This is a genomic window from Type-E symbiont of Plautia stali (assembly GCF_059731115.1).
The window spans coordinates 2,933,225-3,394,597 of the sequence record NZ_AP035906.1 but is presented as its reverse complement, the minus strand read 5'-3'; the positions used below and the strand labels follow the sequence as shown (position 1 = coordinate 3,394,597).

General features: G+C 54.2%; 403 protein-coding genes, 18 tRNA genes, 3 rRNA genes, 1 other RNA gene, 4 pseudogenes and 1 other annotated feature (2 of these 430 only partly in view). Of the genes and pseudogenes, 271 read left to right on the top strand and 158 right to left on the bottom strand.

Going from position 1 to position 461,373, the window contains the following annotated elements; all coding sequences use genetic code 11:
• The 8 genes from lysS to AC6I8L_RS15550 form a co-directional block, all read left to right on the top strand.
• Positions 1-1,229: the 3' portion of a lysine--tRNA ligase gene (lysS, locus tag AC6I8L_RS15585; RefSeq protein ID WP_058961830.1), read on the top strand. The gene continues 292 nt to the left of window position 1, outside the view; the window shows 1,229 of its 1,521 coding nt (coding positions 293-1,521); the start codon falls outside the window, past its left edge; its stop codon occupies positions 1,227-1,229.
• Between the two features lie 154 nt (positions 1,230-1,383).
• Positions 1,384-2,235, top strand: coding sequence for a MurR/RpiR family transcriptional regulator (locus tag AC6I8L_RS15580; protein WP_058961829.1), 852 nt, complete (start codon positions 1,384-1,386; stop codon positions 2,233-2,235).
• Between the two features lie 252 nt (positions 2,236-2,487).
• A complete protein-coding gene (locus tag AC6I8L_RS15575; protein ID WP_097118016.1) occupies positions 2,488-3,324 on the top strand; it encodes a transporter substrate-binding domain-containing protein in 837 nt (278 codons plus the stop codon).
• A 2-nt stretch (positions 3,325-3,326) separates the two neighbouring features.
• Positions 3,327-3,959 carry a DUF1989 domain-containing protein gene (locus tag AC6I8L_RS15570; RefSeq protein WP_058961827.1) on the top strand — a complete coding sequence of 211 codons (633 nt, stop codon included), beginning with the start codon at positions 3,327-3,329 and terminating at the stop codon, positions 3,957-3,959.
• Positions 3,943-4,590: an urea carboxylase-associated family protein gene (locus AC6I8L_RS15565; RefSeq protein WP_058961826.1), complete on the top strand. Its 648-nt coding sequence runs from the start codon at positions 3,943-3,945 to the stop codon at positions 4,588-4,590. Before AC6I8L_RS15570 ends, AC6I8L_RS15565 begins: the two co-directional genes overlap by 17 nt.
• A 3-nt stretch (positions 4,591-4,593) precedes the next feature.
• A complete protein-coding gene (locus tag AC6I8L_RS15560; protein ID WP_058961825.1) occupies positions 4,594-5,244 on the top strand; it encodes an amino acid ABC transporter permease in 651 nt (216 codons plus the stop codon).
• Positions 5,244-5,909, top strand: a complete 666-nt coding sequence (locus AC6I8L_RS15555) for an amino acid ABC transporter permease (protein ID WP_034823167.1) — start codon at positions 5,244-5,246, stop codon at positions 5,907-5,909. Before AC6I8L_RS15560 ends, AC6I8L_RS15555 begins: the two co-directional genes overlap by 1 nt.
• Before the next feature lie 13 nt (positions 5,910-5,922).
• Positions 5,923-6,594 carry a DUF1989 domain-containing protein gene (locus AC6I8L_RS15550; protein ID WP_058961824.1) on the top strand — a complete coding sequence of 224 codons (672 nt, stop codon included), beginning with the start codon at positions 5,923-5,925 and terminating at the stop codon, positions 6,592-6,594.
• On the opposite strand, the gene AC6I8L_RS15545 is transcribed toward AC6I8L_RS15550, so the two are convergent.
• Entirely contained in the window at positions 6,595-7,221 is a 627-nt protein-coding gene (locus AC6I8L_RS15545; RefSeq protein WP_058961823.1) for a hypothetical protein, read from the bottom strand.
• A 365-nt stretch (positions 7,222-7,586) separates the two neighbouring features.
• Between AC6I8L_RS15545 and AC6I8L_RS15540 the strand changes: the two genes are divergently transcribed.
• Positions 7,587-8,750 (top strand): MFS transporter, encoded by a 1,164-nt coding sequence (locus AC6I8L_RS15540; RefSeq protein ID WP_058961822.1) that lies wholly within the window; start codon positions 7,587-7,589, stop codon positions 8,748-8,750.
• Here AC6I8L_RS15540 and AC6I8L_RS15535 read toward each other — a convergent pair.
• Positions 8,747-9,667: a LysR family transcriptional regulator gene (locus tag AC6I8L_RS15535; protein ID WP_058961821.1), complete on the bottom strand. Its 921-nt coding sequence runs from the start codon at positions 9,665-9,667 to the stop codon at positions 8,747-8,749. The two genes, AC6I8L_RS15540 and AC6I8L_RS15535, sit on opposite strands and share 4 nt — an antisense overlap.
• Positions 9,668-9,775: 108 nt before the next feature.
• Here AC6I8L_RS15535 and lysA point away from each other — a divergent pair, with 108 nt between their 5' ends.
• Together lysA and AC6I8L_RS15525 are read left to right on the top strand one after the other, a co-directional pair.
• Positions 9,776-11,029 carry a diaminopimelate decarboxylase gene (gene lysA, locus AC6I8L_RS15530; protein WP_034823160.1) on the top strand — a complete coding sequence of 418 codons (1,254 nt, stop codon included), beginning with the start codon at positions 9,776-9,778 and terminating at the stop codon, positions 11,027-11,029.
• Entirely contained in the window at positions 11,029-11,478 is a 450-nt protein-coding gene (locus AC6I8L_RS15525; RefSeq protein WP_072226604.1) for a GNAT family N-acetyltransferase, read from the top strand. The genes lysA and AC6I8L_RS15525 overlap by 1 nt, the downstream gene beginning before the upstream one ends.
• 29 nt (positions 11,479-11,507) lie before the next feature.
• On the opposite strand, the gene galR is transcribed toward AC6I8L_RS15525, so the two are convergent.
• Positions 11,508-12,509, bottom strand: a complete 1,002-nt coding sequence (gene galR / locus AC6I8L_RS15520; protein WP_034823157.1) for an HTH-type transcriptional regulator GalR — start codon at positions 12,507-12,509, stop codon at positions 11,508-11,510.
• Between the two features lie 197 nt (positions 12,510-12,706).
• Here galR and AC6I8L_RS15515 point away from each other — a divergent pair, with 197 nt between their 5' ends.
• Together AC6I8L_RS15515 and AC6I8L_RS15510 are read left to right on the top strand one after the other, a co-directional pair.
• On the top strand, positions 12,707-14,968 hold the full coding sequence (locus AC6I8L_RS15515; RefSeq protein ID WP_058961819.1) for a molybdopterin-dependent oxidoreductase: 2,262 nt from the start codon (positions 12,707-12,709) through the stop codon (positions 14,966-14,968).
• A 286-nt stretch (positions 14,969-15,254) separates the two neighbouring features.
• A pseudogene (locus AC6I8L_RS15510) lies at positions 15,255-15,884 on the top strand (peptidoglycan synthase); the annotation flags it as partial.
• A 517-nt stretch (positions 15,885-16,401) separates the two neighbouring features.
• On the opposite strand, the gene AC6I8L_RS15505 reads toward AC6I8L_RS15510, so the two are convergent.
• Positions 16,402-16,514: transfer RNA gene (locus tag AC6I8L_RS15505), tRNA-OTHER, on the bottom strand.
• Positions 16,515-16,595: 81 nt separating this feature from the next.
• Between AC6I8L_RS15505 and AC6I8L_RS15500 the strand changes: the two genes are divergently transcribed.
• The 11 genes from AC6I8L_RS15500 (at position 16,596) to lplT (ending at position 36,545) form a co-directional block, all read left to right on the top strand.
• On the top strand, positions 16,596-16,985 hold the full coding sequence (locus AC6I8L_RS15500) for a penicillin-binding transpeptidase domain-containing protein (RefSeq protein ID WP_153012330.1): 390 nt from the start codon (positions 16,596-16,598) through the stop codon (positions 16,983-16,985).
• Positions 16,986-17,410: 425 nt separating this feature from the next.
• A complete protein-coding gene (locus AC6I8L_RS15495) occupies positions 17,411-17,599 on the top strand; it encodes a hypothetical protein (protein ID WP_058961818.1) in 189 nt (62 codons plus the stop codon).
• A 199-nt stretch (positions 17,600-17,798) separates the two neighbouring features.
• A complete protein-coding gene (locus AC6I8L_RS15490; protein ID WP_058961817.1) occupies positions 17,799-18,935 on the top strand; it encodes an efflux RND transporter periplasmic adaptor subunit in 1,137 nt (378 codons plus the stop codon).
• Positions 18,936-18,944: 9 nt separating this feature from the next.
• Positions 18,945-22,079, top strand: a complete 3,135-nt coding sequence (locus tag AC6I8L_RS15485) for an efflux RND transporter permease subunit (protein WP_058961816.1) — start codon at positions 18,945-18,947, stop codon at positions 22,077-22,079.
• Positions 22,069-23,469 carry an efflux transporter outer membrane subunit gene (locus AC6I8L_RS15480; RefSeq protein ID WP_058961815.1) on the top strand — a complete coding sequence of 467 codons (1,401 nt, stop codon included), beginning with the start codon at positions 22,069-22,071 and terminating at the stop codon, positions 23,467-23,469. Before AC6I8L_RS15485 ends, AC6I8L_RS15480 begins: the two co-directional genes overlap by 11 nt.
• A 142-nt stretch (positions 23,470-23,611) precedes the next feature.
• The gene (locus tag AC6I8L_RS15475) at positions 23,612-24,856 is read left to right on the top strand and encodes an MdtA/MuxA family multidrug efflux RND transporter periplasmic adaptor subunit (protein WP_058961814.1); all 1,245 of its coding nucleotides are present in this window, start codon (positions 23,612-23,614) and stop codon (positions 24,854-24,856) included.
• Complete coding sequence (locus tag AC6I8L_RS15470) at positions 24,853-28,047, top strand: efflux RND transporter permease subunit (RefSeq protein ID WP_479399419.1); 3,195 nt, start codon at positions 24,853-24,855, stop codon at positions 28,045-28,047. The genes AC6I8L_RS15475 and AC6I8L_RS15470 overlap by 4 nt, the downstream gene beginning before the upstream one ends.
• Positions 28,047-31,148 carry an efflux RND transporter permease subunit gene (locus AC6I8L_RS15465; protein WP_058961813.1) on the top strand — a complete coding sequence of 1,034 codons (3,102 nt, stop codon included), beginning with the start codon at positions 28,047-28,049 and terminating at the stop codon, positions 31,146-31,148. Before AC6I8L_RS15470 ends, AC6I8L_RS15465 begins: the two co-directional genes overlap by 1 nt.
• Positions 31,149-31,151: 3 nt before the next feature.
• Complete coding sequence (locus tag AC6I8L_RS15460; RefSeq protein ID WP_058961812.1) at positions 31,152-32,546, top strand: efflux transporter outer membrane subunit; 1,395 nt, start codon at positions 31,152-31,154, stop codon at positions 32,544-32,546.
• 661 nt (positions 32,547-33,207) lie between these two features.
• Positions 33,208-35,358: a bifunctional acyl-ACP--phospholipid O-acyltransferase/long-chain-fatty-acid--ACP ligase gene (gene aas, locus AC6I8L_RS15455; RefSeq protein WP_058961811.1), complete on the top strand. Its 2,151-nt coding sequence runs from the start codon at positions 33,208-33,210 to the stop codon at positions 35,356-35,358.
• Positions 35,355-36,545, top strand: a complete 1,191-nt coding sequence (gene lplT, locus AC6I8L_RS15450) for a lysophospholipid transporter LplT (RefSeq protein WP_058961810.1) — start codon at positions 35,355-35,357, stop codon at positions 36,543-36,545. The genes aas and lplT overlap by 4 nt, the downstream gene beginning before the upstream one ends.
• Before the next feature lie 202 nt (positions 36,546-36,747).
• Here lplT and AC6I8L_RS15445 read toward each other — a convergent pair whose 3' ends face one another.
• From AC6I8L_RS15445 to mutH, 4 genes are all read right to left on the bottom strand, one after another.
• A complete protein-coding gene (locus AC6I8L_RS15445) occupies positions 36,748-37,788 on the bottom strand; it encodes an NADP(H)-dependent aldo-keto reductase (protein ID WP_045816396.1) in 1,041 nt (346 codons plus the stop codon).
• Positions 37,789-37,931: 143 nt separating this feature from the next.
• Positions 37,932-38,150, bottom strand: a complete 219-nt coding sequence (locus AC6I8L_RS15440; protein WP_034823127.1) for a YgdI/YgdR family lipoprotein — start codon at positions 38,148-38,150, stop codon at positions 37,932-37,934.
• Positions 38,151-38,267: 117 nt separating this feature from the next.
• Positions 38,268-38,978 carry a TerC family protein gene (locus tag AC6I8L_RS15435; protein ID WP_034823125.1) on the bottom strand — a complete coding sequence of 237 codons (711 nt, stop codon included), beginning with the start codon at positions 38,976-38,978 and terminating at the stop codon, positions 38,268-38,270.
• Between the two features lie 220 nt (positions 38,979-39,198).
• Positions 39,199-39,885 (bottom strand): DNA mismatch repair endonuclease MutH, encoded by a 687-nt coding sequence (mutH, locus tag AC6I8L_RS15430; protein WP_034823117.1) that lies wholly within the window; start codon positions 39,883-39,885, stop codon positions 39,199-39,201.
• Here mutH and AC6I8L_RS15425 point away from each other — a divergent pair.
• The 13 genes from AC6I8L_RS15425 (at position 39,884) to recD (ending at position 58,879) form a co-directional block, all read left to right on the top strand.
• Complete coding sequence (locus AC6I8L_RS15425; protein WP_160868318.1) at positions 39,884-40,057, top strand: hypothetical protein; 174 nt, start codon at positions 39,884-39,886, stop codon at positions 40,055-40,057. The two genes, mutH and AC6I8L_RS15425, sit on opposite strands and share 2 nt — an antisense overlap.
• Before the next feature lie 512 nt (positions 40,058-40,569).
• Positions 40,570-41,100: an RNA pyrophosphohydrolase gene (gene rppH, locus AC6I8L_RS15420; protein ID WP_034823115.1), complete on the top strand. Its 531-nt coding sequence runs from the start codon at positions 40,570-40,572 to the stop codon at positions 41,098-41,100.
• Positions 41,101-41,112: 12 nt separating this feature from the next.
• Positions 41,113-43,359, top strand: a complete 2,247-nt coding sequence (gene ptsP / locus AC6I8L_RS15415; protein WP_038645088.1) for a phosphoenolpyruvate--protein phosphotransferase — start codon at positions 41,113-41,115, stop codon at positions 43,357-43,359.
• Positions 43,360-43,474: 115 nt separating this feature from the next.
• Complete coding sequence (lgt, locus tag AC6I8L_RS15410; RefSeq protein ID WP_034823111.1) at positions 43,475-44,356, top strand: prolipoprotein diacylglyceryl transferase; 882 nt, start codon at positions 43,475-43,477, stop codon at positions 44,354-44,356.
• The gene (gene thyA, locus AC6I8L_RS15405; protein ID WP_045816400.1) at positions 44,353-45,147 is read left to right on the top strand and encodes a thymidylate synthase; all 795 of its coding nucleotides are present in this window, start codon (positions 44,353-44,355) and stop codon (positions 45,145-45,147) included. Before lgt ends, thyA begins: the two co-directional genes overlap by 4 nt.
• A gap of 180 nt (positions 45,148-45,327) precedes the next feature.
• On the top strand, positions 45,328-45,798 hold the full coding sequence (locus AC6I8L_RS15400; protein WP_058961832.1) for a prepilin-type N-terminal cleavage/methylation domain-containing protein: 471 nt from the start codon (positions 45,328-45,330) through the stop codon (positions 45,796-45,798).
• The gene (locus tag AC6I8L_RS15395) at positions 45,789-46,328 is read left to right on the top strand and encodes a prepilin peptidase-dependent protein (protein WP_058961809.1); all 540 of its coding nucleotides are present in this window, start codon (positions 45,789-45,791) and stop codon (positions 46,326-46,328) included. Before AC6I8L_RS15400 ends, AC6I8L_RS15395 begins: the two co-directional genes overlap by 10 nt.
• The gene (locus AC6I8L_RS15390) at positions 46,325-46,753 is read left to right on the top strand and encodes a DUF2509 family protein (protein WP_058961808.1); all 429 of its coding nucleotides are present in this window, start codon (positions 46,325-46,327) and stop codon (positions 46,751-46,753) included. The genes AC6I8L_RS15395 and AC6I8L_RS15390 overlap by 4 nt, the downstream gene beginning before the upstream one ends.
• Positions 46,689-47,027, top strand: a complete 339-nt coding sequence (locus tag AC6I8L_RS15385; protein ID WP_236699783.1) for a prepilin-type N-terminal cleavage/methylation domain-containing protein — start codon at positions 46,689-46,691, stop codon at positions 47,025-47,027. Before AC6I8L_RS15390 ends, AC6I8L_RS15385 begins: the two co-directional genes overlap by 65 nt.
• Positions 47,028-47,106: 79 nt before the next feature.
• On the top strand, positions 47,107-50,487 hold the full coding sequence (gene recC / locus AC6I8L_RS15380) for an exodeoxyribonuclease V subunit gamma (protein ID WP_058961807.1): 3,381 nt from the start codon (positions 47,107-47,109) through the stop codon (positions 50,485-50,487).
• A 105-nt stretch (positions 50,488-50,592) separates the two neighbouring features.
• The gene (ptrA, locus tag AC6I8L_RS15375; protein ID WP_498013938.1) at positions 50,593-53,490 is read left to right on the top strand and encodes a pitrilysin; all 2,898 of its coding nucleotides are present in this window, start codon (positions 50,593-50,595) and stop codon (positions 53,488-53,490) included.
• Complete coding sequence (gene recB / locus AC6I8L_RS15370) at positions 53,487-57,032, top strand: exodeoxyribonuclease V subunit beta (RefSeq protein ID WP_058961806.1); 3,546 nt, start codon at positions 53,487-53,489, stop codon at positions 57,030-57,032. Before ptrA ends, recB begins: the two co-directional genes overlap by 4 nt.
• Entirely contained in the window at positions 57,029-58,879 is a 1,851-nt protein-coding gene (recD, locus tag AC6I8L_RS15365) for an exodeoxyribonuclease V subunit alpha (protein WP_058961805.1), read from the top strand. Before recB ends, recD begins: the two co-directional genes overlap by 4 nt.
• 254 nt (positions 58,880-59,133) lie before the next feature.
• Here recD and argA read toward each other — a convergent pair whose 3' ends face one another.
• Complete coding sequence (gene argA / locus AC6I8L_RS15360; protein ID WP_058961804.1) at positions 59,134-60,462, bottom strand: amino-acid N-acetyltransferase; 1,329 nt, start codon at positions 60,460-60,462, stop codon at positions 59,134-59,136.
• 232 nt (positions 60,463-60,694) lie between these two features.
• Between argA and amiC the strand changes: the two genes are divergently transcribed.
• Positions 60,695-61,930, top strand: coding sequence for an N-acetylmuramoyl-L-alanine amidase AmiC (amiC, locus tag AC6I8L_RS15355; RefSeq protein WP_034823092.1), 1,236 nt, complete (start codon positions 60,695-60,697; stop codon positions 61,928-61,930).
• A gap of 79 nt (positions 61,931-62,009) precedes the next feature.
• Here amiC and AC6I8L_RS15350 read toward each other — a convergent pair.
• From AC6I8L_RS15350 to AC6I8L_RS15340, 3 genes are all read right to left on the bottom strand, one after another.
• Positions 62,010-62,086, bottom strand: a tRNA-Met gene (locus AC6I8L_RS15350).
• A gap of 51 nt (positions 62,087-62,137) precedes the next feature.
• Positions 62,138-62,214 (bottom strand) — tRNA-Met (locus tag AC6I8L_RS15345).
• A 52-nt stretch (positions 62,215-62,266) separates the two neighbouring features.
• Positions 62,267-62,343, bottom strand: a tRNA-Met gene (locus tag AC6I8L_RS15340).
• A gap of 204 nt (positions 62,344-62,547) precedes the next feature.
• Between AC6I8L_RS15340 and mltA the strand changes: the two genes are divergently transcribed.
• Complete coding sequence (gene mltA / locus AC6I8L_RS15335) at positions 62,548-63,696, top strand: murein transglycosylase A (RefSeq protein ID WP_058961525.1); 1,149 nt, start codon at positions 62,548-62,550, stop codon at positions 63,694-63,696.
• A gap of 132 nt (positions 63,697-63,828) precedes the next feature.
• Positions 63,829-64,635, top strand: coding sequence for a tRNA cyclic N6-threonylcarbamoyladenosine(37) synthase TcdA (gene tcdA / locus AC6I8L_RS15330; RefSeq protein ID WP_034823088.1), 807 nt, complete (start codon positions 63,829-63,831; stop codon positions 64,633-64,635).
• On the opposite strand, the gene csdE is transcribed toward tcdA, so the two are convergent.
• Positions 64,623-65,072: a cysteine desulfurase sulfur acceptor subunit CsdE gene (gene csdE, locus AC6I8L_RS15325; RefSeq protein ID WP_058961524.1), complete on the bottom strand. Its 450-nt coding sequence runs from the start codon at positions 65,070-65,072 to the stop codon at positions 64,623-64,625. The genes tcdA and csdE overlap by 13 nt on opposite strands.
• 4 nt (positions 65,073-65,076) lie before the next feature.
• Positions 65,077-66,282, bottom strand: coding sequence for a cysteine desulfurase CsdA (gene csdA, locus AC6I8L_RS15320; RefSeq protein WP_058961523.1), 1,206 nt, complete (start codon positions 66,280-66,282; stop codon positions 65,077-65,079).
• 208 nt (positions 66,283-66,490) lie between these two features.
• Between csdA and AC6I8L_RS15315 the strand changes: the two genes are divergently transcribed.
• The 4 genes from AC6I8L_RS15315 (at position 66,491) to rlmM (ending at position 69,580) form a co-directional block, all read left to right on the top strand.
• A complete protein-coding gene (locus AC6I8L_RS15315) occupies positions 66,491-66,715 on the top strand; it encodes a YgdI/YgdR family lipoprotein (protein ID WP_034823084.1) in 225 nt (74 codons plus the stop codon).
• 408 nt (positions 66,716-67,123) lie between these two features.
• Positions 67,124-68,041, top strand: coding sequence for a transcriptional regulator GcvA (locus AC6I8L_RS15310; RefSeq protein ID WP_045816412.1), 918 nt, complete (start codon positions 67,124-67,126; stop codon positions 68,039-68,041).
• 50 nt (positions 68,042-68,091) lie between these two features.
• Positions 68,092-68,487 (top strand): DUF423 domain-containing protein, encoded by a 396-nt coding sequence (locus tag AC6I8L_RS15305; RefSeq protein WP_034823080.1) that lies wholly within the window; start codon positions 68,092-68,094, stop codon positions 68,485-68,487.
• The gene (gene rlmM / locus AC6I8L_RS15300) at positions 68,480-69,580 is read left to right on the top strand and encodes a 23S rRNA (cytidine(2498)-2'-O)-methyltransferase RlmM (RefSeq protein WP_058961521.1); all 1,101 of its coding nucleotides are present in this window, start codon (positions 68,480-68,482) and stop codon (positions 69,578-69,580) included. The genes AC6I8L_RS15305 and rlmM overlap by 8 nt, the downstream gene beginning before the upstream one ends.
• 333 nt (positions 69,581-69,913) lie before the next feature.
• On the opposite strand, the gene xni is transcribed toward rlmM, so the two are convergent.
• From xni to queF, 3 genes are all read right to left on the bottom strand, one after another.
• The gene (xni, locus tag AC6I8L_RS15295) at positions 69,914-70,669 is read right to left on the bottom strand and encodes a flap endonuclease Xni (protein WP_058961520.1); all 756 of its coding nucleotides are present in this window, start codon (positions 70,667-70,669) and stop codon (positions 69,914-69,916) included.
• Between the two features lie 38 nt (positions 70,670-70,707).
• A complete protein-coding gene (gene ppnN / locus AC6I8L_RS15290) occupies positions 70,708-72,063 on the bottom strand; it encodes a nucleotide 5'-monophosphate nucleosidase PpnN (protein ID WP_058961519.1) in 1,356 nt (451 codons plus the stop codon).
• Positions 72,064-72,249: 186 nt separating this feature from the next.
• On the bottom strand, positions 72,250-73,095 hold the full coding sequence (gene queF, locus AC6I8L_RS15285) for an NADPH-dependent 7-cyano-7-deazaguanine reductase QueF (protein ID WP_058961518.1): 846 nt from the start codon (positions 73,093-73,095) through the stop codon (positions 72,250-72,252).
• A 62-nt stretch (positions 73,096-73,157) separates the two neighbouring features.
• Here queF and syd point away from each other — a divergent pair, with 62 nt between their 5' ends.
• From syd to AC6I8L_RS15265, 4 genes are all read left to right on the top strand, one after another.
• Complete coding sequence (gene syd, locus AC6I8L_RS15280) at positions 73,158-73,706, top strand: SecY-interacting protein (RefSeq protein WP_058961517.1); 549 nt, start codon at positions 73,158-73,160, stop codon at positions 73,704-73,706.
• A 589-nt stretch (positions 73,707-74,295) separates the two neighbouring features.
• The gene (locus AC6I8L_RS15275; protein ID WP_058961516.1) at positions 74,296-74,622 is read left to right on the top strand and encodes a YqcC family protein; all 327 of its coding nucleotides are present in this window, start codon (positions 74,296-74,298) and stop codon (positions 74,620-74,622) included.
• Positions 74,622-75,401, top strand: a complete 780-nt coding sequence (truC, locus tag AC6I8L_RS15270) for a tRNA pseudouridine(65) synthase TruC (protein WP_058961515.1) — start codon at positions 74,622-74,624, stop codon at positions 75,399-75,401. Before AC6I8L_RS15275 ends, truC begins: the two co-directional genes overlap by 1 nt.
• Positions 75,402-75,413: 12 nt before the next feature.
• Positions 75,414-75,860 carry a flavodoxin gene (locus AC6I8L_RS15265; RefSeq protein ID WP_058961514.1) on the top strand — a complete coding sequence of 149 codons (447 nt, stop codon included), beginning with the start codon at positions 75,414-75,416 and terminating at the stop codon, positions 75,858-75,860.
• Between the two features lie 118 nt (positions 75,861-75,978).
• Here the strand turns inward: AC6I8L_RS15265 and garD are convergent, their stop codons facing one another.
• Complete coding sequence (gene garD, locus AC6I8L_RS15260) at positions 75,979-77,538, bottom strand: galactarate dehydratase (RefSeq protein ID WP_058961513.1); 1,560 nt, start codon at positions 77,536-77,538, stop codon at positions 75,979-75,981.
• Between the two features lie 506 nt (positions 77,539-78,044).
• On the opposite strand from garD, the gene AC6I8L_RS15255 reads away from it, so the two are divergent.
• The 6 genes from AC6I8L_RS15255 to AC6I8L_RS15230 all read left to right on the top strand — a co-directional run bounded on the left by AC6I8L_RS15255 (position 78,045) and on the right by AC6I8L_RS15230 (position 85,038).
• A complete protein-coding gene (locus tag AC6I8L_RS15255; RefSeq protein ID WP_058961512.1) occupies positions 78,045-79,391 on the top strand; it encodes an MFS transporter in 1,347 nt (448 codons plus the stop codon).
• Between the two features lie 9 nt (positions 79,392-79,400).
• The gene (locus AC6I8L_RS15250; RefSeq protein ID WP_058961511.1) at positions 79,401-80,747 is read left to right on the top strand and encodes an enolase C-terminal domain-like protein; all 1,347 of its coding nucleotides are present in this window, start codon (positions 79,401-79,403) and stop codon (positions 80,745-80,747) included.
• A gap of 10 nt (positions 80,748-80,757) precedes the next feature.
• Positions 80,758-82,089 (top strand): glucarate dehydratase, encoded by a 1,332-nt coding sequence (gudD, locus tag AC6I8L_RS15245; RefSeq protein WP_058961510.1) that lies wholly within the window; start codon positions 80,758-80,760, stop codon positions 82,087-82,089.
• Between the two features lie 52 nt (positions 82,090-82,141).
• Entirely contained in the window at positions 82,142-82,909 is a 768-nt protein-coding gene (gene garL, locus AC6I8L_RS15240; RefSeq protein WP_058961509.1) for a 2-dehydro-3-deoxyglucarate aldolase, read from the top strand.
• A 19-nt stretch (positions 82,910-82,928) separates the two neighbouring features.
• On the top strand, positions 82,929-83,813 hold the full coding sequence (garR, locus tag AC6I8L_RS15235) for a 2-hydroxy-3-oxopropionate reductase (protein ID WP_034823058.1): 885 nt from the start codon (positions 82,929-82,931) through the stop codon (positions 83,811-83,813).
• Between the two features lie 85 nt (positions 83,814-83,898).
• On the top strand, positions 83,899-85,038 hold the full coding sequence (locus AC6I8L_RS15230; RefSeq protein ID WP_034823056.1) for a glycerate kinase: 1,140 nt from the start codon (positions 83,899-83,901) through the stop codon (positions 85,036-85,038).
• A gap of 195 nt (positions 85,039-85,233) precedes the next feature.
• On the opposite strand, the gene barA is transcribed toward AC6I8L_RS15230, so the two are convergent.
• Entirely contained in the window at positions 85,234-87,963 is a 2,730-nt protein-coding gene (gene barA, locus AC6I8L_RS15225) for a two-component sensor histidine kinase BarA (RefSeq protein WP_058961508.1), read from the bottom strand.
• A gap of 91 nt (positions 87,964-88,054) precedes the next feature.
• Here barA and rlmD point away from each other — a divergent pair, with 91 nt between their 5' ends.
• From rlmD to queE, 6 genes and pseudogenes are all read left to right on the top strand, one after another.
• A complete protein-coding gene (gene rlmD / locus AC6I8L_RS15220) occupies positions 88,055-89,371 on the top strand; it encodes a 23S rRNA (uracil(1939)-C(5))-methyltransferase RlmD (protein WP_058961507.1) in 1,317 nt (438 codons plus the stop codon).
• A gap of 32 nt (positions 89,372-89,403) precedes the next feature.
• A pseudogene (gene relA, locus AC6I8L_RS15215) lies at positions 89,404-91,638 on the top strand (GTP diphosphokinase).
• A 151-nt stretch (positions 91,639-91,789) separates the two neighbouring features.
• Positions 91,790-92,581 (top strand): nucleoside triphosphate pyrophosphohydrolase, encoded by a 792-nt coding sequence (gene mazG / locus AC6I8L_RS15210; protein WP_058961506.1) that lies wholly within the window; start codon positions 91,790-91,792, stop codon positions 92,579-92,581.
• 249 nt (positions 92,582-92,830) lie between these two features.
• Positions 92,831-94,468, top strand: coding sequence for a glutamine hydrolyzing CTP synthase (gene pyrG / locus AC6I8L_RS15205; protein ID WP_034823046.1), 1,638 nt, complete (start codon positions 92,831-92,833; stop codon positions 94,466-94,468).
• 77 nt (positions 94,469-94,545) lie between these two features.
• Positions 94,546-95,841, top strand: coding sequence for a phosphopyruvate hydratase (gene eno, locus AC6I8L_RS15200; RefSeq protein ID WP_034823037.1), 1,296 nt, complete (start codon positions 94,546-94,548; stop codon positions 95,839-95,841).
• A gap of 149 nt (positions 95,842-95,990) precedes the next feature.
• Positions 95,991-96,662, top strand: coding sequence for a 7-carboxy-7-deazaguanine synthase QueE (gene queE, locus AC6I8L_RS15195; protein WP_058961505.1), 672 nt, complete (start codon positions 95,991-95,993; stop codon positions 96,660-96,662).
• A gap of 142 nt (positions 96,663-96,804) precedes the next feature.
• Here the strand turns inward: queE and AC6I8L_RS15190 are convergent, their stop codons facing one another.
• On the bottom strand, positions 96,805-97,404 hold the full coding sequence (locus tag AC6I8L_RS15190; protein WP_058961504.1) for an inorganic diphosphatase: 600 nt from the start codon (positions 97,402-97,404) through the stop codon (positions 96,805-96,807).
• A gap of 129 nt (positions 97,405-97,533) precedes the next feature.
• Positions 97,534-97,896: a 6-carboxytetrahydropterin synthase QueD gene (queD, locus tag AC6I8L_RS15185; RefSeq protein WP_176505758.1), complete on the bottom strand. Its 363-nt coding sequence runs from the start codon at positions 97,894-97,896 to the stop codon at positions 97,534-97,536.
• Positions 97,897-98,190: 294 nt separating this feature from the next.
• Between queD and cysJ the strand changes: the two genes are divergently transcribed.
• Genes cysJ through AC6I8L_RS15170 form a run of 3 tightly spaced genes read left to right on the top strand, consistent with a single transcriptional unit; the run spans position 98,191 to position 102,451 of the window.
• Positions 98,191-99,996, top strand: coding sequence for an NADPH-dependent assimilatory sulfite reductase flavoprotein subunit (gene cysJ / locus AC6I8L_RS15180; RefSeq protein ID WP_058961503.1), 1,806 nt, complete (start codon positions 98,191-98,193; stop codon positions 99,994-99,996).
• Positions 99,996-101,720 carry an assimilatory sulfite reductase (NADPH) hemoprotein subunit gene (gene cysI, locus AC6I8L_RS15175; RefSeq protein WP_058961502.1) on the top strand — a complete coding sequence of 575 codons (1,725 nt, stop codon included), beginning with the start codon at positions 99,996-99,998 and terminating at the stop codon, positions 101,718-101,720. Before cysJ ends, cysI begins: the two co-directional genes overlap by 1 nt.
• Positions 101,717-102,451 carry a phosphoadenylyl-sulfate reductase gene (locus tag AC6I8L_RS15170; RefSeq protein ID WP_058961501.1) on the top strand — a complete coding sequence of 245 codons (735 nt, stop codon included), beginning with the start codon at positions 101,717-101,719 and terminating at the stop codon, positions 102,449-102,451. The genes cysI and AC6I8L_RS15170 overlap by 4 nt, the downstream gene beginning before the upstream one ends.
• 100 nt (positions 102,452-102,551) lie before the next feature.
• Here the strand turns inward: AC6I8L_RS15170 and AC6I8L_RS15165 are convergent, their stop codons facing one another.
• On the bottom strand, positions 102,552-102,836 hold the full coding sequence (locus AC6I8L_RS15165; RefSeq protein WP_058961500.1) for a YciI family protein: 285 nt from the start codon (positions 102,834-102,836) through the stop codon (positions 102,552-102,554).
• 9 nt (positions 102,837-102,845) lie between these two features.
• On the bottom strand, positions 102,846-103,865 hold the full coding sequence (locus AC6I8L_RS15160; protein WP_058961499.1) for an aminopeptidase: 1,020 nt from the start codon (positions 103,863-103,865) through the stop codon (positions 102,846-102,848).
• 248 nt (positions 103,866-104,113) lie between these two features.
• On the opposite strand from AC6I8L_RS15160, the gene cysG reads away from it, so the two are divergent.
• The 13 genes from cysG (at position 104,114) to rpoS (ending at position 115,547) form a co-directional block, all read left to right on the top strand.
• Positions 104,114-105,529, top strand: coding sequence for a siroheme synthase CysG (cysG, locus tag AC6I8L_RS15155; protein WP_058961498.1), 1,416 nt, complete (start codon positions 104,114-104,116; stop codon positions 105,527-105,529).
• Positions 105,530-105,538: 9 nt separating this feature from the next.
• Positions 105,539-106,447, top strand: a complete 909-nt coding sequence (cysD, locus tag AC6I8L_RS15150) for a sulfate adenylyltransferase subunit CysD (protein WP_034823008.1) — start codon at positions 105,539-105,541, stop codon at positions 106,445-106,447.
• Between the two features lie 10 nt (positions 106,448-106,457).
• The gene (gene cysN, locus AC6I8L_RS15145; protein WP_058961497.1) at positions 106,458-107,885 is read left to right on the top strand and encodes a sulfate adenylyltransferase subunit CysN; all 1,428 of its coding nucleotides are present in this window, start codon (positions 106,458-106,460) and stop codon (positions 107,883-107,885) included.
• Positions 107,885-108,490: an adenylyl-sulfate kinase gene (gene cysC / locus AC6I8L_RS15140; RefSeq protein ID WP_058961496.1), complete on the top strand. Its 606-nt coding sequence runs from the start codon at positions 107,885-107,887 to the stop codon at positions 108,488-108,490. The genes cysN and cysC overlap by 1 nt, the downstream gene beginning before the upstream one ends.
• Before the next feature lie 56 nt (positions 108,491-108,546).
• Entirely contained in the window at positions 108,547-108,867 is a 321-nt protein-coding gene (locus tag AC6I8L_RS15135; RefSeq protein WP_058961495.1) for a DUF3561 family protein, read from the top strand.
• A 171-nt stretch (positions 108,868-109,038) separates the two neighbouring features.
• Positions 109,039-109,356 (top strand): cell division protein FtsB, encoded by a 318-nt coding sequence (gene ftsB / locus AC6I8L_RS15130; protein ID WP_007893240.1) that lies wholly within the window; start codon positions 109,039-109,041, stop codon positions 109,354-109,356.
• Between the two features lie 3 nt (positions 109,357-109,359).
• Complete coding sequence (gene ispD, locus AC6I8L_RS15125) at positions 109,360-110,076, top strand: 2-C-methyl-D-erythritol 4-phosphate cytidylyltransferase (protein WP_058961494.1); 717 nt, start codon at positions 109,360-109,362, stop codon at positions 110,074-110,076.
• Positions 110,076-110,552: a 2-C-methyl-D-erythritol 2,4-cyclodiphosphate synthase gene (gene ispF / locus AC6I8L_RS15120; RefSeq protein WP_045816453.1), complete on the top strand. Its 477-nt coding sequence runs from the start codon at positions 110,076-110,078 to the stop codon at positions 110,550-110,552. Before ispD ends, ispF begins: the two co-directional genes overlap by 1 nt.
• A gap of 2 nt (positions 110,553-110,554) precedes the next feature.
• Positions 110,555-111,598, top strand: a complete 1,044-nt coding sequence (truD, locus tag AC6I8L_RS15115) for a tRNA pseudouridine(13) synthase TruD (protein WP_058961493.1) — start codon at positions 110,555-110,557, stop codon at positions 111,596-111,598.
• Between the two features lie 217 nt (positions 111,599-111,815).
• Entirely contained in the window at positions 111,816-112,577 is a 762-nt protein-coding gene (surE, locus tag AC6I8L_RS15110) for a 5'/3'-nucleotidase SurE (protein WP_058961527.1), read from the top strand.
• A complete protein-coding gene (locus tag AC6I8L_RS15105; protein ID WP_058961492.1) occupies positions 112,571-113,197 on the top strand; it encodes a protein-L-isoaspartate(D-aspartate) O-methyltransferase in 627 nt (208 codons plus the stop codon). Before surE ends, AC6I8L_RS15105 begins: the two co-directional genes overlap by 7 nt.
• Positions 113,198-113,363: 166 nt before the next feature.
• Positions 113,364-114,503 carry a murein hydrolase activator NlpD gene (nlpD, locus tag AC6I8L_RS15100; RefSeq protein ID WP_058961491.1) on the top strand — a complete coding sequence of 380 codons (1,140 nt, stop codon included), beginning with the start codon at positions 113,364-113,366 and terminating at the stop codon, positions 114,501-114,503.
• A 51-nt stretch (positions 114,504-114,554) separates the two neighbouring features.
• Positions 114,555-115,547 (top strand): RNA polymerase sigma factor RpoS, encoded by a 993-nt coding sequence (gene rpoS / locus AC6I8L_RS15095; protein WP_034822992.1) that lies wholly within the window; start codon positions 114,555-114,557, stop codon positions 115,545-115,547.
• 112 nt (positions 115,548-115,659) lie between these two features.
• Here the strand turns inward: rpoS and mutS are convergent, their stop codons facing one another.
• Positions 115,660-118,197 carry a DNA mismatch repair protein MutS gene (gene mutS, locus AC6I8L_RS15090; protein WP_058961526.1) on the bottom strand — a complete coding sequence of 846 codons (2,538 nt, stop codon included), beginning with the start codon at positions 118,195-118,197 and terminating at the stop codon, positions 115,660-115,662.
• Positions 118,198-118,370: 173 nt separating this feature from the next.
• Between mutS and AC6I8L_RS15085 the strand changes: the two genes are divergently transcribed.
• Complete coding sequence (locus AC6I8L_RS15085) at positions 118,371-119,831, top strand: tyrosine-type recombinase/integrase (RefSeq protein ID WP_058961490.1); 1,461 nt, start codon at positions 118,371-118,373, stop codon at positions 119,829-119,831.
• Entirely contained in the window at positions 119,828-120,613 is a 786-nt protein-coding gene (locus AC6I8L_RS15080) for a BRO-N domain-containing protein (protein WP_498013937.1), read from the top strand. The genes AC6I8L_RS15085 and AC6I8L_RS15080 overlap by 4 nt, the downstream gene beginning before the upstream one ends.
• Before the next feature lie 796 nt (positions 120,614-121,409).
• On the opposite strand, the gene AC6I8L_RS15075 is transcribed toward AC6I8L_RS15080, so the two are convergent.
• From AC6I8L_RS15075 to AC6I8L_RS15060, 4 genes are all read right to left on the bottom strand, one after another.
• A complete protein-coding gene (locus tag AC6I8L_RS15075; RefSeq protein WP_226020281.1) occupies positions 121,410-121,694 on the bottom strand; it encodes a hypothetical protein in 285 nt (94 codons plus the stop codon).
• A 152-nt stretch (positions 121,695-121,846) separates the two neighbouring features.
• Positions 121,847-123,400, bottom strand: coding sequence for a relaxase/mobilization nuclease domain-containing protein (locus AC6I8L_RS15070; RefSeq protein WP_058961488.1), 1,554 nt, complete (start codon positions 123,398-123,400; stop codon positions 121,847-121,849).
• Positions 123,375-123,755: a plasmid mobilization protein gene (locus AC6I8L_RS15065; RefSeq protein WP_058961487.1), complete on the bottom strand. Its 381-nt coding sequence runs from the start codon at positions 123,753-123,755 to the stop codon at positions 123,375-123,377. The genes AC6I8L_RS15070 and AC6I8L_RS15065 overlap by 26 nt, the downstream gene beginning before the upstream one ends.
• A gap of 32 nt (positions 123,756-123,787) precedes the next feature.
• A complete protein-coding gene (locus AC6I8L_RS15060; protein ID WP_167347132.1) occupies positions 123,788-123,940 on the bottom strand; it encodes a hypothetical protein in 153 nt (50 codons plus the stop codon).
• A gap of 422 nt (positions 123,941-124,362) precedes the next feature.
• On the opposite strand from AC6I8L_RS15060, the gene AC6I8L_RS15055 reads away from it, so the two are divergent.
• The 3 genes from AC6I8L_RS15055 to AC6I8L_RS15045 all read left to right on the top strand — a co-directional run bounded on the left by AC6I8L_RS15055 (position 124,363) and on the right by AC6I8L_RS15045 (position 126,841).
• Positions 124,363-124,599: a hypothetical protein gene (locus AC6I8L_RS15055; RefSeq protein WP_058961486.1), complete on the top strand. Its 237-nt coding sequence runs from the start codon at positions 124,363-124,365 to the stop codon at positions 124,597-124,599.
• Positions 124,600-125,336: 737 nt separating this feature from the next.
• Positions 125,337-126,419: a lytic murein transglycosylase B gene (mltB, locus tag AC6I8L_RS15050; protein ID WP_058961485.1), complete on the top strand. Its 1,083-nt coding sequence runs from the start codon at positions 125,337-125,339 to the stop codon at positions 126,417-126,419.
• Between the two features lie 86 nt (positions 126,420-126,505).
• On the top strand, positions 126,506-126,841 hold the full coding sequence (locus AC6I8L_RS15045; protein ID WP_034822198.1) for a zinc ribbon domain-containing protein YjdM: 336 nt from the start codon (positions 126,506-126,508) through the stop codon (positions 126,839-126,841).
• A gap of 35 nt (positions 126,842-126,876) precedes the next feature.
• On the opposite strand, the gene AC6I8L_RS15040 is transcribed toward AC6I8L_RS15045, so the two are convergent.
• Positions 126,877-127,764 carry a dihydrodipicolinate synthase family protein gene (locus tag AC6I8L_RS15040; RefSeq protein ID WP_058961484.1) on the bottom strand — a complete coding sequence of 296 codons (888 nt, stop codon included), beginning with the start codon at positions 127,762-127,764 and terminating at the stop codon, positions 126,877-126,879.
• A gap of 167 nt (positions 127,765-127,931) precedes the next feature.
• Here AC6I8L_RS15040 and tam point away from each other — a divergent pair, with 167 nt between their 5' ends.
• The 15 genes from tam to luxS all read left to right on the top strand — a co-directional run bounded on the left by tam (position 127,932) and on the right by luxS (position 138,734).
• Entirely contained in the window at positions 127,932-128,708 is a 777-nt protein-coding gene (tam, locus tag AC6I8L_RS15035) for a trans-aconitate 2-methyltransferase (RefSeq protein WP_058961483.1), read from the top strand.
• A 102-nt stretch (positions 128,709-128,810) separates the two neighbouring features.
• Positions 128,811-129,305, top strand: coding sequence for a nicotinamide-nucleotide amidase (pncC, locus tag AC6I8L_RS15030; RefSeq protein ID WP_058961482.1), 495 nt, complete (start codon positions 128,811-128,813; stop codon positions 129,303-129,305).
• Positions 129,306-129,399: 94 nt separating this feature from the next.
• Entirely contained in the window at positions 129,400-130,470 is a 1,071-nt protein-coding gene (recA, locus tag AC6I8L_RS15025; RefSeq protein WP_034822205.1) for a recombinase RecA, read from the top strand.
• A 109-nt stretch (positions 130,471-130,579) separates the two neighbouring features.
• Entirely contained in the window at positions 130,580-131,095 is a 516-nt protein-coding gene (locus tag AC6I8L_RS15020) for a regulatory protein RecX (RefSeq protein WP_176505750.1), read from the top strand.
• Between the two features lie 134 nt (positions 131,096-131,229).
• The gene (gene alaS, locus AC6I8L_RS15015; RefSeq protein WP_058961480.1) at positions 131,230-133,857 is read left to right on the top strand and encodes an alanine--tRNA ligase; all 2,628 of its coding nucleotides are present in this window, start codon (positions 131,230-131,232) and stop codon (positions 133,855-133,857) included.
• A gap of 250 nt (positions 133,858-134,107) precedes the next feature.
• On the top strand, positions 134,108-134,293 hold the full coding sequence (csrA, locus tag AC6I8L_RS15010) for a carbon storage regulator CsrA (protein WP_004155916.1): 186 nt from the start codon (positions 134,108-134,110) through the stop codon (positions 134,291-134,293).
• A gap of 303 nt (positions 134,294-134,596) precedes the next feature.
• Positions 134,597-134,689 (top strand) — tRNA-Ser (locus AC6I8L_RS15005).
• A gap of 8 nt (positions 134,690-134,697) precedes the next feature.
• Positions 134,698-134,774: transfer RNA gene (locus AC6I8L_RS15000), tRNA-Arg, on the top strand.
• 85 nt (positions 134,775-134,859) lie between these two features.
• Positions 134,860-134,936 (top strand) — tRNA-Arg (locus AC6I8L_RS14995).
• Positions 134,937-134,994: 58 nt separating this feature from the next.
• Positions 134,995-135,071, top strand: a tRNA-Arg gene (locus AC6I8L_RS14990).
• 60 nt (positions 135,072-135,131) lie between these two features.
• Positions 135,132-135,208 (top strand) — tRNA-Arg (locus tag AC6I8L_RS14985).
• A 232-nt stretch (positions 135,209-135,440) separates the two neighbouring features.
• Positions 135,441-136,007 (top strand): fructose-1-phosphate/6-phosphogluconate phosphatase, encoded by a 567-nt coding sequence (yqaB, locus tag AC6I8L_RS14980; protein WP_058962329.1) that lies wholly within the window; start codon positions 135,441-135,443, stop codon positions 136,005-136,007.
• On the top strand, positions 136,004-136,432 hold the full coding sequence (locus tag AC6I8L_RS14975; RefSeq protein ID WP_058962330.1) for a YqaA family protein: 429 nt from the start codon (positions 136,004-136,006) through the stop codon (positions 136,430-136,432). Before yqaB ends, AC6I8L_RS14975 begins: the two co-directional genes overlap by 4 nt.
• A 31-nt stretch (positions 136,433-136,463) precedes the next feature.
• Positions 136,464-138,068 (top strand): glutamate--cysteine ligase, encoded by a 1,605-nt coding sequence (gene gshA / locus AC6I8L_RS14970; RefSeq protein WP_058962331.1) that lies wholly within the window; start codon positions 136,464-136,466, stop codon positions 138,066-138,068.
• Between the two features lie 150 nt (positions 138,069-138,218).
• Positions 138,219-138,734, top strand: coding sequence for an S-ribosylhomocysteine lyase (gene luxS / locus AC6I8L_RS14965; protein ID WP_034822217.1), 516 nt, complete (start codon positions 138,219-138,221; stop codon positions 138,732-138,734).
• 55 nt (positions 138,735-138,789) lie between these two features.
• Here luxS and AC6I8L_RS14960 read toward each other — a convergent pair whose 3' ends face one another.
• The gene (locus AC6I8L_RS14960) at positions 138,790-140,076 is read right to left on the bottom strand and encodes an HlyC/CorC family transporter (protein WP_045816444.1); all 1,287 of its coding nucleotides are present in this window, start codon (positions 140,074-140,076) and stop codon (positions 138,790-138,792) included.
• Between the two features lie 13 nt (positions 140,077-140,089).
• Entirely contained in the window at positions 140,090-140,884 is a 795-nt protein-coding gene (locus tag AC6I8L_RS14955) for a cytochrome C assembly family protein (protein ID WP_038645240.1), read from the bottom strand.
• A 166-nt stretch (positions 140,885-141,050) separates the two neighbouring features.
• Between AC6I8L_RS14955 and ffh the strand changes: the two genes are divergently transcribed.
• The 5 genes from ffh to rplS all read left to right on the top strand — a co-directional run bounded on the left by ffh (position 141,051) and on the right by rplS (position 144,564).
• Positions 141,051-142,412, top strand: coding sequence for a signal recognition particle protein (gene ffh / locus AC6I8L_RS14950; RefSeq protein ID WP_034822223.1), 1,362 nt, complete (start codon positions 141,051-141,053; stop codon positions 142,410-142,412).
• A 142-nt stretch (positions 142,413-142,554) separates the two neighbouring features.
• A complete protein-coding gene (rpsP, locus tag AC6I8L_RS14945; protein ID WP_007893313.1) occupies positions 142,555-142,803 on the top strand; it encodes a 30S ribosomal protein S16 in 249 nt (82 codons plus the stop codon).
• A gap of 18 nt (positions 142,804-142,821) precedes the next feature.
• Positions 142,822-143,370 (top strand): ribosome maturation factor RimM, encoded by a 549-nt coding sequence (gene rimM / locus AC6I8L_RS14940; protein ID WP_034822227.1) that lies wholly within the window; start codon positions 142,822-142,824, stop codon positions 143,368-143,370.
• A gap of 35 nt (positions 143,371-143,405) precedes the next feature.
• The gene (gene trmD, locus AC6I8L_RS14935; protein WP_045816445.1) at positions 143,406-144,170 is read left to right on the top strand and encodes a tRNA (guanosine(37)-N1)-methyltransferase TrmD; all 765 of its coding nucleotides are present in this window, start codon (positions 143,406-143,408) and stop codon (positions 144,168-144,170) included.
• A gap of 43 nt (positions 144,171-144,213) precedes the next feature.
• Positions 144,214-144,564 (top strand): 50S ribosomal protein L19, encoded by a 351-nt coding sequence (rplS, locus tag AC6I8L_RS14930; protein WP_034822234.1) that lies wholly within the window; start codon positions 144,214-144,216, stop codon positions 144,562-144,564.
• Between the two features lie 57 nt (positions 144,565-144,621).
• Here the strand turns inward: rplS and AC6I8L_RS14925 are convergent, their stop codons facing one another.
• A complete protein-coding gene (locus AC6I8L_RS14925) occupies positions 144,622-145,143 on the bottom strand; it encodes a GNAT family N-acetyltransferase (RefSeq protein WP_058962333.1) in 522 nt (173 codons plus the stop codon).
• A 298-nt stretch (positions 145,144-145,441) separates the two neighbouring features.
• On the opposite strand from AC6I8L_RS14925, the gene AC6I8L_RS14920 reads away from it, so the two are divergent.
• Positions 145,442-146,521, top strand: a complete 1,080-nt coding sequence (locus tag AC6I8L_RS14920; RefSeq protein WP_058962334.1) for a 3-deoxy-7-phosphoheptulonate synthase — start codon at positions 145,442-145,444, stop codon at positions 146,519-146,521.
• A 6-nt stretch (positions 146,522-146,527) separates the two neighbouring features.
• Positions 146,528-147,649 carry a bifunctional chorismate mutase/prephenate dehydrogenase gene (gene tyrA, locus AC6I8L_RS14915; protein WP_058962335.1) on the top strand — a complete coding sequence of 374 codons (1,122 nt, stop codon included), beginning with the start codon at positions 146,528-146,530 and terminating at the stop codon, positions 147,647-147,649.
• A gap of 33 nt (positions 147,650-147,682) precedes the next feature.
• Here the strand turns inward: tyrA and pheA are convergent, their stop codons facing one another.
• From pheA to bamD, 4 genes are all read right to left on the bottom strand, one after another.
• On the bottom strand, positions 147,683-148,846 hold the full coding sequence (pheA, locus tag AC6I8L_RS14910) for a bifunctional chorismate mutase/prephenate dehydratase (RefSeq protein ID WP_058962336.1): 1,164 nt from the start codon (positions 148,844-148,846) through the stop codon (positions 147,683-147,685).
• A gap of 22 nt (positions 148,847-148,868) precedes the next feature.
• Positions 148,869-148,993, bottom strand: a sequence feature (Phe leader region).
• Positions 148,945-148,992: a pheA operon leader peptide PheL gene (gene pheL, locus AC6I8L_RS14905; protein ID WP_100703679.1), complete on the bottom strand. Its 48-nt coding sequence runs from the start codon at positions 148,990-148,992 to the stop codon at positions 148,945-148,947. It overlaps the preceding feature by 48 nt.
• A gap of 97 nt (positions 148,994-149,090) precedes the next feature.
• Entirely contained in the window at positions 149,091-149,417 is a 327-nt protein-coding gene (raiA, locus tag AC6I8L_RS14900; protein ID WP_034822244.1) for a ribosome-associated translation inhibitor RaiA, read from the bottom strand.
• A gap of 266 nt (positions 149,418-149,683) precedes the next feature.
• A complete protein-coding gene (bamD, locus tag AC6I8L_RS14895; protein ID WP_034822246.1) occupies positions 149,684-150,424 on the bottom strand; it encodes an outer membrane protein assembly factor BamD in 741 nt (246 codons plus the stop codon).
• A gap of 130 nt (positions 150,425-150,554) precedes the next feature.
• Here bamD and rluD point away from each other — a divergent pair, with 130 nt between their 5' ends.
• The 9 genes from rluD to AC6I8L_RS14850 all read left to right on the top strand — a co-directional run bounded on the left by rluD (position 150,555) and on the right by AC6I8L_RS14850 (position 162,315).
• Positions 150,555-151,535: a 23S rRNA pseudouridine(1911/1915/1917) synthase RluD gene (rluD, locus tag AC6I8L_RS14890; RefSeq protein ID WP_034822248.1), complete on the top strand. Its 981-nt coding sequence runs from the start codon at positions 150,555-150,557 to the stop codon at positions 151,533-151,535.
• On the top strand, positions 151,532-152,257 hold the full coding sequence (gene yfiH, locus AC6I8L_RS14885) for a purine nucleoside phosphorylase YfiH (RefSeq protein WP_058962337.1): 726 nt from the start codon (positions 151,532-151,534) through the stop codon (positions 152,255-152,257). Before rluD ends, yfiH begins: the two co-directional genes overlap by 4 nt.
• Positions 152,258-152,381: 124 nt before the next feature.
• Positions 152,382-154,955, top strand: a complete 2,574-nt coding sequence (gene clpB / locus AC6I8L_RS14880) for an ATP-dependent chaperone ClpB (RefSeq protein ID WP_058962338.1) — start codon at positions 152,382-152,384, stop codon at positions 154,953-154,955.
• A gap of 474 nt (positions 154,956-155,429) precedes the next feature.
• Positions 155,430-156,969, top strand: a 16S ribosomal RNA gene (locus AC6I8L_RS14875).
• Positions 156,970-157,043: 74 nt separating this feature from the next.
• A tRNA-Ile gene (locus AC6I8L_RS14870) sits at positions 157,044-157,120 on the top strand.
• A 151-nt stretch (positions 157,121-157,271) separates the two neighbouring features.
• Positions 157,272-157,347 (top strand) — tRNA-Ala (locus tag AC6I8L_RS14865).
• Positions 157,348-157,550: 203 nt separating this feature from the next.
• Positions 157,551-160,455, top strand: a 23S ribosomal RNA gene (locus tag AC6I8L_RS14860).
• A 227-nt stretch (positions 160,456-160,682) separates the two neighbouring features.
• Positions 160,683-160,798 (top strand): 5S ribosomal RNA (gene rrf / locus AC6I8L_RS14855).
• The 16S, 23S and 5S rRNA genes sit together here with 2 tRNA genes alongside, the layout of an rRNA operon.
• 212 nt (positions 160,799-161,010) lie before the next feature.
• Positions 161,011-162,315 carry an MFS family transporter gene (locus AC6I8L_RS14850; protein WP_058959194.1) on the top strand — a complete coding sequence of 435 codons (1,305 nt, stop codon included), beginning with the start codon at positions 161,011-161,013 and terminating at the stop codon, positions 162,313-162,315.
• On the opposite strand, the gene AC6I8L_RS14845 is transcribed toward AC6I8L_RS14850, so the two are convergent.
• The 6 genes from AC6I8L_RS14845 to trxC all read right to left on the bottom strand — a co-directional run bounded on the left by AC6I8L_RS14845 (position 162,316) and on the right by trxC (position 168,859).
• Positions 162,316-162,636: a YfiM family lipoprotein gene (locus tag AC6I8L_RS14845; RefSeq protein ID WP_058959193.1), complete on the bottom strand. Its 321-nt coding sequence runs from the start codon at positions 162,634-162,636 to the stop codon at positions 162,316-162,318.
• Positions 162,637-162,639: 3 nt separating this feature from the next.
• On the bottom strand, positions 162,640-163,995 hold the full coding sequence (gene pssA / locus AC6I8L_RS14840; RefSeq protein WP_034825458.1) for a CDP-diacylglycerol--serine O-phosphatidyltransferase: 1,356 nt from the start codon (positions 163,993-163,995) through the stop codon (positions 162,640-162,642).
• 122 nt (positions 163,996-164,117) lie between these two features.
• Positions 164,118-166,769, bottom strand: coding sequence for a bifunctional acetate--CoA ligase family protein/GNAT family N-acetyltransferase (locus AC6I8L_RS14835; protein ID WP_058959192.1), 2,652 nt, complete (start codon positions 166,767-166,769; stop codon positions 164,118-164,120).
• A 43-nt stretch (positions 166,770-166,812) separates the two neighbouring features.
• Positions 166,813-167,583 (bottom strand): YaeF family permuted papain-like enzyme, encoded by a 771-nt coding sequence (locus AC6I8L_RS14830; protein ID WP_058959191.1) that lies wholly within the window; start codon positions 167,581-167,583, stop codon positions 166,813-166,815.
• 85 nt (positions 167,584-167,668) lie between these two features.
• Entirely contained in the window at positions 167,669-168,361 is a 693-nt protein-coding gene (locus tag AC6I8L_RS14825) for a tRNA-uridine aminocarboxypropyltransferase (protein ID WP_058959190.1), read from the bottom strand.
• 78 nt (positions 168,362-168,439) lie between these two features.
• Complete coding sequence (gene trxC / locus AC6I8L_RS14820) at positions 168,440-168,859, bottom strand: thioredoxin TrxC (RefSeq protein ID WP_038645267.1); 420 nt, start codon at positions 168,857-168,859, stop codon at positions 168,440-168,442.
• 156 nt (positions 168,860-169,015) lie between these two features.
• On the opposite strand from trxC, the gene AC6I8L_RS14815 reads away from it, so the two are divergent.
• Positions 169,016-170,131, top strand: a complete 1,116-nt coding sequence (locus AC6I8L_RS14815) for a tRNA/rRNA methyltransferase (protein WP_058959189.1) — start codon at positions 169,016-169,018, stop codon at positions 170,129-170,131.
• 39 nt (positions 170,132-170,170) lie between these two features.
• Here AC6I8L_RS14815 and emrB read toward each other — a convergent pair whose 3' ends face one another.
• The 11 genes from emrB to AC6I8L_RS14760 form a co-directional block, all read right to left on the bottom strand.
• The gene (gene emrB, locus AC6I8L_RS14810; RefSeq protein WP_141399025.1) at positions 170,171-171,709 is read right to left on the bottom strand and encodes a multidrug efflux MFS transporter permease subunit EmrB; all 1,539 of its coding nucleotides are present in this window, start codon (positions 171,707-171,709) and stop codon (positions 170,171-170,173) included.
• Positions 171,710-171,723: 14 nt separating this feature from the next.
• Positions 171,724-172,896 (bottom strand): multidrug efflux MFS transporter periplasmic adaptor subunit EmrA, encoded by a 1,173-nt coding sequence (emrA, locus tag AC6I8L_RS14805; protein ID WP_034825939.1) that lies wholly within the window; start codon positions 172,894-172,896, stop codon positions 171,724-171,726.
• Between the two features lie 149 nt (positions 172,897-173,045).
• Positions 173,046-173,576 carry a transcriptional repressor MprA gene (mprA, locus tag AC6I8L_RS14800; RefSeq protein WP_034825472.1) on the bottom strand — a complete coding sequence of 177 codons (531 nt, stop codon included), beginning with the start codon at positions 173,574-173,576 and terminating at the stop codon, positions 173,046-173,048.
• Between the two features lie 653 nt (positions 173,577-174,229).
• Positions 174,230-175,225 carry a glycine betaine/L-proline ABC transporter substrate-binding protein ProX gene (proX, locus tag AC6I8L_RS14795; protein WP_058959187.1) on the bottom strand — a complete coding sequence of 332 codons (996 nt, stop codon included), beginning with the start codon at positions 175,223-175,225 and terminating at the stop codon, positions 174,230-174,232.
• A 63-nt stretch (positions 175,226-175,288) separates the two neighbouring features.
• Positions 175,289-176,473, bottom strand: coding sequence for a glycine betaine/L-proline ABC transporter permease ProW (proW, locus tag AC6I8L_RS14790; protein ID WP_058959186.1), 1,185 nt, complete (start codon positions 176,471-176,473; stop codon positions 175,289-175,291).
• The gene (gene proV / locus AC6I8L_RS14785; protein ID WP_034825478.1) at positions 176,470-177,666 is read right to left on the bottom strand and encodes a glycine betaine/L-proline ABC transporter ATP-binding protein ProV; all 1,197 of its coding nucleotides are present in this window, start codon (positions 177,664-177,666) and stop codon (positions 176,470-176,472) included. The genes proW and proV overlap by 4 nt, the downstream gene beginning before the upstream one ends.
• 412 nt (positions 177,667-178,078) lie before the next feature.
• Positions 178,079-179,038 carry a class 1b ribonucleoside-diphosphate reductase subunit beta gene (gene nrdF / locus AC6I8L_RS14780; protein WP_034825940.1) on the bottom strand — a complete coding sequence of 320 codons (960 nt, stop codon included), beginning with the start codon at positions 179,036-179,038 and terminating at the stop codon, positions 178,079-178,081.
• Positions 179,039-179,046: 8 nt separating this feature from the next.
• Positions 179,047-181,185 carry a class 1b ribonucleoside-diphosphate reductase subunit alpha gene (nrdE, locus tag AC6I8L_RS14775; protein ID WP_072226465.1) on the bottom strand — a complete coding sequence of 713 codons (2,139 nt, stop codon included), beginning with the start codon at positions 181,183-181,185 and terminating at the stop codon, positions 179,047-179,049.
• Positions 181,164-181,568: a class Ib ribonucleoside-diphosphate reductase assembly flavoprotein NrdI gene (gene nrdI, locus AC6I8L_RS14770; protein WP_034825480.1), complete on the bottom strand. Its 405-nt coding sequence runs from the start codon at positions 181,566-181,568 to the stop codon at positions 181,164-181,166. The genes nrdE and nrdI overlap by 22 nt, the downstream gene beginning before the upstream one ends.
• A 4-nt stretch (positions 181,569-181,572) precedes the next feature.
• A complete protein-coding gene (locus AC6I8L_RS14765) occupies positions 181,573-181,815 on the bottom strand; it encodes a redoxin NrdH (protein ID WP_038645282.1) in 243 nt (80 codons plus the stop codon).
• A gap of 332 nt (positions 181,816-182,147) precedes the next feature.
• Entirely contained in the window at positions 182,148-182,465 is a 318-nt protein-coding gene (locus tag AC6I8L_RS14760) for a DUF883 family protein (RefSeq protein ID WP_058959185.1), read from the bottom strand.
• A gap of 149 nt (positions 182,466-182,614) precedes the next feature.
• Between AC6I8L_RS14760 and AC6I8L_RS14755 the strand changes: the two genes are divergently transcribed.
• The 4 genes from AC6I8L_RS14755 to AC6I8L_RS14740 all read left to right on the top strand — a co-directional run bounded on the left by AC6I8L_RS14755 (position 182,615) and on the right by AC6I8L_RS14740 (position 185,941).
• Positions 182,615-182,953: a DUF2002 family protein gene (locus AC6I8L_RS14755; RefSeq protein WP_058959184.1), complete on the top strand. Its 339-nt coding sequence runs from the start codon at positions 182,615-182,617 to the stop codon at positions 182,951-182,953.
• A gap of 134 nt (positions 182,954-183,087) precedes the next feature.
• Complete coding sequence (gene mmuP, locus AC6I8L_RS14750) at positions 183,088-184,497, top strand: S-methylmethionine permease (RefSeq protein ID WP_058959183.1); 1,410 nt, start codon at positions 183,088-183,090, stop codon at positions 184,495-184,497.
• Positions 184,487-185,422 carry a homocysteine S-methyltransferase gene (gene mmuM, locus AC6I8L_RS14745; protein ID WP_058959182.1) on the top strand — a complete coding sequence of 312 codons (936 nt, stop codon included), beginning with the start codon at positions 184,487-184,489 and terminating at the stop codon, positions 185,420-185,422. The genes mmuP and mmuM overlap by 11 nt, the downstream gene beginning before the upstream one ends.
• 96 nt (positions 185,423-185,518) lie before the next feature.
• Positions 185,519-185,941 (top strand): hypothetical protein, encoded by a 423-nt coding sequence (locus AC6I8L_RS14740; protein WP_038645291.1) that lies wholly within the window; start codon positions 185,519-185,521, stop codon positions 185,939-185,941.
• 179 nt (positions 185,942-186,120) lie between these two features.
• On the opposite strand, the gene speG is transcribed toward AC6I8L_RS14740, so the two are convergent.
• Positions 186,121-186,666, bottom strand: coding sequence for a spermidine N1-acetyltransferase (gene speG / locus AC6I8L_RS14735; protein ID WP_034825496.1), 546 nt, complete (start codon positions 186,664-186,666; stop codon positions 186,121-186,123).
• Positions 186,667-186,895: 229 nt separating this feature from the next.
• Here speG and AC6I8L_RS14730 point away from each other — a divergent pair, with 229 nt between their 5' ends.
• Genes AC6I8L_RS14730 through AC6I8L_RS14720 form a run of 3 tightly spaced genes read left to right on the top strand, consistent with a single transcriptional unit; the run spans position 186,896 to position 189,506 of the window.
• Positions 186,896-187,855 carry an ABC transporter substrate-binding protein gene (locus tag AC6I8L_RS14730; protein WP_058959181.1) on the top strand — a complete coding sequence of 320 codons (960 nt, stop codon included), beginning with the start codon at positions 186,896-186,898 and terminating at the stop codon, positions 187,853-187,855.
• Between the two features lie 20 nt (positions 187,856-187,875).
• A complete protein-coding gene (locus AC6I8L_RS14725) occupies positions 187,876-188,721 on the top strand; it encodes an ABC transporter permease (protein ID WP_058959202.1) in 846 nt (281 codons plus the stop codon).
• A complete protein-coding gene (locus AC6I8L_RS14720; RefSeq protein ID WP_058959180.1) occupies positions 188,721-189,506 on the top strand; it encodes an ABC transporter ATP-binding protein in 786 nt (261 codons plus the stop codon). Before AC6I8L_RS14725 ends, AC6I8L_RS14720 begins: the two co-directional genes overlap by 1 nt.
• A gap of 143 nt (positions 189,507-189,649) precedes the next feature.
• On the opposite strand, the gene AC6I8L_RS14715 is transcribed toward AC6I8L_RS14720, so the two are convergent.
• Genes AC6I8L_RS14715 through AC6I8L_RS14695 form a run of 5 tightly spaced genes read right to left on the bottom strand, consistent with a single transcriptional unit; the run spans position 189,650 to position 194,605 of the window.
• A complete protein-coding gene (locus AC6I8L_RS14715; RefSeq protein ID WP_034825502.1) occupies positions 189,650-190,315 on the bottom strand; it encodes an ABC transporter ATP-binding protein in 666 nt (221 codons plus the stop codon).
• Positions 190,308-191,141: an ABC transporter ATP-binding protein gene (locus AC6I8L_RS14710; RefSeq protein ID WP_058959179.1), complete on the bottom strand. Its 834-nt coding sequence runs from the start codon at positions 191,139-191,141 to the stop codon at positions 190,308-190,310. The genes AC6I8L_RS14715 and AC6I8L_RS14710 overlap by 8 nt, the downstream gene beginning before the upstream one ends.
• Positions 191,131-191,988: an ABC transporter permease gene (locus tag AC6I8L_RS14705; protein WP_058959178.1), complete on the bottom strand. Its 858-nt coding sequence runs from the start codon at positions 191,986-191,988 to the stop codon at positions 191,131-191,133. The genes AC6I8L_RS14710 and AC6I8L_RS14705 overlap by 11 nt, the downstream gene beginning before the upstream one ends.
• Positions 191,985-193,037, bottom strand: a complete 1,053-nt coding sequence (locus tag AC6I8L_RS14700; protein WP_058959177.1) for an ABC transporter permease — start codon at positions 193,035-193,037, stop codon at positions 191,985-191,987. Before AC6I8L_RS14700 ends, AC6I8L_RS14705 begins: the two co-directional genes overlap by 4 nt.
• A complete protein-coding gene (locus tag AC6I8L_RS14695) occupies positions 193,037-194,605 on the bottom strand; it encodes an ABC transporter substrate-binding protein (RefSeq protein ID WP_058959176.1) in 1,569 nt (522 codons plus the stop codon). The genes AC6I8L_RS14700 and AC6I8L_RS14695 overlap by 1 nt, the downstream gene beginning before the upstream one ends.
• 802 nt (positions 194,606-195,407) lie before the next feature.
• Between AC6I8L_RS14695 and mgtA the strand changes: the two genes are divergently transcribed.
• Positions 195,408-198,131, top strand: a complete 2,724-nt coding sequence (mgtA, locus tag AC6I8L_RS14690) for a magnesium-translocating P-type ATPase (protein WP_313377429.1) — start codon at positions 195,408-195,410, stop codon at positions 198,129-198,131.
• A gap of 159 nt (positions 198,132-198,290) precedes the next feature.
• Entirely contained in the window at positions 198,291-198,968 is a 678-nt protein-coding gene (locus tag AC6I8L_RS14685) for an SDR family oxidoreductase (RefSeq protein ID WP_058959175.1), read from the top strand.
• Between the two features lie 39 nt (positions 198,969-199,007).
• Here AC6I8L_RS14685 and AC6I8L_RS14680 read toward each other — a convergent pair whose 3' ends face one another.
• The 6 genes from AC6I8L_RS14680 to AC6I8L_RS14655 all read right to left on the bottom strand — a co-directional run bounded on the left by AC6I8L_RS14680 (position 199,008) and on the right by AC6I8L_RS14655 (position 202,482).
• On the bottom strand, positions 199,008-199,664 hold the full coding sequence (locus tag AC6I8L_RS14680; RefSeq protein ID WP_034825520.1) for an epoxyqueuosine reductase QueH: 657 nt from the start codon (positions 199,662-199,664) through the stop codon (positions 199,008-199,010).
• 116 nt (positions 199,665-199,780) lie between these two features.
• Positions 199,781-200,137: a KPN_00521 family repetitive protein gene (locus AC6I8L_RS14675; RefSeq protein ID WP_038645311.1), complete on the bottom strand. Its 357-nt coding sequence runs from the start codon at positions 200,135-200,137 to the stop codon at positions 199,781-199,783.
• A gap of 244 nt (positions 200,138-200,381) precedes the next feature.
• Complete coding sequence (locus AC6I8L_RS14670; protein WP_058959174.1) at positions 200,382-201,236, bottom strand: PA4780 family RIO1-like protein kinase; 855 nt, start codon at positions 201,234-201,236, stop codon at positions 200,382-200,384.
• 115 nt (positions 201,237-201,351) lie between these two features.
• Positions 201,352-201,648 (bottom strand): contact-dependent growth inhibition system immunity protein, encoded by a 297-nt coding sequence (locus AC6I8L_RS14665; protein WP_058959173.1) that lies wholly within the window; start codon positions 201,646-201,648, stop codon positions 201,352-201,354.
• Positions 201,649-201,656: 8 nt separating this feature from the next.
• A complete protein-coding gene (locus tag AC6I8L_RS14660) occupies positions 201,657-201,962 on the bottom strand; it encodes an RNase A-like domain-containing protein (protein WP_306301154.1) in 306 nt (101 codons plus the stop codon).
• Positions 201,946-202,482 (bottom strand): hypothetical protein, encoded by a 537-nt coding sequence (locus tag AC6I8L_RS14655; protein WP_306301153.1) that lies wholly within the window; start codon positions 202,480-202,482, stop codon positions 201,946-201,948. Before AC6I8L_RS14655 ends, AC6I8L_RS14660 begins: the two co-directional genes overlap by 17 nt.
• A 681-nt stretch (positions 202,483-203,163) precedes the next feature.
• Between AC6I8L_RS14655 and AC6I8L_RS14650 the strand changes: the two genes are divergently transcribed.
• Both AC6I8L_RS14650 and AC6I8L_RS14645 read left to right on the top strand, forming a co-directional pair.
• Complete coding sequence (locus tag AC6I8L_RS14650; protein ID WP_058959172.1) at positions 203,164-203,499, top strand: hypothetical protein; 336 nt, start codon at positions 203,164-203,166, stop codon at positions 203,497-203,499.
• A 12-nt stretch (positions 203,500-203,511) separates the two neighbouring features.
• On the top strand, positions 203,512-204,573 hold the full coding sequence (locus AC6I8L_RS14645; protein ID WP_058959171.1) for a beta family protein: 1,062 nt from the start codon (positions 203,512-203,514) through the stop codon (positions 204,571-204,573).
• 18 nt (positions 204,574-204,591) lie between these two features.
• On the opposite strand, the gene AC6I8L_RS14640 is transcribed toward AC6I8L_RS14645, so the two are convergent.
• The 4 genes and pseudogenes from AC6I8L_RS14640 to smpB form a co-directional block, all read right to left on the bottom strand.
• Positions 204,592-205,389, bottom strand: a complete 798-nt coding sequence (locus AC6I8L_RS14640; RefSeq protein WP_498013936.1) for a sce7726 family protein — start codon at positions 205,387-205,389, stop codon at positions 204,592-204,594.
• A gap of 117 nt (positions 205,390-205,506) precedes the next feature.
• Positions 205,507-206,702 (bottom strand): annotated as a pseudogene (locus tag AC6I8L_RS14635) (integrase domain-containing protein).
• Between the two features lie 171 nt (positions 206,703-206,873).
• Positions 206,874-207,235: a transfer-messenger RNA gene (gene ssrA, locus AC6I8L_RS14630) on the bottom strand.
• 44 nt (positions 207,236-207,279) lie between these two features.
• The gene (gene smpB / locus AC6I8L_RS14625) at positions 207,280-207,762 is read right to left on the bottom strand and encodes an SsrA-binding protein SmpB (RefSeq protein ID WP_034825578.1); all 483 of its coding nucleotides are present in this window, start codon (positions 207,760-207,762) and stop codon (positions 207,280-207,282) included.
• Positions 207,763-207,920: 158 nt separating this feature from the next.
• Between smpB and AC6I8L_RS14620 the strand changes: the two genes are divergently transcribed.
• Positions 207,921-208,355, top strand: a complete 435-nt coding sequence (locus AC6I8L_RS14620; protein ID WP_034825580.1) for a type II toxin-antitoxin system RatA family toxin — start codon at positions 207,921-207,923, stop codon at positions 208,353-208,355.
• Positions 208,348-208,638 (top strand): RnfH family protein, encoded by a 291-nt coding sequence (locus AC6I8L_RS14615; protein ID WP_058959169.1) that lies wholly within the window; start codon positions 208,348-208,350, stop codon positions 208,636-208,638. Before AC6I8L_RS14620 ends, AC6I8L_RS14615 begins: the two co-directional genes overlap by 8 nt.
• Positions 208,639-208,690: 52 nt before the next feature.
• Here the strand turns inward: AC6I8L_RS14615 and bamE are convergent, their stop codons facing one another.
• From bamE to nadK, 3 genes are all read right to left on the bottom strand, one after another.
• On the bottom strand, positions 208,691-209,038 hold the full coding sequence (bamE, locus tag AC6I8L_RS14610) for an outer membrane protein assembly factor BamE (RefSeq protein WP_034825584.1): 348 nt from the start codon (positions 209,036-209,038) through the stop codon (positions 208,691-208,693).
• A 184-nt stretch (positions 209,039-209,222) separates the two neighbouring features.
• Positions 209,223-210,884: a DNA repair protein RecN gene (gene recN, locus AC6I8L_RS14605; RefSeq protein WP_058959168.1), complete on the bottom strand. Its 1,662-nt coding sequence runs from the start codon at positions 210,882-210,884 to the stop codon at positions 209,223-209,225.
• Positions 210,885-210,969: 85 nt separating this feature from the next.
• The gene (gene nadK, locus AC6I8L_RS14600; protein ID WP_058959167.1) at positions 210,970-211,848 is read right to left on the bottom strand and encodes an NAD(+) kinase; all 879 of its coding nucleotides are present in this window, start codon (positions 211,846-211,848) and stop codon (positions 210,970-210,972) included.
• 122 nt (positions 211,849-211,970) lie between these two features.
• Here nadK and grpE point away from each other — a divergent pair, with 122 nt between their 5' ends.
• A complete protein-coding gene (gene grpE / locus AC6I8L_RS14595) occupies positions 211,971-212,549 on the top strand; it encodes a nucleotide exchange factor GrpE (RefSeq protein ID WP_034825591.1) in 579 nt (192 codons plus the stop codon).
• 49 nt (positions 212,550-212,598) lie between these two features.
• On the opposite strand, the gene ung is transcribed toward grpE, so the two are convergent.
• The gene (gene ung, locus AC6I8L_RS14590; protein ID WP_058959166.1) at positions 212,599-213,276 is read right to left on the bottom strand and encodes a uracil-DNA glycosylase; all 678 of its coding nucleotides are present in this window, start codon (positions 213,274-213,276) and stop codon (positions 212,599-212,601) included.
• 264 nt (positions 213,277-213,540) lie between these two features.
• Here ung and grcA point away from each other — a divergent pair, with 264 nt between their 5' ends.
• A complete protein-coding gene (gene grcA, locus AC6I8L_RS14585) occupies positions 213,541-213,924 on the top strand; it encodes an autonomous glycyl radical cofactor GrcA (RefSeq protein WP_058959165.1) in 384 nt (127 codons plus the stop codon).
• Between the two features lie 197 nt (positions 213,925-214,121).
• Here the strand turns inward: grcA and srmB are convergent, their stop codons facing one another.
• Positions 214,122-215,450, bottom strand: coding sequence for an ATP-dependent RNA helicase SrmB (gene srmB / locus AC6I8L_RS14580; protein WP_034825597.1), 1,329 nt, complete (start codon positions 215,448-215,450; stop codon positions 214,122-214,124).
• Between the two features lie 137 nt (positions 215,451-215,587).
• Here srmB and trmN point away from each other — a divergent pair, with 137 nt between their 5' ends.
• Positions 215,588-216,337, top strand: a complete 750-nt coding sequence (gene trmN / locus AC6I8L_RS14575) for a tRNA(1)(Val) (adenine(37)-N(6))-methyltransferase TrmN (RefSeq protein WP_058959164.1) — start codon at positions 215,588-215,590, stop codon at positions 216,335-216,337.
• Here the strand turns inward: trmN and nadB are convergent.
• A complete protein-coding gene (nadB, locus tag AC6I8L_RS14570; protein WP_058959201.1) occupies positions 216,322-217,941 on the bottom strand; it encodes an L-aspartate oxidase in 1,620 nt (539 codons plus the stop codon). The two genes, trmN and nadB, sit on opposite strands and share 16 nt — an antisense overlap.
• Positions 217,942-218,383: 442 nt before the next feature.
• Between nadB and rpoE the strand changes: the two genes are divergently transcribed.
• From rpoE to acpS, 11 genes are all read left to right on the top strand, one after another.
• Positions 218,384-218,962 carry an RNA polymerase sigma factor RpoE gene (gene rpoE / locus AC6I8L_RS14565; RefSeq protein ID WP_038645348.1) on the top strand — a complete coding sequence of 193 codons (579 nt, stop codon included), beginning with the start codon at positions 218,384-218,386 and terminating at the stop codon, positions 218,960-218,962.
• Between the two features lie 27 nt (positions 218,963-218,989).
• A complete protein-coding gene (gene rseA / locus AC6I8L_RS14560) occupies positions 218,990-219,649 on the top strand; it encodes an anti-sigma-E factor RseA (RefSeq protein ID WP_034825605.1) in 660 nt (219 codons plus the stop codon).
• Positions 219,649-220,605 (top strand): sigma-E factor regulatory protein RseB, encoded by a 957-nt coding sequence (gene rseB, locus AC6I8L_RS14555; protein WP_058959163.1) that lies wholly within the window; start codon positions 219,649-219,651, stop codon positions 220,603-220,605. The genes rseA and rseB overlap by 1 nt, the downstream gene beginning before the upstream one ends.
• Positions 220,602-221,066, top strand: coding sequence for a SoxR-reducing system protein RseC (gene rseC / locus AC6I8L_RS14550; RefSeq protein WP_058959162.1), 465 nt, complete (start codon positions 220,602-220,604; stop codon positions 221,064-221,066). The genes rseB and rseC overlap by 4 nt, the downstream gene beginning before the upstream one ends.
• 218 nt (positions 221,067-221,284) lie before the next feature.
• Positions 221,285-223,084, top strand: a complete 1,800-nt coding sequence (lepA, locus tag AC6I8L_RS14545; protein ID WP_034825613.1) for a translation elongation factor 4 — start codon at positions 221,285-221,287, stop codon at positions 223,082-223,084.
• A gap of 9 nt (positions 223,085-223,093) precedes the next feature.
• Positions 223,094-224,065, top strand: a complete 972-nt coding sequence (lepB, locus tag AC6I8L_RS14540; protein WP_034825616.1) for a signal peptidase I — start codon at positions 223,094-223,096, stop codon at positions 224,063-224,065.
• A gap of 132 nt (positions 224,066-224,197) precedes the next feature.
• Positions 224,198-224,878, top strand: a complete 681-nt coding sequence (rnc, locus tag AC6I8L_RS14535; RefSeq protein ID WP_034825618.1) for a ribonuclease III — start codon at positions 224,198-224,200, stop codon at positions 224,876-224,878.
• 54 nt (positions 224,879-224,932) lie between these two features.
• Positions 224,933-225,835 (top strand): GTPase Era, encoded by a 903-nt coding sequence (gene era, locus AC6I8L_RS14530; protein WP_034825620.1) that lies wholly within the window; start codon positions 224,933-224,935, stop codon positions 225,833-225,835.
• A gap of 3 nt (positions 225,836-225,838) precedes the next feature.
• Positions 225,839-226,567 carry a DNA repair protein RecO gene (gene recO / locus AC6I8L_RS14525; protein ID WP_034825622.1) on the top strand — a complete coding sequence of 243 codons (729 nt, stop codon included), beginning with the start codon at positions 225,839-225,841 and terminating at the stop codon, positions 226,565-226,567.
• 70 nt (positions 226,568-226,637) lie between these two features.
• The gene (pdxJ, locus tag AC6I8L_RS14520) at positions 226,638-227,369 is read left to right on the top strand and encodes a pyridoxine 5'-phosphate synthase (protein ID WP_058959161.1); all 732 of its coding nucleotides are present in this window, start codon (positions 226,638-226,640) and stop codon (positions 227,367-227,369) included.
• On the top strand, positions 227,369-227,749 hold the full coding sequence (acpS, locus tag AC6I8L_RS14515) for a holo-ACP synthase (protein WP_034825626.1): 381 nt from the start codon (positions 227,369-227,371) through the stop codon (positions 227,747-227,749). The genes pdxJ and acpS overlap by 1 nt, the downstream gene beginning before the upstream one ends.
• On the opposite strand, the gene AC6I8L_RS14510 is transcribed toward acpS, so the two are convergent.
• The gene (locus AC6I8L_RS14510; protein ID WP_058959160.1) at positions 227,746-227,994 is read right to left on the bottom strand and encodes a YfhL family 4Fe-4S dicluster ferredoxin; all 249 of its coding nucleotides are present in this window, start codon (positions 227,992-227,994) and stop codon (positions 227,746-227,748) included. The genes acpS and AC6I8L_RS14510 overlap by 4 nt on opposite strands.
• Before the next feature lie 411 nt (positions 227,995-228,405).
• Positions 228,406-229,245 carry a MurR/RpiR family transcriptional regulator gene (locus tag AC6I8L_RS14505; RefSeq protein WP_034825629.1) on the bottom strand — a complete coding sequence of 280 codons (840 nt, stop codon included), beginning with the start codon at positions 229,243-229,245 and terminating at the stop codon, positions 228,406-228,408.
• Positions 229,246-229,449: 204 nt separating this feature from the next.
• Between AC6I8L_RS14505 and yfhb the strand changes: the two genes are divergently transcribed.
• Both yfhb and tadA read left to right on the top strand, forming a co-directional pair.
• Positions 229,450-230,088, top strand: coding sequence for a phosphatidylglycerophosphatase C (yfhb, locus tag AC6I8L_RS14500; protein WP_058959159.1), 639 nt, complete (start codon positions 229,450-229,452; stop codon positions 230,086-230,088).
• Between the two features lie 83 nt (positions 230,089-230,171).
• Positions 230,172-230,639 carry a tRNA adenosine(34) deaminase TadA gene (gene tadA / locus AC6I8L_RS14495; RefSeq protein ID WP_034825953.1) on the top strand — a complete coding sequence of 156 codons (468 nt, stop codon included), beginning with the start codon at positions 230,172-230,174 and terminating at the stop codon, positions 230,637-230,639.
• Here the strand turns inward: tadA and mltF are convergent.
• Positions 230,636-232,093, bottom strand: coding sequence for a membrane-bound lytic murein transglycosylase MltF (gene mltF / locus AC6I8L_RS14490; protein WP_058959158.1), 1,458 nt, complete (start codon positions 232,091-232,093; stop codon positions 230,636-230,638). The two genes, tadA and mltF, sit on opposite strands and share 4 nt — an antisense overlap.
• 270 nt (positions 232,094-232,363) lie before the next feature.
• Here mltF and purL point away from each other — a divergent pair, with 270 nt between their 5' ends.
• The 5 genes from purL (at position 232,364) to glnB (ending at position 240,864) form a co-directional block, all read left to right on the top strand.
• A complete protein-coding gene (purL, locus tag AC6I8L_RS14485) occupies positions 232,364-236,254 on the top strand; it encodes a phosphoribosylformylglycinamidine synthase (protein WP_058959157.1) in 3,891 nt (1,296 codons plus the stop codon).
• Between the two features lie 629 nt (positions 236,255-236,883).
• Entirely contained in the window at positions 236,884-238,311 is a 1,428-nt protein-coding gene (locus AC6I8L_RS14480) for a sensor histidine kinase (protein WP_058959155.1), read from the top strand.
• A gap of 3 nt (positions 238,312-238,314) precedes the next feature.
• Positions 238,315-238,986 (top strand): two-component system QseEF-associated lipoprotein QseG, encoded by a 672-nt coding sequence (gene qseG, locus AC6I8L_RS14475; RefSeq protein ID WP_058959154.1) that lies wholly within the window; start codon positions 238,315-238,317, stop codon positions 238,984-238,986.
• Between the two features lie 2 nt (positions 238,987-238,988).
• Positions 238,989-240,320: a two-component system response regulator GlrR gene (gene glrR, locus AC6I8L_RS14470; RefSeq protein ID WP_058959153.1), complete on the top strand. Its 1,332-nt coding sequence runs from the start codon at positions 238,989-238,991 to the stop codon at positions 240,318-240,320.
• A gap of 205 nt (positions 240,321-240,525) precedes the next feature.
• Positions 240,526-240,864, top strand: a complete 339-nt coding sequence (gene glnB / locus AC6I8L_RS14465) for a nitrogen regulatory protein P-II (RefSeq protein WP_034825643.1) — start codon at positions 240,526-240,528, stop codon at positions 240,862-240,864.
• A gap of 49 nt (positions 240,865-240,913) precedes the next feature.
• Here the strand turns inward: glnB and hmpA are convergent, their stop codons facing one another.
• On the bottom strand, positions 240,914-242,098 hold the full coding sequence (gene hmpA / locus AC6I8L_RS14460) for an NO-inducible flavohemoprotein (protein WP_058959152.1): 1,185 nt from the start codon (positions 242,096-242,098) through the stop codon (positions 240,914-240,916).
• 338 nt (positions 242,099-242,436) lie between these two features.
• Here hmpA and glyA point away from each other — a divergent pair, with 338 nt between their 5' ends.
• Together glyA and AC6I8L_RS14450 are read left to right on the top strand one after the other, a co-directional pair.
• Positions 242,437-243,690 carry a serine hydroxymethyltransferase gene (glyA, locus tag AC6I8L_RS14455; RefSeq protein WP_045814929.1) on the top strand — a complete coding sequence of 418 codons (1,254 nt, stop codon included), beginning with the start codon at positions 242,437-242,439 and terminating at the stop codon, positions 243,688-243,690.
• 286 nt (positions 243,691-243,976) lie between these two features.
• Entirely contained in the window at positions 243,977-245,113 is a 1,137-nt protein-coding gene (locus AC6I8L_RS14450) for a 3-phenylpropionate MFS transporter (protein ID WP_058959200.1), read from the top strand.
• On the opposite strand, the gene csiE is transcribed toward AC6I8L_RS14450, so the two are convergent.
• The gene (gene csiE, locus AC6I8L_RS14445; RefSeq protein WP_045814928.1) at positions 245,110-246,378 is read right to left on the bottom strand and encodes a stationary phase inducible protein CsiE; all 1,269 of its coding nucleotides are present in this window, start codon (positions 246,376-246,378) and stop codon (positions 245,110-245,112) included. The two genes, AC6I8L_RS14450 and csiE, sit on opposite strands and share 4 nt — an antisense overlap.
• Before the next feature lie 156 nt (positions 246,379-246,534).
• On the opposite strand from csiE, the gene AC6I8L_RS14440 reads away from it, so the two are divergent.
• Together AC6I8L_RS14440 and AC6I8L_RS14435 are read left to right on the top strand one after the other, a co-directional pair.
• The gene (locus AC6I8L_RS14440) at positions 246,535-247,161 is read left to right on the top strand and encodes a DUF1007 family protein (protein ID WP_058959151.1); all 627 of its coding nucleotides are present in this window, start codon (positions 246,535-246,537) and stop codon (positions 247,159-247,161) included.
• Entirely contained in the window at positions 247,152-248,135 is a 984-nt protein-coding gene (locus AC6I8L_RS14435; RefSeq protein WP_058959150.1) for a nickel/cobalt transporter, read from the top strand. The genes AC6I8L_RS14440 and AC6I8L_RS14435 overlap by 10 nt, the downstream gene beginning before the upstream one ends.
• A 42-nt stretch (positions 248,136-248,177) precedes the next feature.
• On the opposite strand, the gene suhB is transcribed toward AC6I8L_RS14435, so the two are convergent.
• Positions 248,178-248,981 (bottom strand): inositol-1-monophosphatase, encoded by an 804-nt coding sequence (suhB, locus tag AC6I8L_RS14430; RefSeq protein ID WP_058959149.1) that lies wholly within the window; start codon positions 248,979-248,981, stop codon positions 248,178-248,180.
• Positions 248,982-249,102: 121 nt separating this feature from the next.
• Between suhB and trmJ the strand changes: the two genes are divergently transcribed.
• The 5 genes from trmJ (at position 249,103) to sseB (ending at position 254,095) form a co-directional block, all read left to right on the top strand.
• Positions 249,103-249,846 (top strand): tRNA (cytosine(32)/uridine(32)-2'-O)-methyltransferase TrmJ, encoded by a 744-nt coding sequence (trmJ, locus tag AC6I8L_RS14425; protein WP_058959199.1) that lies wholly within the window; start codon positions 249,103-249,105, stop codon positions 249,844-249,846.
• 135 nt (positions 249,847-249,981) lie between these two features.
• A complete protein-coding gene (iscR, locus tag AC6I8L_RS14420) occupies positions 249,982-250,479 on the top strand; it encodes a Fe-S cluster assembly transcriptional regulator IscR (protein WP_058959148.1) in 498 nt (165 codons plus the stop codon).
• Between the two features lie 89 nt (positions 250,480-250,568).
• On the top strand, positions 250,569-251,738 hold the full coding sequence (locus tag AC6I8L_RS14415; RefSeq protein ID WP_058959147.1) for an IscS subfamily cysteine desulfurase: 1,170 nt from the start codon (positions 250,569-250,571) through the stop codon (positions 251,736-251,738).
• A 62-nt stretch (positions 251,739-251,800) separates the two neighbouring features.
• Complete coding sequence (pepB, locus tag AC6I8L_RS14410) at positions 251,801-253,087, top strand: aminopeptidase PepB (RefSeq protein WP_058959146.1); 1,287 nt, start codon at positions 251,801-251,803, stop codon at positions 253,085-253,087.
• A 240-nt stretch (positions 253,088-253,327) separates the two neighbouring features.
• A complete protein-coding gene (gene sseB / locus AC6I8L_RS14405; RefSeq protein ID WP_058959145.1) occupies positions 253,328-254,095 on the top strand; it encodes an enhanced serine sensitivity protein SseB in 768 nt (255 codons plus the stop codon).
• A gap of 239 nt (positions 254,096-254,334) precedes the next feature.
• Here the strand turns inward: sseB and sseA are convergent, their stop codons facing one another.
• A complete protein-coding gene (gene sseA, locus AC6I8L_RS14400; protein ID WP_058959144.1) occupies positions 254,335-255,177 on the bottom strand; it encodes a 3-mercaptopyruvate sulfurtransferase in 843 nt (280 codons plus the stop codon).
• 153 nt (positions 255,178-255,330) lie between these two features.
• On the opposite strand from sseA, the gene AC6I8L_RS14395 reads away from it, so the two are divergent.
• The 12 genes from AC6I8L_RS14395 to AC6I8L_RS14340 all read left to right on the top strand — a co-directional run bounded on the left by AC6I8L_RS14395 (position 255,331) and on the right by AC6I8L_RS14340 (position 275,244).
• A complete protein-coding gene (locus tag AC6I8L_RS14395; RefSeq protein WP_058959143.1) occupies positions 255,331-260,217 on the top strand; it encodes an alpha-2-macroglobulin family protein in 4,887 nt (1,628 codons plus the stop codon).
• 6 nt (positions 260,218-260,223) lie between these two features.
• Entirely contained in the window at positions 260,224-262,542 is a 2,319-nt protein-coding gene (gene pbpC / locus AC6I8L_RS14390; RefSeq protein WP_058959142.1) for a peptidoglycan glycosyltransferase PbpC, read from the top strand.
• A gap of 169 nt (positions 262,543-262,711) precedes the next feature.
• Positions 262,712-263,143, top strand: a complete 432-nt coding sequence (gene ndk, locus AC6I8L_RS14385) for a nucleoside-diphosphate kinase (protein WP_058959141.1) — start codon at positions 262,712-262,714, stop codon at positions 263,141-263,143.
• A gap of 187 nt (positions 263,144-263,330) precedes the next feature.
• Positions 263,331-264,500: a dual-specificity RNA methyltransferase RlmN gene (gene rlmN / locus AC6I8L_RS14380; protein WP_034825665.1), complete on the top strand. Its 1,170-nt coding sequence runs from the start codon at positions 263,331-263,333 to the stop codon at positions 264,498-264,500.
• 76 nt (positions 264,501-264,576) lie between these two features.
• Entirely contained in the window at positions 264,577-265,311 is a 735-nt protein-coding gene (gene pilW, locus AC6I8L_RS14375) for a type IV pilus biogenesis/stability protein PilW (RefSeq protein ID WP_058959139.1), read from the top strand.
• On the top strand, positions 265,301-266,317 hold the full coding sequence (rodZ, locus tag AC6I8L_RS14370) for a cytoskeleton protein RodZ (RefSeq protein ID WP_058959138.1): 1,017 nt from the start codon (positions 265,301-265,303) through the stop codon (positions 266,315-266,317). The genes pilW and rodZ overlap by 11 nt, the downstream gene beginning before the upstream one ends.
• 38 nt (positions 266,318-266,355) lie before the next feature.
• Positions 266,356-267,477 carry a flavodoxin-dependent (E)-4-hydroxy-3-methylbut-2-enyl-diphosphate synthase gene (gene ispG / locus AC6I8L_RS14365; protein WP_034825671.1) on the top strand — a complete coding sequence of 374 codons (1,122 nt, stop codon included), beginning with the start codon at positions 266,356-266,358 and terminating at the stop codon, positions 267,475-267,477.
• Between the two features lie 106 nt (positions 267,478-267,583).
• Entirely contained in the window at positions 267,584-268,858 is a 1,275-nt protein-coding gene (hisS, locus tag AC6I8L_RS14360) for a histidine--tRNA ligase (protein WP_058959137.1), read from the top strand.
• A 39-nt stretch (positions 268,859-268,897) separates the two neighbouring features.
• Positions 268,898-269,515 carry a YfgM family protein gene (locus AC6I8L_RS14355; RefSeq protein WP_058959136.1) on the top strand — a complete coding sequence of 206 codons (618 nt, stop codon included), beginning with the start codon at positions 268,898-268,900 and terminating at the stop codon, positions 269,513-269,515.
• Positions 269,516-269,534: 19 nt separating this feature from the next.
• Complete coding sequence (gene bamB / locus AC6I8L_RS14350; protein ID WP_034825677.1) at positions 269,535-270,716, top strand: outer membrane protein assembly factor BamB; 1,182 nt, start codon at positions 269,535-269,537, stop codon at positions 270,714-270,716.
• A gap of 177 nt (positions 270,717-270,893) precedes the next feature.
• Entirely contained in the window at positions 270,894-272,387 is a 1,494-nt protein-coding gene (gene der, locus AC6I8L_RS14345; RefSeq protein ID WP_034825679.1) for a ribosome biogenesis GTPase Der, read from the top strand.
• Between the two features lie 418 nt (positions 272,388-272,805).
• Positions 272,806-275,244 carry a glucose/quinate/shikimate family membrane-bound PQQ-dependent dehydrogenase gene (locus AC6I8L_RS14340; protein ID WP_058959135.1) on the top strand — a complete coding sequence of 813 codons (2,439 nt, stop codon included), beginning with the start codon at positions 272,806-272,808 and terminating at the stop codon, positions 275,242-275,244.
• An 88-nt stretch (positions 275,245-275,332) separates the two neighbouring features.
• On the opposite strand, the gene AC6I8L_RS14335 is transcribed toward AC6I8L_RS14340, so the two are convergent.
• The 4 genes from AC6I8L_RS14335 to xseA all read right to left on the bottom strand — a co-directional run bounded on the left by AC6I8L_RS14335 (position 275,333) and on the right by xseA (position 278,378).
• Complete coding sequence (locus tag AC6I8L_RS14335) at positions 275,333-275,515, bottom strand: con-10 family general stress protein (RefSeq protein WP_045814915.1); 183 nt, start codon at positions 275,513-275,515, stop codon at positions 275,333-275,335.
• A 105-nt stretch (positions 275,516-275,620) separates the two neighbouring features.
• Positions 275,621-275,947 carry a protealysin inhibitor emfourin gene (locus tag AC6I8L_RS14330; protein ID WP_034825682.1) on the bottom strand — a complete coding sequence of 109 codons (327 nt, stop codon included), beginning with the start codon at positions 275,945-275,947 and terminating at the stop codon, positions 275,621-275,623.
• Positions 275,944-276,957, bottom strand: a complete 1,014-nt coding sequence (locus AC6I8L_RS14325; RefSeq protein WP_058959134.1) for a M4 family metallopeptidase — start codon at positions 276,955-276,957, stop codon at positions 275,944-275,946. The genes AC6I8L_RS14330 and AC6I8L_RS14325 overlap by 4 nt, the downstream gene beginning before the upstream one ends.
• A 47-nt stretch (positions 276,958-277,004) precedes the next feature.
• Positions 277,005-278,378 (bottom strand): exodeoxyribonuclease VII large subunit, encoded by a 1,374-nt coding sequence (gene xseA, locus AC6I8L_RS14320; protein ID WP_058959133.1) that lies wholly within the window; start codon positions 278,376-278,378, stop codon positions 277,005-277,007.
• A 169-nt stretch (positions 278,379-278,547) separates the two neighbouring features.
• On the opposite strand from xseA, the gene guaB reads away from it, so the two are divergent.
• The 5 genes and pseudogenes from guaB (at position 278,548) to AC6I8L_RS14295 (ending at position 285,797) form a co-directional block, all read left to right on the top strand.
• On the top strand, positions 278,548-280,014 hold the full coding sequence (guaB, locus tag AC6I8L_RS14315) for an IMP dehydrogenase (protein ID WP_058959132.1): 1,467 nt from the start codon (positions 278,548-278,550) through the stop codon (positions 280,012-280,014).
• Between the two features lie 72 nt (positions 280,015-280,086).
• Entirely contained in the window at positions 280,087-281,667 is a 1,581-nt protein-coding gene (gene guaA / locus AC6I8L_RS14310; protein WP_058959131.1) for a glutamine-hydrolyzing GMP synthase, read from the top strand.
• 306 nt (positions 281,668-281,973) lie between these two features.
• Positions 281,974-282,450: pseudogene (locus AC6I8L_RS14305) on the top strand (tyrosine-type recombinase/integrase); the annotation flags it as partial.
• Positions 282,451-282,797: 347 nt separating this feature from the next.
• Positions 282,798-284,048 (top strand): DUF4297 family anti-phage-associated protein, encoded by a 1,251-nt coding sequence (locus tag AC6I8L_RS14300; RefSeq protein WP_058959130.1) that lies wholly within the window; start codon positions 282,798-282,800, stop codon positions 284,046-284,048.
• A 9-nt stretch (positions 284,049-284,057) separates the two neighbouring features.
• Complete coding sequence (locus AC6I8L_RS14295; protein WP_498013935.1) at positions 284,058-285,797, top strand: ATP-binding protein; 1,740 nt, start codon at positions 284,058-284,060, stop codon at positions 285,795-285,797.
• 664 nt (positions 285,798-286,461) lie between these two features.
• On the opposite strand, the gene AC6I8L_RS14290 is transcribed toward AC6I8L_RS14295, so the two are convergent.
• Positions 286,462-290,307 (bottom strand): SIR2 family protein, encoded by a 3,846-nt coding sequence (locus AC6I8L_RS14290; RefSeq protein ID WP_082678087.1) that lies wholly within the window; start codon positions 290,305-290,307, stop codon positions 286,462-286,464.
• A gap of 420 nt (positions 290,308-290,727) precedes the next feature.
• On the opposite strand from AC6I8L_RS14290, the gene AC6I8L_RS14285 reads away from it, so the two are divergent.
• The gene (locus tag AC6I8L_RS14285; RefSeq protein WP_058959126.1) at positions 290,728-291,504 is read left to right on the top strand and encodes a DUF3750 domain-containing protein; all 777 of its coding nucleotides are present in this window, start codon (positions 290,728-290,730) and stop codon (positions 291,502-291,504) included.
• 253 nt (positions 291,505-291,757) lie between these two features.
• On the opposite strand, the gene AC6I8L_RS14280 is transcribed toward AC6I8L_RS14285, so the two are convergent.
• Positions 291,758-291,937, bottom strand: a complete 180-nt coding sequence (locus tag AC6I8L_RS14280) for a GDFGVC terminal motif YodC-like protein (RefSeq protein ID WP_058959125.1) — start codon at positions 291,935-291,937, stop codon at positions 291,758-291,760.
• Between the two features lie 475 nt (positions 291,938-292,412).
• Between AC6I8L_RS14280 and AC6I8L_RS14275 the strand changes: the two genes are divergently transcribed.
• Positions 292,413-292,907 (top strand): helix-turn-helix transcriptional regulator, encoded by a 495-nt coding sequence (locus tag AC6I8L_RS14275; protein ID WP_058959124.1) that lies wholly within the window; start codon positions 292,413-292,415, stop codon positions 292,905-292,907.
• A gap of 1 nt (position 292,908) precedes the next feature.
• Here AC6I8L_RS14275 and mgtE read toward each other — a convergent pair whose 3' ends face one another.
• The 5 genes from mgtE to ppk1 all read right to left on the bottom strand — a co-directional run bounded on the left by mgtE (position 292,909) and on the right by ppk1 (position 299,024).
• Positions 292,909-294,342, bottom strand: coding sequence for a magnesium transporter (mgtE, locus tag AC6I8L_RS14270; protein WP_058959123.1), 1,434 nt, complete (start codon positions 294,340-294,342; stop codon positions 292,909-292,911).
• A 126-nt stretch (positions 294,343-294,468) separates the two neighbouring features.
• The gene (locus AC6I8L_RS14265) at positions 294,469-294,657 is read right to left on the bottom strand and encodes a YfgG family protein (protein ID WP_034825717.1); all 189 of its coding nucleotides are present in this window, start codon (positions 294,655-294,657) and stop codon (positions 294,469-294,471) included.
• A 150-nt stretch (positions 294,658-294,807) separates the two neighbouring features.
• Positions 294,808-295,407, bottom strand: a complete 600-nt coding sequence (gene tehB, locus AC6I8L_RS14260; protein WP_058959122.1) for a tellurite resistance methyltransferase TehB — start codon at positions 295,405-295,407, stop codon at positions 294,808-294,810.
• A 27-nt stretch (positions 295,408-295,434) separates the two neighbouring features.
• Positions 295,435-296,958, bottom strand: a complete 1,524-nt coding sequence (gene ppx / locus AC6I8L_RS14255) for an exopolyphosphatase (protein WP_058959121.1) — start codon at positions 296,956-296,958, stop codon at positions 295,435-295,437.
• A 5-nt stretch (positions 296,959-296,963) separates the two neighbouring features.
• The gene (gene ppk1 / locus AC6I8L_RS14250) at positions 296,964-299,024 is read right to left on the bottom strand and encodes a polyphosphate kinase 1 (RefSeq protein ID WP_034825724.1); all 2,061 of its coding nucleotides are present in this window, start codon (positions 299,022-299,024) and stop codon (positions 296,964-296,966) included.
• A 182-nt stretch (positions 299,025-299,206) separates the two neighbouring features.
• Between ppk1 and AC6I8L_RS14245 the strand changes: the two genes are divergently transcribed.
• From AC6I8L_RS14245 to pstB, 3 genes are read left to right on the top strand one after another with little or no spacing between them, the layout of a single operon-like run.
• Entirely contained in the window at positions 299,207-301,300 is a 2,094-nt protein-coding gene (locus tag AC6I8L_RS14245; protein WP_058959120.1) for an ABC transporter permease subunit, read from the top strand.
• Positions 301,297-302,895 carry a phosphate ABC transporter permease PstA gene (gene pstA, locus AC6I8L_RS14240; protein WP_058959119.1) on the top strand — a complete coding sequence of 533 codons (1,599 nt, stop codon included), beginning with the start codon at positions 301,297-301,299 and terminating at the stop codon, positions 302,893-302,895. The genes AC6I8L_RS14245 and pstA overlap by 4 nt, the downstream gene beginning before the upstream one ends.
• Positions 302,896-302,907: 12 nt before the next feature.
• Positions 302,908-303,675, top strand: coding sequence for a phosphate ABC transporter ATP-binding protein PstB (pstB, locus tag AC6I8L_RS14235; protein ID WP_058959118.1), 768 nt, complete (start codon positions 302,908-302,910; stop codon positions 303,673-303,675).
• A 137-nt stretch (positions 303,676-303,812) separates the two neighbouring features.
• Here pstB and purN read toward each other — a convergent pair whose 3' ends face one another.
• Positions 303,813-304,451: a phosphoribosylglycinamide formyltransferase gene (gene purN, locus AC6I8L_RS14230; protein ID WP_058959117.1), complete on the bottom strand. Its 639-nt coding sequence runs from the start codon at positions 304,449-304,451 to the stop codon at positions 303,813-303,815.
• Entirely contained in the window at positions 304,448-305,488 is a 1,041-nt protein-coding gene (gene purM, locus AC6I8L_RS14225) for a phosphoribosylformylglycinamidine cyclo-ligase (protein WP_034825969.1), read from the bottom strand. The genes purN and purM overlap by 4 nt, the downstream gene beginning before the upstream one ends.
• 240 nt (positions 305,489-305,728) lie before the next feature.
• Between purM and upp the strand changes: the two genes are divergently transcribed.
• The 3 genes from upp (at position 305,729) to hda (ending at position 308,676) form a co-directional block, all read left to right on the top strand.
• Positions 305,729-306,355: a uracil phosphoribosyltransferase gene (upp, locus tag AC6I8L_RS14220; RefSeq protein WP_034825735.1), complete on the top strand. Its 627-nt coding sequence runs from the start codon at positions 305,729-305,731 to the stop codon at positions 306,353-306,355.
• A 242-nt stretch (positions 306,356-306,597) separates the two neighbouring features.
• Complete coding sequence (uraA, locus tag AC6I8L_RS14215; protein ID WP_058959116.1) at positions 306,598-307,881, top strand: uracil permease; 1,284 nt, start codon at positions 306,598-306,600, stop codon at positions 307,879-307,881.
• A gap of 93 nt (positions 307,882-307,974) precedes the next feature.
• Positions 307,975-308,676, top strand: coding sequence for a DnaA inactivator Hda (gene hda, locus AC6I8L_RS14210; protein ID WP_202403671.1), 702 nt, complete (start codon positions 307,975-307,977; stop codon positions 308,674-308,676).
• Here the strand turns inward: hda and arsC are convergent.
• Together arsC and bepA are read right to left on the bottom strand one after the other, a co-directional pair.
• Positions 308,673-309,020, bottom strand: coding sequence for an arsenate reductase (glutaredoxin) (arsC, locus tag AC6I8L_RS14205; RefSeq protein WP_058959115.1), 348 nt, complete (start codon positions 309,018-309,020; stop codon positions 308,673-308,675). The genes hda and arsC overlap by 4 nt on opposite strands.
• Positions 309,021-309,025: 5 nt before the next feature.
• On the bottom strand, positions 309,026-310,489 hold the full coding sequence (gene bepA, locus AC6I8L_RS14200) for a beta-barrel assembly-enhancing protease (protein ID WP_058959114.1): 1,464 nt from the start codon (positions 310,487-310,489) through the stop codon (positions 309,026-309,028).
• A gap of 639 nt (positions 310,490-311,128) precedes the next feature.
• On the opposite strand from bepA, the gene AC6I8L_RS14195 reads away from it, so the two are divergent.
• The 10 genes from AC6I8L_RS14195 to AC6I8L_RS14150 all read left to right on the top strand — a co-directional run bounded on the left by AC6I8L_RS14195 (position 311,129) and on the right by AC6I8L_RS14150 (position 321,002).
• Entirely contained in the window at positions 311,129-311,734 is a 606-nt protein-coding gene (locus AC6I8L_RS14195) for a DsrE family protein (protein WP_058959113.1), read from the top strand.
• 34 nt (positions 311,735-311,768) lie between these two features.
• Complete coding sequence (locus AC6I8L_RS14190) at positions 311,769-312,377, top strand: DsrE family protein (RefSeq protein WP_058959112.1); 609 nt, start codon at positions 311,769-311,771, stop codon at positions 312,375-312,377.
• Between the two features lie 126 nt (positions 312,378-312,503).
• Positions 312,504-313,499 carry a substrate-binding domain-containing protein gene (locus AC6I8L_RS14185; protein WP_058959111.1) on the top strand — a complete coding sequence of 332 codons (996 nt, stop codon included), beginning with the start codon at positions 312,504-312,506 and terminating at the stop codon, positions 313,497-313,499.
• Positions 313,500-313,520: 21 nt separating this feature from the next.
• Positions 313,521-314,543, top strand: a complete 1,023-nt coding sequence (locus AC6I8L_RS14180; RefSeq protein WP_058959110.1) for an ABC transporter substrate-binding protein — start codon at positions 313,521-313,523, stop codon at positions 314,541-314,543.
• Positions 314,544-314,545: 2 nt separating this feature from the next.
• Positions 314,546-315,403, top strand: coding sequence for an ABC transporter permease (locus tag AC6I8L_RS14175; protein ID WP_058959109.1), 858 nt, complete (start codon positions 314,546-314,548; stop codon positions 315,401-315,403).
• Positions 315,400-316,212 carry an ABC transporter permease gene (locus tag AC6I8L_RS14170; RefSeq protein ID WP_058959108.1) on the top strand — a complete coding sequence of 271 codons (813 nt, stop codon included), beginning with the start codon at positions 315,400-315,402 and terminating at the stop codon, positions 316,210-316,212. The genes AC6I8L_RS14175 and AC6I8L_RS14170 overlap by 4 nt, the downstream gene beginning before the upstream one ends.
• The gene (locus AC6I8L_RS14165; RefSeq protein ID WP_058959107.1) at positions 316,209-317,198 is read left to right on the top strand and encodes an ABC transporter ATP-binding protein; all 990 of its coding nucleotides are present in this window, start codon (positions 316,209-316,211) and stop codon (positions 317,196-317,198) included. The genes AC6I8L_RS14170 and AC6I8L_RS14165 overlap by 4 nt, the downstream gene beginning before the upstream one ends.
• A gap of 11 nt (positions 317,199-317,209) precedes the next feature.
• Positions 317,210-318,040, top strand: coding sequence for a phosphodiesterase (locus tag AC6I8L_RS14160; RefSeq protein ID WP_058959106.1), 831 nt, complete (start codon positions 317,210-317,212; stop codon positions 318,038-318,040).
• A gap of 165 nt (positions 318,041-318,205) precedes the next feature.
• Positions 318,206-319,798 carry a sensor domain-containing diguanylate cyclase gene (locus AC6I8L_RS14155; RefSeq protein WP_058959105.1) on the top strand — a complete coding sequence of 531 codons (1,593 nt, stop codon included), beginning with the start codon at positions 318,206-318,208 and terminating at the stop codon, positions 319,796-319,798.
• Between the two features lie 136 nt (positions 319,799-319,934).
• Positions 319,935-321,002, top strand: a complete 1,068-nt coding sequence (locus AC6I8L_RS14150) for an AI-2E family transporter (RefSeq protein ID WP_034825758.1) — start codon at positions 319,935-319,937, stop codon at positions 321,000-321,002.
• Between the two features lie 35 nt (positions 321,003-321,037).
• On the opposite strand, the gene bcp is transcribed toward AC6I8L_RS14150, so the two are convergent.
• Positions 321,038-321,505, bottom strand: a complete 468-nt coding sequence (bcp, locus tag AC6I8L_RS14145; protein WP_058959104.1) for a thioredoxin-dependent thiol peroxidase — start codon at positions 321,503-321,505, stop codon at positions 321,038-321,040.
• A gap of 139 nt (positions 321,506-321,644) precedes the next feature.
• Positions 321,645-322,244, bottom strand: coding sequence for a glycine cleavage system transcriptional repressor (locus AC6I8L_RS14140; protein ID WP_374754027.1), 600 nt, complete (start codon positions 322,242-322,244; stop codon positions 321,645-321,647).
• Between the two features lie 110 nt (positions 322,245-322,354).
• Between AC6I8L_RS14140 and dapA the strand changes: the two genes are divergently transcribed.
• The 6 genes from dapA (at position 322,355) to ypfH (ending at position 329,062) form a co-directional block, all read left to right on the top strand.
• A complete protein-coding gene (dapA, locus tag AC6I8L_RS14135) occupies positions 322,355-323,233 on the top strand; it encodes a 4-hydroxy-tetrahydrodipicolinate synthase (protein WP_034825765.1) in 879 nt (292 codons plus the stop codon).
• 14 nt (positions 323,234-323,247) lie between these two features.
• Positions 323,248-324,279 carry an outer membrane protein assembly factor BamC gene (gene bamC, locus AC6I8L_RS14130; RefSeq protein WP_034825767.1) on the top strand — a complete coding sequence of 344 codons (1,032 nt, stop codon included), beginning with the start codon at positions 323,248-323,250 and terminating at the stop codon, positions 324,277-324,279.
• A 144-nt stretch (positions 324,280-324,423) separates the two neighbouring features.
• A complete protein-coding gene (purC, locus tag AC6I8L_RS14125; RefSeq protein WP_034825771.1) occupies positions 324,424-325,137 on the top strand; it encodes a phosphoribosylaminoimidazolesuccinocarboxamide synthase in 714 nt (237 codons plus the stop codon).
• Between the two features lie 223 nt (positions 325,138-325,360).
• A complete protein-coding gene (gene ypfJ, locus AC6I8L_RS14120; protein WP_058959102.1) occupies positions 325,361-326,224 on the top strand; it encodes a KPN_02809 family neutral zinc metallopeptidase in 864 nt (287 codons plus the stop codon).
• A complete protein-coding gene (locus AC6I8L_RS14115; protein ID WP_058959101.1) occupies positions 326,224-328,293 on the top strand; it encodes a tRNA(Met) cytidine acetyltransferase TmcA in 2,070 nt (689 codons plus the stop codon). The genes ypfJ and AC6I8L_RS14115 overlap by 1 nt, the downstream gene beginning before the upstream one ends.
• A 73-nt stretch (positions 328,294-328,366) precedes the next feature.
• A complete protein-coding gene (ypfH, locus tag AC6I8L_RS14110) occupies positions 328,367-329,062 on the top strand; it encodes an esterase (protein WP_034825777.1) in 696 nt (231 codons plus the stop codon).
• Positions 329,063-329,187: 125 nt separating this feature from the next.
• Here ypfH and AC6I8L_RS14105 read toward each other — a convergent pair whose 3' ends face one another.
• Genes AC6I8L_RS14105 through AC6I8L_RS14095 form a run of 3 tightly spaced genes read right to left on the bottom strand, consistent with a single transcriptional unit; the run spans position 329,188 to position 330,890 of the window.
• Positions 329,188-329,376 carry a YpfN family protein gene (locus AC6I8L_RS14105; RefSeq protein WP_058959100.1) on the bottom strand — a complete coding sequence of 63 codons (189 nt, stop codon included), beginning with the start codon at positions 329,374-329,376 and terminating at the stop codon, positions 329,188-329,190.
• Between the two features lie 25 nt (positions 329,377-329,401).
• Positions 329,402-330,529 carry a succinyl-diaminopimelate desuccinylase gene (dapE, locus tag AC6I8L_RS14100; protein WP_034825781.1) on the bottom strand — a complete coding sequence of 376 codons (1,128 nt, stop codon included), beginning with the start codon at positions 330,527-330,529 and terminating at the stop codon, positions 329,402-329,404.
• A gap of 1 nt (position 330,530) precedes the next feature.
• On the bottom strand, positions 330,531-330,890 hold the full coding sequence (locus AC6I8L_RS14095; protein ID WP_058959099.1) for an ArsC family reductase: 360 nt from the start codon (positions 330,888-330,890) through the stop codon (positions 330,531-330,533).
• Between the two features lie 549 nt (positions 330,891-331,439).
• Between AC6I8L_RS14095 and AC6I8L_RS14090 the strand changes: the two genes are divergently transcribed.
• Both AC6I8L_RS14090 and ypfM read left to right on the top strand, forming a co-directional pair.
• Entirely contained in the window at positions 331,440-332,588 is a 1,149-nt protein-coding gene (locus AC6I8L_RS14090) for a Fic family protein (RefSeq protein ID WP_058959098.1), read from the top strand.
• A gap of 259 nt (positions 332,589-332,847) precedes the next feature.
• A complete protein-coding gene (gene ypfM, locus AC6I8L_RS14085) occupies positions 332,848-332,988 on the top strand; it encodes a protein YpfM (protein WP_201785657.1) in 141 nt (46 codons plus the stop codon).
• 103 nt (positions 332,989-333,091) lie between these two features.
• Here ypfM and acrD read toward each other — a convergent pair whose 3' ends face one another.
• The 3 genes from acrD to narQ form a co-directional block, all read right to left on the bottom strand.
• Positions 333,092-336,208, bottom strand: a complete 3,117-nt coding sequence (acrD, locus tag AC6I8L_RS14080; protein ID WP_058959097.1) for a multidrug efflux RND transporter permease AcrD — start codon at positions 336,206-336,208, stop codon at positions 333,092-333,094.
• A 195-nt stretch (positions 336,209-336,403) separates the two neighbouring features.
• Complete coding sequence (locus tag AC6I8L_RS14075; protein WP_058959096.1) at positions 336,404-337,036, bottom strand: response regulator; 633 nt, start codon at positions 337,034-337,036, stop codon at positions 336,404-336,406.
• A gap of 41 nt (positions 337,037-337,077) precedes the next feature.
• A complete protein-coding gene (narQ, locus tag AC6I8L_RS14070) occupies positions 337,078-338,766 on the bottom strand; it encodes a nitrate/nitrite two-component system sensor histidine kinase NarQ (protein WP_058959095.1) in 1,689 nt (562 codons plus the stop codon).
• A 241-nt stretch (positions 338,767-339,007) separates the two neighbouring features.
• On the opposite strand from narQ, the gene AC6I8L_RS14065 reads away from it, so the two are divergent.
• The 7 genes from AC6I8L_RS14065 to nudK all read left to right on the top strand — a co-directional run bounded on the left by AC6I8L_RS14065 (position 339,008) and on the right by nudK (position 345,800).
• On the top strand, positions 339,008-339,280 hold the full coding sequence (locus AC6I8L_RS14065) for a YdgH/BhsA/McbA-like domain containing protein (protein ID WP_058959094.1): 273 nt from the start codon (positions 339,008-339,010) through the stop codon (positions 339,278-339,280).
• 278 nt (positions 339,281-339,558) lie between these two features.
• Positions 339,559-341,061 carry an L-asparagine permease gene (ansP, locus tag AC6I8L_RS14060; protein ID WP_097118576.1) on the top strand — a complete coding sequence of 501 codons (1,503 nt, stop codon included), beginning with the start codon at positions 339,559-339,561 and terminating at the stop codon, positions 341,059-341,061.
• Positions 341,062-341,223: 162 nt separating this feature from the next.
• Complete coding sequence (locus AC6I8L_RS14055; protein WP_058959092.1) at positions 341,224-341,514, top strand: chaperone NapD; 291 nt, start codon at positions 341,224-341,226, stop codon at positions 341,512-341,514.
• On the top strand, positions 341,511-343,997 hold the full coding sequence (gene napA / locus AC6I8L_RS14050) for a nitrate reductase catalytic subunit NapA (RefSeq protein ID WP_058959091.1): 2,487 nt from the start codon (positions 341,511-341,513) through the stop codon (positions 343,995-343,997). The genes AC6I8L_RS14055 and napA overlap by 4 nt, the downstream gene beginning before the upstream one ends.
• Positions 343,998-344,008: 11 nt before the next feature.
• A complete protein-coding gene (gene napB, locus AC6I8L_RS14045) occupies positions 344,009-344,440 on the top strand; it encodes a nitrate reductase cytochrome c-type subunit (RefSeq protein WP_045814877.1) in 432 nt (143 codons plus the stop codon).
• 8 nt (positions 344,441-344,448) lie between these two features.
• A complete protein-coding gene (gene napC / locus AC6I8L_RS14040) occupies positions 344,449-345,033 on the top strand; it encodes a cytochrome c-type protein NapC (protein ID WP_034825804.1) in 585 nt (194 codons plus the stop codon).
• A 188-nt stretch (positions 345,034-345,221) separates the two neighbouring features.
• Entirely contained in the window at positions 345,222-345,800 is a 579-nt protein-coding gene (nudK, locus tag AC6I8L_RS14035) for a GDP-mannose pyrophosphatase NudK (RefSeq protein ID WP_058959090.1), read from the top strand.
• A 44-nt stretch (positions 345,801-345,844) separates the two neighbouring features.
• Here the strand turns inward: nudK and AC6I8L_RS14030 are convergent, their stop codons facing one another.
• From AC6I8L_RS14030 to AC6I8L_RS13995, 8 genes are read right to left on the bottom strand one after another with little or no spacing between them, the layout of a single operon-like run.
• Positions 345,845-346,807 (bottom strand): ribokinase, encoded by a 963-nt coding sequence (locus tag AC6I8L_RS14030; protein WP_058959089.1) that lies wholly within the window; start codon positions 346,805-346,807, stop codon positions 345,845-345,847.
• Positions 346,807-347,700 carry an allose kinase gene (gene alsK / locus AC6I8L_RS14025; RefSeq protein WP_058959088.1) on the bottom strand — a complete coding sequence of 298 codons (894 nt, stop codon included), beginning with the start codon at positions 347,698-347,700 and terminating at the stop codon, positions 346,807-346,809. Before alsK ends, AC6I8L_RS14030 begins: the two co-directional genes overlap by 1 nt.
• Positions 347,697-348,389 carry a D-allulose 6-phosphate 3-epimerase gene (alsE, locus tag AC6I8L_RS14020; protein WP_038645526.1) on the bottom strand — a complete coding sequence of 231 codons (693 nt, stop codon included), beginning with the start codon at positions 348,387-348,389 and terminating at the stop codon, positions 347,697-347,699. The genes alsK and alsE overlap by 4 nt, the downstream gene beginning before the upstream one ends.
• Positions 348,389-349,438 (bottom strand): ABC transporter permease, encoded by a 1,050-nt coding sequence (locus tag AC6I8L_RS14015; RefSeq protein ID WP_058959087.1) that lies wholly within the window; start codon positions 349,436-349,438, stop codon positions 348,389-348,391. The genes alsE and AC6I8L_RS14015 overlap by 1 nt, the downstream gene beginning before the upstream one ends.
• 13 nt (positions 349,439-349,451) lie before the next feature.
• Positions 349,452-350,441 carry an ABC transporter permease gene (locus tag AC6I8L_RS14010; protein ID WP_034825832.1) on the bottom strand — a complete coding sequence of 330 codons (990 nt, stop codon included), beginning with the start codon at positions 350,439-350,441 and terminating at the stop codon, positions 349,452-349,454.
• Entirely contained in the window at positions 350,434-351,939 is a 1,506-nt protein-coding gene (locus tag AC6I8L_RS14005) for a sugar ABC transporter ATP-binding protein (RefSeq protein ID WP_058959197.1), read from the bottom strand. The genes AC6I8L_RS14010 and AC6I8L_RS14005 overlap by 8 nt, the downstream gene beginning before the upstream one ends.
• 2 nt (positions 351,940-351,941) lie before the next feature.
• Positions 351,942-352,925: a substrate-binding domain-containing protein gene (locus AC6I8L_RS14000; protein WP_058959086.1), complete on the bottom strand. Its 984-nt coding sequence runs from the start codon at positions 352,923-352,925 to the stop codon at positions 351,942-351,944.
• A 12-nt stretch (positions 352,926-352,937) separates the two neighbouring features.
• The gene (locus AC6I8L_RS13995) at positions 352,938-353,768 is read right to left on the bottom strand and encodes a DeoR/GlpR family DNA-binding transcription regulator (RefSeq protein ID WP_034825836.1); all 831 of its coding nucleotides are present in this window, start codon (positions 353,766-353,768) and stop codon (positions 352,938-352,940) included.
• A 578-nt stretch (positions 353,769-354,346) separates the two neighbouring features.
• On the opposite strand from AC6I8L_RS13995, the gene AC6I8L_RS13990 reads away from it, so the two are divergent.
• Entirely contained in the window at positions 354,347-355,405 is a 1,059-nt protein-coding gene (locus tag AC6I8L_RS13990; RefSeq protein ID WP_058959085.1) for a DUF1176 domain-containing protein, read from the top strand.
• Positions 355,406-355,508: 103 nt separating this feature from the next.
• Here the strand turns inward: AC6I8L_RS13990 and ampH are convergent, their stop codons facing one another.
• The 3 genes from ampH to tal form a co-directional block, all read right to left on the bottom strand.
• The gene (gene ampH / locus AC6I8L_RS13985; RefSeq protein WP_058959084.1) at positions 355,509-356,684 is read right to left on the bottom strand and encodes a D-alanyl-D-alanine-carboxypeptidase/endopeptidase AmpH; all 1,176 of its coding nucleotides are present in this window, start codon (positions 356,682-356,684) and stop codon (positions 355,509-355,511) included.
• Between the two features lie 145 nt (positions 356,685-356,829).
• Positions 356,830-358,839, bottom strand: a complete 2,010-nt coding sequence (gene tkt, locus AC6I8L_RS13980) for a transketolase (RefSeq protein ID WP_058959083.1) — start codon at positions 358,837-358,839, stop codon at positions 356,830-356,832.
• A 69-nt stretch (positions 358,840-358,908) separates the two neighbouring features.
• Positions 358,909-359,859, bottom strand: coding sequence for a transaldolase (gene tal, locus AC6I8L_RS13975; protein WP_058959082.1), 951 nt, complete (start codon positions 359,857-359,859; stop codon positions 358,909-358,911).
• A 319-nt stretch (positions 359,860-360,178) separates the two neighbouring features.
• Here tal and maeB point away from each other — a divergent pair, with 319 nt between their 5' ends.
• Positions 360,179-362,458 carry an NADP-dependent oxaloacetate-decarboxylating malate dehydrogenase gene (gene maeB, locus AC6I8L_RS13970; RefSeq protein WP_058959081.1) on the top strand — a complete coding sequence of 760 codons (2,280 nt, stop codon included), beginning with the start codon at positions 360,179-360,181 and terminating at the stop codon, positions 362,456-362,458.
• Positions 362,459-363,177: 719 nt separating this feature from the next.
• On the opposite strand, the gene hemF is transcribed toward maeB, so the two are convergent.
• Together hemF and amiA are read right to left on the bottom strand one after the other, a co-directional pair.
• Positions 363,178-364,098 carry an oxygen-dependent coproporphyrinogen oxidase gene (gene hemF, locus AC6I8L_RS13965; protein WP_058959079.1) on the bottom strand — a complete coding sequence of 307 codons (921 nt, stop codon included), beginning with the start codon at positions 364,096-364,098 and terminating at the stop codon, positions 363,178-363,180.
• 47 nt (positions 364,099-364,145) lie between these two features.
• Positions 364,146-365,003 carry an N-acetylmuramoyl-L-alanine amidase AmiA gene (gene amiA / locus AC6I8L_RS13960; RefSeq protein WP_034825849.1) on the bottom strand — a complete coding sequence of 286 codons (858 nt, stop codon included), beginning with the start codon at positions 365,001-365,003 and terminating at the stop codon, positions 364,146-364,148.
• A 210-nt stretch (positions 365,004-365,213) separates the two neighbouring features.
• Here amiA and AC6I8L_RS13955 point away from each other — a divergent pair, with 210 nt between their 5' ends.
• The 11 genes from AC6I8L_RS13955 (at position 365,214) to AC6I8L_RS13905 (ending at position 374,948) form a co-directional block, all read left to right on the top strand.
• Complete coding sequence (locus tag AC6I8L_RS13955; protein ID WP_034825851.1) at positions 365,214-365,639, top strand: GNAT family acetyltransferase; 426 nt, start codon at positions 365,214-365,216, stop codon at positions 365,637-365,639.
• A gap of 7 nt (positions 365,640-365,646) precedes the next feature.
• The gene (locus AC6I8L_RS13950) at positions 365,647-366,105 is read left to right on the top strand and encodes a DUF2919 domain-containing protein (RefSeq protein ID WP_153012247.1); all 459 of its coding nucleotides are present in this window, start codon (positions 365,647-365,649) and stop codon (positions 366,103-366,105) included.
• A 63-nt stretch (positions 366,106-366,168) separates the two neighbouring features.
• The gene (locus AC6I8L_RS13945; protein ID WP_058959077.1) at positions 366,169-366,789 is read left to right on the top strand and encodes an RpoE-regulated lipoprotein; all 621 of its coding nucleotides are present in this window, start codon (positions 366,169-366,171) and stop codon (positions 366,787-366,789) included.
• A 96-nt stretch (positions 366,790-366,885) separates the two neighbouring features.
• On the top strand, positions 366,886-367,782 hold the full coding sequence (locus AC6I8L_RS13940) for a Dyp-type peroxidase (RefSeq protein WP_058959076.1): 897 nt from the start codon (positions 366,886-366,888) through the stop codon (positions 367,780-367,782).
• A gap of 194 nt (positions 367,783-367,976) precedes the next feature.
• Positions 367,977-368,993 carry a sulfate ABC transporter substrate-binding protein gene (locus tag AC6I8L_RS13935; RefSeq protein WP_058959075.1) on the top strand — a complete coding sequence of 339 codons (1,017 nt, stop codon included), beginning with the start codon at positions 367,977-367,979 and terminating at the stop codon, positions 368,991-368,993.
• Positions 368,993-369,826: a sulfate/thiosulfate ABC transporter permease CysT gene (gene cysT / locus AC6I8L_RS13930; protein WP_058959074.1), complete on the top strand. Its 834-nt coding sequence runs from the start codon at positions 368,993-368,995 to the stop codon at positions 369,824-369,826. Before AC6I8L_RS13935 ends, cysT begins: the two co-directional genes overlap by 1 nt.
• Positions 369,826-370,698, top strand: a complete 873-nt coding sequence (gene cysW, locus AC6I8L_RS13925; RefSeq protein WP_058959073.1) for a sulfate/thiosulfate ABC transporter permease CysW — start codon at positions 369,826-369,828, stop codon at positions 370,696-370,698. The genes cysT and cysW overlap by 1 nt, the downstream gene beginning before the upstream one ends.
• Positions 370,688-371,776, top strand: a complete 1,089-nt coding sequence (cysA, locus tag AC6I8L_RS13920) for a sulfate/thiosulfate ABC transporter ATP-binding protein CysA (protein ID WP_058959072.1) — start codon at positions 370,688-370,690, stop codon at positions 371,774-371,776. Before cysW ends, cysA begins: the two co-directional genes overlap by 11 nt.
• Before the next feature lie 72 nt (positions 371,777-371,848).
• Entirely contained in the window at positions 371,849-372,730 is an 882-nt protein-coding gene (cysM, locus tag AC6I8L_RS13915; RefSeq protein ID WP_058959071.1) for a cysteine synthase CysM, read from the top strand.
• Positions 372,731-372,909: 179 nt separating this feature from the next.
• Positions 372,910-373,590, top strand: coding sequence for a response regulator transcription factor (locus AC6I8L_RS13910; RefSeq protein WP_034825869.1), 681 nt, complete (start codon positions 372,910-372,912; stop codon positions 373,588-373,590).
• The gene (locus AC6I8L_RS13905) at positions 373,587-374,948 is read left to right on the top strand and encodes an ATP-binding protein (protein WP_058959070.1); all 1,362 of its coding nucleotides are present in this window, start codon (positions 373,587-373,589) and stop codon (positions 374,946-374,948) included. Before AC6I8L_RS13910 ends, AC6I8L_RS13905 begins: the two co-directional genes overlap by 4 nt.
• A gap of 413 nt (positions 374,949-375,361) precedes the next feature.
• Here AC6I8L_RS13905 and crr read toward each other — a convergent pair whose 3' ends face one another.
• The 5 genes from crr to cysZ all read right to left on the bottom strand — a co-directional run bounded on the left by crr (position 375,362) and on the right by cysZ (position 380,309).
• Entirely contained in the window at positions 375,362-375,865 is a 504-nt protein-coding gene (gene crr / locus AC6I8L_RS13900) for a PTS glucose transporter subunit IIA (RefSeq protein WP_034825872.1), read from the bottom strand.
• A gap of 42 nt (positions 375,866-375,907) precedes the next feature.
• Positions 375,908-377,635: a phosphoenolpyruvate-protein phosphotransferase PtsI gene (ptsI, locus tag AC6I8L_RS13895; protein ID WP_058959069.1), complete on the bottom strand. Its 1,728-nt coding sequence runs from the start codon at positions 377,633-377,635 to the stop codon at positions 375,908-375,910.
• Positions 377,636-377,794: 159 nt separating this feature from the next.
• Positions 377,795-378,052, bottom strand: coding sequence for a phosphocarrier protein Hpr (gene ptsH, locus AC6I8L_RS13890; RefSeq protein WP_034825876.1), 258 nt, complete (start codon positions 378,050-378,052; stop codon positions 377,795-377,797).
• A 386-nt stretch (positions 378,053-378,438) separates the two neighbouring features.
• A complete protein-coding gene (cysK, locus tag AC6I8L_RS13885; RefSeq protein WP_034825880.1) occupies positions 378,439-379,410 on the bottom strand; it encodes a cysteine synthase A in 972 nt (323 codons plus the stop codon).
• A gap of 140 nt (positions 379,411-379,550) precedes the next feature.
• On the bottom strand, positions 379,551-380,309 hold the full coding sequence (gene cysZ / locus AC6I8L_RS13880; RefSeq protein WP_058959067.1) for a sulfate transporter CysZ: 759 nt from the start codon (positions 380,307-380,309) through the stop codon (positions 379,551-379,553).
• A gap of 217 nt (positions 380,310-380,526) precedes the next feature.
• Between cysZ and zipA the strand changes: the two genes are divergently transcribed.
• The 3 genes from zipA to AC6I8L_RS13865 all read left to right on the top strand — a co-directional run bounded on the left by zipA (position 380,527) and on the right by AC6I8L_RS13865 (position 383,830).
• Positions 380,527-381,519 carry a cell division protein ZipA gene (zipA, locus tag AC6I8L_RS13875; RefSeq protein ID WP_058959066.1) on the top strand — a complete coding sequence of 331 codons (993 nt, stop codon included), beginning with the start codon at positions 380,527-380,529 and terminating at the stop codon, positions 381,517-381,519.
• A gap of 72 nt (positions 381,520-381,591) precedes the next feature.
• Positions 381,592-383,610: an NAD-dependent DNA ligase LigA gene (gene ligA, locus AC6I8L_RS13870; protein ID WP_058959065.1), complete on the top strand. Its 2,019-nt coding sequence runs from the start codon at positions 381,592-381,594 to the stop codon at positions 383,608-383,610.
• 1 nt (position 383,611) lies between these two features.
• Positions 383,612-383,830, top strand: coding sequence for a DUF3820 family protein (locus AC6I8L_RS13865; protein ID WP_038645584.1), 219 nt, complete (start codon positions 383,612-383,614; stop codon positions 383,828-383,830).
• A gap of 31 nt (positions 383,831-383,861) precedes the next feature.
• Here AC6I8L_RS13865 and AC6I8L_RS13860 read toward each other — a convergent pair whose 3' ends face one another.
• A complete protein-coding gene (locus AC6I8L_RS13860) occupies positions 383,862-384,863 on the bottom strand; it encodes a bile acid:sodium symporter family protein (protein ID WP_034825889.1) in 1,002 nt (333 codons plus the stop codon).
• A 99-nt stretch (positions 384,864-384,962) separates the two neighbouring features.
• Between AC6I8L_RS13860 and AC6I8L_RS13855 the strand changes: the two genes are divergently transcribed.
• Positions 384,963-385,883 (top strand): LysR family transcriptional regulator, encoded by a 921-nt coding sequence (locus tag AC6I8L_RS13855; RefSeq protein ID WP_058959064.1) that lies wholly within the window; start codon positions 384,963-384,965, stop codon positions 385,881-385,883.
• On the opposite strand, the gene AC6I8L_RS13850 is transcribed toward AC6I8L_RS13855, so the two are convergent.
• The 5 genes from AC6I8L_RS13850 to AC6I8L_RS13830 all read right to left on the bottom strand — a co-directional run bounded on the left by AC6I8L_RS13850 (position 385,880) and on the right by AC6I8L_RS13830 (position 386,772).
• On the bottom strand, positions 385,880-386,230 hold the full coding sequence (locus tag AC6I8L_RS13850; RefSeq protein ID WP_058959063.1) for a FlxA-like family protein: 351 nt from the start codon (positions 386,228-386,230) through the stop codon (positions 385,880-385,882). The genes AC6I8L_RS13855 and AC6I8L_RS13850 overlap by 4 nt on opposite strands.
• Before the next feature lie 147 nt (positions 386,231-386,377).
• Positions 386,378-386,453 (bottom strand) — tRNA-Lys (locus AC6I8L_RS13845).
• Positions 386,454-386,457: 4 nt separating this feature from the next.
• Positions 386,458-386,533 (bottom strand) — tRNA-Val (locus AC6I8L_RS13840).
• A gap of 41 nt (positions 386,534-386,574) precedes the next feature.
• Positions 386,575-386,650 (bottom strand) — tRNA-Val (locus AC6I8L_RS13835).
• Positions 386,651-386,696: 46 nt separating this feature from the next.
• A tRNA-Val gene (locus tag AC6I8L_RS13830) sits at positions 386,697-386,772 on the bottom strand.
• Positions 386,773-387,045: 273 nt separating this feature from the next.
• Between AC6I8L_RS13830 and gltX the strand changes: the two genes are divergently transcribed.
• Positions 387,046-388,467 (top strand): glutamate--tRNA ligase, encoded by a 1,422-nt coding sequence (gene gltX / locus AC6I8L_RS13825; protein ID WP_058959062.1) that lies wholly within the window; start codon positions 387,046-387,048, stop codon positions 388,465-388,467.
• An 83-nt stretch (positions 388,468-388,550) separates the two neighbouring features.
• On the opposite strand, the gene AC6I8L_RS13820 is transcribed toward gltX, so the two are convergent.
• A complete protein-coding gene (locus tag AC6I8L_RS13820; protein ID WP_034825897.1) occupies positions 388,551-388,904 on the bottom strand; it encodes a YfeC-like transcriptional regulator in 354 nt (117 codons plus the stop codon).
• A gap of 114 nt (positions 388,905-389,018) precedes the next feature.
• Complete coding sequence (locus tag AC6I8L_RS13815) at positions 389,019-389,804, bottom strand: formate/nitrite transporter family protein (protein ID WP_058959061.1); 786 nt, start codon at positions 389,802-389,804, stop codon at positions 389,019-389,021.
• 344 nt (positions 389,805-390,148) lie between these two features.
• Here AC6I8L_RS13815 and AC6I8L_RS13810 point away from each other — a divergent pair.
• Together AC6I8L_RS13810 and AC6I8L_RS13805 are read left to right on the top strand one after the other, a co-directional pair.
• Positions 390,149-390,224, top strand: a tRNA-Ala gene (locus tag AC6I8L_RS13810).
• 40 nt (positions 390,225-390,264) lie between these two features.
• Positions 390,265-390,340 (top strand) — tRNA-Ala (locus AC6I8L_RS13805).
• A 414-nt stretch (positions 390,341-390,754) separates the two neighbouring features.
• On the opposite strand, the gene AC6I8L_RS13800 is transcribed toward AC6I8L_RS13805, so the two are convergent.
• The 5 genes from AC6I8L_RS13800 to AC6I8L_RS13780 all read right to left on the bottom strand — a co-directional run bounded on the left by AC6I8L_RS13800 (position 390,755) and on the right by AC6I8L_RS13780 (position 396,405).
• Positions 390,755-392,371, bottom strand: coding sequence for a rhodanese homology domain-containing protein (locus AC6I8L_RS13800; protein WP_058959060.1), 1,617 nt, complete (start codon positions 392,369-392,371; stop codon positions 390,755-390,757).
• Entirely contained in the window at positions 392,364-392,954 is a 591-nt protein-coding gene (locus AC6I8L_RS13795; RefSeq protein ID WP_058959059.1) for a cysteine dioxygenase family protein, read from the bottom strand. The genes AC6I8L_RS13800 and AC6I8L_RS13795 overlap by 8 nt, the downstream gene beginning before the upstream one ends.
• A complete protein-coding gene (locus AC6I8L_RS13790; RefSeq protein ID WP_058959058.1) occupies positions 392,951-393,934 on the bottom strand; it encodes an ABC transporter substrate-binding protein in 984 nt (327 codons plus the stop codon). The genes AC6I8L_RS13795 and AC6I8L_RS13790 overlap by 4 nt, the downstream gene beginning before the upstream one ends.
• Entirely contained in the window at positions 393,934-395,022 is a 1,089-nt protein-coding gene (locus AC6I8L_RS13785) for an LLM class flavin-dependent oxidoreductase (protein WP_058959057.1), read from the bottom strand. Before AC6I8L_RS13785 ends, AC6I8L_RS13790 begins: the two co-directional genes overlap by 1 nt.
• A gap of 192 nt (positions 395,023-395,214) precedes the next feature.
• Positions 395,215-396,405: a NupC/NupG family nucleoside CNT transporter gene (locus AC6I8L_RS13780; protein ID WP_058959056.1), complete on the bottom strand. Its 1,191-nt coding sequence runs from the start codon at positions 396,403-396,405 to the stop codon at positions 395,215-395,217.
• A gap of 369 nt (positions 396,406-396,774) precedes the next feature.
• Here AC6I8L_RS13780 and AC6I8L_RS13775 point away from each other — a divergent pair, with 369 nt between their 5' ends.
• Positions 396,775-398,016 (top strand): Nramp family divalent metal transporter, encoded by a 1,242-nt coding sequence (locus AC6I8L_RS13775; protein ID WP_058959055.1) that lies wholly within the window; start codon positions 396,775-396,777, stop codon positions 398,014-398,016.
• 60 nt (positions 398,017-398,076) lie between these two features.
• Here the strand turns inward: AC6I8L_RS13775 and AC6I8L_RS13770 are convergent, their stop codons facing one another.
• Positions 398,077-398,424 carry a DUF2502 domain-containing protein gene (locus AC6I8L_RS13770; RefSeq protein ID WP_058959054.1) on the bottom strand — a complete coding sequence of 116 codons (348 nt, stop codon included), beginning with the start codon at positions 398,422-398,424 and terminating at the stop codon, positions 398,077-398,079.
• Between the two features lie 159 nt (positions 398,425-398,583).
• Positions 398,584-399,576: an L-glyceraldehyde 3-phosphate reductase gene (mgrA, locus tag AC6I8L_RS13765; protein ID WP_058959053.1), complete on the bottom strand. Its 993-nt coding sequence runs from the start codon at positions 399,574-399,576 to the stop codon at positions 398,584-398,586.
• Positions 399,577-399,789: 213 nt separating this feature from the next.
• Between mgrA and AC6I8L_RS13760 the strand changes: the two genes are divergently transcribed.
• Together AC6I8L_RS13760 and glk are read left to right on the top strand one after the other, a co-directional pair.
• Complete coding sequence (locus AC6I8L_RS13760) at positions 399,790-401,445, top strand: alpha-keto acid decarboxylase family protein (RefSeq protein WP_058959052.1); 1,656 nt, start codon at positions 399,790-399,792, stop codon at positions 401,443-401,445.
• A gap of 301 nt (positions 401,446-401,746) precedes the next feature.
• The gene (gene glk, locus AC6I8L_RS13755; RefSeq protein WP_058959051.1) at positions 401,747-402,712 is read left to right on the top strand and encodes a glucokinase; all 966 of its coding nucleotides are present in this window, start codon (positions 401,747-401,749) and stop codon (positions 402,710-402,712) included.
• Between the two features lie 33 nt (positions 402,713-402,745).
• Here glk and AC6I8L_RS13750 read toward each other — a convergent pair whose 3' ends face one another.
• Together AC6I8L_RS13750 and AC6I8L_RS13745 are read right to left on the bottom strand one after the other, a co-directional pair.
• Positions 402,746-403,471: a LytR/AlgR family response regulator transcription factor gene (locus tag AC6I8L_RS13750; RefSeq protein WP_045816617.1), complete on the bottom strand. Its 726-nt coding sequence runs from the start codon at positions 403,469-403,471 to the stop codon at positions 402,746-402,748.
• Positions 403,468-405,159, bottom strand: a complete 1,692-nt coding sequence (locus AC6I8L_RS13745; protein WP_058959196.1) for a sensor histidine kinase — start codon at positions 405,157-405,159, stop codon at positions 403,468-403,470. Before AC6I8L_RS13745 ends, AC6I8L_RS13750 begins: the two co-directional genes overlap by 4 nt.
• Before the next feature lie 707 nt (positions 405,160-405,866).
• On the opposite strand from AC6I8L_RS13745, the gene AC6I8L_RS13740 reads away from it, so the two are divergent.
• Positions 405,867-406,391, top strand: coding sequence for a GNAT family N-acetyltransferase (locus tag AC6I8L_RS13740; RefSeq protein WP_058959050.1), 525 nt, complete (start codon positions 405,867-405,869; stop codon positions 406,389-406,391).
• 118 nt (positions 406,392-406,509) lie between these two features.
• Positions 406,510-407,745 (top strand): alanine transaminase, encoded by a 1,236-nt coding sequence (alaC, locus tag AC6I8L_RS13735; RefSeq protein ID WP_038645618.1) that lies wholly within the window; start codon positions 406,510-406,512, stop codon positions 407,743-407,745.
• 40 nt (positions 407,746-407,785) lie between these two features.
• On the opposite strand, the gene ypdK is transcribed toward alaC, so the two are convergent.
• The 3 genes from ypdK to AC6I8L_RS13720 all read right to left on the bottom strand — a co-directional run bounded on the left by ypdK (position 407,786) and on the right by AC6I8L_RS13720 (position 410,698).
• Complete coding sequence (gene ypdK, locus AC6I8L_RS13730) at positions 407,786-407,860, bottom strand: membrane protein YpdK (protein ID WP_100701370.1); 75 nt, start codon at positions 407,858-407,860, stop codon at positions 407,786-407,788.
• Between the two features lie 202 nt (positions 407,861-408,062).
• Entirely contained in the window at positions 408,063-409,091 is a 1,029-nt protein-coding gene (locus tag AC6I8L_RS13725) for an HlyD family secretion protein (RefSeq protein WP_058959049.1), read from the bottom strand.
• A 5-nt stretch (positions 409,092-409,096) separates the two neighbouring features.
• Positions 409,097-410,698, bottom strand: coding sequence for an MFS transporter (locus AC6I8L_RS13720; protein ID WP_058959048.1), 1,602 nt, complete (start codon positions 410,696-410,698; stop codon positions 409,097-409,099).
• Positions 410,699-410,848: 150 nt separating this feature from the next.
• Here AC6I8L_RS13720 and AC6I8L_RS13715 point away from each other — a divergent pair, with 150 nt between their 5' ends.
• The 4 genes from AC6I8L_RS13715 (at position 410,849) to AC6I8L_RS13700 (ending at position 413,445) form a co-directional block, all read left to right on the top strand.
• Positions 410,849-411,634, top strand: a complete 786-nt coding sequence (locus AC6I8L_RS13715; protein ID WP_058959047.1) for an IclR family transcriptional regulator — start codon at positions 410,849-410,851, stop codon at positions 411,632-411,634.
• 7 nt (positions 411,635-411,641) lie between these two features.
• Positions 411,642-412,094: a universal stress protein gene (locus AC6I8L_RS13710; protein WP_058959046.1), complete on the top strand. Its 453-nt coding sequence runs from the start codon at positions 411,642-411,644 to the stop codon at positions 412,092-412,094.
• Positions 412,095-412,103: 9 nt separating this feature from the next.
• Complete coding sequence (locus AC6I8L_RS13705; RefSeq protein ID WP_058959045.1) at positions 412,104-412,907, top strand: hypothetical protein; 804 nt, start codon at positions 412,104-412,106, stop codon at positions 412,905-412,907.
• 256 nt (positions 412,908-413,163) lie between these two features.
• Positions 413,164-413,445 (top strand): putative periplasmic lipoprotein, encoded by a 282-nt coding sequence (locus AC6I8L_RS13700; protein ID WP_058959043.1) that lies wholly within the window; start codon positions 413,164-413,166, stop codon positions 413,443-413,445.
• Positions 413,446-413,512: 67 nt separating this feature from the next.
• Here AC6I8L_RS13700 and AC6I8L_RS13695 read toward each other — a convergent pair whose 3' ends face one another.
• Positions 413,513-413,662: a hypothetical protein gene (locus AC6I8L_RS13695; RefSeq protein ID WP_167347087.1), complete on the bottom strand. Its 150-nt coding sequence runs from the start codon at positions 413,660-413,662 to the stop codon at positions 413,513-413,515.
• A gap of 284 nt (positions 413,663-413,946) precedes the next feature.
• On the bottom strand, positions 413,947-415,164 hold the full coding sequence (locus AC6I8L_RS13690) for an L-lactate MFS transporter (RefSeq protein ID WP_034825201.1): 1,218 nt from the start codon (positions 415,162-415,164) through the stop codon (positions 413,947-413,949).
• A 266-nt stretch (positions 415,165-415,430) separates the two neighbouring features.
• Between AC6I8L_RS13690 and AC6I8L_RS13685 the strand changes: the two genes are divergently transcribed.
• Positions 415,431-415,670 carry a hypothetical protein gene (locus AC6I8L_RS13685; protein WP_034825199.1) on the top strand — a complete coding sequence of 80 codons (240 nt, stop codon included), beginning with the start codon at positions 415,431-415,433 and terminating at the stop codon, positions 415,668-415,670.
• A 37-nt stretch (positions 415,671-415,707) separates the two neighbouring features.
• Here the strand turns inward: AC6I8L_RS13685 and AC6I8L_RS13680 are convergent, their stop codons facing one another.
• On the bottom strand, positions 415,708-416,607 hold the full coding sequence (locus AC6I8L_RS13680; protein WP_058959042.1) for a DMT family transporter: 900 nt from the start codon (positions 416,605-416,607) through the stop codon (positions 415,708-415,710).
• A gap of 182 nt (positions 416,608-416,789) precedes the next feature.
• Here AC6I8L_RS13680 and AC6I8L_RS13675 point away from each other — a divergent pair, with 182 nt between their 5' ends.
• The 3 genes from AC6I8L_RS13675 (at position 416,790) to AC6I8L_RS13665 (ending at position 418,550) form a co-directional block, all read left to right on the top strand.
• Complete coding sequence (locus tag AC6I8L_RS13675; RefSeq protein ID WP_058959041.1) at positions 416,790-417,665, top strand: helix-turn-helix domain-containing protein; 876 nt, start codon at positions 416,790-416,792, stop codon at positions 417,663-417,665.
• A 172-nt stretch (positions 417,666-417,837) separates the two neighbouring features.
• Complete coding sequence (locus AC6I8L_RS13670) at positions 417,838-418,110, top strand: hypothetical protein (protein WP_058959040.1); 273 nt, start codon at positions 417,838-417,840, stop codon at positions 418,108-418,110.
• A 161-nt stretch (positions 418,111-418,271) separates the two neighbouring features.
• Positions 418,272-418,550, top strand: coding sequence for a hypothetical protein (locus AC6I8L_RS13665; protein ID WP_058959039.1), 279 nt, complete (start codon positions 418,272-418,274; stop codon positions 418,548-418,550).
• Between the two features lie 119 nt (positions 418,551-418,669).
• On the opposite strand, the gene AC6I8L_RS13660 is transcribed toward AC6I8L_RS13665, so the two are convergent.
• Together AC6I8L_RS13660 and AC6I8L_RS13655 are read right to left on the bottom strand one after the other, a co-directional pair.
• Positions 418,670-418,744, bottom strand: a tRNA-Arg gene (locus AC6I8L_RS13660).
• Positions 418,745-418,830: 86 nt separating this feature from the next.
• The gene (locus AC6I8L_RS13655) at positions 418,831-419,751 is read right to left on the bottom strand and encodes a formate/nitrite transporter family protein (RefSeq protein ID WP_058959038.1); all 921 of its coding nucleotides are present in this window, start codon (positions 419,749-419,751) and stop codon (positions 418,831-418,833) included.
• A 244-nt stretch (positions 419,752-419,995) separates the two neighbouring features.
• Here AC6I8L_RS13655 and ccmA point away from each other — a divergent pair, with 244 nt between their 5' ends.
• From ccmA to mlaA, 10 genes are read left to right on the top strand one after another with little or no spacing between them, the layout of a single operon-like run.
• Positions 419,996-420,610: a cytochrome c biogenesis heme-transporting ATPase CcmA gene (gene ccmA / locus AC6I8L_RS13650; protein ID WP_058959037.1), complete on the top strand. Its 615-nt coding sequence runs from the start codon at positions 419,996-419,998 to the stop codon at positions 420,608-420,610.
• Positions 420,610-421,269, top strand: coding sequence for a heme exporter protein CcmB (gene ccmB, locus AC6I8L_RS13645; protein WP_058959036.1), 660 nt, complete (start codon positions 420,610-420,612; stop codon positions 421,267-421,269). Before ccmA ends, ccmB begins: the two co-directional genes overlap by 1 nt.
• Positions 421,270-421,326: 57 nt before the next feature.
• Positions 421,327-422,067, top strand: a complete 741-nt coding sequence (locus AC6I8L_RS13640; RefSeq protein ID WP_034825278.1) for a heme ABC transporter permease — start codon at positions 421,327-421,329, stop codon at positions 422,065-422,067.
• On the top strand, positions 422,064-422,297 hold the full coding sequence (gene ccmD / locus AC6I8L_RS13635) for a heme exporter protein CcmD (RefSeq protein WP_034825187.1): 234 nt from the start codon (positions 422,064-422,066) through the stop codon (positions 422,295-422,297). Before AC6I8L_RS13640 ends, ccmD begins: the two co-directional genes overlap by 4 nt.
• Positions 422,294-422,779, top strand: coding sequence for a cytochrome c maturation protein CcmE (gene ccmE, locus AC6I8L_RS13630; protein ID WP_034825185.1), 486 nt, complete (start codon positions 422,294-422,296; stop codon positions 422,777-422,779). Before ccmD ends, ccmE begins: the two co-directional genes overlap by 4 nt.
• A complete protein-coding gene (locus AC6I8L_RS13625) occupies positions 422,776-424,734 on the top strand; it encodes a heme lyase CcmF/NrfE family subunit (protein ID WP_058959035.1) in 1,959 nt (652 codons plus the stop codon). The genes ccmE and AC6I8L_RS13625 overlap by 4 nt, the downstream gene beginning before the upstream one ends.
• Positions 424,731-425,288 carry a DsbE family thiol:disulfide interchange protein gene (locus tag AC6I8L_RS13620; RefSeq protein WP_038645648.1) on the top strand — a complete coding sequence of 186 codons (558 nt, stop codon included), beginning with the start codon at positions 424,731-424,733 and terminating at the stop codon, positions 425,286-425,288. Before AC6I8L_RS13625 ends, AC6I8L_RS13620 begins: the two co-directional genes overlap by 4 nt.
• Positions 425,285-425,740 (top strand): cytochrome c-type biogenesis protein, encoded by a 456-nt coding sequence (locus AC6I8L_RS13615; RefSeq protein WP_058959034.1) that lies wholly within the window; start codon positions 425,285-425,287, stop codon positions 425,738-425,740. Before AC6I8L_RS13620 ends, AC6I8L_RS13615 begins: the two co-directional genes overlap by 4 nt.
• Positions 425,740-426,951, top strand: coding sequence for a c-type cytochrome biogenesis protein CcmI (ccmI, locus tag AC6I8L_RS13610; protein WP_058959033.1), 1,212 nt, complete (start codon positions 425,740-425,742; stop codon positions 426,949-426,951). Before AC6I8L_RS13615 ends, ccmI begins: the two co-directional genes overlap by 1 nt.
• 35 nt (positions 426,952-426,986) lie before the next feature.
• Positions 426,987-427,754: a phospholipid-binding lipoprotein MlaA gene (gene mlaA / locus AC6I8L_RS13605; RefSeq protein ID WP_045813678.1), complete on the top strand. Its 768-nt coding sequence runs from the start codon at positions 426,987-426,989 to the stop codon at positions 427,752-427,754.
• A gap of 33 nt (positions 427,755-427,787) precedes the next feature.
• On the opposite strand, the gene AC6I8L_RS13600 is transcribed toward mlaA, so the two are convergent.
• A complete protein-coding gene (locus AC6I8L_RS13600; protein ID WP_058959032.1) occupies positions 427,788-429,299 on the bottom strand; it encodes an MFS transporter in 1,512 nt (503 codons plus the stop codon).
• A gap of 107 nt (positions 429,300-429,406) precedes the next feature.
• Here AC6I8L_RS13600 and AC6I8L_RS13595 point away from each other — a divergent pair, with 107 nt between their 5' ends.
• A complete protein-coding gene (locus AC6I8L_RS13595; RefSeq protein ID WP_058959031.1) occupies positions 429,407-430,303 on the top strand; it encodes a LysR family transcriptional regulator in 897 nt (298 codons plus the stop codon).
• A gap of 45 nt (positions 430,304-430,348) precedes the next feature.
• On the opposite strand, the gene fadL is transcribed toward AC6I8L_RS13595, so the two are convergent.
• Complete coding sequence (gene fadL / locus AC6I8L_RS13590; protein ID WP_034825171.1) at positions 430,349-431,632, bottom strand: long-chain fatty acid transporter FadL; 1,284 nt, start codon at positions 431,630-431,632, stop codon at positions 430,349-430,351.
• A gap of 358 nt (positions 431,633-431,990) precedes the next feature.
• Here fadL and AC6I8L_RS13585 point away from each other — a divergent pair, with 358 nt between their 5' ends.
• From AC6I8L_RS13585 to sixA, 4 genes are all read left to right on the top strand, one after another.
• A complete protein-coding gene (locus AC6I8L_RS13585) occupies positions 431,991-432,287 on the top strand; it encodes a YfcZ/YiiS family protein (RefSeq protein ID WP_072226461.1) in 297 nt (98 codons plus the stop codon).
• A gap of 167 nt (positions 432,288-432,454) precedes the next feature.
• Positions 432,455-433,765 (top strand): acetyl-CoA C-acyltransferase FadI, encoded by a 1,311-nt coding sequence (fadI, locus tag AC6I8L_RS13580; RefSeq protein ID WP_058959030.1) that lies wholly within the window; start codon positions 432,455-432,457, stop codon positions 433,763-433,765.
• Positions 433,765-435,894, top strand: a complete 2,130-nt coding sequence (fadJ, locus tag AC6I8L_RS13575) for a fatty acid oxidation complex subunit alpha FadJ (protein WP_479399107.1) — start codon at positions 433,765-433,767, stop codon at positions 435,892-435,894. The genes fadI and fadJ overlap by 1 nt, the downstream gene beginning before the upstream one ends.
• A 195-nt stretch (positions 435,895-436,089) precedes the next feature.
• On the top strand, positions 436,090-436,572 hold the full coding sequence (sixA, locus tag AC6I8L_RS13570; RefSeq protein WP_034825272.1) for a phosphohistidine phosphatase SixA: 483 nt from the start codon (positions 436,090-436,092) through the stop codon (positions 436,570-436,572).
• A 58-nt stretch (positions 436,573-436,630) separates the two neighbouring features.
• Here the strand turns inward: sixA and smrB are convergent, their stop codons facing one another.
• A complete protein-coding gene (smrB, locus tag AC6I8L_RS13565; RefSeq protein ID WP_034825165.1) occupies positions 436,631-437,179 on the bottom strand; it encodes an endonuclease SmrB in 549 nt (182 codons plus the stop codon).
• Between the two features lie 156 nt (positions 437,180-437,335).
• Here smrB and prmB point away from each other — a divergent pair, with 156 nt between their 5' ends.
• From prmB to AC6I8L_RS13535, 6 genes are all read left to right on the top strand, one after another.
• A complete protein-coding gene (gene prmB / locus AC6I8L_RS13560; protein ID WP_058959028.1) occupies positions 437,336-438,268 on the top strand; it encodes a 50S ribosomal protein L3 N(5)-glutamine methyltransferase in 933 nt (310 codons plus the stop codon).
• A 45-nt stretch (positions 438,269-438,313) separates the two neighbouring features.
• Positions 438,314-439,399, top strand: a complete 1,086-nt coding sequence (gene aroC / locus AC6I8L_RS13555) for a chorismate synthase (protein WP_058959027.1) — start codon at positions 438,314-438,316, stop codon at positions 439,397-439,399.
• A 7-nt stretch (positions 439,400-439,406) separates the two neighbouring features.
• Complete coding sequence (mepA, locus tag AC6I8L_RS13550) at positions 439,407-440,231, top strand: penicillin-insensitive murein endopeptidase (RefSeq protein WP_034825159.1); 825 nt, start codon at positions 439,407-439,409, stop codon at positions 440,229-440,231.
• Positions 440,232-440,361: 130 nt separating this feature from the next.
• On the top strand, positions 440,362-441,159 hold the full coding sequence (locus AC6I8L_RS13545; protein WP_034825156.1) for a sulfite exporter TauE/SafE family protein: 798 nt from the start codon (positions 440,362-440,364) through the stop codon (positions 441,157-441,159).
• Positions 441,160-441,226: 67 nt separating this feature from the next.
• Positions 441,227-441,772, top strand: coding sequence for an elongation factor P hydroxylase (locus AC6I8L_RS13540; protein WP_034825153.1), 546 nt, complete (start codon positions 441,227-441,229; stop codon positions 441,770-441,772).
• A 156-nt stretch (positions 441,773-441,928) separates the two neighbouring features.
• Positions 441,929-442,210 carry a YfcL family protein gene (locus AC6I8L_RS13535; RefSeq protein ID WP_034825151.1) on the top strand — a complete coding sequence of 94 codons (282 nt, stop codon included), beginning with the start codon at positions 441,929-441,931 and terminating at the stop codon, positions 442,208-442,210.
• A gap of 30 nt (positions 442,211-442,240) precedes the next feature.
• Here AC6I8L_RS13535 and mnmC read toward each other — a convergent pair whose 3' ends face one another.
• A complete protein-coding gene (mnmC, locus tag AC6I8L_RS13530) occupies positions 442,241-444,253 on the bottom strand; it encodes a bifunctional tRNA (5-methylaminomethyl-2-thiouridine)(34)-methyltransferase MnmC2/FAD-dependent 5-carboxymethylaminomethyl-2-thiouridine(34) oxidoreductase MnmC1 (RefSeq protein WP_058959026.1) in 2,013 nt (670 codons plus the stop codon).
• A gap of 155 nt (positions 444,254-444,408) precedes the next feature.
• On the opposite strand from mnmC, the gene fabB reads away from it, so the two are divergent.
• On the top strand, positions 444,409-445,629 hold the full coding sequence (gene fabB, locus AC6I8L_RS13525) for a beta-ketoacyl-ACP synthase I (RefSeq protein WP_034825147.1): 1,221 nt from the start codon (positions 444,409-444,411) through the stop codon (positions 445,627-445,629).
• A 217-nt stretch (positions 445,630-445,846) separates the two neighbouring features.
• The gene (locus AC6I8L_RS13520; protein WP_058959025.1) at positions 445,847-447,028 is read left to right on the top strand and encodes an MFS transporter; all 1,182 of its coding nucleotides are present in this window, start codon (positions 445,847-445,849) and stop codon (positions 447,026-447,028) included.
• Here AC6I8L_RS13520 and pdxR read toward each other — a convergent pair.
• Entirely contained in the window at positions 446,991-448,427 is a 1,437-nt protein-coding gene (pdxR, locus tag AC6I8L_RS13515) for a MocR-like pyridoxine biosynthesis transcription factor PdxR (protein WP_058959024.1), read from the bottom strand. The genes AC6I8L_RS13520 and pdxR overlap by 38 nt on opposite strands.
• Before the next feature lie 86 nt (positions 448,428-448,513).
• Between pdxR and AC6I8L_RS13510 the strand changes: the two genes are divergently transcribed.
• Positions 448,514-448,957: a rhodanese-like domain-containing protein gene (locus AC6I8L_RS13510; protein WP_058959023.1), complete on the top strand. Its 444-nt coding sequence runs from the start codon at positions 448,514-448,516 to the stop codon at positions 448,955-448,957.
• Between the two features lies 1 nt (position 448,958).
• Here AC6I8L_RS13510 and flk read toward each other — a convergent pair whose 3' ends face one another.
• From flk to AC6I8L_RS13490, 4 genes are all read right to left on the bottom strand, one after another.
• Complete coding sequence (gene flk / locus AC6I8L_RS13505; RefSeq protein ID WP_058959022.1) at positions 448,959-449,990, bottom strand: flagella biosynthesis regulator Flk; 1,032 nt, start codon at positions 449,988-449,990, stop codon at positions 448,959-448,961.
• Between the two features lie 120 nt (positions 449,991-450,110).
• Entirely contained in the window at positions 450,111-451,619 is a 1,509-nt protein-coding gene (locus AC6I8L_RS13500; protein ID WP_034825138.1) for a tripartite tricarboxylate transporter permease, read from the bottom strand.
• A 12-nt stretch (positions 451,620-451,631) separates the two neighbouring features.
• Complete coding sequence (locus tag AC6I8L_RS13495) at positions 451,632-452,063, bottom strand: tripartite tricarboxylate transporter TctB family protein (protein WP_058962348.1); 432 nt, start codon at positions 452,061-452,063, stop codon at positions 451,632-451,634.
• A gap of 11 nt (positions 452,064-452,074) precedes the next feature.
• Positions 452,075-453,052 (bottom strand): Bug family tripartite tricarboxylate transporter substrate binding protein, encoded by a 978-nt coding sequence (locus tag AC6I8L_RS13490; protein ID WP_058962347.1) that lies wholly within the window; start codon positions 453,050-453,052, stop codon positions 452,075-452,077.
• Between the two features lie 120 nt (positions 453,053-453,172).
• Here AC6I8L_RS13490 and tctD point away from each other — a divergent pair, with 120 nt between their 5' ends.
• Entirely contained in the window at positions 453,173-453,844 is a 672-nt protein-coding gene (gene tctD, locus AC6I8L_RS13485; RefSeq protein WP_058962346.1) for a transcriptional regulator TctD, read from the top strand.
• A complete protein-coding gene (locus AC6I8L_RS13480) occupies positions 453,835-455,211 on the top strand; it encodes a sensor histidine kinase (RefSeq protein ID WP_058962345.1) in 1,377 nt (458 codons plus the stop codon). The genes tctD and AC6I8L_RS13480 overlap by 10 nt, the downstream gene beginning before the upstream one ends.
• On the opposite strand, the gene AC6I8L_RS13475 is transcribed toward AC6I8L_RS13480, so the two are convergent.
• A complete protein-coding gene (locus tag AC6I8L_RS13475; protein WP_058962344.1) occupies positions 455,198-456,103 on the bottom strand; it encodes a DMT family transporter in 906 nt (301 codons plus the stop codon). The two genes, AC6I8L_RS13480 and AC6I8L_RS13475, sit on opposite strands and share 14 nt — an antisense overlap.
• 95 nt (positions 456,104-456,198) lie before the next feature.
• Here AC6I8L_RS13475 and AC6I8L_RS13470 point away from each other — a divergent pair, with 95 nt between their 5' ends.
• From AC6I8L_RS13470 to accD, 6 genes are all read left to right on the top strand, one after another.
• A complete protein-coding gene (locus AC6I8L_RS13470) occupies positions 456,199-456,978 on the top strand; it encodes an AraC family transcriptional regulator (protein ID WP_058962343.1) in 780 nt (259 codons plus the stop codon).
• A gap of 59 nt (positions 456,979-457,037) precedes the next feature.
• Positions 457,038-458,162, top strand: coding sequence for a 4-phosphoerythronate dehydrogenase PdxB (gene pdxB, locus AC6I8L_RS13465; RefSeq protein ID WP_058962342.1), 1,125 nt, complete (start codon positions 457,038-457,040; stop codon positions 458,160-458,162).
• Positions 458,163-458,264: 102 nt separating this feature from the next.
• On the top strand, positions 458,265-459,275 hold the full coding sequence (locus AC6I8L_RS13460; protein ID WP_058962341.1) for an aspartate-semialdehyde dehydrogenase: 1,011 nt from the start codon (positions 458,265-458,267) through the stop codon (positions 459,273-459,275).
• On the top strand, positions 459,275-460,081 hold the full coding sequence (gene truA / locus AC6I8L_RS13455) for a tRNA pseudouridine(38-40) synthase TruA (protein ID WP_097116567.1): 807 nt from the start codon (positions 459,275-459,277) through the stop codon (positions 460,079-460,081). The genes AC6I8L_RS13460 and truA overlap by 1 nt, the downstream gene beginning before the upstream one ends.
• A 36-nt stretch (positions 460,082-460,117) precedes the next feature.
• Positions 460,118-460,780: a DedA family protein gene (locus AC6I8L_RS13450; RefSeq protein WP_034825120.1), complete on the top strand. Its 663-nt coding sequence runs from the start codon at positions 460,118-460,120 to the stop codon at positions 460,778-460,780.
• A gap of 132 nt (positions 460,781-460,912) precedes the next feature.
• Positions 460,913-461,373 carry the 5' portion of an acetyl-CoA carboxylase, carboxyltransferase subunit beta gene (gene accD, locus AC6I8L_RS13445; RefSeq protein ID WP_034825118.1) on the top strand. Its footprint extends 448 nt past the window's final position, so the window shows 461 of its 909 coding nt (coding positions 1-461); its start codon is at positions 460,913-460,915; its stop codon lies off the right edge, out of view.

Here is a 461,373-nt window from a genome sequence, read left to right as displayed (position 1 = left end):
ACGTATCACGTGACGATCTGCCAGAAGGCGTCTACAACGAGCAGTTCAAAAAGTGGGATCTGGGCGATATCCTTGGCGCACGCGGTAAGTTGTTCAAGACCAAAACCGGCGAGCTGTCGATCCACATCACTGAACTGCGTCTGCTGACCAAAGCGCTGCGTCCACTGCCGGATAAATTCCACGGCCTGGCCGATCAGGAAACCCGTTACCGTCAGCGTTATCTCGATCTGATCTCTAACGATGAATCACGTAATACTTTCAAAGTGCGCTCTAAAATCATGGCCGGCATCCGTCAGTTCATGGTTAACCGCGACTTTATGGAAGTGGAAACCCCAATGATGCAGGTGATCCCTGGCGGCGCGTCAGCCCGCCCGTTCATCACCCATCACAATGCGCTCGACATCGACATGTACCTGCGTATTGCACCAGAGCTGTATCTGAAGCGTCTGGTGGTGGGCGGCTTCGATCGCGTATTTGAGATCAACCGTAACTTCCGTAACGAAGGTATTTCGCCACGTCATAACCCAGAGTTCACCATGATGGAACTCTATATGGCGTATGCGGATTACAAAGATTTGATCGAGCTGACCGAAAGCCTGTTCCGCACCCTGGCGCAGGATGTGCTGGGCACCACTGAAGTGCCTTATGGTGACCACACCTTCGATTTCGGTAAACCGTTTGAGAAGCTCACTATGCGTGAAGCGATCAAGAAATACCGTCCGGAAACCGACCTGAACGATCTGGAAGACTTTGATAAAGCCGTTGCGATTGCCAAATCGCTGCACATCAAAGTGGAAAAGAGCTGGGGTCTGGGCCGTGTGGTCACTGAGATCTTCGAAGAGACCGCAGAAGCACACCTGATTCAGCCAACCTTCATCACTGAATACCCGGCTGAAGTGTCACCGCTGGCACGTCGTAACGACGAGAACCCGGAAATCACTGACCGCTTTGAGTTCTTCATCGGCGGTCGTGAAATCGGTAACGGCTTCTCCGAGCTGAACGATGCAGAAGATCAGGCAGAGCGTTTCCTGCAGCAGGTTAACGCGAAGGATGCAGGCGATGACGAAGCGATGTTCTATGACGAAGACTACGTCACTGCACTGGAGCACGGCCTGCCGCCAACCGCAGGTCTCGGCATTGGTATCGACCGTATGGTAATGCTGTTCACCAACAGCCATACCATCCGTGACGTGATCCTGTTCCCGGCACTGCGTCCAACCAGCAAGTAAGGCAAATCGGTGCGCATAAATCCGCGCACTTTGCCATAAGCCTTAGAGGTCGCCATTATGGCGGCCTTTTTCATTTCTATTCCCCTGGCAAAATTCCTGATGACAACCCGGCACGCTCTGTGCAGGATAGTTTTTTTATTTTCAGGGAATCACCATGAGTGCAAAAGCGGCAACGTTAGAGGGCCGGATTCAACAGCACTGGGATCAACTCTCCAGCCACGAGCAGAGACTGGCTGACGTGCTGCTGGCGGCACCCGGCCAGCTGGCGATGAATACCGCCACCGAACTGGCACAGAGCGCGGGCGTTTCCAAAGCCACCACCACGCGTTTTTTCCGTCATCTCGGTTACGAAAACTATGAAGCCGCGCGTCGGCAGGCGCGTGAGATGCAGAGCAGCGGCTCACCGCTCTATTTGCAGGCCGTACCAACCGCATCACCGCTGGCCAGCATCATGCAGCAGCACCTGGAAAAAGAGATCGCTAATCTGGTCAACAGCTATCGCACGCTCGACAGTGAACAGCTGCAGCAGGCGGTGAGCGCCATTGCCCAATCACGCCGCGTGGTGGTGATGGGCTGGCGTCACAGCCAGACCATTGCCCAGCTGATTTACCGCGATCTGGTGCATATCCATCCTGACGTGCGTTTGCTGCCGCGTCCCGGCGATTCGCTTGCGGAGCATCTGGCGGCGCTGAATCAGCAGGATGTGGTGATCTGCGTTGGATTGCGTCGCCGTATGCCTGCGCTGGAAGCGGCGATGAATGCGCTGGCAGAACGCAACGTGCCGATGTTGTATATCGCCGATGTGCTCTCCGGCAAACCAGCGCGTCACGCGCAGTGGGTGGTGCGCTGCCATACCGACAGCAGCCTGATGTTCGACAGCACCGCCGCGCTCTCCGGCGTATGCAATCTGCTCTGCTCACTGGTGGCCCGGCAAATGGGCAAAACCAGCAATGATTATCTGGCGCAGGTTGAAGCCTTGCACCAATCCCTCGACGAACTGGAATAACGCCCCATTCTGGCGCGCCGTGCGCCAGTATTCGCACCAAAAAAGTGCAACTATCGTCTCATCCTCGCAGTCCATTTTCGCGTCTATGAAACCTGAGAAACTAACATTTAAAATAAAGAAACAAATGTTTCTCACTGATTTTATTCAGTAATACCCTCTTTACCCCAAAGGTATTAGCTGGGTGGTGAAAAAACTGGCACAAAATATGCTCAGTAGAAAAAGACATTTCACCAACACCAGGGAAACACCACAATGAAAAAAACAGCACTGCTGATCGCCGCTCTTCTCACCGTTGGCACCATGGCGCAGGCGCAAGCCGATACCCTGAGTGACATCAAAAGCAGCGGCAAAATTACCGTTGGTATCGATCCAACCTTTCCTCCATACGAATACACCGACGACAAAGGCGATATCACCGGCTATAGCGTGGCGATCATGCAATCCTTCGCCAAAGATCTCGGTGTGAAACTGGAGTTTCAGAAAACCGCCTTCAGCGGCATTTTGCCGGGCCTGATCTCTGGCTCGTTCAACGCCGAAGGTTCTTCTCTTAACGTCACCGCCGAGCGCGCGAAGAAAGTGCTGTTCACCGTGCCTTACAGCAAAACCGTAAACGGCGTGCTGGTACGTGAAAGTGAAGCCAGCACCTTCAGCGGCAAAACGCTCAGCCCGGAAAGCCTGTCTGGTCTGCGTGGCGCGGTAAAAACCGCCAGCGTGCCAGAGCAGTTGCTGAAAGGCTTTAACGAGCAGCTGAAAAAGGAGGGTAAAAAACCGATCACCATCATCAACGTGGATTCGCTGGATCAGACCGTCAGCACTTTGATGACCAAACGCGCTGACTTCGTTTACGACGACATCTCCGTGCTGGCCCCGGTCGCGAAAAAATACGCCGGAAAAGTGGCGCAGGTGGGTGAAGTCGGTCCATCGCAATGGATGGGCTGGGCGACACGTAAAGAAGACGGCAGCCTGAACAAAGCCATCAGCGACCACATTCTGGCAATGCAGAAAGATGGCGAGCTGACCAAACTGCAGCAGCAGTATCTCGGCACCACCTTTACCGTGCCCGCCAGCGATTTCATTCCTCAGGAGTAATTATGTGCCAGTGCAACCTGACGGTGCCTGCGGGCCATGGCAAAACCTTCCGCGTGCGTAAGGGCCAGTTTATTACCGTGATTGACAGTGAAGGGCAGCAGGCGGCGGATTTCGTCGCCGTTAACGCCGATAATTTAAACGAAAAGCTGTCGCCGGTGCATACCCGCCAGCATCTACGCTCGCTGTTCTTTAAGCCCGGCGATGCACTGTGGTCGAGTGAAAACCGTCCGATGCTGCGCATTCTGGCGGACAGCATCGGCATCCACGATGCCAACGTGCCAGCCTGCGATCGTACCCGCTTCAGCGTCGATTTCGGCGTTGAAGGCCATCGCAACTGCGTGGACAACCTGCTGGAGGGCATGAAAGCCTTTGGCGTGACGTACTTCTCGCTGCCTGAGCCGTTCAACCTGTTCCAGAACGGTCCGGTGACCGCCGATGGCCGAATGGAAGTGACCGATCCCAACAGCAAAGCGGGCGACAGCATTACCTTCGAAGCGCTGTGCGATTTGATTTGTTCGGTATCGTCCTGCCCGCAGGACATCATTCCCGGTAACGGTTTGCAGGTCACGCCGATTGATATCGTGGTGAGTGACGTGTTTCACGCAGAGGAGATGAATCATGCTGTTAATGCGTGAAAGTTATGAAGAGACCGCTGAGCGCACGCTGGCGCAGTCGGTCACGGTGGAACCGGGCAGCGTCGGGTCGATTAAGGTGCTGCGCGGCCAGTTGCTGCGCATCACGGCGCAGGGCGACGGCGCGGTGGCTTCCCTGTTTGGTTTTAGCCTCGCCGATCCTGCTGTGTGGCTGTCGGTGCATCACACTCGCGTCTTCAGCAACAGCTATCTGCTGGGTTCTGGTATGCGTCTGGTGAACAACCGCCGCCGTCCGATGATGGTGCTGGGCAAAGACGGCGTGAAGCGTCACGACCTGCTGCTGCCTGCCTCTACCCGCGCCTTCCTGACGGAAAAAGGCTATCAAGGTGAAGGTTGTTTGGAAGCGGTGAGCGGCGAGCTGGCGCGCCTGGGCATGGAAGTGCCGAAGCTGCCGGACCCGATCAACCTGTTTATGCACGTCAAATTGACGCGGGCCGGCGACATCCTGCCGGAGCCGAACCTCACCAAAGCAGGCGACAGCATCACCTGTCGCGTGGTGATGGACACGCAGTTTATCGTCTCGGCCTGCAACACCGGCATCGAGGGCAACGATCAACCGGCACCGCTGTTGCTGTCGGTTGCGGAAAACCTGCACGATTTTAACGCGGAGTAACGCATGGGGCTGGATCAACAGGTAGTGGCCGCGCTGCCGGAACTCGGACACGGCCTGCTGATGACGTTAATACTCACGGTACTGGCGTCATTGGTCAGCGTGGTGATGGGGCAGCTTGGCTGCTTCCTGCAACTGCGCCGCGCCTGGATCTGGCGTGCCATCGGGCGGCTGTACGTTAGCCTGATGCGCGGTACACCGGCCATCGTGCAACTGTTCGTGGTGTTTTTCACCTTACCGCGCTTGGGATTGGGCGGTCAGCCAATGCTGGCCGCGGTGATTGCCATCGGCCTTAACAGCGGTGCTTACGTGGCAGAGATTTTGCGCGTCAATCGTTCACTGGTGACGCGCGGTCAGCTCGAAGCTGCACGCACGTTGGGGCTCAGCCGCTTCTTAACCTGGTGGTATGTGATCAATCCGCAGGTGATGCGTGCCAGCCTGCCGATGCTGGTTAACGAGTTCACCATCCTGCTGAAAACCACGCCGCTGGCCTCGGTGGTGGCGCTGACCGAATTGACCTATGCCGGACAGATTGTGATTGCGCGCACCTACGAAGCCACGCAAGTGCTGTTACTGGTGGCGGCGGGATATCTGCTGATCGCCATGCCGCTGATTGCCGCCGCAAGACGTCTGGAAGCCAAACGGAGGATCGCCTGATGGATTGGCAAGCCATTCTCACTTCCCTGCCTTCGCTGGGAGACGGCATGATCGCCACGCTGCAACTGTGCATTGTCGCCGCACTCTGTTCGCTGGCGTGGGGCGGGCTGATGGCATTACTGCTAATGCGCGCCTCACCGTTCTGGTTGCGTTTACTCAATCTTTACAGCGGATTAACCCTCGCGTTGCCGCTGCTGGTGGTGATCTACCTGCTCTATTTTGTGCTGCCGGAGTACGACATCACGCTGTCATCGCCGGTGGTGGGTGTGCTGGCCCTGACGCTCTATTACGCGCCCTATATCGCACAGGTTATTCGTGCGGCAATAGAGGCATTGCCGAAGGGGCAGTGGGAAGCTTGCCGCGTGCTGGGTTTGAGCCGCAGCGAACAGCTGCGCGATGTGGTGTTGCCGCAAACCCTGCCGCAGATGCTGTCGCCGCTGGTCGGTCTGATGATTGGTTTGATTAAAGACTCGGCGCTGCTGTCGATTGTCTCGGTGCAGGAGTTTATGTACGCCGCCAAACAGGCGATTTCAGATACCTACGCGCCGCTGGAGATCTATCTCACGGTGGCGCTTTGTTACTGGCTGCTCAACAGTCTGATCGACTGGTTGGCACGCGGCCTTGAATCTCGCATGACGCGCTATCGTCGCGGCATGCAGCATTAATCAGGAGAACACTATGTCAGCTAAATATCAGCATCGTGAAGCGATCACCATTCCCGCGCGCTACGGCAAAGCGGTGCGTCTGAAGAAAGGGGAAGCGGTGCAGGTGATCAATCTGCATGGCACTCAGGTAGTGGATTGCTGGGCGTACAACGCCGAAGACGTCAGTGAATATATGTGTATGGAAGCGACGCGCGTGTGGAACCAGCGTCTTAATCCCAAAGTCGGTGACAGCTTTATCACCAGCCAGCGCCACCCGATTCTGACCCTGGTGGCGGATACCTCACCCGGCGTGCATGATTCCTTTATGGCGGCCTGCGATGCGCGTCGTTATGAGCTGCTGGGCTGCACCGAGTATCACCGCAACTGCCATGATAACCTGTTTGAGGGCATGCGCGAGTTAGGTGTTGAACTGCCGCACGGTAATCTGGCGTCTCTGAATATTTTTATGAATATTCAGGTGCAGCCGGACGGCATTACTCTGAAAACGCTGCCGGTGGTGACAAAGCCCGGTGACTACATTGTGCTGCGCGCTGAGATGGATTGCTACGTGGCATTCTCCGCCTGCCCACAGGATATCGTCAGCATTCAGGGGCAGGGCGACAACACCCCGCGTGATGCCGAACTGCGTATTCTGACTGCCGGCTTCCCGCAGGTGCAGCTGAAAGGGGCCTGGGTGCCAGCGTAATTACGATTTCACGACCTGATCCAGCCACACCTGAAAACGTGCGTAAGGCACATACAGCGCCACATCCTTATACAAGGTCTTACCGCTTTTATTGTCGTCAATCGCGCTGCTGTAGCCGACAATTACCCCCGCCAGCGTATCATCGCTGGCGTTGTACACCGCACCACCCGACATGCCTTTCACTACACCGGCATTCGCCGCGACCACCACACAACTCGGTTTATTCCAGTCGTTGGCCAGTGTGGTGTTGATCAAATTCTTGCCGCTTGAGGCCACCGGCATGGCAGAGATAAAGCTGTAACCGTAGAGATTGACGTTGTCGCCGATATGGCTATTGCGGAACGGTGGGGGAAGATTGGGTTCGGTGTTCTTGTGGTACACCACGGCGATATCGCACTCAGGATGCCAGGCTTTCACCCGATACATCGAGTATTTCGCCACGTGCGCGGCCGTTAAGCTGTATTCAGGTGTCAGTGGAATGGTGGTGCCCAGCGCGCCAATGCCCAGCACGGTAGGAATGCCAGTCACGGTCATATCGACGCGTTTTGCGGCTTCTTTGCTGTACTCATAGTGCCCCACGGAGCAGCCGCTCAGGCAGCCCACTGTCAGTACGATCAGCCATCGCATAGGTCATTCCCCCTGCATTGTTTGACACCGCATCACCGCGTAACTGGTTGAGGTATCGGCAATGCGCGCCCATCCTTTACTGCTTGATTGCTCGCCAAAAGCTGATGAGCTGTGACAGCGATCACAACTGAATCAAGCGTAGCGTGAAAAGTGTCATCTGTCTCAGTGGTCAGGCAGAGTCACTTTCGCGCGCGGGGATTATTGCTTTGCAAGCAAAGATGCCTTGCAGCGCAGAGGCTGGTTGAGCTGCCAAGCCTGTGCTTTAATCAGAATGTGACGCAGTTCAAATATCTATAAGCGTCCGTTGTAACCGCACGGCGTTCGTTGTGCGGCCTGCCTGCAAAACATTTTTAGGAGAGTGTGTTATGCCTGTTGCATTACTGGCGCTGGCGCTGAGTGCGTTCGCCATCGGCACCACGGAGTTCGTGATTATGGGATTACTGCCGGAAGTGGCGGGCGATCTGCAGGTAACGATTCCTTCAGCAGGATGGCTGATCAGTGGTTATGCACTGGGCGTAGCCATCGGTGCACCGATTATGGCGTTGCTGACGGCGAAGCTGCCGCGTAAACGAACCCTGATTCTGTTGATGATCATCTTCATCATCGGCAACGTGCTGTGCGCGCTGGCGTACACCTACAACCTGCTGATGCTGGCGCGCGTGGTCACCGCACTCTGTCACGGGGCCTTCTTCGGGATTGGTGCGGTAGTAGCGGCGAGTCTGGTGGCACCGAGCCGTCAGGCATCGGCGGTGGCGCTGATGTTCACCGGCTTAACCCTCGCCAACGTGCTGGGTGTGCCGCTCGGCACCTGGTTTGGTCAGATGTTTGGCTGGCGTGCCACCTTCTGGGGCGTGGCGATCATCGGCATCCTCGCTTTTATCGCTTTGATTGTCAGTCTGCCAACCAACAAAGAAGAGAAACCGGTACATCTGGCGAGTGAAGTCAGCGCGCTGGCAAATGGCAAACTGTGGCTGTCGCTGCTGATGACAGTGTTCTTTGCTGCTGCGATGTTTGCGCTGTTCAGCTATATCGCGCCGCTGCTGTTGCAGGTCACGGGCATCACCGATCGTGGGGTGAGCTGGACGCTGTTCCTGATTGGCGCAGGCTTAACCGTCGGTAATATCCTCGGCGGCAAGCTGGCCGACTGGAAAGTCTCGTTTAGCCTGATCCTCAGCTTTGTGCTGATCGCCGTCTTCTCGCTGCTGTTCAGCTGGACCAGCCACGCGCTGTGGCTGGCGGAAATCACGCTGTTCCTGTGGGCGATGGCGACCTTTGCTACCGTGCCTGGCTTGCAGATTAACGTGGTGCGCCATGGTAAAGACGCACCTAATCTGGTCTCCACGCTGAACATCTCGGCGTTCAACGTCGGTAATGCGCTCGGTGCCTGGGTAGGCGGCGCGGTGATCGATAAAGGCTACGGGCTGACGTCAGTGCCGGTCGCCGCCGCTGCACTGGCGGTGGTCGGTCTGGTCATCTGTCTGATCACCTTCCGCAAATCAGGCGGGCAGGGCGAAACGGTACGCGCTTAAACCAGACGCTCGGCAATGCGTTGGGTAAAGGTGGCCACCTGCTGTTGCAGGTGGTCGCAGAAATGATCAACCAGCGCTGACGCCGGGCGATGCTGTGGCCGCACCAGACTGACGGTGAACGGCACCGCGATACTGAATCTGCGCATCACCACACCGCTGTCGGCGTAATCGAGCGCCGTCAGCGGATTCACAATCGAAATCCCTACCCCCGCGCGCACCATCGCGCATACCGATGCCGCACTGTGCGTTTCCAGCACTAAACGGCGCTCCACCTGTTGCTCATGGAACAGCGAGTCCAGCAGCTGACGATAGCTATCACTGCGTGACAAGCTGACGTAATTCTCCCCCTGAAAATCCTGCGGAGTTAACACCTCACGCTGGCACAGCGGATGGTTGGGCGGCAGCACGCACACTTCATCGCAGGTCAGCAGCGGTAAGCGCTCGGTGCCTGCCGGGGCATGCTGGGTTTCGGTCAGACCCAGATCGTAGCGCTGTGCCGACAGCCACTCTTCCAGCAGCGGCGACTCCTGCGGAATGATGTTCAGGCTGACCTGCGGATAGCGCTGCAGAAAGGGTTGCAGCAGTGGTGGCAGCAGTGACTGCGAGAACACCGGCAAACAGGCAATCGACAGCTCGCCCTGACGAAACTGGCGCAAGCCTTCCGCTGCATCCATGATGCGGTCTAAGCCATACCAGGATCGCTGCACCTCTTCATACAACCGCAAACCCTGCACCGTGGGCTGCAATCGTCCGCGCACCCGCTCAAACAGTTCCAGACCCAGCTGCTGCTCCAGCCGCGCCAACTCACGGCTGACCGTTGGCTGTGAGGTGTGCAGCAACGCGGCGGCTTGCGTCAGGTTGCCGCTGGTCATCACCGCGTGGAAAATTTCGATATGCCGCCAGTTAATTTTTGCCATAGCTCCTCCGCTAGTCCATATCATATTTGTATAGCTGACGCTAAAACAGATATTTTTCTGAATCGTCTTGCTGTGGCTAAATAGTGGCAAAGACACAGGAGAATTGAGATGCCACGTCCACTGAACAACACCGAAACGGCCCTGACCGCCGCCAATTTACTGCCGCTGGCCCAGCGTTATGCCGGTCCATTTTGGGCCTACGATGCCGCCATCATTCAGCAGCGTATTGCGCAGCTGAGCGCGTTTGACGTGGTGCGTTTCGCCCAGAAAGCCTGCTCCAACATTCACATTCTGCGCCTGATGCGTGCCGCAGGCGTGAAGGTCGATTCCGTTTCCCTGGGTGAAATTGAGCGCGCCCTGGCCGCCGGTTTCCAGCCGGGTGGCGAAGATATCGTCTTTACCGCTGACGTCTTCGATCAGCCAACCCTGGCGCGTATCGCGGAGTTAAAAGTGCCGGTCAATGCCGGTTCGGTGGATATGCTGCATCAGCTTGGCGCGGTATCTGCGGGCCATAAAGTGTGGCTGCGCATCAACCCGGGTTTTGGTCACGGCCACAGCCAGAAAACCAACACCGGTGGCGAGAACAGCAAGCATGGCATCTGGCATAGCGATCTGCCGCTGGCGCTGGCAGCGATTCAGCAGCACGGCCTGAAATTAGTGGGTCTGCATATGCACATCGGTTCCGGTGTTGATTACGGCCACCTGCAGCAGGTGTGTGACGCGATGGTCGATCAGGTCATCGAATTTGGTCAGGATCTGGAAGCGATTTCAGCCGGTGGTGGTTTGTCGATTCCTTATCGCTTCGGTGAAGAAGCCATTGATACCCAGCACTATTTCGGTTTGTGGAGTGGCGCGCGTGACCGCATTGCGGCGCATCTTGGCCATGCGGTGAAACTGGAGATTGAACCGGGTCGTTTCCTGGTGGCGGAGTCTGGCGTGCTGGTGTCGCAAGTGCGTGCGGTTAAAGATATGGGCAGCCGTCACTTCGTGCTGGTGGATGCGGGCTTTAGCGATCTGATGCGTCCATCGATGTACGGCAGCTATCACCATATTTCTGTGCTGCCAGCTGATGGTCGTGCATTGAGTGATGCAACGGTGGAGAGCGTGGTGGCGGGGCCGCTGTGCGAGTCGGGTGATGTGTTTACCCAGCTTGAGGGCGGTAAAGTCGAGACGCGTGCGCTGCCTGCGACGCAGGTCGGCGATTATCTGGTGTTCCACGACACCGGCGCGTACGGCGCTTCGATGTCTTCCAACTACAACAGCCGTCCGCTGATTCCGGAAGTGCTGTTTGAGAATGGCGCTCCGCGTGAAATTCGTCGCGCGCAGACTATTCAGGAGCTGCTGGCGCTGGAGCTGATGTGATCAACATTGTTCCACTCAGTGAAGTCCCACATCACGCCAGCCATATCACCGACTGGCTGTGGCAGGCGTTTGGCGAGGGGACGTCGCGCGAGTTTTACGACAGCATTGTGCGCAGCAGCCTGAACGGTGCCGAGTATCCGGTGACCTTTGTGGCGCTGGATGGCGATGTGCCGTTGGGCACGGTGGGATTCTGGCGCTGTGATCTCATCAGCCGTCAGGATCTCTATCCGTGGATTGCCGCGTTGTATGTGGATAAACATGCGCGCGGCAATGGCCTGAGTGAAGCGCTGCAGCAGCATGTGTTGAATTATGCCCGCGATCGCGGGCATGAAAAGCTGTGGCTGTGGTCAACGTTCGGCGGCTACTACGAGCGCTTTGGCTGGCAGTATCAGTGTGATGCGCTGGAGTTCCCGGATGTGCGGGTGAAGGTCTATTCGCAGGATTTGTGACCCGGTGCGCATTGAAGCGCACCTGGAGATCAACCCGGTCCGCTCACCGAATGCCTTCTCACCAGCGTCGGGCTAAACATATTGGTCACTTCTGGCATTTCCGTGCCGTTGGCTAACGCCAGCGCCAGCTGCGCCGCCTGCTGCGCCATGGTGACAATCGGATAACGCACCGTGGTCAGTCGTGGACGCACATAGCGTGAGACCAGCACATCATCAAAACCAATCAGCGACATCTCTTCCGGCACGCGAATGCCGTTATCACTCAACACCGCCAGTGCGCCAGCCGCCATGGAGTCGTTGTAACAGGCCACCGCTGTGAACTGCTTACCGCGCCCCAGCAATTCCGTCATCGCTTGTTCACCCCCGACTTCGTCCGGCTCGCCCCACGCCACTAAGCGGTCGTTGGACGGTAAGCCGTGCTCTTTCAACGCGTCGTAGTAACCTTGCAGGCGGTCTTCGGAGTCAGAAATAGGGTGGGTCGAGCAGATAAAGGCGATTTGCGTATGACCTTGCTGAATCAGATGGCGCGTTGCCAGCCAGGCACCGTAACGGTCATCCAGCGCGATGCAGCGCGATTCAAAGCCTTTCAGCAGTCGGTTGAGCAACACCATGCCCGGCACTTGCTTCATCAGCACTTCCAGGTCGGCATCAGGAATTTTCTTGGCGTGCACCACCAGCGCATCACAGCGATGACGCATCAGTTGCTCAATCGCCTGACGCTCTTTTTGCTCAATGTGGTAACCGTTACCAATCAGCAGGAAGTTGCCGGTGGCACCTGCGACTTCATCGACCGCTTTCACCATCGCGCCAAAAAACGGGTCGGAAACGTCACCCACCACCAGACCCAGGGTTTCGGTGGATTGCTGCGCCAGGGCGCGTGCATTGGCGTTCGGGTGATACTGCAACTGCTCCATTGCCTGGGTCACGGCGAGACGTGAACTCTCGCTGGCTTTGGGCGAATTATTGATGACGCGGGAAACGGTCGCGACCGATACCCCGGCCATGCGGGCAACATCCTTAATGGTAGCCATGCGGTTACTTGCATCCGGGAAAACGTTTACACATCCCATCAGTGTTACGGAAAACAGTACCTGTAGCAACCCGCGAGAATGCCAGCGCTGTCGCAAAAGTGCGGAAAATCAGGCGCTCACAGACTGGCTTTAGCCCTGCTATCGCCTCATGGTATGCTGCCAGCACGATTCAGACCTGTCTGCCGGACCCAATAACCATGAAAACACGCGTGCCACACCTGGCGCACTGGGGCGCATTTACTGCCGTCACGGAAAACGACCGCCTGATTGGCTGTGAACCCTTTTTTGCTGACGCCGATCCATCGCCGATGCTCAACACCATCCCGGAACTGGTCTACTCGGATAAGCGTATCCGCCAGCCAATGGTGCGTCGTTCATGGCTAAAGTCACGTGAGAATAGCGATCGCACGCTGCGTGGACGTGAAGATTTTGTCGCCGTGGATTGGGATACCGCACTGGATCTGGTGGCAGAAGAGAATCGCCGCGTACGCGATTGCTACGGCGCATCGGGTATTTTCAACGGCTCCTACGGCTGGTCATCGGCGGGACGCGTTAACCATGCGCGCACCCTGATCCGTCGTTTCTACTTCCAGGGCGGCGGCGGGGTGGACCAGCAGGGCAACTATAGCTGGGGCGCCGCGCAGTTCTTCCTGCCCTATGTGATTGGTACCTACATGCCGCTCACCGGCCGCGTCACCGACTGGCCGAGCGTGGTGGAACATGCCGACATCTTTATCGCCTTCGGTGGTCTGGCGCTGAAAAATGCCCAGGTGGCGTCGGGCGGTGCCGGACAGCACAGCCTGAAACCAGCGCTGGAGCAACTCAGCGCCAAAGGCACGCCAATCATCAACATCAGCCCAATGCGTGATGACTGCCCGGCGTTTGTGAATGCCGAGTGGATTCCGATTCGTCCCAACACCGATGTGGCGCTGATGCTGGCGCTCGGTTATGAGATTACGCACCGCAATGCGCTGGACGAAAGTTTCCTCGCCAGCCATTGCACCGGCTGGCCGCAGTTACGTGAATATCTGCTGGGCGAAAGCGACGGCATCGCCAAAACGCCGGCGTGGGCGAGTGCCATCACCGGCATTCCGGCGGCGCGTATCGCGATGCTGGCACAGCAGTTGATCGGCAAACGCAGCTTTATCACCTGTTCTTACTCGGTACAACGTGCCCATCGCGGTGAGCAGCCGTACTGGATGATGATTGCGCTCTCCTCGATGCTGGGGCAGCCAGGCTTGCCGGGGGGCGGCTTCTCCTTTGGTCACGGTTCGATGAACAGCGTCGGTAATCCGCGTCAGGAAGGGCCCGCGCCGATGATGAGCACCGGGCCAAATCCCGGCAACTTCTCGATTCCGGTGGCGCGCATCAGCGACATGCTGCTCAACCCTGGTCAGCCCTACAACTTCCAGGGCGAAACCCTGCACTATCCCGATATCCATCTGGTGCACTGGGCGGGCGGTAATCCGTTCCACCACCATCAGCAGCTCAACCGCTTAGTGGAAGGCTGGCAGCGCCCGGATACCGTGATCGTGCAGGATATTGTCTGGACGCCAGCGGCACAGATGGCGGATATCGTGCTGCCCGCCACCACCACGCTGGAGCGCAACGATATCGGCGGCTCTTCACGCGATCGCTTTGTTTTTGCGATGCATCAGGCGGTGAAACCGCAACATCAGGCGCGCCATGACTTCGATATCTTTGCGGATATCGCCGATCGCCTCGGCTACCGCGAGGTGTTCACCGAAGGGCGCAACGAGATGCAGTGGATTGAGCACCTGTATCAGCAGTGTGCGGTGGCGCACGCGCGCAAAGATATCCACTTCCCGGAGTTTGGTGAATTCTGGGAGCGTGGTTTCGTTGAGATCCCGGAAGGCGGCAAGCCGTATGTGTTTATGGATGATTTCCGTGCTAACCCGCAGGCCCATCCGATCCAGACCGCCAGTGGTAAAATCGAGCTGTTCTGTCAGACCATCGCCGATTATCAACTGGAAGATTTTGCCGGACATCCCGAGTGGCGTGAGCCGCAGGAGTGGTTGGGCTCACCGCTGAGCGGGGATTTCCCGCTGCATATGATCTCGATTCAGCCCTCAGATCGACTGCACAGCCAGATGGACGCGACTGCCACGGTGCAAGCGAATAAAACGGCCGGGCGCGAAACCTTATATATGCATCCACAGGACGCTGAGGCTCGCCAAATCGTCGATGGCGATGAGATTGAAGTCAGTAACGCACGTGGCCGTATGCTGGCCGGTGTGCGTCTCACTGATGGCTTAACACCCGGTGTGGTGATCATCGCCACTGGCGCCTGGTTTGATCCCGGATTCGGCCGCACCTGGCAGCCGTGGGACCGTGCCGGTAACCCCAATGTACTGACGCTGGATATCGGCACCTCGTCACTGACGCAAGGCCCTAACGCCATGAGTTGCCTGGTGGAAATCAAAAAACACCTGATGTGAATGGGGTGCTAACAATCTCACCGCTGGTTACATTTTGCGGGTAACTGTTGCGTTTGAGAGATGGAGAACCGTCATGCCACCTTGCTACAGTCAGGGTCCCAGAGGTATTGATGGGTGAACATCAAAAAGTTTTCTTGATTACACCGACCTGCGCAGATGCGCAGGTTTTTTTTGCCTGTCGTTCCCGCTAACGAACTGAAACACAGTTTTCCTGTCAACTCGCTTTACCTTTCTTTATAACTGCGGATAACAAGCTTGAAAAAACTGTTTATTGCAGCGGAATGCTATGCCCCGTATAAAAAAACTTCTGGGAAAAGACCAGATCAAAGCCCCATTTAACCCGTTTCGTTTTCGCCTGATTTGTCTGGGTGTCTTCAGCTGCATGGTGTTGCTGCTGATCTTCGTCGGCGACCTGCAACTGATTAAGCATCCGATGCTGGAGCACGAGGCCGATCAGCGTTCACTGCGCACCGTCACCTTGCCCACCAACCGTGGCACCTTACTGGATCGTGATGGCCAGGCACTGGCACTGAGCGTACCGGCGCGCGATATCATCGCCGACCCGATGCGCGTGCTGGAAGCCAATCCCGACTTCACCAACGCCAAATGGACCTATCTTGCCTCGGCGCTGAACTTACGTCCGGAAGAGTTGCGTGAGCAGATCACCGCGAACCCGAAAAAGCGCTTCCTCTATCTTGGCCGTAAAATCGAACTGGGCATCGCCAAAGACATCGCCGAACTGCACCTGAAGGGCATCAGCTCGGTATACAACGACAGCCGCTTCTATCCAATGAGTGAAGCCGCTGCGCCGTTGATTGGGATTGTCGGTGCTGACAGCAATGGCCTGAACGGTCTGGAGAAAGGTTTCGACCACGTGCTGCAAGGTGAGCCGGGCAAAGAGGTTTATCGTCAGGACAAAGAGGGCAATATCGTGGCGATGCTGGATTACGAGCCGCCGAAGCAGCCGCCAACGGTACAGCTGAGTATTGATAAGTTTGACCAGTTCACCCTCTACAGCAAACTGCGCGATGGCGTGTTGCTGAATAAAGCGGATTCCGGTGCGGCAGTGCTGATCAAGATTGATACGGGCGAGATCCTGGCGATGGCTTCCTATCCTTCGTTCAACCCCAACAACTTCGATAACGCCACGCCTGCACAGATGCGCAACACGGCGATCAATGACAGCTACGAACCCGGCTCAACGGTAAAACCGCTGGTGGTGATGGAAGGGCTGGAGCGTCATCTGGTGCGTGCTGACTCGGTGATCGATACCACACCCTACAGCGTTAACGGCCACTTGATTCGTGACGTCGGCCACTGGCCGCGCCTGACCATGACGGGCATTTTGCAGAAATCGAGTGATATCGGCGTATCGCACATTGCGCTGGCGATGCCTGCTGAAGCGCTGGTAAACACCTATCAGGCGTTTGGCCTGGGTAAGCCGACCGGACTCGGGTTAACCGGCGAGAGCGTGGGCTACTTCCCGCTGCACCGTGAACGCTGGGCGGATATTGAACGCGCCACCTTTGCCTTTGGCTACGGCCTGCGCGTCACACCGCTGCAAATCGCCCGTGAATACGCCACGCTTGGTTCTTACGGCGTATATCGTCCACTGTCGATTACCAAAGTGACACCGCCGGTGTTGGGCAAGCAGGTGGCCGATCCGCAAATCGTTCAAACCGTGGTGCACATGCTGGAGAGTGACGTATTGCCTGGCGGTACCGGCGTCAAAGCCGCTGTGCCGGGTTACCGCCTGGCGACCAAAACCGGTACCGCAGAGAAAATGGGCACCAGCGGGAAGTACGATGGCGGTTACGTTAACTACACCGCCGGTATTGCTCCTGCCAGCCATCCTGAGGTGGCGCTGGTGGTGATGGTCAACCATCCGACAGCGGGCGATCACTTTGGTGGTTCGGTAGCGGCGCCGATTTTCGGCAGCATTATGGGGCCGGTGTTGAAGCATATGAACATTGCGCCTGACGCCATTTACAGCAAACCGACTTCGGATAAATCTTAGTAAAATCAGGATTTAACTGCCGTGAGGTGCTTTTCACACCTCGTTGCATTTCGCCGAACTCCGTTGCGATTTGCGGCTGTTTTCTCACACCACTTTCGGCGACGATAAAAGTCCCAGAGGTATTGATTGGTGTGAAGATCGGCTGCTGCGGCAGCAATACCTGTCTTCAGGTATTCACCCTGTTCGGTTGCACCGACCCACGCGGATGCGTGGGTTTTTTTTGTCTGAAATTCAGCACTCAGCGAACTCGCTCACACCTCTTGTCTGAGTCTTAACACTTCCCCGCCAACATAAAAATATCTTGCCGTGTAACCTGTATGTAACGCACCGCGATGCCGCATTCCATTTCGGTTCGCCAGCCCCTTGCCGTGTTGGTAGCGCGGCTTTGGGGCGTTTTTTATTGCCATTCGTTGAGGTGTGACCCGATGCCAAAAACCAAAGACCGAACGCCAAAAGGCGAGGGCCGCTCCACGGCGTTTCAGTTACGCATTCATCCGGAGTTGCATGACCAACTGCGCGAAGTCACCGAAGATGAAAACATCACGCTATCGTGCTGGTTGAAAGATTTGGCGCGTCGCGAACTGCGCCGTCGCGGGATCGAGCCGAAAGGGTAAATCTGTTGCTCTGCATGGCGGTAAAAAACCCGCAAAAAGCTAATTTTCACAGCCATTTATGGCACGAAAGGTTTACCATTTTCCTTTGGAAAATATATTTTACGCAACCTTAACAACCGCCTTATCACTCCCTCCCTACAATGATTTTTTGCATGTCATCACATCAGTGACTATCCCTCCTTTCATCCAGAGAAAAATTATGCGCCTGAAACTTCTTTCTGCCAGCGTGGTGTTTTTACTGGCAGCCTGTGACCAGGGCGGAGCAAAGCCCGCTGCATCCGCGACACCCCAGGTGGGTGTCATCGCCCTAAAATCTGAGCCCGTTACGTTGGTGACACAACTGCCTGGCCGCACCACGGCGGTCCGCACCGCACAGGTGCGCCCACAAGTCAGCGGCGTGATCCAGAAAATCCTGTTTACCGAAGGCGGCGAAGTAAAAGCGGGTCAGCCGCTCTATCAGATCGATCCGGCGACCTATAAAGCCGCTTACGACAAAGCGATGGCGACCTGGCAAAACGATGCCATGGTGGCAAAACGCTATCATCCGCTGGCGTCCGCGCATGCCATCAGCCAGCAAACTTACGACGATGCCGTCGCGGCAGAGCGTGAAGCACAGGCCGATGTGGAAACCGCTAAGGTCAATCTCGATTACACACTGGTGAAGGCGCCGATCTCCGGACATATCAGCCGTTCGCTGTATACCGCCGGTGCGCTGGTGACCAACGGCCAGACCGACTATCTCGCCACCATCACCCAACTTGATCCGATCTATGTTGATGTCAGTGAGTCATCCACCGACCTGCTGCGTCTGCGCCGAGCGTTAGCTGACGGCAAGATCGCCAAAGTGGATGACAACACGGCGGCGGTCGGACTCTCTCTGGAAGACAACAGCCAGTATGGCCAGCAGGGCAAACTGGCGTTCTCGGAAGTGAACGTCGACACCGCCACCGGCACCGTGGTGCTGCGTGCGGTGTTCCCGAACCCGCATAATGAACTGCTGCCAGGCATGTATGTGCACGCCAGCTTCCCGCAGGGCATTCAGCAGCAGGGGATTCTGGTGCCGCAGGAGTCGATCATGCATGACACCAAAGGCCAGCCGTATGTGTACGTGGTGAAAAGCGATAACACCATTGAGCAGCGCAGCATTCACACCGGCGAGATGATCAAAGGTGAATGGCTGGTGACCTCCGGCCTGAGCGAAGGTGAAAACGTGGTGGTGAACAATCTGCAAAGTGTGCGTGCCGGGGCGAAAGTCACCACCACCGCCGCCAGCACCCATGACACGCCATCTGCCAACGCTGTCAGTCTGTCGATGACCGACGCAGCAGCGCAATAAGGAGGCGGCATGTCGAAGTTTTTTATTGAACGTCCCATCTTTGCCTGGGTTATCGCGATTATCGTGATGCTGGTGGGCGGGATTGCGGCCATCAGTTTGCCGGTCAATCAGTATCCCAATATCTCCCCACCTGCGGTGTCGATCTCGGTGACTTATCCGGGGGCCAGCGCCGAAACCACCCAGAACACCGTGGTGCAGGTGATTGAGCAGCAGTTAAACGGGCTGGATGGCTTGCGCTATCTGGAATCCAGTAGTGCCTCGGACGGCAGTGCGCAGATCATCGCCACCTTTAACCAAGGCATCAATCCGGATATCGCGCAGGTGCAGGTACAGGACCGCGTCTCGCTGGCGGAATCGCAGTTGCCAACCGACGTGACCCAGCAAGGGATCCGCATCCGTAAGTACCAAAAGAACTTCATGATGGTCATCGGGCTGATCTCTAAAGACGGCAAGCTGAGCAACGGCGATCTCGCGGATATGCTGGTGTCGAAGCTGGAAGACCCGATCTCGCGTACGCCTGGCGTCGGTGACTTTATGGTACTGGGTTCGGAATATGCCATGCGCATCTGGCTCGATCCCGCCAAACTGTACAAGTACAACCTGATGCCGAGTGATGTCACCACCGCTATTGATAACCAGAACGTGCAGGTGTCGTCCGGTTCACTCGGCGGGTTACCGACCATTCAGGGCGCCAAAACGCAGGCCACGGTACTGGGGAAAACTCGCTTCACCACGGTGCAGCAGTTTGAAAATGTGCTGTTGAAAGTGAACAGCGATGGCTCACAGGTGCGTTTGAAAGACGTTGCCAGCGTGGCGCTCGGTCCGCAGAGCTACGGCATTGACGCCACCATGAACGGCAAGCCCGCGGCAGGTATCGCGCTGCGTCTGGCCACCGGGGCGAACGAACTGGATACCGCCAAAGCGGTGCGCCAGACCATAGCCGATCTGAAAGACTCACTGCCGGATAATGTTGAAATTCAGTATCCGTATGACACTTCGCCAGTGGTCAGCGCCTCGATTGAAGAAGTGGTGAAAACGCTAATCGAAGCGGTGGTGCTGGTGTTCTTCGTCATGCTGCTGTTCCTGCAAAACCTGCGCGCCACTTTGATTACCACGCTGGTGGTGCCGGTGGTCCTGCTCGGCACCTTTGGCATCCTGTCGGCCTTCGGTTACAGCATCAACACCCTGACGATGTTCGGTATGGTGCTGGCGATAGGGCTGTTGGTGGATGATGCCATCGTGGTGGTGGAGAACGTCGAGCGTGTGATGCACGAAGAACATCTCGATCCGAAAACCGCCACCATCAAGTCGATGCAGCAGATACAGGGCGCACTGTTTGGTATTGCGCTGGTGCTGTCAGCGGTGCTGCTGCCAATGGCGTTCTTCTCCGGCTCGACCGGGGTGATTTATCGCCAGTTCTCGATCACCATTGTGTCGGCGATGGCGCTGTCGGTGATCATGGCGCTGATCTTTACCCCTGCACTCTGTGCCACCCTGCTCAAACCTTCGGCGGCGGAGCACAAGACCACCGGTTTTGCTGGCTGGTTTAACCGTAAGTTCGACAGCGGCGCGATGCACTATACGCGCGGCGTTAACAACGTTATTTCCCGTCGCGGCCTGTTCCTGGTGATCTACCTGGTGATCGTCGGCGTGACGGGCTTTTTGTTCACGCGTGTGCCCACTACGTTCCTGCCTGCAGAAGATCAGGGCTTGATGATGGTGCAGATGACGCTGCCGGTTAACTCCTCTTCACAGCGTACGCAGCAGGTGATCAACGATCTCAATGACTACCTGCAGAAGAATGAAGCCTCAGTGGTCACCACCACCTTTGGCGTGGCGGGCTTTAACTTTGCCGGTCGCGGCCAGAGTAACGCCATGGCCTTCGTGCGCCTGAAGGACTGGAGCGATCGTACCCACAGCGGGCAAAGCGTGCAGGATCTGGCGAACCGGGTGATGGCGCATTTTGCCAACTACAAAAACGCCAAAATCTTCGCCATGGTGCCGCCTGCGGTGATGGAGCTGGGTAACGCCACTGGCTTCGATCTCTATCTGCAGGATACGGGCGCGCACACCCATCAGCAGATGATGGATGCCACGCACCAGTTAATCGATCTGGCCAACAAAGATCCGCATCTGGCGCAGGTGCGCATGAACGGACTGGAAGATGAGCCGCAGTATCAGCTGGAGATCAATGACGAGAAGGCCAGCGCGTTGGGCCTGAGCATGACCGACATCAACAACACGCTGTCAGTGGCGTGGGGTTCCAGCTATATCGATCAGTTTATGTATAACGGCCGTGTGAAAGAGGTTTACCTGATGGGTAAAGCCGATTCACGCGTCACGCCATCCGATCTCGATAAATGGTACTTCCGCAACAGCAGCGGCACCATGGTGCCCTTCTCCGCCTTCGCCAGCGGCAAATGGGTTTACGGCTCTCCACACTTCGAACGCTTTAACGGCCTGACCTCTGAAGAGATCCTCGGATCGCCTGCGGCAGGGCAGAGCACCGGTGAAGCGATGAAAGCGGTGGAACAGCTGGCGAAGCAGTTGCCCAAAGGCTTCCGCGTGCAGTGGTACGGCATTTCCTATGAAGAGCAGGCGTCCGGCAACCAGACCACCCAGCTGTATATCATCTCGATTCTGGTGGTGTTCCTGTGTCTGGCTGCGCTGTATGAGAGCTGGTCGATTCCCTTCTCGGTGATCATGGTGGTGCCGCTCGGCATTCTCGGGACTATTAGTGCCGTACTGCTGCGCGGCTTGCAGAACGACGTGTTCTTCCAGGTGGGCTTACTCACCACGGTGGGACTGGCGGCGAAAAACGCCATTCTGATTGTGGAATTCGCCAAAGAGTTGCACGAACGGGAAGGCAAAACGCTGGTCGAGGCAGCGGTGGAAGCCGCGAGACTGCGTATCCGACCGATTATCATGACGTCGATGGCGTTTATTCTCGGCGTGCTGCCGCTGACTATCTCTAACGGCGCAGGCGCAGGTAGCCAGCACTCGATTGGTACGGCGGTAGCAGGCGGGATGATCACCGCCACCTTCCTCGCCATCTTCTTTGTTCCGATGTTCTACGTGGTGGTTTCGCAGTTCTTCGCCCGCAAGAAAAAAGCATCCGCAGAGGTGACAACGCATGAACACTAAAACTTTCCGTATGGCGCTGCTGCCGCTGGCTATGGCGCTGGCGGGCTGTACGCTGGCCCCCCACTATCAGCGCCCCGCAATGCCGGTAGACGCGAAGTACGATCAGCCCACGCCGGTGGGCAACGTGGCGGATCTGCCGTGGCAGAACTTCTTCACTGACGCCACGATGCGCAATCTGATTCAGCTGTCACTCGACAACAATCGTGACCTGCGCGTCGCGGCGCTAAATGTCGAAGAGGCACAGCAGAGCGTCACGGTACAGCGTGCCGCGTTGATGCCGTCGATCAATGCCACCGCCAGCCAGACCTCGGCGCATGAACCGGCCAACCTCTACAACACCAAAACCACTGGTGCGGTGACCTATCACGAGCTGAACGCCGGGCTGGGCGTCACCTCATGGGAGCTGGATTTCTTTGGTCGCTTGCAGAGCCTGCGTGATGAAGCGCAGGAAACCTATCTGTCCACCGCCGCGACCGAACGCGCCACGCGCATCTCGCTGATTTCCGAGGTGGCCACCGCCTGGCTGACCTTGAGTTCGGATAACGATCTGCTGCATCTGGCGCAAAATACCGCCAAAAGTCAGCAAGAGTCGTATCGTCTGACGCAACTCAGCTACAACGGCGGGGCCAGTAGCGATCAGGATCTGGCGCAGGCAGAGAGCACGGTGCGGGCTGCCCAGGCGGATGTGGCGAGCTATACGCGTCAGGTACGGCAGGATGTGGACGCGCTGCGCTTGCTGGTGGGCATCGATCTGCCCGCTACCTTGTTGTCCCACGCGACGCTGGACGTCAACTGGCAGTTCCCGGCCACGCCAGCGGGCTTGCCATCTGATCTGTTGACGCGTCGTCCGGATATCATGGCCGCAGAACATAGCCTGAAAGCGGCGAATGCCAACATTGGCGCAGCGCGCGCGGCGTTCTTCCCGAGCATCACGCTGACCGCTTCTGGGGGATCGACCAGCAGTTCCCTCGGCAGTTTGCTGGGCGGCGGCACCGGTGCCTGGTCCTTTGTGCCGTCGATCAATCTGCCGATCTTTGACGGCGGCAAAAACGAGGCTAATCTCAACATCGCGCACATCGAGAAACGCATTGAAATTGCTGACTATGAGAAAGCGATTCAAACCGCGTTCAAAGAGGTGAATGATGCGCTGGCCGGTCAGGATACCTGGCAGGATCAGCTGACAGCGCTGCAACAGGAGGTCGGTGCTAATCAACGCGATTACGACTATTCCGAAATGCGCTTTAAGCAAGGTGTAGACAATTATCTCAATGTATTAGTGGCCCAGCGATCGCTTTACAGTTCGCAGCAGTCGTTAATCAGTGCACATCTGGGCCAGCTGAGCGAAAAAATCACCTTGTATAAAGCCTTAGGAGGCGGTTGGAAGGCCTGAGTGCCTTAACGTTACCCTTACGGTTTCTCCATGGAAATTCCATGGCACTTCAGCTGATAATACAAGCAGTGATGATTTACTTTGAAATAATCCCCTGTTAGTGCAGGGGATTTTCCTTTTTCCTGTTTATCTGAAGAGTCCGATGACAATTAATTCCCCTGGCAAATCGCGTTTCCACTGGCTGAAATGGCTACTCATTTTACTTGTTGTGTTAATCGTGGCTGGCGTGATTTGGCGCGTTGTCGGCGGCCATGGCGGTGCGCCGGGCGGCATGCCACCGGGAGGCGGAAAGGGCGGTCATCGCGGGGGCGCAGGCGGCCCTCCGGGCATGGCGATGATGGGCGGCAGTGCCACGCTGGTGCACAGTGGCGTGGCCACGACGGCCAACGTGCCGGTGTATCTCAATGCGCTGGGCACGGTGATCCCCAATGCCAGCGTTACCGTGACCAGCCGCGTAGCGGGTCAACTGGAAAAAGTGTTCTTTACCGAAGGGCAAAAAGTCGAGGCCGGACAGCTGCTGGCGCAGATCGATCCACGCAGCTATCAGGCGACACTGGCGCAGTATCAGGGCGATCTCAATCAGAACCAGGCATTGCTGAAAAGCGCCGAGTTAACGCTGGCCCGCTACAAAAAACTGGCGGCCCAGGACTCGTTGTCACGCCAGGATCTTGATACGCAAACCGCCACCGTCGGGCAGTATAAAGGTGCTGTAGCGGCCGATCAGGCGCAGATCGCCAGTGCGAAGCTGGATATTGAGTATGCGCGCATCACTTCACCCGTCAGCGGCCGTGTCGGCCTGCGTCTGGTCGATCCGGGCAATATGGTGCAAACCACCGATACCACTGGCATTGTGGTGGTGACGCAGATGCAGCCTGCTGCCGTGACCTTCAGTGTGCCGCAGAGCAATATCGCGCAGCTCACCAAAGCGCTGCATAACGGGCAGAGTTTACCGGCGGTGGCTTTTGATCAGGACAACAGCACCCAACTGGCGCAGGGTAGCGTGCAGTTCATTAGCAACCAGATCGATACCAGCACCGGCACCATCGAGCTAAAAGCCACCTTCCCAAATGAAGATGAATCACTGTTTGCCAATCAGTTTGTGAATCTGCGTCTGCAAACCAACATTCTGAATAACGCCACGGTGATCCCGGCTCAGGCGCTGCAACTGAGCAGTGACGGCAGCTTTGTGTTTGTGATCAATCAAGACAACACCGTCACGCGCAAAGCGGTGACCACCGGCCCGGCGTTTGGTGAAGATCAGCAGTCGATCCTTAAAGGCGTCGAGCCGGGCGAGCGTCTCGTCACCGAAGGCATCGATCGCCTGACCAACGGCAGTAAAGTCTCTCTGGCCGATGACAGCAAACCTGCCACAGCGGCCAAAAAATGAATCCGTCACGTCTGTTTATCCAGCGTCCCGTCGCCACCATCTTGCTGATGGTCGGCGTGCTGATTTCCGGGATCTTTGCCTATAAATTCCTCTCCACCTCGGCGCTGCCGCAGGTGGATTATCCGACCATTCAGGTCACCACCTTGTATCCTGGCGCCAGCCCGGATGTGATGGCATCGTCTGTGACCTCACCGCTGGAACGCCAGCTCGGGCAGATGGCGGGTCTGAGCCAGATGACGTCAACCAGTTCGGGTGGTTCCTCGATCATCACCCTGAAGTTCAGCCTCGATCTGTCGCTGGATGTCGCCGAGCAGGAAGTGCAGGCGGCGATCAACGCGGCCAACAACCTGCTGCCGAGCGATCTGCCCAATCCGCCGACCTATAAAAAGGTCAACCCGGCCGATACGGCGGTGATCACGCTGGCGGCCAGCTCGGACAATCTGCCACTGACGCAGGTGCAGGATCTGGTGAACACCCGCGTGGCGCTGAAGCTGTCGCAGATTAACGGCGTCGGCATGGTGACATTGGCAGGTGGTCATCAGCCGGCTATCCGCGTGCAGATGGACCCGAAAGCGCTGGCGGCACACAAGCTGTCGCTGGAAGACGTGAATACGTTGATCAGCAACAGCAACGTCAATGGCTCAAAAGGCGGCTTCGATGGCAAATACCATTCGGTCACCATTGATGCCAACGATCAGCTGCGCACCGCCGATGAGTACGGCAATCTGATCATTACCTATCAGAACGGTGCTGCACTGCGCCTGAAAGATATCGCGCACATCGAACAGGGGCCGGAGAACAGCTTCCAGTCGGCGTGGGCCAATAACAGCCCGGCGATTGTGATCAGCGTGCAGCGCCAGCCTGGTGCCAACGTGATTCAGGTGGTGGACAGCATCAAAGCGCAGCTGCCAACCCTGCAGGCCGCGTTGCCCGATGGCGTGAAGATGAGCATCTTGTCGGATCGCACCCAAACCATCCGTGCATCCATCAGCGACGTGCAGTTTGAGCTGATGCTGTCGGTGGCGCTGGTGGTGATGGTCACCTTCCTGTTCCTGCGCAATGTGGCGGCCACGCTGATCCCGAGCGTGGCGGTACCGCTGTCACTGATTGGCACCTTCGGCGTAATGTATCTGGCCGATTTCAGCCTGAATAACCTGTCGCTGATGGCTCTGACCATCGCCACCGGCTTCGTCATCGATGATGCGATTGTGGTAGTGGAGAACATTTCACGTCGGCTGGAAGAGGGCGAAACGCCGATGCAGGCGGCGCTGAAAGGCTCGCAGCAGATCGGCTTCACCATCATCTCGCTAACCTTCTCGCTGATTGCAGTACTGATTCCGCTGCTGTTTATGGGCGATGTGGTAGGGCGCTTGTTCCGCGAGTTCGCCATTACGCTGGCGGTGTCGATTCTGGTGTCGATGGTGGTGTCACTGACGCTGACGCCAATGCTGTGCGCCTATCTGTTGCAGCATATCCCGGAAGAGAAGCAGTCGCGCTTCTCGCGCAAGGGCGGACAAATATTCGATAAGCTGGTGCGTGGCTATGACCGTCTTCTGACTGTGGTACTGAACCATCAGAAGTTGACGCTGCTGGTGGCGCTGGCAACCTTTGCGCTGACGGCGCTGCTGTATATCGCCATCCCGAAAGGTTTCTTCCCGACGCAGGATACCGGACTGATTCAGGGTGTCACCGTGGCGTCGCAGGATGTGTCATTTAGCGAGATGTCGAAGCGTCAGCAGGCGCTGGCAAAAGTGATTCTGCAGAACCCGTCGGTGGATAGCCTCTCTTCCACCATCGGGATTGACGGCAGTAACACCAGCCTCAACAGCGGTCGCATCCAAATCAACCTGAAGTCGTTTGATGAGCGCGATGACAAAGCCGATGTGGTGATCAAGCAGCTGCAACAGGCGGCACAACAGGTGGCGGGCATTCAGCTCTACCTGCAACCGGCGCAGGATTTGACGGTCAACGATCAGGTCACGCCGAGCCAGTATCAGTTCACGCTGGATGATGCCGACAGTGAAAACCTGGTGAGCTGGACGCCGAAGATGGTGGCCGCCTTGCAGCAACGCCCGGAATTTAACGGTGTGGTGAGTAACCTGCAGGATCAGGGCCGTGTCGCCTATGTCGAGCTGAACCGCGACAAAGCCGCGCGCTACGGCATTACCGCCTCGGATGTGGATACGGCGCTGTACAACAGTTTTGGTCAGCGCCTGGTTTCCACCATCTTTACCCAGGCCAATCAGTATCGCGTGGTGCTGGAAGTCGCGCCGCAGTATCAGCAGTCGCCGGCATCGTTTGATGATGTCTATCTGCCGGTGAGCAGCAGTTCCAGTACCTCAACCAGCAGCAGTTCGAGCACGACATCCAGCAGCTCAAGCAGCAGTTCGACCACCAGCTCGGACAGCGACACCACTACCGGGATGGTGAAACTGACCTCGATTGCCACCATTCACCAGCGCACCGGTTCACTGATGCATATGCGTCTGAATCAGTTCCCGGCGGTGATGGTGTCGTTCAACCTCAACAGCGGTTACTCGCTGGAGGATGGGCAGAAAGCGATTGCCGAAGTAACGCAACAGCTCAATCTGCCGTCCAGCATTACGCTGCGCTATCAGGGGGAAACCTCGGCATTCCAGAGCGCGACCGGTAACACGCTGTGGCTGATTCTGGCCGCACTGATCACCATGTATGTGGTGTTGGGCATTCTGTATGAGAGCTTTATTCATCCGGTGACGATTCTCTCGACGCTGCCGTCGGCGGCGGTGGGTGCGCTGTTGACGTTGCTGCTGGCGGGCAGTGAGTTCAGCTTGATTGCGCTGATCGGGGTGATCCTGCTGATCGGCATCGTGAAAAAGAACGCGATTATGATGATCGACTTCGCGCTGGAAGCCGAAAACAAGCAGGGCATGAGCGCGCGTGATGCGATTCATCAGGCCTGCTTGCTGCGCTTCCGTCCGATTCTGATGACCACCATGGCGGCGCTGCTCGGTGCACTGCCGCTGATGCTGGCCTCAGGATCCGGCGCCGAACTGCGCCAGCCGCTTGGTCTGGTGATTGTCGGGGGGTTGATTGTCAGCCAGGTGCTGACGCTGTTCTCCACGCCGGTTATCTACCTGTGGTTTGATGGCATCGCGCAGCGCGGCAAGCGCTATATGCAGCGTAAACAGCAGCAGGCGCGGAGCGAGTAATGAACCTCACCAGGCTGTTTATCTTCCGTCCGGTCACCACGTTATTGTTAACGTTGTCGATCATGCTACTCGGCTTGCTGGGTTATCGGCTGTTGCCGGTGGCTCCGCTGCCGCAGGTGGATTTCCCGACCATTATGGTCAGCGCCAGCTTAGCCGGTGCCAGCCCGGAAACCATGGCGGCCACGGTGGCGACGCCGCTGGAGCGCTCGCTCGGGCAGATCGCGGGCGTCACCGAAATGACTTCGACCAGTTCGCAGGGCTCCACCAGCGTGATTTTGCAGTTTGATCTCGACCGCGATATCAACGGTGCGGCGCGCGATGTGCAGGCGGCGATCAATGCCGCGCGCAGTCTGCTGCCGAGCGCGATGGAATCACTGCCGACCTATCGCAAAGCTAACCCGTCCGATGCACCGATTGTGATGCTGGCGTTGACCTCCGCCACGCGCACGCCGGGTGAACTCTACGACCTCGCTGAGAGCAAAATCGAGCAGGCGATGGGGCAGGTCAAGGGCGTGGGCGAAGTGTCACTAATGGGCAGCGCCTTGCCCGCCGTGCGTATCGATCTGCAACCGCTCAAGCTGGCGCAATACGGCATCTCGCTGGACACGGTGCGTGAAGCCATCGCCAACAGCACCACCAACAAACCCAAAGGCATTCTGCAGGGTAGCCAGCAATCATGGGTGGTGGACAGCAACGGTCAGTTAGATAAAGCGGCGCAGTATCAGGATCTGATCGTCAGCTATAAAGACGGCAAAGCGGTACGTCTGCACGATGTCGCCACCGTCTACGATTCGGTGGAAGATCAGTATCAGGCCGGTTTCCTCAACTCGCAGCCGTCGGTGATGGTGGGCATTAAGCGCCAGGCCGGCGCCAACATGCTCGACACTATTGATGCCATCAAAGCGCAGTTGCCAGCGCTGGAAAAAGATCTGCCTGCGGATACCCAGTTGAAAGTGGTGGTGGATCGTTCCCCGACGGTGCGTGAATCTTTGTACGACACCGAAGAGACGCTGCTGATCGCCATGCTGTTGGTGATCGCGGTGGTGTTTGTGTTCCTGCGTAACGTGCAGGCGGTGGTGATCCCGGCGCTGGCACTGCCGGTGTCGTTGATTGGCACCTGTGCAGTGATGTATCTGCTGGGCTACAGCCTCGATAACCTTTCGCTGATGGCACTGATTATCGCCACCGGATTTGTGGTCGATGATGCCATCGTGGTGCTGGAAAACATCACGCGCCATATCGAAGAAGGTTTGAGTCCGCTGCGGGCGGCGCTAAAAGGCGCGCAGGAAGTAAGTTTCACTGTGCTGTCGATGACCATGTCGCTGGTGGCGGTGTTTATCCCGATCCTGCTGATGGGCAGTATTGTCGGTCGTCTGTTCCGCGAGTTTGCGGTGACGCTCACCGTCTCGCTGTTGATCTCGATGTTTGTCTCGCTGAGCCTGACGCCGATGCTATGCGCGCGGCTGCTGAAGCCAAAACCGAAAGTCAGCAAGCGCCCTCATCCGCTATATCAGTTTATCGAAAACCAGCTCAATGCTTTGCTGGCGGCCTATTCGCGTGGTCTGGCGTGGGTAATGGCGCACCAGAAGATCACCATGTTCAGCCTGGTGCTGACGGTGTTGCTAAACCTGTTTCTGTTCACCGTGGTGCAGAAGGGCTTCTTCCCCAATCAGGATACCGGCCTGCTGATGGGCGCACTGCGCGCCGATCAAAACATCTCGTTCCAGGCGATGAAGCCGAAGATGCTGGAGTTCACCAAAATCATCCAGTCGGACCCCGCAGTGGACAGCGTGATGTCGTCGATGGGCAGCGGCATGTTTGGCTCGCGCAACAGCGCCAACTTCTTTGTACGCTTGAAGGATTTCAGTGACCGCGATGCCACGGCTACCGAAGTCGCCAATCGACTGAGCCTGAAGACCAGCCATATCGCTGGGGCGCAGATGTTCCTGATGGCGGCGCAGGATCTGCATATCGGTGGGCGCAGTGCCAACGCCACCTATCAATACAGCTTGCAGGCCGACGATCTGGATGTGCTGCGCGAGTGGACGCCGAAAGTGCAGGCCGCGCTGGCGGCGATCCCACAGCTCAACAGCGTGGACTCTGATTCACAAACTGGCGGCCAGGAAGTGGTGATCAATATCGATCGCGACCGCGCGCAACGCCTCGGCGTGAATGTGCAGATGCTGGATACCATGCTGAACAACGCCTTCAGCCAGCGTCAGGTGGCCACGCTCTATCACACGCTGAATCAGTATCATGTGGTGATGTCATTGCAGGATAGCTACACGCGCGATCCGGAGATTTTGAAAGAACAGTATGTGATTAACGACAGCGGCGATCGTGTGCCGCTCTCCGCTTTCGCCAGCTTCAAAGGCGGTAATGCGCCGCTGTCGGTAGCACATCAGGGCCAGTCAGCCACCAGCACCATAGCATTCAACCTCAACGATGGTGTGTCACTGGAGCAGGCACAGGCGCTGATCAAGCAGGCGATGGCGCAGCTCGGTTTACCGTCCACCATTCAGGCCGGTTTTGCTGGCACCGCAGCCGCCTTTGCGCAGCTGACCGCCACCATGCCGTGGCTGATTATTGCCGCACTGGCGGCGGTGTATATCGTGCTCGGCGTGCTGTATGAGAGCTACATCCATCCCATCACCATTCTTTCGACGCTGCCATCAGCGGGGGTTGGCGCGCTGCTGCTGCTGCTGCTCACCAATACCCAACTGACGGTGATTGCCCTGATCGGCATCATTCTGCTGATTGGCATCGTGAAGAAGAACGCCATCATGATGATCGACTTTGCAATCCACGCTGAGCGTACGCAGGGGATGTCGCCGAAACAGGCGATCACGCAGGCCTGTCTGATGCGTTTCCGTCCGATCATGATGACCACGCTGGCCGCCTTCTTTGGTGCTTTGCCGCTGGCATTAGGCAGCGGCGGCGATGCGGATCTACGCAGCCCGCTCGGCATCGCGATTGCTGGTGGTTTGGCGCTGAGCCAGCTGTTAACCCTGTTTACCACGCCGGTTGTTTATCTCTGGCTCGATAGTTTAAGCCGTGCCACCAAACGTCAGTGGCAGCGGATGCGTCATGTGGAATCCTGATCGATGAAAAATGTTCTGAAATTTACCCCGATGGTAGCGGCACTGTTGCTGGCGGGTTGTGCGGTGGGGCCGGATTATCAGCGCCCGACCATGGCGATGCCGACCCACTTTAAAGAAGCCAAAGGCTGGCAGCAGGCCGCGCCGCAGGATGAGCAGAGCAAAGGCGACTGGTGGTCGGTGTATCACGATGCCACGCTGGATAGCCTGTTGCGTCAGGTGAGCATCTCCAACCAAAACGTGGCGAGCTATGCCGCGCAGTACCGTGAAGCGCAGGCGCTGACCTCGCAGTCACGCGCCGCGTTATTCCCGTCGGTGAGTTACGACGCCAGCAGTACGCGCAGCGGCAGTCGGGCCAGCACCACCGGCCAGCGCAGCGTCAGCAACGCGCATGCCGCCGATCTCAGTGCCAGCTGGGAGCTGGATTTGTGGGGCAAACTGCGCCGTACGCTGGAAGAGAACAAAGCCAGCGCGCAGGCGAGTAAGGCCGAACTGGCGAATATCACCCTAAGTGCCCAATCGGAGCTGGCGCAGGATTACTTCCAGCTGCGCATCCTCGACGAAAAAATTGCTCTGTATCAGCGCAGTATCGATGCCTATCAGCGCTATATGACGGTGATTCAGAATAAGTACTCGGCGGGCAGCGAATCACGCGCCACGCTGGCACAGGCGCAGATGCAGCTGGAGAGCGCGCGCGCCTCAGCACAGGATTATCAGTGGCAGCGTGCGCAGTCGGAACACGCCATTGCGCTGTTGCTGGGCCGTGCACCGGCTGATTTCTCGCTGCCAGTGGCTAAGCTGGATGCCACGCTGCCAGCCATCCCTAACAGCCTGCCTTCTGCCTTGCTGCAGCGTCGTCCGGATATCGCTTATGCCGAACGTAACGTGGCAGCGGCCAATGCGGCGGTGGGCGTAGCGATTGCCGGCTACTATCCCGATCTGACGTTAAGTGCCACGGGCGGCGTGAGCTCATCGGCCATCAACAGTCTGTTCTCGCTGCCAAATCGTGTCTGGTCATTAGGGCCGGAGCTGAGCGGCACGCTGCTGGACTTCGGTGCCACCTCAGCCAAAGTGGAGCAGGCCCGCGCCGCCTATGACGCCAGCGTGGCGGATTATCGCCAGTCGGTGCTGACGGCGATGGGTGAAGTAGAAGATTATCTGGTGCAGCTGAATACGCTGAAGGGTGAGATAGCTTCACAGCAGCTGGCGACCAGCGCTGCGCAGGAGTCAGCACGCGTGACGCGTAATCAGTATGATGCCGGAATGATTGATTACCTTGATGTGGCGACCACCGAAAACAGCAGTCTGAGTGAGCAGCAGAGCTTACTGTCACTGCAGAGCACCCAGTGGGTGAGCAGCGTTGAGCTGATCGCCGCGCTAGGCGGGGGTTGGCAGGGATAAGTGTTATTCGTTCTGGCAGGGATGAGTTTTAGCATCATAGATGAAGGTTGTCTGGCAGTTTAGAACAGCTGAGTTTGAGGCTGTTGATTCTGTTGTGGGCTTTTTTAGCGCGCGGATGGGCCATAGCCCCTCTGCGGCGGCCGGGCAGTCCTCGCGCCGCTGACGCGGTGCCTTCGTCTTCCACGTCGTGCCTACGGACCGTTCGGGTAAGGCCGTCCTGGCCAACCCGAACTGCCAGTCGCATCCATGCGACTGGCTCCTGGCCCAACGTAAAAGCCTCAGCGCTGCGGATAGCCCGACCGCCGCAGAGGGGCTTTGGCCTTAAGCATTGTGCTTTTTTGAACGAAACACCGAAAAAATACACGCTCCGCTTGCCTTCTTTCCTAACAGATATGAGCCAATGTGCAGCCTGTTCTCTCTTTGGCAAAACGCATCGATACTAATAGTCTTATTTTCAACAACACCCACTGATGCCAAAGCGCCCACAGTCTGCATTAGCACTGAGCAGCATTTCACAATAAACAGCACCCCAACGGCACATTTTTACCGGCTATGCACCACACCCACCTCAATTCCTCACCATAAATCACCGCAGCACTTGTCGAAAATCGTCAGATATTGCAAGGTAAGCGCCATATTTTACCGCTGCTAAGGAGCTGGCATGCTTTTCACTGTTCTGCGTTTCCTGTTTCGCCTGTTATGGCGGGTGGAACTGCGTGGCGATCTCACCGCACTGCACAAAGAAAAAGTGCTGATCACCCCTAACCATATGTCATTCCTTGATGGCATTTTGGTGGCGCTGTTTTTGCCGATTAAACCGGTGTTCGCCGTCTACTCCTCGATCAGCGATCAATGGTTTATGCGGCTCCTGAAGCCGATTATCGACTTCGTGCCACTCGATCCCACTAAACCGATGTCGATCAAACATCTGGTGCGCATGATCAATGAAGGTCGTCCGGTGGTGATCTTCCCGGAAGGCCGTATCACCGTGACCGGATCGCTGATGAAAATCTACAGCGGTGCGGGCTTTGTCGCGGCGAAATCGGGTGCGACCGTGGTGCCCATGCGCATCGAAGGGGCGGAATATACGCCGTTTGGTCGTCTGGCGGGCGTATTTAAACGCCGCCTGTTCCCGCGCATCACCTTAAGCGTCTTACCGGCTACCGTCATTCCGATGCCCGAAGCCAAACGCGCACGCGATCGCCGCATACTGGCGGGTGAGCACTTACATCATGTGATGATGGAAGCGCGCATGGCGGTGCGTCCACGGGAAACGCTATTTGAAGCCTTCCTTAATGCACGCCAGCGTTATGGCCTGACTAAACCTTGCATCGAAGACATCAATTTCAAGCCGGACAGCTACACCGGGCTGCTGAAAAAATCGCTCGGCGTCGGTCGAATTCTTGAACGCTACAGCCAGCAGGGTGAATACGTTGGTCTGCTATTGCCGAATGCCACCGTCACGGCGGCGGCGATCCTCGGGGCGTCACTGCGCGGGCGCATCCCGGCGATGCTCAACTACACCGCGGGCGTCAACGGCATGCGTGCGGCGCTCACCGCTTCGCAGGTCAAAACCGTGTTCACCTCGCGCCAGTTCCTTGAGAAAGGCAACCTGGAGCATCTGCCGCAAGGCTTAACTGAAGTCCAGTGGATCTACCTCGAAGACCTTAAAGACACCGTCACGCTCAAAGACAAGTTGTGGATTCTGGCGCACCTGCTGATGCCACGTCGCGCACAGGTTAAGCAGCAGCCGGAAGATGCCGCGATGGTGCTGTTCACTTCGGGTTCGGAAGGCAATCCCAAAGGCGTGGTGCACTCGCACAAAAGCCTGCTGGCTAACGTTGAACAGATTCGCACCGTGGCGGATTTCACCCCGCGCGATCGCTTTATGTCGGCGCTGCCGCTGTTCCATGCTTTCGGCCTCACTGTGGGCTTGTTTACGCCGCTGCTAACCGGCGCGCAGGTGTTCCTCTATCCGAGCCCGCTGCATTACCGCATCGTGCCCGAACTGGTGTATGACCGTAACTGCACCGTGCTGTTTGGGACGTCGACTTTCCTCGGCAACTATGCGCGCTTTGCCAATCCGTATGATTTTGCACGCCTGCGCTATGTGGTAGCGGGTGCAGAGAAGTTGCAGGAAGGCACGCGCCAAATCTACGCCGAGAAGTACGGCATTCGTATTCTTGAAGGCTACGGCGTCACCGAGTGTGCGCCAGTGGTGGCAATCAACGTGCCGATGGCGGCGAAACCTCACACCGTGGGTCGTATTCTGCCCGGCATGGATTCACGTTTGATCTCCGTGCCGGGTATTGAGCAGGGCGGTCGTCTGCAACTGCGTGGTCCGAACATCATGAACGGTTATCTGCGCGTCGAGAATCCTGGCGTGCTGGAGAAGCCAGTAGCCGATAACGGTGAAGGCGAGATGGAAGCCGGTTGGTACGATACCGGCGACATTGTTAGCTTCGATGAAGGTGGCTTCTGTCAGATTCAGGGCCGTGCCAAACGCTTCGCCAAAATTGCCGGTGAGATGGTGTCACTGGAAAGCGTCGAACAGATCGCTTTGAAAGCCTCGGGCGAGAAGCAGCATGCCGCGTCACTGCGCCCTGACGGTCATCGCGGTGAAGCCTTAGTGTTGTTCACTACTGACAGCGAACTGGGTCGTGAGCAACTGCTTAAAGCCGCCCGCGATATCGGTGCGCCAGAACTGGCTGTGCCGCGTGACATTCGCTTTATGAAACAGCTGCCGCTGCTGGGTAGCGGTAAACCAGACTACGTCAGCCTGAAACAGCTGGCCGAAGAGGATCAAGCATGAGTCAGGCGGTTAATCCCGATTCACCGTTACTGTCACGCAATATGATGGCGGTGATTGTGGCGCAGTTTTTCTCCGCGTTTGGCGATAACGCGCTGCTGTTTGCCACGCTGGCGGTGCTGAAAAGTCAGCTCTATCCCGACTGGAGCCAGCCGATTCTGCAGATGATGTTTGTGGCCACTTACATTCTTCTGGCGCCGTTTGTCGGGCAGATGGCTGACAGCTTTGCCAAAGGCCGGGTGATGATGTTCGCCAACAGCCTCAAGCTGCTGGGCGCACTGGTTATCTGTTTTGGCTTCAATCCATTCCTTGGCTATACGCTGGTGGGTATTGGTGCGGCATCCTACTCGCCTGCTAAGTACGGCATCCTCACCGAGATCACCAGCGGTGAACGACTGGTGAAGGCCAACGGTCTGATGGAGTCCTCTACCATTGCTGCCATCCTGTTGGGTTCAGTGGCAGGCGGTATTCTGGCGGACTGGAATCTACTGGCCGCACTGATTGTGTGTGCACTCACTTACGCGTTGGCAGTGGTGGCGAATATCTTTATTCCTAAGCTGTTGGCGGCACGACCGGGTCAGAGCTGGCAGTTTGGTGCCATGTTCCGCAGTTTCAAAGAATCCGCTTTGCTGTTGTGGCGTAACGGCGAGACGCGTTTTTCCCTGCTCGGCACCAGCATGTTCTGGGGCGCAGGCGTAACGCTGCGTTTCCTGCTGGTGCTGTGGGTGCCCGTGGCGCTCGGTATCACCGACAATAAAACGCCCACCACGTTAAATGCCATGGTGGCGATCGGGATTGTGATTGGCGCTGCCGCGGCGGCGAAACTGGTGACGCTGCAAACCGTGCGCCGCTGCATGCCCGCCGGGATATTAATTGGCGTGATGGTGGTGGTGTTCTCACTGCAAACCAGCTTGCTGAATGCCTATCTGGTACTGATGGTGTTGGGTGCGCTCGGTGGCTTCTTCGTGGTGCCGCTTAATGCGCTGTTGCAGGAGCGCGGCAAAGAGTCGGTGGGCGCGGGTAATGCGATTGCCGTACAGAACTTCGGTGAAAACATCGCGATGTTGGTGATGCTGGCGCTGTACACCATCGCTGTTAAGTTGGGTGCACCTGCAGTGGCAACCGGTATCGGGTTCGGTGGGATTTTTGCTGTGGCGATTGCGTTGCTGTGGTGGAAATCGCGCCGTTAAGGCGGTGCGTTGAAAAACCAGGTCGCCAGCAATGGCGACCATAGATCCGAAATGCGCGCATTCGGGTGCACACAATCAAAAACCGCGTCATACGCCTGTAGGGTGTGCATCCAGGCACATCGGGCCAAAGTCTTAGCCACCAGGCCATCAATGCTGCAGGTCGTTGCGACGCAAACCGTTGCGCCGCAACGATGACATCCCGTTAGGGTGCCGGGTAAGTATACTGACGATGAATCGCTTCCAGTTCCTCTAACACATCGGCATTCAGCGTCAGGTTGAAACTCTCCACGTTAATCTTCAGCTGTTCCAGCGTCGTCGCGCCCAGCAGGGTACTGGCGACAAATGGCTGCTGACGGACGTAAGCCAGTGCCATCTGTGACGGATCCAGATTGTGCTTCTTCGCCAGACCAACATAAGCGGCAATCGCCTGATTCGACTGCTCACCGCTGTAGCGGGTGAAGCGGCTGAACAGGGTGTTACGCGCACCGGCGGGTTTTGCACCATTCAGATATTTGCCGCTCAAAGTACCAAACGCCAGGCTTGAGTAGGCCAGCAGTTCAACGCCTTCGTGCTGGCTGATTTCCGCCAGGCCAACTTCAAAGCTGCGGTTCAGCAGGCTGTACGGGTTCTGAATGGTCACAATACGCGGCAACTCGTGCTTCTCAGCCAGCTGCAGATAGCGCATCACGCCCCATGCGGTTTCGTTAGACACGCCGATGTAGCGAATCTTACCTGCGCGCACCTGCTCATTCAGGGCTTCCAGCGTTTCCAGCAGCGTCACGTTGGCGGTGGTTTCGCTGTACTGGTAACCCAGTTTGCCGAAGTAGTTGGTTTGACGTTGCGGCCAGTGCAGCTGGTAGAGATCGAGATAGTCGGTGTTCAGACGCTTCAGGCTGGCATCCAGCGCTTCGCGAATGTTTTTGCGATCCAGTGCCTGGTTAGGGCGAATCGACGCATCTGCGCCGCGCACCGGACCGGCAATTTTGCTGGCCAGAATGATCTTGTCACGGCTGCCGCGCTTCTTCAGCCAGCTGCCAATGTACTGTTCGGTTAATCCCTGGGTTTCCGGGCGCGGCGGCACCGGATACATTTCAGCGGTATCAATCAGGTTGATGCCACTGCTAATCGCGTAATCGAGTTGCGCGTGGGCGTCGGCTTCGCTGTTTTGCTCACCAAACGTCATGGTTCCTAACCCAAGTTGGCTGACTTCCAGCGTACTGTGGGGGATGCGGTGATAATGCATTGCCGGCTTCCTTTTTTCATTATGAAAGGGAATGTTGTGTCCTCTGGGACTATATCCTGTGAAGCGGCGCGGAAGGAAGGGGGGAAAGTTCGGGAAATCGCCTGCACTGGGGAAAAAATCGTGCAGGCAATCGAATTTGGCACTTAACGCTCAATGATGGTGGAGACCTCGTCACCATTGATCTGCATCACATGACCTTGATCGTCAGTGTACTGCACCAAACCTGTCTCTTTATCGATGGACGGTTTGCCATCAGTTTTAATCATACGGCCATCTTTGGTCGCCATCACGTAATCACTGCTGCAACCACTCAACGTCAGCGCGACCAGCATAATACCCACGACACTCACCAACCCTTTCATTCTTATCTCCCTCAACCTACTTCAACTGCAAAAGTGTAGTAATAAATGCTTTCGCTGGCTGACGTAATCGCATCATTCCTAAAATTAAAGGGCGAGATGCGCTCGCCCTTGACATCGTTAAGCCGCGCTTTTCTTGCTGCGCATCAGGTTCAGGCACTCCACGGCCATGGAGAAAAACATGGCAAAATAAATGTAACCTTTTGGTACATGGATACCGAAACTCTCCAGAATCAGGGTAAAGCCGACCAGAATCAGGAATGCAAGCGCCAGCATTTTCACCGATGGATGACGCTCAACAAATTCACCAATGGCGCGTGCGGCAAACATCATCATCAGCACCGCTATGACCACGGCAGCCATCATGATGAACAGATGATCGGACAAGCCGACAGCGGTGATCACCGAATCGAGGCTGAAAATAATGTCCAGCAACATGATCTGAACGATCGCGCCGAAGAAGGAGTGGACGTTGGTTTTGTGCTCACCTTCGGCGCCTTCGATGGTTTCATGAATCTCCATGCTGGATTTCCACAGCAGGAACAGACCACCAAACAGCAGGATCAGGTCGCGCGCCGAGAAGCTGTGATCCATCAGGGTAAACAGCGGATTGGTGAGACGGACTACCCAGGCAATGGACGCCAGCAGACCCAGTCGCATCAGCATGGCACCCATTAAACCGAGGCGGCGAGCTTTGTTTTGCTGGTGTTTCGGTAACTTAGCGACAACCAGCGACAGGAAGATAATGTTGTCGATACCCAAAACCACTTCCAGAATGGTCAATGTTCCCAGTGCCAGCCAGGCATTGGGATCAGCAATCCAGTCAAACATGAATCATTCAATCCTAAACGAAAATTAAACGGCGATTATACACGTCCTGGTTCGGCTCCCCTAATGGGGCCTACTTTTGGTGCAGCTGCCTTGGCTGCTCACGTTCACCCCAGTCACTTACTTATGTATGCTCACGGGGATTTGCGTACTTGCCGCCTTGCTGCACCAAAAAAAGGCCCCATCAGGGGAACCGAACCAGTCGTGTAAGGAGTCGAGTCATTTACAGTAGAAAATGGCGTGCCAGCAGCGGTCCGGTGAAGCTTTTCTTGAGATAAAAACCGCGCGGTAGCGTCATTATAGGCTCTCCATGCTCACCGATGGCTTCGGTCAGGGCTTTACTGTTGGCGGCTTTCGGGCGGATCTGCAGCCAGGCACCGTGTCGGGCGGTGATGCGTTCCACCTGACCCAGCACGATCATATCCATCAACTCTTCCCAGTCTTCACGCAGTTGCTGATCTTCTTCCTCACTGGGCTGCCATAACAGCGGCGATCCCACTCGACGATCCGCGAGGGGCAAAGCACGGTCACCCTCAATCGGGATCCACAAAACGCGAGCCAGCTTGTGGCGCACATGGCTGGTCTCCCAGGTTACGCCGCTGTTGCCGGTCAGAGGCGCAACGCAGACAAAGGTGGTTTCCAACGGTTTGCCCAGCGCATCCACGGGGATGGTCTTGAGTTCGATACCGAGATGGGCGAAATCCTGCTCCGCTTTGCTGCCCGCGCTGGCACCAAGGTGCAGCTCAATCAGCATGCCAACCCAGCCTTTATCCCGCCGCAAATCGGCTGGCACCGGCAAACCCAGCTGAGCTGCCAGTGCAGCAAACGTCTGGCCTGCCAGCTGTTGTGCACGTTGCAGTAATTCCGCTTCATCTTGTGGTGGCGGCGGCAATAAAACGGGGGAATTCATGGCAAAACTCATATTGGTTAAAGGATGTACAGCGCTGGCGGGTACGAGTTTTCCACATGCGCGCAGCGTGAATAACCGTGATAATAGCATGATTAAGCGTGCTTTTTTATTTGCATTGCCGGACGGTTGTGGATGCTATGGCAAGGTTATCCCAGTTTGTTATCGACAATGAACAGGATCTCCAGACTACTTATCCACAGAATGGTGGGATAACCCCCCTCACAGAGCACCCCTGTTTCGATTTACAGCCTTGACTTTAGCGATTTGGACGCTTTTTTTCCTTTCTTTGACCAGGTTTAGGGCATTATCTGTGGATAAAATCGACGGTGGTGGATCTTTGAGCAGCGAATGGAGCCTGAGGATAATTAGAAAGTGATCCGCGTTAAAACAACACTGTCATTTTTTTCTATCACTATGATTAATGGTGTTTTTAGTGCTATTCTTAGTCTGCCTTATGAGAATTTTCCGAAGTGGTTATTCAACTCATTCCCGTGTTCTGCACAAAGCTATCCACAGAAAAGGTGAATAAGATCGCCCTGAAAACCGCTCCGCTGTTTATAACTTGGCTAAACTCTGTGAGTTATCCTGTTTTTATTCGGCTATCGCCCCGGATATCCAGTGGTTTACCGCCTGTAAGGAGTGTGAAACAATCAGGCTATTCAAATTTAGCTTTGAGGTAGTCCAGTGATCGATGATGATGGCTACCGCCCGAATGTTGGTATCGTAATCTGTAACAGGCAAGGACAAGTGTTATGGGCCAGGCGCTTTGGACAGCACTCCTGGCAATTTCCTCAGGGAGGCATCAATCCGGGTGAAACCGCTGAACAGGCGATGTATCGCGAACTGTTCGAAGAAGTGGGTTTACACCGCAAAGATGTTCGAATACTTGCTTCAACCCGTAACTGGTTACGTTACAAGTTGCCAAAACGTTTGGTGCGTTGGGACACAAAGCCGGTGTGTATCGGCCAGAAACAAAAGTGGTTTCTTCTGCAGTTGATGTGTAGTGACGCGGAGATCAATGTGCAACACAGCAGCACGCCGGAGTTTGATGGTTGGCGCTGGGTCAGCTTTTGGTATCCGGTGCGTCAGGTCGTCTCTTTTAAGCGCGATGTCTATCGCCGCGTGATGAAAGAATTCGCTGGCGTGGTGATGTCTATGCAGGAGAGTGCGGGGCAGCGTAATAACAATGCCGCTCATCGACGTAAAAGAGGATAGGCCACGCCCTTTATGCTCACTCAGTTGCGCGAAATAGTAGAGAAAGTGGCGAGTGCTCCGCGTCTGAATGAAGCACTCGACATTCTGGTAAACGAAATTTGCCTTGCGATGGAAACCGAGGTCTGCTCGGTTTATCTCGCAGATCACGATCGTCGTTGCTACTACCTGATGGCGACGCGCGGGCTGAAAAAGCCGCGCGGTCGCACTGTCACGCTGGCGTTTGATGAAGGTATTGTCGGGCTCGTCGGACGTTTAGCCGAGCCGATCAACCTTGCCGACGCGCAAAGCCATCCCAGCTTCAAATACATTCCTTCTGTTAAAGAAGAGCGTTATCGCTCTTTCCTTGGCGTGCCGATCATCAGCCGTCGCCAACTGCTTGGCGTGCTAGTGGTTCAGCAGCGCGAACATCGTCAGTTCGACGAAAGCGAAGAATCTTTCCTGGTGACACTGGCCACGCAGATGGCGGGCTTGTTATCGCAATCACAGCTCGGCCAACTGTTTGGTCAGTTCCGTCAGACGCGGGTGAAAGCCATCGCGGCGGCGCCTGGCGTGGCGGTCGCGCCCGGTTGGGTTGATGAAACCCAGCCCTTGCTGGATCAGGTCTCTGCGGCCTCCACGCTGGATGTGCAGCGTGAACGCGAGCGTCTGGTGCTGGCAATGGGCGAGGCGGGCAATGAATTTCGCCGCTTCAGCAAACGCTTTACCGCCAGCGTGCAAAAAGAGAGTGCGGCGATTTTTGATCTCTACTCGCACCTGTTAACCGATGCCCGTTTGAAAAAAGATCTGTTTGCCGAGATTGATCGCGGATCGGTTGCCGAGTGGGCGGTGAAAACGGTGATCGAGAAGTTCGCCGAACAGTTTGCCAGCCTGCAGGATCAATATTTACGCGAGCGTGCGGGCGATTTGCGCGTGCTCGGACAACGTCTGCTATTCCATCTCGACGATACGCTGGTCGGCACCAATGCCTGGCCTGAACGCTTCGTGCTGGTGGCGGATGAACTCACCGCCACCACGCTGGCAGAGCTGCCACCGGAGCGTTTAGCCGGTGTGGTGGTACGCGACGGTGCGGCCAATTCCCACGCGGCTATTCTGACGCGCGCGATGGGCATTCCCACCGTCATGGGTGCGGATATCATCCCTGCGCAGCTCAACAAACGCCTGCTGATTGTCGATGGCTATCGCGGCGAGTTGTTAATCGATCCTGAACCCGTGCTGGTGCAGGAGTATCAGCGTTTGATCAGCGAAGAAAATGCGCTGAGCAAAATGGCGGAAGGCGTGGTCGAGCAGCCCGGCGAGCTGAAAAGCGGCGAACGGGTGCAGGTGATGCTGAATGCGGGCCTGAGCCCTGAGCATGAGCAGAAGCTGGATAACTGGGTGGATGGCATCGGCCTGTACCGCACAGAAATTCCATTTATGCTGCACAACGGATTCCCGTCGGAAGAGGAGCAGGTCGCGCAATATCAAGGCATGCTGCAACTGTTCTACGATAAGCCGGTGACGTTGCGTACGCTGGATGTCGGCGCCGATAAACAGCTGCCTTACATGCCGATCAGTGAAGAAAATCCTTGCCTCGGCTGGCGCGGCATTCGTCTGACGCTCGATCAGCCAGAAATTTTCCTGGTGCAGGTACGTGCCATGCTGCGTGCCAACGTGGCCTCCGGCAATCTCAGCATTCTGCTGCCGATGATTAGCCATATCGATGAGATCGACGATGCGCGTCGTCTGATCGATCGCGCCGGTCGTGAAGTGGAAGAGATGCTGGGCTATGTGATCCCGAAACCGCGTATTGGCGTGATGATCGAAGTGCCGTCCATGCTGTTTATGATCCCGCATCTGGCGGATCGCGTGGACTTTATTTCGGTGGGCACCAACGACCTGACGCAGTATCTGCTGGCGGTGGATCGCAACAATACCCGTGTGGCGAATCTCTACGATCCGCTGCATCCGGCGATGCTGCGCGCGCTGCAGAGCATTGCCCACGAAGCCCGTCAGGCCAAACTGGAACTCTGCCTGTGTGGTGAAATGGCCGGCGACCCAATGTGCGTGGCGCTGCTGGTGGGCATGGGTTATCACCACCTCAGCATGAACGGTAAAAATATTCCGCGCGTGAAGTATCTGTTGCGCCACCTCGATCACGAGGAAACGCAGAAGCTCAGTGAAAATGGCGTGGCGGCCCATACCGCTTCAGAAGTGCGCCATCTGGTGTCCGCGTTTATGGAGCGACGTGGCCTGGGCGGTTTGATTCGCGGCGGCCGTTAACGGCGTTTACATTTCCACGGCAATTGTGAAAAGCGGCTGTGCTATCATGCGCAGCCTTTTATGGTATGACCCCTTAGCCAGACCCGTTTCAGGGCAGAAAAAACGATGGTGAAAGATGACTAACGGCTACATTTCGTTTCCCCAATTCGATCCGGTAATTTTCTCCATCGGACCGATTTCGCTTCACTGGTACGGTTTGATGTATCTGGTGGGCTTTGTATTTGCTATGTGGCTGGCGGTGCGCCGTGCCAACAAACCCGGCAGCGGCTGGAAAAAAGAAGAAGTGGAAAACCTGCTGTATGCGGGCTTCCTCGGCGTGTTCCTCGGTGGCCGTATCGGCTACGTGCTGTTCTATAACCTGCCGCTGTTCCTCGATAATCCACTCTATCTGTTCAAAGTCTGGGATGGCGGTATGTCGTTCCACGGTGGCTTGATTGGGGTGATTGTGGTGATGCTGGTGTTTGCGCGTCGTACTAAACGCACTTTCTTCCAGGTATCTGATTTCATTGCACCACTGATTCCATTTGGTTTGGGCGCCGGTCGTCTTGGCAACTTTATCAATGGCGAGCTGTGGGGCCGTGTCGATCCTAACTTCAAATTCGCGATGCTGTTCCCGGGTTCGCGCAGTGAAGATATCGCGCTGGCGGCCAACAATCCGCAGTATCAGCAGCTGCTGAGCACTTACGGTGTGTTGCCGCGTCATCCCTCGCAGCTGTATGAGCTGTTCCTCGAAGGTATCGTGCTGTTCATCATCCTCAACCTGTTTATTCGCAAGCCGCGCCCGATGGGCAGCGTCTCTGGCCTGTTCCTGATTGGCTATGGCGCTTTCCGCATCATCGTCGAATTCTTCCGCCAGCCGGATGCCCAACTGGGCCTGTTTGAAGGCGGCATCAGCATGGGGCAGATTCTCTCGATCCCAATGATTCTGGCCGGTGTGATTATGATGATCTGGGCGTTCCGTCGTCGTCCGCAGCAACAAACTCGTGAGGTAAAATGAAACAGTATCTGGATTTAATGCAACATGTGCTGAATGAAGGCGCAGAGAAAGCCGACCGTACCGGTACAGGCACCCTGTCGATTTTCGGCCACCAGATGCGTTTCAATTTGCAGGATGGTTTTCCACTGGTCACCACCAAGAAGGTGCACCTGCGTTCGATCATTCATGAACTGCTGTGGTTTCTGAAAGGCGAAACCAATATCAGCTACCTGAAAGATAACAAGGTGACGATTTGGGACGAGTGGGCGGATGAGAATGGCGATTTAGGACCGGTCTACGGTAAGCAATGGCGCAGCTGGGGCAGTGCGTCAGGCGAAGAGATCGACCAGATTAGCAAAGTGATTGAGCAGTTGAAGCGCGATCCCGATTCACGCCGCATCATCGTATCGGCATGGAACGTGGGCGAGCTGGATCAGATGGCGCTGGCACCTTGTCATGCCTTCTTCCAGTTTTACGTGGCAAACGGCAAGCTCTCTTGCCAGCTTTATCAGCGCTCGTGCGATATCTTCCTTGGTCTGCCTTTCAATATCGCCAGCTATGCGCTGCTGGTGCATATGGTGGCGCAGCAGTGCGATCTGGAAGTGGGTGATTTTGTCTGGACCGGTGGCGATACCCATCTGTACAGCAATCATCTGGAACAGGCACAGCTGCAGCTGACGCGCGAGCCGCGCCCGCTGCCGAAACTGGTGATCAAACGTAAACCTGCTTCTATCTTCGATTACAACTTTGAAGATTTTGAGATTGAGGGTTACGACCCGCATCCGGCCATTAAAGCGCCGGTTGCGGTGTAAACGCACGCGTCATCACGCTGAAGCCCTGCCACTGTGCGGGGCTTTTTTATCTCTGTTATCTGTATCCGCCTCGCAAAAATTTGTCTCTGCCTGTACCGCGCGAAAACAGCCTGCGCGACGCTTTCCATCCTGCCGCTTGATGCCTTGTTGCCTGTTCGATTGAAGCGCACATTGGCTGCCATGAACAAACACGCAAACCTCGGTTTCACCCTGCCGGAGCTGCTACTGGTGATGGTGATCGCCGGCATACTCAGCCTCGGCGCCCTGCATAGTTGGCAGCGCTGGCAGCAGCATCAACAACTGCGCGATAGCGTGCAGCAGCTGCAGGGGTTTCTGTTACGGCTGCGCGCCCATGCGAACGGGCATAACAGCGATCTCAATTTGTGGCTGATTCCCGGCGAACGCGGCTGTCTGGGCGTGGGCGTAAAACCATCGGAGGGCTGGGAACTGCCTTCACGCTGGTGGTTAGCACCGCCGCATGCCGGGGTGCGCTTCAGTGCCATCATCGGCGAGCCGGGTTTCTTTGGACGGCGTGACGTGGCGCGCCCTGGCAGCATTGAGATTGAAAATGCGGCCGGTCGCTGGCGGGTGATTATCTCTGCGCGAGCACGTATTCGCGCCTGCCAGACGGGAGAAAAAGGGTGCGAGTAGCGGAGGCCGGTTTCAGCCTGCTGGAGATGCTGATTGCGCTGTCGGTGGGGGCGATATTGATGGTCAGCGTGGGGCGATTTTTGCCGCTACTGCTGGAGCAAAATCTGCGCCTGCAGCAGCGTGTGCAATTGCAGCAGGAGCTACAGCAGCTTTCTCATACGCTGCAAAAAGCGTTACAGCGCGCGGGATATTGTCGTGGGCAATGTACTGGTCCCGCACTGACTCTGGCTGCGAGTGGCAGCTGTGTATTGCTGCGCTGGGATGAAAACAGCAATGGGCGCTGGGAAGATGTGGGCAGTAGTGACAGCGACTTTTACGGCTATCGGTTGCGCAGCGGGCAGCTGGAAATGCAGCGCGCGGTGGATAACTGCAACGGCAATGGTTGGGAACGCCTAACCGATCCCGCTTTCCTCACCATCGAGCATTTTAGCGTGGTGCGGCAAGGCACCCGGTTAATGCTCCATCTGACGGGGCGATCGGGTATACAAAGCCTGCAGGTTGAACACTGGATTGAAGGACGAAACTTATGAGCCAGCACGGCAACAGCACGCTGGGCATGGTGCTGATGCTGTTACTGCTCGGCAGCCTGACGCTGCATGCCACGCGCACGCAGTTGTCACAGGGCATGGTGCTGGTGGCCGATACGCAGCAGCATCATAAAGATTTTGCGCAGGCACAGGCTGCGTTGCAATGGGGGCTGATGCAGAGTTGGCCAGCGGCGTCCGGCTGGCAATGTCAGCAACAGTCCGCGCACCAGTGGTTAAGCTGCTTATTGCAGATGGAGGAGGGCAATGCGCTGTTATCGGGTCAGGATGAAAAGAGTGATCTCCGCCTCTGGCAATGGGTCTCACCACGCAGCCATCGGCTGCAACCCGAGGCGCACGGCTGGATTGACTACTGTCCATTGTCTAAACCGGAGCACTGCCAGTCGCAGGCAGGATCAGCAGGGCTTTAGCCTGGCAGAAACGCTGGTAGCGATGCTGCTGCTGGCGATGACCATCAGCACGCTGTTGCAATACCATCGGGCGCTGGCCCTGGGATTTAGTCAGCAGTGGCAGCAGCGCCAGGCGTGGCAGGTTGCCGGACAAGCGTTGCTGGGGCGCGGGGTGGCGGGCTGGCAGATTGAGCGTCAGCAGCAAAGTGTGGGTATAGGATGCGTGCTGGAGCGCGTCACGGTGACGAGCCCACAACAGCGCAGTGCCAGTCTGGCCCAGCTCAATTGTCACTAAGGTGACCTCGGTGATAGGCATCGTTAACGATACAGGGTAGAGTGACCAGGCTGCGCTGTTTTCCCTCTCAAGGAGATTTATGTTCCGGGTTTACCACTCCAATCAGCTCGATCTGTTGAAAAATCTGGCAGGCATTCTGATTGAAAACCAGCCGCTCAACGATGCACTCGCGGCCGAACAGGTGCTGGTGCAAAGCCCCGGCATGGCGCAGTGGCTGCAGATGGAACTGGCAAACAGTTTTGGTATCGCGGCGAATATCGACTTTCCGCTGCCTGCGACCTTTATCTGGAACATGTTTGTCAAAGTGCTGCCCGGCATTCCTGAGGAGAGCGCTTTTACCAAAGCCAGCATGAGCTGGAAACTGATGCATCGCTTGCCCACCTTGCTGGAGCAGGATGCGTTCCAGCCATTACGTCACTACCTCAATGATGACGATGACAAGCGCAAGCTGTATCAGCTCAGCGCTCGCGTTGCAGATCTGTTTGACCAATATCTGGTGTATCGATCTGACTGGCTCAACAGCTGGGAGCGCGGAGAACTCATTGATGGCCTGAGTGATGCCCAGCAGTGGCAGGCACCACTGTGGCGCGATTTGGTGGCGTTCACCGAGCAGCTAGGCCAGCCGATGTGGCATCGTGCCAATCTGTATGCGCGCTTTATCCATGCGCTGGAGCAGGCCGAAACGCCACCGGCGGGATTGCCGCAGCGCGTGTTTATTTGTGGTATCTCCGCGCTGCCGCCGGTGTATTTGCAGGCGCTGGAAGCGCTTGGCCGCCATATCGATATTCATCTGCTGTTTACCAACCCCTGCCGCCACTACTGGGGCGATATTCAGGATTACGCTTTCCTCGCCAAATTGCAGAGCCGCAAGCGTCGCCGCATGCAGTCTGACGAAGCGCAGTCGCTGTTCCTCGATCCCGAAGCTGCCCCAACGCTGTTCAATGAACTCGGCGAGCAGCAACTCACCAATCCATTATTGGCCTCGTGGGGCAAACTGGGGCGCGATAATCTGTTTCTGCTAAGTCAGATGGAATCCGCCGCTAACGATATTGATGCCTTTGTTGAGATGCCGCAGGACAACCTGCTCCACAGTCTGCAAGCCGATCTGCTTAACCTTGATGACCACGCCGTGATCGGTTTGCATGCCGATGAACTGGGTAACAGCAGTAAGAAACGAGTGCTGGATCCCAACGATCGTACCATCACGCTGCAGGTATGTCATAGCGCTCAGCGTGAAGTGGAAGTGTTACAGGATCATCTGCTGGCGCTGATGGAGGCCGATCCCGATCTCAAACCGCGCGACATCATCGTGATGGTGGCGGATATCGATAGCTACGCGCCCTTCATTCAGGCGGCGTTTGCCAGTGCGCCTGCGGATCGTTATCTGCCGTTTGCCATCTCGGATCGCCGCGCCAGCCAGGCACATCCGGCGATTCTGGCCCTATTAAGCTTGCTGGCGCTGCCAGACAGCCGCTTTGCTTCCGAAGAAGTGCTGGCACTGCTCGAAGTGCCTGCGCTGGCGCAGCGCTTCTCGGTGGATGAAAGCGGTTTGCGCCTGCTTCGCCGTTGGGTGATGGAATCCGGTATTCGATGGGGGCTGGATGATGCCAGCGTCGAAGCATTGGCACTGCCTGCCACCGGTCAACATACCTGGCGCTTTGGTTTACAGCGAATGCTATTGGGCTACGCACTGGAAAGTCGTAACGGTGACTGGCAGGGTATTCTGCCTTACGACGAATCCAGCGGATTGATTGCTGAACTGGCCGGGCATCTGGCCGAATTGCTCTCTCGCTTAGAGTCGTGGCGCACCCGACTGACCGGCGAGCGTACGCTACCGGAGTGGCTGCCGCTGTGCCGCGAGCTGATCGACAGCTTCTTCAACGGCGATGCCGAAAGCGACGCAGCATTACTGCTGGTTGAAACCCAGTGGAAACAGATTATTGAGCAGGGCACGCAGGCTGATTATCAGCAACCGATTCCCGTCACCTTACTGCGTGATGAGTTGCGCTCGCGCCTCGATCAGCAGCGTATCAGTCAGCGCTTCCTGGCCGGGCCGATAAACTTCTGTACCCTGATGCCAATGCGTTCGATTCCGTTCAAAGTCGTCTGCTTGCTGGGGATGAACGATGGTGTCTATCCACGCACGCTGGCGCCGCTCGGTTTTGACCTGATGCAGCAGCAGGCACGCAAAGGCGATCGCAGCCGCCGTGATGATGACCGCTATCTGTTCCTTGAAGCCCTGATTTCGGCACAGCATCAGCTCTACATCAGCTATATCGGCCGCGCGATTCAGGACAACACCGAGCGTTATCCCTCAGTGCTGGTGACAGAGTTGGTGGATTATCTTGGTCAGAGTTTTTGTCTGCCAGGCGATGAAGCGTGCGAACCCGACGTCAGCGAGCAGCGTGTACGTGAGCATTTACTGAAGCTCCACAGCCGCATGCCCTTTGCAGCGGAGAACTTCCGCCCTGACGCTTACGGCCAGAGCTTCGCGACAGAATGGTTGCCCGCTGCCACCGGCAATGGCGTGGCACAGCCAGACTTTGTGCAAAGGTTGCCGCCACTGCCGCTGGAAACGCTCTCGCTTGAGCAATTGCTGCGCTTCTGGCGTCATCCGGTACGGGCCTGGTTCCAGCAGCGGCTGGGCGTGGCTTTCTGGATGGAAGAGAGCGAATTGCCGGACAGCGAGCCGTTTGCCCCGGATAGTCTGGAGCGTTATCAAATCAATGCGCAGCTACTGAATACCCTGGTCAACGGTGAGGATCCCTCGCGGCTTTATATGCGTCATCGTGCTGCAGGTAATCTGCCGTATGGTGCTTTTGGGGAACTTTTCTGGCAGAGCCAGACCGAAGAGATGCAGGAAGTGGCTGCGGAAGTGAGCGGACAGCGTCAGCCCGCAGAGAGTTGGGAAATCAATCTGCCGCTTAACGGAGTGCAGTTGACCGGCTGGTTAACCCAGGTGCAAGCTGATGGGTTATTACGCTGGCGTCCGGGCGTGCTGAACATGAACGATGGCCTGCTATTGTGGCTGGAGCATCTGGTGTACTGCGCGTTGGGCGGCACAGGTGAAAGCCGCATGTACGGGCGCAAACAAAGCCGCTGGCGTTTTAAAGCCATCGACGCTGAGTCTGCGCTGTCACTGTTGAACGAATACGTGACGGCTTATCAGGCGGGGATGACGGAACCGTTGATGTTGCTGAACAAATCGGGTGGCGCGTGGCTGGATGCCAGTTTTGATCGAAAATCCGGCCAGTTGCTGGACGATGACGCCACGCAGAAAAAGGCATTGAACAAATTGCTGCAAGCCTGGCAGGGTGGTTTTCAGGTGGAGGGCGAAGGCAGCGATCCTTATCTGCAGCGCCTGAGCCGTACGCTGGATGATGAGGCGGTGCAGGTAATTGTTGCCGCCGCTCGCCAGTGGTATTTACCGGTGCGCCTTGCGCATCAAGATGATGAATAGCAATTGGGTAACGCCGCTTTTGCGGGTGTTCCCAAAATAATAAAAAGTTGTCTATTGCGCCGCTGGGCACACAGCCAGCGGTAAAGGGTAAAGAAAGGGGTTTAAATGCGGATTTACGCACGCTGGATGGGAGCGCTGCTGCTGAGCATGCTGGCGCTGAATGCCTTTGCCGATAGCGATCGCGGCTGGCAGCCCATCAATGAAACGATTCGAAAAAGCGATCACGATCCGCGCAGTTATCAGGCCATCACGCTGACTAACGGTATGACGGTGTTGCTGGTGTCTGACAAAGAAGCGCCTAAATCACTGGCCGCACTGACGTTGCCTATCGGCTCGCTGGACGATCCCAATCAGCAGCTAGGGCTGGCGCACTATACCGAACATATGGTGTTGATGGGCTCAAAACGCTATCCGCAACCGGATAATCTGGCCGAATTCCTGAAAAAGCACGGCGGCAGTCACAATGCCAGTACCGCTTCTTATCGCACCGCGTTCTATCTGGAAGTGGAAAACGATGCACTGCAACCGGCGGTGGATCGTCTGGCCGATGCCATTGCAGAGCCTTTGCTCGATCCGGTCAACGCCGATCGTGAGCGTCATGCAGTTAATGCAGAGCTCACTATGGCGCGTTCGCGCGACGGCCTGCGTATGGCGCAGGTCGGGGCGGAAACTCTGAATCCAGCGCATCCAGCTTCCCGCTACTCAGGCGGTAACCTTGATACGCTGCGCGATAAGCCCGACAGCAATTTGCATCAGGCGCTGACCGAGTTTTATCACAGCCACTACTCCGCCAATCTGATGAAAGCGGTGATATACAGCAACAAATCGCTGCCAGAGATGGCCGACATTGCGGTCCAGACTTTTGGACGAGTGGCTAACCATCAGGCCATCGTACCGAAAATCGAAGTGCCGGTGGTGACCGATGCGCAGAAAGGCATCATCATCCACTACGTCCCTGCCCAACCGCGTAAACAGCTTAAAGTTGAATTCCGCATCGCCAACAACAGCGACCAGTTCCGCAGCAAAACCGATACGTTGATCAGTTACATCCTGGGCAACCGCAGTAAAAACACCCTTAACGACTGGCTGCAAAAGCAGGGGCTGGCCGACGGTGTGAATGCCGGTGCCGATCCGATGACGGACCGCAACAGCGGCGTGTTTGCCATCACGGTCTCCCTGACCGACAAAGGCCTGGCACAGCGTGATGAAGTGGTGGCGGCGATCTTTAGCTACCTCGATATGCTGCGTAATAAAGGCATCGATAAGGGCTATTTCGATGAAGTGTCGCATGTGCTGGCGCTGGATTTCCGCTATCCGTCGATCACCCGCGACATGGATTACATCGAATGGTTAGTGGATACCATGCTGCGCGTGCCAGTGGATCATACGCTGGATGCACCTTATCTCGCGGATAACTTTGATCCTGCGGCGATCAAATCTCGTCTGGATGAGATGACACCGCAAAATGCCCGCATCTGGTATATCAGCCCGAATGAGCCGCACAACAAAGAAGCCTATTTTGTCAATGCGCCTTACCAGGTCGATAAAATCAGTGATGCACAGTTCAGTGACTGGCAGCAGCGTGGTACGCAGATTCAGCTGTCGATGCCGACGCTGAATCCGTATATCCCTTCTGATTTCTCCATTATGCCTGGTGATGGCAAAACGTATACGCATCCGGTGGCGCTGACCGACGGTGACAGCATGCGCATCTACTGGATGCCAAGCCAGTTCTACGCCAGTGAACCAAAGGCAGCCATTACTCTGGCACTGCGCAACAAAGCGGCAATAAGCGACGCGCGTCAGCAGGTGTTATTTGGCCTGAATGATTATCTCTCAAGCGTGGCGCTGGATGAGTTGAACTCGCAGGCGTCAGTGGGGGGGATCAGTTTTTCTACCGGTGAAGATGACGGCATTGTGTTCAGCGCCAGTGGTTTTACCCAGCGTCTGCCGGAGTTACTGAAAAAACTGGTTGAGGGCTATGCCAGCTTCCAGCCGGACGCACAGCAACTGGAACAGGCAAAATCCTGGTATCTGGATCGACTGGAAGCCGCCGAGAAGGGCAAAGCCTTCGAGCAGGCGATTCAACCGATGCAGATGCTGTCACAGCTGCCGTATACCCAGCGTGAGACGCGCCGCAAGCTAGTGAAAGATCTGACGCTGAAAGACGTGACGGATTACCGTGATGCCTTACTGCGCAACGCTACGCCGGAAATGATGGTGGTCGGCAACCTCTCTGCCGATCGCGTTAAACAGCTGGGTGCCGACCTGCAACAGCAGTTGCACAGCGATGGTCACAGTTACTGGCACAGCGATGACGTTGTGATTGATAAAGCCATGAAGGCCAACCTGCAAACCGCAGGAAGCAGCACGGATTCAGCACTGGCAGCACTCTACGTGCCACTGGGTTACGACGAGTATCAAAGTATGGCCAACAGCACCATGTTGAGCCAGATTGTCCAACCCTGGTTCTATAACCAACTGCGCACCCAGGAACAGTTGGGCTATGCGGTGTTCTCGTATCAGATGCCGATTGGTCGCCAGTGGGGGATTGGCTTCCTGCTGCAAAGCAACAGCAAGCAGCCAGCCTATCTGATGCAGCGCTTTGAGGCGTTTTATCCGCAGGCTGAGCAACGCCTGCGCGACATGAAACCGGAAGATTTTGCCCAGTATCAGCAGGCGCTGATCAATGACTTAAAACAGCGCCCGCAAACGCTTGATGAAGAAGCGAATCGCTACAGCCGTGACTTCAACCGGCAGAATTTTGCTTTCGATACCCGTGAAAAAGCCATCGAGCAGATTCAAAAGCTCACGCCGCAGGGCGTGGCCGATTTCTTCCATAAAGCGGTGCTGGAACAGCAGGGCATGGTGATGATTTCGCAGATTGGCGGTAGCCACGATGGCGCCACCAAAGATGATTATGCACCTCTGCCGGGCTTCACGACCTGGGATCAGGTGGAGAAGCTACAGCAATCCCTGCCGGTTAAGAGTGACGCGCAATGAGTCTGATTCAGCCGCCAGAATCGCTCAATCCGCTGACGCTGCCGTTGCGTGGCGAGCGGCTGATTGAGGCGTCTGCTGGAACCGGCAAAACCTTCACTATTGGGCTGCTTTATCTGCGGCTTTTGTTGGGGCTGGGCGGGCAACATGCCTATGCCCGGCCACTGTCGGTCGAAGAAATTCTGGTCGTGACCTTTACCGAGGCGGCCACCGCAGAGCTGCGCGGACGTATCCGTGCCAACATCCATGAGCTGCGGCTGGCCTGCATTCGCGGTACCAGCCGCAATCCGATGCTGATGCAGTTGCTACTGGAGATGCCGCAGCCAGCAGAAGCGGCATCGCTACTGCTGGCTGCAGAGCGGCAGATGGATGAAGCGGCTATCTTTACCATCCACGGCTTTTGTCAGCGCATGCTCAATCTCAACGCCTTTGAATCCGGCATGCTGTTTGAACAGCAGTTGATTGAAGATGAACAACAGCTGCTGCGTCAGGCCACTGCCGATTTCTGGCGTCGCCACTGTTATCCCCTCTCGCTGGATATCGCCCGCGTGATTGTCAGTGAGTGGAGTGGTCCGGAGCAATTGCTGGCGACGTTGCGGCCGTGGCTGCAAGGCGAATCACCTAACCTGCGTTTAGCGCCCGCTGACGACGAAACGCTGACGATGCGCCACAACGAAAACCTGGCGCGCATTAACGCGATGAAAGCCGAGTGGCGCGCGGTGGGTGAAGAGGTGCTGACGCTGGTGGGGCAGTCCGACGTGGACAAACGCAGCTACAGCAGTAAAAATCTGCCGGTGTGGGTGAATAAAGTCAGTTTCTGGGCACAGAGTGAAACCCTGGATTATCAGGTGCCCGCAGAGCTGGCGCGCTTTGGTCAACGGGTGCTGGAGGAGAAAACCAAAAAAGGCCATCCTCCGCACCATGCCCTGTTTGTGGCCATCGACCTGTTTCTGACTCAGCCCATTTCACTACGCGATTTGCTGATTGCGCGCGCGCTGGTGGATATCCGCGCCGCCGTACGGAAAGAGAAACGCCAGCAGGCGCTGCTGGGTTTTGATGATCTCCTGAGCCGACTGGATGATGCCCTGCAGCAGCCTGCAGGAGAAATGCTGGCGCAGGCGATTCGTCAGCGTTACCCGGTGGCGTTAATTGATGAGTTCCAGGATACCGATCCGCAGCAATACCGCATTTTCCGCACGCTGTACGGTAATCAACCCGAGCATGCGTTGCTGTTGATTGGCGATCCAAAACAGGCCATTTACGCCTTTCGTGGCGCAGACATCTTTACCTATATCCGCGCGCGCAATGAAGTGAGCGCGCATTACACCCTCGACACCAACTGGCGCTCTTCGCCAGCAATGGTGGAGAGCGTCAATCAGCTGTTCAATCGGCTCGAAGCGCCTTTTGTCTTTGATGCTATCCCTTTCTTGCCGGTGCACTTCGCAGAGCCAAATCAGACGCTTTCTCTCACACTGGATAACCAGGATCAGGCGGCACTGCGTTTCTGGCTGCTGCCGGGCGACGGGTGCAGCGTAGGCGATTATCAGCAGGCGTTAGCGCGACAGTGTGCCGCGGATATCAGCCACTGGTTACAGGCGGGTCAGCAACAGCGTGCGCTGCTGGGTAAAGCGGCCGCGCAACGCCCGGTGCAGGCATCGGATATCACGGTGCTGGTGCGCAGCCGCAACGAAGCCAATCTGATCCGTGAAGCACTTAACCAGCTTGGCATTCCCTCGGTCTATTTATCGAACCGCGACAGCGTCTACACCACGCCCGAAGCGCGCGAGTTGCTGTGGTTACTGCAGGCGGTGCTGGCTCCCGAGCAGGAGCGCATGCTGCGCACGGCGCTCGCTACCTCGCTGTTTACCTTTGATGCGGCACAGCTGGATGCGTTGGATCAGGATGCGCGCGGCTGGGATGAGCTGGTAGAGACTTTTGCCCGCTGGCAACTGCTGTGGCAGCAGCGCGGCGTACTGCCGATGCTGCGCCAGCTGATACAGGAACGCCAGCTTGCGGAAAACCTGCTCGCCTCAGAAAATGGCGAACGCCGCCTGACCGATTTGCTGCATCTGGGCGAACTGATGCAGGAGGCGGCGGCGCAGCTCGACAGCCCGCACGCGCTGGTGCGTTATCTGGCGCAGCAGATAGCCAGCCCTGACAGCCAGTCGTCCAGCCAGCAATTGCGTCTGGAAAGCGATCGCCATTTGGTGCAGATCGTCACTATCCATAAATCTAAAGGACTGCAATATCCGCTTGTGTGGCTGCCGTTCGCCGCCGGATTCCGCGAGGCGGATACCGCGCTGTATCACGATCGCGACAACTTTGAAGCGGTGCTGGATCTGCAGGCCGATGACGCAAGCCTGGCGATGGCCGAGCAGGAGCGTTTGGCCGAAGACCTGCGCTTGCTGTACGTGGCACTTACCCGTTCGGTGTATCACTGTAGCGTAGGTGTGGCACCGCTGTTTCGCGGCACGCGCAAAAAAGAAGGCGAGAGCGATCTGCATAAAAGCGCACTGGGCCATCTTTTGCAGCGTGGTGAAGCGGCGACAGCGGCACAGCTGGAAACTTTACTCAATCAGCACAATGTCGCGGGTACCGAGGTGATGCACGTGCAGGAACAGGTAGCCGAACGCTGGCACGCGCCTGATCCCGCTCATGACACATTGGCTGCCCGCACCGTTAGCCGCACGCTGGTGGAACCCTGGCGCGTCACCAGCTACTCAGGCTTGCAGCAACACGGTAGCCAGCGACTACTTGATGTGATGCCACGTTTCGATCTGGAAGCCGCAGGCGAAGAACAGCAGGAAGAGATCGCTGAAGCTGCACTGACACCGCACCATTTCCCGCGCGGCGCCGCGCCGGGGACTTTCCTGCATGAACTGTTCGAATCTCTCGATTTCCCACATCCCCCCACGGCCGCATTGCTGGAGCAACATCTGCAGCAGAATGGGTATCCCTTATACTGGCAACCGATACTGACGGATTGGATTGCGCGCGTGGTGAGTACGCCGCTCAACGATCAGGGGATACAGCTCGGTCAGGTACAGACCAGCGATCGACTCGTGGAGATGGGCTTCTACTTGCCGATTGACGGTTTGCTGACCGCGAATGATCTGGATGCGCTGATCCGTCAGGATGCTTTATCGTCCGATGCGCCGCCGCTCGATTTTCGTGAGGTACAGGGCATGTTGAAAGGCTTCATTGACCTGGTGTTCCGCTGGCAAGGCAAATATTACCTGCTGGATTACAAATCCAACTGGCTGGGCGACAGCCACGAAGCTTATACGCCAGCAGCGATGAGACAGGCGATGATCGACCACCGCTATGATTTGCAATATCAGCTCTACACGCTGGCGCTACATCGCTATCTTCAACATCGCGTGGCAGATTATGACTACGAGCAGCACTTTGGCGGCGTGTTTTATCTGTTCCTGCGTGGCATGGATGGCACTTCACCGGCCAACGGCGTATTCCACACACGGCCAACTCTGGATTTTGTTTCACAACTGGATAGCCTGTTTCGCGGGCAGGGAGCCTCGGCATGAGTGGCATTACAGCGCTACTTCAACAGGCGGTTGAGCTGCGTTTGCTGCGCTCACTGGATGTTCAGTTCGCCCTGTTGCTGGCGGATGACACGCAGCCAGCACGCCTCCTGGCGGCTGCCTGTCTCAGCGCGGAAGCGGGTGAGGGGCACGTCTGCTTACCGCTGTCACAGCTGAGCCGTGAAGGGTTATTCAATGGCCGCCATCCTGAACTGGCGCAGGCCATCTGGCTGGCGGCGGGCGAGCCGCAGGACTGGACGCAAATTCTGGCTGGCTGGCCTGCTTTGAGCAACAGCAACAACGGGCAGGCAGCACCGATTGTACTGACCGAAGGCCGTCTTTATCTGCATCGTCTCTGGCACCATGAAGGGCAGGTGGCGCGTTTCTTTCAGGCGCAGTCTGCTCCGCAGGCATTTCCTGATGGAGAGGTGCGTGCTGTACTGGATAACCTGTTTGGTACTGAACCCGATGACTGGCAAAAAATCGCGGCGGCGGTGGCGCTAACGCAGAAAACAGCAGTCATTTCCGGCGGCCCAGGCACCGGGAAAACCACCACCGTGGCAAAACTGCTGGCGGCATTGATTCGCCTGAGCCAGGGTGCACTGCGCATTCAACTGGCAGCCCCGACCGGCAAAGCGGCGGCGCGTTTAACCGAATCACTCGGTAAAGCGCTGCAAAAACTGCCGGTCAGCGACACCGAGCGCCAACGCTTCCCAGCGGAAGCTACCACGCTGCACCGTTTGCTCGGTGCCCAGCCCGAAACCCAGCGCTTGCGCTATCACGCCGGTAACCTGCTGCATCTGGATGTGCTGGTGGTGGATGAAGCCTCAATGGTTGATTTGGGCATGATGGCCAATCTCATCGCCGCACTGCCACCCCAGGCGCGCGTGATTTTTCTTGGTGACCGCGATCAGCTGGCGTCAGTAGAAGCCGGTGCGGTACTGGGCGATATTTGCCGCTGTGCGGAAGCGGGATACAGCGTCGCGCGTGCAGCCCAGCTGAGTGCGTTAACCGGTTGCCAGGTTGAAGGCCACGATGATGACAGCGCGCCAGCCGTGCGCGACGCCATCTGCCTACTACGCAAGAGCTATCGCTTTGATGCTAACTCGGGCATCGGCAAGCTGGCGGCTGCGGTCAATGCCGGTGAGCCAAAGGCGGTTGAGGCCGCATTTAACGCGGGCTTCAGCGATATATCACGCCAGCCACTCAATGATGGCGAGGCCTATCAGGCAATGCTGAATGCTATCGCGGAAGGCTACCGTCCATTCCTGCGGCTGGTGAGCCAGCGAGCACAGCCCGCAGAGATTCTGCACGCATTTGGGCGTTATCAGCTGCTGTGCGCACTGCGCGAAGGGCCGTTTGGCGTGCAGGGATTAAATCAGCGTATTGAGCAAAAACTGATGCAGATGCAGCTGATTCGTCGTCCGCAGGGGGGCAGCCGCTGGTATCAGGGCCGTCCGGTGATGGTGACTCGCAATGACAGCGCGCTTGGGCTGTTTAACGGCGATATTGGCATTACGCTGTTTGATGATGAAGGGCTGCTGAAAGTTTTCTTCCCGTTGCCGGATGGCAGCATCAAAGCCGTACAGCCAAGCCGGTTACCGGCGCATGATACGGCCTGGTCGATGACGGTGCATAAATCGCAGGGATCGGAGTTCGACCATACCGCGCTGGTGATGCCGGCACAGTTTTTACCGGTACTCACCCGCGAACTGATTTACACCGCCATTACGCGTGCGCGCAAACAGTTAACCCTTTACAGCGATGAAGGCGTATTTCGTCGTGCGGTGCAATTACGCACTCAGCGTCGCAGCGGATTGTTGGACCGGTTAAGCGGAGAGTCATTCTGAGCGAGAGTTGAGGTCGGTAAAGAAACCGACCGCAGGCAATGCAGATGTTTTATTGGATGCGCGTGGATGCGCATCCTGACAACGTTATCAGTTTAAGACGTTGGGCAATTCCAGACCGTTTAGCGAAACCTACCCTACGCTGCCTTTAACTGCCTTTAACTGCCTTTAACTGCCTTTAACTGCCTTTAACTGCCTTTAACTGCCTTTAACTGCCTTTAACTGCCTTTAACCGCGCTAGCTGGCATTCCCCGCCGTTAGCGCAAATCCGCCATCAGCACTTTGGACCGGCGCTGATAGTTATACATCTGCTTCTTACTCTCCGGCAGTGATTCAATATCCACCGGCGTAAAGCCGCGTTCCTGGAACCAGTGAATACTGCGGGTGGTCAGCACAAACAGCTTCTTCAACCCCATCTGGCGTGCCTGTAGCGCCACACGCTCCAGCAACAGCTCACCGCGTGAAGAACTGCGGTAATCGGGATGCACCGCCACGCAGGCCATTTCACCAATCTGCTCATCCGGGAACGGATAGAGTGCGGCACAAGCGATGGTCAGATTGTCGCGCTGAATAATGGTGAATTTGTCGATCTCCATTTCCAACTGCTCGCGCGAACGACGCACCAGAATGCCTTGCTGCTCCAGCGGGCGAATCAATTCGAGAATGCCGCCAATATCGTTGATGGTGGCGCGACGAATCTGCTCAGCGGACTCCATCACAATCTGCGTACCAATACCGTCACGCGAGAACAGTTCCTGAATCAATGCGCCATCTTCCTGATAGCTGATCAGGTGGCTACGACGCACGCCGCTGCGGCAGGCTTTCACCGCGCCGCGCAGGAAACGCACGGTGCCCGACAGGAAATCGCCGTCGTTTTCCATCTCATCTATACGCGTCTGCGCTTCGTTGGGGAACAGCTCAGAGATAATCTTGCCTTCGCGGTTGGTGACGCCCTGTTCGGAGCAGAAGCCAATCATTTTCTCGGCTTTTAGCTTGATAGCCAACTGCGTAGCCACTTCTTCTGATGTCAGGTTAAAGCTTTCACCGGTCACCGACACCGCGACTGGGCCGAGCAGCACAATGGCATCATTATCCAGCTGACGATGGATGGCTTCTTCATCGATACGACGAATACGGCCGCTGTGGCAGTAGTCCACGCCATCATCGACGCCCAGCGGCTGGGCAATAATAAAGTTACCGCTTACCACGTTGATGTGCGCGCCCTGCAGCGGGGTGTTATTCAGGCTCATCGACAGGCGTGCGGTGATATCCAGCTGCAAACGTCCTGCAGCCTGCTTCACCAGTTCCAGTGATTGGGCATCGGTTACGCGCGTGTGTTTGTGGTAAATCGGTTCCAGCTGTTGCTGGGCCATGCTGGCATCAATTTGCGGTCTGGCACCATAGACAACCACCAGGCGAATGCCGAGACTATGCAACAAGCCAATGTCGTTAACGATGTTGGAAAAGTTCTCATGCTCGATAGCTTCGCCGCCAAGCATAATGACAAAGGTCTTGTCACGGTGGGCATTTATATAGGGAACGGTATGGCGAAAACCCTGAACCAGTTCAGTACTACGTTCCTTCACGGCAAACCCTCTGTGAATGTTTATTCGTAATTTGTGTATTTTTATGCTCTTTTGCCAGCTAATGCAAGCGCCGGGCCTGACGTTACTTTACGATTTTCCTGATGCAACCCTCGCTAACAGCCTGCATTATCTGGTTTTTCTGGCAAAACAACCCATGGCTTGTTAAGCAAAGTTTTCGCCTTTCACTCGTCAATTGACGATATTTTAGACACTACACGGCAGTTGGAGCGGCATGTCCCAGGCTTTTACACGACGACGATTATTGCAGGGCGCGGGTGCGCTCATGCTATTAAGCGTAACGCGAACCGGGCTGGCGGCCAGTCAGCACATTGTGGCGGTGCGCATCTGGCCATCGTCAACCTACTCCCGCGTGACGCTGGAGTCGAACGTCCCCCTCAAGTACAAACAGTTCACGTTGAGCAATCCCGATCGTCTGGTGATCGACATCGATAACCTGCATATCAATCCGGTCCTGAGAGGGGTGGATAAGCAGGTGCGCGTTGACGATCCCTATATCAAACATGCGCGAGTTGGCCAGTTTGATGCCAACACGGTGCGGGTGGTGCTGGAGCTGAAACGCAACGTTGCGCCGAAGATCTTCACGCTGGCACCGGTTGCGGGCATCAAACATCGTTTAGTGGTCGATCTCTATCCGAGCCAGCCCTCGCCGGAAGAGGATCCGCTACTGGCGTTACTGAACGATTACAACCAGGGCGATCTTGAGCGTGATCAACCGGCGCAAGCACCTTTACCGGGCAAAGCGGGGCGCGATCGTCCGATCATCATCATGATCGATCCCGGTCACGGTGGCGAAGATCCCGGTGCGCATGGCAAATACAAAACGCGCGAAAAGGACATTGTGTTGAAGATTGGTCGCTATCTGAAGGCGCTGATCGACAAAGAGCGCAACATGAAGGCGTATATGACGCGCAACGAGGATGTGTTTATCCCGCTGCGCGTGCGGGTAGCGAAAGCACGTAAACAGCGCGCCGATCTGTTTGTCTCGATTCACGCCGATGCTTTTACCAGCCGTGCGGCGCGCGGTTCGTCGGTGTTCGCGCTCTCGACCAGCGGCGCAACGTCCACCGCCGCACGTTTCCTGGCACAAACCCAGAACGAATCGGATCTGATTGGTGGGGTGAGCATGAGCGGTGACCGCTATCTGGATCACACCATGTTTGACATGGTGCAGCGGCAGACTATCAGCGACAGCCTGAAGTTCGGCAAAGAGGTGTTATCGCGCATGGGACATATTAATCACCTGCATAAACGCACGGTGGATCAGGCGGGGTTTGCGGTGCTCAAAGCCCCGGATATTCCGTCGATTCTGGTGGAGACCGCGTTTATCAGTAATGTGGAGGAGGAGCGTAAGCTGCGCACGCCGCGTTATCAGCATCAGGTGGCTGAGGCGATTCTGCATGGGATTAAGGCCTATTTCGATAAAGGTGCGGTGCTGGCGCGTCGCTGAGAGGAGGGCGGCCACTGCGCCGCTTTTTTTACCGGAAGCCAAAAACAAAAAAACACCCGTTAAGGTGCTTATCTGTAATTGGTTGCGGGGGCCGGATTCGAACCGACGACCTTCGGGTTATGAGCCCGACGAGCTACCAGGCTGCTCCACCCCGCGTCCGTCTGCCGCGTTAAGCGACTTTTCACATTGTATTCTTCTTAAGACAATTGGTTGCGGGGGCCGGATTCGAACCGACGACCTTCGGGTTATGAGCCCGACGAGCTACCAGGCTGCTCCACCCCGCGTCCGTCTGACGCGTTACACGACTTTCAAATTGTCTCTTCACTTAAGAAGAATTGGTTGCGGGGGCCGGATTCGAACCGACGACCTTCGGGTTATGAGCCCGACGAGCTACCAGGCTGCTCCACCCCGCGTCCGTGGATGCGCACTATACTCTCGACGCGCGGCGATGCAACCCCTTTTTGTGTTAAAGCCTTAAATTTACAGCCAGTTGGTGATTAATAGTGCCATTGGGCGATTAATTGTACAGATGTGAGCGCGGTAACTCGTGGCGGATTTCATTCTCTCTGCCCCTTTGCTATCGTCGCGGTGCAAACAACCGAGAAAAAGAGAAAGTGATGAAAGGACATTGGGCGAAGTATGCACTTACTGGCGCGTTTCTCGCGCTGTTAGCAGGCTGTAGTTCTAAACCGACTGACCGTGGTCAGCAATATATTGATGGCAAGCTGGAGCAACCGCTTGGGCTGGTCAATGAACCGAATGCCAAAGGGCGCCCGGTGAATGGCAGAGATTTTGGTGTGCAGATTCAGCAGATTCAGAGTGCCTCCAGCGGCTTATACAGCCGCAACACCGGCACTTACAGCGCTATTCAGAACTGGCTGCTCTCCGGTGCCGATACCCGTCAGTTGAGTCAGTTTGGACTTAACGCTTATCAGATGGAGGGCACCGATAATTACGGTAACGTGCAGTTTACTGGCTACTACACCCCTGTGGTGGAAGCGCGCTACACGCGTCAGGGTGAGTTCCAGTATCCCATTTATCGCATGCCACCGCGCACGCGCGGTCAGAAGCTGCCGAGCCGTGCTTCTATATATAGTGGCGGACTTGACGATCGTTACGTGATTGCCTGGAGCAACTCGCTGATCGACAACTTTATGATGGACGTGCAGGGTAGCGGCTACGTTGATTTCGGCGACGGTCGCCCGCTGCGCTTCTTCGGCTACGGCGGCAAAAATGGCTGGGCCTATCACAGTATCGGCAAAGAACTGATCGATCGTGGTGAAGTGAAGCGCGAAGATATGTCGATGCAGGCGATTCGCCAGTGGGCACAGGAACATACGCCGGATCAGGTGCGTGACGTGCTGGAAACCAACCAATCCTTCGTGTTCTTTAAGCCAGAAGAGTATGTGCCGGTGCGCGGTGCCAGCGCAGTGCCTTTGATTGCCAAAGCGTCAGTCGCATCCGATCGTTCATTGATTCCCGCAGGTACGGCGCTGTTAGCCGAAGTGCCGCAGTTGAACGAGAAGGGCAAATTTAACGGCAAGTATGAGATGCGCCTGATGGTGGCACTGGATGTGGGTGGGGCGATCAAAGGTCAGCACTTCGACATCTATCAGGGTGTGGGTCCAGATGCTGCGCATCTTGCCGGATTTTATAATCACTATGGCCGCGTTTGGGTGCTGAAAGCCGCGCCAGGTGCAGGACAGCCGCTGTTCAGCAATCCGCAAAATGGCAATAATGGTTCACTGATTATCGGGGCGAATTGATATTCTTCCCTGCGGCAAATCAGCGGGAGTATTCAGCTGATTTGCCATGGGTCGCCAGTCTTCGCGATCCAATGCGTCCATCACTGTTTCTGTAGGGTGCGTATTCATGCGCACCGCATCAAAAGGTTTGATATGAAAGTAGTCAGCGATGCCTGGCGGCAACGTTTTGGCGGTACGGCACGTCTGTATGGGGAAGAGGCGCTGCAGCGTTTTGCCGACGCCCATTTTTGTGTGATTGGTATCGGCGGTGTCGGTTCGTGGTCCGCCGAAGCGTTAGCGCGCACCGGGATTGGTAAAATCACGCTGATCGATATGGACGACGTCTGCATTACCAATACCAATCGCCAGATCCATGCCCTGCAAGGCAAAGTGGGACAGGCGAAAACCGAGGTGATGGCGGAGCGTATTCGTGCCATTAATCCTGAGTGCGAAGTGATCTGCATTGATGATTTCATCACGCCGGATAACACCGCTGAAATGCTGTCAGCCGGTTTTGATTACGTGATTGATGCGATCGACAGTGTGCGCCCGAAAGCCGCGCTGATTGCCTGGTGTCGTCGTAACAAAATCCCGCTGATCACTACCGGCGGTGCGGGCGGGCAAATCGATCCGACGCAGATTCAGGTCAGCGATTTAGCCAAAACTATTCAGGATCCGCTGGCGGCAAAACTGCGTGAGCGCTTGAAAGGCGACTTTGGTGTGGTGAAGAACAGTAAAGGCAAGTTAGGGATTGATTGCGTGTTTTCCACTGAGGCGCTGGTTTATCCTCAGCTGGATGGCAGTGTTTGTACTTCCAAAAGCACCGCAGAAGGCCCGAAACGTATGGATTGTGCGGCGGGCTTCGGTGCGGCCACCATGGTGACCGCCACTTTCGGGTTTATCGCGGTGTCGCACGCGTTGAAGAAATTCCTCGCACGCGCGGCGCGTCAGGCTGCTTGATGCGCGCGCGCGTGGCGCTGCACTGCATCTGCCAACGCTTTTAAGCCACTGCTGCGTGAGGCGCTAAGCTGCGCACGCAGGCCTAAAGTATCAAACAACGCCAGCGGATCCTGTGCTAACAGATCGGCTGGCGTTTTGCCTTCCACCGCCGTCAGCAGCACCGCCAGCAAACCGCGCACGATGCGGCCTTCACTGTCACCGTAAAAGTGCAGCGTGCCGTTGGGTAGCCGTTGGCTGCTCAGCCAGACACGATTTTCGCAACCGCTCAGCTCAATCTCTGCCGTCTTCACCTCTTCTTCCAGAGCAGGCAGCTGGCGGCTGAGCTGGATTAGCTGGCGATAGCGATCCTCCCACTGATGAAAATGGGTAAATTTTTCGGTCAGGCTGGCTTCAGTAATCACATCGCCAAACGGATGTGGGCCGATCAGGGTGGTCATAACGTTATTCACTCAACAGGTCGACGGCATGATGCATGGCGCGCACCAGCGCATCCACGTCCTGCAAATTATTATAGGGGGCGAATGATACGCGCAGGGTGCCGCTGACACCCAGTGCCGCCATTAAAGGCTGTGCACAGTGCTGTCCGGCGCGCAGCGCAATATCCTGCTCTGCCAGCAGAGTGACAATATCGCTGTGATGAATGTCCGCGATATCAAACGCCAGCAGACTGGCATTGCCACAACGAAAACTGCGGAAGCCAGGAATCTCGCCTAATTGCTCTTCGGCGAGGCTGGCCAGTTGCTGGCTCCACATCTCTGCTTTTTCAGCGTGGTGATGCGACAGCCATTCCAGCGCCGCGCTCAGGCCCACCACGCCCGCGACATTGGGCGTGCCGGCTTCAAATCGCCACGGTACCGCCTGCTGCGTGAAGCCATTAAAGTCGACGTGCGTTAACATCTTGCCGCCGCCTTGCCACGCATCCATCTCTTCCAGCAGCTCGCCTTTGCCGTACAGCGCACCAATCCCCATTGGGCCATACAGCTTGTGCGCGGAGAAGGCGTAAAAGTCGATGTCCAGCGCCTGAACGTTGGGGGGCGCGTGCACCACGCCCTGTGCGCCATCTACCATCACTTTGGCGCCAACATGATGTGCCAGGGTAATCGCCTGTGCCAGATCCGGACAGCCACCGGTGACATTCGACATCTGCCCAATCGCCAGCAGCTTAGTGCGTGCGTTTAGCAAATCAGGCAGTAGACGAATATCGGGCAGACGATCCGCGCCAATCGGCCATTTCACCACTTTCGCGCCTGCGGCTTTTGCCACCTTTAACCACGGCACCAGATTGGCGTGATGCTCGGCTTCGCTGACTACGATTTCATCGCCAGGTTGTAAGCGCGGTGCCAGCCAGCTGTGCGCCACCAGATTGATGGCCTCCGTGGTGCCACGCGTCCAGACAATCTGACGGTCATCGCCCGCGTGCAGCCATTTGGCCACCCGGCCGCGCGCCTGTTCATACTTCTCTGTCAGGTCGCGTGCTGATTTGAACTGGCTGCGATGCACGGTGCCTGCGCTCAAGCTATAGAACTGCGATGTGGCGTCGATCACCGCCTGAGGCTTCAGGGCAGTGGCTGCGCTATCAAGATAAACGCCCGCATCGCTTAATGCCGGAAACTGCGCACGGAAGGCGGTTGGGGAGAAGATGGTCATACGAAACCCACTGTATTCAATTTTAGGACCAGGCTGAAACCCGGCCGATTCGCTGGCAAAGCTGGAAAAGCGCGTTATGCTATTTATTGCAAGGTTTGAACCGCAACCCGCATAACGAATCGACCTTTACCAGTCGATTTCACTTTTTGCTGCCTCTGGTCAGCGCTTGCGGGTGGTTTAATGCAATCAATCTGCAAGGAGATAGAAGATGAAAAAACTCGCCGCAGTGCTGGCCGTGTGTACCATGGCCTTTACCCTGGCTGCTTGTTCCAGCAATTATGTCATGCATACCAATGATGGTCGCACCATTGTAGCGGACGGGAAACCGAAAGTTGACGATGAAACCGGTATGATCAGTTATAAAGATGCCAATGGCAACGAGCAGCAGATCAATCGTACAGATGTGAAAGAGATGGTTGAGATGGGGCAGTAAGCAGCAAGCCAAAAATTTCCCGGAGAAATTTTTACGTCGCTTCAGTGACGGCTCGAAAGGGATACACAGGGATGTGTAGGACAAAAAAAAGCACCGCAATTTGCGGTGCTGCATTAAATCACTTGGACAGACAGGGTAAATCTACAGGAATTAAAAGCTTGATCTGCAATCGTCAGATCAAAATGCAAACACAACATCACGACCACAAGCCAAAAGCTCTCCAAAAGTCTGCGATCTCTCGCACGTTTCCAGAAATCTTTTCGTTCCGGCTCAGGAAGTGCGGCAACTATAGGTATTTGCTGGAGCTTCCTCAACGGACAAATTATAATGTCTCGGATTAAAATAACTAATACGTAACGACCTTGTATAAGTCGGACTGTTACCTTGTGAATCCGCTGATGGAAAACCATGTCTAAACGCCTTCCACCGCTTAATGCTTTACGCGTCTTCGATGCTGCAGCCCGCCATTTAAGCTTTACAAAAGCCGCTGAAGAGCTGTTTGTCACCCAGGCAGCTGTTAGCCACCAGATTAAATCTCTGGAAGATTTCCTCGGTCTTAAGCTATTTCGACGGAGGAATCGTTCGCTTTTACTGACAGAAGAAGGTCAAAGCTACTATCTGGATATTAAAGAGATCTTCTCGGCTATCAACGATGCGACGCGTAAACTTCAGGCGCGCAGCGCGAAGGGTGCCTTAACCGTCAGTCTGTTGCCCAGCTTTGCCATTCAATGGCTGGTGCCCCGTCTTTCCAGCTTTAATATGGCTTATCCGGGCATCGATGTGCGTATTCAGGCGGTGGACCGTGATGAAGAGAAACTGGCCGATGATGTTGATGTGGCGATTTTCTATGGGCGCGGTAACTGGCCGGGTCTGCGCGTTGAGAAACTGTATGCCGAATATTTGCTTCCGGTCTGCTCGCCCATGTTTCTGACTGGCGACCATCCGCTTAAAACGCCCGCCGATCTGGCACACTTTACGCTGCTGCATGATGCTTCGCGCCGCGACTGGCAATCCTATATCCGTCAGCTAGGATTGCAGCACATTAATGTGCAGCAGGGGCCGATCTTCAGCCATAGCGCGATGGTGCTGCAGGCGGCGATTCACGGCCAGGGCGTGGCGCTGGCTAATAATGTGATGGCGCAGAGTGAAATTGAAGCTGGACGGCTGGTCTGTCCATTTAATGACGTGTTAGTCAGTAAAAACGCTTTTTATCTGGTTTGTCATGACAGCCAGGCAGAACTGGGTAAAATAGCCGCCTTTCGTCAGTGGATCCTGGAAAAAGCCGCAGCTGAACAAGAAAAATTCCGCTTTCGCTACGATCACTAATGCGTTGAGTGCTGCACAGTGATGTGCAGTGTCATCCTGAGGAACAATGAATGTCCAGTCGTGCCATGTTTGTGTTTGCCGCCATCAGCGGATTTCTGCTGGTGGCCTTTGGTGCTTTTGGGGCACACGTGCTGAGCAAATCGCTCGGCCCGGCCGAAATGGCGTGGATCCATACCGGTCTTGAATATCAGGCCTATCACACATTGGCGGTGATTGGTTTGGGTGCGGCCATGCTGCGTCGCGCCAATATCTGGTTTTACTGGAGCAGCGCTGCGCTGGCGCTTGGCACCGTGTTGTTCAGTGGCAGCCTGTATTGTTTAGCGTTGTCGCACTTGAAGTTTTGGGTTTTTGTTACGCCAGTGGGAGGGTTGTTCTTCCTGATTGGCTGGTTCTTGATGTTGATTGGCGCATTGCGTCTTAAACGAAAGGCGGATCGCCATGAATAAAGTTTTACTCTATTGCCGTCCTGGCTTTGAGAAAGAGTGTGCGGCAGAGATCAGCGCCAAAGCCGCTGAACGTGAAGTTTACGGTTTTGCCCGTGTCAAAGATGATTCTGGTTACGTGCTCTATGAGTGCTATCAGCAGGAAGATGCTGAAAAGCTGATTCAAACGCTGCCGTTTGCCGAGCTGATTTTTGCCCGTCAGATGCTGGTGGTGGGCGAACTGCTGCGCGATTTGCCGCCAGAAGATCGTATTACCCCGATTGTCGGCATGCTAACCGGTGTGGTGGAGAAGGGCGGTGAGCTGCGTGTTGAAGTGCCAGATACCAATGAAGCGAAAGAACTGACCAGGTTCTGTCGTAAGTTAACCGTACCGCTGCGCGCCAGTCTGCGTGAGAGCAAAATCCTGCTCAACTACGAATCGCCGAAACGCCCAGTGATTCATGTGTTCTTTATTGCTCCGGGTACCTGCTATGTCGGTTATTCGCTGCCAGAGAACAACTCCCTGTTCTATATGGGTATCCCGCGCCTCAAGTTCCCGTCAGATGCGCCAAGCCGTTCAACGCTGAAGCTGGAAGAGGCGTTTCACGTCTTCATCCCGGCCGATGAGTGGGATGAGCGCCTGGGCAGCGGCATGTATGCCGTGGATCTTGGGGCGTGCCCCGGCGGCTGGACCTATCAGCTGGTTAAGCGCAGCATGTGGGTGTACGCCGTAGATAACGGCCCGATGGCGCCCAGCCTGATGGATACCGGGCAAGTCACGCACTGCCGTGAAGACGGTTTCAAATACCGCCCATCGCGCAATAACATTAGTTGGCTGGTGTGTGACATGGTGGAAAAACCCGTTCGCGTCGCCAGTTTGATGACGGAGTGGCTGGTCAACGGCTGGTGCCGTGAGGCGATCTTCAACCTCAAGCTACCGATGAAAAAGCGTTATGAAGAAGTGACGCAAAATCTGGCCATGATGGATGCGGCATTGAAAGAGAAGGGCGTGAATGCCCAGATTCAGGCGCGCCAGCTGTATCACGATCGGGAAGAGATTACCGTGCATGTGCGCCGACTTTGGGCGGCTGTAGGCGGCCGTCGCGACGAACGCTAAATTTCCCGTCATACTTCGCGCCACAGGTGCGTTGGCTACGTTTATACGCCCCAGTCACATACTGATGTATGTCTCTGGGGACTTAATAAACTTGCCGATCCTGCTTCATACTTTGCACTACAGCGGCGTTGGCTGCGCTTGTTCGCCCCGGTCACATACTGGCGTATGCTCCCGGGGACTCTCGCACTTGCCGCCTTGCTGTAGCACAAATTATTTCGCAGGAGCTCTCGGGTTAAGTTCGTCGCAGTGCAATTTTTTGCACCTATCACCTATCACCTATCACCTATCAAGAGATTCGCGTGTTTATGTGGCAGAGGGCGCTGCACCTGCCATTCACGGCTTATACCGCAAGGTATTTAAATTCCCCTGCAGAACCAAATCGCGTTTTAACGTTGAGACCTGGCGGCAAATCTCTGCTATCTGCTGGTGATCGCGCAATTTCTTTTGCCACTTTTCCGGAACCTGATCGAACTGCTGATAAAGAGCTTCCAGGGTGCCGAACTGCGTGAGTAAATCGCGGGCGCTTTTGGGACCGATGCCGGTAACGCCGGGGATTTTGCTGCTGCTAATGCCGCACAGTCCCCAGTAATCGGGTAATTGCGCGGGCGTGACGCCAAACTCGTGCTCGATGAAAGGCACGTCCAGCCAGCGTTTCTGGAAATAATCACGGATGCGGATATTCGGCGCTAAAAGCTGGCAATAACCTTTGTCGGTGGAGACGATAGTTGCCTGATGTCCGGCATCGGCCATTTTCACCGCCAGCGTGGCAGCGAGATCGTCAGCTTCATCGAGATCGGCGACCCAGCAACGCACGCCGACAGCCTCAAAGGCCTGCTGGATAACGGGCATCTCCGTCTGCAAATCATCCGGCATCGGTGGGCGGCCCGCTTTGTAATCGGGCAGCAGCTGATGCCGCCAGCCAGGGTGACGATCGTGGCTATCGAATACCGCCACGACGTGCGTCGGTTGCGTGTGGCCTAAAAGCTGATGCAGCGCGGCAACGCAGGCTTCGCGGCAGGGCGTGCCTTGCACGGCATGCAAACGGCGGATCAGGTTCAGCGCATCAATAATCAGAAGATGAAACGACATAGTGATAATGGCAGCCCGCAGGCTGCCTTCCTGATGGGTTATTTAATGATTTCGTAGCAGGGGATGTAGGCGCTGCCTGGTAACTTCATACGCTGCTGGGCGACGAAGCCCTGCAGCAGTTCATCCATGCGAAGCATAATGTCGGCGTCGCCGTGCAGTTTGTAAGGCCCCTTCTCGCGGATTTCGCGAATGCCGACCTCCTTAACGTTGCCGGCAACAATACCAGAGAAAGCGCGACGCAAATCAGCAGCCAGTTTTTCTGCTGGCTGGTTCGGGAACAGCTTCAAGTTAGCCATGTTTTCGTGCGTCGGTACAAACGGTACCTGCAACTCTGGCGCGATGCGAATCGACCAGTTAAAGCTGTAGGCATCGCCAGTTTCGCGGCGATACTCTTTCACCTGCGGCATGGCTTTCTTCATCAGGCGCGCCACTTCAGCAGCATCATCAATGATGATCTTGTAGTGCTTACGCGCGGTTTCACCCAGCGTATTAACAATGAAATCATCCAGAACGCGGAAGTAGTCGGCGCTCTCTTTCGGGCCGGTGAGAATCAGCGGCAGAACCTGATCGCTGTTGTGTGGATTCATCAGAATCCCCAACAGATACAGCAACTCTTCTGCGGTGCCAACACCACCCGGGAAGATCACGATGCCATGCGCAATACGCACAAACGCCTCAAGACGCTTTTCGATATCTGGCATGATGATCAGTTCATTCACCAGCGGATTTGGTGGCTCAGCCGCGATAATTGACGGTTCGGTCAGGCCAATGAAACGGCTGTCATGATAGCGCTGCTGGGCATGACCCACCGCGGCACCTTTCATCGGCGCTTCCATCACACCAGGCCCACAGCCGGTGCAGATGTTGAGTTCACGCAGGCCCATTTGCGTACCGACATTGCGGCAATACTGATACTCCACCGCGTTAATCGAGTGACCCCCCCAGCACACCACGGTGTTGGGATATTCGCCAATATGCAGCGCACGTGCGTTACGCAGAATCGAAAACACCTGATTCGTGATGTGAGCGGAATCATCAGCGTTTTTCTGATCGCTGCGCTCAAGCTGTCCATTCACAAACAGAATATCGCGCAACACGGCAAACAGGTTGGCCTGCAATGAGCGGATAATACGGCCATCAACAAAGGCTTCTTCCGGAGGATTAATCAGTTCGAGTTTGACGCCGCGTTCACGGCGCAGCACGTTGATGTCGAAATTTTCAAAACGGGAGAGCAGTTCCTGACTACTGTCGGTCTGGCTGCCGGAGTTGAGCACCGCGAGTGAGCAGTTGCGAAAAAGCTGGTAAAGGTCGCTGCTGGCCGTTTGCTTCAGCATGTCGACTTCCAACTGGGAGAGCAGATCCATTGAGCCAAGCGGGCTGATATGTGTAATCAAGAGAACTCCTTTACACGCAAATGCGTGGCGGGTGACGCTGCGCTTAACTTGCTGAACGCAGTGACGAAAATCCTTCGGGACGCAGGTTTAGACCTTAGCGCCTTTGACAGAGTAACGTTGTCCGCAGTGAATGCTCAAGTGGAACCGCGCATCCGTGCTGCGGCCTGCGAGGCGTCTCGCAATCTGTTACTGACGGACCAGGCGGGAAAACCCTGGAGAGAAGGGGACGTCGCTGCGCCACGGATTAATATCCAGTCCACCACGGCGCGTATAACGTGCATATACAGTCAGGGCTTCTGGTCGGCAAAAGCGTTGAATGTCGTTGAAAATGCGCTCAACACACTGTTCATGGAATTCATTGTGCTGACGGAATGAGATCAGGTAACGCAGCAGGGCTTCACGATCGATACGTGGGCCTTTGTAGCGAATCATCACAGAGCCCCAATCGGGCTGATGGGTGATCAGACAGTTGGATTTCAGCAAATGGCTCACCAGCGTTTCTTCCACAACTTCACTGCCCGCAGCCTGCACTAAATAATCGGCGTTAAAAGCATAGTCGTGAATCTCGATATCCTGCTCGTCAATGACATCGCCATTGAAATGGCCGATCGGCTGTCCTTCCACTTCGCCCAGACGGAACAGCGCCACGCTGACCTCGCCATTGGCGCAGGCGCGCAAATCGCGCTCGAGTGTCTGGCGCACTTCGCCCCAGTCAGCGAAACGCGTCTGGTTAAAACTGTTAAGATAGAGCTTAAAGCTCTTGGACTCGATCAGGTTTTCGCTGTCCGCGCGCAGTACCACTTCGCCTACCGCCACCTGCGGCACGCCTTTGCTGTTGAGCCAGGAGAGTTCGTACAGCGTCCAGATATCTGCGCCCTGGAACGGCAGATTATCCGGGTAGAGCCCCAGCGGTTCGCGATTCAGGCTGCGCGGCACCGATTGCAGCAGCGTGTTATCGTAGCGATCAACATAAGCCGTGGGCTTACCTAACGTCAGGCCGCTTAACGCCTGATCGCGGTTTTCAGAAGACATATCGGTTACCACTAAATTCCATCAAAGTGGCTAAGTGTAACCGATCACAAGCGAGAAGAAGAATGATGCAGCAAACCGCAGATGCCCTGCGTGAGTTTACCGCCCGTTATGTGCAACATTGGCAGCAGCAGGCTGGACATCTGCCCGCCAGTTCGGATCTGCTGGGTGTGCCATCCCCTTGTATTGTCAGCACGCTGGATGATTGTGTGCTGTGGCAACCACAGCCCTTCACCTTGCCAGCCACGCTGGAAGCCGTCGAGCGGGCACTGGATATTCAGTTGCAATCGGAAATCAGTGCTTTTTACACCTCGCAGTTTGCCGGCGATATGACCGCAACCTTTCAACAGCAGCCGATAACGTTGTTACAGGTGTGGAGCGAATCAGACTTTACCCGCTTGCAGGAGAATCTGATTGGCCATCTGGTCATGAAGCGCCGCTTAAAACAGAGTCCAACATTATTTATTGCGACTACTGAATCGGAGCAGGATGTGATTGCTCTGTGTAATCTTTCCGGTGAAGTGATTCTGGAACAGCCTGGTAGTAAAAAGCGTCAGGTGCTGGCGGCAAGCATTCAGACATTTCTTAATGATTTACAACCGGTTAAAGCCTGATTAGCAGATTTCACAGGTTAGGTTTGTAAGAGATCTCTCACATCAGGTGTGAGAGATCGCTAGATCATCTTGCAGCTATCCGGAAAACAAAGATGTAAAAATATTGTGAATCATAAGCTTATGGCATCACTCTTAAAATTAGTAGTGTGAGAAATCTATTAACGCGTCTTACTAACTTGTTATTACGATGGTTTCTGACAGAATAGTCACCACTGGCAGGATGCTGGGGATAAAGAGACGTTCAGGAGAATGTCAGCCAGGAGGCAGGAACGTAACGGAGTTTACGGCACATGGAAGGCTTCAGGATGAAGCAGGACACTCAGGATTGAGTCAGGGACACCTCCAGGACGGAGAATGAGAGCCACGTGGATGGTGGTGGGCCAGGATGCTAAGGATAACTGTCACGATGACAGGCAATGGAAAGCAGAGGACAAGTTGTCATGGATGAGCAGGGAGCACAGCGGTGGCGGGAATGCTGCGAACGAAACCGGGAGCACTGTAATCACAGTGCTCCCTTTTTTTATGCCTTTTTTGCACGTTGAACGACTAATGGTATGCTTGCCGCCCAATTTTTCTCTGGAGGTGGCGTATGTCGTCGCAAATGATTATTCAACAGCTGCAGCAGATCGAAGCGGTGATGCGCGAACACGGCCACTGGCAGACGCAATCCCCTGAGCCGGCAGCCTTCGCCAGCACCGAGCCTTTTTGCCTCAATACCATGGAGCCGCTGGAGTGGCTGCAGTGGGTACTCATCCCACGTTTCCATGCGTTAATCGAAGCCGGAGTGCCGCTTCCGCAAAATTTCTCTGTCACGCCTTACTATGAAGTGGCGTTACCTGCCACCACACCCGGCCATGCGGTCCTGTTGCTGACATTAGGCCAGTTTGATGCGCTTTTTCAGGACCCGACCTCTTAATGCTGGAAATCCTTTATCAAGATGAATGGCTGGTCGCCGTCAATAAACCGTCTGGTTGGCTGGTGCATCGTAGCTGGCTCGATCGCGACGAAAAAGTGGTGGTGATGCAAACGGTACGCGATCAAATTGGTCAGCACGTATTTACCGTGCATCGCCTCGATCGTCCCACCTCCGGCGTACTGTTAATGGCGCTCTCCAGCGAAGTGGCGCATTTGCTGTCACAGCAGTTCGAGCAGCATAAAATGCAGAAGACCTATCACGCAGTGGTGCGCGGTTGGCTGGATGGCAGCGCGACGCTCGATTATCCGTTGGTCGAAGAGCTGGATAAGATCGCCGATAAGTTCGCCACTCAGGAACGTACTGCACAGGAAGCCGTCACCGACTATCGCTCACTGGCGCAGGTCGAAATGCCTGTGGCGATCAGCCGTTACGACAGCGCGCGTTATACCCTGGTGGAGATGTCGCCGCATACCGGCCGCAAACATCAGCTGCGTCGTCATATGGTGCATCTACGTCATCCAATTATTGGTGACAGCGCCCATGGTGATTTGCGGCAGAACCGGGGTGCAGCAGAGCACTTTGGTATGAATCGATTGATGCTGCATGCCAGTGCGCTGAGTCTGACGCATCCGGTCACCGGAGAACCTCTGGTGATTCGCGCCGGGCTTGATCGCGTCTGGCAAGGCATGCTGCAACAGTTTGGCTGGCAGGATCAGATCCCTGAGGTTCCCAGGGTTGAGTTTGCCGACGAGGCAGTCCAGGATAAGCCAACAGAATAAAGGAGCGGCAAGATGGCAAAGATTGGCATTTTTACAGGTACGGTTTACGGCAATGCATTGCTGGTGGCGGAAGAAGCGCAGCCGGTACTGGAAGCGCAGGGCCACGAAGTGAAAGTTTTTGAGGATGCGTCACTGGCGGATTGGCAGGCTTACAGCAAGGAGGTCATTCTGATTGTCACCTCCACCACCGGCCAGGGCGACTTCCCGGACAATATTGCCCGCTTGTATGTGCAGATACGCGATGAAGTGGGTTATCAACCAGAGCTTCGCTACGGCGTGATTGCATTGGGTGATAGCAGCTACGATAACTTCTGCGGTGCAGGAAAAACCTTTGATGCCACCTTGCAGGAGCAGAGCGCCAAACGCATCGGTGATGTGCTGCTGGTAGATGCCACTGAAGATCCAGAGCCTGAGTCAGTGACCACGCCGTGGGTTGAGAGCTGGGGTAAGCTGCTTTAATTCTGCCTTCGCTTCATCTTTGGCAAGCGGCAATCTGAACGGCCTGAAAATAAGATGATGATGTTTCAGGCGCGCCAGATTGCACTCTCTCCCTTGTTGGGAGAGGGTGAGATCGCACTCAGGTCACCGGCGCCGGATTAAACACCGCCAGCTGATTGCGAATGCCCCAGCGATCAGACCAGGTTTGTTTGCGACCACTGGCAATCTCCAGTATCAACTCAAACAACCGCCAGCCCACCTGCTCGATACTCTCTTCACCCGTCGCAATGGTGCCTGCATTAATATCCATCAAATCGTGCCAGCGCTCCGCCAGCGCATTGCGCGTCGCCATTTTAATCACCGGAATCGCAGCCAAACCGTAGGGTGTGCCGCGCCCAGTAGTAAACACCTGCAAGGTAATACCTGACGCCATCTGCTGGGTGCCGCAGACAAAATCACTGGCCGGTGTCGCTGCATAGATTAAACCGCGCTTTGTTGGGCGCTGCCCGGGTGACAGCACTTCCACAATCGGGCTGCGGCCTGATTTGGCAATCGATCCCAGCGCTTTCTCCACCACGTTCGCCAGCCCGCCTTTCTTATTACCTGGCGAGGGATTGGCGCTGCGGTCGGTTTGGCCCTGGCTAAGATAATCGTCATACCACGCCATCTCTTCCAGTAGGCGTTTACCCACATTTTCATCGACCACGCGCGGCGTCAGCAGATGTATTGCATCGCGTACTTCGGTGACCTCGGAGAACATCACGGTGGCGCCGCAGCGCACCAGCAAATCAGAAGCAAAGCCGACTGCCGGATTGGCCGTCACGCCGGAAAATGCATCGCTGCCGCCGCATTGCGTGCCAACCACCAGTTCTGATGCCGGGCATGTCTCGCGCTGGCGCAGGTTCAGTTTTCTCAGATGACGTTCGGCGACCTGAAGGATCTCATCCACCATCGCGCCGAAACCAACATGCCGTTCATCCTGCAAACGCACAATGTCATGATCATCCAGCGAGATGGCCTGCACATCCGGCGTGCCGGTCAGCAGACGCTCCGGCTGTAATTTCTCGCAGCCGAGACTGACGATCATCACTTCGCCCCCAAAATTGGGGTTCAGCGCGAGGTTATGGATAGTGCGGATCGGCACCACCGCAGCGGGCGCATTGATCGCCACACCACAGCCATAAAGATGATTCAGTGCCACTACGCCATCAACGTTGGGATAGCGTGGCAGCAGATCGCGCTCGATCATTTGCACCACGTAATCCACGACGCCAGCCACACAGTGCACGCTGGTGGTGATACCGAGCAGATTGCGTGTTCCTACGCTGCCATCGGCGTTGCGATAACCCTCAAAGGTATAACCCTCGAGCGGTGGCAGATCAGGGGGAACATTGTTCGCCAGCGGCAAACTGTTAAGCGGAGGCGCTTCGGGTAGCGCCACCAGCGATTCTTCAATCCAGCTGCCCTGTGCAATCGGGCGCAAGGCGGTGCCAATCACTTCGCCGTAGCGCAGGATGACGCCGTTTTCAGGAATATCCACCAGCGCTACTTTATGTCCTTGCGGCACGTGTTCGGTGAGCTGCAGGCCATCCTCAAAGCGGGTACCCGCAGGCAAACCCTGATTATTCACCACGATCGCCACGTTGTCGGCGTCGTGTACTTTTATATAAAGCGGTTTCTCTGTTAGCGGTCGGTTCATTGCTCACCTTCCAGTTCGTCGCGCTGTACATGGCAGCGCGTTGTAAATGCTTCCGTCACGTCATCATTTTTTGCCAGCCTCAGTATATGCAGGGGTATTGGCCTGCGCATTGTGCAACTGACTGGCTTTTTGGGGTTTTATTACCTGAGTTTGGTTCGTTTATCCAAATACAAGTGAACAGACTCACAAAGCGCGCGTTGGCTGGCTGCTTCTTAATCAATCTACGGGTGAAAAATCAGGTTCCGTGAGCTACGCCGCAGGGATATGTGCAATTGCCATAAAATCAGCATGAATCAATGTTCATCATCATGCGTTCTTCCAATGCCTCGTGGTTTGGCTGTTCCTATACTGATTCTCGTTCTTCAACGTTTGGTTATTCGTCACGACGCATCATCGTTTTGCCATAACAACAATCGCCGTGTTTAACCCGACATCATTCTGATACCCAACGCGATGTGTATGCAGTCAGAGTGAATGTAGCGTTCGCTATATTTCAGGAGTGCATCATGAATAGTTTCAGCCAGACAGCGGAAGCGGTGCAAAAACGCACCAACGCCCGTTACTGGATTGTGGTGATGTTATTTATCGTCACATCATTCAACTACGGTGACCGTGCAACCATTTCGATTGCCGGTTCCGCGATGTCTAAAGATATCGGCCTCGATTCGGTCGGTTTGGGCTATATCTTCTCCGCCTTCTCATGGGCTTACGTTATTGGACAAATACCTGGCGGCTGGCTGCTTGACCGCTTTGGCTCAAAACGCGTTTACTTCTGGAGTATTTTCCTCTGGTCGCTGTTTACCCTGCTGCAAGGCTTTGTTGACCTGTTCAGCGGCTTCGGCATCGTCGTTTCACTGTTCCTGCTGCGCTTTATGGTCGGTCTGGCAGAAGCGCCTTCCTTCCCGGGTAACAGCCGTATTGTTGCGGCCTGGTTCCCGGCACAAGAGCGCGGCACCGCCGTGGCAATCTTCAACTCGGCGCAGTATTTCGCCACGGTGATTTTTGCCCCGATTATGGGCTGGCTGGTGGCCGAAGTGGGCTGGGCGCATGTGTTCTGGTTTATGGGTGGGCTGGGCATCATCCTCAGCTTCGTCTGGCTGAAGTTCATGCACGATCCGAACAACCATCCGGGTGTGAACAAAGCTGAGCTGGAGTACATGGAGCAGGGCGGCGCGCTGATCAATATGGATGCCAAAAAGGCCGACCGCAAAGTGAGCTGGGATGAGAAGTGGTATCAAATCAAACAGCTGCTTTCGACCCGCATGATGTGGGGTATCTATCTCGGACAATATTGCGTTAACGCGCTGACCTACTTCTTTATTACCTGGTTCCCGGTATATCTGGTGCAGGCGCGCGGCATGTCGATTCTTAAAGCGGGGATGATCGCCTCGATTCCGGCCATCTGTGGCTTCCTCGGTGGTGTGTTAGGTGGCGTGATTTCCGATTATCTGATGCGCAAAACTGGCTCGCTGAACGTTGCACGTAAGACCCCCATCGTGGTTGGCATGCTGCTCTCTATCAGCATGGTGATGTGTAACTACACCGAAACTGAGTGGGTAGTGGTGCTCTTTATGGCGCTGGCGTTCTTCGGCAAAGGTATTGGTGCGCTGGGCTGGGCAGTGATGGCGGATACCGCACCGAAAGAGATCAGTGGATTGAGCGGTGGCTTGTTCAACATGTTCGGCAACTTCTCCGGCATCGTGACGCCGATTGCTATCGGTTACATCATCGCCGCTTCTGGCTCTTTCGAAGGTGCGCTGATTTATGTCGGGATCCACGCCTTCGTCGCTGCGTTTAGCTTCCTGTTCATCACGGGTGATATCAAACGTATTGAACTGAAACACCGAGCATAAGGACGAACTATGAATACGCAAAGTAGCCCGGTGATCACCGATATGCAGGTGATTCCGGTTGCCGGTTACGACAGCATGTTGCTGAACATTGGTGGAGCGCACAACGCCTGCTTCACCCGCAACATTGTGGTACTGACCGACAGTGATGGTCATACCGGCGTCGGTGAAGCGCCGGGTGGCGAAACGATCTACCAAACGCTGGTGGAGGCGATTCCACAGGTCAAAGGCCAGCAGGTGGCGCGCATGAACCGCCTGGTGCAGCAGGTGCACAAAGGCAATCAGTCGGCGGATTTCGATACCTTTGGTAAAGGTGCCTGGACCTTCGAACTGCGTGTCAATGCGGTGGCGGCGCTGGAAGCGGCACTGCTGGATTTGCTGGGTCAATGTCTGGGCGTACCGGTAGCCGAGTTGCTCGGTCCGGGACAACAGCGTGATGAAGTCACCGTGCTCGGTTATCTGTTCTATCTCGGCGATCGTCGCAAAACCGATTTACCGTATCTGACGGGCGAAGGCGCCAGCCATGACTGGTATCACCTGCGTCATCAGGAAGCACTGACGCCAGATGCGGTGGTGCGCCTGGCGGAAGCGGCCCAGGACAAATACGGTTTCAAAGATTTCAAATTGAAAGGCGGCGTATTGCCGGGCGAGCAGGAGATGGAATCCGCGGCCGCGCTGAAAAAGCGTTTCCCGGATGCGCGTATCACCGTTGATCCCAACGGCGCCTGGACGCTGGATGAAGCGATTGGCTTGTGCAAAGGCATGGGCGAGGTGCTGACCTATGCTGAAGATCCATGCGGTGCCGAACAGGGCTATTCCGGTCGTGAAGTGATGGCGGAGTTCCGCCGTGCCACCGGCTTGCCGGTCGCCACCAATATGATTGCCACCAACTGGCGCGAGATGAATCACGCGGTGATGCTCAACTCAGTCGATATCCCGCTGGCCGATCCGCACTTCTGGACGCTGAGCGGTGCGGTGCGCGTGGCGCAACTGTGCGACGACTGGGGCTTAACCTGGGGTTGCCACTCTAACAACCACTTCGATATTTCGCTGGCGATGTTTACCCACGTTGGCGCTGCCGCACCGGGCAAACCGACGGCTATCGATACCCACTGGATTTGGCAGGAAGGCGATCAGCGCCTCACCAAAGAGCCGCTGCAAATCCGCAACGGCAAGATTGCCGTACCGGATAAGCCCGGCCTCGGCGTCGAGCTGGATTGGGATCGTCTGCATCAAGCCAATGCCCTCTACAAATCTCTGCCGGCAGGTGCGCGTAACGACGCCACGGCGATGCAGTATCTGGTTCCCGGTTGGTCATTCGACCGTAAGCGTCCGGCCTTCGGTCGCCGTCATGCATAAGGAGCAGGAAATGAGTCAGACACCAAAAATCACATCGCTACAGGTCATTCCGGTGGCCGGTCACGACAGCATGTTGCTGAATCTGAGCGGCGCCCATTCACCGTTCTTCACCCGTAACATCGTCATTATCAAGGATAACGCGGGCCACACCGGCGTGGGTGAAATTCCCGGCGGTGAGAAAATTCGTCAGACGCTGGAAGATGCGGCGGCGCTAGTGGTGCAGAAGACCGTGGGTGAGTACAAAAACATCCTTAACCTGGTTCGCAGTACTTTTGCCGACCGCGATTCCAGCGGACGCGGCAATCAGACCTTCGACCTGCGTACCACCATCCATGTGGTGACTGGCATTGAAGCGGCGCTGCTGGATCTGCTCGGTCAACACCTGGGCGTCAACGTTGCCTCGCTGCTCGGCGATGGCCAACAGCGTGACCGCGTGGAGATGCTGGGTTACCTGTTCTACGTCGGTGACCGCAAGAAAACCTCGCTGCCTTATCAGAGCCAGGAAACAGACAAGTGCGACTGGTATCGCCTGCGTCATGAAGAGGCACTGACGCCGGATACCGTGGTGCGTCTGGCGGAAGCTGCCTATGAAAAATATGGCTTCAACGATTTCAAACTGAAAGGCGGCGTGCTGCGCGGTGGCGAAGAGGCCGAAGCGGTCACGGCACTGGCGAAACGCTTCCCGCAGGCGCGCGTCACTCTCGATCCCAACGGTGCCTGGTCGTTGAACGAGGCGATTCTGCTCGGTAAACAACTCAAAGGCGTGCTGGCCTACGCAGAAGATCCATGCGGGGCCGAGCAGGGCTACTCTGGCCGCGAAGTGATGGCGGAATTCCGTCGCGCAACCGGCTTGCCGACCGCCACCAACATGATCGCCACTGACTGGCGTCAAATGGGCCACACGCTGTCGCTGCAATCGGTGGATATCCCGCTGGCGGATCCACACTTCTGGACCATGCAAGGTTCAGTGCGCGTGGCGCAGATGTGTCATGACTTCGGCCTGACCTGGGGTTCGCACTCTAACAACCACTTCGATATTTCGCTGGCGATGTTCACACATGTCGCCGCTGCCGCGCCGGGCGCGATTACCGCCATCGATACTCACTGGATCTGGCAGGAGGGCAATCAGCGCCTGACCAAAGAGCCGTTCCAGATCAAGGGCGGCATGGTACAGGTACCGCAAAAACCGGGTCTGGGTGTCGAGCTGGATATGGATCAGGTCATGCAGGCCAATGCGCTGTATCAGAAACACGGTTTGGGCGCGCGCGACGATGCGCAGGCGATGCAGTACCTCGTGCCGAACTGGACATTCGATAACAAGCGTCCGTGCCTGGTGCGCTAACGTTTCCGGCGCCCCGTGCGGGCGCCTGTTGTAACAGACAGGAGTAAAGACAATGAGCAATGCCTGGCCGAACCACTTTCGTCGCCGTTTGCAGGCAGGGGAAACCCTGATTGGTAGCTGGTGCGCACTTGCCAGCCCGATTTCCACCGAAGTTCTGGGTCTGGCGGGTTTTGACTGGCTGGTGCTGGATGGCGAACACGCGCCCAACGACATCACCACCTTTATCCCGCAGTTGATGGCGCTGAAGGGCAGCCACAGTGCGCCGGTGGTGCGTCCGCCGTGCAACGAACCCATCATCATCAAACGCCTGCTGGATATCGGTTTCTACAACTTCCTGGTGCCATTTGTGGAGACCGAGGAAGAGGCGATTCGCGCCGTGGCCTCAACGCGCTATCCGCCAGCAGGCATTCGCGGCGTGTCGGTTTCGCATCGCAGCAATATGTACGGCACGCTGCCGGATTACAACGCCACCATCAATGACAACATCACAGTGCTGGTGCAGATCGAAACGCAGCAGGCGGTGGATAACATCGATGCGATTGCTGCCGTTGACGGCGTGGATGGCATTTTTGTCGGACCGGGCGATCTCTCGGCGGCGATGGGCTATCTCGGTCAGCCTGCACATCCTGAAGTGCTGAAAGTAATCAAACACATCTTTGAACGTGCCAAAGCGGCGGGCAAGCCAAGCGGCATTCTGGCGCCGGTGGAAGCCGACGCGCGCCGTTATCTCGAATGGGGCGCCACATTCGTTGCCGTGGGCAGCGATCTCGGTATTTTCCGCAACGCCACGCAGGCGCTGTGTGACAAATTTAAGAAATAACTGACGAAGAGGAAAGGCAATGAAAATTGGATTTATCGGCCTCGGTATTATGGGCAAACCGATGAGTAAAAACCTGGTGAAAGCCGGTTATTCACTGGTGGTACGTGACCACAACGTCAGCAATGAAGCCGAGCTGGTGGAGCTGGGCGCTACCGTGGCGAAAACGCCAAAAGAGGTCGCCGAACAGGTTGATGTGGTGATCACCATGGTGCCGAACTCACCGCAGGTGAAAGAGGTTTGCCTCGGCGCCAACGGGATTATCGAAGGTGCGAAACCTGGACTGATTGTGATCGACATGAGTTCGATTGCGCCGCTGGCCAGCCGTGAAGTGCACGATGCGCTGGCAGAAAAAGGCATCAAGATGCTGGATGCGCCGGTCAGCGGCGGCGAGCCAAAAGCGATTGAGGGCACGCTGTCTGTGATGGTTGGCGGCGATAAAGCGGTATTCGACCAGTGCTATGACATCATGAAAGCCATGGCCGGTTCGGTGGTGCACACCGGCGATATCGGTGCAGGTAACGTCACTAAGCTGGCGAACCAGGTGATTGTGGCGCTGAACATCGCGGCGATGTCCGAAGCGCTGTCGCTGGCAACCAAAGCCGGTGTGAACCCAGAACTGGTTTATCAGGCGATTCGTGGTGGGCTGGCAGGCAGCACGGTACTCGATGCCAAAGCGCCAATGGTGCTGGATCGTAACTTCAAGCCAGGCTTCCGCATCGATCTGCACATCAAGGATTTAGCGAATGCGCTGGACACTTCACACGGCATTGGCGCGCATCTGCCGCTGACGGCTGCGGTGATGGAAATGATGCAAGCGCTGAAAGTCGACGGCAAGGGCACATCTGACCATAGTGCGCTGGCTTGCTATTATGAAAAATTAGCTCAGGTCGAGATCACCCGGTAGTTTGCCTGTCCGGTGTCTGCGGATGCCGGACAGCTTACTGCATTAGCAGGACGGAACTCCGTCATCCATCGCGCTCGGATTGCCTATGAAAATTGTCATCGCACCGGATTCATATAAAGAGAGTTTGTCCGCCCTGGAAGTGGCTGCGGCGATTGAAGCGGGATTTAGCGAAATTTTTCCCGACGCCGAATACGTGAAAATACCGGTCGCCGACGGTGGCGAAGGCACGGTAGAAGCCATGGTGGCGGCGACGCAGGGAAGTATTGTCAGATTGACCGTGACCGGACCGCTCGGCGCGCCGGTTGAGGCATTTTATGGATTATCGGGTGATGAGCGCAGCGCCTTTATTGAAATGGCGGCAGCCAGCGGCCTGGAATTGGTGCCGGCCGCGCAGCGTGACCCGTTGATCACCAACTCTTATGGCACTGGCGAGCTGATTAAAAACGCGCTCGATCGTGGTGTAGACCACATTATTATTGGCATTGGCGGCAGCGCCACCAACGATGGGGGATCCGGCATGATGCAGGCGCTGGGCGCTCGCTTGCTGGACCAGCAGGGCAATGAGATTGCCTTTGGCGGCGGCGCACTGCCGCAGCTGGCGCGGATTGAAATCGATCAGCTGGATAAACGTATTCAGCAGTGCCGCATCGAAGTGGCCTGCGATGTCACCAATCCCCTGACCGGAGAAGAGGGCGCCTCGGCGATTTTTGGTCCTCAAAAAGGGGCCACGCCGGAACTGGTGCAGCAGCTGGATAAAGCGCTGGCGCATTATGCTGAGATTATCCATCGCGATTTAGATATTGATGTGCTGCACATTGCGGGCGGCGGTGCGGCGGGGGGCATGGGCGCGGCACTGCATGCGTTTTGCCAGGCCGAGCTACGTCGCGGTATTGAGATTGTCACGGAAGCCCTTGGGTTAGCGGATCAGGTGCAGGATGCCGATCTGGTGATTACCGGCGAAGGGCGTATTGATAGCCAGACCATTAACGGCAAAGTGCCGATTGGTGTGGCGAAGGTGGCAAAGCAGTTTAACAAGCCGGTGATTGGCATTGCGGGCAGTTTAACCGCAGATGTTGGCGTGGTGCATCAGCACGGGCTGGATGCGGTATTCAGCGTGTTGTTTAGCATTGGCTCACTGGAGGATGCGTTAGCCAATGCGGCGCAGAATGTGCGACTGACCGCGCGCAATGTGGCGGCAACAATCAAGGTAGGGCAGGCCTTATAGATGCGGCTGATCGCGCGCAATGTCGTGGCAGCGAACAATGTGGGGCAGGCCTTACAGGCGCGCCCCTCTCATCCTAACCCTCTCCCGTTATTGGGCGAGGTGACCGTTGGTGGCGATGATTGAGACGACGAGTCATTCTTTAACCATGCTCGATTAGCGCTCTCTTGTGCTTAAGAGAGGGCATGAAACGTTCCGTTATCCCACGCCCAACACTTTCCTGGCCTCACGCGCCACGTTCGCCATCTCATCACTCAACTCCAGCAATTCCGGCTCCAGCGCTTCGATATCACTCTCCTGATGCAGACTCTTTTCCAGCTGCTGACACAGCTGTTTCAGTCTGGGCACGCCGCTGTAGCTGGCACTGCCGTGCAGCTTATGGATGATCTCGCGTAGGCCATTAACATCATTACTGGCCATGGAACCCTCCACGCGCGCTTCCACCTCCGGCAGGAAATCCAGCAGCATCTGCAGCAGATCGCGCGCCAGATCCGGTTTGTTGGCGGCCTGACGCAGTGCCAGCGCCCAGTCGAGCGACGGCGCAACATCCGGCAGTAGTGTGGATGCCGCCGTGGGGTTCGGGGCATAGCGCTGCAACAGCTGGCTCAGTTTGCCTTCGTCTATCGGCTTCGCCAGATAATCATTCATCCCGGCGCCAATCAGCTGCTGGCGCTCGCCATCCAGCGCATGCGCGGTCACCGCGACAATCGGGGTATTGGCATGCAGCGGCAGGCTGCGGATAATTTCACTGGCGCGAATGCCATCGATATCCGGCATCTGGATATCCATCAAAATCACATCCAGCTTGTGTAAACGCGCCTGGCGGATAGCCTGTTCCGCGTTGTCGCACAGAATGATGTGCTGAACCTGCTCCTCCAGCAGCGCACCGATTAACTTCAGATTGGCTGGATTGTCATCCACCGCCATCACCGTCAGCGGCTGACGGGTACTGTGCGGTAAGGCATCGTTATGCAAACTGTGCAAATCCAGCAGCATCGGCAACAAGCGCGTCAGTGAGACAGGTTTGGCGATGCAGCCGGCGATGCCTCGTGCGCGCAAATCGTCGGCGAACAGCATCATCTCGCTGGGCAGCGCCAGCAGTACCGAATCGGCATGGGCGCGCAGCCGTTGAATTAAAGCATCTGGCAGTGTGGCGGGGTGAGGATCGTTCACCGGCAATCCCATCAACAACAGCGGGAAGCGGGTATCCGGCAGCGCTTCCAGTGAAGTGAAATGCTGAACCTGCAGCGGCGTGATGCTGAGCATCTCCTGCACTGCTTTCGCCACCGCGGCATGGGGTTCGATATAGGCTAACGGGATGGCGCGCAGATCTTCCAGCATACGCGGAATGGGGGGCGCGTTGGGATTGAGATCGAGATGAACGTGCACCCAGAAAGTGGATCCTTGATTCTGACGGCTGTGGAACGCGATCTCTCCGCCCATCTCCGACACCAGTTTTTGCGTGATCACCAGACCCAAACCAGTGCCGCCGTGGCGGCGGGAAATACTCGCATCGGCCTGACGAAACGCCTGGAACAGCTGTGACTGCTGCTGCTCAGAAATGCCAATGCCGGTGTCGTGTACCTGAATTTCCAGTTCAACGCGCGTGGTGCTCAGGCTACGCAGCTCAACACGCAAATCGATGTGCCCCTGCTCAGTAAACTTAATGGCATTACCAATCAGGTTAATCATGATCTGCTGCAAACGTAGCGGGTCGCCAATCACATTATCCGGCACCTGTTTTTCCAGACAAACGGTGATCTCGAGTCCTTTGTCATGTGCCGAAGGTGCCAGCAGCACCAGCGTTTCATCCAGCGTGGCGCGTAGCGGGAAGGGGATCGATTCCAGCACCAGTTTACCGGCTTCGAGCTTTGAGAAATCCAGCACATCGTTGATGATGCTCAGCAGGTTATTGGCCGAGCGTTCAATGGTACTCATATAATCGCGCTGGTTGGTGCTCAGTCCGGTTTTCAGCATCTGACGGGTAAAGCCAATCACTCCGTTGAGCGGTGTTCGTAACTCATGCGACATATTGGCGAGGAATTCTGATTTAATACGCGCCGCTTCCTGGGCGCGCTTCTTCGCCAAATCCAGCTCGACGTTTTGAATCTCCAGCTGCTCCAGGGTTTCACGCAGATCGTAGGTGGCTTGATCGATATTCTGCTGCATCTCTTCGTGATAAGCGGTGAGCGACATCGCCATGGCATTGATGCCGTTTTTCAGGATGCTCAGTTCGCCCAGCATGTAGCCATCAACGCGGCTGTCGAGTTGGCCGCGACGAATGCGGTCCACGGTGGAAACCATGTTACGAATCGGCCCGGTGACGTCGCGCATCAGACGATAGGCAAACAGCATGGCGATGCACAAACAAAACAGTAAGAGCAAAGTGGCCACAAACACCTCTTTGTACTGCTCCAGCCGCACCGATTGCAGATCGAGTTCAATAGCCACATACCCCAACGGATTACCCGCCGGTTTGGCATCTTCTCCGGGCAGTTCGTCTACGGAATAGCGTTCGGAGATAATCGGGGTTCGCAGCACCATCAAATTGCCGTGGCGCTCGACGGAGACACCATCTTCCAGCGTCGAGATGTCTTCTTTCTGCAACAACGCCAGATTTTGGTTGTTGTTCGAAGTGACGTAGATGTGATTGTTGTTGTCGAAAACGGTAATGGCACGGACAATATCGGAATGACGACGATGCAGCAGGCTGACCAGCTCGCGAATCGCATCACGATTGTGCCAGGTCATGCCGTATTCGCTGGAGACTGCCAGCGGTTCGATAATGTTCGATCCGGCATCGCGCACCTGATGTTGTAATTCGTTATAACGGTGCACCACGAAGAAGGTACTGAGCAGCAGACCAATCATTAACGTTGGCGCCAGTATCAAAATCATCATTCGCGCCCGCAGGCTATATTTGGTCATAATTGTGGCCTGGCAACTCCTGGCATTGATATCCCTGTGCACAATCCGCTTGCGATGGCACACCCCATTAATTTAGAGAATTCACAACACTATGGCGCAATTTTACTCCGCAAAACAGCGTGTGGCGACAAAGCAGCGTATTACCGTCACTATCGAAGACCTTGACCCCTTTGGACAAGGTGTTGCGCGCCATAATGGCAAAGCGATGTTTGTCAGCGGCGCACTGCCGGGTGAACAGGCCGAAGTTATGGTCGTGGAAGATAAACGTCAGTTCTCGCGGGCCAAAGCCAAAAAGATTATGCAGCCAAGCGCACAGCGGGAAAAACCGCGCTGTGTGCACTTTGGCGTGTGTGGTGGCTGCCAGCAACAGCATGCCGCGATCGCGTTACAGGAGGACAGTAAAGCACGTGCGCTGAGCCGAATGTTGAGCCGGGATGCGCCTTTGCCGGTGCAGGTGAATGAGATCATTAGCGGCAACACCTGGGGTTACCGCCGTCGCGCCCGTCTGGGACTGCAATGGCAGCCTAAACAGCAGCGTTTACAAATGGGGTTCCGCCAGGCGGCCAGCAACGATTTGGTTGAGTTAACTCAATGCCCCATTTTGGTGCCCGAGCTTGAAGCGTTATTGCAGCCGTTGCACCAGTGTCTTAGCAGCTTACAGGCCGCACGGCGACTGGGGCATGTCGAGTTAGTGCTGGCAGATAATGGCCCGGTGATGGTGCTGCGTCATCTTGATGCATTGTCCGCAGGCGATCGTGTAAAACTGGAACGCTTTTCGCATGAGCATCAGCTGATGTTGTATCTGGCGGACGGCAGCGAGCATTTGCAGCCGCTGGGGGATTACGCACCTTTCTACCAATCGTTTGATTTGAAACTGACTTTCAGCCCGCAGGATTTCATCCAGGTGAATGATGGCGTGAATCAGCAGATGGTGACAAAAGCCATTGAATGGCTCGATTTACAGCCCGAAGATCGGGTGCTGGATCTGTTTTGCGGTATGGGTAATTTCACTTTGCCTGTAGGAAAGTTCGTACAAAATGCTGTGGGTGTGGAGGGTGTTGCAGCATTAGTCCACCAGGCAGCGTATAATGCTGAGCTAAATAATCTTAAAAATGTCCGCTTTTTCCAGCACAACCTGGAGGAAGACGTTGCCCACCAGCCTTGGGCAGCGCAGGGATTTAACAAGGTGTTACTGGATCCAGCACGTGCTGGGGCCGCGGGTGTGATGTCGCATATCGTTAAACTTGCGCCGCAACGCGTGGTCTATGTTTCCTGTAACCCAACAACACTTGCGCGCGACAGTCAGGCATTACTGTCGGCGGGCTACCATTTGGAAAGGGTCGCGATGCTGGATATGTTCCCACATACCAGTCATCTCGAGTCCATGGTGCTGTTTAGCAAAGCATAAGCGGCGTTTTCGTCGTAATGGCAGGAGAGGATATGGTTGCGGTTAGAAGTGCGCATTTAAATACGGAAGGGGAATTTGCCCTTGACCAGTGGATCGCCAGTTTAAATATCAATAATCCGCAATCCTGTCAGCGATTGGCGGACACCTGGCGCTACTGTGAAACCGAAACGCACAACCATCCAGATCAGGCTCTGCTGCTGTGGCGCGGTATTGAGATGGTGGAAATACTCACTATGCTCAGTATGGACAACGACAGCCTGCGCGCGGCCTTGCTGTTCCCGCTGGCTAACGCCGACGTGGTCAGTGAATAAGAGCTGGAAAAGTCGTTCGGCAAAGGCATTGTCTCGCTGGTACACGGTGTGCGCGACATGGACGCGATCCGCCAGCTGAAAGCCATCCACAATGATTCAATGGCTTCCGAGCAGGTGGATAACGTGCGCCGCATGCTGCTGGCGATGGTGGAAGATTTCCGCTGCGTGGTTATCAAGCTGGCAGAGCGTATTGCCCACCTGCGTGAAATGAAGGATGCACCAGAAGACGAACGTGTTCTCGCCGCCAAAGAGAGCACCAACATCTATGCGCCGTTAGCCAATCGTCTGGGTATCGGTCAGCTCAAATGGGAGCTGGAAGATTACTGCTTCCGCTATCTGCACCCCGATGAGTACAAACGCATCGCCAAACTGCTGCACGAACGCCGTATTGACCGCGAAGGTTACATTGATAATTTCGTGAGTAACTTACGTGCAGAGATGCAGAAGGAGGGCGTGCGTGCTGAAGTGTATGGCCGCCCGAAACATATCTACAGCATCTGGCGCAAGATGCAGAAAAAGTCGCTGGCGTTTGATGAGCTGTTCGATGTGCGCGCGGTGCGCATCGTGGCAGAACGTTTGCAGGATTGCTACGGCGCGTTAGGCACCGTGCACACACTGTATCGCCATCTTCCCAGCGAGTTCGACGACTACGTTGCCAATCCAAAACCCAACGGTTATCAATCCATTCACACCGTGGTGCTCGGTCCGCAGGGCAAGACGGTAGAGATCCAGATTCGTACTCGCCAGATGCATGAAGATGCGGAGTTGGGCGTGGCCGCGCACTGGAAGTACAAAGAAGGCCCGACTTCCAGTAACGCGCGCGGTGCGGCAGGGCACGAGGAACGCATTGCGTGGCTGCGTAAGCTGATTACCTGGCAGGAAGAGATGGCGGATTCCGGCGAGATGCTGGAAGAGGTGCGCAGTCAGGTATTTGACGATCGGGTGTACGTGTTTACCCCGAAAGGCGACGTGGTCGATCTGCCATCTGGCTCAACACCGCTGGACTTCGCTTATCACATTCACAGTGATATCGGCCATCGCTGCATTGGTGCCAAAATCAGCGGTCGCATTGTGCCGTTCACCTATCAATTGCAGATGGGCGATCAGATTGAGGTGATTACCCAGAAGCAGCCGAACCCGAGCCGCGACTGGCTGAACCCGAACCTCGGCTATATCACCACCAGCCGTGGCCGTTCAAAAATTCACGCCTGGTTCCGCAAACAAGATCGCGACAAGAACATTCTGGCTGGCCGCCAGATTCTTGAAAGCGAGTTGAGCCAGCTGGATATCAGTTTCCGCGATGCAGAAAAAATTCTGCTGCCGCGTTATAACGTCAGCTCGCAGGATGAGCTGTTGGCGATGATTGGCGGCGGCGATATTCGCCTCAATCAGATGGTCAACTTCCTGCAGGCTAAGCTCAATAAGCCGAGTGCGGAAGAGGAAGATCGTGAAGCATTGCGCCAGCTGACGCAAAAATCACATCAGCCTTCATCTGCGCGCAGAGAAAGTGGACGCGTGGTGGTGGAAGGTGTGGGCAATCTGCTGCACCACATTGCGCGCTGCTGCCAGCCGATTCCGGGTGACGATATCGTGGGCTTTATCACCCAGGGGCGCGGTATTTCCATTCACCGAGCCGACTGTGACCAGTTAAGCGAACTGATCTCCCATGCGCCGGAACGTATTGTCGATGCGGTGTGGGGCGAAGATTATTCGAGCGGCTATTCGCTGGTGGTACGCGTCACCGCCAACGATCGCAGCGGGTTACTGCGCGATATCACTACCATTCTGGCGAATGAGAAGGTTAACGTGCTGGGCGTTTCCAGCCGCAGCGACACCAAAAAGCAGCTGGCAACCATTGATATGGATATCGAAATCTACAACCAGCAGGTGCTGGGTCGCGTGCTGGCGCGTCTTAATCAGGTGCCGGATATCATCGATGCACGCCGTCTGAACTGATGTGGCCAGGCCGCCATGAAAGGGCAGCCTGGCATTTAGTGTACGCCCGAAATGGCACGTCCAGGTTGTTCTGCGCGCCGACCAGATTTCGGTGCGCCTCAGGGTCGCCATTTTGGCGACCTTTTCCATTTTAACCCCTAAGGATTTCCCCATGACAGCCCTGAATCGTCTGCTCACCATCATGCAAACCTTGCGCGACCCGGAACGTGGCTGCCCGTGGGATCGTCAGCAGACCTTCGCCTCCATCGCCCCTTACACGCTGGAAGAGACCTACGAAGTGATCGACGCGATTCAGCGCGAGGACTTTGATGACCTGCGCGGTGAACTCGGCGATCTGCTGTTTCAGGTGGTGTTTTACGCGCAAATGGCGGATGAGCAACAGCGTTTCAACTTCGATGACATCTGCAATGCGATTAGCGACAAGCTGGAGCGCCGTCATCCGCACATCTTCGGAGATGTGCAGGCTGAAACCACGCAGGAAGTACTGAAAAACTGGGAAGCGATCAAACACAGCGAGCGCGCAGAGAAGTCACAGCATTCGGTGCTGGATGACATTCCTAAAGCCTTGCCTGCACTGATGCGTGCTTACAAAATCCAGAAGCGCTGTAGCACGGTGGGATTCGACTGGAACAACCTGGGGCCAGTGCTGGATAAAGTGCATGAAGAGATCGATGAAGTGATGCACGAAGCGCAGCAGGCGGTGGTCGACAATGACAAGCTGGAAGAGGAGATTGGCGATTTGCTGTTTGCCACCGTCAACCTTTCGCGCCATCTGGGCAGCAAAGCCGAAATCGCCTTACAAAAAGCCAATAATAAATTTGAGCGTCGCTTCCGTCAGGTTGAATCCATCATCAGCGGGCAGGGACTGGCGATGCAGGATGCGACCCTGGATCAAATGGAAGCCGCCTGGCAGCAGGTGAAATGCAGTGAGAACAAAGACTAAGCGGTTATTCTTCAAATTGTAGATTATTCCTGCATTGCGCATAAATTGTCCGCTTGAGCTTACTCGATTCAGCCAAGCGGCAACTTTGTGACGCACGTCAACATTTTACCCTCGTCTATTCGCTATGTTATCGGCTGCAATGCGGGGGGGTGATGTGATTCATCAATTGTGGCTGAGGACGACTTCGGGTATACTATTTTCCCGTCTTGGTTATTCCACCGTCTTTAAACCTAAACTCTCAGGTTCAGCATGACAACGAATTATATTTTTGTGACCGGCGGGGTCGTATCCTCTCTGGGCAAAGGCATTGCCGCAGCCTCCCTCGCAGCCATCCTTGAAGCACGTGGTCTGAATGTGACCATCATGAAACTCGATCCGTACATCAACGTCGATCCGGGTACCATGAGCCCAACGCAGCACGGTGAAGTGTTTGTTACCGATGATGGGGCCGAAACCGATCTGGACTTGGGTCACTACGAGCGCTTCATCCGTACCAAAATGTCGCGCCGCAACAACTTTACGACCGGTCGTATCTACTCAGAAGTGCTGCGCAAAGAGCGTCGCGGTGACTATTTGGGTGCCACGATTCAGGTTATCCCACACATCACCAACGCCATTAAAGAACGTATTATCGAAGGCGGCGAAGGTCATGATGTCGTACTGGTGGAAATCGGCGGTACCGTAGGTGATATTGAATCCCTGCCGTTCCTCGAAGCGATTCGCCAGATGGCGGTTGATGTGGGCCGTGAACACACCATGTATATGCACCTGACTTTGGTGCCGTATATGGCCGCTGCAGGCGAAGTGAAAACCAAGCCAACCCAGCATTCAGTGAAAGAGCTGCTGTCGATCGGTATCCAGCCTGATGTACTGATCTGCCGTTCTGACCGCGCTGTGCCGGCCAATGAACGTGCGAAGATCGCCCTGTTCTGTAACGTGCCAGAGAAAGCGGTTATTTCCCTGAAAGATGTGGATTCCATCTACAAGATTCCTGGCCTGTTGAAATCACAGGGTCTGGATGACTATATCTGTAAGCGTTTCAATCTGAGCGCACCGGAAGCGAACCTGGCCGAATGGGAACAGGTTATCTATGAAGAAGCCAATCCGGGCGGCGAAGTGACCATCGGTATGGTCGGCAAATATGTCGAACTGCCAGATGCGTACAAGTCAGTGATTGAAGCACTGAAGCACGGTGGCCTGAAAAATCGTGTAACCGTGAACATCAAGCTGATCGATTCGCAGGATGTGGAATCTCGCGGTGTCGAAATTCTGAAAGATCTGGATGCTATCCTGATCCCGGGTGGCTTCGGCTACCGTGGTGTGGAAGGCAAAATGCTCACGGCGCAATACGCGCGTGAGAACAACATCCCTTACCTCGGTATCTGCCTGGGTATGCAGGTTGCGCTGATGGAATTCGCACGCAACGTGGCCGGGATGGCAGACGCCAACTCAACGGAATTTGTGCCAGACTGTAAGTACCCAGTGGTCGCGCTGATCACTGAATGGCGTGATGAAGAAGGCAACGTTGAGCAACGTACTGAGCAGAGCGATCTGGGCGGCACCATGCGTCTGGGTAGCCAGCAGTGCCAGCTGACGCCGGAAAGTAAAGTGCGCCAGCTATACGGTTCTGACGTGATTACTGAACGTCACCGTCATCGTTATGAAGTGAACAATCTGCTGTTGAAGCCGATTGAAGCGGCGGGTCTGCATATTGCGGGCCGTTCCGGCGACGACCAGCTGGTGGAGATCATCGAACTCCCGAACCATCCGTGGTTTGTAGCTTGTCAGTTCCACCCGGAATTCACGTCGACCCCGCGTGATGGTCATCCGCTGTTCGCTGGCTTTGTTAAAGCCGCGCAGGAGCACCAGAAGCGGTTAGCGAAGTAAGAGTTTAACGAACAGCGCGCGAACTTTTCGCGCGTTGTTTGTCTTAGGATTGACTAACTTGTACTGAGGAAAATCGAATGTCCAAAATCGTAAAAGTCATCGGTCGCGAAATCATCGACTCCCGTGGCAACCCGACTGTAGAAGCAGAAGTGCATCTGGAAGGCGGTTTCGTTGGTCTGGCTGCAGCGCCATCAGGTGCTTCAACCGGTTCTCGCGAAGCACTGGAGCTGCGTGACGGTGACAAATCTCGTTTCCTGGGCAAAGGCGTGACCAAAGCGGTTGCCGCTGTTAACGGTCCTATCGCTGCAGCGGTAACCGGTAAAGATGCCAAAGACCAGGCGAACATCGATAAGATCATGATCGAGCTGGACGGTACTGAGAACAAATCCAACTTCGGCGCTAACGCCATTCTGGCGGTTTCGCTGGCTGCGGCTAAAGCGGCTGCGGCTTCTAAAGGCCTGCCACTGTACGCGCACATCGCTGAACTGAACGGCACCCCAGGCAAATTCTCTATGCCACTGCCGATGATGAACATCATCAACGGTGGTGAGCACGCGGATAACAACGTTGATATCCAGGAATTCATGATCCAGCCTGTTGGCGCGAAAAACGTGAAAGAAGCCATTCGTATGGGTTCTGAAGTTTTCCACAACCTGGCAAAAGTGCTGAAAGCCAAAGGCATGAGCACTGCGGTCGGTGACGAAGGTGGCTATGCGCCAAACCTGGGTTCTAACGCCGAAGCGCTGGCTGTTATCGCTGAAGCGGTAAAAGCAGCAGGCTACGAGCTGGGCAAAGACATCACCCTGGCGATGGACTGTGCAGCGTCTGAATTCTACAAAGACGGCAAATATGTGCTGGCTGGCGAAGGCAACAAAGCTTTCACCTCTGAAGAGTTCACGCACTTCCTGGAAGACCTGACCAAACAGTACCCAATCGTCTCTATTGAAGATGGTTTGGACGAGTCTGACTGGGCGGGCTTCGCTTACCAGACCAAAGTACTGGGCGACAAAATTCAGCTGGTAGGTGACGACCTGTTCGTGACCAACACCAAGATCCTGAAAGAAGGTATCGATAAAGGTATCGCTAACTCCATCCTGATCAAATTCAACCAGATCGGTTCTCTGACCGAAACTCTGGCTGCAATCAAGATGGCAAAAGATGCAGGTTACACCGCGGTGATTTCACACCGTTCAGGTGAAACTGAAGATGCGACCATCGCTGACCTGGCGGTCGGTACTGCTGCTGGCCAGATCAAAACCGGTTCTATGAGCCGTTCTGACCGTGTTGCTAAGTACAACCAGCTGATTCGTATCGAAGAAGCGCTGGGCGACAAAGCTCCGTTCAACGGTCTGAAAGAAGTTAAAGGCCAGTAAGGCTCTGTTGATGTGTCCCGATGGGCCGCATCATCGCTGATAAAGCCCCGCCTCGTGCGGGGCTTTTGTTTTTTTGGCACGAAGCAGCTGTGAACCGATGGTGAAAATCTGCCATAATCTGCGCCTCGAATTTAAGACGTGAGTAAAAAATGTTCTACCCGATTAACGAAATGTTCCAGACCCTGCAGGGCGAAGGATTTTACACCGGTGTTCCGGCGCTGTTCATCCGCTTACAAGGATGTCCGGTGGGCTGTAGCTGGTGTGATACCAAGCATACGTGGGAAAAACTGGCCGATCGGGAGACCTCGCTGGGTGATATTCTGGTGAAAACCGTGGAGAGTGATGCCTGGGGCAGTGCCGATGCGGCGATGCTGATTGAAACTATTCAACGTCAGGGCTGGACTGCACGCCATGTGGTGATCACTGGCGGCGAACCGGCTATTTTTGATTTGCGCCCGTTGACCGAGGCGTTGGAAGCGGCCGGATTTGAGTGCCAGATTGAGACCAGCGGTACACATGAAGTGCACTGTTCTGACAGCACCTGGGTGACGGTCTCACCGAAGGTCAATATGCGCGGTGGTTACGATGTGCTGCCTCAAGCGTTACAGCGTGCCGATGAGATTAAACATCCGGTGGCGCGTGAGCGTGATGTCGAAGCGTTAGATGTGCTGCTGGCGGGTCTGCATGATGACAAGAAGCGCATTGTGGCGCTGCAACCGATCAGTCGTGGCGATGCCGCCACCAAACTGTGCATAGAGACCTGCATTGCGCGTAACTGGCGCCTTTCGATGCAGACACATAAGTATCTGAATATCGCCTGATTCATCAGGTGCGCATCCCTGCGGCACCTGACTCAAACCTGTTTGAAGGGTCGCCATTGATGGCGACCTTGTTCATTACCGCACCGGCTAAACGATATGGATAGCGACTTTTTCCATTACCCCGCCGACGCATGCTTAGGTTTTATTGCTTTGCTTTATACGCGTCGAAGGCCTGTTTGATCTCAGCCCTGGCTTTCGCCGCATCTTCAAAACCATTCAGCTCAACTTTCTTACGGCCATCTGGCAGCTGCTTATACACGCGGAAGAAGGCTTCCAGACGCTCCTGCTCCATTTTCGGCAGGTCTTTCATCTCTTTGATGTCGTCATAGGTTGGGTCGATTTTGCTGGTTGGTACCGCAACAATCTTGTCGTCCACTTCGCCACCATCAATCATTTTCAGCACGCCAATCGGGCGCAGTTTGATCAGTGTGCCCGGTTGCAGTGGCGCGCGGGTGTAGAAGATCACATCCAGCGGATCGCCATCACCGCCCAGTGATTGGGTCAGTGAGCCGTAGTTTGCCGGATAGGCAACCGGCATCGACTGGAAACGGTCAGCCACGATAAAACCGGTTTTTGCATCGGTTTCATATTTGATCATGCCGCCCGCCGGAATTTCAGTCACGGCATAGAACTCATCCGGTACTTTTTCAGGCTGCGGAAAATCCAGTACGTTTTGCGCCTGAACGGCGGCAGAGGCGGAAACCAGCAAAGCGATAACAGAAAGGCGTTTAACGAAGTTCATTGTTGATTCTCTTGATCTTTAATGAAGGAGACAACAACGTAGAGGGGGCGGATGACAGGGAGATGAAGTGAACGTAAAGAAGCGTATAGCTGAAAGTCAGGCTGCACAGCGGCAGCCCGTCAACAGTGATTAACCTTTATAAGTACAACCTGCGGTACAGGTTTCCTTGATCATCACTGCACTCAGTTCTGGCAGGATCGGTTTCATCTGATCCCAAATCCATTTTGCCAGCACTTCGCTGGTTGGATTTTCCAGGCCTGGAATATCATTCAGATAGTGATGATCGAGACGATCATAAATCGGCATAAACGCCGCCTTCAGTTCGGCAAAATCCATGACCCAACCGGTATGCGCATCCACTTCACCGGTAATTTCTAATCGCACCAGGAACGAATGGCCATGCAGACGACCACATTTATGCCCTTCAGGCACATGCGGCAGACGGTGGGCAGATTCGAACTGGAACTCTTTAAACAGCGTGGTAGACATAATGGCTCTCAGACTTAAAAACCGCCGAATTCTACCTGAATCACAGATTTTTCGCACCCGCTTACGATGAAAAGGGCATTTGGCGCACGCCTATACCGCAACATGGTGATTAACGTATTGAATAAAGGCGACTTTATTTACCACTTTTGCCGATTAACATTACCCGAAAAACCACTTAGTCATTTTGGTTATTAATTATGTCGAAGGCGTATTTAATCGTTAATATACAGCCCGGTAACCTACCCACTCTTCCGCCATTTATCGGTCCGGACTTCAGACACTGGAATTTTTAACGCGATGACGACTCAGGCACCAGGTTCAATGCTCCCGCTTAATCCGGAGCAACTCGCGCGCTTACAGGCAGCGACCACGGATTTCAACACCACGCAGATGGCCTGGCTTTCCGGCTACTTCTGGGGCATGGTCAATCAGACGCCGGGCGCCGTTGCCGCACCTGCACCGGTGCAGGCCGAGGTGCCAACCATCACGCTGATTTCCGCGTCACAAACCGGTAATGCTCGTCGTCTGGCGGAACAGCTGCGCGATGATCTGCTGGCCGCCAAACTGAGCGTCAATCTGGTCAACGCCGGTGACTACAAGTTTAAGCAAATCGGTCAGGAGAAATTACTGGTTGTTGTCACTTCGACGCAAGGTGAAGGTGAGCCACCGGAAGAAGCCGTGGCGCTGCACAAATTCCTGCTGTCGAAGAAGGCGCCGAAATTTGCGTCTGGCTCCGCGTTTGCGGTGTTCGGCCTCGGCGATACCTCTTACGAATTCTTCAGCAAAGCTGGTAAAGACTTTGATGAGCGTCTGGCGGAACTGGGTGCGGAACGTCTGCTGGATCGTGTTGATGCCGACGTGGAGTACAAAGAGCAGGCTACGGCCTGGCGTCAACAGCTGACCGAGATTCTAAAAGCACGCGTGCCGAGTGAATCCTCAGTGGTCGCGGCTGTGACGGCTTCTGGCGTGGTGAACGATATCCACAGCAGCCCTTACACCAAAGAAGCGCCGCTGACCGCCAGTTTTGCCGCTAATCAAAAAATCACCGGTCGTGATTCGGATAAAGATGTTCGCCATATCGAAATCGATCTGGGCGATTCTGGTCTGCGCTATCAGCCCGGCGATGCGCTGGGCGTGTGGTTTGAAAACGACGCGGAACTGGTACAGGAACTGCTGCAACTGGTGTGGCTGAAGGGCGATGAGCCGGTTGATGTTAACGGTGAAAACCTGCCGCTCGCAGAAGCCTTGCAAAAGCATTATGAGTTGACGGTGAACACGCCGCAAATCGTTGAACAGTATGCTGCACTGTCACGCAATGATGCGCTGCTGGCGCTGTCGGGTGATAAGCCGAAATTACAGAGCTATGCGCAGAGCTTCCCGATTGTCGATATGGTGCGTCAGGCACCCACTGAACTCAATGCAGAACAGCTCACTGGCCTGTTGCGTCCTTTAACACCGCGCCTCTATTCGATTGCTTCATCGCAAGCGGAAACGGATACCGAAGTACATATTACTGTCGGTGCGGTGCGTTATGAGATTGATGGTCGTCAGCGCGGCGGCGGTGCGTCAACCTGGCTGGCGGATCGCATCGAAGAAGACGGCGAAATCCGCGTGTTTATCGAACACAATGACAACTTCCGCTTGCCGGCGAATCCGGAAACGCCGGTGATCATGGTCGGCCCAGGCACCGGTATCGCGCCGTTCCGCTCCTTTATGCAGCAGCGTGATAACGACGGAGCAGGCGGTAAAAACTGGCTGTTCTTTGGTAACCCACACTTCACCGATGATTTCCTCTATCAGGTGGAATGGCAGAAATACGTCAAAGACGGCTTGCTGACCAACATTGATTTAGCGTGGTCACGTGACCAGGCTGAGAAAATATACGTACAAGATAAAATCCGCGCCAAAGGGGCGGAAGTGTGGCGCTGGATTGAAGAAGGCGCGCACCTTTACGTCTGCGGCGACGCTAATCGCATGGCGAAAGACGTTGAGCAGGCATTACTGGATGTGGTGGTCGAACACGGCGGCATGGATCGTGAAACGGCTGACGAATTTTTAAGTGAGCTGCGCATTGAGCGCCGTTATCAGCGAGACGTTTACTAATGAGCGAAAAACATCCTGGACCGCTGGTCGTTGAAGGCAAGCTGACCGACGCCGAGCGTTTGAAAAAACAGAGTAACTACCTGCGCGGCACCATTCTCGAGGATCTCGATGATGGCCTGACCGGCGGCTTCACTGGCGATAATTTCCTGTTGATCCGTTTCCACGGCATGTACCAGCAGGACGACCGCGATATTCGTGCGGAGCGTGCGGCGCAGAAACTGGAACCGCGCCACGCGATGATGCTGCGTTGCCGTCTGCCGGGCGGGATTATCACGCCAACGCAATGGCTGGCGATTGATAAGTTTGCGACCGATAAAACCATTTATGGCAGCATCCGTCTGACTAACCGTCAGACCTTCCAGTTCCACGGCATTCTGAAAAAGAACGTGAAGCCGACGCACCAAATGCTGCATGAAGTGGGTCTCGACGCGCTGGCCACCGCCAACGACGTGAACCGTAACGTGTTGTGCACTTCGAATCCAGTCGAGTCGGAACTGCATCAGGAAGCCTACGAGTGGGCGAAAAAACTCTCCGAGCACCTGCTGCCGCAAACCCGCGCATACGCTGAGATTTGGTGGGATAAAGAGAAGGTTGCCACAACGGATAAAGAACCAATTCTGGGCGAAACCTATCTACCGCGTAAGTTCAAAACTACCGTGGTGGTGCCACCGCATAACGATGTCGACCTGCATGCGAATGACCTGAACTTTATCGCCATTGCGGAGAACGGCAAGCTGATTGGCTTTAACCTGTTGGTTGGCGGTGGGTTGTCGATCGACCACGGTAATAAAGCGACTTATGCGCGTACTGCGAGTGAGTTTGGCTTCCTGCCGGTAGAGAAGATCCTTGATGTGGCGGCTGCGGTAGTGACTACGCAGCGCGACTGGGGTAACCGTACCGATCGTAAAAACGCCAAAACCAAGTACACGCTGGAACGTGTTGGCGTTGAAACCTTTAAAGCGGAAGTGGAAAAGCGTGCTGGCCTGACGTTTGAACCGATTCGTCCTTACGCGTTTACCACGCGTGGCGACCGCGTGGGCTGGGTGAAAGGCATTGATAAGAAATGGCATCTGACGCTGTTTATCGAAAATGGTCGTCTGCTGGATTATCCGGGACGTCCGTTGAAGCGCGGCATCGCTGAAATCGCAAAAATCCATCAGGGTGATTTCCGTTTAACCGCCAACCAAAACCTGATCGTAGCCGGTGTGCCAGAGAAGCAAAAAGCGCAGATCGAAGCCATCGCCCGTGAACACGGTTTGATGGAAGCGGTGACGCCACAGCGTGAAAACTCCATGGCCTGCGTGGCCTTCCCAACCTGCCCATTAGCGATGGCCGAAGCCGAACGCTTCCTGCCTTCGTTTGTCACCAAGGTGGAAGAGATCATGCATAAGCACGGCGTCGGTGAAGAGCACATCGTGCTACGCGTTACCGGTTGCCCGAACGGCTGTGGCCGTGCTTTGCTGGCAGAGTTGGGTCTGGTGGGTAAAGCACCAGGTCGCTACAACTTACACATTGGCGGCAACCGCATGGGTACACGCATTCCGCGTATGTACCGCGAGAACATCAACGAAGGCGAAATTCTGGCCAGCATCGACGAATTAGTGGCGCGCTGGGCAACCGAGCGTCAGGCTGATGAAGGCTTCGGTGACTTCGTGATTCGCGCTGGCATCATCAAAGCCGTGGTGGATCCCGCCCGTGATTTTTGGGACTCGGAGGCAGTATGACGGTACTTGATCTCGCAGCACTGAATAGTGGCAGCAAAGTCGATCGCATCATGGCACTGGCCGAAAGCAACGTGCAGCTGGAGAAACTCTCCGCTGAGCAACGCGTGAGCTGGGCGCTGGAGAATATGCCGGGCGCGTTCGTGCTGTCCTCCAGCTTTGGTATTCAGGCGGCGGTTCTGCTGCATATGGTGACGCAGCAGAAACCGGATACGCCGGTGATCCTGACCGATACCGGCTATCTGTTCCCGGAAACTTATCGCTTTATTGATGAGCTGACCGAGAAGCTCAATCTCAATCTGCAAATCTTCCGTGCTGAGACCTCTCCAGCATGGCAGGAAGCGCGCTACGGCAAACTGTGGGAGCAGGGCGTCGAGGGGATTGAGCAGTACAACCAAATCAACAAGGTCGAACCGATGAATCGCGCGCTGCAAACCCTGGGTGCGCAGACCTGGTTTGCGGGTCTACGCCGTGACCAGTCAGGCAGCCGCGCCAGTTTGCCTGTGCTGGCGGTACAGCGCGGTGTGTTCAAGATTCTGCCGATCATTGACTGGGATAACCGTCAGGTGCACCAGTACCTGAAACAACATGGCCTCAAGTATCATCCGCTGTGGGATGAAGGCTATTTGTCAGTGGGCGATACGCACACCACCAAAAAGTGGGAACCGGGCATGGCAGAAGAAGAGACACGCTTCTTTGGCCTGAAGCGCGAGTGTGGATTGCACGAAAGTTGATGCATCAATATAAGGATTGCGGCGTGATTTATCGCGCCTCCCTGCAGCGCCTCTAACGCTGACAGGTGCACGATAAATCGTGCCGCGATCCAATTGTCCTTTAAATCCCTTTTAACCCTTCAAACGCCTCCGCTGCACGCGTCACGTTCACTTTGGTCACGTCATAGTGCGCCACCGAGACAAAAGGATCTTCCGCGAGGATAGTATCCAAACGGGCGCGATCCATCTCCTTCACCAGCACCATACCGCCAGTGCGCGGATCTTTACGGCCTGCGGCAATGAAGTCACCGCTGTCAAAGTAACGATCCAGCCACTCAATGTGTGGCGCCAGCAGCGCATCGGCTTCTTCTGCCGGACGGAAATAGTTGAGATACACCACGTACATCGCAAATCCTTAAGTTGTTGGGTTAGCCAGCTCAGTGACCAGCGGCAGTAAGATCTTCACGCTATCACGTGTGCGTTGCGTAATCCGGCCCGGTAGCCAGCGATCCAGATAATTGAGGTTATCCCGGTCGGTTTGATGGCGTACGTTGCCCTCCGGGAAGTGGCTGCTGTGCGCCCGTTGCTGCTGTCCATCTTTATTACCCAGCGCCCAGTTGGCGGCGGTGACATCCAGCAGCGGCATGCCGGCTTTATCAAACGGATTCACGCCCGGATAGTCGCGTGCCGTCAGCGTGTGGCTGGCGGCGGAAATACCGTAGCGATGCGCGAGCTGCACGGCGCGCGCGCTGGTCTGCTTGCGTACCGCTGAGGGCGTATTGGCGCCACTGTTAAAATAGAGGTGATCGCCGACGATCAGACTGTTGAGATCAATCACCAGCAGCGTGTTCTTTTTCTCCTGCGCACTCATCCGCGACAGGTAGTCATCCATCCCGTGCAGCCCGGCTTCACCAGCGCTAAGCGCGACAAAGCGCACGCCATAATGCAGTGGGGTTTTACTCAGCTGTTGCGCCAGTTCCAGCATCACACCCAGACCGGACGCATTGTCGTCCACACCTTGTAAACGCAGGCCGCCGAGATTGTTATCGGCTTCGTGACGGCTAAGTGGCGTCCAGGTGTCGAGATGCGTGACGATCAGGATCTCTTGCGGTACCGCACCGCTGCGCGCGGCGATCACCGACGTGGCGGAGACTTTACGTGCGCGGGTTTCACCCTTGCGCTCTAACCAGTTGTAGCTGGTATTGAACTGGCGGGTATTACTCTTGTAACCCAGCTCGGTGAATTGCTGTTGCAGATAATCGGCCGTCATCAGCTCAGCAGGGCTGCCGCTCATACGGCCGGGAAAATAGGTGGCGATATGGCGCAGCTGCTGTTCGGCAAAATGCCCCGGCGCATAGGTTGCGGCTTGGGCAAAGAGAGGCAAACCGCCCGCGATCAGTGCAGCCAGCACGGTGCGGCGGAGGGTGGCAAACATAGTTAAGGTCCTTTTGTGACATCCCGTCAGGCTAAAAAAATTCTGGATTAGTATGAAACTGTGACCGCGATTGCACAATTTGAATTGCTCCGAAACACCAGCAATATCATTTGTTAAGCACAAATTGTTATCAGCAATCCTGGGGCGTTATTCCATTCGGTAACTACTAATGCCAATTCGTAATTTCATCTGCCAGAAGGTGGGAAAGTATAGTCGCGTTAACTTATTGTAAAACTAACAAGGTTAACGTGGATTATCTGCCTCTCTTTGCCGATCTCAAAAACCGTCCAGTGCTGGTTGTTGGCGGTGGTGAAATCGCGGCGCGTAAAATCGAACTGCTGCGTCGTGCCGGTGCGCGCGTGCGGGTAGCTGCGCGCGACCTTGGCCATGAGTTGCAGGCGCTGCTGGAAATCGATGCCATCGAGTGGATTGCACATCACTTCGATCCGGTTCAGCTGGATGGCGTCTTTTTAGTCATCGCTGCCACTGACGATAACGCGCTCAATGCGCAAGTCTTTGACGCCGCCAATGCCCGCCACAAGCTGGTCAACGTTGTCGACGATCAGCCCAAGTGCAGTTTTATCTTCCCCTCTATTGTCGATCGCTCCCCCTTGGTGGTGGCGATCTCCTCTAGTGGTACGGCACCAGTGCTGGCCCGCTTATTACGTGAAAAAATTGAGTCGCTGTTACCTGCCAACCTCGGTCAGATGGCTGAAGTGGCAGGACAGTGGCGTGACAAAGTTAAACAGCGCTATCACAGCATGTCGGAACGTCGTCGTTTTTGGGAGCGAGCGTTTAACGGTTTGTTCGCCAGCCAGATGTCAGCCGGTAACGTCAATGAGGCCCGCCGCACGCTGGATCGCGAGTTAGAGAACAGCAGCGACAATCAGGGTGAAATCACCCTGGTGGGTGCGGGTCCAGGTGACAGCGGTTTACTGACGTTACGTGGCCTGCAGGTGATGCAGCTGGCGGATGTGGTGCTGTATGACCATCTGGTGAGCGATGAAGTGCTGGAGCTGGTGCGCCGTGATGCTGACCGCATCTGCGTCGGCAAGCGTGCCGGTGCACACTCCGTATCACAAGAAGAGACCAATGCAATGCTGGTCGAGCTGGCGCAGCAGGGTAAACGCGTGGTGCGTCTGAAAGGCGGCGATCCGTTCATCTTCGGTCGCGGCGGCGAAGAGCTGCAGGCGGCGAAAGCGGCGGGCATTCCTTTCCAGGTGGTGCCGGGCATTACTGCGGCAGCGGGAGCCACTGCTTATGCCGGGATTCCGTTAACTCATCGCGATTACGCGCAGAGCGTGCTGTTTGTCACCGGCCACTTACGCAGTGATAGCGAAGGCATTGACTGGCCGACGCTGGCGCGTGCGCGTCAGACCTTAGCGATTTATATGGGCACGTTGAAAGCGGCAGAAATCGCTGCGGGCCTTATCGAACATGGACGCGCAGCATCAACGCCGGTAGCCGTGATTGGCTGCGGCACGCGTCAGAATCAACAAGTGCTGACCGGTACCTTAGATCAGCTCGAGGCGCTGGCGGTTGCCGCGCCCACACCGGCCCTGATTGTGGTGGGTGAAGTGGTGAATTTGCACGGGCAATTAGCCTGGTTCCAACATTCGGCACAGCAGGGGGCTCGCGAGTCCGCCGTTGTCAATTTGGCTTGAGGAAAAATTATGGACCAAAATCGTCTTACTCATCTGCGCCAACTGGAGGCAGAGAGTATCCATATCATCCGCGAGGTGGCGGCCGAGTTCAGCAATCCGGTGATGATGTACTCCATCGGTAAAGACTCCTCGGTGATGCTGCATCTGGCGCGTAAAGCCTTTTATCCGGGCACGCTGCCATTTCCGCTGCTGCACGTTGATACCGGCTGGAAATTCCGTGAAATGTACGAGTTTCGCGATCGCACCGTGAAAAACATGGGCGCGGAACTGCTGGTTCACCGCAACCCGGAAGGCGTGGCGATGGGCATCAATCCGTTTGTCCACGGTAGCGCCAAACACACCGACATCATGAAAACCGAGGGCCTGAAGCAGGCGCTGAATAAGTACGGGTTTGATGCCGCTTTCGGTGGTGCGCGTCGTGACGAAGAGAAGTCACGCGCCAAAGAGCGTATTTACTCGTTCCGTGACCGTTTCCATCGTTGGGATCCGAAAAATCAGCGTCCAGAGCTGTGGCATAACTACAACGGCCAGATCAACAAAGGCGAGAGCATTCGCGTGTTCCCGCTCTCCAACTGGACCGAGCTGGATATCTGGCAGTACATCTTCCTGGAAAACATCGAGATCGTTCCGCTGTACCTCGCGGCACCGCGTCCGGTGCTGGAGCGTGATGGCATGCTGATGATGATTGATGACGATCGCATTGATCTGCAGCCTGGCGAAGTGATCAAACAGCGCATGGTGCGTTTCCGTACCCTCGGCTGCTGGCCGCTGACCGGTGCGGTGGAATCCGAAGCGCAAACGCTGCCGGAAATTATTGAAGAGATGCTGGTCTCCACCACCAGTGAACGCCAGGGCCGTGTGATTGACCGCGACCAGGCCGGTTCGATGGAAATGAAGAAACGTCAGGGCTATTTCTAAGGAGACGCAGATGAATACCGTAATTGCACAACAGATTGCCGATCAGGGCGGTGTAGAAGCCTGGCTGACCGCGCAACAACACAAAAGCCTGCTGCGTTTCCTGACCTGCGGTAGCGTCGACGACGGCAAAAGTACGCTGATTGGTCGCCTGCTGCACGATACCCGTCAGATTTATGAAGATCAGCTCTCTTCGCTGCACAACGACAGCAAGCGTCATGGCACCCAGGGCGAGAAACTCGATCTGGCGCTGCTGGTGGATGGCTTGCAGGCCGAGCGTGAGCAGGGCATCACCATCGACGTGGCATATCGCTACTTCTCCACCGAGAAGCGCAAATTTATCATCGCCGACACGCCGGGACACGAGCAGTACACCCGCAACATGGCGACCGGCGCATCCACTTGTGATCTGGCGATTCTGCTGATCGATGCGCGTAAAGGCGTGCTGGATCAGACGCGTCGTCACAGCTTTATCTCTACGCTGCTGGGTATCAAACACCTGGTGGTCGCCATCAACAAGATGGATTTGGTGGAGTATAAACAGGAGACGTTTGAACAGATCAAACAGTCTTACCTCGATTTTGCTGGCCAACTCCCTGAAGATCTGGATATTCGCTTTGTGCCGATGTCTGCGCTGGAAGGCGATAACGTGGCGACGCCAAGTGTGACCATGCCATGGTACAGCGGCCCTACGCTGCTCGACGTGCTGGAAACCGTGGAACTGAACCGCGTGGTGGATCATCAGCCGATGCGCTTCCCGGTGCAGTATGTGAACCGTCCAAACCTCGATTTCCGTGGTTATGCCGGTACGCTGGCCTCCGGTACGGTGCAGGTCGGACAGCGCGTGAAAGTATTGCCTTCAGGCGTCGAGTCTTCGGTTTCACGTATCGTCACTTTCGATGGCGATCTGCAGGAAGCAGCAGCGGGTGAAGCGATTACGCTGGTGCTGAAAGATGAGATCGACATCAGCCGTGGCGATCTGCTGGTGGATGCGGCTGCAGAGTTGCAGGCGGTGCAGTCTGCCACTGTTGACGTGGTGTGGATGGCAGAACAGCCACTGCAGCCGGGTCAGAGCTATGAAGTGAAGATCGCCGGCAAGAAAGCGCGTGGTCGTATCGAAAAGATTATCCATCAGGTGGAGATTAACACGCTGGAGAAACGCGCGGTGGAAAGTCTGCCACTGAACGGTATCGGCTTGGTCGAGATGACGTTTGATGAGCCGATGGTGCTGGATGCCTATCAGCAGAACCCGGTCACAGGCGGCATGATCTTTATCGATCGCCTGAGCAATGTCACGGTCGGTGCGGGGATGATCAATCAGCCGCTGAGTGATGTGCGTGGGCAGGCTGGCCAGTTCAGTGAATTCGAGCTGGAGTTGAATGCGCTGGTGCGTCGTCACTTCCCACACTGGAATGCACGCGATCTGCTGGGTGGCAAGTAATGGCCCAACACGACGAAAACGTGGTGTGGCACGATCATCCGGTAACGCGTGAAGAGCGGGAACAGCAGCACGGCCATCAGGGCGTGGTGCTGTGGTTTACCGGGCTATCAGGCTCGGGTAAATCCACGGTGGCCGGTGCGCTGGAGCAGGCGCTGCATCGCGCGGGCGTCAGCACCTATCTGCTGGATGGCGATAACGTGCGTCACGGCCTGTGCCGTGACCTCGGCTTCAGCGATGACGATCGCAAAGAGAACATCCGGCGCGTGGGAGAAGTGGCGAAACTGATGGTGGATGCCGGTTTAGTGGTATTAACTGCCTTTATTTCGCCGCATCGCACGGAGCGTCAGATGGTGCGTGATTTGCTCGGCACCGGGCAGTTTGTCGAAGTGTTTGTCGATACGCCGCTGGCCGTGTGTGAAGCGCGTGACCCCAAAGGTTTGTATAAAAAAGCGCGTGCCGGTGAGCTGCGCAATTTTACCGGTATCGACGGTGTTTATGAGGCGCCAGACGCGCCGGAAATTCACTTAGATGGCGAACAATTAGTTACAAACTTGACCGCCCAATTGTTAGACCTCCTGCGTCACCGCGATATCATCAGATCCTGAACCGACAGCGGCAAATCTCGATTGGTTTGCCGCTTTTTAGCGTCAACAGGATCTCTATGCAGAACGTTACCCCCATGCTGGCACGCAAAGATGAACGCACCCCGGATGAGTCCCGCTCATCACTGCCGGGCGGCGTGATTGGCTTTCTCTCGTACTGGTGCGCGCTGGCGATTCCGTTCATGCTCTACGGTTCCAACACGCTATTCTTCTTCCTCTACACCTGGCCGTTCTTTTTGGCGCTGCTACCGGTATCGGTGCTGATTGGTATCGTACTGAGCTTAATGATTCGCGGACGCCTGTTCTGGAGTGGGGTGATTACCGCTATCGTGGTGGTGTGCCTGTTCTGGCTGCTGTTCTCATTTCTCTCGGGTTGGTAGTCCGATCCTGATGTGCAAACGCATCGGCAGGTTACAAAACTTTACCTGCCGTCCCGCTTTTAGCCTTGCCGTTTTTTGTACAGACAATCGTCTGCTGCTGGCATTTTCGCTGTCGCTGTGGAGTCCTGTGCGAAGTTATGGGATGATTAGGCCGTTTTTCAGGGGGCGGGGATGGGAAAACTGACGTTACTGTTGCTCGTGCTGCTGGGATGGCTCCAATATTCCTTGTGGCTGGGTAAGAACGGTATTCATGACTATACGCGCGTCAATGAAGACGTCGCGTCGCAACAGGCGAATAACGCCAAACTCAAAGCACGTAACGATCAGTTGTTTGCCGAAATTGATGACCTCAATGGCGGTTCAGAAGCAATTGAGGAACGTGCACGTAATGAACTGGGTATGATTAAGCCCGGTGAGACTTTCTATCGTCTGGTGCCAGACCAGAATAAACGTAACGCGCAACAAGCTGCGCAAAATCAACAACGATAAACCATGAACAACCTCTCTTCCCTTGCGGATGTGATTGCCGTGGTGCCTGCCGCAGGCGTGGGCAGCCGTATGCAGGCTGCCTGCCCAAAACAGTATCTGACCATTGGTCAATTTACCCTTCTTGAACACAGCGTTGCGCGCTTGCTGGCTCATCCAGCCGTTAAACAAGTGATCGTGCCCATCAGTCCTGATGATGGCTGGTTTGATTCGCTGCCATTGGCGCAGGATTCACGCGTACTGCGCGTGACAGGTGGCGATACGCGTGCTGAGTCGGTGCTGGCAGGTTTGCAGGCGATTAAGCATAGCGAATGGGTACTGGTGCACGATGCCGCGCGGCCATGCTTGCACCCGGATGATCTGGCACGCCTGCTGGCAGTTCGTGAGCACAGCAAAGTGGGTGCGATTCTGGCGGCACCGGTGCGTGATACCATGAAGCGTGCTGAACCTCGCAAAACGGCGATTGCGCATACCGTTGAACGCGAAGATCTTTGGCACGCACTCACGCCACAATTTTTCCCGCATCAACTGCTGACGGCGTGTTTAACGCGTGCACTCCATGAAGGCGCTACCATTACCGATGAAGCGTCGGCGCTGGAATACTGCGGCTATCATCCAGAGCTCGTCAGCGGACGCAGCGACAATATTAAGGTGACGCGGCCAGAAGACCTGGCGCTGGCGGCCTTCTATCTCACCCAGATTCAGTTAAAGGAGAGCGCATGATGCGTATCGGTCACGGTTTTGACGTTCACGCTTTTGGCGGCGAAGGTCCGTTAGTGATTGGCGGGGTGCGTATTCCCTTCGAACACGGTTTTATTGCCCATTCAGATGGCGATGTGGCACTGCATGCATTAACGGATGCGCTGCTGGGCGCGGTGGCGATGGGCGATATCGGCAAGCTATTCCCGGACACCGATCCCGCCTTCAAAGGGGCGGACAGCCGTGGCTTGCTGCGTGAAGCCTGGCGTCGTATTCAGCAGAAAGGTTATCGCATTGGTAATGTCGACGTGACCATCATCGCGCAAGCGCCGAAAATGCTACCGCATGTGCCGCAGATGCGCGTCAACATCGCTGAAGATCTCGGTTGCCATATGGATGATGTCAACGTCAAAGCGACCACGACTGAGAAGCTTGGCTTTACCGGCCGTGGCGAAGGCATTGCCTGTGAAGCCGTGGCGCTGCTGGTGAAGGCCGATTAAGTATGAGTGAACTGCTTTACCTGCACGGCGTTCCGAGCGCCACCGGCGTGATCAAGGCCAATCCCGAAGATTTCGTGGTGATTGAAGACCTCGGCTATCCCTATGATGGCGAAGGCGAACAGGTGCTGGTGCGCATCCGTAAAATCGGCTGCAACACGCGCTTTGTTGCTGAAGCCATCGCTAAATTCCTCGGCGTGCATCAGCGCGATATGAGCTATGCCGGGATGAAAGACCGTCATGCGGTGACCGAGCAGACGCTGTGTTTCCGCGTGCCGGGCAACGCGATGCCGAATTTGGCCGGTTTCCAGCTGGAAGGCGTGGAAATTCTGCAGGTGATCCGCCATAAGCGCAAATTGCGCACTGGCGCGCTAGCAGGTAATGCGTTCCGTTTGGTTGTGCGTCAGATTTCGGATCGTGCAGAAGTGGAAGCGCGCTTGCAGCATATCCAGCAAAGCGGCGTGCCTAACTACTTTGGTGAACAACGCTTTGGCCGCGGCGGCAATAACCTGACGCAGGCAAAATTGTGGGCAGAAGATAAGTTCCGCCCGCGCGATCGCAGCATGAAAGGTATTTTGCTGTCTGCTGCGCGCAGCCAACTGTTTAATCAGGTCACCAGTGCGCGTTTGCAGCGTGATGGCGTGTTGGATCAGGTACAAGCGGGTGATGCACTGCAGCTGGCCGGTCGCGGCAGTTGGTTTGTGGCGCAGGCGGAAGAGCTGGAGGAATTGCAGCAGCGTGTGAATCATCATGAACTGCGCATCACCGCGCCGCTCGCAGGGCGAGGTGATCTGGGCCCTCAGGGTGACGCGCTGGCCTTTGAGCAAGCTAATCTGGCACCTGCTGCGGATTTGCTGGCGCTGCTGGAGCGTGAGCGCGTTGATGCGGCACGCCGCGCCATGCTGGTGGTGCCAAAAGATCTGCGCTGGAACTGGTGGGATGACGTCACGCTGGAGATGCAGTTCTGGCTGCCAGCCGGGAGTTTCGCCACCAGCGTGGTGCGCGAACTGCTGAGTAACGGTGCCGCTGCGCCTATCAGCGATGAATAACCCCACTTTACCCGGCCTCAACGCCGGGTAAATATCTGCTCCGGCTGCATAATGTTGCGGCAAACGCCGGAAGTTCCGTGATTTACGCCTACCACTTCCCGCGCCTCACCGCTAGAATGCAAACATCTTCGTCTCGCCAGATCTTCTTTATTCGGCACCCCAACAGCGGATGCCTGGCGAGTTGAGGACCCGTTGAATGAACAAAGGTCAGGAACAGATGCGGATATTGCTCAGCAACGACGATGGAATTCATGCCCCCGGCATTCAGACGCTGGCTCGCGCACTGCGTGAGTTTGCGGAGGTGCAGGTTGTCGCGCCCGATCGCAATCGAAGTGGCGCATCAAATTCTCTGACGTTAGAAACCCCGCTGCGTACTTTTACCCATGAGAATGGTGACATCGCTGTACAGATGGGCACGCCGACGGATTGCGTGTTTCTTGGAGTTAACAAACTGATGCAGCCGCGTCCGGACATTGTGGTTTCAGGCATCAACGCTGGCCCCAATCTGGGTGATGACGTGATTTACTCTGGCACCGTGGCCGCCGCGATGGAAGGGCGCCATCTTGGACTGCCTGCGCTGGCGGTTTCACTCGATGGCCATCAACACTATGCCACCGCTGCGGCGGTGACCTGTACTCTGTTACGTGCTTTGTCCCGCGCACCGCTGCGCACCGGGCGTATCCTGAACATCAATGTGCCTGATCTACCGCTAGCGGAAATCAAAGGTTTCCGTGTGACGCGTTGTGGCAGCCGCCATCCGGCCGATCAGGTGATTTGCACGGAAGATCCGCGCGGCCATACCCTGTACTGGATTGGCCCGCCGGGGGACAAACTGGATGCGGGCCCCGACACCGATTTCGCTGCGGTAGATGCAGGTTACGTGTCGCTGACGGCATTGCATGTCGATCTTACGGCACATGCGGCGCAGGAAGTATTAAGCGACTGGTTGATCGAGGCTGAGGTAAATCTCGCATGGTGAACCGGCGCATCGAAACGCTGTTAGAGCAACTGCGTGCGCAGGGTATCCACGATGAGCACCTGTTAAAAGCCATCGCTGATGTCCCGCGTGAACGCTTTATCGATGAGGCGTTTGAGCATAAAGCCTGGGAAAACGTTGCGCTGCCGATTGGCAGTGGGCAGACGATTTCACAGCCCTACATGGTAGCGCGGATGACCGCGTTACTTGAACTGAACCCGGAATCGCGCGTGCTGGAAATCGGCACCGGTTCAGGCTATCAGACCGCTATTCTGGCCCATCTGGTCAATCACGTTTATTCCGTTGAACGCATTAAAGGGTTGCAATGGCAGGCTAAGCGTCGCCTGAAACAACTCGACCTGCACAATATTTCGACTCGTCATGGTGACGGTTGGCAAGGTTGGGCCGCACGTGGCCCGTTTGATGCCATCATTGTCACCGCTGCACCCCCTGAAATTCCGACTGCGCTGATAGCGCAATTAGGTGAGGGTGGCAAAATGGTGCTGCCAGTCGGCGAAGATCAGCAGGTTTTAAAGCGTTTGCGTCGTCAGGGTGGTGAATTAATTGAAGAAATCATCGAACCCGTCCGCTTTGTGCCGTTAGTTCAGGGCGATCTGGCCTGAGCCATTGCTACGTAAATCTTCACAACTGTTACATGGCATGGCGCAGTTGATATTGTTACTATCCTTGTTAATCAATGTGAAAGACCGTATTCCGCCTGTTGCGCAGTGAATCATGCGGTCACAACCACGACACAGTTACATCCAGGATTGCCATAACGGGGGATCAATGAGCACGGGAAGCACAGTATTTCAATTACGCCGTTTGGCGGCACTCTCACTGGTAGGTTTTTGGCTGGCGGGCTGTAGCTCAGGCGACAACACGCAGGCTCCGATTAGCCAGATTGGCGGCGGTGGCGACAGCGGTATGATGTCCTCTGGCGGCGGCATGACCTCCTCACCGAGCAGCGGTGGCATGCTCTCATCGCAGAACAGTACCGTACCAGCTATGCCACACGGCGGAATGTTAAGCGGTGGTACACCATCAGCTGCACCCTCCGGGGAAATGGTTAGTGGCAATAATAATGTTGTCACGCAAAATGGTCGTATTGTGTACAACCGTAATTATGGGAATATTCCTAAAGGTAGTTACGGTGGTGAGACTTACACCGTTAAACGTGGAGATACCCTGTTCTACATTGCCTGGATTACCGGCAATGACTTCCGCGATCTGGCGCAACGCAATAACGTCCCGGCCCCGTATGGCCTGGAAGCGGGGCAAGTCCTGCAGGTTGGCAACGGTAATGGCCAGACCATCACCGGTGGCAATGCGATAACCGCAGCGGATGCGACACAGGGCGGCGTGCCGGTGGCATCCAACCAAACGCAAATTAAATCGGCCCCTGTTGCACAGCAACCTGTTATTACGTATTCTGATGATTCGGGTTCGACAGGCGGTAAAATGCTGCCGTCGAAAGGGGCAAATAATGTGGCAACGACCACAGCTCCGGTTACCGCACCGCCTACAGTCAGCAGCACGACTAACAGCACAACCCCAGTGGGAAGCTGGCGTTGGCCGACTGATGGGAAGATTATCGATAACTTCTCCGCTGCGGAAGGCGGAAACAAAGGGATCGATATCGCCGGTTCGCGTGGACAACCTGTTGTCGCCACTGCTTCAGGAAGGGTGGTATACGCAGGCAACGCGCTCCGTGGGTACGGTAATTTAATCATCATCAAACACAATGATGATTATCTGAGTGCTTACGCCCATAACGATTCCATGCTGGTCCGGGAACAACAGGAAGTTAAGGCGGGGCAAAAAATCGCTACCATGGGTAGTACCGGAACCAGTTCGGTAAGATTACATTTTGAAATTCGTTACAAGGGGAAATCCGTAAACCCGTTGCGTTATTTACCGCAGCGATAATCCGGCAGAACCTTAGGTGTTCTGCCCTTGGATCACGGGTAGGAGCCGCTTATGAACCAGAATACGCTGAAAGTTAACGAGTTACATGAAGATGCGGAATTCGAGGAGAACGGAGCTGAGGTTTTTGATGAGAAGGCTCTCGTTGAGAACGAACCTGGTGATAACGAAGTAGCTGAAGAAGAGCTGTTGTCACAGGGTGCGACGCAACGCGTTTTGGATGCGACGCAGCTTTACCTTGGTGAGATCGGTTACTCTCCACTACTGACAGCAGAAGAAGAAGTGTTCTTCGCTCGTCGTGCACTACGTGGTGACATTCCTTCTCGCCGCCGCATGATTGAAAGTAATTTACGCCTGGTGGTGAAAATTGCCCGTCGTTATAGCAATCGTGGTCTGGCACTGCTGGATCTGATTGAAGAGGGTAATCTCGGCCTGATTCGTGCCGTGGAGAAGTTTGACCCAGAACGTGGGTTCCGTTTCTCAACCTATGCCACCTGGTGGATTCGTCAGACTATTGAACGGGCGATCATGAATCAAACCCGTACTATTCGTCTGCCGATCCACATCGTTAAAGAGTTGAATGTTTATCTGCGTACCGCGCGCGAACTTTCGCATAAGCTTGACCATGAGCCGAGTGCTGAAGAGATTGCCGAGCAGTTAGACAAGCCGGTTGATGATGTAAGCCGTATGCTGCGTCTCAACGAGCGTATTACCTCGGTTGACACACCGCTGGGTGGAGATTCCGAAAAAGCGCTGCTGGATATCCTGGCCGATGAAAAAGACAACGGCCCGGAAGACACCACGCAGGACGATGATATGAAACAAAGCATCGTTAAGTGGTTGTTTGAATTGAATGCCAAGCAGCGTGAAGTGCTGGCGCGTCGTTTCGGCCTGCTAGGCTATGAAGCGGCAACGCTGGAAGATGTGGGCCGTGAGATCGGGTTGACCCGTGAGCGCGTCCGTCAGATTCAGGTTGAAGGTCTGCGCCGTCTGCGTGAAATCCTGCAGACTCAGGGCCTCAACATTGAAGCACTGTTTCGCGAATAAGCCGTAACCGGCAATAAAAAACGGTGACCCTTGGGTCACCGTTTTTTTATGTGCGTTATCAGGCCGTTACGCTAATGAGCGACGTCATTACCCGCCGCTCATTAAAATTGAACTAGACCAATGTTTTAAGGCGGTAAATCCACTCCAGCGCCTGTTTTGGCGTGAGACTATCAGGGTCCAACGCTTCCAGTGCGTCTACGGCTGGCGATGTTTCTGCCACCAGCAGCTGCATTTGCGATCCTTCTACCGTAGATGCTGCAGAACTGCCGGAGAGCGCTTCCAGCTCTTTCAGCTTGTTGCGCGCACGTTTGATCACGTCTTTCGGCACACCCGCTAATGCAGCAACTGCTAAACCATAGCTTTTGCTGGCTGCACCATCTTGTACGCTGTGCATAAATGCAATGGTATCGCCATGCTCCATGGCATCAAGATGCACATTCACTACGCCTTCCATTTTTTCCGGCAGGGTCGTAAGTTCGAAGTAGTGGGTGGCAAACAGTGTCATCGCTTTGATGCGGTTTGCCAGGCTCTCCGCACAAGCCCATGCCAGCGACAGCCCATCGTAGGTCGATGTGCCGCGACCGATTTCATCCATCAACACCAGGCTGTTCTCCGTGGCGTTATGCAGGATATTGGCCGTTTCCGTCATCTCAACCATAAAAGTTGAACGCCCAGAAGCCAGGTCATCAGCCGCACCGACACGAGTAAAGATACGATCGATAGGGCCCATTATGGTTTCTTCGGCTGGCACATAGCTGCCAATCCACGCCATCAGCGCGATCAATGCAGTCTGACGCATGTAAGTACTCTTACCGCCCATATTCGGACCGGTGATGATCAACATGCGGCGTTGATTCGACAATGATAGCGGATTAGCAATAAACGGCTCTTTCAGAACCTGCTCCACGACAGGGTGGCGACCCGCGGTGATGCGGATACCGGCTTTTTCCTGCAGTACCGGGCGGCAGTAATTCAGTGTCCAGGCGCGTTCTGCCAGGTTAGCCAACACATCCAGTTCAGCCAGCGCCGCGGCACTGATCTGCAGTGCTTCAAGATGTGGCAGCAACTGATCGAGTAACGCTTCGTACAGGCCTTTTTCCAGCGCCAGCGCTTTGCCTTTTGAGGTCAGTACCTTGTCTTCATACTCTTTCAATTCAGGAATGATGTAGCGCTCGGCGTTCTTCAGCGTCTGGCGGCGGACATAGTGAATCGGCACCAGGTGGCTTTGGCCGCGGCTGACCTGAATGTAGTAACCATGAATTGCGTTAAAACCCACCTTTAAAGTATCCAGCCCTAGCTTCTCTCGTTCGCGAATTTCCAGGCGGTCGAGATAATCAGTGGCACCGTCGGCCAGCGCACGCCATTCATCTAATTCAGCGTTATAGCCGGGCGCAATCACACCACCGTCACGCACCAGCACGGGAGGAGATTCAATGACGGCTAGTTCCAGCAGCTCGCGCAATTCATTAAATTCACCCATCTGCGAACGCAGATTGACCAGTTGAGTCGCCTCGACACCTTCCAGCTGCTGGTTCAACTCCGGCAACTGCTGGAAGGCATGCCGCATGCGAGCTAAATCACGCGGGCGCGCGGTGCGCAGTGCCAGACGCGCCAGGATGCGTTCCAAATCGCCCACCTGGCGCAGTACCGGCTGTAATGCTTCACTCAGAGATTGCAGTTCGGCAATCGATTCCTGGCGACGACTGATGGTGGTGACATCGCGCAGCGGCATATGCAGCCAGCGCTTCAGCATACGGCTGCCCATCGGGGTAACGGTTTTATCCAACACTGCCGCCAGGGTATTTTCGGTGCCCCCGGCCAGGTTCTGCGTGATTTCCAGGTTGCGGCGAGTGGCTGCATCCATGATGACGCTGTCCTGCTGGCGCTCCATACTTAACGAGCGAATATGTGGCAGGGAGGTGCGTTGGGTATCCTTAACATATTGAAGCAGACAACCCGCAGCGCGTAGCGCCAGATGAGCCTGTTCAACACCAAAGCCGCTAAGATCACGCGTGCCGAATTGCAGGTTTAATTGCTGGCGTGCGGTGTCGATTTCATATTCCCATAGCGGACGACGGCGCAGACCACGACGCTGATCGATCAGCGCCATGGCCTGGAAATCTTCGGGATAGAGCAGTTCAGCAGGATTAGTGCGCTGGAGTTCTGCCGCCATGGTCTCCTGGTCGACAGGTTCGCTCAGGCGAAAACGCCCCGAGCTGATATCGAGGGTGGCATAACCAAATCCGCGCTGGCTCTGGAAGATGGCCGCCAGTAAGTTGTCCTGACGCTCCTGCAGCAGCGCTTCATCACTGATGGTGCCTGGTGTCACAATGCGCACGACTTTACGCTCAACCGGTCCTTTGCTCAGTGCCGGGTCGCCAATCTGTTCGCAGATCGCCACGGATTCACCGAGCTGGACCAGTTTTGCCAGATAACCTTCAACAGCATGATAGGGCACGCCCGCCATCGGGATGGGTTCACCCGCTGACGCGCCGCGTTTCGTGAGTGAAATCTCCAGCAGTTGGGAGGCTCGCCTGGCGTCGTCGTAGAACAGCTCGTAAAAATCGCCCATGCGATAAAACAGCAGGATTTCGGGATGGTCAGCCTTCAGGCGCAGGTATTGCTGCATCATTGGGGTGTGATTTTCCATACCTTTAATTATGGTGCTTTGATTATTGATTTTGCTATGTTTTTCCATTTTACAAAACTCTGGAGTGAGTGTGTTTTGGTATACATAAACACACTCACTGCGAAAAAATGTATACTATATGTATATCAGCTACTCTCGCTGCTGAACAAAAAAAGAACTGGTATACAAATCATATGAAAATCAATCTAAATCAACAGCTTGTGGTTAAAACGTTATCTATTGATTTTAAGCCGAAGATCTTACCTGACGGCCAATTGATCTTTGAACTGAACGAAGAACGTAAACCGTACTTTATCACAGATGCTCATCGTGACGCGCCAGTAGGATTTGGTGTAAAAGTTTCAACCAACAAGAAGGTTTACTATATCCAGAGAAGGGTTTCTGACTCGGATTCTGGAATGCAAGTGATTAGGGCTACCCTTGGTAGCGTTAGCGACTTTGATAACATCGCACAGGCTCGTGACGAAGCTCGCCGTTATGTTCAACAGATGAAACAGACGAAGCGCAATCCAAATAAAGTCAAACGAGAAACACATGCTTCGGAACTAATGATAAAAGAGATCTTTGAGCAATATAGAAGGCATTTAACTACACGCTCAAAGCCAGCTAAACCCAATACTTTGCTTGTTTTTGATAAAGCGCAAAATAGGTTATCTGATTGGGCTAACTTACGTGTAAAAGATCTTAGTGGGAATGAGATTTTGAGAAAGTTTGACGAAATAGCTGTAAAAGCTCGAACCGCCGCTGAACAAACATTCAGATGGATAAATGTTGCAGTGAAATATGCTATTGAGATCGAGGCTATTAATGCTCAAACACAACAAAGAAAGCCTAGTATTATTTATAACCCATTTACAATTTTGGCTGTGCAGAAAAAGTACAGAACACGTTCAGAGTTAGAAGATAGTTATAGAGAAAAAAATATCCGCAATCCTCTATCACCTCGCGATACTTTAAAACAGTTTCTAGATGCACTTTATTATAAAAGGTTTACTAACAGGTTAGGTGCTGACTATTTACTTGTGACAATTCTATCAGGAACAAGGAAAGAGGAATCTGCCTCGTTATGTTGGAGAGAAAAGTTAACAGACGAAGAAGCCAAGCGAACTAACTATGTAGATCTTAAAAATAGATTGCTATTCTTCTATGATACAAAAAATAGAAATAATCATACTCTTCCGATATGCGATGCAATGTATCGTATTCTTGAAGATAGAAAATACTTACTTGACGAAGTTAATGTAGGCACTTCTTATAAGAATAAATATGTATTTCCAGCCCGTTCAAAATTTAGTAAGGCGGGGCATTATTCGGACTCGAAAGAACTTCGCATCAAAATCTGCGAAGAAGCAGGAATTGTTAAGTTAGGTATGCATGATTTGAGAAGAACGTTTGGACGTATAGCAGAAGAATTGGTTTCATATGCGGTAGTTAAAAGATTGCTTAACCATAAAAATACAACTGATCCGACAGAACGGTATGCTGACCCTCATTGGGATCGAATAAAAGAGGCTTTACAAAGGATTGAGTTAAACATATTATCAAAGTCTTCAAATCTATATAACAGTCTTCTGGCTTCGTCGAAATACCAGCCAATAGCCAGTATCGAGCAAGAAATAAAGGAGGTAGAATGAATAATAATCTTATGAAAATCTGTTATCAAGGCGAGACTGGTGAAAGTGATGTGAGGACAATGATACTAGATGAAGTATTATATGTATCCTTAAAAGACGTATTGCTCACCTTAAACAAAGAGAATAGAAAAATTGATGAGAATTTTATCACCAAATCGATGGTTGGATTATTAAAGGCGCAAATAGAAGTGCTGGAATCAGATGAGTTTATTAATGTCAAAACTCAAGACTCTAAATATCCAGGAGAAACAGAGGTATTTGTAACTCAACCTGGACTTTATCGAGTAATGTCCAGTGATAAGAGTGCAGCCGGTAAAAAGTTCCAAAAGTGGTTATTTCATGAGGTTATTCCATCTTTGACAAAACATGGGAGTTACCCACCTCCTGTGGAAAATAAAGGCTCCGCGCTGGCACAAATGGCAGAGATTTTAGCCCAAAATTCAAGGCTGTTAGCGGACACAATTATTAAGCAGGAGATTTTGGAAAAGGATGTGTTGCATGTTAAAGGTAAAGTTGAATCCTTTGATAAAAGATTACTTCTTTTAGAAGATAGCGCTAATAATGACGAAATGAACACTCTTAATGAAAGGTTGAGCTATTTCGGACTTTTTCTTAATGAGGCTGATTATCATGAAGCCTTGGGTTGGTGTGAGAACATTACCTTCTCAAAGGCAAGAGAAAAAGTTTATTCTTCGGAGAGAGGGAGTATTAAATATACGATTCAGACGATAGATGAAGTTATATCAATCATGAACGAAAAAAATAAAATAATTAACCCTTGATTCTATAGTTATTAATCATGGTTCTACTGTTTTTATTTAGGGCGCTTGTTAACGTGCGCCTGACTGTTTACCAGGCTTGCCTGGGTTTTATCCCAGGCTTCGCCCTCCCCGAATTCGTCAAAAAAAATGAACGAAAATCGAAGATAGGCGCTGCCAAAAATCAGGTTTAACACATATGTGTGTATTTTTTTATCCCAGGTTTTCAACCGTTCCGGCTTAGAGAACTATATTGTTTCCAATATAGGAACCCTGCAACACTCCCAGAAACAAGCCATATTGCTATTTGTGCTAATCAATCCACGTTTTTGGCCGTGTTTTCTCATACCCTACCAGATTAATCACCCAACAACTTAGGCGTGCGCTTCGAGCTTAGTAATACGTTGCACTCCCCATCTTTACTAACAATCAACAAATCTACGGACATACCCTTTATTTCCACATAGCTAAGATCTGATACAACAGAATAAAATGATTGCTTTTGGGTACTAGTTTTTAAATTGAGAAATGAAGATTGTAAAAGTGAAAGGTTGGATTTGACAAATATATTTTCGTATTGTATTAAATATATATTCGTAATCGAGTTCTTTCTCAACTTGATTACAAGGCTTCAAAAGTCTGTAAACTTTTCTAGTCCCTAAAAAGTCAGCGAAATAAAGCTGGCTTTTTTTGTATCTAACCCTTGTTTTAATATAAATATTTAATATGTCAAGATGCTAATAAAAAAATAGTTGGTTTGTTAAATGCCTTAACTAGCAAGCATAGGTTTAGCTTAGAAATAAAAGGGGAGCAGTCCCCTTTATTTAGCTGAACGTCTAATCCAAGAAGCTTTATCTTTGTTTTTGAGTTTAACAATAATAAGTGGTGTAAAAGTTACAGCAAGCGTAAATGCCAAAAACGCAGGAGGTGAACGGAAAATCACCGCAATGGCGATACCAGCAGGAATCCCGATCAATGCACCAGTTGCAACCAGAGCTTTGACTGTCTGTTGACTAACATAACCCACCACCTCTTCTGCTCCGCAACTACCACACACTGATGCACCTTCTGGTATGTGGGCTTTGCAAAATGGACATTCCGACATGATTTTTCCTCAAAAAAGATCCCTATAAGTTACTGACATAATTAACTTCGTGTACTCTTTAGTCGAATCGTTTATAACGATCAATTCAGATCATGTTGATAGCCAGCACCTATCATGAGTTACAAAACTGATCGGTATAAACGATCAGTTTTTTACGTTGAGCCAATCTTCATATTCTTTTTATTTATGGTAACCCGCTGATTTTCCTGCTCAACGTCCCTTTTAAGAGCTTTCTCCAATTTTTTAGCCATTTCTTTTTGACGTTCCAAAGCAATATCCTCTGTATCCTTTCTTCGAGTTCGGCCGCCTGTTCCCCCTCCTGTCGTTGTTCCTGAGCCTGTTCCTGTTGTTGGTGATGTTGGTTTAATAATTCCCAAACGCAATTTTAAAGCTCTTATTTTTTCATTCCCTGTAATATGTAAGTCGCTACGGCTCGACTGTCTAACGTTATTGATGGCTGTTTCTGCATAGTCCAAAATACGACTAACGCTCCCACCGATAATCCCGTTATTAATGCCAACGAACCTATTATTATTTTTTGAACCAGATGTGTTCCATCTGCTTTTCGATTTGCGTTTAAAATCTTTTTTAAGTCTGCTGATACGATCTTTAAGTCTGTTGATGCTGTTGCTATTGTTTTGCTTTGGCTTTCTATAAACGTTTTGTTCCTGTCCACTGTTAAGTCCAGTTCCTGGAAGGCTTTCGTTGTAATCGATAGAGATTCGATCACTGGTTCCAATGTTGTTGCCAAGTCTTGCAGAATTGTCTCCGACATTTCGATTTTCAAAGCTTGGGTTTCTTTCAGCGTCTGTTGTAAGAGTTGAACTTGACTGTTCAGCAACTGCCCCTGCTGATTCAGCTCCCTCAACTCTTGCAGTGTCGATTGTGGTGTTGATGTCTCTAATGTGTGTAAAGTCGCGATCTTGCTCATAATTCAATACCTCTGCTATCTTGTTCCAGCCAAACTTTTTGCCAAGCTGACTACCTTTGAAATGAATGCCGGCATAACCGAAACTAACGCCGGAAATCCTGCCAGTGCTGGCTTTGTTGAAAGCTACCGTAATCCCTGCTGTTTCCATTCTTTCGAGGAAAGAAGCTGTGTCTGGCTTATCAGCCATAGCCTCTGTAATCGTGTCCTGCAACACGATACGAGGAGGCCTAGAACCTTCTCTCAAACCCATTTCTATCTCTTCTTTGGTTGGGGTTTTTACGTCTGATTTATCGCTTCTATCAAGCCCTTTTGTGATAGTTAGTCCGTGTGATTTTTCGAGTTCCTGACAGACATCAATGGAATTCAACGCCTCAAATTTTCCCGCCCAAACCGTACCATCGAGGCCAACACGGTTAGCTAAAATGTGTATGTGATCTTTCTCTGTGTCGTTGTGTCTCACAACAACATATTGATTATTAGCTAAATCAAAACCCATTTTCTCAAGGTAGTTTTCTGCTATTTCTTGCCATTTTTCAGGACCTAACTTTTCCTCTTCTGGCGTAAGACTTAAACTTGTATGCCATACAGGTTTATCAATATCTGGCCTGATATTTCTTGTTTGAGTGAATTCTTGAGTAAGTTCTTTTATATTCTCTCCAATCATATTGGAACAAATAAAATCAGGAGCAGGCTTATCTTCTTTATCTTTTTTCAAAGAAAAAAGATATTGTAAACAGCCTTTAAATCCTTTACCTCGTTTTATTTTGCTCTTCATTACTTACCCCTTCTAAACCAGATAAAACTCTGCTTATCTTCTTAATAGAAAGCCTCCATTGATCGAGTGTTTGAGTGTCATTCCTAGAATTTAATATTTTAGCTATTTGGTTTATATTGCTGCCTATTTTTTTTAATTCTAATAAGGCATCGTTATTTATCTTTGGTAATGTTTTATTTCTCGGTTCCGATCTTAAAAGCTCCTGTCTTATTAAATGACCCAACTCAATACCAGCTTTGTTTTTTAGATCATTCAAATGAGCAAGCTCTTTTTCGTTAACTCTGAATTTTATAGTGGTATCTCGTATTTCTTCCGGAGGGAGTTTTCTCCTCCCTCTTTTTCTATCTGTTTCCATTATTTAACTCTCAATTTTGAATTCTAACTTTATTACATTATCCTTTTATAGTCTTCATCAAGCTGAATTACATTTTTACATTCATTACATACATATTCCCCATCGATATTAAAATCGATATCATTTACGTGTAATGTTTCTTTTTCACATTCTTCACAATAAAAATAAACAAATTCATCACTCATAATATTTTATCCTTTTTTCTATCCATTATTTTTTACCTACCTTTTTTTTCACAATCTGAACTAGATTGTATTGTTTAACAGCGTCATCATATTTACTTCTCAACGCACTATATTTGGAACTTGTTTTTTGTTTAATGGTATCTTCCATCATTGAGTACAAATAGAACATTGCAAAAATAACACCTAGCATAAATAACATATATATCTCCTTTTGTTTTTGGTTTATTCTTTGCCGCCCCCCCTAAATGCTATTAGGGGGAAAAGCGGAAGGGTAAAGATCCCTAAATCAAACGTAGTGCGATTTATGGGCAAGGGAAATAACGGACACGTTATTACACCTTGCTCCATAAATAAAAAAACGGTATCCTCAATATTGTAACTACACCCTAGATTTTATTTTGTCAAATATACAGGAGTTAAAAATGAGTAAGCGCATTAATATCTCTGTCGAAATAGATGTTGAAACTATGGGCCGTTTTTTAAATTTATTTGTGGAAGAAGAGAAAATAAATTATGGCGAGCATTTTTTTGATGAAAAGTTTAAGCGAAGATTAGTGAACTATCTTATAGATAATAAAAAGGATATTTTTGAATTGAGTCAGGAATCAGAAAAAGATGTGATCTCAATCATGGATGAGTTTTATAGAGGTAAAATCTGAGGATGTGGCGTTACTACGTGAAATCGAAGAAAGAGTAACGAGGGTAAGTTCGGCAGATTTTAAAATAGCGGCGACAGAAACAGTCAAAACTCGTTTTTGGCTGTTTGCTGGTGCAACTTAAAAACCATGAACTGCGCACCAACAATAGCTATAAAAGTTTGATATTTAATGATTTAAAGCTGTTTTTTGATATTTGTAATTTATCGTCATTTTTTGAGTGCAAAAAACAACCATTTTTGAAGTGTCAAAGTACCACATGTATACCATGTGTATATTTTTTTATTGTATTTGTAAAATACATAAATAAATCAGTACAAAATGGTTTTTACCATATACTGCTGCATCATGGGCGTGTGGCCAGTAAAGTCCATTTGCGCTGCTCCTTTCATCTCGTTTTCGCTCAAAATTCACTCGTTCAATCATGGCTGCCCGATATGAGCAGGCCAGTGTGGTGCGTTATCTCACAGACGGATAACCAAGGCGCAGATATTAACATTTTGCCCTGCGCGCATCATCCGGCTGCAATGGATTCTGGCTGCCGACCTTAACAAATTGCGATAAGCAGTAAAAAGTAAAATTGGGCGATAAAGATAAAGTGTGGAGCTGTTCCGCAAATTTTCGCTGCAACCCACTGAAACCAGGGAATAGCGGCGTAAATTTAAGATATTGCTCTGTATCCCGCTTTGATGAACGATTACCATGTTGGCTTCCGGTTTCATCTGGCTTATGGATATCTAATGCGTTTTAAGGTTGCTTTTCTTCCACTTATCGCCTTGCTTGCTGCCTGCAGCAGTAAGCCTGCAACCCAGCAGCAAACCGCCGTTGTGCCTGCACCAAAAGGTGGTTTTTTACTGGAACCTTCACACGCCGTTCAGCCGATGTTTGGTGATTTCGCAGGGAATCCAGCGGCTGAGCAGTTTATTGATCAAATGGTGGCAAAACACGGTTTTAACCGTGATCAACTGCACGCCGTGATTGGCCAGGCGAAGCGTCTCGATTACGTGCTGCGCCTGATGGATCAACAAGCACCAAGCTACACGCCTCCGACGGGGCCAAACGGCGCCTGGATCCGCTACCGTAATAAATTCATCACGCCAGATAATGTGCAAAATGGTGTGGCGTTCTGGGATCAATATCAGCACGCGCTGCAACGCGCTCAGCAGGTTTATGGTGTGCCGCCTGAGATCATTGTCGGAATCATTGGTGTGGAAACACGCTGGGGTCGGGTGATGGGCAAAACGCGTCTGCTGGATGCGCTGGCCACCTTATCCTTTAGCTATCCTCGTCGCGCGGCCTACTTCAGCGGCGAACTGGAAACCTTCCTGCTGATGGCGCGCACTGAACAGGATGATCCGCTGGATCTGCGCGGTTCCTTTGCGGGTGCAATGGGGTACGGCCAGTTTATGCCGTCTTCCTATAAAGAGTATGCGGTCGACTTCAATGGTGATGGCCACATTAACCTGTGGGATCCTGTGGATGCGATTGGTAGCGTAGCAAATTACTTTAAAGAGCACGGCTGGCGGGCAGGGCAGAATGTTGCCGTACCGGCAAGCGGGCAGGCTCCTGCGCTGGAAAATGGGTTTAAAACGCTCTATCCGGTGAATACGCTGATGGCGAGTGGCCTGACGCCGCAAGGATCGCTGGATGGTAATAACCAGGCGAGTCTGCTGCGCCTTGATCTTGGCACCAGTTATCAATATTGGTATGGCCTGCCTAACTTCTATGTCATCACGCGTTATAACCACAGCACACACTATGCCATGGCGGTATGGCAATTGGGTCAGGCAGTGGCGAAAGCGCGTCAGGGCAACATGCTTTAATGCTGTCCTTATAAAGAGTGAGGGTATAAGATGGCGCCCCTTTTGCGGTGCCATCTTCACCGCCTTTCGACTTCTGAGGAATGCTCATGACAACATTACCTGCTTGCCCAGTGTGCCAGGCTGATTATACCTGGCAGGATGGTGAGAACCTGAACTGCCCATCTTGTGGCCATATCTGGTCACCGAGTGCTGATGCAGCATCGGATGGTTTGGTGGTGCGGGATGCCAATGGCAATCTGCTGGCTGATGGGGACAGCGTTACCGTGGTTAAGGATCTCAAGGTGAAAGGCAGTTCTTCAACCCTGAAGATTGGCACCAAAGTGAAAAGCATTCGTCTGGTTGAAGGCGACCACAACATTGATTGCAAAATCGATGGTTTTGGCCCGATGAAACTCAAATCTGAGTTTGTTAAAAAGAACTGAGAACAGGACGGCTGCCCGGCCGTCCCTTATTGTGATCACATCAGCAAACGATCCAGCTCTGCGCACTGCTCAACCGTGAGTTCACCGCCATAATTACGTGAATGACTGCTCATAGAATCATATTTGCGCGCCACTGCGGTTTTGATGGTCGTGACAAAGTCATCGCCGATGGTGTAAATCGCCATCAGCTTACCAATACGCTGTTGAATCTGTGCCAACTGCGCTAACTCTCCCGCTCGCCATGCGTGCATCGTCTCCGCAAACAACTCCGGTACTATGTTGTTTAAGCCGGAAATCACCCCGGCACCGCCTGCCAGCAAATTAGGCAGAAGATATTCGTCATACCCTGAAAGCACGGTGAAATCAGGGCGAACCTTTTTGGTTTCTTCAATCAGGGCCCGATTGTGTGAAAGACAATCCATGGTGTCTTTAATGCCGATAAACTGCGGCAGTTCAGCGGCTAATTCTGCTACCAATGCCGGCGTTAAATCGCAACCGGTACGCGCCGGAAAGTTGTAGGCAAACCACTTGCCGCCTAACTGTTTATCCAGTGCTTTAAAGTAGCTCAACAGCTGTTTCTGCGTTTGCCCATAGTAGTAGGGCGGCAAAACCATCACGGCGTCATAACCGTTTTTCCAGGCGGCTTCAGTGAGCTGCAACATGTCGGGAACGCAGGTACTTGAGATATTCGCGACCATGGTCAGTGGCGAAAGCTGACGAGCTTCGCGAATCAGCATCAGCCGTTCCTGTTGGGTCAGCGAAGCAAACTCCCCGATACTGCCCATCAGCAACAGCGTATCAATCCCCGAGGCGTTCAGGCGCGCAAAGTGGCGGCCCAGCGCATCAATATCGAGCTTATTATGTTGATCGAAAGGGGTAACTGAAGGACACCAGACGCCGGTTAATTCAGGTTGTGAAGCCATAACGCGATCCTCGTTTTTTAAAAATGAAACATCGTTTTAACTTAGTGCTCGTGACTCACATTAACCAGTGACAAAGGGTAAAAAGGTGAGACATCGCACTTTTCTCTTCGCTTAGCGATTGAGAAAACAGGTAGTGTGATGCTCTTCAGCCAGACAGGAGCGTTGCCATGCAAGACTGGAATCCACAGCTGTATCGTCAATTTGAATCGGAACGCACGCGCCCTGCGCGTGAACTCTTAGAACGTATTCCACTAACCGACGTGCATCTCGCGACTGACCTCGGATGCGGTCCCGGCAACAGCACTGAGCTACTGGCGCAAGCGTGGCCAGGCGCGGTGATTACAGGCATCGATAGCTCTGCAGCCATGCTGGAACAAGCGCAAGAGCGGTTACCTGCCTGCACTTTTCTGCAGGCGGATATTCGTACCTGGCAGGCGAGCCAGCCACAGCAGGTCATCTATGCGAATGCTTCGCTGCAGTGGTTAACCGATCACTACACGCTGCTGCCGCATTTGGTTGAACAGCTGGATATCGGTGGCGCTCTGGCGATACAGATGCCGGACAATCTTGAAGAAGCCTCTCACAGCTTGATGCGTAAAGTGGCGGCCAGTGAACGCTGGCAGGCACATATCTCGCCACAGGCCGCGGATCGCAAACGCCTGCTGAGCACGGAACAGTATTATGACTTGCTGAGTGATGCAGGCTGTCAGGTGGATATCTGGCGTACCACGTACTATCACCCGATGGCCGATGCGCAGGCCATCATTACCTGGCTCCGTGCCACGGGCTTGCGTCCTTTCCTCGCTGGATTGACCGAACAGCAACAAGCGGATTTTCTGCATGACTATCATCAGGCATTAATGCCGGCTTATCCCCCACGCAGCAATGGTCAGGTTTTGCTGGCTTTCCCGCGTTTATTTATGGTGGCAGTGAGAACGCGTTAAAATTGCTGGAAGCGGTTGCGCAAATTGGTGCGACAGAGGTTGAAAAGGGCGCTCTGTTGCACCATTTATGGCTAACGCGCAGCGCCAAAACAGGAGAGGGCGATGAACGACCAACAGTTGCAGCAGCTCAGCCAGCGTATTGGTGAACAGCTCAAGAAACGCAAGGCAACGGTGACCGCGGCGGAATCTTGCACCGGTGGCTGGATCGCCAAAGTGTTTACCGATATCAGTGGCAGCTCTGCCTGGTTTGAGCGGGGGTTCGTGACCTACAGCAACGAAGCCAAACAGCAGATGGTGGGCGTGCAGGCAGCGACTCTGGCGCAGTATGGCGCGGTCAGTGAGCAAACTGTGCGTGAGATGGCTCAAGGTGCCTGCAATGCCGCCGGCGCCGAGTTTGGCATTGCTGTGAGCGGGATTGCGGGGCCAGATGGTGGTTCGGCAGAAAAGCCAGTGGGTACAGTGTGGTTTGCCATTGCCGGACCTGGCGATCGTGTTCTGGCGCAGCGGCAGATCTTTGCCGGAGACCGTGACGCGGTGCGTCGGCAATCCGTCAGCTGGGCGCTGCAAACACTGCTTGATGAATTTCTGACAAATTAAACTTGATACTGTATGGTCATACAGTATAATTACCGGCAACAGAACGAGCAGGCACACAATGATGTCGGCTTACCCAGCATGATTAGGAGTGGAAATGGCGATTGACGAGAACAAACAGAAAGCTTTAGCTGCCGCGCTGGGCCAGATTGAGAAACAATTTGGCAAAGGCTCAATCATGCGCCTGGGTGAAGACCGCTCAATGGACGTAGAGACCATCTCAACCGGTTCACTGTCACTGGATATCGCGTTGGGTGCTGGTGGCTTGCCGATGGGGCGTATCGTTGAGATCTACGGACCAGAATCTTCCGGTAAAACCACGCTGACGCTGCAGGTGATTGCCGCTGCACAGCGTAAAGGTAAAACCTGTGCCTTTATCGATGCTGAACATGCGCTTGATCCGGTGTATGCCAAAAAACTCGGCGTTGATATCGACAATCTGCTGTGTTCGCAGCCGGACACCGGTGAACAAGCGCTGGAGATTTGTGATGCGTTAGCTCGCTCCGGTGCCGTTGATGTGATCATCGTGGACTCCGTTGCGGCACTGACGCCGAAAGCGGAAATCGAAGGTGAAATCGGTGATTCGCACATGGGTCTGGCCGCACGTATGATGAGCCAGGCGATGCGTAAGTTAGCGGGTAACCTGAAGCAGTCCAACACGCTGCTGATCTTCATCAACCAGATTCGTATGAAAATTGGTGTGATGTTTGGTAACCCAGAAACCACCACCGGTGGTAACGCGCTGAAATTCTATGCCTCTGTTCGTCTTGATATCCGCCGTATCGGTGCGATTAAAGAGGGCGATGAAGTGGTCGGTAGCGAAACCCGCGTAAAAGTGGTGAAGAACAAAATTGCTGCGCCATTTAAGCAGGCTGAATTCCAGATTATGTACGGTGAAGGCATCAACACCTTTGGCGAGCTGGTGGATCTCGGCGTGAAACACAAACTGGTTGAGAAAGCCGGTGCGTGGTACAGCTACAACGGCGAAAAGATTGGTCAAGGTAAAGCGAACTCGACCAACTTCCTGAAAGAGAACCCAGCGATTGCTAACGAGATCGATAAGAAGTTACGCGATCTGCTGCTGACGGGTGCAACGGCTGGAGCGGGTGCAGCAGAAATCTCTGCTGATGACTACGAAGAAGCTAGCGAAACCAACGAAGATTTCTAAGATACCCCCCACGGGAGCAGCGATGCTCCCGTTTGCTTTTCCCCGTCAACACTTCCCCTGATCGTCTTCTTGCTTTACCCTGCGCAACAGTCAGAACAAGGTCAAATTCATGTCATCATCACCCTCAACGGCTTCGGTGCCGACATTTTCCCGTTTGCTGGATCGTGCCATGCGTGTGCTATCGCAGCGTGACCACAGCCGTGACGAATTGAAGCGTAAGCTGCAACTCTCTTCTCAGCGTGCGGCTTATCTGAAGCAAGAAGAAAATGTGCCGATACCGGATGAGCTGCTGGAAAAGGTGCTCGACTGGTGCCAGGAGAGTGGCTGGCTCAACGATCAGCGCTTCACCGAACGCTTTATCCAAAGTCGCGCACGGAAAGGTTACGGCTCACAGCGCGTGCGTATGGAATTGCAGCAGAAGGGCATCAGCCGCGATGAGATCAATCAGGCGATGATGGATACTGAAGTGGACTGGAGCCAATGCGCGGCCGATTTGGCTAAGCGTAAGTTTGGTGATCCTCTGCCGCAAACCTGGGCTGAGAAAAGCAAAGTACAGCGCTTTTTAATGTCTAAAGGCTTTATGATGGAAGATATTCAGGCAGTTTTCAGAAATATTGACGACTGAAAGGCGATGGGATTTTACTTCCCACTGAAGAAAATTTATCTTATTCCCACTTTTTGTTCCTCAATCAGCGGTAAACCTGCAGATGTGGTTTGCCCGCGAAAGGGAACGTTCGTTAGCGTGATTCCAGGAATTATATGAGCAAGAGCACTGCTGAGATCCGTCAAGCGTTTCTCGACTTTTTTCATAGCAAGGGACATCAGGTTGTAGCCAGCAGCTCCCTCGTACCGAACAACGACCCAACGTTGCTGTTTACCAATGCGGGAATGGTGCAGTTTAAAGACCTTTTCCTCGGTCAGGATAAACGCGATTATGCACGCGCAACCACGTCTCAACGTTGTGTACGCGCCGGTGGTAAGCACAACGATCTTGAGAACGTTGGTTACACCGCTCGTCACCACACCTTCTTTGAAATGCTGGGTAACTTCAGCTTTGGCGACTACTTCAAGAAAGAAGCGATTGCTTATGCCTGGGAACTGCTGACGGGTGAACAGTGGTTCAAGCTGCCGAAAGAACGTCTGTGGGTCACCGTTTATGAAACCGATGATGAAGCCTTCGAAATCTGGGCTAACGATGTCGGTGTGCCGCGCGAACGTATTATTCGCATCGGCGATAACAAGGGCAGCGCCTACGCGTCTGATAACTTCTGGCAGATGGGTGATACCGGCCCTTGTGGTCCGTGCACCGAAATTTTCTACGATCATGGCGACCATATCTGGGGTGGCCCACCGGGCAGCCCGGAAGAAGATGGCGATCGCTATATTGAGATCTGGAACATCGTCTTCATGCAGTTCAACCGTCAGGCCGACGGCACCATGGAACCTCTGCCGAAGCCTTCTGTTGATACTGGTATGGGCCTGGAGCGCATCGCCGCGGTGCTGCAGCACGTTAACTCAAACTATGAAATCGATCTGTTTGCCAAGCTGATCAAGGCTGTTGCTCAGGTAACCGGTGCGACCGACCTCAACAATAAATCGTTGCGCGTCATCGCAGACCACATCCGTTCCTGTGCATTCCTGATCGCTGATGGCGTCATCCCGTCGAATGAAAACCGTGGCTACGTGCTGCGCCGTATCATTCGTCGTGCAGTGCGTCATGGCAATATGTTGGGAGCTAAAGAAGCCTTCTTCTACAAGCTGGTCGCGCCATTGATTGATGTCATGGGCGATGCCGGTGAAGACCTGAAACGCCAGCAAAAGCATGTTGAAAATGCCCTGAAAAATGAAGAAGAGCAGTTCGCTAAAACGCTGGAACGCGGCCTGGCTTTACTGGATGAAGAGTTAGCCAATCTGCAAGGTGATACGCTGGATGGCGAAACGGTCTTCCGCCTGTATGACACCTTCGGTTTCCCGGCGGATTTGACCGCTGACGTCTGCCGCGAGCGCAATCTGAAGATTGATGAAGCGGGCTTCGAAACAGCCATGGAACAGCAGCGCCAGCGTGCGCGTGAGGCCAGTGGTTTTGGCGCGGACTACAACAATGTGATTCGCTTTGATGCCGCCACTGACTTCAAAGGCTATGACCAACTGCAGGCTGAAGGCACCGTGCAGGCGCTGTTCGTTGGCGGTCAGCAGGTTGAGCAGATCGCGGCTGGCCAGGAAGCGGTAGTGATTCTGGATCAAACACCATTCTATGGCGAGTCAGGTGGCCAGGTGGGCGATACCGGTGTGCTGACTGGGCAGAATGCTGAATTCAGTGTCCAGGATACACAGAAGTATGGCAAAGCCTTTGGTCATATCGGTAAGCTCAACAGCGGTGAGCTACGTGTGGGTGACCGCCTCAATGCACAAGTGGATGAAGAGCGCCGTGCACGTATTATCCTCAACCACTCCGCAACGCATCTGATGCATGAAGCGTTACGTGAAGTATTGGGCGATCATGTCGGTCAGAAAGGCTCACTGAACAACGATAAATACCTGCGCTTCGACTTCTCTCATACCGAAGCGATGAAGCCAGAGCAGATTCGCACCGTTGAAGATATCGTTAATACCCAGATTCGTCGCAATTTACTCATCCAGACTGAAGTAATGGATCTGGATGAAGCGAAAGCGCGCGGCGCAACGGCGTTGTTTGGTGAGAAATATGAACAGCGTGTGCGCGTGGTCAGCATGGGCGAATATTCCGTTGAGCTGTGCGGTGGTACGCACGCAGCGCGCACTGGCGACATTGGCCTGTTCCGCATTCAGTCTGAATCCGGCACGGCGGCAGGTGTGCGTCGTATTGAAGCGCTGACGGGTGAAGGCGCGATTGCTCAGCTGCATGCGCAGAGCGATCAGATATCTGAGATTGCTCAGGTGGTTAAAGCCAACAGCAGTAATCTGAATGAGAAAGTGCGCGGCCTGGTTGATCATGTTCGCGCGCTGGAAAAAGAACTGCAGCAGCTACGCGATCAGCAAGCGGCGCAAGAGAGTGCCTCGCTGAGCAGTAAAGCGATGGACGTGAAGGGGACAAAACTGCTGGTCAGCGAGCTTAACAACGTTGAGCCGAAGATGCTTCGCACCATGATGGATGACCTGAAGAATCAGCTCGGCTCGGCCATCATTGTGCTGGCAACGGTTGCTGAAGGTAAGGTTTCACTGATTGCTGGGGTGACTAAAGACCTGACTGACCGCGTCAAAGCGGGTGAGCTGGTCGGCGAACTGGCCGCTCAGGTTGGCGGAAAAGGTGGCGGTCGTCCTGATATGGCTCAGGCGGGTGGTACAAACCCTGAGGCACTGGCTGGCGCACTGGCTGGCGTGTCGGAGTGGGTGAGTAACCGACTGTAACGAATTAAAATTCAGCATCGTGAGCAGCGCCAGAATCTCCATGTTCTGGCGCTTTTTAACGCGGTGTGCACCCGATAATGACAAAGTCCGGTTGATGTAGTGTATTTCGGCTAAACTAACTATCAGCAGAATGTATTGGCGTGGCGATGCACAATGGTGTATTTGTCATAGACATTGTTCAGCGTTATATGATGGATATGGCCGGGAGACCGAACAGGCCCGACTCTTTTAATCTTTCAAGGAGCAAAGAATGCTTATTCTAACTCGTCGAGTTGGTGAAACCCTCATGATTGGCGATGAGGTGACTGTAACGGTGCTGGGTGTTAAAGGTAACCAGGTCCGTATTGGCGTCAATGCGCCTAAAGAAGTTTCGGTGCATCGCGAAGAAATCTATCAGCGTATCCAGGCCGAAAAAACTCAGCAAACGAGTTACTAACGGATTCAGCGCCTCGCATCCTGCGAGGCGCTACCGCTTTTATCCTCCCATCTTCATTTTTTCCGCCCTTAACCTCATTTTCTTTCTTCCCATTTTGTTAACTGCAACGTGCTTTCGCTGTTGATTAATCACTCTTTTTGTCGGCAAAACATCCTAATTGCGCGTCATTTGTGCAAACAGAACGATATCCAGAAAAAGTCGGGAAAAATTGTTTGACTTATAAGTGCGGGAAAGTAATATGTGCGCCACGCAGTGCCGATGAGCAGAAACAAGTTCAGAAGCACGGTTCGGAAGAACGCGTAAGGTGAGGTGGCCGAGAGGCTGAAGGCGCTCCCCTGCTAAGGGAGTATGCGGTCAAAAGCTGCATCCGGGGTTCGAATCCCCGCCTCACCGCCATTTCCGATGCATCCATAGCTCAGCTGGATAGAGTACTCGGCTACGAACCGAGCGGTCGGAGGTTCGAATCCTCCTGGATGCACCATTCGGAAAATTGAAGTAAGAGTGAACGAGCAGTTCCTTTCATGGTGAGTTGTCAGCACCCTGCGTTGTACAAGAATTAACTCGATGCATCCATAGCTCAGCTGGATAGAGTACTCGGCTACGAACCGAGCGGTCGGAGGTTCGAATCCTCCTGGATGCACCATTCTTCGTATCATTCCCAGGTTGATTGCAGTAAGTCCATCGTAAGAAAATCTCTCAATGCATCCATAGCTCAGCTGGATAGAGTACTCGGCTACGAACCGAGCGGTCGGAGGTTCGAATCCTCCTGGATGCACCATTCTGTTTTCTTCATGCTATTCTCAAACTGTTTCATCCGTAACATCAGTTAGACCCCAATGCATCCATAGCTCAGCTGGATAGAGTACTCGGCTACGAACCGAGCGGTCGGAGGTTCGAATCCTCCTGGATGCACCATCTCCTGTTCGAAACAATCAACGCCCGCTTTCTGAATTTACTTCCCATTTTCTTCATCACGCAAAAATCACTTATATAACCGCCATTTATCCCCGGTATCGCTACCTGACCTTTTTCCGAAAACAAAAATAGCTAATGCTTTCAAAGCATTTGCTGTTAAGCACACCTGGCGACAACCTAAGCGCATTACGCTAAAGTAATGGCTCATTTTGTGGTGCTCGATGGAGTGACAATGTACGACCAATATGACGCCCTGATTTTCGATATGGACGGCACAATCCTGGATACTGAGCCGACACATCGAAAAGCCTGGCAGCAGGTGCTGAGCCGTTACGGTTTCACCATGGATGAGAAAAAAATGGTGAGTTTTAATGGCGCGCCCACCTGGCAGCTGGCGCAGTACATTCTTGAGCAGAACAACGCTGAGCATGACCCTCATTTGCTGGCCGCAGAGAAAACCGAAGCGCTCAAGGCGATGTTGCTGGATGATGTACGCCCTTTACCGTTAATGGACGTGGTAAAAGCGTATCACGGTCGTCGTCCCATGGCGGTGGGTACTGGCAGTGAACACAGCCTGGCAAAGGCCCTGCTTGAAGCCTTGGGTGTTTATCATCTGTTTGATGCCGTTGTCGGCGCGGATGATGTGCAGCGCCATAAACCCCAACCCGATACCTTTTTACGCTGCGCCGAGTTAATGGGCGTGGCACCTGAACGCTGTGTGGTATTTGAAGATGCTGACTTTGGTGTTCAGGCGGCGCGAGCCGCGGGCATGGATGTGGTTGATGTCCGTTTACTGTGAATGAAATTCTGACCTATGGATCGTTATTCGGCAGTAGCTTTCTGAGTGCCACCCTGCTTCCAGGAAGTTCAGAGGCTGTGCTGATTGCTTTGCTGATCGCCCAACAGGGTTCGATCTATGGATTGTTATTGGCCGCATCAGTGGGAAACACGCTGGGTGGCCTGACCAACATTATTCTCGGTCGCCTCATGCCGCCAAAAGGGCAGGGGCGATGGCATGACACAGCAATGACGTGGTTACATCGATTGGGTCCTGCAGCGCTGCTTTTAAGCTGGCTGCCGGTAGTGGGCGACCTGCTTTGCGTGCTTGCAGGCTGGTTGCGCTTTGCCTGGCTGCCCTCGGTGCTGTTCCTCGCCATCGGTAAAACGCTGCGTTATATCGTTATCGCGACCGCCACATTACAAACAATGCAATGGTGGCATTGATTCGCACAGATTCGAGGCTACGGTTAACATTATGCTGAACAAAAATAAATTATTCGCACAGCGGGAGGTTAATGTGATCCCGGACGTATCAAAAGCGCTTTCCTGGTTGGAAGCGCATCCCGACGCGTTAAAGGGTATCGGCCGTGGCATTGAACGCGAGACGTTGCGCGTCAATCCGAATGGTCACCTGGCAACGACCGGACATCCTGAATCCCTGGGTTCGGCGCTCAAGCACAGTTGGATTACCACCGATTTTGCCGAAACGCTGCTGGAGTTCATTACACCTGTCGATCAAAGCATTGATCGGTCACTGGCCTTCCTGCGTGATATACATCGCCACACTGCGCGAGAGTTAGGTCAGGAACGCATGTGGCCGTTCAGTATGCCGGGTTATGTTGAAGATGTTGATAGCATTGAGCTGGCGCAATATGGCAGCTCTAATATCGGCAAGATGAAAACCCTCTATCGGCAGGGACTGAAAAATCGCTACAGCGCACTGATGCAGATTATCTCAGGTGTGCATTATAACTTCTCGCTGCCACTGTCGTTCTGGCAGGAGTGGGCAGATGTAAAAGATGCGGAAAGCGGCAAAGAGACCATTTCTGCTGGATATCTGCGTCTGATCCGCAATTATTATCGTTTTGGTTGGGTGATCCCTTATCTGTTCGGTGCATCTCCAGCGATCTGTTCATCGTTCCTGCAGGGACGTGAAAGCAAATTACCTTTTGAAACGGACGGCAAGGGGACGTTGTGGCTGCCGTATGCCACCTCGCTGCGCCTCAGTGATTTGGGCTACACCAACAAGTCGCAGAGCGGTTTGGGCATCACCTTCAACTCGCTCGACGGTTACGTTGCTGCGCTGAAAGCAGCGATTAAAACGCCGTCAGAAGAGTATGCGGCCATGGGCACCAAAGATGCCGACGGCAACTGGCTGCAGCTGAACACCAACGTGTTACAGATTGAGAACGAACTGTACGCACCTATTCGTCCAAAACGTGTGACACGTTCGGGTGAAGCGCCTTCGGATGCGTTGTTACGCGGCGGTATCGAGTACATTGAAGTGCGTTCTCTGGATATCAACCCGTTCTCTGCCATTGGCGTGGATGCTAACCAGGCGCGTTTCCTCGACCTGTTCCTGATCTGGTGTACCCTGGCGGATGCGCCTGAGATGAGTTCTGACGAGCTGTTATGCAGCCGTAAAAACTGGAACCGCGTGGTCATGGAAGGACGTAAGCCGGGCCAGGTGATTGGTGTAGGTTGTAGCGATACAGAACATCCGCTGGTTGATGTAGGTAAAGCCCTGTTTGCCGATCTGCGTCGTGTTGCCGAGGTGCTCGATAGCAATTATGGCAGCACGCAATATCAACAGGTGTGCGATCAACTGGTGGCATCGTTTGATGATCCTGAGCTAACCTATTCAGCGCGTATTCTGCATGCCATCAAAGAATATGGCTTAACCGGCGCAGGTGTGGCACTGGCTGAACAGTATCGCCATCTGCTGTGTGAAGAGCCGTTAGAGATTTTGACCGAAGATGACTTCAGTCGTCAGGCGTTGGAATCGGTACAGGCGCAGGAAAAGCTGGAACAGAGTGATACGCTGGATTTCGAAAGTTATCTGGCAGGTCGCGAAGGCTAAAAAAGAAAATGGCCACATCATTGTGGCCAAAATTAACATCTCTGTTGTCAGGGATGATGATAACAAATGCGCGTCTTTCATATATTCAGACGTTGGGCGAACGGAAAAGTTTCATCGTTTTAAAAAAAATCTCAAAACAGGAGGTGACGTATGCCACTACTGGATAGTTTTACTGTTGATCACACCATCATGGGGGCACCCGCTGTGCGCGTTGCAAAAACCATGAATACTCCGCATGGCGATACCATCACCGTTTTTGACCTGCGTTTCTGCCGTCCGAATATCGATATTCTGACTGAGCGCGGCATCCATACGCTGGAGCACCTGTTCGCTGGCTTTATGCGTAATCACCTCAATGGTGATGGCGTGGAAATCGTTGATATCTCGCCAATGGGCTGCCGCACCGGCTTCTACATGAGCTTGATTGGTGAACCAGACGAGCAGCGCGTAGCGAAAGCGTGGAAAGGGGCGATGGAAGATGTTCTGAAAGTGAAAGAACAGAGCCAGATCCCGGAACTGAATGAATACCAGTGTGGTAGCTACAAGCTACACTCACTCGACGAAGCGCAGCAGATTGCGCGTAACGTGTTGGCGCATGAGATTGGCGTGAACCGTAACGAAGATCTGAAACTGCCGGCTGAGAAGTTGAAAGAGCTGCACATCTAGTGTCTGTCTGAGCAGAAATGAAAACGCCGCGATGTTCGCGGCGTTTTTTTTGGCTTCAGGAACCGATGGAGGATTTCAGCGGATGGTGCGGGGTAATGCGCACCTGCTTCACCATGTTGTCTTGCACGTCGAGGATATCCACATCGTACTTCCCGATTTTCACGCGTGTATCGACCAGCGGAATCTCTTCCAGTGCTTCCAGCAGCATGCCATTGATGGTGCGTGCTTCGTCTTCGGGTAACGTCCAGTTAAAGGCTTTATTGATTTCACGCACGTTGGCGCTGCCTTCAATCAGCACTGAGCCATCATTCTGCGGCATCACTTCTTCCGCCAGCGAAGGAGACATAGACGTCGTAAAGTCGCCAACAATCTCTTCCAGAATGTCTTCAATGGTCACCAGTCCTTTGATGTCACCATATTCATCGACCACTAAGCCGACTTTCTTCTTATTACGCTGGAATTTCACCAGCTGGACATTCAGCGGTGTACCTTCCGGCACATAGTAAATTTCATCAGCGGCGCGCAGCAGGCGATCTTTGTTGAACTCTTTCTTCTCGGTCATCATGCGCCAGGCTTCACGCACGCGCAGCATGCCAACCGAATCATCCAGCGAATCGCGGAACAGCACGATCCGGCCATGCGGGGAATTACTCAGTTGGCGAACAATCGATTTCCAGTCGTCGTTGACGTTAATGCCGACAATTTCATTGCGTGGCACCATGATGTCATCAACGCTGACCTTTTCCAGGTCCAGCACCGACAGCAGCATGTCCTGATTACGACGTGACATCAGTGAGCGGGACTCATAGACAATGGTACGCAACTCTTCCTTACTTAGGGCTGAACTAATTGAGCCTTCCGTTTTGATACCAACCATGCGCATCAGAATGCGGGTAATGGTGTTGAGCAGCCAGACCAAGGGCAGCATCACATACTGCAGCGGCGCCAGCAGCACGCTGCTGGGATAGGCGACTTTTTCGGGGTAAAGCGCTGCAATGGTTTTCGGCAGCACTTCAGCAAACACCAGCACCACAAAAGTCAGGATCCCGGTGGCAATTGCCACACCCGCATCGCCGTAAAGACGCATACCGACAATGGTACCCAATGCGGAGGCCAGGATATTCACGAGGTTGTTGCCTATCAGCACCAGGCTGATTAAGCGATCAGGACGGCGTAAAAGTTTTTCGACACGACGAGCCGCGCGATTACCGCTTTTGGCTTTGTGGCGCAATTTATAACGATTGAGCGTCATCATGCCGGTCTCTGAACCGGAGAAGTACGCAGAGACCAGCACCATGATGACCAGCGTAACGATCAGCGTGGTGGTTGAAACATGTTCCAACGCAAAAATTCCTTTAGTGAGAAGTGAGCAGGTGCTGAAGCACGCGACTGCCGAAGTAGGCCATGGTCAGCAGCAGTGCACCACCGCAGTTAAACCAGACGACGCGACGTCCGCGCCAGCCCTCATGATAGTGTCCCCAGAGCAGAACGATATAAACAAACCAGGCAAGAATGGACAGCACCGCTTTATCGACATTCTCCGCGCTAAACAGGTTATGCATGAAGAACAGACCGGTACACAGCACCAACGTCAACAGCACTACACCAATTTGCGTGATATGAAACATCTTACGCTCAATACTCAGCAGCGGCGGCATATCCTGGGTGAAAGCCAGTTTCTTATTTTTCAACTGGTAATCAATCCATGCCAGCTGCAGCGCGTACAGTGCCGCGATAATCAGCGTAGCGTAGGCAAACAGCGACAGGCCGATATGGATCATCATGCCCGGCGTGGTTTCGAGATGGGTAATAAAGGCATTCGGCACAAAGGTGGCGAAGGCGAGGTTAATCAAGGCAAAGCCGTAGACAATCGGCAACAGTAACCAACCGCGATTGCGCGATGCAACGATGGTCATGATCGCGCAGATCAGCAAACTCACCAGCGAACCGATATTTAGCAGGCTGAGGTTTTGTCCGTTATCGACGGCAAAAATGCGTTGTTGCAGTGCAACCGCATGGGCGATCAACGCGACGCAAGCAGAAAGTACGGCAAAACGACGCCAGCCACCGTTGCGTTTCAGCAGGCTGGGGATGATCAATGCAAGACTGAGGGAGTAGGCGAACAGCGCCACGATCGCGAAAACGAACATAGATCCTTTCAGGTGTCGGTTAGATAAGGAAAAAACCAGTATAGCGCCAGCTGCATCAGGCTCCAAACGATCTGAAGGTCAATTGCAGAGATCGCTGTGGCTTCGTGCTATAATCCGCCGCATTGTGCCGCCCAGGCGGCCTCGCTACGGTCCTAAGTGAGAGAGCATGTTTGATAATTTAACCGATCGTTTGTCGCAATCCCTGCGCAACATCAGCGGCCGCGGAAGGCTGACCGAAGACAACATTAAAGACACCTTGCGTGAAGTGCGCATGGCATTGCTGGAAGCGGACGTTGCGCTGCCGGTCGTGCGTGAGTTCATCAACCGCGTGAAAGAAGCGGCGGTAGGTCAGGATGTAAACAAAAGCCTGACGCCTGGCCAGGAATTTATCAAAATTGTTCGCAACGAGCTGGTTGCGGCAATGGGTGCAGAAAATAATGCGCTCAATCTGAACGCACAGCCTCCGGCTGTGGTGTTGATGGCGGGCCTGCAGGGTGCGGGTAAAACCACGAGCGTGGCGAAGCTGGGTAAGTTCCTGCGCGAGAAGCATAAGAAGAAAGTGCTGGTGGTTTCTGCTGACGTTTATCGCCCGGCGGCGATTAAACAGCTGGAAACACTGGCGCAGCAGGTTGGCGTGGACTTCTGTCCTTCCGATCTGAGCCAAAAGCCTGTCGACATCGTTAAGAACGCCCTGAAAGAAGCGAAGCTGCAATTCTACGACGTGCTGCTGGTGGATACCGCCGGTCGTCTGCACGTTGATGAAGCGATGATGGACGAGATCAAACAGGTACACGCCGCGATCAATCCGGTGGAAACCTTGTTTGTGGTCGATGCCATGACTGGTCAGGATGCGGCAAACACGGCAAAAGCCTTCAATGAAGCGCTGCCACTGACGGGTGTGATTCTGACGAAAGTGGATGGTGATGCGCGCGGTGGTGCAGCGCTGTCTATTCGTCATATCACCGGCAAGCCGATTAAATTCATGGGTATGGGTGAGAAGACGGAAGCACTGGAAGCGTTCTATCCAGACCGTATCGCCTCACGCATCCTCGGCATGGGCGACGTACTGTCGCTGATCGAAGATATCGAGAGCAAAGTTGACCGCGAACAGGCGGAGAAGCTGGCGAAGAAACTCAAAACCGGTGATGGCTTTGATCTCAACGACTTCCTCGATCAGCTGAAGCAGATGCGCAACATGGGCGGCATGGCCAGCCTGATGGGTAAGCTGCCGGGCATGGGGCAATTGCCAGACAACGTGAAATCGCAGATGGATGACAAAGTGCTGGTGCGTATGGAGGCGATCATCAATTCGATGACCACCAAAGAGCGTCAGAAACCGGAAATCATCAAGGGCTCACGCAAGCGCCGTATTGCCACCGGTTCAGGTATGCAGGTGCAGGACGTTAACCGTTTATTGAAACAGTTCGACGACATGCAGCGCATGATGAAGAAAATGAAGAAGGGTGGCATGGCCAAAATGATGCGTGGCATGAAAGGTATGATGCCGCCCGGATTCCCCGGTCGCTAAGGCGAGCGGCACACAGCCAGAAAATTAACACGCTCAGGTTGCTTTTTTCGCCAAAATGAGTAAAATTTTCGGGCTTTTTATATTGCGCTCGGGTTCCATCCCTCGATGGAGCCCGAGCGCTTTATTAACTAATGAGGATGTTATGGTTACAATTCGTTTGGCACGTCACGGCGCGAAAAAGCGTCCGTTCTATCAGGTCGTCGTTACTGACAGCCGCAATGCGCGTAATGGTCGTTTCATCGAGCGCGTAGGTTTCTTCAACCCGATCGCTTCTGGTCAGGCTGAAGGTCTGCGTCTGGATCTGGACCGTATTGAGCACTGGGTTGGCCAGGGCGCAACGCTTTCTGATCGCGTTAACGCGCTGATCAAAGAAGCAAAAAAAGCAGCTTAATCTGTCACGGTGGTTAGCATGAGCATTAAACCTGCCGCACAGCCTCTCGTTAACCCAATTGTATTGGGGAAAATGGGGGCCGCTTACGGCATTCGAGGTTGGCTCAAAGTGTTTTCCTCCACTGAAGACGCTGAAAGCATCTTCGACTACCAACCCTGGTTCATCCAGCGTGCCGGTAAATGGCAGCAGGTCGAACTGGAAGGTTGGAAGCACCACAATCAGGACCTGATCATCAAAGTCAAAGGCATTGACGATCGGGACGCTGCGGCACAGTTAACCAATTGCGAAATTACGGTTGATTCTGCTCAGCTGCCAGCGCTGGAAGAGGGTGATTACTACTGGAAAGACCTTATGGGTTGCAAAGTGGTAAACCTCGACGGTTACGAAATGGGCAAAGTCATTGATTTGATGGAAACCGGTTCGAACGACGTTCTCGTTGTTAAGGCAAACCTGAAAGATGCATTCGGTGCGCAAGAGCGGTTAATCCCGTTTCTTGATGAACAGGTTATCAAGAAAGTCGATCTCTCTACTGGCACGATTGAAGTAGATTGGGATCCTGGTTTTTGATCTCCGGACAATCCGGTAACGTAACGGCGAACGCGATGTGGATTGGTGTTATTAGCCTGTTTCCAGAGATGTTTCGCGCTATTACCGAGTACGGGGTAACTGGCCGGGCAGTAAAAAATGGCCTGCTCAACATTCAAAGCTGGAGTCCTCGTGACTTCGCGCACGACCGGCACCGTACCGTGGATGAACGTCCTTACGGCGGCGGACCGGGAATGTTGATGATGGTGCAACCCTTACGGGATGCTATCCACGCAGCGAAAGCGGCGGCGGGAGAAGGTGCCAGGGTGATTTATCTTTCACCTCAGGGTCGCAAACTGGACCAACAGGGCGTTTGCGAACTGGCGACCAACCAGAAGTTGATTCTGGTGTGTGGTCGTTATGAAGGGATTGATGAGCGCGTGATTCATACTGAGATTGATGAAGAATGGTCAATCGGTGATTACGTGCTCAGTGGTGGTGAGCTACCAGCCATGACGTTGATTGATTCAGTCGCCCGGTTTATCCCCGGCGTATTGGGCAAGCAGGCGTCAGCCGATGAGGATTCGTTCTCGGATGGTTTACTGGATTGCCCGCACTACACCCGACCTGAAGTGTTAGAAGGGATGGAGGTTCCGCCAGTCTTACTGTCGGGCAACCATGCCGATATTCGCCGCTGGCGCCTGAAACAGTCGCTAGGCCGTACCTGGCTAAGAAGACCTGAACTTCTGGAAAACCTGGCTCTGACTGAAGAGCAAGCACGGTTGCTAAATGAGTTCCAACGGGAACATCAGCAGCAACAAAACCATCAGGTGGAAGAGTAATCTTCCCTGACTATCAGTTTACCCAGGATATAGAGATTTAATTATGAGCAACATTATCAAGCAACTTGAACAAGAGCAGATGAAGCAGGACGTACCTTCATTCCGTCCGGGTGATTCCGTGGAAGTGAAAGTATGGGTCGTTGAAGGTTCTAAGAAACGTCTGCAGGCATTCGAGGGCGTGGTTATCGCTATTCGTAACCGCGGTCTGCACTCTGCATTCACTGTTCGTAAGATTTCAAACGGCGAAGGCGTTGAGCGTGTCTTCCAGACTCACTCTCCGGTAATTGACAGTATTTCTGTCAAACGTCGTGGTGCTGTACGTAAAGCCAAACTGTACTACCTGCGTGAGCGTACCGGTAAGTCAGCTCGTATCAAAGAGCGTCTGGGCGCGTAAGCGACATCCCAAAGTTAATAGCAAACAAGGGGTTGGCCTAAGGGCCAGCCCCTTTTTTTATGGTCGCTTGAGATGGTAAAGCGCGCTATTCACTGGGCCGCTATCAAGAATGATTAAACCATAGCGGCAATCGATAAACTCAAAACCACTGCGCAATGCCACGGCACGGCTGGCATGATTCTCCTCAGCAGCGATAATCTCCAGTAAGGGGATCTGCGCGTGCTTGAAGCCAAAGTCCACCAATTGAGCCACTGCACGTGTTGCGACACCCTGCCTTTGTGCATCACTGCGAACCCAATAGCCTAATGCACTAAATTCCCCAAGCCGCTGTGCGAATCTGATGCCTGCGCCGCCGAGTAACCGATCATTGCTATCGACAATAGCGAACTCTTCCGCTTCACCGTTACTCCGCTGCATATGGGTGAAATTAATCCAGTTAGTGGCTTCCTCTGCCCGATAATCGTGATGCGCCCATACCATCCATGGCAGCAGGCTGTTGAGAGACTGATTGACCGCCGCTGTAAAAGCGCCAGCATCCTGTAGAACGAAAGGGCGTAAGGTGATGACAGAGGTTGACATCCTAAGATCCTGGAAAACGATTAATAACAAAATGTTAATGGAAAAAGAGGGTGTTGGCACTTTTAAATAAAATTGGGGTGTAAAATAAAATTTACACAAATCACTTTGTGTTAGATGACCAAAAACACATTAACTTTATGTATTTAATGTGTTTTTAGTTTTGTTTTTGTGATGGTTATCAGTGGTGGTAATAAAAGTGTACATTCATGGATTGCAAGATGTACATGTTGTGGTACAGTAAGCGCCATCCTCAGTGAGGATCCCAAACCGCATACACGAGTTAAAAAGGATCGCCATCATGCAGAAAGACGCGCTGAACAATGTGCATATCGCCGACGAACAAATTTTAATCACCCCGCAAGAGCTGAAAGCGAAGTTCCCGCTCACTGCGGCGCAGGAAGCGCAGATTGCTGCTTCTCGCCAGACCATTGCCGATATTATTGCTGGCCGCGATCCGCGCCTGCTGGTGGTCTGTGGTCCTTGTTCAATTCACGATACCGAAGCCGCACTGGAATATGCTCGTCAGCTGCAAACTCTCTCTGCACAGTTGAAGGATCAGCTGTATATCGTTATGCGCGTTTATTTTGAAAAACCCCGTACCACCGTTGGCTGGAAGGGGCTGATCAACGATCCTTACATGAACAACTCATTTGATATGGAAGCCGGGCTGCACATTGCGCGTCAGCTGCTGGTGAACCTGGTGGAGATGGGCCTGCCGCTGGCAACTGAAGCACTGGATCCTAACAGCCCACAATACCTGGGCGATCTGTTTAGCTGGTCTGCGATCGGTGCTCGTACTACCGAGTCACAAACACACCGCGAGATGGCTTCTGGTTTATCAATGCCTGTCGGCTTCAAAAATGGCACTGATGGCAGCCTGGGCACGGCGATCAACGCCATGCGCGCCGCCGCGATGCCGCACCGTTTTGTCGGCATCAATCAGGCAGGACAGGTTTGCCTGTTACAGACTCAGGGCAACCCGGATGGCCACGTGATCCTGCGTGGTGGGAAAGCGCCTAACTATGGTCCTGAAGATGTTGCGCAGTGTGAAAAAGAGATTCTGAAAGCGGGACTGCGTCCAGCCTTAATGATAGATTGCAGCCATGGTAATTCTAATAAAGACTACCGCCGTCAGCCGGGTGTAGCCGAATCGGCTATTGCGCAGATTAAAGATGGAAATCGTTCCATTATTGGCCTGATGCTGGAAAGCAATATTCACGAAGGCAATCAGTCTTCTGAGCAGCCACGTAGCGAAATGAAATACGGTGTTTCCGTCACGGATGCCTGCATCAACTGGGAAACCACGGAAACCTTGCTGCGTGAAATCCATCAGGATCTGCAGGGAGTGCTGTCGGCACGTCTGTCACACGAGGAATAAAGAGTCATGGTGGCTGAACTGACCGCGCTACGCGATCAAATTGATGAAGTCGATAAAGCCCTGCTTGGGCTATTAGCCAAACGCCTTGAGCTGGTAGCTGAAGTAGGTGAGGTCAAAAGCCGTTATGGTTTGCCGATTTATGTGCCAGAACGTGAAGCCAGCATGTTGGCTTCACGTCGTCAGGAAGCTGAAGCGCTCGGCGTTTCGCCAGATCTGATTGAGGATGTCTTACGTCGCCTGATGCGTGAATCTTATGCGCATGAAAACGACAAAGGCTTCAAAACGCTCTGCCCAACGCTGCGCCCGGTGGTGATTGTTGGTGGGCGTGGCCAGATGGGGCGCTTGTTTGAAAAGATGCTCAATCTGTCAGGTTACCAGGTCCGTATTCTGGACAAGGGCGATTGGGATCGTTCTGAAGAGCTGCTCAAAGATGCGGGCATGGTCATCATCAGTGTGCCCATTCATCTGACCGAGCAGATCATCGCCGAATTACCAACACTGCCGGAAGACTGCATTCTGGTTGATCTTGCATCGGTGAAGAATCGTCCATTGCAGGCGATGCTGGCGGCGCATACCGGCCCTGTTCTCGGCTTGCATCCCATGTTTGGCCCGGATAGCGGTAGCCTGGCGAAGCAGGTGGTGGTGTGGTGTGATGGCCGTCAGCCGGAAGCCTACCAGTGGTTCCTTGAGCAGATTCAGGTTTGGGGCGCGCGCTTACATCGCATCAGCGCGGTCGAGCATGACCAGAACATGGCCTTTATCCAGGCGCTGCGTCACTTTGCCACTTTTGCCTATGGTTTGCATTTAGCGGAAGAGAACGTCAACCTTGATCAACTGTTGGCGCTGTCCTCACCGATTTATCGCCTGGAACTGGCGATGGTTGGTCGACTGTTTGCTCAGGACCCGCAGCTTTACGCAGACATCATCATGTCTTCGGAGAGCAATCTGGCGCTGATTAAGCGTTATTACCAGCGCTTTGGTGATGCGATTAAATTGCTGGAGCAGGGCGATAAACAGGCGTTCATCAAGAGCTTTGAAGGTGTCGCGCACTGGTTTGGCGATTACGCTCAACGCTTCCTGGTAGAGAGCCGAAGCATGTTGCGTTCGGCTAACGATAGCCGGCAATAAAAGAGAAGGCATCCGCAAGGATGCCTTTTTCATTTACAGTCGCGGTTCCACCGGAACAACATTTTCACCCGGATAGCAGCCGAGTACTTTCAGAGATCGCGTCAAATCACGCAGCTCTTTCAACGCCAGCTGCATGTTCTCCGATTGCAGATTGCCCTGCACATCAATGTAAAACATCTCTTCCCATGGGTTGCCGTTAATTGGGCGGTTTTCAAGTTTGCTCATGATCAGATTGTGATTACGCAGCACCAGCAGAGCCTCAACCAGTGCACCAGCTTGCTGACCGGTAGCCATAATCAATGTGGTTTTGGCTGGTACCTGGCCAGAAACTTCAATCGGCTTACGTGCCAGCACAATGAAGCGGGTATGGTTTTGTTGCTGGTTAGCTAAATTCCGTTCTAACACCTGCAGACCATACAGCTCACCGCCCGCTTCACTGCCCAGAGCCGCCACTTTTGGTGAACTCATCGCCGCGACCTTTTCCATTGCCGCTGCAGTGCTCTCGGTATATTCGATTTTCCATTGTGGGAACCGATTGATGAACTGGCTGCACTGCTGGAATGGCTGAGGATGGCTATAAACCGTTTCAATTTGCTGTAAGTCGGTATTGCCGTTGACCAGCACACAGTGTTCGATTGGGATGGTCAGCTCGCCAACGATGGAGAGCGTGGTTTGCTGCAGCAGGTCATAGACGTCGTTAATCGAGCCTGAGCTGGTATTTTCGATTGGCATCACGGCGTAATCGGCCTGGCCACTCTCCACCTGATGAATGATGTCATGGAATTTTAGGCAGCCCATCTCAACCATGGAATCAAAATGACGTGTGGCGTATTTACGCGCCGCGAGGTGAGAGTACGAACCCTTAGGACCCAGAAATGCGATGCGCGGCGCGTGTGCGTGCGGGTGGTTTAAGTTTTTCTGCAGCAGCGCTTGCTGAGTCAGTACCGAATCTTCAATCACCAGTTGGAACAGACGAGTAATGTAGTGCGCATCAAGCTGGTGCTTTTTGCCGAGTGAGATCAGGTTTTCCAGCAGTGCGCGTTCACGCTCAACATCGCGAATCGGGCGATGGGTCGCGAGCTTTGCTTGCGCCACCTCAACCGCCAGCGAACGGCGTTCAGATAACAGCGTTAACAGCTTTTCATCAACGGCGCTGATCTTCTCGCGTAATGCCAGCAGCGGATTTTCGGGATTCATAGGGCTCACCTGTAAAATGTCCAATAAAAAAGCCTCCCGTTTGGGAGGCTTTGTTGTTCGTCTTCGCATTCATTTTCACACGACGAATCACCTCCCAATCAGGGGAAGGTAAAAAAGAATGCGAAGAAGAACGGTAGATGTTTCATGTGTGATTCCAGTAATAAAGTGGATTGAGAGTAACCGCAGTGATTTAAAGCTGTCAATAAAAAACGCGCCCGCAGGCGCGTTACTGGAAAAGGTCTATTTATCCCGCAGGGGTGAAATCTTTCATACTGCTGGTTGCGCGGCGCGCTTCAGGCTTGTGCTGCGCCTTATTCAGTTGTCGCTCCAGCTTGGCAATCAGATCGTTGATAGCCGTGTACATATCTTCGTGTTTCGCGCTGGCAACCAGCGTGCCGTTCGGTGTGTTAATGGTGGCATCAGCCACGAATTCTTTCGGCTCTTTCGATAACACGATGTGCGGATTTATCAGGTGAGTTTGCCACTTTTCCAGCTTGGCGAGACGGTCTTCGACATGGTTGCGGATAGCCGCAGTGATTTCCATTTGTTTGCTGGTAATGTTCAGAATCATAGTTAAACCTCTCTGTCATTTCCGTCTGGGTAGGACCAGCATACCGCGTAAATCAGGAAAAAGTGTGATCTAGATCACATTGAAATGTCACTTTTTGTCAATGCCAGTGAATTGTGAGAAAGACTCATAAAATCGCGGAAAATGCTTGAAGGGCAGGGATGAAAAGAGCAAGATTGATGAGTTAACCGCAGCGGATAATCAGCAATCTGGCTGAATTTTCGGCAAAAAAAGCAGCCATTAAGGCTGCTTTTTTATTGGTAGTAAAATCAGGACTGATTATTTGTCGCGATGATCTTCGCTACCTTGTCCGCTTCTGCGGTTAACTGCAGCTGGCGGTATGCATTTTCCATCAGCGGCAGCGCTTTGTGCGTCGCTTCGGTATCCGGGAAATCTTTCATCATCCCTTCAACACGGTTAACAACGGCGACATAGGCCCCACGCTTGGTATAGAATTGCGCCACCGAGAGTTCATACTTCGCCAGACGCTCTTTCAGGTAGGCTAAACGTTTCTGCGCATCCTCAGCATACTGGCTGTTCGGATAGCTGCGCAGCAACTGTGAGAAGTCACGGAAAGCATCACGAGCGTGCGTCGGATCACGATCTGAACGATCGATACCGAAGAAGCCCTGCAGTGCAGAGTCATCCAACGCCATATCCGTCAGGCCTTTCATGTAGATGACGTAATCGATGTTTGGATGAGTCGGATTCAGGCGCATAAAGCGAGCGATAGCGGCTTGCGCCAGTGGCAGATCGGCATTTTTGTAATACGCGTAGATTAAATCCAGCTGTACTTGCTGCGAATAAGGGCCAAACGGGTAGCGGTTATCCAGTGCTTCCAGTTGCTTAATCGCCGCTTTAAAGTTACCGTCCTGCAGCTTTTGCTGGGCTGTAGCGTAAATTTCAGATGGCGGGCTGTCCGGAACGGGATCCGATGAGCCGGAACAACCCACCAGAGCCAGGCTCAGGCTCAATGTGGCAGCAGCCACCAGATGTTTCATACGCGTCATGACGAAATGATTATCCTCAAAGTGTTGTAGCGGAAGCTGTCCGTATAGCTCCCGGTTATGACCTGGTACGATAGCACATTATATTAAACGGCATCGCCGTGAAAACCCAACGTTAACGAAGAAGCTGTATATGGCACAACAAGTTCAACTCACCGCAACGGTGTCCGAAGCACAGCTTGGACAACGCTTAGATCAGACTTTGGCGGAATTGTTCCCTGATTATTCACGTTCCCGCATAAAAGAATGGATCCTTGAGCGTCGCGTCAGCGTCAACGGCACCATCATCGATAAACCGAAAGAGAAAGTTTTCGGCGGTGAGCAGGTGTCTATCGATGCTGAAATCGAAGAAGCGCAGCGCTGGGAAGCGCAAAACATTCCCCTGAACATCGTTTATGAAGACGATGATATTCTGGTCATCAACAAACCGCGTGGCCTGGTGGTGCATCCTGGGGCAGGTAATCCGGATGGTACGGTCCTGAATGCGCTGCTTTATCATTACCCACCAATTGCCGACGTCCCGCGTGCTGGGATCGTCCATCGTCTTGATAAAGACACAACCGGTTTGATGGTGGTGGCGAAGACCGTTCCCGCTCAGACGCATCTGGTGGAAACGCTGCAGCTGCGCGAGATTACCCGTGAATATGAAGCGGTTGCGATTGGCACCATGACGGCAGGCGGCACGGTTAATGAGCCGATGGCGCGCCACTCCACCAAACGCACTCACATGGCGGTACACCCTATGGGTAAACCCGCGACCACGCATTATCGCATCATGGAGCATTTCCGTGCTCATACGCGTCTGCGTCTGCGTCTGGAAACGGGTCGTACTCACCAGATTCGTGTGCACATGGCGCATATCAACCATCCATTAGTGGGTGATCCGCTGTACGGCGGTCGTCCGCGTCCGCCTAAAGGTGCATCAGATGCGTTCATCGCCGCGCTGCGCGGTTTTGACCGTCAGGCGCTGCATGCCACCATGCTGCGTCTCTACCATCCCATCACCGGCATTGAGATGGAATGGCATGCGCCGTTGCCGCAAGACATGGTCGATCTGATTGACGCGCTGAAAGCCGATACCCATGAGTTCCGCGATCAAATGGATTGGCTATGAGTGAGTGGATCATTCCTGACTGGCCTGCACCGCAGCGCGTTCAGGCATGTTCCACCTTGCGACATGGCGGTGTTAGCACTGCGCCCTGGGATTCGCTGAATCTTGGGGCGCACGTTGGCGATGCTGAAACGCATGTCTTGCAAAATCGTCAGCATTTGAAAGATAAACTGCTGCCCGCCATGCCGCAGTGGCTTAATCAGGTGCATGGGCAGGACGTTGTGCGTTTGCCTGCGGACGAGTTATTACCCAATGCAGATGCGGCCATTACCCGCGAATCCGGTGTAGTTTGCGCCATCATGACGGCGGATTGCTTGCCGGTGTTGTTTTGCAGTGATGATGGCAGTGAAGTGGCTGCTGCTCACGCTGGCTGGCGTGGTCTGTGTAACGGCGTGCTGGAACAGACGCTGCAACAGTTTCGCTCACCAGCCCGTGAGATCCACGCCTGGCTTGGACCCGCTATCGGCCCGCAGGCATTTGAAGTCGGTGCTGAGGTGCGTGAAGCCTTTTTGGCGCACGATGTACAAGCCGATGCGGCTTTTCGCCCGGTTGGTGACAAATATTTTGCGAATATCTGGCAGCTAGCGCGTCAGCGACTTCAGGCCGCTGGAGTGCATTCTATCAGTGGTTCACAGCGTTGCACTTTCACCGAAGCCAATGATTTTTTCTCCTACCGACGAGATGGAATCACCGGGCGTATGGCAACTTTGATTTGGCTGAGATAATCTTACGCCGCAAGACGATCCAGTAGCGTATTTTTTGTTCGCAACACAGGTCATTAACCTTGAAATATTTGAGGGATGACCTCATTTAATCTCCAGTAGCATTTTGACCTGTATTGGAGGAATCATGCGTCTGGATCGTCTTACTAATAAATTCCAGTTGGCCCTTGCCGATGCTCAGTCCCTTGCTCTGGGACACGACAATCAATTTATCGAACCCCTGCACTTGATGAGCGCTTTGCTCAATCAGGAAGGCGGATCGGTGCGTCCGTTGCTTGGCGCAGCAGGTGCCGATGTGGCTGGTCTGCGTACCAGCATCGAACAAGCTATCAACCGACTGCCGCAGGTAGAAGGTACGGATGGCGATGTACAGCCTTCAGCCGATCTCATTCGGGTCCTGAACCTGTGCGACAAACTCGCGCAAAAGCGCGGCGACAACTTTATATCATCTGAATTATTTGTTCTGGCGGCCCTCGACTCTCGTGGTTCGCTGGCGGACCTATTGAAGTCCGCTGGTGCAACCACCGAAAAACTCACTAAGGCCATCGAGCAATTGCGGGGAGGAGAGAACGTGAACGATCAAGGGGCTGAAGATCAGCGCCAGGCTTTAAAAAAATACACCATCGATCTGACCGAGCGCGCCGAGCTTGGCAAGTTAGATCCGGTGATTGGTCGTGATGAAGAGATTCGTCGTACCATTCAGGTATTGCAGCGCCGTACCAAAAACAACCCGGTATTAATTGGGGAACCCGGCGTAGGTAAAACTGCGATTGCCGAAGGGTTAGCGCAGCGCATTATCAATGGTGAAGTGCCAGAAGGATTGAAAGGTCGCCGCGTGTTGGCCCTGGACATGGGTTCGCTGGTGGCGGGTGCTAAATATCGTGGTGAGTTCGAAGAGCGCCTGAAAGGTGTGCTGAGCGATCTGGCAAAACAGGAAGGCAACGTCATTCTGTTTATCGACGAGTTGCATACCATGGTTGGCGCGGGTAAAGCCGATGGCGCCATGGATGCCGGTAACATGCTGAAACCTGCATTAGCGCGTGGTGAGTTGCACTGCGTGGGTGCTACCACGCTGAATGAGTATCGCCAGTTCATTGAGAAAGATGCGGCGCTGGAGCGTCGTTTCCAGAAAGTCTTTGTGGCTGAACCGAGCGTGGAAGACACCATTGCTATTCTGCGTGGCCTGAAAGAGCGCTATGAGTTACACCACCATGTGCAGATTACTGACCCGGCGATTGTGGCAGCGGCCACGTTGTCGCACCGCTATATCTCCGATCGCCAGCTGCCAGACAAGGCAATTGACTTGATTGACGAGGCTGCATCGAGCATTCGTTTGCAGATGGACTCGAAACCGGAGTCGCTTGATCGTCTGGAACGCCGCATCATCCAGTTAAAGCTGGAACAACAGGCACTGAAGAAAGAGTCGGACGATGCCAGTATCAAACGTCTGGAGATGCTGGAAACGGAACTCGATCAGAAAGAGCGTGAATACGCTGAGCTGGAAGAAGAGTGGAAAGCGGAAAAAGCCTCTCTGACGGGGACGCAGAACATTAAGGCGGAACTGGAGCAGGCTCGTCTGGCGATGGAGCAGGCGCGACGCACTGGTGACCTGGGGCAAATGTCTGAACTGCAATACGGCAAAATTCCAGAGCTGGAAAAGCAGCTCACTATTGCCACGCAGTCAGAAGGCAAAACCATGAAACTGTTACGTAACCGCGTAACAGACGTGGAAATTGCCGACGTGCTAGCGCGCTGGACCGGCATTCCAGTGGCAAGAATGATGGAAGGCGAGCGTGAGAAATTGCTGCGAATGGAGCAAGAGCTGCATGCGCGCGTGATTGGTCAGAACGAAGCCGTTGATGCAGTATCAAATGCGATTCGTCGTAGTCGTGCAGGTCTGTCCGATCCTAATCGCCCAATTGGCTCGTTCCTGTTCCTTGGACCAACCGGTGTGGGTAAAACCGAGCTGAGTAAAGCGCTGGCTAACTTCTTGTTCGACAGCGACGATGCCATGGTGCGTATTGATATGTCCGAGTTTATGGAAAAACACTCGGTATCGCGTTTAGTGGGTGCACCTCCGGGCTATGTCGGTTATGAAGAGGGCGGTTACCTGACAGAAGCTGTTCGTCGTCGCCCTTATTCCGTGATTCTGCTGGATGAAGTCGAAAAGGCTCACCCGGATGTCTTCAACATCTTGTTGCAGGTACTGGATGATGGGCGCTTGACCGATGGGCAGGGACGTACGGTCGATTTCCGTAATACCGTGTTCATTATGACCTCTAACCTTGGGTCTGACCTGATCCAGGAACGTTTCGGTGCGTTGGACTATCCGGAAATGAAAGATATGGTGATGACGGTGGTAGGTTCGCATTTCCGCCCAGAGTTCATTAACCGTATTGATGAGGTGGTGGTGTTCCATCCGCTTGGCGAGCAGCATATTGCTTCTATCGCGCAGATTCAGCTGCAGCGGTTGTACAAACGTCTGGATGAACGTGGCTACCAATTGCATATCACGGATGCAGCGCTGAAGCTGTTGGGTGAAAATGGATATGATCCGGTATACGGTGCACGTCCATTGAAACGCGCTATTCAGCAGCAAATTGAAAACCCACTGGCGCAGAAGATTCTTTCTGGTGCTTTTGTTCCGGGTAAAACCATTGAAATGGATGTTAAAGACGATGTCATCGTCGCACATCAGTGATGAGATTTGACGTAAACGGGCCTTCGGGCCCGTTTTTTTTGCCTGTGCGATGCCAATTCGTTGCTAATTTCAGCGTATCGACCGAAAAGTGAGCGGTTGTGCAAAAACTTCAAATTAACGCTTGTCAGTCCATCAGAAATCCCTATACTGCGCCACCACTGAGACGGCAAAGCGGCAACGCAGACGGCTCAGCAGGGAGTGAAGAAATTCATCCCGCCGGAGAAAAACACTGAAAAAAGTGTTTGACTCTGAAGGAGGAAAGCGTAATATACGCCACCTCGCAACAGCAGCTTAAGGCGCTGATTGCACCGCTCTTTAACAATTTATCAGACAATCTGTGTGGGCACTCGCAGGATTGATATCAGCGTCTCCGGACGTAAAAAATATCAAGTCTCACGAGTGAACACATAATGAAATTCATTATGACGTTTTACAGATGAGCATCGCTGAACTTGTTTCAGCAAATCAAACTTTAAATTGAAGAGTTTGATCATGGCTCAGATTGAACGCTGGCGGCAGGCCTAACACATGCAAGTCGAACGGTAGCACAGAGAGCTTGCTCTCGGGTGACGAGTGGCGGACGGGTGAGTAATGTCTGGGAAACTGCCCGATGGAGGGGGATAACTACTGGAAACGGTAGCTAATACCGCATAACGTCTTCGGACCAAAGTGGGGGACCTTCGGGCCTCACACCATCGGATGTGCCCAGATGGGATTAGCTAGTAGGTGGGGTAATGGCTCACCTAGGCGACGATCCCTAGCTGGTCTGAGAGGATGACCAGCCACACTGGAACTGAGACACGGTCCAGACTCCTACGGGAGGCAGCAGTGGGGAATATTGCACAATGGGCGCAAGCCTGATGCAGCCATGCCGCGTGTATGAAGAAGGCCTTCGGGTTGTAAAGTACTTTCAGCGGGGAGGAAGGCGATGTGGTTAATAACCGCATCGATTGACGTTACCCGCAGAAGAAGCACCGGCTAACTCCGTGCCAGCAGCCGCGGTAATACGGAGGGTGCAAGCGTTAATCGGAATTACTGGGCGTAAAGCGCACGCAGGCGGTATGTCAAGTCGGATGTGAAATCCCCGGGCTTAACCTGGGAACTGCATTCGAAACTGGCAGGCTAGAGTCTTGTAGAGGGGGGTAGAATTCCAGGTGTAGCGGTGAAATGCGTAGAGATCTGGAGGAATACCGGTGGCGAAGGCGGCCCCCTGGACAAAGACTGACGCTCAGGTGCGAAAGCGTGGGGAGCAAACAGGATTAGATACCCTGGTAGTCCACGCCGTAAACGATGTCGACTTGGAGGTTGTGCCCTTGAGGCGTGGCTTCCGGAGCTAACGCGTTAAGTCGACCGCCTGGGGAGTACGGCCGCAAGGTTAAAACTCAAATGAATTGACGGGGGCCCGCACAAGCGGTGGAGCATGTGGTTTAATTCGATGCAACGCGAAGAACCTTACCTACTCTTGACATCCAGAGAACTTAGCAGAGATGCTTTGGTGCCTTCGGGAACTCTGAGACAGGTGCTGCATGGCTGTCGTCAGCTCGTGTTGTGAAATGTTGGGTTAAGTCCCGCAACGAGCGCAACCCTTATCCTTTGTTGCCAGCGGTCCGGCCGGGAACTCAAAGGAGACTGCCAGTGATAAACTGGAGGAAGGTGGGGATGACGTCAAGTCATCATGGCCCTTACGAGTAGGGCTACACACGTGCTACAATGGCGCATACAAAGAGAAGCGACCTCGCGAGAGCAAGCGGACCTCATAAAGTGCGTCGTAGTCCGGATTGGAGTCTGCAACTCGACTCCATGAAGTCGGAATCGCTAGTAATCGTAGATCAGAATGCTACGGTGAATACGTTCCCGGGCCTTGTACACACCGCCCGTCACACCATGGGAGTGGGTTGCAAAAGAAGTAGGTAGCTTAACCTTCGGGAGGGCGCTTACCACTTTGTGATTCATGACTGGGGTGAAGTCGTAACAAGGTAACCGTAGGGGAACCTGCGGTTGGATCACCTCCTTACCTGAAGATACCTTCCTTCGAAGTGCTCACACAGATTGTCTGATAGAAAAGTAACGAGCAGAAAAAACCTCTACAGGCTTGTAGCTCAGGTGGTTAGAGCGCACCCCTGATAAGGGTGAGGTCGGTGGTTCAAGTCCACTCAGGCCTACCAAATTCGCACTCATGCGGCGTTATGTACCCGGTCGTTTACCAAAGTAAACTTCCCTCCTACATGCCTTGCCTGAGCACGAATTTACGTTTTCATGTAAATGAAAAAGTAACTCCTGGTGAGTGGTAGTAGAAGGTCTCTGCAGTAACTGTATGGGGCTATAGCTCAGCTGGGAGAGCGCCTGCCTTGCACGCAGGAGGTCAGCGGTTCGATCCCGCTTAGCTCCACCATTACAGTGACTCAAAACAATACTTCAGAGCGTACCGGCAACGGTGTGCTGCGAAGTATTATGCTCTTTAACAATCCGGAACAAGCTGAAAATTGAAACGACACGTCGTATTCATTCTCCGTAATAAGAATGAAGCTATCGATGTGTTCGAGTCTCTCAAATGCTTGCAGTCTGCATGCGTTGCAAAACGCCTGTGGGTTGTGAGGTTAAGCGACTAAGCGTACACGGTGGATGCCCTGGCAGTCAGAGGCGATGAAGGACGTGCTAATCTGCGTAAAGCGTCGGTAAGGTGATATGAACCGCTACAGCCGACGATGTCCGAATGGGGAAACCCGGTGCACTCTGTGCATCATCGCAACATGAATACATAGTGTTGCGAGGCGAACCTGGGGAACTGAAACATCTAAGTACCCAGAGGAAAAGAAATCAACCGAGATTCCCCCAGTAGCGGCGAGCGAACGGGGAACAGCCCAGAACCTGAATCAGTTTGTGCATTAGTGGAAGCGTCTGGAAAGTCGCAGGGTACAGGGTGATACTCCCGTACACAAAAATGCATTTACTGTGAGTTCGAAGAGTAGGGCGGGACACGTGGTATCCTGTCTGAATATGGGGGGACCATCCTCCAAGGCTAAATACTCCTGACTGACCGATAGTGAACCAGTACCGTGAGGGAAAGGCGAAAAGAACCCCGGCGAGGGGAGTGAAACAGAACCTGAAACCGTGTACGTACAAGCAGTGGGAGCCAACTTGTTTGGTGACTGCGTACCTTTTGTATAATGGGTCAGCGACTTATATTCTGTAGCAAGGTTAACCGTATAGGGGAGCCGCAGGGAAACCGAGTCTTAACTGGGCGTTAAGTTGCAGGGTATAGACCCGAAACCCGGTGATCTAGCCATGGGCAGGTTGAAGGTTGGGTAACACTAACTGGAGGACCGAACCGACTAATGTTGAAAAATTAGCGGATGACTTGTGGCTGGGGGTGAAAGGCCAATCAAACCGGGAGATAGCTGGTTCTCCCCGAAAGCTATTTAGGTAGCGCCTCGTGAACTCATCTTCGGGGGTAGAGCACTGTTTCGGCTAGGGGGCCATCCCGGCTTACCAACCCGATGCAAACTGCGAATACCGAAGAATGTTATCACGGGAGACACACGGCGGGTGCTAACGTCCGTCGTGAAGAGGGAAACAACCCAGACCGCCAGCTAAGGTCCCAAAGTCATGGTTAAGTGGGAAACGATGTGGGAAGGCACAGACAGCCAGGATGTTGGCTTAGAAGCAGCCATCATTTAAAGAAAGCGTAATAGCTCACTGGTCGAGTCGGCCTGCGCGGAAGATGTAACGGGGCTAAACCATGCACCGAAGCTGCGGCAGCGACACTATGTGTTGTTGGGTAGGGGAGCGTTCTGTAAGCCGTTGAAGGTGAACTGTGAGGTTTGCTGGAGGTATCAGAAGTGCGAATGCTGACATAAGTAACGATAAAGCGGGTGAAAAGCCCGCTCGCCGGAAGACCAAGGGTTCCTGTTCAACGTTAATCGGAGCAGGGTGAGTCGACCCCTAAGGCGAGGCTGAAAAGCGTAGTCGATGGGAAGCAGGTTAATATTCCTGCACTTGGTGTTACTGCGAAGGGGGGACGGAGAAGGCTAGGTTATCCGGGCGACGGTTGTCCCGGTTTAAGCATGTAGGCGGGAGTTTTAGGTAAATCCGGAACTCTTTTAACGCTGAGGTGTGATGACGAGCCACTACGGTGGTGAAGTAACTGATGCCCTGCTTCCAGGAAAAGCCTCTAAGCTCCAGGTAACACGAAATCGTACCCCAAACCGACACAGGTGGTCAGGTAGAGAATACCAAGGCGCTTGAGAGAACTCGGGTGAAGGAACTAGGCAAAATGGTGCCGTAACTTCGGGAGAAGGCACGCTGTCATCAGGTGAAGTCCCTCGCGGACGGAGCTGAAGGCAGTCGAAGATACCAGCTGGCTGCAACTGTTTATTAAAAACACAGCACTGTGCAAACACGAAAGTGGACGTATACGGTGTGACGCCTGCCCGGTGCCGGAAGGTTAATTGATGGGGTTATCCGTAAGGAGAAGCTCTTGATCGAAGCCCCGGTAAACGGCGGCCGTAACTATAACGGTCCTAAGGTAGCGAAATTCCTTGTCGGGTAAGTTCCGACCTGCACGAATGGCGTAATGATGGCCAGGCTGTCTCCACCCGAGACTCAGTGAAATTGAAATCGCTGTGAAGATGCAGTGTACCCGCGGCAAGACGGAAAGACCCCGTGAACCTTTACTATAGCTTGACACTGAACATTGAGCCTTGATGTGTAGGATAGGTGGGAGGCTTTGAAGCGTGGACGCCAGTCTGCGTGGAGCCAACCTTGAAATACCACCCTTTAATGTTTGATGTTCTAACGTAGGCCCGTAATCCGGGCTGCGGACAGTGTCTGGTGGGTAGTTTGACTGGGGCGGTCTCCTCCCAAAGAGTAACGGAGGAGCACGAAGGTTGGCTAATCCTGGTCGGACATCAGGAGGTTAGTGCAATGGCATAAGCCAGCTTGACTGCGAGAGTGACGGCTCGAGCAGGTGCGAAAGCAGGTCATAGTGATCCGGTGGTTCTGAATGGAAGGGCCATCGCTCAACGGATAAAAGGTACTCCGGGGATAACAGGCTGATACCGCCCAAGAGTTCATATCGACGGCGGTGTTTGGCACCTCGATGTCGGCTCATCACATCCTGGGGCTGAAGTAGGTCCCAAGGGTACGGCTGTTCGCCGTTTAAAGTGGTACGCGAGCTGGGTTTAGAACGTCGTGAGACAGTTCGGTCCCTATCTGCCGTGGGCGCTGGAGAATTGAGGGGGGTTGCTCCTAGTACGAGAGGACCGGAGTGAACGCACCACTGGTGTTCGGGTTGTCATGCCAATGGCATTGCCCGGTAGCTAAGTGCGGAAAAGATAAGTGCTGAAAGCATCTAAGCACGAAACTTGCCCCGAGATGAGTTCTCCCTGACTCTCTGAGAGTCCTGAAGGGACGTTGAAGACGACGACGTTGATAGGCCGGATGTGTAAGTGCAGCGATGCATTGAGCTAACCGGTACTAATGACCCGTGAGGCTTAACCTTACAACGCCAGAGGCGTTTTATGAGAGACGCGAGTAGATTTTCAGCTTTGTTCATCCGGATAAAAGAATTAGCGATGTCCTGCGGAGTTAAGTCCGAAGGATTTTGCGCTGAGGCAAGGCGCCGACCGAGACGGAACGAAGGAGCATACTGATGTATGTGACTGAGTTACGCGAGGAAGAGCAACGCAGCATCAGCACAAAAGACACAGGACAGAGCACAGGAATTTGCCTGGCGGCTGTAGCGCGGTGGTCCCACCTGACCCCATGCCGAACTCAGAAGTGAAACGCCGTAGCGCCGATGGTAGTGTGGGGCCTCCCCATGCGAGAGTAGGGAACTGCCAGGCATTAAATAAGTGAAGAAACCCTGAACGAAAGTTCAGGGTTTTTTTACGTCTATATAACGCTGAAATTGCATGCAATCGCCCTAATTTCACCCCCAAAATCCCTTACTAATCACAAATTAGCACCTTCAACGTCATCCAATTCCCGAAACCGCCCAACACGTGCTTTACTGAATCCTTTGGCATTAATTTATCGCAAGGAAATGAGGTAAAACATGACCGACTCACTACAACAAAAAGTGGCACCATCTGAATCAACGATAAACAGCAAACAGCGCATCTGGGCAATTGTTGGCGCATCATCAGGCAATCTGGTCGAATGGTTCGATTTCTACGTTTACTCCTTTTTCTCACTCTATTTCGCGCATGTATTCTTCCCGGCAGGCGATACTACTACGCAGTTACTGCAAACAGCAGGTGTATTCGCCGCTGGATTTTTGATGCGTCCGATTGGTGGCTGGCTGTTTGGCTATATCGCCGATCGCCATGGACGTAAAAACTCAATGCTGATTTCTGTCTGCATGATGTGTTTAGGATCCCTGGTGATCGCCTGCCTGCCAGGGTACGGCGAAATTGGCGTAGCGGCACCGGTGATCCTGCTGCTGGCGCGTATGTTTCAAGGGTTGTCAGTGGGAGGAGAGTATGGCACCAGCGCAACTTACATGAGTGAAGTCGCTTTAGAGGGCCGTAAAGGATTTTACGCATCATTCCAGTACGTGACGCTGATCGGCGGGCAGCTGTTAGCGGTACTTACCGTAGTGGTGCTGCAACAGATCCTCAGCGACGAAGAGTTGCGGAGTTGGGGTTGGCGTATCCCATTCTTTCTTGGCGCCGTGCTGGCGGTAGTCGCTCTGTGGCTGCGTCGCTCACTGAATGAAACCTCCGAGAAAAAGAATCGGGAACATAAAGATGCGGGCAGCGTTATGGGTTTGCTGCGCAATCACTCACGCGCATTTCTGATGGTATTGGGTTTTACTGCCGGCGGTTCACTGAGCTTCTACACCTTTACCACCTATATGCAAAAGTATCTCGTCAACACGGCAGGGATGGATGCACGCAGTGCCAGCGGATTGATGACTGCTGCATTATTCGTCTTCATGTTGATTCAGCCGATCGTTGGAGCGCTTTCAGATAAGATCGGTCGTCGATCCTCGATGATGATCTTTGGTGCGGGTGCAGCGATCTGTACCGTGCCGATCCTGATGATGCTGCAAAATGTGCAGAGCGGTTGGGCCGCATTTGTACTGATCATGCTGGCGCTGATTATCACCAGCTTCTATACCGCCATCAGTGGCATTCTGAAAGCAGAAATGTTCCCGCCAGAAGTGCGCGCGCTAGGCGTCGGCTTATCTTATGCGGTGGCTAATGCGATCTTTGGTGGTTCGGCCGAGTATGTCGCTTTACTGCTGAAGAAAGAGGGGATTGAAACCAGTTTCTTCTGGTATGTGTCGGCGATGGGGGCGTTGGCCTTCGTTATTTCCCTGATGCTCCATCGCAAAGGGAAGGGCATTACACTGTGATTATTGGCTTAAATTCCACAAGGCAACGCCAGTGGCCGCTCCCGCAACGTCATAACTGAGATCTTTCCAACTCCAGCCGCTCCCCGAAGAGCGGCTGTCATATAACTCTTTTCCTACGCCAAAACTCAGCGAGAACAAAAAGCCAAAACGTAAATTTTGTCCACGGCTTTGATGCTGGTGTTGGGAGATTTCACTGCCGGCAGCGGCTAGCACGGCAGAAGAGAAGAAGTGTTCGGCTTTGTCCTTACCGGTCCAGTTATCTTGTGCCACATGCGCACATCCACTACAAAGTAAAACTACGCAGAGGATGAACGCACGCATCTGCTAGAGTAAGCGACTGATAAGACGGTCAATACGGATACGGCGTAGACGACGGATTAACTTACGTACTTTCGCCGGATAGTCAGAAATACTCTCTAATTCGCGGAAGTGCTGAACCGTCGTGGTATGTTCACGAATCAACGCCAGCTCTTTCTCGCGCTGTTCTGCCAGCTCATTCTTCGGATCATGGATAAGCACCGCATTTTCCAAATCCAGTCGCCAGGCGCGCGGATTAAGGTTATTACCGGTAATCATCATCCACTCGTCATCCACCCAAATGCCTTTCAGGTGATAACTGTTTTCACCGTCTTTCCACAAACGCACCGTCAACTGGCCGTTATTGACGTAATACTGCAAACGGCTCAGAAAGCGTCGCAGGTTGATCTCATACAGATAGGGCAGTGCGCCGATGATTTTAAACGGCTGATCAGGCGGGATGTAGAAATCGTTGGCGGTTTTATCGCCCACGATGATCTCCACTTCTTTACCCTGACGCAGCAGGTGGATCAGATTACGCACCAGGATCGCTGGCAGGTTGAAGTAAGGCGTGCACAGCGTCAGTTTACGCTCGGCGCACGGCATCAAATGGAAGATGGTTTTATTGAGCAGACTGCGTTTGCCAAGGCCCACCAGTGGCGTGACCGCCAGTGACTCATTGTCAGTATTCCCCGCGAACTGGTAGTTAAAACTGCGCAAATCCTGGCGGAACTGGCGTGTTTCGTTTTTAATTTCAGGGCTAGATGGACGCTCAGTCTGGTCAAGGCGATTAACCGCATCGGACTGCTTGAGATTTTCGCAAATCCACGCGTACATGGTGTCCGCCAATTGTGGATTGCGGATTAGCTGATAGCGGTCATAGCGATATTTATCATGCTGATGCAGATAAACATCATTCAGGCTGGCGCCGCTATACAGTAAGGTGTCATCAATAATGAAGCCTTTCAGATGCAGTACGCCAAGTGCTTCACGCGTGTTAACGGGAATGCCATACACTGGAATAGCGATATCGGGATGCTGTGCTGCCATCTCGCAATACCAATCAGCGTTGGTCAGTCCACGAGCGGCGCCAATTCGGCCACGCTGCGCGCGATGCCAATCCACCAGAATGCTGATATCCAGCTCCGGACGTGCCTGACGCGCAGCATAGAGTGCCTGCATGATGCCACGCCCGCCGTCGTCGTTCTCGAGATAGAGCGCGGCGATGCAGATGCGTTTTTCAGCCGCAGCGATTTTCGTCAGCAGGGTCTCACGGAACTCGGCAGGCGAGTAAAGCGTGGTCACATCCGACACGGATTGTGACAGTTTAGGCAGCTGTGCGAGGTGTTGTTGGTGTTTATTGCGTTTAAATTTAGACAACATCACAGTGCACTTCTTCTCTGTTCATTGCATGGCCTTTTGCCATCAAATCATGATCCTAACGGTAAATAATAACATCAACCGGCCTGATAAGGAGGATTTTTACCTTTCTGTACAGGATATCATCACGCCTCACCGAGCGGTAAATTCAGGCTGACAATGCCATCATCCAATTGAATATTCACACGAAAATTCAGTTTTCGTGCCAGCGTAATCATGCCGGTGTTGTGTGGCATGGTGATACCGTTCAATTGTTGCAGACCATGATCGCGCGTATAGCGGATCATCTTTTCCAGCAATCGTCTGCCCATCCCGAGTCCTTTAAGATCGGAGCGCACCAGCACCGAAAACTCCGCATCAATGTTATCGGCATCCGAGATCGCACGCGTCACACCAATAATCTCATCATTACCGTCGTGCTGTCGTACTGCAACAATGGCCATCTCTCGGTCATAGTCGATTTGGGTCATGTTGGCGAGATCCTCATGTGTGAACTCATTGATCTCACTGAAATAACGATAATAAAGGTCTTCCTTCGTTACCTGAGCGATAAACGCGCGCAGTTGTGGTTCATCTTCCGGCAAGATCGGACGGAACAGGCAATACTGCCCATCTTTCAGCTGTACTTGTTCTTCAAGGTGGTGTGGATAAGGGCGAATCGCCAGGCGTGCTTCGTTATCACCGGTAAATGGCGCGAGTTGCAGCGTGACATCCAGCAAGGTGAATTCATTCGCGGAGGCCAGCAGCGGATGGATATCCAGCCGCTGGATCTCCGGGCAATCTACCACCAGATTTGAAACCTGCACCAGCAATTGGCTCAGCCCGGCAATATCCAGTGGACGCAACGCACTGCGACTGCGCACTTTGCCGCTCTTCATCGCCTGAATCACCAGATAACGCGCCAGCGTCATGTTCAATGGGGGGAGTGCGACGGCAGCCTGTTTATCGGCCTGCCATTCTACGCCGCCTTCACCCAGCATAATGATGGGACCAAACAGCGGATCTTGCTCCACTACCACGCGTAATTCCTGCGCACCCGCACGATTCGCCATGCTTTGTACCAGCAATCCATCAATTCGGGCTTGAGGATGGGTGTGGCGCACGCGATCAAATATCGCTTCAGCGGCCTGCTCAACCTCCTCACAACTGCGCAAATACAGCATCACGCCCTGAACTTCTGATTTGTGTGGAATATCCGGCGACCGCAGCTTAAGCGCCACCGGATAACCAATCTGATCGGCAATAGTGGCGGCCTCACGGCTGTCACTCGCAATCCAGGTCGGTAGCGTCGACAAACCATACGCTTGCAGCACCGGCTGCACTTCGTGGGTATCCAGCGTGTTGATCCCCTGATCCAGCGCTTGCTGAATCAACTGGTGCGCCTGCGTACTATTTTGCGTCAGGCCGATCGGCAAGGCGGGGGTTTCACGCAGTTGTTTTTGGTTACGGCGATACTCAACCTGATGCATAAATGCAGTTACAGTGCCTTCCGGTGTGCGCCAGGTGGGGATTCCGGCCTGAGTGAAAGCACGACGAGCGGCTTGTGACGAGTATTCGCCACACCAGTTAGTGAGAAGTGTCACCTGTTTGCCGCGCGGATGTTTTGCCACTGCCGCAATAATTTGCTCGGCCGTTTCGGTGGCAGGAGACACAGCGCTCGGGGCATGGATAATCATTAATGCATCAAGTTCATGGCTATCCAGTAGTTGTTCAATGCAGGCAACATAGCGCGCTGGGGTGGCATCGTCCTTGAGATCCAGCGGATTACCGCGCCCAACGCCTTCGGGCAACAACGTGGTCAAGGCTTGTAAAGTCTCATCACTCAGCGTAGCCAGTTTGCCATTACGCGCGTACAGCTCATCCAGTGCTAAGGCAGCGGGGGCTGCGCCATTGCTGATGATCATCAATCTATCCCCTCGCAATGGACGCATATGGCTCAGCGATTCCACCGCTGAAAACAGTTCATGCGTGTCCTGCACCCGCAGCAAACCGGCACGCTGAATCGCGGCATCCCATGCTGCATCCAGCCCGCTGAGTGTGCCAATCATCGCCTGTGCCTGATGGCTGCGACCGCTTTTGATCACCAGAATCGGTTTATTGCGTGAGGCGCTACGAGAGGCCGAAACAAAGCGGCGCGCATCACTGAGATGCTCTAGATAGAGCAGAATAGCGCTGGTTTTACCGTCACGCGCCAGGAAATCCAGCAAGTCATCAACATCAATATCCAGACTGTCGCCCAAAGCGATAAACCAGGAGAAGCCGAGATTGCGCTGCTGAGCCCAATCAAGAATGGTGTTGGATACCGCAGCGGATTGAGAAATAAAGGCAATGCGTCCTTTTGCGATCGGCACCGGCGAGAAGCTGGCGTTTAATCCTTGCCACGGGGCCAGCAATCCCAGACTGTTCGGGCCGAGCAGGCGGATTTGCCACTGGCTGGCACAGGCCTTCAATTCTTCAAGCTGACTGGCGGGCGAGGAGAGAATGATGCAGGTTTTGCAGCCTTTTTCACCCAGCTGCTGCAGCAGCTCCAGATTGCGTTTGGCATGAGTACAGATAATGGCGAGATCGGGTGCGAACGGCAGGCTGGCAATATCCGGCCAGGCCAGCACACCGCTCACGGCTTTATACTTCGGCGTGACCGGCAGCACCGGACCGCTAAATCCGCCAGCCAGCAAATTACGCATCATAAAGTAGCCGGCGCGCCCCGGTGTAACTGACGCACCAATCACCGCGATTGATTTAGGTCGTAACAGTGCTTCCAGTCCGCGTTGGCTCATCATCCGCTCCCGACATCAAGATTGGCATGATTGTAAACGCTTTTTACTCTGCTTGCCGACTCGCCGATCGCAGGCTGAGGATCTCTTTAAGGTTCCAGCGCTTTAAATGGCCGATGTACTGCATATTCTGCTCGCTATGCCATGCTGAGACATCTCCATCACGCAGATGCATGAGATCAGCCGGACTGACCCAGCTCGCCTGTCCCTGAAGTAGCTCGACGCCTGCATGGCGATATCCTGCGATGACGAATTCTGAGCAGAAGAAGCGATTGGCTTGAGGATCGTCAACGTCGGCGAGTTGCACGCGCGCTAATGCAGTGAGACAGGCACTACGTAGATTTTCATGCATCAGCGGCAGCTCGCAGACGCGGCGCGAAACCATAAACGGCATGAACATCACGATACCTTTGAAATTGTATTTTTTGCCTTGTTGCTGGTGGGCAAATTCGCGCAACAGCGAGCTTTGGTCTTGAGTGAGGCTGGGCACGCGTAGCACCAACACATTATTACTCTCCTCAATAGCCTGTTGCAGCGGAATGATTTTGACACCACTGCCCACGGCTTCCGCCACTTGCCGATCACCCAGGTAGATTGCGGCATGGCTGACACCGCTGAAGCTAATCAGGCGAATGCCCCAGGATTGAGGCGAGGTGGCGGAGGAGAGCAGCAAATCACCGGGCTGCAATTCAGCAACGCTAATGATGCCACCTGGGCGTGTGCTAACGGATTGTAACTGCAGTGGGTAAGGGCGGTCAGTTTGCGGTGCCGTGCTGCAGCCCGCTATCAGCAGCACAACAAGCCACCAGACTTTCATAGCGCATCATCCTTATGTTGGGAGCCAACTCCATGGCGATGTGCGACTATAAATCAAACGGACGAGTTAAAAAATCAGGCGATCCCTACAGCACACTTTCCTGATAGTGCACAGGATGATGCGGCTTGCCTGCCAAATAAGCGTGACGGAAATGCTCAAAATGCTGCTGTAACGCGCTTGCTGCCTCAGCATCGCCAGCCTGTTCCAGCAGCGCGGCGGCCACTTCAGCGGTACAGTGCTGGCCCTCGCCGTGCGCTTCCCGCAGCGTGTAGCGCGACGGTGTGGAAACGTTGAGTGACATCACCGGGAACGCATCCAGCCAGGGGCTTTTGCGGAACATTTTGCGGGCTTCGGTCCAGGTGCCATCCAGCATAATAAATAGCGGTGGTTTGCCGGTGAGCGGAGGTGTGGTGAGGACTTCCCTGCCTGCATCGGCATACGAGCCCGGAAATACTACCAGTGGCTGATAATCGGCGGTTTGCACTGCTGCGAGCATCGCTTCATCAGGTTCGGTGCGTGACCAGCCAAACGCCAGCGTATCAGGCAGGATATCGGCGATCAGTCGCCCCGTATTACTGGGTTTCATTGGCTCGGTATCGAACATCACCAGACAAAAACGGCTGCGTGCTTGCTGTGGCTGCAGGGTGGCGCACAGGCAGTTTTTTTGCGGCAACAGACAACGCTGGCAACGCAACACGCGATTGCCACGGGCAAGAAACGGGCGCGTAGCGCGTGCTAAACGTTGCGCACGTAAGCGCAGAACGGCATTTTCAGACATAGAATCGCAGGCAGGAAAAAACGCCAGTTTAATGGAAGGCTAACGGCAAGGCCAGCACAGGGGGCTGGCCTGAGGTGCTTAAAGTGATTCGTCGAGCCACTCATTAAACGGCGCTTTGGGCATTGCCCCGTTTAACATGTCGACCATCTCACCTTTTTTGAACACCATAATGGTCGGGATACTGCGGATGCGGAAGCGTGAGCTGAGTGCCGGTTCGGCTTCCGTGTTCACTTTCACAAAGCGCACTTTACCGCGGCGTTCGTCAGCGACATCCTTAAAAACAGGCGCGAAGTTCACGCACGGGCCGCACCACGGCGCCCAAAAGTCGATCACCACGGGCAAATCGTCCTGCAAATATTTATCCAGCGTAGCTGCCGTGGCATTCACGACTTCACCATTAAACAGCTCGTCGCCACAGCGACCACACTTGGCGCCATCGGCAATACGTTCCTCGGGAACGCGGTTAGTTGCCTGACAGGAGGCACATACAGTATTCATCGTCACCTCAAACCGGACCTGTAAATGTTATGATTGCCGAACATTATGAAAAGGTTGAGTGCTATGCTCAATCTGGATTGCCCAATAGGTTCAATAGTTGATAGCTAAGCTCCAGCACATCAGGTAATCTTCGCGCTCTCAATGCAGGAGGAACAAATGAACGACGAATTTAAAGGCAAAAGCGGCAAGGTAAAAGTGATGTATGTACGTGATGAGGATGCAGGCCAAAAGCCAAATCCCCGTACCGGCAAAGGCGGCCGTCCTGCTGCGCGCCAGGAAGATAATCGTCGTTCTGGTCCTCGTACTGCACGTAATAATGAAGAAGGTGGTCGCAGCAGTGCAGGTGGACGCGGAACGCCCGCGCGTGATGCACGCAATGCTGACCGCGGTCGCAGCTTCGGTCGTCGCGATGATCGTGATGACAATCGCAGCTTCGGTGATTCTCCGTGGCGCACCGTTTCTCGTCCGCCAGTGGCTGATGACAGCCAGGTTGATGATGCAGCCAGCAACAAGCCGGTGATCGATCCCGAGCAGATTCGCCGTCAGCGTCAGGAAGAGACGCGCGTTTACGGCGAAAATGCCTGCCAGGCGCTGTTTGCCAGCCGCCCAGAGAGCATTGTACGTGCCTGGTTTATCCAGAGCGTCACCCCGCGCTTCCGCGAAACGCTACGCTGGTTAGCGGCCAACCGTAAAGCCTACCACGTAGTGGATGATGCCGATCTGACTAAGGCTTCAGGCACCGAACACCACGGCGGCGTGTGCTTCATCATCAAGAAGCGTATGGGAATGGAAGTCTCTGAGTGGCTGAAAAAAGCGGATACCAGGGATTGCGTGCTGGCGCTGGAAGATGTCAGCAACCCGCACAATCTCGGTGGCATCATGCGTAGCTGCGCACACTTCGGTGTGAAAGGTTTGCTGGTTAACGATGCTTCCCTGCTGGAATCGGGTGCGGCAGTACGTACTGCCGAAGGTGGCGCAGAACATGTGCAGGCGATCAGCGGTGAAAGTTTTGCCAGCGGTCTGGAAGCCTTCCGCAAAGCGGGTTACACCATCGTGACGACTTCAAGCCATGAAGGCACGCCGCTGGCGAAAGCTGAGCTGCCAGCCAAAATGGTGTTGGTACTGGGTCAGGAGCGTGAAGGTCTGTCCGACAGCGCCTTCCAGCAGGGTGATATCAGCCTGTCGATTGGCGGTACCGGCAACGTTGAGAGTCTTAACGTCTCCGTTGCCACCGGCATTCTGCTCGCCGAATGGTGGCGTCAGAACGCATAAAAGAAAACGGGCCGAAAGGCCCGTTTTTGTTTCTATAGTTTAGTGCGCACCACCGCCGCCACCGCCCGCACCAAATGGCGGACGAGCAAACCACACCAAGACCAGCAGGATTAAAAACACTCCCGCCGATGCCCAGAAGATCTCGTTCGCCGAGATAATCAGGCCCTGATTGGTAATTTGCTGTGCGATATAGGCTGATGCCTGCTGCTGCGTCATGCCCATGCTTTGCAGCTGGTCATACATTTGCTGCGAATTCGGATTGAATGGGTTCACCGATTCCGACAGGTAGCTGTGATGCATCGATTCGCGATCCGTCCACATGGTGGTAGTGATCGACGTTCCGATAGAACCCGCCAGCGTACGCACAAAGTTCGACAGGCTTGATGCTGCTGCCATACGCTCTGGCGGCAACCCTGACAGCGTAATGGTGGTCAGTGGCATAAAGAAGCACGCCACGGCAAAGCCCTGAATAAACTGCGGCCATGCCGACGCACCAAAATCCATCCCCGGCTCAAACGTATACGCACGCCAGTAGAAGCACACCGCGTACATGATAAAGCTGAAGGTCACCAATCGCCGCATATCCAGCTTGTGGGCAAAGCGACCAATGATGGGCGACAGGATCACCGGAATGATGCCGACCGGCGCTGACGCCAATCCTGCCCAGGTGGCGGTGTAGCCATATACCTCCTGCAGCAACTGGGGCAGCAATACGATCGAGCCGAAGTAGAGCATGTAAGCCAGACTGATCGACAAACAGCCGATGGTGAAATTTCGCTTTTTAAACAGCGATAAATCGACAATCGGATGGTCGTCCGTTAGCTCCCACACCAACAACACTGCCAGCGCCACCACGGCGACTACCGTGAGTACGATGATTTCCGTGGAGCCAAACCAGTCGAGTTCTTTACCCCGGTCGAGCATCACCTGCAGCGAACCAATCCCCACGACCAACAGCACCAGACCGACGATATCAATCGGGCGGATCTCGGTTTTGGTTTCACGTCCACGCAAAGTCTGCAAGGTCAGGGCCACAACCACAACCCCAATCGGCACGTTGATAAAGAAGATCCAACCCCAGTGATAGTTATCACTGATCCAGCCGCCGAGAATCGGACCGCAGATCGGCGCAACGATCACCGTCATCGCCCACAGCGAAAGCGCCACGCTGCGCTTCGCGGGCGGGTAGTTATTCAGTAGCAAACTTTGCGACAGCGGAATCAATGGACCGGCAACCACACCCTGAATGATACGGAAGAAGATCAGCATCTCCAGACTTTCTGACATGCCGCAGGCCCATGAGGCCAGCACAAACAGAATGGTCGACCAGGTAAACAGCTTCACTTCACCGATACGTTTGGCTAGCCAACCGGTAATCGGTATCGAGATGGCGTTTGCCACCCCGAATGAGGTAATCACCCAGGTGCCCTGTGAGTTCGAGGCACCAAGGTTACCGGCGATCGTTGGAATCGCCACGTTAGCAATGGTGGAGTCGAGAACCTGCATAAACGTCGCCAATGATAAGGCGATGGTCATCAGGACTAACGGCGCACCTTCAAGCGGTTTTTGTGCCATCACAGCCTCCCGCGGAATTAATCGGCGTTGGCACGGACGATATCAGTAATCAGCTTGTTAACCGGCGCGAGGTCGATTGCCAATGCGTTACTTTCATACGCCGCTTGTGGACGCACGCTACTGGCCAGTGTGGCCCCGTCTTTGTTCTGGGTATCCACTTTGACTAAGGTGGAGAGACCAATACGCAGCGGGTGTTCGGCCACCTGTTGCGGGTCCAGCTCAATACGCACCGGTAAACGCTGAACCACTTTGATCCAGTTACCTGTCGCATTCTGCGCCGGCAGCAGAGAGAAGGCGCTGCCGGTGCCCATATCCAGACCGACAACTTTGCCGTGATACTCCACGTCATCACCGTAAATATCGCTGATTACGGTAGCGGGCTGACCGATGCGCACACCGGAAAGCTGCGTTTCTTTGAAGTTGGCATCAATCCACAAATTCGTGGCAGGCACTACCGCCAGCAGCGGCGTGCTGGTGGAGATCTGCGAACCGACCTGAACACTACGACGCGAAATATAGCCATCCATTGGACTACGGATATCGGTGCGCTGCAGCGCCAGCCAGGCATCACGCAGTTCAGCCGCGCTTTGTTTGACGGCGGGTTGCTGTTCCAGATCGGTGTTCAGGATCATCGCCTGGTTCGCGTTGTACTGCTGCACGGCGACATCAAGTTGCGCTTTCGCCGTGGCCACGGCATCACGTGAGTGCTGCAGTTCTTCACGACCAATCAGGTTTGATGCACCCAGCGGCTCACGACGTTTCAGATCGGCTTCAGCCTGATCCAGAGCGGTCTGTTGCAGCTTGATGGTGGCCTGATACTGCTTGCCGTTGATCATCAACTGATGCGTCTGGCGGACGCTGGTGGCCAGTGCAGTCTGCGCTTTTTCAAACGCCTGCTCCGCATCGGTTTTATCCAGCGACACCAAAATATCGCCTTTTTTCACGAAGTCAGTGTCATCGAACCAGACTTTATTCACGCTGCCGGAAACCTGTGCCATCACCTGCACCTGATTACCTGACACATAGGCGTCATCGGTTTCCTGGAAATGGCGCAGCACCAAATACCAGTAGGCCAGGTACGCCACCCCAATCAATACAAACACGATAGCCAGCAGGATCAGCACACCTTTGCGCTTCTTCTTTTTATTCGCTGGCTGTTGCGGGCTTTGCGCTTCCGCGGTCGCACTCATGTTGTTCTCCACGTTTTCCATTTAGCCGGGCTGTGTTGATCCTTCAACACGGTTTCCCGAGTCGAAAAAGCCAGCGTATTAGACGCTGGCCGGATAAAAGGGGATTAAAATAGCGATTTCGGAAGGTGATTGTGTCGCACTTCTTGCTATTAGCGCGACAGGGAAGCGATAACCTGATCTTCATCCATTTTATCAAGACGGTTAAGCAACTTGCGCGTAATCGCTTCCAGCTGATCCTGCTCAGATGTTGAAAGCGAAGACCACAGATACTGCAGGCTCTGATGCTGCGGTGGCAGCAACTGACGTAAGAATTCGTTACCTTTTTCAGTCAGGTGCAGATGCAGGCAGCGACGGTCATTATCGCTCTCACGGCGCTCGATCCAGCCGCGTTTTTCCAGCTCATCAGCAATACGCGTCGCATTAGTACGTGAAGAACCCAGTGCAGAACTCAGTTCTGAAGGCTGGATGCTCTGGTTTTCCTGCGCATCAAGTGTGATCAGCGCCATGAATAAGGTCTCGTTAATTCCCTGTGCCTTCAACATCTTGTTGCGGTTATCCAGCAGTTTTCCCTGCATATGCATGCACAGACGAGTCAGGATGATTTCCTGCAACGGAAAATCTTTATGGCGGTTAGCACGGATGTTCAGCATCTGTTCAATGGGAGTAAACGAACTTTCCATTTTAAAAAAAACCTCTTAGTTGCAACTGGTATAGTAAGGATGGTGACAGATTAAGCGTAGTCATATTTTCCGCCAGTGATTGTTCGCACGATCACATTGTCAACATCTGGCATTCCAGGTCGTTCCATAACCCTGGGCACTTCGCCCTGACAACGTGCCACGCAGGATGGTTACATTGTCATCAATTCACATCATGAAATATTTTTAAGAAAAAATAATTTCTCAAGAAAAAATAACTCTGGTGAATAACTGTGCTGCTAACCATAACAAACTCAATCATCAATGAATAGTCTCACTCACGTGATTGGGTTGGTCTTTACGCTTTCTAAACACTTTAGCTGAACGCATTACATCACGAAATCAATGGGTTAATTAACTTAATCGTAACAATTCCGGTACCAATACCGTACCAGCTAAAATGATGAATTGCATTCGTTGAGAGAATTTAACCTCAGGCAGCGCAGAGATAAGTCTCGGCTTAGCAGCATTCAGGGCGGAAGAAAGGCGTAGATAATCATTTGTGGTTAATAGTAACCCAAAAAATTATTTCAATGGTGTGTTAATTGACAGGACGTACCAGTGCGCTATAACGCACGAACTGTGCGGGGATTGAGAACAAAAGCGGCCAAAAGGCCGCTTTTAAGGGAAGAGAATTACTTTGCCGCCGCTTGTGCGTCAGAAATCCACTTATCAAACTCGGCCTGATGGCCTTTGATCCAGCCATCTACGTGACGATTGATGTCAGCTTCAGAAGCCTGACCCGCATGCATGGCCGCGTTTTCGGCGTTGATATCACCAATCGGCAATTTCATTTCAGCAAACAGTTTTGCCGCCGCCGGGTTCTTCTCAGCCCAGGCTTTGTTGGCCACAATGTGCATAGTGTTGACCGGGAAACCGTAATTTTTACCATTAGGCAGTTTGGTGTCCACTTTGCTCTGCTCTCCTGGCAGGGAAGAGAATGGCACCTGCAGCCAAACCACATCTTTACCCGGTTTGAGCACGTCGCTCAGCCAGTAAGGTGTCCAGGTGTAATAAAGGATAGGTTTGCCTTGCTTGTAGCGTGCCAGGGTGTCAGCCACCATTGCTGAATAGTTACCCATGTTGGCCGTAACCGTATCCGCCAGGCCATAGGCTTTATTCTGGTGGTTAATCACTGCTTCACAGCCCCAACCCGGCGTACAGCCCGTCATGTCGGCTTTGCCATCACCGTTGCTGTCGAACAGTTTGGCGATTTTCGGGTCTTTAAGCTGTTCGATGTTGGTGATGTGATACTGCTCGGCGGTTTTCTTATCGATCAGATAACCCTGGGCAGCACCGCCAACGTAAGTGCCTTCACGGTAAAACTTGTTATCACCGCCTGCAGCTTTATACATGTCGTCATGCAGCGGTTTCCAGTTAGTGGCTATAAAGGTGGCATCACCCGCCGCGATGGTGGTGTAGGCCACGTTGTAATCGACTTCGCCCGGCTTCTCAACGGTGTAGCCCAGTTTTTCCAGCGCGCGGCTGACAATCAGCGTCTGGAAAGTTTCTTCTGCGATGGTGCTTTGCAGCGGTTTAACGGTGATGCCTTTACCCGGCAGGTCGGCGGCGGACACGTGCGTCGCGGCGAACGTCGTCAGGACGGCAGCGAACAGAGCTGTCTTGCGCATAGTCATTCCTTATTTTACGTGTTGCGTCGGAGACGGACGGCCACGCTGGGCCGTCCATAGAAATCAGGCTTTTTTACTGAAGGGGCGCAGCAGCAAGCCAATTGGACCGGTGCTGTACCAGTGACGGTTGCCACGGCTGCGGCTGTCGCGGGCGACCGACTGAGTCAGGCGATCAAGGATAATTGCCAGAATCACGATGCCTACGCCACCGACAGTTGCCAGACCCATATCTAAACGACCGATACCGCGCAGCACCATCTGGCCTAAGCCACCCACAGCGATCATCGATGCGATAACCACCATCGACAGCGCCAGCATCAGCGTCTGGTTCACACCGGCCATAATGGTCGGCATCGCCAGCGGCAACTGTACTTTAAACAGCATCTGACGCGGGCTGGCACCAAAGGATTCGCTCGCTTCGATCAAATCGGCGGGCACCTGCTTAATGCCGAGAATGGTCAGACGAACCATCGGCGGTAGCGCAAAGATAATGGTCACCACCACGCCTGGCACGTTACCGATACCGAACAGCATCACGATTGGCACTAAATACACGAAGGCTGGCGTGGTCTGCATTGCATCCAGCAACGGACGAATAATGCGTGCCGCACGTTCACTGCGTGCCAGCCAAATCCCCAGCGGGAGGCCGATGATGATGCAGAACAGCAGGGCAGTCAGTACCAGCGCCAGTGTCACCATCGCTTGCGACCACGCGCCAATAGCACCAATCGCAATCAAGGAAATGAGGGTAGCAATCCCCATGGCTGGGCTGGCAATTTGCCAGGCAATCAACGCAAATACCACAATCGCCACGGGCGCGGGCATGCCCAGCAGCAACTGCTGGAATGCGCTGAGGATATAGTCGACCGGCACGCGAATGCCCTGGAACACCGGGCGGAAATGGCTGACGACCCAGTCGATGCCTTCGGTCACCCAGCTGTCGAGTGGGATCCAGGTCTTGTGGAACGGATCCATGATATTAAAATGCTCGGGAGCCGGAGCGGGCGCGCTGTTGAGCCAGTCGCTGCTACTGGCGGCACTGCTGGCGGCATCATGTCCACCGCTCGCCGCTGAAGGATCGCCCCATGCATCGGCGGAACCGCTGCTGGACGTGCTGTCGGCGGGTGCGCTGCTGCTACTGCCGCCCCAGGGATCGCTACTGCTGGCTGCCGCGCTCGAATCTGTGGTCGCGGGTTGCTGCGTGGTCTGGCTGGCGCTATCCCACGGATTGCTGGTTTGTTCACTCATGACTGGGCTCCTTCACGATCTAAAGCGCGCAATAGCATGCTTTTGGAAATAATACCGACGTACTGATTCTCCTCGCCCACCACCGGCACCGCGCAGGGCGCTTGTGCAACGTGGGAGAGCAAATCGTTCAGTGAGGTATCCGCAGGAACCGCTAACGGCGTCTCAAGCAGGGCGCTATCCAGACCTTCACCCGCAGCCAGTGCCGCTTTAAGTGAATCGGTTGAAACTACGCCGACAAATTTCTGTTTCTCCAGCACATAGCCATATTCGCGGTCTTCATCCTGAAGCAGTTTAATGGCGGAACGTGGGCCAAAACCGGCCGCTTTACGAATCAGTGCGCCGGCGCTACGACGGGCAATGTCCCTGGCGCTAAACACATGGCTAATATCGACACCCCGGAAGAAGGTGCGCACATAATCGTTAGCGGGATTATTCAGGATTTCATCCGGCGTACCGACCTGTACCACTTCGCCACCCTGCATGATGGCGATGCGATCGCCAATACGCATCGCTTCATCGAGATCGTGAGAGATAAACACAATGGTACGCTGATGTTTCGCCTGCAGTTTGACCAGCTCATCCTGCATTTCGGTACGAATAAGCGGATCGAGGGCGGAGAAGGCTTCATCCATCAGTAAAATATCGGGATTGATCGCCAGCGCGCGCGCTAATCCGACACGTTGACGCATACCGCCGGAGAGTTCATCTGGATAGGAGTGAGCATAATTATCCAGTCCCACCTGACGCAATGCTTCCAGCGCTTTTTCCTGACGTTCCTGTAACGGCACGCCCGCTAATTCCATGCCGAAGGCGGTATTATTCAGCACCGTCATATGGGGCATTAATGCGAACGACTGGAATACCATGCTGATCTTATTTCTGCGTACTTCACGCAGTTCAGCATCCGATATTTTCGCAATATCGACACCGTCAATGATCACCTGGCCGCGAGTGGGCTCGATCAGACGATTGAGAAGGCGAACCATGGTGGATTTCCCTGAACCGGAGAGCCCCATGATGACGAAGATCTCGCCTTCTTCAATGGCCAGACTGGCATCTTTTACGCCGACGGAGAGACCGGTTTTCGCAAGAATACTCTCTTTGCTTTCGCCTTTCTCAATCAGCTTAAATGCCTTTTCGGGGTGATCCCCAAATACCTTATATAAATTCTTTACTTCGAGTTTAATTGCCATGCAGTAATTAATTTCCCGGTTAAATGTTTAGCTATTTCTTGTAATGATCTCGATTAAATTTAAGCGCCCTATAACCTAGCATAGTGAGAATATCTGACAACCCTTGGTTCGGATATTTGGCTGAGCGAGCGCGTGCAGATTGGCGATAATTCCAGTGCTCACAAGGGATGAGAGCGAATCATTTTTTTCTGAATTTTTTATGAAATTAACCCGCTTTCACGGCAAATGCTCAATGAAACACGAATAAATTGCGCTTATGTAGGCGATATAATGGACGAATTAATGGCGCTAAAATGACAAAATAATGAAGGTGAGAAACGCAAATAACGAGAGAATATTTGGTAATCTGAACGGGAAATATGAAGGCGCTGAAAGGGCGCGTTGTGGCGCGCCCTGTGCAGCAGGCCTGATGCTAGAAATTCCAGTCCTCGTCTTCGGTTTCCACGGCTTTTCCCATCACGTAGGAAGAACCTGAACCGGAGAAGAAATCGTGGTTTTCATCGGCATTCGGTGACAAAGCTGAGAGAATGGCAGGATTCACCGTCGTCAGCTCTGACGGGAACAACGCCTCATATCCCAGATTCATCAACGCCTTGTTAGCGTTGTAGTGCAGGAAGGTTTTCACCTCCTCTGCCCAACCCACATCCGCATACAGCGCTTCGGTGTACACCACTTCGTTTTCATACAGCGCCAGCAGCAAATCGATGGCAAATTGCTGCAGCTCTTCGCGGCGTGTATCGTCAACTTTTTCCAGTGCCTTCTGGTACTTGTAGCCGATGTAATATCCGTGCACCGCTTCATCGCGAATAATCAAACGAATCAGGTCAGCGGTGTTGGTCAATTTGCCACGGCTTGACCAGTACATCGGCAGCCAGAAACCGGAGTAGAACAGGAACGATTCCAGGAACACGCTGGCGATTTTCTTCTTCAGCGGGTCCTCGGCACGATAGTGCTCCAGCACAATCTTCGCCTTGTTCTGCAACGCTTCGTTCTCTTCACTCCAGCGATACGCCGCATCGACATCGGCGGTGTTACACAGGGTGGAGAAAATCGAGCTGTATGAACGCGCATGCACCGCTTCCATAAAGCTGATATTCGACAGCACCGCTTCTTCATGTGGCGTGATGGCGTCTTCCATCAGGCCCGGCGCGCCGATCACGTTCTGGATAGTGTCGAGCAGCGTCAAACCGGTAAACACACGAATGGTCAGCTGCTGCTGCTGGTGGTCCAGTGACTGCCACGCAGGCAGATCGTTGGACAACGGCACTTTTTCCGGCAGCCAGAAGTTGCTGGTCAGACGGTTCCACACTTCGAGGTCTTTTTCGTCCTGGATTCGGTTCCAGTTAATCGCTTGAATTTGTTTAAGTTGCATAGTTTTCATCACAATGAGCAGGAGACGCAGCCCTGGACTTCGGTGCCTTGCAGCGCCATCTGGCGCAGACGAATGTAATAGAGCGTTTTGATGCCTTTCTTCCACGCATAAATTTGCGCTTTGTTGATGTCACGCGTGGTGACGTCATCGCGGAAGAACAGCGTCAACGACAAGCCCTGATCGACGTGCTGCGTGGCTTCAGCGTAGGTATCAATAATCGCTTCCGGACCAATCTGGTACGCATCCTGATAGAGATCCAGATTCTCGTTGGTCATAAACGGCGCCGGATAGTAAACGCGGCCGGTTTTACCCTCTTTACGGATCTCAATGCGCGACACGATCGGGTGAATACTCGATGTCGCGTGATTGATATACGAGATCGAACCGGTTGGCGGCACCGCCTGTAAGTTCTGGTTAAACAAGCCGTGTTGCATCACTGATTCGCGCAATGCCTGCCAGTCTGCCTGCGTCGGTAACGCAATGCCTGCATCGGCAAAAATCTGTGCCACACGCGCGGTGCGCGGCAGCCAGGCACGATCCACATACTTATCGAAATAGTGGCCGTTGGCGTATTGGGACTGGGCAAAGCCATCAAAACTCTGTTTACGCTCTTGTGCCAGCAGGTTCGAGGTGCGCACCGCGTGATAGGTGACGCAGTAGAAGTAGAGATTGGTGAAATCCAGTGCCTCTTCCGAGCCATAAGCCATGCCTTCACGCGCCAGATAGCCGTGCAGGTTCATCTGACCCAGGCCCACCGCATGTGAACGACGATTGCCTTCGGCGACCGACGGCACCGAATTGATTTCGCTCATCTCAGAAACCGCCGTCAATGCGCGCACCGCGGTTTCAACGGTCTGCGCCAGATTGCGGGAATCCATAGCATGCGCGATGTTCAGCGAGCCGAGGTTACAGGAGATATCCTTGCCCACGCGGCGATAGTTAAGATCGTCATAGAATTCGCTGGCGCTGTTAACCTGCAAAATCTCCGAGCACAGGTTGCTCATATTGATGCGACCGGCAATCGGGTTATGACGGTTCACACTGTCTTCGTACATGATGTACGGATAGCCTGACTCAAACTGGATTTCGGCCAGCGTCTGGAAGAAATCACGCGGCTTGATGTAAGTCTTACGGATACGATCGTCGGCCAGCATCTCTTCATACAGTTCGCTGATGCTGATATCACCAAACGCTTTGCCGTAAATGCGCTCAACGTCATACGGCGAGAACAGCGCCATATCGCGATTCTCTTTCGCCAGTTGGAAGGTGATATCCGGAATCACCACACCGAGCGACAGCGTTTTGATACGGATCTTCTCATCGGCGTTTTCGCGTTTGGTATCAAGGAAGCGGAAGATATCGGGGTGATGCGCATTCAGCCACACCGCGCCCGCGCCCTGACGCGCACCAAGCTGATTGGCGTAAGAGAATGCATCTTCCAGCATTTTCATCACCGGAATTACGCCTGACGACTGGTTTTCGATGCGCTTAATCGGCGCACCGGATTCACGCAGGTTAGAGAGCAGGAACGCCACGCCGCCGCCGCGTTTTGACAACTGCAGCGCCGAGTTCACCGCACGCCCAATCGATTCCATATTGTCTTCGATGCGCAGCAGGAAGCACGAGACCAGCTCGCCGCGCTGCTGTTTACCGCAGTTGAGGAAGGTTGGAGTGGCTGGCTGGAAGCGGCCGCTGAGCATTTCTGCCAGCAATTCGCGTGACAGCGATTCGTTGCCGCGTGCCAGCGTCAGCGCCACCATGCAGGCGCGCTGCTCGAAGGTTTCCAGATAGCGTTTACCGTCGAAGGTTTTCAGCGTGTAGCTGGTGTAAAACTTCCACGCACCGAGGAAGGTGTGGAAACGGAAACCCCAGGCATCGGCTTCATCGTGCAGCTGGCACAGGAAACTGAAGTCGTACTGATTCAGTACCGTGGCTTCATAGTAGCCTTCCTCAACCAGATAGCGCAGGCGATCGGCCGCCGAGGCGAACTGTACGGTATTCGGCTCTACATGCTGCAGGAAGAACTGGCGCGTAGCCTCTTGATCTTTTTCGAACTGAATGCGGCCATCGGCGTCATACAGGTTCAGCATCGCATTGAGCGCGTGATAATCCAGCTGCGTGCTGTTCAGGGTGTCTGTCGTTGCCAAAATTGGGTTACTCCCGCTTTTACATTAGCGATATCGTCGGGGGTTCCCATCAGCTCAAAGCGGTAGAGATAAGGAACCTGACATTTCTGCGCAATGATGTCGCCTGCCAGGCAATAGCCTTCACCGAAGTTGCGGTTACCGGCAGCAATCACCCCGCGGATACCGCGTCGGTTGGCGTCATCATTTAGGAATTGAATCACTTGTCTGGGCACCGCACCCCGCGCACTGCCGCCGCCGTAGCTCGGCACCACTAAAATAAAGGGTTGGTCGATATGCAGGCGCTGCTTGCCATCAAGCGGTATGCGGCAAGCAGGCAGTCCCAGACGAGTGATAAATCGGTGCGTGTTTTCCGACTGGCTAGAGAAGTAGACCAGTGGGAACATCGCCTTATCCCCCGACTGCAGCGAGCTGGCGCAGGCTGGCGATTTTGTCAGGGCGGAAGCCGCTCCAGTGGTCATCATGGGTCATGACGACGGGCACCTGGCGATAGCCGAGGGATTTGAGGTTATCAATGGCTTCCGGTTGGGTATCGAGGTTGATCAGCTGATAGTCGATACCTTTACGGTCCATGGCATTTTTTGTCGCGTTGCACTGGACACAATTGTTTTTAGTGTAAATAATAATGCGCATGATTCGTATTTCCCTTTGGTTGCGGTCTGGATGCGAGATACGAAGCAAAATCCTATTTGCAGCGAACTTCGTCCTTGACGACATCTGGTAGCGAGTTGATGGGTTGAATACTAGATGTAGTGCTCGTGGCGGTCAAGCCCACCAGATATAGGGATTTTGTATTTTTATCTTCGGATAAATGCTAACACCAGAGATCATGCACCTTCCAGGCCCGAAAATTTTTTTGTAAAGGCGAGGGAGGCAAAATTTAGGTCAAATTTTGTGCGCTTTCATTTGCGGCAGGCACAAAAAAGCCCCGCAATCGCGAGGCTCTCTTTAAACGCTAATGATGGTTAACGGCGTGACATCAACAGCGCACCTAACACCAGACCCACGGCTGCACCGACACCCACGCCATGCCAGGGTTTGTCATGCACGTAGGCATCAACCTGATAACTGGCGTCACGCGCTGCCTGAGAAACGCGGCTGTTGCCGCCGTTCAGTTTTGCGCGGGTCTGCTTCAGCAGCGACTGTGCTTTACTGCGTGCGCTATCCACTTCATCTTTGGCTTCGCTGCCGTAAGATTTAAGTAATGCTTCGAGCGAATCTGCCAGCTCGTTTACATCCTGATTGATATCAATGTCATCGTTTTTGCTTACGCGATTAAACATTTTTTCGCTCCCTTTGATTTAACAAGTAATACTGAGTGTAGACGAAACGTGACTAAACGCAGGCGTATGCCAGGCTTTAGGGAAATTCCGAATGTCCTGTATGCCGGGCTGTTGTAAGGTTGCGGGGCTGTGAGAAGAGAGGAGCAAGCATGTATTTACGTCCGGATGAGGTAGCGCGCGTACTGGAAAAAGCAGGGTTCGAAATGGACACCCTGACGCCAAAAATTTACGGTTATCGTCGTGGTGAAAATTATGTCTACGTCAATCGCGAAGCGCGCATGGGCCGCACCGCATTGATCATTCACCCCACGCTGAAAGAGAAAAGTCAGCACTTTGCCGAGCCCGCCTCAGAAATGAAAACCTGCGATCATTACACCCAGTTCCCGCTTTATCTGATGGGTGAATCCCAGGAACATTACGGTATTCCGCACGGTTTTAGCTCGCGTATCGCGCTTGAGCGCTATCTGCAAGGCGTATTTGGCTCCTGATGTGGTGCCCCGTTGACGCGGGGCCACCCCCGACTTTTTAAAACCCTCACCCTTTGCCACGTTGCAAATTGACACGCTGGCGCGTATAACCCTGTGTCCATATAGATGTTCAGACGTCCATACGGATAAAAACCATGCAACAGCAGGAAATCCCTTCGCAGGAAAACTTTAAGCGCACCATGAAAGTGCGGCATCTGGTGATGCTGTCGCTGGGCGGTGTGATTGGCACCGGACTGTTCTTCAACACCGGCTATATCATCTCAACCACCGGGGCGGCGGGCACGCTACTGGCATATCTGATCGGCGCGCTGGTGGTGTGGCTGGTGATGGTATGTCTCGGCGAACTGGCCGTAGCGATACCGGAAACCGGCGCCTTCCATGTCTATGCTGCGCGCTATCTCAGCCCGGCAACCGGCTACACCGTGGCCTGGCTTTACTGGCTGACGTGGACGGTGGCGCTCGGCTCTAGCCTGACAGCTGCCGGATTCTGCATGCAATACTGGTTCCCGACCACGCCGGTGTGGCTGTGGTGTCTGGTGTTCTGTATCGCCATCTATCTGCTGAATATCGTCTCCACGCGCTTCTTCGCGGAAGGGGAGTTCTGGTTCTCCATCATCAAAGTGGTCACTATCATTGCCTTTATCATCCTCGGTGCGGGCGCGATGTTTGGCTTTATCCCGATGAAAGATGGCAGTGCCGCGCCGGGCCTGAGTAACCTGACGGCCTCAGGCTGGTTACCGCACGGCACCTTGCCGATTCTGATGACCATGGTGGCGGTGAACTTCGCTTTCTCCGGCACTGAGCTGATTGGTATTGCCGCTGGCGAAACCGAGCAGCCGCAGAAAGCGTTGCCGCTGGCGATCCGCACGACCGTAGCACGATTGATTATCTTCTTTATTGGTACAGTATTTGTGCTGGCGGCGTTGATCCCGATGGATCAGGCGGGCATCGTCAAAAGCCCGTTTGTGCTGGTGTTCGAGAAGATCGGTATTCCCTATGCGGCTGATATCTTCAATTTCGTGATCCTGACGGCGATCCTGTCCGCCGCCAACTCGGGTCTGTATGCATCGGGCAGGATGCTGTGGTCACTGGCGAATGAGAACACCTTGCCGCGCTGTTTCGCCCAGGTGAACCGCCGCGGGATTCCGGTGTTGGCGATCACCGTCAGTATGCTGGGCGGCCTGCTGGCGCTGTTCTCCAGCGTGATCGCGCCGGATACCGTATTTGTGGCGCTGTCAGCCATTTCAGGTTTTGCGGTGGTGGCGGTGTGGCTGAGTATCTGTGCCTCGCACTATGTGTTCCGTCGTCGCCACTTGGCCGCAGGCGGTTCGCTGCAACAACTCGCCTATCGCGCGCCATTCTATCCTCTAACGCCGATTCTCGGTTTCCTGCTGTGCCTGCTGGCGTGTGTAGGGCTGGCCTTCGATCCGTCGCAGCGTATTGCGCTGTGGTGTGGCATTCCATTTGTGCTGTTCTGCTATGCCGCATACCATGTCACGCATCGACGTAACCTGAAGGCCGGGGAGGCCAATGATGTCGCGTAATCCTGTCGCAGAAGCCTTAACACAACATGACACACTGATTCTGGATGGCGCGCTGGCCACCGAACTGGAGGCGCGCGGTTGCAATCTGGCCGATGCGCTCTGGTCTGCCAAAGTGCTGATGGAAAACCCTGAGCTGATTTATCAGGTGCATTACGACTATTTTGCGGCCGGCGCCAATGTGGCGATCACCGCCAGCTATCAGGCCACGCCGCAGGGCTTTGCGGCGCGTGGGCTGGATGAGGCGCAAGCGCTCACATTGATCGACCAAAGTGTGAAACTGGCACAACGTGCGCGTGATGATTATCGTGCGGCATCAGGCAGTGAAGCCGCTTTGCTGGTGGCCGGTTCCGTTGGGCCTTATGGCGCTTACCTTGCTAATGGTGCTGAGTATCGAGGTGATTACGCCCTGCCAGAAGCGGAGATGAAAGATTTCCATCGCCCACGCGTCAAGGCGCTGTTGGACGCGGGCGTGGATTTGCTGGCATGTGAAACCCTGCCGTCGTTTGCCGAAGCGCAGGCGCTGGTGAGTTTGCTGGCAGAGTACCCAAACAGCAGCGCCTGGTTCTCCTTCACCCTGTGTGATGCGCAGCACATCAGCGACGGCACGCCGCTGAGTCAGGTCGCTGAGCTGGTGAATGCGGCACCGCAAGTGGTGGCGATGGGCATCAACTGCGTAGCACTGGAGAGCGTGACACCGGCGCTGCAAACCTTGCAGGCGCTGTGTGCTAAACCGCTGCTGGTCTATCCCAACTCCGGTGAACAGTACGATGCGAGCAGCAAAACCTGGCACTCGGCGCCATCGGGCTGCACGCTGCAGGATAAATTCCCTGAGTGGCAACAAGCGGGCGCACGGCTGATTGGCGGCTGTTGCCGCACCACACCGCAGGATATCGCGGCGATTGCCGCCTGTTGTCAACCGCAATAAAGGCCAGAAAAGCAGCACTGATAGGGCGATTGAGGCGAGTGAAAAGCAGGATAGGGCAGTTTAGACTGTCCTATCTGATTCTATAGCGGACCTGCCATGAACCTGCGACACCTTCTTCCTGCCACTGCATTGCTGCTGAGCGGCTGTGCCACCATTGTCGGCACGGAAACGCAGCCGGTAAAAATCGACTCTGTCCCGCAAGGCGCGCGTTTCACCGTGCAGGATGAGACCGGCCGCGCAGTGGCGCAGGGCTACACGCCACAAACCGTCGAGCTGGCAAAATCCACTGGTAATTATTTTGGTAAAAAACACTATCAGGTGATGCTGGAGAGTCCGGGCTACGTGCCGGTGACGCTGCCGATCGAGGCCAGTGCCAACCTGTGGTATCTGCTGGGTAATATCCCGTTACTGGGCTTCCCCGGCTGGCTGCTGGTGGATCCGTTCTATGGCGGCATGTACGACCTGAAACCTGAACATCCTCAGCCACGTCTCAACGTGGTGGGTGCGCGCGGCGGTTAAACCGCATGGCGTGGTCGCGGCGCAATTTTTTGTGCATCTCCGAAGCAGGTATGTCGCTGAGAGATGCGCGATACACCGCGCTGCTAAGGTTCAGCATCATCTTTTTAGTTAAAAGCGATAAATCACATAGCTGCCGTTTGATATTCAAGACGGCAGCGACAATGAGAGTCGATTTCAAGCTATTGCGCTGTCGGCTTCACCATGGCATGACCGGATTTATGCTGCGCCAGATACTGCTGCTGGAAAATGCACATGCGAATGGTATTGCGGTATTCACCATTGATGAAAAATTCGTGCTTCAGCACGCCTTCCACTTCAAATCCCAGTTTGGTGTAGATGTGAATCGCTTTCTCATTCTCCTGATCAACAATCAGGTAGAGTTTGTAGAGATTGAGCACCGAAAAGCCATAATCCATCGCCAGTTTAGCCGCCTGACTGGCTAAGCCTTTGCCCTGATGCCCAGGATCAATGATGATCTGAAACTCAGCGCGACGATGCACGTGATTGATCTCGACCAGTTCCACCAATCCCGCTTTTTGCCCATCGTGTTCAACGACAAAACGACGCTCTGTTTGATCGTGGATATGCTTGTCGTAGAGATCCGAGAGCTCGACAAAAGCTTCGTACGGCTCCTCAAACCAATAACGCATCACGCTGGCGTTGTTGTCTAACTGGTGCACAAAGTGCAGATCTTCTCGCTCAAGCGGACGCAATTTCACCGTCATACGGTGTTCCTTCTGTTGAAAAATTGGCGTGATTATAGCGCCATCCGCCGAAGGTTGCTTTCGCACCAGCGTGATCATCGGTATAGGGTTTATGCACCGTTTCAGTGCGCGATCTCAACCCCCTCTCCCCATCACAATGGGCTTTCACAATCTGGCACAGCCATTGCTTGGCTTGTATAGATAAGACTATACAACCGTTGTTTTTCATCACCTTTATCAGGAGTGGAAGATGGGCAAGCCAGTGAAACTCGTTGTTCGTGCATTAACCGCCGCAGTCCTGTGCGCCAGTGCTTTAGGAGCACAGGCGGCCGACACCAAAGTCGCCATCGGTATTTCCGGCTGGACCGGATTTGCCCCACTGACGCTGGCCGATAAAGCTGGGATTTTCAAAAAGCACGGCCTTGATGTCGATGTGAAGATGATCCCGCAGAGCAGCCGACATCTGGCGGTGGCTTCCGGCACCATTCAGTGCGCGGCGACCACGGTAGAAACCTACATCTCCTGGAACGCCGCAGGCGTGCCGATTAAGCAGATCGTTCAGCTGGACAAATCTTACGGTGCCGATGGCCTCGCCGCCCGCAGTGACATCACCAGCATCAAAGATTTGAAAGGCAAAACCATCGCGGTGGATGCGCCCGGCACCTCACCTTATTTCCTGCTGGCGTGGATGCTGGATAAAAACGGCATGACGATGAAAGACGTGCGTCTCGCGACCATGGCACCGCAGGCGGCGGCACAATCTTTTGCTGCGGGTCAAAATGATGCGGCAGTGACCTATGAACCTTATCTCTCGGTGATTCGCAACCAGCCCAAGGCAGGGAAGATCCTCGCCACCACGCTGGATTATCCGATGGTCATGGACACACTTGGCTGTACGCCGACGTTCCTGAAAGAGCATCCTCAGGCCGCGAAAGCGCTGGTGGCCAGCTATTACGATGCGCTGGAGATGATCAAACAGCAGCCGGATAAATCCAACGAGATCATGGGTGCAGCGGTGAAATCCACTGGCAAGGAGTTTGCGGAGTCAGCCAGTTATTTGCGCTGGCAGGGGCCGGAAGAGAATAAGAAATTCTTCAATGGTGAAATTGAAACCTTCAGTGATGAAGCCGGCAAACTGCTGCTGCGTGCAGGGGTGATCAAGAAAATGCCGGATGTGAAAAGCCTGTACGACGCCAGCTTTGTGCAGTAAGCAGGAGAAAGGAGATGGAGATGAGTAAAAGCCAACCCGTGACTCCGCCAGCAGCACTGCCGGATGCGCCGCAGCGCTGGCACAATCCGTTGATGGTGCCGCTGAAAGCGATTTCGCTGCGCTTACGTATCGCGCTCGGCATAGCGTTTTTTGTGCTGTTTATCGCGGTGTGGACGTTGGTAACGTTGGGCGGCATGGTGTCGCCCACTTTCCTCGCCGATCCGCTGACTATGCTGCAGCAGGGAGTGGTGTTGTTCACCGAGTACAACTTCTCGCTGGATATTGGCATGACGGTGATGCGCGTGTTATCGGGCTTCCTGCTGGCGGCCGTGATAGGTGTGCCGCTGGGCATCATGATGGGCGCTTACAAAACCTGGGAAGCCTTTCTTGAACCCTTCGTCTCCTTTTGCCGTTATTTACCGGCCTCGGCGTTTGTGCCGTTGCTGATTCTGTGGGCCGGTATCGGTGAAACCCAGAAAATCCTGGTGATCTTTATTGGCTCCTTCTTCCAAATCGTCTTGATGGTGGCGGTCACCGTGAGCGGCGCACGTCGCGATCTGGTGGAAGCGGCCTACACGCTAGGGTGCAGCAACCGTTCGATAGTGCGTCGCGTGCTGATCCCCGGCGCGGCACCGGGCATTGCTGAACTGCTGCGCCTGGTGCTCGGCTGGGCGTGGACTTACGTCATCGTCGCCGAATTGATCGGATCGGAAAGTGGCATCGGCCATATGATCGTCGACAGTCAGGCATTGCTGAATACCGGGCAGATCATTTTCGGCATTATTGTGATCGGCTGCATTGGCTTGATCTCTGACTATCTGTTCAAAGTGCTCAATCGGCGCTTGTTTGCATGGAGCACCCTGTAATGAAACACAGCAAACTCAACGTGCGCGGCGTGGAACGCATTTTTACCGGACCGAAAGGGGAACAGACCCAGGCGCTGCAGCCGATCCACTATCAGGTGGAGGAGAATGATTTCATCACTATCCTCGGTCCCTCAGGCTGCGGTAAATCCACGCTGCTGCGCATCATCGCCGGACTGGATACGCCCACGCGCGGGGAAATCTGGCTGGACGGTAAAAGCGTGGAAGGGCCGGGCGCCGATCGCGGCATGGTGTTCCAAAGCTACACGCTGTTCCCATGGCTGACGGTAGAGGAGAATATCCGTTTCGGCTTGCAGGAGCGCGGCATCAGTGCAGCGCAGCAGAAAGAGCGCAGCGACTACTACATCCAGCAGGTGGGATTACGCGGCTTTGCGCAGCACTATCCGCGCCAGCTCTCGGGCGGCATGCAGCAACGTACTGCGATCGCCCGTGCGCTGGCCAACGATCCCAAAGTGCTGTTGATGGATGAGCCGTTTGGCGCACTGGATAATCAGACGCGCGTGATGATGCAGGAGCTGTTGCTGTCGGTGTGGGAGCAGTCGCGCAAAACCGTGCTGTTCGTGACGCACGATATCGACGAAGCGATTTTCATGGCTAACAAGGTAGCGATTTTCAGCGCCCGGCCGGGCCGCATCAAGCAGGAGGTGGCAGTGAATTTCAACAATGGGCGCGATTACACCATTAAAACCTCACCCGAATTTATGGCGTTAAAGGCCGAAGTGACCGAGTCGATTCGCAGCGAGACGCTGCAGGCGATGGCGCATTAAGCAGAGATCACATTTAGCGTAAATTGAATGGTGCATCAATTTACGCCTGTCCGTGGCGGCACGATGGAGCATGCATCTGTTTGCGATATGATCGCTTTAGATGCGGATGAAAAATCGCGCCGCAACGGTTGAGTGAAAATGCGTTAACCGACAATCCGACCCAATGCCATATGCGCCGCGCGGTCGCACATATGATCGATCACATCGGGATCGTGACTCACCAGCACCATGGTCAACCCGTCATTCTGCTTCAAATCATTCAGCAGATTCAGGATCTCCGCCTGCACTGACATATCCAGCGCCGAGGTTGGCTCATCCAATAACAGGATCTTTGGCTCCAGCAGCAGGGCGCGCACAATCGCCACGCGCTGACGCTGGCCGCCGGACAGCTGATGCGGATAACGATCCGCCAGCGCTGGATCCAGCCCTACATGGCGAAAACCCTGATTGATGCGGTCGTCGATATTATCGCGCTTCAACATCTTCAACGGTTCGGCCAGGGTGCGGCGCAGACGATGGCGTGGATGCAGTGAGGCATACGGATCCTGAAACACCATCTGCACATCACGACGCAGCGGACCGGTAAAGGCTTTACCTGGCTGCACATCGGTGCCGGCCAGTTGCATGCTGCCGCTCCAGAACGGGTTCAAACCTGCCATCACCCACAGCAGCGATGACTTGCCGCAGCCCGATGGCCCCACCAGACCGAAACATTCTCCCGCCGCCACCTGCAAGGATACGTCATGCACCACGGTGCGCAGTTCGTAGCCCTGCTTATGCGACACGCTCAGATTGTTTAACTCAATCATTGCTGGCCTCCAGCGCAGCACGATCCAGCACCGGCAAGCGTTCACCGTGCGTGGCTTTGCTCGGACGACAGGACCATAGCGTGCGTGTGTAAGGATGAGTCGCATTAGATAGCTCTGCCGCAGGCAACGTATCCAGCAATTTGCCTTTGTACATCACCATCACGCGATCGCAGTGCTCAGAGACCTGCTGCAGATCGTGGCTGATCAGCAGTAAGCCCATATTGCGCTGCTCCACCAAACTACGAATCAGTGCCAGCACTTGATCGCGCATCGCATGATCAAGCGCCGAGGTCGGTTCATCGGCAATCAGCAGATCGGGATCGGTGATCAATGCGATCGCCAGCATCACACGCTGCCCCATGCCGCCGGAAAGCTGATGCGGATAACGCTTCATCAACTGACGGGGATCCGGCAGACCGACCGCATCCAGCATCTCGCACACTTTCTCTTTACGTTCGGCACGGCTCAGTTTGCGGTGCAGCACCAGCGGCTCTTCAACCTGCCAGCCGATAGTGCGGGTGGGGTTCAGTGCGTATTTTGGATCCTGCATCACCATCGCGACTTTGCCGCCGCGCAGGGCGATCCAGTCACGTTCGCGCAGGTTGAGCGCATCGGCACCCACCACCTGTAAGCGATCGGCCTGCAGGTGCAATGAAGGAGAGAGCAGCCCCATCAGCGAGCGGGCCGTCAGTGATTTGCCCGAACCGGATTCACCCACCAGCGCCACGCGCTCACGGCCAATTTGAAAGGCGATATTATCCACTAACAGCGTATCTTCGCTGCGGATGGTCAGCCCCTGCACATCAATTAACAGATCATTTGGCATGACGGGTATCCAGTCGGTCGCGCAGGCCATCGCCTGTCAGATTAAACGCCAGACTGGCGAACAGAATCGCACCGCCGGGGGCGGCAGCCACCCACCATTGGTCGAAAATCACTTTACTGCCTTCCGCCACCATCGAACCCCATTCGGCGGTTGGCGGTTGCACGCCCATGCCCAGGAAGCCGAGGCCCGCAGCGGAGAGAATGATGCCGCCGAGGCTCAGCGCCGCACGCACTACTGCGGTGGGCAAACACAGCGGTAAAATGTGCCCGAACATCAAACGCAAACCGGTAATGCCCTGCATGCGTGCGGCAGCCAGATAATCACTACGGCGCAGTGCCAGGGTTTCCGCACGCGCCTGACGGGCAAATGGCGGCCAGCTGGTTAATGCCAGCGCCAGCGCACCGTTCATCAATCCTGGACCGAGCATCGCCACCAGCGCCAAAGCAATCACCAGATTCGGCAGCGACAGGAAGATATCCGTTATGCGCATCAGCACGCGTTCGGCCCAGCCGCCCACATAGCCGGCAGTAATCCCGACCAGCAGGCCCACCGGAATGGTCAGTACCAGAATCAGTGACACCAGCAGCAGCGTAGGACGCGCACCGTAGATCACGCGTGACAGCAAATCGCGGCCAAAGCCATCGGTGCCAAACCAATGCAGCGCGGAAGGGGCCTGCAAACGCTGGGCAATCACCTGGGCGTTAGGATCAAACGGTGCCAGCAGCGGAGCAAACAGCGCCATCGCCACCACAATCACCACCAGCGTCAGACCGATGGTCAGTGAAGTCACGCGCGCACGGCGGCGGCGTGGACGAACTGTCTCCAGTTCAGAGAGTTGTTGAGTCATCGGGTTCTCGGATCGGTTAACCAGGTGAGGGCATCGGCCACGGCATTAAGCAGAATAAAGCAGCTGCCAATCAGCAGGGTCGAGCCGAGAATCGCTGGTGTATCAGAGGAAAACAGCGCGTTGGTCATATAACGTCCGACACCGGGCCAGGCGAAGACCGTTTCCGTTAACACCGAGCCTTCCAGCAGGGTGGCGTAGGAGAGGGCGATGACCGTGATCAGCGTCCCCAGCACGTTGGGGAAGATATGACGCAGCAGGATGCGAGTCCGCCCTGCGCCTTTGGCGCGCGCCAGAATCACATACTCTTTGCTGCTCTCTTCTAACAGCGCGGCACGCAATAAGCGTGTAATACCGGCCATCGCCAGTAAGCCAAGAATCACCACCGGCAGCCACAGGTGGGCAATCGCATTGCGGAACATCTCGGGATCGCCAGACAGCCAGCTATCAATCAGCACAAAGCCGGTTTTCGGCTCCAGCGTGTAGATCCAGATATCATCCAACTGTCCCGGCCCGGCAGACCAATGCAACACCGCGTAAAACAGCAGCAGACCCAGCAGACCCAGCCAGAATACCGGAACGGAATAGCCGAGCAGCGAGATAAAGCGCGCTACGTTATCGATCACGCTGCCCGGCTTCCACGCGGCCAGCAAGGCTAAAGTGATGCCAAATACCGCCGCAAAGATCATCGCACAGGTGGCGAGTTCAATGGTGGCGGGGAAGGTGCGCATCAGATCCGTGCTGACAGGCTGATTGGTCAGATGCGAGAGTCCTAAATTGCCCTGCGCCAGATGGCTGATATAACGCCAGAACTGTACCAGCACCGGCTGGTCGAGGCCGAGATCGTGGCGCACCTGTGCGTAAGTCGCCTCGCTGGCGTGATCGCCGGCGATCTGTTGCACCGGATCAACCGGCGACAGGTGCGACAGCATGAAAGTGAACGCTAACAAACCGATTAGCGTCACCAGCAGCGATAACAGGCTGGTGACCAGGCGGCTGAAACGTTGCCAGAGCGGCCGGGCGAACCCGGCCTGTGAAGCAGACACTGCCATTACTTAGAAACCTGCGAGTAATACACCATGTCAGGGTTAATCCCCTGCACATAGCCTTTCAGGTTATCGCGCAATGCAATCAGGTTGCGCGCTTGCAAGCCGATCACGTAGGGCGAGTTCTTCAGCACTTCACGCTGCATCGCCTGATACAGCTCAACGCGTTTATTGCTGTCAGCTTCGGCGGTGGCGGCCAGCGTTTGTTTACTCAGCTCTGGAATGTGCCAGTCAGAGCGGTAAGCAATGGTTTTGCTGCCATCTTCCGGGTTATAGGCGAACGAGGCGGCATTGGTATTCGGATCGAAATAATCCGCACCCCAGGCGTTCAGTGTCGCTTCGTACTGATGCGCTTTCACGCGAGTAGAGACTTCAGAACTCAGGCCCGGCTGCACTTCGACTTTCACGCCACCTTTGGCAAAGCTGCCCTGTAATGCCTGCGCAATGTCGAGGTACGGCGGTTGATTGCTGGTAGAGAGCTTAAAGCTGACGTTGGTTAAACCTGCTTTCTTCAGAATCGCTTTGGCTTTTTCCGGATCGTAGGTGTACGGCGTGTCATTCAACGCACCGAGGAAACCTTTAGGCAGGAAGGTTTGATGTACTTCGAACTGGCCTTTCAGCAGGTCGTTAGCAATACCTTTGTAGTCGAACAGGTAACGCGCCGCTTCCCACAGTGCCGGGTTCTTCAACACTGGATTCTCACCGACGTTGAACTGAATGTAGTAGAGCGAGGCCATCGGAATCGCTTCGGTCTTCACGCCCGTTTTGCCTTTCAGCGCCGCAATTTGGTCTGCGCCGAGGTTACGAGCAATATCCACATCGCCCTGTTCCAGCAGCAGACGACGCGCAGCAGGTTCCGGCACGTTCTTGATCAGGATGTTCTTCAGCTTCGGTGCGCCCGCCGGTGAGGTCGGGTTGGCGGTCAGCAATACCACTTCATGCAGCACCACTTTACGAATCTGATACGGGCCGCTACCCGCGGAGTGGGTGCCTAACCAGGCATGACCGAAGTCACCGTTTTTGGCATTCGCCTGTGCAGTTTTCTCATCCACAATCGAAGAGACCGGTGCAGACAGCAGGCTAAGCACATAAGCCGGGCTGACGTTGGCGCTCCAGCTGATCTGCACATGGTTGTCATCGACTTTTTTCAGGAAGGTATCGACGTTGTCTTTATTCCAGCCGAGCTGCGTCAGAATAAAGGAAGGGTCGAGGTTAAGTTTCACCACGCGACCCAGCGAGAAGATCACATCTTCCGGACGCAGCGGATTACCACTGGCGAATTGCGCGCCTTCGCGCAGTTCAAAGGTCAGGCTGCGATTGTCACTGCCTGGCGTCCAGGAGGTGGCCAGCGTTGGCTTCAGATCGGTGGGATTGGTCGGATCCGACTGAACCAGACGTTGATAGATGTTAGTGAATGCTTGCACTGTGGTGAGTTCAAAGCCCTGTGCCGGATCGAAGCTATCAGCATCATCAGTCGACTGCGCAATCACCAGCGTATCTTTTGGTGTTGCGGCCTGAGCAGAGAAGGCGGCTACCAGCGATAACGCCAGCAGTGAGGGAATGATTTTTTTCATGTTGTTTCCTTGCCTTAAAAAAGTAACGCGAGTTTACGAGAGCGCCGTAATGAAGAATAGTCAATTTATGGCTATACATATGCTTTACGGTTCTAAGCGCGACGGATTGGTTATAAGCCTGTTAAATATGCCGTTATTGTTATCGTGCCGCGCAGTGCTACAGACTCGCTAATTTTTGTCCTTTCATCAACCAAATCACAACGGAATTTAAACTCGTTGCTGAACGGAAATAATTAACTTTACTTCGAAGTCTTCAGGAATATAATGGCGCCAACTTCAAACAGGAGAATTCAGTTGGACAGTCACCCTTTTAGATGGCAACACAAGGCAAGCTGACGCGCGAATTCTTTTGTCGCTGCTTGCCAACACGGCGGGCAGCAATCCTCTCTTCTCTCTGATGATTGTTCCCCTTAAAACGACAGTAGCGGGTTGATGCCCGTGGGGATTTCATCATGCACATGATTTTAAACGCACTTTTTCCTCCACCTCGATGCGCGCGCTGATTTTCAGCGTGCATAATTAACCGCTGTTTTAGCGCGTTTTGGCACGTCCGTGCTCAGGCTACCTGGCAAATCTGGACTGACTGAAGATCGCTCTCAGCGGCATCATTGACATCGTCATCGCTATTTCTCGTTATTTTAACGAGCGAATTTCTTCGTCTTTTATTTACGGGAGGTTATATGGAAATTCCCGATAGGTTATTTTTAATCATCTAACGCAGCGTCGTTAATTTAATTTATCCCGAACTATGTGCTCCATGCACAGGGACTGTTATTGCCGTAAAAAATAGAGGAATGTCATCATGACTGACATGAAACTCAACCAGGAAAAAAAATCCTGGAGCAACGCCCGCCCGCAGCGTCAGAAAACGCCGCGCTATCTGATTGAAGATGAAGCCGGTTTCACCGCCGATGAAACCCTGGTTCGCCTGCGCAGTGATGCGCTGGGCCTGAGCGAACGCGAAGCCGAAGCGCGTCTGGAAGTCTATGGCCGCAATCAGGTGGCGCATGATAAAGCGCCGCACGCGCTGATTCAGCTGATCCAGGCATTCAATAACCCGTTCATCTACGTATTAATGGCGCTGGCAGCGGTGAGTTTTTTCACTGACTACCTGCTGCCATTACGTAAAGGCGAGGAGACCGACCTGACCGGTGTCATCATCATTGTGACGATGGTAACGCTCAGCGGTTTGCTGCGCTTCTGGCAGGAGTTCCGCACCAATAAAGCCGCGCAGGCGTTGAAATCCATGGTGCGCACGACTGCCACTGTGCTGCGCCGGGAATCTGCCCAGCAACCACCGGCTAGACAGGAAGTGGATATTGCCACTTTAGTCCCCGGCGACATTATCTATCTATCGGCTGGCGATCTGGTGCCTGCCGACGTACGTTTGCTGGATTCGCGTGACCTGTTTATCAGCCAGGCGATCCTGACCGGTGAATCACTGCCGGTGGAGAAATATGACGTCACGGGCCACGTCACCAGCAAAGGCGCGGGAGCGAGCGATCACGGGGCTTCACTGCTGGAACTCGGTAGCGTGTGTCTGATGGGCACCAACGTCTCCAGCGGCAGCGCCAAAGCGGTGGTAGTGGCAACCGGCGGCGAAACCTACTTTGGCAGCCTGGCGAAATCGATTGTCGGTAATCGCTCGCAAACTGCTTTTGATCGCGGTGTGAACAGCGTCAGCTGGCTGCTGATCCGCTTCATGCTGGTGATGGTACCGGTGGTTCTGCTGATTAACGGGCTAACCAAAGGCGACTGGCTGGATGCCTCGCTGTTTGCGCTGGCGGTAGCGGTCGGTCTGACGCCGGAAATGCTGCCGATGATTGTCAGCTCGAATCTGGCGAAAGGTGCGATTGCCATGTCACGCCGCAAAGTGATTGTGAAACGGCTGAACGCGATTCAGAACCTCGGCGCAATGGACATCCTGTGTACCGATAAAACCGGCACGCTGACCCAGGACAATATCATTCTTGAGCATCATCTGGATTGCGCCGGGGTGGAAAACTCTCGCGTACTGATGCTGAGCTGGCTCAACAGCCACTATCAGAGCAGCACGCCGAATCTGATGGATCGTGCGATTCTGCGCTACGGCAAGGATCGTGTAACGGCGGACATGGGCGACTATTACGCCAAAGTGGATGAGTTGCCGTTTGATTTTGTGCGTCGCCGCGTTTCTGTTGTGGTGCGCGATCGTCGTCTGAATCAACAGATGCTGATCTGTAAAGGCGCGGTAGAAGAGATGCTGAGCATCGCTACGGCTGAGCGTGAAGGAAAACTGGTTCAGCCGCTGGATGAAAAACGCCGTGCAGAATTGTTAGCTCTGGCACACCAGTACAACGAGCAAGGTTTCCGTGTATTGCTTGTGGCGAGTCGTGTACTGGAAGAGCCGGGCTTGCAGCAGGCATTGAGTGTGGCGGATGAACAAGGGTTAACCGTGGAAGGGTTGCTCACTTTCCTCGATCCACCTAAAGAGAGTGCCGCCAAAGCCATTAACGCGCTGCGTGAAAACGGCGTCAGCGTCAAAGTGCTGACCGGCGACAACCCGGTGGTCACCGCACGTATTTGCCAGCAAGTTGGTATCGACAGTGGCGATATCGTGACTGGCGATCAGATCGCGATGATGAGCGATGAGCAACTGGCAGAGGCGGCAGCGCACAGCGCGGTGTTTGCCAAACTGACGCCGCTGCAGAAATCTCGCATCTTGCGTGCATTGCAGCAGCAAGGACACACCGTCGGTTTCCTCGGCGATGGGATTAATGATGCGCCAGCCCTGCGTGATGCCGATGTCGGGATTTCAGTGGATAGCGCAGCAGATATCGCGAAAGAGTCTTCTGACATCATCTTGCTGGAAAAAGATCTGATGGTGCTGGAAGAGGGGGTGATGAAAGGACGCGAAACCTTCGGCAACATCATCAAGTATCTCAACATGACCGCCAGTTCCAACTTTGGCAACGTGTTCTCTGTACTGGTGGCGAGCGCCTTTATTCCGTTCCTGCCAATGCTGGCGATTCACTTGCTGATTCAGAACCTGATGTATGACCTGTCTCAACTGGCGCTGCCATGGGACAAAATGGACCGTGAGTTCCTGCGCAAACCGCGCAAATGGGACGCGCGTAATATCAAACGCTTTATGCTGTGGATTGGGCCTACATCATCAATCTTTGATATCACGACTTTTGCTGTGATGTGGTACGTGTTTGCCGCCAACACGCCGGAAATGCAGTCACTGTTCCAGTCCGGTTGGTTTGTAGAAGGATTGCTGTCGCAGACGCTGGTGGTGCATATGCTGCGCACCCAGAAAATCCCGTTCATCCAGAGCCGTGCTGCACTGCCGGTGCTGCTGACTACGGCGTGTGTGATGATTGCAGGCATTCTGCTGCCATTCTCCCCGTTGGGACACATGGTGGGATTGACCCCGTTGCCCTGGGCTTACTTCCCATGGCTGGTCGCGACCTTGTTAGGTTACTGCGTGGTCGCACAGGGCATGAAAATGCTCTACATCAAACGCTTCGGCCAGTGGTTCTAACTCCATGGAGGCGCTATGCGGAATCGGAATCTTAATAAGGTGGTGTGCCATCTGCTGATAATGATGGTGGTGATTGTTGTGCTAACGTGGGTGTTTCGTTAGTCAAACCAAGGGCAGGTTATCCTGCCCTTTTTGCCTTTTAACTGCGGGAAGGGACAAATGAGCCAAACAAAACGCGCGTTAATTATCGGTGCTTCAAAGGGGATTGGACTGGCGGTGGTGCAGCAACTGCTGGCCGATGGCTGGGACGTTACGGCGACTTATCGCAGCACTGCCGTTTCCTATCAGCATGAAAAACTGCGCTGGCTGCCGCTGGATATCACTATTGCCACACAGCGTGAGCAATTACTTCAGCAACTCAAAGGCGAGCAGTTTGATCGCGCGCTGATCAATGCCGGGATTCTCGGCCCGGATTCAATGGAATTGATCGCCACTTCCGATGATGAATTGATGCAACTGTTTATGACCAATAGCGTTGCGCCCGTGCGCATGGCGGAAGGTCTGTTGCCGTTGCTGACGGAAAAACAGGGTGTGCTTGGCATCACCACATCTCGTCTCGGCAGTCTGACGGAAAATGCGGAAGCGCTTCGCCCTTACTACTCTGCCAGCAAGGTGGCACTGAATATGCTGAGCCGTGCACTACTGCAGCAGATGGATCCGCGTGGCACAACCTTGCTATCGCTGCATCCGGGCTGGGTGAAGACCGATATGGGCGGGGATGATGCGGATATTACGGCGGTCGAAAGTGCTCAGGGAATAGTGACGCAACTGAACCGTTTTGCCGGGCAGGGCGGACATCATTACGTCGATTACAGCGGCAGGCAATTAGCCTGGTGAGAGTAAGCGCCTGCTAACAGATGCCAGCAGGCTAATTGTTTATTCGTCGGGCTGGTAGTACTGCACACCAATTTCAATGCGTTCGCGCCCGCTGGCCACGCGATGGCGATTGCTGTCGCGCAGCGAGTAGATGCAGCCGCAGTACTCCTGCTGATAGAAACGCTCGCGCTTGCTGATCTCGATCATGCGTGATGATCCACCGCCTTTACGCCAGTTAAACTCCCAATACAGCATGTCAGGATAGTGCGCTGCTGCACGCACGCCGCAGTCATTTATCTGCTTCATGTCCTTCCAGCGCGAAATGCCCAGCGAACTGGTGATCACCGGGAAGCCATTTTCATGCGCATACAGCGCAGTGCGTTCAAAGCGCATGTCGAAACACATGGTGCAGCGTACGCCACGCTCCGGTTCCCACTCCATGCCGCGTGCCCGATCAAACCAGTTATCTTTATCGTAATCGGCATCCACGAAAGGCACACCGAACTGCTCAGCAAAGCGGATATTTTCTTCTTTGCGCAGCTCGTACTCTTTCAGCGGATGAATGTTTGGGTTGTAAAAGAAGATGGTGTAATCGATTCCGGAAGCCAGCATCGCTTCCATCACCTCACCCGAGCAGGGTGCGCAGCAGGAGTGCAACAGCACTTTATTGTGACCGTTGGGTAAAGGCAGAGGTTGGCGTTTGAAGGTGTCAGACATGAGAAAAAATAGTTAATGAGTGTTGGGCGAAGTGTAAGTCGATATCGCGCCGCACGCAAAGCGGCAAAAACGAAAAAGGCCGCAATCGCGGCCTTTCGGGGTTCTGTCAGAAGAACTTATTCAGTCACTTTCTTCTTCAGATCGCTGGCACCTTCTTTGGTTTTGTTCCAGCCTTTAGTCGCACCTTCTTTGGTGGCATCCCACCCTTTTTCAGTGCCTTCTTTGGTTTTGTTCCAGCCTTTCTGTGCGCCTTCGCTCACTTTGCTGCTGGTGCTGTCGCTCTTACCTTCAACAGCATGCTTGGCTTTCAGCTTCTGCTCTTCGCCCTGATGCTGCGCCTGATGCAGCTTCTCTTTGGCGGTGTTTGCGCCCGCTTGTGCGTTCGCGACGGTGTCGTCAGTTGCATGTGTGGTAGCGGCAAAAGCCGAAGAAGCCAGCAGCAGGGCAGATACAGCAATAATTGTCTTTTTCATGAATATTCCCTCATCAATCGCTCTATGAGTTATGAGCGTAGTTAACAATGGCACGCTCAGCCCGAATTGGCTCCAGGAATAACCTTAATTGAATCATCGGGTTTAGTGGGAGGGGAGGAAATACTCGATGAGAGGTAAAGTAAAGTGACGCCGCGCAGCAGATGTACACTGGAGGTTTGATACTCTTCAAGGTGCATATATCAATGCGCGGACGAAAGCCTTGATGCAAATTTAGTCGGGTTAACTATTCTTCATCCCGCTCTTTAGCCGCGCGCTGGCGATCGTAATACTCATCTTCAGCAGAGATGATTTCGTCCAGCAGGGAATCCATATCTACAGCATGAACTTCTTCCACAAACAGACCGGTTAAAACGGTTTCAGGCGTTAACTTACCGTCTTCAAATAGCTGCCAGATCTCTTTCGCATAACGCGTTTCTAAAATCTGCGGGGCAAACTGACCGTAATATTCGGTGATATTATTCACATCGCGCTCGAACATTGATTCGGCGTGGTTGTTTGCTGAAGCATCCACCGCTTGAGGCAGGTCGATGATCACTGGGCCATGCTCATCTTGCAACACGTTAAACTCTGACAGATCGCCATGCACAATGCCGGCACACAACATGCGTACGATATTGCGAATCATGGTGGCGAAATCAGTCAGAGCTTCCTCTTGCGACAAAATCACATCGCTCAGACGTGGTGCTACTGCGCCATCTGCATCAGTGACCAGCTCCATTAACAACACACCGTCGAGGCACATATAGGGTTCAGGCACGCGAACGCCGGCTTTGGCCAGACGGAACAGCGCGTCGACTTCTGCAGTATGCCAGACTTCCTCTTGCTGCTTGCGTCCGAATTTGGAGCCTTTTTGCATTGCACGCGCGCTACGGGAGTTGCGAACTTTGCGCCCCTCCTGGTATTGCACGGCCTGCTTAAAGCTGCGCTGAGAAGCTTCTTTGTAGACTTTAGCGCACTGGACTTTGCCGCCGCACATGACAGTGTAAACGTCAGCTTCTTTGCCGCTTTTCAAGCGCTGAAGCACGTTATCGATCAGGCCGTCATCGACCAGCGGTTGGATTCGGTTTGGAATTTTCATGCGGCTTTATACCGCATTTCAGGGGACTCACGCATTAAGAACATGGGGCATAACTGAAGAAAAGCCAGACGCGTGGCATTATGAGCAGGGGATGGGTTCAGTATCACCCTACCTCTCATTTCTCTAGCGAGATTTGACGTACTGTTATCAGGAATTCACGCGCGGTGGTGTCCCAAAGCTCAGGTGAGAAATCAAACTCATAGCGTCGCTTGAACTCCTCCTCTACGCCATCATCATAGGCGGAGATAAAATCATCGACTTCTTCGATGAGATCTTTGAGCATCCAATCTGGGGCTGTTTTTTTGAAGAGCCTGACTATGCCTTCAACTGTGTCTTCGCCATCATTAATGATGTCGGCGTCCTGATTGAAATAACCGAAAATCAGTTGATCAAGAAAATGGAAATTTTGCATTTTGCACCTTAAAGAGACGGGAACGCGGTAAGAATGTAGTAGGGTTTTCCATTAAATTGTTGAAATTCAATGACCACTCTCACATTTGTCATGGCAATCCGCTGGCTGTCTCCTCGTTTGAAGCCGTAGCCAATAGTTTTCCCTGCTGCATTACGAATAGTTAGTCTGACACCTTTCTTGCCACCTGAGAGAACAGACTTTATGACGGCTCTATTAGCAAAAAGCGCTCTCGATATTGCTTCCTCTGCTATCTGCAGGTTAGTAAAGGTGGTAGAGAACGTTAAACGCTTATTGGTTTCAAAACGGGATAACAACTCTGCATCGCTTTTGCCAACGTGTGTGGAAAGCGTATGCCCTCCGGGTTTTAAGCCCCGTCATCGATTCATGCTCAATCAGTTTGATGCGACCCGCTCTCACCGATGCTAACCGGGTTGCACTAATACTAAATGCAATTCCTGGTGGAACAGCGATGTCGACAGTCAGGCCGATTTTTATCGCAGTTTCGTCATCCGCGCCAAAGGATTTTGCCATTGCCTCAGCTGCTTTGTACGTTGCCGTTCGGGTATTTCTGCCCACAATAATCTGATTAGCAGCAGCATGAATACTGTCGAGACTGTGTGCCCCAACAACAACGCATCCTGCTTTAGTCAGTCCAGTCGGTTCAGACGCGATACACAGGGCAGCGGCACCAACCAACTCAACTGATCCCATAATCAGCCCCAGTCCACCATATAGCCGATTACTTGTGGTTTCTGCCTCCGTAACTGTTTTATCAGAGAGCGCGGCGGCAAGTTGTACCGGGGATATTGCGATTTTTATGCCATCATCCATCACGAAGTCTCCGGTGGTTAAAAAACAAACATGTTGATTGTAAAATCATTTATGACACAACCAACATTTGAAGCCAAAAAATTGTATTAAAAGTGACCTGGTTTCGCGATGAACGGTCGACCTGCAATCCATTTAGGCGCTAACTTGCCCGCACAAACCACACTGATTATATGAGGGGGGCTTAGTGCGGAACATAGCCTTTTAAACGGCGAGGGAAGAGGAATATCTGGTTCAGGGGATAATCTATATCAACTGCTGGAGCACAGCACTCCAGTGTTAGTTAATGGGCGCAAGGTCTTCGCCATGTCTAAATTTATGGGGTCAGTCCACAGTGCCGGGCTTTTTTACGTCCGCTGCTTAAGTGCATGTCTATGCTGCATGAAAACGCATGAGTCTCCGGTATCTCGGAACGGCAGGAAAGGCCAGCAGCGGCGCGGCTCAGGCCTAATCATGCAGGTGCATGAAAAACGCTGCATAAAGCGGGCAGGCGTGGCGGGGCTACGAGAGCGCGCAACAGCAAAAAGATTAGAGCTGCAATTCTCATGCCTAGTCTTACCGTTACTGATTGATTAACTAAATTCACGTTTGTTTGAAGGTGATGCTTTGTAAATACCATATTGTAAGGTAATGTTGTAAGTAAGTATTAACAAAGCATGTAATCACATAGCGCATGAGATATGTAAAATGCTCAACCATATATATGGAGTTGTGGGTGTAATAGGAACCTTGGCCACGTTATTAGCAACTTATTTGACAAACAAGGATTTATCGCAATGGATTTTGATAGCATCTGGATGGATTGCAGCATTATTGACTGGTTATTTTAACTATCTCGCGATTAAAAAACTAAGCCAAAGCACTGATACGCATGCCAGTAAGGCTTGTGAATTATCTAATGAATTGACCCTGATGACTCAGCAAAAGGAATCATTGCAAAATATCGCGGATTATTTAGCAAAAAACAACCCACAGCATGTAGCAACTCCAAGGACTACACTGCGGCAGGAGTCTGGAGAATAATAAGGAAAAACCATGATGATTGAATTTGATGAATACAAATATTATCCCTCGCTTAGGACTAGGGCCGCTGAAATATTAGGGTTAGAAAAACTCTCTTACCAAGTAAAAGAGAAAATACTACCAATAATTACACTTGGTAAATGGCCTCGTAATGAAGAAATCCAAACTTCTTTTGATAAAGCCATAAACGCAATGGAAGGCCTGCCCTTTATATTAGATGTAACGAAAGAAGAAAAACATCATTGTTTATCTAGTAAAAGTTTACTTTCGCCCGAAGATAACTTTTCTAATTGGAGGAGTTTCTGCCTACAAAAAGAAAACGTAATTCCTATTATACAAATGCCTGATAATGCAAAGTTACGTGAAATAGTTCAGCAGGCACGGATGATTGAAAAAGAAAAGGGGCGCGTTGCTTTCAGAATAAAAAATATTAATACTGATGTAACCAAGGTGATTAGTTCTTTAATTTCTTTAGATAACCCTGAGCGTTCAATAGTTTTTATTGATCTAGGTTATGTACGTGGCACTGTGCCTATAGTTGCTTCTGCGGCTATAACAGCAATAAACCAACTCAGAAACGAAATTCCAGAGTTGATTATTAGTGTATTAACAACGAGTTTTCCAAACTCAGTTACAAATTTTTGTCGTGAAAATGCAAACTATGGATATATTGATATGCTTGAGCGAGAGTTATATCAATCGATAGGTGGTAAAAATGTAGTTATATACGGCGATCATAGCTCCATCCATTCTGTAGTGTATGATGATATGGGGGGGAGATATGTTCCAAGGATAGATATAGCACTAGATGATGCTTGGTATTTTGAAAGGAGGCCTGGGGTTGATTCTCAGGGCTATATAGATGCAGCAAAAAGCATTTTATTGAAATATCCTGAGTACAATGAAAATACTTCTTGGGGGGCATTGATGATCAGAAATGCTGCAAAAGGCGACATCTCTGGAATGGGAAGCCCAGCGAAATGGATTGCTGTTAGAGTAAATCAGCATATCACAAGACAATCTGAATTATGTGAAGAATTAGAATATACAGATTATATTGACGATGACTTTTGACAACTAATCGAGGGGGGGCTACCTCCTCGGTTTAGCTCTTTTTAAAACATGTAATGGTAAGTCGGTAGGGATATTGTCCACGCCATATTTTTTTTGCATCCTTAGAACATCAATATCATATAAATGCTCATCGCTATAAGTTTCAATGTTTCCCGTATCGAGAGTGCTTACGTTACTTTTGATAAGCTGCTTTTTTTTTCTTAAAAGTTGTAAGTCATTAACGTTTAGCTCTTTCTTCAATGGTAATGTGCTTACAAAGCTGTCAGATGTTTCTTTATAACGATTTTTTAAATTCAATAATATATTATTTCTAACTTTCTTTACACTTAGATTCTCGGCTTGCATTTCCATATCTTTCCGACTGCAACCGTCAATCCTGAACACATTATTTTCTTTCAGTAAATTAGCAAGCTCCGCCTTAGTGAGGTAGTTTAAAAGAAATTTCTTATTTCTTATTTCTTCTGTTTTACCACGCTGAATGATTTTAAAAGATATATTTTTTTCTTGGTTTTCAAATTCGATAATACCTACATTGGATGAAACTTTACTTTTTACCTCGTAAGTAAAGCGCGAAGAACATACCACTGTAACCTTGTCAAATCTTGAAGTAAAGATGGCTAATTGTCCATCAAGTCTTGTCAACGTATCAAGATCACTTTTAATTTCAAAAGCTTGTATTTTACCATTAACAATAACCAAGTCAGCCCTTCGACTCCAATTAGCAACTACCATTTCATTAATGATCGTTGCATCAATAAGTTGGCCTCTGTCAAAAAGCCACTTTATTAAAGCGATTTTAATTTGCAATTCGTTCATTGATATATTCTTCGTATAAAAGCTATATTTTTCTAAATTTAAATCTATTGGTATATTTTAGCATGATACCACCAAACATCAAACCAACTTACAATAACTTATTGATAAAAAAATTTATTATGGATCGTGTTTTGTGACTTCTTTTCCCCACCATGACATTAATTCATATCTTTTAGTCAGATAGGTTGAACGATTATAAGCACGTCTAACCTCATTCTTATCTGAATGAGCTAAAGCCGCCTCAATCTCGTCGGAATTAAATCCATGTTCATTAAGCGCTGTGCTGGCAATTGAGCGTAGGCCATGCGCAACTAATTTTCCGCCATAACCAATTCTTTTTAAGCTGCATTAGCAGTCTGGCTGTTCATAGGTAACTTTGGATTGTTCCAGCTTGGAAAAATATGCTCTCGATGAGCACTTATAGTTTTCATTATTTCGAGTATATTTAATGCTTGATCAGACAAAGGAACGATATGTTCTCTTTTTGCTTTCACTCTCTCTGCGGGAATTGTCCAAAGTCTAGCATTGAGATCGATCTCTTCCCATCGAGCGCCAGAAGCCTCCAAAGGGCGCACAAGCGTCAGGAGTTGCCATTCAATCAAGCAGTGAGTTGGAACGGATAGATTAGACATTACCAGCGAACGCATAAGCTTCGGCAGTTCCTCCGGACTTAGAGTGGGCATATTCTGCTTTTTAGGCTTTTCAAAAGCCATCCCAATCCCTGACGCAGGGTTAGCATCAATCAGCCCGGTATTAACCGCATAAATCATAATCTCGTTAATGCGCTGTACCAAGCGGCGAACGGTTTCAAGGGCACCACGGGCCTTAATCGGCTCCAGAGCCTCAACCAGTTTGCGAGCTTTAATTTCCTGCACGGGGATCTCGCCAATGGCAGGAAAAACATCTTTCTCAAGAGAACGCCAGATATCCTTCGCGTAATCCGGCGTAACGCTGGCCTGCTTCAAGGCAAACCAGTTGGCGGCTACGGTTGAGAAAATGCTGTCTAATGCAATCTGCTGCTGTTCCGTTACCTGTTCGGCCTGCGTCTGTGGATCAATGCCGTTAGCGAGTAAGGAGAGATAATCAGCACGTAGGCGTCTGGCATCGGCCAGCGATAGGGCAGGGAAGGCACCGCGGCCCATCATAGTACGCTGCTTTGTTGCCGGACGTTGATAGCGGAAACGCCAGAGCTTTTTCCCGCTAGTTTTCACCACCATGAAAAGCCCATCGCCATCATGCAGAGTCAAATCTTTATCTGCGGCTTTAGATCGAAGAACTTCTGTGTTTGTGAGGGGGCGCGTAGTCCTTGCCATATGGGGCTTTTCTGCATGAATTGGTATACGTTATTGGCATACATCTTACCGTATACCAATTATCGCTGGATTTGGCTGGATCTTTACGGACTACTACAGCCGTAAAAAAGCCCGCGAGGCTGGTTCCAAGCGGGCTTTCAAGACTTACCCGGACGTATCCGGTACATAATGTGGTGGAGCTGGCGGGAGTTGAACCCGCGTCCGAAATTACTACACCGTCGGTACTACATGCTTAGTCAGTCTTTACATTCGCCGGCCAGCTGCGGACAGACACGCCACTGACAAACTAGCCTGATTAGATTTAGTGCTTCAACCCCAGGCAAGGCATCCACACGATCTCTTTTGGGTTTGACCTCTCTTGATCCCCGTCTTAAGAGCGGAAGCTAGGGAGAGAGGGCTCTTGGCAGGTTATTAAGCTGCTAAAGCGTAGTTTTCGTCGTTTGCGACTATTTTTTTGCGGCTTTTAACGAGGCAAACCGCCCCTCGACATGCACCTAAGGCTTCACAATCCCGTCGAGTCCAGAATCAGCCCCAAGAACTTCTTATACTACAGAAAAGTGACGGTTGAATCCAGTGCTTAACGCTTTGAATTCTTCATAATACGTGCTTTATCCATCTGCCATTCGCGATCTTTCACATCGTTACGCTTGTCGTGTTCTTTCTTACCGCGCGCCACGCCGATCTTCAGCTTGGCCCATGCGTTTTTCCAGTACATCGACAGTGCAACCACCGTGAAACCTTCGCGGTTGACACGACCGTAAAGCGAATCGAGTTCGCGCTGCTTCAGCAACAGCTTGCGGCTACGCGTGGGGTCACACACCACGTGCGTAGAGGCAACAGCCAGCGGCTGGAAAGTGGAACCGAACAGATAGGCTTCGCCATCGCGCAGCAAAATGTAGCTATCGCTGATATTGGCTTTACCGGCGCGGAGTGATTTAACTTCCCATCCCTGTAGCGACATCCCCGCTTCGAACTCTTCTTCAATGAAGTATTCGTGGCGAGCGCGTTTGTTGAGGGCAATAGTGGCTGAACCGGGTTTGTGAGCTTTTTTCTTTGTCATAGTGCGGCGTAGTCTACATCACTCAGTCTGTGGGCGCATCCCCCTGTCCTGGGGGCGGTAAAAAACACTCTATTTTAGCACAGCTGGCAAACCCGTGAATTTTGTTTGGTGTCCGAAAATGGTATTATTCAACGGTTTTGTGATGAACAGGAACCATTATGGCCCAGATTAGCCGTTCGGCGTTGGTCCCCTATAGCGCTGAGCAGATGTATCAGCTCGTGAATGATGTGGACGCTTATCCCCAGTTTCTTCCGGGCTGCACCGGCAGTCGCGTGCTGGATAACAGCGGAAATCAGATGACGGCAGCGGTAGATGTCTCGAAAGCGGGCATCAGTAAAACCTTTACTACCCGCAACACGTTGATCAGCAATCAGAGCATTCTAATGCAGTTGGTTGATGGCCCTTTTCGTAAGCTGACTGGTGGTTGGCACTTCACCTCTCTGGGTGATGATGCCTGCAAAGTTGAGCTGAGCCTCGACTTCGAATTCACCAATATGTTGGTGGAGATGGCGTTCGGTCGTATTTTCAAAGAACTGGCCAACAGTATGGTGCAAGCGTTCAGTCAGCGCGCGAAAGAGGTTTACCGTGCCTGATATCACCGTTGAGGTAGTTTATGCGCTGCCCAACAAGCAGTATCTGCGTTCGGTAACGCTTGAAGAGGGCGCGACCGTCGAACAGGCGATTAAAGCCTCGGGCTTGTTATCACTGCGCAAAGACATCGACCTTTCCAACAACAAGGTGGGTATTTTCAGCCGGCCAGTAAAGTTGGGTGATGCGGTTCAGGATGGCGATCGTGTGGAGATTTACCGCCCACTGATTGCGGATCCTAAACAGATGCGTCGCCAGCGAGCAGAACGCTCGGCGAGCAACAAATAGCGGAATCGCAGATACAAAAAGGCGCTTAAGCGCCTTTTTTGTTGCCGATCACTTAGCCTTCTTTGCCAGTGAGTTTCGGTTTGTTATCGATATTGGTCAGCGTACCGTTGCTGTCAAAGGTCAGCGTCAGGGTTTGCTGCTTCACGCCTTCATGACCCGGTTCCTGACGGAACACGTAATACCAGACATTGCTGCCAAACGGATCGTGCATCATCGGTGTGCCGAGAGTGTAGGCAACCTGCTGCTGCGTCATGCCGGTGTGAATCTTCGAAACATCGTTGGCGACCAGGTAATTCCCCTGATTGATATCCGGACGATATACAACGCGCTCAAGGGTGGAACATCCGGCGGTCATCATCAACATTACCACTGCCGCGGCAGTCAGCGTTTTACAGCGCATCTATACATTCCTTTTCTGGGGCCAAACGCCTTTTGTCAGGCTGTTTTGTTGCCATCAAATTCTGAACTCTGCTTACGGCAGGCTTTATTATGGCGATATAACTGCCGATGATAATAAACCTTTGTCCTATTGGAAACCTCTACAGAGCAAGCATATGACCACCAGGCCAGAAAAAAGTGCGGAATCAGGCTGCTAAAAGTTCTTTTGCGTTGGCCAGCGTGTTGCGCGTGACTTCGCTACCGCCTAACAAACGTGCCAGTTCCTGCAGGCGAGCTCGTTTATCCAGCGGCTGCATATGGGTTTCGGTCATCTCGCCATCGGTCTCTTTGCTGACGTAGAAGTGCTGATGTCCGCAACCGGCAACCTGCGGCAAGTGCGTCACACACATCACCTGGGTGGATTCGCCGAGTTGGCGCAGCATCTGACCGACCACCGCAGCCGTTGGGCCACTGATGCCGACATCCACTTCATCGAAGATCATGGCCGGGGTTTCCATTTTCTGTGCGGTGATCACCTGAATCGCCAGCGCAATACGCGACAGCTCACCCCCTGATGCCACTTTGCCGAGTGGTTGCAACGGCTGGCCAGGGTTGGTGGTCACGCGGAAATCAATTCGTGTAGCACCATCTGCCGTGAGTTGATCGGCTTTGAACTCCAGCTTAATAGCAAATTGACCGTGCGGCATCGACAGAGTACGCATGCTCTGGGTGATCAACTGGCTGAGTTCATGCGCCGCCTGTTCACGCAACTGATGCAGTTTTTCCGCGCAGGCCACCGCCGCCAGATGGTGTGAACCCACTTCATTTTGCAGCGTTTCCTGATCGCTCTCTTGCTGCGACAGTTGTTCTGCTTCGTCCAGCAACTGCTGATAGAGCACCGGTAAGGTTTCTGGCGACACATGATGTTTACGTGAGAGGGCAATCTGGCGTGACAGACGTTGTTCCAGTTCATGCAGACGATTGGGATCGAGATCCAGACGTTCACAATAGTGGCGCAGCTCATCGCTGGCTTCGCTCAGTTGAATCGCTGCCTCTTCCAGCAAATTGAACACGCCGCTCACTTTGTCATCCAGCGATACTAATTCGCCGAGCATATTGCGCGCGCTATACAGCAAGCTTTGCAGGTTAGTGTCATCGCTATCGGCGAGAATTTGCAGAGCCTGCTGACTCGTAGAGAGCAGTTGGCCGCTGTTAGCGAGACGTTTGTACTCTTCATCAATCTGCTCAAATTCGCCCGGCTGCGGGGCAAATTCATTCAGTTCTTTCAGCTGATATTGCAGCAGTTCACGGCGTGCTTCACGCTCCTGTGACAGCTGCTGATGCTGAGCCAGCGCACGGCAGCTTTGATGCCAGCGCTGGTAGTGCTGACGCATCTCATCAAGCAGGTCATCATGAGCCGCATAAGCATCCAGCAGATGTTTTTGGTGATCCGGCTTAAGCAGCAGCTGGTGAGCATGTTGGCCGTGGATTTGAATCAGCAGCTGACCCAGCTCACGCAGTTGTGACAGCGGCACCGACGTGCCATTGATGAAGCCACGAGAACGGCCATCGGCGCTGATGACACGGCGAAGCAGGCATTCGTTGCCTTCATCAAGCTGATTCTCCATCAGCCAGCGCTGGGCGGAGGGTGAAGCTTTGAGTTGGAAACGCGCGCAGATATCGGCACGACTGGCACCCTGACGCACCATATCTGCTTCAGAGCGGCCGCCCAGACACAGGCCCAGCGCATCGATTGCGATGGATTTACCTGCGCCGGTTTCCCCCGTGATCGCTGTCATCCCACGATGAAAGTCGATCTCCAGTTCACGAACGATAGCAAAGTTACTGATGGTCAGTTGTGCCAGCATGAAATCACCTGTATGTAAAAACAGATATGGTTTTTCATACAGTATAAACTGGTTTTTTATACAGTAAAGTGGCTGGCGGTGATTTTCAGAACAATTTTTTTGACCAGCCCAGTTTTGAGCTTAACGTATTAAAATAATTGTAATTTTTAGGATGGATCAGGTTGAGATGATGCGCACTACGGCGAATCAACACATCTTCTCCTTCCTGAATAGGCAGTGCAATCTGGCTATCGCAGCTGATCTCCAGGTCGCTACGCAGAGATGAGAAACGCAGTCGAATGGTGCTGCTGCTGTTGATCACCAGCGGGCGGGCAGAAAGTGTGTGCGGGAACATGGGCACAATGGCGATGGCATCCAGTGATGGCGTCAGAATCGGGCCACCTGCTGAGAGGGAATAAGCGGTTGAGCCGGTAGGTGTCGAGATGATTAAGCCATCCGAACGCTGGGAAAACGCAAAGACCTCATCGATATACACCTCGAATTCAATCATGTGTGCCACTTTTCCTGGATGCAGCACCACTTCATTAATGGCACTTCCAATACGCGGTGAGCACGCTTCTTTGTACACCTGCGCCTCTAGCAGGAAACGGCTTTCGACAAAGTATTCGCCTTGCAGCACATCATCCAGCTGTTGCTGTGCGTTATCGGGATCGAGGTCGGTGAGAAAACCGAGATTACCGCGGTTAATCCCAATCACTTTGATGTCATAACGTGCCAGCACGCGTGCGGCGCCCAGCATATTGCCATCACCGCCCACTACCACGGCTAAATCTGCACGTTGGCCGATTTCAGCCAGGCTGCCGGTTTCCACATCTTTCAGGTTCAGTTCGCGCGCAATCTGCTGCTCGACGATCACCTCATAGCCTTTTGCTGTCAGCCAGCGCCAGAGCATTTCATGGGTGGTTAACGCAGTAGGATGGCGCGGATGGCCGACAATCCCAATGCAGTTAAAGTGTTTGTTCATTTAGCGCGTGTTCCTCATAAGCCAAAACGGCCAGGCAATGTGATGGGTTCACTTGAAACCGTCAAACTGATCCCCATAATAAGCCAACCAGCGAGATGAATGTGCAAAACGCGGAGAAATTCATGAGTAGTAAAGAACAGAACACCCCTAACGAGCAAGTCTCAGACGAAATTCAACAGGATCAGCAGCACGTGGACGCAGAGACGGCAACTGAGGTGGATCCGCGTGATGAGCGTATCGCGCAACTGGAAGCGGAATTAGCCCAGTCGCAAGGTGGCGTGCGTGAAGCACAGCTGCGCGCTCAGGCGGAGATTGAGAACATCCGTCGCCGTGCCGAAATGGATGTGGAAAAAGCGCACAAGTTTGCGCTGGAAAAATTTGCCAACGAACTGCTGCCAGTGATTGATAGCCTGGAGCGCGCGCTGGAAGTGGCCGATAAAGAGAACACCGAACTGGCTTCGATGATTGAAGGCATCGAACTGACACTGAAATCCCTGCTGGGTGCCGTGCGTAAGTACGGTGTTGAAGTGGTCGGTGAAACCAACGTGCCATTCAACCCGGATGTGCATCAGGCGATGTCGATGATTGAATCAGAAGATATGGCGCCGAACCATGTACTGATGGTGATGCAGCGTGGTTATACCCTTAATGGCCGCCTGTTGCGTCCAGCGATGGTGGCAGTGACCAAAGCTAAAGGCTGATTGCCCTGCTGAACACAAAAACGGCCGCTGATTGCGGCCGTTTTTATTTCTATGGCAGAACGGGCATCCAGTCGATCGGCGTCTGACCAGACTGGCTCAACAGCGCATTCGCTTGTGAAAAGTGTTTGCTGCCAAAAAAGCCGCGATGGGCTGAAAGCGGGGAAGGGTGCGGCGCTTTCAAAACATGGTGGCGCTGGGTGTCGATAATGCTGCCTTTCTTCTGAGCATGCGAACCCCACAGCAGGAAAATCACGCCTTCACGGTGCTGGTTGATCGCGCTAATCACATTGTCGGTAAAGGTTTCCCAGCCGAATCGCGCGTGGGAATGCGCTTTACTGGCTTCTACCGTCAGCACCGTGTTCAGCAGCATCACACCTTGTGTGGCCCAGCTTTCGAGGAAGCCGTGCTGAGGGCGAGTGAAGCCCGCAATATCCTGCTCCAATTCTTTGTACATATTCAGCAGTGAAGGAGGCGTGGGCACGCCGGGAAGCACGGAGAACGCCAGACCGTGCGCCTGATTCGGGCCGTGGTAGGGATCCTGACCCAGAATCACCACCTTAATGTCGCCCAGTTCCGTCAGACGAAAGGCATTGAACACGTCTTTCTGCGGCGGATATACGGTCACACCTGCGGCACGTTCATTGGCGACCGCTTTTAACGTTTCGACGAAGTAAGGTTTTTCTTTCTCTTCAGCCAGCACGTCGTGCCAGGTCAGCTTCTCAGCCATCGTTAACTCCCTGCAAAAATTTGCGCCTAGCTTAACGTGTCGCACGCGGCAGCAGAAGGGCAAAAATAATTTGAAAAAATACAGAAAAAGTTATCAGGCATAATGGTTGTAAATCAATTTGTTAGCGATGAAGCGAATTTGGCTTGCCAGCATAATTGATACAGGTCAAAACGGCGGCAAATCCCCGGTGGTATATCAATGTGTCAGATCAATGGATACACCGCGTGATAGGAAACATCGCGCATTTAAGCCCTGGAGGTCACTATGATTACCGGTATTCAAATTACTCAGGCCAATAACCCACAACTGCTGAACTCATTCTGGTTACTGGATGACGAGAAAGCGGAAGCCCGTTGCCTGTGCTCAAAAGGCGATTTCACGGAAGATCAGATCGTTGCGATCAGCGATCTGGGCGACATTGCTTACCGTGAAATCCCGCTGGAGCAGAAACCCGAGGTGCGTATTGAAGGGGGCCAGCACCTGAACGTCAACGTGCTGCGCCGCGAAACCTTAGAAGATGCGGTTAAGCATCCGGAAAAATATCCGCAACTGACCATTCGTGTGTCTGGTTATGCGGTGCGCTTTAATGCGCTTACCCCTGAACAGCAGCGCGATGTGATTACTCGTACTTTCACTGAAAGTCTGTAATTGATCGGCTGACGAAAAGTCACACAGCAATACAGGCCGCGCCGATACCCTTCGGCGCGGCTTTTTTGTCTTTATCGATCTTAGATGGGAATGCCGGAAAGGGGATTCACAGCAAAAATTTAACCGAAGCGTTATTTTGGCAGGCTAAAGATAAAAAAAACGCCTCATCAGAGGCGCTTTATTGAGTGAGTGCTGATTTATTCTGCACCGCTCTCAGGTGTGCTGCTGCCGCTGGCCTTACGACGTTTACCGACATTTTTGGTGTCGCGATGACGTTGTTTAACACGCGGTTTTTCAGCTTCTTTCTCTTTGCGCTCTTTACGCTTCGCAAGGGCTTTTTTCGACGGTTTACCCGTGACTTTAGCACTCGGTGCACGCGATTCCGGACGCAACTCTTCGATGATGCGCGCTTTAATCGGTTCGTTGATATAACGGGTAATTTTACCCAGCAGCACATGGTCATGTGCCTCTACCAACGAAATCGCCGTGCCTTTACGTCCAGCTCGCGCCGTACGACCAATGCGGTGCAAGTAGATATCGGCAGTAAGAGGCAGGTCATAGTTGATGACGTGAGTAACATCATCAATGTCGATACCGCGTGCCGCAACATCCGTTGCAATCATTACATTGACGCGATTTTCATTGATACGCTTAATCGCTTCATTGCGGTTTACCTGCACCATCTCACCTTCAAGATAGCTGGTACGAATGCCGGCTTCGTGCAGCCAGGTCACCAATTCATGCAGGCGCTCACGCTTACGCACAAACACCACCACGCGCTTGGCTTCAGGCTGTTTTAACAGGTGCACCAGCAGCTTGGTTTTGTGCTCAAGGTTGTCAGCACGATAAAACCACTGTTGAATCTTCTTGCGTTCGCTTTTGCTGGGATCCGCTTCAATTGATACCGGATCGTTCAGCAGGCGCTCGGCGAAGTCTTTGATGTTTTCGCCTTCCAGCGTGGCGGAGAACAGCAGCGTCTGTTTGCGCCAGCGGGTTTCCGCTGCGATGGTTTCAATATCCTGCGCGAAGCCCATGTCGACCATGCGGTCGGCCTCATCCAGAATCAGTGTTTCAACCGCGCGGCAGTCAAAGTTTTCTTCTTTGATGTACTGCAGCAGGCGGCCGGTGGTGGCCACCACGATGTCCTGGTTTTCGCTGAACACTTCGGCGTGGTTCATATAAGCCACACCACCGGTGATGGTAGCGATATCCAGGTGCGTGTGTTTAGCCAACTCACGTGCGTGATCGGCAACCTGCATCGCCAGTTCGCGGGTTGGCGTGAGGATCAAAATACGTGGCGGGCCCGATTTTTTGCGTGGGAAGTCGAGCAGATGCTGTAAAGCGGGCAGCAGAAAAGCAGCGGTTTTCCCCGTTCCGGTTGGCGCCGAACCCAGAACGTCACGGCCTTCCAGCGCGGCAGGAATGGTCTCAGCCTGAATGGCAGTGGGGCGCGTGAAGCCTTTTTCCTGCAGCGCTTGCAGCAGGCTTTCGTCGAGTTCGAGTTCGGAGAATGTGGTTACGGTCATGGTCTACCTCAGTTTGGGGCGCTGATTATAGACAGAACAGACATAATCTTCATCTGTTTGTGTGCAGCAGGTGAAGGTGAATTCCCCTCACGACCACGTTACACTCCCCGCAGTAGATAATTCAACGGTAGTGAAGTATGTCTCAGGACCAGCCGCAGACGCGGGCAATGTTAAGAAAAGATGGTTTTACCTTTAAGCAATTTTTCGTGGCGCATGACCGCTGTGCGATGAAAGTCGGCACCGATGGCGTGTTACTGGGTGCCTGGGCGCCAGTGGCAGGCGCGCGACGAATTCTGGATATTGGCTGCGGCAGCGGATTGATTGCGCTGATGCTGGCACAGCGTACGCCACAACAAGTGATGCTGGATGCCGTCGAGTTGGAAGCCAGTGCGGCTAGCCAGGCTGAGGAAAACGTGCAGGCTTCTCCCTGGGCCGATCGCATCACTGTACATCAACAGGACATCGTCAGCTGGAGCGAGCAATCGGAAAAACGCTACTCCCTGATCGTCAGCAATCCACCTTTTTTTGCGCCGGGAACGGCGTCAGCCAGCGCAGAGCGTGATAGCGCGCGCAGTACCACCACCCTGGATCATCCCACGCTATTGCGCTGTGCCGCTCAGCTAATTGAAGAAGAGGGGATTTTTTGCGTGGTGCTGCCCGAGGATGCGGGAGAAAATCTTATCCCGCTGGCGCTGGCTGAAGGCTGGCATCTGCGATATCGCTACGACGTGGCGGCTTACGCGCATCGTCCGCCGAATCGTCTGGTGTTAGGTTTCTCGCCCACGGCAGGCGAAACGTTGCTGGAACGTCTCGCCATTCGTGATGAAGATAAGAGCTATTCGGCTGACTGGCTGAGTCTGGTGAGTGATTTCTATCTGTTCCGATAATGCTCTGGCTGGAGTTGAGTCGGTAAAGCTTCCGGGAGTTGATCGGGATAATCAGGCGTATAGTGCAGGCCACGGCTCTCTTTGCGTTCCAGCGCACAGCGCACCATCAACTCCGCCACCTGCACCAGATTGCGTAACTCCAGCAGGTTATTGGAGAGGCGGAAATGCGCGTAATACTCATCGATCTCCTGCTGTAGTAAATTAATTCTGCGCAGTGCGCGCTCAAGCCTTTTGGTGGTGCGCACAATTCCCATGTAATCCCACATGAACAGGCGCAGTTCATGCCAGTTGTGCTGAATCACTACGCGTTCGTCCGCGTCATCGACCCGGCTTTCATCCCAGGCCGGCAGTTGCTCGACGGCGGCAACATCCGGCAAGCGGCGAATCATGTCTTCTGCCGCAGACCAGCCATACACCAGACACTCCAGCAAAGAATTCGATGCCATACGATTGGCACCGTGCAGGCCGGTATAGCTCACCTCGCCAATGGCATATAGCCCATCAACATCGGTGCGGCCCTGCTGATCCACCATCACGCCACCGCAGGTGTAGTGGGCGGCAGGAACGATGGGAATGGGCTGTTTGGTCAGGTCCAGTCCGAAGGTCAGCAATTTCTCGTAGATCATCGGGAAGTGCGCGCGGACAAAACTCTCTGGCTGATGGCTGATATCCAGATACATGCAATCGACACCCAAACGCTTCATTTCATGATCGATAGCGCGCGCCACGATATCGCGCGGGGCCAGTTCAGCGCGCTCGTCAAAATCAGGCATAAAACGGGTACCATCCGGGCGCAACAGCCATGCGCCTTCGCCGCGCAACGCTTCCGTGAGCAAAAAGTTCTGTGCCTGAGGATGGAATAAACAGGTGGGGTGGAACTGATTGAATTCCAGATTGGCGACACGGCAGCCAGCACGCCATGCCATCGCAATACCATCGCCAGAGGCCACATCCGGGTTGGTGGTGTACTGATACACTTTTGCTGCACCGCCAGTGGCCAGTACCACCGCACGAGCACGACAGGTTTCCACCTGTTCGCGATTGCGGTTCCAGATCCACGCGCCCACTACCCGACGCTTGCCCGGCAGCCCCAGTTTGTCGGAAAGAATTAAATCAACGGCGTTAGTGCGTTCAATAATACGGATGTTGGGGTGGCTTAGCGCCTGGCTCACCAGCGTGGTTTCCACCGCGCGGCCAGTGGCATCGGCGCTGTGCAGGATTCGACGATGGCTGTGACCACCTTCGCGCGTCAGATGGTAACGCGCTTCGCCGTCACCTTGTGGTTCCTTGTCGAAGGCCACGCCGTTATCAATCAACCACTGCACGCAACGGCGCGCATTGCTGGCGATAAAGCTAACGGTTTCGCGCTCACATAAGCCTGCACCGGCAATTAATGTGTCTTCGACGTGAGATTCAATGCTGTCTGTTTCATCAAACACCGCGGCGATACCGCCCTGAGCATACAGCGTCGAACCTTCGTTCACCTGTGCTTTGCTTAACACGGTCACCTGGTAATAGGGTGCCAGTCGCAGCGCCAGAGACAGGCCTGCAGCACCGCTACCCACAATTAACACATCACATTGGTAATCAGGATTCGATGTCATGGTGTTTAATTTACTAAACAAAAGGTTTCCCGAGCATAAGCCTGGAAGCCGGTCCTGTGAAGTATTTTGAACAAATTACGCGGTAAAATTATCCAGAGCGGCGACATAATCACGCGATATCAGTAAGTTATGTCCGAAAATAAGCACATCGTGTTTTTTATACCAAACACTCTGAAAATTCAGGTAATAAAGGTGAAAATTAGGGCGTCATAGGGTACTCTCCCAGCGATTATCGGTGCCGCAAAAGACGCCAACGGCGTAGCCAGTCGCTACACTGAAAGACAATCAACAACAATGATGTCGTGGTTCCGATACGGAAAATATCTGGTCGTGGTGAACTTCAGGCCAACATATGACTCTAAGCGCATGCTTGCTCAGAACAATGAGATGTGCTGGCAGTTCACTTACGCATAAAAAGAGATTTGGGGAGACATTACCTCGGATGAGCGAGCAGTTAACGGATCAGGTTCTCGTTGAGCGGGTTCAGAAGGGAGATCAAAAGTCATTTAATTTACTGGTGATTCGATACCAGCATAAAGTGGCGAGCCTGGTTTCACGTTATGTCCCTTCAGGCGATGTGCCTGATGTGGTTCAGGAATCCTTTATTAAAGCGTATCGCGCACTGGAATCTTTCCGTGGCGATAGCGCCTTTTATACATGGCTGTACCGCATTGCGGTGAATACAGCAAAAAACTATTTAGTGGCTCAGGGGCGTCGTCCGCCATCCAGCGATGTGGATGCTATCGATGCAGAAAATTTCGAAAGTGCGGGAGCATTAAAAGAAATTTCGAACCCTGAGAACTTAATGTTGTCAGAGGAACTGAAACAAATTGTTTTTCGGACCATTGAGGCGCTTCCCGAAGATCTGCGTATGGCCATCACCCTCAGGGAGTTGGATGGTTTAAGTTACGAAGAGATTGCCGCCATCATGGATTGCCCGGTGGGTACGGTTCGTTCGCGTATCTTCCGTGCCCGAGAGGCCATTGATAATAAAGTTCAACCGCTTATCCAACGTCAGTGATAACGGCTACTGGAAGGGTACCAAAGCATGCAGAAAGAAAAACTTTCCGCTTTAATGGATGGTGAAACTCTCGATAACGAGCTGCTGGCGTCGTTGTCGAAGGATGCAGATCTTCAAAAAAGCTGGGAGAGCTACCATCTAATCCGCGACACCTTACGAGGTGATGTCGGTGAAGTGCTGCATTTTGATATCTCCGCACGCGTTGCAGCGGCCATTGAAAATGAGCCATTGCGTAAAGTGACTCCGCTGATTCCTGAAGCGCAGCCTGAGCCATCACGCTGGGAGAAAATGCCGTTCTGGCGTCGTGGCGGCACCTGGACTGCACAACTGGCGCAGATTGGTGTGGCTGCCTGTGTCTCGCTGGCCGTGATTGTGGGTGTTCAGCACTACAATACTCAGCCTGGCAGCAGTGCAACGGAAACCTCAGATTCTCCAGCGTTTAATACGCTGCCGATGATGGGTAAAGCTTCTCCTGTCAGTCTTGGCGTCCCTTCTGACGCGTTTGACACCAATAGCTCTAACCAGCAGGTTCAGGAACAGCGTCGTCGTGTGAATGCCATGCTGCAGGACTATGAACTGCAACGCCGTCTGCATGCTGATCAGGTCCAGTTCGATGAAAAGAATGATCCTCAGCAGGCGCAAGCTAACGTTCCCGGAAATCAGTCGTTAGGAACTCAACAGCAGTAATGAAGCAACTTTGGTGTGCCGTTAGCCTGCTGGCAGGCAGCCTGCTTTGGTCCTCCACCGCCCCGGCGCAGACATCTGCTTCCGGGGCGTTGTTACAGCAGATGGAGCAGGCAAGCCAGAACCTCAACTACGAATTCGCCTACATCAATGTCTCTCGTCTTGGCATTGAATCTCTGCGCTATCGTCATGCAGTTATCGATAATCGTATCTTTGCCCAACTGTTGCAGATGGATGGGCCGCGTCGTGAAGTGATTCAACGTGGCAATGACATCAGCTACTTCGAGCCTGGACTTGATCCTTTCTCACTACCGGGCAATCACATTATTGATGCGCTGCCTGCATTGATGTTTGCTGATTTCTCCCGCCTTGGTGATGCCTACGATTTTATTCCGGTAGGACGTTCACGTATGGCCGATCAAATGTGCGAAGTGGTGCGCATCGTGTCGCGTGATGGCACGCGCTACAGCTATGTCGTGTGGCTGGATGTTGATACTAAATTGCCGCTACGCATTGATTTGCTGGATCGTGATGGTGAAACGCTGGAGCAGTTCCGTGTCATCAGCTTTGCGGTGGATGAAGGCGTGCGTAATCTGATGCAGGGGCTGGAAAAAGCCAATCTGCCGCCAACGCTGTCATTACCGGCGGGCGATAAAGTGCAGCTCAGCTGGCAGCCAGGCTGGTTGCCAGCGGGTATGACACTGATTTCGCAGAGTCGCCGCGATATGCCAGCCATGAATAAAACCGTAGAATCTCGTCTGTACAGCGATGGCTTATTTAGCTTTGCTATCAACATTACGTCTGCCGATAAAAGCAGTGTGCCGCAGTCATTGCGCACTGGGCGTCGTACGGTGCAGACAGAAGTGCGCGATAATCGTGAAATCACCGTGGTGGGCGAATTACCGCCTGCAACGGCCAAACGTATCGCGGACAGCATAGATTCAGGTGCACAAAAATGATGAGAGAATGGGCCACCGTGGTGGCGTGGGAAAAAGGCATTGCCACGCTGCACTCGGAAGCGAAAACCTCCTGTAACAGCTGTTCAGCCCGCAAAGGCTGCGGCAGCCACGCGCTCAATCAACTTGGGCCGAAAAATGCTCATGTCATGACCATTGCCAGCCCGGAGCCTTTACAGCCCGGACAGCGCATTGAATTGGGTATCCGTGAAAGCAGTCTGCTGGGTTCAGCGCTGCTGGTTTACATGACGCCGCTGTTTGGCCTGTTTTTAGTCGCAGGTCTGTTTCAGATGCTATTCCACAGCGATCTGGCGGCGGCCTGCGGTGCACTGTTAGGCGGCATCGGTGGCTTTATTGTGGCTAAAGGGGTTTCCAGCGTGTTCGGTCATCGGGAAGCCTTTCAGCCGATCATCCTCAGCGTTGCGTTACCGCCCGATGCCATGCGCGTAGAAAATGAAGGTTGATCCCTGCCAGGGCCGCGCAATGCGCGGCTTTTTCATTTAGGCTTACCCGCTGAAATCTGTTGCGATTCCCCACAGTTCCATTCTTTAACGCGCGGCGTTAACAGTGTAATATGCGTCGTCATTAATGAGGCTGACAGGATTCCGGGTAAAGCTCACTTTCCTGAATGTGTCTGTGCTCAAGTTTTCCACTGATTTTTTACGTGAAGATATTCATATAAATGAAGCACATACGAAATTTCTCCATCATCGCACACATCGACCACGGCAAATCAACGCTCTCTGACCGCTTGATTCAGATTTGTGGTGGCCTCAGCGATCGTGAGATGGCGGCGCAGGTTCTGGATTCTATGGATCTGGAGCGCGAGCGCGGCATTACCATCAAAGCGCAAAGCGTCACGCTCGATTACAAAGCGCTGAACGGTGAAACTTACCAGCTCAATTTTATCGATACTCCCGGCCACGTTGACTTCTCCTATGAAGTTTCCCGCTCTTTAGCGGCTTGTGAAGGGGCTTTGCTGGTGGTCGATGCAGGTCAGGGCGTTGAAGCACAGACGCTGGCGAACTGCTACACCGCAATGGAAATGGATCTGGAAGTGGTACCGGTTCTGAACAAAATCGACTTGCCTGCGGCCGATCCTGAGCGCGTGGCGGAAGAGATTGAAGATATCGTGGGTATTGATGCGGCTGATGCCGTGCGCTGCTCGGCGAAAACCGGCGTTGGCGTTCCGGATGTGCTTGAGCGTCTGGTGCGTGATATCCCACCACCGGAAGGTGATCCAGAAGGCCCACTGCAGGCGCTGATCATCGACTCATGGTTCGATAACTACCTGGGCGTTGTGTCACTGATTCGTATCAAGAACGGTACGCTGCGTAAAGGCGACAAAGTGAAGGTGATGAGCACCGGTCAGACCTATAACGCTGATCGCTTAGGCATCTTTACACCGAAACAGGTTGACCGTAATGAACTGAACTGCGGCGAAGTAGGCTGGTTGGTTTGCGCGATCAAAGACATCATGGGCGCGCCAGTCGGTGACACCCTGACGCTGCAACGTAATCCTGCTGAACATGTCCTGCCAGGCTTTAAGAAAGTGAAGCCACAGGTATATGCTGGCCTGTTCCCGATCAGCTCTGATGACTATGAAGCGTTCCGTGATGCGCTGGGCAAACTGAGCCTCAACGATGCCTCACTGTTCTATGAGCCAGAAAGCTCAACGGCGCTGGGCTTCGGCTTCCGCATCGGCTTCCTCGGTCTGCTGCACATGGAGATCATTCAGGAACGTCTGGAGCGTGAATACGATCTCGACCTGATTACTACAGCGCCAACGGTAGTTTATGAAGTCATCACCACCGACGGCCAGACAGTCTATGTTGACAGCCCTTCGAAGCTGCCACCGCTGAACAATATTGAAGAACTGCGCGAACCGATCGCCGAGTGTCATATGCTGCTGCCGCAGGAATTCCTCGGCAACGTCATCACCCTGTGTATTGAGAAACGCGGTGTGCAGACCAACATGGTTTATCACGGTAAACAGGTTGCGCTGACCTATGAAATCCCGATGGCAGAAGTGGTACTCGACTTCTTCGACCGTCTGAAATCAACGTCTCGCGGCTATGCATCGCTGGACTATAACTTTAAACGTTTCCAGGCCTCTGACATGGTGCGTGTCGACGTGATGATTAACTCAGAACGTGTTGATGCGCTGGCGCTGATTACCCACCGTGATAACTCTCAGTATCGTGGCCGCGACCTCGTGGAGAAGATGAAAGATCTGATTCCACGTCAGCAGTTCGATATTGCGATTCAGGCGGCAATCGGCAACCACATTATCGCTCGCTCAACGGTCAAGCAGCTGCGTAAAAACGTCCTGGCGAAATGCTATGGCGGTGACGTGAGCCGTAAGAAGAAACTGTTGCAGAAGCAGAAAGACGGTAAGAAGCGAATGAAGCAGGTCGGCAACGTTGAGCTGCCGCAGGAAGCATTCCTTGCCATTCTGCATGTCGGTAAAGACAGCAAATAAGGAACTTTAATGGCTAATATGTTCGCCCTGATTCTGGTGATCGCCACGCTTATAACGGGTGTTATCTGGTGTATCGATCGCTTTAAGTGGGCTCCGGCGCGTCGTGCTAAGCAGGCAGCTGCACAAGCGCAGGCGGGCAACACATTGGACGGCAAAACGCTGGCCAAAGTGGCGGCTCAGCCAGGCTGGGTAGAAACGGCGGCATCGGTGTTCCCGGTGCTGGCGGTGGTGCTGATCGTTCGCTCATTTATTTTTGAGCCATTCCAGATCCCATCAGGTTCCATGATGCCAACGCTGCTGATTGGTGATTTTATTCTGGTGGAGAAGTTTGCTTACGGAATCAAAGATCCGATTACTCAAACCACGCTGATCCCAACGGGTCATCCGCAGCGTGGTGATGTGGCGGTGTTTAAATACCCGAAAGATCCGAGCGTCGATTACATTAAACGTGTGATCGGTCTGCCGGGCGACAAAGTGGTGTTTGATCCTTACAGTAAAACGCTGACGGTTAACCCGGGTTGTGGCACGGGCAAATGCGATACCGCGTTGCCGATCACCTATACCAACGTGGAGCCAAGCCGCTTCATTCAAACCTTCAGCGGCTTTGATGGCAATGAAACCGGCAACGGCTTCTTTGAAGCACCACAGGGCGAAACCATGAAGGGCGGCCTGCGTCTGGGAACACGTAAAGAGACGTTGGGCACGGTGACGCACGATATCCTGTTAGTAAACGAAGCGCAGAGCCAGGCAAGCATGTATTATCAGCAGCCGGGTCAGCCGCAATCCACATGGATCGTGCCGGAAGGGCAATATTTCATGATGGGCGATAACCGCGATAACAGCGCCGACAGCCGCTACTGGGGCTTTGTGCCTGAGAAGAATCTGGTCGGTAAAGCGGTGGCTATCTGGATGAGCTTTGAGAAACAAGAAGGACAGTGGCCAACGGGCGTGCGCTTAAGTCGCATCGGCGGAATCCACTAAGCACTATGCCCACTGCGGTGGGCAACACGGTTGGCCTCTTTCGGGGGGCCACTGCAAACGAAACAGAACGTGTTGGAAGCTCAGCCCTGTTTCGTATGCAGAGTTACAGACGCACAGAATAACTGGAATCGCATGAACCCCATCCTTATTAACAAGCTGCAGCGCAAACTGGGCTACACTTTTACTCATCCGGAACTACTGCAGCAAGCATTGACTCACCGCAGTGCCAGCAGTAAGCACAATGAACGTCTTGAGTTTCTTGGCGATTCCATTCTCAGCTATGTGATTGCCAATGCGCTTTATCACCGCTTCCCACGTGTGGATGAAGGTGACATGAGCCGCATGCGCGCTACGCTGGTGCGGGGCAATACCCTGGCAGAGATGGCGCGTGAGTTTGAACTTGGCGAATGTTTACGTCTTGGACCGGGCGAGTTGAAGAGTGGAGGTTTCCGTCGCGAATCGATTCTTGCTGATACGGTTGAAGCGCTGATTGGCGGTATCTTCCTCGACAGCAACATTCAAACCGTTGAGAAACTGATTCTCGATTGGTACCAAAATCGCCTTGATGAGATCAGCCCGGGTGATAAGCAAAAAGATCCAAAAACGCGTCTGCAGGAGTTTCTGCAAGGGCGTCACCTGCCGCTGCCTTCTTATCTGGTGGTGCAGGTGCGTGGCGAAGCCCACGATCAGGAATTCACCATTCACTGTCAGGTGAGTGGCATGGCAGAACCGGTGGTGGGTGTAGGTTCCAGCCGCCGTAAAGCAGAGCAAGCTGCCGCTGAACAGGCATTAATTAAGCTTGGTCTCGAATAAAATACATAGTCATATCGCAGCGTCGACAGCGACGCTGCTCAAGTCAGGACTCGAATGAGCGAAATCGAAACACACAGCGGCTTTATCGCGATTGTTGGCCGACCTAACGTTGGCAAATCCACCTTACTGAACCAATTACTGGGGCAGAAAGTGTCGATCACCTCGCGTAAACCGCAAACCACGCGTCACCGCATCATGGGTATTCACACTGAAGGCGCTTATCAGGCGATCTACGTGGATACTCCCGGCCTGCACATGGAAGAGAAGCGGGCGATTAACCGCCTGATGAACCGTGCTGCCAGCAGCTCAATTGGTGATGTGGAGCTGGTAATTTTTGTTGTTGAAGGCACCCGCTGGACGCCGGACGACGAAATGGTCTTGAACAAGCTGCGCGACGGCAAAGTGCCGGTAGTGCTGGCGGTTAACAAGGTCGATAACATTCAGGATAAAACCATTCTGCTGCCACACCTGCAGTTCCTGAGCCAGCAGATGAACTTCCTTGAGATTGTACCGATCTCGGCGGAAAGCGGTAAGAACGTTGATGCCATTGCCGCTATCGCGCGTAAATGCCTGCCGAAATCTGACCATCACTTCCCGGAAGATTACATCACCGATCGTTCACAGCGCTTCATGGCGTCTGAGATCATCCGTGAAAAACTGATGCGCTTCCTCGGTGCGGAACTGCCTTACTCAGTGACCGTGGAAATCGAACAATTCGTCTCTAACGATCGTGGTGGCTATGACATCAACGGTCTGATCCTCGTCGAGCGCGAAGGGCAGAAGAAGATGGTGATTGGCAACAAAGGCGCCAAGATTAAAACCATCGGTATTGAAGCGCGTAAAGACATGGAAGAGATGTTTGAAGCCAAAGTGCATCTCGAACTGTGGGTTAAAGTGAAATCGGGTTGGGCGGATGACGAACGTGCACTGCGCAGCCTGGGCTATACAGACGAATAATTGATGGAAGGCTGGCAACGCGCCTTTGTGCTGCATAGTCGCCCTTACAGCGAAACCAGCCTCCTGCTCGATCTGTTCAGCGAAAGCGAAGGGCGCGTCCGCGTCCTCGCCAAAGGCGCACGCTCGCGCCGTTCGCAACTCAAAGGTGCACTCCAACCCTTCACGCCGCTGCTGGTGCGTTGGGGTGGGCGTGGCGAAGTTAAAACGCTGCGCAGCGCTGAAGCGGTGTCGCTGGCCTTACCGCTCAGTGGCATCACGCTTTACTGCGGGTTGTACGTTAACGAACTGCTGTCTCGCGTGCTTGAGCAGGAAATTCCTTTCTCCGACCTCTTCTTTGACTATCTCCATTGCATCCAGATGCTGGCCGCAGGCAGTGGCACGCCTGAACCGGCGCTGCGTCGCTTTGAACTGGCGCTGCTGGGCCACCTGGGTTACGGCGTGGATTTCCTGCACTGTGCGGGCAGTGGTGAAGAGATCGATGACGGCATGACGTACAGTTATCGTGAAGAGAAGGGGTTTATCGCCAGCCTGGTGGTGAACCAACGCAGTTTTACCGGTCGCCAGTTGCGTGCGCTGTGGGAACGCGAGTTTCCCGATGCCGACAGCCTGCGTGCTGCCAAGCGCTTCACGCGTATGGCGCTCAAGCCTTATCTGGGCGGTAAACCGCTGAAGAGCCAGGAACTGTTTCGCCAGTTTGTGCCCAAAAAGAAGCCCGATGTGGCAAACGACTAGCGCTGGTCGTACCGCCTGATATGCTCAGCACGGTACACTGCAAACACACTGAACCTATTTAAGGATTGTCATGGCTGAGTTGCTGTTAGGGGTCAACATTGACCACATCGCCACCGTACGTAACGCACGTGGCACGAATTATCCCGATCCAGTCCAGGCGGCGTTTGTTTCTGAACAGGCGGGCGCAGATGGCATCACTGTGCACCTGCGTGAAGATCGTCGTCATATCACCGATCGCGATGTGCGTATTCTGCGCGACACCATCCAGACACGTATGAATCTGGAGATGGCGGTGACCGATGAGATGATCGACATTGCCTGTGATATCAAGCCGCACTTCGTGTGTCTGGTGCCGGAAAAGCGCCAGGAAGTGACCACTGAAGGCGGATTAGATGTGGCGGGTCAGCAGGACAAAATCAATGCTGCGGTTCGCCTGCTGAGCGAAGCGGGTATTCTGGTGTCGCTGTTCATCGATGCCGACCACCGCCAGATTGAAGCGGCCGTTGCCAGCGGCGCGCCTTACATTGAGATCCACACTGGCGCCTATGCGGAAGCACCGGAAGGGCTGGAGCGTGAAGCCGAATTATCGCGTATTCGCAAAGCAGCCACATTTGCAGCCAGCCTCGGTTTGAAGGTTAACGCCGGTCACGGTCTGACGTATCACAACGTGCAAGCCATCGCTGAACTGCCGGAGATGCATGAGCTAAACATTGGTCACGCCATCATTGGCCGTGCGCTGTTCAGTGGCCTGGCGGATGCGGTGTCAGAGATGAAGCAGCTGATGCGGGAAGCGCGTCGTTAATGGCGATTCTCGGACTCGGCAGCGACATCGTTGAAATCGAACGTATTGCCGGTGTGATTGAGCGATCCGGCGATCGTCTGGCGCGTCGCGTCTTGAGCGAAGCCGAGTGGCAGCAATATCAGGCGCACCAGCAACCGGTGCGCTTTCTTGCCAAACGTTTTGCGGTGAAAGAAGCGGCGGCCAAAGCCTTTGGTACAGGCATTCGCGGTGGTCTGGCCTTTAATCAATTCGAAGTGTACAACGACGCGCTTGGCAAACCGGGCTTACGCTTTTTCGAACAGGCAAAAGTGATTGCCAGCCAGTTGGGCGTGAAACATGTGCATGTCACGCTGGCCGATGAGCGCCACTACGCCTGCGCAACGGTGATCATCGAAGACTAAGGGTGCAACACGACAAATTTCTCCCACAGCGCCTCACGGGTTTCCGGGTGCTGTGGGTCAGAAATGATGGTGTTATCAATCGGGCAGACGCTTTGGCAGGTCGGCACATCATAATGGCCCACGCATTCGGTGCAGCGGTCGACATCAATCTCATAGATCGCCTCACCTAAACTGATGGCCTGGTTCGGGCATTCAGGTTCGCACATATCGCAATTGATGCATTTCGCCGTAATAAGTAAAGCCATGATCGCCGTTAGCCTGACAAAGAAGGCGCGCACCTTATCATAAAACCGGCTTATAAGGTCGCATGGTTTATTGCGCGGGATCAAACAAAGCGAGGATTGCGTCACTCAAGCAAAATTCATCAAAGGTTAGATAGGAATTAGGAATACTCCGAGTTATCATTTTGTGCGGTAATTATCCGCATAAATGTTTGTCGTAAGCACCATGATAAAAATTAACTCGTTGAAAGAAATGTTTTTAAAGCAGCAATGCATTCAGTGTGGAGTTGCGCGAGGGTGGCTGGCTCGCTGGATGTCTGATGATGCCGCTTTATGCGATGAGTGCCTGCATAACTTGCAGCATGCGAGCCGCCAGGCCTGTCGTCACGATTCTGCTTCGCAAAGTAAAAAGGCCGAATGACGGCTTTTTTTGTATCACACCAGTTTTTTGACCAGTTCTTCACTGTGCCTTATGTGGCTTGAAGCGCGTTCTGGATCGTTTTGTACCAACGCCATAAACAGCAGGTCAGTCAACGCCAGTTGTGCACTGGTGGATGAGATTGCGGCACTGCGCGTGCTTTGCTCCTCGGCAACGGTGTACAAGCATATGGAAGCGCACTGTTGCAGCGAGTTGGGGGTAAAGCCGGTAAACGCCAGCACGTCGACCCCCAGCTGCGCGGCTTCCTGTGCCGCAAGGTTAATCTCACGCCGCTCGCCGGTATAGGAAATCGCCAGCAGCACATCCCCCGGTGCCATCGCCTGCACGCTCGCCAGTAAAGCATGCATATCCTGCTCGGCTACCGCGTTGATGCCAATCTTCATCAGCTTCCATGAGAAATCTTTCGCCACTAACCCCGACGCACCGATGCCCACTAACAAAATGCGGTTGGCGTTTTTCAGCAATTGCAGGGTTTGCAGCAATTTCTCTTCGCTGTTGATATCCAGCGTGGCGCGGATAGCGGAAATCTTCTCAGTCAGTAATTTTTCGCCGACCACTTTGAGGGGATCGTCGCTAAGAATATGATTGTGCACGGTGATGGCGTCGCGATCCGCCAGCGACTCACTCAGTGCCAGTTTCAGCGCAGGGAATCCCTTATAGCCCAATTTTTGGGCAAACTTCACCACGCTCGACTGGCTGACGCCCGATTCCTCAGCCAGTTTTTGTGAACTCAGATGCCGTGCCCGATCCGGCTGCGACAGCAAAAAATCCGCCAGCCGACGCTCATTTAGCGCCAGTCGAGGGTAGAGCTGGCGAATTCGCAGCAATGAACTCATGTTCGATCCTTAATCCATCTAATCCCGCTTGAGCTTAGTCTCTTTTCGCACCATCAGGTTTTAATGACAGCACGCCGACACAAAGAATAAACTATTCAGCTGGCATTGTGGCCATTGGAATTAAAAATGACTGCTTTCGCCCCTGCCGTTGAAGCTGGCTACACTGTAGGGCAAGCCGTAGAAAGGAAAGATAAGGAGAGGAGTTTGACAAAGGGTACGCAACGCCGCGTGGTGTTTTTCGATCTGGATGGCACGCTGCATCAGCAGGACATGTTTGGCACCTTTATGCGTTATCTGCTGCGACGCCAGCCGATCAACCTGTTGCTGGTGGTGCCGCTGTTGCCGGTAATTGGCCTGGGAATGCTGTTTAAAGGACGCGCCGCACGCTGGCCAATGAGTTTACTGCTGTGGGCCATTACTTTTGGCCACAGTGAGCTGCGCCTGCGTCAGCGTGAGGCCGCGTTCGCGACATGGTTCCGCGAGCGCGTCACCGCTTTTCCGGTGGTGCAACAACGTCTGACCGATTATCTCAGCAGCGATGATGCGGATGTGTGGCTGATCACTGGTTCACCACAATCACTGGTGGAGCAGGTCTATTTCGATTCGGCCTTTCTGCCGCGCGTACAGCTGATTGCCAGTCAGATGCAACCCGGTTTAGGGGGACGCGTGCTGGCCATGCGTTGCCTCGGGCATGAGAAGGTCGCTCAACTCGAAGAGAAGATTGGTACACCATTGCAACTCTACAGCGGTTACAGCGACAGTAAACAGGATAACCCGCTGCTGTTCTTCTGCCAGCATCGCTGGCGGGTGACACCTCGCGGTGAGCTGCAACAGCTGGAGTGAATCATGCGGCGATTCCGTCTATAATGCGCCGCCTTTAAATTCGCAGGAGCTGCCCGGTGAACCCACAAACAGATGAATATTGGATGCGCCATGCGCTGGAGCTGGCGCGTCGCGCGTGGGAACAGGGCGAAGTGCCGGTGGGCGCGGTATTAGTGCAGGGCGATAAAGTGATTGGCGAAGGCTGGAATCGACCGATTGGTCAGTGCGACCCGACCGCGCATGCCGAAATCATGGCGCTGCGGCAGGGCGGAAAAATCCTCGAAAACTATCGCCTGCTTGATACCACGTTATATGTGACGCTGGAACCCTGCGTGATGTGCGCCGGTGCGATGGTACACAGTCGCATTACGCGGCTTGTATATGGCGCAAAGGATGAGAAAACGGGCGCAGCGGGCTCGCTCATGGACGTGATTGGTCACCCAGGTATGAATCATCAGATTCAGATTGATTGCGGTGTACTGGCGGACGAGTGTGCCGGAATGTTGAGTGACTTCTTCCGCATGCGCCGTGAGCAAAAGAAAGCGCTGCGCCAGGCGCAGCGCGAAGGTTAGTTCATCGCAATCTTAGGTTCGACCGCCGGGTAACCGGCGCCCAATTCGGCTTCCAGCGCCGACTGCTGAGCGATACGCTTCTCCTGCTCCTGCAGATATCCCACCAGACTGATCTGATACTTACGGATGTTCTCGACATAGTTGTAAGCTTCATGGCCGCGCGCGTAACCGTAGGAGGTTTGCGCGTAATAACGCTTCTGGCTTAGCATCGGCAGACGCTGTTTGACATCGGCCCAGCTATCAGGATTACCGCCTTGTTTGGCCGTCAGCTTGCGGGCATCCAGCATGTGCGCATAGCCCATGTTATACGCCGCCAATGCAAACCAGATGCGCTCATCATCAGGGATGGTGTCCGGCACCTTCTCCATCATACGTTGCAGGTATTCGCTGCCGCCACGGATGCTCTGCTCAGGATCAAGGCGATCGTTGACGTCGAGGCTGTCAGCGGTGTTACGCGTCAACATCATCATGCCGCGCACGCCGGTCGGTGAGGTCGCCTGCGGATTCCAGTGCGACTCCTGATAAGAGATGGCTGCCAGCAGACGCCAGTCCATGCTCGCCGCGTATTTCTCAAACAGCGGTTTGATATCCGGCAACGTGTTATCAATCGCGCGCAGGAAGGTGCGGGTATCCACGTAATCAAAAGTGCCAACGTGACCGAGATACTTCTCTTCGAGGCGCGCCATTGTGCCTTCTTCGCCCATCTGGCTGTAGAAGTCGAGCATTGCCGCATTCAGACTGTCATCATCACTGCGTGGCAGATACCAGGTGACCGGTTCTTCATCGGTGATGTCGAATGCTACGGCCAGCTGCGGATGGATGCGCTGCAATAAACCGATGGTGACCGAATCGCCCACGGTGTAATCCAGCTTGCCGTCGGCGACGGCTTCCAGCAGCGCTTTCTGTCCCTGATCGGTAGAAATCGCCCAATCGAGATCGGGATAGCTGTCAGCTTTTGCGGAACGTAAAGTTGACAGATATGCCGAACCGGACTGCACAATCAGGCGGCCTTTCAAATCGCCGAGATTCTTCGGCCGTGGCTTATCAATGCGGTACACCAACTGCTGCGAAACAGAGTAGTAGCTCGGTCCACTTTGATAGTGGGCAAGGCGTTCACCGTTGTAGATCAACCCGGCGGCCAGCAAATCCGCCTTACCATCATCCAGATCGTCAAACAGATCGCCGAGGTTCGGACGCACCGTAACCTCAAGTTTGACGCCAAGATAATCGGCGAAGCGTTTCGCCAGCTCGTAATCCATACCGGCTGGTGCATTATTGATGGTGTAGTAAGTCAGCGGGGAGTTGACGGTACTGATGCGCAGCACTCCACGTGATTTAATCTGTGATAGCGCGTCTTTTCCGCCCCCGTACCAGGGGATGGAAGGCCACAGTGCCAGCGCAAGCAGCACGGTGATCAGACCGATAAACAGATAGTTTATTTTCAGGCGTTTCAAATAGTTGTCTCGTAATGGCTCACAGGCCTCTGTCTTTTAAAGGCAGTATTTGTGTTGTTTTTACTCCCAGAGCGAGGGGCATTTTGCGCAACAAAGTGCAGCAGGGCAACTTATATAGCAAGAATTGTGCAAAATTCAGCCAAATGCTGAGTGCCAGATTTTATGCGCAAACGGTTTCGTAACCCGTGCTGTTTCTCTATAATACCGCCCGTTTTCCCCTGTTGCGCCCAATGAAGCGTCGCCCGGCGCTTCGAAGACGAGAGATCTTTGATGATGGAAATTCTGCGTGGTTCGCCCGCTCTGTCGGCATTTCGTGTAAACAAACTGCTGACCCGCTTTCAGGACGCTCACCTGCCAGTGAGTGATATTTACGCCGAGTACGTCCATTTTGCCGATGTCAGTGCACCGCTCAGTGCGGATGAACATGCCCGCCTGCAACGTCTGCTGAAATACGGTCCTTCTCTCGCCGAGCACGCGCCACAAGGGCGTTTGTTACTGGTGACGCCGCGTCCCGGCACCATTTCTCCGTGGTCATCAAAAGCCACCGATATCGCGCACAACTGCGATCTGCCCCAGGTTATCCGCCTCGAACGCGGTATGGCTTTCTATGTGCAGGCGCCGCAGCTGACGGAAGCGCAATGGCAACAGCTGGCTAGCCTGCTGCATGACCGCATGATGGAGACCGTGTTCGGTGACCTGAATGATGCGCAGCAGTTGTTCGCACACCATGAACCACAGCCGCTGAAAAGCGTTGATGTGCTGGGTGCCGGTCGCCTTGCACTGGAACAGGCCAACACCACGCTGGGCCTGGCACTGGCCGATGACGAAATCGACTATTTGCTGAATGCCTTCACCAAACTGGGCCGCAATCCGAACGACATCGAGCTCTATATGTTTGCTCAGGCAAACTCAGAGCACTGCCGTCATAAAATCTTCAACGCCGACTGGATTATCGACGGTGAAAAACAGCCGAAGTCGCTGTTTAAAATGATCAAAAACACCTTTGAACACAATCCTGAGCACGTTCTGTCTGCTTATAAAGACAACGCCGCGGTGATGGAAGGTTCAAAAGTGGGCCGCTTCTACGCCGATGCGCAGAAGGGCGAATACACCTTCCATCAGGAAGAGGCGCATATCCTGATGAAGGTGGAAACCCATAACCACCCGACCGCGATTTCCCCGTGGCCAGGTGCTGCGACCGGTTCCGGTGGTGAAATCCGTGATGAAGGCGCAACGGGACGTGGCGCGAAGCCGAAAGCGGGCCTGGTCGGTTTCTCCGTTTCCAACCTGCGTATTCCGGGTTTTGAACAGCCGTGGGAAGAAGATTTTGGTAAGCCGGAGCGTATTGTTACCGCGCTGGATATCATGACTGAAGGCCCACTGGGCGGCGCAGCGTTCAACAACGAATTTGGCCGTCCTGCACTGAACGGATACTTCCGTACTTATGAAGAGCGCGTGAACAGCCATAATGGCTCAGAACTGCGTGGCTACCATAAGCCGATCATGCTGGCGGGCGGTATTGGTAACATCCGTGCTGACCACGTGCAGAAGGGTGAGATCGTCGTCGGCGCGAAACTGATCGTGCTCGGCGGGCCCGCGATGAACATTGGCCTCGGCGGCGGAGCAGCCTCTTCAATGGCCTCTGGTCAGTCTGATGCGGATCTGGATTTTGCATCTGTCCAGCGTGACAACCCGGAAATGGAGCGTCGCTGCCAGGAAGTGATCGACCGTTGCTGGCAGCTGGGCGAAGCCAACCCGATTCTGTTCATCCACGACGTCGGTGCTGGCGGTCTGTCTAACGCGATGCCAGAGCTGGTGAGTGATGGTGGCCGTGGCGGCAACTTCAACCTGCGTGACATCCTCAACGATGAGCCAGGCATGAGCCCGCTGGAAGTGTGGTGTAACGAATCCCAGGAACGTTATGTACTGGCGGTGGCACCGGCTCAACTGGCGCTGTTTGACGAGCTGTGTAAGCGTGAGCGTGCACCTTATGCGGTGATCGGTGAAGCCACCGAAGAGCTGCACCTGAACCTGGCGGATAGCCACTTCGATAACAACCCTATCGACATGCCGCTGGACGTGCTGTTGGGCAAAACGCCGAAGATGACGCGTGATGTTGCCACTCAGCAGGCCAAAGGCGATGCGCTGGTGCGTGACGGCATTACCGTGGCAGATGCCGTTAATCGCGTACTGCATCTGCCAACTGTGGCAGAGAAAACCTTCCTGATTACCATCGGTGACCGTTCGGTAACCGGTATGGTGGCGCGTGACCAGATGGTCGGCCCATGGCAGATCCCGGTAGCGAACTGTGCAGTGACCACCGCCAGCCTGGATAGCTATCACGGCGAAGCCTTCTCACTGGGCGAACGTGCTCCAGTCGCCTTGCTGGACTTCGCTGCCTCAGGCCGTTTAGCGGTCGGTGAAGCGCTGACCAACCTGGCAGCCACCTCGATTGGTTCCCTGCAGCGCGTGAAGCTCTCTGCAAACTGGATGGCCGCAGCAGGTCACCCAGGCGAAGATGCCGGTTTGTATGCCGCAGTGAAAGCGGTTGGTGAAGAACTCTGTCCGGCGCTGGGCATCACGATTCCAGTGGGCAAAGACTCGATGTCGATGAAAACCCGCTGGCAGCAGGGCACCGAAGAGCGTGAGATGACCTCGCCGCTGTCGCTGGTGATCACCGCCTTTGCGCGTGTAGAAGATGTGCGTCGCACCGTAACGCCTCAACTGCAAGCTGACCAGGATAACCTGCTGTTGCTGATTGATTTGGGCAACGGCGCAAACACCCTGGGTGCTACCGCGCTGTCACAGGTTTATCGTCAGTTAGGCGACAAACCAGCCGACGTACGTGATGCATCGCAACTGGCGGGCTTCTTCAACGCCATTCAGGCGCTGGTGGCCGAGCAGAAGCTGCTGGCTTACCATGACCGTTCTGATGGCGGCCTGCTGGTAACACTGGCAGAAATGGCTTTCACCGGTCACTGCGGTATCGAAGCCGATATCGCCGCGCTGGGTAACGATGCGCTGGCAGCACTGTTCAGCGAAGAGTTGGGTGCAGTGATCCAGATTAATGCCGCTGATCGTGCAGCCGTTGAGAAAGTGTTTGCCGACCATGGTCTGAGCAGCAATGTGCATGTGATTGGTCAGGCGCTGCCGGGCGATCGCTTTGTGATCCGCTCTGGTGAGAGCGCGGTGTACAGCGAAAGTCGTACCACGCTGCGTACCTGGTGGGCAGAGACCACCTGGCAGATGCAGCGTCTGCGTGACAACCCTGCCTGTGCCGATCAGGAGCACGAAGCGAAGAAAGACGACAACGATCCTGGCCTGAACGTTCATCTGACCTTCAAGCCAGAGGAAGATGTTGCTGCGCCGATGATCGCCACAGGCGCGCGTCCTCGTGTTGCCGTTCTGCGTGAGCAGGGCGTGAACTCCCACGTTGAGATGGCCGCTGCCTTCCACCGTGCTGGCTTCACCGCTGTCGATGTGCACATGAGTGACCTGCTGGCGGGCCGTCGTGGTCTGGAAGAGTTCCAGGCGCTGGTCGCGTGCGGTGGCTTCTCTTACGGTGACGTATTGGGTGCCGGTGAAGGTTGGGCGAAGTCGATTCTGTTCAACGGCCGTGTGCGTGATGAGTTCGAAAACTTCTTCCACCGTCCACAGACGCTGGCGCTGGGCGTATGTAACGGCTGCCAGATGATGTCGAATCTGCGTGAGCTGATTCCGGGCAGCGAACTGTGGCCACGCTTTGTACGTAACCAGTCAGAGCGGTTTGAAGCCCGTTTCAGCTTGGTTGAAGTGGCTGCGAGCCCATCGTTGCTGCTGGACGGCATGGCCGGTTCTCATATGCCAATCGCCGTGTCGCACGGTGAAGGCTTCGTGGAAGTGCGTGACGGTGCGCATCTGGCTCAGCTGGAAAGCAAAGGTCTGGTGGCGCTGCGCTTCGTGGACAACTTCGGTAAAGTGACCGAAAATTACCCTGCCAACCCGAACGGCTCGCCGAACGGTATCACTGCAGTCACCAATGAAAGCGGTCGTGTCACCATTATGATGCCGCACCCAGAGCGTGTGTTCCGCACCGTGAGCAACTCCTGGCACCCAGCAGAGTGGGGCGAAGACAGCCCGTGGATGCGTATCTTCCGCAACGCACGCAAGCAGCTGGGCTAATTTAGCCGACTGCATCAGAGGCCGCCGCAAGGCGGCCTTTCTTTTAGCCAGCTGGTCCAGACTCACTCACTCACTCAATCCATTACGCCATGACCTACTTTGGCTGGCTCGCAAAATTGTCGGAAATTAGCGACAAACACGATATTGATGTGTCGCTAAATGGTGACATTTAAATTATTGATTTATATTGGATCAATTTTTCATCCTCTAACTCGTTGCTGATCAGCGACACTTTCGCCAGACCAGCCGGTCCGCTTTTTCATAAAAAAACTGCGTCACACCTCGCATTACTCTGATAATCAATGCTATTTCATTTCTGGCACGATAGTTGCTATACTCACTGCGTTGCTCATTCTCCTGTCTATGATTGCCCCGCACTGCGGTTGAGCTCATAAAATTCGAATGACGCACCAAACGGAGCCTGCCGTCCACCCAACCGATAATCGCTTGCTTTGCAACGTTATCAAGCATCGGACGCAACGTTGAGTTAGGCTCCACCTATTTTGCAAGCGATGCTGCGGCGTCGCTCTCACGGCAGCCCAAAAGGGCTGCCGTTTTCCTTTCGGTACTTTCTTCCCTATTGATACTTCGTTAGCATGCCAGCAGCTCACATTAAAGGATGCGCGGTAGTGAAGAGATGGCGTCTGTTTCCCCGATCCCTGCGGCAGTTAGTCTTGATGGCTTTTTTACTGGTCCTGTTGCCATTGCTGGTGCTGGCGTGGCAAGCCTGGGAAAGTTTGTCTGCGCTCAGTAATCAGGCCGCAGATACCAATCGCAATACCTTCACCGACGTACGCCGCAGCGAAGCGATGGCGCGCACGGCGCTCGAGCTGGAGCGCAGTTATCGTCAATATTGCGTGTTAGGGGATGCCACCTTGCAAAAGCTTTATCAGACGCAGTGGACGCGGTACGGTCAGATGCTCACCAGCCATGCGGATAGCCTGCCGGATCTTCCTTCCTTCAAAGCGTTGCAGGAAACCTTGCCGCAGCTCGCCAGCGTGCAGTGCGACAACGGTAACCCAGTGGCAAAAGCCGCAACGGCCCTCGAACATTTTTCTGATGCCAATGCGCAAATGGTGCAGGCGACGCGTGAAGTGGTATTTTCGCGTGGCTTGCAGCTTCAGCGCGAAATCGCCGATCGCGGCCAGTTTTTCGGCTGGCAGGCGCTGATTCTGTTTCTGATCAGTCTGGCACTGGTGCTGCTGTTTACCGGCATGATCATCGGCCCGGTTAAACGCGTTGAACGGATGATTAACCGACTGGGGCAAGGCAAAGCGCTGGGTGACAGCGTGAGTTTTCGCGGCCCTCGTGAAATCCGCTCACTCGGTCAGCGCATCGTGTGGCTGAGCGAGCGTTTGAGCTGGCTGGAAGAGCAGCGTCATGAGTTTCTGCGTCATCTCTCACACGAACTGAAAACCCCGCTTGCCAGCTTGCGTGAAGGCACGGAATTATTGGCCGATCAGGTTGCTGGGCCGCTCAATGCAGAACAGCAGGAAGTGGTGGCGATCCTCGACACCAGCAGTCGCCATCTGCAGCGTCTCATCGAACAACTTTTGGATTACAACCGCAAACTGGCGGATGGCCCCATGGCGCTCGAGCCGGTGGCGCTCAATGACATCGTTGATGCGGTTGTTAAAATCCATTCATTGCCTGCCAGTGCGCGACATATCACCACCCATGTTGATCTTCAGGTGACGTACTGTCTGGCAGAGGCAACCTTGCTGCAAAGGGTCATCGATAACCTCTATTCGAACGCCGTGAACTACGGCAGCGAATCCGGTAACATCTGGCTGCAGAGCCAACAGAAAGGCAACCAGGTGTGGATTGAGGTGGCGAACACCGGTACACCGATTCCGGCTGAAGAGCAGGCGATGATCTTTGAGCCCTTTTTTCAGGGTAGTCAGCAGCGCAAAGGGCCTGTTAAAGGCAGCGGGCTGGGGTTAAGCATCGCCAAAGATTGCCTGCGCAGGATGCAGGGCGATTTGCAATTGGTAACGCGCAAGGATGCGGATGTCTGTTTTCGAATCATTTTGACGACCAGCGCCGGGAATGCCTGATTAATGAAACACACCCTGATTAAACTTTTTAGCTGCGCGTTGGTGGCATTTGGCTTGAGTGCCTGCCAGACACCGTCCACGGGCAGCGCGTTACACGATGGCACCAATCTTCCTGAGCCAGAAGTGCGGCTGCCTGATTATCTGGCGACCGATTGTCAAAACGTGTGGAAGATTGAAACGCCAACAGCCATGAGCAACCCCCTTTACTGGCAGCGTGCTATCGACTGTGGTGAGCGTTTATCCCCAGCGGAAGCGCGGGCTGAGGCACGACGCTGGCCAGTACAAGGCTGGTCGCGTGCTTTTAAACAAGGCATTCTGCTGGCAAATGGCAATGTGACGCCCTTTGAGCGCCGTCAGTTCGTCGATACGCTAGACGGTTACAGCGCTTCCTATCCAACCTCCGTGCGTCCGTTATTAATGTTGTGGCGTAGCAATCAGGCGGCGCAGCTGGCGTTAAGTGGTGAACGCAGCCGCTATGCTGCACTCCAGCAAAGCCACGATACTGAGCTGGATAGCCTGCGCCAGCAGCAAACCAAACTGCGTCAATCACTGGAGGAGACTCAGCGTAAGCTTGAGCGCTTAACTGACATCGAACGCCAGCTGTCGTCCCGTAAACCGGCGGACAGCAGCGATACATCGCACGGCGCCAGTGATGCACAAAGTGAGGATCAGTGACCATGAAACAGTCTGCACGTTTACTGCTGGTGGATGATGATCCCGGCCTGCTTAAACTGCTTGGCATGCGCTTAAGCAGTGAAGGCTATCAGGTGACCACCGCCGCAAGTGGCCCGGATGCGCTGCGCCAGTTGCAGAAAGAGAAAGTTGATCTGGTGATCAGCGATCTGCGTATGGATGAAATGGACGGACTGGCGTTATTTGGCGAAATCCAGAAACGCCATGCGGGTTTACCGGTGATCATTCTTACGGCGCACGGCTCGATCCCCGAAGCGGTTTCCGCTACGCAGCAGGGGGTGTTCAGTTTTCTGACGAAGCCCGTGGATCGTGACGCGCTGTATAAAGCCATTGATGAAGCGCTGGCACAGCGCGCGCCGGTCAGCGATGACACCTGGCGTGAGGCCGTGGTAACACGCAATCCATTGATGCTGCGTTTGCTGGATCAGGCGCACATGGTGGCGCAATCCGATGTTAGCGTGTTGATTAACGGCCAGAGCGGTACCGGTAAAGAGGTGCTTGCGCAGGCGATTCACGCCGCCAGCCCGCGTGCAAACAAGCCGTTTATTGCCATTAACTGTGGTGCGCTACCGGAGCAACTGCTGGAGTCTGAGCTGTTTGGTCACGCCAAAGGGGCTTTCACCGGTGCCGTGAGTGCGCGTGAAGGGCTGTTTCAGGCAGCGGAGGGTGGCACGCTGTTTCTTGATGAAATTGGTGATATGCCACAGGCGTTGCAGGTCAAACTCCTGCGCGTCTTGCAGGAGCGAAAAGTGCGTCCGCTGGGCAGTAATCGGGATGTCGATATCAACGTGCGCATCATCTCGGCCACGCATCGCGATCTGCCCAAAGCGATGGAGAAAAAGAGTTTCCGCGAGGATCTCTACTATCGCCTCAATGTGGTGAATCTGAAGATTCCGGCGCTGCATGAACGTGCAGAAGATATTCCGCTGTTGGCGAACCATCTCTTGCGCCAATCGGCCGAACGCCATAAACCCTTCGTGCGCAGCTTCTCTGTGGATGCGATGAAACGTTTAGTGGGAGCCAGTTGGCCTGGCAACGTGCGGCAGCTGGTCAACGTGATTGAGCAGTGTGTCGCGCTGAGCACGTCACCGGTGATCGGGGATGCGCTGGTTGAACAGGCGTTAGCGGGTGAAAACACCGCGCTGCCAACCTTTGTCGAGGCGCGTAATCAGTTTGAGCTCAACTATCTGCGCAAATTGCTGCAAATGACCAAAGGAAATGTCACCAACGCCGCGCGTCTGGCTGGACGTAACCGTACTGAATTCTATAAGCTGCTGTCACGCCATGAGCTGGACGCCAGTGAATTTAAAGAGTAGCTTGCTGCGGCATATTGATTCATCCATTGACTACCCCAAATAATTTGAGTTGCAGTCAGACGGCAAACGAAAGCATCCCGATGAGCTTACTTCTTCAAGCGACTTGGGGAAAAGAGAGCCGCCAACCCCTCTGCAACTTGAAGCAGGACGGGTATATACTACTTGTTATCCGTCCATCATGGAGGGAGTGAAAAAAGGATCTGTCATGAAAAAGATCGATGCAATTATTAAACCATTCAAACTCGATGATGTACGCGAAGCCTTGGCTGAAGTGGGCATCACCGGGATGACGGTCAGTGAAGTGAAGGGCTTTGGTCGCCAGAAAGGCCACACTGAGCTGTATCGTGGCGCGGAGTACATGGTCGATTTTCTGCCAAAAGTGAAAATCGAAATGGTGGTCGGTGATGACATCGTCGACACCTGCGTTGAAGCCATTATGAATACCGCGCAGACCGGCAAAATCGGCGACGGCAAAATCTTTGTGTTCGACGTGGCGCGCGTGGTGCGAATCCGTACCGGTGAAGAGGACGAAGAGGCGATCTAAGCCCCTTCGTTAGCCCATGAAAAGCCTGCATTGCGCAGGCTTTTTTTGTTTACAGCACTTTGTGTGGGCCAAAGACTTCATAATGGATGCGATCGGCACTGATACCGGCATCCACTAGCTGGCGCGCGACGAACTGCATAAATGGCAGCGGCCCGCATAGCCAGAATTGACGGCCGGCCTGATTCAGTTCACTGGAAATGCCCGCGAGATCCATTAACCCTGTAGCATCATAACGACCGCTGTCCTGGCTTTCCGGCTGGCGATACCAGATATGGCTGGCGAAGTGCGGCAGGCGTGAACCTGTGGCTTGTACTTCATCCGCGAAAGCATGCTGTGCACCACATTCGGCCGCATGTAGCCAGTTAACCGCACCCGCATACTGCTGTTCAGCCAGGCTGGCTAACATCGCCAGCATCGGAGTTTGGCCCACACCGGCAGAAATCAGCGTGATCGGCGCGGTCCCTGTTGTTTGCAAATAGAAATCACCCGCCGGTGCCGCACATTGCACAATATCACCGACCTTCGCATGGGCGTGCAACCAGCCGGAAACGCTACCGTGTTCTTCGCGCTTCACCGCGATACGATAAGATTTAGCGTTGGGGCGATGGATGAGTGAATACTGGCGATGCTGGATATTCTCGTTACCTTCAGGTCGCAGACTAACGGCCAGGTATTGTCCGGGCAGGAAGTCTGCCACGGGCTGACCATCGTTGGGAACCAGTTCAAAGCTTTTGATCACCGAGCTTTCAGTGTTGATAGCACGGATACGGAAGTCACGCGCGCCACGCCAGCCGCCGACTTTCTCTTCTGAGGCGCAATAAATCGCCTCTTCACGCTGGATAAACACATCCGCCAGCACCCCGTAAGCTTTGCCCCACGCCTGTAAGACGTCATCGCCGGGATTGAGTAACTCTTCGATGGTGGCCAGCAACGTTTCACCGACTACCGCATATTGCGCGGGCTGAATGTTCAGGCTGGTGTGCTTCTGCGCAATTTTCTCTACCGCCGGCAGCAGCACCGCCAGGTTCTCCAGGTTGCTGCCGTACGCGACAATGGCATTAAACAGCGCCTCACGCTGATTGCCACTGCGCTGATTATTCATGTTGAAGACGTTTTTCAGTTCCGGATGTGCCGTTAACAAACGTTGGTAGAAGTGGCCAGTGAGTTGCGGGCCAAGCTGAGCAATAGCGGGCAGGGAAGACTTTACGGTAGCGATAGTTTGCGCATCAAGCATGGTGAATGCCTCACAGTGAATTTAAACATGCATTTTAAATGCATCTTATGATCGTTCATCCAGCCTGTAAATCCCCTGTTTTGATTGCGGGTTAGGTGCTGAAGCTGGAAGCTGGCCCACAAACCTGAAAAATATTCCTCTCCACCGTGAGCAAATATCGTGATTTACAGGATTGCAAAAAGGCGTAAAAAACCCGTTCCAGCGCCGTGCCAATCGTTTGCGTAAAAAGAGGGGATTGGCGCTACCGTCACCTGTCAAAACCGTTTACACTGTTGGCCTTCGCCCCTTGCCGGGGCCTAAACTGCCGTTAAAAAAGTTAGCTAGTCAGGAGATGCCGGATGTTAAAGCGTGATATGAACATTGCCGATTATGATGCCGAGTTGTGGCAGGCTATGGAGCAAGAGAAGGTGCGTCAGGAAGAGCACATCGAACTGATTGCTTCTGAAAACTACACCAGCCCACGCGTTATGCAGGCGCAAGGTTCACAGCTCACCAACAAATATGCCGAAGGATATCCGGGCAAACGCTACTACGGCGGATGTGAATACGTTGATATCGTTGAGCAGCTGGCAATCGATCGCGCGAAAGCGCTGTTTGGCGCAGACTTTGCCAACGTACAGCCGCACTCTGGCTCACAGGCCAACTTCGCGGTTTACACTGCGCTGTTGCAGCCGGGCGACACCATCCTCGGTATGAACCTGGCGCACGGTGGTCACCTGACGCACGGTTCACCAGTGAACCTGTCAGGCAAGCTGTATAACGTCATCCCTTACGGCATCGACGAAACCGGCAAAATCAACTACGACGAACTGGCTGAGCTGGCTAAAACGCATAAGCCAAAAATGATCGTCGGTGGTTTCTCTGCATACTCTGGCGTGTGTGACTGGGCAAAAATGCGCGAAATCGCTGATAGCGTGGGCGCTTACCTGTTCGTTGACATGGCACACGTTGCCGGTCTGATCGCCGCTGATGTCTACCCGAACCCGGTTCCGCATGCACACATCGTGACCTCAACCACCCACAAGACTCTGGCGGGTCCACGTGGTGGCCTGATTCTGGCGAAAAACGGCGACGAAGATCTGTACAAAAAACTGAACTCTGCGGTGTTTCCGGGTGGTCAGGGTGGTCCATTGATGCACGTGATCGCGGGTAAAGCGGTGGCGTTCAAAGAAGCAATGGAGCCAGAGTTCAAATCTTACCAGCAGCAAGTGGCTAAAAACGCCAAAGCAATGGTTGAAGTTCTTTTGGAGCGTGGCTACAACATCGTTTCAGGCGGTACTTATAACCACCTGTTCCTGATCGATCTGGTGAGCAAAAACCTGACCGGTAAAGAAGCGGATGCCGCGCTGGGCCGTGCTAACATCACTGTGAACAAAAACAGTGTACCTAACGATCCGAAGAGCCCATTCGTGACCTCCGGTGTGCGTATCGGTACGCCTGCAGTGACACGCCGTGGCTTCAAAGAAGCAGACGTGCGTGAGCTGGCTGGCTGGATCGCTGACGTGCTGGACAACATCAACGACGAAGCGACCATCGAGCGCACCAAGCAGAAGGTACTCGATATCTGTGCGCGTCTGCCTGTGTATGCCTGATTTGGCACCATGCTGATGTGATTAAAGAGGATGGCGCTTGCCATCCTTTTTTTATGCACGCGACCCATGCTGTATAGAGTCAACACACACCGCACACACCGCACACACCGCACATGAAGCGTTCACGCAGACCTTGTTATTACGGCGTCTGAGGTACGATTTCCGATACGAAGCCTGTCGCAGAAAAAGCGATTCCCCGACCTTTCATTTCACTTTTGTTCAAGCCTCTGACAAAGTAGCGGCCCAATGGGCTGCGGGCGCAGCTGACATGCCTGTGGTAGGCAAAATGACCATCGGATCGGCCAGATGGCTGGGACTCAGCTACTTCACCTACTTCTTCTGTTACGGCATCTACTTACCTTTCTGGAGCGTCTGGCTCAAAGGCATAGGCCTGGATGCTGAAAAAATCGGCTTACTGCTCGGTTGCGGCATGGTGGCGCGATTTGTCGGTAGCCTGCTGATCGCCTCGCAGGTTAAAAACCCTTCTCAGCTGATTCTGGCGTTGCGGCTGCTGGCATTGATGACGTGCCTTTTTGCGTTAGGTTTCTGGTTTGGCGGCCAATGGTTATGGCTGTTACTGGTCATGGTGGGCTTCAACCTGTTTTTCTCGCCGTTGGTGCCGCTCAGCGATGCGCTGGCAGCGACCTGGACGCAGCAAATTGGTCTGGCTTATGGCCCGGTGCGGCTATGGGGTTCGCTGGCGTTTGTGATTAGCTCTGCGCTGACGGGGATGCTGGTGAGTGCCTGGTCATCACAGGCGATTCTGGCACTGCTGAGTGTGGGCTTGCTGGCCATGCTTAGCGGCATGATGTTAGTACCCAAAACCCGGCCACAAGGTGATGTGCGGCAGGGGGCAAGCGGCGGTTGGACGGCGTGGCGCGATATGCTACGGGAGAACGCGGTCTGGCGCTTTATGTTATGCGTGACGCTAATGCAGGGGGCACATGCAGCTTATTACAGCTTCAGTGCTATCTGGTGGCAGGAAGCAGGTTATTCCGCATCGGTGATTGGCTATCTATGGTCGTTGGGCGTGGTGGCGGAAATCGTCATCTTCGCGCTGAGCAATCGTCTGTTCCGTCGCTGGAGTGCCCGCGACTTGCTGCTGCTTTCTTGCTGCTGTGCGTTAGTGCGCTGGGTGATGCTGGGATCCAGCACCGCGCTGCCGCTGCTCATTGCTGCTCAGATTTTGCATTGTGGCAGCTTCACCGTATGCCATTTGGCAGCGATGCGCTTTATTGCCGCGCGCAAAGGGGCCGAGGTGATTCGATTGCAGTCGCTTTACTCTGCACTGGCGATGGGCGGCGGGATTGCCGTGATGACGATGATCAGCGGTGTGCTGTTTACCCATTTACAGGGACATCTGTTCTGGGTGATGGCACTGGTGGCGCTTCCTGCATTGTTCCTTCGTCCGCGCGCCGCTTAAGCTTCCAGCAGTTGACGAATGCGTTGCTGCTGATGGTAGCTCAGCGGCAGCTCGGCGTGGATCAGCGGCGGTGAAAACAACGGTAACGATGTGGCGTAGGGTGTGATCACCAGCGCCACGTCACGCGGTGCACCTTCTCGTTGAAAGTGCAGCATATCCTGATAAGTGATGTTGATTGGCAGCAGCGTTATCTCGCGGATTTGCTGCTCCAGTAATTGTTCCATTGCCGCATCCGCGCCGGTCAACAGGAGTACCTGCTTCTCCTGCAGTGCGCTATCCTGCATCAGCCAGGCACCGAACAACACTGCAACCAGACTCACTTCCTCCGCGCTAAATTCCGTGCCGAAATCACTGCTAAAGTGATACAGCGCGCGTTCGGTGGTGCGCAGTAAACGTGGATAAAGACGCGCCACGTCCAATGCCACACTGTTATCAATCCCAATGGCAAAGTGACTGCGATCCAGCGCTTGCGCCAGATGCGTGAATAATTGCAATTTCAGCTCGTGCTGATTTTTGACGCGTGTCTGCGCCAGCTGTTCAAAACGGGCGATTAACGCTTCTACGGCCAGCATGAGCTGCTGCGCCTGGTGGTCTTCAAGCTGATTCCCATCCGGCGCATGAATCAAACTGAACAGCAGCGTCCAGAAGTCGGTTTCGCTAACGTCCGGCGCTAGATGGCAGCGTTTCTGCCAGTGGTGGATCACATCATCTGCGGCAGCACGCTCGGTTTTTGCTGCCAGCCATGCCCGCTGTTTTTCATTAAACAGTGCATTTTGCCGTTGGCACAGCGCGTACTTCATAAAAATTTGCAGAAACAGGCGATCGCGCGGCGTGAAATCGCGGCTTAGTCGCAGACTACAATGTTGAATTAACGCCTGCAGATTGGTTTCATCCCACAGCGCCTTTTCGATATTGAGGACTTTCAGGCGCTGACGCAGCACGGGAGCAAAATGTTCGCAGACGAAATCCTGCGACAGGCGCAGCGCGCGTCGCAGCCAATGGAGCAGGCAGAGCCGCCTGTCCAGTTCCGTCCCATGTATGCGGAAGCTGCCATCCACCATCTGGTGTAACTCCAGTTGATGGAAGCGCTGTATCTCATCACCGACATCCGCGATATCCTGTCGGGCAACGGCAGGATCAACACCATTTAACTGGCAGAGCTTTTCAAGCGTTAGCGCGGGAGCAGGCAGAAACAGTAGCAATAGCAGATGACAACGACGCTGGGCACGGCTGAAGAGTGGTGCAGATGAAGGTGCAGAACTCATCAATAGTATTATCCGCGGGTCATTTTTGAGCTAAGAATAGCTAACTCCACTCGGTAACCCTGCACTTTGTCGTGACTTTTGCTCAGAGCTTTTAGGCGGGTCACAGTTTTTCTGGACCAGTATAATCTTCACTTGAGAATTGTTACTTTATAACACATGAAAATTGCACTCATTCCTTTTACGCTGTTGTTCAGCGCTGCAGCCTGGTCTCATCCGCACAGCTTTATCGATATGAAAAACGAGTTTGTCAGCGAAAACGATCATCTGACAGGCATGAAAATGGTGTGGACCATGGATGAAATTACTTCAGCCGATCTGCTTTACGATGCCGGCAAAGCGAAACCCGGTGACGTGGTATGGAAAAAGCTGGCGGCGCAGGTGATGGCGAACGTGTTGGGGCAACATTACTTCTCAGAGGTATGGCAGGACAAAACGCGGGTGAAGTTCCTGAATTTGCCCAAAGAGTACAATTTGTCGCGCAACGGCAACAAAGCAGTGCTGGAGTTTATTGTGCCGTTTGGCGAACCCCAGTCGCTGAGTGCGAAACAGTATCGTATTCAGACCTTCGATCCGAGCTACTTTGTTGATATGTATTACGATAACCCACAGGCATTAACCATGGACGACGGCGTAAAAGCACACTGCCAGATAGACTTACACACCCCCAAACCGGATGACTCGCTCAAGCAATATGCGCTGTCGCTGGATAAAGCCGATGCGCCGCCGGAAGACATGGATCTTGGTCAGCAATTCGCGCAAACGGTAACCCTGACATGTCATTGATTTCTCTGCCTTCTCGTTCACGCAGACTGTGGCCGCTTTGGTTGCTGGCCATAGTGATGCTTGCTGCCGGATATACCCTGTGGCAGCACTGGTCGCAAATTTTGCTGCAAAGCGTGTTGTGGCAGAAAGTCCTCAATCGCGAAATGACCCAACTCCTGCAACAAGTCGCTGACCAGCCTCAGCAGGCGGGCGTGACTTTAATGCTTTTTAGCCTGGCTTATGGTGTGCTGCACGCGCTGGGCCCAGGGCACGGCAAAGTGGTGATCAGCACCTTCCTGGCGACGCATCCCGCGAAGCTGAAAACCAGCATGAAACTGACGCTACTGGCCGCACTGTTACAAGGCGGTGTGGCGATTGGTTTGGTCACAGTGATGCTGGTGGTATTGCAAACCTCATCGCGGCAAATGCATCTCGGCAGTTACTGGCTGGAGAAGGGCAGTTATCTGCTGGTGATGGCGCTGGGCGTGTGGGTCGGCTGGCGTGCGCTGCGTACATTACTTCCGCTATTACGTCCCGCGTCGGCGAAGATTCAGATTCACGCCATTCGCCCACATCACCAGCATGATGAACACTGCGGATGCGGTCATGCGCATCTGCCGAGTGCTGAACAGATGGATCGCGCGGTGAGCGGGAAAACCCAGGCGCTGGTAGTGTTCTCCATGGGCATGCGTCCCTGTTCTGGCGCCATCATGATGCTGCTGTTTTCTAAGGTGATTGGTGTTTATGCGTGGGGTGTGGCCTCGGCGGTGGCCATGGCCATCGGTACGGCGGTCACGGTCTCCGCAATGGGCTTATTAGTTCAACGATCGCGGCGATTAGCTGAAAAGCTAGGGGCAAACAGTGCAATGTCGCACGGGGCGAAAATCATTATGCCGGCATTAGGATTAGCAGGTGGGATTCTGCTGGTACTGGCAGGGTGGTTACTGTGGCAAAGCGCACAGCCGATGATGAGTAGCGGGTTACGACCGTTTTAACGGCGTAAAAAAAGGCGGATATGATATCCGCCTTTTTGGTGCTTAGCGCTTCAGCGCTTCGCTCAGTTCTTCACGCATGGTCGCCAGCATGGCTTTCACAACGCGTGGGTTACCTGCAACGATGTTACCTGACATCATGTAGCCATGGTTGCCGGTGAAGTCTGTCACCAGGCCGCCCGCTTCACGTACCAGCAGTTCACCCGCAGCGAAATCCCATGGCTTCAGACCGATCTCAAAGAAACCGTCCACGCGGCCAGCGGCCACGTAAGCCAGATCCAGCGCAGCAGAACCGGTGCGACGGAAGTCAGCACATTGAGTGAACAGTTTGCCCACGATGTTGATGTAAGGGGTTGCGTGCTGTTTCAGCTTGAACGGGAAGCCGGTTGCCAGGATGGTGCCATCCAGGTCACGCGCGGTGCTGCCACGCAGACGATAACCATTGAGCTGTGCGCCCTGACCGCGTACAGCGGTGAACAGTTCGTTGCGCATTGGATCGTAGACCACAGCCACTTCGGTGCGGCCTTTGATGCGCACAGCGATAGATACAGAGAAATGTGGTAAACGTTTGATGAAGTTGGTGGTGCCATCCAGCGGATCGATTACCCATTGAATGTCCTGATCATCGCCCGCCAGTTCACCGCTTTCTTCGGTGATGATGGAGTGTTGCGGGTAGGATTTACGAATCACTTCGATAATCAGACGTTCTGCGTCACGGTCAACATTGGTAACGAAGTCGTTGCTGCCTTTCTGGCTGGCTTCGACAGCGTCCGGGGTTTCATAATTCTTGGCAATTAAATTTCCGGCCTTGCGCGCTGCGCGCACGGCGATGTTGAGCATCGGATGCATCGGTATCTCTCGCTGGATGTTAAAGAACGGGTGAAAACGGCGCGGAGTATATCAGGGTGTTCAGCAAATGTCCTGCTTTTATGCTAGGCTACGCGCCATCATTTTCTCACCGCTCACTATTATGCTGCAAAATATCCGAATCGTACTGGTTGAAACCTCGCACACTGGCAACATGGGCTCTGTTGCTCGCGCCATGAAAACCATGGGCTTAACCAATCTTTATCTGGTCAACCCGCTGGTCAAACCTGACTCGCAGGCCATCTCTCTTGCCGCCGGCGCCAGCGATGTAATTGGCGATGCAAAAATCGTGGATACGCTGGACGAAGCGATTGCGGGCTGTAGCCTGGTTGTCGGCACCAGCGCGCGTTCCCGATCGCTGCCCTGGCCGATGCTGGATTCGCGTGAATGCGGTATCAAAAGCGTGGAAGAGGGCCAGCAGGCACCGGTTGCACTGGTGTTTGGTCGTGAACGTGTGGGCCTGACCAACGAAGAGTTGCAGAAGTGCCACTATCACGTCGCCATTCAGGCAAATCCGGAATACAGCTCGCTAAACCTGGCGATGGCAGTGCAGATCATTGCTTACGAAGTGCGTATGGCATGGCTGGATGCGCAGGAGAAAGCCAGCCCACAACCGCAAGAAGAAGAATCCCCTTATCCTTTGGTGGACGATCTGGAGCGCTTCTATCAACACATTGAGAAGATGATGCTGGAGAGCGGCTTTATCCGCGAAGGCACCCCGAGTCAGGTGATGAGCAAACTGCGCCGTCTCTACACCCGCGCGCGTCCGGAACGTGATGAACTCAATATCCTGCGGGGTATGCTGGCTTCGTTCCAAAAGCCTAAAGGTAATAAGGGTAATAGTTGAGTAAAACAGTTGGTTAAATAGTTGAGTAAATTACTTGGTTAAATAGTTGACCGTTTTACTCAGGAATGGCAGACTGGCGTCAATTCATCAGATAGCCCGCCGATACCCGGACGGACGCTTACGAGGTTGTATGCTATGAGACTGACATCCAAAGGACGTTATGCCGTAACCGCTATGCTGGACGTTGCACTGCACTCAAACGAGGGCCCGGTGCCGCTGGCTGACATTTCTGAGCGTCAGGGCATTTCGCTCTCCTATCTGGAGCAGTTATTCTCACGTCTGCGTAAGCACGGTTTAGTGGCCAGCGTTCGTGGTCCAGGTGGCGGTTATCTGTTAGGTAAAGATGCTAGCGCGATTGCCGTTGGCGCGGTGATCACGGCGGTTGACGAATCTGTTGATGCCACCAAGTGCCAGGGCAAAGAAGGCTGCCAGGGTGGCGAGCGCTGCCTGACTCACGTCCTGTGGCGTGACCTGAGCGAACGCATCAGCGAATTCCTCAACAACATCACGCTGGCTGAACTGGTAAACAACCAGGAAATCCTGGATGTGGCAGATCGTCAGAACATGAACGACACTCGCCGCTTCCAGCAGCATCGTATGCAGGAAACCATCAACGTTAATCTGCGTGCTTAATCCGCTCCCCTTCAGCCCTTGCTGTTCACACAGCCGGGGCTGAATCGTGCTATAAAGACGTATGTTTTTTTATACGGAGTTTTAGCGCAATGAAATTACCGATCTATCTGGATTACGCAGCGACAACGCCTGCCGATCCGCGTGTCGCCACCAAAATGATGCAGTTTCTTACTTTGGATGGCACCTTCGGTAACCCCGCTTCCCGTTCTCACCGTTTTGGCTGGCAGGCAGAAGAAGCCGTTGATGTGGCGCGCAATCAGATTGCAGAGCTGGTCAATGCCGATCCGCGTGAAATCGTTTTTACTTCCGGTGCCACCGAAGCTGATAACCTCGCCATTAAAGGCGCGGCTCAATTCCATCAGGCGCGCGGCAAACACATTATTACCAGTCAAACTGAGCACAAAGCAGTGCTCGATAGCTGCCAGCAACTGGAGCGTGAAGGCTTCGACGTCACCTATCTGCAACCCGGCAGCGATGGCATTGTCACGCCTGCGATGCTGGAAGCCGCACTGCGCGATGACACGGTGCTGGTTTCCCTGATGCATGTGAACAACGAAACCGGCGTGATTCAGGATATCGCCGCGCTCGGAGCCTTGTGCCGCGCGCGTGACATCCTGTTTCATGTTGATGCCACCCAAAGCGTCGGCAAATTGCCGATTGATGTTGCGGCACTGCCGGTGGATCTGATGTCGTTTTCAGCGCATAAAATCTACGGTCCGAAAGGCATTGGTGCGCTGTGGGTGCGTCGTAAACCTAAATTACAGATCGATGCGCAGATGCACGGCGGCGGTCATGAACGCGGTATGCGATCCGGAACCTTGCCGGTGCATCAAATCGTGGGCATGGGCGAAGCGTATCGCGTTGCACGTGAAGAGATGAGCAGTGAAATGGCGCGTCTGGCGGCCATGCGCCAACGTCTGTGGCACGGCATCAGTCAGTTAGAGAATGTGAATATTAACGGTTCGCTGGAGCAGGGCGCACCGAATATCCTCAACCTCAGTTTTGCTCAGGTCGATGGCGAATCACTGATTATGGCGCTGAAAGATCTGGCGCTGTCGTCCGGTTCTGCCTGTACCTCGGCCAGTCTCGAACCCTCTTATGTACTGCGCGCCATGGGCGTTGAGCAGGAGCTGGCACACAGCTCGCTGCGCTTCTCGCTGGGACGCTTCACTACCGAAGAGGAAATTGACTATGCCATTGAGCTGGTCAATAAAGCGGTAAGCCGTTTACGGGCATTAACGCCCGCCACGTCCCGCTAATTCATGCACCCCTTGCGCCGGTTCTGGCGTAAGGTGACACCTAACGCAAACGGAGCCACGCGATGACAACACAACCGATGACAATTACGCTCAGCTCCCAGGCCGCCGATGCGCGCTGGGGTGAAAAAGCACTGCTGAGCAGCACTGAAAGTGGCATGACCCTTCACCTGACTGGCGCCGATGCGCTGATGAGCATCCAGCGCGCGGGGCGTAAGCTGGACGGTCAGGGGATTCGCCACGTTGCCCTGAGCGGCGAAGAGTGGGATTTAGAGAAGTGCTGGGCATTCTGGCAAGGCTATCGCAGCCCGAAAGGCAAGCGCCAGGTAGAGTGGCCAGCATTAAGCGAAAACGATCAAACTGAATTTGATCGTCGTCTGAAGATTGTTGACTGGGTGCGCGACACCATTAACCTTCCAGCGGAAGATCTGAGTCCGGAACAACTGGCGCACAGCGCGATCGATCTGATCAGCGAAGTGGGCGGTGACGCAGTGAGTTATCGCATCACTAAAGGCGAAGATCTGCGTGAGCAGGGTTATGCCGGTATTCACACCGTGGGCCGTGGTTCAACCCGCGCACCTGTGCTGCTGGCGCTCGACTTCAACCCCACCGGCGATGAAAATGCGCCGGTATACGCTTGTCTGGTCGGAAAAGGCATCACCTTTGATACCGGTGGTTATAGCCTGAAGCAGAGCGCGTTTATGGATTCGATGAAATCCGATATGGGCGGTGCGGCAACGGTAACTGGCGCGCTGGCGCTGGCGATTGCGCGTGGCCTGACCAAACGTGTGAAGCTGTTCCTGTGCTGTGCTGACAACATGGTGAGCGGTAACGCGTTCCGTCTCGGCGACATCATCCGCTATCGTAACGGTAAAACCGTGGAAGTGATGAACACCGATGCGGAAGGGCGCCTGGTGCTGGCTGATGGCCTGATTGATGCCAGCGAGCAAAATCCTGAACTGCTGATCGATGCCGCGACCCTGACCGGTGCCGCGAAAACGGCGCTGGGCAACGATTATCACGCCCTGTTTACCTTTGACGATGTACTGGCGGAATCTCTGCTGGGCAGTGCAACTGGTGAAAACGAAGCCTTCTGGCGTCTGCCGCTGGCGGAGTTCCATCGCAGCCATCTGCCGTCAAACTTTGCCGATTTGAACAACATTGCCAGCCCTGCGCATGCAGCAGGCGCCAGCAGCGCGGCGGCGTTCCTCTCTTACTTCGTTAGCAAGTATCAGCAGGGTTGGCTGCACATTGACTGTTCTGCCACTTACCGTAAAAGCGCGGTGGATCAGTGGTCAGCGGGTGCCACCGGTCTGGGTGTGCGCACTATTGCCAATCTGCTGCTGAAGTAAAACCGGCGCGCATCAATGCGAACCCTAAGTCAGGTCGCAGATAGATGTGTAACCCACGTCAGGCCGCCATTGATGTGCATGCACCTTTCGTCTGGTCGCCATTGATGTGCAACCTACGTCAGGTCGTCGTTGATGTGCATCCTTCATCAGTATTGTGTAGGGTCGTCATTGATGGCGACCGAACAGCGCTTAAGCGGCAAACCTCATGCATGAGCTTGCCGTTTTTTTGGAACTTGATAAATGAGCAATCGTCTTGAAGAGGTGCTAAAGCTGGCCGCCACTGAGCCTGCGCACCGTCCGGAATTCTTTCAACTGCTGCTGGAATCTGACATTTGGGTGCCAGGTGAAAGTCCTGCAGAGCAGTTTGATGCCACTTCGCCCGTGGAATTGCTGCATTGGGAAAAAGAGGGTGGCGGCAGCGTTATCCCGTTCTTCACCTCAGAAGAGGCGATGGGCGAAGCAATTAAAGAAGAGCAGCCTTATCTGCGCCTGCCCGCGCGCACGCTGTTTGAAATGACCCTGGGTGAGAGCTTGTTCCTCAATCCCAAATTACCGGCGGGTAAAGAGTTTTCGCCAGGTGAAATCGCCCATCTGATCGGTGAAGAGGGCAGTGCGCTGAGTCAGCAAACGGTGTTGGAAGGCGGCCATGCCCTGCTTCTGTCGGAAGTGGCTGAACCGCCCGCGCAGATGATTGATTCTCTGACGCAGCTGTTTGCTAAATATAAACAGGTGCGTCGTGCTTACATCGCCAGCATTCGTGAGAATGCTATGGAAGAGCCGAATCTACTGATCGGTATCGAAGCCGATAGCAATATCGATGAGATTATTCAGGCGGCAGGCAGCGTGGCAACCGATACGCTGGCGGATGACGCACCGATTGATATCTGCGAAGTGGTGGTCGACGAGAAAGGCGTCAGCCACTTCTTTACCGCGCACATCACGCCATTTTATGAACGTCGCTGGGGGAGTTTCCTGCGCGACTTCAAAGGCAGTCAGCGGATTATCTAAACATCGCTAGCTGCGGTGCAATTTATTGCGCATCTGACAGCCATTGTCCGGCTTAAGATACGCGCGATAAATCGCGCCGCTACGGATCGCACTTATCTGATCGCGCCGCTACAGATCGCACTTATCGGGTAGCGGCGCAATTTATTGCGCGGTAGTCAAATCATCATTAGCAGGCTCAGAAGTTTGTTCTGCAACCCCCTTCATTGCCATGCTCAGCAGTTTAATCGGCTAGCTAAACTTTATTTCTCAATCGGTAAATCGTCGCGGCTACCCCATTCGCCCCAGGATCCGTCATACAGGGTGACGTCACGCACGCCCAGCGAGGTTAGTGCCAGAATCACCACCACCGCCGTTACACCCGAACCGCAGCTGGCGATAATGGGCTGATCCAATTTAATGCCGGCTTTTTCAAACAAATCGCGCAGTTCAGCCGCCGGTTTCAGCTCGCCGTTCGCCACAAGATTGTTCCACGGCATATTCAAGCTATTCGGGATGTGCCCGCGCAGCAGGCCCGGACGCGGTTCATCCACTTCTGCGTTAAAGCGGTTAGCCGCTCGGGCATCAACGATCTGCGCGCCGCCTTCATGGCTGATCAACAACACATCGGTCAGGCGTTTCACCAGCCCCTGATCGTAATGAGCTTCGAACTCGCCTTCCGGCAGGTTAACTGGGCCTGAAGCGACATCAAAGCCTGCCGCTTTCCAGCCCTGCAAACCGCCCGCCAGAATCGACACATTGACGCAGCCAAAGGCGCGCAACATCCACCATGCGCGGGGTGCAGAGAACAGGTTGCCCTCGTCATACACCACCAGGTGTTTATCCTGATTAACACCCAGTTCGCGCATCGCCACGGCAAAAGCTTCCGGGCGCGGCATCATATGCGGGTAAGCGCTGGTGTGATCGGACAAAGCTTCGATATTGAAATAAGGCGCATCGGGCAAATGCCCTGCCAGATATTCCGCCTGGATATCACGCACCGCTTCCTGACCTGGCGGCAACATGCGCGCATCTAATACCTGCAACGTTTCATCGGTGTAATGCTCTTTTAACCAATCGGCAGAGACAAACAGGGGAGCTGTCATCGCAACAACCTCTTCTCAATCATCAGAAAACGGAAAGGACCAGTGTCCGGGAATGTGAACGCTATCTCAAGGGTATCGTTGCTAAAGTGAGTAGGTTGATGTGAAATTGCGCAGCACACTATTTTAACCTTTGGGGCTGGTGAGGGACTTACCATGGCAAAACGCGTTAATCGACTGCTGCTCAGCGTGCTGATCGGCGGAACACTATTGGGCGGCGCTTTGCTGCCTGCGCAGGCTGAGGATACGCCTGTGGTGCAAAATGCGGCGAAAACGATCTCGGTGATCGACCTTTCCGAGCTGCAACTGGATGGCGCATCAGCACTGGTGCTGAGTTTCAATACTGCCATCGATAGCAAACAGGACTTGAACGCGCGGGTCCATATCAGCGATGAGAAAAGCGGTAAGGTCGATGGCGGCTGGGAACTGGCGCAAAATGGCAAGGCGCTACGCTTCCGCCATCCTGAACCGTCGCGCAAATTAACAGTGACCGTCGATGCCGGCCTCAAGGCCGCCGATGGCAGTACCTTATCCAGCCCTTTCAGCCAGACGCTGACTACCCGCGATATCCAGCCGATGGTGGGTTTCGCCAGCCGGGGATCACTGCTGCCGCTGCGCCTGACGCAGGGATTACCGGTGCTGGCACTCAATGTGAACAACATTGATGTCGATTTCTTCCGGGTGAAAAGCGCCGTACTGGCCGATTTTCTCGCCCAGTGGAATTACGGTAATAACCTGTCGTACTGGGAATCACGCGATTTACTGAAAAATGCCGATCTGGTCTACAGTGGACGTTTTGATCTCAATCCGGCCCGCAACACGCGTGAGAAGATGCAGCTGCCGCTCAGCGATGTGGATGCGCTCAAGCAGCCCGGTGTTTATCTGGCGGTGATGAAACAGGCCGGAACCTACAATTACACACAGCCAGCAACCCTGTTTACGCTCAGTGACATTGGTTTATCGCTGCATAGCTTCCCGGATCAACTGGAACTCTTTACGCAAAGCCTCGCCAATGGCGCACCGCTAGATGACGTCAATGTGCAACTGCTGGACGAGAAAGGCCAACAGCTGGCGAGTGGCACCAGTGACAGCAATGGCCATCTGCGCCTGCCCGCCAACGCCAAAGGCAAGTTGCTGCTGGCAACGCAGAAAGGGCAAACCTCTCTGATCGATCTCAATCGTCCGGCGTTGGATCTCGCCGAATTCCCGATTGATGGTCCGCAGGGTTATGACAAGCAGTTCTTCTTGTTCGGCCCGCGCGATCTCTATCGCCCCGGTGAAACGGTGATCGTTAATGCGCTGCTGCGTGATGCCGATGGCAAGCCGTTGCCGCCACAACCGGTCAAAGCCGAAGTGGTGCAGCCTAATGGTGAAGTCACCCAGATCTTTGTCTGGCAGCCGGAGAACGGTGTGTACCAGCAGCGCTTTGCTCTTCCAGCTTCAGCCATGACCGGTGAATGGACGCTGCGCATCAACAGCGGTGATAACCAGCCGCGCAACTGGTCGTTCCATGTCGAAGATTTCCTGCCAGAACGTATGGCGCTGGCATTGAGCAACAGCGAACAGCCGCTGGCACCGGACGCCTCAGTGACCTTTGATGTTGAGGGCCGTTATCTGTATGGCGCACCAGCGGCGGGTAATGAGTTGCAGGGGCAACTGTTCCTGCGCCCGGCGCGTGAAGCTGTGGTAGCGCTGCCAGGCTATCAATTTGGCGATATCACTGAAGATCTGAAACGCAGTCTCGATGACGTTGATGAAAAGCTGGATGAGAGCGGCAAACTGCAGCTCAACGTGGAAAGCAGCTGGGCAGAAAGTCATTCGCCGCTCAACCTGATACTGCAAGCCAGCCTGCTGGAAACCGGTGGGCGTCCGGTGACACGTCGCGCGACTCAATCGATCTGGCCCGCGCCTGCACTGCCGGGTATCCGTCCACTGTTTAACAGTGAGTCAGTTTATGACTATCGCACCGATCGTTACCGCGATGAGCCGACTGTACCTGAAAACGGCCTGGCGGAATTTGATGTGGTGTATGCCAATCCGCAAGGCGAGAAACTGGCGGCGCAGGATCTGGATGTGCGCCTGATCCACGAACGCCGTGACTACTTCTGGAGCTTCTCAGACAGCGAAGGCTGGCAGTCGCGTTATGACCAGAAAGATCTGCAGGAAGACGAGCAGCGCATCACTATTACCGCGGGCGGCAGCCAGAAAATCAGCTTCCCGGTGGAGTGGGGCACCTATCGCCTGGAGGTGCATGCGGGAGAGAACATTGTCAGCAGCGTGCGCTTTAATGCGGGCTACTGGTGGCAGGACAACACCGACGGCACCGGCGCGTTACGTCCCGATCAGGTCAAACTGAAAATTGATAAAAGTGCCTATCAACCGGGTGATACCGCTAAAGTTCAGGTGGAATCACCGGCTGCCGGTAAAGGGTATCTGATGGTGGAATCCAGCAGTGGCACGCTGTGGTGGCAGCCATTAGAAGTACCTGTGGGTGGCGCAAGCATTGATGTGCCGATTAACGAAAGCTGGAAGCGTCACGATCTTTATCTCAGCGCCATCGTGGTGCGTGACGGCGATAAAGCCAACGGCACCACGCCGAAAAGGGCAGTAGGGCTGCTGCATTTGCCGATGGCGACCGAAGCGCGACGTCTCAATCTGGCGATGGATGCGCCCGAAAAAATCCGCCCTGAGCAGACAATCAAAGTGAAGGTGAAAGCCAGCCGTGAAGGCGGCGAGTTGCCTAAGCAGGTTCAGGTCTTGCTGTCAGCGGTGGACAGCGGCGTGTTGAGCATCACTGATTACAAAACGCCAAATCCATGGGACGCGTTCTTTGGCCGTAAGCGTTACAACGCCGATCAATATGATGTCTATGGTCAGCTCATCGAAGGCGGTGGCAAGCTGGCGGCACTGCGCTTTGGTGGTGACGGCGATGATGCCGATGCACTGTCGCGAGGGGGTAAAAAGCCGGTCAGCGATGTGCAGATCGTCGCACAACAGCTGCAGCCAGTCACGCTGGATGCCAACGGCGAAGGCACCATCGATCTCCCGATTCCGGCCTTTAATGGCGAGTTACGCTTGATGGCGCAGGTATGGAGTGCTGACAGCTTCGGCTCAGCGGATCGCAAAATGGTGGTGGCCGCGCCGCTCATCAGTGAACTGGCGACGCCGCGCTTTATGGCCAGCGGTGACCAGTCGACGCTGGCGCTGGATCTCACCAACCTGACTGATCAGCCGCAGACGTTAAAAGTCGACGTAACAACGCAGGGACTGATCGCCCTGAACGGCACGGTCACTTCTAGCGTGCAGCTGGCGAAAGGTGCGCGCACGACCTTGCAAATCCCGGTTAAAGCCCAGGGCGCCTTTGGTGAGGGGTCGGTGCAGCTCAAAGTCTCTGGCATGAGTCTGCCGGGTGAGACGCTGGAGCCCAGCGAGCGTAAATGGACCATCGGCGTACGCCCGGCTTATCCAGCCCAAACCCTGAGTTTCGACAATGTGATGCAAACTGGCCAAAGCTGGCAGGTGGTGGCGAGTGCCTTTAGCGGCCTGCAAAAGGATACGCTGACCGGGCAGCTGTCGCTCAGCAATCGACCGCCGCTGAATATTGCCAGCTTTATTAGCCAGCTGTATGCCTATCCTTACGGCTGCCTTGAGCAGACCGCCAGCGGCATCTGGCCATCGGTGTTCACCAACAAAGCACAGCTGGATGCGCTGGGTATCAAAACCAGCACCGACGAGGCGCGCCGGGCGTCGATCGCAACCGGTATTGCGCGCCTGGCAGGTATGCAGCGTGGCAATGGCAGCTTTGGTTTGTGGAGCAAAGAGAGTCAGGAGGAATTCTGGTTGACGGCTTACGTCACCGATTTCCTGCTGCGTGCCAGTGAAGCGGGCTACAGCGTGCCGGAAGGGGTGATCAGCCGCGCCGATGAACGCTTGCTGCGCTATCTGCAGGACCCGGCACAAATAGAAACCAGCTGGAGCAGCGATGCCGATGGATTGCGTTTCAGTGTGCAAGCTTACGCCGGGCTGGTATTAGCAAGACAGCAACAGGCGCCGCTCGGTGCATTGCGTGCACTGTACGACAAGCGTGAGCAGGCAAAATCAGGTCTGGCGCTGGTGCAACTGGGTGTGGCGCTGAAACTGATGGGTGATCAACAGCGTGCGCAGTTGGCGCTGGCACAGGGCATAGGGCTGGAGCGCAAACCCAACAGCTGGTTGGGTGATTACGGCAGCCCGGTGCGTGACCGCGCGCTGATTCTTGCCCTCATCACTGAAAACCAACTGCTGCCCGATATGCAAGGGCCATTACTGATTGATCTGGCGAAAGCGGTACATGGTCAGCGCTGGTTCTCCACCCAGGAAAACAATGCGCTGTTCCTCGCCGCACGCACCTTGCAGCAGCACAAAGGTGAACGGTGGCAAGCAATATTGCAGGGCAGAAGCGAACCGCTGAGCAGCAATCAGACGCTGAACATGGGGATCAGCGAAGATCAGCTCCGCCAGGGCTTGTCGGTGAAAAGCGACAATACTTCGCCGCTTTACGGCACGCTCAATGTGGTGGGTTATCCGCAAACAGCACCGTCGCCGATCAGCAACGTGCTGAAGATTACCCGCGAGTATTTCACCCTCGACGGTAAGCCTGCCGACCTCACCAGCCTGAAAAGTGGTGAATTGCTGGTGGTGCGGTTGAAAGTGGCGGCCAGCGAGCGGGTGAGCGATGCGCTGGTGGTGGATTTACTGCCGGCGGGGCTGGAACTGGAAAACCAGAACCTGAGTGACAGTAGCGCCAGCCTGGGCGACAGCGCCGATGCACTGAAAGAGAGCATGATGGATATGCAACAAGCCAACATCAAACACATTGAGTTCCGTGATGACCGCTTCGTTGCGGCACTGGCGCTGGATGGCTACACACCAGCCACGCTGCTGTATCTGGCACGCGCGGTGACGCCGGGTAGCTATCGTCTGCCGCCACCGCAGGTTGAGTCGATGTATGTGCCAGAGTGGCGCGCGATTGGCACCACGCCGGAAAAACTGAATGTGCGCTAAGCGGTAATGAAAAAAGGTCATGCACTGAAGCGGTGGCGCTGGCTGCCGCTTTTTTTACTGCTGCTGTTAGCGAGCCTGTGGCTGTTGGATCGACTGGATCCTTTGCCGTTGCAGGAAGTGCAGCCTGCACGTGTGGTGGTCGCGGAGGATGGCACGCCGCTGTGGCGCTTTGCCGACAAGCAAGGCGTCTGGCGCTATCCGGTGACGCTGGAGGAGGTCTCGCCCGACTATATTCAGGCGCTGCTCACTTACGAAGATCGCTGGTTCTGGCACCATCCCGGCATCAATCCGATGGCGATTGTGCGTGCCATCGGGCAAAACCTGCTGCATCACGGCATTGTGTCAGGCGGCAGCACGCTAACGATGCAGGTAGCGCGATTGATCGACCCACAACCGCGTACGCTGCGTGGCAAGGTGGTTCAGGCCTGGCGAGCGCTACAGCTGGAGTGGCATTTATCCAAGCGTGACATTCTCACACTCTATCTTAATTGTGCGCCGTTTGGCGGCACGGTGGAAGGCATTGGCGCAGCAAGCTGGATGTGGCTGGGTAAGCCGCCATCTCAGCTCACCAAAGGTGAAGCAGCGTTGCTCGCCGTGCTGCCACAGGCCCCGAGCCGTCTGCGCCCGGACCGCTGGCCGCAACGTGCGGAAGCGGCGCGCAATAAAGTGCTGGATCGACTGGCAGAATATCATGTGTGGTCAGCGCAGGATGTGGCGGATATTAAACAGGAAACGGTGTGGTTGCCGCCGCGACAAACGCCGCAAATGGCACCGTTGCTGGCACGCCGCCTGCTGTCGCTCTCTCCCGACAACAAAATTACCTCGACCATTGATGTGTCGCTGCAGCGCGAGCTGGAGAGTCTGGCGTCAGCGATGAAAACCCAGTTGCCGCCACGCACCTCGCTGGCGCTGCTGGTAGTGGATCATCAGGATATGAAAGTGCGTGGCTATGTTGGCTCGGTGTCATTCGCTGACGACAGTCGCTTTGGTCATGTCGATATGATCTCCAGCGTGCGATCGCCGGGATCGGTGTTAAAACCTTTTGTTTACGGCATGGCGCTGGATGAGGGACTGATCCACGGTGAATCACTGCTGCAGGATGTGCCGCGCCGTTTCGGTGATTATCGCCCCGGAAACTTTGACTCCGGTTTTCACGGTCCGGTAAGTGCCAGCGAGGCGCTGGAGCGGTCGCTGAACCTGCCGGCCGTGCAGTTGCTGGACGCTCTTGGCCCGAAAACGGTGGCGGCGCGCCTGCGTAACGTTGGATTGAATCTGCGCTTTCCGGCAGGGGCCGAACCCAATCTTTCACTGGTGCTCGGCGGCACGGGTGCGCGGCTGGATGAGATTGTCGCGGCTTATAGCGCTTTTGCCCGTCAGGGGAATGCCGCTCAGCTGCGCTGGCTGCCCAATCAGCCATTGCTAGAGCGACCACTGCTTTCGCCGGGCGCAGCCTGGATTGTGCGGCGTATTCTGGCCGGAGAAGCTCAGCCATCAGGCGCCGTTCCGGATATTGCTCCGCTGGCCTGGAAAACTGGCACCAGCTACGGCTATCGCGATGCCTGGACGATTGGCATTACGCCCCGCTATTTAATCGGCGTGTGGGTTGGCAGACCGGATGCCACACCGGTTGCCGGTCAGTTTGGGTTCGCTTCAGCGGTGCCTGTCATGAATCAGGTCAACAACCTGCTGGCGGGGCATATGCCGCTGCACGGCGTACCGCGCGATCCGCGGCCGAAGAGCGTCAGCGCCATGAGCATTTGCTGGCCCGGAGGACAACCTTTGCCGCAGGGCGACGAAAATTGCCGCCAGCGCCGCCAAAGCTGGATACTGAATCAAACCGTGCCGCCGACACTGTTGGCACCCGGTCAGGAAGGGGTGAATGGTTTACGTCAGCGTTATTGGATAAACCCGCAGAGCTTACGCGTGGCTGCCGATTGCCCCGAGGCGCAGAGTCACGAACGTTTGATGTGGCCTCTGCCGCTGGAACCCTGGTTGCCAGTGGCGGAACGCCGCCAGCAGCGCCTGCCGCCTGTTGATCCTCGCTGCCCACCCTTAAATCAGGGCAGTGCGCCACCGCTCTTGATCACCGGCGTAATTGAGGGGCAGCGTGTGCAGCCGCTGCCAGGCAAAGTGGTATTGGTGCTGCCGGTTGCCGTACAAGGCGGAAGGGGATCGCAGCGCTGGTGGTTTTTGAACGGGCAGCCGGTGGAACAGCAAGCGGGGCAAAACAGTGCGGCGCTGGTCCTCAGTGAACCGGGCCAGTATCAACTGGTGGTAATGGATGAATCGGGCCAACTGGCATCCGTCTCATTTATTCGGGGTTAAATAGCCGCGTATGCCAGATTCTGCGCGTGTTCGCCCCGACAAAAATCAATTATTTTCGATAATTCCACCAATCGGCAATAGGCAACGCCCGATGATGTCCCTATAATCGGCGCGTTTTCTTACCGGGAGCGAATTCCCGGTTTCTTCAGGATGCTAACTAGAGGTCATCATGGCAATCGAACGTACTTTCTCTATCGTTAAACCAAACGCCGTCGCTAAGAACGTGATTGGTGCTATCTACAACCGTTTCGAAAGCGCAGGCTTCAAAATCGTTGGCGCAAAAATGCTGCACCTGACCAAAGAGCAGGCTGAAGGCTTCTACGCTGAGCACAAAGGCCGTCCATTCTTCGATGGTCTGGTTGAGTTCATGACTTCTGGTCCAGTGGTTGTTTCTGTTCTGGAAGGCGAAAACGCCGTTCAGCGTCACCGTGACCTGATGGGTGCAACCAACCCAGACAACGCACTGGCTGGTACTCTGCGTGCTGACTACGCTGACAGCTTCACTGAGAACGCAACCCACGGTTCTGACTCAGCTGAATCTGCTGCACGCGAAATCGCTTACTTCTTCGCAGAGAACGAAGTCTGCCCACGCACTTGCTAAGTGCGTTGCTGCCAATGCGGATAAACGACTTTACACCTTTTCCTCATCGGTAAAGTCGTTCCCCTGGCATCATGCAGCAGATGTAGTACAATAATGCGCCCTTGTTGAGCCTGGCTCAGCGAGGGCGTTATTTTTTTCCTATTCTTAACCAGAGCCGTAACGTGTAACAACGAGGCCAGAGAACATTATGTCCGAACAGATTGTGACGCCGTCGTCCGCTTCCCCCGTGGTTGTTTCCCCAAAAAACGAAAAAATTAACCTGCTGGATCTTAACCGTCAGCAGATGCGCGAATTCTTTTTAGAGATGGGTGAAAAGCCGTTCCGCGCCGATCAGGTCATGAAGTGGATGTACCACTACTGCTGCGATGATTTCGAGCAGATGACTGACATCAACAAAGTGCTGCGTGGCAAATTGATGCAACGCGCTGAAATCCGTGCGCCGGAAGTAGCGGAAGAGATGCGTTCCAGCGATGGCACCATCAAGTGGGCGATTCGCGTGGGCGATCAGCTGGTCGAAACCGTGTATATCCCGGAAGCTGACCGTGCAACGCTGTGTGTCTCTTCACAGGTAGGCTGTGCACTGGAGTGCAAATTCTGTTCGACTGCGCAGCAGGGCTTCAACCGCAACCTGCGTGTTTCCGAAATCATTGGTCAGGTATGGCGCGCGGCGAAAATTATCGGCGCGGCGAAAATTACCGGCCAGCGTCCGATCACCAACGTGGTGATGATGGGCATGGGCGAGCCGTTGCTCAACCTGAACAACGTGGTGCCAGCAATGGACATCATGCTGGATGATTTCGGTTTTGGTCTGTCAAAACGTCGCGTGACGCTGTCAACTTCGGGCGTAGTGCCGGCACTGGATAAGCTGGGCGATATGATCGACGTGGCACTGGCGATTTCGCTGCACGCACCGAACGATGCGATTCGTGACGAAATTGTGCCGATCAACAAAAAGTACAACATCGAAACCTTCCTCGCGGCGGTTAAACGCTACATTGGTAAATCGAACGCCAATCAGGGCCGCGTGACCATCGAGTACGTGATGCTGGATCACATCAATGACAGCACCGACAACGCGCATGAGCTGGCTGCACTGCTGAAAGAGACGCCGTGCAAGATCAACCTGATCCCATGGAACCCGTTCCCGGGCGCGCCATATGGCCGTAGCTCAAACAGCCGTATCGATCGTTTCTCCAAAGTACTGATGGATTACGGATTCACCACTATCGTGCGTAAAACGCGTGGCGACGATATTGATGCGGCTTGTGGTCAGTTAGCGGGTGACGTTATCGACCGTACCAAACGCACCTTGCGTAAGAAAATGGCCGGTGAAACCATCTCTGTGAAGGCGCTCTGAAACATGGCGCCTGGTGATACCCACCGGGCGTAAGCCGTGCCAGTCTCTCCTCTCGATGTCAGAGGGAGAGACTGAAATGCATAAGGGATTATCGGCAGTGATGTTGGCGGCCTTTGTTGTAACCGGGTGTGTCAATTCACCGGCTCAGCAAGGCGCTGCGGATATCAGGTTACAGCTGGGGTTGCATTACCTGGCAGTGAAAGATTTTGAGGCAGCACAGCGTAATTTATTACGCGCTGAGCGGGCCGCACCGCGAGATTATCGTGTGCCGTTGGCGCTTGCGCGGCTGGCACAGGCGCAGCAGAATAGCGCGCAGACCCATTGGCACTACCAACGCGCCCAGCAGTTAGCGCCAGCGAATGGCTACATCGCTAACAATTACGGTGCGTTTCTTTGCGGTTTAAGGCAGTATGGCGAAGCGCATCAACAGTTTAAGCTGGCGATGGCTGCACAGGAAATCGAAGCTCGTCAGGATGCATTTCTGTTTTCGGGCTATTGTTACCTGCAGGCTGGAGAGAGTGCCTCAGCGCGCGAGTCTTTGAGCAACGCGCTGATTGCCGCACCGGAGCAGGGCAGTCAACTGCTTTTGGAAGTGGAAAGGCGGCTTGAACAGCAGGATCGCATGGCGGTTTCGCTGCTATTAGAAGTGTACCACCAGCGTTTGCCCGCAACGGCAGAGAGCCAGTGGTTACAAATACGTTTCGCCGCGCAACAGGGAAACGCTGCTGACGTTACACGTTATGGCGACCGGTTGGCGCGAAGTTTTCCACAATCGATACAGTACCAGCGTTATTTAGCTAATGAATACTGAAGCCACTCAAGAGAATTCTGCAGTACATTCCACAGGTGAACGCCTGCGTCTGGCCCGTGAGCAGATGGGGCTGACTCAGCAAAATGTCGCTGAACGCCTGTGCCTGAAACTTTCTACCGTACGAGACATTGAAGAGGATAAGTCGCCAGCTGATTTAGCTTCGACGTTCTTGCGCGGTTACATTCGTTCTTATGCTCGTCTGGTGCATGTGCCGGAAGATGACCTGTTGCCGATGATGGCGAAGCAGGCTCCCGTGCGCGCGGCCAAAATTGAGCCAATGCAGAGCTTCTCGTTAGGTAAGCGCCGTAAAAAGCGTGATGGCTGGCTGATGATTTTCACCTGGTTGGTGATTTTTGTCGTCATCGGTCTGACCGGCGCGTGGTGGTGGCAAAACCATAAAGCCTCGCAGGCCGATCTGGTCTCAATGGCTGACCAGAATGGCAGCAGCAGCGATAACAGTCAGTCTATTTCGCTGGGTGAAAACAGCACTGACAGCGCGACTGACAGTGATACCAATGCCGCCGGTACGCCGGTGGATAACGGTGCCGGTGCGGTTGCGACACCGAGTACCAGCAACAACGCGGCTTCGGCTGCCAACACCACTGCGCCTGCGACCAGCAGCGATAACGCCGTGGTTTCACCGAGCCAGGCACCGATCGATAACGCACCGCCAGCAGCCACCTCTCCGGCACCTGCCAACAGTGTACCAGCAGGTCAAATGCCGACCAGCAACGCGGCGGTAAGCCAGCCAGCGGGTGACCCAAATGCGGTGGTGATGAATTTCAAAGCCGACTGCTGGCTGGAAGTCACCGACGCTACTGGCAAGAAGCTGTTCAGCGGATTGCAACGTAGCGGCGGTAAGCTCAGCTTGTCCGGAACGGCTCCGTATCGTCTGAAAATTGGCGCTCCGAGTGCGGTTGATGTGCAATATCAGAATCAGCCCGTTGATTTAAGTCGTTTTATCCGTAATAACCAGGTTGCCCGTCTGACGCTGGGTGCGCAATAACGCGCAGCGCGCTTTCCGGGTAATTGTGGAGAGAGAATATGCATAACGAAGCACCCATTATCCGTCGCAAATCAACACGGATTTACGTCGGCAAGGTGCCGGTTGGTGATGGTGCGCCCATTGCCGTTCAGTCAATGACCAACACCCGCACCACGGATGTGGACGCCACGGTTAACCAGATTCGCCAGCTTGAGCGTGTCGGTGTCGATATCGTGCGCGTCTCCGTTCCTACCATGGATGCGGCGGAAGCGTTCAAACTGATTAAGCAACAGGTCAATGTGCCGCTGGTGGCGGACATTCATTTTGACTACCGTATCGCACTGAAAGTCGCCGAATATGGCGTCGACTGCCTGCGCATCAACCCCGGCAATATCGGCAACAATGAGCGTATCCGCCAGGTCGTGGATTGTGCCCGCCATTACAACATTCCTATCCGTATCGGCGTGAATGCCGGTTCACTGGAAAAAGATCTGCAGGAAAAATACGGTGAGCCAACGCCACAGGCGCTGCTCGAATCCGCGATGCGCCATGTTGATCACCTCGATCGCCTCAACTTTGATCAGTTCAAAGTGAGCGTAAAAGCTTCTGACGTGTTCCTGGCCGTTGAATCTTATCGCCTGCTGGCAAAAGCCATCGATCAGCCACTGCATCTCGGTATTACCGAAGCGGGTGGCGCGCGCGCCGGTTCAGTAAAATCAGCGATCGGCCTGGGCTTGCTGCTGGCGGAAGGGATCGGCGATACGCTGCGCATCTCTCTGGCGGCAGACCCGGTGGAAGAAGTCAAGGTCGGTTACGACATTCTGAAATCGCTGCGCATTCGATCACGCGGTATCAACTTTATTGCCTGCCCAACCTGTTCACGTCAGGAATTTGATGTGATTGGGACGGTGAATGCGTTGGAAGAACGTCTCGAAGACATCATCACGCCAATGGATATCTCGATTATCGGTTGTGTGGTGAACGGTCCTGGCGAAGCCACTGTTTCGACCATGGGCGTGACGGGCGGTAGCCGTAAAAGTGGTTTCTACGAGGACGGTGTGCGTCAGCGCGATCGCCTCGATAACGACAATATGATCGACCAGCTGGAAGCACGTATTCGTGCCAAGGCCAGCATGCTGGATGAAAGCCGCCGCATTAACGTGCAGCAGCTGGAAAAATAAGGGATGGTGCGCGCCCGCCGCGTGCCGGTTTGTGATTGAACCTGTGCGGTTTCATCCTCATAAGGTATGATGCCGGACAGGTTTTTTTGTATTAAGAGATTCTAACGTGGCGAAGAATATTCAAGCGATCCGTGGGATGAACGACTACCTGCCGGCGGATACTGCGATTTGGCAGCGTATTGAGGGCACCCTGAAGCAGGTGCTGGCCAGTTATGGCTTTAGTGAAATCCGTTTGCCGATTGTAGAGCAGACCCCGCTGTTTAAACGCGCTATCGGTGAAGTCACCGATGTGGTTGAAAAGGAGATGTATACCTTTGACGACCGCAACGGTGAAAGCCTGACCCTGCGTCCGGAAGGCACCGCGGGCTGCGTGCGCGCCGGTATTGAGCATGGTCTGCTGTACAATCAGGAACAGCGTCTGTGGTACATCGGTCCGATGTTCCGCTACGAACGTCCGCAGAAAGGTCGTTACCGCCAGTTCCATCAGATTGGTGCGGAAGTGTTTGGTCTGCAAGGCCCGGACATTGACGCCGAACTGATTATGATGACCGCGCGCTGGTGGAAAGCGTTAGGTATCGCTGAACACGTGAGTCTCGAACTCAACTCTATCGGCTCACTGGAAGCGCGCGCGAACTACCGCGACGCACTGGTGGCCTTCCTTGAGCAGCACAAAGACAAACTGGATGAAGATTGCAAACGTCGTATGTACAGCAATCCGCTGCGCGTACTCGACAGCAAAAACGCGGACATCCAGTTGTTGCTGAACGATGCGCCGACGCTGAATGAATATCTCGATGAAGACTCACGCGCGCACTTCGACGGGCTGTGCAGCCTGCTGGATGACGCGGGTATCGCTTACACCGTGAACCAGCGTCTGGTGCGTGGCCTCGATTATTACAACCGCACCGTGTTTGAGTGGGTGACCAACAGCTTAGGTTCACAGGGCACCGTGTGTGCCGGTGGACGCTACGATGGTCTGGTTGAACAGCTGGGTGGTCGCGCTACGCCAGCGGTCGGTTTTGCCATGGGTCTTGAGCGTTTGGTATTGCTGGTCCAGGCGGTTAATCCAGAATTTGAACCGACGCGCATTGTTGATGTCTATGTTATCGCTTCGGGGCAGGGCGTTCAGTCCGCTGCGATGCAATTGGCGGAAAAACTGCGTGATGCAGATCCGGCGCTGAAGCTGATGACCAACTTCGGTGGTGGTAACTTCAAGAAGCAGTTTGGCCGTGCAGACAAGTGGGGCGCACGCATTGCGCTGGTGCTGGGCGAAGACGAAGTGAAAGCGGGCCAGGTCGTGATTAAAAACCTGAGCACAGGCGATCAACAAACCGTTGCCCAAAGCGAAGCCGCTGCGACATTGCGCACGCTGCTGCAGTAAACGCAGCACTGCAACAGCCATTTAAAGGAGAGGGATTGCGTGGAAGTTTACAGCAACGAAAACGAACAGGTTGACGCACTGCGTCAGTTCTTTGCGAACAACGGCAAAGCGCTGGCTGCGGGTGTGATCATCGGCATTGCTGCACTGGGTGGCTGGCGTTTCTGGACCAGTCATCAGGATAGTGCGGATAAAGCTGCGTCGGCACAGTATCAACAACTGACCACTGCGATGCAGGCGGATAAGCCGCAAACGCTGGAAGCGGTTGCCGCCTTTGCCAATGAAAATAACAACACTTATGGCGCACTGGCTTCGCTCGATTTAGCGAAACAGTACGTTGAAGCAAATCAGTTAGATAAAGCCATTACGCTGCTTCAGAGCGGGCTGAAAGATACCAAAGATGCCAACCTGCAGGCGGTGATTAACCTGCGTCTGGCGCGCATTCAACTGCAGCAAAATCAGGCCGATGCCGCACTTTCAACTCTTAACAATGTTAAGGGGGATGGCTGGACAGCCATTATTGCGGACATTCGTGGCGAAGCACTGCTGAGCAAAGGCGACAAGCAGGGCGCACGTGATGCCTGGAGCAAAGGTGCTGAATCGCAGGCCTCTCCTGCGTTGAAGCAAATGCTGCAGATGAAGATGAATAACTTAAGTTAAGCCAGTCAAGAGAGCGCACATGGAATTACGTAAATACCTGCTGCCAGGGCTGATTTCAGTCACTCTGCTCAGCGGTTGCTCGCTGTTCAGCGGCGAAGAAGATGTAGTAAAAATGGCTCCGCTGCCGAAAGTGGAAAACCAGTTTACGCCACAGACTGCCTGGAGCACCTCGGTGGGTGATGGCGTTGGCGATTTCTATTCCAATCTGCATCCAGCCTGGCAGGACGGTACCGTCTATGCGGCCGACCGCTTTGGCGTAGTGAAAGCCCTGGATGCCAGCAACGGTAAAGAGAAATGGAAAGTCGATCTCTCTGAGAAAACCGGTTTCTTCTCGAAAAACATCTCAGCTCTTCTCTCTGGCGGCATTACCGCTACCAGCGATCGCATTTATATCGGCAGCGAGCGCGGTCAGGTCTTTGCACTGAACAATAGCGATGGCAGCATCGCCTGGCAGACGAAAGTCGCCGGTGAAGCGATGTCGCGTCCAGTTGTGAGTGATGGCCTGGTACTGATCCACACCAGCAACGGTATGTTGCAGGGGCTGGACCAGAGTACTGGCGCGATCAAGTGGAGCGTCAACCTCGATATGCCTGCGCTGTCACTGCGCGGTGAATCTGCGCCGACTGTGGCATTCGGTGGTGCGATTGTCGGTGGTGACAATGGCCGCGTGAGTGCAGTGATCATGAACCAGGGGCAGTTGATTTGGCAGCAGCGTATTTCGCAGCCAAGTGGCGCCACAGAGATTGATCGTCTGAGCGATGTGGATACGACGCCGGTTGTGGTTAACGGTGTGATCTATGCGCTGGCTTACAACGGTAATCTGACCGCGCTGGAACTGCGTTCAGGCCAGATTCTGTGGAAACGCGAAATCGGCGGCGTGAAAGACATGGTGGTTGATGCGGGTCGTATTTACCTGGTCGATCAGGATGACCGCGTTATTGCGCTTAATGCCGACGGTGGCGTGGCCATCTGGCGCCAGAGCGATCTGCTGCATCGCAACCTGACTTCACCAGTGCTGTTTAACGGTTATCTGGTGGTTGGCGATAGCGAAGGTTATGTGCACTGGATTAACACCCTTGACGGGCGCTTTGTTGCGCAGCAGAAACTGGACAGCGATGGCTTCCAGACTGACCCGGTGGTTGCCGGTGACAAGCTGCTGATCCAGGCGAAGGGCGGCGAAGTTTACGCCATCACTCGTTAAGATTGGGCTTTGCAGGAACCGGCTTCCTGCTCGCTAATACGGCTCCTGATTCGTCAGGGGCCGTTTCGTTTTTAGTCAGGCATGGTATTCTTAGCGCCTTCAGCCTGACGCCTTCTGGCAAATGTCGTTATAATCACGCCATTCGGGCGATTTATTTTTAAAACTGAGGCAAGTGTTATGGTACCTGTGGTCGCGCTGGTTGGGCGTCCCAATGTGGGAAAATCTACGCTATTTAACCGCTTAACGCGCACTCGTGATGCGCTGGTAGCGGATTTTCCTGGACTGACTCGCGATCGCAAATATGGTCGCGCCGAAGTGGAAGGGCGCGAATTCATTGTTATTGATACCGGCGGTATTGATGGCACCGAGGAAGGCGTCGAAAACCGCATGGCAGAACAATCGCTGCTGGCGATTGAAGAAGCGGATGTGGTGCTGTTCCTGGTGGATGCGCGTGCGGGTGTGATGCCGGCCGATCAACAGATCGCCAATCACCTACGTTCGCGCGAAAAAGCCACCTTCCTGGTCGCGAACAAAACTGACGGTCTCGATCCTGATGCTGCCGTGCTGGATTTCTATGCGCTGGGCTTGGGTGACATTCATCCGATTGCGGCCTCGCACGGTCGCGGTGTGAACAACCTGCTTGAAGCTGCGTTGCTGCCATGGATGGAAGAAGCCGTTCCAGAAGTGGAGTTGACGGAAGAAGAAGAAAACGCCGCTTACTGGGCCGCGTTAGAAGAAGAAGAGGACGAGAAGGCGTTGGCGGAAGAGGAAGAAGAAAACTTCGACCCGACCACCTTGCCGATCAAGCTGGCTATCGTTGGCCGTCCTAACGTCGGCAAGTCAACGCTGACTAACCGCATCCTGGGTGAAGACCGCGTTGTGGTCTTCGATATGCCGGGCACCACGCGTGACAGCATCTACATTCCAATGGAGCGTGATGAGCGCGAGTATGTGTTGATTGATACCGCCGGTGTGCGTAAACGCGGAAAAATCACCGAAACTGTAGAAAAATTCTCTGTCATCAAAACGCTGCAGGCCATTGAAGATGCCAACGTGGTGATGCTGGTGATTGATGCACGTGAAGGCATTTCCGATCAGGATCTGTCACTGCTCGGCTTTATCCTGAACAGCGGTCGCTCATTGGTGATCGTGGTCAACAAGTGGGATGGCATGACGCAGGAAGCGCGTGACGAAGTGAAAGAGATGCTGGACTTCCGTCTGGGCTTTATCGATTTCGCGCGCATTCACTTTATCTCGGCGCTGCACGGCAGTGGCGTAGGTAACCTGTTCGAATCCGTGACCGAAGCTTACGACTGCTCAACCAAACGTGTCGGCACCGCGATGCTGACGCGCATCATGACCATGGCTTCTGACGACCATCAGCCGCCGCTGGTGCGTGGTCGCCGCGTGAAGCTGAAGTATGCCCATGCTGGTGGTTATAACCCGCCGATCGTGGTGATTCACGGTAATCAGGTGAAGGATCTGCCAGATTCCTACAAACGTTACCTGATGAACTACTTCCGTCGCTCACTCAACGTGATGGGCACACCGATTCGCATTCAGTTTAAAGAAGGCGACAACCCGTACGCGGGCAAACGTAACCTGCTGACACCGACGCAGCAGCGCAAACGCCAGCGACTGATGTCGCATCTGAAAAAGAATAAGCGTTAAAGTGATGAGGGCCCAAACGGGCCCTTTTTTTCGCCCTGATGCCGCGCGATAAGCTCATCATCCCTGACATATCGCCTTAACATCAAAAATTACACTTTGATTCAGCCTCATATTTATTAATAACTTATGACTGGTTTTGTAGCAAAAATGCTATTGCCCAGTAACTCCTTCGTTATGGATGTTCACTTTCTAATGAACCAGGTGGTACAATCCTGCCGCCTTGTAGCGAGAATCACTCTCACCTGCGATGTGTCCTTGCTCACAAGCGCCGAATTACGGGCATTGCACCCGTACCAATAGATATAAAATAAAGCGTAACGGTTTGGTTCCTGTACCCCCATCGTTGGCAGGAGCATTGCTACTGGCTACAGCTTGTTAGCCGGCACCAGCGCGTTATTTTTTCAGGAGAGTTTTTGTTATGGCAGAAAATTCCGCTCGTCCCTGCAAAGGGTTGAGTATCTGGTCTGTATTGTTCGGGCTGGTCCTGCTGGCTGTCGGTCTGTTCTTCGCGATCGGCGGTGGCAAGTTGGTCGCTCTGGGCGGCAGCTGGTACTTCCTCATTTCCGGTATTGTGATGTTGCTGTCGGCGGTTCAGTTCTTCCGTCGCAAATCATCCGCCGTGACCTTATTCATTCTGGTCTTCGTTGGCACCCTGATTTGGGCGCTGTTTGATGCGGGCTTCCACTTCTGGCAGCTGGTTTCACGCCTGATGGTGCCTGCAGGCCTGATGCTGCTGGCGTTCCTGACCTGGCCAGCGCTGCGTAAGCGTGAAGGCAAAAGCTCTCTGGCGAAAGTTTCCTATGTCCTTTCAGCGGTCATCGCTGTTGGCATGGTGGCAACTTTCGTGCAGATGTTCCAGCCGCACCCAACCGTCGCGTTCGACGGCAAACAGCTGCCGCTGATTCCGGTCGACAAGTCTAAGCCACAGCAGGACTGGAGCAGCTACGGCCGTACACCTGAAGGTGACCGTTTTGCGGCGATCGACCAGATCACCCGTGATAACGTCAAAGACCTGCAGGTTGCATGGACCTTCCACACTGGCGATACCCCGATCAGCCCAACCGGTAACGGCGCGGAAGATCAGGAAACGCCATTGCAGGTTGGCAACACCCTGTACCTTTGCACCCCGCACAACAACGTGATTGCGGTTGCAGCGGATACCGGCAAGCAGATCTGGAAGCGTGAAATCAACGCCCAGGCAGAAGTGTGGAACCGCTGCCGTGGTCTGGCGTACTTCGATGCGACCAAACCTGTACAGCAGCCAAGTCAGCCGGGCTCAACACCGGTTCCTGCGCCAGTGCTGGCGGCAGGTGATACCTGTCAGCGTCGCATTCTGATGAACACCATCGATGCGCGTCTTATCGCCATCAATGCTGACAACGGTGAATTCTGTGAAGACTTCGGCGACCACGGTGTGGTTGACCTGAAAAAAGGTCTGGGTAAAGCGCCCGATCCACAGTATCAGCTGACGTCTGCACCACAGCTGGCCGGCACCACCGTAGTGGTGGGTGGTCGTGTGGCGGATAACGTCCAGACCGATATGCCAGGCGGCGTACTGCGCGGCTTTGACGTTATCACCGGTCAGATGCGTTGGGCGTTTGACCCAGGTAACGATGACCCGAATGCCATCCTGATGCCGGGCAAAGACTACACCCGTAGTACCCCGAACTCATGGGCACCGATGTCATACGACCCGGCGATGAACACTGTGTTCCTGCCAATGGGTAGCTCGTCTGTGGATCTGTGGGGTGCGAATCGTACCAAACTGGATCACACCTACGGCGCATCAATTCTGGCGCTGGATGCGACTACCGGTAAGCAAAAATGGGTTTATCAGACCGTACATAACGATCTGTGGGACTTCGACCTGCCAATGCAGCCAAGCCTGGTGGACTTCCCGATGAAGGATGGCACCACCAAGCCTGCGGTAGTGATCGGTGCTAAAACCGGCATGATCTGGGTGCTGGATCGCCTGACCGGCAAGCCTTTAACGAAAGTTGAAGAGCAGCCGATGCCACAGGGTCACATCCCGAATGAGCAGTACACCAAAACGCAGCCGCACTCAGTTGAAATGCCAAACATCGGCAACCAGAAGCTGACCGAGTCTGACATGTGGGGCGCGACGCCGTTCGACCAATTGGTGTGCCGTATTGCCTTTAAAGGCATGCGTTACGATGGCCTGTTCACCGTACCAGATACCGATAAGTCACTTAGCTTCCCAGGTTCACTGGGTGGTATGAACTGGGGCAGCATCTCGTTCGACCCGAACAACCAGTACATGTTCGTTAACGACATGCGTCTGGGCCTGTGGGTGCAGATGATTCCTCAGGACACCAGCAAAGATGCAGCCAGCAATGGTGGTGAAGCGATCAACACCGGCATGGGCGCCGTTCCGCTGAAAGGCACCCCTTACGCTGTTAACAAAAACCGCTTCATGTCTCCGCTGGGCATTCCGTGCCAGGCACCACCATTCGGTACGCTGTCTGCTATCGACATGAAAACCCGTCAGATCGTATGGCAGGTGCCAGTTGGTACTGTGCAGGATACCGGTCCATTCGGTATTAAGATGCGCGCACAGATGCCAATCGGTATGCCAACGCTGGGTGGTACTTTAGCGACTCAGGGTGGCCTGGTGTTCATCGCCGGTACGCAGGATTACTATCTGCGCGCCTTCGATAGCTCAACCGGTAAAGAAGTATGGAAAGCTCGTCTGCCAGTCGGCAGCCAGGGTGGCCCAATCAGCTACGTTTCGCCGAAAAATGGCAAACAGTACATCCTGATCTCCGCAGGTGGCGCACGTCAGTCACCAGACCGTGGTGATTACGTGATTGCTTACGCGTTGCCAGACAGCAAGTAAGCCTCAGTAAGAAGAAAGGCCGACATCATGATGTCGGCCTTTTTTTATTAACCATCCGTGGCGCACTTCACTCCTTAAGGTACCTTATTCACTGCTGCTTGGAGGGGCGACGGCTTTTTTGACCTCCTTTTCTTCCAGCTTCCCTGGCTCTTTCAGGATCGTTTCTGAAATTACCCCCACTGACTTTGCCGCCAGCACTGCCGGCTTCCCTGGCGCGCTCCGGGTCCTCTGCAAAGTTCCCGGCACCACCTCGTTGCTTTTTTTGTGTCATAGCAGAGACCTCATCTAAGGGTGTTTTCTTCGACGTGGACTAGCTAGCCACATTAATGATTATAGTCAGTAAGTTACAGGTTGCCTTGGGAGATCTCCGAGTTCTTCACTGGCCGTCGCGCCAGAGAGCCTCTAATTCTGGCGATGCCACGGTTTCTGGAATTAAAATCACGATGGATCCTGCCTCTTGATGGGTGGCATAGGTGATTTGAATGCGAAAATAGCGCTGATCGCCGCTGCCAAGATTCGCCGCCTGATCTTCCGGTTCCCCTAACGGTAATGCCTGCTCCAGTACGTTACACACCCGCTGTTTTTGCGGTTCCGGCAGTTGCGCCAGGGCAAAGCGGCGCTCGCCTCGCAGATTGGGGATAAAAGCAATGCCGCCTTCACGCGCCAGTTCAATGATAGCGTCATCAGTCAGTTGAATATTCACGTTACGCCTACCTGTTGCCAGGCGGATTGAATTGCTTCCGCCACCGAGCGATTAAATCGCTTGCCGCCATGCTCGACGGTAAAGCGGGCAAAGGTGCTGAAATCGGCATCCTGCGGCAGTGTCTTGTCACAGAGGGTGTCGTACCAGGCGTGGCCCGCTAACTCCCAGGCAAAGCCGCCTAACGCTTTAGCGGCGAGATAAAACGCACGGTTAGGAATGCCAGAATTGAGATGGACACCGCCATTGTCATCGCGGGTTTCGATGTAATGATCCATATCCGCCGGTTGCGGGTCCTTACCGAGTTTCGGATCATCGTAAGCCGTGCCTGGTTCGGACATGGATCGCAGTCCACGGCCTTTAATCCCGGATGCTAACAAGCCCTCACCAATCAACCAGTCAGCCTGATCGGCCGTTTGCTGCAGGTGGAACTGCTTAACCAGCGAGCCGAACACATCAGACATCGATTCATTCAATGCACCAGACTGCTGGAAATAAACCAGCCCGGCCTCGTTCTCGGTCACGCCGTGGGTGAGTTCATGCGCGACCACATCAAGCGCAATGGTAAAGCGGTTAAAAATCTCGCCATCGCCGTCACCAAACACCATCTGCTGACCGTTCCAGAAGGCGTTCTGATACTCCTTGCCGTAATGCACGGTGCCATCCAGCTTCAGGCCATGGTTATCCAGTGAGTTGCGCTTGAAGATTTGCCAGTAGAAATCGTAGGTGATGCCGAGATAATTCCAGGCCTCCTCGGCTGCGACATCACCATTGCCCGGCTGGCCTTCATCGCGGATTAAGGTGCCGGGTAGATTCTGTGTGTTCTCCGCATCAAAGATGGCACGCAACACGCTGCCAGGCTGTGCGGTGGCCGCGCTGGCCGCTTTATGATTGTGTTCAGCCATCAGTTGCTGAACATGGGTGAGGGTGCGGCGAGCAGACTCCTGCGGCGCACCCGAGCAGTGATCAATGATGTTGCGAAGAATATACGGAGGAATAACGCTGTAGGTCATAGTAACTCCTGGCCGTGAGGGAACATGCCAGAAGTATAGTTTTTCAGCTAGGAGCGTGCTTTGCGGCTGCGTGATTTCTGCGGCTCAAGGGCGGTCACCTGGCTTTCCACCCAGCCATCATCCAGACGGGTGCGCAGTAGATCGCCTTTATGCAATTGCTGGGTTTTCTTCACCAACTGGCCTTGGGTATCCGTTGTCACGCTAAAACCACGCGCCAGAGTCGCCAGCGGACTGACGCCCTCCAGTTGTGCAGCCAGATTACCAAAGCGCTGACGATTGTGATTCAGCTGCTTCTCCATGCCCTGCTGCAGGCGATACTGCCACTGCTGCATCTGCTGCTGCGCACGCAGAATGCGCCCCTGAGGCTGCTGATTGTTGAGGCGCTGTAACACGCGATCCTGCTGGCGATTAGCCACGCGCAGGCGTTGATCCATTGCCTCGCCGAGGCGACGTTGCAACTGGAACAGTGTGGTTTGCTGGCGTGCCAGACGCAGCTGTGGATGTTGCTGCTGCAAACGATGTTGTATGCGGGTAAAACGGCGTTGCTGTTCAGCAATGTAGAAATCCATCGCCATTTCCATGCGCTGCTGCTGTGACTGCAAACGGCGCAGCAGTTCGATCTGATTGCGGCTCACGATTTCTGCCGCCGCAGATGGGGTAGGGGCACGCAAATCGGCGACAAAGTCGGCGATGGTGACGTCTGTCTCGTGGCCGACGGCACTGACGATGGGCAGGCGACTGGCAAAGATAGCTCTCGCCACACGCTCATCGTTAAAGCTCCATAAATCTTCCAGCGAACCGCCACCACGGCCGACGATCAGCACGTCACACTCATCACGCTGGTTCGCCAGTTCAATGGCACGCACGATGGCTGCCGGTGCATCTACACCTTGCACCGGCGTGGGATAGATAATTACCGGCAACGACGGATCGCGGCGATGCAGCACGCGCAGCACATCATGCAGCGCGGCGCCGGTGGCGGAGGTGATGACGCCAACCTGGCGCGCCGGATCGGGCAGCGGCTGTTTAATCTGCTGATCGAACAGCCCTTCGGCCGCCAGTCGCGCTTTCAATTGCTCAAACTGCTGCTGCAACAGACCTTCACCCGCCGGATGCATACTTTCGATAATCAACTGATAGTCGCCACGCGGCTCATACAGCGTAATGCTGGCGCGCACTAAAACCTGCTGACCATGCTGTGGTCGGAAGGTGACACGACGGTTGCTGTTACGGAACATCGCGCAGCGAACTTGTGCAACATCATCCTTTAAGGTGAAGTACCAGTGGCCGGAAGAGGGCTGGCTAAAATTCGAAATCTCAGCGCTGAGCCACACCAGGCCCATCTCATTTTCCAGCAGTTGGCGCACCGTGGTATTCAGGCGGCTGACAGTAAAAATATTGGCGGTTGGCGGTAGCGACATGTGATGTAGATCAAATTTTAAATCAGAGGGTTAATCAACCGATACTACATTGCTCACCCGAAGGATCAAGACTTTTTCCTAAAAAACACTGGAGGCAATCGATTTCGGCCTGTATAATGCCGCGGCAATATTTTATCTGTTTTAATCGCCCCCAGGTGGAGATATTGCAATGCTAAGAATCATTAAAGAAGCCCTCACTTTTGACGACGTTCTGCTCGTTCCAGCTCACTCCACTGTCTTACCGAACACCGCTGAACTCAGCACCCAACTGACGAAAAACATCCGTTTGAACATCCCTATGCTGTCTGCTGCCATGGACACCGTGACCGAAGCCGGTCTGGCAATTGCACTGGCGCAGGAAGGTGGTCTGGGCTTTATCCACAAAAACATGTCGATTGAGCGCCAGGCGGATGAAGTTCGCAAAGTGAAAAAACACGAAAGTGGCGTGGTGACCGATCCGCAAACTGTTCTGCCAACCACGACGCTGGCGGCAGTGCAAGAGCTGACCGAGCGCAACGGCTTTGCGGGTTATCCGGTTGTGAACACCGACAACGAACTGGTCGGTATCATCACCGGTCGTGACGTGCGTTTTGTGACTGACCTGAGCCTGCCAGTTTCCGCTGTGATGACGCCGAAAGAGCGTCTGGTCACCGTTAAAGAGGGTGAAGCGCGCGACATCGTACTGCAGAAAATGCACGAAAAACGTGTTGAGAAAGCGCTGGTTGTGGATGACAGCTTCCACCTGCTGGGCATGATTACCGTTAAAGATTTCCAGAAAGCAGAGCGTAAACCTAACGCCTGTAAAGATGCGGAAGGCCGTCTGCGTGTGGGTGCTGCGGTTGGTGCGGGCGCCGGTAACGAAGAGCGTGTTGACGCGCTGGTTGCTGCGGGCGTTGACGTTCTGCTGATCGACTCTTCTCACGGTCACTCTGAAGGCGTTTTGCAACGTATCCGTGAAACCCGTGCGAAGTATCCAGACCTGGACATCATCGGTGGCAACGTGGCGACCGGTGCAGGTGCATTGGCACTGGCCGAAGCGGGCGTGAGCGCGGTGAAAGTGGGTATCGGCCCTGGTTCAATCTGCACCACGCGTATCGTGACTGGCGTAGGTGTACCACAGATCACCGCTGTTTCTGATGCGGTTGCTGCGCTGGAAGGCACCGGTATCCCGGTTGTGGCTGATGGTGGTATCCGTTTCTCAGGTGACATCGCCAAAGCGATCGCCGCAGGCGCGGCCGCTGTGATGGTCGGTTCTATGCTGGCGGGTACTGAAGAATCTCCAGGCGAAATCGAGCTGTATCAGGGCCGTTCGTTCAAATCTTACCGTGGTATGGGTTCACTGGGCGCGATGTCTAAAGGCTCATCTGACCGTTACTTCCAGACCGATAACGCGGCTGACAAACTGGTGCCAGAAGGTATCGAAGGCCGCGTCGCTTATAAAGGCCGTCTGAAAGAGATCGTGCACCAGCAAATGGGCGGTCTGCGCTCTTGCATGGGCCTGACCGGTTGCCCAACCATCAACGATCTGCGTACTAAAGCCGAGTTCGTGCGCATCAGTGGCGCAGGTATCAACGAAAGCCACGTGCATGATGTGACCATCACCAAAGAGTCACCGAACTACCGCATGGGTTCATAATCCCGTAAGATTCAACGCCCGGCACCTGCCGGGCGCTTTTATTATTAAGTCCATCCCAATGGAAACGCCTCAATGACGACTGAAAATATTCATAAACATCGCATTTTGATCCTCGATTTTGGTTCTCAGTATACGCAGCTGGTCGCGCGCCGCGTGCGTGAGCTGGGCGTCTACTGCGAACTCTGGGCGTGGGATGTCACCGAAGAGCAGATTCGTAGCTTCAATCCGAACGGCATCATCCTGTCAGGTGGCCCGGAAAGCACCACTGAGCTGAACAGCCCACGTGCACCAGAATACGTGTTCAATGCTGGCGTACCGGTGCTGGGCGTGTGCTACGGCATGCAGACCATGGCAATGCAGCTGGGCGGCAAGGTTGAAGGCTCCAACGAGCGTGAGTTCGGATATGCGCAGGTTGAAGTGCTGACCCAGAGCGCGCTGGTCCGTGACATCGAAGATGCCATCAGCGCAGCCGGCAAACCGTTGCTGGACGTGTGGATGAGCCACGGTGACAAAGTGACCGCTATCCCGGCTGGCTTTGAAACCGTTGCCAGCACCGAAACCTGTCCGTTTGCCATCATGGCCAACGAAGATAAGAAATTCTACGGCGTGCAGTTCCACCCAGAAGTGACGCATACCCGTCAGGGCCTGCGCATGCTGGAGCGTTTCATCCGTGATATCTGCGGCTGTGAAGCACTGTGGACGCCAGCCAAGATCATCGAAGATGCGGTTGAGCGTATTCGTGAGCAGGTTGGCGAAGATAAAGTGATCCTTGGCCTGTCAGGTGGTGTGGATTCCTCTGTCACCGCGATGCTGCTGCACCGCGCTATCGGCGATCGTCTGACCTGTGTGTTTGTGGACAACGGCCTGCTGCGTCTGAACGAAGCCGAGCAGGTGATGGACATGTTTGGCGATCACTTCGGTCTGAATATCGTTCACGTTGCCGCTGAACACCGTTTCCTCGATGCACTGGCGGGCGAGAATGATCCCGAAGCCAAACGTAAGATCATCGGCCGCGTGTTTGTTGAAGTGTTCGACGAAGAAGCGCTGAAGTTGACTGACGTGAAATGGCTGGCACAGGGCACCATCTATCCAGACGTGATCGAGTCTGCTGCTTCTGCTACCGGCAAGGCACACGTGATCAAATCGCACCACAACGTGGGCGGTCTGCCGAAAGAGATGAAGATGGGCCTGGTTGAGCCGCTGAAAGAGCTGTTCAAAGATGAAGTGCGTAAGATCGGCCTGGAACTGGGCCTGCCATACGCCATGCTGTATCGCCATCCGTTCCCGGGCCCAGGTTTGGGCGTGCGTGTACTGGGCGAAGTGAAGAAAGAGTATTGCGACCTGCTGCGTCGTGCCGATGCAATCTTCATCGAAGAACTGCATAAAGCTGACCTGTACAACAAAGTCAGCCAGGCCTTCACCGTGTTCCTGCCAGTACGCTCTGTTGGCGTAATGGGCGACGGTCGTAAATATGATTGGGTTGTTTCACTGCGTGCAGTAGAAACCATCGACTTCATGACCGCGCACTGGGCGCACCTGCCGTACGATTTCCTCGGCCGTGTTTCCAACCGCATCATCAACGAAGTGAACGGCATTTCTCGCGTGGTTTACGATATCTCTGGTAAGCCACCGGCCACGATTGAGTGGGAATAATTTCCTAACCGGAAACGTCTGGCACTAACAGGCACTAAATCATACTTAAGTCCGTGTAATTGCGGACTTTTTTTGTTTATATTCTCGTCATTTTTGGCAATGTCTGGCAACGCCAAACACAGTTTGACCGTGGCATTTTGATGGGTATGATTCATGGTTAATGCCATGGATTACGCACGATACCATGCTGAGTGTTTTAAATGGGGCATGGTATGAGGATTGTATATCTCTATGTTTTATAGGGATTAATCTCTAGTTATATAGAGGTTTTTCAGCATGGTATCAATGAAGACTATAGGTCAATGCATGCTTACAGAGACCAAGTTACGAAATCTCAAACCCAAAGAAAAACTTTACAAAGTAAATGACCGTGATGGCCTCTATGTCGCCGTCACCACCGCAGGTTCGATCTCTTTTCGCTATAACTACGCGATCAATGGTAGGCAAGAAACTATTACCTTTGGTCGCTACGGAGTTGGAGGAATCACGTTAGCAGAAGCGCGTGAACGCCTTAATGAAGCAAAGCGCATGGTTACTGATGGAAAGTCTCCTGCCAAAGAGAAAGCACGTGCTAAAGCGAGAACGAAAGATGCTGAGACCTTTGGTGCTTGGGCTTTGAAATGGCTACGTGGCTATCAGATGGCCGACTCTACTAGGGATATGCGTCGCTCAGTCTATGCCCGAGACTTAAAGGGAAAATTTGGCAATCAGAAGCTCTCCGAGATTACTCATGAAGACCTGCGAGCACTCACTGATAAAATAGTGGGGAGAGGAGCTCCAGCTGTAAACACCCCGCTTCCGCCGAAGGTGGGCTTATTCCCATAGTGCGCCAGGTGTGCGGATTCCCAAGGTGCACTGCTGCCAGAGGTTGGCGAATTTCCATGGTGCGTAATTATATGTGTCATGATCTTACCCGCAAATAGTGGGCACGGAACTAAGTGATTAAACTCCCAACCAGAGGTAATTAATCGCTACCGCACTGATCGTCTCGCCACCCTAGAAGCTCTCGGCCACAATCGACGCCTTAACGACATTCAGGCCAGTCCCGTCGGCGCAAACATGCACACTCGCACTCTTAGCTTCATCTCAACTATAATGCCAATCAAGGATTGATTCGGGGGTGGGATGGGATGCTGGAAGTCGACAAAAAACGCGAAGCAACAGCTTCAATTAGGGGCTATTTCTACCAGCTCGATGCATCGTTACTCGAAATCCTGAACGCGGGCCTGAACGAGAGCATTGTCATCGAGGGCATTGAAGACTTCGACCGATACACCGATGAAGGCGTCATTTACGGCCAGGTAAAATACTACGCGGAGCAGAATCTGACAGACTCGGTACTGCGTGATCCTCTGCATAAGCTCTTTGTTCATTTCCATGGGCTCGAAGAAGCACAGCGGGCAGGCCGAAAATACCTGCTGTACGGGCACTTTTCGGAAGTTAAGATTGATATTGGTGAGCTTTCCGTCGAGCGCTTTAAATCGGTGATGGAATACCGAAAGGAAGTGAAGGTCGCTGACGGTACAAAATCCTATGAAAAGAAGTCGTTGCTCGACGGCATGGCCGCGCCAGATGAGCTAATTGAGGTGTTCTGCAAGAGCTTCAGCATACAAATCTCGACGGAATTTTCTGAACATCGCAATCTCGTCATCGAGGCAATACGGAAAAACCAAAACGTCTCTAGGTTTGAGGCTGAAGGTTTTCACTATCCAATGGCCTTCGACTACATCGCCACACTCGCCACGAAAAAAGATCACAACGACCGCAAGGCCACCCGTCTTGATCTGCAGGAACTGCTCAAAGGTACTCAAGCTATACATAATCGTTGGCTTCTTCGGGAGAAGGATGTAAGCGAGTACGCTAAGCATATGAAAGGCCTGTACTTCTCGCTCACGAACGGCGCGGGAATCGTCCGTGCTTTCATCATTGAATGCAGTGCGGCAACCGACGATTCGGTTGTCTGCGACCAACTAAGAGCAATCGGCAATAACTGGAGTTCGGCTAAGAATCGCCGCATCCCGAATTCCGAGCGCTACGCGCCATTCATCTTGTTACGCGGCGCGGATGAAAAACTCATCATGCAAGTGAAGAACGTGCTTTTCGATACTGGAACAGTTTTCGTAGACGGTTTCCCATATCGCGGATCGCCATTCCGCATCGATCACGTTCACAGCCAGCAGACCCAAGAGCACCAGATCGAAATTCGTTTTGTTGACGACGTTGACCAGTTGCTGGAGGTCCTCAATGGGGTGGGGCGGAAGTTGTGCCATATATACGACTTCTTTCTTGAACACCCTGCAACCATAGCGCTGCCAGGTCCAAAGAGTAGGATGTATTCGATCCCCATCAGTAGCATATCCACAATCACGAAAATTATCTGAGGACGAACCATGACTGATGAAATCGCCAATGCTGAGGTTGTCGCCGTTTACCCCAACAAAGTCCGAGTGGCCGTCGATGATCTTTTGAATTTCCAAGCGGCTGGAGAGTCTCTTCGTGTTGGGTCCTTTCTCAAGGTGTCGGACAACGACAACGTTTCTCTCATTTGCATCATCGAAAGCTTTTCAATCGAGATGAAAGAGGTAAAAGTCAACGGCAGCAGTGACTACAAGCGCGTCTATATGATTGATGCGTATCCTCTCGGGACCCTTAAAGACGGAAAGTTCAATCGCGGCGGTGACGAACTCGCCATTCCGCCAAAGAAGGTCGTCCCGGCGACGAAAGCGGAAATCGCAGCCATCTATGCAGACTGCTATGCGGCTGAAGACCGCTTTTGCTTTTCGTCATTGACCAGGCAGCGTGATATCGTTGTACCTGTTCATGGCGACCGGTTTTTCAACAAACATATTGCCGTTGTCGGTGCTTCGGGATCAGGAAAATCGTCGAGTGTGTCGTCGGTTCTGCAAAGGGCTATATCAGCTAAAACAGGCGAATACCAGGGCCTTAACAACTCCCATATCCTGATATTTGATCTTCATTCCGAATATACCGCCGCGTTTCCGGGAGCAAATGTCATTACCGTCGATGATCTCGTCCTGCCATATTGGTTGCTAAACGAAGACGAGATGGAGGACATGTTTCTGGAGTCAGGTGACAATAACAATTACAACCAAGAGGCATTGCTGCGGCAGATTGTTACTATCGCAAAAAAGATCAGTAATCCTGGTGTAGAGAAGGTCAATTTTGACAGTCCACTTCCATACGAGATCAATCATGTAGCGAATGCGTTCAGAAATCTCACTAGAGAGACAAAGAACGCTGACAATTCTTTGCTGATCAAGTTTAAGGACACCACGGAAATCGAATTCCCTGACGTCGATGCCCAGATCGAACACTATTGCATGGAATTACGCGATTTCGCGACGACAAAACGTAGTGAGATTAATAAAGGGCCATATGCAGACGGGACAATCGACAAGTTCGAACGACGGGTCAGATCAAAAATCGCGAACACACGCCTAAGGTTTATTTTCGGTGAAAAGGCTAAGAACGCTTCTTTGGAGGATGTTCTTAGACAGTTCACTGGCTACAACGCGGGAGGTGAGTCGAATGTCACCATCATCGACCTTAGCGGCATCCCTTTTGAACTGCTCAGCATCACCGTTTCGCTCATCTCACGTCTAATGTTCGATTTTTGCTACTATGCCCGGCGCGTTGAAAGCAAAACCGAACAGCCATTCCTGATGGTCTATGAGGAAGCGCACAAATATGCGCCGAAGAGCGGTCTTTCCCGCTATAAGGCTTCACTGGCTGCTATCGAACGCATTGCCAAAGAAGGCCGAAAATACGGCATCAGCCTACTGATTTCGAGCCAGAGACCGTCTGAAATTTCAGAAACTATTTTTTCGCAATGCTCCAACTTCCTGGCGATGCGTCTTACTAATCCTGATGATCAAAGCTATGTCCGCCGACTATTGCCGGATACGCTTGGCAATTTGACCGAGGGAATGCCCGCGCTAGAGCAAGGGGAGGCGCTTTTGATCGGGGACGCCGTCATCATGCCGTGTGTCGTGTATGTTGAGAAATGCGACCCCGAACCCTCGTCCAGTGACGTGAAATATCTCACGCTCTGGAAAGCGGAGTGGAATAAGATCGACTTCAAAAAGCGTGCCGATAATTGGCGAGGGTGACGGGTGCTGATCAAGGATCACAGGTCCAGATTGTCGATATGGATAAATGTCCGAACCGAATTAAACAGGGATGCTTCGGGGTTTCGTCAACCCCAAACCCGCCATACCGCCAACGGCCAGGGCTGCTCATTCCGGGGCGATTGCGGAAAAACCTCAACGTCGACTTCAACCGAAACCTGCCGCTTCCCATATGATCACGAACGGCTGGTTTGTCCCCAAAGTCGTGCCATATTTACAACACCTGCCTATAGTCGTGGCGAGTCGGTGTTAGACGGCAATAGGGAGCGTCTCTAGGTCGTTAGTTCGAAGCATGGTATCAACCATGTCATTATTAACCCATTGTTTTATAAGATACTTAGAAATATTGCCTTTATTAGGCTGCAAACAATTGAGTGGGAGTGAAGTTGTATATAGTTCATTGATTTATTTATAATAATTATGAACCAATAATTATCTATAACTATCATCAACAGTATTTTTCATGGCATGCGAAAGGCATGCCATGAAAGAATTGCAGATATCATTACTAACTAAATGATGCTGGCATGTTGTCGTATAAGCGTAGCGTAGCAGCCACTCATGATGAGGCATGAGGATTTTAGTATTCGTGGGCATCAATATCGCAATCCACCTCACAGATCATGCTGGAATGTCCTGCATCACATCACCTTGCGTCCCATAGCCGCTTCAGAGAAATCAGCCTATCGTCGCTATTTAGTGCGCTGCTTGCCTCTCCAATTTGTTTCAATATCTCTTCTGTCCCATATGGCCAAGCCAGCGCGTTGTCTGGTAGAACGACATGAAGTAAAGCCAGCGCCTGTTCTGGGTACCGGTTTACTATATCGCCTCCTGATCGACGAAGTTCTGGCAGCATCAAATGGTCACGCTCAATTCTACCCAAGAACGGCAAAACCAATGCAGCTATAGTAGGAAATTCATCGCCACTAGAGAAAGCCAATTCGCAAAGGCGAGCCGACGTGTTGGGTGTTCTGGCTGAAAGTTGGCGCGGCCAAATCTGCAGCAGTTCGGGAAGCTGTGCTTTCCATTGTTCGTTTGAGTTTTCGTTTATCTCGTCAGACCATCGTTGAGCCTGCCATAGTATTCGTGATCGAAACTCGTCATCGACTTTCAAAAGTAAGCTGCGCATCTCTTCATTGGAGATACAACGCTCGCCGGTGATGTCGTCAACAGTTCCCCACCCAGCAAGGATCATACCTGCGATGATTTCACCATTTGAGCGTCGAGATGAGAGAGGGTTAACGGCGAACTGCAGAATGTGATTTTTCAACCGCATATAGAGCTCTCGATTTGGAGTTCTCGCCCTCCATAGGAAGCCCGACCATGCTGCGTCGCGGTCCTCCCTGCCGTTATCCTGAAGCACAGGCAATAAGTAATGCTCTGTCCATTTTGAATCGACAGCGAAAAACCAATCGAGATTGTGAAAAAAAATCACAATTGCATGTCTGCGCAAGTCGTTTTGAAGCGCCAACAGTTCCTCAGCCTGAACAAGCCATTCGGAAGGAATGCCTTGGTTTCGATTGAGATTCTTACTACGGGGATCATTAAAAAGCGCCTGCGCAATCTTACCAGTGGGAGAATTAATCGCTTCCATCGTCCAGTCTGGTTCCTTTGAACCTCGAATAATACCTGAACGTCCTTCATTAGGCGATTCACGAAGGACGCCAACTAGCTTCCTCAAAATGCAGTCAAAAATAGGAGAGTAGTCCTTGCTTAGCTTTGCACTGGCATCTTTTAGCCAATCGGCTGCGGGGCGGAGAATCATTGCAAGCTGCGCATTTGGATAACGAGATAGTCGTTCGGCAATCAACCAAGCTAATCTTGCCTTGTCATTATTCCGTGCCTCGGAAGTAAGGAAACTTTGCCATGCCCACACTGGAAAATCCCCCTGTTTCGCAGCATGGGTCAGCGCAGCAAAAGCGCGCACAGGGCGTTGAGCCGCGAGGCCGGAAAAAGGATCGTTCTCGACGAGGAAATCGTCTGATCGACCACTCCGTTCCTTCGCTTGCAACAGTATTAGTGAAAGGGGGGTATCTGCTAGTGCCTCATGACTGGTGTTAGTTCTTACCCATCCAGACCGACCTTCCAACGATTCAGCAGCTCTCAAACCACTATCCTCTTTCCAGTCGGGCACAGCAACATGGAGCAGCTTGGCTTGTTTACGGGTGCAGGCTGAAAGCTTACATTCTGAGTTTTGAAGCCACTGAATGCGATCTAGAATCACCCAAGCTCGTCTGCTATCGAAGGCTGCAATCTTCTCTCTCTGCCATCGCTTTGGTCCTATCAACAGCTTTTGTTCAATTAATTTGCGCGGTGCTCCACCGAGTTTCTTCCATCGCTCTGCGATGACCAGTAAAAGGTCTCGTTGATGATAACTATCCCAGAAGGCGGTATCGCTTAAAGACGATATGAATTGTCCGAATTCATTATCTGAAACAATGCTTTTTTTTCCTGATGCCCATATTCGTAGCCGAGCAAATATAGTGTCATCTTCCGTAGACCATGATAAAAATTCGCGTTTAGCGGCTGATTTATTAGTTTTAACTAGTTGTGTGAATAGCTCGGAAAATTGGATAACTAAAGCTGAAAGTCCATGCGTTCTATGATAGTTGTCGGCATCTTCAATATCATCCTTAATTAATGGAATTATACATCCAAGGGCATATCCACCAACTTCTTGTTCAAGTGCAAGAGCCAGTTCGAGATTCTGTCGTAGGGCTTTAACAAGTGCTGAACACCATTCATCAGGGACTGTAATTTTTTCGTGCGTTTCAGGGTATTTCACGTCCACCCACAGCAAGTGTTCTTCATCTTCCTGAACGATCCCTGCTACGTGCGGATTCGGTGTATTCCTGGAAGAAGGCCTTGCAGAAAAGTGAGGCCGGAGCACCTCTCCAAACCGCCTAACTATAGCGTGACTCCATCCCTCAACCTTAATGACATCTTGCAGGGTATACCACTCTTGATAAAAGTCTTCGACATGGCTCCAGGTTTCAAAAAGCAAACGCCAAGAGTTGCGAATGTTCTGACGTATTGGGTGAATGCTTCGCTCTAGCTCCCAAGAGATGAGCTGTTGAATGTTCTGATTAAGTGACGACTGATGGGATGCCCACCATACAGCGGCAGGCTGGTCGCAAACTTTTGAGAGCCATATGCCCAATTTATCTATGCGCGGAACAATACGTGGGAAGTGATTAGCCCAATGTCCGCGAAACGCAGAAAGATTTTCATCGCGGATCGCTGCTTTATCAAGATGATTAAGTTCGAAGGCATCCCACGCATTGGATGGTGTTTCTCGCTTGGCATAATTATTTTCAGGATCTGGTTTAGTCGGCAGGGGGTCTGAATCAAGGCCATATAGATCAAATGGATCAACATATGGTTCTTTGTTACTACGTGAGATTGAATTACTCGGCCTTGCGAATCGTCTGTATTTATCGAACACACAAAGCCATTCAGCAGGGGGAATAACCTCTCCCTCGCAGAACTTCTTTACGCCTTCGTAGGTCGAAATAACATGTGCCACCTGACCGCGTTCATGAGGTTGAAGTGCTGTCGGTCCTTTTTTTGATGCGTCAATAACCTTTGTGAACCAAGCGTCGGGATTTCGGGCTCGCTCAGCCCAAGCGTCAAGAGATTTCCATAATGCAGCATGTGCATCTTCCGGACTATATGGGATGGCTTCAACACCTTTGTGCCGCCATCGTGCAACGGCATCATCATGGTCGCCACTTTGGAAAGCATAAGCGTTTTCGCGGTTACCTGAGGTTTTACGCAAAGCTTCAAGAAGGTATTGAACTGGCGGATCGTCGGCGGTATAACCCACAAATACAACAACATATTTTCCAAGTATTTCACGAATGAAGGTTGTTGCCCATCCGTCGGAGAGATATGCACGACCAAATTCTGAACTTGAGAGAACAAAGCCATCATTCTCAGCAGCTGTATAGGTCGACGTTGAGCGGCCATGGAGATAAACTATTCCGTTGATCTCATTTGGTAGTGAGGGGTTTGGTAACCTCGGTGGTTGCCATACGCGAAGATTGCGCCCGCAATCATTAAACAATCTGTCGAAGTTCGTTGTGACTAATTGAACAGTGCCTTGTGGCGTTGTCGCTAAGTCTAGCAAAACCCTGTGTGCGGTTAGATCGCAATCCGCAGGTGGTTTTAATGCAGATGCAACCGCCTCCTCAATATCGCGTGAGTCAAAGTCTCTTTCTAGAAGCCCGAAGACACGGTCAGCAGATATGACGCCGGGTATGCCAACACGCTGGTCAATCTCTCTAGCTTCAAGGATTAGTCTATAGGCAGGACTATTTTGGTCGACGCCAAGCCTAGCAACAACTTGACTTGCTAAGCCAAAGAAATCAGGTAATTGAGCACGCGCTCGGGATACGCCCGCCCCGCAAAAGAAGATTACACGGCCCTGATCTCTGGCAAGAAGGAGATCATCAGGGATTGATGGGCCGTCGGCTAAAAATCTCAAATCCATTCCTCCGCACTGTACATTTATGTTTAGGCTACCAAAACATGCCTCTCAGTGGTTGAAGTTTTGGTTAGCTAATTTATTGTATTAGATCCACTAATACCCGTGTGTATGTTGTGCGTCGGACCCAACCTGAGCAACTTAATCTAAAAATAACTTAAACTGTGATCTAATTCATACCAATCGACAGCATGGTATTTTGTATGGCATTACACAATGATCTATTTTTAATTAATTGATTTTTATAAGTTAAATGCCATCATTAACAATCGAGTGGGAATAATTTCCGCTGATTGAATCGCCTATCAGGCCCGCTTAAATGCGGGCTTTTTCTTTTCCAGGACAGCAAAGCATAGTTAGTGAATACAAACCCACCTCTATCAATGCATGATGGCCGGTGAATTGTTAATCATCAGGACGCCGTCGATGCTGCCATTGAAAGCCTTTCTCCTCTCTTTCCTCTGTATTGTGTTGCTCTCACTGGCAGCGAGTCTGGCGCAAGCCACGCGCACCGGTGAGTTAACCAGTGAGCGCGGTGGCTGGGCGACGGCGCGACGGGATTCGGCCGGGTTAGCGCCGGACCCACATCAATATGCCAATCTGGCCATCGTGCAGGTCTATGCCGCGCCCACATATGGCTGGAAGGGCGCTGTCGCGGTGCATCCGTGGATCATTTTCAAACGCGCGGGAGAGACGCAGTACAACCGTTACGAAGTGATCAGCTGGGGCAGTGGCGACAAGGTGCGTCGCAACGCAAACCTGCCGGACGGATACTGGTACGGCGCGAAACCGCGTTTACTGGTGGAGCATCGCGGCAAGGAAGCAGAAGCAATGATTCCGCAGATCGAAGCGGCGATAAAATCTTACCCATGGCCAACGACCTATCACGCGTGGCCGGGACCGAACAGCAACACCTTTATGGCACACATTGGCCGTGAAGTGCCTGCGTTGAAGCTGGATTTGCCTGCTAATGCACTAGGCAAAGATTATCGCTCTCTGCTTCATCCAATTGGATTACCACCGTCGGGGCGTGGGTTACAGGTGTCCTTGCTGGGTGTGTTAGGCGTTACCTTGGGTGCGGAAGAAGGGTTGGAAGTGAATGTATTGGGATTGAATCTGGGGCTGGACTTCGCGCCATTAAAACTGCGCTTGCCGTTTATTGGCGGTATTGGGCAAGATAATCTGCAAAAGGACAATCCGTGATTGTCTGCGTTCACGTCGTGCAATAAATTGCGTAATGCCATTCACTTAAGCCAGTGAGTGCGTCTATAACCTGGTACGCATGAATGCGCACTCTACGAAAACCGCACCAAACAATGTAAGGGTGTCATTAATCGCACCGAGCAGCGTAGCGCGTCATTCATGGCGAGCAAAACCAGGCATTACACAATAAATTACGCCGCTATGGCAGGGGGCACTGACCAGTAGCGGCGCTATTTATCGCGCAACGGAAGAATCAGCACACGCCGAAATCGCCTTCTTCGTGATACAAATTCACGCTATCAGCTCTGACTTCGATCTCACGCTTGATGGCATCATCAACGCGTGCGCACCATAACAACTCACCTTCAACCCGTGTGACCTGCATCTTTGGGCCACCGGTCTTCGACTGCACAAAATCATCAACTTTAAACATGCTGTTTCTCCCTCAGGTCAGTGATAGCGCTAAGTGTATATGCGCTTGAACTCAGGTGCGCTCGATTTTGTGCGCTGGTATCCAACCTCAAATTAAATCCGGGATCACAGGACACTTGTTGTTCTCTCACGCCTTAAATGCTGATGACATAGCATCTGAAAACTGAAGGTGGTTGTCAGTTGACAACCTAATGTTCAAAGTATAAGGTGGCATGCAATGTCAGAAAGGAAGCGACACCCGCACAAAGAGATTGAAAGCGTTTTACGTTATGCAGAAGTTCAGGGATGGAAAATTGTGCAGGGTGGGCATCATGCGTGGGGAAAAATGTATTGCCCGGAGAAATCAGCAGAGTGTCGATGCGGTGATTTCTGTATTACCTGCATCTGGAGCACGCCTAAGAGCCCTGAAAATCATGCCAGGATGTTAAAGCGAGTGGTGGATAACTGCTCAAGAGTGAAACGATAAGGATGTAAAAATGGAATTTGAATTCACGTTACGTTTTCAGTTGAGTGAGGCTGTGTCTGATGACGAAGCCCTGGAACGACTCGGCGCTGCCGGTTGCACTGATGCGCTGGTGGGTACTGGCGTAGCCGGTAAATTGAGTCTGATGTACTACCGGGAAGCGGAGAGTGCGCAGCAAGCGATTCGCGATGCCTTAGCCGAAGTCATTCAGGCTTTACCCGATGCCGAACTGATTGAAGCGGCCCCCGATCTGGTCGGCCTTACGGATATCGCCGAGTTGATCGGCGTATCGCGCCAGAATATGCGGAAGTTAATGCTCACTCACAGCCCGCAGTTTCCACGTCCAATTCATGATGGTAAAACCGCGCTGTGGCACCTTATCGATGTGGTCGAGTGGTTAAATCAACGCGGCTCATCGCGCGTAACACCAGGCATCAGCGAACTGGCGCACGCAACGTTGCAACTCAATTTGCAGCAAGCGCTGCAACGTTACGCGCACTGTCTTTGATTTAACGGTGCAGCAAAAACACCGTTGCCAGACCGAGGAAAATAAAGAAACCGCCGGTGTCGGTGATAGCGGTGATCAGCACGCTGGAACCTACTGCCGGGTCGCGTTTCATCTTGGTCATGATCAACGGAATCAGTACGCCCATGAGCGCCGCCAGCAGCAGATTAAGCACCATCGCCAGCATCATTACGCCACCGAGTTGCATATTGTCGTACATCAACCAGGTGATGCTGCCCATGATTCCGCCCCAGAATAGCCCGTTAATCAGGGCAACGCCGAGTTCACGTACCACCAGAAAGGAGAAGTTACCGGGTTCCACCTGATGTAGCGCCAGTGCACGCACAATCATGGTGATGGTTTGGTTACCGGTGTTACCGCCAATCCCGGCGACGATAGGCATCAGCGCCGCCAGCGCCACCAGTTGAGAAATGGTCTCTTCAAACAGGCCAATTACGCGAGAAGCGATAAATGCGGTACACAGATTGATGGCGAGCCACGCCCAGCGTTTACCCACCGCTTTGCGCACCGGCGCGAACACGTCCTCACCCTGGCTGATACCGCCCATCTTACGAATGTTACTTTCGTTCTCTTCGTTAACCAGATCGATCACGTCTTCCACGGTGATACGGCCAATCAACTTGCCTTTCGCATCAATAACGGCGGCAGAGATCAGGTTATAACGCTCAAAGGCACTGGCTGCATCTTCGGCTTTGTCGTCGAGCTGAAAGGTGGTCGGGCGCGCATTCATCACGTCAGAAACCAGCGTCTTTGGCTTGTTGAGTAAAATGTCGGTGAGTGTTAACTCACCCAGCAACTGATTCTGTTCGTCAGTAATAAAGATTTTATCGGTACCATCCGGCATGCTTTTGCGCTTGCGCAGAAAGCGCTGCACGGTGGCGAGGGTCACGTCAGATCGGACGGTCAGAATATTGAAATCCATCACCTGGCCCACGCGGTCGCGATCAAGCTCGATCACTTCCAGCAGGCGTGCACGCAGGTTTGGCTCCAGCGTGGTGAGTAAACGTCCGGTTAAATCACGCGGCAGATAGCGAGCCAGATATACCTGATCGTCGATGTCCAGCGGCTCAATAGCGTGCAGAATCTCGCGATCAGTCATACCTTCCGTCAGGCTGGCCCAGACGGTTTCAGAGGCTTCGACCAGCACGCGACCGCGCTGTTCGGAGGGCACAAGGCGCCATAATGCCAGACGCTCTTGTTCAGGTAGCGCTTCGAGGATATCCGCTAAGTCAGCTGCGTGCAGTTGATGCAGCTCTTCTTCCAGCTGATGGCGCCAGTCGGTGATCTCCCGCAACTCGGCAGCATTGAGATCGATAGATTTATCCAGCAGCACATCAACGAGATCGTCCTCGCTGAGGAGCAGATGCAAGATGCGCTGACGGATTTCAGTTAATTGTTGTGCATACGGAGCAGACATAACGCGTCCCTTGTGTCTGTAAAGTCAGGTCAAAGTGTAGCGCGTTGCGGGTAATCAGGGCGCATTAAGCAGCATTGTCACAATCGGGCAATGTGAAGCGGCAAGCAACGATGACCCGCAAGTTCCTTAGCGCGAATCGCTGGTGCTCAGTGTGGTGACCGGCTCAGGTGCGGCTTTTTTTTGCTGATGATGCTCAATAGCACCGGGGATGATGAAAATCAGACGGCCAACCAAAATGAAGAAACTGATCAGCAAAATAATGCGAGTCATGGTACCGGTTTTGGGACGTCTTCGTGCTGGGATGGCGCTGTTCACGCGGGGTGGTTCCTGTAAATGCCCGGCTGGGCGATGGCAACATTTAGTCACAGTTAGATCGTCAGGTCAATTGCTGTGTGAAAAATGAGCAGTAATGGTTAAGGGTGCGTTGATCAAAATCAGATGGGGCCGCATTTCGCGGCCTCGTCATCAATAGCTGGCTTTTTGCGCCAGTAGCGTGGCGAAACGGTATTTGATGCGATCGCCGTTTTCATCACGACGATGCAGTTCACCGATTTCCTCGTTGTACTTCACGATGTGCCAGTTGCGATAGTAATGGCTCAGCTCGCCGGATTTGAACGTAAACGGGAAGTTCTGCGAGTTGGGATAATCATCCGTGCTCATCGCCGCCACAATCAGGTTATAGCCATATTTCAGCGTACTGGCCTGCATATCGGCAATCAGCTGTGGGATGGATTCCGGTTGCAGAAACATCATCACCACTGTTGATAGCACGAACTGATAGCCACCGTTGAACCGCACCTGGTTGAGATCGCACAGTTCCGTGCGAATGTTCTCCAGATTCTCTTCCTGAATAATGCTATTCAGACGCTCAAGGCTAGCGGGATTGCTGTCCCAGGCCGTCACGTCAAAACCATGCTGATTCAGGAACAGGCTATTACGGCCCTGGCCGCAGCCGAGGTCTAACGCTTTGCCCACTGCCAGTTTTGGCAATGCAGCCAGCACTTCGGAGTGGGTCGGTGTCAGACCGTATTTTTCCGCGAAATAGTTATCGGGACGTGTTGTCATAGTGATACAGCGGGCCAGCAGCCCGCATTACTCCTCTTCCAGCGTCAGTTTCCAGCCGGTGACATCATTCCAGTAGGCTTGCTCACGCTCCAGATCCAGCTGTACCAGCGTATTCTGGCTCAGATAGCCACGCGGGAAAGTCAGCGTCCAGTTGCTGTCATCCGCCTTGAGCTTGAGCGAGTCCGGCTTGGTGGTGGCCTGGCGCTGATTATTCAGCAGCGTACCCAGACGTAACAGGAACACCATCGGCAGGAACTGTTTCTTTTTGAACAAGGTGAAACGTGGCATCTCATCCTGCTTCACCGCTTTACGGTGGTAGCGTACCAGCATGGCCAACAGCATCTGTTGATCCTGATTAAAACCAGGCATGTTGGAGTTCTGCAGGATGTAAGCTGAATGGCGCTGCATGCCGCTGTGATTGATGGTCAATCCGACTTCATGCAGCAGCGCAGCCCATTTCAGCAGCGCGGAGAGCTGTGGATTCGCCAGCTTGGGATTTTGATCCAGCCACTGCAGATAAAGCTGCTCGGTGGTTTCCAGCACGCGGCGTGCCTGATCGCTATCGATAGCGTAGTGGTTAGCCAGACTTTGCGCGGTGCGGCTGCGGATATCCTGATGGCGGAAGCGACCTTCCATCTCATACAGCACACCTTCACGCAGCGCGCCATCAGACAGGCGCAGTTCGCGAATCGCCAGCGCATCAAACACGCCACACAGAATCGCTAAGCCAGGTACAAACACCGCTTTACGCTCTTCCGATAAGCCCGGCAGACTCAACGCATTGAAAGACTTGTGCTTCAATACTTCAGCAACCAGCATTTCCAGCGTTTCCGGGGTGATCAGTTTCTCTTTCTCACCCATTGCCAGCAGCACTTCGCAGGCCGCTTTGATCGAGCCTGAAGCACCCAGCGCATACTGCCAGCCGTGCAGACGATACTGCCACGCCATGGTTTCCAGCTTCTGCGCCGCGGACAAACGCGCGCGACGGAAGTGTTCAGGCGAAATTTCCCCTTTCGGGAAATAGAGATTGGCAAAGCTGACACAACCCATGCGGCGGCTTTCCACCAGCTGCGGTTCAAAATCCTCACCGATCACCAGTTCGGTTGAACCGCCGCCGATATCGATCACCAGCTTGCGGCCTTTTTCCGGCTGCGTGTGCTCCACGCCCATGAAGATCAGACGCGCTTCTTCGTTGCCAGAGATGATCTCGATCGGATAGGGGATCACCTCTGCGGCGCGCTGCAGGAACTCTTCGGCATTGGTGGCGATACGCAGCGTGTGCGTACCGACGATAGTGACGTTTGCCGGGCTGAACCCCTGTAAACGCTCCGCAAACAGCGCCAGGCAGCTCAGGCCACGCTCCATCGCCTCATCGCTCAGGCGATTTTGCGCATCTAACCCATCGGCCAGATGCACGCGCTGTTTCAAACGCCCCAACACTTGCATGGCGCCATCGACCACACGGGCAATGACCATGTGGAAACTGTTTGAGCCCAGATCGATGGCAGCAAATTCCTGCGGTTTCGGCGTACTTTTATGGGAAATTGGCATAGGCGTTATTCGGGTTGTTCCAGTTTCTTGATGTAATCGTAAATCGCCAGCTGCGAGCGCACCTTCTTGCGATTGCCGCGCGGAACATAACGGTTACTCAGTTCTTTGTCCACGATGCGCGCTTTCACGGTATCACTCAACAGAATGGCAATGATATCCAGAATGCGCTGCTTCACGCGGGGATCAAGGATCGCCACGGCCACCTCAATACGGTGATCGATATTACGCGTCATCCAGTCTGCGGAAGAGAGATAAACCTTTTTCTCGCCGCCGCTCTCAAAAATATAGACGCGGTCATGCTCAAGATAACGGTCAACGATGCTGGTAATACGAATATTTTCGCTGATGCCCGGTAAATCAGGGATCAGAGAACACATGCCGCGCACCAGTAAATTGATCTTCACGCCCGCAGATGACGCGGCATAGAGGCGATCCACCAGGCCGTTATCGACGAGATTGTTGATTTTCAGCGTAATGCCCGCCGGTTTTTTCTGCTGGGCATTGGCGATCTCGGCATCGATCAACTTATACAGCATGTCGCGCGAGTTCTGCGGCGACACCAGTAAGTGTTCGAACGTCACCGGACGATACGGGTTCTCAATAAAGTTGAACACGCGGCGCACTTCATTGGTGATGCGCGCATCTGCGGTCAGCAATGAATAGTCAGTATAAATGCGTGCGGTTTTTTCGTTGAAGTTACCGGTGCCGATATGCGCATAACGCACAATCTCATCGCCTTCACGACGTGAAATCAGGAACAGTTTGGCGTGAATTTTCAGACCCGGCGCGGAGAAGATCACGTGCACACCGGCTTCGGTCAGGCGTTTTGCCCAGCGAATGTTGGCTTCTTCATCAAAGCGCGCCTGCAGCTCAACCACCACAGTCACTTTTTTACCGTTATAGGCGGCGTGAATCATCGCATCCATGATGCGTGAGTTTTTAGCGACACGATAAATGTTGATCTTAATCGCCAGCACGCTTGGGTCGAACGATGCCTGACGCAACAGCTCCAGCACGTGCTCAAAGGTATGATACGGATAGTAGAGCAGCACATCGCGATTACGGATGGCATCGAAACCGTTACGGAAGCCATCAAAGCCGATGTGACGGATTTGCGGCAGCGGACGGTTTTCCAGATTGGCTTTGCCGACGTTCGGGAAGCCAATAAAGTCTTTAAAGTTGTGGTAACGGCCGCCCGGCACAATCGAATCGTAGTTCGAAATCGACAGCTTATGACGCAGCATTTCCACCATCGCATCCGGCATATCACGCTGATACACAAAGCGCACCGGTTCTGCGTTGAGACGCTGCTTCAGGCTGGAGGACATCAGTTCCAGCAGGCTCGATTCCATCTCGGTAACGAGGTCATACTCGGCATCGCGCGTCATCTTCATCGAATAGGCATTCAGCGCATCGTAATCGAAGAAGCCTTTGAAGATTTCATCCAGGCAATAGCGCAGGATGTTATCCAGCAGAATCATCGGCTTGCGACGACGCGGTGATTCAGCGGGTAAATTGACGAAACGGGGAACCTTGTCAGACGGGATTTCCAGCAGCGCATAACGAATATCGTCGCCGCGAATGATCTCGACCGCCAGATAGGTGTAGTCGTCTTTGAGGAACTCAATCAGATCGGTGTCGTGGTTAATCAGAATCGGCGTGACGTGCTGGCGTAATTGATGTTTGAAGTAATAGCGCAGCCACTCTTGCTGATTCGGCGACAGCTGGCGTTCGTTGATCAGGAAGATCTGATTACGTGCCATCTCCAGCAGCAGGTCGTTGTACAGCGCATCGAATTCCTGATCCGATTTCTGCACCCGCAGCTGAATTTTTTTCAAGATATGACGAAGGGTCGTCGGCGTGCCCTGTTCCTCACCAATCAGAATGCGACGTTTCAGATCGGCGAAGCGCACTTTGTAGAACTCTTCGAGATTGTTGGAATAGATTCCCAGGAAGCGCATGCGCTCGATCAGCGGGTTCGTTTTGTCTGCTGCTTCCTGTAATACACGTTCGTTGAAGCTTAACCAGCTTATTTCTTTTTCTATATACAGCTTTTCCTGACCCATTCTGACTCCGTGATGCTGTTGCTGGACGGATTGTCCGGCGGGAAAATCGCAAAAATGCGCCTCCGCTCAGTGTCCGTCACCATTATGGCGAGAGTATGGCAAGCTTGTCCAACGCCAAAGGTTGTCTTATCAATCAGCTACGGGCAACATAGCGACGTGTTTTCACCTGTAACCTGGCCTGCATGAGCATAAATCGTATCCCTGTCCATTTCAGCGACCGCCGTCGCCGCGCTGTCGATCAGTTTGTTCGTCGCGTGGTGACAGGCTGCGGCGTGGGCATTTTGCTGCTGATGCTGCTGCTATTCTTCTGGCTGATCTGGGTGGTGTTACCCCTTTTCAGCGCGCCGGGCATGCAAGCCACCACCAATATGCAGCTTTGGGATAAAGCCCAGGTACTGGCGATGGGCAGCGATGGGCATCTCGGCTGGCGCATCAGCCGCAACGAGGCGCGTTTTATTCCGCTCGATGGACAGCCCGCCGCTGAGGCGCTGACGCTGCAACAGCACCCTGATGCGGCGGTCAACAGCAGCAATAGCAATAGCGTGTTGCTCAATATGCAGGGCGCACTGCTGCTGATGCAACCGCTGATCCACGAAAACCACGGTCAATGGTTCTTCCCGTTTGGTGATCGTCCGCTGCATCTGGCGCAAGGCGCGGTCACCACCATGGCGCTCACCTCGCTATGCGATCACCAATGGCGGATTGCCGCCCAAACGCCGGCAGGCATCAGCGTAATGACGCTGGAGAACCAGCAAACCGTTAATCAGATTTTGCTGCCACAGCAGCAAGCCGAGCATTTGCTGTTATCCCCCGATGGCACATTACTCTACGCCAGCGAAGGGCGTTTGCTGCGTGTATGGCAAATCACGCCAGAAGGCGCTCAGCTGCGCGAAACGCAGACCCTTAACCAGCGTCCGCAAAGCCTGCATATCCTCACCGGGGGGCGCACGCTGCTGATTCAGGATACCCAGGGGGTCAAGCAATGGTTTGCCATCGCAGGCGATAAAGGGCCGCGGTTGCAGGAAATTCATACCTTTGATCACAGCCAGGATGCGCTGAAGGTTGTGCCTGAGGCGCAGCGTCGTGTGTTTGCCACCTTTAATGCTGCGGGGGAAATCAAACTGTTCGCCAGTAAGCAGCAGGGGCCGATTTTGACGCGGCAGCTGGCACCGGGCATCCAGGCGCTGGCCTTTTCACCCCGCGGCGATGCGCTGATTGTGGAGCGGGAAGGTCAGTGGCAACAGTTTGCGCTGGATAATCCGTGGCCCGATTTCACCTGGCGCAATCTGTGGCAAAAAATCTGGTACGAGAACTATCCGCAGCCGGATTGGGTATGGCAATCCACTGCGGCTGGCGACAGCTATCAGGCCAAATTCAGTCTGATACCGATGGTGCTGGGTACACTCAAAGCCGCCTCGCTGGCGCTGCTGTTTGCCACGCCGCTGGCTCTGGCGGCGGCAATGTACACCGCATGGTTTATGTCTCCGGGATTACGCCGCTGGGTGAAGCCGGGCATTGAAATGATGGGCGCGTTGCCAAGCGTGGTGATTGGCTTGATTGCCGGCGTCTGGCTGGCACCGCACGTGAGTACCGCGCTGGTCGGCGTGTTGCTGCTACCGCTGGTGCTGGCGGTGACTTTATTGCTGTGCGGCGTGCTCAGTCCGCTTTTGCCAGCGCGTTGGCGACGCCCAGGTTTCGAGGTGATTCTGCTGCTGCCGGTATTGCTGGCCGTCACACTCCTGACGCTGTGGCTGCCCACGCAGTTGTGGCCGGATATCGGCGAGCGGTTGGCGCATTATGAACAACGCAACTTATTGGTCGCGGCGCTGGCGATGGGCTTTGCATTGGTGCCGTTGATTTTCACCTTGTCAGAAGATGCTTTATTCAGCGTGCCGGGCGCGCTGGGTCAAGGTTCGCTGGCGCTGGGCGCTACGCCGTGGCAAACCCTGACGCGCGTGGTATTGCCGGGCGCTTCGGCGGGGATATTTGCCGCTTTGATGATTGGCTTTGGCCGCGCAGTAGGGGAAACCATGATTGTGCTGATGGCCACCGGCAACACGCCGGTCAGCGAAGGTGGCTTGTTTGCCGGATTACGTGCACTTTCGGCTAACATCGCCATTGAGATGCCTGAAGCGGCAGCGGGCAGTGCGCATTACCGAATTCTGTTCCTGAGTGCGCTGTTGTTACTGGTATTCACTTTAGTGATCAACACCGTCGCGGAGTTGATTCGTCAGCGTCTGCGCCAGCGCTACAGCCAGCATGAGGGACAGGGATGAAAGCGATGCGTCAAAACGATCGCTGGCGCTGGCTGACTGCTGGTGCGGTGGCCGTGTGTTTACTGGCGTTTACCTTGCTGATTGGCCTGCTGGGATGGCAGGGCATGCGCGCCTTCTGGCCACAACCGGTGGATCAATATCTGTTCCAGCCGCCGGAAGGCTCGGCGGTGATGGTGCTGGGCGAAACGCTGCATAAACAGCCGCAGGGCGAGCAGTGGCGCTATGTGGTGAAAACGGGCAATCGCGATTTTGCCGCACCGGATTTCCGTGTGCTGTATAGCCAGGGCGCGGCGAAAACGCGTCGCCCGGCAGATGCGGTGGTTTTACAGCGTCGCAGCGGTGGCAACGCTTACGGCTGGCTGATTGAACTGCGGGAAGACAATGAAGTGCTGACCGCGCGCGATCGTGATGCGCTGCTGCATCAGCGGTTGGCGCAAGTCCATGAGCAGCTACGCCAGGTCAGCCATATTCGTCGAGTGCAAATGGCGCGCCTCAATGCACAGCTGGAAAGCCTGCAGCAGCAAGCTGATGAGCAGCGTCAGCGCGGCACGTTCACCTTGCAGGATCAATCGGAATTCGATGCCAACAGCGTGGCGCTACAGCGCCGTTTTAGCGCGCTGGCGCAACAGCTGACGCATCTGCAACACGAAAGTCAGCGCGATACGCTGGTGCTGCGCGATGTACAGGGACAGGATCACATCATCCCGCTGGCGCAGGTGGTGGATGCCTGGTATCCGAACGCGATGTCGTTTGGGCAGAAGTTGCAGCACTTCTTCAGTCAAATCTGGCAATTTGTCAGCGATTCCCCGACATCAGGCGGCGGCGAGAGCGGGGCGTTCCCGGCGATTTTTGGCACTGTGCTGATGGTGTTGCTGATGTCGATCATCGTGATGCCGCTGGGGGTGGTGGCGGCGGTGTGGCTGCACGAATATGCCGGACGTCATGCGTTAACGCGGCTGGTGCGCATCGCGGTGGTGAATCTCGCCGGTGTGCCGTCGATTGTGTATGGCGTGTTTGGTCTGGGCTTCTTTGTCTGGTTGATCGGCGGCACGATTGATCAGCTGTTTTTCTCGCGCGCGTTGCCGAATCCGACCTATGGCACGCCGGGCCTGCTATGGGCGGCGTTGACGCTGGCGCTGCTGACATTACCCGTGGTGATTGTCGCCACCGAAGAGGGGCTGTCACGCATCCCGGATAATCTGCGTCAGGGCTCGCTGGCGCTGGGTGCCACTCAGGCGGAAACGCTGTGGCGCGTGGTGTTACCGCTGGCGGTCCCGGCGATGCTCACCGGCCTGATTCTGGCTGTAGCGCGTGCAGCAGGGGAAACCGCCCCGCTGATGCTGGTGGGTGTGGTGAAAATGGCCCCGGAGTTACCGGTGGATGCGGTGTTCCCCTATTTGCACCTCGACCGCAAATTTATGCACCTCGGTTTTCAGATTTACGATCTGGCCTTCCAGAGCCCGAATATCGACGCTGACCGACCGCTGGTTTACGCCACCGCCTTGCTGCTGGTGGTGATCATCCTGTCGCTCAATCTGTTGGCGATGGCGCTGCGGCATCGGCTGCGCGAGCGTTACCGCCTCATGACGCACTAGAAAGGTTTTTAGATGACGCCCGATTACGACATCGCGTTAACCGTTAACCAGCTGTCGCTGTGGTACGGTGAGCGCCAGGCGCTGAACAATATCGATCTGCACATCCCGAAAAACCGCATCACAGCGCTGATTGGTCCGTCCGGTTGTGGCAAGTCAACGCTGCTGCGCTGCTTTAATCGCATGAACGATGTGATTGATCGCTGCCGCATTGAAGGTGAAATTCTGCTCGATCAGCATGTGGTGATGCAGGCGAATCAGGATCTGCCTGCGTTGCGTCGCCGGATTGGCATGGTTTTTCAGCGCCCGAATCCATTCCCGAAATCGATCTACGAGAACGTGGTGTACGGTTTGCGGCTGCAAGGGGTACGCGATCGTCGCGTGCTGAACGAAGCTTGTGAACGTGCACTGCGTGCAGCGGCACTGTGGAGTGAGGTGAAAGATCAGCTGGCACAGAATGCGTTGACGCTCTCCAGCGGTCAGCAGCAGCGTCTGGTGATTGCGCGTGCCATTGCCATTGAGCCGGAAGTATTGCTGCTGGATGAGCCAACGTCGGCGCTCGATCCGATTTCCACGCTAGTGATCGAAGAGTTGATGACCACGTTAAAGCAGCATTTCACGCTGGTGCTGGTGACGCACAACATGCAGCAGGCGGCGCGCGTGTCAGATTACACGGCGTTTATGCATAACGGACAACTGGTGGAGTTTGATGAAACCGACCGCATCTTCACCTCGCCAAAAGCGCGCAAAACCGAAGATTACATTACGGGTAGATTTGGTTAAGGGATAGGCAACGTGCGCTACGTTTTCAGGGCGCAGAAAGGCAACAGGTTTTAGCAGCCCCAGGCGCTGACATCAGCCAGTGACTGGGGTGAATTAAGCGGAGCAACGTGTCTGCAAGCGGCTGAATAAGGTGAAAATCAGTCGTGTGCGTAACCCTGAGGTGGCAACGGTTGCCCATCCAGCCAGGCTTTTCCATCACGCATCTGCAAACGACCATCGACAAACCAGCCGATCACCAGCGGATAAATCGCATGCTCCTGATGCTGTACACGTGAGGTGATCTCTTCTTCATCATCTTCAGCAAATACCGGAACGCGCGCCTGCAAAATCACCGGTCCGCCATCCAGTTCGTCAGTAACAAAGTGCACCGACGTGCCGTGTTCCTCATCGCCATTCTCTAGCGCCTGACGATGGGTATGCAGTCCGGGATATTTCGGCAGTAGCGACGGATGGATGTTCAGCAACCGGTCGTGATAATGCGCGACAAACGCCTGACTGAGAATGCGCATGTAACCGGCCAGCACCACCAAATCCGGCGCATAGGCATCGATTTCCTGCATCAGTTGGCGGTCAAACGCATCGCGGTCGGCAAAGTCACTGGCGGCGAGGCTATGGCCCGGCACGCTGGCTTCCTGCGCACGCGTCAAACCAAATGCCGAGGCTTTATTACTGAAAACGGCAGCGACGCTGCCGTTAATACGCCCGCTTGCGCAGGCGTCGAGGATGGACTGAAGATTGCTTCCGTTACCGGAGATCAGTACAACCAGTTTTTTCATGGATTAATAACCACTCGCTCTTCTGAGTCAGAGGCTTTAATCACGCCGATTTTCCACGCCTGTTCGCCAGCGTCGGTCATCAGCTGTACCGCTTTATCGGCATCGGCCGGGCTCAGCGCGATGATCATGCCCACGCCGCAGTTAAAGGTACGATACATTTCATGACGGCTGACGTTACCGGCCTGCTGTAACCAGCTGAACACGGACGGCCACTGCCAGCTCTTCTCGTCAATCACCGCCTGAGTATTGTCTGGCAACACGCGTGGGATGTTCTCCCAGAAGCCGCCACCGGTCAGGTGAGAAATCGCGTGCACATCCACCTGCTCGATCAGGCTGAGGATGTTTTTCACGTAGATGCGAGTCGGTGCCAGCAAATGATCGGCCAGTGGTTTGCCATCCAGCTGTTTGGTTTCTGGATCAGTCTGGCTGACTTCCAGAATTTTACGCACCAGCGAATAACCGTTCGAATGCGGGCCGCTTGAACCCAGTGCGATCAGCACGTCGCCGTCCTGCACTTTCGAACCGTCAATGATTTCTGATTTTTCCACCACGCCGACGCAGAAACCGGCCACGTCATAGTCTTCACCGTGGTACATGCCTGGCATCTCAGCGGTTTCACCGCCGACCAGCGCACAACCTGACTGCAGGCAACCTTCGGCGATGCCGGTGATCACCGCAGAAGCGGTATCCACATCCAGTTTGCCGGTCGCGTAGTAGTCGAGGAAGAACAGCGGCTCAGCGCCTTGCACAATCAGGTCGTTCACACACATCGCAACCAGATCGATGCCGATGCTGTCATGACGTTTGAGATCCATTGCCAGACGCAGCTTGGTGCCGACGCCATCGGTTCCGGAGACCAGCACAGGCTCGCGGTATTTCTGCGGCAGCGCACAGAGCGCGCCAAAGCCACCCAGCCCACCCATCACTTCCGGGCGGCGAGTTTTCTTTACTACGCCTTTAATACGGTCAACCAGATCGTTACCAGCATCGATATCAACACCGGCGTCTTTGTAGCTGAGAGAGGTTTTGTCGGTCACTGCGGAATCCCCACGCGAATTGCGGTTGGTGGCAAAAATTAAGCGCGCTAATTCTATCAGCGCAGGCAAACGTTTGCGAGTGCCATCTCACGCCGCTTTGCACAGTGCTGATTTTTCGCCAATCCTTAAGATCACGCGAATCGCGCTAAGCCATTGACCAATGACAAGTGGCGCAGCGGCAAAAAGGCGGTATAATCCGGCGATTTTTTTTTAGCTCAACTCAATTCCGGGAGAACAATCATGAAGATCGTGGAAGTCAAACACCCGCTGGTCAAACATAAACTGGGCCTGATGCGTGAGCATGATATCAGCACCAAACGCTTCCGCGAGCTGGCCTCAGAAGTCGGCAGCCTGCTGACTTATGAAGCCACTGCCGATCTGGCCACGGAGCGCGTCACCATCGAAGGCTGGAACGGCCCGGTTGACGTCGATCAAATCAAAGGCAAAAAAATCACCGTGGTGCCGATTCTGCGTGCGGGCCTAGGCATGATGGAAGGTGTGCTGGAGCACGTGCCAAGCGCGCGCATCAGTGTCGTCGGTGTCTATCGTGATGAAGAGACGCTGGAGCCGGTGCCGTACTTCCAGAAACTGGTGTCCAATATCGAAGAGCGTTTAGCACTGGTCGTTGACCCGATGCTGGCAACCGGTGGTTCGATGATCGCCACTATCGACCTGCTGAAAAAAGCGGGCTGCAACAGCATCAAAGTACTGGTGCTGGTGGCGGCACCAGAAGGGATTGCGGCGCTGGAGAAAGCGCATCCAGACGTTGAGCTCTACACCGCGTCAATCGATCAGGGATTGAACGAGAAGGGCTATATCATTCCAGGTCTCGGCGATGCCGGCGATAAGATCTTCGGAACGAAATAAATAAAGCATCCAGCCGGCCAGAGAGTCGGCTTTTTTTTGGCAAAAACACAACAACTCAAGTAATGCCCTTTAGTTCAGTGCCGCATAAACACCAGCACCTTTGGTAGCGGCGCGATTTATCGCGCTCTTTTTCCCGACATGGCACTTAGCGTGTTGGAATATTGCGTAATGAATTGCGCGGCTCCCTGATGGCGCGGCCTGAACAAACAGCATTCATAACGACTAATGGGGATAGAGAGATAATGACAAGACGCGCGATCGGGGTAGACGAACGTCCACCGCTGCTGCAAACCATTCCACTCAGCTTACAACACCTGTTCGCCATGTTTGGCGCCACGGTGCTGGTGCCGATTCTGTTCCACATCAACCCGGCCACCGTATTGCTGTTTAACGGCGTTGGTACGCTGCTGTATCTGTTTATCTGTAAAGGAAAAATCCCGGCGTATCTGGGTTCGAGCTTTGCCTTTATTTCACCGGTGCTGCTGCTGTTGCCGCTGGGTTATGAAGTGGCGCTGGGCGGCTTTATTCTTTGCGGTTTCCTGTTCTGTGTAGTGGCGCTGATCGTCAAAAAAGCCGGTACCGGCTGGCTGGATGTGATGTTCCCACCGGCCGCGATGGGCGCAATCGTTGCGGTGATCGGTCTGGAACTGGCGGGCGTGGCAGCCAATATGGCCGGTCTGTTGCCAGCCGATGGCACCTCGCCAGACAGCAAAACCATCATCATTTCGATGGTGACACTGGCGGTCACGGTGTTTGGTTCGGTGCTGTTCCGCGGTTTCCTCGCCATTATCCCGATTCTGATCGGCGTACTGGCTGGCTACGCGCTCTCCTCCTTTATGGGCATCGTAAACTGGCAATCGGTGGCTGATGCGCCGTGGTTTGCACTGCCAACCTTCTACACGCCGCGCTTCGAATGGGCCGCGATGTTGACCATCCTGCCTGCGGCGCTGGTGGTGATCGCTGAGCACGTTGGCCACTTAGTCGTTACCGCCAATATCGTGAAAAAAGATCTGATTCGCGATCCCGGCCTGCATCGCTCGATGTTTGCTAACGGCTTGTCCACCATGATCTCCGGTTTCTTCGGTTCCACGCCAAACACCACTTACGGTGAGAACATCGGCGTGATGGCGATTACCCGTGTATACAGCACCTGGGTGATTGGCGGGGCGGCGATCTTCGCGATTCTGCTCTCTTGCGTAGGTAAACTGGCGGCCGCAATTCAGGCGATCCCGGTGCCGGTCATGGGGGGCGTTTCTCTGCTGTTGTACGGAGTGATCGGGGCTTCCGGTATTCGCGTATTGATTGAATCTAAAGTGGATTACAACAAAGCGCAGAATCTGATCCTGACCTCGGTGATCCTGATCATCGGCGTCAGCGGCGCGAAAGTGCATATCGGCGCTGCAGAACTGAAAGGCATGGCGCTGGCCACCATCGTTGGCGTCGCGTTGGCACTGATTTTCCGCGTAATCAATCTGTTACGGCCCGAGGAAGTGGTAATGGATGCCGAAGAAAAGCGCGAAAGTTAATGCGCTTTGCCGGGCAGGGAAGCCTGGTTCATCTCTTGCAAGGATCGTGATAAACTTGCGCCGTTTTCTGCCTGCTCATCCGTTGAGGTACTTCTGAACACGCCGGCACAGCTTTCACTGCCACTCTATTTACCCGATGATGAAACCTTTGCCAGTTTCTGGCCGGGGGAAAATCCGTCTCTGTTGGCGGCGCTGCAAGGCGCACTCTCTCAGCAACACGGCAGCTATCTCTATTTTTGGTCACGTGAAGGCGGCGGCCGTAGTCACTTACTGCATGCAGCCTGTGCTGAGATGTCGGCCCGTGGTGAAGCGGTGGGATATGTTCCGCTGGATAAACGCACCTGGTTTGTGCCGGAAGTGTTGGACGGCATGGAGAACCTGGCACTGGTCTGCATTGATAATATCGAATGCATTGCCGGTGATGCCGAGTGGGAGATGGCGATCTTCGATCTCTATAATCGTATTCTGGAAATCGGCAAAACGCGTTTGCTGATCACCGGCGATCGTCCACCGCGTCAGCTCAATCTTGGCCTGCCGGACTTAGCATCCCGTCTCGACTGGGGACAAATCTATCGTTTGCAGCCATTGTCAGATGAAGACAAACTCCAGGCGATGCAAATGCGAGCAGGGCTGCGTGGTTTTGAGTTACCGGAAGATGTCGGGCGCTTCCTGCTGAAACGCCTCGACCGCGAAATGCGCACGCTGTTTGATACGCTTGATCGGTTAGATCGCGCCTCTATTAGCGCACAGCGCAAGCTCACCATTCCTTTTGTCAAAGAAGCGCTGGGGCTTTAAACAATCTCCAGCACCGCTTCCGGTGGACGGCCAATTCGTGCCTGATCACCGTTGATCACGATGGGGCGTTCGATCAGTTTCGGATGCTCAACCATCGCCTGCAGCAGTTGATCTTCACTCAACTGGCTGTCTGCCAGATTTAACTCTTTATAAAGATCTTCTTTGCGGCGCATCAGATCGCGCGCACTACTCATGCCTAACTGTTGCAGCAGTTTTTTTAGCGCCTGCACGTCAGGCGGTGTTTCAAGATACAGCACCACATCAGTTTCAATGCCTTTATCCTGCAACAGCGCCAGGGTTTCGCGGCTCTTGCTGCAACGCGGGTTGTGATAAATGCTCACCATTATTTTTATCCTTTCTGATACTGACGGAACCGCTTTTGCAGTTCGCGGAACTGATCGATGCGAGCATCGTAACGTGCCTGTTTCAGGCTGCCGAGCGGCACCTGGGCGCTGGCACTGCTCAGGGTGGTGATCGCCTGATCGAGCTTGCCATTGAGTGCTAACCCTTCCGCTCGTGCCGACAACTCCTCATCCCGTAATCCTTGTGCTGCCGAGGCTTGTGCCAGTAAATCCCAGGCATTGACGTCATCGGGATGGGCAAAGGTATAACGATTGAGGATGCGCGTGGCGTTAGCGGGCTGTTTCGCCTCGACATAAGCGTTAGCGAGGTTGAGCTGCAGCACCGGATTGGTGCTGCTTCCTTTGGCACTGGTTAGCATGTTGATCGCCTGCTGCGGCTGGTTCAGACCGATGTCGATATCCGTCATGATATCCAGCAACCAGACGTTATCCGGCTGTTTCGCCAGCATCGGGGTGATGATTTTTTTCGCACTGTCGAAGCTTTTCGCCTGCAGGAACTGCACTGCTTTACCGTATTGCGATGCCATTTGCTCACGTGAGTTGCCTTTGGCGTATTCATTTAACAGCTCATCGGTCAGCTGATTACGGCCAGTAGCGTACATACCCAACGAGCGCACTTTCGCCATGTAGAAGCCTTCCGATGACTGCACCACCACCGGGCGCATCTGGTTGGCACGGTTACGCGCATCGGCCAAACGGCTATCCGGTAAGGGGTGCGTCAGTAAAATTTCCGGTGGTTTGGAGGAGAAGCGGCTTTGATCGGCGAGCTTCTGCAGGAAAGCTGGCATCGCCTGCGGATCGAAACCTGCACGTTGCAGCACCTGAATGCCGATGCGGTCGGCTTCCTGCTCGTTGGCCTGAGTAAAGCTGATCATACCCTGTTGCGTACCCGCCAACGTACCGGTTAACGCCGCCATCCCGGCTTGTGGGCTGGCAATGGCGAGCAGAATCGACCCCAACGCGCCCACCCAGGTGAGTGGCGCATTACGCTTCTGCTCTTCCATGGCACGTGCCAGATGGCGTTGAGTGACGTGAGAAATTTCGTGCGCCATCACCGACGCCAGTTGGCTTTCATTGTCGGTGTAGCGGAACAATGATGAATGCAGCACTACGTTGCCGCCGAAAAAGGCGAAAGCGTTCAGTTCGTCATTCTGGATGAGAAAGAAGTGAAACGGCGTGCGCACCGAATTGGCATGCGCCACCAGGCGCTGCCCTAACTCATTGATGTATTGATTTAATAGCGGATCGTTAATCAGCGGCGCACTGGCGCGCAGTTGGCGCACGTAGAAGTCGCCAATTTGTAATTCCTGATTAATGGATAGCGTTGAACCCGCTGTGGTTCCCATATCGGGCAGATTATCACTCACGTCCGCGTGCACGGAGAGTGCGGGCGTCAGCAGCAGCGTAGGAATAAGGGCCGCCAGCACTGATTTTTTCAACCGGTTAAACATGCCTTGATCCTGTAAAAGTCACCTGCAATTGGACAGGTAAGTCGTTCAAATGTTCTGCGCGTACTTTCCTTTGACGCAGCGCTTCTATCTTAACCAGCGCGTGGTAACAAGCAAATGAAGAAGCGACACAGACTTAAAATGAAAAAATGGCTACACCGGGCGCTGATTGCAGCAAAAAATTGAATAGTCCGCCACGACCAGGTTAGCGCTTTTACAGGTTCAGAAGTTAAAGTTACGTAAAGTTGCTCAAAATAATTGAATCTGGCATGAACTTTTCCAGGTTTACTCTGAAAAACAAACGTCAAAACAGTGAACTGGCCTGTTTTATCCATCAGTGATTTTAATGGTGATTTTTTATAGGGTCGCCGAAATTTTAGTTAAGTATGGTCATATTTTCAGCTCCCCTGGCTTGATAAAAACTAAATAGCTGACAGTCGATTCAAGCCAGTTATTTTTTTAGGCATCTCTTCAGCTCAATCGAAAGCATTATTCAATTAGCCTGACTAATTATTATTTCCGCAATGAAAATCCCGGATAGGCCAAAACTACAGGACTTTTGCCCTGCTCACGCTGTGATATAGATAAGGCACTTTATTCAAACGGACTGTGAATTAGCGCAGTGCATGCCGGAGAATTTTTATGCGTTCTGTTGTCTCTTACGCCCTGATTGCGATCGTGGGTGGGTTTGTTGGCGCCACCGTCAGCAAAAGTGATGATATTTATCAGCGAGTGGTGAGCCATTTTTCTGCCGAGCCAACCGATCCTGAAGGTTTCTGGAGCACGCCTGCTGTCGATGGTTACGGCAAAATCCATTACGAATCTGATGCCGCCTTTAAACCGGTAGTCGGGCTGAGCAACAAAGTGGTGTTTCAAATCACCAAAAGCGAAGGGGACATGAAGCGGCCTAATCTTGGGCTGGAGCGCGTCGCCCGCGTAGTTAACCTCTACATCGCATCAGGCGTGCCTGCCGATCAGCTGCACTTTGTGGTCTCTGTGACCGGTGATGCCACGCCTGCCATGCTGGATAACGCGCATTTCCAGCAATTTTATAAAGCTGACAACCCCAATCTGGCGCTGATCGGCGAACTCAACAAATTAGGCGTCAAAGTGTCGGTGTGCGATCAGTCAGTGGCGTTCCATCACTTCCCGAAAGAGTGGATCGATCAATCGGTTATTCATGCGTTGTCCAGTCCGACCACGGTGTCGACGCTGGAAAATCAGGGTTATGCCTTCCTGCAAATGTAATTGGGCTTAGGGTCTTCTATCGAGGAGAAGTGAAATGCGTCCAGCGTCCTATATTGTTATCGCCGCACTGGCGGGTTTCGTGGGCGGTAATGTGTTACAGCTTCCAGAGCTGGTGGATAAGGTCAGCAGCAAGTTTGCTGACAACAAAAGCGAGCCAGCGGACTTCTGGAGCACGCCAGCCATCGCGGGCTACGGCAAAATCCATTTTGTGAATACGCCGGATTACAATCCCGCGAATACGCCAGGCCTGAGCAATAAGGTCGTTTTTCAGATCAACCGCACGGAAGGGGATGTCCGTCAACCTAACCTCGGACTGGAACGCGTGGCGCGTGTCACCAACCTTTATTACGCTGCCGGAGTGCCGCTAAATCAGCTGAATTTCGTGGTGTCAATCAACAGCGATGCCGTGCCTGCCGCGCTGAATAACGAACAGTTCCGCAAAGCTTACGGCACAGATAACCCGAACCTGAAATTGATCGATGAGTTGAAGCAGGCGGGAGTGAAGGTCACGATCTGCGATCAGTCGGTGGCGTTCCATCAGCTACAGCGTGACTGGATCGATACGCGCGTCACTCATACGCTCTCCAGTGGCACCACGGTTGCCTCGCTGCAAAACGAAGGTTACGCCTTCCTGATGTTGTAATTCCTGCCTGACAGCAGTTCGCGCTGCTGTCATTTTTTCGTCATCTCCCCGCGATGTTGCTGTCACAGTTCGCCGCTACTTTAAGCGCCAATGAGATCGATCTCATTGCTCAATCACGAGGCGAACATGTCCGATTTAATCAGTGTTGCAAAGCTGGCTGGCGTATCTCGCGCTACCGCCGCACGCGCATTTTCTGATCCCCATCTGTTGCGGCCTGACACGCTGGAAAAGGTGTTGGCGGCATCAGAGCAACTCGGATTTCGCCCCAATCACATTGCACGTCAGCTGCGTACGCAAAGTTCCACCACGCTGGGTGTGCTGTTGCCTTCGCTGCTTAACCCGATCTTCTCACGCCAGTTACAGGCGATGGAACGTCAGGCGCGTGCGGCTGGATACGGTTTGCTGGTGGCAACCAGTGATTATCAGCCAGAGCGTGAAGCGGCGATCGTCGAACACATGCTGCGCCAGCGCGTGGCGGGCCTGGTGCTGACCGTGGCCGATGCGGATAACAGCGCGGTTCTGACCACGCTGCATGAAGCCAGCATGCCGTTTGTTCTGGCGCACAACGTGCCTCAGCAGAGTCACTGGCCAGCGATTTGCGTGGATAACCAGCAGGCGATACGGGAAGCCACCGAACATTTGCTAAGTCTGGGCCATCGTCATATCGGCATGGTCGCCGGACCGATGCTGCAATCGGATCGCGCTCGCCTGCGTTATCAGGGCTACTGCGATGCGATGCAGGCCGCAGGGCTGAATGCGCTGCCGGTGATTGAAATGACCAGCCATACCCATTCTGATTTCGCGCTGCTGCAACCGCAGTTGCAGGGCGCAGCACCGCTGACAGCGGTGATTTGTACTAATGATTTGCTCGCCATCAGCCTGATTGGTGCCGCGGCGCGTGCCGGTGTACGAATCCCGCAGCAACTTTCGGTGATGGGTTTTGACGGCATCGATATTGGCGAGCAGATTGCGCCGTCACTGGCGAGCGTCTCTCAGCCAGCCGACATGCTCGGTGCCTGTGCCGTCGATATGTTGTTACAACAAGCCAGCCGCGGCACCCGTGTACTGGCCCACCGGTTGCGGAGTGGTGAGAGTATCGCCGCGCCAGCCACCGCTTTTTGATACCAACACCAGGGAACCACCATGAAATTCCAACGAAAAATGAAAATTCTTGCAGGAGCGATCGCGCTGACCGCCGGTTCGCTGTTCAGTATGATGACGCAGGCCGCAGAAACCGCGATCTGCTACAACTGTCCGCCCGAATGGGCTGACTGGGGTACACAGCTTAAAGCCATTGCCAAAGACACCGGCATCACCGTGCCACAAGACAACAAAAACTCCGGCCAGGCGCTGGCGCAAATGGTGGCGGAGAAGGGCAATCCGGTGGCAGATGTGGTGTATTACGGCGTCAGTTTCGGCATCCAGGCCGACAGCGCGGGCGTCATCACCGATTATAAACCGCAGCACTGGGACGACATCCCAGCCGGAATGAAAGATCCGAATGGTAAATGGGTTGCGCTTCACTCGGGCACCATGGGCTTTATGGTCAACGTGGATGCGCTCGGCGGCGCGCCAGTGCCACAATCCTGGGACGATCTGCTGAAGTCGGAATACAAAGGGATGGTGGGCTATCTTGACCCGGCCAGCGCCTTTGTCGGCTATGTGGCGGCGGTGGCCGTTAACCAGGCGAAAGGCGGCAACATGCAGGACTTCACGCCAGCACTGAACTGGTTCAGGAAACTGCAGGCCAACCAGCCAATCGTACCGAAGCAGACGGCCTATGCGCGTCTGATTTCCGGCGAAATCCCGATTCTGCTCGACTACGACTTCAACGCCTATCGCGCCAAATATAAAGATCACGCCAACGTTGCGTTTGTGATCCCGAAAGAGGGCACGGTGACGGTTCCTTACGTCATCAGTCTGGTGAAGAACGCGCCACACGAAGCTAATGGCAAGAAAGTGATCGACTATGTGCTGTCGGACAAAGGTCAGGCGATCTGGGCCAATGCCTTCCTGCGCCCGGTGCGTACTTCTGCAATGTCACCCGAAGCGAAGAAATTCTTCCTGCCGGATAGCGATTATGCACGCGCCCAAACGGTCGACTATCAGCAGATGGCCGATGCGCAGAAAGCGTTCTCTGCTAAGTACCTGAGCGAGATTCACTAATCATGTCGATCTCCGACACCCTGGCGGCTTCACGCCGCCAGGCTCGCAGTTTGCCGGGCAGCAAATGGTTATGGCTGACGCTGCCAGCGCTGCTGTTCTTCAGTGCATTTTGGTTGCTGCCGTTTGCGCGCCTGCTGCAAATCGGGATGCAAAACGATCGCACCACCCAGCACAGCGGCTACTGGACGGTAATCACTCAGCCGAATTACCTGCTGAGTTTGCTGAATACCGTATTGCTGTCGCTGGCGGTGACATTGGTCACGCTGGTGATTGCTGCCATCGTCGGCTGTTTTCTGGCGCGTCAGCGTTTTGCTGGGCGCGGCACGTTATTAGCCTTATTGACCTTCCCGCTGGCTTTTCCCGGCGTGGTAGTGGGTTTTCTGGTGGTGATGCTCGCTGGCCGTCAGGGCTTGCTGGCGCAAATCAGCATGAGCCTGGTGCACGAGCGCTGGACGCTGGCCTATTCACTCACCGGATTGTTTATCGGCTATCTCTATTTCTCGCTGCCGCGCGCCATCGTCACGTTGGTGGCGGCCAGTGAAAAGCTTGACCGCTCGCTGGAAGAGGCAGCGCGATCACTTGGCGCCAGTCAGTGGCGTATTACCTGGGACGTGATCGTGCCCGGCCTGCAGCCGGCATTGCTCTCTACCGGCGCACTCTGTTTCGCCACCAGCATGGGCGCGTTTGGCACCGCTTTTACGCTCGGCACCGATTTGGCGGTGTTACCGCTGACCATTTATGGCGAATTCACTAACTACGCTAACTTTGCTACGGCGGCGGCGCTGTCGGTGGTGATGGGCGCGGTCGCCTGGCTGGCGCTGATGTTAGCGCGCCGTCTGGCACACAAGGGGGCCGCATGAATCGTCGCGGATTGTTTAGCCTGCAGCTGCTTGTCACCACGCTCACCGCGCTGTTTATGATTGTGCCGGTGGTGCTGTCAATGCTGGCGGGTGTCACCAATAACTACTTTATCGGCCTGCGCAGCGGGTTGACCCTGAAATGGGTGGCGCAAGTGTGGGAGATGTACGCTGATACCTTCTGGCTGTCGTTGCTGATAGCGCTGTTCTGCCTGCTGGTCACTCTGGTGATTGGCGTACCCGCCGCGTGGGGCTTGTTGAAAGCGCCCGGCCGCTGGGCAGCACGTATTGAAGAGTGCCTGATGTTGCCCGTGGCGCTGCCCGGCTTAGCCACTGCGCTCGGCATCATTCTGCTTTACGGCCAGTTTTCCGGCCTGCGTGACAGCTGGGTGTTTATTCTGATTGGTCACGTGCTGTTCACGCTGCCGTTTATGATGCGACCGGTGCTGGCGGTGATGCAGGCTGTCGATATGCCGCGTCTGGAAGAAGCTTCCGCCAGCCTCGGTGCCAGCCTGTGGCAGCGCTTCTTTACCGTGGTGGTACCCAACTGCCGCAACGGCATTCTGGCGGGCGCCTTTATGGTGATCACCCTGTCGGTGGGGGAGTTCAACATCACCTGGATGCTGCATACGCCGCTGACCAAAACCCTGCCGGTCGGCCTCGCGGACAGTTACGCCTCGATGCGACTGGAAGTGGGTTCCGCTTATACGCTGATTTTCATTCTGATGATTTTGCCGCTACTGCTGATGCTGAATGCGGTGAATCACTGGCTTAACCGCGCGGTATCGCGCCAAAACAAGGAGGCGGCATGAATCCTGCGGCCGTTACCGTGACGCTGCGCGGTTGTTCACGTCACTTCAATCACCAACTGGCATTGCATCCGCTCGATCTGACCGTGAATCCCGGGGAAACCCTGGTGTTGCTCGGGCCTTCTGGCTGCGGAAAAACCACCACCTTGCGCATCATCAGCGGGCTTGAGCGCTGTGATGCGGGCGGCGAGGTGTGGTTCGACGATCGTAACGTTACCGCGTTGCCGATTGAGAAACGCAACGTTGGCATGGTGTTCCAGAACTATGCGCTGTTTCCCAATCTTAACGTCGCCGAGAACGTGGCTTACGGCTTGAAAGTGCAGGGCGTGGCGCGTGCCGAGCGTGAAGCGCGCGTGCAGGAGATGCTGGAACTGGTGGATCTCAGCGCGCTGTCACAGCGCAGCATTGATAAGTTATCCGGTGGACAGAAGCAGCGTGTTGCACTGGCGCGTGCGCTGGCAGCCAGACCCAAAGTGCTGCTGTTTGATGAGCCGCTGGCGGCGCTGGATGCACGTCTGCGCGATCGCCTGCGCCTGGAAATCGGCACCTTATTGAAGAAGCTGGCGATCACCGCCGTGTACGTCACGCACGATCAGCAAGAAGCCATGGCGCTCGGCGATCGCATCGCGGTGATGGAGCAGGGGCGTCTGGTGCAGATCGATACGCCACAAAATATCTATCAGCATCCCGCTTCGAAGTTTGTCGCCGATTTTGTCGGGGCGATTAACTGCGTCGATGTGGATAAGCGCGGCAATCCTCAGTGCTTCTGTCGTCCGGAAGATGTGCTACTCGCCGATGATAATCGCTACGCACGCCAGGGCTTTATCCTTGCCAGCACCTTTTTAGGCGCGTCGCAGCGGCTGATGATCGATATCGGCCTTGCCATGCCGATTCAGGTCGATCGCCATGCGCGTGAAGCCTGGCATGCCGGACAACCGGTGAGCTGGACGCTGGCGCAAGATGCCGCCCTGCAATTTTCTGCATCCTGAGGAAGAAAATCGTGTCTGAAGCATTGACGCTGATTGCGCAAATAAGTGATTTACATATCAAGGCGAACGGTCGCCTGTCGTATAAAAAAGTGGATACCCAGGCGGCGCTGCTGCGTGTTATCGACACCCTGAATCGTTTGACGCCGCGCCCGGACATGGTGGTGATCACCGGCGATCTGGTGGATTTCGGCAACGCAGAAGAGTATCAAACGCTGCGAACGGCGCTGCGACGTTTGCAACTGCCTTACATGCTGATGGCGGGCAATCACGACGATCGCCAGCAGCTACGCGCGGCATTCCCGGATCACCACTATCTGCAAGGTGGCGAAACCCTCAACTGGCAGGCGCGGGTGAAAGGGGTGCAGCTGCTGGCGCTGGACTCCAGCGTGCCGCAGCAGCCGTGGGGCTATGTGGATCAAGCGCAGTTGGAATGGCTGGAAGAACAGCTGGCACGTGAGCCACAATTGCCTACGCTGGTGATGTTGCACCATCCACCGTTGGTTTCCGGTATCGGCCATATGGATAAGCAACCCCTGCGTAATCCCGATGCGCTGGCGGCGATTATCCGCCAGCATCCGCAGGTGGAACGCGTGTTGAGCGGTCATTTGCATCGTTCGGTACAGGCGCGCTTCGCCGGTACGTTAGCCTGCGTGGCGCCAGGCGTGTCGCATCAGGTGGCCTTTGATTTGTCTGAAAATGGTCCGGCGAATTTCGTGCTGGAGCCGCCGGGTTTCCTGCTACATCGCTGGCACCCACAGCAAGGTATGACGACACACCAGTGCGCTATCGGCGATTATCCGGGCCCGTGGCCGTTCTATGATGCGAATGGTCTCATCGATTAGCGCCAACGTTTGCTGAATAATTGCGCGTGTCTGACAGGATGGTTCGTGCTGAATCTGGTTTGCAGGTGTACAATTGGCGGTTCCCTCACCAGGGGTAGCTAGTCCAACTATAACTATATTGTCAGGCACGCGAATGATGAATTTTCACACCAGGACGGTTGCGTCATGCTGATGCGCATCCGGCCAAAAACTGACCTGCGTACGCTGATCGCGTTGCTGGCGATCACCAGTATCGTCATTACGCTCGCCAATACCTTGTACGCCACCTGGCGTGTGCAGCGTATGGTGCTGATCGAGAGCACGCTCGAAGCCAATCGCGCTTATGCCACCAAACTGGCTGCCACCACGGAAGTCTTTTTCCAGCTGGCACAGTCGCAGCTGCACTACAGCGCGACGCAGTTGGGCAAGGATTTTGATAATCCAGAACTGGCGCAGCAGGAAGTGAATCGTCTGCGTGAGCAAACCAATAGCTTCAACTCCGTTGCGGTGGTCGACACCAATGGGATAGTGAAAGCGATTTCGCCTGAGTCACTGATGCTTAAAGGCATGCAGCTCACCAGCCAGGCTTCGCGGGAAGCGCTGGCACAGCGCCAACCGATGGTGAGCAAACCCACCATCTCTGCTGCCAACAATCTGATTGTGTTTGTCTCCTGGCCGATCTGGAGCAACGAAGGACGCTACCTCGGCTATGTCGGCGGCACTATCTATCTGAAGAAGAAAAGTATCCTCAATGCCTTACTCGGTGAGCAGTTCTACCGGGATGGCACGCGCGTGTATGTATTGGATCGCAACAATCAGGTGCTTTATCACCAGAATAGCCAGCTGATTGGTAAAACCGCGCCAGAGATCGTCAGCGAGCGTCAACGCAATGAGAGCACTAATGGCGAGGTGCAGGTCAAAGAAGAAGACACGCCGAAACTGGCGGGTTACGCCATTGTGCCGACCACCGGCTGGATGGTGGTGGCGCTCAAACCAACCGACGTCACCCTGCAACCGCTCTCGGGTTTGCTGCTGAAAGTGCTGAAAAACTCGGTGCCGTTTGCGTTGCTGACCTTACTGATGGCGGTGATCTTCGCCCGTCTGATTGCCTTGCCGCTGTGGCAACTGGCGCGTAAAGCCAGTCAGATGGACACCCAGGGCGTCTCGGGTGAAATTGGCGGTATTCGTGCCTGGTACTTCGAAGCCGCACAGGTGAAGCGCGCCTTGCTCACCGGGATCGGACTGGTACAGGACAAAATCGGTCGGCTGAAATCGGAAGTACAAACCGATCCGATGACCAGTTTGCTTAACCGCCGTGGCCTGAGTGCGGTGCTGGATTACTTCGAAACCATGCGTCAGCCTTTTGCGGTGCTGGCGCTGGATATCGACCATTTCAAGCGGGTGAATGACAACTTCGGCCATGATGTGGGTGACGAAGTGATCAAACAGGTGGCGCGTACCCTGCGTAACAGTGCGCGCCAGACCGACGTGGTGTGCCGTAATGGCGGCGAGGAATTTCTGATGCTGTTGCCAGCCACCTCGACGGAAGAAGCGCGGGTGATTGCCGAGCGCGTGCGTACCAGCATCGCCGAGAGCTGGATTGACCATGTTGGGCATATCACGCTTTCAGTGGGCATCGCACATTGGGAGGCCGATAACCAGCCGCAAGATGTGAGCTTGAAACAGGCGGATGCCGCACTCTATCAGGCGAAAAATGCCGGACGTAACTGCGTAATGATTGCCGGTCAGGACGCGCTGGTGAGCAGCATTACCCGCTAATCTTCACATAGCCGCTGCTAACGGCGGCTCTCTCATTCCGCACCAAACATGTGCCCGGCACAGGTTCATCTGAACCGGGCATCGACTGCAAATTTCTGTACAATCGTCATCCCGTTTTTGGCGTCAAGGAAGTGAAATGCTGGCTCTGCTTTTCCAATGGTACAAACGTCGGTTTAGCGATCCGCAGGCGATTGGCCTGCTGGTAATCCTGTTGATGGCGTTCTGTATCCTGTTTTTCTTCAGTGGATTATTAGCACCGTTGCTGGTCGCGCTGGTGCTGGCTTATCTGCTGGAGTGGCCAACCGTTCGATTACAGCGTCTGGGATGCAGCCGCACCTGCGCCACCAGCATGGTGCTGATTGTTTTTGCCGGTATTTTGCTGGTGATGGTGCTGATTGTTGCGCCAGTGGCCTGGCAGCAGGGCATCAATTTGCTGCGTGACCTGCCGAATATGCTCAACAAGCTCTATGTCTATGCCGCCGGGTTGCCGAAGCGTTTTCCGGCGCTGGTGGATGCGGGCATCATCGATATCATCGTGGAGAATCTGCGTAGCCGCCTGACCGGGTTGGGGGAGTCATTGGTGAAGTACTCACTGGCCTCGCTAGTCGGGTTGATGACGCTGATGATCTATCTGGTGCTGGTGCCGCTGATGGTGTTCTTCCTGCTGAAAGATAAAGAGCAGATGCTCAATGCTGTACGCCGCGTGCTGCCGCGCAATCGCGGGTTGGCGGGCGTAGTGTGGCAGGAGATGAATCAGCAAATCACCAACTACATTCGTGGCAAAGTGCTGGAGATGGTCGCGGTAGGGTTTGTCACCTGGATTGCCTTCCTGGTCTTAGGGCTCAACTATGCGTTGCTGCTGGCGGTGCTGGTGGGGATTTCCGTGCTAATCCCTTACATCGGCGCGATGGTGGTCACCATTCCGGTGATTGGCGTCGGTCTGTTCCAGTGGGGCTTAGGCACCGATTTCTGGACGATGTTTATCGTTTATCTGGTGGTGCAGGCGCTGGATGGCAATGTGCTGGTGCCGATTCTGTTTTCAGAGGCGGTCAACCTGCATCCGCTGGTGATCATTCTTTCGGTGGTGATTTTTGGTGGTATGTGGGGCTTTTGGGGCGTGTTCTTTGCCATTCCGCTGGCCACGTTAATCAAGGCCGTGGTGCGCGCCTGGCCGGAAACCACGCTGGAGCATCAGCAGGGGTAAATAAAACGGGTGCACATTGTGCACCCGTTTTGTTTTTATGCCGACTTCAAATAATCCAGCACGATGTCGTGGTGGTTCGATGTTTTGAAGTCGTCGAAAACTTTCTCAACTTTGCCGTTGCCATCAATCAGGAAGCTGATGCGGTGGATGCCATCATAGGTTTTACCCATAAAGGTTTTCTCACCCCAGACACCGAACTCCTGAGAGACCTGGTGATCTTCATCAGATAAAAGGGTGAAGTTCAGCACCTCTTTCTCCGCGAAGCGTGACAGTTTTTCAGGCTTATCGGTGCTGATGCCCAGCACTTCCACGCCCACGGTTTTCAACGCATCCATGTTGTCGCGCAGACCACAGGCCTGAACGGTGCAACCCGGCGTCATGGCCTTCGGGTAGAAATAGACCAGAACGCGCTGTCCCTGGAAGTCGGCCAAATTTACTTGTTCGCCGTCCTGATCGGGCAAGCTAAATTTCGGTGCGGTATCACCGGCTTTCAGTGGATTCATCACAACTCTCCATTTTTTTCTTCATGCTGTGGGTAATACACCCTCGCGGCAAAAGCACCAGTGGGTGCCACCCTCTGGGTTATTTCACTACACGGTATGCCGTGTGGCAGAGTGTGTGGAGAAATAACCCGGCGTTAGTTTACAGGGTGTTGTTGGCATCGTCGGTGACACTATAAAGACGAATCGAGCCTTGTGCATGCAGTTCTTCACACAGATTGTTGAAGGCTTGTTCAAACGGTGCGCTGGCATGGTTATCGGGACTGTGTGCCGTCATCTGAATATACAGCGTCGGTGGGACACCCTCCTGTGCCGGGGTAATACGCGACACCAGTTCGGCAATGTTCATCTGATGTTTGTCGAACAGATCGGTGAAGCGCTCAATGAGATGGGGAGAATCCGGCACTTCCACCTGCACCCATACCGTGGCGGGCATCGGCGGGGTGGCGCGCGCATTGGTGCGCTTCATCACAATCAACAGTTCCAGCTCAGCCCCTTTCATCGGCAGCGTGGATTCAATCAGGGTTATCGCGTTCCAGCTCCCCGAAAGCAACATGATGAAGGTGAACTCATCGCCCAGCATCGCCAGACGACTGTCTTCAATATTACAGCCGCAGCTACTGACGTGGCGAGTGATGGTATTGACGATACCCGGACGATCAACGCCCAATGCGGTGATCACCAGATGGTGAGGCTGTGACTGCGACAAAATGGCATTTCCTGTACGTTCGCTAATAACCATAAGGTAAACATAAAAAAAACTGCTGACAAGGGTAGGAATGGCTTGGCTCGCTTGCTTTTCTTTCGAGGTAAAACGTAACATGAGGCACTTGTTTGTCGAGGGGATAGCCCATGTTCACCGGAAGTATTGTTGCGCTCATTACGCCAATGAATGAAAAAGGTAATGTCTGCCGCGAGAGTTTGAAAAAACTGATTGATTATCATGTTGCCAGCGGCACCGCGGCGATTGTTTCTGTTGGCACCACCGGCGAATCCGCTACCCTCAGCCATGAAGAACATGGCGATGTGGTGATGCAGACCCTGGAGCTGGCGGATGGCCGTATTCCGGTGATTGCCGGTACCGGCGCCAATGCCACTGCTGAAGGTATCTCTCTCACGAAGCGCTTTACCGGCACCGGTGTGGTGGGTTGTCTGACCGTGACGCCTTACTACAACCGTCCAACTCAGGAAGGTCTGTTCCAGCACTTCAAAGCGATTGCCGAAAGCACCGATCTGCCACAGATGTTGTATAACGTACCATCACGTACGGGCTGCGACATGCTGCCAGAAACCGTGGCTCGCCTGGCCGAAATTAAAAATATTATCGGAATCAAAGAGGCCACCGGGAACTTATCGCGTATTTCTCAGATCCAAGAGCTGGTTAATGATGAGTTCATTATTGTCAGCGGCGATGACGCGACAGCTTTGGACTCCATGCAACTGGGCGGCAAAGGCGTAATCTCGGTTACAGCCAACATTGCAGCGCGTGAAATGGTTGAACTCTGTGCGCTGGCGCAACAGGGTAATTTTGCCGAAGCGCGTCGCCTGAATCAGCGTCTGATGCACCTGCACCAGACGCTTTTCTGTGAACCCAATCCAATCCCGGTTAAATGGGCAGCGAAACAGCTAGGATTAATCGCGGATGACACGCTGCGCTTGCCGATGACGCCACTGACCGAAGCTGGTCAGGCGAAAACGGCTCAGGCGCTGATTAAAGCGGGTCTGCGATAAATTAGGGAGAATCAATGAGTTATTCAGTTAAGCGCTCGACGCTGGCAACCGTGGTGGGCCTGTCCACCCTGATGCTGCTAACAGCTTGTTCCAGCGATCAGCGTTATAAGCGCCAGGTCAGCGGTGATGAATCTTACCTGCAGGCGCCTGAACTGCATGATTTAAAAGCCCCGGCGGGGATGATTCTGCCTCTGCAGAATGGCGATTACGATGTGCCGCACACTGTTGCGAAGGGTGCAGTAGGTAAAGAACTGGATATTCGTCCTCCGGCTCAACCTCTGGCGCTGCTGAACGGCACGCGTGCACAGTTCACTGGTAATACCGGTGTGCTGGCGGTTGAGAGCAGCCGTGGCTCGATCTGGTCACAGGTGGTGAATGTGATCCAGTCCTACAAGTTCCCGATTGCACAGCGTGATGATGCTGGGCAGCAGCTGACCACCGATTGGGTGCAGTGGAACCGTGCGGATGAAGATAACCAGTATCGTGGTCGTTATCAGATCAGCGTACAAAACCAGAGCTATCAGCAGGTGTTGACAGTCCGTCTGCTGGAATTGCAGCAGAAAGGTGAGACGGTGACGGCTCCGGCACAGATCCAACGCTACACCGGCCAGATGCTGAACGACATCAGCACCGGTCTGGATAAGATTGATACCGCCAGCGCCGATGCTGCTGCAGGCCGCGCGACCGGACAGATTGATGTCCAGAGCGGCGCAGATGATACCGGTCTGCCACTACTGGTGCTGCGTTCACCGTTTAACGTCACCTGGCAGCGTCTGCCAGCAGCGCTGAAGCGTGTGGGCATGGAAGTGACCGATGACAACCGCTCGCAGGGTAGTCTGAAAGTGACCTATAAACAGCCAGGCAGCAGCGCGTTCGACGCGATTGGTGCGAAAGATCCTGAGTTGCCAAACGGCGATTACAAATTGCAGGTTGGCGATCTGGATAACCGCAGCAGTCTGCAGTTCATTGATCCTAAGGGCCATGTGCTCACTCAGGCGCAGAATGACGCGCTGGTGGCGGTGTTCCAGGGTGCACTGAACAAATAAATTGCCAAAGGGCCGGAGATTCTCCGGCCTTTTTGTTTTGATTTTGGCATAATAGCGCCCGGCGAGGTAAACGATTGCGTCATGCAGTCGTCGCGCGGTGAAACACCGCTGAACACGGGTTCTTTCATGTTTGGAGTTAATGAGATGCAAAAGCGAGCTGAGTTGTATCGCGGTAAAGCGAAAACCGTATACAGCACCGACAATCCGGATCTGCTGGTACTTGAATTCCGCAACGATACGTCAGCAGGAGACGGTGCACGAATCGAGCAGTTTGATCGTAAAGGGATGGTGAACAACAAGTTCAACCATTTCATCATGACTAAATTGCAGGAAGCGGGCATTCCGACCCAGATGGAAGCGCTGCTGTCGGATAACGAAGCGCTGGTCAAAAAGCTGGAGATGGTGCCGGTGGAGTGCGTAGTGCGCAACCGTGCGGCAGGATCGCTGGTAAAACGTCTGGGCGTGGAAGAGGGCATGTTGCTCAATCCACCGCTGTTTGATCTCTTCCTGAAAGATGACGCCAAACACGACCCGATGGTCAACGAATCCTACTGCGAGACCTTTGGCTGGGTCAGCAAAGCCAATCTGGCGCGCATGCAGGAACTGACTTTCAAAGCCAACGACGTACTAAGCAAACTGTTTGATGACGCCGGTTTGATCCTGGTCGACTTCAAACTGGAGTTCGGTCTGTTCAATGGTGAAGTGACGTTGGGCGATGAGTTCTCGCCAGACGGCGCGCGTCTGTGGGACAAAGAGACCATGGACAAAATGGACAAAGACCGTTTCCGTCAGAGCCTCGGTGGCCTGATTGAAGCGTATGAAGAAGTGGCGCACCGCCTGGGTGTGAAACTGGATTAAGTCTTCAGCGATGCCTTTTCGGTGCGCATTCCAGCGCACGGTAAACAGAGTGTCGTCATAAATGAAAGGTCGTCATCGTTGGCGGCCTTTTCTGTTTCTACCCTGCCTGCACGTTATTTAATACGCCTCCTTTCTCTCAATCTCGCGACGCTAGCGCCGCAACGCTGGTGATTAGTGATGCCGCCAACTAAAATCATGCAAAACCTTTTAACAGGAGCGAGCCATGCGCTGGCAAGGTCGTCGTGAAAGCGACAATGTAGAAGATCGTCGCAATGATTCACCCGGATTGGGCGGCGGCGGTCGGCAAATCCGCATTCCACGCGGCAAGGGCGGCATCATTCTGCTGATTGTGGTGGCCGTGGCGGGTTATTACGGTTACGACCTCACCGCGCTGCTGGAAGGCGGCACGCCGGTGACACAACAGCAACAGCGCCCGGTGAACTCTGCGCAGGATAATGAGGATGCCAAATTCACTAAGGTGATTCTCGCCACCACCGAAGAGACCTGGGGCACGTTGTTCCAGAAAATGGGCAAACAGTATGTGCCACCTAAGCTGGTGATGTACCGCAACTACACCTCAACCAGCTGCGGCACTGGCCAGTCGGCGATGGGGCCGTTTTACTGTCCGGCGGATCAAACCGTCTATATCGATCTGTCGTTTTACGATGATATGAAAACCAAGCTGGGTGCGGGGGGTGACTTTGCGCAGGGCTATGTGATTGCCCATGAAGTCGGCCACCACATCCAGAAGCTGCTGGGCATCGAGCCTAAAGTGCGTCAGATGCAGCAGGGTGCCACTCAGACACAGGCCAATCAGCTGTCGGTGAAAATGGAGTTGCAGGCAGACTGCTTTGCCGGCGTGTGGGGCCATTATGTGCAGCAGCAAAATATGCTGGAAGTGGGCGACCTCAAGAAAGCGCTGGATACCGCAGAAGCGATTGGTGATGACCGATTGCAGCAGAAAAGCCAGGGCCGCGTGGTGCCGGATAGCTTCACACACGGCACTTCACAACAGCGCTATACCTGGTTCAAACGCGGTTTTGACAGCGGCAATCCCGGCGACTGCAACACCTTCGCCGCCAATTGATGTCGTTAGTTGATATCACCGCCGCGATGCAGCGAGCGGGCATTCGCCGCCTGTGTGTTGTCTCCGGTGAAGCCGGTTGGGCGTTGCAGCAGGCAGTTGAGTGGCGTGCAGCGCTGTCCGGCGACTGGCTGACGCTCAGCGACAGCGATGATTTCCCCCAACGCGTCGCACCCGCTGCACTGCGCACGCTATTAGGGCGTGAATTCCAGCATGCGATTTTCGATGCGCGCAGCGGTTTCCATGCAGAGGCCTTTGCGGCGTTGGCTGGCACGTTGCGTGCGGGGAGCTGGTTGTTGCTACTGACGCCGCCGTGGCGAGACTGGGCCACGCAAGCGGATTGCGATAGCCTGCGCTGGGCCGATGTCGGCGAACCGATCGCCACGCCTCATTTCATTCACCATCTGCAGCAGCTGATTGAGCAGGATCCGCAGGTCATATTGCTGCATCAGCATGAGCATGAGCGCGCACCTGAATTGCTGCAGCAACACCAGCCTGCGCGCGCATCCGGATTACTGCATCAGCATCAACCTGAGCGCGCACCCGAATTACAGCACCCACACCAGCCTGCGCGTACTCCTGCCTTACTGGACTTACCCGATTGGCACTGCCAGGCTCCACAGCAGCAGGCGCGGATCCTGCTGCAGCTGCTTAAGATGCCCTCCGGCGTGGCGGTGATCACGGCTGCACGTGGACGTGGCAAATCGGCGCTGGCCGGGATGCTGGCGAAGCATAATCAGCACTGCCTGGTGACGGCACCGGCCAAAGTTTCCACTGAGGTGCTGGCATCGTTTGCCGGTGAACATTTTCATTTTATGGCGCCGGATGCCATTCTCGCGATGGATGCTGAGCCGTCAGTGCAATGGCTGATCGTTGATGAAGCGGCCGCGATTCCAGCACCGTTGTTGCAGCAGCTAGTGCAGCGTTTCCCCCGTGTGCTGATGATCACCACCGTGCAGGGTTACGAGGGCACCGGGCGCGGCTTTATGCTGCGCTTCTGCGCCACCCTGCCACAGGTGCGTTATTTCCAGCTTGATGAACCACTGCGCTGGTCAGCGCACGATCCGCTGGAGCAGTGGCTAAGCCAGGCGCTGTTGATTGAGGATGCGATAGAAAGCGAACTGGACGGCGAAATAACGATTTTCCCCGCCACGCCAGAGCAAGGAGCACTGGAAGCGGGATACCGTCTGCTGGCGAGCGCCCATTATCGCACTTCTCCCATTGACCTGCGGCGCATGCTGGATGCGCCCGGCATGCGTTTCTGGCTGGCAGGAACACCAGAAAATATTGTCGGCGCTCTGTGGCTGGTGGAAGAGGGGGGATTAGACAAATCGCTGGCTGATGCCGTCTGGGCGGGGGTGCGCCGTCCTCGCGGCAACCTGGTCGCTCAGTCGCTGGCTGCACATGCGGGATTTGCAGAAGCCGCCACCTTACGCTCGCAGCGCATCAGCCGCATCGCCGTGTTAGCCGCACAACGGCAGCGCGGCATTGGCAGCGCGCTTGTTGCCGCGGCACAACAGCAGGCAGATGGCTGCGATTTCCTTTCCGTGAGTTTTGGCTATACCGAAACGCTGTGGCAGTTCTGGCAGCGCTGTGGCTTTACCCTGGTGCGCATCGGCTCACAGCGTGAAGCCAGCAGCGGTTGCTATGCGGCGATGGCGATACTTGCCTTAACGCCCGCCGGAGAACAACTGCAGCAGCAGGCGGCACAGCGATTTGCGCGTGACGCGGTGTGGTTGCGTGACATTATTGATGTTCCCTTCAAGACGACCGATCACTCTCAGACACTGAGCGAGGATGACTGGCCGCTGCTGGCAGGATTTGCCTGGGCGCAACGGCCGTATGAAGCGAGCTATGCCGCTTTGCAGCGCCTGGTGCGAGCCTCTTCGCAACCTCTGCTTGAAGCCATACTTGTGCAAAAACAAGCGCTGAGTGCTGTAGCGCAGCAAGCGGGGCTCAGTGGTCGTAAAGCTTTGGTGCAACGCTTACGCCAGGAGACGGCTGAGGCGTTAATTCAGTGCAATACCAGCCGGGCGGAACAGTGGCAGCAGCAGTTGGCATCGTTGCAATAAATCCATTATCTCGTTCAAATTTTCCCAATATCACTCCCGCCTCAGCGGCGTATAGTGATTTGAGGAGGATCTTATGGCACTACGATATGTAATTGTTCAGCAACCGACACACGCTGCGCAGCTATTTTTGCTGTATCACGGCGTGAATGACAATCCTGATTCGATGGCGCAAGTCGGCAACTGGTTCGCCAAAGCGTTTCCGGAGGCGTTCGTTGTCTCAGTGGGGGCGCCCTATCCGGCTAGTGAGCCGCAGGGTCGCCAATGGTTTGCGGATATTCCCGCGCATGACCGCTCGGAACAGCAGGGCGTGAATGCCGTGATGCCGATGTTTGTGGAATCGGTGCGTCACTGGCAGCAGGCATCGGGTGTCCGGCCGGAAGCTACCGCGCTGGTTGGCTTTTCGCAGGGCGGCACCATGGTACTGGAAGGCGTCAAAGCCCATGCCGATCTGGCAGGACGCGCGATTGTGTTTAGCGGTCGTTACAGCACGCTGCCGGAGCGCGTCAGCTCTCGTAATACCATTCATCTGATCCACGGTGATTATGATGAGCAGATCCCGCTGGAGCATGCCGAAGCCGCAATGCAACGGTTAACCGCGCTGGGTGGGGATGTGACGCTGGATGTGGTGGACGATTTGCCGCATGCCATTGATGATCGCAGCATGCAACTGGCGTTGAATCATCTGCGTTATACCATTCCGCGTCGCTACTTCGACGAGGCGCTCAGCGGGGCTAAACCGGGCGATGATGATGTCATCATGATGATGTGATGGTTGAACAGCGAGGGTTGCTCTTAACGTAACGGCGAGATTAATCGCGCAATTCTGTAGCGACTTCGCTATCAGATGCGCGGCGCATCACGCCGCTACGTTTACAGGGAGGAGATTAACCGCAATTATTTTTTCTTCGACCAGTCGTCGTCATCGTCCCATTTATCGTTAAAGTCGCGATGCGGTGGTAAATCCGGTTTATTATCCATAAACTTTTTGTGATCGATACGTTTTAAGTCTTTATAAACGTTTATTAAAATACCGACCATCAGCAGGATCACTAAGATCCACCAGTACTCTTTAAAGAATTCCATCCCATTGCTCCTTTAGCGTGCTTACTTAGGCGATCAGCTGTTCCATGATGCGCTGGTACATTCGACTCAACATCTGCAAATCTGACGCTTTCACGCACTCATTGATTTTATGAATGGTGGCATTCACCGGGCCCAGCTCCACAACCTGCGCACCCATCCGCGCGATAAAGCGTCCGTCTGAGGTGCCGCCTGTGGTCAGTAACTGTGGCTTAATTTCATTATAGTGCGCGACAGCATTTACCACGGCATCAACCAGTTTGCCGCGTGAGGTCAGGAACGGCTGGCCGGAAACATTCCACTCCAGCGTGTACCGCAGCTGATGACGATCCAGCAGGGCGGCCACGCGCTCTTTGATCATCTGATCGGTGAGTTCGGTGCTGAAGCGGAAGTTGAACTGCACGAAGAATTCACCGGGGATCACGTTATTGCTACCGGTGCCGGCCTGCACATTGGCAATCTGCATGCTGGTGGGTGGGAAGAATTCGTTGCCCTGATCCCATTCGGTGGCCACCAGCTCATTCAGTGCTGGCATCGCGCGATGCACCGGGTTATCGGCCAGATGCGGATAGGCGACATGGCCCTGCACACCGTGAATGGTGAGATTGGCGGTCATCGAACCGCGACGACCGTTTTTCACCACATCGCCAACGATTTCGGTACTGGAAGGCTCGCCCACCAGGCAGTAATCCATGCGCTCGTTGCGCGCCATTAAACGCTCAACCACTTTCACCGTGCCGTTAACCGCGCTGGCTTCTTCATCGGAAGTGATCAGAAATGCCAGACGTCCTTTATGTTGCGGATTAGCGGCGACAAAACGTTCTGCGGCCACTACCATCGCCGCCAGCGAACCTTTCATGTCCGCGGCACCACGACCAAACAGCATGCCATCACGAATCGAAGGCTCAAACGGCGGGCTGATCCAGCGATTGGCATCACCCGGCGGCACCACGTCGGTGTGACCGGCAAACGCCAGGGTTTCGCCCTGACCACGTGTGGCCCAGAAGTTCAGCGTATCGCCGATGTGCATCTGTTCGACCGTAAAGCCAATCGCTTCCAGACGCGCCACTAACAGCGCCTGACAACCGGCATCATCCGGACTCAGTGACGGGCGACGAATAAGCTGCTGAGCCAGCTCAATGACCGGACAGAACATGTTATGACTTCTCCTGGATAAACGCGTGATAAAGGGAATCTTTAAAACCGACCAGCAAGTCGCCATTTGGCGCAGACAATACCGGACGTTTGATAATGGCAGGCTGGGCGAGCATCACCGCTTTCGCGCTGGCCGCATCAGTCACCGCTGCACGCTCCGCTTCTGGCAGGTTGCGCCAGGTGGTACCGCGCGTATTCAGCAGCACTTCATAGCCAAGCTGGTCGATAAACGATTGCAGCAGCGCATCATCGATGCCATCCACGCGATAATCGTGAAAACGATAGTCGGTGCCGGATTCTGCTAAATAGTTGCGTGCTTTTTTTATGGTGTCGCAATTTTTGATGCCGTACATTTTAAACATAGCTCGTCGGTACTCTTAAATGCGTAAGTGTTTCCTGTATTGCCGTATCAGTTCTGATGCTCAAAGCACTGGCGATGGTCCAGGACGCTGAGAAGCCAAGTGGCTTACTTATGTTCAGAACATGGGGCATTCCCTGGGGCTAGATTGTAACAATACCGAGATGAGCGTAGATAGTATGAAATCAGCATTTTAAGGCCATCATCAACGCGATTCGGGGTAGGGATGCTGTTGTCAGAGGTTAACGCGGAGCTTTTCGAACGTACTGCACTTATTTGTGCAAGCCCCGACCGCTTCCCATTCAAGGTAATGACGTTCCTTCACTGTTTATCGAGCACAGTAAGTGCTCCGTTCCCTTAGACATTCATTGTCCTCGCGATGGGGTCTTTTTCAAAGGCCTCAAGACTGGCGCCTCTCTGGTGGCTATAGCGTCAGGTCTGACTTAAAGTAAAAATTTTTTAAAACAGCAATCCGTTATTAAAGCAGTCTTTAATAAGGCGTGGCATAATTAAAAAACCTTTTAATAACGTCATCAGCAATGAAAGGATTTTTATGAAACGTGCTTCCGGTCAACTCATTACAACGACCAGTTATGATGAGACGGTCAGTGCATTTATGCCGGCCCCCTTACCCCCCACGGCACCAGAACTTGATCCTGCTTCTTTCATGGAGCTGAATGAAAAGGCGGAAAAATCGCTGGCCAGACTATCTGGCATGTCAGGGCTGGTATCGTCGAGTGAATGGCTGGTCTACAGTGCTATTCGTAAGGAAGCACTGCTGACGTCGCAGCTGGAGGGCACGCAGGCAACCTTGACTGATATCTTTGATGAAGAGGCCGGACTTGCCGTCACGAATGTAGATGATGTTGAAGAGGTCACTAACTACCTGCGAGCCTATAAATTCGTTCACGAAGAAATGAATTCCGCGTCGGGGCTGCCTGTTTGCGTACGTCTGTTAAAAAATGCTCATCAGGTGCTGTTATCTGGCGCTCGTGGTGCAGCAAAACAGCCGGGAGAGGTGAGAACCACGCAGAACTGGATTGGCGGCACAAGACCCGGCAACGCATCTTATGTTCCGCCGCCGCCTGAAAAAGTCGGGGACTTGCTGTCCGATCTGGAGAAGTTCATCCATGCGCCCGATCATTCACTTCCGCCACTTGTCCGTATAGCACTTGTACACGCTCAGTTCGAAACAATTCACCCCTTCCTGGACGGTAATGGCCGCATCGGCCGCTTGCTGATAGCGATGTTGCTGGAAGAGTGGAAGCTGTTGAATGAACCGCTGCTGTATGTTTCAGGCTACCTGAAACAGCATCAAAGATACTACTACCAGTGCCTCACTGAAATCCGATCCAAGGGCGACTGGGAGCAGTGGGTTGCCTTTTTCCTTGAAGCTGTGACCTTTTCTGCTGAGGAAGCCCAGCAAGGCATCATCAGAATTGCGACCCTGTTTGCGGATGACAGAAAAAGGATGCTCTCTATGAAATCAATATCCGTTCACAGTATTCGCCTGTTCGAATTTTTACCGACAATGCCGAAGCTTACCGTTGATCGGGCAGTTGAACTGCTGGAGGTAACTTATCCGACAGCAAACGCAGCGGTGAGAAGTCTGGTAGAAGCGGGCGTGCTGGTTGAGACTTCCGGTAGGCCGCGCCACCGAAGTTACGAGTACAGACGATATGTCGAACTTTTGCGGGAATGACAGGCTTTGTCGCGCTACGTTTTATTTGTTTTTTAATGATAATTTCTGCGTTATCAATTCTATTAATTAGGTCCAGTAAACGTTTTCATTCACGTCTCAAATAGTCGCTCGCGGCATCATCAGGCAACTAAGAATTATCCTAAGTATAAAAATATGCTACCTGATAACGCAGGTGATTTTTCCTGTGGAGTGAATGGTTTGCTGAAATGTGCGTCAGTACGCAATTTCAGCAAAATGACGCTTTTGTGCGCTTTTACCGATGGTGACAAGTGGTGGAAACGTATTCACCTGTAGAAAAAATCGGCGTAGAATCACCCCTACAATAAGAGAGGGTACGATGGTCGACACCGAAATGGGAAACTGGAAAGAATTCATCGAAGCGATGTTACGTACTAAGTAATTCGCGACGAGAAAAGCAGGGTATTCCCAACTTGCTGTAATTCTAACCACACAAAGCAATAAAGCCGCTATGTCTCCATAGCGGCTTTTTTTATCTTTGGGTTTTAATCGTGTGGCTTATCTTTCAATGGGAAGCGACGACGCACCAGCACAAAGAACAGCGGTACAAAGAAAATCGCTAATATCGTCGCGGAGATCATGCCGCCCATGACGCCCGTTCCGACCGCATGCTGGCTGCCGGAACCCGCCCCGCTGCTGATCGCCATCGGCAGCACGCCGAAGATAAAGGCCAGCGACGTCATCAGAATCGGGCGCAGACGCTGACGTGAAGCCTCCAGCGTCGCCTCCATCAGCTCGCGTCCTTTGCTGTTGATCTCATTGGCGAATTCCACGATCAGGATGGCGTTCTTCGCCGACAAGCCAATCACGGTGAGCAAGCCAACCTGGAAGTACACGTCGTTCTCGAGTCCGCGCATCCAGGTTGCCACCAGCGCACCGACCACGCCGAGCGGCACCACCAGCATCACGGAGAACGGAATCGACCAACTCTCATACAGCGCGGCCAGACACAGGAACACCACCAGCAGCGAAATCGCATACAGCGCAGGTGCCTGTGAACCGGAGATACGTTCCTGATAAGAGGCTCCGGTCCACTGGAAGCCAACGCCTAACGGCAGTTGCCCCACCAGTTTCTCCATCACATCCATCGCGGTGCCGCTACTGACGCCATTGGCGGCCTCGCCGACGATCTCCAGTGAAGAGTAGCCGTTGTAACGTTCCAGACGCGGCGAACCGGTTTCCCAACGGCTGGTGGCGAAGGCGGAGAAGGGCACCATAGTGCCGCTACTGTTGCGAACGTACCATTTGTTGATATCGCCTGGCAGCATGCGGAACTCCGCACCGGCCTGCACATACACCTTTTTCACGCGGCCACGATCGAGGAAGTCATTCACATAGGTTGAGCCCCATGCGGTGGTCAGCGTGTCATTGATGGTGTCGAGCGAAACGCCCAGCGCCTGGGCTTTGCGCTGATCGACATCAATTTGCAGCTGCGGGCTGTCATCCAGGCCGTTGTGACGCACGCGAGACAGGGCCGGATTGCTGTCGGCCAACTCCAGTAGCTTGTCACGCATCGCCATCAACTGGGTATGACCAATGCCGCCGTGATCCTGCAGCTCCATATCAAAGCCCGATGAGCTGCCCATGCCGGTAATCGCCGGTGGGCTGCTGGCGATCACGCGGCCTTCTTTGATCTTGTGAAAGGCTTTGGTGGCGCGATCGATGATGGCGAAAGAGGTACGATCGCTGCCTGGACGCTCTTCCCAGTTTTTCAGGCGTACAAACAGGCGCGCCACGTTTTGGCCGTTACCACCCGGACCGGCACCGATGGTTGAGAACACCGACAGCACGTTGTCTTTCTCGGCGGTCATGTAATAGTTTTCAACTTTCGCCACCACGTTGGAGGTCTGCTGCAAGGTCGCGCCCGGCGGCAGCTGCACCTGCGTCAGGAATACGCCCCGGTCTTCCAGCGGCAGGAACGAGGTCGGCAGCTTGATAAACAGAAACGCCATTACGCCGATGATGCCGAGATAGAGCACCAGCCAGCGCCCGCCCTTCATCAAGATACGCGCAACTCCGCGTTCGTAGCGTTCCGCGCTGGCATTAAAGTTGCGGTTAAACCAGCCAAAGAAGCCGCGACGTCCATGATGATGGCCTTGTTCAAGGGGTTTGAGCAGCGTCGAGCACAGGGCTGGCGTCAGAATCATCGCCACCAACACCGACAACACCATCGCCGACACGATGGTGATCGAAAACTGGCGATAGATAGCGCCCACGGTGCCGCCGAAGAAGGCCATCGGTACGAATACCGCCGACAGCACCAGCGCAATGCCCACCAGCGCCCCCTGGATCTGTCCCATCGATTTTCGCGTGGCGGCGCGCGGTGAAAGTCCTTCCTCACTCATGATGCGTTCAACGTTCTCCACCACCACGATGGCGTCATCCACCAGCAGGCCGATGGCGAGCACCATGGCGAACATGGTGAGCGTGTTGATACTGAATCCGCAGGCATACAGCACCGCGAAGGTGCCGAGCAGCACCACCGGTACGGCAATGGTCGGAATCAGCGTGGCGCGAAAGTTCTGCAGGAACAGATACATCACCAGGAACACCAGCAGAATAGCTTCCAGCAGCGTTTTCACCACGTCGGTGATCGAGGCTTTCACAAACGGCGTAGTTTCGTAGGCGATTTTGGCTTCCAGCCCGTGCGGGAAGTAGTGCGACAACTCTTCCACACGTGCACGCACCAGCTTATCGGTGTTCATTTCGTTGGCACCGGACGCCAGCTTAATACCGAGACCGGACGCCGCCTGACCGTTGTAGCGGCTGAGGAAGTCGTATTTTTCCGCCCCCATCGCCACGTCAGCCACATCGCCCAGTGTTACCACCGAGCCGTCACTGTTGGTTTTCAGCGTGATGGCTTTGAACTGCTCTGGGGTTTGCAACATCGACTGAGCATTGACGGTGGCATTGAGCGCTTGTTTATCCACCGATGGCAAGCCGCCAACCTGGCCGACCGCCACCTGGGTGTTCTGCGATTCAATCGCCGTCACCACGTCATCGGTGGTCAGCGCATAGGCAATCAGCTTGTTAGGATCGAGCCAGATACGCATCGCGTATTGCGAACCATAGGCATCAACCTGACCCACACCATCGATGCGGCTCAGCGGATCCTGAATGTTACTGGCGACATAATCTGAAATATCCTGTTTGTCCATACTTCCGTCGGTAGAGACAAACGCAATCATCAGGATATTGCTGTCACCGGTTTTATTCACCGTGACGCCCTGAGATTGAACGGCGGCGGGTAATTTACGCAGTGCGGATTGCAGCTGGTTTTGTACCTGCTGGCGGGCTTCATCAGGATTGGTGCCAGCGGTAAAGGTGAGGGTGATTTGCGCCTGACCCGTGTTACTGCTGTTAGAGGACATATACATTAGGTTATCGATACCGGTCATGTTCTGTTCGATAACCTGGGTAACGGTGTTCTCCAGCGTTTCCGCAGAGGCACCGGGATAATTGGCAGTAATACGCACGTTAGGCGGTGCGAGATCGGGATACTGCTCAATGGGCAGGGAGATGATCGCTAGTGTGCCGCAAAGACAAAGCAAAATAGCCAAAACCCAGGCAAAAATGGGGCGGTCGATAAAAAAATTCGACATGGAACCGACACTCCTCAGCTGCGTATTTTTTACTTTTATTATGTAAAACGTGAAGCGCAGTCGGCTTCACGTCGGCGGAGTGCAAGGTGCTATCCCGAAAACTCCTGCTGCTGCCTAATGTACGCGGCGCAAATTAGAGAATCGTGGATAAATTATGGAGAAAGTGTAAATGTCGTGCTGGTTTTCTGTGCGCTGCTACACATTGCGGCTCTCGAGCCAGAGTACCGTGGCGGCGACGCGTGAACGAACGTCCAGTTTACGCAGCAGATTGCGGATGTGCACTTTTACCGTTTCTTCGGAAATATGCAAGGTGGCGGCAATCTCTTTATTAGATAACCCGCGCGCCACTTCCTGCAATACATCCAGTTCACGCTCGGTGAGTTGTTTGAAAGGATTGGCGCTCGGCTGGCGCGTTGCCAGATATTCTGCCACCACTTCACTAAACACATTCTCACCCATTGCACCGCGCATGACCTGCGCCAGCAATAATTCCGGCTCACTGTCTTTTAGCAAATAGCCATCAGCGCCGGCATCGACCATGGCGTAAATATCATTGCGTGCGTCGGAAACGGTCAGTACCAAAATGCGCGAAGCGATCCCTTCATGGCGCAGGGCTTTAAGGGTATCTAAACCCGACATGCCTTTCATGTTCAGATCGAGCAATATCACATCGGGCGAGAGGCGACGTGCTTCAGCCAGCGCTTCTGTACCGTTGTTGGCTTCGGCCACCACTTCCAGACGTGGTTCCAGTGCAAGCAGTTGGCGGATGCCACGACGCATCAGCGGATGATCGTCAACGATCATAATAGTCAGGGAAGAGGGGGCCATAAATTCTCCAGTCAAAGTCCATTTAACATAAGTGTATCGCGTTAAGCCAGCCGGTGTGCCGGTCGCGGTGGGAAACGCAGCGTAACGCGCGTGCCACGCGTCTGCGGAGTAATCAGTAAGCTGCCAGAAAGCCGGGCAGCGCGCTCCGCCATTATCGTCAGACCGTAATGGCCTGGAGGTTCTTCCAGGCTACGGATGCCGCAACCGTCATCTTCAATCGTCAGCAAATGGAATGCGTCTTCATCGCGCTGATAAAAAATATGGATTTGCTGCGCCTGTGCGTGACGAATGGCGTTCAGCAGGGCTTCACGTGCAATCTGCAGCACATGCACCTGCTGTTGCGCATCCAGCGTTTGCAGGCCCGATTGGTAATCGAAGGCGATCGCGGCGTGAGACTGTTCCTGCAACGGGGCGATCATTGCCTGCATCGCCTGCACTAAATCTGCCTGTTCGATAGTCAGACGAAAGGTCGTCAATAACTCGCGCAGTTGCTGATAGGCCTCGGCCAGGGCGCGATCAAACTCGGCAATAATCGATTGTGCCTGGGGCTGGGTGTGATCGACATTGCGGCGCAACAACGTGAGCTGGATGCGCAGGAAGGAGAGCGACTGCGCCAGCGAATCATGCAGTTCACGCGCGATGGTGGATCGCTCTTCTATTAATAGCATCTGCTGGTACTGTTTTTGCGTCTGCCAAATCCATAACGAACGCGCCAGCATGTTGGCCAGGCTTTGCATCAGTTCATCGGCAGGAGGCGCTCGCCGTGTTTGCCAGCACAGTTCGCCGAGTGACTGATCTTCTTGTTGCAGCGGCAAACGATGCCATTCGAGACCGTCCTCTGCCACGCCGGCCTGAAAATCAATGCCGTCGCTGGTGATGCTCAATACGGTCAACGCTTCACGACGTTGCACCAGTCGCAGTAATCCCTGGAACAACTCTGGGTTCAGTGGGCTGCTGGTGAGGACCTGTGAGCATTCATAGAGTAATTTCAACGTGCGGTTGGCTTGCGTCAGATCTTCCGTTTTATTGCGCACCGCCAGCTCGAGCAGGCGATAGTGCGAGTGCAGACGTTCAGCCATGTGAGTAAAAGCTTGTGCCAGCACGCCCAATTCGGTGGGCTGGGAAACCGATAACGGGGGAAAGCTGAAATTCGCCTGCTCAACGTATTGGCTGGCAGTAACCAGCGAATCCAGCGGGCGTACCACATTGCGACGGATAAAGCGGATGGTCCAAAGCGCCAGTGCCACAATCGCCAGGAAACCAAACAGGCTGCTGGCCGCCACCAGTTGCATTTTCAGTTCGGCGTAATGTTGCAGTGCCAGCACAAAGCGATCAATCTCACTCACGTAACTGGCAACGCGTTGCTGATAGATCTGCGCGCGCTCGGGCTGCAGCGTTAGCTGTAACTGCGGCCAGCTGTCGCGCAGATAGCGATAGCGACTGGCCACTTCTTTCGGCACCCATGGGCGTTCCAGATGCTGCAGAGCCGGTGAGCTGAGGGTTTGCTGATAGATTTGGATGTGCTGTGTCAACTGCTGCGGATCGCGCGTGGTATCCCAGGCAAGGCGGTACATTTGCATGCGCAGTGAACCGGCGACATTCACCGCTTCGGCATCACGCAAACTGCTGGAGAGCGTTAACAGCGCCAGGCCGGTGGTGAGCAGCGATAACAACACAATCGCGCTCAGGGCACGGGCCATGGTGCGGGTAACAGGACGTTTCACTATCACAATAAAACCCTTATAAGAGCGTGGGATTATAAGGCAGCGTCAGGCAGACAGCGAGCCGGAATCGTCACATCAGGTTACTTTTAGCAGAGAAATCCACTTCTCTTTACCTTTCCCTGGATTGCATCTCGTTAGCTGGCGAATTATTGAACGGCTTTACGGCCTGCTGTGCCTGCTTTTCATTACTTCGCTGATAATTTGCAGCGTAATCACTTTTATGAACGGACGACAACAGGAGCAAATGATGAAGACACCGATTGCCATTCTGACTGCTGCACTGCTTGCCACCGCAAGTTTCACGGCCTTCGCCGCGCAACCCTTAAGTGCTGAGCAGGCGGAAAATCTGCAAAGCAGCGGTACCGTTTCCATCAGCGGCGTTCGCGGTTCCATCGATGATGCAACCCGCCAGCTGTCGCAGAAAGCGGAAGATATGGGCGCCAGCCATTACCGCGTAATTGGCGTGCAAAACCCAGGCGACTCCAGCCTGTGGAGCGGCACCGCAGAGATTTATCGTTAATCCCCTCCCGTAGTATTTCCCTGTAGCCACCCCTTTACCGGCCATTCACTGGCCGGTTTTTTTGTGCACCGCGACCGATTCTTACAAATCAACTCGTGCAACCAAACGGTATTTTTTGCTTCGTTCATGCAGAACGGGTAGGATTCATCGCCGTAAATTCCCGGCTCACCGCGCGACATCGTTCCGCCGTATCGGTAGCGGGTTTTACCCCATTTCGCACCGCCGCACGCAAACGATTGGTCAGGCGATGATTGATGGTCAGGACAAACAGGAAAGCTATGAATTCAACTAAAAAAACCGCAGCCGAACAACGCGCTGCGAAAAGACGCTGGCTCAATTCCCACGACAGCGGTTACCACAAAGCAATGGGTAACCGTCAGGTACAAATGATCGCCATTGGCGGTGCCATCGGTACCGGCCTGTTCCTTGGTGCAGGCGCGCGCTTGCAGATGGCTGGTCCTGCTCTGGCACTGGTTTATCTGGTGTGCGGTATCTTCTCCTTCTTTATCCTTCGTGCGTTGGGCGAACTGGTATTACACCGCCCATCAAGCGGCAGCTTTGTTTCTTATGCACGTGAATTCCTCGGGGAAAAAGCGTCATACGTGGCAGGCTGGATGTACTTCGTTAACTGGGCGATGACCGGTATCGTGGATATCACCGCAGTTGCGTTGTATATGCACTACTGGGGCGCGTTTGGTGATGTGCCGCAGTGGGTATTTGCCCTTGGCGCACTGGCGATTGTCGGTACCATGAACATGATCGGCGTGAAGTGGTTCGCCGAAATGGAGTTCTGGTTCGCATTGGTGAAAGTGCTGGCGATCGTGGTGTTCCTGATCGTCGGTGTGGTGTTCCTGGGCAGCGGTAAACCGCTGGACGGCAATACTACCGGCTTCCATCTGATCACGGACAACGGCGGTTTCTTCCCGCACGGCTTGCTGCCGGCGCTGGTGTTAGTGCAAGGTGTGGTGTTTGCCTTCGCCTCGATTGAGTTGGTGGGCACCGCGGCCGGGGAGTGTAAAGACCCGAAAACCATGCTGCCTAAAGCCATCAACAGCGTGATCTGGCGTATTGGTCTCTTCTACGTCGGTTCGGTGGTGCTGCTGGTACTGCTGCTGCCATGGAACGCCTATCAGGCGGGGCAAAGTCCGTTTGTGACCTTCTTCTCCAAACTGGGCGTGCCTTACATTGGTAGCGTGATGAACATCGTGGTGCTGAGCGCAGCGTTGTCGAGCCTCAACTCGGGCTTGTACTCCACCGGTCGTATTCTGCGCTCCATGTCGATGGGCGGTTCTGCGCCACAGTTCATGTCGAAGATGAGCAAACAGCAGGTGCCGTTCGCCGGTATCCTCGTTACCATCGCGGTGTACGTGGTCGGTGTGGTGCTCAACTACTATGTGCCATCGCAGGTGTTTGAGATCGTACTGAACGTGGCTTCACTGGGCATCATCTCTTCCTGGGGCTTTATCGTGGTGTGCCAGATGCGTCTGCGCAAAGCGATTAAAGAAGGTAAAGCGGAAGACGTTAGTTTCAAGCTGCCGTGGGCACCGTTCACCTCATGGCTGACGCTGCTGTTCCTGGTGAGCGTGCTGGTGTTGATGGCGTTTGATTATCCAAACGGTACCTACACTATTGCATCCATCCCGCTGATTGCCGTGGTACTGGTGCTGGGCTGGTTCGGTGTGCGCAAACGCGTGCATGCGGAAGCCATGAAAGAGCACGACCATCATCATGACGAACAGGATGATGGGGCAGCTAAGCTGGCGGAAGATAGCTCGCGTTAATCGCAGCCATTCTCATCAACGGGGGCCTTTTGGCCCCCGTTTTCATTTCAATTGTCCTTCCCTTGATCCCACATCGGGATATACACCTTTCGGGTGATATAGCCCTGCAAAAGCTCAGGGTATTTTACGCCTCATCTCAAGCTGGCTAAACGAGGTGAGCGCATGACGCACTCCATTCTCCCTGAAAGCAGTTGGCACGTATGCGGTCTGGTCATCCAGGCGCGATCTCACGCCATCCCGGCGGTAAAGCAGGGATTGCTGTTGCTTTCTGATTGCGAAATCGCCGCCGAAGACAGCGCACGCGGCACGCTGGCCGTGACCCTGGGTGCTGCTGATAGTCGCGCCTTGCTGAATAACATCGAAGCCACCCGCAATATCCCGCATGTATTGGCCGTTTCTCTGGTGTATCACCAGCAAGACGAAACGGAATATCGTCACAAGGAAGCATCATGAAAGTCAGTCGTCGAGAATTTATGAAGGCCAATGCGGCCGCAGCGGCGGCAGTGGCCGCAGGACTTACGATTCCCAGCGTCACCAAAGCCGTGACCGCACTGGGCGCCCCGATCCGCTGGGAAAAGGCGCCGTGTCGTTTTTGTGGCACCGGTTGTGGCGTGCTGGTGGGCACGCAAGAGGGACGCGTGGTGGCCTCACAGGGCGATCCGCAGGCGGAAGTAAACCGTGGGTTGAACTGCATCAAAGGTTATTTCCTGCCCAAGATCATGTACGGGAAAGACCGCCTGACGCAGCCGTTGCTGCGCATGACCGATGGCCACTACGACAAAGAAGGTGAGTTTACCCCGGTGAGTTGGGATCAGGCTTTCGACATCATGGAACAGAAGTTCAAAGCGGCGCTAAAAGCCAACGGGCCTGAATCCATTGGCATGTTCGGTTCCGGTCAATGGACGGTATGGGAAGGGTATGCCGCCTCTAAATTGATGAAAGCCGGTTTCCGCACCAACAATCTCGATCCTAACGCGCGCCACTGCATGGCCTCGGCGGTGGTGGGCTTTATGCGTACCTTCGGCATGGATGAACCGATGGGCTGCTACGATGACATCGAAGTGGCCGATGCCTTTGTGCTGTGGGGCTCGAACATGGCCGAGATGCATCCGATTCTCTGGTCACGCCTGACCGCCCGTCGCCTGAGCGATGACAATGTCAAAGTCGCGGTGCTCTCAACCTATCGCCATCGTAGTTTCGAACTGGCTGATAACGGCATGGTGTTTACGCCGCAGAGCGATTTGGCGATTCTCAACTTTATTGCCAACTACATTATTCAGAACAACAAAGTCGATAAAACCTTCCTGCAGAATCACGTGACGCTGCGTAAAGGCGTCACGGATATCGGCTATGGATTGCGCCCAAGCGATCCGCGTCAGGCTTCAGCGAAAAACCCGGATAGCGGCGAATCTACGCCGATCAGCTTCGACGAGTACGCCAAATTCGTTGCCGAGTACACGGTGGAAAAAGCCAGTGAGATGAGCGGCGTCGAGCAGGACCAACTGATTGCGCTGGCCGAATTGTATGCCGACCCGAATGTTAATGTGGTCTCCTACTGGACCATGGGCTTTAACCAGCATACGCGCGGCGTGTGGGCCAATAACCTGTGCTACAACATCCATCTGCTGACCGGAAAAATCTCGCGCCCCGGCACCGGTCCCTTCTCGCTCACCGGGCAACCCTCCGCGTGCGGAACCGCACGTGAAGTCGGTACCTTCTCGCATCGCCTGCCCGCAGACATGGTGGTGAATAACGATAAGCACCGTGCGACGGCCGAAAAACTATGGAAGCTGCCGCAAGGCACCATTCCCGCCAAAATCGGCCTGCATGCGGTCGCTCAGGATCGCGCGCTGAAAGACGGCAAGCTCAATGCCTACTGGGTGATGTGTAACAACAACATGCAGGCGGGACCGAACCTGACACAGGAGCGCATGCCGGGCTGGCGTGATGCACGCAACTTTATCGTGGTGTCCGATCCTTATCCCACCGTCAGTGCTTTGTGTGCGGACTTGATCCTGCCGACGGCAATGTGGGTGGAGAAAGAGGGCGCTTACGGCAACGCCGAGCGTCGTACCCAGTTCTGGCATCAACAGGTGAAAGCACCGGGTGAAGCCAAATCGGATCTGTGGCAGATGGTGAATTTCGCTAAGCGTTTCCGCGTGGCGGAAGTCTGGCCGGAAGCGTTGATTGCCCAACAGCCAGAGCTGCGGGATAAAACCTTGTATGACGTGCTGTACGCCAACGGCCAGGTTAATCAATTCCCGTTGAGCGAAGTGGCCGACGATCGACTGAACGACGAGGCGCGCGATTTTGGCTTCTACATCCAAAAAGGCCTGTTTGAAGAGTATGCCAGCTTTGGTCGCGGACACGGTCACGATCTGGCGCCATTCGATGCCTATCATGAAGCGCGCGGATTGCGCTGGCCGGTGGTGAATGGCAAAGAGACGCGCTGGCGCTACCGCGAAGGCTTTGACAGCTACGTCAAAGCGGGCGAGGGCGTGCGTTTCTATGGCAAGCCAGATGGCAAAGCCACCATTTTTGCCCTGCCGTATGAGCCACCCGCTGAAGCACCGGACGCCGAGTACGATATGTGGTTCTGTACCGGCCGCGTGCTGGAACACTGGCACACCGGCACCATGACGCGTCGCGTGCCGGAGCTGCATCGTGCCGTGCCGCAGGCGCTGCTGTATATCCATCCGCTGGACGCCAAAGATCGCGGTTTCCGCCGTGGCGAGAAGGTCCGCGTGGTATCACGTCGGGGTGAAACCGTGGCGACTGTCGAAACGCGCGGACGTAATCAACCGCCAAAAGGGCTGGTGTTTATGCCGTTCTTTGATGCTGGCGTGCTGGCCAACAACGTCACGCTGGATGCCACCGATCCGCTATCGAAGCAGACCGATTACAAAAAATGCGCCGTTAAGCTGGTCAAAATTTAAGGCAGGATGCAATGAAACCCTTATTTACTCTTATCACCGTTGCCGCCCTGACGCTGGGCGGCGTGGTTTACGCGGGTCATGGCGTGGATCTCACACAATCTCCGGAAGTCACGGCCACGCAGCAGGGCACGATCCATCAGCCTAAAGAGCAGAGCCGCAAACCGCTGAACTACGTGAATCAGCCGCCGGTGATCCCGCACAGCGTCGATGGCTACCAGGTGACGAAAAACGTCAACCGCTGCCTGCAGTGCCACGGCACGCAGAGCTATCTGACCACCGGCGCACCGCGCGTGAGCCCAACACACTTTACCGATCGTGATGGCCTGGTGAGCAGCACGGTATCGCCGCGTCGCTACTTCTGTTTGCAGTGCCACGTCCCGCAAACCGATGCCAAACCGGTGGTGGAGAACACCTTTAAACCGGCTAACGGCTTTGGGCAGTGAGGTTATCAATGAAACAGAGATTATTACGCATCTGGCGCTGGTGGCGACGCCCCAGCCGCTTAGCACTCGGCACGCTGCTGATTTTGGGTTTTGCCGGTGGGATTATTTTCTGGGGCGGTTTTAATACCGCAATGGAGATGACCAACCGCGAGCAGTTCTGCATTGGCTGCCATGAGATGCGCAACAACGTGTATCAGGAGTATATGCAGACGGTGCACTACAACAACCGCAGCGGTGTGCGTGCAACCTGCCCGGATTGCCATGTGCCGCACGAATGGGGTCCGAAAATGCTGCGCAAATTGCAAGCCAGCAAAGAGGTGTACGCCAAGATCTTCGGCCTGATCGACACACCGCAGAAGTTTGAAGAGACGCGTATCGAGCTGGCACAGAATGAGTGGCGCAGGATGAAGAACAATAATTCGCAGGAGTGCCGAAACTGCCACAACTTCGAGTATATGGATTTCACCGCGCAGAAGACGGTGGCAGCAAAAATGCACAGCAAAGCGGTGGAGGATGGGCAAACCTGTATTGATTGCCACAAAGGAATTGCGCATCACCTGCCGGATATGAGCGAGCAGAAGAACGGTTTTTGATTTTTGCATTGCCATCCATTCGCGCGATAAATCGCGCCGCTACTTCTCTCTGCACCTTGCCGTAGCGGCGCAATGTATTGCGCGACCGTTTTCGTCCTTCATTGCACACTGACCGCACGAATTCAGATAGTTTTCCCCGCCGCTAGCGCCTATTATCTCAGGCTCCCTCATTAAGCGGTGGAGCGGCCATGTCGTTAAAGATCAACATCATTAAAGATAAGTTACTGTCAGATAATTACTTTATCCTGCGTAACTTCACCTACGAACTGACCCGCAGCAACGGCGAAGTCGTGCGCCACAAACGCGAAGTCTATGACCGCGGCAATGGCGCCACCATCCTGCTTTATAACCGCGACAAGAACACCGTGCTGCTGATTCGTCAGTTCCGCATTGCGACTTACGTTAACGGTAATGCCAGCGGTGAATTGATTGAGACCTGCGCAGGGCTGCTGGATAACGATTCGCCAGAAGATTGTATCCGCAAAGAAGCCATCGAAGAGACCGGCTATGAAGTCGGCAAGGTCGAGAAGCTGTTTGAAGCCTACATGTCACCGGGTGGCGTGACCGAAATCGTCCATTTCTTCGCGGCAGAGTATAGCGATGCAATGCGCGCCAACGCCGGTGGTGGCGTGGAAGATGAAGAGATTACCGTGCTGGAGTTGCCTTTCCCGCAAGCGCTGGCGATGGTGAAAGACGGTCGCATCCTCGATGGTAAAGCGATTATGCTGCTGCAACACGCGCAAATTGCGGGTTGGTTAAAAGCCTAACCGGTGCATCACTAAGGGCGACTTTCATGGCCGCCCGCAGTCATTCAGGCCATCACTTCCAACGGCTTTGGCACGCACTCCGGATGGGCCTGCATACGCGCCAGCGCTTCGGCGTACGACGGCATAGAGTTGGCCGCACCAGAACGCTCCACACACAACGAAGCAAACGCCGAAGCGAACAGAGCCGCCTGTGGCAGTTCATCTCCCGAAGCTAAACGCGCTGCCAGCGCACCGTTAAACGCATCGCCCGCGCCGGTGGTATCCAGCGGTTGTGCCGGGAACAGCGGAATGCGCAGCGGCTGCTGTTCCGCATTGGACAACAGGGCGCCCGCCATCCCCAGGGTAATAATCACCTGACGCGCGCCTTTGCGGTGCATCACTTCTGCGGCTTTCTGCGCACTGGCAAAATCCGTCACCTTTACGCCGGTAATCTGCATCGCTTCGGTGCTATTGGGCGTCAGTAAATCCACCTTCGCCAGCAGTGCATCACTCACTTTTTGCCACGGCGCCGGGTTTAAAATCACAAAGGTGCCACCCGCACGCGCATTATCAATCATGCGCTGAATGGCATTCAGGTTGTTCTCTAGCTGCACCAACAAGATATCCGCTGCGGCTACCGTAGGCTGACAGCGCGACACTTCCGCCGCCGTCACCGTGGTGTTCGCGCCTGGGAACACCGAAATCATGTTTTCAGCATCATCCCCGGCCACATAAATCAGTGCGTTGCCGGTAGGCTTCTCTTTACAGGTAAACAGCGTAATCGCATCAAAGCCGGTTTTTTCGAGGTGACGACGGGCGAAAGTGCCAAAATCATCATTACCGACCTTGCCGATATAGTGCACGCGCGCCCCGGCACGCAGCGCCGCCGTGGCCTGGTTTGCGCCTTTGCCGCCCGGTCCCATCATGCTGTTATGGGCAGTCAGTGATTCACCAGGCAACGGGAAGCGGTTCATCACCGCGACGACGTCGAGGTTGAACGAGCCAAACACACACACTTTTCCTTTCATCATGCACTCCTGAACAGGCGTTCGGCGGCTAAACAGGCACCGCGACAGCCGGTGTGATCGGTGGATTGACTAAACACGATCTTCAAATTGTCACGCGTGGCCGGTGGACGCAGATGCTGCTGAATCTGACTGCGTAACTGCGCCAGCGGGAAGTCCGCCATCGCCAGCACTCCGCCCCCCAGAATCAGGTATTCGGGATCGAGGATGTTCATTTCGGTGGCAATCAGCTGCGCCAAACGATAAACAAATGCCTGCAACTCCGGATGGTCGCCATGTTGCGTAAACAGCGCCGACATATCGGTATTCGGCACGTGAGCCTTAGCCCAGTGACTCAACCAATGGCCCGAAGTCACCGTCTCCGCACAACCCCGGTTGCCGCACGGGCAGGGTAGATCGTTACCGGCAATCGGCACATGGCCCAATTCACCCGCGCCGCCGTGCTGGCCGTGGTAAAAGCGACCATTTATCCACAAGCTGTTGCCCATACCGGTACCGGGATACAAACCTACCGCGTTATCCGGCAACTGTTCCAGCTGCATTAAATCCCACATCATCAGATGGTTAACATCTTTATCCATCGCCACTGGCACGCCAAGACGCTCGGTGAGGATCGCCGCCACAGGCTGATGATCCAGCGCCTGAATAAACGGCAGCGAAATCACCTGCTGACGATCGCGGCTGAGAATGCCCGGCAATCCCAGCATCACGCCGCTCACCGGTTGCTGCTCCAGTGTTTCACTGATTAACTGCCCGAGTGCCGTCAATGCGTCGGGCTGCTGCGCCCAGCTGGCCGTCGGCACCTTGCGGAAGCTGGACCAGATGCGTCCCTCTTCCATCAGCTGCAGACGTGTGCCGGTGCCGCCAATGTCGATGCCCAGCCAGCGTGGAATCATGCGGATACCTTCGCCAGGCCCTGAGCTTCATCAATGCTGTCACGCATCATGTCCCAGGCCGTTGCCAGATCGTCATGGATGTTAAACAGGCCCGAGGTACCGACAATCAGCACTTCTGCACCTGCTCCAACCAGCGTGTTGTAAGTGCGAGTGTTGCAGGAACCATCGATCTCAATCAGATATTTGTGGCCATGCTGCTGCTTCAGGGCTTTCAGTTCCTGCACTTTGGCGACCATTTCCGGGATGAATGGCTGTCCGGCATAGCCAGGATCCACGGTCATCACGGTGATTTTGTCCAGCAGATGAATATAGTGATGGATAAACGATACTGGTGTGGCCGGGTTCAGCACCACGCCGACTTTCTTGCCAAAGCTGCGAATCAGGTTGATCACGCGGAACGCATCGCGGTTGATGGTTTCTGCATGTGGGCAGATGTAGTCGGCACCCGCTTTGGCAATCACTTCAATGAAGTCGGTCGGGTGTTCCACCATCAAATGCACATCCAGCGCCACTTTGGTGTGTGGACGAATCTGCTCAATAAAGAACGGCGACAGCGTGATGTTCTTAACGTAGTGACCGTCCATGATATCGATATGGAGGAAGTCTGCGCGGGAGTCCAGCACTTCCAGCTGGTGCTTGATCTCCATCAGATTCATACACATCAACGACGGGGAGACTTGAATACGCATTAGACTTCCTTTTTTTCGGTCAGAGGATTAAGGGCCGCAGCGAGCTTGCTCAGCTTGACGGCACGATGTTCATTAAAACGGGCTTTGAATTGTTTGAAGGCCAACACCACAATCAGCACTGCGCCCCACATCGCCAGGCTTACGTGCTGGCTGATGTTCATCAGATTGAAACCGGTAGAGAGCACTTGCAGGGCAATCAGCGCCAGTACCACCCCCGTGACGCGGCCGAAGCCACCGTTCGGGTCGGTGCCGCCGAGAATAATTGCCAGCACGGTCAGCAGCAGATACGCATCGCCGTAGCCCATACGCGCTGAGTTAAAGCGCGCCATCATGATCAATCCGGCTAACACGCACAGCAGGCTGGAGATGACGTACACCAGTACCACCATGCGATGCGTGTTGATGCCGCTGAACCAGGTGGCATTAATGTTGCTGCCGCCCATGTAGATGCATTTACCGGCGCGGGTTTTACCCAGGAACAGCGCCAGCAGCGCAGCGGCAATCAGGAACACCCACAGTGGCAGCGGCATACCCAACAGCGTGTTGGAACCGAGTGCCTGCACCACCGATGGCATGCCGCTGACAGCGGCACCTTTGGTTAGCCAGATGCCGATGCCGTTCAGCGTCATCATGGTTGCCAGCGTCACCAGAATCGGGTGAGCACCAATTCGCGTCACCATCACACCGGTGATGACACCGATAAAGGCAGCAATCAGCATTGCGCCGACGATGGCGATAAACAGCCACAGCAGTTGCTGACCGGTGCCGGCATCGGCGGGCAGGGCGCTCATCAGCGTCCAGGCGATAAACAGTGCGGTCAGGTTAGCGGTAGCGATAATCGCCAGGTTCAGGCCGCCGCTGAGGATGGCGATAAACATTGCCAGCGTTAGCAAGCCCAGTTCCGGCAGCTGGAACGCCATACTCATAAAGGTCGAGTCGGTCATAAAGCGGCCCGGCAGCATGAAGGTGAAGATTGCCAGCGCCAGCGCAATCAGCAGCATCAGGCCAATATTGGTGCCGTCCGGACGCAGAGCAGAGAGTGATTTCATGTGAATGCTCCTGTCAGACGAAACTGACGTCAGTTTCTTTACGTTTTTTGTAGTGAGTGACGGCAATCGCCACCATGATCACGCCGCCTACCACGATGTTCATAAAGTAGTTGGAGACGCCAATCAGGTTGAGGCCGTTCTTCAGGATGGCGATCAGGAACACGCCCATCAGTGTGCCGCTCACTGTGCCTTTGCCGCCCATCAGGCTGGCACCGCCGAGCACCGTGGCCGCCAGCACATCCAGCTCGCCGCCGACCAGCGCATTCGGCACCACTTCACCCATGCGATACACCTGCACCAGGCCGCCAATCGCCGCCATCGCACCGAGCCAGCCGTAAGCGAAAACGTGAATCAGACCGACGCGAATCCCGATACGACGTGCGGATTCCGCATCGCCGCCCACCGCATACAGCTGGCGGCCGAGGTTGGTTTTGTTGAGCAGCAGCGCGGTCAGTCCGGCAATCACCAGCATGGTGATCAGCGGCAAACCAATCTGGAAACTGTTGCCTTGCCAGGTGAAGGGCAGCACGCTGCGCAGCGTGATCCACCAGTCCGGCAGGGAATAAAGGCTCTTACCGCCGGTCACCCACATCAGCAGACCAAACAGCAGCGACTGCATACTGATGGTGATGATGATCGACACCACGCGCAGCGAGGTAATCAGCAGGGCGTTAATCACGCCAAAGGTGGTGCCGCAGACAATCGCCAGCAGGATGCTCAGCGCCGCGTTATCAAACTGGAACTGCACAAACAGCGAAGCGATCAGGTATTGCACCACCGACGCCACCGCGGCGAAGGAGATATCGATGCCGCCGGTCACCAGCACCACAAACAGGCCGAGGGCAAAGATGCCGGTCACCGCGTAGCTTTCTGCCAGGTCCAGCAGGTTTTGCACGGAGAGGAACTGGTCGCTGGCCACCGAGAAAAACAGGATGAAAGCCAGCAGCACCCACGCCAGCCAGCCTTGACTGGAGTGCGGGCGTAAACGAGAAAAATCAGGCATTGATCACCTCCGCCAGCTGTTCTTGCTCAACGGTATCGGGTTGGTATTCGGCATGAACGGTGCCATCACGGAAGTGCAGAATGCGGTCGCAGTTGTACCAAACCTCTGGCACTTCATCGGAAATCAGAATGATCGACAGACCCTCTTTCGCCAGCTCGTGGATCAACTGATAGATGCTGGCTTTAGCGCCGACATCCACGCCCACGGTCGGCGAGTCCAGAATCAAAATGCGCGGCTGGGTCAGCACCCATTTCGCCAGCACGATCTTTTGCTGGTTGCCGCCGGAGAGGGTAGAGATCGCCAGATTGGGATCGGCCACGCGCACACCGAGCTGTAGAATCCATTGCAGGATCAGCTTGTTCTTGCGGTATTCGTCGATGATGTGAAAACGGTTTTGCAGTTTGTCGAGGATCGGCAGCACCATGTTGTCGGCCACCGATTGCTGCTGCACCAGACCGAGGGTTAAGCGGTCTTCGGAGACATAACCGATACCGGCTTTGATGGCATCTTCATGGCCCCGGAAGCGCACTGGCTTGCTGTCGAGCCAGATTTTGCCGCTGTCAGGTTTGGTCATGCCAAACAGCGACAGCGCCAGTTCGGTACGACCGGAGCCGAGCAGGCCGCACAGACCGAGTACTTCGCCCTGATACAGCTTGAAATTGACGTCATGGTATTGACCGGCGCGTGTCAGGTTCTCGACTTCGAGAATGGCGCGGTCAGCATTACGCGTTGGCGCTTTCAGTTGATAATCGAGTTTTAGCCCGGTCATCAGTTCAGTCAGATGATGTGGCGTCATCTCTTTAGCGGGCCAGCAGCCCATCTTGCGTCCGTCACGGATCACGGTGACGCGATCCGAAATCTCTAATACTTCATCCAGACGGTGGCTGACGAACACCACGCAGATGTTTTTGTCTTTCAGGTAGCGCACAGTGCGCAGCAGTTGGTTTACTTCGGTGCGGGTCAGAGAAGCCGTCGGTTCGTCCATGATCACCAGGCGCGCATCGGCGACCAGTGCACGGCAAATCGCCACCTGCTGACGTGCGGCAATCGACAGCGCCGAGACTTTCTCATCCAAATCGAGATCGAATTTCAGTTCTTCAATAATACGGGTTGCCGTTTCACGCAGCTTCGCCTTGCGGTGCCAGCCGAGCAGGCCATTAAGGTTGTGCTCAAAGGCGATGTTCTCGGCCACGCTCAAATTCGGGAACAACGACAGATCCTGATAAATCACCTGGATACCGAAATCACGCGCCTGACGGGTGGTCAGACGCGGGAAGGTCGGGCCATCACCCAGGGTAATGCGGCTGCCACTGTCCGGGGCGTGTACCCCAGAAATGACTTTGATTAAGGTGCTCTTGCCACAGCCGTTGGTGCCAGCCAGGCAGTGCACTTCGCCCGCCAGTAAGCTCAGCGAGATATCGCTCAGTGCGCGGTTGCCACCAAATGTTTTCGACAGGTTGTCGAGCGCAATTAACGTCTGTGGGATCACCTCTTTCATCATTACAGCCCCATTTTCACCAGTTTTGGCAGGTTTTCTTTATCCAGGCTTTCGGTGTTGTTACCGAGGATGGTGTGGGTCGCCTCGTCAACTTTCACTTTGCCCAGACCGTCGATGGTCATACCGTCGGTGATCGGCTCTTTCTTCTGCATCATGTCGGCGATACGTACGAACACTTCGCCAGCGGTTTGCGGGTTCCAGATGTAGCCGCCTTTGATCGCGCCACGCTGCACCAGCGAAGCACCCTGGCCTGGGCTGAAGGCGCCAATGACGCACACCTGATCAATCTTGTTGCGGTTCATCACTGCACGACCAGCACCGATTGGGCCCTGTGAACCGAACGCCATAATGCCTTTCAGATCCGGGTACTTGGACATCAACTCGTTGGTGGTACGGATGGAGTCATCCAGCGATTCGCCGACGCCGAACTTGTCGGTCACCATCTGCATTTTTGGATAGTGCTCTTTCTGGTAGTTCAGCGCGGCATCGGTCCACTGTTGATGCAGTGGCACGGTCAGGCTGCCGACGTACATGGCGTATTTGCCCTCTTCATGCATGCATTTCGCCAGTGCTTTCATATGGTTGATGCCGTGTGTCGGGGCATCCACCAGTTCGAAGTCCCAGTTCGCGCCTTTCTGATCCGGTGATTCGTGGGTGATCACCTGAATGCCGGCTTCACGTGCACGTTTCAGTACCGGTTCCAGAACTTTCGGGTCATTCGGCACTACGCCGATGATGTCGACTTTCTGCGCAATCAAATCTTCAATCGCACGCACCTGCAGGGCAGGGTCGGCGGCGGTTGGGCCTACCATCCATGCATCAATGCCGCGTTTCGCCGCTTCACTCTTGATGCCCACTTCCATGGCGTTGAACCATGGAATACCGCCAATTTTCACCACGATGCCCATGCGTAATTTGTCAGCAGCGTGCGCGCCGGTAGCGGCAAACAGAGCAAGCAGAGAACAGGCGATAAGATGTTTTTTCATAAAGACTCCGGATTAATTTTTTATAAGCTGCATTGAATTGTTGCGCTGTGAGCAATCAATAATATTGACGCCGTTCCAGGCTAATTCTTGTTCCAGCTCTTTGTCTTTTAATTGGTCAGTGATGAGAAAGTCCACATCGCGATAATGACAAATACGCGCGAATGAGGGCCGCAGGAATTTACTGGCATCCAGCAGCAGATGTTTTCTTTCTGCTGCCAGTAACATCTGTTGTTTTAAATGTGCGTTGTTTTCGTTACCTTCACGTAAATAACCGTCATTGCCTAAACTGCTACAGGAAAAAAAGATCTTATTGATCTGAAATTCCCGTAAAGGCTGTTCAGCGACAACACCGTGGAAATCTTCATAACGGTCAGAATATTCTCCCCCCAGACAGATGGTGCGGATACTGCCGCGCGCCGCAAGGGTTTGCACAATTCTGATAGAGTTGGTTAATACCGTTAATTCAATATCCGGTAGCTGTCGCGCCAAATACCAGCAAGTGGTGCTACTGTCGAGTAATATACAATCGCCGGGGCTGATGAAATCGAGTGCACGTTTGGCTATTGCCATCTTTGCATCTACATGTTCATTCATGCGCTGGCGGAAAGATAATTCATACTCGTTAACACCCCTCGTATTCCCCTGAATGTTAGCGGCTTGTCGTTTTGCTGGTACTGCACCGCCGTGGCTACGTTGCAACAGCCCACGTTTCTCCAGCTGAGTTAAATCACGACGAATCGTTTCTTGCGAAACCTGACACAACGTGACTAATTCAGCGACAATAACCCGACCATTTAAATTTAGTTCGTCAATAATTCGCTGCTGTCTTTCAATCGGCAACATGACTTCCCTCCGATGGCTATAAAGTACTGGATACCGCAGCGGGAAAATGTGGACTGCGCACGAGTCCGCAGTGGTCAAAATGCCCGGCGACGTTAGAGTGATATGGGTTAAATTTTTATGTAAATGAGATATCTATTTTTCATGTAATAGAGATCTGATTCACATAAACACGCGTGTTAGCGCTAAATCGGGGGATCGGTAGCAAACAATTATTACCGTATGAAAACACCTTATCATGACCGAGTATGACCGTTTGTGTGTATTTGACCGATTTGTGATGTGAGCTAAATTGTTTTTAGCTAAACCGCCTCTGAGGGTATGACGTCGATCAAACAGATGTTTGAGCCATGAGCACGCTTTCAGATAATCATCACTCCACAGTCCGACGAATCCGATTGAGCGGAAATCAGTCGAAATGGATGATGGAATTCTTGCTTCTCCAGCCTTAGATCGCCCTCAGGCGACGGCTTTTTCAGCAGTTAGTACCGCTTTTAGGGCCAGCTCACAGTTTCGGCCCGCTGACCACGTTGTCGTTACGCTATGATTTCTTTTCAGGGAATTTGGGGACCTTTTTTTTGATGTCTTATTGGATGAAGTCGCTGCTTTTATTGCCCTTTGTGTTTGTCGCGTGCGTTCAGGCTGAGCCACTGCAAAAGTCATTTTCTGACTGGCAGCTCACCTGTAACAACGCGGCTTTTTGCGTGGCACGCAGCTTTCCGGGGGACAACGGATTAGTGATGACCCTTTCACGTGGCGCTGGCGTTAACGATCGCCCGCTGCTGCGTATTGATTACGGCAGCGCGTACAGCGGAGAGCTGCCCGGCGGACCGCTGAAGGAAAATTTGCTGCTGGATCAACGTCGCCTGACGCCAGACCTCAAACATTGGAGCGTGGAGCCACACCATCTCGCCACCAGTAATGCCATCGCCATCGACGAATTTCTGGCGCAAACGCTGGATGCCCATACTCTGCAACTGACCTATCAGGCGAAAGCCACTATCCCACTCAGCGGCATGAAAGCGGCGCTATTGTTGATGGATGATGTTCAGGGGCGGGTAAATGGTGCCAGCGCCTGGGTGAAGCGGGGCGATCGCGCGCCATCGGACGTTCTCCCTGTGCCGCAGGTACCGCAACTGCCCGCTCGCTTACCGCAGCCAGCGCCGTTAACTCAGGAAGAAACCAGCGGGTTAATTGATTACGGTACCTGGCGGGTTAACACCGACAACTGTTCGCTCGATCCGCTGAGACGTGAAGTGAGTGTAGCGCCGCTCACCGACACCAAAGCGCTGCTTTTGATCAGTTGTGAAGCCGGTGCCTATAACGTGATTGATTTGGCCTTTGAGGTGACGCGTAGCCAGCCTTACGTTGCTCGCGGGCTGACGTTGACCTTGCCATTCACGCCACCTGGACGCAGTGACAATCAGATGGAGTTGGTGAACGCTGAATTCGATGCCAGCAGCGGTTTGCTTTACACCTTCAGTAAAGGCCGCGGTCTGGGAGATTGTGGTGTCGCCACGCGTTGGCAGTTCGACGGAAATGACTTTGTGCTGGCAGAGTATGCTGAAGAGAAAACCTGTGACGCATGGCATAGCAGTGATAAATGGCCCACGCTGTGGGTCAGCCAGCCCCCGTCATAATTCGCACTGCAGATGCGTTGGCTGTTTTCATTCACCCCAGTCACTTACTGATGTAAGCTCCTGGGGATTCATTCAATTGCCGCCTTTCTGCATCACGAACTATCTAGGGGGAAGGTATGGCATTGATCATCATCGGTGAGCCATTTTGATTGCCCACCAACTCCGCCAACAGATTATTCACGCCATCGCTCATCGGTGTGAAGCGTGACAGCGGTGAACGCGTCACCACCACAAATACTCCGACGTTATTCTGTGGCACCATCGCCATGTAAGTAATAAAGCCGCCGCCGCCGCCGGTTTTTTCGATAATCCCTGGACGTCCCTCTTTTGGCCCCATATACACCCAGCCCATGCCTAAGGCATCGGCACGGCCAGGCACATCCATACCTTCCACTTTGGTCAACTGGTCACGGCGATAGATCAGCGTTTGCAGACGATCAACCTGCGGCGTGCGGTGATTAACCGCCGAGTTGAGGAATTGCTGCATCCAGCGGCCCATATCATCCGGCGTTGAATACACGCCACCGCTGCCAATTGCCGCCAGGGTGTTATTGCACGGGCTGGCCCCTTTCTCAGGGATCATCAGGCGCTGGCACTGATCGGGGGATGGCGTAAAGGTGGTGTCTTTCATTCCCAGCGGACGCGTCACCAGCTGTTGCAGCAGGGCGGGATAAGGCGTGCCTGCCGCTTTCGACAGTGCATCACTCAGCAGGTCAAAGCCGAGGTTGGAATAGGAGGCTTGTGTTCCCGGCGTGGCTTTCAATTGCGCACCCTGCAGCCACTGCCAGCGATCGGCTTTGGTTGGCCAGACAAACACGGGACGATGCGGTTTGCCGCCCGGCTGCTCACGCGGCAGGCTGCCGGTATGAGTCGCGAGGTTGATCAGGCGAATCGGCTGACCGTTGTAATTCGGGACGCGTGCGCCAGCCGGAGCATACTTGCTCAACGGGTCATCAAGGCGAATCTGTCCGCGTTCCGCCATTTTGACCATCACTTCGCTGGTCATCAATTTGCTCAGCGAGGCGATGCGAATCACGGAATCGAGCTGAGGGCGCACGTTATTGCCAGGGCTGGTATCGCCAAAGCTGGCAAATACGCGCTGATTGCCATCAATCGCCACCAGCGCCATGCCGGTTGCGCCGCTGCCATAGAAGATATGCTCGGCATAACGATCAACGATCTGCGAGGCCAGCAGCGGATCGGCTACCGTCTGCGCCATGCTTTTTAATGTAAGCACTGAAACCATTAAGGCCAGTAAAAAAGGAGTACGTTTTTTCAACGGGAAAGCGTCCGCAACAGGATTCGGAGGAAAGCTTATAGTAATCAGTTTGTGCGAGGCGTGAAGAGGGAAGGGAGGATTTTTTTCTGTATCAGGCTGTGATCAAAAAACGGCCCTTACGTCAAAAGACGCAGGGCCGGATCGATTAGTGCGGCTTGAGTAATGCTTCGGTATGGCTCACGATATTTTCCACCGTAAAGCCAAATTCCGGGAACAGCTTGCCTGCCGGTGCAGACTCACCGAAGGTGGTCATGCCGACAATCGCGCCATCCAGGCCGACATACTTGAACCAGTAATCGGCGATACCTGCTTCTACCGCCACGCGCGCTTTTACGCCGGAGGGCAGCACCGATTCGCGGTAGGCTGCATCCTGCTTGTCGAACACGTCGGTGCAGGGCAGAGACACCACGCGCACCTTGTGGCCGCTGGCACCGAGTTTATCCGCCGCGCCCAGCGCGATTTCAATCTCAGAACCGGTGGCGATGATGATCGCTTCTGGCGTGCCCGCGCAATCCTGCAGCACATAGCCCCCTTTGGCGATATCCGCTACCTGTGCTTTGCTGCGTTCGGGCTGCAGCAGATTTTGGCGCGATAGAATCAGCGCGGTCGGGCCATGATGGCGCTCAACAGCGGCTTTCCACGCTACAGCGGTTTCCACCTGATCGCACGGACGCCAGACGCTCATATTCGGCGTTACGCGCAGGCTGGCGAGCTGTTCCACCGGCTGGTGCGTTGGGCCATCTTCGCCCAGACCAATCGAGTCATGGGTATACACCAGCACCTGACGCGCTTTCATCAGCGCCGCCATGCGCACCGCATTACGCGCGTACTCAACAAACATCAGGAAGGTGGCAGTATAGGGAATAAAGCCGCCGTGATGGGCAATACCGTTGCCAATTGCCGTCATACCAAATTCGCGCACGCCGTAGTGGATGTAGTTACCGGCGATATCTTCTTTAATCGATTTCGAACCCGACCAGATGGTGAGGTTACTCGGCGCGAGGTCAGCAGAGCCACCCAACAACTCTGGCAGCAGCTTGCCGTAGACTTCCAGCGTGTTTTGCGACGCTTTACGGCTGGCGATTTTTTGCGGATTGGCCTGCAACTCATCAACAAACGCCTGAGTCGCCTCACTCCATTGTGCGGGCATACCGCCATCCAGACGACGGCTGAACTCGGCGGCAAGGTCCGGATGTGCAGACTTATAGGCCGCAAATTTCTCATCCCAGGCTTTCTCACGCTGGCTGCCGGCTTCTTTGGCATCCCACTGTTGATAAATCTCTTTCGGGATTTCAAACGCCGGATGGTGCCAGCCGAGTTTTTGGCGGGTCAACGCCACTTCCTGCTCGCCCAGCGCGGCGCCATGTGACTCTTCTTTACCGGCTTTATTCGGCGACCCAAAACCAATGACCGTGCGGCAGATAATCAGCGAAGGCTTGTCGGTGACGCTCTGCGCTTCTTTAATCGCCGCCGCAATCGCTTCAGGATCGTGACCATCAATACCTTCCGCACTGCCGACCACGTGCCAGTTATAGGCTTCGAAGCGTTTATGGGTGTCATCGGTGAACCAGCCTTCGGTTTCACCATCAATCGAGATGCCGTTGTGATCGTAGAAACCAATCAGTTTGCCGAGACCCAGCGTTCCCGCCAGCGAGCTGACCTCATGGGAAATCCCTTCCATCAGACAGCCATCACCCATGAAGACATAAGTGTGGTGATCGACGATATCGTGCCCAGGACGGTTAAACTGTGCCGCAAGCGTACGCTCAGCAATCGCCATGCCCACCGCATTGGCTAAACCTTGTCCCAGTGGACCGGTGGTGGTTTCCACGCCTGGTGTGTAGCCAATTTCCGGGTGGCCCGGCGTTTTCGAATGCAGCTGGCGGAAATTTTTCAACTCTTCCATCGGCAGGTCATAACCCGTGAGGTGCAGCAGGCTATAAAGCAGCATCGAACCGTGGCCATTGGAGAGGATAAAGCGGTCGCGGTCGGCCCAGGCCGGGTTGTTAGGGTTATGTTTGAGGACATCGCGCCACAGCACTTCGGCGATATCGGCCATTCCCATCGGCATACCGGGGTGACCGGAATTTGCTTTTTGTACCGCATCCATACTTAAAGCACGAATCGCGTTAGCCAACTCTTTGCGTGAAGACATAGGGTTCTCCCTTATGATTGGGCAAATGAGGACGGGCAGACGCCCGTCCGACATGAAAAGAGTGGTGATTTACAGGCGAGAAGCCAGCACATCTTCCAGCTTCTGCTGGTCAATGGCGAATTGACGGATGCCGTCAGACAGTTTTTCCACCGCCATTGGATCCTGGTTATGTTCCCAGCGGAACTCCGCTTCGGAGAGCGATGCAGGCTGGTGGAAACCTTCGGTTGAAGGTTCCAGTTTGCGCTCCAGTGGCGCATCGCTGTTCGCCAGCTCTTCCAGCAGGTTAGGGGAGATGGTCAGGCGGTCACAACCGGCCAGCGCCTGAATCTGCTCCACTTTACGGAAGCTGGCACCCATGATCACGGTGCTATAACGATGCTTCTTGTAGTAATCGTAGATACGACGCACGGATTTCACGCCAGGATCTTCATCCACCACGTACGGGTCGAGCGGTTTGCGTGAGTTGTACCAGTCATAAATACGGCCGACAAACGGGGAGATCAGGAACACGCCCGCTTCGGCACAGGCACGCGCCTGCGCAAAGGAGAACAGCAGCGTCAGGTTACACTGGATACCGTTCTTCTCCAGTTCTTCAGCGGCTTTGATCCCTTCCCAGGTTGAGGCCAGTTTGATCAGGATGCGCGAACGATCAATGCCGTTCTCTTCATACATCCGTACCAGTTTCTCCGCTTTGGTGACACACATGCCACGATCGAAGGAGAGGCGCGCATCCACTTCGGTCGAAACACGGCCCGGTACGCTTTTCAGAATTTCCATACCGAGATTAATCGCCACTTTGTCACTGGCGTTGATGATTTGCGTCTCTTTGCTGCCGCCCTGTTTTTTCGCATAGTCGATAGCGTCATCAATCAGATGTTTATAAGCATCGAGACCGGCAGCTTTCAGGATCAACGAAGGGTTTGTGGTCGCGTCTTCCGGGTGGTAATGGCGAATGGATTCGATGTCGCCGCTGTCCGCCACCACGGTGGTGAACTGTTTCAATGCATCTAGCTGGTTCATCGCTTAACTCCTTGATTAGCAATAATGTGGGCAAACGAGTCGTGCCCTTTCCTGTTGAGTCGTGGCTCAACACAGTGCTACAGACGTTGCACGAAGAAAATGCGTTTTCTCTGATTGTGGCGCTGAAGGGCATCTGTCACGGAAGGGGGTGCCTGATCGGTTCAGCTACGTGTTTTGCCAACATTAAGAATAGCAGGCTGCGCCAAAGCCGCAGGCGAAGCCGTGGCAATCTGTGCCCTCGTTCTTTGAGCGCCTTCACCCTCTTTTGTGCCGCAGATTCCTATACTGGTGGTTTTTCAGCCGTGCCAAAGGATGCCAAATGGACGATCAACTCAAGCAAAGCGCGCTCGATTTCCACCAATATCCCACTCCCGGAAAAATTCAGGTTTCCCCCACCAAACCGCTGGCGACGCAGCGTGATTTAGCGCTGGCCTATTCGCCGGGTGTGGCGGCACCTTGCCTCGAGATTGCTGCCGATCCGTTGGCGGCGCACAAATACACCGCACGCGGCAATCTGGTGGCGGTGATTTCGAACGGTACGGCAGTGCTCGGTCTCGGCAATATCGGTGCGCTGGCCGGTAAGCCGGTGATGGAAGGCAAAGGAGTATTGTTCAAGAAATTCGCCGGCATTGATGTGTTCGATATCGAAGTGGATGAGCTGGACCCGGATAAGTTGATTGAGGTGATTGCCGCGCTGGAGCCGACCTTTGGCGGCATCAACCTTGAAGATATCAAAGCGCCTGAGTGCTTTTACATTGAGCAGAAATTGCGTGAGCGCATGAAGATTCCGGTGTTTCACGATGATCAGCACGGGACCGCGATTATCTGTACTGCGGCGGTGCTAAACGGTTTGACCATCGTGAAAAAGGCCATCTCAGATGTGCGGCTGGTGGTGTCTGGGGCGGGCGCATCAGCCATTGCCTGCCTGAATTTGCTGGTGGCGCTCGGCATGCAGAAGCACAACATTGTGGTGTGTGATTCCAAAGGGGTGATTTACCGCGATCGTGAACCCAATATGACGCCGACCAAAGCCGAGTACGCCATAGAAGATAAAGGCGCGCGTACGCTGGATGAGGTGATTGCCGGTGCGGACATCTTCCTTGGCTGCTCGGGTCCGAAAGCGATGACGCCAGAGATGGTGAAGAAAATGGCACCCAATCCACTCATTCTGGCGCTCGCCAATCCCGAACCGGAGATCATGCCGCCGCTGGCCAAAGAGGTACGGCCGGATGCGATTATCTGCACCGGACGCTCGGATTTCCCTAATCAGGTGAACAACGTGCTGTGTTTCCCGTTTATTTTCCGCGGGGCGCTGGATGTGGGTGCCACGGCAATTAACGAAGAGATGAAACTGGCGGCGGTGCATGCGATTGCAGCGCTGGCACAGGCCGAGCAGAGCGATGTGGTGGCATCAGCTTACGACGATCAGGATTTGAGTTTTGGACCGGAATATCTGATCCCGAAACCGTTCGATCCGCGTTTGATTGTGCAGATCGCGCCTGCTGTGGCGCAAGCGGCGATGGAGTCCGGCGTGGCGACGCGGCCCATCGCTGACTTTGATGCCTATCGCGAGCAGCTCACCGAATTTTTGTATAAAACCAACCTGTTTATGAAGCCGATTTTCTCGCAGGCACGCAAAGATCCGAAACGCGTGGTGATGGCCGAAGGGGAGGAGGTGCGCGTGCTGCATGCGACGCAGGAGCTGGTATCACTGGGGCTGGCGAAGCCGATTCTGATTGGTCGCCCAAATGTGATTGCGATGCGTATCCAGAAGCAAGGATTGAAGATTGAAGCGGGCAAGGATTTTGAGATCGTCAATAACGAGTCCGACCCGCGCTTTAAAGAGTACTGGAACGAGTATTACCAGATCATGAAACGGCGCGGTGTGACGCCTGAAACCGCTCAGCGCGCGGTGATCGGCAATCCAACCTTGATCGGCGCGATCATGGTGCATCGTGGGGAGGCTGACGCGTTAATTTGCGGCACCATCGGCGATTACCGCGAGCATTACGATGTGGTGGAGAAGGTGTTTGGTTTCCGCGACGACGTGAAGGTCGCTGGGGCAATGAACGCGCTGCTGCTGCCGAGCGGGAATACTTTTATTGCGGATACTTACGTGAATGAAGATCCCAGTGCGGAACAGTTGGCGGATATCACATTGCTGGCGGCCGAAACGGTGCGTCGCTTTGGTATTGAACCGCGCGTGGCGCTGCTGTCGCACTCCAGCTTTGGCACGTCTAATGCGCCGGGGGCGCGTAAAATGCGCGAGGCGTTGGCGCTGATTCAAAGCCGTGCGCCGGAACTGGAGATCGACGGTGAGATGCACGGCGATGCGGCGTTGGTGGAGAGTATCCGCCGTGAACTGATGCCCGACAGTCCGCTGAAAGGCACGGCTAATTTGCTGATTATGCCGAACGTGGAAGCGGCGCGTATTAGTTATAACCTGTTGCGTGTGTCGTGCTCGGAAGGCGTGACGGTGGGGCCGGTGTTGATGGGGATCAGCAAGCCGGTGCATGTATTGACGCGGATTGCATCGGTTCGGCGCATTGTGAATATGGTGGCGTTAGCGGTAGTGGAGGCGCAGACCGAGCCGTTGTGAGGTGATGACGTGGTTAAGGGCTAAAGGCCAGGGAGGGTGTTGGTGCGGGCCTTAGCCCCTCTGCTGCTGCCGGGCAGTCCTCGCGCCGCTAACGCGGTGCCCTCGGCTTCCACGTCGTGCCGACGGACCGTTCGGGGATCGACCATCCCTGGTCGGCCCCGAACTGATCCACGCATCCCTGCGTGGATCTCCTGGCCCAACGTAAAAGCCTCAGCGCTGCGGATAGCCCTTGCAGCAGCAGAGGGGCTAAGGCCATCAACATTTGTGCCCTTTTTAGCAAAATGCTGAACGCCGCGAGTCGTATTTGTCGTTGCATCGAAAAGCCTCGATGGACTGGAGAGGGGGCTCTTTTCAACAGCACGTAATGGAGTTTAGTAGCAGGCTGGGGCCGCTTGGGGGCTGGCATTTCGCAGCGCTGAACAGAGTGAGAATGCCAGGATAGCCCGCAGGACGCGGGCGTAAGGCGGGGCGGCACATGGATGTGCCATCCCCGCCGTTCCGTAAGGCAGACGAACGGCGTGAAGGTACCGCGTCAGCGGCGCGAGGACCGCCAGTCCCCAAGCGGCTCCAGCCAGCGTTATCACCAGATCCAATACGCAGCTTCAAACAGTGTTAAATTTAGGTCCTACAAGCAGCTAAGGGTAGCATTATCCGCAGTCCAGACGGCATTGCCTTACGATCCACCAACCAGCATTAACACCTGCTTGTATTAAAAAAGGTTATTCACCTAATCCCAGCCAATCCTTCACCGGCAAGAAATCTCTGTAGAGTGCCGCTTCTGGCGTGCCAGCTTCGGTTTGATAATCATATTCCCAGCGCACCAATGGCGGCATCGACATCAAAATCGATTCGGTGCGGCCGCCGGTTTGCAGGCCGAACAGCGTGCCGCGATCCCACACCAGATTGAATTCGACATAACGCCCGCGACGATAGAGCTGGAACTGACGTTCGCGATCGCCCCATGTCAGCGCCTTGCGCTTCGCGACAATCGGTAAATAGGCATCCAGATAACCCTTGCCCACTGCCTGTATAAAATCGAAGCAGTGATCAAAGTCTGGCGTATTCAGGTCATCGTAAAACAGCCCGCCGATGCCGCGCTGTTCATTACGATGCTTGAGGTGGAAATAGTCGTCACACCATTTTTTGTAGCGCGGATAGACGTCTTCACCAAACGGCTGGCACAGGTCAAACGCGGTTTGATGCCAGTGCAGCGCATCCTCTTCGAAACCGTAATAGGGCGTGAGATCGAAACCGCCGCCGAACCACCATACGGGATCGGCACCCGGCTTCTCGGCAATAAAGAAACGCACGTTGGCATGACTGGTGGGGATGTACGGATTTTCCGGGTGGACGACGAGTGACACGCCCATCGCTTCAAAACTGCGGCCGGCCAGTTCAGGGCGATGTGCGGTGGCAGAGGCGGGCATCTGATCGCCGTGCACGTGCGAAAAATTCACGCCTGCCTGCTCAAACACCGCGCCGTTGCGCAGAACGCGGCTGCGTCCGCCGCCGCCGCCTGGACGCTGCCAGTCATCTTCGGCGAAGGTCGCTGTACCATCGGCAGCGGCCAGCTGGGCGCAAATTTCATCCTGTAGTGTCAATAAAAACGCTTTGACGCGGGAAATATCGGGATTGCTCATGAGTCACTCGTTCCGGAAATTTGCCGCGATTCTACCACAGGAAAAAGCTATGCCTGGCGACGATCGTACTCGTTGAAGTAATTGACGATGCCATCGGCAATCGCGCTGGCGATCTTCTGGCGGAAGGCGGTGGTGCCCAGCAATTGCTCTTCACGCGGGTTGGTAATAAACGAGGTTTCGACCAGCACCGACGGGATTGAAGGTGACTTCAACACCGCAAACGCTGCCTGCTCGGTGTGCTGGCTGTGCAGATGATGCACCGGGCGAATCTGATCCAGGACGTGTTTGCCCAGCGTCAGACTATTGCGGATAGTGTCCGTTTGCACCAGATCGAACAGAATCTGGTTCAGGTAGTTATCTTTCTCCTGCACTTCCGCGCCGCCGACTTTATCGGCATCGTTTTCACGCTGTGACATATAGCGCGCCATGGCGCTACTGGCACCGCGATTCGACAGGGCGAATACCGACGCGCCGTTGGCATCCGGGCTGGTATAGCCATCAGCATGGATCGACATAAACAGGTTAGCGCCGTGCTGATGCGCGATCTCCACGCGTTGATACAGCGGGATAAAGTGATCGCTTTCTCGCGTCAGTCGTACTTCCACTTTAGGGTGATTTTGCAACAGCGTACGCACGGTGTTGGCGATTGCCAGTACGATGTGCTTCTCTTCCGAACCTTCTTCGCCCACCGCGCCCGAATCAATGCCGCCGTGGCCCGGGTCGATCATCACGATGCGTTTGCCGTTAGTGGCCGGTTTCGGCGGCGTGTGACCTTTGCTAACACGCAAATCGGCGCTCTCTTCTTTCGCCATGACCGCGCGCGGTGACAGTACCGCCAGCGCCAGGCCAGAGAGAATCAACTGGCGGCGATTGGTCAGCCGCTTCAGCAGTGAAATTTTACTCATAATGGGGTCCCTGACAGAAAATCCTGCCCAGTGTTATATCGTAACAACTGCCTGGCGGCGACTTCACAACCATTTCAGCGCATTACTTTGTATTACACGTTACTAACAGCAATTTAGCCGTTTTTTTCCACCGTTGCGCGGCGGGAGGGTTGCGCCTGGCAAAGAATGCGTGATAATCAGCGAATTGTGCTTAATAGCAGGGTAACGCCGATGGAAATCCGCTCATTCCGCCAGGAAGATTTTGAAGAAGTGATCACGCTCTGGGAGCGTTGCGATCTGTTACGTCCGTGGAACGATCCGGAACTGGATATCGAACGTAAAATGAACCACGATCCGGAGCTTTTTCTGGTGGCGGAAGTCGGCGGCGAAGTGGTCGGCACGGTTATGGGCGGCTACGATGGACATCGCGGGTCAGTCTACTATCTGGCGGTGCATCCCGATTACCAGGGGCGCGGATTTGCTAATGCGCTGATGAATCGCCTGGAGAAAAAGTTAATCGCGCGTGGCTGTCCGAAGATTAATCTGATGGTGCGCGAAGAGAATGATCAGGTTCTCGCCTTCTACGAGAAACTCGATTACGAGCCGGTGGATTCGGTGTTGCTGGGTAAACGTTTAATCGAAGACCGCGAATATTAAGCCGCCGATGATGGGGCTGAAATATTTGCCAGATGAATACGATGCAAAAGGGCAGCTACGGCTGCCGTTTCTTTTCTGGCTGATTCTGTTATTGCAGGCGCGCACCTGGCTGTTGCTGGTGATGGCGGGCGCATCTTGTCAGCAAGGCAATGATCTGCTGGCACTGTTCTATCCCGATCGTCAGAGCTTTTGGATTGGCCTGGCGCTGGGCATTCCGGCGGCGATGGGCTTACTGTTGACCGGCTATCGTCAACGCTGGCCGCGCCTGTGGCAGACCTGGCGACATGTGTTGAGTGTGTCGTTGTTAATCAGTCTGCTGTCGCAAGGCTACGGTCTTTGGCAAGGCGCTTTTCCTGATTCCCCGCTGCCGCTGTTGTTAACTCTGTTTGACTTGCTGGCGCTGGTCTGGCTGCAAACCCATCAGCGCCTGCGCGACTGTTTTCTGCCGGAACATCACATCGAATAAACTTTTTGCCGGTTTGCGACTCCAACAGGCACGCCAATCGGCACAAGAGATCAAGGAGCATTCATGAAAGTTGTTCGTCCCGCACTGCTGGTTAGCGCCATGATGCTGGCAGGTTGCGCCAGTTCAGGTTCCTCTACCGCCTCCAGCGCGAGCGAAAGTCATTGGTATAACCCGCTCAGCTATCACTGGTCGGCATTAAACCCAATGAACTGGTTTGGCGGCTCGTTAACCGTGACCGAACAAGGTGTGGCAGGCTTAAGCAGCACCACCCCGATGTCAGAAGCGGCGATCGGTAAAGCGTTAAACAATGATTATCAGCTGCGTCAGGGTATGCGCACGCAGAATGGTCAGGTGGTTGATTTCTGGCAGGCGCTGGAAGATGGCAAAGTGAAACTGGTGATCAACGGCCAGAGCAGCGTTGAACGCGTTGAAGTGATGGATGCCGATGCAAAGAGTGCAGACGGCAGCAAGATTGGCGATCTGTTTAGCGCCAAATTCAGCAAAGCCTTCGACAACTGCAAACTCACTACCGGATTAGATGCGCGCGATGTTGAGTGCCGTGCTCCGGGCAGTCAGCACATCTCTTATGTCTACACCGGCGAAGGGCATGGACCAGAGGGATTGATGCCGGCTGACGACACCTTGAAAAGCTGGAAAATCAGCAAAATCGTCTGGCAGCGCTAAGCAAAAAATAATTGCGTTAACGCACAATCACTGTGTGGCTTTCCGGTATGATATGGGCGAAAAATCGTCCTAACTTTCATGCCGGAGAGCAGTGCAATGTCTCAATTCCAGAGCGGGATCCTGTTGGAACACCGCCGTTTCGCCATTTGGCTAGAAGCTCGTATTACGGGCGATCTCGATGCTGTCCGCCAGGGGAGCAAAACCTTCCTGCAACAACTCGTTGCGCTGCAACAGAAATTTGCCGATGCCGGACTGGGCGCGGTGATCGCCTTTGGCGATGCGCTGTGGCGCGATCTGCAAGGTGCGGATTCAGCGCCAGAATTGAAAGCCTTCTCCCCATTGGGCAAAGGCATTGCACCCGCCACGCAACGCGATCTGCTTATCCATATCCAATCTCTGCGTCATGACGTGAATTTCTCGCTGGCACAGGCGGCATTAGCGGCCTTTGCTAACGCCGTGAATATTGAAGAAGAGACCCACGGCTTCCGCTGGGTGGAAGAGCGCGATCTTTCCGGCTTTGTTGATGGCACGGAAAACCCGCAAGGCGAGGCGCGTCAGCAGGTGGCAATTATTGCTGAAGGCCCGGATGCCGGTGGCAGCTATGTTTTCACTCAGCGCTGGGAGCACAATCTCAAACTGTGGAATCGTATGGCAGTGGAAAAGCAGGAAGCGATTATTGGCCGCACCAAAGTGGATAATGAAGAGTTGCCGGGCGATCAACGTCCCGCCACCTCGCATCTCAGCCGCGTTGATTTGAAAGAAGAGGGCAAAGGGCTGAAGATTCTGCGCCAGAGCCTGCCGTATGGTTCGGCCAGCGGCACTCATGGTCTGTATTTCATTTCTTACTGCAACCGCTTGTATAACATTGAGCAGCAACTGCTGAGCATGTTCGGCGAGCGTGACGGCAAAATGGATGCGATGCTGCGCTTCACTAAGCCGGTGACGGGCAGCTACTTCTTTGCGCCTGCACTGGATGCCCTGCAAGCGCTGTAATACGCCAGTGAGCGGTCTTGTGCGCCGCTCACCACTAATCCCGTCTGTCGCATAATCTCTCCCGGCGTCTTATGCCTTTTTAGACTTTGAAATCCCCAAACGATATATAAAACCGTTACTGGTTTGCCCTGAGTTATAAATACACTGGCAGCATCTAATGGCATTGGCGATTTCGCCGACTAGCAGGGTGCAGCATGACACTTCCGATTGCGAAAAAATGGATGAGCGGAATCGCCTTGTCGCTGGCGTTAGCCGGTGCAGCGCAGGCAACAGAGCTGCTCAACAGCTCTTATGATGTCTCGCGCGAGCTGTTTGTCGCCCTGAATGCGCCGTTTGAGCAGCAGTGGAATGCTGCGCACCCCACTGACAAGCTGACGATTAAACAATCGCATGCCGGGTCATCAAAACAGGCACTGGCTATCTTGCAGGGCCTGCGCGCGGACGTGGTGACTTACAACCAGGTGACGGATGTGCAGGTGTTGCATGATAAAGGCAACCTGATTCCAGCCGACTGGCAAGCCCGTCTGCCGAACAACAGCTCACCGTTTTACTCCACCATGGCGTTTCTGGTACGCAAAGGGAACCCTAGGCAGATCCATGATTGGTCGGATCTGGCACGAGACAACGTGAAGCTGGTATTCCCGAATCCAAAAACCTCCGGTAATGGCCGTTATACCTATCTGGCCGCCTGGGGCGCAGCCGACCAGGCTGACGGCAAGGATAAAGCCAAAACCGAAGCCTTTATGACGAAATTCCTGAAAAACGTCGAGGTGTTTGATACCGGCGGCCGTGGTGCCACCACCACGTTTGCTGAGCGCGGCTTGGGCGATGTGCTGATTAGCTTTGAGTCGGAAGTGAACAACATCCGTAATCAGTACGGCAAAGATGAATATGAAGTGATTGTGCCGAAAACCAACATCCTCGCGGAGTTCCCAGTGGCGTGGGTGGATAAAAATGTCGAGCAGAATGGCACTGCCGATGCGGCCAAAGCCTATCTGAACTTCCTCTACTCCCCTGAGGCGCAGAAAATTATTACCGGCTTCTACTACCGCGTGAACAACCCGCAGTTGATGTCCGAGCAGAAAGATCGCTTCCCGCAGACCGCGCTGTTTAACGTGCAGGATGCGTTTGGCGGTTGGGATAACGTGATGAAAACCCATTTTGCCAGCGGCGGTGAACTGGATAAATTACTGGCAGCGGGGCGCGGTTGATGTTTGCTTTAGCGCAAAAGCGCGTGCTGCCAGGGTTCGGTCTCAGCCTCGGCACCAGCCTGCTGTTTACCTGCCTGATCCTGCTGTTGCCGATCAGCGCACTGCTGATGCAACTGTCCAACATGACACTGGCACAATATTGGGATGTGGTCACCAATCCACAGCTGATTGCGGCGTATAAAGTCACGCTGTTGTCAGCGGGCGTGGCGTCCATCTTCAATGCGTTCTTTGGCATGTTAATGGCGTGGATTCTGACCCGTTACCGCTTCCCTGGCCGCACGTTACTGGATGGCTTGATGGATCTGCCGTTTGCATTGCCTACCGCCGTTGCCGGTCTGACGCTGGCCGGTCTGTTCTCGGTGAGTGGTTGGTATGGGCAATGGCTGGCTCATTTCGATATTAAAGTCTCTTACACCTGGCTGGGCATTGCGGTGGCGATGGCCTTCACCAGCATCCCGTTTGTGGTGCGCACCGTGCAACCAGTGCTGGAAGAGTTAGGCCCGGAATATGAAGAAGCGGCTGAAACGCTGGGTGCGACACCGTGGCAGAGCTTCCGCCGTGTGGTGCTGCCGGAAGTGGCGCCCGCGCTGTTAGCCGGCACGGCGTTATCTTTCACGCGCAGCCTGGGTGAGTTTGGTGCGGTTATCTTTATTGCGGGTAACATCGCGTGGAAAACCGAAGTCACCTCGCTGATGATTTTTGTCCGCCTGCAAGAGTTTGATTATCCGGCGGCCAGTGCTATCGCCTCGGTCATCATGGCGGCTTCGCTGCTGTTGCTGTTCGCCATTAATACCCTGCAGAGCCGCTTTGGCCGTCGCTTAGGAGGCCACTAATGGCGGAGATTTCGCAGATTAATCACGCTGAGCGTCAGCCGGTGAACTGGGGTAAATGGCTGCTGATTGGCGTGGGCGCGCTGGTCTCTTTCCTGCTGCTGGTGGTCCCGATGATCTCCATCTTTTGGGAAGCCCTGAGCCAGGGGGTTATTGCCTCGCTCTCTAATTTGAAAGATGGTGACATGCTGCACGCCATCTGGCTGACGATTCTGGTGGCGCTGATTACCGTGCCGGTCAATCTGGTGTTCGGTACGCTGCTGGCATGGCTGGTAACGCGCTTTACTTTCCCTGGCCGCCAACTGCTGCTGACGCTGTTTGATATTCCTTTTGCCGTGTCACCGGTGGTGGCGGGGCTGATGTATCTGCTGTTCTGGGGCATCAACGGCCCGGCGGGTAGTTGGCTGGATGCGCACAACATCCAGATTATGTTTGCCTGGCCGGGCATGGTGCTGGCCACCATTTTTGTCACCTGTCCGTTTGTGGTGCGTGAGCTGGTGCCGGTGATGTTGAGCCAGGGCAGCAATGAAGATGAAGCCGCGGTGCTGTTAGGCGCATCGGGCTGGCAGATGTTCCGTCGCGTGACGTTACCAAACATTCGCTGGGCGCTGATGTACGGCGTGGTGCTTACCAATGCCCGTGCCATTGGAGAGTTTGGTGCGGTCTCAGTGGTATCGGGATCGATTCGCGGTGAGACCTATACCTTACCGCTTCAGGTTGAATTACTGCATCAGGATTACAACACGGTTGGCGCTTTTACTGCGGCTGCGCTGTTGACCCTGATGGCCATTTTGACGCTGTTTCTGAAGAGCATCGTGCAGTGGCGATTAGAGCATCAGCAGAAGCGCCAACAGGAGGAAAATCATGAGCATTGAGATCAAACACATTAACAAAGCGTTCGGCCGCACCCCGGTGCTGAACGATATCTCACTGGATATTCCTACCGGTAAGATGGTGGCATTGCTGGGGCCGTCAGGCTCGGGTAAAACCACGCTGCTGCGTATTATCGCCGGACTGGAGCATCAGAACAGCGGACAAATTCATTTCCACGGCAAAGATGTCAGCCGCATTCACGCGCGTGACCGTCAGGTTGGCTTTGTGTTCCAGCACTATGCGCTGTTCCGCCACATGACGGTGTTCGACAACATCGCCTTTGGTTTGACCGTACTGCCGCGTCGTGAACGCCCATCCGCCGCTGAAATCAAACAGCGTGTGACGCGCCTGCTGGAAATGGTGCAGCTGGCGCATCTCGCCAATCGTTTCCCGGCGCAGCTTTCGGGTGGACAGAAGCAGCGTGTGGCCTTAGCGCGCGCGCTGGCAGTGGAACCACAAATTCTGTTGCTCGATGAACCTTTCGGCGCGCTGGATGCGCAGGTGCGTAAAGAGCTGCGTCGCTGGCTGCGTCAGTTGCATGAAGAGTTGAAATTTACCAGCGTGTTTGTGACGCATGACCAGGAAGAGGCGATGGAAGTCGCTGACAGCGTGGTGGTGATGAGCCAGGGCAATATCGAACAGGTCGGCACGCCGGATGAAGTCTGGCAGGAACCGGCCACCCGCTTTGTGCTGGAGTTCCTCGGCGAAGTGAATCGCTTTGACGGTGAAGTGCACGGTTCGCAATTCCATGTGGGGGCACATCGCTGGCCATTGGGTTATACGCCCGCACATCAGGGTGAAGTCGAGTTGTTCCTGCGCCCGTGGGAAGTGGATATCTCGCGTCAGAGCAGCCTGGAAACGCCGCTGCCGGTGCAGGTGCTGGAGATCAGCCCACGCGGCCACTTCTGGCAATTAGTGGTGCAGCCGATCGGCTGGCAGGGTGAGGCCTTCTCCGTGGTCTATGACGGCGATCACACCGCTCCGATTCGCGGTGAACGCCTGTTTGTTGGCCTGCAGCAGGCACGACTGTACAACGGCACGACGCCGCTGCGTCCGGTTGCCTTTGCCGAAAGCGCCTGATATTTTTGACACTCCTTCGGGCGGGACTTTCCCGCCCGATTTATTTGCCTCTCTTCTGTCTGGAATCAAACCGTGACCACACTGGAAAATACCATCGGTAATACGCCGTTGATCAGGCTGCAACGCCTGACGCCCGATAACGGCAGTGAAATCTGGTTAAAGCTGGAAGGCAATAATCCGGCCGGTTCGGTAAAAGATCGTGCGGCCTGGTCGATGATTCACCAGGCGGAACTGCGCGGTGACATCAATCCGGGCGATACCCTGATTGAGGCCACCAGTGGCAATACCGGTATCGCTCTGGCGATGATCGCGGCGATGAAAGGCTATAAGTTACGCCTGCTGATGCCGGATAACATGAGCCAGGAGCGGCAGGACGCGATGCGTGCCTATGGCGCAGAATTGATTTTGGTGACACGCGAGCAGGGTATGGAAGGCGCGCGTGATTTGGCGCAAGAGATGGCCGATCGCGGTGAGGGCCGGGTGTTGGATCAGTTCAATAATCCCGACAATCCCCTCGGCCACTATCTCACCACCGGCCCGGAAATCTGGCAGCAGACGCAGGGCCGCATGACCCATTTTGTCTCCAGTATGGGCACCACGGGCACTATCACTGGCGTGGGTCGCTATCTGAAAGAGTTTGCGCCAGCGGTGAAAGTCATTGGTTTACAGCCGCAGGAAGGCAGCAGTATTCCGGGCATTCGTCGCTGGCCCGAGGCTTATCTGCCGGGGATTTTCCGTCCTGAATTAGTGGATGAGGTCATCGATATGGCACAGCGGGAAGCCGAGGAAACCATGCGTGCGTTAGCGCAACGTGAAGGGATTTTCTGCGGCGTGAGTTCCGGTGGCGCGGTGGCCGGTGCGCTGCGCATCGCTAATGCCCATCCCGGCAGTGTCGTGGTGGCGATAGTTTGCGATCGCGGTGACCGCTATCTCTCCACCGGCGTGTTCCACTGATCTTCTCTTCCCCCGCATTTTATCTGGCCTGCGCGTGCTGTTGTGGTGCGACCGGGCCATTTTTGTCTATAGTCTCCCTGATAATCCTCTGGTGTTGGCACTGTAAGGATCGAGTAAAATCGGCTGCGTTCATTGCCAACTCAGGCCAAAATAGCGGCAATTTTGTACGAGAGATAAAGATGAAAATTCTGCTTGTTGATGACGATGTAGAACTTGGCACCATGCTGAGCCAGTACCTGATTGCGGAAGGCTTTGAAACGCAATTGGTTTTAACCGGAACCGCCGGGATTGAAGGTGCGCTGTCGGGCAACTATACCGCGATGATTCTCGACATTATGCTGCCGGATATGAGCGGTATTGATGTGCTGCGCCAGGTGCGCCAGAACAGCCGTTTGCCGGTGATTATGTTAACCGCCAAAGGCGACAACATCGATCGTGTCATCGGCCTGGAAATGGGTGCTGACGATTATGTGCCAAAGCCATGCTACCCGCGTGAGCTGGTGGCGCGTCTGCGTGCCGTACTGCGTCGTTTCGAAGATCAGGCACCGGTTCAGGACAAAAAAGAACTGCTGCGCTGGGGCGAACTAAGCCTGAACCCGGCCACACGCATCACGGAATGGCAGGGCAAAGCCTTTGATTTGACCGCGTCTGAATTCAACCTGCTGGATCTGCTGCTGCGTGCGCCCGATCGCGTGGTGTCGAAGGATGAACTGTCAGAGAAAGGGCTCGGTCGTCCGCGTGAAGCTTACGATCGCAGCGTGGATGTGCACATCAGCAATATCCGCCAGAAGCTGGCCGCGCTCACCGCCGACAGCATCAACATTGAAACTGTGCGCAGTATTGGTTATCGCATTCGATGAAACACAGCTACCGCGGCCGCATGTTCTGGAAGATCTTACTGGGCTTCTGGATTGTCTTTGTCATCATCAGCCAGCTGCTGTGGCTTGGTTTTACGCTTTCCGGTAATCGTCACGAGCCACCCGAAATTGTGGCTATCCGTCGTATTGTGAATTTACAGATGGCGTCCGCAGTTTCTGTATTGGAGCGCGGCGGACCGAGTTCACTGGATGATATGATGGCCGATTGGGAACCCAACGACCGCCAGTTTTTTTCGGTCATCCAGCATGAAAAACCTGCCGCTACACCTGGCAATGCGCCGCCGGAAACCTTCAGTGAACCCTTTCATGGTCCGTTCCCGGATATCATCGTCCGTTGGGTGAAAGGGCAGGATGGCAAAGAGTACGAGCTGCGTTACGACGTTAAAGGATTGCGCGAGGATAGTTCGATGGGTGGCGGTGGCCCGCGACGTATCCTCAACATCCCAGAGCCGATGTTCACCTTTGCCGGGGCGCTAGGATTACTGTTCAGCTTATTACTGGCCTGGAACCTGACGCGCCCAATGCGCCAGCTGCGTGAAGGCTTTGCCCGCGTCTCCAGCGGCGATTTGTCGGTGCGACTCTATCCGGTGATGCGCCGTCGTCATGATGAACTCTCCAGCGTGGCGCAAGACTTTGATGCCATGGTGGAGCGCCTCGATACGCTGGTGAAGGCGCGTGAGGAATTACTGCACGACATCTCCCACGAACTGCGTTCACCGCTGGCGCGCCTGCAACTGGCGACCGGTCTGGCGCGGCAAACGCCGGAATCAGTGGAATCCTCTCTGAACCGCATCGATGAAGAAGCGCGTCGTCTCGACAAGATGATTGGCGAATTGCTGACGCTGTCGCGTGCGGAACATGAAAGTATGCCGGGTGAGCAGTATTTCGATCTCACTGGCCTGCTGCACGCGGTGGTCACGGACGTGCGCTATGAGGCACAGATTCCGGGCGTAAAAGTCGACTTTCAGGTCGATGAGAACGCCGACTACACCGTGCACGGTAATGCCGAGTTGATTCGCCGTGGTGTAGAGAACGTCCTGCGTAATGCGTTGCGCTTCTCGCATAAAGGCCAGCATATTAGTGTGAGGCTACAGGCGGAGAACCAATGGCTGGCGATTCGCGTGCGCGATCAGGGCCCGGGTGTTGACGACGAAAAGCTTTCCAGCATCTTCGATCCCTTCGTACGCGTTAATTCGCCACTGATGGGCAAAGGATACGGCTTAGGGCTCTCTATCGTGCGTAAGGTGATTCTGGCGCACCACGGTGAGGTACAGGCGGTCAATCGCCCTGAGGGTGGCTTAGAGCTAACGTTACGACTGCCGCGCTGGAAGCAAGACTGAAGGCTTAAGCGCTCACAATCTAACCGCGTTCTTGTGAATCCATAGCAGCGCGCCCATGCAGTCCGGTTAGCACAGGCAAGCGCGCAATGCATTGCGACTCATACTACGAAGCTATTCGCACTAAGCCGTGCATCTAACGCAGTAAAAAGCAGCACGCACTATGTGGAGTAGGGCAGGACGACCGGGCAGAGGAGCAAAGCGTCCCTCGCCATGGAAGGCGAGGGACGAGGCCCAGGGATGGTTTATGCCGTCTTTGCGATCTGCCCGGTCGTCCTGACCGACCGCACTAGCCCTAACGCCACCGCACCATCCCTAACGCCACCGCCCACCTCGTCCTCACCCTTGCAGTACCAGCCAGCAACACAAACAAAAACGGCACCCATTGGGTGCCGTTTTTACTATCCAGACGCTGCTTACTTCTTGATGCGGATAACCGGGGTTTCACCCACAGTTACCTGACCGGAGAGTTTGATCAGATCTTTGATTTCGTCCATGTTCGAGATCACAACCGGCGTCAGCGTGGATTTTGCTTTCTCTTCCAGCAGTGGCAGATCAAACTCGATCACCACATCGCCTTTTTTCACTTTCTGGCCTTCTTCGGCGATGCGTTTAAAGCCTTCACCTTTCAGTTCAACCGTATCGATACCGAAGTGGACGAACAGCTCAATGCCGTTGTCAGATTCGATTGAAAAGGCGTGGTTGGTCTCAAAAATCTTGCCAATGGTACCATCAACCGGTGCAACCATTTTGTTGCCAGTCGGTTTAATGGCGATACCATCACCCACGATTTTCTCAGCAAATACCACATCAGGTACGTCTTCGATATTCACGATTTCGCCTGACAGAGGCGCAACGATATCAATAGTCCCTGACGCGCTCTCTGATTTTTCGCCAAAAAGTTTAGAAAACAAACCCATGATCTTCTCCTAAGCAGTAATTTGGGGCCAGCGTCTCGTGGATCAGCAGAGCGTTTTTTCTTTAATGAACTTGTTCACCAGGTTCATTAAATCTTCCGCTGTGGGTTGAGCCAGAGCCTGCTCCGCCAATGCCTTCGCATCTTCGAAATTAGTATTACGAATAATCTTCTTGATGCTCGGGATTGAAATGGCACTCATGCTGAATTCGTCCAGCCCCATTCCCAGTAACAGTAGTGTAGCACGTTCATCACCAGCCAGCTCACCACACATGCCGGTCCATTTCCCTTCGGCATGTGATGCGTCGATCACTTGCTTGATGAGGCCCAAAACAGATGGCGTCATTGGGTTATAGAGGTGTGAAATCAAATCATTACCACGATCGACCGCCAGAGTATACTGCGTCAGGTCATTTGTCCCAATACTAAAGAAGTCGACTTCTTTCGCCAGATGGCGCGCAATCACCGCTGAAGCCGGTGTTTCCACCATAATGCCCACTTCAATGGTCTCATCAAAGGCTTTGCCTTCTTCGCGCAGCTGGGTTTTCAGCAGCTCCAGTTCGGCCTTAAGTGCACGCACTTCTTCCACCGAAATGATCATCGGGAACATGATGCGCAGTTTGCCGAAGGAAGAGGCACGCAGGATAGCGCGCAGCTGAGCATGCAGAATCTCTTTGCGGTCCATGGCGATACGAATCGCACGCCAGCCGAGGAACGGGTTGTCCTCTTTTGGCAGGTTCATGTACGGCAGGTCTTTATCGCCGCCGATGTCCATGGTACGCACGATAACAGCCTGAGAACCCATGGCTTCCGCCACCGCTTTGTAAGCCTGGAACTGCTCTTCTTCAGTGGGCAGTGAATCACGGTCCATAAACAGGAATTCGGTACGATACAGGCCCACGCCTTCCGCACCGTTGCGCTCTGCACCGGCGACATCGCGTACGGTACCGATGTTGGCGCACACTTCCACCTGATGGCCGTCCAGGGTGATGGCGGGCAAATCTTTCAGTTTCGCCAGTTCGTGCTTTTCAGACAGGTATTGCGTCTGAATCGCTTTCAGTTCTTCTTGTTCTGCATCGGTAGGATTAACGTAAATCTTGTTATTCACGCCATCAAGAATCAGGAAGTCACCGTTTTTGATTTGCGTGGTGACGTTACCAGTACCGACAATCGCTGGGATCTCCAGAGAACGCGCCATGATGGACGTATGCGAGGTACGGCCACCGATATCGGTGATAAAGCCCAGCACCTTCTTCAGGTTCAGCTGTGCGGTTTCTGACGGCGTTAAATCTTTCGCCACCAGAATAGATTCTTCTGCGATAGCACCCAGGTCGACAATATGCAGACCGAGGATGTTTTGCAGCAGACGCTTACCGATGTCACGTACGTCAGCCGCACGTTCTTTCAGGTATTCGTCGTCGAGTTCTTCCAACGCCTTGGCCTGGCCATCAATGACAGAGTACGCCGCAGCGTCAGCCGTTACGTGATCTTTCTTAATCAGGTCGATGATTTCCTGCTCAAGCTCTTCGTCTTCGAGCAGCATGATGTGACCTTCAAAGATCGCCGCTTTCTCTTCACCGAGGGTTTCACCGGCTTTGACACGGATGGCTTCGAGCTGTACTGCCGCTTTGCCACGTCCATCAAGGAAGCGTTGAACTTCTTGCTCAACCTGATCGTCAGTAATTTTTTTACGGCTGATGACGATCTCATCTTCCTTCAGCAGAAGTGCTTTGCCGAAAGCGATACCCGGTGATGCTAAAATGCCTGAAATCATAACCCTACCTTTTAATCACGATGGCTCATTGACCCAATGCGTTGCCACTGTCGCGGAACAGTACTCTAAGGAAGCAAGAACGCGGACAGGTTGTCCGCGATCAAGATATTTGCACTCAATGGGGCAAAGGAGTCGGTTTAGTTGCTTGCCTGAGCGGAATTACTCCAGCTCAGCCATCAGTTTCACCAGGTGCTCAACCGCTTGCTGCTCATCTTCACCTTCAGCAGACAGCGTAACAACCGTACCCTGAGTCAGACCCAGAGTCTGCAGTTTGAACAGGCTTTTCGCGCTGGCAGATTTGCCATTAGAGGTCACAGTGATGTCTGACTGGAAAGCCTTAGCTTCTTTCACGAACTGAGCTGCAGGACGGGTATGAAGGCCGTTAGGTGCGGTAATGGTAACTTCTTGCTGGAACATTCTATTTCCCCAACTTTATCAGGTTTGGTGTTATGGATCTAAAGTCTAGCCTGGAGCCGTCACTTTAGCCTGTATAGGTGCGCTGGTGTGGCATTAAGCTGACCAAAAAATGCGCTTAGTAATGTGCGTCTTTCAGCAGCAGATCAAAAACTGTGCGAAAAGGTCACCTTGATAAGTATGCCGTGATTCGCCGTTTCGCCAAATCAGTAATTCCATTCAGCTTGATCCACTTCAAAGCCAGATTAATTTCAGGCACCGAAATAATTGGGAGCTTAAATACCAGAGCCGCGTCATTGAAATCAATCTGTCTGGTGATAAAAGTGAGATCTGCGCCACAAAAAAGCACCCATTCGGGTGCTTTTTTCATCGTTTTCAGACTATGGCGGTTACTGCTGCAGCTCTTTTTCAGTGAACAGATCGGCAAACAGGGCGGTGCTTAAATAGCGCTCGCCAGAGGAGGGCAGGATCACCACGATATTCTTATTGGCGAATGCTTCGTCTTCCTGCAGCTTCAGTGCTGCAGCCACTGCCGCACCTGAAGAGATACCGGCCAGAATGCCTTCTTCTTCCATCAGCTGACGCGCGGTGCTGATGGCTTCTTCGTTGGTGATGGCGACAACCCGATCAACCAATTTCAGGTCAAGGTTGCCGGGGATGAAACCTGCACCGATGCCTTGAATTTTGTGTGGGCCCGGCTTGATCTCTTCGCCAGCGATAGCCTGAGCGATGACCGGAGAGTCAGTCGGCTCTACCGCGACGGTGATTAAGTCTTTTTTGCCTTTGGTGTTCTTGATGTAACGGCTCACGCCTGTCAGCGTGCCGCCGGTGCCCACGCCCGCAATGAACACATCCACTTCACCGTCGGTGTCTTCCCAGATTTCCGGGCCGGTGGTTTTCTCATGGATCTCCGGGTTAGCCGGATTGCTGAACTGCTGCAACAGCACAAATTTATCCGGATCGCTGGCAACGATTTCCTCGGCTTTAGCAATGGCACCTTTCATACCTTTTGCGCCTTCGGTCAGCACCAGATTCGCGCCCAGTGCTTTCAGCAGCTTGCGACGTTCAACAGACATGGTCTCTGGCATGGTCAGCGTGAGTTTATAACCGCGAGCGGCGGCCACGTAAGCCAGTGCAATACCGGTGTTACCGCTGGTTGGCTCAACCAGTTCAACGCCCGGCTTTAAGATTCCGCGTTTTTCTGCGTCCCAAATCATATTGGCACCGATACGGCATTTGACGCTGAAGCTCGGGTTACGCGATTCGACCTTCGCCAGGATGCGTCCATTACCAATGCGGTTCAGTCGAACCAGCGGCGTATGACCAATTGTCAGAGAGTTGTCTTCATAGATCTTACTCATAGCTCGTCCTTAACTGTATGAAATATTGGGAACCCTCAGAGCATACCTGTTCTTCCGGTGTGCGGAAGGAAAGAAATCGCATATCTATATAGCCCACAACCATAAGCCTTACGCAAAAAAGCATAAGGCTTTTTGAAGCTTTAGTGACGTGCATGCTGTAGGCGGTAGCGATCAACCCACATCGCAGTCGCGCCACATACGGCCACCGGCATGATAGCCAGGTTCAGAATCGGAATCATGGTGAACAAACTGACCAGCGCGCCAAATTGCATGTTCGCCGTTTTATGCTGACGTAACGCACTGCGCATCTGCTGAAAACTCACTTTGTGGTTATCAAACGGATAGTCGCAGTACTGCACCGACAGCATCCACGCGCTAAACAGAAACCATAATACCGGTGCCACCGTTTGTCCAAAACCGGGGATAAAGTAAAGCAGCAGCAGTCCCAGTGCACGCGGTAAATAGTAGCCAAGCTTCTGTAATTCGCGCTTCATGATGCGCGGGATATCTTTAACCATCGCCATCCAACCGCTATCCGGCAGCGGGTGACCGGTGAGGCGGCCTTCCAGCTGCTCGGCCAGCAACCCACAAAAGGGGGCGGCAATCCAGTTCGCGATGGTGGAGAAGAAGTAGCTGAATACCAGCACAATCGATATGACGGAAAGCGGCCACAGCAAATAACTGAGCCACTGTAGCCAATCAGGGATGTGCGACATCAAGGCCGGAATCCACTCTCCGAGCCGTTGAAACAGCCAGATAAAGGCGCCTCCCAGCAGCAAAATGTTCACCAGCAGAGGAATAATGACGTAACGACGAATGCCAGGCAGACGTACCAGTCTCCAGCCTTCGGCAAAGTAATGAATACCATTTAATGATGAGGGCGATTTCTCAACGGGCATAGCGAGCCTTTCTCCTTTATGTGGCGGCGCGAACATCATAACCTGGCTTTTTGTCGGTGGCAGGCGCACTTTGCGCGAAAAATCAGCAAAAAAGCGTGGGGCAGCTATCTTATTTGTCAGAAAATACTGCACAGACTTGCACTTGTTTAGCTGGGCAAATACAGTTAGAGGATAAAGTTTGCCGTGGTGGCAAGGTATTGGAACAACAGAGAATACAATGATGCAGGATTTGCGTCTGATATTAATCGTTGTTGGCGCGATCGCCATAATAGCGTTGCTACTTCACGGACTGTGGACCAGCCGTAAAGAGCGCTCTTCCGTGTTTCGCGATCGCCCGCACAAACGTCTGAAACAGCGCGAAGAAGCGGATGAAGATCTGCTGAGCGAAGAAGATGATGATGGTGTCGGCGAAGTGCGTGTCCGTCGCAATCGTGACGCGCATGTCGAACCCGAATTCGACGCACCTGTGACTAAGCCTGTCAGCGCGCCACGTGCGCCTGAACCTGCGCGTCAGCCATTCCCGCGTCATGAAACCCCATTGATGGGTGATCCGCTGCTGGATGATGAGCCGGAAGTGCGCCAGCCTGCACCTGCGCCACAACCGCCGGTGGTTAGACCTGCGCCGCAGCCACAACCGCAGCCTCACTCCGTTCAGGCCGATCCCTTACTGGATAACGAGCCACTTTCTGCCACGCAGCCTGCGCCTGAGTTCCAGGCCGCTGAAGAGCCCGAATACGAAGAAGAAGCGCCGGTTGCACACGATGAACCAAAACAGTCTGCTGCTTCTACCCAGAGAAAAAATGAAGCGGTACTGGTGTTGCATGTTGCTGCCCACGCCGGTGGCGAACTGAACGGTGAAGCTCTGTTGCAGGGTATTTTGCAAGCGGGCTTCCAGTTTGGTGAGATGAATATTTTCCATCGTCACCTGAGCCCAGCGGGCAGCGGTCCTGTGTTGTTCAGTCTGGCAAATATGGTGAAACCGGGGTCCTTTAATCCCGACACCATGGGCGATTTCAGCACGCCAGGTATCTCCATCTTTATGATGGTGCCGTCGTATGGCGATGCGAACCAAAACTTCAAGCTGATGCTGCAATCTGCCCAGCGTATTGCGGACGATGTCGGCGGGGTTGTGCTGGATGATGAGCGTCGCATGATGACGCCACAGAAGCTGGAAACTTATAAAGCGCGTATTCGCGAAGTTATCGGCTGATAGCCGCGAACAAAATCAAATATTAACGAAACAACCCCCGCATGTCGGGGGTTTTTTATCGGATAAAACACTATGAAATCGGTTCAGGAGCAGATCACCGCGCTGCGCACCTCGTTACGTCACCATGAGTACCTCTATCACGTGATGGATACGCCGGAAATTCCGGATGCAGAATATGACCGACTGATGCAGCAATTGCGTGAACTGGAAGCGGCACATCCCGATCTCATTACCCCGGATTCGCCGACTCAGCGCGTGGGAGCAGCACCGCTGGCCGCCTTCGAACAGGTGCGCCACGAGGTGCCGATGCTGTCACTCGACAACACTTTCGATGAAGCCGGTTTCCTTGCCTTCAATAAGCGCGTCCAGGATCGCCTGAAAAGCAGCGACGATCTGACCTACTGTTGCGAGCTTAAGCTGGATGGCCTGGCGGTCAGTCTGTTGTATGAAGATGGACTGCTGGTGCGTGCGGCGACACGCGGCGATGGCACCACGGGCGAGAATATTACCGCCAACGTGCGCACTATCCATGCCATTCCGCTGCGCCTGCACGGCGACAATATTCCTGCACGTGTCGAAGTACGTGGTGAAGTCTTTATGACCGAAGCGGGCTTCGAGAAACTCAATGAGGATGCACGTCGCACCGGCGCGAAAGTGTTTGCCAACCCGCGCAACGCCGCGGCGGGATCGCTACGTCAGCTCGATCCGCGCATTACCGCTAAACGTTCTCTGACTTTCTTCTGTTACGGTTTCGGCCTGCTGGAAGGCGGTGACATGCCCGCCAGCCACTGGCAGCGTCTGCAGCAATTTAAAGCCTGGGGTTTGCCGGTCAGTGACCGTATTCGCCTCGCGCATACGGCGGAAGAGGTGCTGGAATTTTATCGTCAGGTTGAGCAGGATCGCCCGACACTCGGATTCGATATTGATGGCGTGGTCATCAAGGTCGATTCGCAGGCACTGCAGGAACAATTAGGCTTTGTCGCCCGCGCCCCGCGCTGGGCCGTGGCTTTTAAATTCCCGGCGCAGGAGCAGATGACCTTCGTGCGCGATGTTGAATTCCAGGTGGGACGTACCGGCGCGATTACGCCTGTTGCGCGTCTGGAGCCGGTGCAGGTAGCCGGCGTGGTGGTGAGTAATGCCACACTGCACAACGCCGATGAAATCGCGCGTCTTGGCCTGCGCATTGGCGACAAAGTGGTGATTCGCCGCGCCGGTGATGTGATTCCGCAGGTGGTAAACGTAGTGGAATCCGAGCGTCCGGATGATACCCGTGAAATCGTCTTCCCCAGCCATTGCCCGGTGTGTGGCTCGGATGTCGAGCGCGTGGAAGGCGAAGCCGTTACCCGTTGTACCGGTGGGCTGATTTGTGGTGCCCAGCGTAAAGAGGCGCTCAAACATTTTGTTTCTCGTCGTGCGATGGATGTTGACGGCATGGGCGACAAAATTATCGATCAGCTGGTCGAAAAAGAGTACGTACAAACACCTGCCGATCTGTTCCGTCTGACGGCGGGCAAGCTGACGGGACTGGATCGCATGGGGCCGAAATCGGCACAAAATGTGGTGGATGCGCTCGAAAAAGCGAAACTCACCACGCTGCCTCGCTTCCTGTATGCCCTTGGAATCCGTGAAGTCGGTGAAGCCACTGCGGCCAATCTGGCCAATCATTTTGGCGATCTTGAGAAGGTGATGAACGCCGATCTGGATGCGCTGATTGCGGTGCAGGACGTGGGTAAAGTCGTGGCCGCGCATGTGCGCAACTTTATGGAAGAAGAGAGCAATCGCGAAGTCATCCGCGAACTCACCCAAGAGGTGGGCGTGCATTGGCCACAGCTGGAAGTGGTAAATGTTGAAGAGATCGACAGCCCATTTGCCGGCAAGACCGTGGTGCTGACCGGTTCGCTGTCGCAGATGAACCGTGATGATGCTAAAGAACGTTTAGTGGCGCTGGGCGCGAAAGTCAGTGGCAGCGTATCGAAGAAGACGGATTTGTTAATTGCCGGTGAAGCGGCCGGTTCCAAACTGGCGAAAGCGCAGGAGCTCGGTATACCCGTGATCGACGAAGCGGAAATGATTCGGCTACTGGGAGCCTAACGTGGACAAACATCAGCTGGTTGAAATCGCCAATACCGCCATGCCATTCGGCAAGTATAAAGGCCGCATGCTGATTGATGTGCCAGAAGAGTATCTGCTGTGGTTTGCGCGTAAAAACGAATTTCCGGCAGGGAAGTTGGGCGAGCTGATGCAACTGACCTTAGCGATCAAAATTGAAGGATTGCAGGGGTTAGTTAAACCCCTCAAGCGCAGTGAATAACAAAATGGCCCGCAATCGCGGGCCATTTTACTTATGATTTCTGTACTTCAACTTGCTGTTGCGCCAGCCGCTTCTCATTGCCCGCTTTATAGCGTTGAGCGATGAAGGAGCAGACCATCAACTGCACCTGATGGAAGATCATCAGCGGCAGCACGATAATCCCCACTGAGCTGGCCGGGAACAGGATATTGGCCATCGGCACGCCATTGGCGAGACTCTTTTTCGAACCACAGAACAGCACCACGATTTCATCGGCGCGGCTGAAACCAAACAGACGCGAGGCACCCAGGTTAATCGCCAGCGCCACAAACAGAATCAGCACGCTGCCTGCCAGAATCCACAGCAGCGTATCCACACCCACGCGATGCCAGATACCATTGACCACCGCTTCACTGAACGCGGAGTAGACCACTAACAGAATCGAGGTCTGGTCAGTTTTACCAATCAGGCTGCGATGTTTCTCCACCCAGCCGCCAATCCAGCGACGAGACATATGACCAATCACAAACGGCACCAGCAGTTGCAGCATGATTTTGCCAATCTGCTCCAGACCGTTGCTCGGCGCATCGCTATGGACGTTCATCACCAGATTCACCAGCAGCGGCGAGATGAATACGCCCAGCAGACTGGATGCCGAAGCGGCACAAACCGCAGCCGCCACGTTCCCCCCCGCCATGGAGGTGAAGGCAATCGCAGACTGCACGGTGGCAGGCAGAATACACAGATAAATGAAGCCGGTATAAATCTCTGGCCCGACGTTCACCGGATGCCACCACACCAGCAGCAAGCCAAGAATCGGGAATACCACGAAAGTGCTGCACATGATCCACAGATGCAAACGCCAGTGGCTGCTGCCGGCAATGATTTTCTCGCGTGACAGCTTGGCACCGTGCATAAAGAACAGCAGGGCGATGGCGGCGGTGGTCAGGTATTCAAAGAAATCGACAAACCCGCCTTTGGCCGGGATGAAGCTGGCCAACAGCACAGTGATGATGAGTTTGACCATCATCGGGTCGAGTCGTAAAAAGCCCATTGTTACAATCCGGTTAAAATAAAAAAGATGGTGCTGATTGTGCGCCAGCTAGGTTTAGAAATAAAATTGATTTATTGCATCAATCTATGAGCGATATCGATGAATTACACCTTACGTCAGTTACGCACCTTTGTGGCTGTGGCGCAGCAGGGCAGTTTTAGCCAGGCAGGGCAGGCGATTGGGCTCAGCCAGTCGGCGGTCAGCCACAGTATTAAAGAGCTGGAAGCGGAAATGGGCGTGCGTTTGCTGGACCGCACCACACGTGAAGTGATGCTGACGGAAGCGGGGCACCAGCTGGCATCGCGGCTGGAACGTTTGCTGGAGGAGTTAAACACGACGCTGCTGGATGTGCGCAGTTACGGCGAGCAGCGCAGTGGCACCGTACGTGTTGCCGCCAGCCAGACACCTTCGGCAAATCTGATGCCGCAGTGTCTGGCGAGTAGCCAGCAACGTTATCCGGATATCCGCGTCATCCTGCACGATCGCGCTCAGCAGTCAGTGCTGCAAAGCGTGCGTAATGCGGAGGTGGATTTTGGCATTGTCATCGGGCCGCTAGGGGATGCCGATCTGGATTACGAAGCGATTTTGCAGGAGCCGTTCTTATTGTTGTGCCATGCGGATGATGTTTTGGCCCAGGTCGAGCGAGCGGAATGGACGATGCTGGCGGGGCGCAACCTGGTTTTGCAGGATTATGCTTCAGGAAGTCGTCTTCTGGTGGATGCGGCGCTGCAGCAGTTATCGATTCAGGTGCAGGTGGTGCAGGAAATTGGTCATCCCGCCACGCTGTTTCCGATGGTGGAAGCCGGTATTGGCATCAGCATTTTGCCTGCGCTGGCGTTACCGCTGCCGGCGGGGCGGAAACTGACGGTGCGACGCCTCTATCCGGAAATCCATCGAAATCTGATGCTGATTAAACGCAAAAATCGCTCTCTGACACCCGCTGCGGAAGCGATCTGGCAGGAAGTGCGCCAACAAGCAGGCCTGCTGGCGCAACAACGTGCTCTCAAACCGGCGTTTTAGACGTAAACGTTGATCTGATTGGTCTCGGTCGGACGGTTAATGCCATCGGCTTTCTGGGCGCTGGTGGCACTTTCCGTCGTGGGCTGCTGTGCTTCTTGTTTCTGTTGTGCTTTTTCTGCTGCCTGCTGCTCGATTTGTGCAATCTGCGCTTCAATCATCTGAATCTGCGATTGCAACATCTGTTCCTGTTCAGATTTTTGCTCATCTGTCAGGGAGTCATCACTGGATAAATCTTTAATTTCTTTGGTGATGCTTTGAATCTGTTTATTCAGGCTGGCAATTTCTGACGTTGAACCGCTACCGCTGCTTGCGGTACTGACACTGCTAACACTTGAGATAGTAGACATGGTTTTCTCCTTGCAATAGACCATTATCGTTATCGGCAAGGGGATAAAACGGCTTGAGCACACAAAGCGTTAAGTGTTTGCAAAGGTTTTGTGAGGACGGGCAAATCGCAGATAGCAAAAAGGCGCCTTTAGGGCGCCTTTCTACATTGGTGGGTCGTGCAGGATTCGAACCTGCGACCAATTGATTAAAAGTCAACTGCTCTACCAACTGAGCTAACGACCCGAAGTGGTGGGCGATGACGGGCTCGAACCGCCGACCCCCTCCGTGTAAAGGAGATGCTCTACCAACTGAGCTAATCGCCCACTTCGGAACTGCTTAACAAGAGTGTCATCTGACTAAGATATGGTGGGCGATGACGGGCTCGAACCGCCGACCCCCTCCGTGTAAAGGAGATGCTCTACCAACTGAGCTAATCGCCCATATCTTACTCTTCAAACTCTTGTACACTGCGAGCCACTTTTAGAGTGGTGGGTGATGACGGGCTCGAACCGCCGACCCCCTCCGTGTAAAGGAGATGCTCTACCAACTGAGCTAATCACCCCCGCTGTGTGGAGTCGCATTATAGGGATCCAGCGAAGTGAGTCAACGCTTTTTAAAACATAAATGTGCGTTCGCTTTAAATTTAGGCAGCATGCCGCGCTTTTAGCCAATGTGCTGGTTTTATTAGCAGAAAAACGCACTTCAATCTGTGATGCCGCCGCGAGAGTCATTGAGGAAAGCGTCCCACCTGCTAGAATATGCGCACTGTTTTTTCGCGTTAACCCGTTTTTTTGTCATCCAGATAAAGAAACCTGCGCATCTAAGGCAATGCTGAATGAAAATCAAAACTCGCTTCGCACCCAGCCCAACGGGCTACCTGCATGTGGGCGGTGCCCGTACTGCTCTTTATTCCTGGCTTTATGCTCGCCATAACAAGGGCGAATTCGTTCTGCGTATCGAAGATACCGATCTGGAACGTTCAACGCCGGAAGCCATTGAAGCCATCATGGATGGCATGAACTGGCTAAACCTGCAGTGGGATGAAGGCCCGTACTATCAGACGAAGCGCTTTGATCGTTACAACGCGGTCATCGATGAGATGGTAGCAGCAGGTACCGCTTATAAATGCTATTGCTCTAAAGAGCGTTTAGAAGCGCTGCGTGAAGAGCAGATGGCGAAAGGCGAGAAGCCACGCTATGACGGCCGCTGCCGTGACAGCCATGAACATCATGCGGCGGATGAGCCTTGCGTGGTGCGTTTCCGTAATCCGCAAGAAGGTTCGGTCATTTTTGACGACCAGATCCGTGGTCCAATTGAGTTCAGCAATCAGGAGCTGGATGATCTGATCATCCGCCGCACCGATGGTTCACCAACCTACAACTTCTGTGTGGTGGTGGATGACTGGGATATGGGCATCACTCACGTGATCCGTGGTGAAGACCACATCAACAACACGCCACGCCAGATCAACATCCTTAAAGCGATCGGTGCAGAGGTGCCAACCTACGCGCACGTCTCAATGATACTGGGTGATGACAGTAAGAAGCTGTCGAAACGCCATGGCGCAGTCGGTGTGATGCAGTACCGTGATGACGGCTATCTGCCGGAAGCGCTGCTCAACTATCTGGTGCGTTTGGGCTGGTCACATGGCGACCAGGAAATTTTCAGCGTTGCTGAGATGGCCGAGCTGTTTACTCTGGATGCCGTGAGTAAGTCTGCCAGTGCGTTTAACACCGAAAAACTGCAGTGGCTGAACCATCACTACATTAATACGCTGCCGCCAGAATACGTGGCAACGCAGCTGCAGTGGCACATCGAGCAACAGAATATCGATACCCGCACCGGTCCGGAACTGGCGAAGCTGGTGACGCTGCTGGGTGAGCGTTGCAAAACGCTGGTCGAGATCGCGGCTTCCTGCCGTTACTTCTATGAAGAGTTTGAAGCCTTTGATGCTGACGCGGCGAAGAAACATCTGCGTCCTGTTGCACGCCAGCCACTGGAAGTGGTGCGTGATAAACTGGCTGCGCTGAGCGACAGCGAGTGGAATGCCGAGAATGTGCACAACGCGATTCAGGGTGCTGCTGATGCGCTGGAATTGGGTATGGGCAAAGTGGGCATGCCACTGCGCGTGGCGGTCACCGGTGCAGGCCAGTCTCCGGCACTGGATGTGACGGTTGAAGCGATTGGTCGCAGCCGCAGCGTGGCCCGTATCGAAAAAGCGCTGGCCTTCATTGCTGAGCGTGAAGCCCAGGCTTAATTGAGGTAGCGGCAGCCTGTAACGTTGCCGCTTCACTTATCGCGGGCATTAAAAAAGCCGGGAGCATGAGCGCCCGGCTTTTTTTAATCTTCTTTAATCCCTAACCGTTCCAGCACACCACTTATCCCCTCGCGCAGCAACAATGCAGCCAGTTGATCTTGCTCAGCGGTCGTCATTTGCTGGACAGAATTAATTAATAACGCAGGTAACGTATTTTGTTGAGCACCGTAATTGGCCGCCGGCTCGGTCGCGTGGCGGGTAGACTGAACAAAGCTTTTTACACGCTCATCAATATGAATCAATCGCGCCTTACCACCCTGTACACCGGGCTTGGGCGTGGTTGTCCAGTTTTCGCGTTTGATCCATTTATTCACCGTTTGCCGACTGTAGCCCGTTTCCAGCGCGAGCTCCTCGGGGGTGAGCCATTCCTTTTTCACGATGCTGTCCCTGTTAAATACATTAGCTGTACATATTACAACAAAACGTAACGGGGAAAAGTAATCAGGCAGGAAAATGCCTCTTGTCTGATGACAAAAGGCATAAATCGGATATTAAGCTTCGCTGGTTTCAGCTTGTGCAGGACGGAAAGCAAGGAAATAGGTGAGACCAACAAATATTGCACCGCCCACGCCGTTGCCAAGGAAGACGGCAATGACGTTTGGCGCAAAGTCTGCCCAGCTCATTTGTCCGGCAAAAATCGCGGCGGGCACAATAAACATGTTCGCCACCACGTGCTGGAAGCCAATGGCCACGAAGGCCATCACCGGGAACCACATGCCAAAGATTTTGCCGACCATATCTTTACTGGCGAAGGCTAACCACACCGCCAGACACACCAGCCAGTTGCATCCAATGCCGGAAATGAAGGCGTGCAGGAAATCCGCATTCACTTTGGCATGCGCAATTGCCACCGTCTTTTTCAGATAATCGCCTTCGGTCATACCGAGCATATGACCAAAGAACCAGGCGACCGCGATGCTGCCAATAAAGTTGGCAATGGTGACCCAGAACCAGTTGCGCAGCACGCTCACACCACTGATGCGGCGAGCGAACCACGCGATCGGTAAGGTCATCATGTTGCCGGTCAACAGTTCGCCACCGGCCAGAACGGTTAGAATCAGGCCAACCGGGAACACCGCCGCGCCGAGGAAGCCGCCAAAGGAGCCCCATTCAGCAGGCAGTTGGTTGATAACATGCAGATCCAACAGAAAACCAGTGGCAATAAAAGCACCGGCCATAAAACCAAGGATCAATAAGGTGGAAACAGGCAAACGGCTTTTAGCCACGCCCGCTTGAATCGCCAGTTGGGCGATCTCTTTTGGTGTATGCAGCGACATATTTCACTTTTCTTTTATTGAACAAGGGGAAAATGCTGGCCGATCAACGAGTGATATACCCTGGAAGGTTGACCGGTTAATTAGCGCGCTAAGTTTTACACTTACCCGTAACGAACACAAGATTATTCCTAACATCTTTAACCCTGATTTAACCTCGGTTGCAGGGTGTTAAATGCGAAAATACGTTAACGGAATGCACAGTTGCGTTGAAAAAAAAGCCATTACGGTAGGGCGTTGCCGCCTTTTTCAGCGATTGAACACAGAACGAGAATTTGGCGTTGACACTCAGGGAGCGGTTTCATATGATGCCGTCCGTCGAGTTAAATCGGCTGTTTTTCGGTGCTGGGGGTATAGCTCAGCTGGGAGAGCGCTTGCATGGCATGCAAGAGGTCAGCGGTTCGATCCCGCTTATCTCCACCAAATCGTTTTTAACGATGCACTGAAAAAGATTTCCAGATGTGGGGGTATAGCTCAGCTGGGAGAGCGCTTGCATGGCATGCAAGAGGTCAGCGGTTCGATCCCGCTTATCTCCACCAAATCTCTGTTCGTCCTGAACAATAGCATCACGATCTAACACTGACTGAATTCATAATTGCTCATTTCGTATGCAGAATGGCGTCATTATTCGTGTGACGGCAACTCCCAGCGTTCTGAAATGCGCCCATTTTTTGATATCAAGTTTCTCGACGAATTGCGCCGTAAATCGCGCGTGCTTCTTCCTGGGCGCTGAGATGATCTCACCCATTCAGCACCAGCTGCTCATTAGGGGCGCAATGAATCGCACCGCAGCAGCTTCTCACGCGCTGAGATGATTATTTCGTTCAGCGTTCAGCGTTCAGCGTTCAGCGTTCAGCACTGCATCTGAGTGCGCCATAAATCGTGCCGCCAGAGCTAAGTGTGCACTGAAATTATGCACAATCTGGTCGCGACGCAATTCATGGCGCTAAGAATTAAGCGGTTGCGGCTTGTTCTTGTGCAGGCAACACGCGGAAGCCGTGCGTGCCATCACGATCCAACTGCGCCACCAGACCGTATTCCCAATCCAGATACGCCTGCATCACAGCAGGTGCGATATCGGTGCCTTCATACGGACGGCGATAGCGATCAATCGCCGGAGACAGCAACTGCTGGTCGCCCTGCTCGGTGGGCAACTGCGCTGCGCGCCAGGCCGCATTGCCACCCTCCAGCACAAACACTGGCTTGCCGGTGAGTTCCGCCACCTGATCAACCGCATATCCGGCCAACAGGCTGCTGCCGCAGGTCAGCACATAACGTCGTGCCGCAGGCAGTATGGCTTTGCCCTCTTTTTGCAGCGTTGAACGCAGCAGCCAGCCCGCTCCCGGAATATGACTGTTGAGGTGATTGGCGCGCGTGGTGAAGTCCAGTACCTGGGTCTGACCTTCCTCCAGCCACTCCGCCAGTTGCTGCGGAGAAATAAACTCTGGCTGTGCAACCGCAGGAACCTGCGCTTTCCAGGCACCGGTGGCAGTGAAATCACTGGCCTGCAACTCTTCCAGTACTGACACCTGCCAGCCAAGCTGCGCCAGCCAGGATGCAGTCATATTGGCACGCACGCCATCGTCATCAATTAGCACAATACGTGCACCGCGCACGCTGGCGTAATGATCGGTTTCCTGCACCAGCTGTCCGCCTGGTACATGACGACTGCCGGGCAGATGACCCGACGCATATTCGTCTGCATCACGCACGTCGAAAAGGTAAGTGGTACGCGGTTCCTGTTGCCAGCGCTTGAGCGTTGCCAGCGGGATACGCTCTACGCCTGCGCGATCGGCAATGCCTCGTGCATTACTCGCCGCCTGGCGCTGTGCCGTTTCGCTGGTTTCACCGTAGCGGCGCGACTGACCTTTATCCAGATCGTGTCCTGCCAGCGTCCAGCCAATCGTGCCGTTGCGCAGCGCAAACACCGGATTACGGATACCGGCATTCACCAGCGACTGGGTGCCGATGATGCTGCGCGTGCGGCCCGCACAGTTCACAATCACCGTGGTTTCCGGTGATGGCGCGAGATCACGCACGCGCAACACCAGCTCACCGCCCGGTACGCTGGTGGCGCCTGGAATGCTCATGGTCTGGTATTCATCAAAGCGACGCGCATCCAGCACCACTACATTGGCGTCGCTGTTGATTAAGCTGTGCACTTCATCAGCTGACAGGGAAGGGGTGTGATTGTGATGTTCAACCAGTTCACCAAAGGCTTTGCTCGGTGAATTGACATCAATAAACAGCTCACCGCCGGCTGCCTGCCAACCCGTTAAATCCTCTTTTAACAGCGCCACATTGCTATAGCCCAGCGCGGCAATACGCTCTGCTGCTGCCTGCGCCAGACCCTCGTCGTTATCATATAAAGTGATGGAGGTTGTGGATTGTGGAATGCGGTCCAATAGCTCCAGCTCCAGTTTTGAGAGCGGGATATTCACCGCAAACAGCGGATGGCCGGTGGCAAACAGTGCTTCGTCGCGCACATCAACAATCGCCACTTCCTGCTGCTGACGCAGAGCCTCAAGAATGTCCTCCGCCTGGCGGAAAGGGAAAACGGTTTTACTCATGTGATAGATCCCAAATGTTCGGTAAGTAACGGTTGCTGTAACCGGAGATAAACTGTTTTTCACTGCCGTCTTCGCGATACACCGCGCGTTTTACCGCGCCAATGTTGGCGCCATACACGTGGATGCTGATTGACACGCGATCGTCATAGGCATTGCTGACGCGATGGATATCGCCCACGGTAGGAGAGACGGCTTCGACACTGCCGGGATCGAGCCGTATCGGCGCACCATCCGGTTGCAGGCCGTTCTGCCCGGGCTGCCAGGATTGCGAAATCTCCGCGCCACGCAGCATGCCAATTAATCCCCAGACGCGATGGTCGTGAATCGGCGTTTGCTGGCCTGGCCCCCAGACGAAGCTCACCACGGAGAAACGCTGTCGGGCATCGGCATACAGCAGATATTGTTGATAGTGTTCGGGATGCGGCTGGGTATAAGCCTCGTCCAGCCAGTCGTCATGCCGGATCAGTTCGCCCAGCCAGGCGCTGCCCTGTTGTAGAACAGTGGCTTCATCGGGATTCTGGTCGAGCAACGTAGCCAGATTACCGACAAAATCGCGTAAACGATGATGCTGATAGGCACTCATGATTTATCTCCCGGCGCGCTTTTGGCGACCTGATTGGCCTGAGCAGACAGGCTAAAATCAAAGGCTTTGCTGACATCGATCGCTTTCGGCAGCACCTGATAGCGATGGAAGAAGTCAGCCGATTTTTGCAGGGTGGGGATCAGGCTGGCATCAAACACCAGCGGTCGAATGCGCGCATCGGCTATCCAACTGCTGGTGATGTTGGTGGGCATATTGAGTGTTTTACCCAGCACGCTGGCGAACTCCTGCGGATGTTGCTGCGCCCAGATTTGTGCCTTAGCCAGGCGCGCCAGCAGATCGGCAATGGCTTTATGTTTACCTGCATCATTGATCGCTTCGTCACGCGCCAGCGCATACGAATAGCCCGACATAATGCCTTTGCCACCGCCGTCAGCGACGCGCACCGTACCATCCACAGCAGTGGAGGTGGCGATATACGGCTCCCACGGCGCCCACGCGGATACGGCGCCGGAGGTCAAGGCGGCTCGGCCATCAACAGGTCCAAGGAATCGCAGCGTGACATCGTCTGGTTTTAATCCCGCACGCTCCAGCAAGCCAAGCAGCAGATAGTGACCCCAGCCACCACGATTTACTGCGATTTGCTTACCTTTCAAATCCTGTAAACGGTGAATTCCGGCATCGGGACGGGTCAGCAGCGCGATACTGTCAGGATTGTTTTGCCATGCGCCTACCGCTTTCACCGGCGCGCCAGCCGCAAACACAAACAGGAACGGCAGATCGCCGGTGAAACCGACATCCAGTGCGCCGGCATTTAATGCTTCCTGCACCGGTGCACCCGAATCAAACGCCGTCAGTTTCAAATCGTAGGGCAGATTATTGAGTTCGCCCGACGCTTTTAACGCGGCAAAACGATCCCCCTTAACATCGCCCAGGCGCAGTGTGACTTTATCAGCGGCGAACAGCGGATTGAGCGTGGAGAGTGCCAGCGCAACACCGGTAAACAGTGCAGCCAGCCGCATCAGGCGCTCCTTTTGTCAGCGGCGTTAAGCGCTGCCACTTTCTCGCGCGTCAGCGGAATCAGCTCCTCACCATATTCCACCGCATCATTCAATGGATCGAAGCCGCGAATCAGCACGCTGTGAATGCCGAGGCGATAGTAGTCTAGCAGCGCGTCGGAAACCTGATCGGCGGTGCCTACCAGTGCGGTGGAGTTGTAGCCGCCTTGCACCAGTTTAGCCACGCCGGTCCATAGCACTTTGTCCAGGCGATCGCCTTCATTGGCGGCAGCCAGCAAACGCTGGGCGCCAACGCTTTGCGGCTTGGGTTTACCAAAGGCGAAGCCGGTCTCTTGCAACTGCTTCTCGGCCAGTTCACGGATATGCTCGGCACGTTCCCAGGCCTCTTTCTCGGTTTTCCCGACAATCGGACGGAACGAGATATTGAAATCAATCTCACGCCCGTGCTGAGCCGCAGCGGCTCGCACATTGCGTACCGTCTCTTCCGCCCCTTTCAGCGGTTCGCCCCACAGGGCAAAGACATCGGCATGGCGCGCAGCGACATCAATCGCTTCCTGAGACGATCCACCAAAGTATATCGGCAGCTTTTTCTGCGCAGGTTTGATGGCGGAAAACGCCTGCTCAGCCTGGTAAAAATGTCCCTTGTGATCATAAGGCTGGCTGGATTCCAGACTCTGCTTCAGCACGGCAAGAAACTCATCGCTGCGCGCATAGCGTTCGGCTTTATTCAGGAAGTCACCATCACGACGCTGCTCGACATCGCTACCGCCGCTGATGATATGCACGGCCAGCCGACCATCGGTCAGTTGATCCAACGTTGCTAGCTTGCGTGCGGCCAGTGTCGGTGCGACAAAGCCCGGACGGTGTGCGAGCAGGAATTTTAGTGTTGAGGTGTGTGCCGCAGCATGTGCGGTCACCAGAAAGCCGTCGGGTTGATCGGACCAATAGCCCACGAGAATGCGATCAAATCCCGCTTCTTCATGGGCGCGGGCGAAACGCGCGATGTAATCTTTATCGAACAGCGGACCGCTGGCGGGAATGATTTCGGAAGCCAGGCGGTGGCCAATCATGCCAAGAAATTGTATGCTCATACGATTCTCCAGATGTGACGTTATGGAGAAAAGCTACGGGCGCAGGCAACCGGGACGGAAATTCAATATTGTGCAAAGGTTTTGCGTCAGGTGGGGAAGCGGCGAATGACGGGGATAAAAGGGGTGAAATGCAAGATAGAACAGAAAGGCATAATTAAGAAGAGAAGGGCGAGCCGCAGCTCGCCCTGAACATCAGAAGGCCAGAACCAGACCGGCGATAGCGGCAGAGAGCACGCTCACCAGGGTTGAGCCGTACAGCAGTTTAAGGCCGAAGCGAGAAACCACGTTACCCTGTTCTTCGTTCAAGCCCTTAATCGCACCCGCCACAATCCCGATAGAGGAGAAGTTAGCGAAGGAGACGAGGAACACAGACAGGATTCCTTCTGCGTGCGGTGACAGCTGACCAGCAATCTTCTGAAGATCCATCATCGCCACGAATTCGTTAGAAACCAGTTTGGTTGCCATGATACTGCCAACCTGCAGCGCTTCACTGGACGGCACGCCCATCACCCACGCAAACGGATAGAACACGTAACCCAGCACACCCTGGAAGCTGATGCCGAAGATCAGATCAAACAGCGCGTTCAGACCTGAAATCAGGGCGATAAAACCAATCAACATGGCGGCAACGATGATCGCCACTTTGAAACCGGCAAGGATATATTCGCCCAACATTTCGAAGAAGCTCTGACCTTTGTGCAGATCCTGCAACTGCAGATCTTCTTCGCTATCGACGCGGTAAGGGTTGATCAGTGACAACACAATGAAGGTGCTGAACATGTTCAATACCAGCGCGGCCACCACATATTTCGGCTGCAGCATAGTCATATAAGCGCCGACGATGGACATGGAAACTGTCGACATTGCCGTAGCAGCCATGGTGTACATGCGACGCTGTGACATTTTGCCAAGGATATCTTTATACGCGATAAAGTTTTCTGACTGTCCCAAAATCAGAGAGCTTACGGCGTTGAAGGATTCCAGTTTGCCCATACCGTTGACTTTTGACAGCACGGTACCGATGCCGCGGATCACCCAAGGCAGGATACGGAAATGCTGCAAAATACCGATCAGCGCGGAGATAAACACGATCGGGCACAGAACATTCAGGAAGAAGAACGCCAGGCCTTTGTCGTTCATGTTGCCGAATACGAAGTTAGTCCCTTCGGCAGCATACTTCAGTAGATGGTCAAACAGACCCGCGAACCCTTTGACGAAGCCAAGGCCAGCTTCAGAGTTAAGGAAGAACCACGCCAGCAGAACTTCGATCACCAGAAGCTGAACGATGTAACGAACGCGGATGCTTTTACGATCGTGGCTGACCAGCAAGGCCAGTACGGCTACCACCACTAATGCCAAAAGAAAGTGCAAAATATGGGACATGTCGGCTCCAAATTTGAGGAGGGTTGTATTTTGTTGCGTATTCTATGTAACGCGTTACTTAAAAACGAGATCAAAACCACATTATAAGTATTCGGTATCGACAAATTTCTAAGAATAGTCTCACCGCTCACAACCTCTTCACAAAGCCTTCACAAGAAATATCCACAAAAACATTGTCTATAAAATAACCCGGGAGTAGAGTGATTCCTGTTGCAAACATTTTGGCAAGAACTGGCTTTACCGCAAGGTATAGCAATGGCTATACTTCATAGCACCATCTATTATTACGATAACTATAATCAAATTTCACTTGCCTTGAGCGCCCGTTAAGCTGCATGGGTCAACAAGCGTTAGGACAGGGTCCACACTATGTCAGAAAGTCGCACCGCTGAGCGCGCCGCTCGCGGAGCCAGAAAAATCAAGCTCGCGCTGCTTGGCCCTGCCTTCATCGCGGCAATTGGTTATATCGATCCCGGTAACTTTGCCACCAACATTCAGGCGGGTGCGGCCTACGGCTACAAACTGCTGTGGGTGGTGGTCTGGGCCAATGTGATGGCGATGCTGATTCAGCTGATGTCAGCCAAACTTGGCATCGCCACCGGTAAAAACCTTGCCGAGCATATCCGCGATCGCTTTCCACGCCCGGCAGTGTGGTTCTATTGGGTGCAGGCGGAAATCATCGCCATGGCCACTGACCTCGCTGAATTTATTGGTGCGGCACTCGGCTTTAAATTATTGCTGGGGATTTCGCTACTACAAGGCGCCGTGCTCACCGGCGTCGCCACCTACCTGATTTTGATGCTGCAAAGCCGGGGGCAGAAGCCGCTGGAGTTGGTAATTGGCGGCCTGCTGTTGTTTGTCGCCGGTGCCTATATTGTTGAGCTGTTTTTCTCGCAGCCGAAAGTGAGTGAATTGGTCACCGGTATGGCGTTGCCTTCGCTGCCTACCTCTGACGCCGTGTTCCTCGCTGCCGGTGTGCTGGGCGCCACCATCATGCCGCATGTAATTTACCTGCACTCGGCACTGACGCAACACGGTAACATTGGCAGCAAAGCGGATCGCTACTCGTCCACTAAACTCGATGTGGCGATTGCCATGACCATTGCCGGCTTTGTCAATCTGGCGATGATGGCGACTGCGGCGGCAGCTTTCCACTTCAGCGGGCATACCAGCATTGTGGATCTCGACCAGGCGTATTTGACGCTGCAACCTTTGCTGGGCCGCGCAGCAGCCATTGTGTTTGGATTAAGTCTGGTGGCGGCAGGCTTGTCTTCTACCGTGGTGGGAACACTGGCGGGACAAGTCGTGATGCAGGGCTTTATTCGCTTCCATATTCCGCTGTGGCTACGTCGCACCATCACCATGCTGCCTTCCTTTATCGTGATCTGGGCCGGATGGGATCCAACGCGCATTCTGGTGATGAGCCAGGTACTGTTGAGTTTCGGTATCGCACTGGCATTGATCCCGCTGTTGGCCTTTACCGGCAACCGCGAGTTGATGGGCGATGAGATGGTCAATTCGCGCCTGATGCAAAACGCCGGACGCCTGATAGTGGTGCTGGTGGTGGCATTGAATCTCTATCTGTTGGTCGGTGAGGCGCTCGGCTGGTAACGCTTCGGCTGGTCAAGACGAAAAAAAGAAAATCCCGGCTATCAGGCCGGGATTTTTGTATTAGTGGTGGTGGTGATCATGCCTGTCATCATGACGATGGTCATGGCGCCAATGCTCACGGCGTTCCCGCTCATGCCAGCGGCGTTCACGCTCACGTTCGTAAGCCTGATGACGACGCCACTCTTCATGACGCCACCAGCGATGATCGTTATAACGATAACGGTCATTCCACCAGCGCGGCTCACGCCAGCGTCCGCCATCCCAATAGTAACCACGACGATCGCGATCGCCGAGATGCAGCGTGACACCCGGAGCCAATGTAAGGGTGGCGCTGTTGGCTTCTGCTGTGTGCATCGCCAGGGGTGAAAGTGTTGCCAGCAAGGCGGCAAACAAAATTGCACGTTTCATAACTTCTCCTTTTCAGTGGCTTATCACTGCCACCGTTGCGCTAGTGTGCCACATCGGTCCAGTGTTGCCTTGAGAGTGAGTCTGAAAACGTTGCGGGAAATCTGAATTGAGAATTTTCTGCTGCGGAAAATACCCGGCCTGAGCCGGGTAGGTAAGCGTTTACACTAATATGTTATGAACCGCTTCGATCTCTTCAGTTGTCAGCTCGGGCTGGCTCAGCATCTCAACGGCATCATCAATTTGCGCAGTTTTACTTGCACCAATCAGCACCGAAGTCACGCGTGCATCACGCAGCACCCAGCTCAGCGCCATTTGCGCCAGCTTCTGCCCACGCTGCTGGGCGATCGCCTGCAGCTTACGCACTTTTTCCATCTTCTCTTGCGTCAACTGGCTCTCATTAAGGAATTTACTGCCGCTGGCGGCACGGGAATCCTCAGGGATGCCTTGCAGATAGCGATCGGTCAGCACACCACCCGCTAGCGGAGAGAAGGCGATGCAGCCGACGCCATTATCACCCAGCACATCCAGTAGACCTTGCTCTTCCGGTGCACGTTCGAACATGGAGTATTTCGGCTGATGAATCAGGCAAGGCGTGCCCAGATCGCGCAGAATGGCAATCGCTTCGGCTGCTTTATCTGCCGGGTAATTGGAAATGGCGGCATACAGCGCTTTGCCCTGACGCACCACCTGATCCAGTGCACGCATGGTCTCTTCCAGCGGCGTCTCCGGGTCAGGGCGATGGTGGTAAAAGATATCGACATATTCCAGCCCCATGCGCTTCAGGCTCTGATCCAGACTGGAGATCAAATACTTGCGTGAGCCCCAGTCGCCGTAAGGGCCGTCCCACATGGTGTAACCGGCTTTGGTGGAGATCACCAGCTCATCGCGCAGTCCGGCAAAATCCTCACGCAAAATGCGACCAAAATTGGATTCGGCGGATCCCGGCGGGGGGCCGTAGTTGTTGGCGAGGTCGAAGTGCGTGATGCCACGGTCAAAAGCGTGGCGCAGGAGTTCACGGCTGTTATCGACACGGGTGCTGTCGCCAAAGTTGTGCCATAAACCCAGCGAAATAGCCGGTAATTTCAGGCCGGTACGGCCACTGCGACGATATTGCATCTGTTGATAACGTTCGGGGTGAGGAAATACAGACATGCAGCGTTCCTGTCTCAAAAAGGGAGAAAGTGACATCAGCATAGCAGTGTATGCGTTTACACTAAGCCGAAACGCGCCGAAGATCGCAACTTACAGAATTTTCTGTCGTCGTAACGATTGCTTGCCACAAATCACCATGCGCTGATGGTGAAAATCTCGCCAATTCAGCCACATCGCTGATACTTCGATCATCCCCTTAAGAAGGAGCTGTCGATGAAAACCCTCAACGTTGGCGACTATTTACTGCACCGTCTACAGCAAGCTGGCATCCGTCATCTGTTCGGTGTGCCGGGTGATTACAATCTGCAATTTCTCGACAGCGTTATTGCTCATCCTGAGATTGCCTGGGTCGGCTGCGCCAATGAACTCAATGCCGCCTACGCGGCGGATGGCTACGGTCGTTGCAACGGTGCTGCTGCACTGCTCACCACGTTTGGCGTGGGTGAACTGAGTGCGATTAATGGGATTGCGGGCAGCTATGCCGAATATGTCCCGGTTATTCATATTGTTGGCGCGCCAGCCAGTCGTGCGCAGCAGCAAGGTGACTGTGTACATCATTCACTGGGGGACGGCGACTTCCATCATTTCCTGCGCATGGCACAAGAGGTAAGTACCGCCAGCGCGGTGCTGACTGCGGATAATGCGGTTGAAGAAATTGACCGTGTGATATCGGAAGCGCTTAACCAGCACCGGCCCGGCTATCTGCTGCTGGCGGTGGATGTCGCGGCGACGGAGATTACGGTGCCTGATCCTCAGCCCGTTGCGCCTGTCCATCAGGACACCGCCGTTGCGACAGCTTTTGCTGCTGCCGCTGAACGCTTACTGGCTCCTGCACAGCGCGTGGCGTTACTGGCCGATTTCCTCGCTTCGCGTTGGCAATTGCAATCGCCGCTGTTTGCACTCCGCCAACTACGCGCCATTCCCGCCGCTACATTACTGATGGGCAAAGGCGTGCTCGATGAACAGCAGCCCGGCTATGTGGGTACCTACGCTGCCGAAGGCAGCAGCGATGCGGTGCGCCGGGCCATTGAAGAGACGGATGTCACGCTGTGCGTCGGCGTGCGGTTTACCGATACCCTGACCGCCGGTTTCACCCAGCAGTTACCCGCAGAGCGCGTTATCGACCTGCAACCGTTTCACGCCACGGTGGGCGGAGAATGCTTTGCGCCGCTTAGCATGGCGCAAGCCCTCGCCGCATTATTGCCCGTTTATCAACGCCACTGCGTACATTGGGCACTGGCCGACACTGCATCTTGCGAAGAAATTGAGCAAAACGATGATGCGGTAATCAGTCAGCGCGCATTCTGGCAGGCGATGCAGCGCTTCCTGCTGCCGGGTGATATCATCCTGGCCGATCAGGGCACGGCCGCCTTTGGTGCCGCCGCGCTGCGTTTACCACCGGGAGCACAAATGCTGGTGCAACCGCTATGGGGCTCGATTGGCTATACTCTACCGGCGACCTTTGGTGCACAAACGGCACAACCTGACCGACGCGTCATTTTGATTATCGGTGACGGTTCAGCGCAGCTGACGATCCAGGAGCTGGGTTCCATGCAGCGTGACGGGCAACAGCCGATTATCTTCCTGATCAATAACGACGGTTACACGGTTGAGCGGGCGATTCACGGCGCTGAACAGCGTTACAACGACATCGCACAATGGAACTGGACTGCGCTGCCACATGCGATGAGCGTAGAGTGTGCGGCACAAAGCTGGCGAGTGAGCGAAACGGTGCAGTTAACGGCGGTAATGGAGCAATTGATGCGTCAGCGTCGCCTGACGCTGGTGGAAGTGGTGATGGAAAAACAAGATCTGCCGCCGCTGTTGCGTAAAGTCACTGCAGCTCTGCACCAGCGCAACGGCGGCTAGCCGCTATCCGGCTTAGGCTTTGTCGTTTTAGACCAGGCGGTGCCTGAAACCCTCACGTACACTCGTTACGCTCCGGTTTCTCTGCATCGTCCGTCTCCTGTGAGGCTGAGTCGATAACGCCTGACGCGATAAGCCCGCAGTTTCGGAAAGTTGCCTCTATACAGTGAAGCCGCGGATTGTCAGGCTGTGCCACGCACCAGAAATGTTTACGCCCATCGTGCTGGTGGGCGTTATTGTTTTATTGGCAGGCTCTTATATAGTGTCCTGCAATTGTTTATGACCCAAGCGGAGCAGCAGAAGAATGACAAAATACGCCCTGGTCGGCGATGTGGGCGGTACCAATGCCCGTCTCGCCCTGTGTGAGGTGGAAACCGGTGCCATCTCCCAGGCCAAAACATTCTCAACATCAGACTACGACAATCTCGAAGCGGTGATTCGTGCTTATCTCGACGAGCAAAAGCAGGAGATTAAACACGCCTGCATCGCAATTGCCTGTCCAATCACCGGCGATTGGGTCGAGATGACCAACCACGATTGGGCATTCTCAACCCGTGAGATGAAAGAGCACCTGGCCTTCGACAGCCTGGAAATCATCAATGATTTCACCGCCGTGTCGATGGCCATCCCGATGCTGACCGACGATCAAGTGATTCAGTTTGGCGGCAAAGCACCGGTTGAAGGCAAGCCGATTGCGATTTACGGCGCCGGCACCGGATTGGGCGTGAGCCATCTGGTGCACGTGGATAAGCGCTGGATCAGCCTGCCGGGCGAGGGCGGTCACGTTGACTTCGCCCCGAACAGCGAAGAAGAGGGTGAAATTCTCGAAGTACTGCGTGCGGAACTGGGTCACGTGTCGGCGGAGCGCGTGCTGTCAGGATCCGGTCTGGTGAATCTCTATCGCGCTATCGTCAAATCTGACAACCGCGAACCTGAGAATCTTAAGCCGAAAGATGTCACCGAGCGTGCATTGAAAGACAGCTGCATCGATTGTCGTCGGGCGCTGTCGCTGTTCTGCGTGATCATGGGGCGTTTCGGTGGCAACCTGGCGCTCAATCTCGGCACCTTTGGTGGCGTGTACATCGCTGGGGGAATCGTGCCGCGCTTCCTCGATTTCTTCAAAGCCTCTGGCTTCCGCGCCGCGTTTGAAGACAAAGGCCGCTTCCGTGATTATCTGGTCGATATCCCGGTGTATATGATCACCCACGATCAGCCTGGTCTGCTGGGCGCGGGCGCGCATCTGCGCCAGACGTTGGGTCGCGTGCTGTAATCTGTTCCGGCGAGCAGCGTTCTGCTGCTCGCTTTACAATCTCATCAACTGGCGAAACGCCTTCACCTTGCTGCGGCTCACCGGCACCTGCGCATCCAAATCACGCAACTTCACCAAATAGGTATTGTTAAACCACGGCTCGATCTCGCGGATTTTGCTGAGGTTGACGCAATACGACCGATGGCAGCGGAAGAACAGCTGTTCTGGCAGGCGACTACAAAATTCACTGATCGCCATCGACATCACGTACGCTTCGCGGCGCGTATAAACAAACGTCAGTTTTTCATGCGCTTCGACGTAATAGATATCGTTGATATCCGTCACGATAATGCGCTCATCTTTCACCAGATTGACTGTTTGTGGTGCGCTTTGCTGAGTGGATGGCTGTGCGAGTTGCTGCTGTGCGCTGGCTTCCAGCTTATTCAGCATGGTAATAATGCGCGACTCGTGATAGGGCTTGAGTATGTAGTCAAAGGCGTCCAGCTCAAACGCATCCACCGCATGCTCTTTCCATGCGGTGATAAACACTATCAACGGCTTATGCGCAAATTGGTTAATGTTTTGGGCCAGCAGCATGCCATCCAGCGAAGGAATGTTGATGTCGAGGAAAATGACATCGACGCGATGGTTTTGCAGATACTTCAGCACTTCCAGCCCATCATCAAAACAGGCTTCGATAGTGATCTGACTGTGCTGCTGGATCATCCAGCTCAACTCTTGCTGAGCAAGAAACTCGTCTTCGACGATAATGGCTTTCACGCGCTGGGTTCCGTGATATGGCTCAACGGTGCAGCCAGACGCTGACCGTTTTTGCTCAGAGTGAAGGCGATTTCCGTTCCCGGATGATGACGCGTGATGCTCAGACCCTGGCCGGAAAGCAGCTTCACCCGATGATGCACATTAAGCAGCCCGATTTTATTGCCCGGCATCTCATCACGCGCGACGCGGCCAATCACCTCTTCACTGATACCCGCGCCCGTATCGCGCACCGCAACGCGCACATAATCACCGAGGTCTTTCACACTCAATGTCACCACCCCTTTGCCACGGCAGGGCTGAATACCGTGCACAATGGCATTTTCCACCAGAGGCTGAATCAGCAAACTTGGCAGCGTGAAGTGCAGATCTTCATCAATGTCATAAATCATCGACAGCTTATCGCCAAAGCGCGCCTGTTCAATCGCGATGTAATCCTTCACCTGCCATAGCTCTTTTTTAATATCGATCAGCTCGTCATCGTTCAGCTCAAGGTTGTAGCGTAAATAGCGCGAAAGATTGATCACCAACTGACGTGCCGTATCTGGATTGAGACGAATGGAAGAGGAGATAGCATTCAGCGCGTTAAACAGGAAGTGCGGGTTAATTTTACTCTGCAACGCACGCAGTTCCGCTTTGTTCGCCATCTCTCGTAGCTGCTCAGCGCGCGATACCTCCAGCTGGGTGGAGATTATTTGCGACAAACCAATGGCCATCTCTTTTAGCGATCCGGTAATGCGATGCGCTCGACGATAATAGATTTTTAACGTGCCTGTGACTTCCCCTTTTTCCCAAAGGGGAATAACCAGCATTGAGTGAATATCTTTGGTGCGATGCGCCTCATCATTATTCTTGATGATGATTTTGCCGCTCGCGATCGACTGCGCCGTGGTAGGGCTGATGCCATCATCCCCGTTGTGATAGTTATGCTCACCGTAACCAACGTAGGCAAGAATCTGCTGGGTATTGGTGATAGCTACGGCATCGGCATGAATATCGCTGCGAATGATATCGCACACCTGACGCAACGACTGGCTATTCACCTGACGAAACAGCGGCAACGTTTTATTGGCAATCTCCAGTGCCAGCTTGGCCTGGCGCGCTGCTATCGCTTCTTTTTCCCCTTCCACGCTCTGCACTAACAGTACAATCAAGCCAATGCTCGATGCGCCGAGAATCATCGGTAACGCAATCTCAGAAACAATCGAAAAACCTAACGACAATGGACTGGCCCACAGCACAATCAACACCATAGTCAGGGTTTCGCACAGCATGCCGCCAAGGATACCGGCGCGCCAGCGCTGCTCTTTGCTCACGCGACGATTGATAAACCCAGAAGCGATACCGGCAATGATGCTGGTAATCAGGCAAGGCACGGCCGTGACGCCATCCATATCGATCAGATAACGATGGATGCCCGCAATCACCCCGGTAGCGATGCCAACCCAGGGGCCAAACAGAATGCCTCCCGACATCACCGCAATCACACGCACGTTCAGCAGCGAACCATCGACGTTAATGCCCGACCAGGTACTGAACAGTGCAAACAGCGAGAAAATCGCCGTCACCACCACTTTCTCTTTGATCGAATGCTCATCTTTTTGCAGCAGCTGACGGAATACCCGCGTGCGGGTAAGGAAGAACAGACAAATCAGCATCAGCGCAGCGCGGTCAAATACCGCCAGCAGCATGTCGAAGTGGGAAGGCAAGGGCATCTCTCGGAGTGAACCAGGGTGAGGTTATGATAAAAAATGTGATCAAGATCTGCCAGCGCCGCGACACCCGCAAAACGCTTCTCATGGTTTAGATCAATTCTCGATGCGGTTTAGAACAGCAACGCATGCAGTTCAAGGCCAGAACGGACCAACCCGAAGATAAAAAAACCTTTAATGGCCTATCAATTTCTTCAGAAAGCTCTGTACGGTTTTTCAAACAGCAACGCATTCAGCTCAAGGCCAGAACGGGCTAGCCTGAAGATAAAAACACCTTTAATGACACATCAATTTCTCCAGAAAGCTCTGTACGGTTTTTCAAACAGCAACGCATTCAGCTCAAGGCCAGAACGGGCCAGCCCAAAGAGCAAAGCGTCTGGGCCATGGATGGCCCAGCCGATCTGCAGGGATGCGTGTTGTCTTTGCGATCGGGCTGGCCCGTTCTGGCCCTGGCACCCAACCAACAGCGACTATCAACTCAACTCCCAACTCCCAACTCCCAACTCCCAACTCCCAACTCCCAAAATCCCAAAATCCCAAAATCCCAAAATCCCAAAATCCCCCACACTCCCCAAAAAGAGGAAAACTTGAGTAACAAAAAGAGGATTAGTTATCCCTACGCAGAACGCTGGTTGTAAATCACGCGGTTTGCTATGTTGCCATGAGTTATTTCGCGGAGCGCAGCAATGCAACTTCTTACCCCTCGCTTGTCCCTGACACGCTTACAACCCGAAGACTGGCAAATCTTCAAAGCCGTACACGAAGATCCCGGCACCATGACCTGGGTCAGTGAAATCCCTGACGAAAACGACATACGCCAGCGCTTCACCGAACGCCTTGCGCCCTGGCAAGTCACCAGCTTCCACATGCTGTGCCTGGTGGCACGCCTGCGCGAAACCAATGAACCGATCGGCTTGTTTGGATGCAGTGCCGAATGGCAGCCTTATCGGCAAGCTGAGGTCGGCTACATGCTCTGCCATCGCTTCACCGGAAACGGCTATGGCAGTGAAGCGCTCAAGGCACTGTGCGACTTCTTGCTACAAGCAGAATTTCATAAACTCAAAGCGCTGGTCATAGAGGGGAATTGGCCGTCCCGACGCATTCTGGAAAAGAATGGTTTCACACTTGAGGGCACCCTTCGGGATAATTATCTGCTAAACGACCAATGGGTAAACGATTGGGTGCTGGGTCGCCTGAATTCGCAACATTAAAAAAATATTCTGTTGCTCTCGACAATTCTGTTATCAGCGCGTTATGTTCTTACCTCGGTCACTGCAGTGACCAGCGTCGCTCGGACGGTCCGGGCGCCTACGTAAACCAGAGGACATCATGGCTGATAACAGCACACCCCGTCGTTTCTCGCGTATTGAACGCCTTCCCCCGTATGTATTCAACATCACCGCTGAATTGAAGATGGCTGCGCGTCGGCGCGGCGAAGACATCATCGATTTCTCAATGGGGAACCCGGATGGACCCACGCCGCCACACATCGTGGAAAAACTCTGTCAGGTAGCGCAACGCGAAGATACGCACGGTTACTCCACCTCGAAAGGCATTCCTCGCCTGCGTCGCGCCATCTCGCGCTGGTACGCAGATCGCTATCAGGTAGAGATCGATCCCGAATCAGAAGCCATTGTCACCATCGGTTCCAAAGAAGGGTTGGCGCACCTGATGCTGGCGACGCTCGACCATGGCGACACCGTCCTGGTGCCCAATCCGAGCTACCCGATTCATATTTACGGCGCAGTGATTGCCGGTGCACAAGTGCGTTCCGTACCGCTGGTGGCAGGCGTTGACTTCTTCAACGAGCTTGAACGCGCTATCCGCGAAAGTTATCCGAAACCGAAGATGATGATCCTCGGCTTCCCTTCGAATCCCACTTCACAGTGCGTCGAACTCGACTTCTTCGAACGTGTAATTGCGCTGGCGAAACAGTACAACGTGCTGGTCATCCACGATCTGGCTTACGCCGACATCACCTATGATGGCTGGAAAGCGCCGTCGATCATGCAGGTGCCGGGGGCGCGCGACGTAGCGGTGGAGTTCTTTACGCTGTCGAAAAGCTACAATATGGCAGGCTGGCGTATCGGCTTTATGGTGGGTAACAAAGAATTGGTATCCGCGCTGGCGCGTATCAAAAGCTACCACGATTACGGCACCTTCACCCCGCTGCAGGTCGCGGCGATTGCCGCACTTGAAGGCGATCAGCAATGCGTGCGTGATATCGCCGAGCAGTATAAACGCCGTCGCGATGTGCTGGTGAAAGGGCTGCATGAAGCGGGCTGGATGGTCGATCTGCCAAAAGCCTCAATGTACGTCTGGGCGAAAATTCCCGATCACTATGCGCATCTCGGTTCGCTGGAGTTCGCTAAACTGCTGCTGCAGGAAGCCAAAGTGTGCGTCTCACCGGGCATCGGCTTTGGTGACTACGGTGATACCCATGTGCGATTTGCTCTGATTGAAAACAGCGATCGTATTCGTCAGGCGGTACGTGGCATCAAAGCCATGTTCCGTGCGGATGGCATATTGCCGGGAACGGTAAAAGCGCTGGAAGAAGAAGAGTAAAACTAAGAAGGGCGACTTTGGTCGCCCCGCCTGGCAGGATTTATTTGAGCATCAGCACGAAAGTGCCTACCCAGATTAACAGGAAGAAAGAAACTCCCATCAAAGCATATCTCACAAAACGACTCCTCTGAGCGGTTACCATGCTGGTGATCCCAATCCAGCGTAACCCGAACAGAATAAGAGAAAGGTGAAGTTCATAACCGCTGCACGCTTTCTTCTCAGGTGGTTCCAAGCGAACTCAGAACAGGATCGAGCGCTAATTTACGCGCAATCGATCCGAAAATAAATAGGCCAGTTCTGAGAGATTGCTCACATTTTCATCGGGCGTCAATTTCCGGTATCGCGGACATGCCCACACGCAGTTGTGCCAAATCGGGTTGGTTGGCATCCAGCACAATTTTCACCGGTAAACGCTGCACCACCTTGGTGTAATTACCGGTGGCATTGTCCGGTGAAATGGCGGAGAAGGTCGCGCCCGTCGCCGGTGCAATGCTGTCAACATGACCGGTAAAGGTCTTGCCAGGCAGCGCATCGACTCTCACCACCGCTCTCTGTCCCGGCTGCACATCGGCCAGCTGAGTTTCAAGATAGTTGGCGGTGATATAGGTTTGTTGCAAGGGCACCACCGCCAGCAAACGCGTTCCGGCGCTAACGTAAGCGCCCAATCGCACCGAACGCTGACCCACCATACCGTCTACCGGTGCCACAATCCGCGTATAAGAGAGATTCAGCTTCGCCTGATCCACGCTGGCCTGCGCTGCTGTCACATCGGCCTCTGCCTGACGCACGGCCGCTTGTAACACACCCACCTGTTTCATCGATGCAGCCAGTGCAGCTTCACTCTGGCGCACAGCAGCAGACGCTGAACGTTGGGTTGAACTGGCTTTCTGCTGCTCATCTGCGGCAATGGTGCCGCTTTTATACAGCTGGTTATAACGCGCCGCACTTTGGCCGGCGTATTGCGCTGACGCCTGGCTCGCTGCTAAGGTCGCTTTGGCTTCATCAATGGTTGATTGCTGCTGCTCCAGTTGAGCCTGGCTGCTCAGGCGTTTGGCATCGCTGACCTGCAAATTCGCCTGCGCCGTTTCCAGCGCCACGCGGTAATCGCGATCGTCAAGCGTGGCTAGCAGTTCGCCCGCTTTTACTCGCTGGTTATCCTGCACATTCACACTGGCGATATAGCCGGACACTTTCGGCGCCACCAGGGTGTAATCCGCATTTACATAGGCATCATCAGTGCGATGATCGTTGCCGGTCATTGATGACCAGACAAAAAAGGCCATGGCCAGCAACACGATTAATAGGGCACTCAACAGCACCGTTCTTTTCAAGGCAAAAGCTTGCATATCAGTTATCTCGACGTCGTCGTAACAGGTTGAATCAGGGTTTGTGGCGGCCAGACACGTTTTGGCAACCAGGCAGTCAGTAGTAAAAGCAGTGCGGCGAAACCAATCAGCATTTGGTAGCAGTCACTCAGGCTGAGCACCATCGCCTGATGCTTCAGCAGGGTCGCGAAACCGCTCAGGTTCTCTGCGCTACTGGCGCTGCCATCCGGTAATAAAGGAAAGCTGCTGCTGGATTGGGCGCTGCTGGGCGCGGTCATCAGCCAGGGTCGACTGGCGGCATTGCCCACCAGCACGCTGGAGTGAAACTGTTCCCGGTGGCTGATAAACCATTCCACCAGGGTGCTGGCGGCAATGCTGGAGAAACCGCGCACTGTATTGAACATCGCGGAGGCAAATGGGCCTTCCGGTGGCGCAACCACGCTGGTGGCGCTCATCAACACCGGCAGAATCACCATCGGTTGACCGAAAGCCTGCAAAATTTGGATGACCCAGAAATTCTGTCGCGCCCAGTCACTGGTAATGTTCATGCCCATCAGGCAGGAGATCACCAGCAGCGTCACGCCAGCAGTCAGCATCCAGCGGCAATCAATCCAGCGGATATTGAGCAGTGCTGCCACCAGTGGGGCGATCAGTAATTGCGGCAAGCCGATGGTTAACGCCAGCGGCGCGAATTGCAGCGTGCGGAAACCTTCCACCTGGCCAAGATAGGCGGAGGGCAGCGCGGATCCGGAAAGCGACAGAATCAACACGCCCGCCAGCGCCAGCAAACCGTGCGCGAGATTGTGACGGCGCAGCATCTGCAATTTGAACAGCGGCAACGGGTGAAACCATTCATTAATAAAGAACACAGTCAGCAATGCCAGCGCGCTCAATAATAGCGCCGCAAACAGCGGTGAACTGAGCCAGTCAAGGCGTTCCCCTTGCGTCAGCGCCAGAATCAGCAGCGCCATGCCTGAGCAACCGGTCAGCATGCCAAACAGGTCTATCTGCTCGAAACGCTCGAAGCGTAGCGGGTCTTGCGGTAAGCCCCAGCCAATCAACAGCATGGCGATCAGCATTGACGGGATAACTTGCCAAAACACGAACATCCAGCTCACTTCATCGGTCCAGAAAGCGGCAAGCGTGGCGGCGATATTGGGGCCAAAGGTGGCGGTTAACGCATAGGCGCCAAGACCATAAAGCTTGATTGGCGGCGGCAGAAAACGCAGTGCCACGGTCATCAGTAACGGTGGCAATGCACCGCCAAACAGACCCTGAATCACGCGCAGCGCAATAAACAGCGTGGCGTTTGGCATTAACGGCAGCAGCAAACCGCACAGCATAAAGCCAGCGGAAACCGCCAGAGCAAAACGACGCAGGGAAAAGGTCACGGCAAACCATGGCGCGATCATCATCGCGGCCACTTCCGCCGCCTGATAAGCGGAGATGATCCAGCTGCCTTGATCGTAGCTCATGCCGATGGCGGCACGGATATCTGCCAACGCAATATCCGTCACGCGGTCATTTAATCCGGAGGTGAGCGCAGCAATCAGCACGCCAACCAATCCCAGCGCCAGGCGCAGGGTAAACGGATGGGGAGCCGGAGCCGCAACAGGCTGGGCGTTCATAACAGGTGTCTCGTTTTATTATTGATGCAGTGTATTGCGATGTGATACATGTCGCATCTTACATCTCGGTATGATGTATTGCAATGTGATACAGGGTGTAAAAGTGCGGTCATTCGCGCTAAAGTAGGGCAGGCCAAAAAGGAACGCACAATGGTTGAACTTCCCTCAAGCCGTGAGGATGAAAAAGCGGGTGGCATTCAGGTCATCGCGCGTGCGGCAAAAATTCTGAATGCGCTGGGTGAACATCCGGGCGGCATGAGTCTGGGCGAAATTGCGCAGGTGGTCGATCTGCCACGTTCAACGGTGCAGCGTATTATCGCCGCGCTGGATAGCGCGCAACTGGTGCGCAGCAGCGGGGCGGGCGGGCTTCGTCTGGGACCGGCACTGCTCAAGCTGATCTCCAGCGTGCACAGTGATGTGGTCGAAATCGTCCGTCCGTTTCTGGAACAACTCTCCGCCGACATCAACGAAACCGTTTCGCTGGCACGCGCCAGTGGCACGCAGTTAGCGATTGTTCACTATGTGGTGGCATCCCGGGAATTGCGCGTGGTGCCACGCATCGGTTTGAATCTCCCGCTCTACAGCACTTCAGGCGGTCGCGCACTGCTGGCACTGGAAAGTGATGAAGATGTGCGCGTGATGGTCGGCGAAGCCTATAAAGAGTTGACCGAAATGACGGTGAAAACCTTGCCACAACTGCTGGAGCTGATTGCTGAGGTGCGTAACAGCGGTCTGGCCATTGATCTTGGCGAAACACTGGAAGGAATTTCCACCATGGCGGTGGCGATCGACACGCTGTTTGGTCGCTTCTCCATTTCGCTGCTGGTGCCGACGGCGCGTTTTCATAAACAGGAAGCGCGCTATCGTGATGAAATCATGAAATGCAAAGAGGCGCTGATTCGCGAAATTGGCAAAATGACCGCTGTGGAAGGATAACCAACTGATGAAAACCTTGCTGATGGCCATTGATAATTCACCGGTGGCAGAAAAAGTCATCGCGTTAACCATTGAACAGGCGCTGGCGCAACAGGCGCAGGTCACGGTGTTGTGCTGTGTCGATCCCGCTTATTCCTCCTGCAATCAGCCGATCGAAATCGATGCGGGCGAAGATCCGGATGATTTCGTCGCGGCAAAAGATGAACAAAACACCGCTGAAATGGTGGTGCGTCACGCGCTGGCCCCGCTACTGCGTGCCGGGGTGGCTGCCAAAGGTTTGATTCTGTCCGGTGAAGCCGCGGAAACCATTGTGGCTCAGTCCAATGCACTGAAGGCCAGCATGATCATCATCGGTCGCCGTCATCTTTCTCCTTTTAATCGCTTACTTAAAGGTTCGGTGAGTGCGGCTGTGATTGAGCGCGCCAACTGCCCGGTTCTGATTGACGTTCGCAAGGATTAATCACGCTCCATGTTTTCCCTCTTACCTATCACGCTGGCGGCGTTTGCGCTGCTGGCGGTGATTATCATCGTTCTGATCCGCACCACGGCACTCCGCTTATGGCAGGGGTTAGTGCTGTTTTTACTGCCGTTAATCCTGGCGAACATGCTGTGGTTTAGCTGGTTACATCCACGTCAGGAGCGACAGGCGCTGGAAAGCGAGGTGGCAAATCAGCTAAGCCTCGCACCCGGCTATCGTCAGCTCAAAACACAGGAGCCGGCGTTGTGGCAAATGCTTAATCGCGAGTTACTGCACAAGCGTATGGAAGGCGTGCCTGCTGACCAGGCGCTGGGCGAGTTACGTGGATGGCTGATGGATCTGGTTAATCAGCGTATGGCGCGTGCAGACGACGAAACGCTGCTCAATTATTTGCGCGTGTCAGTGCAGGAGATGCAGGCACTGCAGCAACCGGAGCCACAACGCTGCTTCCGCTTCCTTTACCCGCAGGTAAATGGCGGCATCAATTTGCAACAAGCGCTGTCACCGACGTTGTACCAGCGAGATGCCCTGGCGTTAGATATGCTCCTGAAAAACAGCACAGGCGAAGAGCGACCGATTGATCAGCAGGGCGCACAACGTGATTTGCAGAGCGTCGTGGAGAAACTTTACGGCAAGTGGGGTGATAAACTTCAGCAACTCAACATGCCTGCTGATACTGCCGTTGATCGCAGCGCCATGTGTGCCATGTCGATTGATCTTTACAGCGGCATTCTCGCATTGCCTGCCAAACAGTCCGCCAACCTTTTGCGTAAGATGGTCAGCCTTACCGGTTAGGTTTACGCGTAAAAAAAAGCCCGCTCAGCGCGGGCATAAAGGTCACTTTCCGTTTGTTTTTCTCGTGTCACCTGGTGTGGTGCAGACTTCGTGCTGTCTGAAAGCATCATGTCATCGGTTAAGTGATATGAAAAACCGTTTGGTTTTATTGATTTGATTGGTAAAAACTTTAACAAAATGACTATTTCGCGCCAGTTTCCTATAGATGCGTGCGGCTTAGGCATTTAGACTGCTTCGCCTGGAAGAGGACACCCTAATGAAAAAAATGCTTATTAGCGCGCTCGCGCTTTTTATGCTGGCCGGTTGTAGTGTCAGCAAACCCGGTGGATTTGAACGTGTCGATGAAGATAAAAGCTCAAATACCGTGCAATATCGTTACGACCCGCATACGTTGAATAAAGATGCGATGGAAATCGATTTGGCGAATTATTGTAACCAACGTGGATTTGATAAAGTGGAATCGCTGCCCGCGCAGGACAGCCATCTACCCGGATTAAAGAAAGCCTGGTATCAATGTAATTACGCGGTAAAAAGTTAAAAGAAAGGGCGGGATAATTTCCCGCCCTTTTTGTTTTTTTATTATGTGCTGTGTGTGCTTTGCCCAACTACCAATGACGACCATGATGACCACGGTCATGATGCCAGCCACCGCCGTGGCCCCAGCCCGGTCCGCGCCCATGTCCGTCATGAACGATACAACCACTTAACATCGTCATAATGGCAACAACCGAAGCAGCTTTAATAAGTGTTTTCATGGAGAGTCCTCCTCTTTTCCAATGAAGCCAGATTACCGGGGAAAAGTGGAGTGAAGATGCAGTAAATGTAGAGTTATTTCTGGATCTATTACCAGATATGTCAATTTAAAGCTAAAAACGTCAAGGCGGGAAATAAACCAATCAGATAAAACCGAATGCCTGATGATAATAACGCGAATAGTCTGAAATGCAATCCTAAATAACAGCCGTTCTCAACTCTTAAAACATTACGCAGAAAAGATGGAGAAAATAGATGCCGCACAGTGATGCGGCATCTGTTGAGATTAATTATGCAGCAAAGGTTCAGTCACGTTTTGACGATTTGGCAGACGGATGCTGAGCGACAACACCAGTGAAATCACCAGCAGTGTCATGATCAAGCTGAAGGTCACGGTAAAACCACCAAACACGGAAGCCACCAGTGAACCCATCACGCTGCCGATACCGAATCCCAGGTAAATCAGCCCGTAATTTTTCGTCAGATTATTAAGACCAAAGAAATCGCTGACCAGGGAAGGGAACACGGTGATGGTGCCACCAAAGCTAAAGGCAACACAGGCCAGTGACAGGAAGAAGGTGGTTTCATTCATCCGGGTAAACAACAAAATGCTCATGCCCACCAGTGAAACGATCTGTGCCAGTGAAATGACGCGAATACGTGCCATTTTATCGGAGAGTACGCCGAGAATAAGACGGCCACTCAGGTTAGCAATCGCGATGACAGTCACGGCATTAGCAGCGGTTTGCGTGGTCAAATGGACCATCCCTTCGCCGATGTCTTTCGCCACGCCAATCACATACAGTCCGCTCATGCAGGCAGTGAGGAACATCAGTGCCAGCATCCAGTACTGTGGCAAGCGCACGGATTGCGCCAGCGTGTAATCTTTTTCCAGCACTTTCGCGTTACCGCTGCTTTGCTGGATAGGGGCATCACGCATCATCAGCGCACCCACAATGATCATACTCATCGCCAGCACACCCCAAATCATAAAGGTGTTCTCCAGACCGTAAGTGCTGAGCAGCGCGCCACAGATAAATTTGAAGCCGAGGCTACCTAAGCCGTAAGCGCCAATCGAGCAGGCGGAGATTAATCCTTTGCGCTCCGGGAACCACTTCACGCAGTTTGACAGCGTCATCAGGTATCCTGCGCCATCCGCTAAACCGACCAGGATGCCGGCGCTGAGATACAGCATCATTAGGTTATCGGCATGAGCGGTCAGCCAAAAGCCAATCGCCATTAAAATCCCGGCGCCGATGGTGACGTTACGCACACCAAAGCGCTCCTGTAATTTTCCCGCCAGTGACGATGCAATCGCCAGGCCCAGGCTGAGTAAACCAAACGAGAAGGCAACCTGACTGATTGGCGCATCAAGCTTATGCGCCAACTGGCCGTTAAACAGGCTCCAGGTGTAAACCGAACCCAGTGCAAACTGAGTGATGATGGTGCCGATAAGGGTAAGCATGCGGGTGCGCTGCAACTGCGCGGATAGTTCTGTTTTCATTTTTATCTCTCCCCTCAGGGAATGCGGAATCTGCAGCGATAATAGGCAGCTTACGCGCGCGTGGGGCGAAGCAGGGCATCAAGAGACAGGATGAAGGAATGAAATGCAGTAATACGGGTATGAATGGCATTGGGTCACAGTGGTGTCAATTTAAGCGTAGCGGTTGCCATGGGTAAGCATGTGTAACCAGGTGTTATAAGCGTACCGATTTCGCTGCAAGATGACAGTTTTTTGCCAGGCTTAAGATTCACTCAATAGGAGGAAATATGACAGACCGAGCATATGAATCCGCGTCAAGCGAGGATGAAGTTTGCTGCATCATCGGTCAGGCGGTGATCGAGTTAAGCGATGAGCATCAGCCTGTGAATAAATCCACGCTGTCGCTGAAATTACTGGCTATGGCCGATCGCGACAGAGATGATGAACGCGTTCTGCTTTACTGGATTGCCAGAAAAGCCATCAATAAACCTCACCAGCTCAATATCGGCGTTCAGGGCTGGCGCTAGAGGACCAAAGAGCGGGCGCAATGCCCGCTCTCGCTATTCATGCCAGGCGTAATTTGCGTGCCGTGGGCCAGCGCACAAACATCACCATATTCCCCATCAGAATCATCGACAGACCCACGATGGCATTGCTGTGCCACTGATATCCCTCATAAATGGTCGACAACGTCAGTGCCACCAATGGGAAAAGCAGTGTGCAGTAGGCGGCCTGGCTGGCTCCGATACGACCGACAAGTGTGAAATAAGCGCCAAATCCAAGCACAGAGCCAAAAATGGCCAGATAACTCATCGAACCAAGCCACTGCAAATTCAGCGCAGGCGCTAATGAATCGCCATTCAATAGTGCGATGATTGCCATAACAATTGCACCATATAACATGGCATAGCTGTTGGTGGTCAGCACATCACGTTGACGGCGCTGATGGCGAGTCGAAATCATGTTTCCCAAAGAGAATCCAAGCGTGCCCAAAGCACTTAGCCCAACGCCCCACAGCAGTTGCGGAGCCGGGTGCGCTGCCTGAATGTCATTCCAGAACAAGGCAACAATTCCTCCCAAACCAAGCACGGCCGCGGGCAACAGGCGAAACGGTGGGCGCTGACGGAAAAAGATCCAGCTGTTGAGCGCGTTATACAGCACGGCCATGGAGAAGATGACCGATTCCAGGCCACTGCTGATCCACGCTGCCGCATGATAGAAACAAACGAAGTTGAAGCCAAATACGCAACAGCCTTGCATTAAGCAGAAAAGGTGATCCTGCCTATCCAGTGGGCGCAGGCGTTTAATCAGCTTCAGGATCACTAACATCAACACCGAGGCCAGCAAAAAGCGCCAGAATACCGCTACCAGAACCGGCGTGTTAGCCGCTTCTTGTTGCAGGAAAATCGCAATCCAGGTCGTGCCCCAAATCAACACCACCGCAAGGTACAACATAATGTTCATCGCATTCTCTCCAGCAAAATCATTGCCTGAAGTGTGACGATCATGATGGCCATCTGCTTGCACGCAGTTGCGCCCGAATTGCAAAATCTTGCGCTTTTTACACGGATGTCCTGCGTTGGCCTGTTTTCTGGCCGTGGAGATCCGTAAACTGTGCGTTATTAACCTGTGAGTGGATCCCTTTGATGCCCGATTATCAAACCTTCGACATGCTGCAGCGCCATAAAGCGCAATTGCGCGATAGCGTCCAGCTTTCGGGTGGCATCAAGTTGGCGGCCTGGTTTAATAGTGGCGATCGTGTCACTAATCTTAGCGATCACCATACGCTCAGCCTGTATACCGCGGATGGCTATGACACCTGGCATAAAACTCAGCATGGTTGGCGCAACGGCGGTGGTCCGGATCGCTTCTGCCTGATGCCGAGCGGTGTTGAATCCACCTGGGATTTACGCGCCGATTTATCGTTCGTGCATCTCTACTGTACTGACGAGCACTTGCGTCATCTTGGCGAACAGATTTGGGATCGCAGCCCCGCCCAACTTAACCTGCATGAAAAGATCTTTGCCGACGACGATCGTATCACGCAACTTTATCGCCATTTCCTGCTGAGCGTTGACTGGCAGCAACCCGCTAATCAATTGATGCTGAGCAGTGCCTCAACGTTGTTAATGACGCATCTTTTGCAGCGCTACAGTGAAGTGCAGTGGCAGGCGCCACAGGTGCGCGGCGGCATAGCGCCCGCGGTATTGCGGCGTGTGTTGGCTTTTATTGATGCACAGTTGGATCAGCCGTTGACGCTGGCGCAATTAGCTGCAGAAGCTTCATTGAGTGAGTATCACTTTGCTCGCATGTTCCGCAGCAGCGTGGGCGAAGCGCCACATCAGTTCGTGATGCGTCGTCGTATGGATACCGCACTGCAACTGTTGAAGTTCAGTGCACTGCCGTTAACTGAGATCGCGCTGCGTTGCGGTTTCCACTCTTCCAGTCACTTCAGTAACCGTTTCCGCCAGTTGCATGGTGTCACCCCTTCCGCATGGCGCCAAAACGCGCACCAGCTTTGATTCCGCTGTAATTACCTGAAACAGCCAGTTTCTACCTTCGAGAAACGTCTCAGATTCATTCACTCTCATGCTAATTGTGATGAACTTTTCTTAGCCTTAGATACAATGCCATCCATTAACATGTTGTTTTTGATGTGATAATTACATGTTTAGCTTATGCGGAGTGGTAACGATGGAAATGCGCGTTTCAAAGCTTGAAGCCGATGTATTTGAAATGAAGGCAGATATTAAAACGTTGAAAACCGATATGGAAACGGTGAAAACCGACCTGGCGGTGATCAAGTCTAACTACCTAACGAAAGCCGATTTACATCAGGAAATCGCTAAAACTCATGTAGAGATCGCCAAAATTCACATAGAGATGACCAAACAAACCAAATGGATCCTGGGTGGAATAATGAGCGCGGCTGGACTCAGCTTAGGTATAGCGCGCTGGCTGTTTTGAGGGATTAGACCTAAAGCCAATATGAGGGAATGATGAAGACTGCAAGCTGCCCTTCGTCACATCCAACGTCCATTCAGATTCGCATGTTTACCAGGAGTAGATTTCTGCCTGGGGATGGCATTGCTTATGATCAGAATTATAGTTACCAGGCTGGAGGAAACATGCTTGAAGTGCGCGTTGTAAAACTTGAATCTGACGTCAGTCATATTAGACGTGACGTTGAAGAGCTAAAGGCCGATGTAAAATCAATCGATAGAAACATGGCTGCCGTGCTTGAAAAACTGGAAGGTCTCAAAGAGTCACTCGCTAAAAAGCCTTCGACAGATGCAGTTGAGAAGCGGATATCTGAAGCGAAGCTGGCTGTTTTACTCGGTGTTCCAGCCTTAATCGCTATTGGCACTACGGCCTACAAGTTGATAGCGCATTTCTATTTCTCATGAATACCCGTAGCCGTCTTGGTTTAGTTAAACCCATCGCCACTCATCGAAAATCTTTGCGTGCCAATGATTCGGCGATTGCCTGATATAAAGGGGGATGAGGAGGGCAGCGAACGGCGATATGGTGTCCCCTGCAGGAATCGAACCTGCAACTAGCCCTTAGGAGGGGCCCGTTATATCCATTTAACTAAGGAGACGCGGCGCGCAGTATAGCGTACCGACCAGCAGAATTTAACCGTGTAAATCCTGTTTGCTCAATCTATCAACAATGTCGTGCCACAGATCACTGTTGTTTCTTCAGCGCTTTCTCTTTGCGCTTCTGTTCCGCCTTCGCTTTGGCCTTCGCCGCCTCGCTCATATCGTTGCGAATTTGCGCATGGCTAATCAGTGCAAAAATCAACGTGCCGCCGGTGATATTTCCCAGCAGGGTAGGCAGCGCAAACGGCCAGAGAAACTCCTGCCAGGGCAGCGTGCCGGCAAACACCAGATACAGCACTTCTACTGAACCCACCACGATATGCGCCAGATCGCCGAGGGCAACCAGCCAGGTCATCATCACAATCACCACGATTTTGGCCGCGCCCGCGTAAGGGAACATCCAGACCATGGTGGCGATAATCCAACCTGAAATCACGGCATTGGCAAACATTTCGCTGGGGGAGTTGTCCATCACCTTTTCGCTAATCACGGTGAAGGCCTGGCGAGTTGCCTCGTCAAAAATCGGCATATGATTAAACGCCAATGCGCCGAGCGCCGTACCGATCAAATTTCCTGCCAGCACTATGACCCACAGACGAAACAACAGCATAAAATTACCGCCAGTGGGTTTGTGCATCACCGGTAATACCGCAGTAACTGTGTTCTCAGTGAACAGTTGCTGGCGCGCCATAATGACGATGACAAAGCCGAAGGTATAACCCAGATTCTCCAGCAGGAAACCGCCTGGCACATCGGCCAAATGCACATGGAAAATCCCTTTGGCCATCAGCGAAGCGCTCATGGAGAGCCCCGCAGCCACGGCAGACCATAATAAGGCCATGCCGTCGCGCTCTAGCTCTTTCTCGCCATCCTGGCGGATCTCTTCATGAATGGCAGCAGCCCGTGAGGGCAGGGCATCTTCATCCACTTCTATCTCTTTCCCCTGGTCCTTTTCGTCGCTCTCGACATCATTGTCATGTTCTGAAATGGATGGTGATTGCTTCATGTTTTCCCCTGGTGATAATGCCAACGCGTAATAAGCGTAGACGGTTTTATCAAGAGCGAAATGTTACGAAGATTCAATTTAAGAGTAACAAGATTTTAACTGAGGCGATTTTTTGCGCAATTCCTTGATCTGATGCGCACGAATACCCCCTTTGGGGGAAGTGAGAGCTACCTCACAGACTTCGGCCCACAGATTCATTGTGGTATTATCCCCGCCTTATTTCACAGCTGCGATTCCCTCTTTCATGCTCGAAGTAATTAATCTCTCATGCGTTCGTGATGAGCGAACCCTGTTTCATGGTCTGAGCTTCCATGTGCAACCGGGTGACATTGTGCAAATTGAAGGCCCTAACGGGGCAGGAAAAACCTCACTGCTGCGTCTGCTGGCTGGATTAAGCCGGGCAGAAGAGGGCGAGGTGATGTGGCAATCGCAGCCGATTCGTCAGCAGCGCGAAATATGGCATCAAAACTTGCTCTATCTTGGCCATCATCCTGGTGTGAAGTCGGTACTCTCACCTCTGGAAAACCTGCATTTCTGGCACGGCGATCGTGATGAAGAAGTGATTTTCGACGCGCTGGAGCAGGTGAACTTGCTGGGATATGAAGAGGTGCCGGTTGCGCAGTTGTCCGCAGGGCAGCAACGGCGTGTAGCCCTGGCTCGCCTGTGGCTCAGCCCGGCAAAGATCTGGATCCTGGATGAACCGCTCACGGCGATTGATAAAGGCGGCGTGGAAAAATTAATGGCGCGTTTCGCTGAACATGCCGATAACGGAGGCGCAGTGATTTTAACTACCCATCAGGATCTGCCTGATGAGAGTGATCGTGTGCGCAAAATCCGCCTGACTTCGGAGTGGGCTTGATGTTAGGTCGGGTGATTCAGCGTGAGTTGAAAATTGCGTTTCGCAGTGGTGCCGAGGTGATCAACCCGCTGTGGTTTTTCCTGATTGTTATCACGCTGTTTCCGTTAGGTATCGGACCGGACCCGCAGCAGCTGGCGCGTATTGCGCCGGGGATAGCCTGGGTCGCTGCATTACTCGCCTCATTGCTGGCGCTTGAGCGACTGTTCCGTGATGATTTTCTGGATGGTTCGCTGGAGCAACTACTTTTGCTGCCGACCCCATTGCCGGTCACCGTGCTGGGAAAAGTGATTGCTCACTGGCTGATTACGGGCTTGCCACTGATTTTACTGTCGCCTCTGGCGGCACTCCTGCTGTCACTGGATTTTGCTGGCTGGCGCGCGATGGCGCTGACGCTTTTACTCGGCACGCCAACCTTGAGTTTTCTTGGTGCGATTGGCACCGGTCTGACCGTTGGGCTGCGGCGTGGCGGCGTACTTCTGAGTTTACTGGTATTGCCGTTGTCGATACCTGTTCTGATCTTTGCCAGCGCGGCCATCGATGCCGCCGGTCAGGGATTGCCGATCGGAGGCTATCTGGCAATTCTTGGCGCGATGCTGGCAGTGAGCGCAACACTTTCGCCGTTCGCAACTGCCGCGGCTTTGCGCATTAGTCTGCATTAATCCGTGCTGCCCCAGAGCCGCCGGTATCCGAATTCTTTTTTATTGTGAGCTATGCAAATGTGGAAATGGTTACACCAGTGGGCAAAGCCTGAGCGGCTTTACCAGCTATGCGGTCGCTTAATTCCGTGGTTCGCCGTGCTTGGCGTGGCAACGCTGCTGCTTGGTTGGGTGTGGGGCTTCGGCTTTGCACCGGCCGATTATCAGCAAGGCAACAGCTTCCGTATTATGTACATTCACGTGCCAGCCGCGATGTGGTCAATGGGCGTTTACGCATCCATGGCGATTGCCGCGTTTATCGGCCTGGTGTGGCAGATGAAGATGGCGGATCTGGTTTCGGCAGCGATGGCGCCTATTGGTGCGGTGTTTACTTTTATCGCGTTAGTGACGGGTTCCGCCTGGGGCAAACCGATGTGGGGCACCTGGTGGATTTGGGATGCCCGCCTGACATCGGAACTGGTGCTGCTGTTCATCTATATGGGCGTGATTGCGCTCTATCACTCGTTTGAGGATCGTCGCACCGCCGGTCGTGCCGCAGGCATTCTGATTTTGGTGGGCGTGGTTAACTTGCCCATCATCCACTTCTCGGTACAGTGGTGGAACACCCTGCATCAGGGATCGTCAGGCATTTTGCAGCAGGCAATTGCGCCGAGTATGCGGACGCCGCTGCGTTGGGCCATTCTCGGTTATCTGCTGGTGTTTGGCGCGCTGACGCTAATGCGCCTGCGTAACCTGATCCTGTTCAGCGAGCGCCATCGTCCATGGGCGATCGATGTGGCTCAGGGAGGGCGCAAAGCATGACACCGGCTTTCTCATCATGGAGCGACTTCTTCGCCATGGGCGGCTATGCCTTCTATGTCTGGCTCGCCGTCATCCTCACGTTAATCCCTTTATTCGGTCTGGTGCTGCATACCCTGTTGTTCCGCCGCCGTTTGCTGGCAGAAATTCGCCAGCGTCAATCCAGGGAGCGCCGCATTCGCGCGGCCAAGTCGAAAAAAGCTGCCAGTGAAGCAGCAGGAGAAACCGTGTGAATATCCGTCGTCGTAACCGCCTGTATGTGGTGGTCGCGATTTTGGTCGGCTTAGGCCTGGCCACATCGCTGGTGATGTATGCGCTGCGTTCCAACATTGACCTGTTTTACACCCCGAGTGAAATTCTGTACGGCAAAGGTGAAGCGCATCAGATGCCGGAAACCGGGCAACGTCTGCGCGTCGGCGGCATGGTGATGCCTGGCAGCGTGAAGCGCGATCCGAAAACGCTGGCTGTCTCTTTCAAGCTGTATGACGCCAACGGCGTGATCAGCGTAAGTTACGAAGGCATCTTGCCGGATCTGTTCCGTGAAGGGCAGGGCGTGGTGGCGCAGGGCGTGCTGGAAAGCGGCAACCTGGTCAATGCCAAAGAAGTGCTGGCAAAACATGACGAAAAATACACCCCGCCAGAAATTGAAGATGCGATGAAGAAAAACCACACAGGACCTGCAGCGACTTATCAGCAGGCAGGTGCTCAATCATGATGCCGGAAATTGGCAGCTTTCTGCTTTGCCTGGCGCTGGGACTCGCGCTGCTATTAAGTATTTATCCGTTGTGGGGCGCAACGCGTCAGGATGCACGTTTGATGGCGATGGCACGTCCGCTGGCGTGGGGCATGTTCGCCTGTATCGTTGCCGCCTTCGTAGTGCTGGTACATGCGTTTATCGTTAACGATTTCAGCGTGGCCTATGTCGCCACCAACTCCAACACCCTACTGCCGGTTTACTACCGCATCGCGGCCACCTGGGGCGCGCATGAAGGTTCACTGCTGCTGTGGGTGCTGTTGCTCAGCACCTGGACGGTAGCCGTCGCGATTTTCAGTCGCGGCATGCCGCAGGATGCACTGGCGCGCGTGTTGTCAGTCATGGGTATGATCAATCTCGGCTTCCTGCTGTTTATTACGCTCACCTCGAATCCGTTTACCCGAACCCTGCCGAACTTCCCGGTTGATGGCAGCGACCTCAATCCGATGCTGCAGGATATCGGGCTGATTTTCCATCCGCCTCTGCTTTACATGGGGTATGTCGGTTTCTCGGTGGCATTTGCGTTTGCAATTGCGTCATTGATGGCAGGACGTCTTGATACCGCATGGGCGCGCTGGTCACGCCCGTGGACCACCGCAGCCTGGGTTTTCCTGACCATTGGTATCGTGCTCGGTTCTGCGTGGGCCTATTACGAACTGGGCTGGGGCGGCTGGTGGTTCTGGGATCCGGTCGAGAATGCTTCGTTCATGCCATGGCTGGCCGGTACGGCGTTGATGCACTCGCTAGCGGTGACAGAAAAACGGGGTAGCTTCAAATCCTGGACGGTGCTGCTGGCGATCACGGCATTCTCATTAAGCCTGCTGGGCACTTTCCTGGTGCGTTCAGGCGTGCTGGTGTCAGTGCACTCATTTGCTTCCGATCCGGCGCGCGGCATGTTCATTCTCGCCTTCCTGGTGATCGTGATTGGTAGCTCGCTGCTACTTTATGCCATCAAAGGTGGCAAGGTGCGCAGCCGCGTGCAGAGCGAAGCCTGGTCACGCGAATCCTTCCTGTTGGGTAATAATGTTCTGTTAATTGCGGCCATGCTGGTGGTGCTGCTGGGCACGTTGTTGCCGTTAGTCCATAAGCAGCTTGGACTGGGCAGTATTTCTGTCGGCGAACCCTTCTTCAACACCATGTTTACCTGGTTGATGGCACCGTTCGCGCTGATGCTCGGCATTGGGCCGCTGGTGCGCTGGCGTCGCGATGAGCCGCAGAAGTTGTGGAAACGCCTGGGTGTCGGTTTGCTGGTCACACTGATCTTGTCGATCGCACTACCGTGGCTGCTGCAGGACCGCATTGAAGCGATGACAGTGATTGGCTTGCTGATGGCGATCTGGGTGATTCTGCTGACGCTGATGGAACTGCACGAGCGCGCTACTCATCGCCACAGCTTCTTCAAAGGCCTGCGTCATTTAACCCGCAGCCATTGGGGCATGGTGCTGGGTCATTTAGGCGTTGCCGTAACGGTGGTGGGTATCGCTTTTAGCACCCAGTACAGCGTTGAGCGCGATGTGCGCATGAAGTCAGGCGATACCGTGGATATCCACAACTATCACTTTATTTTCCGCGACGTACACAATTTGCAGGGACCGAACTACAGCGGCGGTGTCGCCATTATCGATGTGACGCGTGACGGAAAATTTGAAGCGGTACTGCATGCTGAAAAACGGTTCTATACCGCAGCCCGTACCATGATGACCGAAGCGGCAATCAGCGGTGGTTTCACTCGCGATCTCTACGCGGCATTGGGCGAAGAGTTGGATGACGGTTCCTGGGCGGTGCGCATCTATTACAAACCGTTCGTGCGCTGGATTTGGTTCGGCGGCGTGTTTATGGCGGTCGGCGGCCTATTGTGCCTGCTGGACCCACGTTATCGTTCGCGCATAAAAGCGCAGCAGGAGGAGCTGGCATGAGCAAGAAAATCCTGTTCATCCCGTTAGTGCTGTTTCTGCTGCTGGCGGCCGCGCTGTTGTGGCAGTTGTCTCGCAACGCTAATGGGGATGATCCCACGCGTCTGGAATCGGCGCTGATTGGTAAGCCGGTACCGGTTTTTAAACTGGAAGCGCTCGATAAGCCGGGCAAAATCTACGATCAGCAAGTTCTGACCGACGGCAAACCGATCCTGCTCAATGTCTGGGCCACCTGGTGCCCGACATGCCGTGCTGAGCATCAGTATCTCAACACGCTGGCCGAGAAGGGCATTCGCGTCGTCGGGCTGAACTACAAAGATGATCGCACCAAAGCGGTCACCTGGCTGAACACGCTGGGCAACCCTTACGCGCTGAGCCTGTATGACGGTGACGGCATGTTAGGGCTGGACCTCGGCGTCTACGGTGCACCCGAAACTTTCCTGATCGACGGCCATGGCATTATTCGTTATCGCCACGCGGGCGATATGAATGACCGCGTGTGGAACGAAGAAGTGAAACCGTTGTGGGACAAATACAGTAAAGGGGCGGGCGCGTGAAACGACTGCTTTTGTTAGTGGCGGGCATTCTGCTCAGCACCAGCCTGTGGGCGGCCATTGATACTTACCAGTTCGATTCGGTACAGCAGGAAGAGCAGTACCGCGATCTCACCGGTTCGCTGCGTTGCCCTAAGTGTCAGAACAACAGCATTGCCGACTCCAATGCGATGATTGCCGCAGACATGCGTCTGAAAGTGTATGAGCTGATGAAGCAGGGCCAAAGTCGCCAGCAGATCATCGATTATATGGTGGCGCGCTACGGCAACTTCGTCACTTATGAACCACCGGTTACCCCTTCAACGTTGATTTTGTGGGTGGGGCCGGCGCTGTTTGTGGTGCTGGGCGGCTTGATTATTATTCTGCGCAATCGCCGGGGGAAAACCCGTAGCGATCTCGATGACGATGAACAACAACGCCTTGCGGCGATTCTTAAGCGTGACGGGAAGCCGTAATGACTGGATTCTGGATTACCCTGATTATTTTGCTGGTGGCGGCCTCGGCGCTGTTTCTCAGTGCAGGCTGGCGTCAACGTCAAGCCACTAGCGGCGATCGCGATCGTCTGAATACCGATTTCTACCAGCAGCGCCTGCGCGAATTAGCGCGTGATGAAGAGGAAGGTGTGGTTGCCGAGCGCCCGGAGATGGTGCGTGAACTGCAACAAACGCTGCTCACCGATGTGCCGAACGAGCACGCCGCGCGCATCCATAGCAGTAGCCGTTGGGTGCTGTTGCCGGGACTGATTATATTGTTGCTGGTGTCGGTTGGCTTTTACCTGAAGACAGGTGGACTGGCGCAACTGGCCGGTTGGGTTAGCGTGCAGCAGGAATACCCCCAGTTGCGCGCCCGTGTGATGGATCCCAAAGCGGCACCCTTAACCATGGAAGAGTTGGCTCGCCTACAATTAGGGTTGCGCACCGCTCTGCAAGACGATCCGCAAAACCTCAATGACTGGACGATGCTGGGCCGCCTGGGCATGGTGCTGAATAACGCGACGAATGCCAGCCAGGCCTTCCAGCGCGCATTGCAACTGGCACCTGATAATCTGGAACTGCAGCAGGATTATGCCGAAGTCCTGACGCGCTCCAGCGATCCGCAGGACAACCGCCAGGCCAATGTAATGCTGAAAGATCTGCTAAAACGCGACCATAGCAACGTGCGCACCCTAAGCTTGTTGGCATTTAATGCTTTTGAGCAGCAGCAATATGATCAAGCGATTGGTGCCTGGCAGGTGATGCTGAAGCTTCTGCCCGCGGGTGACAAGCGCATTACCATGATAGAGCGCAGCATTGAACAAGCGAAAACTGATGCGGGACAGCAAAATAGTCACCTGGCATTGACGGTGAGTTTAACTCCGCAGGCAGAAAAAATGTTACCGCAAGGCGGAGTGTTGTATATTTCTGTGTCTGACGGTGTTTCACCGGTGCCTGTGGCTGTGAAGCGTTTACCGCTGAGCCATTTCCCGTTATCGCTCACGCTGGATGACAGCAACGCCATGATGCCCGATCGCCTGCTTTCGGCGCAGCATCAGGTGCAGGTCAGGGTGCGTATTTCGCGCGATGGTAGCGCCAATCCTCAGTCGGGAGACTGGTTTGGCTTAAGCGCGATCACCCCCTGGGATGGTCATCAGCAACTGGCTGTGGAGATTAATCAACAGCAGCCCTGAAGCGATACATTATTCAACCGCACAGGGAGATAAGAATGAATAACCGCCTGACCGGTCTGGCGCTGGCCAGCTTGCTGCTGGTGGGATGTGCCAGTTCCAAACCGGCCGATCCAACGCAGCCTGCCCAGCGTAGCGATCCGCTCGAAGGCTTTAACCGCACCATGTTTAACTTCAACATGAACGTGCTGGATCCTTATGTGGTGCGCCCGGTTGCGGTTGCCTGGCGCGATTACGTGCCGGTGCCTGCGCGCAGTGGTATGAGTAATTTCCTCGGCAACCTGGACGAACCGGCCAGCATGCTGAACTCGATTCTGGTGGGTGAACCGCGCCAGGCAGGAATCCACTTCACGCGTTTCTTCCTCAATACCGTATTGGGCTTGGGCGGATTTATCGATGTGGCGGGCAAAGCGAATCCTGAACTGGCGCGAGAAGTTCCGCACCACTTCGGTAGCACGCTGGGTCGTTACGGTGTGGGCTACGGTCCTTATGTGGTTCTGCCGGGTTATGGCAGCTTCACGGTGCGTCAGGATGGCGGCGACTATGTCGATACACTTTATCCGGTACTGAGTTGGCTGACCTGGCCGATGTCGATTGGTAAATGGACACTGGAAGGTGTGGAAACACGTGCACAGCTGTTGGATTCCGATGCCATCCTGAAACAGCAGCAGGATCCGTATGCGTTTATCCGCAACGCCTACTTCCAGCGTAATGATTTCCTCGCCAACGGTGGCAAGTTGAAACCGGAAGAGAATCCGAACGCCAGTGCGATTCAGGATGATTTGAAGGACATTGATTCGCAGTAAAATTGAATGGCGGCTTTCTCAGCCGCCATTGTTTTATCCCTGCCTGACAGGCTGCTTTAGCAAAATCCCCACCACGATTGCGCATCCGAATGTGATGGCTGCCAGGCCATAAAGTAGTATCTGATACGCATGCTGCACGTTGAGTATCAGCAGCGATGCGGAAATCTGCGGTAGTAATTCCTGTGCTTGATGAATATGACTTCCGGATAACCACACGGCAGCGTTGTCACGCGTGACGCCATCCACGTCAGGTAAGCGCTGCAGTAAACCAAAGCGATTGAGCAGTGCCAGCAGAGCCATGACGATCGCTAAAGCAATGCCTTCTCCGGCCACGCGCACCGTATTAAACAATCCCGCCGCCATGCCCGCGCGATCTACGGATACCGCCGAGACGGCGAGGCCATCCATTAATCCCCACGGCAAGGCGGCTCCCGCACCAGTGATGACCATGGAAAAGGCAAGTAGAGTCAGTTCATTCAGAGTGATGGCATACGCCATGCCGAACAATCCCAGCGTGGCCAGCAACAGGCCTGCTACCGAGATTTTACCCGCATCAAACCAACGCGTTAATCCAGCCGCAACGCCCGGGAACAGCAACATCGGGGCCGTCAGCGACAGCAAAATAATTGCGCTCTGGGTTTCGCTGAGATGGCGTGCGCCCATTAAAAAAAGTGGGATAACGATCAGCAAAACCACATAGCAATAGCAGGTGGCCACAGGCAACAACAACACCCCAGCAAAGTGCGGCTGACGCAGCAATGCCAGGCTAAACACGGGATGGGCGACACGCTGCGTATGGCGAATGAAGCGCCAACCCGCCAGCAACGTCACGACAATGCCGACGATCGCGGCTGAGGACGATACGCCATATTGGGGTAACAGGATCAGCGTGGTGGTGAGCGCAAGGAGAGCGAGACTAAACAGTGCCGTGCCGCGAATATCTGCCGGTGGGGAATGTGTCGCTGGCGCGGACACCACACTGAACTGACCCACCAAACCCACGATGGCCGCCAGAGCGGACAGCAGCGCATACACCCAACGCCAGCTGAGCGCATCGGTTATCACGCCCATTAACAGTGGACCAAACGCCAGCCCGACGCCAAACAGCGTGCCGAGCAAACTAAATGCCCGCGTGCGAGCCGGCCCACTATAAAGATGGGCCAGTGTAGTTGCTCCGCCGGCCAACGTAAGTGCTGCGGCAATGCCCTGTAATGCACGATAAATGCCGAGGATATAGGTGCTGTCTGTTAGGGCAATCAGCAATGAGCTGAGGGAGAAAAGAGCCAGCCCTGCGATGAACACCCGTTTGTAACGCAGTTTGTCTGCCGCCACACCTGCCGCCAGCAAGCCGCTACCGAAGGTCAACATAAAACCGTTGGTTAACCATGCCAGCGATAGGGGCCCACCGTGTAAGGCGTGGCTGATGGCGGGAGTGGTGACCACGCCGCCAGTAAAACTTAAAGGCAGTAACAGCGCCGCCAGCAAAATAGCCAGGGTTGCGCTAATCCTGACGCCTGTCAAAGAGGGAGAACTGATTTCCGCCATCGTTTATCTCGCAAATGTTGGGGTAGATGACGCCGCATATTATTGAGGATATAAAAGGGGGTAAATGGGGTTTGGCTCCAGACTTTGCGGACAAAAGGTTTCTTATCATGGACAGTATTTCGGCATTAACCTCCTTTGTGCGCACGGCTGAAACACTCAGTTTTGTGCAGGCGGCACAGCTGTTGGGAATTTCTGCTTCGGCAGTGGGGAAAAACGTTGCCCGGCTTGAGCAACAGTTGGGCGTGCGGTTGTTCAACCGCAGTACGCGCAGTGTGAGCCTGACGGTTGAAGGTGCGTTGCTATTGGCACGCACACGTCCCATTCTGGAACAGCTGCGTGATGTTGAGGCCGAGATGACTCAAACGGTGGCGCATCCGAGCGGTAAACTGCATGTGTCGCTGCCGGTGGTTGGATATCGGCTGATAACGCCGTTGCTGCCTCAATTTAGTCAGCTCTATCCTGATGTTGAATTGGATTGTGATTTTAGTGATCGGCTGGTCAATGTCATCGATGAAGGTTTTGACGTCGCGATTCGCAGCGGCGAGATGCAGGATTCACGTTTACAGGCGAGAGCGTTGGGGCCTTTTCGTTTTGTGCTGTGTGCCAGCCCAGCCTATATTGCCGCGCACGGCAGGCCAGCATTAAGTGCAGATCTTATCGATCACCACTGTATCCTTTTCCGCTTTCCCGCCACGGGATTGATTCAACATTGGGAGCTGGACGATCTGCGGGTGACGGGGGATTTCCAACCCGTAAAAAAGCTGACGGTGAATAACATTGAAGCCATGGTGCAGAGTACGCTGGCCGGAATGGGGATCAGCTATGTGCCGGATTTCGTCGTCTGGGAATTACTGGACCAGGGCGAGTTGATTGAAGTGCTGCCGGGAAGCTGTATCCGCGAAAGTGGTTTTTCGGCCATTTGGCCAGGGCGCTATTTATCACCGCGCGTACGTTGTTTTATCGATTTTCTGGCAGAACACTGGCCGGTGTCGCGCCGGCAATAAAAAACGGCGACATCACTGTCGCCGTTTTTCACACTGATTTCAGCATCAGAACTTGTAGTTAAAGTTCGCGCCGTACAGCCAGGCTTTGCCTTCGGAGTTAAAGGTGTAAGGGCCTTCTTTCACCGTGACTTTCTGGCCGTGCATGTAAGAGATACCGAGGTCAACTGACGCATTTTCATTGAAGGCGTAAGAAGCACCGGCGCTCAACCACAGACGGTCCTGATCCGGAATTGAGATAGAGCGTTTGTCGGCAGGAACCGGGCTATCATCAAACGCGATACCGGTACGGAAGGTCCAGTTATCGTCGTAGAAGTAAGTGGTACCCAGTGCGATGCGATATGCATCCTTGAAGCCTTCATCTTTATAGAACAGCGTCTGACCATTGCTGCCAGTGGCCTTCAGCTCCTGGAACTGGCTCCAGCTGGTGTAGGTCAGGCTATAGTGTACGGCCCACTGCGGTGCCACTTTATGCCAGCCCGACACTTCCCACATCTCTGGCAGGTTCAGCGTGAGTGAACCCGGAATGGTCTGGCCGCTGGTGCCATATGGCAGACCTAAAGCAATCGCCTGCGGTGTACCGTTGTAAGCCGTTGGAATGCTGCTCTTATAATCGCCGTCAAAGTCGATTTTCACTTCTGAACGATAGGTGAAGCCGAAGCGGTTGTTTTTATCCACTTCATAAAGGATGCCGGCGTTCCAGCCGTAACCCCATTCGTCACCTTTCAGGTGGGCAACCTGAGTATCCGCTGGCATGCCGACGCGAGCGCCGGCTTCACCCGCATAACGTTCGATTTTTGCTTTAGCGTAAACCGCATCAAAGCCAACACCAAAGCTGAAGTGCTCATTCAAACGATAAGCGGTGCTAAGGTTAAAGTTACCGGTCATCAGGTCGGTTTTACCACCGTAACCGCCGGCGGTGTAACCGTCATTGAACTCTGTCGCCAGACCATAGTTAGAGGTGACGGATGCGCCTACCCACCACTGATCGTTAATCGGATGAACGTAATGGAGGTTAGGGATCCACTGATTCGGTGCGATGTTTTTCGCATTCAGGCTGTTGCCGGTTGGGCTCTGGCCGCTGATATCCACTTCCGGATCAATATAAACGGTACCGATGGAGAAAGAAGGGCGATCCATCAATGCCATGGTCGCCGGGTTACGACTGGCAGATGCGGCGGTATCGCCCATCGCACCTTCACCCGAATAAGCACGACCTAAACCAATTGCTGAGAATTCATTAAGTTGAAAGCCTGCGGCGTAAACCTGGGAAGAGATAAGCGCCACTGCAGCTGCCACAGCTGACTTTGCAAACAGGTTCTTATGGTTCATGACCACAACCTCATCTAGATTTATTATTAAACGTTGTTACGTCGCGTAACAAAGGACGGCGGATTGTAGGGACTGATGACAAAGGCACATATCAGACCAGTGCGACGAGTATAGGTCTGACCTGTGTATTTGTTGCAATAATGTTTTTTAAATATTTCCGATTTGATCGATAAAATCAGATCTGCTTAACAAAATCTTGTCGATGCCCATCTAGCATAGCGGTCAAATTTGTTCTGGATCAATTTTTAGTGTGATATTCGTCACTTAGCCGCTGAGAGATAGAAGCCAGGCCGCGCGGGGCGTACACTTTGTGTCAGAAAATGATCCGACTGTGTCGATTTATCGTCAGGAGAAAACAATGACTGATGCCATTAAAAAATGCAGTGCCACGGAAACGGCGGCGTGCTGCTGCGTAGATGTAGGCACCGTAATGGACAATACCGATTGCACGGCGAGCTGGTCTGGCGCTTTTGCCGATCGTCATGCGGCTGAAGCGATGCTGAAGCACCTGACGGACAAAGCGCGTCAGGTTGAATCCGAGCCTTGCGAGATTCACGCAGAATTCGTTGAAGAAGCGCCAGGGCTACGCCTGAATGTTGATTTCACTTTTGCCTGCCAGGCCGAAACCTTGATTTTTCAACTCGGCTTACGCTAATCCTGTCGCTGCCGGAAGCCCTTCCGGCAGCGTTTTCTCTTTTTCGTGTCTTCCCTCGCACTTTTTTTCTTCTGTTATTGGCGACTTAGCAACACCTGGTTAACACTGATGATCAGGTCAGACCTGTTTGGCAATGATGCTACGGTCGTAAATTACAGGTGAGTGCAATGAGCAAAGCGCAGCCGCTGCTGACGCGTCAGGGCGAACGAATCGCCATAACCCATGGATTACGCACGCCTTTCGCCCGTCAGGCGAGTGATTTTCATGGCATTCCCGCGCTGGAGTTGGGGCGCATGGTGGTGTCAGAGTTGATGGCGCGCAGCGAATTGCCGGTCGACGTTATCGATCAACTGGTATTTGGCCAGGTGGTGCAAATGCCGGAAGCGCCCAATATTGCGCGCGAAATCGTGCTGAGCAGCGGATTGAGCGTGCACACTGATGCGTACAGCGTCAGTCGTGCCTGTGCCACCAGTTTTCAGGCGGTGGCGAATGTGGCGGAAAGCCTGATGGCGGGCACCATTGATGCGGGTATTGCCGGTGGTGCAGACTCCTCATCGGTACTGCCTATTGGCGTCAGCAAGACGCTGGCGCGCGCGTTGGTCGATCTCAACAAAGCACGAACCTTCAGCAAAAAGCTGCAAATCTTACGCCGTCTGCGCCCACGCGATCTGTTGCCGGTGCCGCCTGCGGTTGCAGAGTATTCCACCGGCTTACGCATGGGTGATACCGCCGAACAAATGGCGAAAACCCACGGCATCACACGTGAACAACAAGATGCTCTGGCGCTGCGCTCACATCAGCACGCAGCACGTGCCTGGCAGTCAGGCGTGCTGGCGCAGGAAGTGATGGCGGCCTTTGTACCGCCATGGAAAGCACCAATTGAGCAGGACAACAACATTCGCTTTAATGCCAGCGCTAGCGACTACGCAAAATTGCGACCGGCCTTTGATCGTCGCCACGGTTCCGTCACGGCAGCCAACAGCACACCGCTGACCGATGGCGCGGCCGCGGTGATTTTGATGCGTGAAGGCCGTGCACAAGAACTGGGAATTGCGCCGCTTGGCTATCTGCGCAGCTACGCGTTTACTGCGATTGATGTCTGGCAGGATATGTTGCTGGGTCCCGCTTATGCCTCACCGCTGGCGCTGGATCGCGCTGGCATTACCCTCAACGACCTGACGTTGATCGATATACACGAAGCCTTTGCGGCACAGACGCTGGCCAATCTGAAAATGTTCCGTGATGAGCGTTTTGCGCGAGAGGTACTGAATCGCCCGCATGCCTTGGGTGAAGTGAATGAAGAACGTTTCAATGTGTTGGGCGGCTCCATTGCTTACGGCCATCCGTTTGCTGCCACTGGCGCGCGCATGATCACCCAAACGTTGCATGAACTGCGGCGACGCGGCGGGGGATTAGGACTGGTGACCGCCTGTGCAGCGGGCGGATTAGGCAGCGCAATGGTTCTGGAGGCCGAATAATGAGCGCATCTGCATTCCATTTACACATGCGCCTCGATCATGTCGGCATCATTACCATCGACGTGCCGGGCGAAAAGATGAACACGCTGAAAGCGGAGTTTGTCCCACAAATAAAAGCGGTGCTGGCTGAAGCGCGCAGCAATCCGAAGCTGGCGGGATTAGTGCTGATTTCGGGTAAAAGCGATAATTTTGTCGCCGGTGCGGACATCAGCATGATCGCCGATTGCCTGACGGCAGAAGAAGCGGAAGCTTTAGCCCGCCAGGGGCAAGAGGTAATGGCGGAGATTGCGGCGCTGCCTTTCCCGGTGGTCGCGGCGATCCACGGTGCCTGTCTCGGCGGCGGCCTGGAATTGGCGCTGGCCTGCAGCGCACGTATCTGCACGCTGGATGATAAAACCCGCCTGGGCCTGCCGGAAGTGCAGTTGGGCCTGTTACCTGGCTCAGGCGGGACGCAGCGCCTGCCAAAACTGATTGGGGTGCCACAAGCGCTACCGCTGATTCTGAGTGGTAAGCAGCTGCGCGCTAAACAGGCGTTGAAACTGGGTATCGTTGACGATGCAGTGCCTCAATCCATCTTGCTGGAAACGGCGATTGCGCGTGTGCATAAAGGAAAGGTTGTTCGCCGTGAGTTATCACGTCGCGATCGCCTGATGCAGGCGCCACTGGCGCGCTCGCTGTTATTCGCGATGGCAAAACGGCAAACCGACCGCAAAACGCAGGGGAATTACCCAGCAGCGGATCGTATTCTGCAGGTGGTGCGCACGGGGTTGGAGCAGGGCAGTCACGCCGGTCATGCGGCAGAGGCGCGCGCCTTCGGCCAGCTGGCGATGACCCCTGAATCTGCGGCACTGCGCAGTCTGTTTTTTGCCTCGACCGCGATCAAGAAAGAAGCGGTGGCCGAGGCTGAATCGCGCGCATTAAAACACATCGGCGTACTCGGTGGCGGATTGATGGGCGGCGGCATTGCCAGCGTAACGGCGCTGAAAGCCGGTTTTCCGGTGCGAATTAAAGACGTCAATCTCAATGGTGTGAACCATGCATTGCAATACAGCTGGGACCTGCTGAGTCAAAAAGTGAAGCGGCGCCAGCTGAAACCCGCTGAGCGTCAACAACAGATGGCGCGCATCAGCGGCGGTATCGATTATCAGGGGTTCAGCCAGCGCGATCTGGTGATTGAAGCGGTATTTGAGGATTTGACGTTGAAGCAGCAGATGGTAGCGGATATTGAAAGTCATTGTCAGCCACACACCATCTTTGCTTCCAACACCTCTTCGTTGCCGATTGGCGATATTGCCGCCAACGCGCAGCGCCCAGAGAATGTGATTGGTCTGCATTACTTCAGCCCGGTGGACAAAATGCCGCTGGTGGAGGTGATTCCGCATGCGGGCACCTCGGCTGAAACGCTGGCGACCACGGTGCAGCTGGCGCGTCAGCAAGGCAAAACAGCGGTGGTGGTGGCCGATAAACCCGGTTTTTACGTCAACCGCATTCTCGCGCCCTATATAAATGAAGCCATGCGCTGCTTGCTGGAAGAGGAGCCGGTGGACCATATCGATCGCGCGTTAGTGAAGTTCGGTTTTCCTGTCGGGCCGTTACAGTTGCTGGATGAAGTGGGCATTGATGTCGGCAGCAAAATCAGTCCGATTTTGCTGCAGGCTTATGGCGAGCGTTTCAGCGCACCCGAGGCGGTCAATGCCATCCTGGCCGATGGCCGCAAAGGGCGTAAAAACCAGAAAGGATTTTACCTTTACAACGCGGCTCGCTGGCCGGGAAAACGCAAAGTGGATGCCTCAATCTATGACCTGATTAGCGTCAAACCGCAGGCAAAGCAGAGCGAAGAACAGATTGCGCAACGCTGCGTGATGATGATGCTGAATGAGGCCGCACGCTGTCTGGACGAGTCCGTGGTGCGCAATGCTCGGGATGGTGATATTGCGGCGGTATTTGGCATCGGTTTCCCGCCATTTCTTGGCGGGCCGTTCCGCTATATGGATCAACGCGGCGTCAGCCAAATCGTTAATACATTACGTGCATTAATGCAGCAACATGGCGATCGTTTCGCGCCCTGTGACGCTTTAATGGCAATGTCAGAAGCGCAAACGAATTTTTACACTTCTGCACAAATATGAATAGGCGCACAGATTCAGCGGGTTAGTTATGGTGCCATGAAGAAGGTGGTGCGGCACCATTCTGAGATGTGCTTATTTAATAAACAACCGGTTGACTATACTGAAGCCATTGGGGTAAAACACAGCGTTCATTCGCAGAATGAAGCGTCTGGTGCTGTGGTACCCGACGATATCGACAAACAACAGCGGTGCTTTATGCAAGTTTTTATCATGCGTCATGGCGATGCAGCTCTGGAAGCAGCGAGTGATTCAGTACGCCCACTCACAATCTGTGGCTGTGACGAATCGCGCCAGATGGCGAGCTGGCTAAACGGCCAGGCGCTGGATATCGAAAGGGTGTTAGTGAGCCCTTATCTCCGTGCAGAGCAGACGCTCGCCACGGTTCGTGAGGCACTGAAGCTGCCAGAAGGGCAGGACGTGCTGCCGGAACTGACGCCGGGAGGCGATCCGGGCATGGTGGCCTGTTATCTGCAGGCGCTGGCGCAGCAGGGTGTGAAATCAGCCTTAGTCATTTCGCATCTGCCGCTGGTGGGCTATCTGGTGTCAGAGCTTTGCCCGCAGGAAGCGCCGCCGATGTTTGCTACGTCGGCAATTGCTTATGTGAACTTTGATGCAGACGCCTGTGAAGGCAAACTGGAGTGGCAGGTCAGTCCGTCAAAACTGGCCAAAGCGATGTAATGTCGCCAAAAGTCATATCTCTATGGGCCGCCTTCTGCGGCCCTTTCCTTTTTAAGGATTAAGGCAGCTCCGGTGGTTGCCACTCTTCGACTTCAATCAGCACCAGCAACGCGGCATCGCCGCCAAACAGCTTAGGTGCCTGGTGAAATGCCATCACATGCGGATGTTGCGCCAACCACAGCGGTGTTTGCTGCTTGAGGATATGCTTGCCGTGCCCGGTCATCACGCTGGCACAGAACAGGTGTTCACGGCGGCAGGCGGCAATGAGCGCCCCCAGCTCCTGTTTGGCCTGCTGCTGTCTTAAACCATGAAGATCGAGAAAAATTTCCGGCGTGTAATCGCCGCGTCGCAATTTCTTCAGCTCGTAATGACTGACATCCGCGCGCACATAACGCATCGGCCCCTCGCTGGAGAGCAAAGGCTGAAACTCATCTGAGAAGTAGTGACTGTTATCGGCTTGCTCGGAAAGCAGTCTTTTCAGCGGGACTTCGCGGGTTTTCACTACCGGTTTGTGCACGATAGTGTCTTGTTTCAGCTTACGCGTTCCGCTCATTAACTCACGAAACAGCGCCTGATCGTCCTGGTTTAGGGGCGTCTTCTTACTCATGGCTCAAATTAGGGTTAAAGGGCTGGTTAATAGCCGGTGGCATACCTTAACGCTTAGCGTTAACAAATGTCAGCTTTTTCGCCTCGCTGCGCTGAATTCTGCCCGGCTTCGTGGCAAACTAACGGCCGATTGATTTTAAGGCCTGCGGAGGGCTACGTGGACAAGATTTTCGTCGATGAGGCAGTGAGTGAACTGCACACCATTCAGGATATGCTGCGCTGGGCTGTCAGCCGTTTTTCGGCGGCAGGCATTTGGTACGGCCACGGCACGGATAATCCCTGGGACGAAGCAGTCCAACTGGTTCTGCCCACGCTCTGGCTGCCGCTGGATATCCCAGAAGATATGCGCATGGCGCGCCTGACGGCCAGCGAGCGTCACCGCATTGTTGAACGTGTGATTCGCCGCGTCAACGAGCGCATTCCGGTGGCTTATCTCACCAATAAAGCCTGGTTCTGCGGCCATGAATTCTATGTCGATGAGCGTGTGTTAGTGCCGCGTTCGCCGATTGGTGAGCTGATTGAAAACCGTTTTGCCGGTCTGGTTGGTGAACAACCGCACCACATTCTCGATATGTGTACCGGCAGTGGCTGCATCGCGATTGCCTGTGCTTATGCCTTCCCGGAAGCGGAAGTCGATGCGGTGGATATCTCCACGGATGCGCTGGCGGTGGCGGAGCAAAACATTGAAGAACATGGATTGATCCACCACGTTACGCCTATTCGTGCCGATCTGTTCCGTGGTCTGCCGCAGGTGAAATACGATCTGATCGTCACCAATCCACCGTACGTGGATGCGGAAGATATGGACGATCTGCCGAATGAATATCGCCACGAACCGGAACTGGGCCTGGCAGCAGGCAGTGATGGTCTGAAGCTGGTGCGCCGAATTCTCGCCTGTGCGCCGGATTATCTGAGTGAGCAGGGCGTGCTGATTTGCGAAGTGGGCAACAGCATGGTGCATATGATGGATCAGTACCCGGATGTGCCGTTTACCTGGCTGGAGTTCAATAACGGCGGTGACGGTGTGTTTATGCTGACGCGCGAGCAGATCGTCGCGGCACAGCATCACTTCTCCTTCTACAAAGACTAAAAATGGGGCGAGACATCGCCCGCAACATCGCAACAAGGAACCACAATGGCCGGTAACAGCATTGGACAAGTTTTTCGCGTAACCACCTTTGGCGAGTCGCATGGTATTGCGCTGGGCTGCATCGTTGATGGCGTGCCACCAGGCATTCCTCTTACGGAAGCGGATATTCAGCACGATCTCGATCGCCGCCGTCCGGGCACATCGCGCTACACCACCCAGCGCCGCGAACCGGATCAGGTGAAAATTTTGTCCGGCGTGTTTGAGGGCGTCACTACCGGCACCTCTATCGGCCTGCTGATTGAAAATACTGATCAGCGTTCACAGGATTATGGCGCAATCAAAGATCTGTTCCGCCCCGGCCATGCGGATTACACCTACGAGCAAAAATATGGCCTGCGCGACTATCGCGGCGGTGGCCGTTCCTCTGCGCGTGAAACCGCGATGCGCGTGGCGGCGGGTGCGATTGCCAAAAAGTATCTGCAAATGAAGCACGGCATTCAGGTACGTGGTTATCTGGCACAGATTGGTGATGTAGCCTGCGAGCTGAAAGACTGGAGCATCGTTGAAGAGAACCCGTTCTTCTGCCCGGATGCTTCGAAGCTGGAAGCGCTGGATGAACTGATGCGTGGCCTGAAGAAAGAGGGTGACTCGATCGGCGCTAAAGTCACGGTGATGGCAGAGAATGTGCCACCGGGACTGGGCGAGCCGGTGTTTGATCGTCTGGATGCCGATCTGGCGCATGCGCTGATGAGCATTAACGCAGTGAAAGGCGTGGAAATTGGAGACGGTTTCGCGGTGATTAACCAGCGCGGTAGCCAGCATCGCGATGAGATTCGTGCCGACGGTTTCCAGAGCAACCACGCGGGTGGCATTTTGGGTGGCATCAGCAGCGGCCAGACCATCAGTGCGAATCTGGCGATGAAACCTACATCCAGCATCACCGTTCCGGGTAAAACCATCACCCGTGAAGGCGAAGAAGTGGAGATGATCACTAAAGGTCGCCACGATCCTTGCGTGGGCATTCGCGCGGTACCGATTGCCGAAGCGATGATGGCGATTGTGTTGATGGATCACCTGTTGCGTCAGCGTGCGCAGAACGGTGACGTCAACAGCAGCGTTCCGCGCTGGTAAGCCACGGATGCGCCGCCTGCTCACCACCGTTGCCGCGCTGTTGTGCAGTGCGGCCGTGTTTGCTGCCACGCCCTGGCAGCAAATCCATCAGCCGATTGCTGGCAGCCCACAGTCGATTGGCGGGTTCGCCAACGGCTGTATTGTCGGTGCACAGCAACTGCCACTCAATTCACCCAATTATCAGGTCATGCGTCAGGATCAGCGGCGTTATTTCGGCCATCCCGATCTGATTGCCTTTATTCAGCGTCTCAGTACCCAGGTGCATCAACTGCAGCTGGGGCAGGTGTTGATTGGTGATATGGGCATGGCGGCCGGCGGGCGCTTCAGCAGTGGGCATGCCAGCCATCAAACCGGGTTGGATGTCGATATCTGGTTGCAGCTGCCGCAAAACCGCTGGACGGCGCAGCAGCTGCTGAAGCCACAGCCACTGGATTTGGTGGCACCGGATGATAAGCAAGTGATTGCGCGTCATTGGCAGCCGCAGATCGACAGCCTGATCAAGCTGGCGGCGAAAGATAATGAAGTGACACGTATCTTCGTCAATCCGGCGATTAAAAAGCAGCTTTGTGCGGATGCCGGAAGCGATCGTGCATGGCTGAATAAAGTGCGCCCGTGGTTTGCCCATCGTGCCCACATGCACGTGCGTCTGCGCTGTCCGGCAGGCAGTCTGGAGTGTGAAGATCAGGCTGCACCGCCGCCGGGTGATGGTTGTGGTGCAGAGTTAGACAGTTGGTTCCTGCCGAAAAAACCGGGTAGCACGCCGCCTGTGAAGAAAACGCCGCCGCCGTTGCCGCCATCCTGTCAGGCACTATTAGATCGTCATTTACTCTAGCCGTGACGCTTCCTGTTGCAGCAGTATTGGCAACGTTCTCTCTCCCAGACACAGATGTTTGTGAGACCAGGAGAGAGCACGGATGCCCAGCCTGCAATAAGAATGGTCGGGTTAACTTTACGAGAAAAAAATGGACCTCTTTGTTGTTAGCCCACTATTGCTGGGCGTGTTGTTTCTGGTTGCGGTGCTGGCAGCGTTTATCGACTCCATCGCCGGCGGCGGTGGCTTACTCACCGTTCCTTCATTACTCGCTGCGGGACTCTCTCCTGCTCAGGCTTTAGCCACCAATAAGTTACAGTCGGTGGGTGGATCTTTCTCTGCCAGCCTCTACTTTGTGCGTCGCGGCGCGGTGAATCTTCGCGAACAGCGGCTGAACATTGCCATGACCTTTATCGGTGCAGTGTGTGGCACGGTGCTGATTCAGCATATCCAGGCGGATGTACTACGACAGATTTTGCCGCTCCTGCTGATCAGCATCGGGTTATGGTTCCTGCTGATGCCGCGGCTGGGCGAGTCGGATCGTGAGCATCGCCTGCAGGGGATCGCTTTTGCGCTGGTCGGCGGTGGTTGCGTCGGTTTTTACGACGGCTTTTTTGGTCCGGGTGCCGGTTCATTCTATGCATTGGCGTTTGTGACGCTGTGTGGCTTCAATCTTGCCAAGGCCACCGCCCACGCCAAAGTCCTAAATTTCACCTCCAATTTCGGCAGTCTGCTGTTCTTTATGTTCGGCGGAAAGGTAGTGTGGGGCACGGGCGTGATCATGTTGATTGGCGCATTCGTGGGCGCGCGTATCGGCGCCAGACTGGTGCTGAGCCGGGGTCAGAAGCTGATCCGCCCGATGGTGGTGACTGTATCCGCTGTGATGAGCGCCAAATTATTGTGGGATAGCCATGGCAGTGCGTTGCTGGCGTGGATAGCCACGCTGTAAAGCAGTACTCGTCAAGAACGGCTGCCAATGCGACAATGGCGCTAATTTTTTTAAAGATTAAAATATTATGAGTACAGAACATCATTACCAGCAGCTGGTGGATATTTTTGATGGCTGCTTTGTTGAAGACTTTCAGACCCGTCTAATTAAAGGCGATGACGAACCTATCTATCTTCCAGCGGATGAGGAATCGCCGTGGAACCGCGTGGTGTTTGCTCACGGTTTCTACGCCAGCGCGCTGCACGAAATTTCTCACTGGTGTATTGCCGGTGAAGCGCGCCGCAAGCTGGTGGATTTTGGTTATTGGTACTGCCCGGATGGGCGGGATGCGCAAACGCAAAGTCAGTTCGAGTCAGTGGAAGTCAAGCCACAGGCGCTGGAGTGGCTGTTCTGTGTCGCGGCGGGCTTTCCCTTCAATGTCAGCTGTGACAACCTCGAAGGCGATTGTGAACCCGATCGCATCGCGTTCCAGCGCAAGGTCCATGCTCAGGTGATGACTTATTTTGAGCAGGGTATCCCGGCACGTCCGGCACGTTTTATCGATGCGTTAGCCAGCTATTACGGTACGCCAGCGCTGACGGCGGCACACTTCCCGTGGCCGGAAGATTTGTGATTCGCAAACATATTATTAATGACCCAAAGTCACCCGCGTTGCAGCATAACGGCGAATGAACGACCCCCGGGAACGCGAACCAGCGTGTAACGGGGCAAGAGCGTGAAGCCAGCGCAGTAGCGGCGCGGCGTATCAAGGGCAATAAGGAACAAGACGATGATCGTAGAATTCGAATCCCGCATCCTGGCATTGATTGACGATATGGTTGATCACGCCAGTGACGACGAGCTGTTTGCCGGTGGCTATCTGCGTGGCCATCTGACCCTGGCGGTGGCTGAGATTGAAATCAGCGGTGAGCACACGCCAGAAGCGCTGCAAATCCATGTGACCAACAGCCTGCAAAATGCGATTGCCGCAGGTGAACTGTCACCACGCGATCAGGCGCTGGTGATTGGCATGTGGGATAATTTGTTCCAGCAGGCGCGTCAGACCGCCTGATAAGTCGGGGCGGCCGCTCGCCCCGCCATCCTAGCGTCCCGCTTTCTTACCTTTCAGCAATTTTCTGACCCAGTAACGATTCGGATTCAATGCCGCCAGCGTGGTGATATCCAGCGGTTGCGGCTCACCACTCATCTGTGCCGCCAGTACTTCCGCCGCCAGCGGCGCGCTGCACAAGCCGCGTGAACCCAGCGCACCCAGCACAAATAAACCGGCATGAACCGGTGCATCGGCAAGGGTTTCACCCCGTGCTCGTTGCCCCGGCAAATCAGCATATTGCACCAGCGTTGCGGCGTAATCAGGCGCGCTGCCACTCATCGGTAAGTGATCGCGCGTGGCGCAGCGCACGCCAACACGCGCCTCGTTATCACTGATATCCACCTGCTGTGGCCACTCTGCATCCGGCAGACAGTTCACCAGGCGCTGGCGGTTTTCCTGCTGATCGTCAGCACGGAAATCGGTTGTGGTATCGCCACGATGGTAGCTGGCCCCGATGCAGTGGGTGCTGAAATTCGGGCTGACTGGCGTGAGATAGCCGTCATAGCAGAGTACGGTATTTAACGCGCCCAGCTTAGGATTGGTCGGCACATGACTGACCTGACCCGCCACCGCGTAAACGGGCAAGTCTTTGCTTTGCTCAATTTCCAGCAGCGCATGGCCATTGGCCAACACCACCTGCTGATGATTTACCGAGGGTTGCTCGCTGAAGTTAAGAGTCCAGCCTTCAGTCGTCGTTTCCAGCGTGGTGACGCGATGCAGCCAGTGCAGGCGTAAACCCAGGTTTTGCGCATGCTCCAATAGGTTGCTGGTCAGTTGCGACGGAGAGAGCCAGCCGCCCTGAGGATAGAAAATGCCACCACTACCGGTATCGACGCCCGCTAATTGCTGCGCGTCCTCCTGACTTACGCCGTACGCCACATCATGCGGCAATCCCATCTCCAGCATCTGGGCAATTTTATCGGCACTTTTACTGTCCCAGCCGAGTTGCAACACACCGCTCCAGTCATGCTCGAACATTACCGATAGCTGGTCGTACAAACGGCGGGCAAAGGTGAACGCTGCAGGAAAGAAAGTGGCGAGAGCGGGATCGTGCTGATTAAGCAGCGGGTAAAGTGCGCCCTGACGATTACCGGAAGCACCCAGCGCGGGCGCAGCATCGGCGCAATAAAGTGTGACCTTCCAGCCGCGGCGCAACAGCGCCAGCGCCAGTACGGCACTCGCCACGCCACCGCCAACCAGCGCCACTTCCTGAGTGCGAGCCGCAGGGCGGGCATACCACGGTTGGCTATGGGGCAGGGCAGCAACCTGCTCCATTACGCCCGTTAGCATTTCGCGTTTGTGACCAAAGCCTTTGCGCTTAGCCACGGTAAAACCCGCTTCCTGTAATCCCCGACGGACAAAACCTGCCGAGGTGAAGGTCGCTAGCGTCCCACCCGGCCGGGCCAGACGGGCCATGGCGGCGAACAGTTCCGGCGTCCACATCTCCGGATTTTTAGACGGAGCAAAACCATCTAAAAACCATGCATCCACCTGAGCATTAAGACTGTCATCAAAGGTATTAATTAGCGCGTTAATATCACCGAGCCAGAGATCGAGCGTGACTTTACCGTTGTTGAACAGTAAACGCTGGCAACCCGGCAGCGCCTGTGGCCACTGTTGCTGTAACTGTTCTGCCCAGTGCGCCAGCTCAGGCCAGTGTGCGTGCGCTGCGACCAGATCGGTTTGCGTCAGTGGGAATTTTTCGCAGCTAATGAAGTGCAGACGCTTAAGTGTCGCGTCGGGATGTTCGCTACAGAAGCGATCGAATGCTTGCCACAAGGTAAGAAAGTTCAGACCCGTCCCAAAACCGCTTTCCGCGACAATAAAAATATCGCGTGAATGTTGAGCGAAACGGACAGGAATTTGGTTGCCGTTGAGGAAAACATAGCGCGTCTCCTCCAACCCGTTGTCGTTGGAGAAATAGACGTCATCGAATGCTCGGGAAACAGGTGTACCCTGATCATTCCAGTTTAATTGCGCGTGTTCAACCGGGGCTAATTTCACGGGAAAGGCTCGTTTTTCAGGCAGTGGCGCGATTTTAACGACTGCCGTCACATGACGCAAATTTACAAAAGGAAATGGCTGATCGGACTTGTTCGGCTTACAACTGTAAGCTAGAGTGCACGTCAATCCAAAAGAAGTGGAATGAGGACTATTGAATGAAACGTGCAGTGATTACTGGCCTGGGTATCGTTTCCAGCATTGGTAATAACCAGCAAGAAGTGCTGGCTTCTCTGCGTGAAGGCCGTTCGGGTATCACCTTCTCTGAAGAGATGAGAGATATCGGTATGCGCAGCCACGTATGGGGCAACGTCAAACTGGATACCAACGGGCTCATCGATCGCAAAATCGTGCGTTTCATGAGTGATGCTTCAATCTACGCTTACCTGTCTATGGCGGAAGCGATTCAGGATTCCGGCCTGACTGACGAGCAGTATCAGAACAACCCACGCGTGGGTCTGATTGCCGGTTCAGGCGGCGGTTCCCCGCGTTACCAGGTGTTCGGTGCCGATGCGATGCGTGGCCCGCGTGGCCTGAAAGCCGTTGGTCCTTATGTGGTGACCAAAGCCATGGGTTCAGGTGTATCAGCTTGTCTGGCTACCCCATTCAAAATCCACGGTGTGAACTACTCAATCAGCTCTGCTTGTGCCACTTCCGCACACTGCATCGGTAACGCGGTTGAGCAGATTCAGTTGGGCAAACAGGACATCGTGTTTGCTGGTGGCGGCGAAGAGCTGAGCTGGGAAATGGCCTGTGAGTTCGATGCGATGGGCGCACTGTCCACCAAATACAACGAAACGCCAGAAAAAGCCTCTCGTACTTACGATGCGAACCGTGATGGTTTCGTGATCGCTGGCGGCGGCGGCATGGTGGTGGTTGAAGAGCTGGAACATGCTCTGGCACGTGGCGCACACATTTACGCAGAAATCGTTGGCTACGGCGCAACCTCTGACGGTGCTGATATGGTGGCACCATCAGGCGAAGGCGCAGTGCGTTGCATGAAGATGGCCATGCAGGGCGTTGATACCCCAATCGATTACCTCAACACCCACGGTACTTCTACACCTGTCGGTGATGTGAAAGAGCTGGGTGCGATTCGCGAAGTGTTTGGTGACAACTCACCGTACATTTCTGCTACCAAAGCCATGACCGGTCACTCACTGGGTGCAGCGGGCGTGCAGGAAGCGATCTACACCTTGCTGATGCTGGAGCATAGCTTCATCGCACCAAGCATCAACATCGAAGAGATTGATGAAGCCGGTAAAGGCCTGAACATCGTGACGCAGCCGACTGAAAAAGCGCTGACCACCGTGATGTCCAACAGCTTCGGTTTCGGCGGCACCAACGCCACCTTGACCATGCGTAAGCTGCCAGCTTAATAGCGTGATCACCGTTTTCCAGGGGCCGGTTTATCCGGCCCCTGTTGTTTTTGACAATTCTCCCGCAGCTTGCCTACACTCTTCACATCTTGCCTGAAACAAAATAATCGTTTACGCACAGTATGAACCAAACAACCCGTTTTCGCCTGAATACAGGGTGCGAACGTATGTTGGTTTTGCCTGTCGTGCACGCTCTGAACAAGGAGTTCATACCACCATGACCACGGCTGCTGATACGCAGACGCAATCTGTGCTGCCTTTGGGTTGCATATCCTTTGCGGTGTTTCTCACTTACTTAACCGCAGGGCTGGCGCTCCCGGTTATCCCACTGTACGTGCATCAGGAATTGGGCATGAGCAACCTGATGGTGGGTGTGGCGGTAGGGATTCAGTTCTTCGCCACGCTGCTGACGCGCAGCTTCGCCGGACGCCGAGCCGATCAGCACGGTGCCAAGCTCACCACCCAACACGGTATGATCGCCATCGCGCTGGTGGGTGTGGCGTATCTGGCCGCGGCGTTGTTGCCCGTTTCGCCGTGGGCAAAATTTGGTTTGCTGGCGGTGGGGCGCTTATTGCTGGGATTTGGTGAAAGCTTGCTGCTCACCGGCAATCTGACCTGGGGCATGGGGTTGGTGGGAAGCAAACGATCCGGCCTGGTGATGTCGTGGAACGGTATGGCGATTTATGGATCGCTGGCGGCGGGCGCACCGCTGGGTTTGTTGATCAATCAACATGGCGGATTCGCAGCACTCGGTGCTGTCGCGCTGCTGTTGCCACTGCTCTCGCTGGCGATCAATAGCTGGGTCAGTAAAGTGCCGGTGGTGGGTGGTGAACGTCCCTCATTGTTCAGCGTGGTGAAAACTATCTTCCAACCCGGCATGGCGCTGGCGTTACAGGGCACCGGCTTCGCCGTTATCGGCACCTTTACCTCGCTCTATTTTGCCGCAGAAAACTGGGGCAATGCCGGTTTTGCCCTGACCGCATTTGGCTGTGCTTTTGTATTAGTGCGTGTTTTCTTTGGCGGCCTGCCGGATCGTCACGGTGGCGTCCGCGTCGCAATGATCTCGCTGCTGGTGGAAACTGCCGGTTTGCTGGTGCTGGCGTGTGCAAGCTCTGGCTGGATGGCGCTGATTGGCGCCGCGCTCACCGGTTGCGGCTGTTCACTGATTTTCCCGGCGCTCGGCGTCGAGGTGATCAAACGTGTCTCGCCGCAAATTCGTGGCACGGCGCTGGGCGGTTTCTCTGCTTTCCAGGATATCGCTTACGGTGCCAGCGGCCCACTGACCGGCCTGCTCGCCACGGCGTTGGGTTATGGCTCGGTCTACCTTGCGGGTGCCTGCTGCGCAGCCCTGGGCATTCTCGTCACCTGGTCGTTTGCGCGTAGCGCGACAACAGCGTAACCAGCTTATCGCAGGCGCTGACAATCTCACCCGGCGTCAGCGCGGCAAAGCCCAGCAGCCAGCCCGATTGCGGCTGACTGTTGCTGTACAACGGCGACAGACGTGGCAACAGCAGACCGATTTCCCTGGCCTGTTGCGTGAGCTGTGCTTCCTCACCCTGATGCAATGCTACCGTCAGCTGTAGCCCGCCAGACGTCTGCAGCGGCGTCAACCACGGCTGCAGGCGCGTGTTGATCTGCTCCAGCAAACGATTACGGCGGCTGTGGTAAAGCTGGCGCATCAGCCGCAGGTGGCTGGCAAAATGGCCTTGTTGGAGGAACTCAGCGGTAATCGCTTGTGGCAACAGCGCGCTGTGCCCATCCAGAATGCTACGTGCGCGACCCATGGCATCTACCAGTGCTGGCGGCACGACCATCCACGCCAGCCGCAGGGAAGGGAAGAGCGTTTTGGAAAAAGTGCCAAGGCAGATAACCCGGCTGTTATCCTCCAATCCCTGTAAGGCGGGAAGCGGGCGATCGTCATAGTGAAACTCACTGTCGTAATCATCCTCAATTAACCAGCTTTGCTGCTGGTGCGCCCAGTCGAGCCACTGCAGGCGGCGGGCAAGGCTCATCGCGGTACCGGTGGGATAGTGATGTCCCGGCGTCAGATAAACCAGTCTCGCGTCTCCTTCAAGCGGCATCGCGCCTTCGCTATCCAACGGCATCGCACGGCAGTGTGCACCCGCAGCGAGGAAAGCGTTACGCGCGCCGGGATAGCCTGGCTCTTCAAGCCACACTTCATCATTGGCATCCAGCAACATCAGCGCCAGTAACTGCAGGGCCTGCTGTGAACTGGTTAGGATAACGACTTGCCCGGCAGCACAGCGCACCCCGCGTGATAACGCCAGATAATCCGCCACCGCCTCACGAAGCGGCATAAAGCCTAGTGGATCGCCATAACCCATCACCTGGCTGCCCAGCGAGCGCTGCACGCTGTTACTGATCCGGCGCCATTGGGTATGCGGGAAAGCGCGTAATTCAGGCGAACCGGCGGCAAACGCATGGGGGAACGGCGGATCCTGGCAGCCACCGGTTGCTAATATTTGCTCACCACGCCGTGAGAAACGAGGTGAGTTATGTGCGGGTGTGGTCGCCGCCCGTGCAGGCATTGCAATCGATACAAAAGTACCCCGACCCGCCCGCCTCTCCAGATAGCCTTCACTCTCAAGCTGCGCATAAGCGGCTTCCACTGTCACTCGCGACAGCGACAAATCCTCGGCTAACTGACGGCTGGAGGGTAAGCGTTGTTGATGGTGCAAATGGCCGCGGGTTATGGCCTGGCGTAGCGTATGGCATAAACGTTCACGTAAGCCGCCGGATGACGTGTGATTAAACAGGGCTAAAAAAGAGTGGCGCATTGTGGTCTTATCGCTGTGGCGAAAGTGGTATCAAATTGCAGACCACTTTGCCGTAAACTCAGGGAAAATTACACAAGGAGAATGCGATGTCATCAGTCTTACTCTTCCCGCCCGCGGATCCTCAGGAAAGCATGGCGTATCTGCAGCACAAACTGAGTTACTACACCGATGCCTGGGATTTGGCAGAGGATCTGGCGCAAGGCGTCAATGCGATAGTGGTGGTTGATGCGCGATCCACTGATGTCTATCAGGCGGGACACATCACCGGGGCGATTTCGTTTCCGCATCGCACCATGAACGCCGACTCCACCGCGCAACTGGATCGCAGCAAGATCTACATCACTTATTGCGATGGCATTGGCTGCAACGGTTCGACTAAAGCGGCATGGAAACTGGCTTCGCTAGGGTTTCAGGTCAAAGAGTTGATAGGTGGACTGGATTTCTGGAAGCGTGATGGGCATCCGTTAACGTGGGGAACGTCGCCGGGCGAGTGGCCACAGGCCGCACCCGGCGCGCACTGTGGCTGCTAAATTACAGGAACAGCCAGAGTAAAAAGAAGAACAGTGCCAGGCCCAGAATCAATGTCAGTGCCGGGCGCTGTGCCAGCGGACGCGGCAAAATCTCAATCCACGGCGACCAGATCGGCTGCGGACGTAAATCACTGGCGGCGTGCGGCTGCTCCAGCGTTTTCTCGACGCGGCGGCTAAACAGCAAGTTGAGGAGATCCTGGGTTTGCGCGGGCGTCAGTACCGTTTGTGGCGTGGCCTGGAAGCGCTGCTGGCTGTAATCCTCCAGCAGGCGTTGCTCGTCATGCGTCAGCGGCTGCTTCAGCGAAGTTTCCAGCATTTGTAAGGTCGGTGCGCTGTGTTGACCCAATGTCTGACGTACCTGCAAATATTGTGTCAGCAGCGGGAAGTGGCGAGAGGGAATTGGATCGCCACTCTTCAGATTGACCAGTTTCAGCGCTTCAGACAGCAGCTTGACCGGTGATTCGCCGGTCGTGGCCGCGAGACGCGTAACCTGTTGATTCAGCGATTGCTGTTCAGCTGGCAGCAGCGTGCGATCGGACGCGCGCGTTTGCTGCGGCTGCGGGATCGCCATCTGCCCATTTTGCAGCATGGTCAGCACCTGATGTAACTGGTCTTGCGACAGCGCACTCAGCACCGTTTGGTTAAATTGCTGACGGATAAAGTCACTCACCGCCTGGCGATTATTGCCCTGCGGCAGCTTTTCCAGCAGCTGCTGCAACAGCTGACGCGTGGCAAGGCTGTTCTGTACCTGGGTTAAACGACCATTCAGATGTTGCTCAGCGGCAGGAAAATGACGCGATTGCAGCTCAGCATCATTCTTTACGCCCACTTCATGGCGTACGCCAGCCCACAATTCCGGAGCTTTCAAGGTGCTGAGTGACATGATGCGCACAATCAGACGTTCCAGCGTGGTGCGCTGGGCAGGGGAGAGTGGCTGTTCGCCCGCCGGTCCGCCAGGACGAGTGGGGCCAGTCGCGTTAGTGAGCGTTGTACGATCGCCCGCGGGCACACCGGGACCGCTGAGAGGTTGCATGGCGGAATCCTTGAAAAACGAGGTCAGATCCGGGTGCGCCGGAAAAAAGAGGCCATATGATAGCAAAAGCCCCCGGGAAATCCACGGGGGCAGTGAGGGGAAATCGCGTCAGTTCTGGATTTATTCAGCTTCAGCCAGTTTGAGACGCTTACGACGCCAGCGTTTCCACAGTGGCGGCACGATCAGGACAGCGATCGCCAACACCAGCAACACTTTGCAGATCAGGCTTTCCCATAGAATCGGCAGGTTGCCGTTACTGATGGAGAGCGCGCGGCGCAGGTTTTGCTCCAACATCTCTCCCAGTACGAAGCCCAGAATCAGCGGCGACATCGGGAAATCCATTTTACGCAAGATATAGCCAAAGATACCCAGTCCGACCATCAGCAACAGATCAAAAGTGGTACTGTGCACGGCGTAAACGCCCACTGCAGAGATCGCGGCGATGGCGGGTACCAGGAACCACAGCGGGATGGTCAGCATGCGGGCGAAGATGTTGATCATCGGGATGTTCATGATCAGCAGCATGACGTTGCCAATCAGCAATGCTGCAATCAGACCCCAGACGATATCCGGCTGTTCGGTAAACATCGCCGGGCCGGGTGTGATGTTGTACAGCGTCAGCGCACCGACCATCACCGCCGTGGTGCCGGAGCCCGGAATACCCAGCGTCAGCATCGGAATAAAGGAGCCACAAGCCGAGGCGTTGTTGGCCGCTTCAGGTGCCGCCACGCCGCGAATATCCCCTTTACCAAACTGGTCGCTGCCGCTGATTTTTTTCTCGCTCATATAAGCGATGGCACTGGCGATGGTGGCACCGGCGCCGGGCAGTACGCCAACAAAGAAGCCGATAAAGGAGGAACGTAAGGTGGCACCGGTTGCCTGCGCCGCTTCTTTCATGTTGAACATCATGCGGCCACTGGCGCGAACCACTTTCTGCCCGCTGCTGGTGGATTCCAGCATCAGCAGTATTTCACTGACAGAAAACAGCCCGATCACCACGACCACAAACTGGATACCGTCGGAGAGGTGCACGCTGTCGAAGGTGAAACGATAGACGCCGGTATTGGCATCGACGCCAACGGTGGCCATACCCAAACCGATCAGCGCGGCTAAAAACGATTTCAACGGATTGTGGCTCATCATGCTGCCCAGACAGGCAATCGCAAACACCATCAGCGCGAAATACTCCGCCGGACCAAAGGCCAGTGACCAGTTGGCCAATATAGGGGCAAAGAGAATAATGCCGAGAATCGCGATAGTGGATCCAATAAATGAACTCACTGCTGAGATCGACAGGGCCACGCCAGCTTTGCCCTGTTGCGCCATCGGGTAGCCATCCAGCGCGGTCATGATCGCCCCGGCATCGCCTGGCACGTTAAGCAAAATAGAGGAGATACGACCACCGTACTCGCAACCGATGTAGACCGTAGCAAGCAGGATCAGCGCGGACTCGGCAGGTAAGTGCAGAGCAAACGCCAGCGGCATCAGGATCGCGACACCGTTAATCGGCCCGAGTCCGGGCAGTAGGCCAACAATGGTGCCAATAAAGCAGCCGATGAGTGCGATCATCAGGTTTTCCGGCGTCATCGCGACGGCAAACCCTTGCATCAGAAAAGACCAGGTATCCATGTGAGACTCCTGTTAATTGAACCAGCTGCCGACAGGCAAGGTGACATCGAGCAGGCGGTCAAAGGCATAAAACAGTGCGATGCCCATCACCACTCCGGACACCGCAGCCGCCCACCAGCGCGCGCCAAACAACAGCCCAATGCCAAAGGTCAGCAGCGTGGTGCATGCAGCAAAACCCAGACGCTCAAACAGCCAGCCATATACCATCAGCATGACGCACATCAGCACTAACTTTTTCAGGGTGGTGGCGGAAGGCCACTGCACCAGATCGGGTTTGCGCAGTAACATCATCACGGCGCAAATCGCCATTAATCCTAGCAGCAGCATCGGGAAAGGGCGTGGGCCGACCGGTTCATAGCTGTATTCACTCTGGATTTGCCAGGCAATAAACAGCCCGGCAATGCACAGCAGCAGCCAGATACCGGCGAAGATACGATCGCTCATCATCGACTCCGTTATTTGGCCAGGCCAAAGGATTTGGCTTTTTCGCGATAATCAGCCACCTGTTTTTTCACGTAGGCATCCAGCTCGCTGCCGAACATGTTGAACTCAAACAGTCCGCGCATATCTCGCTGTTGCTGAAACTCTTTGGTGGTCACCAATTTTTTGAACGCGTCTTCCCACCACTGATATTCCGCGTCAGTCACTTTTGGACCAAGGTAATAACCGCGAATAATCGGCCACTCGACGTTATAGCCTTGCTCTTTGGCGGTCGGCACACTCGCCAGTTCACCCGGTAAGCGTTTGTCAGACATCACTGCCAGCACGCGCAACTTGCCGGCTTGCAAATGTGGCACCATCTCGCTCATATCCCCGGAGACCACCTGAATATGGTTGCCAAGCAGAGCCGTTACCGGCTCGCCACCGCCCTCAAACGCGACATAGCGCATCTTGCGTGGGTCGATGCCCGCTTCACGAGCCAGCAGGGCGGTTTTCATCCAGTCCTGACTACCGATCGAAGCACCTGCGCCGACCACCACTTTGGTGGGATCGCTCTTCATGGCTTCCATCAGTTCACCGAGGTTTTTCCATGGGGCGTCATTGCGTACCGCGACGATGCCATAATCGGTGCCGACGGCAGCCAGCCACTTCACGTCACTTTCTGAATAGCGGCCAAACTTGCCCTGAGAGAGATTGAGCAACGAACCGCCGGAGAAGGCCACCAGCGTGCCTGCTTCGGCGGGGCGCTGAGCAATGATGGCGTTGTAAGCCACCGCTCCCACACCGCCGGGCATATAGGTCACGCGCATTGGTTTACTGATTTCGCCGGTTTCTTGCATGGAAACCTGAATCAACTTACAGGTCAGATCAAATCCACCGCCGGGTTTGGCGGGGGCGATACATTCTGTCCGGTCTGGCGCTTCCGCCAGCACAGAGGATATCGACAAGGCCACGAGGGTTGAGGCGAGGGCGAGGGGTAAGATTTTTTTCATTATTCGCTCCATTCATGCTTCCAGAGTGTGACAACTGCCGAACATTCGGCGTTGCTGAATTGTTAATGGTGTAACCTTTCATTTACCTTTCAGTGCTCGGGAAAAGTATCAGGATGTGATATGCGTCTCTTACTGGTGGAAGATACGGTTGAGTTGGCCAGCTGGCTGCAAAAAGCGCTGACACAGAAAGGTTTTGCCGTGGATTGGGTCGCGGATGGCCTGGCGGCAGACCACGTGTTGCAGAGCGAAGACTATGCGTTGGTGGTGCTGGATGTATCACTGCCACGGCTGGATGGTCTGGCGGTGCTGGCGCGTTTGCGTAAGCGTGGGCAAACCACGCCGGTATTGCTGCTCACGGCCAAAAGTGCACTGGAACAGCGCGTGCAGGGCCTCAATGCGGGCGCGGACGACTATCTCACTAAACCCTTTGAACTGGATGAGCTGGAAGCGCGCCTGCGGGCGTTGTTGCGTCGCAGCCAGGGGCAGACTGCGCAATCGCAGACTGTGGGCCAACTGGAACGCGACGGCGAAGGCTATTTTCTGCTGAATCATAAACCGTTGATGCTCACCCCGCGTGAAGCCAGCGTGCTCTCGACTTTGATGCAACGCCCTGGACGTCCGGTGTCACGCCAGCATCTTTATGAACAGACCTTTACCTTAACCGATGAAGCCAGCCTGGAAAGCATTGAGCTGTATGTGCATCGGGTGCGGAAAAAGCTGCAGGGCAGCGATGTCGCGATCGTGACGCTACGTGGACTGGGATACAGCCTGGAGTGCCAGCCGTGCGCCTGAGCCATTCGCTGCGTGGTGAACTGCTGTTGTGGCTGGGCGCACCGTTGATGTTGCTGTGGGGGTTGTCGGTTTATACTCATTACCAGAGTGCGCTGCAGGCGGCGAATCAGGCTTACGATCGTTCACTTCTCGCCTCGGCACGCACGGTGGCAGAAAGGCTGGTGGTGCGACAGAACCATTTGGAGGTGGATGTGCCCTGGGTGGTACTCGACAGCTTTGAGCGCAACATGAATGACCAGTTGTTCTATCAGGTGATATCACCGCAAGGCAAAACTCTTTCAGGTTATCCCGATCTGCCCCCTTTACCGCGCAATGCGCCGCTTTCTGAAGCCTATCCCGCTTTAGTCCACTTTTACGATGGCAGCTATCGTAAGCAGCCGATTCGTATTGCGGCGTTATGGCAACCGGTAAACGAGCAGGGCGTAGAGGGGATGGCGCTGGTTCTGGTGGCTGAAACCCTGAACTCTCGCCATGGGTTTGCGGAAGGATTATTGCGCACCGCGTTGATCAGTCAAAGCTTTCTGGTGTTGATTACCCTGCTGTTAGCCAGCCTGTTATTACGCAAAGTGTTGCGGCCGCTGCGCCGATTATCGCGCATCATGCTACGACGTGCGCCAGGTGAGTTGACGCCTTTGCCGTCGCTATTGCCCTGGTCGGAATTGCAGCCGTTAATTATTGCCTTTAATCGACATCTGGAACGACTGCGCGGTTTGCTGGCACGACAGGAACGTTTTAGTGCCGACGTTTCACACCAATTACGTACACCGCTCACTATTTTAAAAACACAGGTTGGCGTTGCGCTCAACAGTGATGATCCTGCGCAGTGGCGGGAAAGTTTGCTCGGCATGCGCCATACGCTCAACGATACGGTGCAACTTACCGATCGGCTGTTGCAGCTGGCGCAAATCAAAGCCCGGCACGGTGAGGACAAGCCTTTTTCTCGGGTCAGTTTGAATGAAATTGTGGAACAGGCATGTTTCAGCAGCTATGCCGGCGCGCGCCACAAACACATCGATCTGGGATTTGAAGGCGACATTCCCTGTGTGGTGCAAGGCGATGGCTTATTACTGGCCGAACTCTGTGCCAACCTGCTGGACAATGCGATTAAATACACGCCAGAGGGCGGGATCGTCACGGCGAGATTGCGGGAGAAACAGCTGGAAATTGAGGACAGCGGACCGGGCATTAGCGCGGCACAGCAGCATCAGGCTTTGCAGCCGTTTGGTCGCCTGGATAATGCCAGCCAGCCCGGTGCGGGCATCGGGCTGGCGCTGGTCAAAGATATCTGTGCCTGGCACGGTGCGCAGTTGCTGCTGGATCACAGCCCGCAACTGGGCGGGCTGCGCATCATCATCAGCTTTCGCTGAGCTGAACGGTACGTTCACGTGGCTTGCGCAGCGGTGTTTTCAACCGTTGCGCCAGAATCACTCCCACCAACGTCATGCCACCGCCAATCCAGTGATAGGCGTGCAGTTGCTCATGCAGGAACAGCACGGCAATGATGGCGGTGAACGCGGGCACAAAATTCATAAAAATGGTGGTGGTACTGGCACCGAGACGTTGCACACCAAGGATCCACAAGAACGGCGCGATAATGGACGCGAACAGCCCGGCAAACAGCACCAGCGGAATGTTATGCAAGTTCAGCGTGACGTCCGGTGCGCGCAAGAATCCAGGCAGTAACAGCAACACACCAAAGAAAATCTGCACGTACAGGCTCTGCCAGGTCGGCAGAGGGATTGCCCAGCGTTTGGTCAGCACACCGTAAAGCGCATACGAGGTGGAAGCCGCCAGCATCATCAACTCGCCGTTGCCCAGACGCTGATTCAGCAACTGAGCTGGATTCCCTTCACTCACCAACCATACTAAACCGGCAAAGGACAACAGGCCGCCGATCAAAATACCGCGCGTCGGCGCAAGGCGTAAAACGAACAGGCTGAGCAGAATGGTCAGTAACGGAATCGTGGCACCCAATATACCCATCATCACCGCCGACACGCTGTGGGCGGCATAGTAGGCGAGACTCTGATAAAGCACCATGCCCAACAGGCCGAGGATCAATAATCGCCACAGATTGGCCTTCACGGCATGGCGATGGCGCCACACGCCGGGCAGGCTGAAGGGGGCCAGCACGATGAGCGCCAGCAGCCAGCGATAAAAGGAGATGGCGGCAGGATCGATGCTCCCGGCAGAGAGTTTGCTGACGATGGTGTTGATCGACCAGATCATCACCGCAATCAACGGAAACAGTAAATTCATCGTACGACTCCTGAGTTTAATCGCGAAGAGTTTACATTTGACCGGTTTTATTCAGATAGTTAAAATCGGACAATATTCGTTAGTGACCGGACAGAATGAATTTACAGATCGAGTATCAGCCGCCGATTGATGCGCCGCTACTGCGCTATTTTATGCGCTACGAGCAGGCTAACGCGAAAACTGAATATCTGCCGCATCTGCACCGCTGGGGGCAGGTGATTTTCGTCACCAGCCACGTGCTGGAGATGGAAGTGGAGGGGGAACGGTTATTAACGCCCGCTGATATGCCGATCTGGATCCCGCCAGAACAGCGCCACAGCAGCTATAACCATTGCCATGCCCAGTTCCGCACCTTCAATCTCGCCGCCGATCTCTGTGCGGGGATGCCCGACAATGCCTGTTTACTGCACGTTGATGCGATTGTGCACGCCATCATGAATGATTTTGCACAGCGTGAGTTGGAGCAGCCTCAAACGGAAGCGGACTGGCGACTCTGTGAAGTCTTGATTGATCGTCTGCGTCAGGCACCGGTGCACACCAGCTATTTGCCCTTGTCGGACGACAAATTTCTCGCGCCTATTTTGCGCGCGCTGGAAGAAAATCCCGGCGATAACACCACGCTGGCACAATGGGCGAAGCGGGTGTTCACCACCGAGCGTACGCTGGCGCGACGTTGTCAGCAGCAGTTGAAGATGTCTTTCAGCGAATGGCGGCAGCGTTTACGGTTTTTGCGTGCCATTGCGCTGCTGGAGCAGGGGTGCAGCGTGCAAGGCATTGCACACGAACTGGGTTATAGCTCGTCGTCGGCGCTGATTGTGATGTTCCAGCAGCAGGCCGGCACTACACCGGATCGCTATCGCAGCCGGTTAGGTTAATCCCCAGCTTTATGTAAGAATACGCGCCTCAAAACGCCTCAGCAGACAGGACCGCCGCAGTGAAAATTCTCGTCGATGAAAACATGCCTTACGCTCGTGAACTCTTCAGTCGCACCGGTGAAGTATTGGCCGTACCGGGACGTCCGTTACCCGAAGCAGAGTTGCAGGATGCCAGCGGATTGATGGTGCGCTCGGTGACTAAAGTGAATGCGGCGCTGCTGGCCGGTACGCCAGTGAAATTTGTCGGTACCGCGACAGCAGGCACTGACCATGTCGATGATGCATCGCTGGCGGCCGCCGGCATTGCCTTCTCGGCGGCACCCGGCTGTAACGCAATTGCGGTGGTGGAGTATGTCTTCTCCTCCTTACTGCTGCTGGCCGAGCGCGATGGTTTTGAACTGCGTGATCGTACCGTGGGTATTGTCGGCGTCGGTAATGTCGGCGGTCGTCTGCAAAAACGCCTTGAAGCCTGGGGGGTGAAAACCCTGCTGTGTGATCCGCCGCGTGTAGATCGTGGCGATCAGGAAACGTTTCACTCGCTGGATGAACTGGTGGCACAGGCCGATATTCTGACCTTCCACACACCGCTGTTTAAAGACGGCCCCTATAAAAGCTGGCATCTGGCCGACATGGCTCTGCTGATGGCGCTCAAACCCAACACCATCCTGATCAATGCCTGCCGTGGTCCAGTCGTCGATAACACTGCGCTTCTGGAAGTGCTGAGAATGCGCGACGATCTCAGCGTGGTGCTGGATGTGTGGGAACCGGAGCCGGATCTGAACCTCGATCTGTTGGATAAAGTGGATATCGCTACCGCGCATATCGCGGGCTATACGCTGGAAGGCAAGGCGCGTGGCACCACTCAGGTATTCGAAGCCTGGTGCGCGTTTATCGGCCAGCCGCAACAGGTCGCGCTGGAGACTCTGTTGCCTGCACCGGAATTTGGCACCATTACGCTGCACGGCAAGCTCGATCAGCCAACGCTGAAACGACTGGTGCACCTGGTGTATGATGTGCGCCGCGACGATGCGCCACTGCGAAAAGTGGCTGCCAAACCGGGCGAGTTTGATCGCCTGCGCAAGCAGTATGAAGAGCGTCGTGAATGGTCGTCACTGCAGGTGAAATGTGATGATGCCGATAGTGCCGCGATGCTGGAAAAGCTCGGTTTCCGCGCCAGTTTGTAAAGTTAAATCAATCCCCTGCGTTTTCGCGCGGGAAAAGTCTTAAATGTCAGGCGGTGTCATCACCGCCTTCTGTTTTTATGTCATTGTCTGGAGTAAACCAACATGTCTGACGGCTGGAATATTGCGCTATTGGGCGCAACAGGCGCAGTAGGGAACGCTGTACTGGAATTGCTGGCAGAACGCCAGTTCCCGGTTGGTGAATTGTATCTGCTGGCGAGCGAAAACAGCGCCGGTGAAAGTGTGCGTTTTGATGGTCGCACCCTGCGCGTGCAGGATGCGGCTGAATTTGACTGGACGCAGGCGCAGCTGGCGTTTTTCGCTGCCGGACGTGAAGCTTCCGCGCGTTACGCGGATGAAGCCGCAAGCCAGGGTTGCCTGGTGATCGACAGCAGCGATCTGTTCGCGCTGGAGCCGGATGTCCCGCTGGTGGTGCCTGATGTGAACCCGCAGGTGCTGGCCGATTATCGCAATCGCAATATCGTGACGGTGGCCGATGCGCTGGTAAGCCAGCTGTTAAGCGCTATCAAACCGCTGGTGGATACTGCGGGGTTAAGCCGTTTGCAGGTGACCAATCTGATGTCGGTTTCCAGCCACGGTAAAGCGGCAGTGGATGGCCTGGCGGGCGAAAGCGCACGTTTGCTGAATGGTGTACCGGCAGATGAGCACTATTTTGGTCGTCAACTGGCGTTCAACCTGTTGCCGCAGTTAGCGGATAGCCATGGCAGCGTGGAGAGTGAACGTCGTCTGGTGGATCAGGTGCGCAAAGTGCTGCAGGACGAAGGCTTGCCAATTGCCGTCAGCAGCGTGCAGGCGCCAGTGTTTTACGGCAACACGCAGATTGTGCATGTCGAAAATTTACGTCCGCTGTCAGCCGAAGAAGCGCGAGATGAACTGGCGCGTGCTGATGACATCAACCTCAGTGAAGACGGTGAATATCCGACGCCCGTCAGCGATGCATCAGGCAATGATGCGCTGAGCATTGGCAATGTGCGTAATGATTACGGTCTCCCTGAGCTGCTGCAATTCTGGTCCGTGGCTGACAACGTTCGCTTCGGCGGCGCACTGATGGCGGTAAAAACCGCTGAGAAATTGGTGCAGGAGTACTTCTATTAATGTTGTCTGAAGAAACGACATTTAAGCTGGCGTTAGGCATTGAGTACGACGGCAGCCGTTACTACGGCTGGCAGCGGCAAAACGAAGTGCGCAGCGTGCAGGAAAAGCTGGAAAAAGCGCTGTCGAAAGTGGCGAATCACCCGGTGGTGGTGTTCTGCGCCGGACGCACGGATGCCGGTGTACACGGTACCGGGCAAGTGGTGCATTTCGAAACCACCTCGCAGCGCGCCGACAGCGCCTGGACGCTGGGCGTCAATGCCAACCTGCCGGATGACATCGCGGTACGTTGGGTGAAAGCGGTGCCGGAGGAATTTCATGCCCGCTTTAGCGCCACCGCGCGTCGTTACCGCTATGTGATTTTCAATCAGCGGCTGCGACCGGCGATTCTTGGCAACGGCATCACCCATTTTTATCATCCGCTGGATGTCGAGAAAATGCAGCGTGCCGGTCAGTGTTTAATTGGCGAGAACGACTTTACCTCGTTCCGTGCGGTGCAGTGCCAGTCGCGCACGCCGTGGCGCAACGTGATGCACCTTAACGTCACACGTTACGGACCTTATGTGATTGTCGATATCAAAGCCAACGCGTTCGTGCACCACATGGTGCGCAATATTGTCGGCAGCCTGATGGAAATTGGCTGCGGCAACCAGCCGGAAAGCTGGATGGCTGAGTTGCTGGCGGCAAAAGATCGTACTCTGGCGGCAGCGACCGCTAAAGCCGAGGGGTTGTATTTGGTGGCGGTGGATTACCCATCTCACTTTGCGTTACCTCAGCCTGCGTTGGGACCGTTGTTCCTCGCAGATTAATTTAAATGAGTAAGGATGTTTGGGAGCCGGAACATTATGGAATTCATCCACTTTTTGATCGACTTTATTCTCCATATTGATGTGCATTTAGCCGAACTGGTGGCGCAGTACGGCGTCTGGATTTACGCCATTCTGTTCCTGATCCTGTTCTGCGAAACCGGCCTGGTGGTCACACCGTTCCTGCCTGGGGATTCGTTACTTTTTGTTGCTGGCGCGCTGGCGGCACTGCCAGGTAACGATCTCAACGTGCATTTAATGGTCACGCTGCTGGTGATTGCTGCCATCCTCGGCGATGCGGTGAACTACACTATTGGTCGGTTGTTCGGTGAGAAGCTGTTCAGCAATCCGAACTCGAAAATTTTCCGTCGCAGCTATCTGGATAAGACCCACGCCTTCTACGATCGCCACGGTGGCAAAACCATTATACTTGCGCGCTTTGTACCAATCGTGCGAACCTTTGCCCCCTTTGTGGCGGGGATGGGACACATGTCTTATCGCCACTTTGCGCTCTTCAACGTGACGGGCGCACTGCTGTGGGTGCTGTTGTTCTCCTATGCCGGTTACCTGTTTGGTGATTTGCCGGTGGTACAGGAGAACCTAAAACTGCTGATTGTTGGCATCATTGTGGTCTCAATTTTGCCAGGCGTGATTGAAGTATGGCGCCATCGCCGTCAGGCACGTCAGCAGAAGCCACAGTAAGGCTGTCACCAGATTTTTATCCACAGCGTGAACGGGTTGTGGTTTAATGAGCGACATTTACGGCCTGCTGAAGGTGATTTCAGCAGTCACAAGAAGACTGGACCAGGTCAGCATTAAACAGAAAGGTCATCAATGAGCTGGATTGAACGCATACTGAATAAAAGCACCACCACGCCAACGCGCAAAGCCAGTATCCCGGAAGGGGTCTGGACCAAATGCGATAGCTGTGGTCAGGTGCTGTACCGCGCCGAACTGGAGCGTAACCTTGAGGTCTGCCCGAAGTGCGACCACCACATGCGCATGCACGCCCGTGAGCGTTTGCACACCATGCTGGATGAAGGTTCTCTGGTTGAATTAGGCAGCGAGCTGGAACCGAAGGATCTGCTCAAGTTCCGCGATTCTAAGAAGTACAAAGATCGTCTGGTTGCCGCACAGAAAGACACCGGTGAGAAAGATGCTCTGATCGCCATGAAAGGCACCCTGCACGGTATGCCAGTGGTGGCAGTGGCTTTCGAGTTTTCCTTTATGGGCGGCTCAATGGGCTCTGTGGTTGGCGCGCGCTTTGTGCGTGGCGTTGAGCAGGCACTGGAAGA

Bases quoted from the DNA above. Each gene is read 5' to 3' on its own strand.
- AC6I8L_RS15580 (WP_058961829.1), top strand. From the start codon at position 1,384: ATGAGTGCAAAAGCGGCAACGTTAGAGGGCCGGATTCAACAGCACTGG.
- AC6I8L_RS15575 (WP_097118016.1), top strand. From the start codon at position 2,488: ATGAAAAAAACAGCACTGCTGATCGCCGCTCTTCTCACCGTTGGCACC.
- AC6I8L_RS15570 (WP_058961827.1), top strand. From the start codon at position 3,327: ATGTGCCAGTGCAACCTGACGGTGCCTGCGGGCCATGGCAAAACCTTC.
- AC6I8L_RS15565 (WP_058961826.1), top strand. From the start codon at position 3,943: ATGCTGTTAATGCGTGAAAGTTATGAAGAGACCGCTGAGCGCACGCTG.
- AC6I8L_RS15560 (WP_058961825.1), top strand. From the start codon at position 4,594: ATGGGGCTGGATCAACAGGTAGTGGCCGCGCTGCCGGAACTCGGACAC.
- AC6I8L_RS15555 (WP_034823167.1), top strand. From the start codon at position 5,244: ATGGATTGGCAAGCCATTCTCACTTCCCTGCCTTCGCTGGGAGACGGC.
- AC6I8L_RS15550 (WP_058961824.1), top strand. From the start codon at position 5,923: ATGTCAGCTAAATATCAGCATCGTGAAGCGATCACCATTCCCGCGCGC.
- AC6I8L_RS15545 (WP_058961823.1), bottom strand. From the start codon at position 7,221: ATGCGATGGCTGATCGTACTGACAGTGGGCTGCCTGAGCGGCTGCTCC.
- AC6I8L_RS15540 (WP_058961822.1), top strand. From the start codon at position 7,587: ATGCCTGTTGCATTACTGGCGCTGGCGCTGAGTGCGTTCGCCATCGGC.
- AC6I8L_RS15535 (WP_058961821.1), bottom strand. From the start codon at position 9,667: ATGGCAAAAATTAACTGGCGGCATATCGAAATTTTCCACGCGGTGATG.
- lysA (WP_034823160.1), top strand. From the start codon at position 9,776: ATGCCACGTCCACTGAACAACACCGAAACGGCCCTGACCGCCGCCAAT.
- galR (WP_034823157.1), bottom strand. From the start codon at position 12,509: ATGGCTACCATTAAGGATGTTGCCCGCATGGCCGGGGTATCGGTCGCG.
- AC6I8L_RS15515 (WP_058961819.1), top strand. From the start codon at position 12,707: ATGAAAACACGCGTGCCACACCTGGCGCACTGGGGCGCATTTACTGCC.
- AC6I8L_RS15495 (WP_058961818.1), top strand. From the start codon at position 17,411: ATGCCAAAAACCAAAGACCGAACGCCAAAAGGCGAGGGCCGCTCCACG.
- AC6I8L_RS15490 (WP_058961817.1), top strand. From the start codon at position 17,799: ATGCGCCTGAAACTTCTTTCTGCCAGCGTGGTGTTTTTACTGGCAGCC.
- AC6I8L_RS15485 (WP_058961816.1), top strand. From the start codon at position 18,945: ATGTCGAAGTTTTTTATTGAACGTCCCATCTTTGCCTGGGTTATCGCG.
- AC6I8L_RS15480 (WP_058961815.1), top strand. From the start codon at position 22,069: ATGAACACTAAAACTTTCCGTATGGCGCTGCTGCCGCTGGCTATGGCG.
- AC6I8L_RS15475 (WP_058961814.1), top strand. From the start codon at position 23,612: ATGACAATTAATTCCCCTGGCAAATCGCGTTTCCACTGGCTGAAATGG.
- AC6I8L_RS15470 (WP_479399419.1), top strand. From the start codon at position 24,853: ATGAATCCGTCACGTCTGTTTATCCAGCGTCCCGTCGCCACCATCTTG.
- AC6I8L_RS15465 (WP_058961813.1), top strand. From the start codon at position 28,047: ATGAACCTCACCAGGCTGTTTATCTTCCGTCCGGTCACCACGTTATTG.
- AC6I8L_RS15460 (WP_058961812.1), top strand. From the start codon at position 31,152: ATGAAAAATGTTCTGAAATTTACCCCGATGGTAGCGGCACTGTTGCTG.
- aas (WP_058961811.1), top strand. From the start codon at position 33,208: ATGCTTTTCACTGTTCTGCGTTTCCTGTTTCGCCTGTTATGGCGGGTG.
- lplT (WP_058961810.1), top strand. From the start codon at position 35,355: ATGAGTCAGGCGGTTAATCCCGATTCACCGTTACTGTCACGCAATATG.
- AC6I8L_RS15445 (WP_045816396.1), bottom strand. From the start codon at position 37,788: ATGCATTATCACCGCATCCCCCACAGTACGCTGGAAGTCAGCCAACTT.
- AC6I8L_RS15440 (WP_034823127.1), bottom strand. From the start codon at position 38,150: ATGAAAGGGTTGGTGAGTGTCGTGGGTATTATGCTGGTCGCGCTGACG.
- AC6I8L_RS15435 (WP_034823125.1), bottom strand. From the start codon at position 38,978: ATGTTTGACTGGATTGCTGATCCCAATGCCTGGCTGGCACTGGGAACA.
- AC6I8L_RS15425 (WP_160868318.1), top strand. From the start codon at position 39,884: ATGGCAAAACTCATATTGGTTAAAGGATGTACAGCGCTGGCGGGTACG.
- mutH (WP_034823117.1), bottom strand. From the start codon at position 39,885: ATGAATTCCCCCGTTTTATTGCCGCCGCCACCACAAGATGAAGCGGAA.
- ptsP (WP_038645088.1), top strand. From the start codon at position 41,113: ATGCTCACTCAGTTGCGCGAAATAGTAGAGAAAGTGGCGAGTGCTCCG.
- lgt (WP_034823111.1), top strand. From the start codon at position 43,475: ATGACTAACGGCTACATTTCGTTTCCCCAATTCGATCCGGTAATTTTC.
- thyA (WP_045816400.1), top strand. From the start codon at position 44,353: ATGAAACAGTATCTGGATTTAATGCAACATGTGCTGAATGAAGGCGCA.
- AC6I8L_RS15400 (WP_058961832.1), top strand. From the start codon at position 45,328: ATGAACAAACACGCAAACCTCGGTTTCACCCTGCCGGAGCTGCTACTG.
- AC6I8L_RS15390 (WP_058961808.1), top strand. From the start codon at position 46,325: ATGAGCCAGCACGGCAACAGCACGCTGGGCATGGTGCTGATGCTGTTA.
- recC (WP_058961807.1), top strand. From the start codon at position 47,107: ATGTTCCGGGTTTACCACTCCAATCAGCTCGATCTGTTGAAAAATCTG.
- ptrA (WP_498013938.1), top strand. From the start codon at position 50,593: ATGCGGATTTACGCACGCTGGATGGGAGCGCTGCTGCTGAGCATGCTG.
- recB (WP_058961806.1), top strand. From the start codon at position 53,487: ATGAGTCTGATTCAGCCGCCAGAATCGCTCAATCCGCTGACGCTGCCG.
- recD (WP_058961805.1), top strand. From the start codon at position 57,029: ATGAGTGGCATTACAGCGCTACTTCAACAGGCGGTTGAGCTGCGTTTG.
- amiC (WP_034823092.1), top strand. From the start codon at position 60,695: ATGTCCCAGGCTTTTACACGACGACGATTATTGCAGGGCGCGGGTGCG.
- mltA (WP_058961525.1), top strand. From the start codon at position 62,548: ATGAAAGGACATTGGGCGAAGTATGCACTTACTGGCGCGTTTCTCGCG.
- tcdA (WP_034823088.1), top strand. From the start codon at position 63,829: ATGAAAGTAGTCAGCGATGCCTGGCGGCAACGTTTTGGCGGTACGGCA.
- csdE (WP_058961524.1), bottom strand. From the start codon at position 65,072: ATGACCACCCTGATCGGCCCACATCCGTTTGGCGATGTGATTACTGAA.
- csdA (WP_058961523.1), bottom strand. From the start codon at position 66,282: ATGACCATCTTCTCCCCAACCGCCTTCCGTGCGCAGTTTCCGGCATTA.
- AC6I8L_RS15315 (WP_034823084.1), top strand. From the start codon at position 66,491: ATGAAAAAACTCGCCGCAGTGCTGGCCGTGTGTACCATGGCCTTTACC.
- AC6I8L_RS15310 (WP_045816412.1), top strand. From the start codon at position 67,124: ATGTCTAAACGCCTTCCACCGCTTAATGCTTTACGCGTCTTCGATGCT.
- AC6I8L_RS15305 (WP_034823080.1), top strand. From the start codon at position 68,092: ATGTCCAGTCGTGCCATGTTTGTGTTTGCCGCCATCAGCGGATTTCTG.
- rlmM (WP_058961521.1), top strand. From the start codon at position 68,480: ATGAATAAAGTTTTACTCTATTGCCGTCCTGGCTTTGAGAAAGAGTGT.
- xni (WP_058961520.1), bottom strand. From the start codon at position 70,669: ATGTCGTTTCATCTTCTGATTATTGATGCGCTGAACCTGATCCGCCGT.
- queF (WP_058961518.1), bottom strand. From the start codon at position 73,095: ATGTCTTCTGAAAACCGCGATCAGGCGTTAAGCGGCCTGACGTTAGGT.
- syd (WP_058961517.1), top strand. From the start codon at position 73,158: ATGATGCAGCAAACCGCAGATGCCCTGCGTGAGTTTACCGCCCGTTAT.
- AC6I8L_RS15275 (WP_058961516.1), top strand. From the start codon at position 74,296: ATGTCGTCGCAAATGATTATTCAACAGCTGCAGCAGATCGAAGCGGTG.
- truC (WP_058961515.1), top strand. From the start codon at position 74,622: ATGCTGGAAATCCTTTATCAAGATGAATGGCTGGTCGCCGTCAATAAA.
- AC6I8L_RS15265 (WP_058961514.1), top strand. From the start codon at position 75,414: ATGGCAAAGATTGGCATTTTTACAGGTACGGTTTACGGCAATGCATTG.
- garD (WP_058961513.1), bottom strand. From the start codon at position 77,538: ATGAACCGACCGCTAACAGAGAAACCGCTTTATATAAAAGTACACGAC.
- AC6I8L_RS15255 (WP_058961512.1), top strand. From the start codon at position 78,045: ATGAATAGTTTCAGCCAGACAGCGGAAGCGGTGCAAAAACGCACCAAC.
- AC6I8L_RS15250 (WP_058961511.1), top strand. From the start codon at position 79,401: ATGAATACGCAAAGTAGCCCGGTGATCACCGATATGCAGGTGATTCCG.
- gudD (WP_058961510.1), top strand. From the start codon at position 80,758: ATGAGTCAGACACCAAAAATCACATCGCTACAGGTCATTCCGGTGGCC.
- garL (WP_058961509.1), top strand. From the start codon at position 82,142: ATGAGCAATGCCTGGCCGAACCACTTTCGTCGCCGTTTGCAGGCAGGG.
- garR (WP_034823058.1), top strand. From the start codon at position 82,929: ATGAAAATTGGATTTATCGGCCTCGGTATTATGGGCAAACCGATGAGT.
- AC6I8L_RS15230 (WP_034823056.1), top strand. From the start codon at position 83,899: ATGAAAATTGTCATCGCACCGGATTCATATAAAGAGAGTTTGTCCGCC.
- barA (WP_058961508.1), bottom strand. From the start codon at position 87,963: ATGACCAAATATAGCCTGCGGGCGCGAATGATGATTTTGATACTGGCG.
- rlmD (WP_058961507.1), top strand. From the start codon at position 88,055: ATGGCGCAATTTTACTCCGCAAAACAGCGTGTGGCGACAAAGCAGCGT.
- mazG (WP_058961506.1), top strand. From the start codon at position 91,790: ATGACAGCCCTGAATCGTCTGCTCACCATCATGCAAACCTTGCGCGAC.
- pyrG (WP_034823046.1), top strand. From the start codon at position 92,831: ATGACAACGAATTATATTTTTGTGACCGGCGGGGTCGTATCCTCTCTG.
- eno (WP_034823037.1), top strand. From the start codon at position 94,546: ATGTCCAAAATCGTAAAAGTCATCGGTCGCGAAATCATCGACTCCCGT.
- queE (WP_058961505.1), top strand. From the start codon at position 95,991: ATGTTCTACCCGATTAACGAAATGTTCCAGACCCTGCAGGGCGAAGGA.
- AC6I8L_RS15190 (WP_058961504.1), bottom strand. From the start codon at position 97,404: ATGAACTTCGTTAAACGCCTTTCTGTTATCGCTTTGCTGGTTTCCGCC.
- cysJ (WP_058961503.1), top strand. From the start codon at position 98,191: ATGACGACTCAGGCACCAGGTTCAATGCTCCCGCTTAATCCGGAGCAA.
- cysI (WP_058961502.1), top strand. From the start codon at position 99,996: ATGAGCGAAAAACATCCTGGACCGCTGGTCGTTGAAGGCAAGCTGACC.
- AC6I8L_RS15170 (WP_058961501.1), top strand. From the start codon at position 101,717: ATGACGGTACTTGATCTCGCAGCACTGAATAGTGGCAGCAAAGTCGAT.
- AC6I8L_RS15165 (WP_058961500.1), bottom strand. From the start codon at position 102,836: ATGTACGTGGTGTATCTCAACTATTTCCGTCCGGCAGAAGAAGCCGAT.
- AC6I8L_RS15160 (WP_058961499.1), bottom strand. From the start codon at position 103,865: ATGTTTGCCACCCTCCGCCGCACCGTGCTGGCTGCACTGATCGCGGGC.
- cysD (WP_034823008.1), top strand. From the start codon at position 105,539: ATGGACCAAAATCGTCTTACTCATCTGCGCCAACTGGAGGCAGAGAGT.
- cysN (WP_058961497.1), top strand. From the start codon at position 106,458: ATGAATACCGTAATTGCACAACAGATTGCCGATCAGGGCGGTGTAGAA.
- cysC (WP_058961496.1), top strand. From the start codon at position 107,885: ATGGCCCAACACGACGAAAACGTGGTGTGGCACGATCATCCGGTAACG.
- AC6I8L_RS15135 (WP_058961495.1), top strand. From the start codon at position 108,547: ATGCAGAACGTTACCCCCATGCTGGCACGCAAAGATGAACGCACCCCG.
- ftsB (WP_007893240.1), top strand. From the start codon at position 109,039: ATGGGAAAACTGACGTTACTGTTGCTCGTGCTGCTGGGATGGCTCCAA.
- ispD (WP_058961494.1), top strand. From the start codon at position 109,360: ATGAACAACCTCTCTTCCCTTGCGGATGTGATTGCCGTGGTGCCTGCC.
- ispF (WP_045816453.1), top strand. From the start codon at position 110,076: ATGCGTATCGGTCACGGTTTTGACGTTCACGCTTTTGGCGGCGAAGGT.
- truD (WP_058961493.1), top strand. From the start codon at position 110,555: ATGAGTGAACTGCTTTACCTGCACGGCGTTCCGAGCGCCACCGGCGTG.
- surE (WP_058961527.1), top strand. From the start codon at position 111,816: ATGCGGATATTGCTCAGCAACGACGATGGAATTCATGCCCCCGGCATT.
- AC6I8L_RS15105 (WP_058961492.1), top strand. From the start codon at position 112,571: ATGGTGAACCGGCGCATCGAAACGCTGTTAGAGCAACTGCGTGCGCAG.
- nlpD (WP_058961491.1), top strand. From the start codon at position 113,364: ATGAGCACGGGAAGCACAGTATTTCAATTACGCCGTTTGGCGGCACTC.
- rpoS (WP_034822992.1), top strand. From the start codon at position 114,555: ATGAACCAGAATACGCTGAAAGTTAACGAGTTACATGAAGATGCGGAA.
- mutS (WP_058961526.1), bottom strand. From the start codon at position 118,197: ATGGAAAATCACACCCCAATGATGCAGCAATACCTGCGCCTGAAGGCT.
- AC6I8L_RS15085 (WP_058961490.1), top strand. From the start codon at position 118,371: ATGAAAATCAATCTAAATCAACAGCTTGTGGTTAAAACGTTATCTATT.
- AC6I8L_RS15080 (WP_498013937.1), top strand. From the start codon at position 119,828: ATGAATAATAATCTTATGAAAATCTGTTATCAAGGCGAGACTGGTGAA.
- AC6I8L_RS15075 (WP_226020281.1), bottom strand. From the start codon at position 121,694: ATGTCGGAATGTCCATTTTGCAAAGCCCACATACCAGAAGGTGCATCA.
- AC6I8L_RS15070 (WP_058961488.1), bottom strand. From the start codon at position 123,400: ATGAAGAGCAAAATAAAACGAGGTAAAGGATTTAAAGGCTGTTTACAA.
- AC6I8L_RS15065 (WP_058961487.1), bottom strand. From the start codon at position 123,755: ATGGAAACAGATAGAAAAAGAGGGAGGAGAAAACTCCCTCCGGAAGAA.
- AC6I8L_RS15060 (WP_167347132.1), bottom strand. From the start codon at position 123,940: ATGAGTGATGAATTTGTTTATTTTTATTGTGAAGAATGTGAAAAAGAA.
- AC6I8L_RS15055 (WP_058961486.1), top strand. From the start codon at position 124,363: ATGAGTAAGCGCATTAATATCTCTGTCGAAATAGATGTTGAAACTATG.
- mltB (WP_058961485.1), top strand. From the start codon at position 125,337: ATGCGTTTTAAGGTTGCTTTTCTTCCACTTATCGCCTTGCTTGCTGCC.
- AC6I8L_RS15045 (WP_034822198.1), top strand. From the start codon at position 126,506: ATGACAACATTACCTGCTTGCCCAGTGTGCCAGGCTGATTATACCTGG.
- AC6I8L_RS15040 (WP_058961484.1), bottom strand. From the start codon at position 127,764: ATGGCTTCACAACCTGAATTAACCGGCGTCTGGTGTCCTTCAGTTACC.
- tam (WP_058961483.1), top strand. From the start codon at position 127,932: ATGCAAGACTGGAATCCACAGCTGTATCGTCAATTTGAATCGGAACGC.
- pncC (WP_058961482.1), top strand. From the start codon at position 128,811: ATGAACGACCAACAGTTGCAGCAGCTCAGCCAGCGTATTGGTGAACAG.
- recA (WP_034822205.1), top strand. From the start codon at position 129,400: ATGGCGATTGACGAGAACAAACAGAAAGCTTTAGCTGCCGCGCTGGGC.
- AC6I8L_RS15020 (WP_176505750.1), top strand. From the start codon at position 130,580: ATGTCATCATCACCCTCAACGGCTTCGGTGCCGACATTTTCCCGTTTG.
- alaS (WP_058961480.1), top strand. From the start codon at position 131,230: ATGAGCAAGAGCACTGCTGAGATCCGTCAAGCGTTTCTCGACTTTTTT.
- csrA (WP_004155916.1), top strand. From the start codon at position 134,108: ATGCTTATTCTAACTCGTCGAGTTGGTGAAACCCTCATGATTGGCGAT.
- yqaB (WP_058962329.1), top strand. From the start codon at position 135,441: ATGTACGACCAATATGACGCCCTGATTTTCGATATGGACGGCACAATC.
- gshA (WP_058962331.1), top strand. From the start codon at position 136,464: ATGCTGAACAAAAATAAATTATTCGCACAGCGGGAGGTTAATGTGATC.
- luxS (WP_034822217.1), top strand. From the start codon at position 138,219: ATGCCACTACTGGATAGTTTTACTGTTGATCACACCATCATGGGGGCA.
- AC6I8L_RS14955 (WP_038645240.1), bottom strand. From the start codon at position 140,884: ATGTTCGTTTTCGCGATCGTGGCGCTGTTCGCCTACTCCCTCAGTCTT.
- ffh (WP_034822223.1), top strand. From the start codon at position 141,051: ATGTTTGATAATTTAACCGATCGTTTGTCGCAATCCCTGCGCAACATC.
- rpsP (WP_007893313.1), top strand. From the start codon at position 142,555: ATGGTTACAATTCGTTTGGCACGTCACGGCGCGAAAAAGCGTCCGTTC.
- rimM (WP_034822227.1), top strand. From the start codon at position 142,822: ATGAGCATTAAACCTGCCGCACAGCCTCTCGTTAACCCAATTGTATTG.
- trmD (WP_045816445.1), top strand. From the start codon at position 143,406: ATGTGGATTGGTGTTATTAGCCTGTTTCCAGAGATGTTTCGCGCTATT.
- rplS (WP_034822234.1), top strand. From the start codon at position 144,214: ATGAGCAACATTATCAAGCAACTTGAACAAGAGCAGATGAAGCAGGAC.
- AC6I8L_RS14925 (WP_058962333.1), bottom strand. From the start codon at position 145,143: ATGTCAACCTCTGTCATCACCTTACGCCCTTTCGTTCTACAGGATGCT.
- AC6I8L_RS14920 (WP_058962334.1), top strand. From the start codon at position 145,442: ATGCAGAAAGACGCGCTGAACAATGTGCATATCGCCGACGAACAAATT.
- tyrA (WP_058962335.1), top strand. From the start codon at position 146,528: ATGGTGGCTGAACTGACCGCGCTACGCGATCAAATTGATGAAGTCGAT.
- pheA (WP_058962336.1), bottom strand. From the start codon at position 148,846: ATGAATCCCGAAAATCCGCTGCTGGCATTACGCGAGAAGATCAGCGCC.
- raiA (WP_034822244.1), bottom strand. From the start codon at position 149,417: ATGATTCTGAACATTACCAGCAAACAAATGGAAATCACTGCGGCTATC.
- bamD (WP_034822246.1), bottom strand. From the start codon at position 150,424: ATGACGCGTATGAAACATCTGGTGGCTGCTGCCACATTGAGCCTGAGC.
- rluD (WP_034822248.1), top strand. From the start codon at position 150,555: ATGGCACAACAAGTTCAACTCACCGCAACGGTGTCCGAAGCACAGCTT.
- yfiH (WP_058962337.1), top strand. From the start codon at position 151,532: ATGAGTGAGTGGATCATTCCTGACTGGCCTGCACCGCAGCGCGTTCAG.
- clpB (WP_058962338.1), top strand. From the start codon at position 152,382: ATGCGTCTGGATCGTCTTACTAATAAATTCCAGTTGGCCCTTGCCGAT.
- AC6I8L_RS14850 (WP_058959194.1), top strand. From the start codon at position 161,011: ATGACCGACTCACTACAACAAAAAGTGGCACCATCTGAATCAACGATA.
- AC6I8L_RS14845 (WP_058959193.1), bottom strand. From the start codon at position 162,636: ATGCGTGCGTTCATCCTCTGCGTAGTTTTACTTTGTAGTGGATGTGCG.
- pssA (WP_034825458.1), bottom strand. From the start codon at position 163,995: ATGTTGTCTAAATTTAAACGCAATAAACACCAACAACACCTCGCACAG.
- AC6I8L_RS14835 (WP_058959192.1), bottom strand. From the start codon at position 166,769: ATGAGCCAACGCGGACTGGAAGCACTGTTACGACCTAAATCAATCGCG.
- AC6I8L_RS14830 (WP_058959191.1), bottom strand. From the start codon at position 167,583: ATGAAAGTCTGGTGGCTTGTTGTGCTGCTGATAGCGGGCTGCAGCACG.
- AC6I8L_RS14825 (WP_058959190.1), bottom strand. From the start codon at position 168,361: ATGTCTGAAAATGCCGTTCTGCGCTTACGTGCGCAACGTTTAGCACGC.
- trxC (WP_038645267.1), bottom strand. From the start codon at position 168,859: ATGAATACTGTATGTGCCTCCTGTCAGGCAACTAACCGCGTTCCCGAG.
- AC6I8L_RS14815 (WP_058959189.1), top strand. From the start codon at position 169,016: ATGAACGACGAATTTAAAGGCAAAAGCGGCAAGGTAAAAGTGATGTAT.
- emrA (WP_034825939.1), bottom strand. From the start codon at position 172,896: ATGAGTGCGACCGCGGAAGCGCAAAGCCCGCAACAGCCAGCGAATAAA.
- mprA (WP_034825472.1), bottom strand. From the start codon at position 173,576: ATGGAAAGTTCGTTTACTCCCATTGAACAGATGCTGAACATCCGTGCT.
- proX (WP_058959187.1), bottom strand. From the start codon at position 175,225: ATGCGCAAGACAGCTCTGTTCGCTGCCGTCCTGACGACGTTCGCCGCG.
- proW (WP_058959186.1), bottom strand. From the start codon at position 176,473: ATGAGTGAACAAACCAGCAATCCGTGGGATAGCGCCAGCCAGACCACG.
- proV (WP_034825478.1), bottom strand. From the start codon at position 177,666: ATGGCAATTAAACTCGAAGTAAAGAATTTATATAAGGTATTTGGGGAT.
- nrdF (WP_034825940.1), bottom strand. From the start codon at position 179,038: ATGCAACTTAAACAAATTCAAGCGATTAACTGGAACCGAATCCAGGAC.
- nrdI (WP_034825480.1), bottom strand. From the start codon at position 181,568: ATGTTCCCACTGGTCTACTTCTCTAGCCAGTCGGAAAACACGCACCGA.
- AC6I8L_RS14765 (WP_038645282.1), bottom strand. From the start codon at position 181,815: ATGCGCATTATTATTTACACTAAAAACAATTGTGTCCAGTGCAACGCG.
- AC6I8L_RS14760 (WP_058959185.1), bottom strand. From the start codon at position 182,465: ATGTTTAATCGCGTAAGCAAAAACGATGACATTGATATCAATCAGGAT.
- AC6I8L_RS14755 (WP_058959184.1), top strand. From the start codon at position 182,615: ATGTATTTACGTCCGGATGAGGTAGCGCGCGTACTGGAAAAAGCAGGG.
- mmuP (WP_058959183.1), top strand. From the start codon at position 183,088: ATGCAACAGCAGGAAATCCCTTCGCAGGAAAACTTTAAGCGCACCATG.
- mmuM (WP_058959182.1), top strand. From the start codon at position 184,487: ATGTCGCGTAATCCTGTCGCAGAAGCCTTAACACAACATGACACACTG.
- AC6I8L_RS14740 (WP_038645291.1), top strand. From the start codon at position 185,519: ATGAACCTGCGACACCTTCTTCCTGCCACTGCATTGCTGCTGAGCGGC.
- speG (WP_034825496.1), bottom strand. From the start codon at position 186,666: ATGACGGTGAAATTGCGTCCGCTTGAGCGAGAAGATCTGCACTTTGTG.
- AC6I8L_RS14730 (WP_058959181.1), top strand. From the start codon at position 186,896: ATGGGCAAGCCAGTGAAACTCGTTGTTCGTGCATTAACCGCCGCAGTC.
- AC6I8L_RS14725 (WP_058959202.1), top strand. From the start codon at position 187,876: ATGAGTAAAAGCCAACCCGTGACTCCGCCAGCAGCACTGCCGGATGCG.
- AC6I8L_RS14720 (WP_058959180.1), top strand. From the start codon at position 188,721: ATGAAACACAGCAAACTCAACGTGCGCGGCGTGGAACGCATTTTTACC.
- AC6I8L_RS14715 (WP_034825502.1), bottom strand. From the start codon at position 190,315: ATGATTGAGTTAAACAATCTGAGCGTGTCGCATAAGCAGGGCTACGAA.
- AC6I8L_RS14710 (WP_058959179.1), bottom strand. From the start codon at position 191,141: ATGCCAAATGATCTGTTAATTGATGTGCAGGGGCTGACCATCCGCAGC.
- AC6I8L_RS14705 (WP_058959178.1), bottom strand. From the start codon at position 191,988: ATGACTCAACAACTCTCTGAACTGGAGACAGTTCGTCCACGCCGCCGC.
- AC6I8L_RS14700 (WP_058959177.1), bottom strand. From the start codon at position 193,037: ATGGCAGTGTCTGCTTCACAGGCCGGGTTCGCCCGGCCGCTCTGGCAA.
- AC6I8L_RS14695 (WP_058959176.1), bottom strand. From the start codon at position 194,605: ATGAAAAAAATCATTCCCTCACTGCTGGCGTTATCGCTGGTAGCCGCC.
- mgtA (WP_313377429.1), top strand. From the start codon at position 195,408: ATGACTGACATGAAACTCAACCAGGAAAAAAAATCCTGGAGCAACGCC.
- AC6I8L_RS14685 (WP_058959175.1), top strand. From the start codon at position 198,291: ATGAGCCAAACAAAACGCGCGTTAATTATCGGTGCTTCAAAGGGGATT.
- AC6I8L_RS14680 (WP_034825520.1), bottom strand. From the start codon at position 199,664: ATGTCTGACACCTTCAAACGCCAACCTCTGCCTTTACCCAACGGTCAC.
- AC6I8L_RS14675 (WP_038645311.1), bottom strand. From the start codon at position 200,137: ATGAAAAAGACAATTATTGCTGTATCTGCCCTGCTGCTGGCTTCTTCG.
- AC6I8L_RS14670 (WP_058959174.1), bottom strand. From the start codon at position 201,236: ATGAAAATTCCAAACCGAATCCAACCGCTGGTCGATGACGGCCTGATC.
- AC6I8L_RS14665 (WP_058959173.1), bottom strand. From the start codon at position 201,648: ATGCAAAATTTCCATTTTCTTGATCAACTGATTTTCGGTTATTTCAAT.
- AC6I8L_RS14650 (WP_058959172.1), top strand. From the start codon at position 203,164: ATGCTCAACCATATATATGGAGTTGTGGGTGTAATAGGAACCTTGGCC.
- AC6I8L_RS14645 (WP_058959171.1), top strand. From the start codon at position 203,512: ATGATGATTGAATTTGATGAATACAAATATTATCCCTCGCTTAGGACT.
- AC6I8L_RS14640 (WP_498013936.1), bottom strand. From the start codon at position 205,389: ATGAACGAATTGCAAATTAAAATCGCTTTAATAAAGTGGCTTTTTGAC.
- smpB (WP_034825578.1), bottom strand. From the start codon at position 207,762: ATGACAAAGAAAAAAGCTCACAAACCCGGTTCAGCCACTATTGCCCTC.
- AC6I8L_RS14620 (WP_034825580.1), top strand. From the start codon at position 207,921: ATGGCCCAGATTAGCCGTTCGGCGTTGGTCCCCTATAGCGCTGAGCAG.
- bamE (WP_034825584.1), bottom strand. From the start codon at position 209,038: ATGCGCTGTAAAACGCTGACTGCCGCGGCAGTGGTAATGTTGATGATG.
- recN (WP_058959168.1), bottom strand. From the start codon at position 210,884: ATGCTGGCACAACTGACCATCAGTAACTTTGCTATCGTTCGTGAACTG.
- nadK (WP_058959167.1), bottom strand. From the start codon at position 211,848: ATGAACAAACACTTTAACTGCATTGGGATTGTCGGCCATCCGCGCCAT.
- grpE (WP_034825591.1), top strand. From the start codon at position 211,971: ATGAGTAGTAAAGAACAGAACACCCCTAACGAGCAAGTCTCAGACGAA.
- ung (WP_058959166.1), bottom strand. From the start codon at position 213,276: ATGGCTGAGAAGCTGACCTGGCACGACGTGCTGGCTGAAGAGAAAGAA.
- grcA (WP_058959165.1), top strand. From the start codon at position 213,541: ATGATTACCGGTATTCAAATTACTCAGGCCAATAACCCACAACTGCTG.
- srmB (WP_034825597.1), bottom strand. From the start codon at position 215,450: ATGACCGTAACCACATTCTCCGAACTCGAACTCGACGAAAGCCTGCTG.
- trmN (WP_058959164.1), top strand. From the start codon at position 215,588: ATGTCTCAGGACCAGCCGCAGACGCGGGCAATGTTAAGAAAAGATGGT.
- nadB (WP_058959201.1), bottom strand. From the start codon at position 217,941: ATGACATCGAATCCTGATTACCAATGTGATGTGTTAATTGTGGGTAGC.
- rpoE (WP_038645348.1), top strand. From the start codon at position 218,384: ATGAGCGAGCAGTTAACGGATCAGGTTCTCGTTGAGCGGGTTCAGAAG.
- rseA (WP_034825605.1), top strand. From the start codon at position 218,990: ATGCAGAAAGAAAAACTTTCCGCTTTAATGGATGGTGAAACTCTCGAT.
- rseB (WP_058959163.1), top strand. From the start codon at position 219,649: ATGAAGCAACTTTGGTGTGCCGTTAGCCTGCTGGCAGGCAGCCTGCTT.
- rseC (WP_058959162.1), top strand. From the start codon at position 220,602: ATGATGAGAGAATGGGCCACCGTGGTGGCGTGGGAAAAAGGCATTGCC.
- lepA (WP_034825613.1), top strand. From the start codon at position 221,285: ATGAAGCACATACGAAATTTCTCCATCATCGCACACATCGACCACGGC.
- lepB (WP_034825616.1), top strand. From the start codon at position 223,094: ATGGCTAATATGTTCGCCCTGATTCTGGTGATCGCCACGCTTATAACG.
- rnc (WP_034825618.1), top strand. From the start codon at position 224,198: ATGAACCCCATCCTTATTAACAAGCTGCAGCGCAAACTGGGCTACACT.
- era (WP_034825620.1), top strand. From the start codon at position 224,933: ATGAGCGAAATCGAAACACACAGCGGCTTTATCGCGATTGTTGGCCGA.
- recO (WP_034825622.1), top strand. From the start codon at position 225,839: ATGGAAGGCTGGCAACGCGCCTTTGTGCTGCATAGTCGCCCTTACAGC.
- pdxJ (WP_058959161.1), top strand. From the start codon at position 226,638: ATGGCTGAGTTGCTGTTAGGGGTCAACATTGACCACATCGCCACCGTA.
- acpS (WP_034825626.1), top strand. From the start codon at position 227,369: ATGGCGATTCTCGGACTCGGCAGCGACATCGTTGAAATCGAACGTATT.
- AC6I8L_RS14510 (WP_058959160.1), bottom strand. From the start codon at position 227,994: ATGGCTTTACTTATTACGGCGAAATGCATCAATTGCGATATGTGCGAA.
- AC6I8L_RS14505 (WP_034825629.1), bottom strand. From the start codon at position 229,245: ATGAGTTCATTGCTGCGAATTCGCCAGCTCTACCCTCGACTGGCGCTA.
- tadA (WP_034825953.1), top strand. From the start codon at position 230,172: ATGCGCCATGCGCTGGAGCTGGCGCGTCGCGCGTGGGAACAGGGCGAA.
- purL (WP_058959157.1), top strand. From the start codon at position 232,364: ATGATGGAAATTCTGCGTGGTTCGCCCGCTCTGTCGGCATTTCGTGTA.
- qseG (WP_058959154.1), top strand. From the start codon at position 238,315: ATGAAACACACCCTGATTAAACTTTTTAGCTGCGCGTTGGTGGCATTT.
- glrR (WP_058959153.1), top strand. From the start codon at position 238,989: ATGAAACAGTCTGCACGTTTACTGCTGGTGGATGATGATCCCGGCCTG.
- glnB (WP_034825643.1), top strand. From the start codon at position 240,526: ATGAAAAAGATCGATGCAATTATTAAACCATTCAAACTCGATGATGTA.
- hmpA (WP_058959152.1), bottom strand. From the start codon at position 242,098: ATGCTTGATGCGCAAACTATCGCTACCGTAAAGTCTTCCCTGCCCGCT.
- glyA (WP_045814929.1), top strand. From the start codon at position 242,437: ATGTTAAAGCGTGATATGAACATTGCCGATTATGATGCCGAGTTGTGG.
- AC6I8L_RS14450 (WP_058959200.1), top strand. From the start codon at position 243,977: ATGACCATCGGATCGGCCAGATGGCTGGGACTCAGCTACTTCACCTAC.
- csiE (WP_045814928.1), bottom strand. From the start codon at position 246,378: ATGAGTTCTGCACCTTCATCTGCACCACTCTTCAGCCGTGCCCAGCGT.
- AC6I8L_RS14440 (WP_058959151.1), top strand. From the start codon at position 246,535: ATGAAAATTGCACTCATTCCTTTTACGCTGTTGTTCAGCGCTGCAGCC.
- AC6I8L_RS14435 (WP_058959150.1), top strand. From the start codon at position 247,152: ATGTCATTGATTTCTCTGCCTTCTCGTTCACGCAGACTGTGGCCGCTT.
- suhB (WP_058959149.1), bottom strand. From the start codon at position 248,981: ATGCATCCGATGCTCAACATCGCCGTGCGCGCAGCGCGCAAGGCCGGA.
- trmJ (WP_058959199.1), top strand. From the start codon at position 249,103: ATGCTGCAAAATATCCGAATCGTACTGGTTGAAACCTCGCACACTGGC.
- iscR (WP_058959148.1), top strand. From the start codon at position 249,982: ATGAGACTGACATCCAAAGGACGTTATGCCGTAACCGCTATGCTGGAC.
- AC6I8L_RS14415 (WP_058959147.1), top strand. From the start codon at position 250,569: ATGAAATTACCGATCTATCTGGATTACGCAGCGACAACGCCTGCCGAT.
- pepB (WP_058959146.1), top strand. From the start codon at position 251,801: ATGACAACACAACCGATGACAATTACGCTCAGCTCCCAGGCCGCCGAT.
- sseB (WP_058959145.1), top strand. From the start codon at position 253,328: ATGAGCAATCGTCTTGAAGAGGTGCTAAAGCTGGCCGCCACTGAGCCT.
- sseA (WP_058959144.1), bottom strand. From the start codon at position 255,177: ATGACAGCTCCCCTGTTTGTCTCTGCCGATTGGTTAAAAGAGCATTAC.
- AC6I8L_RS14395 (WP_058959143.1), top strand. From the start codon at position 255,331: ATGGCAAAACGCGTTAATCGACTGCTGCTCAGCGTGCTGATCGGCGGA.
- pbpC (WP_058959142.1), top strand. From the start codon at position 260,224: ATGAAAAAAGGTCATGCACTGAAGCGGTGGCGCTGGCTGCCGCTTTTT.
- ndk (WP_058959141.1), top strand. From the start codon at position 262,712: ATGGCAATCGAACGTACTTTCTCTATCGTTAAACCAAACGCCGTCGCT.
- rlmN (WP_034825665.1), top strand. From the start codon at position 263,331: ATGTCCGAACAGATTGTGACGCCGTCGTCCGCTTCCCCCGTGGTTGTT.
- pilW (WP_058959139.1), top strand. From the start codon at position 264,577: ATGCATAAGGGATTATCGGCAGTGATGTTGGCGGCCTTTGTTGTAACC.
- rodZ (WP_058959138.1), top strand. From the start codon at position 265,301: ATGAATACTGAAGCCACTCAAGAGAATTCTGCAGTACATTCCACAGGT.
- ispG (WP_034825671.1), top strand. From the start codon at position 266,356: ATGCATAACGAAGCACCCATTATCCGTCGCAAATCAACACGGATTTAC.
- bamB (WP_034825677.1), top strand. From the start codon at position 269,535: ATGGAATTACGTAAATACCTGCTGCCAGGGCTGATTTCAGTCACTCTG.
- der (WP_034825679.1), top strand. From the start codon at position 270,894: ATGGTACCTGTGGTCGCGCTGGTTGGGCGTCCCAATGTGGGAAAATCT.
- AC6I8L_RS14340 (WP_058959135.1), top strand. From the start codon at position 272,806: ATGGCAGAAAATTCCGCTCGTCCCTGCAAAGGGTTGAGTATCTGGTCT.
- AC6I8L_RS14335 (WP_045814915.1), bottom strand. From the start codon at position 275,515: ATGACACAAAAAAAGCAACGAGGTGGTGCCGGGAACTTTGCAGAGGAC.
- AC6I8L_RS14325 (WP_058959134.1), bottom strand. From the start codon at position 276,957: ATGACCTACAGCGTTATTCCTCCGTATATTCTTCGCAACATCATTGAT.
- xseA (WP_058959133.1), bottom strand. From the start codon at position 278,378: ATGTCGCTACCGCCAACCGCCAATATTTTTACTGTCAGCCGCCTGAAT.
- guaB (WP_058959132.1), top strand. From the start codon at position 278,548: ATGCTAAGAATCATTAAAGAAGCCCTCACTTTTGACGACGTTCTGCTC.
- guaA (WP_058959131.1), top strand. From the start codon at position 280,087: ATGACGACTGAAAATATTCATAAACATCGCATTTTGATCCTCGATTTT.
- AC6I8L_RS14300 (WP_058959130.1), top strand. From the start codon at position 282,798: ATGCTGGAAGTCGACAAAAAACGCGAAGCAACAGCTTCAATTAGGGGC.
- AC6I8L_RS14295 (WP_498013935.1), top strand. From the start codon at position 284,058: ATGACTGATGAAATCGCCAATGCTGAGGTTGTCGCCGTTTACCCCAAC.
- AC6I8L_RS14290 (WP_082678087.1), bottom strand. From the start codon at position 290,307: ATGGATTTGAGATTTTTAGCCGACGGCCCATCAATCCCTGATGATCTC.
- AC6I8L_RS14285 (WP_058959126.1), top strand. From the start codon at position 290,728: ATGCTGCCATTGAAAGCCTTTCTCCTCTCTTTCCTCTGTATTGTGTTG.
- AC6I8L_RS14280 (WP_058959125.1), bottom strand. From the start codon at position 291,937: ATGTTTAAAGTTGATGATTTTGTGCAGTCGAAGACCGGTGGCCCAAAG.
- AC6I8L_RS14275 (WP_058959124.1), top strand. From the start codon at position 292,413: ATGGAATTTGAATTCACGTTACGTTTTCAGTTGAGTGAGGCTGTGTCT.
- mgtE (WP_058959123.1), bottom strand. From the start codon at position 294,342: ATGTCTGCTCCGTATGCACAACAATTAACTGAAATCCGTCAGCGCATC.
- tehB (WP_058959122.1), bottom strand. From the start codon at position 295,407: ATGACAACACGTCCCGATAACTATTTCGCGGAAAAATACGGTCTGACA.
- ppx (WP_058959121.1), bottom strand. From the start codon at position 296,958: ATGCCAATTTCCCATAAAAGTACGCCGAAACCGCAGGAATTTGCTGCC.
- ppk1 (WP_034825724.1), bottom strand. From the start codon at position 299,024: ATGGGTCAGGAAAAGCTGTATATAGAAAAAGAAATAAGCTGGTTAAGC.
- AC6I8L_RS14245 (WP_058959120.1), top strand. From the start codon at position 299,207: ATGAGCATAAATCGTATCCCTGTCCATTTCAGCGACCGCCGTCGCCGC.
- pstA (WP_058959119.1), top strand. From the start codon at position 301,297: ATGAAAGCGATGCGTCAAAACGATCGCTGGCGCTGGCTGACTGCTGGT.
- pstB (WP_058959118.1), top strand. From the start codon at position 302,908: ATGACGCCCGATTACGACATCGCGTTAACCGTTAACCAGCTGTCGCTG.
- purN (WP_058959117.1), bottom strand. From the start codon at position 304,451: ATGAAAAAACTGGTTGTACTGATCTCCGGTAACGGAAGCAATCTTCAG.
- upp (WP_034825735.1), top strand. From the start codon at position 305,729: ATGAAGATCGTGGAAGTCAAACACCCGCTGGTCAAACATAAACTGGGC.
- uraA (WP_058959116.1), top strand. From the start codon at position 306,598: ATGACAAGACGCGCGATCGGGGTAGACGAACGTCCACCGCTGCTGCAA.
- arsC (WP_058959115.1), bottom strand. From the start codon at position 309,020: ATGGTGAGCATTTATCACAACCCGCGTTGCAGCAAGAGCCGCGAAACC.
- bepA (WP_058959114.1), bottom strand. From the start codon at position 310,489: ATGTTTAACCGGTTGAAAAAATCAGTGCTGGCGGCCCTTATTCCTACG.
- AC6I8L_RS14195 (WP_058959113.1), top strand. From the start codon at position 311,129: ATGCGTTCTGTTGTCTCTTACGCCCTGATTGCGATCGTGGGTGGGTTT.
- AC6I8L_RS14190 (WP_058959112.1), top strand. From the start codon at position 311,769: ATGCGTCCAGCGTCCTATATTGTTATCGCCGCACTGGCGGGTTTCGTG.
- AC6I8L_RS14185 (WP_058959111.1), top strand. From the start codon at position 312,504: ATGTCCGATTTAATCAGTGTTGCAAAGCTGGCTGGCGTATCTCGCGCT.
- AC6I8L_RS14180 (WP_058959110.1), top strand. From the start codon at position 313,521: ATGAAATTCCAACGAAAAATGAAAATTCTTGCAGGAGCGATCGCGCTG.
- AC6I8L_RS14175 (WP_058959109.1), top strand. From the start codon at position 314,546: ATGTCGATCTCCGACACCCTGGCGGCTTCACGCCGCCAGGCTCGCAGT.
- AC6I8L_RS14170 (WP_058959108.1), top strand. From the start codon at position 315,400: ATGAATCGTCGCGGATTGTTTAGCCTGCAGCTGCTTGTCACCACGCTC.
- AC6I8L_RS14165 (WP_058959107.1), top strand. From the start codon at position 316,209: ATGAATCCTGCGGCCGTTACCGTGACGCTGCGCGGTTGTTCACGTCAC.
- AC6I8L_RS14155 (WP_058959105.1), top strand. From the start codon at position 318,206: ATGCTGATGCGCATCCGGCCAAAAACTGACCTGCGTACGCTGATCGCG.
- AC6I8L_RS14150 (WP_034825758.1), top strand. From the start codon at position 319,935: ATGCTGGCTCTGCTTTTCCAATGGTACAAACGTCGGTTTAGCGATCCG.
- bcp (WP_058959104.1), bottom strand. From the start codon at position 321,505: ATGAATCCACTGAAAGCCGGTGATACCGCACCGAAATTTAGCTTGCCC.
- AC6I8L_RS14140 (WP_374754027.1), bottom strand. From the start codon at position 322,244: ATGGTTATTAGCGAACGTACAGGAAATGCCATTTTGTCGCAGTCACAG.
- dapA (WP_034825765.1), top strand. From the start codon at position 322,355: ATGTTCACCGGAAGTATTGTTGCGCTCATTACGCCAATGAATGAAAAA.
- bamC (WP_034825767.1), top strand. From the start codon at position 323,248: ATGAGTTATTCAGTTAAGCGCTCGACGCTGGCAACCGTGGTGGGCCTG.
- purC (WP_034825771.1), top strand. From the start codon at position 324,424: ATGCAAAAGCGAGCTGAGTTGTATCGCGGTAAAGCGAAAACCGTATAC.
- ypfJ (WP_058959102.1), top strand. From the start codon at position 325,361: ATGCGCTGGCAAGGTCGTCGTGAAAGCGACAATGTAGAAGATCGTCGC.
- AC6I8L_RS14115 (WP_058959101.1), top strand. From the start codon at position 326,224: ATGTCGTTAGTTGATATCACCGCCGCGATGCAGCGAGCGGGCATTCGC.
- ypfH (WP_034825777.1), top strand. From the start codon at position 328,367: ATGGCACTACGATATGTAATTGTTCAGCAACCGACACACGCTGCGCAG.
- AC6I8L_RS14105 (WP_058959100.1), bottom strand. From the start codon at position 329,376: ATGGAATTCTTTAAAGAGTACTGGTGGATCTTAGTGATCCTGCTGATG.
- dapE (WP_034825781.1), bottom strand. From the start codon at position 330,529: ATGTTCTGTCCGGTCATTGAGCTGGCTCAGCAGCTTATTCGTCGCCCG.
- AC6I8L_RS14095 (WP_058959099.1), bottom strand. From the start codon at position 330,890: ATGTTTAAAATGTACGGCATCAAAAATTGCGACACCATAAAAAAAGCA.
- AC6I8L_RS14090 (WP_058959098.1), top strand. From the start codon at position 331,440: ATGAAACGTGCTTCCGGTCAACTCATTACAACGACCAGTTATGATGAG.
- ypfM (WP_201785657.1), top strand. From the start codon at position 332,848: ATGGTGACAAGTGGTGGAAACGTATTCACCTGTAGAAAAAATCGGCGT.
- acrD (WP_058959097.1), bottom strand. From the start codon at position 336,208: ATGTCGAATTTTTTTATCGACCGCCCCATTTTTGCCTGGGTTTTGGCT.
- AC6I8L_RS14075 (WP_058959096.1), bottom strand. From the start codon at position 337,036: ATGGCCCCCTCTTCCCTGACTATTATGATCGTTGACGATCATCCGCTG.
- AC6I8L_RS14065 (WP_058959094.1), top strand. From the start codon at position 339,008: ATGAAGACACCGATTGCCATTCTGACTGCTGCACTGCTTGCCACCGCA.
- ansP (WP_097118576.1), top strand. From the start codon at position 339,559: ATGAATTCAACTAAAAAAACCGCAGCCGAACAACGCGCTGCGAAAAGA.
- AC6I8L_RS14055 (WP_058959092.1), top strand. From the start codon at position 341,224: ATGACGCACTCCATTCTCCCTGAAAGCAGTTGGCACGTATGCGGTCTG.
- napA (WP_058959091.1), top strand. From the start codon at position 341,511: ATGAAAGTCAGTCGTCGAGAATTTATGAAGGCCAATGCGGCCGCAGCG.
- napB (WP_045814877.1), top strand. From the start codon at position 344,009: ATGAAACCCTTATTTACTCTTATCACCGTTGCCGCCCTGACGCTGGGC.
- napC (WP_034825804.1), top strand. From the start codon at position 344,449: ATGAAACAGAGATTATTACGCATCTGGCGCTGGTGGCGACGCCCCAGC.
- nudK (WP_058959090.1), top strand. From the start codon at position 345,222: ATGTCGTTAAAGATCAACATCATTAAAGATAAGTTACTGTCAGATAAT.
- AC6I8L_RS14030 (WP_058959089.1), bottom strand. From the start codon at position 346,807: ATGAAAGGAAAAGTGTGTGTGTTTGGCTCGTTCAACCTCGACGTCGTC.
- alsK (WP_058959088.1), bottom strand. From the start codon at position 347,700: ATGATTCCACGCTGGCTGGGCATCGACATTGGCGGCACCGGCACACGT.
- alsE (WP_038645526.1), bottom strand. From the start codon at position 348,389: ATGCGTATTCAAGTCTCCCCGTCGTTGATGTGTATGAATCTGATGGAG.
- AC6I8L_RS14015 (WP_058959087.1), bottom strand. From the start codon at position 349,438: ATGAAATCACTCTCTGCTCTGCGTCCGGACGGCACCAATATTGGCCTG.
- AC6I8L_RS14010 (WP_034825832.1), bottom strand. From the start codon at position 350,441: ATGCCTGATTTTTCTCGTTTACGCCCGCACTCCAGTCAAGGCTGGCTG.
- AC6I8L_RS14005 (WP_058959197.1), bottom strand. From the start codon at position 351,939: ATGAAAGAGGTGATCCCACAGACGTTAATTGCGCTCGACAACCTGTCG.
- AC6I8L_RS14000 (WP_058959086.1), bottom strand. From the start codon at position 352,925: ATGAAAAAACATCTTATCGCCTGTTCTCTGCTTGCTCTGTTTGCCGCT.
- AC6I8L_RS13995 (WP_034825836.1), bottom strand. From the start codon at position 353,768: ATGTTGCCGATTGAAAGACAGCAGCGAATTATTGACGAACTAAATTTA.
- AC6I8L_RS13990 (WP_058959085.1), top strand. From the start codon at position 354,347: ATGTCTTATTGGATGAAGTCGCTGCTTTTATTGCCCTTTGTGTTTGTC.
- tkt (WP_058959083.1), bottom strand. From the start codon at position 358,839: ATGTCTTCACGCAAAGAGTTGGCTAACGCGATTCGTGCTTTAAGTATG.
- tal (WP_058959082.1), bottom strand. From the start codon at position 359,859: ATGAACCAGCTAGATGCATTGAAACAGTTCACCACCGTGGTGGCGGAC.
- maeB (WP_058959081.1), top strand. From the start codon at position 360,179: ATGGACGATCAACTCAAGCAAAGCGCGCTCGATTTCCACCAATATCCC.
- hemF (WP_058959079.1), bottom strand. From the start codon at position 364,098: ATGAGCAATCCCGATATTTCCCGCGTCAAAGCGTTTTTATTGACACTA.
- amiA (WP_034825849.1), bottom strand. From the start codon at position 365,003: ATGAGTAAAATTTCACTGCTGAAGCGGCTGACCAATCGCCGCCAGTTG.
- AC6I8L_RS13955 (WP_034825851.1), top strand. From the start codon at position 365,214: ATGGAAATCCGCTCATTCCGCCAGGAAGATTTTGAAGAAGTGATCACG.
- AC6I8L_RS13950 (WP_153012247.1), top strand. From the start codon at position 365,647: ATGATGGGGCTGAAATATTTGCCAGATGAATACGATGCAAAAGGGCAG.
- AC6I8L_RS13945 (WP_058959077.1), top strand. From the start codon at position 366,169: ATGAAAGTTGTTCGTCCCGCACTGCTGGTTAGCGCCATGATGCTGGCA.
- AC6I8L_RS13940 (WP_058959076.1), top strand. From the start codon at position 366,886: ATGTCTCAATTCCAGAGCGGGATCCTGTTGGAACACCGCCGTTTCGCC.
- AC6I8L_RS13935 (WP_058959075.1), top strand. From the start codon at position 367,977: ATGACACTTCCGATTGCGAAAAAATGGATGAGCGGAATCGCCTTGTCG.
- cysT (WP_058959074.1), top strand. From the start codon at position 368,993: ATGTTTGCTTTAGCGCAAAAGCGCGTGCTGCCAGGGTTCGGTCTCAGC.
- cysW (WP_058959073.1), top strand. From the start codon at position 369,826: ATGGCGGAGATTTCGCAGATTAATCACGCTGAGCGTCAGCCGGTGAAC.
- cysA (WP_058959072.1), top strand. From the start codon at position 370,688: ATGAGCATTGAGATCAAACACATTAACAAAGCGTTCGGCCGCACCCCG.
- AC6I8L_RS13910 (WP_034825869.1), top strand. From the start codon at position 372,910: ATGAAAATTCTGCTTGTTGATGACGATGTAGAACTTGGCACCATGCTG.
- AC6I8L_RS13905 (WP_058959070.1), top strand. From the start codon at position 373,587: ATGAAACACAGCTACCGCGGCCGCATGTTCTGGAAGATCTTACTGGGC.
- crr (WP_034825872.1), bottom strand. From the start codon at position 375,865: ATGGGTTTGTTTTCTAAACTTTTTGGCGAAAAATCAGAGAGCGCGTCA.
- ptsI (WP_058959069.1), bottom strand. From the start codon at position 377,635: ATGATTTCAGGCATTTTAGCATCACCGGGTATCGCTTTCGGCAAAGCA.
- ptsH (WP_034825876.1), bottom strand. From the start codon at position 378,052: ATGTTCCAGCAAGAAGTTACCATTACCGCACCTAACGGCCTTCATACC.
- cysK (WP_034825880.1), bottom strand. From the start codon at position 379,410: ATGAGTAAGATCTATGAAGACAACTCTCTGACAATTGGTCATACGCCG.
- cysZ (WP_058959067.1), bottom strand. From the start codon at position 380,309: ATGCCCGTTGAGAAATCGCCCTCATCATTAAATGGTATTCATTACTTT.
- zipA (WP_058959066.1), top strand. From the start codon at position 380,527: ATGATGCAGGATTTGCGTCTGATATTAATCGTTGTTGGCGCGATCGCC.
- ligA (WP_058959065.1), top strand. From the start codon at position 381,592: ATGAAATCGGTTCAGGAGCAGATCACCGCGCTGCGCACCTCGTTACGT.
- AC6I8L_RS13860 (WP_034825889.1), bottom strand. From the start codon at position 384,863: ATGGGCTTTTTACGACTCGACCCGATGATGGTCAAACTCATCATCACT.
- AC6I8L_RS13855 (WP_058959064.1), top strand. From the start codon at position 384,963: ATGAATTACACCTTACGTCAGTTACGCACCTTTGTGGCTGTGGCGCAG.
- AC6I8L_RS13850 (WP_058959063.1), bottom strand. From the start codon at position 386,230: ATGTCTACTATCTCAAGTGTTAGCAGTGTCAGTACCGCAAGCAGCGGT.
- gltX (WP_058959062.1), top strand. From the start codon at position 387,046: ATGAAAATCAAAACTCGCTTCGCACCCAGCCCAACGGGCTACCTGCAT.
- AC6I8L_RS13815 (WP_058959061.1), bottom strand. From the start codon at position 389,804: ATGTCGCTGCATACACCAAAAGAGATCGCCCAACTGGCGATTCAAGCG.
- AC6I8L_RS13800 (WP_058959060.1), bottom strand. From the start codon at position 392,371: ATGAGTAAAACCGTTTTCCCTTTCCGCCAGGCGGAGGACATTCTTGAG.
- AC6I8L_RS13795 (WP_058959059.1), bottom strand. From the start codon at position 392,954: ATGAGTGCCTATCAGCATCATCGTTTACGCGATTTTGTCGGTAATCTG.
- AC6I8L_RS13790 (WP_058959058.1), bottom strand. From the start codon at position 393,934: ATGCGGCTGGCTGCACTGTTTACCGGTGTTGCGCTGGCACTCTCCACG.
- AC6I8L_RS13785 (WP_058959057.1), bottom strand. From the start codon at position 395,022: ATGAGCATACAATTTCTTGGCATGATTGGCCACCGCCTGGCTTCCGAA.
- AC6I8L_RS13780 (WP_058959056.1), bottom strand. From the start codon at position 396,405: ATGTCCCATATTTTGCACTTTCTTTTGGCATTAGTGGTGGTAGCCGTA.
- AC6I8L_RS13775 (WP_058959055.1), top strand. From the start codon at position 396,775: ATGTCAGAAAGTCGCACCGCTGAGCGCGCCGCTCGCGGAGCCAGAAAA.
- AC6I8L_RS13770 (WP_058959054.1), bottom strand. From the start codon at position 398,424: ATGAAACGTGCAATTTTGTTTGCCGCCTTGCTGGCAACACTTTCACCC.
- mgrA (WP_058959053.1), bottom strand. From the start codon at position 399,576: ATGTCTGTATTTCCTCACCCCGAACGTTATCAACAGATGCAATATCGT.
- AC6I8L_RS13760 (WP_058959052.1), top strand. From the start codon at position 399,790: ATGAAAACCCTCAACGTTGGCGACTATTTACTGCACCGTCTACAGCAA.
- glk (WP_058959051.1), top strand. From the start codon at position 401,747: ATGACAAAATACGCCCTGGTCGGCGATGTGGGCGGTACCAATGCCCGT.
- AC6I8L_RS13745 (WP_058959196.1), bottom strand. From the start codon at position 405,159: ATGCTGCTGGCGGTATTTGACCGCGCTGCGCTGATGCTGATTTGTCTG.
- AC6I8L_RS13740 (WP_058959050.1), top strand. From the start codon at position 405,867: ATGCAACTTCTTACCCCTCGCTTGTCCCTGACACGCTTACAACCCGAA.
- alaC (WP_038645618.1), top strand. From the start codon at position 406,510: ATGGCTGATAACAGCACACCCCGTCGTTTCTCGCGTATTGAACGCCTT.
- AC6I8L_RS13725 (WP_058959049.1), bottom strand. From the start codon at position 409,091: ATGCAAGCTTTTGCCTTGAAAAGAACGGTGCTGTTGAGTGCCCTATTA.
- AC6I8L_RS13720 (WP_058959048.1), bottom strand. From the start codon at position 410,698: ATGAACGCCCAGCCTGTTGCGGCTCCGGCTCCCCATCCGTTTACCCTG.
- AC6I8L_RS13715 (WP_058959047.1), top strand. From the start codon at position 410,849: ATGGTTGAACTTCCCTCAAGCCGTGAGGATGAAAAAGCGGGTGGCATT.
- AC6I8L_RS13710 (WP_058959046.1), top strand. From the start codon at position 411,642: ATGAAAACCTTGCTGATGGCCATTGATAATTCACCGGTGGCAGAAAAA.
- AC6I8L_RS13705 (WP_058959045.1), top strand. From the start codon at position 412,104: ATGTTTTCCCTCTTACCTATCACGCTGGCGGCGTTTGCGCTGCTGGCG.
- AC6I8L_RS13700 (WP_058959043.1), top strand. From the start codon at position 413,164: ATGAAAAAAATGCTTATTAGCGCGCTCGCGCTTTTTATGCTGGCCGGT.
- AC6I8L_RS13695 (WP_167347087.1), bottom strand. From the start codon at position 413,662: ATGAAAACACTTATTAAAGCTGCTTCGGTTGTTGCCATTATGACGATG.
- AC6I8L_RS13690 (WP_034825201.1), bottom strand. From the start codon at position 415,164: ATGAAAACAGAACTATCCGCGCAGTTGCAGCGCACCCGCATGCTTACC.
- AC6I8L_RS13685 (WP_034825199.1), top strand. From the start codon at position 415,431: ATGACAGACCGAGCATATGAATCCGCGTCAAGCGAGGATGAAGTTTGC.
- AC6I8L_RS13680 (WP_058959042.1), bottom strand. From the start codon at position 416,607: ATGAACATTATGTTGTACCTTGCGGTGGTGTTGATTTGGGGCACGACC.
- AC6I8L_RS13675 (WP_058959041.1), top strand. From the start codon at position 416,790: ATGCCCGATTATCAAACCTTCGACATGCTGCAGCGCCATAAAGCGCAA.
- AC6I8L_RS13670 (WP_058959040.1), top strand. From the start codon at position 417,838: ATGGAAATGCGCGTTTCAAAGCTTGAAGCCGATGTATTTGAAATGAAG.
- AC6I8L_RS13665 (WP_058959039.1), top strand. From the start codon at position 418,272: ATGCTTGAAGTGCGCGTTGTAAAACTTGAATCTGACGTCAGTCATATT.
- AC6I8L_RS13655 (WP_058959038.1), bottom strand. From the start codon at position 419,751: ATGAAGCAATCACCATCCATTTCAGAACATGACAATGATGTCGAGAGC.
- ccmA (WP_058959037.1), top strand. From the start codon at position 419,996: ATGCTCGAAGTAATTAATCTCTCATGCGTTCGTGATGAGCGAACCCTG.
- ccmB (WP_058959036.1), top strand. From the start codon at position 420,610: ATGTTAGGTCGGGTGATTCAGCGTGAGTTGAAAATTGCGTTTCGCAGT.
- AC6I8L_RS13640 (WP_034825278.1), top strand. From the start codon at position 421,327: ATGTGGAAATGGTTACACCAGTGGGCAAAGCCTGAGCGGCTTTACCAG.
- ccmD (WP_034825187.1), top strand. From the start codon at position 422,064: ATGACACCGGCTTTCTCATCATGGAGCGACTTCTTCGCCATGGGCGGC.
- AC6I8L_RS13625 (WP_058959035.1), top strand. From the start codon at position 422,776: ATGATGCCGGAAATTGGCAGCTTTCTGCTTTGCCTGGCGCTGGGACTC.
- AC6I8L_RS13620 (WP_038645648.1), top strand. From the start codon at position 424,731: ATGAGCAAGAAAATCCTGTTCATCCCGTTAGTGCTGTTTCTGCTGCTG.
- ccmI (WP_058959033.1), top strand. From the start codon at position 425,740: ATGACTGGATTCTGGATTACCCTGATTATTTTGCTGGTGGCGGCCTCG.
- mlaA (WP_045813678.1), top strand. From the start codon at position 426,987: ATGAATAACCGCCTGACCGGTCTGGCGCTGGCCAGCTTGCTGCTGGTG.
- AC6I8L_RS13600 (WP_058959032.1), bottom strand. From the start codon at position 429,299: ATGGCGGAAATCAGTTCTCCCTCTTTGACAGGCGTCAGGATTAGCGCA.
- AC6I8L_RS13595 (WP_058959031.1), top strand. From the start codon at position 429,407: ATGGACAGTATTTCGGCATTAACCTCCTTTGTGCGCACGGCTGAAACA.
- fadL (WP_034825171.1), bottom strand. From the start codon at position 431,632: ATGAACCATAAGAACCTGTTTGCAAAGTCAGCTGTGGCAGCTGCAGTG.
- AC6I8L_RS13585 (WP_072226461.1), top strand. From the start codon at position 431,991: ATGACTGATGCCATTAAAAAATGCAGTGCCACGGAAACGGCGGCGTGC.
- fadI (WP_058959030.1), top strand. From the start codon at position 432,455: ATGAGCAAAGCGCAGCCGCTGCTGACGCGTCAGGGCGAACGAATCGCC.
- fadJ (WP_479399107.1), top strand. From the start codon at position 433,765: ATGAGCGCATCTGCATTCCATTTACACATGCGCCTCGATCATGTCGGC.
- sixA (WP_034825272.1), top strand. From the start codon at position 436,090: ATGCAAGTTTTTATCATGCGTCATGGCGATGCAGCTCTGGAAGCAGCG.
- smrB (WP_034825165.1), bottom strand. From the start codon at position 437,179: ATGAGTAAGAAGACGCCCCTAAACCAGGACGATCAGGCGCTGTTTCGT.
- aroC (WP_058959027.1), top strand. From the start codon at position 438,314: ATGGCCGGTAACAGCATTGGACAAGTTTTTCGCGTAACCACCTTTGGC.
- mepA (WP_034825159.1), top strand. From the start codon at position 439,407: ATGCGCCGCCTGCTCACCACCGTTGCCGCGCTGTTGTGCAGTGCGGCC.
- AC6I8L_RS13545 (WP_034825156.1), top strand. From the start codon at position 440,362: ATGGACCTCTTTGTTGTTAGCCCACTATTGCTGGGCGTGTTGTTTCTG.
- AC6I8L_RS13540 (WP_034825153.1), top strand. From the start codon at position 441,227: ATGAGTACAGAACATCATTACCAGCAGCTGGTGGATATTTTTGATGGC.
- AC6I8L_RS13535 (WP_034825151.1), top strand. From the start codon at position 441,929: ATGATCGTAGAATTCGAATCCCGCATCCTGGCATTGATTGACGATATG.
- fabB (WP_034825147.1), top strand. From the start codon at position 444,409: ATGAAACGTGCAGTGATTACTGGCCTGGGTATCGTTTCCAGCATTGGT.
- AC6I8L_RS13520 (WP_058959025.1), top strand. From the start codon at position 445,847: ATGACCACGGCTGCTGATACGCAGACGCAATCTGTGCTGCCTTTGGGT.
- pdxR (WP_058959024.1), bottom strand. From the start codon at position 448,427: ATGCGCCACTCTTTTTTAGCCCTGTTTAATCACACGTCATCCGGCGGC.
- AC6I8L_RS13510 (WP_058959023.1), top strand. From the start codon at position 448,514: ATGTCATCAGTCTTACTCTTCCCGCCCGCGGATCCTCAGGAAAGCATG.
- flk (WP_058959022.1), bottom strand. From the start codon at position 449,990: ATGCAACCTCTCAGCGGTCCCGGTGTGCCCGCGGGCGATCGTACAACG.
- AC6I8L_RS13500 (WP_034825138.1), bottom strand. From the start codon at position 451,619: ATGGATACCTGGTCTTTTCTGATGCAAGGGTTTGCCGTCGCGATGACG.
- AC6I8L_RS13495 (WP_058962348.1), bottom strand. From the start codon at position 452,063: ATGAGCGATCGTATCTTCGCCGGTATCTGGCTGCTGCTGTGCATTGCC.
- AC6I8L_RS13490 (WP_058962347.1), bottom strand. From the start codon at position 453,052: ATGAAAAAAATCTTACCCCTCGCCCTCGCCTCAACCCTCGTGGCCTTG.
- tctD (WP_058962346.1), top strand. From the start codon at position 453,173: ATGCGTCTCTTACTGGTGGAAGATACGGTTGAGTTGGCCAGCTGGCTG.
- AC6I8L_RS13475 (WP_058962344.1), bottom strand. From the start codon at position 456,103: ATGAATTTACTGTTTCCGTTGATTGCGGTGATGATCTGGTCGATCAAC.
- AC6I8L_RS13470 (WP_058962343.1), top strand. From the start codon at position 456,199: ATGAATTTACAGATCGAGTATCAGCCGCCGATTGATGCGCCGCTACTG.
- AC6I8L_RS13460 (WP_058962341.1), top strand. From the start codon at position 458,265: ATGTCTGACGGCTGGAATATTGCGCTATTGGGCGCAACAGGCGCAGTA.
- truA (WP_097116567.1), top strand. From the start codon at position 459,275: ATGTTGTCTGAAGAAACGACATTTAAGCTGGCGTTAGGCATTGAGTAC.
- AC6I8L_RS13450 (WP_034825120.1), top strand. From the start codon at position 460,118: ATGGAATTCATCCACTTTTTGATCGACTTTATTCTCCATATTGATGTG.